General features: G+C 65.6%; 405 protein-coding genes, 3 pseudogenes and 3 riboswitches (2 of these 411 only partly in view). Of the genes and pseudogenes, 222 read left to right on the forward strand and 186 right to left on the reverse strand.

All coding sequences use genetic code 11. From position 1 onward, the window contains the following. The 3 genes in view from hpnC to hpnE are tightly spaced (each overlapping or abutting the next) and all read left to right on the forward strand, a layout consistent with a single transcriptional unit that may run on beyond the window. On the forward strand, positions 1–603 hold the 3' portion of the coding sequence (gene hpnC, locus E4K65_RS00755; protein WP_135172474.1) for a squalene synthase HpnC. 282 nt of this gene lie to the left of the window's left edge; the window shows 603 of its 885 coding nt (coding positions 283–885); the start codon falls outside the window, past its left edge; the stop codon is at positions 601–603. Continuing rightward, entirely contained in the window at positions 593–1432 is an 840-nt protein-coding gene (hpnD, locus tag E4K65_RS00760) for a presqualene diphosphate synthase HpnD (RefSeq protein ID WP_135172475.1), read from the forward strand. The genes hpnC and hpnD overlap by 11 nt, the downstream gene beginning before the upstream one ends. Then, complete coding sequence (hpnE, locus tag E4K65_RS00765; RefSeq protein WP_135172476.1) at positions 1432–2688, forward strand: hydroxysqualene dehydroxylase HpnE; 1257 nt, start codon at positions 1432–1434, stop codon at positions 2686–2688. The genes hpnD and hpnE overlap by 1 nt, the downstream gene beginning before the upstream one ends. Before the next feature lie 26 nt (positions 2689–2714). Here hpnE and E4K65_RS49440 read toward each other — a convergent pair whose 3' ends face one another. Further along, positions 2715–2843, reverse strand: coding sequence for a hypothetical protein (locus tag E4K65_RS49440; RefSeq protein WP_271573617.1), 129 nt, complete (start codon positions 2841–2843; stop codon positions 2715–2717). Here E4K65_RS49440 and shc point away from each other — a divergent pair. Continuing rightward, positions 2803–4737, forward strand: coding sequence for a squalene--hopene cyclase (shc, locus tag E4K65_RS00770; protein ID WP_235885415.1), 1935 nt, complete (start codon positions 2803–2805; stop codon positions 4735–4737). The two genes, E4K65_RS49440 and shc, sit on opposite strands and share 41 nt — an antisense overlap. Then, positions 4734–5483: a phosphorylase gene (locus tag E4K65_RS00775; protein ID WP_027544094.1), complete on the forward strand. Its 750-nt coding sequence runs from the start codon at positions 4734–4736 to the stop codon at positions 5481–5483. Before shc ends, E4K65_RS00775 begins: the two co-directional genes overlap by 4 nt. Positions 5484–5598: 115 nt before the next feature. Here E4K65_RS00775 and pbfA read toward each other — a convergent pair whose 3' ends face one another. The 6 genes from pbfA to E4K65_RS00805 all read right to left on the reverse strand — a co-directional run bounded on the left by pbfA (position 5599) and on the right by E4K65_RS00805 (position 12871). After that, entirely contained in the window at positions 5599–6927 is a 1329-nt protein-coding gene (gene pbfA / locus E4K65_RS00780) for a (R)-1-hydroxy-2-aminoethylphosphonate ammonia-lyase (RefSeq protein WP_135172478.1), read from the reverse strand. Further along, positions 6924–7739, reverse strand: coding sequence for a phosphonoacetaldehyde hydrolase (phnX, locus tag E4K65_RS00785; protein ID WP_135172479.1), 816 nt, complete (start codon positions 7737–7739; stop codon positions 6924–6926). Before phnX ends, pbfA begins: the two co-directional genes overlap by 4 nt. A 3-nt stretch (positions 7740–7742) precedes the next feature. Beyond that, on the reverse strand, positions 7743–8885 hold the full coding sequence (locus tag E4K65_RS00790; RefSeq protein ID WP_135172480.1) for a TIGR03364 family FAD-dependent oxidoreductase: 1143 nt from the start codon (positions 8883–8885) through the stop codon (positions 7743–7745). Next, complete coding sequence (locus E4K65_RS00795) at positions 8882–10600, reverse strand: putative 2-aminoethylphosphonate ABC transporter permease subunit (RefSeq protein ID WP_135172481.1); 1719 nt, start codon at positions 10598–10600, stop codon at positions 8882–8884. Before E4K65_RS00795 ends, E4K65_RS00790 begins: the two co-directional genes overlap by 4 nt. 15 nt (positions 10601–10615) lie before the next feature. After that, positions 10616–11719: a putative 2-aminoethylphosphonate ABC transporter ATP-binding protein gene (locus E4K65_RS00800; protein ID WP_135172482.1), complete on the reverse strand. Its 1104-nt coding sequence runs from the start codon at positions 11717–11719 to the stop codon at positions 10616–10618. Between the two features lie 114 nt (positions 11720–11833). Then, positions 11834–12871 (reverse strand): putative 2-aminoethylphosphonate ABC transporter substrate-binding protein, encoded by a 1038-nt coding sequence (locus E4K65_RS00805; protein ID WP_135172483.1) that lies wholly within the window; start codon positions 12869–12871, stop codon positions 11834–11836. A gap of 362 nt (positions 12872–13233) precedes the next feature. On the opposite strand from E4K65_RS00805, the gene E4K65_RS00810 reads away from it, so the two are divergent. Beyond that, positions 13234–13485, forward strand: a complete 252-nt coding sequence (locus E4K65_RS00810; protein ID WP_135172484.1) for a hypothetical protein — start codon at positions 13234–13236, stop codon at positions 13483–13485. A gap of 78 nt (positions 13486–13563) precedes the next feature. Here E4K65_RS00810 and hpnH read toward each other — a convergent pair whose 3' ends face one another. Beyond that, the gene (gene hpnH, locus E4K65_RS00815) at positions 13564–14724 is read right to left on the reverse strand and encodes an adenosyl-hopene transferase HpnH (RefSeq protein WP_135172485.1); all 1161 of its coding nucleotides are present in this window, start codon (positions 14722–14724) and stop codon (positions 13564–13566) included. Between the two features lie 35 nt (positions 14725–14759). Further along, on the reverse strand, positions 14760–15686 hold the full coding sequence (gene ispH, locus E4K65_RS00820) for a 4-hydroxy-3-methylbut-2-enyl diphosphate reductase (protein ID WP_135173173.1): 927 nt from the start codon (positions 15684–15686) through the stop codon (positions 14760–14762). Between the two features lie 462 nt (positions 15687–16148). On the opposite strand from ispH, the gene hpnN reads away from it, so the two are divergent. Further along, positions 16149–18737: a hopanoid transporter HpnN gene (gene hpnN, locus E4K65_RS00825; RefSeq protein WP_135172486.1), complete on the forward strand. Its 2589-nt coding sequence runs from the start codon at positions 16149–16151 to the stop codon at positions 18735–18737. On the opposite strand, the gene E4K65_RS00830 is transcribed toward hpnN, so the two are convergent. Beyond that, positions 18705–19379 (reverse strand): DUF2147 domain-containing protein, encoded by a 675-nt coding sequence (locus E4K65_RS00830; protein WP_167770418.1) that lies wholly within the window; start codon positions 19377–19379, stop codon positions 18705–18707. The genes hpnN and E4K65_RS00830 overlap by 33 nt on opposite strands. 141 nt (positions 19380–19520) lie before the next feature. Here E4K65_RS00830 and hpnO point away from each other — a divergent pair, with 141 nt between their 5' ends. Beyond that, positions 19521–20912 (forward strand): aminobacteriohopanetriol synthase HpnO, encoded by a 1392-nt coding sequence (gene hpnO / locus E4K65_RS00835; protein WP_135172488.1) that lies wholly within the window; start codon positions 19521–19523, stop codon positions 20910–20912. A gap of 10 nt (positions 20913–20922) precedes the next feature. Here hpnO and E4K65_RS00840 read toward each other — a convergent pair whose 3' ends face one another. After that, positions 20923–21876, reverse strand: coding sequence for an AraC family transcriptional regulator (locus E4K65_RS00840; RefSeq protein WP_167770419.1), 954 nt, complete (start codon positions 21874–21876; stop codon positions 20923–20925). 79 nt (positions 21877–21955) lie between these two features. Between E4K65_RS00840 and E4K65_RS00845 the strand changes: the two genes are divergently transcribed. Next, on the forward strand, positions 21956–22339 hold the full coding sequence (locus E4K65_RS00845; protein WP_135172490.1) for a nuclear transport factor 2 family protein: 384 nt from the start codon (positions 21956–21958) through the stop codon (positions 22337–22339). A gap of 101 nt (positions 22340–22440) precedes the next feature. Here the strand turns inward: E4K65_RS00845 and E4K65_RS00850 are convergent, their stop codons facing one another. From E4K65_RS00850 to E4K65_RS00875, 6 genes are all read right to left on the reverse strand, one after another. Beyond that, the gene (locus tag E4K65_RS00850; protein WP_135172491.1) at positions 22441–23208 is read right to left on the reverse strand and encodes an anti-sigma factor family protein; all 768 of its coding nucleotides are present in this window, start codon (positions 23206–23208) and stop codon (positions 22441–22443) included. Next, positions 23205–23753 (reverse strand): sigma-70 family RNA polymerase sigma factor, encoded by a 549-nt coding sequence (locus E4K65_RS00855; RefSeq protein WP_167770420.1) that lies wholly within the window; start codon positions 23751–23753, stop codon positions 23205–23207. Before E4K65_RS00855 ends, E4K65_RS00850 begins: the two co-directional genes overlap by 4 nt. Positions 23754–23880: 127 nt before the next feature. Then, positions 23881–24204, reverse strand: a complete 324-nt coding sequence (locus E4K65_RS00860; protein ID WP_135172492.1) for a cupredoxin domain-containing protein — start codon at positions 24202–24204, stop codon at positions 23881–23883. Between the two features lie 24 nt (positions 24205–24228). Further along, positions 24229–25173, reverse strand: coding sequence for a metallophosphoesterase family protein (locus tag E4K65_RS00865; RefSeq protein ID WP_135172493.1), 945 nt, complete (start codon positions 25171–25173; stop codon positions 24229–24231). 228 nt (positions 25174–25401) lie between these two features. Beyond that, a complete protein-coding gene (locus tag E4K65_RS00870; RefSeq protein ID WP_135172494.1) occupies positions 25402–26283 on the reverse strand; it encodes an alpha/beta fold hydrolase in 882 nt (293 codons plus the stop codon). Between the two features lie 12 nt (positions 26284–26295). Then, entirely contained in the window at positions 26296–27915 is a 1620-nt protein-coding gene (locus tag E4K65_RS00875; RefSeq protein ID WP_135172495.1) for a GMC family oxidoreductase, read from the reverse strand. Positions 27916–28116: 201 nt separating this feature from the next. Here E4K65_RS00875 and E4K65_RS00880 point away from each other — a divergent pair, with 201 nt between their 5' ends. Next, on the forward strand, positions 28117–29289 hold the full coding sequence (locus E4K65_RS00880; protein ID WP_135172496.1) for a M20 aminoacylase family protein: 1173 nt from the start codon (positions 28117–28119) through the stop codon (positions 29287–29289). Positions 29290–29361: 72 nt separating this feature from the next. Here E4K65_RS00880 and E4K65_RS00885 read toward each other — a convergent pair whose 3' ends face one another. Then, a complete protein-coding gene (locus E4K65_RS00885) occupies positions 29362–30990 on the reverse strand; it encodes an inorganic phosphate transporter (protein ID WP_135172497.1) in 1629 nt (542 codons plus the stop codon). 98 nt (positions 30991–31088) lie between these two features. Beyond that, a complete protein-coding gene (locus E4K65_RS00890; protein ID WP_135172498.1) occupies positions 31089–32495 on the reverse strand; it encodes a UdgX family uracil-DNA binding protein in 1407 nt (468 codons plus the stop codon). Between the two features lie 163 nt (positions 32496–32658). On the opposite strand from E4K65_RS00890, the gene E4K65_RS00895 reads away from it, so the two are divergent. From E4K65_RS00895 to E4K65_RS00905, 3 genes are read left to right on the forward strand one after another with little or no spacing between them, the layout of a single operon-like run. Beyond that, a complete protein-coding gene (locus tag E4K65_RS00895; RefSeq protein ID WP_135172499.1) occupies positions 32659–33447 on the forward strand; it encodes an ImuA family protein in 789 nt (262 codons plus the stop codon). After that, positions 33344–34936 (forward strand): Y-family DNA polymerase, encoded by a 1593-nt coding sequence (locus E4K65_RS00900; RefSeq protein ID WP_167770421.1) that lies wholly within the window; start codon positions 33344–33346, stop codon positions 34934–34936. Before E4K65_RS00895 ends, E4K65_RS00900 begins: the two co-directional genes overlap by 104 nt. Continuing rightward, a complete protein-coding gene (locus E4K65_RS00905) occupies positions 34933–38388 on the forward strand; it encodes an error-prone DNA polymerase (RefSeq protein WP_135172500.1) in 3456 nt (1151 codons plus the stop codon). Before E4K65_RS00900 ends, E4K65_RS00905 begins: the two co-directional genes overlap by 4 nt. A 251-nt stretch (positions 38389–38639) precedes the next feature. Here the strand turns inward: E4K65_RS00905 and E4K65_RS00910 are convergent, their stop codons facing one another. Beyond that, positions 38640–39410: an SDR family NAD(P)-dependent oxidoreductase gene (locus E4K65_RS00910; RefSeq protein ID WP_135172501.1), complete on the reverse strand. Its 771-nt coding sequence runs from the start codon at positions 39408–39410 to the stop codon at positions 38640–38642. Between the two features lie 220 nt (positions 39411–39630). Beyond that, a complete protein-coding gene (locus E4K65_RS00915; RefSeq protein ID WP_028172312.1) occupies positions 39631–39918 on the reverse strand; it encodes a hypothetical protein in 288 nt (95 codons plus the stop codon). Between the two features lie 122 nt (positions 39919–40040). Between E4K65_RS00915 and E4K65_RS00920 the strand changes: the two genes are divergently transcribed. The 3 genes from E4K65_RS00920 (at position 40041) to E4K65_RS00930 (ending at position 46010) form a co-directional block, all read left to right on the forward strand. Continuing rightward, entirely contained in the window at positions 40041–41441 is a 1401-nt protein-coding gene (locus E4K65_RS00920) for a CoA transferase (protein ID WP_135172502.1), read from the forward strand. A 169-nt stretch (positions 41442–41610) separates the two neighbouring features. Continuing rightward, positions 41611–42855 (forward strand): efflux RND transporter periplasmic adaptor subunit, encoded by a 1245-nt coding sequence (locus tag E4K65_RS00925; RefSeq protein WP_135172503.1) that lies wholly within the window; start codon positions 41611–41613, stop codon positions 42853–42855. Between the two features lie 38 nt (positions 42856–42893). After that, entirely contained in the window at positions 42894–46010 is a 3117-nt protein-coding gene (locus E4K65_RS00930; protein WP_135172504.1) for an efflux RND transporter permease subunit, read from the forward strand. Between the two features lie 20 nt (positions 46011–46030). Here the strand turns inward: E4K65_RS00930 and E4K65_RS00935 are convergent, their stop codons facing one another. The 5 genes from E4K65_RS00935 to E4K65_RS00955 all read right to left on the reverse strand — a co-directional run bounded on the left by E4K65_RS00935 (position 46031) and on the right by E4K65_RS00955 (position 50899). Beyond that, complete coding sequence (locus E4K65_RS00935) at positions 46031–46993, reverse strand: amidohydrolase family protein (RefSeq protein ID WP_135172505.1); 963 nt, start codon at positions 46991–46993, stop codon at positions 46031–46033. 50 nt (positions 46994–47043) lie between these two features. Then, positions 47044–47601 (reverse strand): P-loop NTPase family protein, encoded by a 558-nt coding sequence (locus tag E4K65_RS00940; protein ID WP_135172506.1) that lies wholly within the window; start codon positions 47599–47601, stop codon positions 47044–47046. A gap of 25 nt (positions 47602–47626) precedes the next feature. Beyond that, positions 47627–49057, reverse strand: a complete 1431-nt coding sequence (locus E4K65_RS00945) for a TolC family outer membrane protein (RefSeq protein WP_135172507.1) — start codon at positions 49055–49057, stop codon at positions 47627–47629. A gap of 187 nt (positions 49058–49244) precedes the next feature. Further along, positions 49245–50024, reverse strand: coding sequence for an enoyl-CoA hydratase (locus E4K65_RS00950; protein WP_135172508.1), 780 nt, complete (start codon positions 50022–50024; stop codon positions 49245–49247). Positions 50025–50206: 182 nt separating this feature from the next. Next, complete coding sequence (locus tag E4K65_RS00955; RefSeq protein WP_135172509.1) at positions 50207–50899, reverse strand: hypothetical protein; 693 nt, start codon at positions 50897–50899, stop codon at positions 50207–50209. 288 nt (positions 50900–51187) lie between these two features. Here E4K65_RS00955 and E4K65_RS00960 point away from each other — a divergent pair, with 288 nt between their 5' ends. Then, the gene (locus E4K65_RS00960; RefSeq protein WP_167770423.1) at positions 51188–51733 is read left to right on the forward strand and encodes a sigma-70 family RNA polymerase sigma factor; all 546 of its coding nucleotides are present in this window, start codon (positions 51188–51190) and stop codon (positions 51731–51733) included. A 2-nt stretch (positions 51734–51735) separates the two neighbouring features. Then, on the forward strand, positions 51736–52374 hold the full coding sequence (locus E4K65_RS00965) for an NrsF family protein (RefSeq protein ID WP_135172511.1): 639 nt from the start codon (positions 51736–51738) through the stop codon (positions 52372–52374). Between the two features lie 61 nt (positions 52375–52435). On the opposite strand, the gene E4K65_RS00970 is transcribed toward E4K65_RS00965, so the two are convergent. Then, complete coding sequence (locus tag E4K65_RS00970) at positions 52436–54616, reverse strand: hypothetical protein (protein WP_135172512.1); 2181 nt, start codon at positions 54614–54616, stop codon at positions 52436–52438. Between E4K65_RS00970 and E4K65_RS48420 the strand changes: the two are divergent. Beyond that, positions 54581–54712: pseudogene (locus E4K65_RS48420) on the forward strand (NrsF family protein); the annotation flags it as partial. The gene E4K65_RS00970 and the pseudogene E4K65_RS48420 sit on opposite strands and share 36 nt — an antisense overlap. Here E4K65_RS48420 and E4K65_RS00980 read toward each other — a convergent pair. Both E4K65_RS00980 and E4K65_RS00985 read right to left on the reverse strand, forming a co-directional pair. Further along, positions 54712–55815, reverse strand: a complete 1104-nt coding sequence (locus tag E4K65_RS00980) for a DUF2336 domain-containing protein (RefSeq protein WP_135172513.1) — start codon at positions 55813–55815, stop codon at positions 54712–54714. The pseudogene E4K65_RS48420 and the gene E4K65_RS00980 overlap by 1 nt on opposite strands. Before the next feature lie 62 nt (positions 55816–55877). Further along, positions 55878–57035 (reverse strand): GGDEF domain-containing protein, encoded by a 1158-nt coding sequence (locus E4K65_RS00985; RefSeq protein ID WP_135172514.1) that lies wholly within the window; start codon positions 57033–57035, stop codon positions 55878–55880. A 439-nt stretch (positions 57036–57474) separates the two neighbouring features. On the opposite strand from E4K65_RS00985, the gene E4K65_RS00990 reads away from it, so the two are divergent. From E4K65_RS00990 to E4K65_RS01005, 4 genes are all read left to right on the forward strand, one after another. Further along, entirely contained in the window at positions 57475–58044 is a 570-nt protein-coding gene (locus E4K65_RS00990; protein ID WP_027544139.1) for a sigma-70 family RNA polymerase sigma factor, read from the forward strand. After that, complete coding sequence (locus E4K65_RS00995) at positions 58041–58736, forward strand: hypothetical protein (RefSeq protein ID WP_135172515.1); 696 nt, start codon at positions 58041–58043, stop codon at positions 58734–58736. Before E4K65_RS00990 ends, E4K65_RS00995 begins: the two co-directional genes overlap by 4 nt. A 15-nt stretch (positions 58737–58751) precedes the next feature. Next, positions 58752–60440, forward strand: a complete 1689-nt coding sequence (locus E4K65_RS01000) for a S8 family serine peptidase (RefSeq protein WP_135172516.1) — start codon at positions 58752–58754, stop codon at positions 60438–60440. 484 nt (positions 60441–60924) lie between these two features. Then, positions 60925–61542, forward strand: coding sequence for a TIGR03809 family protein (locus E4K65_RS01005; protein WP_167770424.1), 618 nt, complete (start codon positions 60925–60927; stop codon positions 61540–61542). A gap of 175 nt (positions 61543–61717) precedes the next feature. Here E4K65_RS01005 and E4K65_RS01010 read toward each other — a convergent pair whose 3' ends face one another. From E4K65_RS01010 to E4K65_RS01090, 16 genes are all read right to left on the reverse strand, one after another. Beyond that, complete coding sequence (locus E4K65_RS01010) at positions 61718–63088, reverse strand: TIGR03808 family TAT-translocated repetitive protein (RefSeq protein WP_135172518.1); 1371 nt, start codon at positions 63086–63088, stop codon at positions 61718–61720. Positions 63089–63323: 235 nt separating this feature from the next. Next, positions 63324–63971, reverse strand: coding sequence for a pyroglutamyl-peptidase I (locus E4K65_RS01015; protein ID WP_135172519.1), 648 nt, complete (start codon positions 63969–63971; stop codon positions 63324–63326). Then, positions 63968–64957, reverse strand: coding sequence for a methylmalonyl Co-A mutase-associated GTPase MeaB (meaB, locus tag E4K65_RS01020; RefSeq protein WP_135172520.1), 990 nt, complete (start codon positions 64955–64957; stop codon positions 63968–63970). Before meaB ends, E4K65_RS01015 begins: the two co-directional genes overlap by 4 nt. Positions 64958–65008: 51 nt before the next feature. Beyond that, on the reverse strand, positions 65009–66520 hold the full coding sequence (locus E4K65_RS01025; RefSeq protein WP_135172521.1) for a tripartite tricarboxylate transporter permease: 1512 nt from the start codon (positions 66518–66520) through the stop codon (positions 65009–65011). 3 nt (positions 66521–66523) lie between these two features. Continuing rightward, positions 66524–67015: a tripartite tricarboxylate transporter TctB family protein gene (locus E4K65_RS01030; RefSeq protein ID WP_027544147.1), complete on the reverse strand. Its 492-nt coding sequence runs from the start codon at positions 67013–67015 to the stop codon at positions 66524–66526. A gap of 174 nt (positions 67016–67189) precedes the next feature. Next, complete coding sequence (locus E4K65_RS01035; protein ID WP_135172522.1) at positions 67190–68182, reverse strand: tripartite tricarboxylate transporter substrate binding protein; 993 nt, start codon at positions 68180–68182, stop codon at positions 67190–67192. A 128-nt stretch (positions 68183–68310) separates the two neighbouring features. Then, positions 68311–69084, reverse strand: a complete 774-nt coding sequence (locus E4K65_RS01040; protein ID WP_135173176.1) for an RsiV family protein — start codon at positions 69082–69084, stop codon at positions 68311–68313. A gap of 32 nt (positions 69085–69116) precedes the next feature. Then, positions 69117–69413: a nucleotidyltransferase family protein gene (locus E4K65_RS01045; protein WP_135172523.1), complete on the reverse strand. Its 297-nt coding sequence runs from the start codon at positions 69411–69413 to the stop codon at positions 69117–69119. A 37-nt stretch (positions 69414–69450) separates the two neighbouring features. Beyond that, complete coding sequence (gene scpA / locus E4K65_RS01050) at positions 69451–71607, reverse strand: methylmalonyl-CoA mutase (protein WP_135173177.1); 2157 nt, start codon at positions 71605–71607, stop codon at positions 69451–69453. A 23-nt stretch (positions 71608–71630) separates the two neighbouring features. After that, positions 71631–72095: a GFA family protein gene (locus tag E4K65_RS01055; RefSeq protein WP_135172524.1), complete on the reverse strand. Its 465-nt coding sequence runs from the start codon at positions 72093–72095 to the stop codon at positions 71631–71633. Then, positions 72092–73963 carry a methylmalonyl-CoA mutase family protein gene (locus tag E4K65_RS01060; protein ID WP_135172525.1) on the reverse strand — a complete coding sequence of 624 codons (1872 nt, stop codon included), beginning with the start codon at positions 73961–73963 and terminating at the stop codon, positions 72092–72094. The genes E4K65_RS01055 and E4K65_RS01060 overlap by 4 nt, the downstream gene beginning before the upstream one ends. Positions 73964–74044: 81 nt before the next feature. Next, positions 74045–74536, reverse strand: coding sequence for a 2-amino-4-hydroxy-6-hydroxymethyldihydropteridine diphosphokinase (gene folK, locus E4K65_RS01065; protein WP_135172526.1), 492 nt, complete (start codon positions 74534–74536; stop codon positions 74045–74047). Position 74537: 1 nt separating this feature from the next. After that, positions 74538–74906: a dihydroneopterin aldolase gene (folB, locus tag E4K65_RS01070; protein ID WP_027544155.1), complete on the reverse strand. Its 369-nt coding sequence runs from the start codon at positions 74904–74906 to the stop codon at positions 74538–74540. Then, positions 74903–75763 (reverse strand): dihydropteroate synthase, encoded by an 861-nt coding sequence (gene folP / locus E4K65_RS01075; protein ID WP_135172527.1) that lies wholly within the window; start codon positions 75761–75763, stop codon positions 74903–74905. Before folP ends, folB begins: the two co-directional genes overlap by 4 nt. 275 nt (positions 75764–76038) lie before the next feature. After that, on the reverse strand, positions 76039–76446 hold the full coding sequence (locus E4K65_RS01085) for a DUF4332 domain-containing protein (protein WP_027544157.1): 408 nt from the start codon (positions 76444–76446) through the stop codon (positions 76039–76041). A 24-nt stretch (positions 76447–76470) separates the two neighbouring features. Next, on the reverse strand, positions 76471–76836 hold the full coding sequence (locus tag E4K65_RS01090; protein WP_135172529.1) for a DUF2267 domain-containing protein: 366 nt from the start codon (positions 76834–76836) through the stop codon (positions 76471–76473). Positions 76837–77175: 339 nt separating this feature from the next. On the opposite strand from E4K65_RS01090, the gene E4K65_RS01095 reads away from it, so the two are divergent. From E4K65_RS01095 to E4K65_RS01105, 3 genes are all read left to right on the forward strand, one after another. Then, positions 77176–78798 (forward strand): helicase HerA-like domain-containing protein, encoded by a 1623-nt coding sequence (locus E4K65_RS01095; RefSeq protein WP_135172530.1) that lies wholly within the window; start codon positions 77176–77178, stop codon positions 78796–78798. A 134-nt stretch (positions 78799–78932) separates the two neighbouring features. Then, positions 78933–80261, forward strand: a complete 1329-nt coding sequence (locus tag E4K65_RS01100; protein WP_167770425.1) for a glycosyltransferase family 87 protein — start codon at positions 78933–78935, stop codon at positions 80259–80261. A gap of 67 nt (positions 80262–80328) precedes the next feature. Next, the gene (locus E4K65_RS01105) at positions 80329–81723 is read left to right on the forward strand and encodes a M20/M25/M40 family metallo-hydrolase (RefSeq protein ID WP_135172532.1); all 1395 of its coding nucleotides are present in this window, start codon (positions 80329–80331) and stop codon (positions 81721–81723) included. 217 nt (positions 81724–81940) lie between these two features. On the opposite strand, the gene E4K65_RS01110 is transcribed toward E4K65_RS01105, so the two are convergent. Together E4K65_RS01110 and E4K65_RS01115 are read right to left on the reverse strand one after the other, a co-directional pair. Then, entirely contained in the window at positions 81941–82720 is a 780-nt protein-coding gene (locus tag E4K65_RS01110) for a class II aldolase/adducin family protein (protein ID WP_135172533.1), read from the reverse strand. Between the two features lie 184 nt (positions 82721–82904). Beyond that, positions 82905–84554 carry a glycosyltransferase family 39 protein gene (locus tag E4K65_RS01115; RefSeq protein WP_135172534.1) on the reverse strand — a complete coding sequence of 550 codons (1650 nt, stop codon included), beginning with the start codon at positions 84552–84554 and terminating at the stop codon, positions 82905–82907. A gap of 309 nt (positions 84555–84863) precedes the next feature. On the opposite strand from E4K65_RS01115, the gene E4K65_RS01120 reads away from it, so the two are divergent. Further along, positions 84864–85718, forward strand: a complete 855-nt coding sequence (locus tag E4K65_RS01120) for a DUF308 domain-containing protein (protein WP_167770426.1) — start codon at positions 84864–84866, stop codon at positions 85716–85718. Between the two features lie 137 nt (positions 85719–85855). Further along, on the forward strand, positions 85856–86272 hold the full coding sequence (locus E4K65_RS01125; protein WP_135172535.1) for a Ros/MucR family transcriptional regulator: 417 nt from the start codon (positions 85856–85858) through the stop codon (positions 86270–86272). 135 nt (positions 86273–86407) lie between these two features. Here E4K65_RS01125 and E4K65_RS01130 read toward each other — a convergent pair whose 3' ends face one another. Together E4K65_RS01130 and E4K65_RS01135 are read right to left on the reverse strand one after the other, a co-directional pair. Then, a complete protein-coding gene (locus E4K65_RS01130; RefSeq protein ID WP_135172536.1) occupies positions 86408–86836 on the reverse strand; it encodes a SufE family protein in 429 nt (142 codons plus the stop codon). Positions 86837–86904: 68 nt separating this feature from the next. Continuing rightward, complete coding sequence (locus E4K65_RS01135; RefSeq protein WP_135172537.1) at positions 86905–87339, reverse strand: DUF5330 domain-containing protein; 435 nt, start codon at positions 87337–87339, stop codon at positions 86905–86907. Between the two features lie 389 nt (positions 87340–87728). Here E4K65_RS01135 and E4K65_RS01140 point away from each other — a divergent pair, with 389 nt between their 5' ends. From E4K65_RS01140 to E4K65_RS01150, 3 genes are read left to right on the forward strand one after another with little or no spacing between them, the layout of a single operon-like run. Further along, on the forward strand, positions 87729–89645 hold the full coding sequence (locus E4K65_RS01140) for a PAS domain-containing sensor histidine kinase (protein WP_135172538.1): 1917 nt from the start codon (positions 87729–87731) through the stop codon (positions 89643–89645). Then, the gene (locus tag E4K65_RS01145) at positions 89638–90345 is read left to right on the forward strand and encodes a peptidoglycan-binding domain-containing protein (protein ID WP_135172539.1); all 708 of its coding nucleotides are present in this window, start codon (positions 89638–89640) and stop codon (positions 90343–90345) included. The genes E4K65_RS01140 and E4K65_RS01145 overlap by 8 nt, the downstream gene beginning before the upstream one ends. Positions 90346–90400: 55 nt before the next feature. Beyond that, entirely contained in the window at positions 90401–90745 is a 345-nt protein-coding gene (locus E4K65_RS01150) for a DUF1491 family protein (protein WP_027544170.1), read from the forward strand. Positions 90746–90909: 164 nt separating this feature from the next. Here the strand turns inward: E4K65_RS01150 and E4K65_RS01155 are convergent, their stop codons facing one another. Then, positions 90910–91887, reverse strand: coding sequence for a DUF2336 domain-containing protein (locus E4K65_RS01155; RefSeq protein WP_135172540.1), 978 nt, complete (start codon positions 91885–91887; stop codon positions 90910–90912). Positions 91888–92143: 256 nt separating this feature from the next. Here E4K65_RS01155 and E4K65_RS01160 point away from each other — a divergent pair, with 256 nt between their 5' ends. Next, positions 92144–92332: a hypothetical protein gene (locus E4K65_RS01160; protein WP_027531082.1), complete on the forward strand. Its 189-nt coding sequence runs from the start codon at positions 92144–92146 to the stop codon at positions 92330–92332. Positions 92333–92346: 14 nt separating this feature from the next. Beyond that, on the forward strand, positions 92347–93108 hold the full coding sequence (locus tag E4K65_RS01165) for a hypothetical protein (RefSeq protein ID WP_135172541.1): 762 nt from the start codon (positions 92347–92349) through the stop codon (positions 93106–93108). Here the strand turns inward: E4K65_RS01165 and E4K65_RS01170 are convergent. After that, the gene (locus E4K65_RS01170) at positions 93092–93583 is read right to left on the reverse strand and encodes a dienelactone hydrolase family protein (protein WP_135172542.1); all 492 of its coding nucleotides are present in this window, start codon (positions 93581–93583) and stop codon (positions 93092–93094) included. The two genes, E4K65_RS01165 and E4K65_RS01170, sit on opposite strands and share 17 nt — an antisense overlap. 96 nt (positions 93584–93679) lie before the next feature. Here E4K65_RS01170 and E4K65_RS01175 point away from each other — a divergent pair, with 96 nt between their 5' ends. From E4K65_RS01175 to E4K65_RS01190, 4 genes are read left to right on the forward strand one after another with little or no spacing between them, the layout of a single operon-like run. Beyond that, entirely contained in the window at positions 93680–97099 is a 3420-nt protein-coding gene (locus tag E4K65_RS01175; RefSeq protein ID WP_135172543.1) for a CHAT domain-containing protein, read from the forward strand. Between the two features lie 29 nt (positions 97100–97128). Further along, positions 97129–97575, forward strand: coding sequence for a hypothetical protein (locus E4K65_RS01180; RefSeq protein WP_135172544.1), 447 nt, complete (start codon positions 97129–97131; stop codon positions 97573–97575). Further along, complete coding sequence (locus E4K65_RS01185; protein WP_027547280.1) at positions 97572–97769, forward strand: hypothetical protein; 198 nt, start codon at positions 97572–97574, stop codon at positions 97767–97769. The genes E4K65_RS01180 and E4K65_RS01185 overlap by 4 nt, the downstream gene beginning before the upstream one ends. Positions 97770–97771: 2 nt before the next feature. Next, a complete protein-coding gene (locus E4K65_RS01190) occupies positions 97772–98536 on the forward strand; it encodes a hypothetical protein (protein ID WP_027547279.1) in 765 nt (254 codons plus the stop codon). A gap of 39 nt (positions 98537–98575) precedes the next feature. On the opposite strand, the gene E4K65_RS01195 is transcribed toward E4K65_RS01190, so the two are convergent. Continuing rightward, complete coding sequence (locus E4K65_RS01195) at positions 98576–99448, reverse strand: LysR family transcriptional regulator (RefSeq protein ID WP_135172545.1); 873 nt, start codon at positions 99446–99448, stop codon at positions 98576–98578. A 93-nt stretch (positions 99449–99541) separates the two neighbouring features. Between E4K65_RS01195 and E4K65_RS01200 the strand changes: the two genes are divergently transcribed. After that, positions 99542–100369, forward strand: coding sequence for an MBL fold metallo-hydrolase (locus E4K65_RS01200; protein WP_167770428.1), 828 nt, complete (start codon positions 99542–99544; stop codon positions 100367–100369). A 34-nt stretch (positions 100370–100403) separates the two neighbouring features. Here the strand turns inward: E4K65_RS01200 and E4K65_RS01205 are convergent, their stop codons facing one another. From E4K65_RS01205 to E4K65_RS01220, 4 genes are all read right to left on the reverse strand, one after another. Continuing rightward, a complete protein-coding gene (locus tag E4K65_RS01205) occupies positions 100404–101411 on the reverse strand; it encodes a methyltransferase (protein WP_135172547.1) in 1008 nt (335 codons plus the stop codon). Next, positions 101389–101895 carry a GFA family protein gene (locus E4K65_RS01210; protein WP_347340935.1) on the reverse strand — a complete coding sequence of 169 codons (507 nt, stop codon included), beginning with the start codon at positions 101893–101895 and terminating at the stop codon, positions 101389–101391. The genes E4K65_RS01205 and E4K65_RS01210 overlap by 23 nt, the downstream gene beginning before the upstream one ends. A gap of 184 nt (positions 101896–102079) precedes the next feature. Beyond that, positions 102080–103159, reverse strand: a complete 1080-nt coding sequence (locus E4K65_RS01215; RefSeq protein ID WP_135172548.1) for a Cj0069 family protein — start codon at positions 103157–103159, stop codon at positions 102080–102082. A 195-nt stretch (positions 103160–103354) separates the two neighbouring features. Next, a complete protein-coding gene (locus tag E4K65_RS01220; RefSeq protein ID WP_135172549.1) occupies positions 103355–104146 on the reverse strand; it encodes an IclR family transcriptional regulator in 792 nt (263 codons plus the stop codon). Between the two features lie 181 nt (positions 104147–104327). Here E4K65_RS01220 and E4K65_RS01225 point away from each other — a divergent pair, with 181 nt between their 5' ends. The 5 genes from E4K65_RS01225 to E4K65_RS01245 all read left to right on the forward strand — a co-directional run bounded on the left by E4K65_RS01225 (position 104328) and on the right by E4K65_RS01245 (position 108780). Next, a complete protein-coding gene (locus tag E4K65_RS01225) occupies positions 104328–105488 on the forward strand; it encodes an aminotransferase class V-fold PLP-dependent enzyme (protein ID WP_167770429.1) in 1161 nt (386 codons plus the stop codon). 19 nt (positions 105489–105507) lie between these two features. Further along, entirely contained in the window at positions 105508–106416 is a 909-nt protein-coding gene (locus E4K65_RS01230) for an amino acid ABC transporter substrate-binding protein (RefSeq protein ID WP_135172551.1), read from the forward strand. Between the two features lie 70 nt (positions 106417–106486). Continuing rightward, positions 106487–107281, forward strand: a complete 795-nt coding sequence (locus E4K65_RS01235; protein WP_135172552.1) for an amino acid ABC transporter permease — start codon at positions 106487–106489, stop codon at positions 107279–107281. Next, positions 107278–107973, forward strand: coding sequence for an amino acid ABC transporter permease (locus E4K65_RS01240; RefSeq protein WP_027547266.1), 696 nt, complete (start codon positions 107278–107280; stop codon positions 107971–107973). Before E4K65_RS01235 ends, E4K65_RS01240 begins: the two co-directional genes overlap by 4 nt. A gap of 36 nt (positions 107974–108009) precedes the next feature. Then, a complete protein-coding gene (locus E4K65_RS01245; RefSeq protein WP_283813801.1) occupies positions 108010–108780 on the forward strand; it encodes an amino acid ABC transporter ATP-binding protein in 771 nt (256 codons plus the stop codon). Between the two features lie 301 nt (positions 108781–109081). Here the strand turns inward: E4K65_RS01245 and E4K65_RS01250 are convergent, their stop codons facing one another. The 3 genes from E4K65_RS01250 to E4K65_RS01260 are packed head-to-tail and all read right to left on the reverse strand — an operon-like array spanning position 109082 to position 112536. Then, complete coding sequence (locus tag E4K65_RS01250; protein ID WP_135172554.1) at positions 109082–109666, reverse strand: DUF1254 domain-containing protein; 585 nt, start codon at positions 109664–109666, stop codon at positions 109082–109084. Further along, positions 109663–110241 (reverse strand): DUF1214 domain-containing protein, encoded by a 579-nt coding sequence (locus tag E4K65_RS01255; RefSeq protein ID WP_027547263.1) that lies wholly within the window; start codon positions 110239–110241, stop codon positions 109663–109665. Before E4K65_RS01255 ends, E4K65_RS01250 begins: the two co-directional genes overlap by 4 nt. Before the next feature lie 9 nt (positions 110242–110250). Then, positions 110251–112536, reverse strand: coding sequence for a transglycosylase domain-containing protein (locus E4K65_RS01260; protein WP_135172555.1), 2286 nt, complete (start codon positions 112534–112536; stop codon positions 110251–110253). A gap of 294 nt (positions 112537–112830) precedes the next feature. On the opposite strand from E4K65_RS01260, the gene E4K65_RS01265 reads away from it, so the two are divergent. Together E4K65_RS01265 and E4K65_RS01270 are read left to right on the forward strand one after the other, a co-directional pair. Continuing rightward, on the forward strand, positions 112831–113346 hold the full coding sequence (locus E4K65_RS01265) for a YcgN family cysteine cluster protein (protein ID WP_135172556.1): 516 nt from the start codon (positions 112831–112833) through the stop codon (positions 113344–113346). 151 nt (positions 113347–113497) lie between these two features. Then, complete coding sequence (locus E4K65_RS01270; protein WP_135172557.1) at positions 113498–115084, forward strand: MDR family MFS transporter; 1587 nt, start codon at positions 113498–113500, stop codon at positions 115082–115084. 3 nt (positions 115085–115087) lie between these two features. On the opposite strand, the gene E4K65_RS01275 is transcribed toward E4K65_RS01270, so the two are convergent. The 5 genes from E4K65_RS01275 to E4K65_RS01295 all read right to left on the reverse strand — a co-directional run bounded on the left by E4K65_RS01275 (position 115088) and on the right by E4K65_RS01295 (position 124592). Then, positions 115088–116731, reverse strand: a complete 1644-nt coding sequence (locus tag E4K65_RS01275; protein WP_135173179.1) for an alpha/beta hydrolase — start codon at positions 116729–116731, stop codon at positions 115088–115090. Between the two features lie 79 nt (positions 116732–116810). Beyond that, on the reverse strand, positions 116811–119300 hold the full coding sequence (locus E4K65_RS01280) for a GAF domain-containing sensor histidine kinase (protein ID WP_167770432.1): 2490 nt from the start codon (positions 119298–119300) through the stop codon (positions 116811–116813). A gap of 106 nt (positions 119301–119406) precedes the next feature. Then, positions 119407–121191, reverse strand: coding sequence for a thiamine pyrophosphate-requiring protein (locus E4K65_RS01285; RefSeq protein WP_283813802.1), 1785 nt, complete (start codon positions 121189–121191; stop codon positions 119407–119409). A 28-nt stretch (positions 121192–121219) separates the two neighbouring features. Further along, positions 121220–121615: a hypothetical protein gene (locus E4K65_RS01290; RefSeq protein WP_167770433.1), complete on the reverse strand. Its 396-nt coding sequence runs from the start codon at positions 121613–121615 to the stop codon at positions 121220–121222. A 223-nt stretch (positions 121616–121838) separates the two neighbouring features. Next, positions 121839–124592: a beta strand repeat-containing protein gene (locus tag E4K65_RS01295; protein ID WP_135172561.1), complete on the reverse strand. Its 2754-nt coding sequence runs from the start codon at positions 124590–124592 to the stop codon at positions 121839–121841. Positions 124593–124934: 342 nt separating this feature from the next. Between E4K65_RS01295 and E4K65_RS01300 the strand changes: the two genes are divergently transcribed. Beyond that, complete coding sequence (locus E4K65_RS01300; protein ID WP_135172562.1) at positions 124935–126380, forward strand: hypothetical protein; 1446 nt, start codon at positions 124935–124937, stop codon at positions 126378–126380. Between the two features lies 1 nt (position 126381). Here E4K65_RS01300 and E4K65_RS01305 read toward each other — a convergent pair whose 3' ends face one another. From E4K65_RS01305 to ku, 7 genes are all read right to left on the reverse strand, one after another. Further along, the gene (locus tag E4K65_RS01305; RefSeq protein ID WP_235885416.1) at positions 126382–127065 is read right to left on the reverse strand and encodes a class I SAM-dependent methyltransferase; all 684 of its coding nucleotides are present in this window, start codon (positions 127063–127065) and stop codon (positions 126382–126384) included. An 8-nt stretch (positions 127066–127073) separates the two neighbouring features. Further along, complete coding sequence (locus tag E4K65_RS01310) at positions 127074–128072, reverse strand: glycosyltransferase family 2 protein (protein ID WP_027547253.1); 999 nt, start codon at positions 128070–128072, stop codon at positions 127074–127076. Between the two features lie 184 nt (positions 128073–128256). Beyond that, the gene (locus tag E4K65_RS01315) at positions 128257–129819 is read right to left on the reverse strand and encodes a hypothetical protein (RefSeq protein ID WP_135172564.1); all 1563 of its coding nucleotides are present in this window, start codon (positions 129817–129819) and stop codon (positions 128257–128259) included. Between the two features lie 456 nt (positions 129820–130275). Next, positions 130276–130440, reverse strand: coding sequence for a Flp family type IVb pilin (locus E4K65_RS01325; protein WP_027547248.1), 165 nt, complete (start codon positions 130438–130440; stop codon positions 130276–130278). Between the two features lie 192 nt (positions 130441–130632). Further along, positions 130633–130815 carry a hypothetical protein gene (locus E4K65_RS01330; RefSeq protein WP_135172565.1) on the reverse strand — a complete coding sequence of 61 codons (183 nt, stop codon included), beginning with the start codon at positions 130813–130815 and terminating at the stop codon, positions 130633–130635. A gap of 194 nt (positions 130816–131009) precedes the next feature. Further along, a complete protein-coding gene (locus E4K65_RS01335) occupies positions 131010–131246 on the reverse strand; it encodes a hypothetical protein (protein WP_135172566.1) in 237 nt (78 codons plus the stop codon). Between the two features lie 58 nt (positions 131247–131304). After that, positions 131305–132291 (reverse strand): non-homologous end joining protein Ku, encoded by a 987-nt coding sequence (gene ku / locus E4K65_RS01340; protein WP_135172567.1) that lies wholly within the window; start codon positions 132289–132291, stop codon positions 131305–131307. Between the two features lie 241 nt (positions 132292–132532). Here ku and E4K65_RS46850 point away from each other — a divergent pair, with 241 nt between their 5' ends. The 14 genes from E4K65_RS46850 to E4K65_RS01405 all read left to right on the forward strand — a co-directional run bounded on the left by E4K65_RS46850 (position 132533) and on the right by E4K65_RS01405 (position 149906). Further along, complete coding sequence (locus tag E4K65_RS46850; protein WP_165448146.1) at positions 132533–132688, forward strand: hypothetical protein; 156 nt, start codon at positions 132533–132535, stop codon at positions 132686–132688. A 229-nt stretch (positions 132689–132917) separates the two neighbouring features. Continuing rightward, complete coding sequence (locus E4K65_RS01345; RefSeq protein WP_129142992.1) at positions 132918–133592, forward strand: response regulator transcription factor; 675 nt, start codon at positions 132918–132920, stop codon at positions 133590–133592. A 94-nt stretch (positions 133593–133686) separates the two neighbouring features. After that, entirely contained in the window at positions 133687–135063 is a 1377-nt protein-coding gene (locus E4K65_RS01350; RefSeq protein WP_135172568.1) for a sensor histidine kinase, read from the forward strand. Positions 135064–135225: 162 nt separating this feature from the next. Beyond that, on the forward strand, positions 135226–136629 hold the full coding sequence (locus E4K65_RS01355) for a hypothetical protein (RefSeq protein ID WP_135172569.1): 1404 nt from the start codon (positions 135226–135228) through the stop codon (positions 136627–136629). 99 nt (positions 136630–136728) lie between these two features. Beyond that, complete coding sequence (locus E4K65_RS01360; RefSeq protein ID WP_027547242.1) at positions 136729–136998, forward strand: hypothetical protein; 270 nt, start codon at positions 136729–136731, stop codon at positions 136996–136998. 129 nt (positions 136999–137127) lie between these two features. Next, positions 137128–138237 (forward strand): c-type cytochrome biogenesis protein CcmI, encoded by a 1110-nt coding sequence (ccmI, locus tag E4K65_RS01365; protein ID WP_135172570.1) that lies wholly within the window; start codon positions 137128–137130, stop codon positions 138235–138237. Between the two features lie 37 nt (positions 138238–138274). Further along, complete coding sequence (gene ccmE / locus E4K65_RS01370; RefSeq protein WP_135172571.1) at positions 138275–138784, forward strand: cytochrome c maturation protein CcmE; 510 nt, start codon at positions 138275–138277, stop codon at positions 138782–138784. Then, positions 138781–140763, forward strand: coding sequence for a heme lyase CcmF/NrfE family subunit (locus E4K65_RS01375; RefSeq protein WP_135172572.1), 1983 nt, complete (start codon positions 138781–138783; stop codon positions 140761–140763). Before ccmE ends, E4K65_RS01375 begins: the two co-directional genes overlap by 4 nt. A 4-nt stretch (positions 140764–140767) precedes the next feature. Continuing rightward, entirely contained in the window at positions 140768–141250 is a 483-nt protein-coding gene (locus tag E4K65_RS01380) for a cytochrome c-type biogenesis protein (RefSeq protein ID WP_135172573.1), read from the forward strand. 127 nt (positions 141251–141377) lie between these two features. After that, positions 141378–142721, forward strand: a complete 1344-nt coding sequence (locus tag E4K65_RS01385; protein ID WP_135172574.1) for a methyl-accepting chemotaxis protein — start codon at positions 141378–141380, stop codon at positions 142719–142721. Positions 142722–142943: 222 nt separating this feature from the next. Further along, positions 142944–144524 (forward strand): Do family serine endopeptidase, encoded by a 1581-nt coding sequence (locus tag E4K65_RS01390; RefSeq protein WP_135172575.1) that lies wholly within the window; start codon positions 142944–142946, stop codon positions 144522–144524. Between the two features lie 273 nt (positions 144525–144797). After that, on the forward strand, positions 144798–145478 hold the full coding sequence (locus tag E4K65_RS01395) for a response regulator transcription factor (RefSeq protein ID WP_035965648.1): 681 nt from the start codon (positions 144798–144800) through the stop codon (positions 145476–145478). After that, positions 145462–146922, forward strand: a complete 1461-nt coding sequence (locus E4K65_RS01400; protein WP_135172576.1) for a sensor histidine kinase — start codon at positions 145462–145464, stop codon at positions 146920–146922. Before E4K65_RS01395 ends, E4K65_RS01400 begins: the two co-directional genes overlap by 17 nt. Then, positions 146919–149906: a bifunctional [glutamine synthetase] adenylyltransferase/[glutamine synthetase]-adenylyl-L-tyrosine phosphorylase gene (locus tag E4K65_RS01405; protein WP_135172577.1), complete on the forward strand. Its 2988-nt coding sequence runs from the start codon at positions 146919–146921 to the stop codon at positions 149904–149906. The genes E4K65_RS01400 and E4K65_RS01405 overlap by 4 nt, the downstream gene beginning before the upstream one ends. Here the strand turns inward: E4K65_RS01405 and E4K65_RS01410 are convergent. From E4K65_RS01410 to E4K65_RS01430, 5 genes are read right to left on the reverse strand one after another with little or no spacing between them, the layout of a single operon-like run. Next, positions 149863–150096, reverse strand: coding sequence for a formate dehydrogenase subunit delta (locus E4K65_RS01410; protein WP_167770434.1), 234 nt, complete (start codon positions 150094–150096; stop codon positions 149863–149865). The two genes, E4K65_RS01405 and E4K65_RS01410, sit on opposite strands and share 44 nt — an antisense overlap. Beyond that, positions 150086–150913 (reverse strand): formate dehydrogenase accessory sulfurtransferase FdhD, encoded by an 828-nt coding sequence (gene fdhD, locus E4K65_RS01415; protein WP_135172579.1) that lies wholly within the window; start codon positions 150911–150913, stop codon positions 150086–150088. The genes E4K65_RS01410 and fdhD overlap by 11 nt, the downstream gene beginning before the upstream one ends. A 4-nt stretch (positions 150914–150917) precedes the next feature. Beyond that, on the reverse strand, positions 150918–153791 hold the full coding sequence (fdhF, locus tag E4K65_RS01420) for a formate dehydrogenase subunit alpha (RefSeq protein WP_135172580.1): 2874 nt from the start codon (positions 153789–153791) through the stop codon (positions 150918–150920). Between the two features lie 10 nt (positions 153792–153801). Beyond that, complete coding sequence (locus E4K65_RS01425) at positions 153802–155358, reverse strand: formate dehydrogenase beta subunit (protein WP_135172581.1); 1557 nt, start codon at positions 155356–155358, stop codon at positions 153802–153804. After that, on the reverse strand, positions 155355–155843 hold the full coding sequence (locus E4K65_RS01430; RefSeq protein ID WP_027547229.1) for a formate dehydrogenase subunit gamma: 489 nt from the start codon (positions 155841–155843) through the stop codon (positions 155355–155357). The genes E4K65_RS01425 and E4K65_RS01430 overlap by 4 nt, the downstream gene beginning before the upstream one ends. A gap of 224 nt (positions 155844–156067) precedes the next feature. Here E4K65_RS01430 and E4K65_RS01435 point away from each other — a divergent pair, with 224 nt between their 5' ends. Further along, entirely contained in the window at positions 156068–156961 is an 894-nt protein-coding gene (locus tag E4K65_RS01435) for a LysR family transcriptional regulator (RefSeq protein ID WP_027547228.1), read from the forward strand. Positions 156962–156963: 2 nt separating this feature from the next. Here the strand turns inward: E4K65_RS01435 and E4K65_RS01440 are convergent, their stop codons facing one another. From E4K65_RS01440 to oxlT (E4K65_RS01495), 11 genes are all read right to left on the reverse strand, one after another. Further along, positions 156964–159294, reverse strand: coding sequence for a PAS domain-containing sensor histidine kinase (locus tag E4K65_RS01440; protein WP_135172582.1), 2331 nt, complete (start codon positions 159292–159294; stop codon positions 156964–156966). A gap of 227 nt (positions 159295–159521) precedes the next feature. Further along, a complete protein-coding gene (locus E4K65_RS01445; protein ID WP_135172583.1) occupies positions 159522–160895 on the reverse strand; it encodes a cation-efflux pump in 1374 nt (457 codons plus the stop codon). 263 nt (positions 160896–161158) lie between these two features. Further along, positions 161159–162127, reverse strand: coding sequence for a zinc-binding dehydrogenase (locus E4K65_RS01450; RefSeq protein ID WP_135172584.1), 969 nt, complete (start codon positions 162125–162127; stop codon positions 161159–161161). Between the two features lie 206 nt (positions 162128–162333). Then, positions 162334–163329 (reverse strand): NAD(P)H-dependent flavin oxidoreductase, encoded by a 996-nt coding sequence (locus E4K65_RS01455; protein ID WP_135172585.1) that lies wholly within the window; start codon positions 163327–163329, stop codon positions 162334–162336. 1255 nt (positions 163330–164584) lie between these two features. Next, entirely contained in the window at positions 164585–165232 is a 648-nt protein-coding gene (locus tag E4K65_RS01465; RefSeq protein ID WP_135172587.1) for a hypothetical protein, read from the reverse strand. Positions 165233–165290: 58 nt separating this feature from the next. Beyond that, entirely contained in the window at positions 165291–165494 is a 204-nt protein-coding gene (locus tag E4K65_RS01470) for a hypothetical protein (RefSeq protein ID WP_135172588.1), read from the reverse strand. Positions 165495–165754: 260 nt separating this feature from the next. Then, complete coding sequence (locus E4K65_RS01475) at positions 165755–167161, reverse strand: hypothetical protein (RefSeq protein WP_167770435.1); 1407 nt, start codon at positions 167159–167161, stop codon at positions 165755–165757. 346 nt (positions 167162–167507) lie between these two features. Beyond that, on the reverse strand, positions 167508–168281 hold the full coding sequence (locus tag E4K65_RS01480; protein ID WP_167770436.1) for a fumarylacetoacetate hydrolase family protein: 774 nt from the start codon (positions 168279–168281) through the stop codon (positions 167508–167510). A gap of 11 nt (positions 168282–168292) precedes the next feature. Further along, positions 168293–169312: a 2-dehydropantoate 2-reductase gene (locus tag E4K65_RS01485; protein WP_135172591.1), complete on the reverse strand. Its 1020-nt coding sequence runs from the start codon at positions 169310–169312 to the stop codon at positions 168293–168295. A gap of 101 nt (positions 169313–169413) precedes the next feature. Continuing rightward, positions 169414–169842, reverse strand: coding sequence for a CBS domain-containing protein (locus E4K65_RS01490; protein ID WP_135172592.1), 429 nt, complete (start codon positions 169840–169842; stop codon positions 169414–169416). Between the two features lie 201 nt (positions 169843–170043). After that, positions 170044–171366, reverse strand: a complete 1323-nt coding sequence (gene oxlT / locus E4K65_RS01495; RefSeq protein ID WP_135172593.1) for an oxalate/formate MFS antiporter — start codon at positions 171364–171366, stop codon at positions 170044–170046. Here oxlT (E4K65_RS01495) and E4K65_RS01500 point away from each other — a divergent pair. After that, on the forward strand, positions 171353–171589 hold the full coding sequence (locus tag E4K65_RS01500; RefSeq protein ID WP_135172594.1) for a hypothetical protein: 237 nt from the start codon (positions 171353–171355) through the stop codon (positions 171587–171589). The genes oxlT (E4K65_RS01495) and E4K65_RS01500 overlap by 14 nt on opposite strands. A gap of 39 nt (positions 171590–171628) precedes the next feature. Here the strand turns inward: E4K65_RS01500 and oxlT (E4K65_RS01505) are convergent, their stop codons facing one another. After that, positions 171629–172915, reverse strand: coding sequence for an oxalate/formate MFS antiporter (oxlT, locus tag E4K65_RS01505; RefSeq protein WP_027546342.1), 1287 nt, complete (start codon positions 172913–172915; stop codon positions 171629–171631). A gap of 246 nt (positions 172916–173161) precedes the next feature. Beyond that, positions 173162–173299, reverse strand: coding sequence for a hypothetical protein (locus E4K65_RS46855; RefSeq protein WP_167770437.1), 138 nt, complete (start codon positions 173297–173299; stop codon positions 173162–173164). A gap of 290 nt (positions 173300–173589) precedes the next feature. Between E4K65_RS46855 and E4K65_RS01515 the strand changes: the two genes are divergently transcribed. Beyond that, positions 173590–174921, forward strand: a complete 1332-nt coding sequence (locus E4K65_RS01515; RefSeq protein ID WP_135172595.1) for an Hsp70 family protein — start codon at positions 173590–173592, stop codon at positions 174919–174921. Positions 174922–175148: 227 nt separating this feature from the next. Here E4K65_RS01515 and E4K65_RS01520 read toward each other — a convergent pair whose 3' ends face one another. The 3 genes from E4K65_RS01520 to E4K65_RS01530 form a co-directional block, all read right to left on the reverse strand. Next, positions 175149–175592 carry an SRPBCC family protein gene (locus E4K65_RS01520; RefSeq protein WP_135172596.1) on the reverse strand — a complete coding sequence of 148 codons (444 nt, stop codon included), beginning with the start codon at positions 175590–175592 and terminating at the stop codon, positions 175149–175151. Between the two features lie 113 nt (positions 175593–175705). Next, complete coding sequence (locus tag E4K65_RS01525) at positions 175706–176710, reverse strand: NADP-dependent oxidoreductase (RefSeq protein ID WP_135172597.1); 1005 nt, start codon at positions 176708–176710, stop codon at positions 175706–175708. 68 nt (positions 176711–176778) lie between these two features. Next, positions 176779–177633 (reverse strand): oxidoreductase, encoded by an 855-nt coding sequence (locus tag E4K65_RS01530; RefSeq protein WP_135172598.1) that lies wholly within the window; start codon positions 177631–177633, stop codon positions 176779–176781. A 170-nt stretch (positions 177634–177803) separates the two neighbouring features. Between E4K65_RS01530 and E4K65_RS01535 the strand changes: the two genes are divergently transcribed. Beyond that, positions 177804–178355 carry a TetR/AcrR family transcriptional regulator gene (locus E4K65_RS01535; RefSeq protein WP_135172599.1) on the forward strand — a complete coding sequence of 184 codons (552 nt, stop codon included), beginning with the start codon at positions 177804–177806 and terminating at the stop codon, positions 178353–178355. A 12-nt stretch (positions 178356–178367) separates the two neighbouring features. Here the strand turns inward: E4K65_RS01535 and E4K65_RS01540 are convergent, their stop codons facing one another. Then, positions 178368–179057: a hypothetical protein gene (locus E4K65_RS01540; RefSeq protein WP_135172600.1), complete on the reverse strand. Its 690-nt coding sequence runs from the start codon at positions 179055–179057 to the stop codon at positions 178368–178370. Between the two features lie 135 nt (positions 179058–179192). Here E4K65_RS01540 and E4K65_RS01545 point away from each other — a divergent pair, with 135 nt between their 5' ends. Beyond that, positions 179193–180167 (forward strand): alpha/beta hydrolase family protein, encoded by a 975-nt coding sequence (locus E4K65_RS01545; protein ID WP_135172601.1) that lies wholly within the window; start codon positions 179193–179195, stop codon positions 180165–180167. Between the two features lie 95 nt (positions 180168–180262). On the opposite strand, the gene E4K65_RS01550 is transcribed toward E4K65_RS01545, so the two are convergent. Continuing rightward, positions 180263–180460: a hypothetical protein gene (locus E4K65_RS01550; RefSeq protein ID WP_027546335.1), complete on the reverse strand. Its 198-nt coding sequence runs from the start codon at positions 180458–180460 to the stop codon at positions 180263–180265. 364 nt (positions 180461–180824) lie between these two features. Here E4K65_RS01550 and E4K65_RS01555 point away from each other — a divergent pair, with 364 nt between their 5' ends. The 3 genes from E4K65_RS01555 to E4K65_RS01565 all read left to right on the forward strand — a co-directional run bounded on the left by E4K65_RS01555 (position 180825) and on the right by E4K65_RS01565 (position 181756). After that, positions 180825–181034, forward strand: a complete 210-nt coding sequence (locus E4K65_RS01555) for a cold-shock protein (protein WP_011085938.1) — start codon at positions 180825–180827, stop codon at positions 181032–181034. 98 nt (positions 181035–181132) lie between these two features. Beyond that, positions 181133–181375 carry a hypothetical protein gene (locus E4K65_RS01560; RefSeq protein WP_027546334.1) on the forward strand — a complete coding sequence of 81 codons (243 nt, stop codon included), beginning with the start codon at positions 181133–181135 and terminating at the stop codon, positions 181373–181375. 156 nt (positions 181376–181531) lie between these two features. After that, positions 181532–181756, forward strand: coding sequence for a hypothetical protein (locus E4K65_RS01565; protein ID WP_027546333.1), 225 nt, complete (start codon positions 181532–181534; stop codon positions 181754–181756). Positions 181757–181814: 58 nt separating this feature from the next. On the opposite strand, the gene E4K65_RS01570 is transcribed toward E4K65_RS01565, so the two are convergent. From E4K65_RS01570 to E4K65_RS01585, 4 genes are all read right to left on the reverse strand, one after another. After that, entirely contained in the window at positions 181815–182012 is a 198-nt protein-coding gene (locus E4K65_RS01570) for a hypothetical protein (protein WP_135172602.1), read from the reverse strand. A 362-nt stretch (positions 182013–182374) separates the two neighbouring features. Next, positions 182375–183652 carry a formyl-CoA transferase gene (frc, locus tag E4K65_RS01575; protein WP_135172603.1) on the reverse strand — a complete coding sequence of 426 codons (1278 nt, stop codon included), beginning with the start codon at positions 183650–183652 and terminating at the stop codon, positions 182375–182377. Positions 183653–183797: 145 nt separating this feature from the next. After that, positions 183798–185531 carry an oxalyl-CoA decarboxylase gene (gene oxc / locus E4K65_RS01580; RefSeq protein WP_135172604.1) on the reverse strand — a complete coding sequence of 578 codons (1734 nt, stop codon included), beginning with the start codon at positions 185529–185531 and terminating at the stop codon, positions 183798–183800. A 60-nt stretch (positions 185532–185591) separates the two neighbouring features. Then, on the reverse strand, positions 185592–186287 hold the full coding sequence (locus tag E4K65_RS01585) for a GntR family transcriptional regulator (RefSeq protein WP_166819518.1): 696 nt from the start codon (positions 186285–186287) through the stop codon (positions 185592–185594). Positions 186288–186635: 348 nt separating this feature from the next. Between E4K65_RS01585 and E4K65_RS01590 the strand changes: the two genes are divergently transcribed. The 11 genes from E4K65_RS01590 (at position 186636) to E4K65_RS01640 (ending at position 199726) form a co-directional block, all read left to right on the forward strand. After that, a complete protein-coding gene (locus E4K65_RS01590; protein ID WP_135172606.1) occupies positions 186636–188765 on the forward strand; it encodes an acetate--CoA ligase family protein in 2130 nt (709 codons plus the stop codon). Between the two features lie 177 nt (positions 188766–188942). Beyond that, the gene (locus E4K65_RS01595; protein WP_027546327.1) at positions 188943–189785 is read left to right on the forward strand and encodes an IclR family transcriptional regulator; all 843 of its coding nucleotides are present in this window, start codon (positions 188943–188945) and stop codon (positions 189783–189785) included. Between the two features lie 113 nt (positions 189786–189898). Further along, positions 189899–190867 carry a Bug family tripartite tricarboxylate transporter substrate binding protein gene (locus tag E4K65_RS01600; RefSeq protein WP_167770438.1) on the forward strand — a complete coding sequence of 323 codons (969 nt, stop codon included), beginning with the start codon at positions 189899–189901 and terminating at the stop codon, positions 190865–190867. Further along, entirely contained in the window at positions 190864–191349 is a 486-nt protein-coding gene (locus E4K65_RS01605; RefSeq protein WP_135172608.1) for a tripartite tricarboxylate transporter TctB family protein, read from the forward strand. Before E4K65_RS01600 ends, E4K65_RS01605 begins: the two co-directional genes overlap by 4 nt. Continuing rightward, complete coding sequence (locus tag E4K65_RS01610) at positions 191349–192848, forward strand: tripartite tricarboxylate transporter permease (RefSeq protein WP_135172609.1); 1500 nt, start codon at positions 191349–191351, stop codon at positions 192846–192848. The genes E4K65_RS01605 and E4K65_RS01610 overlap by 1 nt, the downstream gene beginning before the upstream one ends. 54 nt (positions 192849–192902) lie before the next feature. After that, on the forward strand, positions 192903–193703 hold the full coding sequence (locus E4K65_RS01615; RefSeq protein WP_092188877.1) for an NYN domain-containing protein: 801 nt from the start codon (positions 192903–192905) through the stop codon (positions 193701–193703). An 85-nt stretch (positions 193704–193788) separates the two neighbouring features. Next, positions 193789–195591, forward strand: a complete 1803-nt coding sequence (locus E4K65_RS01620) for an adenine deaminase C-terminal domain-containing protein (protein ID WP_135172610.1) — start codon at positions 193789–193791, stop codon at positions 195589–195591. 151 nt (positions 195592–195742) lie between these two features. Continuing rightward, positions 195743–197533: a glyoxylate carboligase gene (gene gcl / locus E4K65_RS01625; protein WP_135172611.1), complete on the forward strand. Its 1791-nt coding sequence runs from the start codon at positions 195743–195745 to the stop codon at positions 197531–197533. 11 nt (positions 197534–197544) lie between these two features. Beyond that, complete coding sequence (gene hyi, locus E4K65_RS01630; protein ID WP_135172612.1) at positions 197545–198330, forward strand: hydroxypyruvate isomerase; 786 nt, start codon at positions 197545–197547, stop codon at positions 198328–198330. A gap of 12 nt (positions 198331–198342) precedes the next feature. Continuing rightward, a complete protein-coding gene (locus E4K65_RS01635) occupies positions 198343–199230 on the forward strand; it encodes a 2-hydroxy-3-oxopropionate reductase (protein WP_135172613.1) in 888 nt (295 codons plus the stop codon). Between the two features lie 112 nt (positions 199231–199342). Further along, positions 199343–199726 carry a DUF1236 domain-containing protein gene (locus E4K65_RS01640; protein ID WP_135172614.1) on the forward strand — a complete coding sequence of 128 codons (384 nt, stop codon included), beginning with the start codon at positions 199343–199345 and terminating at the stop codon, positions 199724–199726. Between the two features lie 36 nt (positions 199727–199762). Here E4K65_RS01640 and E4K65_RS01645 read toward each other — a convergent pair whose 3' ends face one another. The 3 genes from E4K65_RS01645 to E4K65_RS01655 form a co-directional block, all read right to left on the reverse strand. Continuing rightward, positions 199763–200140, reverse strand: coding sequence for a VanZ family protein (locus E4K65_RS01645; protein WP_167770439.1), 378 nt, complete (start codon positions 200138–200140; stop codon positions 199763–199765). Positions 200141–200216: 76 nt separating this feature from the next. Beyond that, a complete protein-coding gene (locus E4K65_RS01650; RefSeq protein WP_027546316.1) occupies positions 200217–200825 on the reverse strand; it encodes a thiamine pyrophosphate-dependent enzyme in 609 nt (202 codons plus the stop codon). 10 nt (positions 200826–200835) lie between these two features. Next, positions 200836–201387 (reverse strand): thiamine pyrophosphate-binding protein, encoded by a 552-nt coding sequence (locus E4K65_RS01655; RefSeq protein WP_167770440.1) that lies wholly within the window; start codon positions 201385–201387, stop codon positions 200836–200838. A 250-nt stretch (positions 201388–201637) separates the two neighbouring features. Here E4K65_RS01655 and E4K65_RS01660 point away from each other — a divergent pair, with 250 nt between their 5' ends. From E4K65_RS01660 to E4K65_RS46860, 3 genes are all read left to right on the forward strand, one after another. Beyond that, entirely contained in the window at positions 201638–202687 is a 1050-nt protein-coding gene (locus tag E4K65_RS01660; RefSeq protein WP_135172616.1) for a hydroxyacid dehydrogenase, read from the forward strand. Positions 202688–202806: 119 nt separating this feature from the next. Next, complete coding sequence (locus E4K65_RS01665) at positions 202807–203247, forward strand: flagellar basal body rod protein FlgC (RefSeq protein ID WP_135172617.1); 441 nt, start codon at positions 202807–202809, stop codon at positions 203245–203247. 186 nt (positions 203248–203433) lie between these two features. Beyond that, positions 203434–203646, forward strand: coding sequence for a hypothetical protein (locus E4K65_RS46860; protein ID WP_027546312.1), 213 nt, complete (start codon positions 203434–203436; stop codon positions 203644–203646). A gap of 3 nt (positions 203647–203649) precedes the next feature. On the opposite strand, the pseudogene E4K65_RS01675 reads toward E4K65_RS46860, so the two are convergent. The 4 genes and pseudogenes from E4K65_RS01675 to E4K65_RS01690 form a co-directional block, all read right to left on the reverse strand. After that, a pseudogene (locus E4K65_RS01675) lies at positions 203650–204227 on the reverse strand (GNAT family N-acetyltransferase). Positions 204228–204233: 6 nt separating this feature from the next. Next, entirely contained in the window at positions 204234–206591 is a 2358-nt protein-coding gene (locus E4K65_RS01680) for an Orn/Lys/Arg family decarboxylase (RefSeq protein WP_135172618.1), read from the reverse strand. A 102-nt stretch (positions 206592–206693) separates the two neighbouring features. Then, positions 206694–208010 carry a hypothetical protein gene (locus tag E4K65_RS01685; RefSeq protein ID WP_135172619.1) on the reverse strand — a complete coding sequence of 439 codons (1317 nt, stop codon included), beginning with the start codon at positions 208008–208010 and terminating at the stop codon, positions 206694–206696. 226 nt (positions 208011–208236) lie between these two features. Next, the gene (locus E4K65_RS01690; RefSeq protein WP_167770441.1) at positions 208237–208716 is read right to left on the reverse strand and encodes an Lrp/AsnC family transcriptional regulator; all 480 of its coding nucleotides are present in this window, start codon (positions 208714–208716) and stop codon (positions 208237–208239) included. A gap of 141 nt (positions 208717–208857) precedes the next feature. Here E4K65_RS01690 and ald point away from each other — a divergent pair, with 141 nt between their 5' ends. Continuing rightward, positions 208858–209973, forward strand: a complete 1116-nt coding sequence (gene ald / locus E4K65_RS01695) for an alanine dehydrogenase (protein WP_135172621.1) — start codon at positions 208858–208860, stop codon at positions 209971–209973. Between the two features lie 265 nt (positions 209974–210238). Here the strand turns inward: ald and E4K65_RS01700 are convergent, their stop codons facing one another. Beyond that, complete coding sequence (locus E4K65_RS01700) at positions 210239–212149, reverse strand: flavin-containing monooxygenase (RefSeq protein ID WP_135172622.1); 1911 nt, start codon at positions 212147–212149, stop codon at positions 210239–210241. A gap of 365 nt (positions 212150–212514) precedes the next feature. Between E4K65_RS01700 and E4K65_RS46865 the strand changes: the two genes are divergently transcribed. Then, positions 212515–212694 carry a hypothetical protein gene (locus tag E4K65_RS46865; RefSeq protein WP_232585903.1) on the forward strand — a complete coding sequence of 60 codons (180 nt, stop codon included), beginning with the start codon at positions 212515–212517 and terminating at the stop codon, positions 212692–212694. 111 nt (positions 212695–212805) lie between these two features. After that, positions 212806–213864: a YeiH family protein gene (locus E4K65_RS01710; RefSeq protein ID WP_135172623.1), complete on the forward strand. Its 1059-nt coding sequence runs from the start codon at positions 212806–212808 to the stop codon at positions 213862–213864. 143 nt (positions 213865–214007) lie between these two features. Here E4K65_RS01710 and E4K65_RS01715 read toward each other — a convergent pair whose 3' ends face one another. From E4K65_RS01715 to E4K65_RS01735, 5 genes are all read right to left on the reverse strand, one after another. Next, the gene (locus tag E4K65_RS01715) at positions 214008–214880 is read right to left on the reverse strand and encodes an ABC transporter ATP-binding protein (protein ID WP_167770442.1); all 873 of its coding nucleotides are present in this window, start codon (positions 214878–214880) and stop codon (positions 214008–214010) included. Next, a complete protein-coding gene (locus tag E4K65_RS01720) occupies positions 214877–215794 on the reverse strand; it encodes an ABC transporter permease (RefSeq protein WP_135172625.1) in 918 nt (305 codons plus the stop codon). Before E4K65_RS01720 ends, E4K65_RS01715 begins: the two co-directional genes overlap by 4 nt. Continuing rightward, positions 215791–217212 (reverse strand): ABC transporter substrate-binding protein, encoded by a 1422-nt coding sequence (locus tag E4K65_RS01725; protein ID WP_167770444.1) that lies wholly within the window; start codon positions 217210–217212, stop codon positions 215791–215793. Before E4K65_RS01725 ends, E4K65_RS01720 begins: the two co-directional genes overlap by 4 nt. Positions 217213–217393: 181 nt before the next feature. Next, a complete protein-coding gene (locus tag E4K65_RS01730) occupies positions 217394–218167 on the reverse strand; it encodes a Crp/Fnr family transcriptional regulator (RefSeq protein WP_135172627.1) in 774 nt (257 codons plus the stop codon). A 242-nt stretch (positions 218168–218409) separates the two neighbouring features. Then, positions 218410–218706: a gamma-butyrobetaine hydroxylase-like domain-containing protein gene (locus E4K65_RS01735; RefSeq protein ID WP_167770529.1), complete on the reverse strand. Its 297-nt coding sequence runs from the start codon at positions 218704–218706 to the stop codon at positions 218410–218412. Between the two features lie 215 nt (positions 218707–218921). On the opposite strand from E4K65_RS01735, the gene E4K65_RS01740 reads away from it, so the two are divergent. The 25 genes from E4K65_RS01740 (at position 218922) to E4K65_RS01865 (ending at position 247041) form a co-directional block, all read left to right on the forward strand. Next, positions 218922–219695: a ferredoxin--NADP reductase gene (locus E4K65_RS01740; RefSeq protein WP_135172629.1), complete on the forward strand. Its 774-nt coding sequence runs from the start codon at positions 218922–218924 to the stop codon at positions 219693–219695. Between the two features lie 102 nt (positions 219696–219797). Beyond that, a complete protein-coding gene (locus E4K65_RS01745) occupies positions 219798–221540 on the forward strand; it encodes a fumarate reductase/succinate dehydrogenase flavoprotein subunit (RefSeq protein ID WP_167770445.1) in 1743 nt (580 codons plus the stop codon). Between the two features lie 31 nt (positions 221541–221571). Further along, a complete protein-coding gene (locus E4K65_RS01750; RefSeq protein WP_011085981.1) occupies positions 221572–221805 on the forward strand; it encodes a 4Fe-4S dicluster domain-containing protein in 234 nt (77 codons plus the stop codon). Positions 221806–221807: 2 nt separating this feature from the next. Further along, positions 221808–222785, forward strand: a complete 978-nt coding sequence (locus E4K65_RS01755) for a HEAT repeat domain-containing protein (protein WP_167770446.1) — start codon at positions 221808–221810, stop codon at positions 222783–222785. 132 nt (positions 222786–222917) lie between these two features. Next, on the forward strand, positions 222918–224090 hold the full coding sequence (locus tag E4K65_RS01760) for a fumarylacetoacetate hydrolase family protein (protein WP_135172632.1): 1173 nt from the start codon (positions 222918–222920) through the stop codon (positions 224088–224090). Between the two features lie 556 nt (positions 224091–224646). Further along, the gene (ytfQ, locus tag E4K65_RS01770; RefSeq protein WP_135172634.1) at positions 224647–225612 is read left to right on the forward strand and encodes a galactofuranose ABC transporter, galactofuranose-binding protein YtfQ; all 966 of its coding nucleotides are present in this window, start codon (positions 224647–224649) and stop codon (positions 225610–225612) included. A gap of 117 nt (positions 225613–225729) precedes the next feature. Further along, positions 225730–227274: a sugar ABC transporter ATP-binding protein gene (locus E4K65_RS01775; RefSeq protein WP_167770447.1), complete on the forward strand. Its 1545-nt coding sequence runs from the start codon at positions 225730–225732 to the stop codon at positions 227272–227274. Then, entirely contained in the window at positions 227271–228263 is a 993-nt protein-coding gene (locus E4K65_RS01780; protein WP_092188809.1) for an ABC transporter permease, read from the forward strand. The genes E4K65_RS01775 and E4K65_RS01780 overlap by 4 nt, the downstream gene beginning before the upstream one ends. Further along, positions 228260–229240, forward strand: coding sequence for a galactofuranose ABC transporter, permease protein YjfF (yjfF, locus tag E4K65_RS01785; RefSeq protein ID WP_135172636.1), 981 nt, complete (start codon positions 228260–228262; stop codon positions 229238–229240). Before E4K65_RS01780 ends, yjfF begins: the two co-directional genes overlap by 4 nt. Continuing rightward, complete coding sequence (locus E4K65_RS01790; protein WP_135172637.1) at positions 229237–230007, forward strand: FadR/GntR family transcriptional regulator; 771 nt, start codon at positions 229237–229239, stop codon at positions 230005–230007. The genes yjfF and E4K65_RS01790 overlap by 4 nt, the downstream gene beginning before the upstream one ends. Positions 230008–230009: 2 nt before the next feature. Next, positions 230010–230936: a Gfo/Idh/MocA family protein gene (locus E4K65_RS01795; RefSeq protein WP_135172638.1), complete on the forward strand. Its 927-nt coding sequence runs from the start codon at positions 230010–230012 to the stop codon at positions 230934–230936. A gap of 2 nt (positions 230937–230938) precedes the next feature. Further along, the gene (locus E4K65_RS01800) at positions 230939–232015 is read left to right on the forward strand and encodes an aldose epimerase family protein (protein ID WP_135172639.1); all 1077 of its coding nucleotides are present in this window, start codon (positions 230939–230941) and stop codon (positions 232013–232015) included. Continuing rightward, positions 232015–232893: an SMP-30/gluconolactonase/LRE family protein gene (locus E4K65_RS01805; protein WP_167770530.1), complete on the forward strand. Its 879-nt coding sequence runs from the start codon at positions 232015–232017 to the stop codon at positions 232891–232893. Before E4K65_RS01800 ends, E4K65_RS01805 begins: the two co-directional genes overlap by 1 nt. A gap of 70 nt (positions 232894–232963) precedes the next feature. After that, positions 232964–234037, forward strand: coding sequence for a multiple monosaccharide ABC transporter substrate-binding protein (gene chvE, locus E4K65_RS01810; RefSeq protein ID WP_135172641.1), 1074 nt, complete (start codon positions 232964–232966; stop codon positions 234035–234037). Between the two features lie 171 nt (positions 234038–234208). Further along, positions 234209–235786: a multiple monosaccharide ABC transporter ATP-binding protein gene (gene mmsA / locus E4K65_RS01815; RefSeq protein WP_135172642.1), complete on the forward strand. Its 1578-nt coding sequence runs from the start codon at positions 234209–234211 to the stop codon at positions 235784–235786. Next, entirely contained in the window at positions 235783–236973 is a 1191-nt protein-coding gene (gene mmsB / locus E4K65_RS01820; protein WP_135172643.1) for a multiple monosaccharide ABC transporter permease, read from the forward strand. Before mmsA ends, mmsB begins: the two co-directional genes overlap by 4 nt. Positions 236974–237289: 316 nt before the next feature. Next, a complete protein-coding gene (locus E4K65_RS01825) occupies positions 237290–237952 on the forward strand; it encodes an HAD family hydrolase (protein WP_135172644.1) in 663 nt (220 codons plus the stop codon). 8 nt (positions 237953–237960) lie between these two features. After that, positions 237961–238911 carry a sugar-binding transcriptional regulator gene (locus tag E4K65_RS01830; RefSeq protein WP_135172645.1) on the forward strand — a complete coding sequence of 317 codons (951 nt, stop codon included), beginning with the start codon at positions 237961–237963 and terminating at the stop codon, positions 238909–238911. 611 nt (positions 238912–239522) lie between these two features. Further along, a complete protein-coding gene (locus E4K65_RS01835; RefSeq protein ID WP_235885478.1) occupies positions 239523–240776 on the forward strand; it encodes an ABC transporter substrate-binding protein in 1254 nt (417 codons plus the stop codon). A gap of 94 nt (positions 240777–240870) precedes the next feature. Continuing rightward, a complete protein-coding gene (locus E4K65_RS01840) occupies positions 240871–241743 on the forward strand; it encodes a carbohydrate ABC transporter permease (protein WP_135172647.1) in 873 nt (290 codons plus the stop codon). 3 nt (positions 241744–241746) lie between these two features. Further along, positions 241747–242577 carry a carbohydrate ABC transporter permease gene (locus tag E4K65_RS01845; protein WP_135172648.1) on the forward strand — a complete coding sequence of 277 codons (831 nt, stop codon included), beginning with the start codon at positions 241747–241749 and terminating at the stop codon, positions 242575–242577. 16 nt (positions 242578–242593) lie between these two features. After that, positions 242594–243601, forward strand: coding sequence for an ABC transporter ATP-binding protein (locus tag E4K65_RS01850; RefSeq protein ID WP_027546273.1), 1008 nt, complete (start codon positions 242594–242596; stop codon positions 243599–243601). Positions 243602–243641: 40 nt separating this feature from the next. Then, positions 243642–244415, forward strand: a complete 774-nt coding sequence (locus tag E4K65_RS01855) for an SDR family NAD(P)-dependent oxidoreductase (protein WP_135172649.1) — start codon at positions 243642–243644, stop codon at positions 244413–244415. A gap of 38 nt (positions 244416–244453) precedes the next feature. Next, positions 244454–246100: an FGGY-family carbohydrate kinase gene (locus tag E4K65_RS01860; protein ID WP_135172650.1), complete on the forward strand. Its 1647-nt coding sequence runs from the start codon at positions 244454–244456 to the stop codon at positions 246098–246100. A gap of 5 nt (positions 246101–246105) precedes the next feature. After that, complete coding sequence (locus E4K65_RS01865; protein ID WP_135172651.1) at positions 246106–247041, forward strand: carbohydrate kinase family protein; 936 nt, start codon at positions 246106–246108, stop codon at positions 247039–247041. Positions 247042–247045: 4 nt separating this feature from the next. Here the strand turns inward: E4K65_RS01865 and E4K65_RS01870 are convergent, their stop codons facing one another. Beyond that, positions 247046–247933: a LysR family transcriptional regulator gene (locus tag E4K65_RS01870; RefSeq protein ID WP_135172652.1), complete on the reverse strand. Its 888-nt coding sequence runs from the start codon at positions 247931–247933 to the stop codon at positions 247046–247048. Between the two features lie 121 nt (positions 247934–248054). Here E4K65_RS01870 and E4K65_RS01875 point away from each other — a divergent pair, with 121 nt between their 5' ends. The 7 genes from E4K65_RS01875 to E4K65_RS49445 all read left to right on the forward strand — a co-directional run bounded on the left by E4K65_RS01875 (position 248055) and on the right by E4K65_RS49445 (position 255482). Further along, positions 248055–249476: an amidase gene (locus tag E4K65_RS01875; RefSeq protein ID WP_167770531.1), complete on the forward strand. Its 1422-nt coding sequence runs from the start codon at positions 248055–248057 to the stop codon at positions 249474–249476. A gap of 99 nt (positions 249477–249575) precedes the next feature. After that, positions 249576–250526, forward strand: a complete 951-nt coding sequence (locus tag E4K65_RS01880; protein ID WP_135172654.1) for an ABC transporter permease — start codon at positions 249576–249578, stop codon at positions 250524–250526. Next, on the forward strand, positions 250523–251416 hold the full coding sequence (locus E4K65_RS01885; protein WP_135172655.1) for an ABC transporter permease: 894 nt from the start codon (positions 250523–250525) through the stop codon (positions 251414–251416). The genes E4K65_RS01880 and E4K65_RS01885 overlap by 4 nt, the downstream gene beginning before the upstream one ends. Positions 251417–251418: 2 nt before the next feature. Next, the gene (locus tag E4K65_RS01890) at positions 251419–252432 is read left to right on the forward strand and encodes an ABC transporter ATP-binding protein (protein ID WP_167770448.1); all 1014 of its coding nucleotides are present in this window, start codon (positions 251419–251421) and stop codon (positions 252430–252432) included. Continuing rightward, positions 252429–253433, forward strand: coding sequence for an ABC transporter ATP-binding protein (locus E4K65_RS01895; RefSeq protein WP_135172657.1), 1005 nt, complete (start codon positions 252429–252431; stop codon positions 253431–253433). The genes E4K65_RS01890 and E4K65_RS01895 overlap by 4 nt, the downstream gene beginning before the upstream one ends. A gap of 54 nt (positions 253434–253487) precedes the next feature. Continuing rightward, complete coding sequence (locus tag E4K65_RS01900; protein WP_135172658.1) at positions 253488–254984, forward strand: ABC transporter substrate-binding protein; 1497 nt, start codon at positions 253488–253490, stop codon at positions 254982–254984. 363 nt (positions 254985–255347) lie between these two features. Next, positions 255348–255482, forward strand: coding sequence for a hypothetical protein (locus E4K65_RS49445; protein ID WP_283813803.1), 135 nt, complete (start codon positions 255348–255350; stop codon positions 255480–255482). 331 nt (positions 255483–255813) lie between these two features. On the opposite strand, the gene E4K65_RS01905 is transcribed toward E4K65_RS49445, so the two are convergent. Next, a complete protein-coding gene (locus E4K65_RS01905) occupies positions 255814–256197 on the reverse strand; it encodes a hypothetical protein (protein ID WP_235885417.1) in 384 nt (127 codons plus the stop codon). An 8-nt stretch (positions 256198–256205) separates the two neighbouring features. Beyond that, a complete protein-coding gene (locus tag E4K65_RS46870; protein ID WP_167770449.1) occupies positions 256206–256379 on the reverse strand; it encodes a hypothetical protein in 174 nt (57 codons plus the stop codon). Between the two features lie 194 nt (positions 256380–256573). On the opposite strand from E4K65_RS46870, the pseudogene E4K65_RS48425 reads away from it, so the two are divergent. The 3 genes and pseudogenes from E4K65_RS48425 to E4K65_RS01925 all read left to right on the forward strand — a co-directional run. Next, a pseudogene (locus E4K65_RS48425) lies at positions 256574–256743 on the forward strand (ABC transporter substrate-binding protein); the annotation flags it as partial. A gap of 146 nt (positions 256744–256889) precedes the next feature. Further along, positions 256890–257126 (forward strand): hypothetical protein, encoded by a 237-nt coding sequence (locus E4K65_RS01920; RefSeq protein WP_135172660.1) that lies wholly within the window; start codon positions 256890–256892, stop codon positions 257124–257126. 35 nt (positions 257127–257161) lie between these two features. Beyond that, the gene (locus E4K65_RS01925) at positions 257162–257392 is read left to right on the forward strand and encodes a hypothetical protein (protein ID WP_049823663.1); all 231 of its coding nucleotides are present in this window, start codon (positions 257162–257164) and stop codon (positions 257390–257392) included. 369 nt (positions 257393–257761) lie between these two features. Here E4K65_RS01925 and E4K65_RS01930 read toward each other — a convergent pair whose 3' ends face one another. From E4K65_RS01930 to E4K65_RS01975, 10 genes are all read right to left on the reverse strand, one after another. After that, entirely contained in the window at positions 257762–259315 is a 1554-nt protein-coding gene (locus tag E4K65_RS01930) for a hydantoinase/oxoprolinase N-terminal domain-containing protein (protein ID WP_135172661.1), read from the reverse strand. A 6-nt stretch (positions 259316–259321) separates the two neighbouring features. After that, on the reverse strand, positions 259322–260428 hold the full coding sequence (locus E4K65_RS01935) for an S-methyl thiohydantoin desulfurase family protein (protein ID WP_135172662.1): 1107 nt from the start codon (positions 260426–260428) through the stop codon (positions 259322–259324). Beyond that, entirely contained in the window at positions 260425–261111 is a 687-nt protein-coding gene (locus E4K65_RS01940) for an AroM family protein (RefSeq protein WP_135172663.1), read from the reverse strand. Before E4K65_RS01940 ends, E4K65_RS01935 begins: the two co-directional genes overlap by 4 nt. Positions 261112–261113: 2 nt before the next feature. Next, positions 261114–262199 carry an ABC transporter ATP-binding protein gene (locus E4K65_RS01945; protein WP_167770450.1) on the reverse strand — a complete coding sequence of 362 codons (1086 nt, stop codon included), beginning with the start codon at positions 262197–262199 and terminating at the stop codon, positions 261114–261116. Further along, a complete protein-coding gene (locus E4K65_RS01950; RefSeq protein ID WP_135172665.1) occupies positions 262196–263260 on the reverse strand; it encodes an extracellular solute-binding protein in 1065 nt (354 codons plus the stop codon). Before E4K65_RS01950 ends, E4K65_RS01945 begins: the two co-directional genes overlap by 4 nt. Before the next feature lie 29 nt (positions 263261–263289). After that, positions 263290–264156, reverse strand: a complete 867-nt coding sequence (locus E4K65_RS01955) for an ABC transporter permease (RefSeq protein WP_167770451.1) — start codon at positions 264154–264156, stop codon at positions 263290–263292. Between the two features lie 8 nt (positions 264157–264164). Next, the gene (locus tag E4K65_RS01960; RefSeq protein ID WP_135172667.1) at positions 264165–265040 is read right to left on the reverse strand and encodes an ABC transporter permease; all 876 of its coding nucleotides are present in this window, start codon (positions 265038–265040) and stop codon (positions 264165–264167) included. Beyond that, positions 265037–265819 (reverse strand): IclR family transcriptional regulator, encoded by a 783-nt coding sequence (locus E4K65_RS01965; protein ID WP_135172668.1) that lies wholly within the window; start codon positions 265817–265819, stop codon positions 265037–265039. Before E4K65_RS01965 ends, E4K65_RS01960 begins: the two co-directional genes overlap by 4 nt. Positions 265820–265996: 177 nt before the next feature. Then, on the reverse strand, positions 265997–266623 hold the full coding sequence (locus E4K65_RS01970; protein ID WP_135172669.1) for an alpha/beta hydrolase: 627 nt from the start codon (positions 266621–266623) through the stop codon (positions 265997–265999). Continuing rightward, positions 266620–267558, reverse strand: a complete 939-nt coding sequence (locus E4K65_RS01975; RefSeq protein WP_135172670.1) for a ring-cleaving dioxygenase — start codon at positions 267556–267558, stop codon at positions 266620–266622. The genes E4K65_RS01970 and E4K65_RS01975 overlap by 4 nt, the downstream gene beginning before the upstream one ends. A 128-nt stretch (positions 267559–267686) precedes the next feature. On the opposite strand from E4K65_RS01975, the gene E4K65_RS01980 reads away from it, so the two are divergent. Together E4K65_RS01980 and E4K65_RS01985 are read left to right on the forward strand one after the other, a co-directional pair. Next, positions 267687–268616 (forward strand): LysR family transcriptional regulator, encoded by a 930-nt coding sequence (locus E4K65_RS01980; protein ID WP_167770452.1) that lies wholly within the window; start codon positions 267687–267689, stop codon positions 268614–268616. Between the two features lie 376 nt (positions 268617–268992). Next, positions 268993–269469: a hypothetical protein gene (locus E4K65_RS01985; protein WP_135172671.1), complete on the forward strand. Its 477-nt coding sequence runs from the start codon at positions 268993–268995 to the stop codon at positions 269467–269469. A gap of 98 nt (positions 269470–269567) precedes the next feature. On the opposite strand, the gene E4K65_RS01990 is transcribed toward E4K65_RS01985, so the two are convergent. Then, entirely contained in the window at positions 269568–272261 is a 2694-nt protein-coding gene (locus E4K65_RS01990) for a hybrid sensor histidine kinase/response regulator (protein WP_135172672.1), read from the reverse strand. Continuing rightward, positions 272258–273283, reverse strand: a complete 1026-nt coding sequence (locus E4K65_RS01995) for an ABC transporter substrate-binding protein (protein ID WP_167770453.1) — start codon at positions 273281–273283, stop codon at positions 272258–272260. The genes E4K65_RS01990 and E4K65_RS01995 overlap by 4 nt, the downstream gene beginning before the upstream one ends. A 294-nt stretch (positions 273284–273577) precedes the next feature. On the opposite strand from E4K65_RS01995, the gene E4K65_RS02000 reads away from it, so the two are divergent. The 3 genes from E4K65_RS02000 to E4K65_RS02010 all read left to right on the forward strand — a co-directional run bounded on the left by E4K65_RS02000 (position 273578) and on the right by E4K65_RS02010 (position 292834). Continuing rightward, a complete protein-coding gene (locus tag E4K65_RS02000; RefSeq protein ID WP_135172674.1) occupies positions 273578–274321 on the forward strand; it encodes a hypothetical protein in 744 nt (247 codons plus the stop codon). A 71-nt stretch (positions 274322–274392) separates the two neighbouring features. Next, positions 274393–291135 (forward strand): leukotoxin LktA family filamentous adhesin, encoded by a 16743-nt coding sequence (locus tag E4K65_RS02005; RefSeq protein ID WP_135172675.1) that lies wholly within the window; start codon positions 274393–274395, stop codon positions 291133–291135. A 4-nt stretch (positions 291136–291139) separates the two neighbouring features. Further along, positions 291140–292834, forward strand: a complete 1695-nt coding sequence (locus tag E4K65_RS02010; protein WP_135172676.1) for a ShlB/FhaC/HecB family hemolysin secretion/activation protein — start codon at positions 291140–291142, stop codon at positions 292832–292834. Between the two features lie 129 nt (positions 292835–292963). Here the strand turns inward: E4K65_RS02010 and bluB are convergent, their stop codons facing one another. From bluB to cobU, 3 genes are read right to left on the reverse strand one after another with little or no spacing between them, the layout of a single operon-like run. After that, positions 292964–293596: a 5,6-dimethylbenzimidazole synthase gene (gene bluB, locus E4K65_RS02015; RefSeq protein ID WP_135172677.1), complete on the reverse strand. Its 633-nt coding sequence runs from the start codon at positions 293594–293596 to the stop codon at positions 292964–292966. 4 nt (positions 293597–293600) lie between these two features. Beyond that, a complete protein-coding gene (gene cobS / locus E4K65_RS02020) occupies positions 293601–294383 on the reverse strand; it encodes an adenosylcobinamide-GDP ribazoletransferase (RefSeq protein ID WP_135172678.1) in 783 nt (260 codons plus the stop codon). Next, positions 294380–294883: a bifunctional adenosylcobinamide kinase/adenosylcobinamide-phosphate guanylyltransferase gene (gene cobU, locus E4K65_RS02025; RefSeq protein ID WP_167770454.1), complete on the reverse strand. Its 504-nt coding sequence runs from the start codon at positions 294881–294883 to the stop codon at positions 294380–294382. The genes cobS and cobU overlap by 4 nt, the downstream gene beginning before the upstream one ends. A gap of 127 nt (positions 294884–295010) precedes the next feature. On the opposite strand from cobU, the gene cbiB reads away from it, so the two are divergent. Continuing rightward, a complete protein-coding gene (gene cbiB / locus E4K65_RS02030) occupies positions 295011–295952 on the forward strand; it encodes an adenosylcobinamide-phosphate synthase CbiB (RefSeq protein ID WP_167770455.1) in 942 nt (313 codons plus the stop codon). 11 nt (positions 295953–295963) lie between these two features. Next, on the forward strand, positions 295964–296929 hold the full coding sequence (gene cobD, locus E4K65_RS02035) for a threonine-phosphate decarboxylase CobD (RefSeq protein WP_167770456.1): 966 nt from the start codon (positions 295964–295966) through the stop codon (positions 296927–296929). On the opposite strand, the gene E4K65_RS02040 is transcribed toward cobD, so the two are convergent. Both E4K65_RS02040 and cobO read right to left on the reverse strand, forming a co-directional pair. Further along, complete coding sequence (locus E4K65_RS02040) at positions 296918–298366, reverse strand: cobyric acid synthase (protein ID WP_135172681.1); 1449 nt, start codon at positions 298364–298366, stop codon at positions 296918–296920. The two genes, cobD and E4K65_RS02040, sit on opposite strands and share 12 nt — an antisense overlap. Before the next feature lie 11 nt (positions 298367–298377). Further along, a complete protein-coding gene (gene cobO, locus E4K65_RS02045; protein ID WP_135172682.1) occupies positions 298378–299013 on the reverse strand; it encodes a cob(I)yrinic acid a,c-diamide adenosyltransferase in 636 nt (211 codons plus the stop codon). A 40-nt stretch (positions 299014–299053) separates the two neighbouring features. After that, positions 299054–299273: riboswitch (cobalamin riboswitch) on the forward strand. Positions 299274–299369: 96 nt separating this feature from the next. Here cobO and E4K65_RS02050 point away from each other — a divergent pair. Genes E4K65_RS02050 through cobJ form a run of 7 tightly spaced genes read left to right on the forward strand, consistent with a single transcriptional unit; the run spans position 299370 to position 307291 of the window. Then, positions 299370–299744, forward strand: a complete 375-nt coding sequence (locus E4K65_RS02050) for a DUF1636 family protein (RefSeq protein WP_135172683.1) — start codon at positions 299370–299372, stop codon at positions 299742–299744. Then, the gene (gene cobW, locus E4K65_RS02055; protein WP_135172684.1) at positions 299741–300790 is read left to right on the forward strand and encodes a cobalamin biosynthesis protein CobW; all 1050 of its coding nucleotides are present in this window, start codon (positions 299741–299743) and stop codon (positions 300788–300790) included. Before E4K65_RS02050 ends, cobW begins: the two co-directional genes overlap by 4 nt. Further along, positions 300790–304038, forward strand: a complete 3249-nt coding sequence (gene cobN / locus E4K65_RS02060; RefSeq protein ID WP_135172685.1) for a cobaltochelatase subunit CobN — start codon at positions 300790–300792, stop codon at positions 304036–304038. The genes cobW and cobN overlap by 1 nt, the downstream gene beginning before the upstream one ends. Continuing rightward, entirely contained in the window at positions 304035–305198 is a 1164-nt protein-coding gene (cobG, locus tag E4K65_RS02065; RefSeq protein WP_135172686.1) for a precorrin-3B synthase, read from the forward strand. The genes cobN and cobG overlap by 4 nt, the downstream gene beginning before the upstream one ends. Next, positions 305198–305827: a precorrin-8X methylmutase gene (locus tag E4K65_RS02070; RefSeq protein WP_135172687.1), complete on the forward strand. Its 630-nt coding sequence runs from the start codon at positions 305198–305200 to the stop codon at positions 305825–305827. The genes cobG and E4K65_RS02070 overlap by 1 nt, the downstream gene beginning before the upstream one ends. A 1-nt stretch (position 305828) precedes the next feature. Continuing rightward, positions 305829–306560, forward strand: a complete 732-nt coding sequence (locus tag E4K65_RS02075) for a precorrin-2 C(20)-methyltransferase (protein WP_135172688.1) — start codon at positions 305829–305831, stop codon at positions 306558–306560. After that, positions 306557–307291 carry a precorrin-3B C(17)-methyltransferase gene (gene cobJ / locus E4K65_RS02080; protein ID WP_135172689.1) on the forward strand — a complete coding sequence of 245 codons (735 nt, stop codon included), beginning with the start codon at positions 306557–306559 and terminating at the stop codon, positions 307289–307291. The genes E4K65_RS02075 and cobJ overlap by 4 nt, the downstream gene beginning before the upstream one ends. On the opposite strand, the gene E4K65_RS02085 is transcribed toward cobJ, so the two are convergent. After that, complete coding sequence (locus E4K65_RS02085; protein ID WP_135172690.1) at positions 307267–308013, reverse strand: cobalt-precorrin-6A reductase; 747 nt, start codon at positions 308011–308013, stop codon at positions 307267–307269. The two genes, cobJ and E4K65_RS02085, sit on opposite strands and share 25 nt — an antisense overlap. Here E4K65_RS02085 and cbiE point away from each other — a divergent pair. From cbiE to cobT, 8 genes are all read left to right on the forward strand, one after another. Further along, complete coding sequence (gene cbiE, locus E4K65_RS02090) at positions 308012–309193, forward strand: precorrin-6y C5,15-methyltransferase (decarboxylating) subunit CbiE (protein ID WP_135172691.1); 1182 nt, start codon at positions 308012–308014, stop codon at positions 309191–309193. The genes E4K65_RS02085 and cbiE overlap by 2 nt on opposite strands. After that, entirely contained in the window at positions 309190–309558 is a 369-nt protein-coding gene (locus E4K65_RS02095) for a cobalamin biosynthesis protein (protein WP_167770457.1), read from the forward strand. Before cbiE ends, E4K65_RS02095 begins: the two co-directional genes overlap by 4 nt. Then, positions 309555–310337 carry a precorrin-4 C(11)-methyltransferase gene (gene cobM / locus E4K65_RS02100; RefSeq protein WP_135172693.1) on the forward strand — a complete coding sequence of 261 codons (783 nt, stop codon included), beginning with the start codon at positions 309555–309557 and terminating at the stop codon, positions 310335–310337. Before E4K65_RS02095 ends, cobM begins: the two co-directional genes overlap by 4 nt. Beyond that, positions 310337–311647 carry a cobyrinic acid a,c-diamide synthase CobB gene (locus tag E4K65_RS02105; RefSeq protein WP_135172694.1) on the forward strand — a complete coding sequence of 437 codons (1311 nt, stop codon included), beginning with the start codon at positions 310337–310339 and terminating at the stop codon, positions 311645–311647. The genes cobM and E4K65_RS02105 overlap by 1 nt, the downstream gene beginning before the upstream one ends. Further along, positions 311644–312375 (forward strand): uroporphyrinogen-III C-methyltransferase, encoded by a 732-nt coding sequence (cobA, locus tag E4K65_RS02110; RefSeq protein WP_135172695.1) that lies wholly within the window; start codon positions 311644–311646, stop codon positions 312373–312375. Before E4K65_RS02105 ends, cobA begins: the two co-directional genes overlap by 4 nt. A 45-nt stretch (positions 312376–312420) precedes the next feature. Next, a riboswitch (cobalamin riboswitch) is annotated at positions 312421–312638 on the forward strand. 37 nt (positions 312639–312675) lie between these two features. Continuing rightward, complete coding sequence (locus tag E4K65_RS02115) at positions 312676–313353, forward strand: energy-coupling factor ABC transporter permease (protein WP_135172696.1); 678 nt, start codon at positions 312676–312678, stop codon at positions 313351–313353. A gap of 46 nt (positions 313354–313399) precedes the next feature. Continuing rightward, entirely contained in the window at positions 313400–314149 is a 750-nt protein-coding gene (gene cobF / locus E4K65_RS02120) for a precorrin-6A synthase (deacetylating) (protein WP_135172697.1), read from the forward strand. 10 nt (positions 314150–314159) lie between these two features. Continuing rightward, positions 314160–315212, forward strand: coding sequence for a nicotinate-nucleotide--dimethylbenzimidazole phosphoribosyltransferase (gene cobT / locus E4K65_RS02125; RefSeq protein WP_135172698.1), 1053 nt, complete (start codon positions 314160–314162; stop codon positions 315210–315212). A 6-nt stretch (positions 315213–315218) separates the two neighbouring features. Here the strand turns inward: cobT and E4K65_RS02130 are convergent, their stop codons facing one another. After that, on the reverse strand, positions 315219–315791 hold the full coding sequence (locus E4K65_RS02130) for a histidine phosphatase family protein (protein WP_135172699.1): 573 nt from the start codon (positions 315789–315791) through the stop codon (positions 315219–315221). 72 nt (positions 315792–315863) lie between these two features. Continuing rightward, a riboswitch (cobalamin riboswitch) is annotated at positions 315864–316065 on the forward strand. Between the two features lie 113 nt (positions 316066–316178). On the opposite strand from E4K65_RS02130, the gene E4K65_RS46880 reads away from it, so the two are divergent. Continuing rightward, a complete protein-coding gene (locus E4K65_RS46880; RefSeq protein WP_167770458.1) occupies positions 316179–318536 on the forward strand; it encodes a TonB-dependent receptor in 2358 nt (785 codons plus the stop codon). 12 nt (positions 318537–318548) lie between these two features. Continuing rightward, a complete protein-coding gene (locus tag E4K65_RS02145) occupies positions 318549–319970 on the forward strand; it encodes a PepSY domain-containing protein (RefSeq protein WP_135172701.1) in 1422 nt (473 codons plus the stop codon). Between the two features lie 153 nt (positions 319971–320123). Here the strand turns inward: E4K65_RS02145 and E4K65_RS02150 are convergent, their stop codons facing one another. Together E4K65_RS02150 and E4K65_RS02155 are read right to left on the reverse strand one after the other, a co-directional pair. Next, on the reverse strand, positions 320124–321491 hold the full coding sequence (locus E4K65_RS02150; RefSeq protein ID WP_135172702.1) for an amidase: 1368 nt from the start codon (positions 321489–321491) through the stop codon (positions 320124–320126). Then, positions 321472–322662 carry an MFS transporter gene (locus E4K65_RS02155; RefSeq protein ID WP_135172703.1) on the reverse strand — a complete coding sequence of 397 codons (1191 nt, stop codon included), beginning with the start codon at positions 322660–322662 and terminating at the stop codon, positions 321472–321474. Before E4K65_RS02155 ends, E4K65_RS02150 begins: the two co-directional genes overlap by 20 nt. 26 nt (positions 322663–322688) lie before the next feature. Between E4K65_RS02155 and E4K65_RS02160 the strand changes: the two genes are divergently transcribed. Then, a complete protein-coding gene (locus E4K65_RS02160) occupies positions 322689–323024 on the forward strand; it encodes a hydroxyisourate hydrolase (RefSeq protein ID WP_167770459.1) in 336 nt (111 codons plus the stop codon). On the opposite strand, the gene E4K65_RS02165 is transcribed toward E4K65_RS02160, so the two are convergent. From E4K65_RS02165 to E4K65_RS02180, 4 genes are read right to left on the reverse strand one after another with little or no spacing between them, the layout of a single operon-like run. Then, the gene (locus E4K65_RS02165; protein WP_167770460.1) at positions 323025–323840 is read right to left on the reverse strand and encodes an ABC transporter permease; all 816 of its coding nucleotides are present in this window, start codon (positions 323838–323840) and stop codon (positions 323025–323027) included. Continuing rightward, complete coding sequence (locus E4K65_RS02170) at positions 323840–324703, reverse strand: ABC transporter permease (RefSeq protein WP_135172706.1); 864 nt, start codon at positions 324701–324703, stop codon at positions 323840–323842. The genes E4K65_RS02165 and E4K65_RS02170 overlap by 1 nt, the downstream gene beginning before the upstream one ends. A 20-nt stretch (positions 324704–324723) precedes the next feature. After that, complete coding sequence (locus tag E4K65_RS02175; protein ID WP_027548999.1) at positions 324724–325770, reverse strand: ABC transporter substrate-binding protein; 1047 nt, start codon at positions 325768–325770, stop codon at positions 324724–324726. 29 nt (positions 325771–325799) lie between these two features. Then, entirely contained in the window at positions 325800–326894 is a 1095-nt protein-coding gene (locus tag E4K65_RS02180; RefSeq protein WP_135172707.1) for an ABC transporter ATP-binding protein, read from the reverse strand. An 88-nt stretch (positions 326895–326982) separates the two neighbouring features. Here E4K65_RS02180 and E4K65_RS02185 point away from each other — a divergent pair, with 88 nt between their 5' ends. Next, entirely contained in the window at positions 326983–328362 is a 1380-nt protein-coding gene (locus tag E4K65_RS02185; RefSeq protein WP_135172708.1) for an amidase, read from the forward strand. On the opposite strand, the gene E4K65_RS02190 is transcribed toward E4K65_RS02185, so the two are convergent. Both E4K65_RS02190 and E4K65_RS02195 read right to left on the reverse strand, forming a co-directional pair. Further along, positions 328363–329112, reverse strand: a complete 750-nt coding sequence (locus tag E4K65_RS02190) for an aspartate/glutamate racemase family protein (protein ID WP_167770532.1) — start codon at positions 329110–329112, stop codon at positions 328363–328365. It lies immediately after the preceding gene. Positions 329113–329114: 2 nt separating this feature from the next. Further along, a complete protein-coding gene (locus tag E4K65_RS02195; protein ID WP_167770533.1) occupies positions 329115–329825 on the reverse strand; it encodes a GntR family transcriptional regulator in 711 nt (236 codons plus the stop codon). Positions 329826–330023: 198 nt separating this feature from the next. Here E4K65_RS02195 and E4K65_RS02200 point away from each other — a divergent pair, with 198 nt between their 5' ends. The 5 genes from E4K65_RS02200 to hydA (E4K65_RS02220) are packed head-to-tail and all read left to right on the forward strand — an operon-like array spanning position 330024 to position 334801. Continuing rightward, positions 330024–331028 carry an ABC transporter substrate-binding protein gene (locus E4K65_RS02200; protein ID WP_135172710.1) on the forward strand — a complete coding sequence of 335 codons (1005 nt, stop codon included), beginning with the start codon at positions 330024–330026 and terminating at the stop codon, positions 331026–331028. Then, complete coding sequence (locus E4K65_RS02205) at positions 331012–331863, forward strand: ABC transporter permease (protein WP_135172711.1); 852 nt, start codon at positions 331012–331014, stop codon at positions 331861–331863. The genes E4K65_RS02200 and E4K65_RS02205 overlap by 17 nt, the downstream gene beginning before the upstream one ends. Continuing rightward, positions 331863–332639: an ABC transporter ATP-binding protein gene (locus E4K65_RS02210; protein ID WP_092188632.1), complete on the forward strand. Its 777-nt coding sequence runs from the start codon at positions 331863–331865 to the stop codon at positions 332637–332639. The genes E4K65_RS02205 and E4K65_RS02210 overlap by 1 nt, the downstream gene beginning before the upstream one ends. 3 nt (positions 332640–332642) lie before the next feature. Beyond that, positions 332643–333380, forward strand: a complete 738-nt coding sequence (locus E4K65_RS02215; RefSeq protein WP_135172712.1) for a maleate cis-trans isomerase family protein — start codon at positions 332643–332645, stop codon at positions 333378–333380. Next, entirely contained in the window at positions 333341–334801 is a 1461-nt protein-coding gene (gene hydA, locus E4K65_RS02220; protein WP_135172713.1) for a dihydropyrimidinase, read from the forward strand. Before E4K65_RS02215 ends, hydA (E4K65_RS02220) begins: the two co-directional genes overlap by 40 nt. Positions 334802–334846: 45 nt before the next feature. On the opposite strand, the gene E4K65_RS02225 is transcribed toward hydA (E4K65_RS02220), so the two are convergent. The 6 genes from E4K65_RS02225 to E4K65_RS02250 form a co-directional block, all read right to left on the reverse strand. Next, complete coding sequence (locus E4K65_RS02225; RefSeq protein ID WP_135172714.1) at positions 334847–335683, reverse strand: ABC transporter substrate-binding protein; 837 nt, start codon at positions 335681–335683, stop codon at positions 334847–334849. A 71-nt stretch (positions 335684–335754) separates the two neighbouring features. Then, positions 335755–336243: a MaoC family dehydratase gene (locus E4K65_RS02230; protein ID WP_135172715.1), complete on the reverse strand. Its 489-nt coding sequence runs from the start codon at positions 336241–336243 to the stop codon at positions 335755–335757. Positions 336244–336253: 10 nt separating this feature from the next. Further along, the gene (locus E4K65_RS02235) at positions 336254–337837 is read right to left on the reverse strand and encodes an acyl CoA:acetate/3-ketoacid CoA transferase (protein ID WP_135172716.1); all 1584 of its coding nucleotides are present in this window, start codon (positions 337835–337837) and stop codon (positions 336254–336256) included. A gap of 16 nt (positions 337838–337853) precedes the next feature. Further along, complete coding sequence (locus tag E4K65_RS02240; protein WP_135172717.1) at positions 337854–338996, reverse strand: acyl-CoA dehydrogenase family protein; 1143 nt, start codon at positions 338994–338996, stop codon at positions 337854–337856. Between the two features lie 15 nt (positions 338997–339011). After that, a complete protein-coding gene (locus tag E4K65_RS02245; RefSeq protein WP_135172718.1) occupies positions 339012–339380 on the reverse strand; it encodes a tautomerase family protein in 369 nt (122 codons plus the stop codon). 3 nt (positions 339381–339383) lie between these two features. Beyond that, positions 339384–340481: a LacI family DNA-binding transcriptional regulator gene (locus E4K65_RS02250; protein ID WP_135172719.1), complete on the reverse strand. Its 1098-nt coding sequence runs from the start codon at positions 340479–340481 to the stop codon at positions 339384–339386. On the opposite strand from E4K65_RS02250, the gene E4K65_RS46885 reads away from it, so the two are divergent. The 12 genes from E4K65_RS46885 to E4K65_RS02305 all read left to right on the forward strand — a co-directional run bounded on the left by E4K65_RS46885 (position 340384) and on the right by E4K65_RS02305 (position 349502). Further along, positions 340384–340626 carry a hypothetical protein gene (locus E4K65_RS46885; RefSeq protein ID WP_167770401.1) on the forward strand — a complete coding sequence of 81 codons (243 nt, stop codon included), beginning with the start codon at positions 340384–340386 and terminating at the stop codon, positions 340624–340626. The genes E4K65_RS02250 and E4K65_RS46885 overlap by 98 nt on opposite strands. Positions 340627–340665: 39 nt before the next feature. Beyond that, the gene (gene dapA / locus E4K65_RS02255) at positions 340666–341574 is read left to right on the forward strand and encodes a 4-hydroxy-tetrahydrodipicolinate synthase (protein WP_167770534.1); all 909 of its coding nucleotides are present in this window, start codon (positions 340666–340668) and stop codon (positions 341572–341574) included. Between the two features lie 14 nt (positions 341575–341588). Next, positions 341589–342779 (forward strand): CaiB/BaiF CoA transferase family protein, encoded by a 1191-nt coding sequence (locus E4K65_RS02260; protein WP_135172721.1) that lies wholly within the window; start codon positions 341589–341591, stop codon positions 342777–342779. Continuing rightward, positions 342776–343939, forward strand: coding sequence for an acyl-CoA dehydrogenase family protein (locus E4K65_RS02265; RefSeq protein WP_135172722.1), 1164 nt, complete (start codon positions 342776–342778; stop codon positions 343937–343939). Before E4K65_RS02260 ends, E4K65_RS02265 begins: the two co-directional genes overlap by 4 nt. A gap of 11 nt (positions 343940–343950) precedes the next feature. Then, complete coding sequence (locus E4K65_RS02270; protein WP_028172095.1) at positions 343951–344358, forward strand: MaoC/PaaZ C-terminal domain-containing protein; 408 nt, start codon at positions 343951–343953, stop codon at positions 344356–344358. A gap of 3 nt (positions 344359–344361) precedes the next feature. Continuing rightward, positions 344362–344793, forward strand: coding sequence for a MaoC family dehydratase (locus E4K65_RS02275; RefSeq protein WP_011086090.1), 432 nt, complete (start codon positions 344362–344364; stop codon positions 344791–344793). Next, positions 344790–345743, forward strand: a complete 954-nt coding sequence (locus tag E4K65_RS02280) for a dihydrodipicolinate synthase family protein (RefSeq protein WP_135172723.1) — start codon at positions 344790–344792, stop codon at positions 345741–345743. Before E4K65_RS02275 ends, E4K65_RS02280 begins: the two co-directional genes overlap by 4 nt. Positions 345744–345754: 11 nt before the next feature. Beyond that, positions 345755–346057 carry a DUF4286 family protein gene (locus tag E4K65_RS02285; protein ID WP_135172724.1) on the forward strand — a complete coding sequence of 101 codons (303 nt, stop codon included), beginning with the start codon at positions 345755–345757 and terminating at the stop codon, positions 346055–346057. A 122-nt stretch (positions 346058–346179) separates the two neighbouring features. Beyond that, positions 346180–347016 (forward strand): ABC transporter substrate-binding protein, encoded by an 837-nt coding sequence (locus E4K65_RS02290; protein ID WP_135172725.1) that lies wholly within the window; start codon positions 346180–346182, stop codon positions 347014–347016. A 12-nt stretch (positions 347017–347028) separates the two neighbouring features. Then, entirely contained in the window at positions 347029–347760 is a 732-nt protein-coding gene (locus E4K65_RS02295) for an amino acid ABC transporter permease (protein ID WP_135172726.1), read from the forward strand. Further along, a complete protein-coding gene (locus E4K65_RS02300) occupies positions 347757–348557 on the forward strand; it encodes an amino acid ABC transporter ATP-binding protein (RefSeq protein ID WP_135172727.1) in 801 nt (266 codons plus the stop codon). The genes E4K65_RS02295 and E4K65_RS02300 overlap by 4 nt, the downstream gene beginning before the upstream one ends. A gap of 15 nt (positions 348558–348572) precedes the next feature. Continuing rightward, the gene (locus tag E4K65_RS02305) at positions 348573–349502 is read left to right on the forward strand and encodes a dihydrodipicolinate synthase family protein (RefSeq protein WP_235885418.1); all 930 of its coding nucleotides are present in this window, start codon (positions 348573–348575) and stop codon (positions 349500–349502) included. Here E4K65_RS02305 and E4K65_RS02310 read toward each other — a convergent pair. The 6 genes from E4K65_RS02310 to E4K65_RS02335 are packed head-to-tail and all read right to left on the reverse strand — an operon-like array spanning position 349499 to position 355066. Continuing rightward, positions 349499–350803: an LLM class flavin-dependent oxidoreductase gene (locus E4K65_RS02310; RefSeq protein ID WP_135172729.1), complete on the reverse strand. Its 1305-nt coding sequence runs from the start codon at positions 350801–350803 to the stop codon at positions 349499–349501. The two genes, E4K65_RS02305 and E4K65_RS02310, sit on opposite strands and share 4 nt — an antisense overlap. A 4-nt stretch (positions 350804–350807) precedes the next feature. Then, positions 350808–351566 carry an ABC transporter permease gene (locus tag E4K65_RS02315; RefSeq protein WP_135172730.1) on the reverse strand — a complete coding sequence of 253 codons (759 nt, stop codon included), beginning with the start codon at positions 351564–351566 and terminating at the stop codon, positions 350808–350810. After that, on the reverse strand, positions 351563–352378 hold the full coding sequence (locus E4K65_RS02320; RefSeq protein ID WP_135172731.1) for an ABC transporter permease: 816 nt from the start codon (positions 352376–352378) through the stop codon (positions 351563–351565). The genes E4K65_RS02315 and E4K65_RS02320 overlap by 4 nt, the downstream gene beginning before the upstream one ends. Continuing rightward, positions 352375–353391 carry an ABC transporter substrate-binding protein gene (locus E4K65_RS02325; protein WP_135172732.1) on the reverse strand — a complete coding sequence of 339 codons (1017 nt, stop codon included), beginning with the start codon at positions 353389–353391 and terminating at the stop codon, positions 352375–352377. The genes E4K65_RS02320 and E4K65_RS02325 overlap by 4 nt, the downstream gene beginning before the upstream one ends. A 23-nt stretch (positions 353392–353414) precedes the next feature. Next, positions 353415–354206: a class II aldolase/adducin family protein gene (locus E4K65_RS02330; RefSeq protein WP_135172733.1), complete on the reverse strand. Its 792-nt coding sequence runs from the start codon at positions 354204–354206 to the stop codon at positions 353415–353417. Then, positions 354203–355066, reverse strand: coding sequence for an ABC transporter ATP-binding protein (locus E4K65_RS02335; protein WP_135172734.1), 864 nt, complete (start codon positions 355064–355066; stop codon positions 354203–354205). Before E4K65_RS02335 ends, E4K65_RS02330 begins: the two co-directional genes overlap by 4 nt. A gap of 17 nt (positions 355067–355083) precedes the next feature. Here E4K65_RS02335 and E4K65_RS02340 point away from each other — a divergent pair, with 17 nt between their 5' ends. The 13 genes from E4K65_RS02340 (at position 355084) to E4K65_RS02400 (ending at position 371004) form a co-directional block, all read left to right on the forward strand. Beyond that, positions 355084–356007, forward strand: a complete 924-nt coding sequence (locus E4K65_RS02340; RefSeq protein WP_135172735.1) for a GntR family transcriptional regulator — start codon at positions 355084–355086, stop codon at positions 356005–356007. 68 nt (positions 356008–356075) lie between these two features. Continuing rightward, the gene (locus tag E4K65_RS02345) at positions 356076–356855 is read left to right on the forward strand and encodes an SDR family oxidoreductase (protein WP_130371377.1); all 780 of its coding nucleotides are present in this window, start codon (positions 356076–356078) and stop codon (positions 356853–356855) included. Between the two features lie 7 nt (positions 356856–356862). After that, positions 356863–358008 carry a pyridoxal phosphate-dependent aminotransferase gene (locus E4K65_RS02350; RefSeq protein ID WP_135172736.1) on the forward strand — a complete coding sequence of 382 codons (1146 nt, stop codon included), beginning with the start codon at positions 356863–356865 and terminating at the stop codon, positions 358006–358008. 11 nt (positions 358009–358019) lie between these two features. After that, positions 358020–358901, forward strand: coding sequence for an alpha/beta fold hydrolase (locus E4K65_RS02355; protein ID WP_167770462.1), 882 nt, complete (start codon positions 358020–358022; stop codon positions 358899–358901). Positions 358902–358920: 19 nt separating this feature from the next. Further along, on the forward strand, positions 358921–360159 hold the full coding sequence (locus E4K65_RS02360; protein WP_235885419.1) for a Zn-dependent hydrolase: 1239 nt from the start codon (positions 358921–358923) through the stop codon (positions 360157–360159). Positions 360160–360167: 8 nt separating this feature from the next. Next, positions 360168–360698, forward strand: a complete 531-nt coding sequence (locus E4K65_RS02365) for a flavin reductase (RefSeq protein ID WP_167770463.1) — start codon at positions 360168–360170, stop codon at positions 360696–360698. A 118-nt stretch (positions 360699–360816) separates the two neighbouring features. Then, a complete protein-coding gene (gene pdxR, locus E4K65_RS02370) occupies positions 360817–362295 on the forward strand; it encodes a MocR-like pyridoxine biosynthesis transcription factor PdxR (protein ID WP_235885421.1) in 1479 nt (492 codons plus the stop codon). A 427-nt stretch (positions 362296–362722) separates the two neighbouring features. Beyond that, a complete protein-coding gene (locus E4K65_RS02375) occupies positions 362723–364732 on the forward strand; it encodes a hydantoinase/oxoprolinase family protein (protein ID WP_135172740.1) in 2010 nt (669 codons plus the stop codon). Next, positions 364729–366309 (forward strand): hydantoinase B/oxoprolinase family protein, encoded by a 1581-nt coding sequence (locus E4K65_RS02380; RefSeq protein WP_167770464.1) that lies wholly within the window; start codon positions 364729–364731, stop codon positions 366307–366309. Before E4K65_RS02375 ends, E4K65_RS02380 begins: the two co-directional genes overlap by 4 nt. A gap of 10 nt (positions 366310–366319) precedes the next feature. Further along, a complete protein-coding gene (locus tag E4K65_RS02385; RefSeq protein ID WP_135172742.1) occupies positions 366320–367615 on the forward strand; it encodes an aminotransferase class III-fold pyridoxal phosphate-dependent enzyme in 1296 nt (431 codons plus the stop codon). Next, positions 367612–369294: a long-chain-fatty-acid--CoA ligase gene (locus E4K65_RS02390; protein WP_135172743.1), complete on the forward strand. Its 1683-nt coding sequence runs from the start codon at positions 367612–367614 to the stop codon at positions 369292–369294. Before E4K65_RS02385 ends, E4K65_RS02390 begins: the two co-directional genes overlap by 4 nt. Positions 369295–369397: 103 nt before the next feature. Further along, entirely contained in the window at positions 369398–370330 is a 933-nt protein-coding gene (locus tag E4K65_RS02395; RefSeq protein WP_135172744.1) for an N-carbamoyl-D-amino-acid hydrolase, read from the forward strand. A 5-nt stretch (positions 370331–370335) separates the two neighbouring features. Next, positions 370336–371004, forward strand: a complete 669-nt coding sequence (locus E4K65_RS02400) for a flavin reductase family protein (protein ID WP_209312021.1) — start codon at positions 370336–370338, stop codon at positions 371002–371004. On the opposite strand, the gene E4K65_RS02405 is transcribed toward E4K65_RS02400, so the two are convergent. Next, positions 371001–371663: an aspartate/glutamate racemase family protein gene (locus E4K65_RS02405; protein WP_135172746.1), complete on the reverse strand. Its 663-nt coding sequence runs from the start codon at positions 371661–371663 to the stop codon at positions 371001–371003. The two genes, E4K65_RS02400 and E4K65_RS02405, sit on opposite strands and share 4 nt — an antisense overlap. A 56-nt stretch (positions 371664–371719) precedes the next feature. On the opposite strand from E4K65_RS02405, the gene hydA (E4K65_RS02410) reads away from it, so the two are divergent. The 13 genes from hydA (E4K65_RS02410) to E4K65_RS02470 all read left to right on the forward strand — a co-directional run bounded on the left by hydA (E4K65_RS02410) (position 371720) and on the right by E4K65_RS02470 (position 387293). Then, positions 371720–373189, forward strand: coding sequence for a dihydropyrimidinase (gene hydA / locus E4K65_RS02410; RefSeq protein ID WP_135172747.1), 1470 nt, complete (start codon positions 371720–371722; stop codon positions 373187–373189). Between the two features lie 16 nt (positions 373190–373205). After that, positions 373206–374180 (forward strand): NAD-dependent epimerase/dehydratase family protein, encoded by a 975-nt coding sequence (locus E4K65_RS02415; RefSeq protein WP_135172748.1) that lies wholly within the window; start codon positions 373206–373208, stop codon positions 374178–374180. A 1-nt stretch (position 374181) separates the two neighbouring features. Next, positions 374182–374931 (forward strand): SDR family oxidoreductase, encoded by a 750-nt coding sequence (locus E4K65_RS02420; protein WP_135172749.1) that lies wholly within the window; start codon positions 374182–374184, stop codon positions 374929–374931. Beyond that, positions 374928–376364 carry an NAD(P)-binding domain-containing protein gene (locus E4K65_RS02425; RefSeq protein WP_135172750.1) on the forward strand — a complete coding sequence of 479 codons (1437 nt, stop codon included), beginning with the start codon at positions 374928–374930 and terminating at the stop codon, positions 376362–376364. The genes E4K65_RS02420 and E4K65_RS02425 overlap by 4 nt, the downstream gene beginning before the upstream one ends. Positions 376365–376483: 119 nt before the next feature. Continuing rightward, the gene (locus E4K65_RS02430) at positions 376484–378103 is read left to right on the forward strand and encodes an ABC transporter substrate-binding protein (protein WP_135172751.1); all 1620 of its coding nucleotides are present in this window, start codon (positions 376484–376486) and stop codon (positions 378101–378103) included. A gap of 28 nt (positions 378104–378131) precedes the next feature. Continuing rightward, positions 378132–379166 carry an ABC transporter permease gene (locus tag E4K65_RS02435; protein WP_135172752.1) on the forward strand — a complete coding sequence of 345 codons (1035 nt, stop codon included), beginning with the start codon at positions 378132–378134 and terminating at the stop codon, positions 379164–379166. Next, complete coding sequence (locus E4K65_RS02440) at positions 379163–380011, forward strand: ABC transporter permease (RefSeq protein ID WP_135172753.1); 849 nt, start codon at positions 379163–379165, stop codon at positions 380009–380011. Before E4K65_RS02435 ends, E4K65_RS02440 begins: the two co-directional genes overlap by 4 nt. After that, positions 380008–381678 carry a nickel ABC transporter ATP-binding protein NikE gene (nikE, locus tag E4K65_RS02445; RefSeq protein ID WP_135172754.1) on the forward strand — a complete coding sequence of 557 codons (1671 nt, stop codon included), beginning with the start codon at positions 380008–380010 and terminating at the stop codon, positions 381676–381678. Before E4K65_RS02440 ends, nikE begins: the two co-directional genes overlap by 4 nt. A 142-nt stretch (positions 381679–381820) precedes the next feature. Then, on the forward strand, positions 381821–383425 hold the full coding sequence (locus tag E4K65_RS02450; protein WP_135172755.1) for an ABC transporter substrate-binding protein: 1605 nt from the start codon (positions 381821–381823) through the stop codon (positions 383423–383425). A gap of 17 nt (positions 383426–383442) precedes the next feature. Beyond that, positions 383443–384384 (forward strand): ABC transporter permease, encoded by a 942-nt coding sequence (locus E4K65_RS02455; RefSeq protein ID WP_027548944.1) that lies wholly within the window; start codon positions 383443–383445, stop codon positions 384382–384384. Then, positions 384381–385304, forward strand: coding sequence for an ABC transporter permease (locus E4K65_RS02460; protein ID WP_135172756.1), 924 nt, complete (start codon positions 384381–384383; stop codon positions 385302–385304). Before E4K65_RS02455 ends, E4K65_RS02460 begins: the two co-directional genes overlap by 4 nt. 19 nt (positions 385305–385323) lie before the next feature. Continuing rightward, a complete protein-coding gene (locus E4K65_RS02465) occupies positions 385324–386313 on the forward strand; it encodes an ABC transporter ATP-binding protein (RefSeq protein WP_027548942.1) in 990 nt (329 codons plus the stop codon). Beyond that, positions 386310–387293 (forward strand): ABC transporter ATP-binding protein, encoded by a 984-nt coding sequence (locus tag E4K65_RS02470; protein WP_027548941.1) that lies wholly within the window; start codon positions 386310–386312, stop codon positions 387291–387293. Before E4K65_RS02465 ends, E4K65_RS02470 begins: the two co-directional genes overlap by 4 nt. Before the next feature lie 15 nt (positions 387294–387308). Here E4K65_RS02470 and aptA read toward each other — a convergent pair whose 3' ends face one another. After that, complete coding sequence (gene aptA / locus E4K65_RS02475; protein ID WP_235885425.1) at positions 387309–388649, reverse strand: omega-aminotransferase AptA; 1341 nt, start codon at positions 388647–388649, stop codon at positions 387309–387311. A gap of 24 nt (positions 388650–388673) precedes the next feature. Continuing rightward, entirely contained in the window at positions 388674–389585 is a 912-nt protein-coding gene (locus E4K65_RS02480; RefSeq protein ID WP_235885427.1) for a GntR family transcriptional regulator, read from the reverse strand. A gap of 100 nt (positions 389586–389685) precedes the next feature. Here E4K65_RS02480 and E4K65_RS02485 point away from each other — a divergent pair, with 100 nt between their 5' ends. From E4K65_RS02485 to E4K65_RS02505, 5 genes are read left to right on the forward strand one after another with little or no spacing between them, the layout of a single operon-like run. Then, positions 389686–390846 (forward strand): C45 family autoproteolytic acyltransferase/hydrolase, encoded by a 1161-nt coding sequence (locus tag E4K65_RS02485; protein ID WP_135172759.1) that lies wholly within the window; start codon positions 389686–389688, stop codon positions 390844–390846. Further along, on the forward strand, positions 390846–392411 hold the full coding sequence (locus E4K65_RS02490) for an ABC transporter substrate-binding protein (protein ID WP_235885429.1): 1566 nt from the start codon (positions 390846–390848) through the stop codon (positions 392409–392411). Before E4K65_RS02485 ends, E4K65_RS02490 begins: the two co-directional genes overlap by 1 nt. A gap of 9 nt (positions 392412–392420) precedes the next feature. Continuing rightward, the gene (locus E4K65_RS02495) at positions 392421–393365 is read left to right on the forward strand and encodes an ABC transporter permease (protein WP_135172760.1); all 945 of its coding nucleotides are present in this window, start codon (positions 392421–392423) and stop codon (positions 393363–393365) included. Further along, complete coding sequence (locus E4K65_RS02500; protein WP_027548935.1) at positions 393362–394174, forward strand: ABC transporter permease; 813 nt, start codon at positions 393362–393364, stop codon at positions 394172–394174. Before E4K65_RS02495 ends, E4K65_RS02500 begins: the two co-directional genes overlap by 4 nt. Beyond that, on the forward strand, positions 394171–395778 hold the full coding sequence (locus E4K65_RS02505; RefSeq protein WP_135172761.1) for an ABC transporter ATP-binding protein: 1608 nt from the start codon (positions 394171–394173) through the stop codon (positions 395776–395778). The genes E4K65_RS02500 and E4K65_RS02505 overlap by 4 nt, the downstream gene beginning before the upstream one ends. Before the next feature lie 62 nt (positions 395779–395840). Here E4K65_RS02505 and E4K65_RS02510 read toward each other — a convergent pair whose 3' ends face one another. The 3 genes from E4K65_RS02510 to E4K65_RS02520 all read right to left on the reverse strand — a co-directional run bounded on the left by E4K65_RS02510 (position 395841) and on the right by E4K65_RS02520 (position 398989). Then, entirely contained in the window at positions 395841–396779 is a 939-nt protein-coding gene (locus E4K65_RS02510) for an acetamidase/formamidase family protein (protein ID WP_135172762.1), read from the reverse strand. 8 nt (positions 396780–396787) lie between these two features. Further along, positions 396788–398206, reverse strand: coding sequence for a cytosine permease (locus tag E4K65_RS02515; RefSeq protein WP_235885431.1), 1419 nt, complete (start codon positions 398204–398206; stop codon positions 396788–396790). Positions 398207–398494: 288 nt separating this feature from the next. After that, positions 398495–398989 carry a MarR family winged helix-turn-helix transcriptional regulator gene (locus tag E4K65_RS02520; protein ID WP_027548931.1) on the reverse strand — a complete coding sequence of 165 codons (495 nt, stop codon included), beginning with the start codon at positions 398987–398989 and terminating at the stop codon, positions 398495–398497. Positions 398990–399148: 159 nt separating this feature from the next. On the opposite strand from E4K65_RS02520, the gene E4K65_RS02525 reads away from it, so the two are divergent. The 10 genes from E4K65_RS02525 (at position 399149) to E4K65_RS02570 (ending at position 409892) form a co-directional block, all read left to right on the forward strand. Beyond that, positions 399149–400426 (forward strand): amidohydrolase/deacetylase family metallohydrolase, encoded by a 1278-nt coding sequence (locus E4K65_RS02525; RefSeq protein WP_135172763.1) that lies wholly within the window; start codon positions 399149–399151, stop codon positions 400424–400426. A 12-nt stretch (positions 400427–400438) separates the two neighbouring features. Continuing rightward, on the forward strand, positions 400439–402829 hold the full coding sequence (locus E4K65_RS02530) for a xanthine dehydrogenase family protein molybdopterin-binding subunit (protein WP_209312022.1): 2391 nt from the start codon (positions 400439–400441) through the stop codon (positions 402827–402829). Beyond that, on the forward strand, positions 402826–403662 hold the full coding sequence (locus tag E4K65_RS02535) for an FAD binding domain-containing protein (protein WP_135172765.1): 837 nt from the start codon (positions 402826–402828) through the stop codon (positions 403660–403662). Before E4K65_RS02530 ends, E4K65_RS02535 begins: the two co-directional genes overlap by 4 nt. Beyond that, complete coding sequence (locus tag E4K65_RS02540) at positions 403659–404858, forward strand: xanthine dehydrogenase family Fe-S subunit (RefSeq protein WP_135172766.1); 1200 nt, start codon at positions 403659–403661, stop codon at positions 404856–404858. Before E4K65_RS02535 ends, E4K65_RS02540 begins: the two co-directional genes overlap by 4 nt. Before the next feature lie 72 nt (positions 404859–404930). Then, the gene (locus E4K65_RS02545; protein ID WP_135172767.1) at positions 404931–406085 is read left to right on the forward strand and encodes an ABC transporter substrate-binding protein; all 1155 of its coding nucleotides are present in this window, start codon (positions 404931–404933) and stop codon (positions 406083–406085) included. 69 nt (positions 406086–406154) lie between these two features. Then, positions 406155–407027 carry a branched-chain amino acid ABC transporter permease gene (locus E4K65_RS02550; protein ID WP_167770465.1) on the forward strand — a complete coding sequence of 291 codons (873 nt, stop codon included), beginning with the start codon at positions 406155–406157 and terminating at the stop codon, positions 407025–407027. Then, positions 407024–408070: a branched-chain amino acid ABC transporter permease gene (locus E4K65_RS02555; RefSeq protein WP_135172768.1), complete on the forward strand. Its 1047-nt coding sequence runs from the start codon at positions 407024–407026 to the stop codon at positions 408068–408070. Before E4K65_RS02550 ends, E4K65_RS02555 begins: the two co-directional genes overlap by 4 nt. After that, positions 408070–408852, forward strand: coding sequence for an ABC transporter ATP-binding protein (locus E4K65_RS02560; RefSeq protein ID WP_167770466.1), 783 nt, complete (start codon positions 408070–408072; stop codon positions 408850–408852). Before E4K65_RS02555 ends, E4K65_RS02560 begins: the two co-directional genes overlap by 1 nt. Continuing rightward, complete coding sequence (locus tag E4K65_RS02565) at positions 408845–409549, forward strand: ABC transporter ATP-binding protein (RefSeq protein WP_167770467.1); 705 nt, start codon at positions 408845–408847, stop codon at positions 409547–409549. Before E4K65_RS02560 ends, E4K65_RS02565 begins: the two co-directional genes overlap by 8 nt. Next, positions 409542–409892 carry a Rieske (2Fe-2S) protein gene (locus tag E4K65_RS02570; protein WP_235885433.1) on the forward strand — a complete coding sequence of 117 codons (351 nt, stop codon included), beginning with the start codon at positions 409542–409544 and terminating at the stop codon, positions 409890–409892. The genes E4K65_RS02565 and E4K65_RS02570 overlap by 8 nt, the downstream gene beginning before the upstream one ends. Before the next feature lie 105 nt (positions 409893–409997). Here E4K65_RS02570 and E4K65_RS02575 read toward each other — a convergent pair whose 3' ends face one another. From E4K65_RS02575 to E4K65_RS02585, 3 genes are all read right to left on the reverse strand, one after another. Then, a complete protein-coding gene (locus E4K65_RS02575; protein ID WP_135172772.1) occupies positions 409998–410858 on the reverse strand; it encodes an alpha/beta hydrolase in 861 nt (286 codons plus the stop codon). 123 nt (positions 410859–410981) lie between these two features. Continuing rightward, the gene (locus tag E4K65_RS02580; protein ID WP_135172773.1) at positions 410982–412517 is read right to left on the reverse strand and encodes a glucosamine inositolphosphorylceramide transferase family protein; all 1536 of its coding nucleotides are present in this window, start codon (positions 412515–412517) and stop codon (positions 410982–410984) included. A gap of 29 nt (positions 412518–412546) precedes the next feature. Beyond that, positions 412547–413737 (reverse strand): glycosyltransferase family 4 protein, encoded by a 1191-nt coding sequence (locus E4K65_RS02585; protein ID WP_135173192.1) that lies wholly within the window; start codon positions 413735–413737, stop codon positions 412547–412549. A gap of 277 nt (positions 413738–414014) precedes the next feature. Between E4K65_RS02585 and E4K65_RS02590 the strand changes: the two genes are divergently transcribed. Further along, positions 414015–416111: a GumC family protein gene (locus E4K65_RS02590; RefSeq protein WP_135172774.1), complete on the forward strand. Its 2097-nt coding sequence runs from the start codon at positions 414015–414017 to the stop codon at positions 416109–416111. 7 nt (positions 416112–416118) lie between these two features. Here E4K65_RS02590 and E4K65_RS02595 read toward each other — a convergent pair whose 3' ends face one another. After that, positions 416119–417465 (reverse strand): lipopolysaccharide biosynthesis protein, encoded by a 1347-nt coding sequence (locus E4K65_RS02595; protein WP_135172775.1) that lies wholly within the window; start codon positions 417463–417465, stop codon positions 416119–416121. A gap of 432 nt (positions 417466–417897) precedes the next feature. Here E4K65_RS02595 and E4K65_RS02600 point away from each other — a divergent pair, with 432 nt between their 5' ends. Further along, positions 417898–419121, forward strand: a complete 1224-nt coding sequence (locus tag E4K65_RS02600) for an FAD-dependent oxidoreductase (RefSeq protein ID WP_167770468.1) — start codon at positions 417898–417900, stop codon at positions 419119–419121. A 29-nt stretch (positions 419122–419150) separates the two neighbouring features. Here E4K65_RS02600 and E4K65_RS02605 read toward each other — a convergent pair whose 3' ends face one another. Beyond that, positions 419151–420287, reverse strand: coding sequence for a GNAT family N-acetyltransferase (locus E4K65_RS02605; protein WP_135172777.1), 1137 nt, complete (start codon positions 420285–420287; stop codon positions 419151–419153). A gap of 224 nt (positions 420288–420511) precedes the next feature. Here E4K65_RS02605 and E4K65_RS02610 point away from each other — a divergent pair, with 224 nt between their 5' ends. Continuing rightward, positions 420512–421798: an O-antigen ligase family protein gene (locus E4K65_RS02610; RefSeq protein WP_135172778.1), complete on the forward strand. Its 1287-nt coding sequence runs from the start codon at positions 420512–420514 to the stop codon at positions 421796–421798. A gap of 20 nt (positions 421799–421818) precedes the next feature. Then, positions 421819–422844, forward strand: coding sequence for a glycoside hydrolase family 5 protein (locus E4K65_RS02615; protein ID WP_167770469.1), 1026 nt, complete (start codon positions 421819–421821; stop codon positions 422842–422844). A 37-nt stretch (positions 422845–422881) separates the two neighbouring features. On the opposite strand, the gene E4K65_RS02620 is transcribed toward E4K65_RS02615, so the two are convergent. The 21 genes from E4K65_RS02620 to E4K65_RS02720 all read right to left on the reverse strand — a co-directional run bounded on the left by E4K65_RS02620 (position 422882) and on the right by E4K65_RS02720 (position 446166). Then, positions 422882–423508, reverse strand: coding sequence for an FMN-dependent NADH-azoreductase (locus E4K65_RS02620; RefSeq protein ID WP_135172780.1), 627 nt, complete (start codon positions 423506–423508; stop codon positions 422882–422884). A gap of 3 nt (positions 423509–423511) precedes the next feature. Further along, entirely contained in the window at positions 423512–425083 is a 1572-nt protein-coding gene (locus tag E4K65_RS02625; protein ID WP_135172781.1) for an isochorismatase family protein, read from the reverse strand. Between the two features lie 75 nt (positions 425084–425158). Next, positions 425159–426007 (reverse strand): MBL fold metallo-hydrolase, encoded by an 849-nt coding sequence (locus E4K65_RS02630; RefSeq protein WP_011086154.1) that lies wholly within the window; start codon positions 426005–426007, stop codon positions 425159–425161. A gap of 31 nt (positions 426008–426038) precedes the next feature. Next, on the reverse strand, positions 426039–426923 hold the full coding sequence (locus E4K65_RS02635) for an amidohydrolase family protein (RefSeq protein WP_135172782.1): 885 nt from the start codon (positions 426921–426923) through the stop codon (positions 426039–426041). Then, the gene (locus tag E4K65_RS02640; RefSeq protein WP_135172783.1) at positions 426920–428041 is read right to left on the reverse strand and encodes a vWA domain-containing protein; all 1122 of its coding nucleotides are present in this window, start codon (positions 428039–428041) and stop codon (positions 426920–426922) included. The genes E4K65_RS02635 and E4K65_RS02640 overlap by 4 nt, the downstream gene beginning before the upstream one ends. Next, positions 428038–428919 carry an AAA family ATPase gene (locus tag E4K65_RS02645; protein ID WP_135172784.1) on the reverse strand — a complete coding sequence of 294 codons (882 nt, stop codon included), beginning with the start codon at positions 428917–428919 and terminating at the stop codon, positions 428038–428040. Before E4K65_RS02645 ends, E4K65_RS02640 begins: the two co-directional genes overlap by 4 nt. A gap of 10 nt (positions 428920–428929) precedes the next feature. Continuing rightward, complete coding sequence (locus E4K65_RS02650) at positions 428930–429952, reverse strand: xanthine dehydrogenase family protein molybdopterin-binding subunit (RefSeq protein ID WP_027548907.1); 1023 nt, start codon at positions 429950–429952, stop codon at positions 428930–428932. After that, positions 429953–431539, reverse strand: a complete 1587-nt coding sequence (locus E4K65_RS02655) for a xanthine dehydrogenase family protein molybdopterin-binding subunit (protein ID WP_135172785.1) — start codon at positions 431537–431539, stop codon at positions 429953–429955. 11 nt (positions 431540–431550) lie between these two features. Next, on the reverse strand, positions 431551–432027 hold the full coding sequence (locus tag E4K65_RS02660) for a (2Fe-2S)-binding protein (protein ID WP_027548905.1): 477 nt from the start codon (positions 432025–432027) through the stop codon (positions 431551–431553). A gap of 6 nt (positions 432028–432033) precedes the next feature. Further along, positions 432034–432852, reverse strand: a complete 819-nt coding sequence (locus E4K65_RS02665; RefSeq protein WP_135172786.1) for an FAD binding domain-containing protein — start codon at positions 432850–432852, stop codon at positions 432034–432036. 2 nt (positions 432853–432854) lie between these two features. Then, positions 432855–433298: an SRPBCC family protein gene (locus tag E4K65_RS02670; protein ID WP_027548903.1), complete on the reverse strand. Its 444-nt coding sequence runs from the start codon at positions 433296–433298 to the stop codon at positions 432855–432857. Between the two features lie 192 nt (positions 433299–433490). Then, positions 433491–433928, reverse strand: coding sequence for an SRPBCC family protein (locus tag E4K65_RS02675; RefSeq protein WP_011086163.1), 438 nt, complete (start codon positions 433926–433928; stop codon positions 433491–433493). 11 nt (positions 433929–433939) lie between these two features. Further along, positions 433940–436840, reverse strand: coding sequence for a flotillin family protein (locus E4K65_RS02680; RefSeq protein WP_135172787.1), 2901 nt, complete (start codon positions 436838–436840; stop codon positions 433940–433942). Positions 436841–436867: 27 nt separating this feature from the next. Continuing rightward, positions 436868–437701, reverse strand: coding sequence for a phosphoenolpyruvate hydrolase family protein (locus E4K65_RS02685; protein ID WP_027548901.1), 834 nt, complete (start codon positions 437699–437701; stop codon positions 436868–436870). A gap of 3 nt (positions 437702–437704) precedes the next feature. After that, complete coding sequence (locus E4K65_RS02690; protein WP_135172788.1) at positions 437705–439921, reverse strand: ABC transporter permease; 2217 nt, start codon at positions 439919–439921, stop codon at positions 437705–437707. Continuing rightward, positions 439914–440696, reverse strand: a complete 783-nt coding sequence (locus E4K65_RS02695; RefSeq protein ID WP_011086167.1) for an ABC transporter ATP-binding protein — start codon at positions 440694–440696, stop codon at positions 439914–439916. Before E4K65_RS02695 ends, E4K65_RS02690 begins: the two co-directional genes overlap by 8 nt. Beyond that, positions 440689–441771, reverse strand: a complete 1083-nt coding sequence (locus E4K65_RS02700; RefSeq protein WP_135172789.1) for a branched-chain amino acid ABC transporter permease — start codon at positions 441769–441771, stop codon at positions 440689–440691. The genes E4K65_RS02695 and E4K65_RS02700 overlap by 8 nt, the downstream gene beginning before the upstream one ends. Position 441772: 1 nt before the next feature. Then, complete coding sequence (locus E4K65_RS02705) at positions 441773–442783, reverse strand: branched-chain amino acid ABC transporter permease (RefSeq protein ID WP_135172790.1); 1011 nt, start codon at positions 442781–442783, stop codon at positions 441773–441775. Between the two features lie 190 nt (positions 442784–442973). Beyond that, positions 442974–443801: a helix-turn-helix domain-containing protein gene (locus E4K65_RS02710; protein ID WP_135172791.1), complete on the reverse strand. Its 828-nt coding sequence runs from the start codon at positions 443799–443801 to the stop codon at positions 442974–442976. 123 nt (positions 443802–443924) lie between these two features. Further along, on the reverse strand, positions 443925–445175 hold the full coding sequence (locus E4K65_RS02715) for an ABC transporter substrate-binding protein (protein ID WP_135172792.1): 1251 nt from the start codon (positions 445173–445175) through the stop codon (positions 443925–443927). 232 nt (positions 445176–445407) lie between these two features. Then, positions 445408–446166: an SDR family NAD(P)-dependent oxidoreductase gene (locus E4K65_RS02720; RefSeq protein WP_135172793.1), complete on the reverse strand. Its 759-nt coding sequence runs from the start codon at positions 446164–446166 to the stop codon at positions 445408–445410. A gap of 167 nt (positions 446167–446333) precedes the next feature. Between E4K65_RS02720 and E4K65_RS02725 the strand changes: the two genes are divergently transcribed. Genes E4K65_RS02725 through E4K65_RS02750 form a run of 6 tightly spaced genes read left to right on the forward strand, consistent with a single transcriptional unit; the run spans position 446334 to position 452199 of the window. After that, positions 446334–447593, forward strand: coding sequence for an extracellular solute-binding protein (locus E4K65_RS02725; protein WP_135172794.1), 1260 nt, complete (start codon positions 446334–446336; stop codon positions 447591–447593). Positions 447594–447595: 2 nt separating this feature from the next. Next, on the forward strand, positions 447596–448537 hold the full coding sequence (locus E4K65_RS02730) for a carbohydrate ABC transporter permease (protein ID WP_135172795.1): 942 nt from the start codon (positions 447596–447598) through the stop codon (positions 448535–448537). Then, on the forward strand, positions 448530–449378 hold the full coding sequence (locus tag E4K65_RS02735; RefSeq protein WP_135172796.1) for a carbohydrate ABC transporter permease: 849 nt from the start codon (positions 448530–448532) through the stop codon (positions 449376–449378). The genes E4K65_RS02730 and E4K65_RS02735 overlap by 8 nt, the downstream gene beginning before the upstream one ends. A 22-nt stretch (positions 449379–449400) precedes the next feature. Then, positions 449401–450498, forward strand: a complete 1098-nt coding sequence (locus E4K65_RS02740; protein ID WP_135172797.1) for a Gfo/Idh/MocA family protein — start codon at positions 449401–449403, stop codon at positions 450496–450498. A 10-nt stretch (positions 450499–450508) separates the two neighbouring features. After that, positions 450509–451153 (forward strand): ThuA domain-containing protein, encoded by a 645-nt coding sequence (locus E4K65_RS02745; protein WP_135172798.1) that lies wholly within the window; start codon positions 450509–450511, stop codon positions 451151–451153. Then, entirely contained in the window at positions 451150–452199 is a 1050-nt protein-coding gene (locus E4K65_RS02750; protein WP_135172799.1) for a LacI family DNA-binding transcriptional regulator, read from the forward strand. The genes E4K65_RS02745 and E4K65_RS02750 overlap by 4 nt, the downstream gene beginning before the upstream one ends. A gap of 11 nt (positions 452200–452210) precedes the next feature. Here the strand turns inward: E4K65_RS02750 and E4K65_RS02755 are convergent, their stop codons facing one another. After that, the gene (locus E4K65_RS02755; protein ID WP_135172800.1) at positions 452211–453089 is read right to left on the reverse strand and encodes an IclR family transcriptional regulator; all 879 of its coding nucleotides are present in this window, start codon (positions 453087–453089) and stop codon (positions 452211–452213) included. Positions 453090–453262: 173 nt separating this feature from the next. On the opposite strand from E4K65_RS02755, the gene E4K65_RS02760 reads away from it, so the two are divergent. From E4K65_RS02760 to E4K65_RS02795, 8 genes are all read left to right on the forward strand, one after another. Then, positions 453263–454897: an MFS transporter gene (locus E4K65_RS02760; RefSeq protein ID WP_235885434.1), complete on the forward strand. Its 1635-nt coding sequence runs from the start codon at positions 453263–453265 to the stop codon at positions 454895–454897. Positions 454898–454960: 63 nt separating this feature from the next. Then, positions 454961–455923 carry a nitrilase gene (locus E4K65_RS02765; protein WP_135172802.1) on the forward strand — a complete coding sequence of 321 codons (963 nt, stop codon included), beginning with the start codon at positions 454961–454963 and terminating at the stop codon, positions 455921–455923. Positions 455924–455930: 7 nt separating this feature from the next. Beyond that, positions 455931–456548 (forward strand): flavin reductase family protein, encoded by a 618-nt coding sequence (locus tag E4K65_RS02770; protein ID WP_135172803.1) that lies wholly within the window; start codon positions 455931–455933, stop codon positions 456546–456548. A gap of 104 nt (positions 456549–456652) precedes the next feature. After that, on the forward strand, positions 456653–457603 hold the full coding sequence (locus E4K65_RS02775; protein WP_135172804.1) for a PDR/VanB family oxidoreductase: 951 nt from the start codon (positions 456653–456655) through the stop codon (positions 457601–457603). A 17-nt stretch (positions 457604–457620) separates the two neighbouring features. Beyond that, positions 457621–458961: an aromatic ring-hydroxylating dioxygenase subunit alpha gene (locus E4K65_RS02780; protein ID WP_167770470.1), complete on the forward strand. Its 1341-nt coding sequence runs from the start codon at positions 457621–457623 to the stop codon at positions 458959–458961. After that, entirely contained in the window at positions 458958–459434 is a 477-nt protein-coding gene (locus E4K65_RS02785; RefSeq protein ID WP_135172806.1) for an aromatic-ring-hydroxylating dioxygenase subunit beta, read from the forward strand. Before E4K65_RS02780 ends, E4K65_RS02785 begins: the two co-directional genes overlap by 4 nt. 7 nt (positions 459435–459441) lie before the next feature. Continuing rightward, complete coding sequence (locus E4K65_RS02790; RefSeq protein WP_167770471.1) at positions 459442–461058, forward strand: ATP-dependent acyl-CoA ligase; 1617 nt, start codon at positions 459442–459444, stop codon at positions 461056–461058. Positions 461059–461060: 2 nt separating this feature from the next. Then, positions 461061–461373: the 5' portion of an SDR family NAD(P)-dependent oxidoreductase gene (locus E4K65_RS02795; RefSeq protein ID WP_135172807.1), read on the forward strand. The gene runs 416 nt beyond the window's last position; only the first 313 of its 729 coding nucleotides appear in the window; its start codon is at positions 461061–461063; its stop codon lies off the right edge, out of view.

The raw sequence follows: 461373 nt of genomic DNA on the forward strand, positions 1-461373 counted from the left end.
GCGCTCGACGTGCTCATCGCCTTCCGCATGGACGTGACCAAGCTGCGCTACGAGAACTGGGACGAGGTAATCCACTATTGCCGCTACTCGGCGATGCCGGTCGGCCGTTTCATGCTCGACGTCCATGGCGAGAGCACCTCGACCTGGGCCGCATCGGACGCGCTTTGCGCGGCGCTCCAGATCAACAACCACCTCCAGGATTGCGGCAAGGATTTTCGCGAGCTCAATCGCGTCTACCTGCCGCGCGATGCGCTGGCCGCGAGCGGCGCCTCGGTCGAGCAGCTCGGCCTTGCCCAGTCGCCGCCGGCGATGCTGGCCTGCCTGCAGGCGCTTGCCGTGCGCAACGAAGCGCTGCTCGACGAGGGTAGGTCGCTGAGCGCGGAGATTCGGGATTTCCGCCTCGGCGTCGACGTCTCGGTGATCCAGGCCTATGCCGACCGCATCGTGCGCCTGCTCAAGGTACGCGACCCCCTGCGCGAGCGCGTGCATCTGAACAAGTTCGAGCTCCTCACCTTCAGCCTCGCCGGCATGATCGGCGAAGTCGGCCGCCGCGCGATCGGACGCAAGGCCATTTCCAGACCGGGGACTGCACATGACGCTTGAGGCGACCTCGCCCGGCGCCAGTTATGGCTCGACCGCATCCGGCAGCTCGTTCTACGCCGCGATGCGCATCCTGCCGCATGACCAGCGCGAAGCGATGTTCCAGATCTACAGCTTCTGCCGGCAGGTCGACGACATCGCCGATTCCGACGGCCCGCGCGAGGAGCGGCTCGCCGCGCTTCAGGAGTGGCGCAACGACATCGACGCGCTCTATCAGGGCAATCCGCCGCCGCGGCTGAAGGACTACGTCGCCTCGGTGAAGACCTTCGGGCTCAAGCGCGAGGATTTCCTGGCCATCGTCGACGGCATGGAGATGGACGTGCCGCAGGACATCCGCGCGCCCGACATGGCGACGCTCGATCTCTATTGCGATCGGGTAGCGAGCGCCGTGGGACGGCTGTCGGTGCGGGTGTTTGGCATGCCGGAAGAGGACGGCATCCTGCTCGCCCATCATCTCGGCCGCGCGCTCCAGCTCACCAACATCCTGCGCGACATCGACGAGGACGCGGGCCTCGGCCGGCTCTATCTGCCGCGCGAAGCGCTGCTGCATGCCGGCATCACCTCCGACGATCCGAACCGCGTCATCGCCGAGCGGGCGCTGCCGAAGGTCTGCCTGCCGCTGACGCAGCGTGCGAAGGTGCATTTCGAGAAGTCGGACGAGATCATGAGCCGCAACAAGCGCCGCGCGGTGCGCGCGCCGCGGATCATGTCGAAATACTATCATTCCATTCTGGACCTCCTGATCGCGCGCGGCTTCAACGCGCCGCGCGAGCCGGTGCGTGTGTCGAAGGTCACACGCATCCTGATCCTGCTCCGTTACGCTTTCATCTGATGCAAAACACAGCTCATATCATCGGCGCTGGAATTTCCGGCCTCTCCGCCGCCGTGCGGCTCGCCAATGCCGGCTTCAAGGTCGCCGTGCACGAGGCGACGCACCAGGCCGGCGGCCGCTGCCGTTCCTATTTCGACGGCGCCACCAACCTCACCATCGACAACGGCAATCATCTGCTGCTGTCGGGCAACAGCCATGCGCGCGCCTATGCGCGCGCGATCGGATCCGAGGCGGGCCTGGTCGGCCCTGACAGCGCGCAGTTTCCCTTCGTCGATATCAAGACCGGGCAGCGCTGGCAGATCGATCTCGGCGCCGGCCGGCTGCCGACCTGGGTGCTCGACGAAAGCCGCCGCGTTCCCGACACGGGCCTCACCGACTATCTCAAGCTGGCGCCGCTGATCTGGGCGTCGGAGGCGACGCTGGTCGGCAAGTCCATTCCTACCGAAGGCGTGCTCTATCAGCGCCTGGTGCAGCCGCTGCTGCTCGCCGCCCTCAACGTCGATCCGCCCGAGGGTTCGGCCGGGCTCGCCGGCGCGATCGTGCGCGAGACGCTGCTTGCCGGCGGACAGGCCTGCCGTCCCCTGATCGCGCGCGACGGCCTCAGCGCCGTGCTGATCGAGCCCGCCGTGAAGTTCCTGCAGGAGCGTGGCCACTCGGTTCAACTCGGCCATGAGCTGCGCTCGTTCGTGACCAGTGACGGCAAGGCCGGCGCGCTGAATTTCGGCGGCGAGGACGTGATCAAGCTCGCCGACGGCGATGTCGTCGTGATGGCGGTGCCGCCGCGTGCCGCCTCGAGCCTGCTGCCGGGCCTGAAGACGCCGACCGAATTCCGTGCCATCGTGAACGCGCATTTCCGTTTTGAGCCGCCGCCGGGATCGCCGCCGATCCTGGGCGTGATCGGCGGCGTCGTGGAATGGCTGTTCGCGTTCCCGAACCGGCTCTCGGTGACCATCAGCAATGGCGACCGTCTCGTCGACATGCCGCGCGAGGAACTCGCGCAGGCGATCTGGAACGACGTCTGCGAGGCAGGCGGCGTCTCCGGCGAGCTGCCTCCCTGGCAGATCGTGCGCGAACGCCGCGCAACCTTTGCCGCCACGCCGGCGCAGAATGCCCTGCGTCCGGGGCCGGTCACGGCACTGAAAAACCTGTTCCTCGCCGGTGACTGGACTGCTACGGGATTGCCTGCAACCATCGAGGGATCGGTCCGGTCCGGTGATCGCGCCGCCGATCTGGTGCTGGCCGCGCAGCGGCGCTGACGGGAATTTGTCCCGGTCAATTCGAATCAACTATCGGAGTAATCGAGCCAGATGGATTCCGTGAACGCGACCGCCCGCGAAGCCCAGGAATCGAAGATCTCGGAATCGAGGATCTTGGAATCGAAGATCCTGGAATCGAGCATTGCGTCAGCCACGCAAGGCGTCCTCGGCTTGCAGCAATCCGACGGCCATTGGGTGTTCGAGCTCGAGGCCGACTGCACGATTCCGGCCGAATACATTCTCCTGCGCCATTATCTCGCCGAGCCGGTCGACACCGTGCTCGAAGCCAAGATCGGCAACTATCTCCGCCGCGTGCAGGGCGCACATGGCGGCTGGCCGCTGGTGCATGACGGCGCGTTCGACATGAGCGCCAGCGTGAAGGCGTACTTCGCGCTGAAGATGATCGGGGATTCCATCGACGCGCCGCACATGGTGCGCGCGCGCGAGGCGATCCACGCCCGCGGCGGCGCCATTCACAGCAACGTCTTCACGCGCTTCATGCTCGCGATGTTCGGCGTCGTGACCTGGCGCGCGGTGCCGGTGTTGCCGATCGAGATCGTGCTGCTGCCGTTCTGGTCGCCGTTCCACATCAACAAGATCTCCTACTGGGCGCGCACCACCATGGTGCCGCTGATGGTCATCGCCGCGCTCAAGCCGCGCGCGAGGAATCCGAAGGGCGTCGGCATCGACGAGCTGTTTCTCCAGGATCCGCGCTCGATCGGCATGACCGCGAAGGCGCCGCACCAGAGCATGGCCTGGTTCCTGCTGTTTCGTTCGCTCGATGCGATCTTGCGCGTCATCGAGCCGCTGTTTCCGAAGAGCCTGCGCAAGCGGGCCATCGATGCCGCGCTCGCCTTCACCGAGGAGCGGCTCAACGGCGAGGACGGCATGGGCGCGATCTATCCGCCCATGGCCAACATCGTCATGATGTACGACGCGCTCGGCAAGGACGAGAGCTATCCGCCGCGCGCGGTGACGCGCCGGGGCATCGACAAGCTGCTCGTGATTGGCGATGACGAGGCGTACTGCCAGCCTTGCGTCTCGCCGGTGTGGGATACGACGCTGACCGCCCACGCGCTGCTCGAGGCCGGCGGCGACAAGGCCGTGCCTGCGGCGAAGCAAGGCCTCGACTGGCTGATCCCGAAGCAGGAGCTCGCCGTGAAGGGCGACTGGGCGGTGAAGCGGCCCGACGTGCGCCCGGGCGGCTGGGCCTTCCAGTACAACAACGCCTATTACCCTGATCTCGACGATACCGCGGTCGTGGTGATGTCGATGGACCGGATGCGCCGGGAGCACGGCGTCACCGGCTATGACGCCGCGATCGATCGCGGCCGGGAGTGGATCGAGGGCATGCAGAGCGACGACGGCGGCTGGGCCGCCTTCGACGTCAACAACCTCGAATATTACCTGAACAACATCCCGTTCTCGGACCATGGCGCGCTGCTCGATCCGCCGACCGAGGACGTCACCGCGCGCTGCATCTCGATGCTGGCCCAGCTCGGCGAGACCGCCAAGACCAGCAAGCATGTGGCCGATGGCGTTGCCTACCTCCGCAAGACCCAGCACCCGGAAGGGTCCTGGTACGGCCGCTGGGGCATGAACTTCGTCTATGGAACCTGGTCGGTGCTCTGCGCCCTGAACATGGCCGGCGTCAGCCACGACGACCCGATGATCCGGAAGGCCGCCGCCTGGCTGGCCTCGATCCAGAACAAGGACGGCGGCTGGGGCGAGGACGCCGTCAGCTACCGCCTGGACTACAAGGGCTGGGAACCCGCCCCCTCGACCGCCTCGCAAACGGCATGGGCCTTGCTTGCCCTGATGGCGGCAGGCGAGGTTGATCACCCGGCCGTCGCCCGCGGGGTGGAGTACCTGATTGCAACACAGAACGAAAAAGGACTGTGGGACGAGCAGCGGTACACCGCCACAGGCTTTCCCCGTGTATTCTATCTACGGTATCATGGTTACCCAAAGTTCTTCCCGCTGTGGGCGCTGGCGCGGTATCGGAACTTGCGGAACACCAACAGCAGGGTGGTAGGGGTCGGAATGTGACTTTGGGGACGGGGGACTATCTTACCGCGGGCAATGCCATTGATCCGCGGCCAATACTCATTGTGACCGGTCTGGTTCAGGAGGCCCGCATCGCAGCCGGGCCCGGAATGGCGGTCATCTGCTCGTCCAGCAGCCCGACCCAGTTGCGGGCGCTTCTGACTGTGGTGGACCCTGAAACGATTCGCGGCGTGATCTCGTTCGGCGTGGCCGGCGGGCTCGACCCGACGCTGCGCTCCGGCGACGTCGTGCTGGCGACCGAGGTGCTGTCAGGCGATACCCGCTGGGCCGCCGGGCTGTCGCTCGGCGACGACCTGATCGACCGCCTGACGTCCGGGCGCCGCCGCGTGGTGCGCGGCAGCCTTGCCGGCGCCGAGGAAGTGGTCACCGGGCGGTCCTGCAAGGCGGCGCTGCACTCGGAGACCGGCGCCTCCGCCGTCGACATGGAGAGCCACATCGCGGCCGCCTATGCCGCCGAGGCCGGGCTGCCCTTTGCCGCGGTCCGCGTCATCAGCGATCCCGCCCATCGCGCGCTGCCGGCGCTCGCCCGCGCCGCCATCAAGCCGAACGGCCAGATCGATCTGGCCGCCGTGCTGCGCGGCATCGTGCGCAACCCGACGACGCTTCATGCGCTGGTCTCGACCGGCATCGACTTCAACCGCGCGCTGCGCTCCTTGCGCGGCTGCCGCGACTATCTGATCGGCACCGAGCTCGTCGACAGCGAGGCCCTGGTCTCCAAGGCGGCCTGAGCGGGTCTTCGATCCAATCAAGAAAAGGCCCGGTCGCGCGACCGGGCCTTTTTCGTTTTGATGTCCGTAGCCCGGATGGGGCGTGGCGTCGCGAAGCGTGCGCATTGCGATCTGCTCACAACGCTGACATCGCCTGTTCGAGGATATCGAGCGCCCGGTCGAGTTCATCGCGCGAGATCGTCAGCGGCGGGCATAGCGTGACCACGTTGCCACCACCGAGCTTGAAGCTAAGGCCCGCCTCCAGGCAGCGGTACAGCAGGCGCTCCGCACGCGCGTTCGCTTCAGCCTCGTCGCGGCGGCCGATCTCGACGCCGAGATAGAGACCGGCGCCGCGCACCTCTGATATCAGCTGATAACGCTGCGCCATCGATTGCAGCCGTTCGAGCGCGTGCGCGCCGAGCACGCGCGCCGCGGTGAGCAACTGCTCCTCCTCGATCACATCGAGCGTGGCCAGCGCCGCGGCGCAGCCGACCGGGCTCTTCTCGTGGGTGTAGTGGCCGAGCGCTCCCTCGGGCACCACGTCGAGATCGGCCCGCGCCACGATGGCCGCCATCGGCATGATGCCGCCGCCCAGTCCCTTGCCCAGCACGAGAATGTCGGGTGCAGTTTCGGCCTGCTCGCAGACGAACATGGTCCCGGTGCGGCCGAGGCAGCTCGGCACCTCATCGAAGATCAGGAGCGCCCCGTGCCGATCGCAGCTCGCGCGCACGCGGGGCCAGAAGCCGGGCGGCGGCAGTTCGACCGTGGTCCAACGCATCGGCTCGGCGATCACGGCCGCGACGTCGCCCTGCACCTCGAGGACATAATCGATGTAGTCGGCGAGGCGCTCATGCGCGCGGCCGTCCTGTCCGAAGAAGCGCGCGGCCAGTCCCGGCGGCGGCACATGCTCCGTGCCCGGCAGCAGCGGGCCGGCGCCGCGCCGAAACAGGGCTTCGCCGCCGACCGAGACCGCGTCGAGATTGGCGCCGTGGAAAGCATCCCACATGGACAGCGTCTTGTGTCGCCCCGTTGCGTAGCGGGCGAGCTTCAGTGCCATGCCGATTGCAGCTGACCCGCTGGGTGCCAGCAGCACCTTCTCCAGGGGCGCCGGCGCGAGTTCGGCGAGGCGCCGGGCGAGGTCGATGGCGGACTTGTTGGTGTAGCGGCGCGGGCAGAAGGGCAGGGTGTCGAGTTGCGACTTGATCGCCGCCACCACGCGGGGGTGACCGTAGCCGACCTGGTGCACGCTGTTGCCGTGGAAATCGAGGATGCGTCGGCCCTGGAGATCGACGAGATGGCTGCCTTCCGCGGCCGTGGCGACGTTCAGGCACGGCGTTGACAGCGACTGCCGCAGGAACCACCGCTCGTCCTCGTCGAGCCATTTTTTCGTTTCCGCGTCGAGGTGGCGTTCCGCAAACGAACGCCGCGCCGCCGACAGATTGACGTCGCCCTCGGCGGCACTCATGGCCGCTCTCCGCGGGCCAGCCGGCCCTCGATCGCCGCGATCACGGGGATGATATCGGCGACTCCGTCGATGACGTAGTGGGCGCCCGCGGCCTCCAGCCGGCCGGCCGCTGCCGCACGCCGCTCGGCGAAGGTTTTCGGTGGCAGCGCCGCGGTGTCGGCAAGCGACAAGCCGAACACGTTGCCGGTGACGGCCACGCCGACGGTCCAGCAGCCGCCGTTGAGACCTTCCTTGATCCCGACCTCTGTGTCGTCGACCTTGACACAGCTCCAGGCCGGCCAGACCCCGAGATCCAGAAAACCCTTGTACAGCATGAACGGCGTGGGTCGGCCGTCGGGCGTGTCTCCGGTGCAAACGATGCTGTCAGGCGAATAGCCCTGCGCCGCTGCAACCGGAATGACCTCGGCCATGATCTCCCGCGTGTAGCCCGTGCTCGAGCCGATCTTCAGGCCGCGGCGCCGCAGTCCGGCGACGGCCTCGGCCACGCCCGGGATCACGTCGGCGTAGCGCCCGGCAACCTCGACATTCATCGGCACGAACACCGCATAGAGCGCATCGATGTCGGCTTCGGTTGGCGCGTGGCCGTGCTTGTCGCGCCACGCGGCGGCGATCCGGGGCAAGCGGAGGAGGGCGGCGATGTGCGGGCGCTTGGCCATGCCCATCGGCCCGCGCGCCTCTTCGACGCTGATCGCAACACCGAAGCGCGCGAAAGCCTCCACGAACACGCCCATCGGCGCCAGCGAGCCGTGATCCACCGTCGTGCCGGCCCAGTCGAACACGACGGCCTGGACGTGCTCGAATTTGTCGGTCATGGCTCAGCTCCCGGACGTCAATTCGTCAAGCACTTCCTCGGCGATCGCAAACGAGGTGCTGGCGCCAGTGCCGCTGGTGATCATGACGAGGCGCACAGTTTCAGATGGGCGGTCGATCAGCATCAGCCGGTCGGACGCCGAGGCGTAAGTGCCGATCCAGCGCTCGCGGATGACAGGCGTTGGCCACGCCAGAACCTGGCGGAATTCGTCCATGATCAACTCGTCCACCGTATCCGGACCGAACGGGTCCGGCGTCGCGTCGTAGTGGTGGGAATCGCCGACGACGAGCGAGCCATCCTCGCTCTGCACGGCGATCAGATGCACACCGTTGGCCAGATGCTGGCCCTGCTCGGATTCGAGTCGCTGCTTCAGTGCGGCGGTCTCCGGCAGTTCGGCGTAGCCGAGATAACGCACGAGGCCGAGGTCCGACATCACGGCCGCGTTGAAGCGCGGCATCGCGCTCGCCGATGCGACCCGCAGCATGTGCAGCTTGCATCGGACGAGGCCGTAGCTCGCCAGGCGTTCCGGATAGAGGCTCAGGAAATCGTCGCCGGGGCAGACCACGCACAGCCGGGCCCTGACCGGCCCCCGTGTGGTGTCGATGACCGGCGGTGTCACCGCCTTGGCCAGCGTCTGATACAGGAAGGTGACGCCGTGCACTTCGGCCAGCCAGCGCGCCAGTGCCGGCACCGCGATGCGCGACTCCACGCGCAAATCGTGCGGGCTCGCCAGCACGGCTAGCAGATCGTCGGTCCGCAGCATCGGGAAACGACGGCCCGCCTCAGCCGGGCTCAGAAGCTCGCAACCCTCGCCCATCTCGGTGGTGCGGAACGCCTCGAGCACGGCCACGGCTTCCGGTCGTCGCACCGCGACCGCCAGTCCGGCATGCTCGATCCTGATGCCCGCGGCCGGGGCCACTTCGGCCCAGACCTGCCGCGACCGCATCGCCCGCTGCCAGCACTGGCCGCGCTGCTGCCCGGTGACGGTGACGAAGCCGAAATTGCGGATCGAGGCGCCGTTCGCCCTCGCATCGCGCTCGATGACCACGACCCGCAAGCCCCGGCGCACGCCCGCAAGCGCATGGGCGAGACCGCAGATGCCGCCCCCGATAACGGCCAGATCGAATTCGTCTCCTGACACGCTCACCGCTTCCTCCACATCTGCGCGCGCGCAAGATAGCCCTGTGTGAGTAACATGTAGATGGCTCGTGTGACGGCGGCGGTGGCGAACACGACCATGGCCATGGCCGCCGCCGGAGCCACGTCGCCAGCGTCATCCATATTGAGCACGGCGATGGCCGCAAGTGTCGTGTGCGGCGCGTAGATGAAGACCACCGCGGAGACGGTCGTCATCGCATTCACGAACAGATACATGGCGATATCCAGCACGGCCGGCAGGCAGACCGGCAAGGTCACGCGCATGAAGGTACGCCAGAACGGCACCCTGAGCGATGCCGAAACGGTCTCGAATTCCTGGTCGATCTGCTTGAGCGCCGTCACCGCGGTCAGGTGCGAGACGGAGTAGAAATGCGAGATGGTGCAGATGACGAGAATGGCCATCGTGCCGTAGATGAAGTTCAGCGGATTGGCCGGATTGTTGAAGAAGAAGATGTAGCCGAGGCCGAGCACCAGCCCTGGAACGGCCAAAGGAAGCAGCGCGAGAAACTGCACGAAGCCGCGGACATAGCGAAAGCGCGGGGTCTTCTCGACCAGATAGGCGCCGGCAAAGATCACCGCAGTCCCGAACAGCGCGGTGAGGCCGGCCATGACGAGTGAGTTGAAATAGCTGCGCCAGCCGCCGCCATCCATCATGTCGAAGTCGAAGTTCTTGAAGCTGGGCGTCAGATTGTAGGGCCAGAACGTCGCGATCGAGGCGAAGAAGGACACGCCGAGAATGACCAGGATCGCGAACGCGATCAGCGAGCAGATCGCCAGCATCGTGCGATCGATCGTGGCGTCGGGCCTGGGCGCATACGGTACGGCGCGCGCGGAGAGCAGCGCCAACTGGCGTCGCTGCATGAGCTGATCGACGACGAAGGCCACCCCCGCTGGCAACAGCAGGATCAAGCCGACCACCGCGCCCATCTGGAAATTCTGCTGCCCGACCACCTGTTTGTAGATGTCGGTCGCGAGCACGTTGAACCTGCCCCCGATGACCTTCGGCACGCCGAAATCGGTGATCACCAGGGTAAAGACGACGAAGACCGCGCTGATCAGGCCATAACGTGCTCCGGGAAAGGTCACGGTCCAGAAGGTGCGGCGCGGGCTTGCCCGCAACGCTTCCGCCGCCTCATACAGACGCGCGTCCGAAATCGCCAGCGCCGTGGTGATGATGATGAGCGCGTGCGGGAAGGTCCAGAACACCTCGCCCATCACGATGCCGATCGGACCGTAGATCGACGCGCCGAACAGCATCCATTTGACGAGGCCCTGGTTGCCGAACAGATAGACAAGGCTGATCGCAGGCAGCAGCGAGGGTGCGAGAATCGGGATCTGCGCGATGATGCGGAACAGTCCCCGTCCTGGCATGCAGGTGCGGGTGAGTCCGTAGGCGTAGACGAAGGCGAGCAGAACGCAGATGATCGTGCTCAGCAGCGAGACCCAGACCGAGTGCCAGATCGAATTGGCCAACGCCGGGTTGGCGAAATAGGCCTGGAAATTGGCGAGGCCTATGAAGCTGCCATCAGCCGCCTGGAAGCTCTTGGACAGCAGCGCCCAGAGCGGCAGCAACACGGTGACGATCAACCAGAGGCCGAGCGCCACGACCGCGCCGCGCATGATCCAGTCGTCGTGCCCCAGCTTCTGCCGCAGCGGCGCCACTGCGGCGGTGCGGTCCGGCAGAATTAGCGTCTCGGTCGCCATCGCTGGTTTCCCGTGTCAGGCAGTAGCAGAGCGCGGCTGGGCAAATACGCGTAACCGCTTCGGCGGCAGCGCGACCTCGATGGTCGCGCCCGAGGAAATGCCGAGGTCGCGCACGGCGTTGATCGAAAAGTCGGCCGAGAAGTTCAGTCCCGTGCCGCTCGCATGCAGGGTCGTCGCGAAATGATTGCCGATGAATTCCATGACGCCGACCTGGACCGACAGGCGATTGTCCGAATGCTCGCCGATGTCGCGCACCGCCACGTCCTCCGGCCGAAGGCAGACCGTGACGGCCGCGCCCTCGCCAAGCGGCACCTCCTCGCTGAAGTCGAGCACGGCACCCCTGACAATTGCGCGCTTGCTGGTGACGAGGCGTCCCTCCAGAAAGTTCATCTTGCCGACGAAGTCGGCGACGAAAGCGGTCGCGGGTCGGCCGTAGATCTCGTCGGGCGTGCCCACCTGCTCGATCCTGCCATTGCTCATCACCACGATCCGGTCGGACATGGTGAGAGCCTCCTCCTGGTCGTGGGTCACCATGATCGTGGTCAGCTTGAGACGTTGCTGCAGGTCGCGGATCTCGCCGCGCAGACGCGCCCGGACGCGCGCGTCGAGAGCGGATAGCGGTTCGTCCAGCAGCAGAAGGCCGGGCGATAGTGCCAGCGCCCGGGCGAGCGCGACGCGCTGCTGCTGCCCGCCTGAGAGCTGGGCCGGATATTTGTCGGCTTGCTCGGGCAGGCCGACAAGTTCAAGAAGCTCCTTGACCCGTCTGTCGATCTCGATGCGAGGCGTGCCGGCCGACACCAGGCCGTAAGCCACATTGTCCTTGATCGTTAGGTTCGGGAACAACGCATAGGACTGGAACACGATGCCGAAGTCGCGCTTGGCGACCGGCAACGTCGAGATGTCCCGCCCGCCTTGATGGATCGACCCGGCGGTCTGCACGTCCAGTCCGGAGATGGCGCGCAACAGCGTGGTCTTGCCGCAGCCGGATGGCCCGAGGAACGAGACGAACTCCCCGGGCATGATGTCGAGGTCGATAGTGTCGAGCGCGGTGAACGCACCGAACTTTTTCGAGAGGTTGCGGATGCGGAGATAGGGCACCGTCGTCGGCGTGCTGTCCATTGTACTGTCCCGCATTGACCGGCGGCGCCCATGCACCGCCGGCTTGGTCGCTCCTGGGATCACCGGCAGGATCCTCAGTTCAGGTCCCTCAGTTCAGGTTCTTCAGTCAGTTCTTCAGTTCTTGGGCTCGGACTTGCCGTCGTAGCGCTTGCTCCACTCCGCCAGGATCTTGTCGCGATTCTCCGCGGCCCAGGCAAAGTCGTTCTTGATCAGCATCTTGTTGATGTCACCCTGGATGAACTCCATGGAGCTTGCGATGCCGGGCAAAGCTACGATGGCGAAGTTCTCGGCGTAGAGCTTGTTGGCCTCCGCCGTCGCGGCCCAGTCGGCAAGCTTCTTCGCCGCCTCGGACTCCTTGGTGGTCTTCAAGATCCCGATAGCTTCCATATCCCAGCCGAGGCCTTCCTTGGGCAGGACAATGCTGATGGGCGCTCCGCCCTTCTTGGTCTTGTTGGCGCGATACTCGAACGAGAGGCCTATCGTGTACTCGCCGGCGGCGGCCTGTCGGCACGGCTTCGAGCCGGAATGCGTATAGGCCGCGATGTTCTTGTGAAGCTCGTCCATGTACTTCCAGCCCTCGTCCCAGCCGAACATCTGGAGCCAGGCGGAGACCATCAGAAAACCGGTCCCCGAGGAGGCCGGGTTCGGCATGGCGATTTGCCCCTGATAGACCGGCTTGGTCAGATCGGCCCAGGAGGCGGGCTCCGGCAGGTTCTTCTTGCCGGATTCCACGGTGTTGACGCAAAAGGCCGATGCCCAGACGTCCATGCCCACCCACTCCGGCGAGGCAGCGGGATCGCGCATCTTGGCGTCGACCTTGTCGAGACCCGCCGGCGCGTAAGGCATCAGCATGCCTTCCTTCTGCAGCAGCATCAGCGAGGTTGCGGCAAGACCCATGACCACATCGGCCTTGGGGTTTGCCCTTTCCGCGAGGAGCTTCGCGGTGATGATGCCGGTGGAGTCGCGGACCCAGAGGATGTTGATGCCCGGATTGGCCTTCTCGAACGCGGCCTTGTAGGGCTTGATCTGGTCGGCCTCCAGCGCCGTGTAAACGGTGAGGTCCGCCGCGCGAACTGAAGTGCTGAGGCAGAACATGGCGGCGGTGATCGACACAACAGCGCATCGCAGACCGCTTGTCGTGCACAGGTTCATGTCGGGCTCCATCGATGTTGGCCGCGGGCTGGCACCGTCCGGGCAGGGAACCGATATTGTTAGATGACATTTCCGTCACGTACATGTCGGATTTTGTGCACGGCGCGCCTCGATCGTAGTGTCTCTGCACATCTTGAGTGCAATGTTGCCCATGCAAGCGTCTGCTCCGAGCCTCCTTCAGCGTCTCCGCTTGGCGTGAGCAATGATGCGCGTTTGCCGCTGATTGCGTTGCGGTCGTCGTGGCTTAGCCGAATGGACATTGCTCCGTCTCCCGGTGGAGCCTGGCAGCACGAGCAAAGAACCGTCGGTTTCCGACGGGTTGCAAAATTGAAGGCGATCAAGCGTGCTGGACGATTTCGCTGATGTTTGACGAACCAAACATCGAAGGAGGATCGCGCAAGGGCGCTTCGACCCACGAAATCAGTCGCAACGTCAGGCAGGCAGCCGCAGGCACCCGAGAGATGGCCGAAACCATGGTTCACGTGACCCGTGCTGCCGGCGAATCCGGCACTGCTTCCGCTCGGGTGTTGCAGGCGGCGTCAGATCTCTCGGTTCGGTCCAAATCCCTACAGTCGCAAGCCGCAACCTTTTTGGCGGCGATCAAGACCGCCTGATTGCGCTTGAACTAAACAAACGAAAAGGCCCGATCGCGATGGCGACCGGGCCTTTCTGGTTTGTGGACGCCTGCGCGCTTACGCGGCCGTCGAAGCCTTCCGCGCGGCCTTCTGCTCGGCGGCGGCGGCCTCGTCCTTGCGGATCTCCGACAGCTTCTTCTGGACCTGCTCCGAGAAGATGTACTGCGCCGGACGCTGCTTGCTCATGTCGATCTCGGGCGCCATGGGACCAGAGGTCTTGACGCCGCGCAGCGACACCCACATCGCCTTCAGCGGGTTGTCGAGGGCCGCGGTCGCCGCGGTCGGCTCGTAGCCGCAATGGGCCATACAGTCGGCGCACTTCTCGTACTTGCCGGTGCCGTAGGTCTCCCAGTCGGTGGTGTCCATCAGCTCCTTGAAGGTCTTGGCATAGCCTTCACCGAGCAGATAGCAGGGCTTCTGCCAGCCGAAGATGTTGCGCGCGGGCATGCCCCAGGGCGTGCACTCGTATTCCTGGTTGCCGGCGAGGAAGTCGAGGAACAGGCCGGAATGCATGAAGTTCCACTTCTTGCCCTTGCCCATCGCGAAGACGTCGCGGAACAGCTTCTTGGTCTTGGTGCGGTTGAGGAAGTGCTCCTGGTCCGGCGCACGCTCATAGGCGTAGCCCGGCGACATCGAGACGCCGACACCGAGTTCGACGGTGAGGTCGAGGAATTTGGCGATCTCCTCGGCCGGATGGCCGTCGAAGATGGTGGCGTTGACGTTGACGGTGAAGCCGCGCGCCTTGGCCGCCTTGATCGCGGAGACGGCGCGGTCGAACACGCCCTTCTGCGACACGGCCTTGTCGTGATGGTCCTTCAGGCCGTCGAGATGCACCGAGAAGAACAGGTACGGCGAGGGCTCGAACAGATCGAGCTTCTTCTCGAGCAGCAGCGCGTTGGTGCAGAGCGAGACGAACTTCTTGCGCGCGACGAGGCCGCGCACGATCTCGCCGATCTCCTTGTGGATCAGCGGCTCGCCGCCGGGAATGGCCACCATCGGCGCGCCGCATTCGTCGGCGGCGTCCCAGCACTCCTGCGCCGTCATGCGACGGTTGAGGATCGCGTCGGGATAGTCGATCTTGCCGCAGCCGACGCAGGCGAGGTTGCAGCGAAACAGCGGCTCCAGCATCAGCACGAGCGGATAGCGCTTGCGGCCAAGCAGTTTCTGCTTGAGCAAATAACCGCCGATACGCATTTCCTTGAAGAAGGGGATAGCCATTACACGTTTCTTTCTGGGCTTGAAATTCGGGTGGGTCAGCTCGCAGCCAGTTCGGCCGGAAGCCGGAATTCGATGTTCTCCTCGCGGCCCGGCAGCACCGAGACCTTGACTGGTCCGATCCGCCGCATCGCCTCGATCACGTCATCCACGAGTACCTCAGGCGCCGAAGCGCCGGCCGTGACGCCGACGGTCTTGGCATCTTTCAACCACTCCGGATTGAGCGCGCTGCCGTCGGCAATCAAATAACTCGCGACGCCGGCCTCAGTGCCGATTTCGCGGAGCCGGTTCGAGTTCGAGCTGTTGGCAGCGCCCACCACCAAGATCACGTCGACCAGCTTGCTCAAGTCCCTTACCGCAGATTGGCGGTTCTGTGTCGCATAGCAGATATCCCGGATATCCGGGCCTTGAATATCTGTAAAGCGGGCCTGAAGGGCCGAAATGATGTCCCTGGTGTCGTCGACCGACAGGGTGGTCTGGGTGATGTAGGCCACTGGCGTATCCGCCGGCAGGACAAGGGCCTTAACCTCTTCAACGCTTTGAACAAGCAGCACCGGCCCCGGAACCTGGCCCATCGTGCCCTCGACCTCGGGGTGGCCGGCATGGCCGATCAGGATCAGCGTGCGGCCCTTGGTGATATAGCGCTTCCCCTGATTGTGAACTTTCGTGACCAGGGGGCAGGTGGCGTTGAGCACCGGAAGGTCGCGCGCGGCGGCCTCTTCCTCGACGCTGCGGGCAACGCCATGGGCGCTGAAAACGGTCACCGCCTTCGGCGGAACCTCGGACAGCGCCTCGACGAAGATGGCGCCTTTGTTCTTCAGGCTCTCGACCACGTATTTGTTGTGCACGATCTCGTGGCGCACGTAGACGGGCGGGCCGTACTTCTCCAGGGCCCGTTCCACGATCTCGATCGCGCGCACCACGCCCGCGCAGAAACCGCGCGGCTGCGCTAGATAAACTTCCATAGGACGCCCATCACGCAATTTGCACCAATCCGCTTCAAAGTCCCCCGGGGGCACCCCGTACTGACCAATGAGTTGCAATATCCGCACCATTGGTTTCGCGCACGCGGTAGCCACCCACCCCCGTCGGGGCTCCGGCGCATGGAGGCGCAATACTTTGTGTCAAAAAATCGGCAGAAAGGAAAGGTCGGATGGACCTATTGTTCCCTGCCGGCTCAATCGATGGTAATATAGTACAGAAAGCGTCGTGAGCAAGATGGCGACATTTGTGCTCACCCCTTCGTCACTTTCCCGCCTCAACTCCCCGGCTATACCGACCGTCCCGCATGATTTTGCCATGGTCTGCGCCGTTTACCTCGAACCTTCCGGCGGCGAGAACCACTCAAAACAGCAATAGGTTTCGCCCGGGAACTCCGATAAAGAGCGGGCGTTTCCGGCAAGCTGTTAACAGCAGAAAGAAAAGAAGTGCTGCAAAGCGTCGTCGTTGCCATCGTCAGGGCCTGCACCCGGTTTGCCTCCCTCGTCGTCGTTCTCGGGCTCCTGCTTTCGGTGGGGGCCGGCTATTACACGTCCCAGCACTTCGCCATCAACACCGACATCAACTCGCTGATTGCCCAAAATCTGGACTGGCGCCAGCGCGACCAGCAGTTCGACCGCGCCTTCGACCGCGACGCGACGATCACGGCAGTGGTCGAGGCCAGGACGCCGGAGATGGCGACCGCGGCGTCGGACGCGCTCTTTGCCAGGCTGAAGGACGACAAGACCAATTTCCAGTCGATGCAGCAGCTCGGCACCGGCGAGTTCTTCGAGAGGAACGGCCTGCTGTTCCTGCCGACCGAAGAGGTCGCCAAGGCCACCGGCCAGTTCGAAGCTGCGGCGCCCCTGATCGAGATCATGGCGGGCGATCCCTCGATCCGCGGCCTGACCGGCGCGCTGGAGACGGGACTTGCCGGCGTCAAGCGCGGCCAGGTCAAGCTCGACAATACCGCGCGGCCTTTCAACCTGATCGCGCAGACGGTCGAGACCGTGCTCAACAAGGGCAATGCGAGCTTCTCGTGGCGCGAGCTCGTCAGCGACGAGCCGCTGACGGCTTCCGACAAGCGCGCCTTCATCGAGTTCAAGCCGATCCTCGACTACAACGCGCTGGAGCCCGGCAAGGGCGCCACCGACGCGATCCGCAAGGCCGCGGCGGAGCTCGATTTCGCGACCAAATACCAGGCGCGGGTGCGGCTGACCGGCCCGGTGCCGATCGCCAATGAGGAATATGCCACCGTCCAGGAAGGTGCCGTCGTCAACGGCGTCGGCACCGTCCTCGTCGTGCTGCTGATCCTGTGGCTGGCGCTGCATTCGTCGAAGATCATTTTCGCGGTATTCGTCAATCTCTTCGTCGGCCTTGCGCTGACGACCGCTGCCGGCCTGATGATGGTCGGCTCGTTCAATTTGCTGTCGATCGCGTTTGCCGTGCTGTTCGTCGGCCTCGGCGTCGATTTCGGTATCCAGTACAGCGTCCGCTACCGCTCGGAGCGCTACAAGTATAACGATCTCTCCGGCGCGCTGGTGCTTGCCGCCAAGCGCTCCGCGGTGCCGCTGTCGCTGGCGGCAATGGCGACCGCCGCCGGCTTCCTCTGTTTCCTGCCGACCGATTACAAGGGCATCTCCGAGCTCGGCCAGATCGCCGGCGTCGGTATGCTGGTGGCGTTCCTCTCCAGCATCACAGTACTGCCCGCGATGCTCAAGCTGTTGAACCCGCCCGGCGAGGAGGAGCCCGTCGGATACGCCTTCCTGGCGCCGCTCGATCACTTCCTGGAGAAGCACCGTGTGCTGGTCGTGGGCGGCACGCTGCTGCTCGCGCTCGCCGGCCTGCCGCTGCTCTACTTCCTGAAATTCGACTTCAATCCGATGAACCTGCGCAACCCGAGGGCCGAATCGATCGCGACCTTCCTCGACCTGCGCAAGGATCCGAACACCGGCGCCAACGCCATCAACGTGATGACGACGTCCGAGGAGCAGGCGAGGCAGGTCGAGGCGAAGCTGGAGAAGGTGCCGGAGGTGCTGCGCGTGATGTCGCTCGACAGCTTCGTGCCGCAAGACCAGCAGCCGAAGCTGAAGCTGATTGCACAGGGCGCCAAGGTGCTGAACCCCGCGCTCAATCCCGACCAGATCGATGCCGCGCCGTCGGACAAGGAGAACGTCGACGCGCTGAAGTCCTCGGTCGACAATCTGCGCCGGACCGCCGGCGATGCGAAGGGGCAGGGCGCGGTCGCCTCGCGCCGCCTTGCGGACGCGCTCGATAAGCTCGCCAATGCCGACGAGGCCACGCGGAACAGGGCGCAGGACGTGTTCGTCACGCCGATGAAGATCGTGTTCGACCAGCTCAGGAACGCGCTGCAGGCCGAGCCGGTCACCCCGAAGTCGCTGCCGCCCGATCTCGTCAGCGCCTGGAAGAGCAAGGACGGCATCATCCGCGTCGAGGCGCTGCCCAAGGGCGATCCCAACGACAACGACACGCTGCGCAGATTTGCGGCGGCGGTGCTCGTTGCCGAGCCGACCGCGATCGGCGGGCCGGTCTCGATCCTGAAATCCGGCGACACCGTGGTGAAGGCGTTCATCCACGCCGGCATCTACGCGCTGCTGGTGATCGGCCTTCTGCTGTGGATCACGCTCCGCCGGTTCGTGGACGTGCTGATGACGCTGGTGCCGCTCCTGGTTGCAGGTGCCGTGACGCTCGAGATCTGCGTGCTGATCGGCCTGCCGCTCAACTTCGCCAACATCGTCGCGTTCCCGCTGCTGCTCGGCGTCGGCGTGGCCTTCAAGATCTATTATGTCGTGGCCTGGCGCTCGGGCAGGACAAACCTGCTTCAGACCAGCCTGACACGCGCGATCTTTTTCAGCGCGCTGACGACGGCGACCGCGTTCGGCAGCCTGTGGCTGTCGAGCCATCCCGGCACGTCCAGCATGGGCAAGCTGCTGGCGCTCTCGCTGGTGACGACGCTCGCCGCCGTGCTGCTGTTCCAGCCGGCGCTAATGGGCAAACCCCGCAATCTCAGGGAGTAGGCAGATGTCGCCGACGGTGTCGGCGGCGCCCTTCTGACCGGGCTTGGCCGTGGTGGCGGTCTTCGGGGCCGCGGCAGGCGCCGTGGCACCGGTCGTGCCTTGGGACGTGCCTTGGGGCGCTGCGGCTTGTGCCGTGCCTTGTGGTGCCCCTTGGACTTTCGGCGCCGCGCCGGCGGGCTTCGGCGCGCCCTTGGCCATGGCGTTGGCGGGGCTCAGGGGGATCGGCGGGCCAACCCGGGTCCAGGTCTCGCCACCGCAGAGGAAACCCATCACGCAGCCCTTGATCTCGAGCTGGTCGGTACCGGCCGGCGTGATGGTTGCGCTGTAGAGCTGGCCGTCCTTGGCGTTGTAGACCTGTCCTTCCCACTGATCGACGCCGGGCTTCTTCTTCATGTCGATCAGGGTCGCCATGGCCAGCGTCGGCCTGTTCTTTTTCGAGACATCCGGATTGTTCTCGTCGCGGCCGCCGGGCTGCTTTTCCCAGGAAACCGCGCCCCACATGCTGCCATTGCATTGGGCAACGCGAATGTTGGCGACGCCGTCGGCGACCCGCCAGTCGCCGGTGGGATCGGCGGCGAGAGCAGGAGTCAGGCAGGTGTAACCGCCAGCCAGTATAATTCCGGTGTAAAGGGCCAAACGCATGAGTGTTCCTTGGCAGTGCAACATGGTTTAAAGCTGTGCTTGCGAAGATGGTCCGAAAAAGGGCAAAAGGCCGCACAGACCGTTTTGAGTAACGGTCCGTTTTCAGTTGACGAGACGGCCCTCAACCGAAGTATGTAGCGGATGCACAGCCCAAATCCAGACATGTCTCAACTGTTCGCGGACCGTCAGGCCCAGCGCAGTGCCCTGCATAATCGGTTTCTGAACGAGCAGTTCGTTCGGGTTCTCAAGACCATCGGCTACGATGTCGGCTTCCAGAAGGGGCAGGGGCAGTACCTCTACGACCGCGACGGGGCGCGCTATCTCGACCTGTTGTCCGGCTTTGGCGTGTTTGCGATCGGGCGCAATCATCCGGTCATGCGCGAGGCGCTCAAGAGCGTGCTCGACGCCGACCTGCCCAACCTCGTCCAGTTCGACGTCTCGACGCTCGCCGGCGTGCTCGCCGAGCGCCTCCTGAAATACGTTCCCTATCTCGACAAGGCGTTCTTCGCCAATTCCGGGGCGGAATGCGTCGAGGCCGCGATCAAGTTCGCGCGAGGCGCCACCGGCCGTCCCGGCATCGTCTATTGCGCCCACGGCTATCACGGCCTGACCTATGGCGCGCTGTCGCTGACGGGGGATTCGAACTTCCGCAACGGTTTCGAGCCGCTGCTGCCCGGCTGCACCCCGGTCCCTTTCAACGATCTCGCCGCGCTCGAAAAGGCGCTGGCCTCGCGCGAGGTTGCGGCCTTCGTCGTCGAGCCGATCCAGGGCAAGGGCGTCAACATGCCCACGGACGAGTTCCTGCCTGGCGCGGCCGCACTCTGCAAGAAATACGGCACGCTGTTCGTCGCCGACGAGATCCAGACCGGCATGGGCCGCACCGGCCGCTTCCTCGCGGTCGAGCACTGGAACGTCGAGCCGGACATGGTGCTGCTGTCGAAATCGCTGTCGGGCGGCCACGTGCCGGTCGGCGCGGTGCTGACGCGCAAGGCCATCTTCGACAAGATCTTCAACCAGATGGACCGCGCGGTGGTGCACGGCTCCACCTTCTCCAAGAACGACCTGGCGATGGCCGCGGGCATCGCCACGCTCGATGTCATGGAGTCCGAGAAGCTGATCGAGTCCGCCGCCAAGCGCGGTGCCGAGCTGCGCCTTGCGCTGACGCGCATGGTGCCCGGCTACGAGCTGATGAAGGAAGTGCGCGGCAAGGGCCTGATGATCGGCGTGGAGTTCGGCCCGCCGAAGTCGCTGCGCCTGCGGGCGTCCTGGAACGTGCTGGAAGCCGCCAACAAGGGCCTGTTCTGCCAGCTCATCACCGTGCCGCTGTTCAAGGATCACAAGATCCTCACGCAAGTGGCCGGCCACGGCAGCCACACCATCAAGCTCCTGCCGCCGCTCACCATCACCGAGGAAGACTGCAGCTGGATCGAGAAGGCGTTCGACGACGTCATCGCCGGCAGCCACAAGGTCCCCGGCGCGATCTGGTCGCTCGGCAAGACGCTGGTGGACAACGCGGTGAGAAGGTCGGCTTAGGCGCAATCGGCTACGACGCGCTTCCGCTCCGGTAGCGGCCCGGTGATCGCCCGTACACGCGGCTGAACGCCTTCGAAAACGCTGGTCCGGACTCATAGCCGACGGCCCGCGCGATCTCGTCGATGGAACGACCGGTTTCGCGCAGTGCTTTCGCTGCGAGATTCATCCGCCAGCGCGCGACATAAGCGAGCGGCGGCTCTCCGACCAATCGCGTGAAGCGACGTGCAAATGTCGCGCGGGAGAGCAGGACACGATCCGCCAATGCTGCAACGGTCCAGGCATCCTGCGGCTGCTCATGGATCAGGCGCAGGGCGCGTGCGATGGCGGGATCGCTCAATGCACCGAACCAATTGCCACTGCCCGCGGGCTGGACGTCCATCCACGCGCGCAACAGCAGGACCAGCGCGCTGTCGAGCAGGCGTGAGGCGATAACATCGGCCTCGTTGCGGCGGCCTTGCGCTTCGACGCGGAGCAATTGCAGCGCCAATCGCAGCGGTTCGTTGCCCTCGACCTGCTGCGCAGTAAGGTGAATCAGGGGCGGCATCACCGACATCATCCGATGGGGAGCGGCCTCATCGAGCTGATATTTTGCGCACAGCAGCGTCGTTGCATCCGGCGCTGGCTCACGGCTTGGTGCGCCGGCCAACGCATTGCGAATGGGAACGATCGCGGCATCCGGTGGGTCGCTCAGCGCGTGGCCGATGCCGCTCGTGACGAGGACTGCGTCGCCGGACGAAAGGCAGATGGGGTCGTCACGGCCTGCCAGCCTCAGCCAACAGCTGCCCGCGAGGATGACATGAAGGGCCGAGTTGCGTTGCGGATCCACGCCGATGCCCCATGGGCGACGCAACATCGCGGTCCCGAGGAACGCACTGCTGGTGCGATACGACGTCAACACGTCCCACCCGGCATCCATGCTTCCGCTCCCGCGCTCCGACGCCTGCTGTTTGAGACGATCGGACATGACTTTGCAAGTCTGGCGCATCGACAGTGCCACTGCGCCGGTTCAGAACGCGTTGCGGCGATCTCATGGAGACCACGTAATGAATCAGGTGATCCCGGCCAACAAGGCCATCGTGCTCGATTTTCTGGAGAAGGCGATCAATCAGGGGGACTTCGATGCGGCGGCGACGCATTTCGGGCCGCGCTATGTCCAGCACAATCCCATGATCGGCGACGGCGTCGAGGGCATTCGCAACCACATGTCCGCGCTTCGCCGTCAATTCCCGGAGTTGCGCGGTGAGGTCAAGCGCATCGTGGCCGAAGGTGATCTCGTCATCGCCCACGTTCACGCCAGACGCACTCCCACCGACCCCGGGCTTGCTATCGTCGATATCTTCCGCCTCGAGGACGGCAAGCTCGTCGAGCATTGGGAGGTGCGGCAGCCCGTGCCCGACGATGCGGTGCATGACAACGGCATGTTTTGACGTGAAAGCGGCCGGGTGCAGCGAGCAAAGCAATCCAGACTCCCGTAGTGGCGACGATCTGGATTGCGTTGCTACCGCTGCCCACGATCTCGGCGCGAAGCCTACCCCTCCACATTCGCCTTCATCGCCGCCTCGAACTTGTCGACGAACTCGGCGAGCTCGTCGGCCCCGATGTCGCTGACGGCCCAGAAGTTCAGGCCGCGATTGCCCCAGCGGCGGCAGTTGAAGCCCTGCATGGTCTCGGTCTTCGGCGCGCGATATTCCGTGCTCGAGGTTTGCGACACGAACAAATTGACCACGTGCTGCCGGCGCTTGTAGACGACCGCACCGATGGCGCGTGCGTCGATATAGTCGAGCCGGCCGCCGACCAATGTAAAGCCCTGCGCGGTGAGGTCGATCACGGGCGGGGCGACGTCGAGCTTGCCGTTGAACCAGGGCTTGACGGTGTGCTGGTCGGTCGAGATCACGTCGGTGAGATGGCCGGCCTGGAGCGAGCGCAGATGGGCAGAGACGACCTCCGACAGGATGCGCTGCTGGTCGTCCTGGCGCAGCACCACGGCAACGACGCCGGTTGCGGCGAGCGCGGAGACCGCAGAGCCCATGGCAAAGCCGCGCAGCACGGAGCGGCGGGTGGGTTGCTGGCGCTGCGGCTGAGGCAGCAAGGCTTCTATACGCGTGCGCAGGCTTGCCGGCGCTGTGTAGCGCAGATCGGTGTCGGCCAGCACGCGCTGCATCTCGCGCTGGGCTGCGAACTCGGCAGCGCAGTCCGGGCAGCTGGCGATATGAGCTTCGACCTCGCGCGCGTGGCCGGCATCGAGCTCGTTGTCGAGCAGCGCGTGAAGCAGGATCCTCGCTTCGTCGCAGGTCATCTCGCTTGCTCCTCTTCCGCCTTCCAGGCCGCGCGCAGCATGGCGCGGGCGCGGGCGAGGCGGGACATCACGGTGCCGACGGGGGCGCCGACGGCCTCGGCGATTTCACGATAGGACAGGTTGTTGATCTCCCGCAGCACGAAGGTTTCCTTGAACGGTTCGGCGAGCGCGTCGATTAGCTTGCGAATGGCGCCGGCATCGCGGCTGCGCAGCATTTCGGTCTCGGGGCTTGTTTCGGTCTCCTGCCAGATCGGCGTCTGCTCGGCGGCGCCGGGCGTATCCTCGATCGCGCTGGGCCTGTGCGCGCGACGCGCATATTCGGCGTTGCAGACGTTGCGCAGGATCGCGAACAGCCAGGGCTTCATCGTCGGCCCGCGATAGCTGTCGAAGTGCTTCAGCGCGCGCAGATAGCACTCCTGCACCGCGTCCTCGGCATCGGCGGCGTCGCGCAGCAGATAGCGCGCGAGCGTGTAGACGTCGTCGAGATGGGGCAGCGCCGCTTCGCGGAAGCGCTGCGCCTTCTGCAGATCGTCGGTGGCGGGCATCGCTCCTCGCTTTGCCTCTTGTTCCGCTTGCGGCTTCGTTTCGTCCCCGTGTGCGGCCGGAGGCACACGAGCCCGGCCGGCATGGGACCACCGGCCGGGCAGGACGTTGATGCCTTGGTTGGAGACGTTACTCAACCTTGATCATCCCCGTCATGTGCGGGTGCAGCGAACAAAAATATTTGTAGTCGCCCGGATTGGTGAAGGTGAACGAGAACTTGTCGTCGGTGTCCAAAGTCTTGGACCTGAACTTGCCGGCCGAGACGATCGTGTGCGGAATGTCGTCCCGGTTGGTCCAGGTCACGGTGGTGCCGACCTTGACCTTGAGCTCGGCCGGCTGGAAAACGAAATTGTCGATGTGCACGCCCATGTCGTCGGCTCGGGCAGTCGTTGCGGGCAACAGGACGGCCGCGGCCAAAGCGACACCGAAGTCGCGGCGATTGAGTGTCTTCATTGTCAGTTTCCGTTCAGCCCTGGATCAACCCTGGAGCGGTGTGTCGATGATCGCGAGCCGCTGCTCGTTCTGCTTGAAGTTGATGCTGGCAACGCCGAGCATGGAGCGGAGCCTTGCGTCCTCGACCTTCATCGGACCGGGCGAGGGCGCGGCCCCCGGCGCCGGCTGCGGGAAGGCGGTCGAGCGCGCGGTGTGGAAGGTGACGTTGCCCTCGACCTTCTGCATCACCTGGTGGATGTGCCCGTTCAGCACGGTGACCGAGCCGAAACCCTTGACGTGTTCGAGCGCGCGGCCGCCATCCTCGGTGCCCCAGCCCCATTCCGGATAGACGGTCCAGAGCGGAATGTGGGCGAACAGCACGATCGGCGTCGATTTCGACTTGCCGCGCAGATCGTCCTCCAGCCAGGCGAGCTGCTCGGCGCCGAGATTGCCGAGGCCGCCGGCCTTGAGGTCGACGACGTTGACGAGGCCGACGAAGTGCACGCCGCCGGCGTCGAACGAATACCAGCCCTGGCCCTTGGTGCCGCGGCCGTAGCGCTCGCGATAGAACTTCACTTCCTCGTCGAGGAAATCATGTTCGCCGGGGACGTAGTGCACGTCCAGCTTGGCCTGCGAGATGATGCGATCGGCATTGTCGAACTCGGCGGCCTTCGACAGATGGGTGATGTCGCCGGTGTGGATCATGAACGACGGCTTGGCCGGCATCGCGTTGATCTTGCCCACGGCTTCCTCGAGCGTGCCGAGTGCATTGGGGTTGGCCGGCTTGTCGAAGCCGACATGGCTGTCGCTGATCTGGAGGAAGCTCATGCCGGGCGCTGCCGCGGTCGCAGCTTGCGCGGAATCGATGATGCCGAGCGAGCGCGGCACGCCGCCCGTGACGGTCCAGAGCACCCCGGTGCCGGCCCAGGTCATGCATTCCAGCACCTTGCGTCGGCTGACGCCGTCGTCCCCGTGATCGTGTCCGCTCATCGCACGCCTCCTCTCGCCCGGAATTGGGCTTCGGGGAGGTGATTGGGGGTGGGGCCGGTTTATTCGCGGAATGCGATGACGTTTTCGTGAGCAATGTTTCGTGTCCCGGACGCGACGCAGCGCCTCTTGGCGGTGCGTTGCAGAGCCGGGACCCATGCGGCTCGGGCGGTCTGGGCCCCGGCTCAGCAGCGCACCACGGCGTGCTGCGCTGCGTCCGGGGCAAGAGACCTATTTCGCGAACTCCCGCACGGCCTCGACCACGCGCTCCGGCCTTTCCTGCGCCACGCAGTGCCCGGCGTCCTCAAAGACCATCGTGCCGACGTGCGGAATCAGCGACACGGCGCGCCGCGCCATCTCCTTGTAGATCGGTCCCGACTTCGCGGCAGTCGCGACGCGGACAGGGCATTCGATCTCGGCGAGCCCTGCAAACGGGTTGCCGCGGGCATCGCCAACGTAAACCTGCTCCATCGCCTCGTAGATCGGACGCAGCATCGCGTACTCGATCTCGGGTGTGCAGCAGAGCCGGACACGGCCATCGTCGAGCGGCACGAAGCCGTGTTGCATATAGGCCCGGAGCGAGGTCTCGGTCCAATCCGCAAACGCCGGCGCGGTGCGGTAGCGCTCGAACACGGTGTCGGCACTGTCGAACTCGGCCCGCCGGCGCAGCGTGCCCTGGACGCGGGCGAGGGACTCTTCGTTCAATCCTCCGGACCGTGTCGCGCGCGGGTCCATGACGGTCGGCTCCATCACGAACAGGCGCGTGAAGCGTCCTGGCCGAAGTTTCGTCGCGAGCAGGAGATCGGTCGCACCTGCGCTGTGGCCGATGCCGTAGATGTCGCGCAGATCGAGCGCATCGATCACCCGGCAGACGTCCTCGGCAAAATCAAGGAAATGATAGGCATCGGGCTTGTGGCTCGCGCCGTGGCCGCGACGGTCGAGCGCGTAGACGGTGTAGGTCGATGCGAGCTCGCGCGCGACCTCGTCCCAGACGTCGGCGACGAAACCGGTGCCGTGCACGAGCAGGGCGGGTGGTCTCCCGTTCTCGCCCCATCGCAGCATCGCGATCTGCGCATCAGTGGGGCCGATGGAGAAGCGATGTGGATTGATCATGGGGACAGGATGCTACTTCGCATCCTCCAGGATCATCGTCGCGCCCTTCTCGGCGATCATCGCGGTCGGCGTATTGGTGTTGCCCGACGTGATCGTCGGCATGATCGAGGCATCGACGATGCGAAGGCGGCTGAGGCCGTAGAAGCGCAACCGTTCGTCCACCACCGCCATCGGATCGCTCGCCGCGCCCATCTTCGCGGTGCCGACGGGATGGAAGATGGTGGTGCCGATATCGCCCGCGGCTCTGGCGAGTGACGCATCGTCGTCACCGACGGAAGGGCCAGGCAGATATTCGCTCGGGCGATATTTTGCGAGCGCCTTCTGCTGCATCAGCCGCCGGGTGGTGCGGATGGCGTCGGCGCCGACCTGGCGGTCGTCGTCGGTCGACAGATAGTTCGGTGCGATGATCGGTTTCTCGTCCGGGCTCGGCGCGCGCAGCCGTACGGTGCCGCGCGAGGTCGGCTGGAGATTGCAGGCGCTCACCGTGATGGCGGGGAAGCGGTGCAGGGGATCGCCGAACTTGTCGAGCGACAGCGGCTGCACGTGAAACTGGATGTTGGCGCGTGCGCGTGTTGCATCGGAGCGCGTGAAGATGCCGAGCTGCGACGGCGCCATGGTCAGCGGACCGCGGCGGCGGAAGGCGTAGTCGAGCCCCATCAGGCCGCGGCGGAACAGGTTGTAATAGGTTTCGTTCAGCGTGCGCACGCCCTCGACCTTGTAGATCGCGCGCTGTTGGAGATGATCCTGAAGATTGCGGCCGACGCCGGGCTTGTCCATCACCACGTCGATGCCGAGCGGCGACAGCCAGTCGGCAGGCCCGATGCCGGAGCGATGCAGCACCTGCACCGAGCCGATCGCGCCTGCCGACAGGACCACCTCGCGCTTCGCACGCGCCTCGATGACCTCGCCGTTCTGGATGAAGCGCACGCCCACGGCGCGGCCCTGCTCGATGATGAGGCGGTCGACCAGCACGTGCTTCTCGAGCCGCAGATTGGGCCGGTTCAGTGCCGGTTTGAGAAAGCCGCGCGCCGACGACCAGCGTCGGCCACGCTTCTGGTTGACGTGGAAATAGCTGGTGCCTTCGTTGTCGCCGGTGTTGAAATCCGGGATGCGCTTGATGCCCATTTCTTCTGCGGCATCGCCGACGGCGTCGAGAACGTCCCACGATATCCGCGGCGGCTCGATGCGCCAGCCGCCGCCGGCGCCATGATGCTCGCTTGGTCCAAGGAAGTGGTCCTCGAGCCGCTTGAACAGCGGCAGCACGTCGTCATAGCCCCAGCCGGTCATGCCGAGCTGGCGCCAATGGTCGTAGTCCGCGGCCTGTCCGCGCATCGAGATCATGGCGTTGATCGCCGAGCAGCCGCCGATCACCTTGCCGCGGGGATAGGCGAGCGCGCGGCCGTTCAGGCCCGGCTCGGCCTCGGTCTTGAACATCCAGTCCGAGCGTGGGTTGCCGATCGCGAAGAGGTAGCCGACCGGAATGTGGAACCAGATCCAGTTGTCGTCGCCGCCGGCTTCGAGAATGAGGACGCGGTTTTTCGGATCGGCCGACAGGCGGTTGGCGAGAATGCAGCCCGCCGTGCCCGCCCCAACGACAATGTAGTCAAACTCACCTTCAAGCCGCCTTGGCATTCTGCTTCCACCCAAACAGGCGTCATGCCCGGGCTCGTCCCGGACATCCACGCGCTTTCTGTCCTAATAGGCAGACGCAGCGGATCGGGACAAGCCCGGCCATGACGAGAGGACAGGGCTCCCCCCGATCCGTAGCGGTTAGGTGGACTGCGGCTTGCATGGTAGACAGTCCTGTATTCCCAACAGAGCTTGAGACCATCCATGCCCATCGTGAACCGCGTCGCCGACCTTCAACCCGATATTCAGGCCTGGCGCCGGGACATCCACCAGCACCCCGAGTTGCTGTATGACGTTCACCGCACCGCAGCATTCGTCGCGGACCGCCTGCGTGAATTCGGCTGCGATGAGGTCGTGACCGGCCTCGGCCAGACCGGCGTGGTCGGCGTGATCAAGGGCAGCAAGCCAGCCGGCGAAGGGCTCAAGGTGATCGGCATGCGTGCCGATATGGATGCCCTGCCTGTCGATGAGCAGACCAACCTGCCTTACGCCTCGAAGAATCCGGGCAAGATGCACGCCTGCGGTCATGACGGCCACACCGCGATGCTGCTTGGGGCGGCGCGCTACCTCGCCGAGACCCGCAATTTTTCCGGCGATGCCGTCGTGATCTTCCAGCCGGCCGAGGAGGGTGGTGCCGGCGGCGCAGCCATGGTCAAGGACGGGCTGATGGAGCGCTTCGGCATCGAGCAGGTCTACGGCATGCACAACGGCCCGGGCATCCCGATCGGCTCGTTCGCGATTCGGCCGGGTCCGATCATGGCGGCGACCGACGAAGTCGACATCATGATCGAGGGCCTCGGCGGCCATGCCGCCCGTCCGCACAAATGCATCGATTCCGTGCTGGTCGGCGCGCAGGTGATCACCGCGCTGCAGTCGATCGTGGCGCGCAGCGTCGATCCGCTGGAATCCGCCGTGATCTCGATCTGCGAATTCCACGCCGGCAATGCCCGCAACGTCATTCCGCAGACCGCGACGCTGAGGGGCACCATCCGCACGCTGTCGCCGGAGGTGCGCAAGCTGGTCGAGAAGCGCGTGCACGAAGTGGTGGCGGGCGTGGCGCAGATCACCGGCGCCAAGATCGACCTGCACTACAAGCGCAACTATCCCGTCGTAAACAACCACGCCGCGGAGACCGAGGTGGCGCGGCGTATCGCGAGGCAGGTCGCGGGCGATGCCAACGTGCACGAGATGCCCCCGCTGATGGGCGGCGAGGATTTCGCCTATATGCTGGAAGCGCGCCCCGGCGCCTTCATCTTCTGCGGCAACGGCGACAGCGCCGGCCTGCACCACCCCGCCTACAATTTCAACGACGAGGCGATCGTGTTCGGCACGTCCTACTGGGTCAAGCTGGTCGAGGAATCGCTCGCGGCGTCTTAAAGCCAAGCCAGCAGCACATATGAGAAGGGCCCGTGCATCGCACGGGCCCTTTGTTTTGAGGATCTGATCGGCTCAGAATATCCGCGAGAAGATCACGTACAGCGTGGCAGACAGCATGATCGCGCAGGGCAGCGTCAGCACCCAGGCCATCAGCAGGTTGCGGATGGTCGCCATCTGCAGGCCCGAGCCGTTCGCGGCCATGGTGCCGGCGACGCCTGACGACAGCACGTGGGTGGTCGAGACCGGCAGGCCGAACACGTCGGCGGCGCCGATCGTGGCCGCGGCGACGAGCTCGGCGGAGGCGCCTTGCGCATAGGTGAGATGGGTCTTGCCGATCTTCTCGCCGACCGTGATCACGATGCGCTTCCAGCCGATCATGGTGCCGAGACCGAGCGCGATGGCGACCGCGATCTTCACCCAGTTCGGGATGAACTTCGTGGCGCTATCGAGCCCGCCCTTGTAGGCGTTCAAGGTCGCGACCTCATCCTTGTTGAGGTCGTTTTCTTTGTCCTTCATCAGGAAGCGGATGGCTTCCGAGGTCAGGTACATGTCGTTACGGGTGTTGCCGACCACTTCCGCCGGTACCTTGTTGAGCGAGCCGTACTTCACGACCTGGTCGCCGACATCCTTCACCAGCACCGACAGCGAGGGGTAGGTGCCTTCGCTGATGTGGTGCGAGGTGATGTACTGCGTCACCGCAGGACGGGGATCGCCTATGATCGAGTGACCGGCGCCCTTGGCCGCGATCACCTTGGAGGCGGCCTCCGAGACCTTCTGGAACTGGGCGACCTGGGATTCCGGCAGCGCGCGGTTGAGCGCGTAGGCGGTCGGCACGGTGCCGATCAGGATCAGCATGATCAGGCCCATGCCCTTCTGGCCGTCGTTCGAGCCGTGGGCGAAGCTGACGCCGGTGCAGGTCGCGATCAGGAGGCCGCGGATCCAGAGCGGCGGCGCCTTGTTGCCTTCAGGCGCGGCATAGAGCGCAGGGTTGCGCACGATGAACTTGAGCAGCAGCAGCAGCACGGCGGCGCAGATGAAGCCGAACAGCGGCGACAGCAGCAGCGCGTAGCCGATCTCGGTGGCCTTGCTCCAGTCCACGCCCGAGGTGCCGTCGCGGCCGCGCATCACGGCGTTGGCGATGCCGACGCCGATGATCGAGCCGATCAGCGTGTGCGAGGAGGAGGCGGGCAGGCCGAAATACCAGGTACCGAGGTTCCAGAGGATCGCGGCGATCAGCAGCGCGAACACCATCGCGAAGCCGGCGCTGGAGCCGACCTGGAGGATCAGCTCGACCGGCAGCAGCGAGACGATGCCGAAGGCGACCGCGCCGGAGGACAGCAGCACGCCGAGGAAGTTGAAGAAGCCCGACCACATCACGGCGACTTCGGCCGGCAACGAATGGGTGTAGATCACAGTCGCCACCGCGTTGGCGGTGTCGTGGAAGCCGTTGACGAATTCGAAGCCGAGCGCGATCAGCAGCGCGACGAACAGCAGGATGTAGGGCAGGAAGGTCGTCACCCGCGTGCCGGTCGCGTTGACGTCGGCATAGATGCTGTAGGCGACGAACAGCAGGCCCGCGGCGAGGATGCCGAAGAACAGGATCATCGTCAGCGGATTGAAGCCCTTGTCGAGATTTGGCCGCGAGGCCGGCTGGATCGGCGCGGGATCGGCTACCGCGCGGTCGAATGCTACATCGGTCATGTCAGGACGCCCCTTAACTTTCAGGTAAGGGTATTGTCCGCGATGGATTTGAAGGCTGGATGACAAGCGGTGGTTGAAAGGCGTTTTCCCGCCGTTATTTAGGCGGCGCGCGCTTTCTTCTGCAAGTTGGCCGCGATCTTCAGATCTTCGACAAAGCGCTGATATTCCAGCACTTTGGCTTCGGGGTCGGGCAGCCGCAGCAGATAGGAGGGGTGCACCGTCACCAGCGCCTTGCGGCCGTCGGGAAGGTCGATCAGCCGGCCGCGGGTCTTGCCGATCGGGGTGATCTTGCCGAACACGCTTTGCGCGGCGGTGGCGCCCATCGCCACGACGAGATCGGGTTGAACGCCCGCCAGCTCCCGCTCATACCATTGCCGGCATGCCCGGATCTCCTGTGTATTCGGCTTCTGATGCAGGCGGATTTTTCCGCGCGGCACGAATTTGAAGTGTTTGACCGCGTTGGTGACATAGACCTTCCTGCGATCGACCCCGGCTTCCTCCAGCGCGCGGTCGAGCATCTGGCCGGCGGGGCCGACGAAGGGATGGCCGGCGAGGTCTTCCTTGTCGCCGGGCTGCTCGCCGACCAGCATGATGGTGGCGTCTTTCGGGCCTTCGCCGAACACGGTTTGCGTCGCGTCCTTGTAGAGCGGGCAGGCACGGCAATGCGCGGCCTCCTCGCGGAGCGCTTCGAGATCCTTGGCGGCTGCTTTGTGTCCCATGATGGCTTCCGGACGTGGGGAAATCCGTCCGCCGGTCCAGCGTTCGGCATCGGCGAGCAGGGGTCCAAGTATCGATCCAAGCGTCGATGCGTCCTGGAGGTTCCTCCGACGCTTCACCGGCGCCGCGGTTGTGGTCAGCCGGCCGGGCTGGAAATGGCGCCGCCAGGTTTCCTCCAGGCGCCCTGGGGCCGGCCACTCCGTCCGGCTGATTCCAGGCGTGAAGGAGATCGCGTGACCGTTCCAATGGGCACAAACGTCAGGCGTGAGGATCGACCAGGGCATGTCGGCAAAACGACGCGCGAAGAACGGCGCGGCAAATGCGACGATGTGATGCTCCGGCTCGAACCAGGCGGCGTAATGCGCCTTCTGCTCGCGCCAGATCTCGCGGAAGCGGACGAGATCGCGCATCCGCTGCGCATCGCGCTGCACCGCGCCTGCCATCGTGATTGCCTGCGCCACGTCGGGATCGCTCATCGTCGCGAGCAGGTCGTGATCGACCTTCAACCGCCAGAGCAGGCGATAGAGCAGCGCAAAACGCTCGCCCTCGCGATGCAGGATCGCGACGCGGGCAAGCTCGATGAAATTGGCCGGCACGGTGAACGTGCTCTCGGTCTCGATCGGCGGAAGGCTCGGCGCTTCGGACAGGCCGGGCGGCATCTGGTCTTCCGTCTGGCCTTGCACGTGCCACACCACGTCCGCCGGGGCGATGTGATGCAGGGCGAATGCGCGAGCGGCTTTGCGCCAGCCGTCGAAATCGGTCTCGCTGTTCAGGGTGACGAGGTACATGGCACTCGAATCCTCTTGATTCCGCTCATGAATCCGAAGGCGCGCCAATTCGATTGACTCCCAGGGCGCCGTTAGCTTTATATTAGAACATATCATGAACAAATGAGCCAGCCGCGGGTTCTTATTTTTGAGCCACGGCACCTATCTCAAAGGAGCGGCGAGCATGAGCGGCGCACGCATGAGCGCGCTTGCGACCCTGCGCGGCCAGATCGAGCGCATCGAGACGGCGGAGGTCGTGCATCAGCGCGATCGCGTCGCGCTTGGCCACGGCGAGGTCGACAGCGCGCTGAAGGGCGGACTTGCGCGTGCGGCGATCCACGAGGTGTTTTGCGAGGGGCGCCAGGGCGCCGCCGCGACCGGGTTTGTCATGGGCGTTGCGGGACGCGTGACCGCACGCCGGCCGCTGCTGTGGGTGCGGCAGGATTTTTCGGAGCTAGAAGCCGGTGCGCTGTCGATGAGCGGACTCGCCGAACTCGGCCTCGATCCGCGCCGCGTGGTGATGGTGCGCGCGGCCGATGTGGAGAGTGCGCTGCGTACTTCGGCCGATGCACTCGCCTGCGATGCGCTCGGCGCGGTCGTGCTCGAGCTCTGGGGCGAGACGCGGCAGTTCGATCTCGTGGCGAGCCGCAAGCTGACGCTGGCCGCGCAAGGCTCCGGCGTCACCGGCCTGCTGCTGCGGATGGCCGCGCAGCCGCTGCCCTCGACCGCGGAGACACGATGGATGCTGCGTGCGGCGCATTCGCCGCCGGGCTCGATGTGGAGCGCCTGGGGCGCGCCGCGCTTCGATGCCGAGCTGTTGCGCAATCGTCATGGCCCATGCGGCCGGTGGATCATGGAATGGAAATGTGATGAGTGCCAGTTCAGTGAATCGTCGGCGTATCCTCAGCCTGTGGCTGCCGCACCTGCCCATCGAGCGGATCCAGCGGTTCCTTGGCAGCGCCGGACTGCATAAGGACAACGAGCCAAGCGTCGTCGTCATCAAGGACACCAATGCGCTGGTGATCCATGCGCTCGACGATGCGGCGTCGCGTCTCGGGCTGCATATTGGCCAGCCCTTGGCCAATGCCCGGGCGATGTGCCCGGACTTGCGGGTGTTCGATGCCGATGTCGTCGCCGATGCGAAGACGCTGAGCGACATCGCCGACTGGTGCGACCGTTTCACGCCGCTGGTTGCGCTCGATCCGCCGCACGGGCTGTTTCTTGATATCACCGGCTGCGCGCATCTGTTCGGCGGGGAAGCTGCGCTGTTGCAGACGCTGGTTCGCGCGCTCGGCCGACAAGGCTTTGCCGTCAGCGCGGCGATTGCCGGCACCTCGGTCTGCGCGCGGACTCTGACGCGGCAGGTCACAGGCACCATCGTCGCCGATGGCGGGGAGGCGGAGGCGATCAGCCGGCTGCCGGTGTCTGCGCTCGGCGCGAGCGAGGCCATCACCACCGGCCTGCGCCGCGCCGGCCTGAAGACCATCGGCGATGTCGCATCGCGCAGCGCCCACGAGATCACGGCGCGGTTCGGCGCGCGGTTCTCCACGCTGCTCGCGCACGCGCTGGGGCAGGGCGATGCGCCGATCAATCCGCGAAAGCCGCTGCCTGATTACATCGTGGAGAAGCGCTTTGCCGAGCCAATCGCGACCGACACCATGATCGCGATGACATTGTCGCGGCTCGCCGACACGTTGATCGCGTCCATGGAGAAGCAGGGCAAGGGCGCGCGGCGGCTGGAGGCCGCCTTCTTCCGCACCGATGGCGTGGTGCGCGCGATCATGGTCGAGACCGGACGTCCGGTGACGCGAAGCGCCGTCATCGACCGCCTGTTCCGCGAGCGGCTCGATGCGCTCGCCGATCCCCTCGATCCCGGCTTCGGCTTCGACATGGTGCGGCTGTCGGCGAGCCGCACCGAGATCGTGGTGCAGGAGCAGCGCGATCTCGACGCCCATGTCCACGACAATGACGAGCTCGCCGCGCTGATCGACCGCATCGCCGCGCGGATCGGTGGAAAGCGCGTCGTCGTGCACCTGCCGCAGGACACGCATATTCCTGAATGTGCGGTGATAGCCGCGCCGGCGCAGCATCATCTCGCCGCCGCCATGCAGGCCGAATGGCCGGCACGTGTCGAGAGCGAGCCGCCGCTGCGCCCGCTCAGGCTGTTCGACAAGCCTGAGCCGATCAAGGTGCCGTTCGCGACCGTGCCCGACGGTCCGCCGCATCAATTCACCTGGCGCCGCGCGCTGCATGCGGTGGTGCGGGTGGAAGGACCCGAGCGCATCGCCATGGAATGGTGGCGGCAGGACGGCAAGCAGTTCACGCGGGACTATTTCCGCATCGAGGATGCCGAGGGGCTGCGCTTCTGGATTTTTCGCGACGGTCTTTACGAGGGGGAGGTGTTCGACGACGACGGCAAGCCGGTTCCTCCCGGCTGGTATGTGCACGGTCTCTTCGCATGACCGCGTCCGCTTATGCCGAGATCGGCATCACCACCAACTTCTCGTTCCTGCGCGGCGGCTCGGATCCGCGCGCCTATGTGCATCAGGCGAGTATCCTCGGCATCTCCGCGATCGGCATCGCCGATCACAACACGCTTGCCGGCGTGGTGCGGGCCTACAAGGAGCTCGACAATGACAAGGTGCTGCACAAGCCAAAGCTGCTGATCGGCGCGCGCATCGTCTTCATCGACGGCACGCCCGACATTTTTGTCTATCCGCGCGACCGCGCAGCCTATGGCCGGCTCTGCCAGCTTCTCACCAGGGGCAAGCGCGGCGACGACATCACGCGGATCGAGAAAGGCGAGTGCCGTCTCACCTTCCCCGATCTCCTCGCGTTTTCGGAAGGCCAGCTTCTGGTCCTGACCCTGCCGCATCGCTTCGAGCCGGCGCAGGCGCTGGATGTTCTTGCAAAGCTCAAAGCGACCCGCGCCGATGGCGTGTGGCTGGCGGCGAGCCTGGTCTATCGCGGCGACGACCGGCGTCGCCTGGCGCGGCTCGATGATCTCGCGGGAAAAGCAAAGGTGCCGCTGCTCGCGACCAACGAGGTGCTCTATCACGATCCCGGCCGTCGCCCCCTCCAGGACGTGCTGACTTGCATCCGTGAAAAGACCACGATCGAGGCGGTCGGACGGAAGCTCGAGGCCAATGCGGAGCGCTTTCTCAAAACTCCACGCGAAATGTCGCGGCTGTTCCGGGACTTTCCCGGGGCGATCGCGGAGACCATGCGCTTTGCGAACAAGATCGACTTCTCGCTCGACCAGCTCAAATATCAATATCCGGACGAGCCGGTGCCGCCGGGCAAGACCGCGCAAGGGCATCTGGAGGATCTGACCTGGGCGGGCGTCGATAAATATTTCGCCGGCGAAATCGATGACAAGCTGCGTGCCACACTCAAGAAAGAGCTCGCGCTGATCGCCGAGCTGAAATACGCGCACTACTTCCTCACCGTGCACGACATCGTCCATTACGCGCGCAGCCAGAACATCCTGTGCCAGGGCCGCGGCTCGGCGGCGAATTCGGCCGTCTGCTACGTGCTCGGCATCACCTCGGTCGACCCGACCAAGGTCGATCTGTTGTTCGAGCGCTTCATTTCCAAGGAGCGGCTGGAGCCGCCCGACATCGACGTCGATTTCGAGCATTCGCGGCGCGAGGAGGTGATGCAATATGTCTATCGCCGCTATGGCCGCCACCGCGCCGCGATCATCGCCACGATCATCCATTATCGTCCGCGCAGCGCCATCCGCGACGTCGGCAAGGCGCTGGGCCTGACCGAGGACGTCACCGCCGCGCTCGCCGACACCGTCTGGGGGAGCTGGGGCAGTGGCCTCAACGACATGCAGGTCAAGCAGGCCGGGCTCGATCCGCAAAACCCCATGATCAACCTCGCGGTCGAGCTTGCGACCGAGTTGATCGAATTCCCGCGTCATCTCTCCCAACATGTCGGCGGCTATGTGCTCACCCAGGACCGGCTCGACACCTATGTGCCGATCGGCAACGCCGCCATGGACGACCGCACCTTCATCGAATGGGACAAGGACGACGTCGACGCACTCAACATGATGAAGGTCGACGTGCTTGCGCTCGGCATGCTGACCTGCATCCGCAAATGTTTTGACCTGATCGCGGGCCACAAGGGCGAGCACTGGGTTCTGGCGAGCGTTCCGCAGGACGATCCCAAAGTCTACGACATGCTGTGTGACGGGGAGTCGCTCGGCGTGTTCCAGGTCGAGAGCCGCGCCCAGATGAACATGCTGCCGCGCCTGAAGCCGCGGACGTTCTACGACCTCGTGATCGAGGTCGCGATCGTGCGGCCGGGGCCGATCCAGGGCGACATGGTGCATCCGTATTTGCGGCGGCGGAACGGCCAGGAGAAGGTGAGCTATCCCTCGCCATCACCCGATCATGGTCCCGCGGACGAGCTCTACAGGGTGTTGCACAAGACGAAGGGCGTGCCGCTGTTCCAGGAGCAGGCGATGCGCATCGCGATCGAGGCGGCCAAATTCACCCCCGAGGAGGCCAACGGCCTGCGCCGCTCGATGGCGACCTTCCGCAATGTCGGCACCATCGGCACATACGAGGACAAACTGATCGGCAACATGGTCGCGCGCGGCTACGATCCCAACTTCGCCAAAAGCTGCTTCGACCAGATCAAGGGCTTTGGCAGTTACGGCTTTCCTGAGAGTCACGCGGCGAGCTTTGCGCAGCTCGTCTACATTTCGTCATGGCTGAAATATTATCACCCGGATGCGTTCTGCTGCGGCCTCTTGAACTCGCAGCCGATGGGTTTCTACGCGCCGGCGCAGATCGTCGGCGATGCCCGCAAGAACGGCGTCGAGGTCCGCGACATCGACGTGTCCTGCAGCTTTGCGCAGAGCACGCTGGAGCAGGGGAGCGGCAAATATTGCGCGGTACGCCTGGGCTTCCGCCAGATCGACGGCTTCCATTGGCTGGACGAGGATGAGGAGCGCCTGAAACACTCCCAGCTGTCATTCCGGGGCGCGCCACTTGGCGCGAACCCGGAATCCATCGGACCGCATATGCCTGGCGGAATGGATTCCGGGCTCGACGCTGGCGCGTCGCCCCGGAATGACAAGAAGGAAGACTGGGCCGACCGCATCGTCGCCGCCCGCAACCGCCGTCCCTTCACCTCGCTCGAAGACTTCGCCCGCGACACCGGCCTGCCCAAGCGTGCGCTGATCCTGCTTGCCGATGCCGACGCGTTCCGCTCGCTCGGGCTCGATCGCCGCGAGGCGCTGTGGCAGGTGCGGCGGCTGCCCGACGGCGTGCCGTTGCCGCTGTTCGAGGCCGCCACCGCCCGTGAGCAGCCCGACGAGCACGCAAAGCCATTGCCGGTGATGCCGCGCCCCGAGCAGGTGGTCGCGGACTACCAGACCATCCGGCTGTCGCTGAAGGGCCACCCGATGGAATTCCTGCGTGAGATGTTTTCGCGCGAGCGCGTCGTCGCCTGCAAGGACGTCAATCATCAGAACGAACGGCGCCGCGTCCGCTGCGCCGGCGTGGTGCTGGTCCGGCAGCGGCCGGGCAGCGCCAGCGGCGTCGTGTTCATGACGCTGGAGGACGAAACCGGCATCGCCAATGTCGTGGTGTGGCCCAAGATCATGGAGCAGTACCGCAAGGAAGTGATGGGCGCGCGCCTCATCCTGGTCCAAGGCTATATCCAGAGCAGCCCCGAGAAGGTGACGCATCTCATCGCCCAGCGCATGGTCGACCGCTCGCACGATCTGATCGGCCTTGCCAACGACTCGCTGGCCCGCAAGCATCCTGTGCCATCAGGTGCCGCGCTGATCGAGCCTCTCAACGACGACCGCCGCGATCACGCGGACGCGCCGGCGCAGAAAATGCGCCACCCCCGCAACGTCCGCATCCTGCCGCCGTCGCGGGATTTTCATTGAGGATGTGACGCAGAATGCCGCCACACCGTCATTGCGAGCGCAGCGAAGCAATCCAGAGTCTTTCCGCGGACGCAGTCTGGATTGCTTCGCTACGCTCGCAATGACGAGTTTTGTTGAAGCGATCGCCCTCACTCTCGGTCGTCATACCCCGCGAAGGCGGGGTATCCAGTACGCAGCGGCCTCTCGGTTCTAGCTGCACTGTCTCTGGAATACTGGATCGCCCGCCTTCGCGGGCGATGACACAGTGCCCTCTAGAAATTCACCCGGTTCGAGATCGCCCCGTCCACGACGAGATTGGAGCCGGTCGTGAACCCCGACACCGGGCTTGCCAGAAACACCGCGGCGCTTGCGATCTCCTGCGGCGTTGCCATGCGGCCGGTAGGGTTGCGCTTCATCGCATCCTTGTAGCGCTCGGGCATGTTCTGCTCGATCATGTTCCAGACGCCGCCCTTGAAATAGACGGTGCCGGGCGAGACCACGTTGACGCGGATCTTCTTCTTCGCGTATTGCCGCGCCAGCCCCTTGGCCATGTGGATCAGCGCCGCCTTGATCGGGCCGTAGGAGCTCGCGAGATCGGCCTGTGCGGCCGAGATCGAGGAGATGATGACGAAGGCGGCGTCACCGCTTGTCTCGCCACTCGCTTCGAGGAACGGTCGCGCGGCATCGAATGCATGCACGGCGCCGAGCACGTCGAGCCGGAAATTCTGCTCCCAGGATGCCGCATCCTGACCTTGCGCCATCGCGCCGGCATTGGAGAACAGCATGTCGATGCCGCCGAGCTCCTTGGCAGCGCCCTCGACCCAGGATTTCAGCGCCGTGCCGTCGGTGACGTCGACCGGGCTGCCGGTGGCGCGGATACCGCTCGCCTTCAGCTCAGCGACGGTGGCCGCAACCTGATCCGCGTTGCGCGCGCATACTGCGACATTGGCGCCTTCGCCGGCCAGCGTCGCCGCAATCGCCCGCCCGATGCCGCGCGTGCCGCCGAGGACGATGGCGTTCTTTCCCTTGAGACCGAGATCCATGTTTGTTTTCCTTGTTGTTGGTCGTTCGACTTTAGCGGTTTACGCGACGGCGTTGAATACGGTCTCCGCGTCATACCCCGCGAAAGCGGGGTATCCAGTACGCCGCGGCGTCTCGGTTCTATCTCTGGCGTCTCTGGAATACTGGATCATCCGCTCCAGTGCGCAAGTGCGCACAAGGCGGATGATGACACCGTGCTGGATCGCCAAGACCGCGACGACCTCACTCCGGCGCCGCCCCCACCGGCGGGCCGCCGGGCGGGCGGTGCAGGTAGGTCAGCGAGACGTAGGCGCCGGCCCAGGAGCCGAGCGCCGCGAAAGCGACATAGAAGGCGTTTTCGGTATAGCTGATCACCGCGTAGGAGGAGAGCAGGTACCAGACCGCGCTCCAGTTCGCCGCCGGCACGCGCTTGCGCGCGATAACGGCGGAGGTGAACATGACATAGACCGCGTCGGTGGCCGCCGTTGCGATGAACACGGCGCCGGCGGTAAGGGGATCGATGGCGGCCATTGCATTCCTTTCTGCGATCGTGACATGGTCGCGAAAAGTACAGCATGATCCGGAAAAATGGGCAGCGGTTTTCCGGAAGGATACTACTTTAAAACAATAGCCCGAACGGGAGAGAAGCGGCCATGCAAAGCCCCGCCGATATTCTCAAGGGTATCTGGACCTCCGTTGGCGGCGATCCTGTCGCGCTCGAACGTGTACGGCTGACCGGGGAGGAGCCGCAGATCCCGTCCTCGTTTCGTGTCGCTGTCGCCGGCCAAACCACAATCGCTGCCGCAGGCCTCGCCGCCGCCGAAATCTGGCGACTGCGAAGCGGTGAGGCGCAGGACGTCCATGTCGACACGCGCCATGCCGTGGCCGAATGCCGTTCGGAGCGCTATTTGCGCCTCGACGACAAGCCGCCGCCGCCGGCCTGGGACGCCATCGCCGGCGTCTACAGGACCGGCGATGGCCGCTTCGTCCGCTGCCACACCAACTTTCCGCATCACCGCGACGCGGTCTGCAAGGTGCTCGCCTGCGAGGCGGAGCGCGAGAAGGTGCAGGCCGCGTTGATGCGGTGGAAGGGCGAGGAGTTTGAATCCGCGGCTTACGCTGCAGGCGGCGTCGTTGCCCTGATGCGCTCTTACGACGAGTGGTCCGCACTGCCGCAGGCGCGTGCGCTCGCCGAACTGCCGCTGATGTCGATCGAGAGGATCGGCGAAGCCCCGCCAAGGCCGTGGCCTGAAGGCGATCGCCCTCTCGCAGGCCTCCGCGTGCTCGATCTCTCCCGCGTCATCGCAGGGCCAGTCGCCGGCCGCACGCTCGCCGCGCATGGTGCGGATGTGCTGCTGGTGTCGGGGCCGGAGCTACCCGCCATTCCCTGGCTTACCATCGACACCGGCCGCGGCAAGCTCACCACGTTCGTCGAGCTGAAGAGCGAAGCGGGCAGGGCGCAGTTGCGCGAGTTGCTGAAGGGCGCCGACATTGTCTCGCAGGGCTATCGCCCGCGTGCGCTTGCCGCCCTCGGCTTCGGGCCCGAGGAGGCCGCGAAGATCAATCCCGGCATCGTCTACGTGACGCTGTCAGCCTACGGCCATGCCGGCCCCTGGGCCGAGCGGCGCGGCTTCGACTCTCTGGTGCAAACCACCACCGGTTTCAACCATGCCGAGGGGCAGGCCGCCGGCATCGACGGTCCCAAGGAACTGCCGGCACAGATACTCGATCACGCTACCGGCTATCTCATGGCGCTTGGCGCGATGATGGCCAAAGCGCGTCAGGCCGGCGAAGGCGGCAGCTGGCACGTGCGCGTGTCGCTGGCGCAGACCGGCCGCTGGTTGTGGAATCTCGGCCGGCTCGACGGCGGACTGGACACCCCGGATCTTACGGGCGAGGCCGTACATGCAGCGTTCATCGAGAGCATGCCATCTGGCTTCGGCACGTTGAAAGCGGTGCGCCATTCGGCGCTGCTGTCGAGAACGCCGACGCAATGGAGCCGTCCGGCGATGCCGCTCGGCAGTCATCCGGCACAGTGGCCGCTGAGAAGCTGACACTTGGCTTACTTGGATAGCTTACTTGGAGCTGACGCGTCGCAAAATTTTAACGCAAACGGAAAGGTGCGGGGCGTTTTTTAGGTTGTTTGAAATCTGAATTCGGCACTATTAGCGCGACCGATGAGGCAGTCATTTGCCGAGATCGTCGCAGACATGACCGGGCCCCATGGTAGTTGAAAATACCAAGCGATTGCAGGTGCTTACAAAACAACGGGTGATCACATCCGTAGTTTTACTGGCACTCGCCGGCGCCGGTGCCTATGGCTTCCTCTATGCGGGGGCCAAGGAAAAAAGTCATTCCGAGGTCTCCAGCCAGTCGCGCAGGAATGCGCAGAACTTCACGCCGACGCCGTCCGAATGGGCGACGCTGACGATCGAGCCGGTCAAGGCCAAGACCTTCCGCGCCGAATATGTCACCGAAGGCAAGGTCGCGGTCGACGAGGATCGCTCGACGCCGGTGTTCTCGCCGTATGCGGGCAGGGTCACCAAGCTGCTCGCCAAGCCGGGCGAGATGCTGAAGCAAGGTCAACCGCTGTTCACGATCGAGGCCGCCGACACCGTGCAGGCCCAGAACGATTTCATCGCGGCGATGACCTCGCAGAACAAGGCGAAGTCGGCGATCGATCTTGCCGACATCCAGTTCAAGCGGGCCAAGGATCTCTATGAGGGCCACGCCATTCCGCTGAAGGACTATCAGCAGGCGGAAGCCACCCAGGTTCAGGCGCAGAACGACATGCGCTCCTCGGCGACGGCGCTGGAAGCCGCACGCAACAAGCTGCGGATTCTCGGCTTCACCGACGAGACCATCAAGGTGTTCCAGGACAAGGGCGTCATCGATCGGGAGATCACGATCTACTCGCCGATCTCCGGCACGGTCGTGCAGCGTAAGATCGGCCCAGGCCAGTACGTCAATTCCGGCGCCAGCGATCCGGTCTTCGTGATCGGCGACCTCTCAACGGTCTGGCTCACCGCCTTCGTGCGCGAGAGCGACGCGGCCGCGGTATGCATCGGGCAGGACATCACCGTCAACGTGATGGCGCTGCCGGGGCGGCCGCTGACCGCCAAGATCAACTACGTCGCCGCCGCGATCGATCCCAGCACCCGCCGTCTGCTGGTTCGCGCCACCATCGACAACAAGGACGGCGTGCTCAAGCCGGAAATGTTCGCCAACGTCACGATCTATTCGGCTGGCGACCGTGCGGCACCGGCGGTGCCGAAACAGGCGCTGATCTATGAAGCCGACAAGGTTCGCATCTGGGTGGCGCGCGAGGACAAGTCGGTCGAGCTGCGCCAGATCAAGATCGGCCTCATCAACGGCAACCTCGTTGAAGTCACGAGCAACCTGAAGCCCGGCGAGCAGATCGTCACCAAGGGCAGCTTGTTCATCGACCGCGCGGCGTCCGGCAGCTGATCGACGACCCAAAAACTGACAACAAACTGAAGAGCTGAATGGATCGTCTCGTCGCCCTTGCCGTCAACCGGCGCTTCCTGATGGTCGGCATGTTCGTTGCCGTGCTGATCGGCGGCCTGATCGCGTTCAACCAGCTCAACATCGAGGCCTATCCCGACCCGACCCCGCCGATGGTCGATATCGTGACGCAGAGCCCCGGCCTGTCGGCCGAGGAAATCGAGCGTTACATCACGATCCCGATCGAGACCCAGGTCGCGGGTCTGAAGAACCTCACGACCATCCGCACCATCTCGCTCTACGGCCTCTCCGACATCAAGCTCCAGTTCTCCTTCGCCTACACCTATGACGAGGCGTTGCAGCAGGTCTTGAACCGCCTGGCGCAGCTCGCGCCGCTGCCGGGCAATGTGCAGCCGCAGATCTCGCCGCTCAGCCCGATCGGCGAGATCTTCCGCTACCGCCTGGTCGGCCCGCCGAATTACAGCGTGCTCGACCTCAAGACCATCCAGGACTGGATCCTCCAGCGCCGCTTTCGCGCCGTGCCGGGCGTCATCGACGTCACCGGCTGGGGCGGCAAGAGCAAGACCTACGAGCTCCAGGTCGACTTCAACAAGCTCGTCGCCAACGGCCTGACGCTGCCGCAATTGCTCCAGGCGGTCGGCAATGCGAACGTCAATGTCGGCGGCAACACTGTCAATATCGGCCAGCAATCGGCCGTGGTGCGCGGCGTCGGCCTGATACGTTCGATCGACGACCTTGCCAACACCATGGTCTCGCAGACCAACGGCAACCCGGTGCTGGTCAAGGACGTCGCCACCGTCACCGTCGGTCAGAAGCCTCGTCTCGGCATTGCCGGCCTCGACGAGTCCGACGACATCGTGCAGGGCATCGTCCTGATGCGTCGTGGCGAGCAGAGCTCGCCAACCATCAAGCGCGTCCACCAGCTCGTTCAAACGATCAACGACTCCAGCATCCTGCCGCCCGGCGTGCGCATCGAGCGCATCTACGACCGCGGCGACCTGATCGAGCTCACCACCCACACCGTGCTGCACAACATGGTGGTCGGCATCCTCCTGATCGTGCTGTTGCAGTGGATCTTCCTCGGCGATTTGCGCAGCGCGCTGATCGTCGGCGCCACCATTCCGTTCGCGCTGTTCTTCGCGGTGATCATCCTGGTGCTGCGCGGAGAATCGGCGAACCTGCTGTCGGTCGGTGCGATCGACTTCGGCCTGATCGTCGATGCCACCGTCATCATGGTGGAAGCGATCTTCCGCCGCCTGACGCAGACGACGCCGGTGTCCGAATCCGAGCACATGTCGCCCGAGACGCTGTTCGGCATGAAGAGCCACGCCATCCTCAGCGCCGCGGCCGACGTGTCGCGCTCGATCTTCTTCGCCGCCGCCATCATCATCGCGGCCTTCCTGCCGCTGTTCACGCTCTCCGGCGTCGAAGGCAACATCTTCGGACCGATGGCGCGCACCTATGCCTATGCGCTCGCCGGCGGGCTGCTGGCCACCTTCACGGTGACGCCGGCGCTGTCCGCGATCATCCTGCCCGCGCATGTCGAGGAAACCGAGACCAAGGTCATGCTGATCCTGCACCGGATCTACATGCCGGTGCTGCATTGGGCGGTCGCCAATCGCGGCATCATGCTTAGCGGTGCGGTCGGTCTCGTGCTGATGACGGTGGCGCTTAGCCGGCTGCTCGGCCTCGAATTCCTGCCCAAGCTGGAAGAGGGCAATCTCTGGATCCGCGCCACGCTGCCGCCGACCATCTCGCTCCAGGAGGGCAACACCTACGTCAACGAGATGCGCAAGGTGATCCGCGCCCGGCCCGAGGTGGAATCCGTGGTGTCGCAGCACGGCCGTCCCGACGACGGCACCGACGCGGCCGGCTTCTTCAACGCCGAGTTCTTCGCGCCGCTCAAGCCCGTGAGCCAATGGCCCGGCACACGCGACAAGGAAGAGCTGACCGCGCAACTGCTCAAGCAGCTCGACGACCGCTTCCCCGGCGTCGAGTTCAATTTCTCGCAGTATCTCCAGGACAACGTCTCCGAAGCTGTCTCCGGCGTGAAGGGCGAGAACTCGATCAAGCTGTTCGGCAGCGATCTGCAGGCGCTCACCGACACCGCCAACAAGATCAAGCAGGTGCTGTCGACCGTGCAGGGTGTCACCGACCTTGCTGTGTTCACCTCGCTCGGGCAGCCGACCATCCAGATCGACATCGACCGCGCCAAGGCCGCGCGCTACGGCCTCGCACCGGGCGACATCAACGCCACCATCAAGGTCGCGATCGGCGGCGACACCGCGGGCGATCTCTACGAGCCCGGAAGCGACCGCCATTTCCCGATCATCGTCCGCCTTGCGCCGGAATATCGCAGGAGCGCGGAGGCGATCCAGAACCTGCGCATCGGCGCGCCCGGCCCGAACGGCACTGTCACGCAGATCCCGTTGAGCGAGGTCGCCAGCATCAGCCTCGTCTCGGGTGCGGCCTACATCTATCGCGAGCAGCAGGAGCGCTACCTGCCGATCAAGTTCTCGGTGCGCGAGCGCGATCTCGGCAGCGCGATCCGCGAGGCGCAGCAGAAGATCGCCGACCAGGTGCAGCTGCCGCCCGGCTCGCACATGGATTGGGTCGGCGAATTCGGCAATCTCCAGGACGCGATCCGGCGCCTGTCGATCGTGGTGCCGATCTCGCTGGCGCTGATCGGCGTCCTGCTCTGGTTCAATTTCGGCTCGATGACCGACACGCTGCTCGCCATGAGCGTGATCCCGATGGCGATCTTCGGCGGCGTGCTGGGTCTGTTGATCACCGGCACGGCGTTCAGCGTCTCCGCGGCGATCGGCTTCATCGCGCTGTTCGGCATCGCGGTGATGGACGGCATCATCATCCTGTCGCAGTTCAATCAGCTCATCGAGGAAGGCATGGACCGCGTGAGCGCGGTGATCCGCACCGGCGAGCTTCAGCTTCGGCCAGTGCTGATGACCTGCGTCGTCGCCGGCGTCGGCCTCTTGCCCGCTGCGCTGTCGGAGGGCATCGGCTCGCAGGTGCAGAAGCCGCTCGCGGTCGTCGTCGTCACCGGCATGATGCTGGCACCGGTCGTGATCCTGGTGACGCTGCCGGTGCTGATCTCCTTCTTCTCCCGCCGCGCGCGCTGATCGCGGGCGGCCGTCGCGACTCAGAATCCGTAGAGTCGCGCCGGATTGTCGACCAGGATCTTCTTGAGCACATCCGCATCCGGTGCCCACACCGGGAGCTGGTTGAGCAGGCGACCGTCGTCGATCTGGTAGAGCGGCGCGATGTCGGTGGCTTTCCGTCCCTCGACGCGGCTCGAATCCGGATGCGGCCAGTCGGTGCCCCAGACGATGCGATCCGGATTGGCCGCGATCAGCGCGCGCGCATAGGGCACCATGTCCTGATAATCAGGCGCGAGTTTTGACGAGCGATAGGCACCGGAGATCTTCACATAGGCCTTGCCGGATTTGACGAGCGCGACCAGGTCCGCAAATCCCGGCTGCTCCAGCCCGAGCGAAGCCTCGAGGCCGCCGAAATGATCGAACACCGCGGGCACGGGCGCGGCCAGCACCAGGTCCTTGATCGCCGAGATCATCGGCAGCGTGGTGTAGAGCTGCACGTGCCAGCCGCGCGCCTTCATGCGCTCCACGGCCGCGGTGAAGCGGGTCCGGCCGACATTGGGATCGCTGACGCCGCCGGTCGCAAGATTGATGCGAATGCCGCGGAAGCCGTCCTGCTGCATCGCGTCGAGCTGGACCTCCGTCGTCTTGTCGTCGATCACGGCGACCCCGCGCGCGGTTCCGCCACGCGCCTTCATGCCGAACAGAGAGGAGGAGTTGTCGCTGCCGTAGACGCTCGGCGTCACGATCACCACGCGCTCGATATGCAGCGCCTGGTGCAGAGCGGCCATTTCTTCAGGGCTTGCCGGCTCAGGCGTATAGACCCGTCCTGCGAAGAACGGAAACTTTTCGACATCGCCATGGATGTGGGTGTGGCAGTCGCAGGCCTGCGCCGGCACGTCGAAATTGACCGGCGTCGCGGGCTGCGACGCGCGGGCGTGGGCTTTGCTGGTCATGGCTACTCCGGCGGTAAGTGAGGCAAGCAGGACGCTGCGTCGGTTGAGCATGGTTGTCTCCCTGCTTCGTTATTTGGAGGTGGGACCGCAACAGTATCACATCAGCCGGGTAACCGCTCCGCCTCGCTGCATAGCTGCTCGACAAGATCCGCAAGCGGGCGTGAGCCGTCGATGCGTACGACCGGGCAGGGCAGGCCCGCGAGCCAGGCCTCATCTTTTGTGAGACTGCGGCCCTCGCGATCGCCGGCTTCGTAGCGCGAGGCCCATTCGACAAACGACTCCGTCTCCTCATGACGCCAGCCGCCCTGTGCGACGGCATCAGCTCCGAAATGCGTAGCCTCGCGGCCACGCAGGCGCTGCAAGCGAAGCTCGCGCGGCGTCGTCACAAAGACGACGAGATCGAAGAACGGGACGAGCTCGTCGCCCCAGCCGGTGACGGTTCCGCTCAGCACCCAATCGAGACGCGGCAGAAACATCTCGCGTATCAGGCGCAGGCGCTCTGCGGCGGGGCGCGTCGTCTGGTAGGGCGGCGCGGTCGGCAGCCAGAAGTAGTCGTCGCTGTCGTGATGCGGAAGCGCAAGCCGGGCGGCGAGCGCGCGACCGAGCGTCGTCACGCCGGAGCCCGAAGCTCCCATCAGATGGATGCGGCGGCTTTTCATCAGCACCAGCCCAGAAGATCTGGAATTACTGCCCCGACGGCGTGCGCAGGCCGTGCCAGGCGTCGCGGACCTGCTGATAGTGCACCTCGGGCAGGTAGTCCGGCGTGTTCAGGCTCAAGGTCTTGACGTCGAGATGGCCGACGGCGCTGAGCAGCGTGTAGGAGGCGATCACGCGGTCGCGCAGCGCGCCGATCAGCCGCGCCTTGGCCTGGATCAGGTCGGCCTGCGAGTTCAGCACGTCCACCGTCGTGCGCTGTCCGCCGGCGGCCTCGCGCTGCACGCCCTGGAGCGCGACGGTCGCCGCCTTCACTTCGGACTCGGAGGCCGAGACTGCGATCTTGGCACCTTCGTTCGCAACCCAGGCGCTGACCGCTGCGGTGCGGGCCTGATTGCGTACCTGGTCGAGCACGAGCCGGCTCTGCGCGGTGATCTCCTTGGCCTGCCGCGTCTGCGCGGCGGCCTGGCCGCCGTCGTAGATCGGCGCGGTGACGTTGGCGACGATCGAGGCCTGGTCCTCTGCGAAGGTGCCGAGCGTCGGGTCGTTGTTGCGGCTCTTGCTGGCGCTGCCCTGGATGCTGGCACTCGGCAGCAGCGCGCCTTCGGCGACGCGGATGTTGGTGGAGGCGACATCGACGTCGAAACTTGCGGCCATCACCGCCGGGTGCTGGCGGATCGCCATCGTCAACGCGTCTTCGCGGCTCTTCGGCAGGTAGCGGTCGACGACCTCGGCGGGCCGGAGCTGCGACGGCGCATTGCCGATCACCTGCGCGTACATCGCCTGGCTCACGGCGAGCGCGACTTCGGCGGCATTGAGGTCGGAGAGGCCACGGTTGAGACGGGCTTCGGCCTGCGCGGAGTCGGTCGGCGTGACGTCGCCGGCGTTGAGGCGGCGCTGCGTGACGGCGAGCGTCTCACGCAGGAAGGCGACGTTGGAGCGCTGCGCCTCGACCAGCGACTGGTTCGCCAGCACGTTGGTGTAGGCGGTGACCGCGTCGAGCAGCACGCCCTGGCCGACATTGCGCAGCGCCTCGCGGCCCGACTGGACCTGGAGTTCGGCGGCCCGCACGTTGTTGGCGGTGCGGAACCCGTTGAACAGGGTCTGCGTCACGGTGACGCCGATCACCCAGGGCTTCAGATTGGCGGTCTGGATGGTGTTGTCGGGCAGCAGATTGCGCACCGATTGCAGGCCGGCGCTGAGGCTTGCCACGATCTGCGGCCGGTAGCCGGCCAGCGCCTGCGGCACGTTCTCGTCGGTCGCGCGCTGCCGCGCGCGCTCGGCATTGAGCTGCGGGTTGGTCTGGTAGGCCTTGGCGAGCGCCTCCGGCAGGGCTTCGGCCCATGCAGCGGAGGAGAGGGCGCAACACACCGCCAGCGTAGTCCATGTCGCAAGCACAGGACCCACGCCCGATCGATGCCGCGTCATCACGCGACCAGCTCTGGCGGCTCGCCCAATCATGTAATCCCGCTAACCCCGGCTGTCCGCCCCCGCCGACGGTGGCCTCTTAGCTGTTTAACCAGCCGGGGTCCCGCAGGCAAACTGCCGCGGGGAAAACCCCCATGTATTCCGTGCTTGTTGCAGGTGCGTCACAGGGGTTGTGCGGGAAAGCGGCGGAGTCTTACACCGGCCTTACCGTTTGCCGGCGTTACCGATTCTTGTTCACCGGCTTGCGCTTCTCGATGAACGCCGCCATGCCCTCGGAGCGGTCTTCCAGCGCGAAGGTCGAGTGGAACAGGTTGCGCTCGACGCTCATGCCCTCGGCAAGCGTGGTCTCGAAGGCGCGGTTCACCGCTTCCTTGGCCATGGCGACGGCGGGGCGCGACATCGAGGCGATCTTCTCGGCGGCGGCCATGGCTTCGTCCATGAGCTTGTCGGCGGGCACGATGCGGCTGACGAGGCCGCTGCGTTCGGCCTCCGCCGCATCCATCATGCGACCGGTGAGGCAGAGGTCCATCGCCTTGGACTTGCCGATGGCGCGGGTCAGGCGCTGGGTGCCGCCGATGCCGGGAATGGTGCCGAGCGTGATTTCGGGCTGGCCGAATTTGGCGGTGTCGGCGGCGATGATGAAGTCGCACATCATGGCGAGCTCGCAGCCGCCGCCGAGCGCGTAGCCCGCGACCGCAGCGATGGTCGGCTTGCGGCAGCGCGCGATGCGGTCGCCGCCGATCGCGGCGAAATCCTCGGAGAACATGTCGATGAAGCCCTTCGGCTGCATCTCCTTGATGTCGGCGCCGGCGGCAAAGGCTTTCTCGCTGCCGGTCACGACGATGCAGCCGATGGCATCATCGCCCTCGAGATCGTCGACCGCGGCTGCAATCTCGCGGAAGACGCCGAAGGAGAGCGCATTGAGCATCTTCGGCCGGTTCAGCTTGATGATGCCGACCGCGCCTTTGCTTTCGACGATGATGTGTTCGAACGTGCTCATGCTCCACCCACGCTTTTGATTGGGCGGGCAATGTGCCCGCTGCCGCGGTGGGCTTCAAGGGGCCTGAAAAGCTGCCGGAACAAGGTCGCCCGGAACGCGCAGCAAACTGCGCGTCCCGGGCGAGGTCCGTCGGGCCAAAAGATCAGGCCCAAGAAATCAGGCCAAGAAATCAGGCCAGGAAATCAGGCCATGAACATCCGCGCGGCGGAGGCCAGGGTCAGTAGCGTGCCGACGCCGATGAAGATCTTGCCGATCAGGGAGCTCTGATCCCAGGCCGTGCTCTGGTGGCTGCTCGCCATCACCGGCGCGGGTCGCGGCTGCGCGTCGGTTGCGGCGATCACCGCGTTCTGCTTCTGCGTCGGAGGGCTGTCCTGTTGCAGGGCGCGGTCGAGATCGTTGAGCTGGTCGGGCGCCACCACCTGGCTCTCGGCATTCGGGGCGGCGGTATTATCGGCCGCTGCCTGGACGTTGTCGTTGGCGCGGCCCGTCATCGCGGAGGCCGCAGCCGCGGGCGGCGTATCGGCGGCGGCGAGCTGCGCATTGGCGTTGGCGACTTCCGGCGGCATCTGGCCCGAGGCCGGCACGTCGCCACCGGCCTTGCTGTCAGCCTTGTTGTCAGCCTTGGCCTCGTCGGTCTTGGCCGCGGCGTCCGTCTTGCCGGCTTTGTCGTCGGTGGACTTCTGCGCCGTCTTGCTGCTGGTGCGGCGAGCATCGTGGCGCTTGTGCTTGCTCGGCTGGACTGCATCAGCCTGTTTGCCCGCGCTGTCCGATTTGCTGCTCGCAGCCGAATTCGGCGCCGCCTGTGCAGCGCCTCCGAACACCAGGAAAAGCCCGGCCAGAAGAATCAGGGCAGCGCGCCCGCTGGCTTTCATCATGTTGACGATCTCCCCAATCCACCCATGCCCGGACCGAACAGAGACGCCGTGGCGTGACGACAGCGGGGCAAAAAATGGGAATCTTCGGGCTAGACCGGGCAAAAACGGGGCAAGCCACCCCTTCGGGGCTGGCCGCCGGATGCGGACGGGATCGATCGGTGTTATGAGCCGTCGCAGATTTCCGCGGCCGCATTGGACGGTGGCATGGCATCGATCACGAATTCGTGATCATGCGGGTGCCGGCGTAACAAATTGAAAGAGCGGCCGAATTGCATGGTGAGGGCGCGCGTGCGCGGACGTGAGGACGAATGGACCGGCCTGATGCGGTCGGCCATGGCAGGCGATGATGCGGCGTATCATCGCCTGTTGAAGGCGGTCACGCCGGTGCTGCGCGCTGCCGCGAGGCGCGGGCTGGCGCGGGCCGGCCAGCCTCCCGACCAGGCCGAGGATATCGTGCAGGAGATTCTGTTGGCGGTGCATCTGAAGCGGCACACCTGGGACAGCGAAGCCCCCTTCGCACCCTGGCTGTTCGCGATCGCCCGCAACAAGCTGATCGACGCGCTAAGACGGCGGGGCCGGCGCGTCTTCGTCAACATCGATGATTTCGCCGAGACCCTGCCGGGCGAAACGCCGCAGGAGACGGCTTCGGCGGGCGAGGTCACAGCGCAGCTCAATACGCTGCCGCAGCGCCAGCGCGACGTGTTGCAGTCGATCGCGGTCGACAGCGCGTCGATCAAGGATACGGCGGCAAAGTATTCGATGAGCGAGGGCGCAGTGCGGGTCGCTTTGCATCGCGGACTTGCGGCGCTCACGGCCAAACTGCGGGACGACTAGTCATGGATACCGATCAACTCATTCGCTCGCTCGCGGCCGACAACGCCCATCGCGCCCCGCGCGTCGGCACCGTGCTCACCATGGCGCTCCTGGTCGCCGCGCCCCTGTCGATCCTGATCTTCGCGACGTTCCTCGGCGTGCGGAGCGACGTGATGAGCGCCATGCACAACCCGTTTTTCGACATGAAGTTCGCGGTGACGCTGTCGCTCGCGATCCCCGCGATCATCGTCAGCCTGCATCTGTCGCGGCCCGAGGCCTTGCTGCGCGGCTGGGGCTGGCTGCTGCTGCTTCCCGTCGGCCTTCTTGCGGTCGCGATCGGCGGCGAGGCGATGATGGCGCCGACCATGCCGATGTCGATGCGCTTGATGGGCAAGAACTCCAGGGTCTGCCTGCTGGCGATCCCCGCGATGTCGCTGCCGCTGCTGGCGGGGGCGCTGTTCGGCCTGCGCCACGGTGCGCCATCGCACCCCGCGCTCGCCGGTGCGCTCGCCGGCCTGGTGTCGGCCGGGCTTGCCGCGACGCTCTACGCCTCGCACTGCACCGATGACTCGCCGCTGTTCGTCGCGACCTGGTACACGCTCGCGACCGCGCTCGTCGCGGCGGTCGGCGCGTTGGCCGGCTCGAAAGTCCTGAGATACTGACCGCGCAGCCAGGCCGCGCGCTCCGTCGTCGGCGCTCAAACAACCCGCGCAAGTTTCAGCGTCATGACTTCCTGCGATAGAGGATGAACCGGGTCGACTCGTCGGAGCGTTCGAACTGCTCCTGCAAGATCTCGTCCACCATCTCCTTCATCCAATCATATTGGTAGGTCGCGCCGCGTTCCAAAAAGAAATAGTCGGCCCCGGCAAAACTCCTGATCACCTGGTCCCGGCTGAACGCGTCCCGGAAAGGCATGAATTCGCTCTTGGGAGCCCGGCCAAGCGTCGGGAGAACAGCCCAATCCTGGTCCGACAACAGCAGCATGCGGCCACCGGCTGGCACGACCTTGTTGACCAGGTCGACGTCGCTGGCGTCGAGCGCGACCTTGACCGGGTCCGCGCTTTGTTTCCATCGGAAGCTGGCGATGCTTGGATACTTCAAATACGACCGCAGGCCGATCGTCATCGTTTCGGTCTGTCGCCGATCCTGCGCACTCAGAAGCACGGCGACCGAGACGACGGCGACCGCCGCCAGCGACACGGCCGGGACCAACTGCGACTTCGTTCGGCCGACTGCGGCACGGAATGCCGATCGGCCCCACCAAGCGCCAACGGCAAGATAGGCAAACGCGTTCTGCTGCCATACCGCGTCGAGCGATCGGTTCACCCACTTGGTCATGAACACCAGCGCGACGAGAGACAGAACAAGCAGATAAGCGCGCTCGATCGTGCGTAAGCCGGTCCACGCACCGGCGACGCTCACCGCCGTGGCGATGGCGATCGCGGGCATGACGATCTGGTAGACCGTCCCGAAACCGGGATTCCAGATCAGGATCACCGCTACCCAGTTCGAGAAGCTGTGCAGACCGAGCGGGGCAAGGAAGACGTACAGGAAGTCCTTTGAAAGGACGGCCGGGCCGAATGCGGCAACGAACAATGCCAGCAGGAACACGATCGACATGCCGGTGAAAGCCGCGACCTCCCAAAACCGGCGCCGTTCCAGCAACCGCACGCATAACGCGGCACAAGCCACAGCCCAGGTATAGATCCCGGTCTCGGTGTTCCAAAAGATCGAGGCAGCGCTGACGGCGGACAGCGCCACCAGCAACCAGCCGGACGGTTTCACCAAGAGACGCGCCAGAATGCCCACGGCGATAAACACGAACATGTACCGGATCGCGAGCGCGGACGGCCCGCCGAAAGCGTCACCGTTGGCGTACTGGCACAGGGCGAGAAACACGACCGTCAAGACGAAAGGCATCGCCCGGTTCTGGAAGAAGTCCCGCAGCACCCAATAGGCCGACAGGTGGAACACCACGAGACTTGCAGCAATGATCCGGATGTAGTGGCCATACAGGGCGTTGACGTCCGTGGTGAGGAACCTGCTCAACACGTAAGGCGGCCCGTATCCGTAGAACGACAGGAAGTCGCGGCCGGGCACCATGTCCTTTGCAAAGTGATAGAGCGCGGGCCCCGTCAGGTAGGATACCGGATGATTGCCGACCAACGCCCGCGTGGCCATGCCCTGCACGTCCCCGGGCAGGATCAGGGCCAGCAGTGCAGCGATCAGCACCGCATCGACCCATCGAAATTCGAATAGCCCGATCGGCCTGGATTCCGCATCGCCATCGATGTGAATGCGGATCGGGAAGCGTTTCACGAACGGGATGAAGCCGGCGACGACAAGGACGGCCAGCGCGACCCTTTGAAGTCTAGGCTCGAATGTGGCCCGCAGGAACGGATGCAGCTCTGTGACGATGATCACCGACGAGAGGTAGAACAGAACGAGCGAGCGGCCTTCGAAAAACTTTCTGAGCTTGAGGGCAGCAAACGCTGCGGCAGCGCCGAACCCGTAGAACAGGACATAGAAGATTTTCTCGGCGCGTTTGATGGCCTCGCTGTTCGGGACGTCTGATTGAACGACCGGAAAGTCCTGTGCCAGGTTTACGGCAAGGTCCGGCCTGGCGGCATTCAGGATCAGATAGGCCGACAGGCCAGCTGCAACGGCGCCAACGCAAGCCCCCCACAGTGCCAAGCTCTGAAAACGCCAAAGCTCAAGTTCTGACCGTGTTATCGGCTTGACAAGACGCAACAATACCACCCCCCCCAGCGACGATTCCTCCGGAAGGCTAAAACAAAAAAATCGCCGGCGCCATAAGCGGCGCGCCGTGGATGGCCCGTGGAGAGAAGGCTCAGGAGCTTGATCCGGTCCGCCGGGCTCGCTGCGACGCTCTACGCCTCGCACCGACGACTCGCCGCTGTTCGTCGCGACCTGGTACACGATCGCGACCGCGCCGGCAGCCGCGACGGTGCGCTGCTCGGGGCGAGGGTGTTGCGGTATCAGGCCGCCGGCGTCGTGCTGTGCTGCATGCGGTGGAAACGCAGCACCTGCTGCGCGGTCGACGAGCGCAGGGCCTCGTAGGTATCGCGCAGCGTCAGCATGTCGGTCTGCGAGTCGCCCGAGAGCTTTTCGCGCATGGCGATGATTGCGCGCACGCTCGCCCACGACATGCCCGCGACCTTGGCGAGGATCATCACGCCCTCGGTGCGGCTCTCGATCATCATGTTCTCGGCGGTCTCGACCGCGACGCCCGCGAGCGCCGCAAGCCCCGCATTGGTCTCGTCGAACTTGCCCTGGTCTGCGAAGGCGGCGACCTGGACCTCGTTGAGGCGGCCGTCCTCGTGGAGCGACTTCACCAGCGCGCGCGCCATCTCGGTCTGCCTGGTCATGGCCGCGGCGCGGACCCGCTGGGCCGCTTCCTGGACCACGCTCGACACCTCGTCCGCGAGCTCCGGATGCGCGGCCTCGAGCTTCCTGCGCACGCTCAGCGACGCCTTCGCGACCAGCCTGAGGTAGTGATGGCGCGGCAGGTCGGGCCGCAGGCCGATGCAGGTGGCGAGGTCGTCGTCGCGCTCGGCCCGCGTGACGAGGTCGGTGAGACTGACCTCGGAAAGCTGCGCGCCGGGATTGCTGACGGTCGATTGCACCACCTCCTCGTTGCCGCGCGTCACCAGCACGTCGGTCAGCGCCTCCGACAGCACCCGGCGCAGCGAGATCGCCTTCAGATGCGCCTGGCCCCGCGTGCGCGCGATCTCGATCAGCGTCGCCTCGTCCAGCCGTTCCGATTTCGACAGCACCGGGCCGGCGACCTCGATGACCTCGTCGAGCGCGAGCGTGCGGATGATCTTCGGCGGTGCCGCCGCGATAGGTGCGAGGCGGTCGGCGAGCAGCGTCCTGGCCGAGGTCTCGATCTGTTCGATCAGGCACTGGAACACGTCGTCGAACACGCGGATGTGGTCGTCGGAGTAATCCACTGCATTGCCCACGAACAGATCGGTGACGCGGCGTAACGTCTCGACCCGGCGCGCAACGGTGCCGTGCGAGAGCGCAGCCTGCAATTCCTCGAGCAGGTTCTCGGATGGTCTGGCGGATCTGGATATCATTGCCCTGTCCTGGAGCGTTCGGTCCGGCGGCGGCTTCTCACACGCCGGAGAAAATGGATTGGTCAGCTCGTTGCAATACGGTTGCGCCCTTGCGCCTTGGCGGAATAGAGCGCGCTGTCGGCGCGCGCGAGAATCGTGTCGGCAGTATCAACGTCGCGAAGCGTTACCACGCCCGCGGAAATCGTCACGCGCATGCCCAGGGAGAATGCGCTCCAGTCGAGATCGGCGACGATGCTGCGCAAGCGCTCGAGCATGCGCGAGGCGGCCTCGCCATCGGTGTCCGGCAGCAACAGCAGGAATTCCTCGCCGCCGTAGCGGCCGAAGCAGTCGGACGGGCGGATGTTGGCGAAGATGGTGATCGAGAAGGTGCGCAGCACCTCGTCGCCGACGGGATGGCCGTGGGCATCGTTGATGCACTTGAACCAATCGAGATCGATCAGAGCGATCGCGCAAGGTGTCGATGCCCGCCGCGACTTCTCCATCTCGGTGTCGAGCAGCCGCATGATGCAGCGGCGGTTGTAGGAACCGGTCAGCTCGTCGAGCTCGGCCAGCTCCTCGATGCGCTGATAGGCCGCCTTCAGCTCGATGCTGCGCTGGTACAGGATCTTGCGCAGCGTGGCGCCGAACAGGCCGAGGAAGGCGCACTGGCCGATCACCAGCACGAAGCACAGCATCGAGGCGGTCCGCTGGAGCCGCGTTGCAACGGGCATGCCGATCGGCAGGTCGGAGGCGAGGAAGACGGCGGCAAGGCCGGTGGCCGCGAGCGTCCAGGTGATCATCGCCTGCGCCGAGGTCATGCGCAGCGTGCCGAAGGCGAAGATCAGGAACAGCACGCAGATGAAGGCGATGCCGATGGTCGGGACCGACAGCAGGAACACGAATTGCAGCGCCATATGCGCCGAGATCTGGAAGACGGTGAGATAGTGGTCGGTGAATCTGTCACCGACGCCGGCTTCCGACAGCACGGTGAACGTGCCGATGATCAGGAGGCCGCCGAACCAGAACAGCGAGGCAATGTCGACCGAGATCGCGCCGTCATAGGCGTAGATCATCAGGACGGAGGCGCCGAGCGAGTAGCTCGCCACCTGGCCGATATACATCTGGCGGCGCTGCCGGGCCCGGCGCGCCCGGACTTCGGGCGCCGCCGCCTCGGGCGCGAGAACGAGCTCCGCGACCTCAGCGGCATTCCTCTCGGGAAGGGACGTCGCGGCCGTGTTCATGGTCCCGCCAATGGTGGATGTCAGCCCAAAAATCTACGTGGCAAGCCTTTAGGTTTGGTATCCTTTGAAAACGAATCCGAACCGTGCAGCGCAAAACAGGGTGGTGTCGGTCGCAGGGGAAATTTGCCGGCGATTAGGCATCGTTTGCGATGCGGTCGAGCCAAAGCAGGGCTTCGTGAGACATACGTCGTGCAGGACTGCTATGGAACCGAACTTGGTCGGCCCATTCGTGCCCGGGCAGGCATTCCGCAGGGAAGTGTTGCAGTATTATGTTACCTATCTGGACCAAAATGGCCAATCCGCGCGGGCGGGGCAGGAAAAATCCGCGTATGTGGGGTAGATTACACAAGCTCCCGTATGACTGCGGTAGGTTGAACAATTTTGCACCTGCCGTCGAACCGTCCGCTGCATCGACCCGACCAACCTTGCGAGACGGCCTTTGAGCGTGACACAGGCGGCTTCGGACGAGATCCTCATCGCCAGGATCGCTCAGGGTGACCGGCTTGCCATGCAGGTGCTGTACGGGCGGCACCATGTCAGGGTCTACAGGTTCGGCCTAAGGCTCGTACGGGACGAGCAGGCGGCGGAAGACCTCATCAGCGAGGTGTTTCTCGACGTCTGGCGTCAAGCCGGCAAGTTCGAGGGTCGATCCGCAGTTTCCACCTGGCTGCTGGCCATTACCCGATTCAAGGCCCTCTCGGCGCTCCGGCGCAGGAAGGATTTTGAGTTGGACGAAGACGCCGCGAACGCGATCGAGGATACGTCCGACGATCCGGAAACGGTGGTGCAGAAGAAGGATACCAGTCAAGCGTTGCGGGAGTGTCTGACGGGCCTCTCGCCGGAACACCGGGAAATCGTCGATCTTGTCTACTACCACGAGAAGTCCGTGGAAGAGGTGGCCGAAATCGTCGGGATACCGGAGAACACTGTGAAGACGCGCTTGTTCTATGCGCGCAAGAAACTGGCCGAACTGCTGAAAGCAGCCGGCGTTGAGCGAGGCTGGCCATGATGGCTTTGAGCAAGAAGATGCTGGAGCAAGAGCCCAGTGAGATTGAACTGCTTCTGCCGTGGCACGCGGCCGGCACGCTGAACGCGCGCGACGCACGCCGCGTCGAGGAAGCGCTGGCGCGTGATCCCGAGCTCGCCAAGCAATATGCCGCGATCCGCGGCGAGTACGAAGAGACCATCCATCTGAACGAGAGCCTGGGTGCTCCGTCGGCACGCGCGATGCAGAAGCTGTTCACCGCGATCGACGTCGAGCCGGCGCGTGCAACCGGATCGCTGCCGCTGTCGGCGCGCATCTCGACCTTCTTCGCGAGCCTGTCGCCGCGGACGCTGGCCTGGTCGGGGAGCCTCGGTGCCGTCGCGCTCGTGCTTCAGGCCGGCATCATCGGCGCGGTGCTGATGAAGACCCAGCCCACGACCTTCCAGACCGCTTCGCTTTCGACCAGTGCGCCGATCACGCGCGAGCTTGGGACTGCGGTTGCACCGGCGCGCGCGCTGGTGCGCTTCACGCCCGAGGCGCGGGTCGCCGAGATCACGGCGCTGCTCGACAGCTACCAGGCCTCGATCATCGGGGATGCCAAGGGCGGCATGTTCCGCCTCCAGTTCGACAAGGCGATGAGCCAGGACGAGCTCGCCTCGCTGCTCGGCAGGATGCAGCGCGAGAAGGTCGTCAACCTCGCCGTCGCGGCGCCGTAAGGCGCCGCTGAACCGATGACGCGCAAGTCCGAGAGTAAGTTGCGAGCCGGGGCCTACGCTTCGTCCGTCGGAGCCGCGCTGCTGCTCGCCGCCTGTCTCGGCGTCGAGGTCGCGCAGGCGCAGGCGATCATGCGCACGCCCACGATCAGCGTCCCCTCGCGCACGCCGACCATCTCTCCCAGCGTCGCTGCGCGGGCAGTGAGCATCGATCGCGGCCCGCGCACGATGACGACTGCGCGTATTCCTTCGCCCCGGATGGGGCCGGCGGCGCCGGTGCTGCCTTATGCGCGCTACTCGCCGAACCTCTATCCGTCCTGCACGGCACCCTACCGCGACGCCGACGGCGAATGCCTGGCGCAGCCAAATGCAGGCGGTGACGGCGCCGGCAAGTCCGGCAAGAAGAGCGCGAGCAAGGGGCGCGGCAACAACACACCCGTTGCGCTGAACCAGCGCATCTTCGCAGGCGAATTCGTCGCCGAGATCGACGGCGCGCTGTCGGTGGCCGAAGCCGACCAGCTCGCGCGTCGCCACGGCCTCGCGCGCATCGCGTCCGAGAACTTCCCGCTGATCGGGGCGACCTTCGGCCTGTTTCGCATCACCGACGGCCGCCCCGCCGAGACGGTGCGGCGCGAGTTCGCCGCCGACGGCAGCGTGCGCTCGGTCCAGCCCAACTTCCGCTACGTGCTCCAGGACCAGAAATCCTCCGTGCCGACCGAGGGCGATCCGGCGCAATACGTGCTGGCCAGGCTTCGCCTTCCGCAGGCGCACACGCTGGCGCACGGCGCCAACGTGACGGTTGCCGTGATCGACTCCGGCATCGACGCCAAGCATCCCGAGCTCGCCAATTCCATCGCCGACAATTTCGACGCGCTCGGCAGCGCCGAGGGCCCGCATATTCACGGCACCGGCATCGCCGGGGCGATCGTGGCGCATGCCCGGCTGATGGGCAGCGCGCCCGAGGCGCGCATCATCGCGATCCGCGCCTTCGGCGGCACCACGGGCGGCGCCGAGAGTTCGTCCTATATCGTCCTGCGCTCGCTGAACTACGCCGCCGAGCATGGCGCGCAGATCGTCAATATGAGCTTTGCCGGTCCGAAGGATGCCGTGATCGAGCGGGCCATCGCGGCGACCGCCGCGCGTGGCCTCGTGCTGATCGCGGCCGCCGGCAATGCGGGTGCGAAATCGCCGCCGCTCTATCCCGCCGCCAATCCCAACGTGATTGCGGTCAGCGCGACCGACCAGCAGGACAAGCTGTTCACCGCCTCCAACCGCGGCAACTACATCGCGCTTGCGGCGCCCGGCGTCGACATCTTCCTGCCGGCGCCCGAGGGCAAATACCAGATGACGTCGGGAACCTCGTTCTCGGCCGCCTATGTCTCCGGCGTCGCGGCGCTGCTGCTCGAGCGCAACTACGCGCTCAAGCCGGAAGCGCTGCGCATGACGCTTGCGAAGACCGCGCGCGATCTCGGCTCACCCGGGCGTGATGATCTGTTCGGCGACGGCGAGGCCGATGCGTTTGCCGCGGTCATGGCCGTTCCCGCCAACAGTGCGACGCCGGTGGCGGCTGCGTCCGGTACAACAAAACGTGAAGATGGGCAGCCACGTCGCGACGAGCCCGGCATTCGGGCGATCGAGCAGCCGTCGCTGTCGAGCACGGATGATAAATCCACGATTTCTCAGGCGGATAGGCCGGCGCGGCGATAGGCGCTGCGGCAACTTTGCGCGCGGGCCGAAGGTTAAATAATCGAACGCCGCATTGAACGTTCGGCCGGCTGCCACGACCAAATTATGTGGGAGCGGTCATCCCTCCCCATCAGTCATATCAGGCGCGAGCGCCCATCCACCCCAAGCGCCCATATGGCTCGACCCGTCCGGTTGTCCCCCCGGACGGGTCTTTTCTTTTCGGGCTTCCGATTCCTTGAGTCCGTGTTTGGGATCAGCTTCCGGTTGAATGACCGCGTTTGCGTTCATCGCCATCGGTCGGCCGGCATCCCGCACGCCCGCTATGCTTGTGCGAAGCTTGACTCGAAAACACAGCAAATCTCCGCACGACTACGGTATTTCACGACGAGCGAAGTGTCGTTGCTGGACAAGTCAAAACTTTTCCACAAAATATTCATGTCGCGTCTAAATTGATTCGTGTGCGTTGCGTCCCCGCGTCCGTATTTTTCTCCTGACGGGCTGGATCATGACACATCGCCAAGAGTCTGTTCGCGAGTTTGTTCGCGGCGCGGCTGGTAGCCGTGAGATCGCGGCACGCTGGTGCGCTCTCGCCGAACAGCGGCTCGAGCATCTCTCCGAAATGTTCGAGACCGGACGCTGGCGCCGCTATCATTCCGAGATCGCATTCCTCGAAAACATCCAGGAAGCCAAGCGCGCCGTCCAGACCTGGCGCGCCATCGCCACCGGCGGGGACGTCGCCGCGGCGGCCGCAAGCGTCACCTCCGCATTCGGCTGGTCGCCGGCGACGATGCCCCGCGTGTTTCCGCGTGAGCAGCAGGCGCAGACCGTGCAGCCCAAGATGTTGCAGCCGAAGGCCGTCCACATCGCCCCCGAGACCGCCGTGCCGGTCAAGCTCGCCCCGACGCCGAATGTTCTCGCCGAGGTGACCGAAGCCCCGCTCGCGCCGATCGCTGCGCCTGCCGCGATGGCACCGCCCGCGGCGCCTGCTGCGATGGCAATGCTTCTGCCGCAGTTCGCCCCACCCGCCGCCGAAATCGTCGCCGCCCCCGAGCGCGTCGTCGAATTCACCCTCAGCCTCGACGGCATCGAGGCGAAGTACCCGCTGCTGCGGAATACGTTCTAGCTTCTGAAGCTCTGGCCCCGGCCGAACGCGCCGCCGTCGTCCTGGCGAACGCCAGGACCCATACCGCGGGATATTTCAATAGGACGATGCGGCCGGTACCGCCCACATAACCCCATCCTGTGGTTATGGGTCCTGGATCTGCGCTTCGCTTGTCCAGGACGACACCGAGTATGTCCTACCGCCGCACCGCGTTCCCGCCGATCACCACCTGCGCAAAGCGCTGTGCGCCGTCCGCCGACAGATCCGCCGTCACCGCGCGCGCGTGATCGAGGCCGACCACGGCGCCGCGCGGCGTCTCCGAGATCATGTTGTTGTTGACGAGCGCGGTGCCGGCGCCCGGCACCACGGAGACGCCGATTCCGGCCAGCGCCTTGCGGATCACGTTGCCGGTGATCGCGACGTCGCGCAGGTATTTGCCCCAGCCGGCGACGATGCCGTAGGACGGCGCATTCTCGATCACGTTGCCGGTCACCGAGGTATCCGCCTCGATGTAGATGCCGACGCCAGCATCGTCGTCAGGCGCGGTGCCGATCGGCCGCTTCGGGATCAGGTTGCGGATGATGTTGCCCTGGACCACTGCGATGCGGCCGCCCTCGTTGAAATTGCAGACGGAGATACCGACGGCGGCGCCGTCCACCGTATTGTTGGCGATCACGGCCGCCTCGAACGCGAACTCGGAATAGAGCGCGACCTCACGCACGTCGCTGACGCTGTTGCCTGATATGTGGATGTTGGAGGCGGAATTGCCGCGTACCGCGGAGTAGTCGCAATTCCTGATGCGGTTGCCGCGCACGATCACATTGCCGGCGCGGAAGGCGTTGATGGCGTTGCCGTACTGGCCCGAGCCGCCGGGACCGGCCTTGATGTCCTCGATGCGGTTATCGGCAACCAGCGTTCCGTCATCGCCGATCGCGTTGCGCAAAATCTCGATGCCGTTGTCGTTGGTGCCGATGATGGTGTTGCGGGCGACGCTGAGGCCTCTGGCGTCGAACGAGACGACGGCCGTCACCGCGATGTTGGTGAAGATGTTGCCGGAGATATCGCCGGACACCTGCTCGAGCCAGACGCCGCTGCCGCCGGAGCCGGTGATCTCGCAATCGGTGATGCGGACGTCGCGCCCGCCGAGGACGTGGATCAGTCCGCGCCGCGTCGGCAGCGGGATGCCGGCGCCGTCGAAGGTGATGCCGGAAAGGCCGATCGCATCGGCGCCGTCGCTCTGGATCGCCGAGGCGCCGCCGGTGAAAACGAATTTCGTCGCGCCGCGTACGCCGATCAATTGAGTACCGTTCGGCAGCCGCAGTAATCCGCTGCGGTAGACGCCTGGCGGCAGCGCCAGCGGCATCTGCGCGCGCGCGGCCTCGTCGATGGCGCGCTGGAGTGCGCGGGTCTGGTCCTCGCTGCTGCCGGGCCGCACACCATATTGCGTCGCATCGCGGCCGAGCAGCGATGTCAGCGGCGCGGCGCGCGCAGCGTCGGCCGGCATGGCCAGCGCGCCGGCGATGCCGGCGGTCGAGGCTCCAATGAGATGACGGCGGTTGAGGTCCATGGATGCGTCCTTCGGCGGACGCGGGGCGTGTCCGCAGCGGTTAGGTAGCGCAGCGCGACGGGGGCCGTGAGGATTGTTCGCGGTAGGGTTAAATGTTTACCGCAAGGACGGTGCCGTAGGGTGGGTTAGCCTTGCGGCTGCGCGAAGCGCAGTCCGCTAGGCGTAACCCACCATGTCACCGCGCGTACGGAACCCGTTGAAGCAGAAGGGGTGGATTACGCTACGCTAATCCACCCTACGAAGTGCGTGCCTTCCGGGCCAACCGCACCATCTCCATCAGCATCGCTTCCCCGGCATCCACCAGTTCCTCCAGCGTGATCCGTGGCGCACCCTTGCGGCGCACGGCGCCGCTGCGGGCAAGCAGCGGAATATGGATGAACGCCGCGAGCTGCGGGCCACCGGCCTTCACGTTCTCGATCGCGCGCCAGCTCAGATAGTTGCAGAGATAGGCGCCGGCATCGCGCGAGGCGCGTGCATCGATGCCGGTGAGGCGTGCCGCGCGCAGCAGCCTTGCGGTGTGCGGGCCGAACAGCATCGCATCGGCATGGCCGGCGATGCCGCGCTTGCTCGAGCGGGTGTTGGCGGCATCGGGCCAGAGCATGGTGACCGCGTTGCGCGCGCGGGTCTCGATGCGCAGATACGAGGTCCGCGACGCAAGGCCGAACATCAGCAGCGCGTCGGGCTTTTGCGCAGCGAGCACCTCAGGCAATTGCTGGTCGACCGCCGCATAGGTGACCGGGAAGATGTGGCTCGAGATCTCGACCCCGTCGAGTGCCGGGCGGCGCAGCCGGGCCAGCCGCGCGACCAGCGGCTGCGTCGGATTATAGGGCGCGCCGGGGAAGGCACCGAAGCCGGTGAGGAGAAGGCGGAGCTTTTGTCTCATTGCAGCAACCCCAGAATCTGCTCGGCGGCGAGCGCCGGCGTGAGATGACCATCGGCGACTTCGGCCTCGATCTTCCGGACCTTCGTCCGCACCGATGCCTCGGTGCGCAGCCGCGCCAGCATGCGCTGCTCCAGCATCGACCACATCCATTTCACTTGCTGCTCACGCCGCCGCGCGGCGAAATCGCCTGATGCGTTCATCGCCTTGCGGTGATCGAGGACCTTTTGCCAGATCTTTGCGATGCCGTTGCCGGTCAGCGCCGAATAGGTCTCGACCGGCGGGTGCCAATGTTCGGAGCGGGGGCTGAGGATATGGAGCGCGCCGCGATAGTCGGCTGCGGTGATGTTGGCGCGCTTGAGGTTGTCGCCGTCGGCCTTGTTGATCGCGATCATGTCGGCGAGCTCGACCAGGCCCTTCTTGATGCCCTGCAACTCGTCGCCGCCGCCCGGCAGCATCAGGGCGAGAAAGAAGTCGGTCATGTCGCAGACCGCGGTCTCGGACTGGCCGATGCCGACGGTCTCGACCAGCACGACGCCGAAGCCGGCCGCCTCGCATAGCAGCATCGCCTCGCGCGTCTTGGCGGCAACGCCGCCGAGCGTGCCCGAGGACGGCGAGGGACGGATGAAGGCATCGTCCGAGGCCGACAGCCGTGCCATCCGCGTCTTGTCGCCCAGGATCGAGCCGCCGCTGCGCGCCGAGGATGGATCGACCGCGAGCACCGCGACCTTGTGGCCCTGCTCGATCAAATAGGTGCCGAGCGCATCGATGGTGGTGGACTTGCCGACCCCGGGCGAGCCGGTGATGCCGACACGAAACGCCTTGCCGGTGTCGGGCAGCAGCATCTGCACCAGCTCCCGCGCCAGCGCCTGGTGGTCGCCGCGCCGGCTCTCTACCAGCGTGATGGCCCGGGCGAGGGCCGCACGACTGCCGGTGCGGAGGTCGCGGGCGAGGGATTTGATGTCCAGTGAAGCCTTCTTCTCAACCATGCCCTGCTTTACAACGCCCCGGCGGGGCAGGCGAGGGCCGCCCGCCCGCTATCACCGGGATGTTGCTGCCACCGCCTGCACCGGTTTCACCTTGCGCCAGACCCACACCATCACCGGCCACAGCAGCGCGCCGATCGCCATGGCGGCAAGGATGGCGGCGACGGGGCGTTCGAAGAACGGCAGGATGCTGCCGTCGGACTTGATCAGCGAGGTGACGAAGGCCTGCTCGACCATGGTACCCATGACGATGCCGAGCACCATCGCGGCCACGGGATAGCCGTTGGCTTCCATGACATAGCCGATCACGCCAAAGGCGGCGACGGTGACGACGCCGAACATGTTGTTGCCGATCGCGAACGAGCCGACGGCGCAGCACAGCATGATGATCGGCATGATGGCGGAGCGCGGTGCCAGCAGGATGTAGGCGGCGATCCGGATCATGGCGATTCCGAGCGGAATCATCAGGATGTTCGCGATGATGAACATCAGGTAAATCGCGTACATGCTCGACGCCTTCTCGGTGAACAGCGTCGGGCCGGGATTGAGCCCCTTCATGTAGAGCACGCCGATCGCGATCGCGGCGATGGTGTCGCCGGGGATGCCGAACAGCAGCGACGGCACCCAGCCCGAGGCGATGCTGGCATTGTTGCTGGCGCCGGCCTCGACCAGGCCCTCGACGTGGCCGGTGCCGAACTTTTCCGGCTCCTTGGAGAAGCGCTTGGACATCGCGTAGCTGACCCAGGCGGCCATGTCGGCGCCGGCGCCGGGCAACACGCCGATGATGATGCCGACGATGTTCCCGCGCGTCATCTGCCAATGGTATTTCTTGGTCAGCTTCCACTGGCCGGCCATGATGCTTCCGAATTTTCGCCGCGGCAGCGGCGGCGGCTCGGGCGTCAGCATCGCGCGCATCACCTGCGCCACTGCGAACACGCCGACCAGCGCCGGGATCGGCTCGATGCCGCCGAAAAGGTCGGTGATGCCGAAGGTGAAGCGCGGCACGCCGCCGGGATTCTCGATGCCGATACAGGAGACGAGCAGGCCGAGGAACATGCCGGCGATCGCCTTCACCGGCGAGGAGCGCGCGACCAGGGTGGCGCACATCAGGCCGAGCAGCGCCAGCCAGAAATATTCGAAGGTCGAGAACGACAGCGCGACCTCGGCAAGCGGCGGCGCCAGGATCATCAGGGACAGCACGCCGGCGATGCCGCCGACCGCGGAGAACCAGACGCCGGCCCCGAGCGCCAGCTCGGCCTGGCCCTTGCGCGTCATGGCATAGGCCTCGTCCGCATAGGCTGCGGAAGCGGGCGTGCCGGGAATGCGCAGCAGTGCGCCGGGGATGTCGCCGGAGAAGATCGCCATCGAGGAGGCCGCGACGATGGTCGCGATCGCGGCGATCGGCGACAGGTAGAAGGTGACCGGGACGAGCAGGGCGGTTGCCATCGTCGCCGACAGGCCCGGCAGCGAGCCGATGACGAGGCCGTACACGGAGGCTGCGAACATCGCGATGATCACCTCCCAGGTGGAGATCAGCGCGAAGGCTTCAATCAGGGTTTTCAGCATGGATCACCAGGGCGTCGGCAACAGGCCGGCAGGAAGCGGCACGCGCAGCAGCTTGCCGAAGATGAGGTGGATGGCGAAGGGCGAGAGCGCGGCGAGCGGCAGCGCCAGCTTCCACTTCGCGCCGAGCGCGGTCGAGGTGACATAGACCATGATCGCCGCGGTGATGATGAAGCCGAGCCGGTCGGCGGCGACGACGTAGAACAGCAAAAGCGCCGGCGGCAGCAGTGCACGCAGGCCGTAGAGCTTGCCCTGCGGCGGCGGGCTTGCTGCCTGGCCGTCCTCCAGCGGGATCAGCTCTTCCTCCTCCTCGAAGGAATGACCGATGCCGAACACGATCGCGAGCCCACACAGCGCAAGCCCCGTGCCGATCACGAGCGGAAACACGTTGGGGCCGACCGGCTGCCCCGGCACCGGCGGCAGGATGTAGCCGCCATAGGCGGCGGCCGCGCCGAGCACGACGAGAAACGAGCCCGTGACGGAGTCGGGAAGACGCATGGGCGAAGTCCTGTGGGGTTTCTTCTCGCTCTCCCCGTTCTTACGGGGAGAGGGTTGGGGTGAGGGGACTTTCCGCGCGGACGGTGAGAGTTGGACTCGCGGAGACTCCCCCTCACCCGGATCGCATCTGCGATGCGATCCGACCTCTCCCCGCAAGCGGGGAGAGGTGAAACGTCACGCCTTGCTCAGGCCCGCGGCCTTCATCGCTTCGCCCATCTGGGCGTCGCCCTTGTCCATGAAGCCAGCGAACTGGCCGGCATCGCCCCACACCGTGCCGAAGCCGCGATTGCTCATGAAATCCTTGAACTCGGCGGAGTCGTAGACCTTCTTCAGCGCCGCGGTGAGCTTCGTTGCGAGCTCCGGGGGCAGGTTCTTCGGCGCGCCGATGCCGCGCCAGGCGCCGGTCGCGTATTCGATGCCCATCGCCTCCTTCAGCGTCGGCACGTCCGGGAAGATCGGGTTGCGCGCCGGTGCCATGATGGCGAGGCTCCTGGCCTTGCCGGCCTCGATGATGGCGCGTGCTTCCGGTACCGAACAGGTGGTGAGGTCGAGGCCACCGGCGGCGAGATCCTGCATCGCCGGCGCGGCGCCGTTCGACGGCACCCAGGCGACCTGGTTGGCGGGCAGGCCCATCGCCTGCATCCAGCCGACCAGCGCCAGATGCCAGATGCCGCCCTGGCCGGTGCCCGAGGCCTTGAACTTGCCGGGCGGCGCGGCCTTGATCGCTTCGGCGAGGTCCTTGACCGTCTTGTAGGGCGAGGAGGAGGAGACCTGGATGCCGGGCGGGTCCTCGTTCATCAGCGCCAGCGGGGTGTAGCTCTTCGGCGTCAGCTCGGTGAGGCCCTGCCAGTGCATCATCGAGATCTCGACCGTGAGCATGCCGATGGTGTAGCCGTCGGGCTGCGCAGTCGCGATCGCGGTATGGCCGACGACGCCGGAGCCGCCGGTGCGGTTGACCACGTTGAAGGGCTGGCCGAGGTCCTTTTCCAGAAGGGCTGCGACAATGCGCGCAGTCGCGTCGGTGCCGCCGCCGGCGCCCCAGGGCACGATCACGGTGACCGGGCGCGCCGGATAGGCTTGGGCGCGGGCGGGCGCGAGGCCGAGTGCGGCGGATGCAGCAACCGCGGCAGATGAAGCCGCAAAAGCGCGGCGCGTAATCTTGGACATGAATGCCTCCCAGCGGCGCCCGTAACACCGGACGCTCTTAATGGCGGCATTCTAGTCGGCTTTACAGCGCGGCTGCAAGGTAGCGCTACCAAAGCGCTGTGAGCAATGTGCCGCGGCTCAAACGATGATCACTGCGGCTCTTCCGCATCGCCCTTCGGTCGTGCGCCGCCGAAGATGCGCGTGCCTTCCGCGGTGAGGTAAGGCTTCAGCGCGTCCCACGGCACGAAGGCGACATATTCGCCCTCGGCGTAGGGACCGACCGCATAGGGCGGATAATGGAAGGTGAGACCGGAACTCTTGCCGGCTTCGGTCGACGGGGCGAGCGTCACGGCGCCGATCTTGAGCAGGCTCGGCTCCACGCTCTTGAACCACTCGTCGGTTGCGGTCTCGCTGGTGTCGCGCTTCTTCTTCTCGGCCTTGAGCGAGACGATCACGGCTTTCACCATCGCCTTCATGGTCGGGCCGCCATCGGCGGTCTCGGTGAAGAACGGGCGGATCGAGATGCGCTTGCGCTCGGTCTTGTCCCACAGGATCGTGTTCACGTCCGAATTGGGATGCGCGCCGTGGGTGTCCATATAGTCGTTGCGCAGGAGGTTGACATAGCGGTCGGCAACGACCGAGCGGATCGCGTATTTGCGCTCGAAGTCCCAGCCGCCGTCCTTGAAGAACTGCGGATCTTCTTTGCGCGCGGCGGCGGCCTCGGCCGCGTTCTTGTCGAGCCACTTCCTGCCCTCGGCCAGGCAATCCGCCGCGAGGGCTGCATCCGCCTTGATCTTGTCGTCGAGGAAGACGCGCGCCGCGATGCTCTTGGTCTTGACGACGGCGTCGGGCTTGGGGTCCGCGGCGAGGGCCGAGATCACGCACGTTGCGCCAAGCGCCATGGCGACGCTCAAACCGATCATGAACTTCAAGGGGAGTGCTCCTTACGTGAGCGTCAGAATATTTCGAGGATGTCGTCTGCGATCTGCTGCGCGGAGTGGGGGGAGGCGGAGCGCCGGACAGTCGCCTGCGCCTGCAAGCCGGTCGCGTCCTCGATGATCTGCTCGACGTCGATCAGGTTGAGCAGCGAGAAGGTGGCCTCCGGCTCGACCTCGACCAGGACATCGATGTCGCTGTCCGGGCGATAATCGGCGCCGGCCCGCGAGCCGACGATGGCGAGCTTCGAGACGCCCTTGGCTTTGATGGCGTCAGCGTTCTTGCGTATCGCAGCGATGACCTCGTCACGTGTCATGGAGACAGCCCGGCCGGTGATGCGGCCAGCGTACCATCTACTCCGCCGCCTCGCTATGCCCGAGCCGGGCGTTCAGCTTGCGGATCAGCTCCTCCGCGGCATCGGCGATCACCGTGCCCGGCGGGAAGATCGCCTCCGCACCGGCCGCGTAGAGCGCATCGTAATCCTGCGGCGGCACCACGCCGCCGACGATGATCATGATGTCGTCGCGGCCCTGCTTCTTCAGCGCGGCCTTCAATTCCGGCACGGCGGTGAGATGGGCGGCGGCGAGCGAGGAGACGCCGAGGATGTGGACGTCGTTCTCGACGGCCTGCCGCGCGGCCTCGTCGGCGGTGGCAAACAGCGGCCCGATGTCGACGTCGAAGCCGATATCGGCGAACGCCGAAGCGATCACCTTCTGGCCCCGGTCGTGGCCGTCCTGGCCGATCTTGGCGACCAGGATGCGCGGGCGGCGGCCCTCCGCCTCCTCGAAGGCGTCGATCAGCGCCTGAACCTTCTCGACCCGGTTACCCATGCTGGACGCCTCCCGCTTGTAGACGCCGGTGATGGACTTGATCTCGGCGCGGTGCCGGCCGAACACCTTCTCCATCGCGTCCGAAATTTCGCCGACGGTCGCCTTCGCCCGCGCCGCGTCGATCGCGAGCGCGAGCAGGTTGCCGTTGCCTTCGCCGGCCGAGCGCGTCAGCGCGGCGAGCGCGGCATCGACGTCCTTCTGGTTGCGCTCGGACTTCAGCCGCGTCAGCTTGTCGATCTGGAGCCGACGGACGTTGGTGTTGTCGACCTTGAGGATATCGATCGGAGCTTCGTCCGTCGGCTTGTACTTGTTGACGCCGATCACCGCCTGCTTGCCGGCGTCGATGCGCGCCTGCGTCTTCGCGGAAGCCTCCTCGATGCGCAGCTTGGGCACGCCGGCCTCGATGGCCTTGGCCATGCCGCCGAGCTCCTCGACCTCCTGGATGTGGCTCCACGCCTTCGCCGCGAGATCGCGCGTCAGCCGCTCGACATAGTACGAGCCGCCCCAGGGGTCGATGATGCGGGTGGTGCCGCTCTCCTGCTGGAGGAAGAGCTGGGTGTTGCGGGCGATGCGGGCCGAGAAGTCGGTCGGCAGCGCCAGCGCCTCGTCGAGCGCGTTGGTGTGCAGCGACTGGGTGTGACCTTGCGTCGCCGCCATCGCCTCCACCGTCGTGCGCATCACGTTGTTGAAGACGTCCTGCGCGGTCAGCGACCAGCCCGAGGTCTGGCAATGCGTGCGCAGCGAGAGCGAGCGCGGATCCCTAGGATTGAAGGGCTTGAGCAGCTTTGCCCAGAGCAGGCGCGCGGCGCGCATCTTGGCGACTTCCATGAAGAAGTTCATGCCGATCGCCCAGAAGAACGACAGCCGCGGCGCGAAGCGGTCGACGTCGAGGCCTGCGGCAAGCCCGGCGCGCAAATATTCGACGCCGTCGGCCAGCGTATAGGCGAGCTCGAGGTCCTGCGTCGCGCCGGCCTCCTGCATGTGATAGCCGGAGATCGAGATTGAGTTGTATTTCGGCATCTTTTGCGAAGTATAGGCAAAGATGTCGGAGATGATCCGCATCGAAGGCGCAGGCGGATAGATGTAGGTGTTGCGCACCATGAACTCTTTCAGAATGTCGTTCTGAATGGTCCCCGAGAGCTTCTCCGGCGGCACGCCCTGTTCGCCCGCGGCGGCGACGAACAGCGCGAGGATCGGCAGCACCGCGCCGTTCATGGTCATGGACACGCTCATCTGGTCGAGCGGGATGCCCGCAAACAGCGTGCGCATGTCGTAGATGGAATCGATGGCGACGCCGGCCATGCCGACGTCGCCGCCGACACGCGGATGATCGCTGTCATAGCCGCGATGAGTGGCAAGATCGAACGCGACCGAGAGGCCCTTCTGTCCGGCAGCCAGGTTGCGGCGGTAGAACGCGTTGGAATCCTCCGCCGTGGAGAAGCCGGCATATTGCCTGACGGTCCAGGGCTGGTTGACATACATGGTCGGGTAGGGGCCGCGCAGGTAGGGCGCGATGCCCGGATAGGTCTCGAGGAAATCGAGCCCGGCGAGATCGGCCTCGCCATAGGCGGGTTTCACCAGGATGCCTTCGGGCGTCAGCCACGGCTCGGCGCTGCCGGCCGGCGCGGCGGCGGCCATGCGCTCGAAGGCGACGTCTGCGAAGTTCGGAATGCGGCTCATGGTTTCGACCATATCATAGACGCTCAATCATGGTCCGGATGCTGATGGCTGACGATGGTCGCCATCTTCTCCGGTCCGTAATTCTGCTGCGTGGTCTGGCTCGGCAGATTGGCGATCCCGACCACCCAGCCGAGGCGCGACTCTGTTCCATATTGCCGGGTCGGCACCACGTGATCCGGACGATCGAACGTACCGGTCATGATCTCGATGCGCGGGCCGTCGATGCGGCGGAAGCTCAGCGGCGTGCCGCAGGCGGCGCAGAAATCGCGCATCGCGATGGACGAGGAGCGGAACGCAGAGGGCGTGCCCTTGGTCCAGGCGAAATCACCCTTCTCGATATCGGCATAGGAGGCGAACGGCGCACCGCTCGCCTTCTGGCACATTCGGCAATGACAGATGCTGATCTTCGCCGGCGCCGCCGAGACCGCAAAGCGGACCGCGCCGCATTGGCAGCCGCCGGTGAGAACGGGTTTGCCTGCTTCCGTCATGGCTGCTCCATCCCTCGATAGGCGTCCTGCAGCGTCGCAAGCGCATCGCCGCCGGCAAAGACGAAGCCGGTGACACCGGCTGCGCGCAGCGCCGCCTCGGCATCAGTCGGGCGGCCTGCCAGATAGATATGTCGCGCGCCGGCCGTTTGCAGGGCCCGGGCGGTGGCTTCGGCGTGTTCCGCATAGACCTTGTCGCTGGAACAAAGGCAGGCAAGCTCGGCGCCGGAGGCCTTGAATGCTGCGACCAACTTGGCCGGATCGACAAGACCCTCGCTGTCGGCCGCCTGGATGCCGCCGGCCTCGAAGAAGCTCTTGGCAAAGGTCGCGCGCGCCGTGAAATTGGCGGGCGTGCCGAGATTGGCCAGGAACACTTTTGGCCGCGCCCCGCGCGCCTTCAATGCCGCATCGGATTTGTCGCGCAGCGCTTCGAACGGTTCCGCCAGCCGGATCGGCGGCAGCGCGTCGAACTTGCATTTCTGTTCGCCATAGGGTGTGAGCGCGACCGGCGTGGCTTTCAGTACCGCCGTCTCGCTCTCATGCAGGTTCGGAAACTCGCTGGCGCCGGTCAGCACGTCGCGGCGCTTTGCGATGTTGGCGTCACGCGCTTTTCGCGCAGCTGCCACCTTGCTCTGGAACAGGCCTTGCTGAAGCGCGGCAAAGGCGCCGCCGGCTTTCTCGCTTTCCTGGAACAGCGCCCAGGCCACCTCGCACAGCTGCGCCGTCAGCGTCTCGATGCCGCCTGCGCCCGCGGCGGGATCGCTGACCTTGGCGAGGTTGCTCTCCTCCAGCAGCAGCAGTTGCGTGTTGCGCGCCACGCGCCGCGCGAACGGATCGGGCAGCCCGAGCGCCAGCGTGTGCGGCAGCACCGTGATCGCGTTGGCACCGGCAAGCCCCGCCGCGAACGTCGCAATGGTTGCGCGCAGCATGTTCACATAGGGGTCGCGCTGCGTCAGCATGCGCCAGGCGGTGTCGGCGGCAATGAACAACGGCTTCGGCGTCAGCCCGCAGGCCGCCTCGACGCGCGCCCACAGCAGCCGCAGCGCGCGGAATTTCGCCATGGTCAGGAACTGGTCGGCATCCGCGGCAAGCCGCGCATAGACCATGCCCTGCGCCTGCTCCAGCGCAACGCCGGCGCCTTCGATCGCGCGAAGATAGGCGAGGCCGCAGGCGAGCACGAAGGCGAGCTCCTGCACCTCGGAGCCGCCGGCATCGTGGATCACGCGGCCGTCGGCCGAGGCGAATGGCCCCTTGAAGCCGAGCGCGGCGAGGCCTTTGATGCCGCCGGTAACGGCAGGGAGAATCTCCTCCCAGGTGTAAGGGCTGTGGCCCCACACCGCGCAGGCGGCGAGCGGATCGAGACCGAAGCGGATGTCGCAGGCGGCGGGATCGATGCCGTTGCTCTTCACATATTCCGCGACATGGATCGCGGCCATCCGCGATTGCGGACCGATCTGAAGCTCGATGCCGATGCCGGCATCGAGATGAATGTCCTTCAAGATCTTTGCGACGGCATCCGCCGAAGGTTCCAGGCCAAAGCCGTGAGCACCGTTGCCACCGGCGAACACCAGTGCGAGCCCCGTCGCGCCATTCTCCAGATCCTGCAAGGCCTGCGCGTTCGCGGCTGCCGCGTCGGGATGGTCGATCCGCTGCACGATCTGCCACGGCGCGGCCGCAGCCCGTCCGACCACGGGCGCAACGCCCCTGGCGCGCGGATAGAGCGGATCGATCTTGAGGCCGTCATAGGTTTTGCCGACCAGCTTTTCGAACGGCGCACCCTTGAGCACGCCGTCGACCAGCTTGCGCCAGTCTTCGACCGTGGCCCTGGGAAAATCCGCCGCCAGCGGCAGGTCGTCAGTCACGGAGGTCATGCGGCGAGGGGCTCCCGAAGATCTTGTTGTTCGCAGGCGAAATTGCCACGGCGGACCGTCCCTGCAAACGGTTGTTTTTGGTTAACCGGTATCCGGAAGCCGCTCAATGCCTTGCGTCGAGACGCTGGAAAGCCCGTCACGCACGCGAATGCCTGAGATCACGCGGTCGGGCGCGATCTCGGCCAGCGGCACCAGCACGAAGGCGCGCTCGAACAGGCGCGGATGCGGCAAGGTCAGGTCGGGCTTCTGCAGGCTGACATCGTCATAGGCGATCATGTCGAGATCGAGCGTGCGCGGCCCCCAGGGCCGTTCCTTGGTCCGGGTGCGACCGAATTTCTGCTCGACCTTCTGCATCACAAACAACAGCGCGTGCGGGTCGAGACTGGTCTCGATCTCGATGCAGGCATTGACGAAGGGATCCTGCGCCTCATCGCCCCAGGGCGGTGTCGCATAGTCCGAGGAGCGCGCGACCAGCGCGGCCTGCGCCATGCCGCAGATGTGGGCGATCGCCTTCCGGAACGTCGCGCGGACATCGCCGACATTGCCGCCGAGTGCGATCAGCACGCTTGCCATGTCAGGGGTGCCGCGAGCGCGTCAGCATGATGCCGACGTCGTCGAAGATCGCCGCGATCGGCGCATGCGGCTTGTGCACGGTGATCTTCACGGCGCGGATGCGCGGGAAGTGCGACAGGATGGCGTCGGCGACCGCGCCCGCCGCGCGTTCCAGCAGCTTGTAATTGGTGTTCTTGAACGCCGCCGTCGTGGTCGCCACGACCTCGGCGTAGGACACCGTGTCGGCGAGACGGTCGGTGCGCGAGGGCTCCGACAGGTCGGTATAGAGTTCGAGATCAATCACGAAACGCTGGCCGACTTCGGTTTCGTGGTCCATCACGCCGTGGCGAGCATGGATCGACAGGCCGGTCACGAAGATCGTATCGGTCATTGCTTGCTCTCGATTGCGTTCGCGACCCGCAGGGCCTGCAAGGTCTCGGCGACGTCATGGGTCCGGATGATCCTGGCGCCGCGCTGGGCGGCGATGAGATGCGCGGCGATCGAGCCGGCGAGTCTTTCCTTCGGCTCGGAAGGCGACACCGAGGCGATGAAGCGCTTGCGCGAGGCGCCGACCAGGACCGGCAGGCCGAACATGTCGAATTCGCGCAGCCGCGCCAGCGCGGTCATGCTCTGCTCGGCGGTCTTGCCGAAGCCGATGCCGGGATCGAGCACGATCTTGTCACGTGCGATGCCGGCCTTGGCGGCGATGTCCAGCGAGCGCAGGAAGAACGCCTTCATGTCGGCGATGATGTCGATGGCGGAATCCACGTTGTCGCGGTTATGCATGACGATGACGGGGACGCCTCTCGCCGCCACCAGCGGCGCCATGGCGGCATCGCGTTGCAGGCCCCAGACGTCGTTGGCGATCGCCGCGCCCTGATCGAGCGCGAAGGCCACCACCTCCGCCTTCATGCTGTCGATCGAGACCGGCACGCCGAGCGCAACCACGCCTGATAGCACCGGCCTCAGCCGGGCGAGTTCGTCCTCGGCCGTGACTGCCTTGGCGCCCTTGTAGGGCCGGGTGGACTCCGCGCCGATGTCGATGATGTCGACACCGTCGGCGATCATCGCCCGGGCCCGCTCGAACGCCTGGTCGGGCGCGATGAAGTCGCCGCCGTCGGAGAAGGAATCCGGGGTGACGTTGAGCACGCCCATCACCGCCGGGAGAGGTCGCTCCAGCAGTGTCCGCAGCACGTCGCGCCCGGCCGAGCCGGCCGGCGGGACGGAAGGGGATGGCAAGGCATTCATGCGCGTGGATGTGCGCGGTCGGGGAGGGGGAGTCAAGACGGGATTGGGGGGCGATCCGGTCGCTCCGATCCGTTCCGGGGCCCGTGAGGGAACGATGCTCTTGCCCACACGCCGTCATTGCGAGCGCAGCGAAGCAATCCAGATTCTTTCCGTGGCGGCAGTCTGGATTGCTTCGCTGCGCTCGCAATGACGATGTTGAGACAGCCGTCCACTCTTACCCCCGGTGTCGTCCCGGCGAAGGTGTGGCGTCAGCTCGTATGCGGTGAGCAGCAGCCCTAATACGTGATCTTCGGCGGCAGCTTCTTGGCCTTGGCGATGATGTCGCCGACCGATTTTTCCGAGGGCAGGATGCGGACGAGCTTCTTCTTCTCGTTGGCTTCGCGCATGCTCTGGGCGAGTCTTGCCGGATTCCGATAGGCGAGCTCGCGCACGGTGGTGACGCCGGCGGCGCGCACCAGGCCGACCTTGGCCCGGCCCATCCCGGGAATGCGCATGTAGTCGGAGACGTTGGCCCATTCCAGGAGCTGCTGCTCGCTGATGCCGGTCTTGGCGGACAGCGCCTTGCGTCCCTTCACGGTCGAGGCCGCCTCGAGCAGCGCGTCGGTGGTGCGGATTCCCTGCGCCTTCAACTTGTTGGCGGCAAAGGCAGGCAGGCCCTCAATCTCGGAGATCGGATATGTCATGATACTCAATATGAAAAGCGTAGCTCAGGCAAATTGGCTGAGGCCCGGCGTCCCTGCGATGATCTTGCCCACCTGATCCGCTCCGATTTTGTCTCGGCCGAAGCGAAAAAGTTCACGGGCAATGTTCTGAATCTCGGACATGCCAAGTCCCAGGCCCATCAGGCGCGTGCCGACGGCCATCAGGCCGCCGCCCATCAGCCGCGACAGTCCGCCGCCGCTCCTGGACGCGTCGATCGCCGCTTCCGCGCCGGGAATATGACTGATCAGGGCTTCGACGTTCTCGGAAGGGCCCTCGCTGCGGAGGAAGCCCAGGATAATGCCGACGGTCTTTTCAGCGACAGCACTATCTATGCTGGCGTTTGTCGCCAGCCGCCCGATCAGCTCGTCCATAAGACCCCGCCCCTCAACCGGTTTGCATGCCGGAGTATTGCTTTCGAAAAACGATCTTGAGCCGGTGTGATGTGAAATACAAGGCGAACATGCGATTCGGCTTCGAACGCGCGAAAGGTGTTGCAGCGATGCAAGAGCGGAGATGAAAACAGCAGTAAATTACCGCGGTGCGAACGCGCCGTTCCTACTTTCGGCCGATGTCGTCCACTTGGTTTCCGACCATGTCGCAAGATCGGATCGTGTTTGAACGGTTTCAATCGGCGTGCGACATGCGGTAAACTGCGGAACCGGCATTTGAGTTTCAATACGCGAAACACGGCAGATGGATCAGAGAAAATAATGACCGCACAGGACAGCAAGCTCGGCGACACCGACGACAAGATTTTCGTCGGCAAGGGAGACGAGCAGGCATGGCTGACGCTGGCGCTCGCCAATCGCCACGGCCTCGTCACTGGTGCAACTGGAACCGGCAAGACGGTGTCGCTGCAAGTCATGGCAGAGGGATTTGCGCGCGCAGGAGTTCCGGTCTTCGCGGCCGACATCAAGGGCGACCTCTCCGGCATCTCCGAGGTCGGCGTGCCCGCGGACTTCATCGTCAAGCGCGCCACCGCGATGGGGCTGACGTTCCAGCCCGACCAGTTCTCGACGGTGTTCTGGGACGTGTTCGGTGAGCAGGGCCACCCGGTGCGGGCGACCGTCACCGAGATGGGGCCGCTTCTGCTCGCGCGCATGCTCGACCTCAATGACGTGCAGGAGGGCGTTCTCAACGTCGCCTTCCGCGTCGCCGACGACAACGGCCTTGTCCTGATCGACATGAAGGATCTGCGTGCGCTGCTCGATGCCATCGTGCCCGACAGCAGCAAGAAGGCGCCGGACGTCGCCGCGGATCCGCTTGCCGACATCCGCAAGGCCGCCCAGGGGTTTGGCAACGTCACCAAGGCCACCGTCGGCACCATCCAGCGCCAGCTGCTGGTGCTGGAGAACCAGGGCGCCACCAAGTTCTTCGGCGAGCCGGCGCTGACGCTGAAGGATTTCATGAAGACCGACCGCGACGGCCGCGGCATGGTCAACATCCTGGTCGCCGACAAGCTGCTCCAGAGCCCGCGGCTTTACGCGACATTCCTGTTGTGGATGCTGTCGGAGCTGTTCGAGGAGCTGCCCGAGGCCGGCGACCTGCCGAAGCCGAAGCTGGTGTTCTTCTTCGACGAGGCGCATCTGTTGTTCAACGACGCGCCCAAGGCGCTGATGGACAAGATCGAGCAGGTGGTCCGCCTGATCCGCTCGAAGGGCGTCGGCGTCTATTTCGTGACGCAGAACCCGATCGATGTACCCGACCGCGTGCTTGGGCAGCTCGGCAACCGGGTGCAGCACGCACTGCGCGCCTTCACCCCGCGCGACCAGAAGGCGGTCGCCGCCGCGGCCCAGACCTTCCGGCCCAACCCGAAGCTCGACACCGCCAAGGTGATCATGGAGCTCGGCAAGGGCGAGGCGCTGGTGTCCTTCCTCGAAGGCAACGGCACGCCGGCGATGGTCGAGCGTGTGATGATCCGGCCGCCATCGGCCCGGATCGGGGCGATCACGCCGGAAGAGCGCAAGGCGATCATGGATGCGAGCCCGGTGAAGGGCAAATACGACACCGCAGTTGATGAAGAGTCCGCCTACGAGATGATCCAGAAGCGCATCGCCGGCACCGCGGCGACCGCGGACGCTCCGGCCGGCGGAAGCGGCGGCGGCATCCTCGGCCAGATCGGCTCGATTGTCGGCACCATCTTCGGCACCAATGTCAAGCGCGGCCGCCTGTCGGCAGGCCAGGTCATTGCGCGCGACGTGACGCGATCGGTGACCAACCAGGTGATCGGGGGGATGGCCGCTAATCTCGGCAAGTCGGTCGGCGGCCAGCTCGGCGGCTCGATCGGCCGCACCTTGGTCCGCGGCGCGCTCGGCGGCTTGCTGCGTCGGTAGGCAGACAAGCTGGATTTGGAGGCAATCCGCGCGCCGGCGCGGCCGCTTCGTCATGGGTACAATTTCAGGTGAAGGACTCACCAACCGTCCGCCCGTCTGCTACGTGCTATGTCGCCGCCGGACTGGACCCTATTGTGAGCTCAATCGACTTGTTAGCCAAACCTGATACGCCGAGACGCCTGTCGCTGCGTGCGCCGCTAGACCTGCTCTTCCTGCTTTGCTGCTTCATCCTGGCCGCGGACGTCCTCGGTCCCGAGCTGTTCGGCAGGGGCAAGACCAAGGACTATGGGCTGTGGTACTGGGCCGGGCAGCAGGTTCTGAACGGGGGAGCGCTCTATCCCGCCAACGCCGGTGGGTATTTCGAGTTCATCTATCCGCCGCTGCCGGCGATCCTGCTCGCGATTCCGAGCTGGTTCGGCAAGATCCCGCTCTACATCGTGCTGTCGGTCCTGAATGCGCTGGCGTGGTGGTTCACCGGGACGTTCTCCGATGTCATGACCGGCTCGGGTCGCAGGGCCGGTCCGTGGCTGGAGGCACTGCCGGTTTTCGTCACCGTGACCTTCGTGTTCGACATGTTCGATCTTGGCCAGCCCAACCTCGTGCTGCTGGCGATGATGCTATACGGGTTCTGGAGCCTGCAACATCAGCGCGCCTGGCTCGCAGGCTTCATGTTCGCGCTCGCGATCGCCATCAAGGTGTTTCCGATCGCGGTGCTGCCCTATCTGGTCTGGCGGCGGAAGTGGGCCGCCGTCGTCGCGACGGTCGCCTTCACCGGCATCCTTCTCTACGTCGTGCCGGCGCCCATTCGCGGCTTCGAGCGCAACGCGGCCGAGCTTGCGACCTGGTATCAGGGCATGGTCGGGGCGAGCTCGGAAAAGGGCTTTGGCCAGCGCGACGAGCAGAACTGGTCGTGGGTCAACCAGTCCATCATTGCCGTCACGCACCGCCTGGTCCGCCCGATCAACTACAATCAGGAGGATCCCGGCAAGCCGCCGCGCACCATGAATATCATCGACGTCGACTACAGGACGGCGAACTGGATCGTGCTCGCTGTGTCCGTGTTGCTCGGGCTCGGCTTCGTCGCGGTGATGCCACGGCAAACGCGGCGAACGGCGCGCTCGGATGCCGAGGAGCTCGGCATCCTGTTCTGCCTGATGACGGTGGCATCGCCCCTGGCGCGGCAATACTACTTCATGTGGCTGTTCTTCCCGATGACGGTGCTGATGCATCGTGCCGCCTTCGACGAACGGGCGAATGTGCGGCTGGGAACCTGGCTTGCCCTCGGCGCGGCCGGCTTGCTCATGCTGCTGTCGCTGCCGTGGTTTCCCACTGCCTTCCAGGCCTGGGGCAATAATCTCCTCGCCACCGCCATCCTCGCGGGCAGCCTCGCATGGCACATCCGGCATCCGCCGGTTGCGGCTAGCTCCGGCGCCCCGGCAGGGCTAAAACCCAAGATCTCTTGAAACCCAAGGCCTCTTGAGAAGACCTCTTGAGAAGCCATCTTGAGACTCAAAAGTCAGGAATCCGACCATGGCCAATGCGCAGCTTCAATCCGTGCTCGACCACATCGACAAGGATTTTGACAACAGCCTCGAGCGCCTGTTCTCGCTGTTGCGGATCAAGTCGATCTCGGCGGATCCGGCCTTTGCCAACGACTGCAAGGCCGCGGCCGAGCATCTCGCCAAGGACATCGCAAGCCTCGGCGTCGCCACCGAAGTGAGGTCGACCGCCGGCCATCCCGCCATCGTCGGCAAGACCGGAGCGGGCGGACGGCCGCATGTGATCTTCTACGGCCATTACGACGTGCAGCCGGTCGATCCGCTCGACCTCTGGCATCGCCCGCCGTTCGAGCCTGTCGTCACCGATCATGCCGATGGCCGCAAGATCATCGTCGCCCGCGGCGCCGAGGACGACAAGGGCCAGGTGATGACCTTCGTCGAGGCCTGCCGCGCCTGGAAGAAGGTGACGGGCTCGCTGCCGATCGACGTCACCTTCCTGATCGAAGGCGAGGAGGAGGTCGGCTCGAAGAATTTCGTGCCCTTCATCGAGGCCAACAAGGACGAGTTCAAGGCCGATTACGTGCTGGTCTGCGACACCGGCATGTGGGACCGCAATACCCCGGCGATCACGACGTCGCTGCGCGGCCTGCTCTATGAGGAGCTGAAGATCACCGCCGCCAATCGCGATTTGCATTCCGGCGTGTTCGGCGGCAGCGCGATGAACCCGATCCGCGTGCTCACGAAAATTCTCGGCGGGCTGTTCGACGACGACAACCGCATCACCATTCCCGGCTTCTATGACGGCGTGAAGGATCTGCCGCCCGATATTCTGGAGCAGTGGAAGAAGCTCAATCTCACGCCGGAGATGTTCCTCAAGCCGATCGGCCTGTCGATCCCGGCCGGCGAAAAGGGGCGGCTGTTGATCGAGCAGGCCTCCTCGCGTCCGACTTGCGATGTCAACGGCATCTGGGGCGGCTATATCGGCGAAGGCTCCAAGACGGTGATCCCGTCGCATGCCTCGGCAAAAATCTCGTTCCGTTTGGTCGAGGGACAGGACCCCGCAAAGATCCGCAAGGCCTTCCGCGACTACGTGACGGCACGGCTTCCGGGCGACTGCAAGGTCGAGTTCGGCGACCATTCCGCCGCGCCCGCGGTCGCGCTCGACTGGAAGATGAAGCCGCTCGCCGCCGCCAGCAAGGCGCTGACGGAGGAATGGGGCAAGGAGACCGTGTTGATGGGCTCGGGCGCCTCGATCCCGATCGTCGCCGACTTCAAGCGCACGCTGGGGCTCGACTCGCTGCTGGTCGGCTTTGGCCTGGACGACGACAACATCCACTCGCCGAACGAGAAGTACGACCTCCGCAGCTTCCAGAAGGGCATCCGCTCCTGGGCGCGGATCCTCGCGGCGCTCGCGGAGGTGAAGTAGGGCGAGGGTCTATCCCCGTCATTGCGAGCGAAGCGAAGCAATCCAGAATCCCTCCGCGGAAACACTCTGGATTGCTTCGTCGCAAGAGCTCCTCGCAATGACGGCGGAGGCACGAGTGACGGCCCCCAAATAAAAACGCCGCCCGGAATTGGGCGGCGTTTCATTCCAAGACGTGCAGAGGTAGTTGAGAGCTATCCTACACGAAATCCCGAAAATCTCAAGACCGATAGCCCGGCAGCTCGCGGTCGAGCTTGCGCAGCAGCGGCGGCCACACGAGGTTCGTCGCGCGCAGCTCGGCGCGGTCGCGGTTCGCCAGCAGCTCGGTGTTCTTCTCGATCGCAATCTCCTCGACCGGATAGACCGGCGTGCCCAGCGCGCGCGTGCGCACCTGCATCGAGCAGGCGCGCTCGAGGTGATACATGCGCTCGAAGGCGGAGGCGACCGAGCGGCCGACCGTCAGCGTGCCGTGGTTGCGCAGGAGCATGTGGTTGTGGTCGCCGAGGTCCTTCTGGAGGCGCGGCCGCTCGTCGTGGTCGAGCGCGATACCTTCATAGTCGTGATAGGCGAGGTCGTGGGTGACGAGCTGGGCGGTCTGGTTCAGCGGCAGCAGCCCTTCGGCGCTGCTCGACACCGCGGTGCCGTCGAGGGTGTGGAGATGCAGCACGCAGATCGCGTCCTCGCGCACCTCGTGGATCGCCGAATGGATGGTGAAGCCGGCCGGGTTGATGCTGTACTCGCTCTCGGAGAGCTGGTTGCCGTGCAGGTCGACCTTGACGAGGCTCGACGCCGTGATCTCGTCGAACATCAGCCCGTAGGGGTTGATGAGGAAGTGATGATCGGGGCCGGGCACGCGCGCGGAGATGTGGGTGTCGACCAGGTCGTCCCAGCCGTACAGCGAGACGAGACGATAGCAGGCGGCGAGATTGACCCGTTGCTGCCACTCGGCCTCCGTCATGTTCGACGGCGCTTCTCTCAGGCGCGCTTCCGCTGGTGACATGGCCAATCTCTCCGAACCTCGTTGTTGCGGGAAGGGAGCGTAGTCGCGGTGATGGCCGGCGGCAAGGAGGTCAAATCGCAGCAGCCAAGCGTAGCCCGCATGGAGCGTAGCGTAATGCGGGGGGCTCACCAAGGACCCCGGATTTCGCTTCGCTCCATCCGGGCTACAAGGCAGGAGAAAGAAATTACGGTGCCGGGATCGAGAGCAGGCTGGAAATGCTGCTGCCGCGGATGTCGTAGACGCGGGCGAACACCACGTCGTCGCGCTTGATTTCGACCATGACAGGCGCGGTGAGGCCCTTGCAGTAGAACTCGCCGAGCGTCATCGCGAAATCGGCCGCATTGGAATCCCAGCCGATGGTGAAGTCGGGCCCGAGCGCGACCTGCGCCGGACGCTGCGGACCGCACACCGCGACCTTCCATTTTCGGTTGCGCGGCGGCACTTCCTGGCGCTCGACCAGCTGCTCGCGCAGCTCGTCCGAGGCCTGCTTCAGCGCGAGGCCCCAATAGTCCAGCATGAAGCGGTCGTCGGCGGCGCGCACGGTGCCGGCGATGTGGTTGAAGTGGGTGTACTGATAGGGATGCAGCCGGATCATCTCGGCGAGCGAGAGCGCAAGGCCGAAGCAGAAGGTGGCGAGCACGACCGGTTGCCAGGTGCGGTGATTGGCGCGCAGGCGCTCCATGGTCCAGGCGAAGGCGACGCCGCCGAGCACCGCCATCGGCGGGATCACGAAGACGAAATGGCGGATGCCGTTGTAGAGCGCGGGCCGCTTCACCATCGCGATCGCGAGCGGCAGGGTCGCGGCGAGCGTCAGCATCAGGAGGATGGTCTTGCGGCGGGCCGGAACCCCGCCGCGCGGCAGCAGCGCGAATGTGCTGACCACGGCGCCGGTCATCAGCACCAGCATCACCTCGGGCAACTGAAGCGCGAACAGCGTCGGCAGATAGGACCAGGGCATGTCGGGCACGGACACGATCGCGCCGTCGAACATCTCCTTCCAGGGCTTCTCGAAGAAGTGCGAGAAGTAGGTCAGCGCCTCGAAGGGATTGCCGGGTTCCATGATCGACCACGGCCAGATCAGGCCCATCACGAGATAGCCGAACACGAGGCCCGGCAGCAGCACGTAGACGACATGAGCGAAGCGGCGGGCCGCCTCGCGAACACCTTCGGTGCGCAGTTCCTCCAGGAACAGCGGGATGAAGCCGATCATGGCGTAGACCAGCGCAAGACCGCCGAGGATGCGGCAGCCGATCGACAAGCCGGCGCCGATGCCGACGATCAGGATCGTGCGCGGCGAAGGTTGCGGATATTCCTCGGCGAGCCGGACCAGGCCCAGCATCAGGATGATCATGGCCACCGCGAAGGGCGCATCCTTCGGGTTCATGAACATGTGGCCGTAGAAGATCGGGCAGAGCGCGAGCAGCAGGAGCGAGGCAAGACCGGCCAGGGGCCCGCCGATGCGGCGGCCGAGCCGCCAGGTCACCGCAAGCCCGACCACGCCGACGACGGCGCCGAGCAGGCGTCGCGTCTCGAACAGCTCGAGCGGAATGACCTTGTGCAGGAGAGCCGCGACCATGTCGAAGCCGCCGCCATACATATAGAGGTTGGCGAAGGAGAGCGCCGCGGTGTCCTTGAAGCCGGAACCGAACATGCGCAGCAGCAGGTCGGCATATTCAGCGTGGGTGTAGTCGTCCCAGCCGAGCCCGTAGTCGCGGAAGGTCAAGCCTGCAATGACGGCGACCGCGGCCAGCACCAGCATGGCGAGATCGTCGCAAGTCCGTTCGACCGAGCGCCGCAGAGGCGTGTCGATCGCCGAAGTCGTGATGGATGTCATGGCTATTGGTGACCCGGAATCCCCTCTTGGCCCTGCTGGCGCGCGCGGGCCTGCTCCCCGGACTCCGTATAGCGCAGTTCCATTACCAAGTAATTGGGCATTATGGCTAAATTCCTGATGCGACGCAGCAAATCCAGAAACTCAAGAGCACTCTAGGAGTAGCGATCCGTAGCTGAAGGGAATGTGAATAAGTCCCTGATTTCCTTCTCTTTAGGAACGCTGATCACAATTCGCCGTTGGCGACGAACACAGGATGACGGTATCGTGGCGCGAGTGTCGCGTGCGGATGCACGGCCGGGGGTGAGTTCGATGACGTTGGCATTGTTGATCGCGGGGATTGTCGCCGTCCTGGCGGGCCTCCTTGGGATCCTGTTTGGCTTCACCGTCAGGGAGTTCAGCCTCGGCAGTACCCTCATAATCTCGGGCACGATCGGCGTCTGCTCCGGATTGTTACTGGCGGGCCTCCATGCGGTGCTGCTGGAACTGAAGGGCATCGCCCGCCGGCTGGCCGGATCAGCCGCAGCGTCCGAGGTGCGGGTCAGGCCCGTGCTGCCGGGTCTCGCGCTGCCCGGTGCGCCCGAGCCTGCTCCGGCGATGCGCGCCGAGCCGCCGGCCCCGCCATCATCGGCCGCGCCGCCGCCATGGCTGGGCGAAGCACCCGCGCGTCCGCGCGTCGAGCCCCCGCCCGAGCCGGAACCTGCGGCGCCGCCCGCGGCTCCGGAAACGCCGCGCCGGCGCAACCTGCTGTTCGCCTCGACCTCGCGAAAGGAGCGCGAGCGCGCGGAGGCTAAGGCCACCGAGGGCTCACCGCCGCCGCTTGCCGAGCCCGCGGCGCCTGCCGCCCCGGACACGCCGCCTGCAAGCTTCGACGACGCCTGGCCGAGGCCGGACCGTATGCGCCCGCCGGAGCCGCCGGCCGCCTCGCGCCGGCCGCCGCCGCGCTCGCCCTCGACCTTTGTCGAGGCCCCGCCGCCGCCTGCACCCGAGCCGGAGGCGCCGCCGGCGGTTGAGCAGGCGCCCGTGACCGTGCTCAAATCCGGCATCGTCGACGGCATGGCCTATTCGCTCTATTCCGACGGCTCGATCGAGGCGCAGATGCCGGAAGGCATGATGCGCTTTGCCTCGATCGACGAGTTGCGCGCGCATCTCGACCAGCGTTCCTGAGGACTTCCGCGGCCAAGTAAAGCGCCACCGTTCTTGTCATTTTGTCAGTCGTCGCATTTTGGCCGAACGTATTGTTGACACGGAATACTTTGGCGTCGTCAATCTCGTGAGACGCAAGGTGGAGAAAGGTCGGGCCCATGTCGGATGCCGGGGCTAAGAATTTCATTGAGCTGACGGCCAGCATCGTCTCGGCCTATCTCGGCAACAATCCGACGCCGGCCGCCGAGATCCCGAACCTGATCAGCCAGGTGCACGGCGCGCTGGTGCGGGTCTCGTCAGGCCGCGTCGAGACGGCGCCGCTCGAGCCGGCCAAGCCGGCGGTGTCGCTGAAGAAGTCGATCGCGCCGGACTATCTGGTCTGCCTGGAAGACGGCAAGCGCTTCAAGTCGCTGAAGCGCCATCTGCGCACCCAGTACAACATGACGCCGGAACAATATCGCGAGAAATGGGGCCTGCCGGCCGACTATCCCATGGTCGCGCCGAACTACGCGGTGGCGCGCTCGCAATTGGCAAAGCAGATGGGTTTGGGACAGCAGCAGCGGAAGCGGAAGTAGAGCTGCTTTAGCCTACAGCTTACTCCACCCTCATCCTGAGGAGCCCGCAAAGCGAGCGTCTCGAAGGATGGCCGCGGGCGAGAGCGGGGCCTGCATGGTTCGAGACGCGCTTCGCGCTCCTCACCATGAGGATCTTCAGGTGGCTTCCGCCAGCGCCTCTTTCGCGTCGGTCTTGATGCGTTCGACCATCGAGCGCAGGCCGTTGGAGCGCTGCGGCGTCAGGTGATCGCGAAAGCCGAACTCGTCGAACACCGCGATCGCGTCGGTCGCGAGGATTTCCTGCGGCCTGCGGCCCGAATAGAGCGCGAGCACGATCGCGACCAGGCCGCGCACGATATGAGCGTCGCTGTCGCCGCGATATCTGAGGATCGGCGCGCCGCCATCGCGCTCGACCAGCTTCTGGAGCCAGACCTGGCTGACGCAGCCATTCACCTTGTTGGCGGCGGAATGCTCAGCCTCGGGCAGCGGTTCCAGGGTGCGGCCGAGCTCGATGACGTACCGGTAGCGGTCGTCCCACTCGTCCAGAATCTCGAAATTGTCCCTGATTTCGTCGATCGTCGTCATGCTGGCCTACAGTTCCCGTTCAGACCAATATAGGGACGCGAAGCCGCGAAATCGATAGGGTTTGGGGGCTAATTCGCCGGCCCCGGTCCGCGCCATTCCAGCGCGAGGTCGTCCTGGGTCAGGGTGTCGCGCGGCGCCTCGCTCGCAGCAGTGTCGCCTTCGCCGGCCAGCGCGATCGAGCCGGTGTGGTCGGGCGCCTTCTTGTCGCTCTTGTCGTTCTTCTCGTTGGTGATGTGCTCTTTCTTGTCGTTGATGATCTGATAGATCTTCTTCGCGCCGTCCTGGGCGCGCTGGCCGATGATGGTTGCGGCCTGTCCGCCGACCTCGCAGGCTGTGGGCTGGCGCTTGCAGAACTGGGTCATGTCGGAGACGGCCGCGGTCGCAGCCTGCACCGCGTCGGCGGCGCCGATCTGCGGCAGCTTCTCCGATTCGGGCGTCTTGTCCCGCGGCAGGAGCACCAGCACCAGCCCGAGCCAGAATGTGATGCGGAGCAGAAAGCGCATCTTATCGACCTGTACGTTAGATCCCGCCGCGGCGATTTCCGCAGAGCGCGTCGGACCTAGCAACTCTCGATAAATCGCAAGTGATTGCCTTGAGCTTAATTCGCGGAAAATTTACGCAAAAAACTTCGAAAATGGCGGCCTCGTAAATTTTCCATTGATGCCGAGCCCCCGTGGCCTTGCCGTCTTCCGTATCCACCAATTCGAAACCATGCGGGCCGGGGTGAAACCCTGTGTTCACCATCCTCGCCGAAGACGTCGCCAAATCGTCTAAAAAGCTCCGCGATGACACGGTGTCCGGCACCGGGCCGTGCCGCCTTAGCACTCGTTTAAGGTCGCTCTGACACGGTGGCTCAACGACAAGGAGGCGTTCCGGCGCGTCTCTCCGACGAATGAGCCGAAGCGCGAGACCCGTGACAGTTTTGAGTATCATCCGCGATTGTCTCGATGCGCTGCTGCATCCCTCCGCGCGTTACGACGCGCTGACGCGAGCGCGCCATCGTGCCTTCATGGCGCCGCGTCTGCTCGGCAGCCTGGCCGCGTTTGCCGCATTCCCTGTTTATCTCGCCATGCGTGGCGCGCCGAGCGCGGTCGAGGTCGCCGCCTTTGCCTGGCTGATCGCGCCGATCATGTTGTCCTGGTTCCTGTCGCGCACCGGCCGCTACGAAGGCGCGCATGTGCTGTCCTCGCTCGCACTCGCCGGCCTGATCATGGCGGTTGCCATCACGACCGGCGGCATCGGATCATTCGCTGCGGTGTGGCTGATCGTCGTTCCGCTCGAGGCTGCGCTGTCGGCCTCGCGCCGCGTTGCGGCCTTCGCCTCGCTGCTCGCGCTCTCCTGCGCGGGGATACTGATCCTCGTCGGCCAGCTCGGCTGGCTGCCGCTGGATGAGCCGAGTGCCGCGCAGCGTAGCCTGCTGATGGCGTTCGGCGTCGCCTCGGCCACCCTCTATGCTGCGGCCCTCGCCTTCGGCGCGGAGTCGCTGGCGCGCACCAGCGTTGCGCTGCTGTCGCGCGAGGAGGAGCGTTATCGCCTGCTCGCACGCAACATGAGCGACGTCATCTCGCGGCATCGGCGCAACGGCACGGTGCAGTTCATCTCGCCGGCCGCCGAGGCCATGCTCGGCATGCCCGTTGCGCAGCTGCACGGCCACGGCCTGTTCGATCGCGTCCATGTCGCCGATCGCCCGGCCTATCTCACCGCTTTGTCGGATGCCGCGCGCGGCGACGTGCGCAGCGTCGAGTTCCGGCTGCGGCGGGAGCCGACCGGCTCGGAGCACGGCCAAGCCAATTTTCAGGTCGACTTCATCTGGGTCGAGATGCGCTGCCGGCCGCTCGACCAGGATCCCGGCCGCCAGCATATTGACCGCGATGCCGCACGCGAGACGGAAGTCGTCGCCGTGATGCGCGACGTCACCGATCGCAAGCTCTCCGAGCAGGCGCTCGATCAGGCCCGCAGCGCCGCGGAGGCGGCCGACGCCGCCAAGACGCGCTTCCTCGCCACCATGAGCCACGAGCTGCGCACGCCGCTCAACGCCATCATCGGCTTCTCCGACATGATCGCGCAGGAGCAGACCCTGATGCTGGGTGCGGCCCAGCGCAGGGAATATGCCCAGCTGATCAACGATTCCGGCCAGCATTTGCTGTCGGTCGTCAACGGCATCCTCGACATGTCCAAGATGGAATCGGGCAATTTCGAGATTGCGTCGGAGCCGTTCGCGCCGCGCGCCTCGCTCATGCATTGCTGCAATCTGCTGGCGCTGAAGGCGCGGGAGAATGGCATCGACCTCGTCACCGACGCGCCGCAGGACCTGCCCGTCATGACCGGCGATCCGCGCGCCTTCAAGCAGATCGTGCTCAACCTCGTCGCCAACGCCATCAAGTTCACCGAGCGCGGCGGCCAGGTCTCCGTATCAGCCGCGGTGTCGGGGTCGCAGCTCACGCTGCGCATCAGCGATACCGGCGTCGGCATCGCGCCCGACGACCTCAAGCGTCTTGGCGCGCCGTTCTTCCAGGCCGGCAAGACCTATCAGCGCCGTCACGAAGGCACCGGACTCGGACTTTCGATCGTGAAGAGTCTTGTGGCGTTGCATCTCGGCGATTTGACGGTACAAAGCAGGTTAGGGGAGGGCACCGCCGTCACCGTCAAGCTGCCGCTGGTCTACACGCCGCCGCAAGCCAAGCCCCTCGATGGCAAGGCGGCCGAGAGCAAGATCGCAACCTTGACGCCGGTCCCGCGCCAGGAACTTCACGACCAACATCACGACCAACTTCAGGACCAACCTGCTCCGGTGAAGAAAAGTGCCTAAGAAGTCTGCAAAGGGCGAAGCTGCTCCGCGCCGCCGTGGCGCCAAGGCCGCGGCTGTCGACATCGAGACCGAGCGCAACCTCGTGATGCGCGTGCTGCTGCACAGCCCCAAGGACACGCTGGCCGGCCTCGTCGCCGTTGCCGCCATCAGCGCGATCGTTGCCAATGCGCTGTTCCTCCAGACCGGCCGGCATCCGGCGCCGATGTTCGGCACCGTGATCAATCTTCCGATGCCGTCGTCCGTTCCGCAGGCCAATCCCTTGCCGCGCGCGCGCCCCGTCGGTGCCGATACGTCGCCGCTCGAGCCGAAGGCGACCGAGTTCCGCGTCGATCCCAAGCCTGCCGAGAGAGCGGCCGAGAAGGCGCCCGAGAAGCCCGTCGAGGCCACCGCATCGACGCCGCGCTCGGGCGATCCCATGACCAACCTGGTCAAGGCCACGACATCGCCCTCGGCTGCCGTCGCGCGTCCGCCGGCGCCGATCCCGGCGCAGCAGAGCCCGGCGGTGCGGCGTATCGCCGGCGTGCAGCGCGCGCTGTCCGAATATGGCTACGGCAATTTGAAGGTCACGGGCGCGATGAGCGGCGAGACCCAGTCCGCGATCCAGAAGTTTGAGCGCGAGCACAAGATGCAGGTCACCGGCCAGGTGTCCGATCGGCTGCTGCGCGAGCTCGCGGCCGCGATCGGCCATCCCGTCGAGTAATCGTCACGCTTGCGGAGGCTGGTGCTGATCCCGGCACTGGCCTATCGTCCGACTCATGCGTTTGAAATCCAACATATGGGTCGCGGCCTATTTGCGCCGGTGCCAGACCGAGGGCGTGTTCGGCGCAGTGCGCCGTCGCGGCGCCGAGGAGGCGGGCGCGGTGTTCGTGAAGGTGTCGCTGCTCGACGGCAATGCGATGCTCTACGTGCCGGCGCCGCAGACCGTCTATGACGACGGCCGGCCGGTCGACCGCTTCTTCGTGCCGGTTGCGCCGCAGCCGCTGCCGGAGCCCGCCGTCGAGGAACGGCTGACCAGGGAAATCCGCTTCGATTCGGATGCCTGGATCGTCGAGACCGAAGACCGCGCGGGGCGGCACTTTCTGGAATTAGCGAAGACCTGACTGGTGCCTCCACCGTCATTGCGAGCGTAGCGAAGCAATCCAGAATCTTTCCGAGGAGGGATTCTGGATTGCTTCGTCGCAAGAGCTCCTCGCAATGACGAGCTCGGGGGGCGTCGAGCGCCCCACACTCAATGTCACTGCCTGTGGAGACGGGTGCTAGCGAACTACCGGTCCGACGACCCGCCGGTGCCGGTCCGCACCGTCGGGCTCGAGCCGGGCTGCACGCCGGGCCGCGTCTGGCTTGCGCCCGCACGCGCACGCTGGCGTTCGCCATCGTGCAGCGACGACTGGTACTTTGCGCGCGTGACCGCGAGCGTGGAGCCGCGCCAGGCGGCCAGCATCACCAGCGCGGAGCGCTCGCCGAGGCGATCGTAGAGCCGCGACAGCCGGTACACGTTGTTCACGGAGTTGCCGATCTCCGGCTTGAAGAACAGGAGAATGCGCTGGAAGTTCGGGCTCGGCATGTCGAGCGCGCGCGCGGCGACCGCGAGCGCTTCGCCGCCGGGATCGTCGACGATCTGGGCCGCGACGCGGGAGGGCAGGATCAGGCTGTCGCCGAGCTCGTAGGTGAAATTCTCGACGTCGCCCGCGATCGCCGCCATCTCCAGGATCTGGATCGCGCGCTTGGCGCGCACGGTCGGAATCTGCGGCGCGGCCTTCAGCGGCGTCTGCTCCAGATTGTGCAGGATCAGCGCGCGCTGAGATGCATCGGCGCCGAAGAACATGTCGTGGATTTCGGCAGCGTCCGTCGGCTGCATCGCCATGTTCGAGGCCATGCGCTGCTCGGCCTCGGTCGGCGCGCGGACCGGGGAGGGCTCCGGCGGGGACGCCGGGATTTCGCGCGCGAGCGGAACCCTGCGGCCTTCCTGGGCGGCGACCAGCCCGAGCTTCTGCAGGATCGGGACCGGCGTCGATGGATAGACCGCAAGCCGCGCCTTGACGGCCGCGCGCGTCGCATCGTCGACCTGGTCGATCAATCGCGTGGCGAGTTCGACGAATTGCCGCTGTTCGTCCTCGCTGTGGACACGCGTCTGGACATAGAGGTCGGTCAGCACGCGCAGCAGCGTCGGGCGAACATCGACGCCTTCGCGACGGGAGAGGGTCATCAGCCCGTCGAATCCGGGAAACAGCGACTTGGTCATGGAGGCGTACGCAACTCGGAAAAGAGACTCGCGGACGAGCATAGCGCAGGTTCTTTTAAAGCCTCGTTAAGGAAAACGAGGCGTGAAGCCGGCCCTGCAATTCCAGGCATTGTCGTGCCGCAACGGGACGGCGCGGCCGGTTCCGTGCGGTTACGGTCCAAAGGCCATCTTTACACCCCGTTAACCATGAGCTGATCTTAATGATCCGCATGTTGCTGGGGCGCGTTTGGTCGCGCGGCAATTGAAGAGAGCTGACATGGGGACCATCATCGAATTTCCGGCCGGTCGCCGGGTAGGCTCGTCGGGGGACGTCACACCGCGCGCGGACATGGGGACGATTCTGATCCTTCCCGTGATCCGCATCGAGCGCGAGGCGGACGAAACCAGCGGCGATCGTGGGCCGGAAGCGGGCACAGCGCCGGGGCGCCGTCGTCGTCGCCGCTAGATCCGGCTCTTGCAATGCCGGACACCATCCGCCAGATCCGGCCCTTCGTATCGGCCGTCCTGCTCACGCTGCTCGGTGCGGCGCTCGGCGCCTGTAGTGGCGGCGATTTCGGCCGCACCCGCGAGAGCATGCGCAGCGACGACATGCATCGCTGGCTCGGCGCCGAGGTCACCGCGAGCGTCGGGTTGAGGCCGTCGCAATTCCAGCTCACCGACGAGGAGCGCCAGCTTCGCGACCTCGCCTATCCCCTGATCGAGCCGCCGCTGTCGCGCCCCGCATGGAAGAGTGTGTTCGGCGACTACAAGGCCTTGCCGTCACCGTGGCGGCAGAAGGTCGTGTTCGACCGCACCATGTACGGGCGCACGCTGATCGACGAGCCGCACCGCTCGCATTCCTCGCGCTATGCGCAGCTGATCGAGGACGTGCGCAACGACACCACCCGCTTCGAGCCGTTCTTCGCCTCCGCGATCCGCGTCATCGATCTCGACAAGAAGCGCAATGCCAGCATGGCGCGCGTCTCCGCCCTCTCGCCGAAGGAGAGGGAGGATGCGGTCGAGCGCATGCAGGAGAACTCGCTGATCATCCAGTGGGTGCAGCAGTGCCTGGAGCAGCGCGTCTCCTCCTATCGCTGGGCGCTGGAGCGCCTGGTGATCCAGGCGCCCGACGGCATGGCCGCCGACGCCGACCGCCTGATCGGCGAGCTCGCAGCCCAGACTGCCAACCCGCCGGTCCAAGCGCAGCCGCCCTACGGCCGCGCGGTCATCTCGAAGGGCTGACCCGCGGCAATTGCTTCGGCATCGCACGTTCGAGGAACGCGAACAGCCTGCGCTCGGAGTCCTGACGTCCCGTGCCCCAACTGTCGAGGAGCAGGACGACGTAGCCATGCGCGACGGCTCTGCGCGCCCAGGCCGCGATGGCAGAATTCAGTCCCGCGCACTGGTGCAGGAGCGCGATGGCAGGGAACGGGCCGGCGCCGTCCGGCTTGAGCAGCACCATGCGCGGTGCGACAAATTGGTCGATGCTCTCGGCTGCAACGGGAAGAACAAGGTCGGACGCAATTGTTGCTCCGCGGTAGATCGCCCCGGCATCCCAGACCACAGGGGGCCATTGCAGCCCATCCTGCGCGGCGGCCCCGCCAGTACTCCAGGCTGCGACCGACGCTGCAACCAGCGCGACGAGCGCGCCAAGGCGCCACCCGCTGCAGGGGGGCGGGAACTCGTGCCTGGCGCAGCCGCCAGCCCCGTTGAGCATATCCGCGTACCGATCTGATTGGCGCTTGTTCTTCGACGCTATATCGATAGGATCATCTGGTTGCACCAAGTCATTTTTGCGCGAAGGAATTTTGGGATGAGCTCAGATTCCAGGACTGCATTTGAATCCGTATCGAATTTTTCTCCACCGCGAATGCTGCTGGCATTTGCCCTCCTGCTGGGATCGGCCGGCTCGGCCGCCGCGCTGACCAAGGAGGCGGCGATCGAGAACTGCCGGATGACCGTCGGCAAGCCGATCGTGCATGCGTGCATGCAGGCCCAGGGAGGTCGCAAGGCCGGTGCCGACATAGAGGGGTGCCGCGCCAAGGCATCGCCCCAGGTCAGGGCCTGCGTGATGGCGGCGCTCAACGCCGCGAACGGGCGCGCCAACGTGGCCGTCGAAATGCCGAAAGAGGCGGCGCCCAAGCTCGATCCGGGCACTGCGCTGCCAAAGGATTTCGTCGCGCCACCGCGCAACATCTCCGATATCACGGCCATTCTCGATGGCGAGAAGCCCGATGCGAAGCTGATCGCCGAGCTCAAGGCGGATGCCGATGCGGCACCGACGGGCAAGGAGTCGCGCCAGGATCTCGCGCAATTCTACTTCGATCGCGCCAATGCGCGCTCGCAACTCGGCCGGCTCGCCGAATCCATCGCCGACGCCGACAAGGCGGTGGAGGTCGGCCGCGGAGCCGTCAGCCCGAACTTGCTGGGGCGTCTGATGCAGCTGCAGTCGGTGCAGTATTCGCTCGCCGGCGATCCCAAGCGCGCGCTGGAGGTCATGCAAAAGCTGTTGCGCGAGACGGCCAATACGCCGGGCGCGAAGGGCTACGTGTTCAATGCCAACCGTGCGATTGCGTCCATCCTCCTGCAGATGGGCGACGTCCCGCAGGCCGAAGCCTATCTCCGTCGCAGCCTGACCGCGATCCAGGAAGCGCGCACCAGCGGGCTTCCAGGTTGGCGCGCCAGCTATTCCAAGCTGGGCCAGAACTGGGAAGGCGAGATCGAGATGTCGCGCGGCGCGATCTTCGAGGCGCGCGGCCAGTTCGCCGAAGCCGAGGCCGCCTATCGCACCGCCGAGATGCGCAAGCGTGCCGGCAACAAGGGGGTTCTGGAGCTGGACAATCCGCCTGCAGAGACACTGCTGCTCCAGGTTGTCGACGGCCTCGTCCTGAACCAGGCGCGCATGAAGGCGCGGCAGGGACGGCTCGCCGAAGCCGAGGTCGATGCGCGCCGGGCGCTGCTGGCGCGGCTGAAGGACACCGGCAAGTACAATCCGGTGACGCCGCGTTTCGTGATGGGGCTCGCCGGTATTCTCGTCGATCAGGGCCGCTACGAGGAGGCCGAGCAGCTCGGCCGCGTCGCCCTCGACATCAGCAAGACCGTCGGCGTGCCGGACGACTCGCAGTCGACGGTGCAGTTGCTGTCCCAGCTCGCCGGCATTCTCAGCCTTCAGCGCAAGAACGCCGAAGCCAACGCCATGTTTGCGCGGATCGACCAGGCGATCGCGAAGTGGGATCCGCAGCGCCGCCAGGTCTTCGAGCTCAATCCGTCGCGCATTCTCGCGCTCTACAACTCCGGACAGCTGGACGCCGGCATTGCGGCGGCCGAGCAGCTCGTCAAGAAGCAGGTCGGGCGCGTCGGTGAAAATCATTTCGATTCCGCCTCCGCGCGCGGCACGTTGGCCGTCGGTCTGATGCGGGCGCGGCGCGATGCCGAGGCGATCCGCGAGTTCAAGGCTGCCATCCCGATCATGATGGCGAGCGCGAACGAAAACGCCGACGATGAGAATACCACTGTGGTGGCCGCGCGCAGCCAGCGGCTGCAAACCATTGTCGAAAGCTATCTCGCGCTGCTCGCGCGGGCCGAGGGCACCGGCAGCAGCGTTGGCGAGGAGACCTTCGGCCTCGCCGATGCCGTTCGTGGTCGCTCGGTCCAGCAAGCATTGGCAGCTTCGAGCGCGCGCGCGGCGGCCAAGGATCCGGCGCTCGCCGAGCTCGTGCGCATGGCGCAGGATCTGACCAAGCAGGTCAACGCCCAGCTCGGCACGCTCAACAATGTGCTCGCGCTTCCGGCGGCGGAACGCGACGAGAAAGGCGTTGCACAAATCCAGGCTTCGATTGCCGCCTTGCGCGGCCAGCGCGACAAGGCGCGCCAGGAGATCAAGCAGAAATTCCCGATCTACGCCGATCTCGTGTCGCCCAAGCCGCCGAGCGTCGCCGAGATTCGTGCGACGCTGGCCGACGACGAGGCCATGCTGTCGTTCTATTTCGGCCAGAACGGCAGCTTCGTCTGGGCCGTGCCGAAGTCAGGGGCGGTGGCGTTTGCCGCCGTCAACGCCAAGATCGGCGATATCGAGACCAAGATTCGTAAACTTCGTGAGGCGCTCGAGCCCCAGGCCGCGATGATCTCGGACATTCCGCCGTTCGATCTGAAACTCGGCTACGAGCTCTACGAGCTGTTGCTGAAGCCGGTCGAGAGCGGATGGAAGCCGGCCAAGAACCTGATCGTGGTCACCAACGGCGCGCTGGGCCTGTTGCCGTTGTCGCTGCTGCCGACCGCACCGGCGGAGGTGGCCGCGGACGAGGACCCGCTGTTCGTCGGCTACCGCAAGGTACCGTGGCTGGCCCGAACCCATGCCGTGTCGACGGTGCCATCCGCGGCCGCGTTGCGCACGCTGCGGCAGCTGCCGCCGGGCAAGCCCGGGCGCGGCGACCTCGTGGCGTTCGGCGACCCCTATTTCAACAAGGACCAGCAGGCCGAGGCTGAAACTGGCGGCGCCAAGGTTGAGGTGGCCGATGCCGGCGGCAACGTCACCCGCGGCATGCCGCTGAAGCGCCGCAACAGCCCAAAGCTCGACGGCGTCGACAGCGCCGAGCTCGGTCTGTTGCCCCGGCTTCCCGACACGGCCGATGAGCTGAAGTCGATCGCGCTCGCGTTGCAGGCGGATCCTTCAAAAGTGTTGTTCCTCGGCAAGAGTGCGACCGAGAACGCCGTCAAGACGATGAATCTCTCCGGCTTCAGGATCCTGGCTTTCGCCACCCACGGCCTGGTCCCCGGCGAGCTCAATGGATTGACGCAGCCGGCGCTCGCCTTGTCGTCCCCGACCGTGACGGGCGAGGGCGGAGACGGCCTCCTGACGATGGAGGAGATTCTCGGCCTCAAGCTCGATGCCGACTGGGTCATCCTGTCGGCCTGCAATACCGGCGCAGGTGCCGGTGCAGGGGCCGAAGCGGCATCGGGGCTTGGCCGGGCGTTCTTCTATGCCGGAACGCGAGCCCTGCTGGTGACGAACTGGTCGGTGCATTCGCAATCGGCGCGGCAGCTGGTGACCGACCTGTTCAAGCGGCAGGCCGACGATCCGAAGCTGTCGCGGAGCGAAGCGCTGCGCGAGGCGATGATGGCCCTCGTCGATGGCCCGGGCTATCTCAATGGCGAAGGCAAGACCGAGTTCGCCTATGCGCATCCGCTGTTCTGGGCGCCGTACACGATCATCGGTGACGGCGGTGTACGTTGACGGCCGGTGAGGGAAGGATCGGACGGGAAATGAAGCGGACCATCTTGCTTGGGCTCGTTGCGGCGGGCCTGCTGTTTTCGGGAGCGGCGCGAGCGACAACACAATTGATCACCGAAGAGGAGGCCAGGCTGCCGCCTCCGAAGGGGGCGATTGCCGCGGACCGGCGCGGCATCATGCGTGGTCCGAAGGTGGAATTCGTCTCGCCCGGCGATTCCGTCAACTCACCCTTGCGGTTGGTATTGAAGTTCGAGTCGTACGGTGGGGCGAAGATCGATCCGGAGTCGGTCAAGGTGATTTTTCTGCGTTCGCCGAATGTCGATCTGACCGCTCGGGTCAAGCCGTTTGTCCAGCCCGACGGCATCAACATGCAGGACGCTGAATTGCCGCCAGGCGAATACACCGTTCGCGTCGACATCAAGGACAGTGACGGCCGGCCGGGCACGGCGATCTTCACGCTGAAGGTTGCGCCCAAGTGACGTGTCCGTACTGCCAATCCGCCAACGCGGAAGGCGCGCTGGTTTGCGCGTCCTGTGGGCGTGATATTGCCGTTCCCGCCACGCTGATCGCGGAACGGGACGATCTGCGGCGCAAGCGTGACGAGCTGCGCGACGAGCTGAGGCAGGCCAGAGACGAAGTCGAGGCCATCATGCGGCGCAGGAAGCCGCGCTGACGATGGAATGTCCGTTCTGCGCCGAGACGATCAAGGACGAAGCCATCGCGTGCAAGCACTGTTCGCGCGATCTGCGCGTCGTGCGACCGACGCTTCGCGAGATCGACGACATCGTCGCCGACCTGGACAGGCTCAGGCGGGATCTCGATCGGGTCAACGTCCGCCTCGAGCGGTACAAGAATCCGCTGCGATATTTCGGAACGCATGCGGTCCTCTATGTCGTCATTCCATCGCTGCTGCTGACGGTCGCGCATGTCCTGGTGACCATCACCTTCAACCTCTCTCCGATCCCGCTTCGGATCGCGTCGATCGTGATCCCGCTGCTGTTCGGGTTCGTGGCCTATCCCCTGCACAGGGTTTCGGCGGTGGGAGCGTTCGTGCTGGCGTTCCTGGCTGCGAGCGTCAGCATTCTGTCGATGCTGACGGTCACCGGAATCCACGATCGTGTCCCGATCCTGCCGGCCGTGTGGATTGAATGGCGCGAAGTGTTCGAATACGGAGCGAGCATCCTGCTGGCCTTCGTCTCCGGAAACATCCTGGGCGTCCTGATCTTCCAGGTGCTGCCGCGCGTGCTTGCCCAGGGCGGCAAGCCGAACGCGTTCGCCTTCAGGATGGCGCGCCTGCTTGGACAGCATGTCGGTGAAGAGCAGTTGCGCCGCCGGGCTCGTTTGATCCAGGACCTCATGCAGACTGCGGGGCCGCTGGCCGGCATCGCCGCAACGGCGGTCGGCTCCATTTACGCCGGCCTGAAGGGCCTGCTCGGATAGTCGCGAGGATTGTGCAGGCGGCGCGCGACAGGATCGCGGTCAGCGTGCCGTGCCAGGCGTTTTGCGCGCGCCGGGCCGGCGCGCGGTTCGATCCGAGCTGCGCTGCTTCTGGAGCTTTGCGACAAAGTCCTTCAGCGCGTCCGCCAGCGGCACTGACGCGCGGTAGGCGAGGCCGACCTCGCGCCTGACCTTGACCTCGATCTCGCGCACGGCGACGTCTGGATTGCCCTTCGCCACGCCCTCCGGGACGATGGCGATGCCGACGCCGGCGGCGACCAGCGCCATGGCCCAGTCCTCCGATTGCGCGATCGCCACGCTCTGGCGCCGCTGCGCGGCGCGGCCGAAGAATTCGCTTTGCTCGCAATGGCAGCGGTCGATCATGGCAGCACCGGCGAGATCGGCGGTCCGGAGCCTGTCCTTCAGCGTCAGCGGATGCGACGGCGGCAAGGCGGCGACATAGCGCTCGCTCCACAGCGCGACGAAATGCTCGTCGGCGCGCAGCATGGTTTTCGAGATGATCCGCGCATCGGCGCGCTCGTCGCTGCCGACGAGGCGCAGCGCGATGTCGCTGCGCGCCGTCAGCGGCTTCAGCAGCGCGATCGTTCGGGGCACGTCGAGCGTGCGCATCAGGCCGAGCGTCACCGTCGTCCTGGTCGCCGGCTTTCTGAACAGGCTGCGCGCGGCGTCGGCCTCGTCGATGATGCGGCGGGCCAGCGCGTGAAACTGCTCGGCCGAGGCGGTGGGCGCGACGCCCTTCTTGTGCCGGATGAAAAGCGTGGTGCCGAGCTCGGCCTCCAGATTGGTGATCGCGGTCGAGATCGACGGCTGCGACACGAAGCAGGCACGCGCCGCGGCGGTCAGGTTGCGCGCGCGATAGACGGCTGCGAAGTAGCGAAGCTCGCGGATGTCCATAGTATGTACCTAGAGATATGATCAATATTCAATATTTTACCTATGGATCTGACGATGGCAAGAACGCCCTGGTCACAACGGGCGAGGACTTCCATGAAAATCCATCATCTCAACACCGGCACGATGTGCCCGATGGGCCGCCGCCTGGTGAATGGCACCGGCGGCCTGTTCCAGCGCGCCCGCATGGTCTGCCACTGCCTGCTGATCGAAACGGGGGACGGGCTTGCCCTGGTCGACACCGGCATCGGGCTTGGCGATATCGCAGCCCCTGACAGGCTCGGACGGCGCTGGTTGCGCCAGACCGCGCCACGGCTCGACCCGTCCGAGACGGCGGTCGAGCAGGTGAAGGCGCTCGGCTATTCGCCCACTGACGTGCGCCACGTGCTGCTGACCCATCTCGATCGCGATCACGCCGGCGGCGTGCCCGACTTTCCCCATGCCGCGATCCACGTCCATCGCGCCGAATACGACATGGCGGTGCAGCGCAAGCCGGCGCCCCCGCAAGGGCGCTATGTCACCGGGCAGTGGAGCCATGGACCGAGCTGGACGTTCTATGGCGAAGCCGGCGAAGACTGGTTCGGTTTCAAGGGCGTGCGCGCGCTCGGCGACAGCGAAGCGGATATCCTGATGATCCCGCTCGCCGGCCATACGCTCGGCCATTGCGGCATCGCGGTCCGGTCAGGCGACACATGGCTGCTGCATGCCGGCGACAGCTATTTCCATCACGGTCAGCTCGCGGCATCCCCGCGCATGCCGCTGGTGCTCGGCTATTTCCAGCGCCGCGCCGACATGGACCGCAAGCAGCGGATCGCCAACCAGGCGCGGCTGCGCGCGCTGAAGCTCGACCACGGCGACCGCGTGAGGATCGTCAACAGCCATGATCCCGTCGATTACGAGAACTGCCGGTGCGGGGCGCATTGAGAGGTGAGGGATCACGCAATGCGAAGCATCGCCGCTACGCGTGTGGCCGTGCCTCGATGACGTTGATGTTGCCCGCAGGCGCAATTTGGGTCAGTTCGAAGCCCGACTTTGACAAGAGAGTTCCAAACTCCTCCCGGGTTCGTTCTCGCCCGCCAGGCAGGACCAGCATGTTCAGATCGCTGAACTTTGTTGCCGGCATTTCGTTTGGGGGCGCGACAATCCGTTCGATGAGGATCAATTTTGCCGTCTCTGCCATTGCGCGCCGGCAGGATTTCAGAATCGCGATGGCCTCTTCGTCCTCCCAGTCATGGATCACCACGCGCATGACATAGGCGTCACCGCCCCCGGGCACCGCCTCGAAGAAGCTTCCCCCGACCACATCGCAGCGATCGATGACACCTTGATCGGACAATACAGTCTTTGCACCGGCAACAACGCGGGGCAGATCGAACAACGTGCCACGCATCTGAGTGTGGGCTCTCAGGATGGCGCTCAGCATCAATCCGCGCCCGCCGCCGACGTCTACGACGCGGCCGAAGGAGGAGAAATCATAGGCGGCGATGACGGCCTCGGCGCTTCCACGCGACAGCTCGGTCATTGCCCGATCGAACACAGCGCCTTGTTCGGGATGCTCGGTGCGATACTCCCAAATTCCCTTGCCGTGGACGTATTGAAAGGCGTTCTCACCCGTCAGAATGCTGTGTTCGAGATTCCCCCAGGTTTGCCAGACATAGTCGCTTCCGGCGTATTCCGCCCAGGCTCCAAGGGGAGTCGCAGAGTTGGCACGCAGGCAATCGGCCATCGGTGTCAGCGCAAAGGTCCGGGTTTCAGCCTCATGGAAAACACCAATTGCGGCGAGTGCTCGCAGGAGCCGATAGAGCGAGCCGGCATGGCTGTTCGTCAATGTCGCCAGTTCCTCGACGGAGCGTGAGCCGTCCTTCAGGTGATCGGCAACGCGAAGCTTGGCGGCGACGTGAAGCGCCTGCGTCACGTGGAAGCCGTTGATCAGTCCCAGTAAATCAAGCCACGGTTTGGAAGTCATCTCTGCGCTCCCTAGGCTTATTGCTCAGCGCGGCGATTCCCCGCCGAATGCTTGCGCGGCCGGTATCACGTCTTGCTGCTACGGCGGCGGTGGATAGCGGTCGAATGTCGGCAGCTCGTGCGCGCGCTCCATCCAGCGGAGGCGCTCGGCGACCTGGATATGCACCGTCGCGGGGACAGCATCGGGATCGTCGTAGGTCGCGCTCTGGATCGATGATTCCGGGCAACATGTTGGCATTGACGTAAAACAGACCGGTCCCGCAGTTGCCGCAGAAGTGCCGCCGACCATGTTCCGAGGAGCTGTAGACCTTGGGCTCCCCCTTGGTCACTGTGACAGCATCATCGGCGTACATCGTCCAGCCGACCACAGGTGCGCCGACGTGGAGTCTGCAATCGCGACAGTGACACAGCGCATGCACGATCGCTTCGCCCTCGACCTGATAACGGATTGCGCCACAATGACAGCCACCGTTGATGGTGCTCATGCCTTCCTCCCGATCGAAGCAGGTTTCCCGGATCGATAGCTCTGGAGACTCGCAGCTTCAACGGGGGCCATCGATCCGCGCTTGCGTCCTACTGTCGCGTGACAACTCCCGCCATCGCCTGCTGGGCGAGGGTGCAGCAGCCTCCGAGCCGCAGTGCGAGATGATGTTGCGCGCTCGCCGGTTTTTATCTGCCGGAACTGGTGCCTTGAGTCTGCAGAATGAGGCATTTCACCGTCCGCGCGATCGCCGCCGGTGCCTCCTCGGGGATCGCGAAGCAGGAGCTCGCGTTGATTTCGCACAAGACGTATGTGTCGGCGCCGGCCGCATCTGTCGGGCCGTACAGGAAGTCCGCGTCCCAGATGACCGGCAACGACGCTTCATCGATGTCGAGCGTCTCCACCATCCGCGGCGTCCATTCGTCCTCCATCGACCTTCGCAGCGCCTGGAATTGCGGAGCATCGGGCCCGTGCATGATCCGCGGGCCCGGTTGCGCCTCGGGCGAGTCCACACCTTCCGGCGGCGGCGGGATCAAGGCCTTGATCAGTTGGTGCCCGAAGCCGGCGACCTTGGACCCGCTCATGTAGCAGCGGATCATGCCGTCGGGCAGGCGAGGCTGAAACGCCTGATCGATGATGCAGCCGCCCCAGCCGAAATAGGGCTCGCAACGCGCGAGGAAGCCATCGAGCGGCATGTTCTCGGGCAGGCTCCCGCGCTGCGCGTGGAGCACCCGAACCATGGTGTCCGCGTTCGAGAGGGCCTCGACCTTCCAGACGCCTTGGCCTCCGTTGCCGCGATTTTGCTTGAGCACGCGGGGGCCGTTCGCGCGAAGCCGCGACGGGAATTCGGCGCGGAAGGAGGCCGCGGTGTCATAGCGATGCGTATCCGCGCCCCAGCCCAGGTGACGCGTGCGGTAGAGCACGTCCTTGACGCCCATCTTCAGGATGACGTCCGGATGTGCGCTCACCCATGGCCCTCGCGCCGCGACGTCAAGGAGCAGGGGATCGAGCTCAACGCGCGTCTTGCCCTGGTGGATCGGATCGACCCAGACGAGCACGCCGTCGACCGAGAGCAATTGATCGCGGACGGCGTCGGCAAAGGTTTCGTCGTAGATGACCGGCCGGGCTTCGATGCCGATAGCGGCGAGTGCTTCGAAGACGCGGACGAAACGGCTGTTCTGCGGTGTGGCATCCGCCCGCGCGGCGGCATCGCCGCGTGAGAGGATGGCAACGGTGGATCGGAGAGGACGGTGTTGTTCGGTGTCCATGCGCAAGCTCCACGAAGTGCGTGCTGCGCAGAGCTTGGACCGAAGTCTCATGGGGGGTCTGCATTGCCCCCATGCGGACGACCTTACGTGAGATCGCCCTCGGCTTTCAAGACGGTAGCGCGCGGTTCCATGCAGAGGGCGAACGCCTCCAAGATCTGATTTGGAACGAAGCCAGACTGGACCGGGCGAGACGGATCAGGATGCATCGCTCGCGCCGTCCTCGTCGGCCTGGAGGATTGTCTCCGATAGCAGCGCAGCGGCTTTCTGAAGTGGGGCTATAAACCGATCCAACTCGGCGAAGCTCACGCGTGCCACGGGAACGGAGACGCCCAGACAAGCGATCAGTTCGCGATCTGGAGACACGATCGGAACGGCGCAGCCGACGACCCCCCGCACATATTCTTCGTTGGTTTTGGCCCAGCCGCGTTTGCGGGTCTCGTCGAGGACCTTCATCAGGTTTTCGACGTCGATGATGGTCGTCTCGGTGTACCTCGTGAGCGTCAGTGCGCGGCACAGCTTCTCGCGCGCTCGCTCCGGCAATCGGCTCATGTAGATCTTGCCGGTCGATGTGCAGTGGAGCGGTGCCGCTTCGCCCGGATTGAATTGAAGCCCCTGCGGTTGCGACACGCGGACGCTGTCGACATAGGCAACGACATTGTCTCGGACGACACCGATCTCGCATTGCTCGCCGATTTCAGCCGCGACTGCGCGGAGCACGGCATGCCGGCGCGTGGTCCGGAAAGCTGCGCCGATGACCTTGGCCGACAGCGTGACCAGTTGGTTGCCAACCACGTAGCGCTTCGTGCCCAGGGCTTTCTGGAGAAGCCCGCGCTGCTCGAGATTCCCGATGAGACGATGCGCGGTGGGCAGCGGGAGAGCGAGCGCATTGGCGATTTCCGCGACCGAGACAGCTCTGACTTGACCCGCAACATGGCCAACGATGGCGAATGCCCGGTCGAGTGGTCCATCGGAATTGCTTTGCTGCATCTGCCGGTCCTCGATTGACGAGCCGAATAATTATCATTTTTCGGAATAAATACTATTGAAATATGAAAATTACTCTTGGCTGCGTCCGCAGATTGCTCATATCGTTGGCGTCGCCGAAAGGTGATCAGGATTTGTGCAGCGCAGCCGGAGCCCTGCCGGGCGCGCTCATCGGGAGTGTGGGATGTCTCGCCATTACGACGTCGATGCCGTGCGGAAGGAGTTTCCGGCTGTCGAGCGCATCACCTATCTCGACTCCGGCTTCCAGACGCCGCTCGCGCGCCCGGTCAAGGCGGCGATCGATCTCTTCCTCAGCGAGAGCTTCGAGACGGCCGGCCCCAAGAGCGTGTGGCTCGACCGCGTCGAGCAGACCCGCAAGAAGCTGGCGCGGTTTCTTGGCGCATCGGCCGATGAGATCGCCTTCACCAAGAACACCTCGGAAAGCATGAACATCGCCGCCAATGCGCTGCCCCTGCGCGCCGGCGACAAGGTCCTGATGATCCACGGCGATCACCCGAACAACGCCTATGCGTTCCTCAATCTGCGGCGCAAGGGCGTGACGGTCGAATTCGTGCCGATGACGGAGGTCGTGAACGCCGAAAGCCTTCGTCCGTACATCGATGCGAGCACGCGGGCGGTCTCGATGTCGCAGGTGACCTTCCACGCCGGCCATCGCTTCGACATCGAAAGCATCGGCGCGCTCTGCGACGAGAAGGGGCTCCATTTCGTCGTCGACGTGATGCAGGCGATCGGCGTCGTGCCGATCGATGCGAAGGCCATGCGCGCGACCTTTATCGGATCGGGCAGCCACAAGGGATTGCTCGTGCCGCAGGGGCTCGGGCTCCTGTATTGGGACAAATCGAGGTTCGAGCTCGAGCCCGCCTATCTCGCTGCCGCCAGCCTTGCTGAAGTTCCGTCCGATCTCATCGCCCGGCCCGACGAGCTCGAGCTCGCCCCGACCGCGCGCCGCTTCGAGCTCGGCAACTTCAATCTTCCGGCGATCCATGCGCTCGGAGCCTCCCTCGACATGATCGAAGCGCTAGGCGTGCAGAATATTCAGAACCATTGTCTCGATCTCGGCGATCATCTCATCGCGGGGCTCGACGCGCTGGACGTTCGCCTTGTCGGTCCCCGCGATAGGCAGCACCGCGCGCCGCACATCTACGTCATCGCGCTCCCTGCGGCCGAATGGCTCGGTCATTTCGAGCAGAATGGCATCCGCGTATCGCCGGAGCGCGATGGCATTCGCGTGTCATTCGGGATGTTCAACATTTTCGCCGATGTCGATCGCCTGATCGACATCATCAAGCGGCGCGGCGTGAAGCCGTCGTCCAGGGCCGCCTAGGCTGTTCTTCAGAGGGGAGATGCACATGACGAGTTTTGCGCGTGTATTGGGCGTTCTGTCCGGCCTTGCGGCCGTCGGCATCCTCGCTGGACCGTCGATCGCGGCCGACAGTCCCACGCTCGCCAAGATCAAGTCGAGCGGTGCCATCACCATCGGCCACCGCGAGGCCTCCATTCCGTTCTCGTATCTCGGTCCCGATCAAAAGCCGATCGGCTTTTCGCTCGACCTCTGCGCGGCTATCGTCGAGCGCGTCAAGACGGAGCTCAACCTGCCCAATCTCGCCGTCAATTACACGCCGGTGAACTCGTCCAACCGGATCCCGCTCATCCAAAGCGGCACCGTCGACATCGAGTGCGGTGGTACGGCGAACGACAGGAAGCGGCAGGAGCAGGTCTCGTTTTCGGTCGCCACCTTCGTCAGCCAGCCGCGCTGGCTGGTCAAGGCGGACAGCGGCGTGAAGGTGGCCGGCGATCTCAAGGGCAAGACGATCGTCGTGACCCAGGGCTCCAATGCCGTCGGCTTCGCGCAGGGCGTGAATGCCAAGGCGCAGCTCGGCTTCAACATCGTCCAGGCGAAAGATCACGCGGAATCCTTCCTGATGCTGAATACCGGCCGCGCGGCCGCCTTCATGGAGGACGATATCCTTCTTGCCGGCCTCAAGGCCGCCGCGCCCAAACCGGATGCGCTGATCTTTCTCCCCGAGGGCTATGCCAAGATCTATTATGGCCTGATGTTCACCAAGGGCGATGCCGGCTTCAAGGCGCTCGTCGACGACGTTCTGTCGAAACAGATGGCGTCGGGTCAGTTCGAAAAGACCTATGCGAAGTGGTTCACCCGGGCGATTCCGCCCAAGGGCGAAAACCTCGCTTTCCCGCTGACGGACGAACTCAGGGACCGGATCGCTCATCCGAGCGACGCGGTCGATTAGTCGGAGCATCATACCGGGGAATTTGTCCACACGCTGATCCTCTCTCGCATCCGGAGCCTCGAGGTTCGCCATGTTCGCAGTGCTTTTTGAACAGACGGCGGATGGCCAGCGCTATATCGACTGGCTTCTGTCGGGCCTCGGCTGGACCCTGGCCCTGGCGTTCTTCGGCTGGTGGATTGCCTTTGCGATCGGGATCGTCGTCGGGATCGGCCGCACCGTGCAGAACCGGGCCATTGCTGCGCTTGCGCGCCTGTATGTGGAAATCTTCCGCAACATCCCCGTCCTGGCGCAGATGTTTCTCTGGTACTTCGTCCTGCCGGAGATTGTTCCGACCGCGCTCGGAAACGCCATCAAGCAGATTCCGCCGCCCTGGGGTTCATTCGTCCCGGCGCTGGTGTGCCTCGGCCTCTATACCGCGGCCCGGATCGCCGAGCAGGTTCGGGCCGGGATCGAGGCCCTGCCGAGAGGGCAGATCGAGGCGGCAAGCGCACTCGGGCTCACCGGCTATCTGACCTACCGCCATATCATCGTGCCGCAGGCACTGCGTTTGATCGTGCCGAGCCTGACCAGCGAGGTGATGGGCATCTACAAGAACACCTCGGTCGCGCTGACGATCGGGCTGATGGAGCTCACCGCGCAGGCGCGCCAGATCAGCGAGGCGACGTTCCAGACCTTTACGGCTTTCGGCGCTGCGACCCTGATCTATCTCGCGCTGGCGCTGATCGCCTACCAGGCGATGGCGCTGATCGACAGAGCTGTGCGCATCCCCGGCACTGCGCGGGCGGAGGATGCGATCGAACCGAGCCTGGCGGACGATGTCCAGCCCACCGGCTCGTTGCCCGCGGGGATGGAGGTGGTGAAATGAACAGCCTCGATTTCTCGATTGTTCTGCAGGCGTGGCCCTATCTCTGGTCCGGATTGCTGTTTTCCCTTGCACTCACCGCGGTAGCCTTCGTGGTCGGCATGATCCTGGGCACCTGCTTTGCGCTGTTACAGCACTTCGAAGTGCCCGTGATCGGGAAGGTCGTGCGCGGCTACATCGCCCTGATCCGCTCGATTCCGCTGATCCTCGTCCTGTTCTGGTTCTTCTTCCTGGTGCCGATCGTGCTCGGCCATCTCGCCGGCAACGGTCGCCCGATTCCGATCGGCGCCACTTGGACGGCCTTCATCACCTTCGGCCTGTTCGAGGCGGCCTATTATTCGGAAATCATCCGCGTCGGATTGCGCGCCGTGAACCGGGGGCAGTTCGAGGCGTGCCAGGCGCTCGCATTGTCCACCTTCGAGACCTATCGGAGCGTGATCCTGCCACAGGTGCTCCGCGTGGCGAGCCCGATCATCCTGAGCCAGACCATCATCCTGTTCCAGGACACCTCGCTGGTCTACGTGCTTTCGCTCACCGACCTGCTCGGCGCGGCCTCGAAGCTCGCGCAGCTCAACGGCCGTCTCGTCGAGATGTATCTCGTGGTCGTCGTGGTCTACCTCGCCATCAGTTCGGCGGCATCGCAAGGCGTCGCGCTGTTGCGCAAGCGCTATGCGATCGCCGGAGCGCGCCGCTAGGGAATCGCACGAGAAGCGCTGTTTTGGGAGATGAAGATGGTTCAGGAGATCGCCGTGAATGAGATGAGCCGATGTCAGGCCATCGTCGCCGTGGAGGGCCTCGTGAAGCGGTTCGGACATTTCACGGCCCTGAATGATATCAATCTCAGCGTCACGACCGGCGAGAAGATCGTCCTTTGCGGTCCCTCGGGCTCGGGAAAATCGACGCTGATCCGTTGCATCAACCATATCGAAAAGCATGATGCCGGCCGGATCGTCGTCGATGGTGTCGAGCTGACGGACCGGATGGCCGATATCAACAGCGTCCGCCGCGAGGTCGGCATGGTGTTCCAGAGTTTTAACCTGTTTCCGCATCTCTCCGTCGTCGAGAACTGCATGCTGGCCCCGATGAAGGTGCGCGGCCTGTCGCGCGCGGAGGCGCATGAGCGTGCGATCGGTGTCTTGCGCAAGGTGCGCATCCACGACCAGGCGACCAAATATCCGGGACAGCTCTCCGGCGGCCAGCAGCAGCGCGTTGCCATTGCCCGCGCCCTCTGCATGCAGCCGAAGATCATGCTGTTCGACGAGCCGACCTCCGCGCTCGATCCGGAGATGGTCAAGGAGGTGCTCGACACCATGGTGGAGCTCGCGCGCGACGGCATGACCATGGTGTGCGTCACGCACGAGATGGGCTTTGCCCGCGAGATCGCCGACCGGGTGGTCTTCATGGATCGCGGCGCCATCGTCGAGGAGGCCGATCCAGAAACCTTCTTCCGCGCGCCGAGTACGGAGCGGGCGAGGGATTTCCTCGGCCAGATCATCCATTGATTGGGAGCGACGTCAGGTCTCGGCCTCCGGCGTTGCGGGCGCCTGACGCTCCGTGCTCCCGAATGAAAACACCCGCGACGGATTGCTCCGCGCGGGTGTTACGAACTTTTCGATGATGCCATTCTGCCAGTGTTTTGCCCGACGTGTCAAAGCTCGACATCGCGGCGCTCCGGCGCGGATGCGCTTGTACGAGGAAGCGTGTTTGGCGCGAACTCAAAACAACAAATGATCTCAATGCCCCCGCTACTGTGCATGGGGTTGTTTTTTCAGTTTTTGTTTTGAGCCTGCCTTAACAGCCCGCTCACCGCCGTCCACGCGGCGTCTCGGCCTTGGCTGGCGGCTCGGTCTGCGGCGCGCAGGTGGCCGCCGCGAGCGTCGCCTGCGCCTGCGGCATCAGGCCGGGCTCGGCGGCGAGGGCCTTCATCACGATCAGGCCGGTGGTCGCAGGGGAATCGATGATCAGGCGGTCGGCCGCGGTGATCTCCTCGTCCTCGGGCAGCTCGTTGTGCTGCGCTTCCGTCATCAGGTCGAGCTCGATCACCTTCTTGCCCGCGGAGCGGTCGTTGATGGCGTAATAGGCGATCTCGTTGCGGGTGTAGAACGACACCGACGTATAGGCCTGGCTCACCGGCACGGTGAGCTTGATCGGCCCGCCCGTGAGATCGTAGCGGCAGATCGCCAGCGCAAAGGCCGGGTCCATGAACGGCATCGGTGAGGTATTCGGATCGGCAAGCGGAAGCTGTGTGACGCCGTTGAGCTTGGTCATCGGCGTCAGCCGGGAATAGGCATCCTGCGTCGCGATGCGCGGCAGCGCCAGCACGCTGACGAGATGGACCACGAGGCCCAGCACCACACCGGCAACGATGGTGAACACCAGCCGGATCATGAGCAGCCCACCGTCGAGATCGTGGGCATCGGCGCATCGCGCTGGGTGCGCGTCGCGACGCCGACCGGGGTGTCGTAGAGGCGCAGCATCAAGGCGTAGCGCTCGATGCCGCCGGTCGGCAGCCAGTTGCCGGCGCGCGAGCGCGAGGCGATCCGGATCTCGAAGGTGCCGTCGGACTGCCGCACGATCTCCTGGCTGGTGAAGCCGTAGCGCTGCAGCGAATTGGCGACGAGATGGCCCTTGCGGTCGTACAGCGTCAGCGTCCAGAACCGCGCCGGCGGCGTCACGCCGGAGACGACGACGTCGCAGCGGCCGTCGAGCGCCTTCTTCTTGTCGTCGGCGGTCGCGGTGAAGGCGACGCCGTCACCGGTGCCGATTGGCAGCTCGCCGTTGCGCACGATGGTGGCGCGCGAATAGGGGTCGACGTCGGCGGTGCCGGTGCGCGGGCGCGCGGTCCAGGGGCCGATGGTGAGCGCGCCGATCTCGGTGCCGCGCGTCGTCGTCATCCAGGTCGCGCCGACACCCACTACGGTCGCGAGCAGGAGGGCCGTCAATGTGGTCAGGATCAGCCGCACGGGTTTCGATCAGTTCTTGCGCGGGGCGGATGCATTCGCATTCTCTTCCGCATAGTTTTGCGGGAAGGCGAGCGCGCTTGTCGACGAGGCCGGCTTGGCGGGCTTGCCGTCGTTGGCGGACGACTTGTTCGCGGTCTTGGCCGCGTCATCCAGCAGCTTCTCGACGCGCACCAGGATGTCGGCGCCGCGCTTGGTCAGCACCGGCGGCGGACCGGGCTTGGTCTCCAGCACTTTTGGCGCGGCATTGGCTTGCGCGGCCATCGGCTGCGGCGGCAGCTTCTGGCCCATGCCGATGCCGGGGATTTCCCGGACCTCGACGCCCTGATGCGCCGCGACCATGATGTCGTGCCAGGTCTGCGCCGGCAGCGAGCCGCCGGTCATGCGGTTGGTCGGCGAATAGTCGTCATTGCCGTACCAGACCGCGCAGGTGAAATTGCCGGTGTAACCGACGAACCAGGCATCGCGATACGCATTGGTCGTGCCGGTCTTGCCCGCGGTCGGAATGCCGTCGAGCGCAGCGCGGCGCGCGGTGCCTTCGCTGACGACGTGGCTCATCATGCCGGCCATGTCGGCGGCGATGTTCGGCGGAATGGCCTGCTTCGGCTTCGGGCCGTCGCGGTCCCAGCGCCAGACGAGATCACCGGCGCCGGTGCGCACCTCCAGCACCGAATGCGGCGTCACCGACTTGCCGCGATTGGGGAAGGTCGCGTAGGCGACGGCGTGCTCGAGCACGGTGACTTCGTCCGAGCCGATCGGCAGCGACGGCGTGTCGGGCAGCGGCGCCTTGAGGCCGAAGCGGCGGGCGACCTCGACGATCTTGGCGCGGCCGATCTTGGCCGGGTTCGGCGCCTTCGGCTGTTCCTTCTGCCCGATCGCGATCGACAGTTTTACGGGAACGACGTTGATCGAGCGCGTGATCGCCTGCGTCAGCGTCACCGCGCCGGAATAGGAATGGCCATAGTTCTGCGGACACCAATTGCCGATGCAGACCGGGCCGTCGACCACGATCGAGTTCGGCGTGAAGCCGTTCAGAAGCGCGGTGGTGTAGACGTAAGGCTTGAACGAGGAGCCGGGCTGGCGGTAGGCGTCGGTGGCGCGGTTGAACTGGCTGGCGCCGTAGTCGCGGCCGCCGACCATGGCGCGAATGCCGCCGTCGAGATCGGACACGACGGTCGCGGCCTGCGTCGCGTGATAGTCGCGGCCGAACTGGCGCAGCTGGTTCTCGATCGCGTCTTCCGCGGCCTTCTGCACGTTGGCGTCCATCGCGAGGCGCACCACGAAGACGCGCTCGGTGTACGACTTCGGGAAGGTGTCGACCAGCTTGCGCATCTCGTCGAAGGCGTAGTCGAGATAGTAGTTCGGCGAAGCCTCGTCGCGGCGGTCGACGGCGAAGGCGGGGTTGCGGCGGGCGCCGAACACCTGGCCCTCGGTCATGAAGCCGGCATCGACGAGGTTGTCGAGCACGACGTTGGCGCGGGCGCGCGCGGCGGGCAGGTTGATGTGCGGGGCGTATTTGGTCGGCGCCTTGAACAGGCCGGCGAGCATCGCCGCTTCCGCCAGCGTCACGTCGCGCGCGGATTTGTTGAAGTAGAAATGCGCCGCGCCGTCGACGCCGAATGTGCCGCCGCCCATATAGGCGCGGTCGAGATAGAGCTTGAGGATCTCGTTCTTGGTCAGGCGCCATTCCAGCCAGACCGCGAGGAAGGCCTCGTTGACCTTGCGCTCGATGGTGCGCTCGTTGCTCAGGAACAGGTTCTTGGCGAGCTGCTGCGTGATCGAGGAGCCGCCCTGGCGGACGCCGCCGGCCTGGGCGTTGGTGACGAGCGCGCGCGCGGTGCCGGCGATGTCGATGCCGAAATGCTCGTAGAAGCGGCGGTCTTCGGTCGCCAGCGTCGCCTTGATCAGCACGTCAGGAAAATCTTCCAGCGGGATCGAGTCGTTGTGCTTGATGCCGCGGCTGCCGATCGGGTTGCCGTAGCGGTCGAGGAAGCTCACCGCGAGATCGGACTTCTTCAGCCAGTCCTCGTCCGCGGTTTCGCGGAAGGCGGGGATGGCGAGCGTGAGCATCACGACGAGGCCGCCGAGGCCGAGGGTCGCGGCCTCCGACAGCGGCTCGATGAACACCCAGCGCTTCCACCGCCCGACATAGAAGCGGTCCATGAAGGTCGAGTAGCGCTCGTAGAGCTCGCGGATGCCCTTGGCCGAGGAGAACAGCGAGGAGTCGATGCGCGCATCGAGGTCCAGGAAGAAATTCCGGACCTTCTGCTTCCAATGCGGTGGTATGATCTGGCGCACCTAGAACCCTTGAGGCTCGGTTCGAAAGCGTTCAAGCACCCGGCCGGGGCGGCATCGAGACGTCTTGAGGGAATGTTACGGCAAACCCAAGGCGCCCGGTTCGCGTCCGAGGGGACTTGCTGTTCCTTCTAGCCGAGCAGGGCCTATAAACCAATGGTCAGGCTCGCGATTTTGAACAACAGGCCTAATTGACCCCGGGTCATTACGGGCCGCTCGGAGGGGTTGCTTGCAGCATCCCAGCCGCACGCCCTAGATGGGGTCAGCCGTAGCTCTTTCGAACCCTTGTTGAGGCGCATGACCGCAGCTCCCAAACGACCTTCAGGCCAGGAAGGATTCTTCTGGAAAACCAAGACGTTGGAAGAGATGTCGGCGGACGAATGGGAGAGCCTGTGCGACGGCTGCGGCCGCTGCTGCCTGAACAAGCTCGAGGACGAGGACACCGGCGACATCTATTTCACCCATGTCGGCTGCAAGCTGCTCGATGCCGGGACCTGCGGCTGCAAGGACTACCCGAATCGTTCCGACAAGGTTCCGGACTGCGTCCGCCTGACCCCGGCCAATGTCCGCACCCTGAACTGGCTGCCGCCGAGCTGCGGCTACAAGCTCGTCGCCGAGGGGCGCGACCTGTATTGGTGGCATCCGCTGGTATCAGGTGATCCCAACACCGTGCATGAAGCCGGCGTCTCCGTGCGCGGCCGGGTCGAGGGCAGCGAGGAGGAGATCCCGGACGCGGATCTCGAGGACCACATCGTGCAATGGCCGGCCCTGTTGCCGAAACGGGCACGCCTGAAGCGACGTCCGAAGGACTGACCCGCCGTACGGATCACGTGTTCGGGATGACCCGGCGGCGGGATGCACCCATGCGCCGCGGTGCCTGCCTGGGAAGAACTTTGCTGTCTACATTGGGCTGCATAGAACGAATCCTTCGCGGCGTTGCGCCGCCTCACGGCTTCCGATCGAGATGAACAAGTTCGACCGGCAGAGCAGTTCTGCCGACATCCAGGCGTTGCCCGACGACATTGCCGAAGAGCTGTCCCGCCTTCCGAGCGAGGTCATCAGCGTCGATGACGCGCCGTCCATCGCGCCGCCGGTGCCGCTGACCTCCGACGAGGTGCGCACCATCGTGATCAGCCTGATGCTGACGATGTTCCTGGCGGCCCTCGACCAGACCATCGTCGCGACTGCGCTGCCGACCATCGGGCGCCAGTTCCAGGACGTCTCGAACCTGTCCTGGGTGATCACGGCCTATCTGCTCGCCTCGACCGCGGTCGCGCCGGTGTTCGGCACGCTCAGCGACATCTACGGCCGCCGCGTCATGATCATCATCTCGCTCAGCCTGTTCGTGGCGGGCTCGGTGCTGTGCGCGATCGCGCCGAACATGCCGATGCTGATTCTCGCGCGCGGCCTCCAGGGGCTTGGCGGCGGCGGCATCATGCCGGTGGTGCAGACGGTGATCTCCGACGTCGTGAGCCCACGCGAGCGCGGCCAGTACCAGGCCTATTTCTCCAGCGTCTGGATGGTCGGCGGCATCCTCGGCCCGGTCATCGGCGGCGTGTTCGCCGAGCATCTGCACTGGTCGATGATCTTCTGGATCAATCTGCCCCTCGCCGCCGCGGCGATCGCGATGCTGCTGCCGAAGATGAAGAAGATTCCGGTGTTCCATCGCAAGCGCAAGGTCGACTGGCTCGGCGGCGTCCTGCTGATGGCCTCCGCCGTCGTCTTCATGCTGGTGCTGACCTGGGGTGGCACGCGCTACGCCTGGCTCTCGCCGACTGTGCTTGCGATGGTGGGCGGCGCTGTCGCGCTCGCGGTCACCTTCGTCTGGCACGCGCGCCGCGCCGACGAGCCGTTTTTGCCGCTGAAGCTGTTGACGGGATCGGTGGCGCCGTTCGCGCTGACGGCCGGCGGTTGCGGGCTTGGTGCGATCACGGGCCTCACCGTGCAGCTCCCGCTCTACTACGAGTCGGTCTATCATCTCAGCGCCAGCGAGGCGGGGCTTGCACTGATTCCGCTCGCGGCGGTCTCGACCTGCGGCGCGGCGATTGCCGGCCGCACCATGGCGCGTGCCAAGCATTACAAGCGCGTCGCCATTGTCGGCACCTCATGGGCCGCGATTTGCGCGCTGGGCCTGACGCTCACCACCTTGCCGCTCTGGGGCCTGCTGACGCTGATGGCCGCGTTCGCGCTCGGGCTCGGCACGACCTTCCCGGTCTGCGTGGTCTCGCTGCAGAATTCGGTCGCGCGTCCGCAAGTCGGCACCATCACCGGCGCGATGAACTTCTTCCGCTCACTGATGTCCTCGTTCACGGTCGCGGCATTCGCCGCCATCCTGCTGATCGCGCTCGGCACCGACATTCCGCTCGCCGGTGAGCATCACGCGGCAGGCAGCATCCCCGCGATCCCCGCCGACGACATGCGGCACGCGTTCCGCTACGTCTTCGGCGCCGCCACCGCGCTGATGGCCACCGCCGCGCTCTGCCTGATCATGATGGAGGAGCGGCCGCTGGCAGGCCCGACCGTCGCAACGCCGGTGGAGATGGCGGAGTAGGGGTTAGCCGCCGCGATCGGGATCATCGTCGACATTGCCTGCGCCCGTCTTCCGCGCTTTCGCGGCAAGCTGCTCCTTGAGCTGCGCCAGCGCGTCGGCAGACCAATCACGGACATCGGTAACCGCGACCCAGGCATCGACGTAATGCTCGGGTGCGTAGACATGGCCAAAGCCCATCGGTGTGCCGTTCGCGACCGCCATGTCGACGGCGAGCTGCAGCATCGTGACGATGGGATACCATCGCAGCTCGGGTGATACGTCGGGCCCACGCGGCGCCCTCATCCAGGCCGGAGCCTGATAGGCGTCGCGGTAGGCAAAGAACGTGATCGCGTCACTGGCATATTGCAGATAGACGACGCGCATCGGACCCCAGGGCGCATCTGCCGGCACCGTCGGCCCGTTCTGGTTCATGAAGCGGACGACGCGGCCGTCGCGGAATTCCGGCAGCCAGGCCGGCGAGCCCTGATTGCGGTTCGCGGTGACCGAGCGCCAGATGCGGCTTTCGAACGGCGGCCCGCTCCATAGCGCGCCAGCGATGGGATCGCCGATCGTCTCGAACAGTTCTGCGGACTTCTCCGAGTTCATGGCGCCGAGGCTAAGCCCGTGCAGATACAGTTTCGGCCGCTTGTCCTTCGGCAAGCGCGTCCAGTAGCCGTAGATTTCCGAAAACAGCGCGCGCGCCGCCTCCGCGCCGTATTCGGGCTGAAACATCAATGACAGCGGGCTGTTGAGATAGGAATACTGCACCGCGACGCTGGCGACGTCGCCATGGTGGAGATATTCGACCGTATCCATCGCGGCCGGATCGATCCAGCCGGTGCCGGTCGGTGTAATGACGATAAGTATCTTTCGCTCGAAACCGTGCTGGCGCTTGAGCTCCTCGAGCGCGAGCCGGGCGCGGGCTTGCGCGGTGTCGCGGCTGCCGAGGCCTACATAGACGCGCACGGGATTCTGCGCGAGCCCTCCCGTAACGGCGCCGATTTCCGTCGCGGTCGGGCCTGAGGCAATGAACCGGCGCCCCATGCGCCCGAGCTCCGTCCACTTCACCAGCGACGCAGAACTTCCTGTTTGATCGGGGGCGGCCGGTTGCGGCCGCTCGGGCTCTTGCAAGGCGTCGAGCTCGCGGAAGGAGGAGTCGAGCGCGTTGAACGCCGCGCGGACCAGGACATTGCTGGCGATAGACCAGAACAACAGGCCTGCGACCAGCACGCCGAGGACGTTGGCGACCTTCCGCGGAATCACGAGCCTCGCGCGCGCAGCGAGGAAGCGGACGACAACCGCGAACAGCCGCCCCAGCACCAGCAGCACTGCGAACGTGATCCCGGCAATGACGCAGACCTTGAGTGGATGTGCGGTCTCGACCGGGGCCATCTTCATGACAGTGCGGATCGAGTTCTGCCATTCGGCGGCGCGCCAGAGGAAGACGATGACGATGAGCAGGCAGATTGCTGCCGCCAACGCATTCGCAATCGATCGCGCGCGCGCCGAAGGCTCAGGCAGCTCGAGATAGTGCCAAAGCCGGCGCCACAGGATTCCGGCGAAATAGCCGATCGCAAAGCAGCCACCGGCGAGGGCACCTTGCGTAAGATAGCTGCGCGGGATCAGCGTCGGCGTCAGCGCGGCCGCGAAGAACAGCGCGCCCAGCATGAGGCCGATACCTGATAGCGAGAGGAGTTGTCGCCGAATGAACCACGCGAGACTCTTCAAGGCATCCTCCGGGGTGATGCTATCCCTTGTTGTTCTCCGCAAAGCTGCTCTTCCGTGGCAGCAGGATCGTGAATTCCGTGAACTTGCCCGGCTCGGTCGTGACGTCGATCGTGCCGCCGTGCTGCTTCACGATGATGTCGTGGCTCATCGACAGCCCGAGGCCGGTGCCTTCGCCGGCCGGCTTGGTGGTGAAGAACGGATTGAACATCTTCTCCCTGACCTCGTCGGCAATGCCGGTGCCGTTGTCGCGGATGCGGATCTCGATGGTGTCGCCGCGGTCGCGCGTCGCCGCGATCACCACCGGCTCGTAACCGGACGCACCGCCGTCGGCCTTGCGCTTGGTGACGGCGTGGAAGCCGTTCGAGATCAGGTTCAGGAGCACCCGGGTGATCTCCTGCGGAAACACTTCGGCCTGCCCGGCCGCCGGATCGAGCTCGCTCCTGAGCGTCACGTCGAACTGCGGCGTCTCGGCGCGGGCGCCATGATAGGCGAGGTTGAGGCTCTCCTCGACCAGAGCGTTGATGTCGCTGAGCCGGTGCTCGCCGCCGCCCTCGCGCGAATGCAGCAGCATGTTCTTGACGATGGAATCGGCGCGCCGGCCGTGCTGCACGACCTTCTCCAGATTGTCCTTCAGGAGCGCGGTCAGCTCGTCAACCTCGGCACGGACGTCACCGGCGAGCGGGACGGGCGCGAGCACCTCGTTCAGCTCGTCCGTCAGCTCGGCGGAGAGCGAGGCAAAATTGTTGACGAAGTTGAGCGGGTTCTTGATCTCATGCGCGATGCCGGCGGTGAGCTGGCCGAGGGAAGCAAGCTTCTCGGTCTGGATCAGACGGTCCTGCGCTGCGCGCAAATCGTCGAGCGACCTGGCGAGCTCCCGCGTGCGGTCCTGGACCTCGTTGAACAGGCGTGTGTTCTCGATGGCGATCACGGCCTGGTCGGCAAAGGTCTTGAGCAGGTTGATCGCCTTGTCCGGGAAATGGCCGGCCTCCCGCCGCGTCACGGCGATGGTGCCGATCGCAGCGCCATCGCGCAGCATCGGAACCACCAGAATGCTGCGATAGCCTCTGGTCCGCGCCAGCTCCTTCATGGCGTCCGTGAGGTCGGCTTCGTTCTGCATGTCGCTGCGGAACGCATATTCCCCGCTTGCCGCCACCCGGCTGTGGATGCCCGATGCCGACAGCGGCACCGGGAAGGAGCTGAGCAGATCGGCGTTGCCCGCTTCGTTGTCGGTGGTGAAGGCGGCCAGATGCAGCATGCCGTCGATGAGGCGGGTGACGGTGGAGGAATGTCCCCCGATGAGCGCCTTGGCACTGTCGGAGATCGCCTGGAACACCGGCGTGACGTCCGCCGGCGAGGCCGCGATCACCTTGAGGATGTCGGCGGTCGCGGTCTGCCGTTCCAGCGCTTCCCTGGTCGCGTTGAACAGGCTGACATTCTTGATCGCGATCACTGCCTGGTCGGCGAAGGTCTGGAGCAGTCCGACATGGTGCTCGCCGAACGCGCCGGTCTCCCGGCGCGTGGCAATGATGACGCCGATGGCCTCGCCCTCGCTCATCAGGGGGGCGAACAGCATGCTGCGGTAGCCGCGGGCGCGCGCGATGTCGCGTGCGGCCGGCTCGAGCTCCGTGTCGGGCAATTGCGCCGCCGCACCATTGGCCACAAGCTGGTAAGGCGGAAACCGTGCGAACGGCACCGGGAACGAGGCCTGGAGCACGCGATCGCCGGCCGGGTCGGTCGGCGTGAACGCCGCAAGGTGCGCAGCGCCGTCGACATAGCGCAGCACCGCGGTGGAGAAGCCGCCGATCAGCCGGTTGGCGTTGGCGGCGATGGCGTCGAACACCGGCTGCACGTCGGACGGCGAGGCGGCCATCACCTTCAGGATATCGGCGGTGGCGGTCTGGCGCTCCAGCGTTTCCTTCGTCTCGTTGAACAGCCGCGCATTCTCGATCGCGATCACGGCCTGGTCGGCGAAGGTCTGGAGGAGCTGTACGAGATCGGGCGCGAACGCGCCGGGCTCGGCGCGTGTGACACTGATCATGCCGACCGCCGTGCCCCGGCTCATCAGCGGCATGAAGAGCACGCTGCGGAAGCCGCGCAGCCGCGCCAGATTGCGGTTCAGCTCCGGGACGTGCTCGGCCTCGCTGTCGGGAAACTGGATCGTCTCGCCGCCCCGAACGAGGGCAAAGGTCGGAAAATCCTCGATCCTGCGCGGGAACGATGCCTTCAGCCCTTCGTCCCCGTCCGGGCTGGTCGGCGTGAACGCCACGAGGTGCAGCTCGTCGCCGATGAACTGAAGAACGCTGGCGGAGAAGCCGTCGAGCAGGCGCTTCGAGCTGGACGCGATCGCAGCGAACACCGGTCGGGCATCCGAGGGAGATGCCGCGATTGTGCGCAAGATCTCGGCGCTGGCGTTTTGCCGATCGCGCAGCCGCATGTTCTCGGCGGCGGCCGACTGCAATTGCCGTTTGAGCTCGTCGATCCCGGCGACATCGTTGGAAGGGGTGGTCATTCGCAATCCGGCTTGGTACCGCGACGGGCGCGGCACCGGGCCGGATTATCACATCTTCTGCGGCCGGAGCCAGCGCCCGCGGCCCTGCCGCCGAGACCCGGGTGCCTCACGTGCCCGGCCGCGACACCTCGGTCTCCTTGCTGGTGATGAACTCCAGCAGCACCGGCACGCCTTCCTTCGTCTTCTGGATGCCGCGCCTGATCGCCGGGATGATGTCCTCCGGCTTCAACACCCGCTCGCCATAGCCGCCGAAGGCGCGCGCCATCGCGGCATAGTCGCCGGAAATGTCGGTCGAGTGATATTTCTCGGTCGAGACCGGCATCACCTTCAACTCGATCGCCATCGAGAAATTGTTGAGCAGGATCGACATGATCGGGATGCGCTCGCGCACCGCGGTCTCGAAATCCATGCCGGTGAAACCGATCGCCGCATCGCCCCAGACATTGATGCAGAGCTTGTCGGGCTTTGCCAGCTTGGCGCCCATCGCGAGGCCAAGGCCGTAGCCGAGCTGCGTCGTCTTGCCCCAGCCGAGATAGGAGAGGGGTTCCACCGCCTTCCAGAACGGCGAGAGCTGGTCGCGCGGGCTGCCGGCATCATGGGTGATGATGGTGTTGTTGATGTCGACGGTGTGTTGGAGGTCCCACAGCACACGATAAGGGCTCAGCGGCGCGTCGTTGCTGGACAGCTTCGGCATCCACTTTGCCAGCCACTCCTTGTGTGAGGCGGCGATCTTCGCCGCGACGGCCGAGGCGTCGCGATCCTTCGTGACGGTTCTGCCGATCTCCTCCAGCAGCGCATCGAGCACGAGGCCGGCATCGCCGACGAGGCCGATCCTGGCCTCCACATCCTTGTTGAGGTGGTTGGGATCAAGCGTGGAGTGGATGATGGTCTTGCCCTTCGGCATCGCGATGCCAAAACTGGTCTCGGTGAAGGAGCAGCCGACGCCGAAAATCACGTCGGCCTCGCCGAGGAACTTCGGCACCGCGCGCGGCACCGCAAGACCGCCGGAGCCGAGCGACAGCGGGTGTGTCTCCGGAAACGACGACTTGCCTCCCAGGCTGGTGGTGACGGGAACGGCGAGACGTTCCGCAAGCCGTTTCAGTTGCGGCCACGCCTGCGCATAGTGCACGCCCTGGCCGGCATAGATCACCGGCCGTTTGGCGTTGACGAGCAGGGCGGCTGCTTCCTTCACATGCACGGGATCGGCGCCGTACCGGGTGCGCAGCACCGGCGTGTAGTTCAGCGGTTCCGGCACCTCCTCGTTCCACATGTCGGAGGGGATTTCGACGATGACGGGCCCGCCGCGGCCGTTCTTGAGTTTCGTGAAGGCACGGCGGAAGATGTTGGCGACTTCCGCGGCGAGGATGATCGGCTCCGAGGACTTCGCGAACGGCTTCATCGCCTCGCTGGAATTGAAGTTCGGCTCGATGTGCGCGAGCCGGCGCTGATAGCCCATCGGCAGCACCAGCACGGGCACGGATTCGCCGAAGCACTGCGCGACGCCGCCCATCGCGTTCTCCGCGCCCGGCCCATGCTGCATGCAGAACGCGCCGATCGTTCGTCCCGACGTCACGCGCGAGATCGCGTCCGCCATGTGGATGCCGACGCGTTCCTGCCGAACCATGACGGGGCGGATCTCGGCCGTGGCCGCATGCTCGATCAGATGGTTGACGGGATAGCCGCAGAGGATCTCGATGCCCTCGCGCCTCATGATTTCCGCAATGGCGGTGCCGAGCTTCATGACGTCTCTCTCCCTGGCGAGGCCGGTTGCTCCGGCCGATTGGGGAGAGAGGATCAGGAAATAACGGAGCGGTAAAGCGCGGGGGTGCGAAGGAGGCGGTAGGTCAGGTATGCAGCGCCGGCGTCCAGCCGCACGGACCTGCAAGGCCATTGCATCAGCGCTTCGGTGCCGTGGCCTCCTACTTGCAGTTTTTGCAGATCGTCAGCTTGCGCTTTAACGCTTCATCTTCTTGATCGATCAATTGCTGCGCCGTATCCGGATTGGGCTTGGAACCCTTTGCTGCGCGCGACGTCGTGGCTCGCTTCGTCTGCTCCGGAGTGTCATTGTCGTCGACGGCGCTAAAGCCGTCATAGTCAGCGGCTGGATTCGGCGAGTGTGGAGGCCCGCCAGTCGCTGGTGTCGACGGCACCCTGTCGGACGCTGCCGGGGAATTCCTGGCGCTCGCCCGTGGCGGCGATGCCTTGGGTGGAGCAAGCGAAACGGGCGGCGCGACCGAGGTCTGTCCTCTCGCGCTGTCGTGCGACCATGCGCCGACAAACATGAGGCCGAGAGCCAAGAGCGTCACGCTTCTCATCCGCATCCTCTCGGCAGTTCTGGTTCAACGATCGATGGCATGGCCCGCCGAGCCACGACGGCGTGCAGAGTATCAGGACTCAGATGGCCGTCAAAGCGCCGTAGCCCGGATGGTGAGCGGCAAAATCCGGGACGCCCGTATCGATTCGCGGGTACGCGATTGCCCTCCGCGCTGCGCCCGACAGGCAAATCACACGATCACCGGGCGACCGCGATCGTCGGCCTCAGATCAGCGTCCCCGAGTGGACGCTCGCATGGGCGAGCAACGACTGGATCACGATGTTGTCGCCGGGGCCTCCGTCCAGCACGTCGACGCCGCCGCCGCCGATCAGCACGTCATCGCCAAGCCCACCGAGCAGCGTATCGTTGCCCGCGCTGCCGATGAGCACGTCGTCGCCGGCGCCGCCGTCGAAAACGAGGTGCGGCCCGCCGGGACCGACGCCCGACGCCTCGATCACGTCGTCGCCGCCAAGTCCGTTGATGGTGATGGTGTCGTTGAAGTCGAAGTTCTCGATCACGACCTGGCTTGCGAGACCGTCAATCACCAGCGCGCCATTGCTGTTGAGCGAAAGCGAGATGACGTCGTCCCCGCCCGTGCCGTTGATCACGATCTTGTCGGCCGCGCCGTCGCCGCCTGCGGTGCCGGGGACGCCGCCCAGATCGATCTTCACTTCCGTCACGTCGGTGCCGCTCATGTCACCGACATTGATCGTGTCGGCGCCGCCGCGGGCATTGAACGCGATCGTTTCGACGCCGTGCGTGTCCATCGTGATCGAGGCGACGTCCCGCGTCAGCTCGGCACGCCCTCCATTCGCGAAGATGTTGATGGTTTCGGCGATGTTGGCGCCGTTGAACAGCAGCGTGTCGGTACCGCCCTGGCCCTCGATCGTGTCGTTGTCGTCGCCCGGATTCCAGACGAAGGTGTCGTTGCCAGCACCCATCAGCGCGACGTCGTTTCCGTCGCCGCCATTGATCAAGTCGTCGCCCTGACTGCCGCGGATGGTGTCGTTGCCGAGTCCGCCGTTGATCGTGAGTTGCAGCACGCCGGCCGCAAGCCCGCTCGCATCGATCACGTCGTCGCCGCCGAGGCTGTTGAGCGTCAGCTGATCGGTCGCGTCCATGGAGACCAGGTTGGTGGTCGCATGGAGGCCGAAGACGGTCACGCCGCCGGCATTGCCGGTGACGCCGAACGTGTCGGCGCCCTGGGTGGCATCGACCGTGACGGTGTCGACGGCGCCGTCGGGCGTTCCGGCCGAACCGCCGAGGTCGATGTTCACCCGCGTCACGTCGGTCCCGGTCAGATCCCCCACGGCGATGTGGTCAGCGCTGCCCAGCGCGTGGATATCGACGTGCTCGACCCCGTGCAGGTCCATCGTGATGTTGCCGACGTCGCGCGTGAGCAGGGCGTGATCGCCGTTGGCCGTGATGGTGAGGTTCTCGGCGATGTTGGCACCGGAGAACCGCAACGTGTCGACGCCGGCGCCGCCTTCGACGGTGTCGCTGCCATCGCCCGGATTCCACTGGAACACGTCACGGCCGGCGCCGAGCTGCACGAGGTCGTCGCCGCGGCCGCCGACGACGGAATCATTGCCGTCGCCGCCGATCAGCGTATCGTTGCCGGCGCTGCCGACGATCGTATCGTTGCCGGCGCCGCCGTCGATCGTCAGGTGCACGATTCCCGCGGCAAGCATGGCCGCCGAGATCGTGTCGTTGCCGCCGAGGCCGTCGATGACGAGCGCGTCGTTTGCGCCTTCCGCGTTGGTAATGGCAAGCGCGGCGGGCAGTCCTGTGACCGAAACTGACGTGCCCGAGCCGGCCACCTGGATCGTATCGGCTGCGCTCGTGCCGTTGAGCGTCACCGTATCGGTCGCGCCGTCCCCGGTCCCGGCCGATCCGAGATCGACATTGACCTGCTTGACATCGGTTCCCGCGAGATTGTTGACGACGATGTTGTCGCTGCCGCCGCGCGCGTTGATCGTGATGGTCTCGATGCCGTTCAGGTCCATCGTGATGTTGCCGACATCGCGGGTCAGCAGCGTGCGTCCGCCATTCGCAGCGGAAACAACGATGTTCTCGCCGATGTTCGAACCATTGAACAACAGGGTGTCGGCTCCGGCCTGTCCTTCGACCTTGTCGCTGCCGTCGCCCGGGTCCCACTGGAAGGTATCGTTGCCGGCGCCGAGCAAGGCGGTGTCGTTGCCCTGGTTGCCGTCGATGAAATCGTTGCCGTCGCCGCCCAGCAGGCGGTCCGCACCGTTGCCGCCGAGGATCGTGTCATTGCCGGCCCCGCCGTCGATCGTCAGATTGATGAGCGCGGCGAGATTGCCGGTGGCGGTTATGACATCGTCGCCGTCTTTGGCATGGACCACGAGGTTTTCTGTGGTGCCGATGTCCAGCGAGAACGGCGCGGGGTCGACGCGGTCGAAGCGCACGCGCGTGCCGTTGGCCGTGATGGCGAAGGTCTCGCTGCCGTTGCCGCCGTTCACCTCGGCGGTGTCGATGCCTTCGCCGCCTTCCATCAGGTCGCTGTCGTCGCCGGGGTTCCAGATCATGCGGTCGTTGCCGGCCTCACCGAACATCTGGTCGTTGCCGTCGCCGCCGATCAGCACGTCATTGCCGGCGCCCCCGAACAGCAGATCGTTGCCGCCTTTGCCGAGCAGCGTGTCGTTGCCGGACTGCCCGAACAGCATGTCGCCGCCGGACCCGCCGGTCAGCGTATCGTTGCCGGCGCCGCCGAACAGATTCGCCGCAGGCATCGCGCCGTTGCTCTCGTCGATGGTGATGGAGTCGTTGCCGTCCTGGCCGAAAGCCTGGATCAACTTGGTGTTGGCGACCGTCGCGGGGCCGCCTTTGATCGCGACCGCGCCTCCGTTGACGACGATCGTTCCGGCCGCATTGCGGCCCAATGCGATCGTGTTGTTCTGGCCGTTGCCAAAGGTAGTGAGAATTCCGGCGGAAAAGTTTGCTGTGACAGCCATGTGCGCTTCTCGCTCGCGTCATCGTCGGAACGGACCGTATGGCAGGATCATGACGCGTTTCGTGATGCCACCGGGGTGAACGGCAAACGACGACGGCTGTACGCCGAGATGCAAGTTCCAGCTTGGTGGAATCCTTCGGGAGGGCTTTTGTTTGTCTTGAGAACAGCTTGATTTTCCGAAGAGTGCAGCATTTCCGGCTGATGGATCTTCGCGGCGCGAAGGATGCGTCCGCCCAGCGTCAAGAACATGGTTCACAAACGGTAACCAGCCCGCCCTGCGCTCGGCCAGGCGCGGTGACCATCGAAGAAGAATTTAACGCTTGGGCCTTAACTTGCGCTCGCCATGAGTGAGCAGGTCGTGCACAGCGAGGTTCAACCGTTTTCGGCGCGTGCGGCGCTGCCCTGGCTGGTGAGCCTTGGCGTCTATGCCGTGGTGCTGATCCTTGGACAGCGGCTGCTCAACGATCCCGACAGCTATTCTCATATCGAGGTCGGCCGCTGGATCATGGCGCATGGCGCCCTGCCGGCGAGCGACCCTTTTTCCTTTTCGATGCACGGCGCGCCCTGGATCACTTTCGAATGGCTTTCGGAGATCGTCTACGCCGGAGTCTACGCGCTTGCCGGCTGGCCGGGCGTCCTCGTCGTCGCCGCGGCAGCGATTGCGCTCGCCTTCGGCCTGTTGACGTTCTTCCTGCTGCGCGAGCTTTCGCCAGCCCTGACGCTGCTCATGGTGATCGCGGCCGTCATCTTGTCGGCGCCGCATATGCTGGCACGGCCACACGTCCTCGTGCTGCCGGTGATGGTGACTTGGGCGGCCGCCCTGGTGCGCTGCATGGATCGTGGGGGGCCTCCGCCCTACTGGGCCCTGCCGCTGCTGGTCCTGTGGGCCAATCTGCACGGCAGCGTGGTGCTGGCGCTTGGGTTGATCGGCCCGGCGGTGCTCGAGGCGCTGCTGCGTGAGGGGCGAAGCGGATGGTCGCACGTGCTGTTGCGATGGTTGCCATTCACGGCGCTTGCACTCGCAGCGTCCTGCCTGACGCCCTACGGGCCGGAACCGCTGCTGATGCCGCTGACGACACTCGGCCTCGGCCCCGCGCTCGCCTGGATCTCGGAATGGCGGCCGCAGGATTTCAGCCGCATCGGTGGCTTCGAGTTACTGCTGCTGGCCGGCATCTTTGCGCTGTCGCGCGGTGTGACGCTGCCGCTCGTGCGGGCCCTGGTGGTGATCGGCCTGCTCCATTTCGCACTGGCGCAAATACGCAATGCGGATCTGCTGGCCATGCTGGCGCCGCTTTACCTGGCGGCTCCGCTGGGTCGGATGTTCGGCGGACCGACCGGGGACGATGCGGCCGGCTCGTCGCGCGGCCTGACTCTGGCCGCGTTCGCCGGGTTGATCGCGGTGAGCGGGGCGGCCCTGGCGCGTGACATCCGGCCGGCTCCGATCATCACCCCTCAGGCTGCCATTGCTCAAGCCGACCTCGCCAAGGCGGGGCCCGTACTCAACGATTATTCCTTCGGCGGCTATTTGATCTTCGCCGGCATTCCGACCTTTATCGATGGTCGCGGCGAACTGTACGGGGGACCGTTCATCGACCGCTACAACCGCGCCGTAGCGCTGGTCGACCTCGGAGATTTTCTCAAATTGCTCGATGAGTACAAGATCGGCGCGACGCTGCTCGCACCGCGGACACCGGCGGTCGCGATGCTCGACCGGCTGCCCCAGTGGCAGCGCGTCTACAGCGACGATGTGGCGGTCGTGCACAAGCGGCGAGATGCGCCGCAGAGGTAAGTCAGGCGGTCCCGAAGGCCGCGTATTGGCCCCCGAGCGACACGCCGCGCAAGGCACCTTCCAGACGCCGCGCCGGTTTGGTGTCCCAGGGGAGCAACAGGAAATGGCGCGAGCCGACCTCGCGTAATCCATCCGCAGCCATCAACTTCCGGGTCGTGCCGGCGCTGAGCAGGACGGCGTCCCGGTCGAACTCACAGCGCGCCACGGCGAGGCGCGTCAGCGGGTTGTACGGATTGTGCTCGATCACGCAGACGAGCCCGCCGGGGCGCGTCACGCGCCGCATCTCGGCGATGAACTGCGCCCATTCGGCCGGCACGATATGGTGCATCACGCAGACGGCCGTGACCAGATCGAAGCTGGCGTCGTCGAAAGGAAAGGTGCGGCCGTCGAACTCACGATAGTCGACCCCGCGGTTGTCGGCGCGAGCCTGCACCAGGCTGGCCGAAGACACATCGATACCGCTCAAGCGGCCGACCATGCCGTGCAGCAGGGGATGAAGGCTGCCGACGCCGCAGCCGACGTCCAGCATTTCGGGCCGCTCTGCGTCCAGCCGCTGCGCGATCAGATCGCGCAGGAGATCGGCCTTGGCGCGCATGAAGAAATGATGCGGCAAGCCCGAAAAGTCGATCGATGACTGGACCACGTCACGGTAGTTGTCGTGATAACCGTCGAAGAGTTCGGTCATGCGCCGGGTCACTCGTTGACAGCGTGGATCGCGGGTGCCGCGGCCGCGGCCTCGCTGCGATCGAAGCCGGCGCGCGTCTGCACCACGTAGAGCGGACGGCGTTTCACCTCGGCATGGATGCGGCCGACATAAAGCCCCACGATGCCGGTCATCAGCATGTTGATCCCGCACAGCAGGGACACGACGACGATCGTCGAGGACCAGCCGGTCACGAGATGGCTGTCCTTGCTGAGCCACAACAGGATCACCCAGCCGCCGTAGAGGAGTGCGAGTCCCGAGACCGTCAATCCGCACCAGACTGCCAGCCGCAAGGGCAGATCCGAAAAACCGAGCGCAGCGTTCATCGCGAGCCGCACCATCTTGAACAGCGGGTATTTGGTTTCGCCCGCTGCGCGCTCGAGGCGGTGGAAGGTGACCTCGGTCTGCCGGAAGCCGAGCCAGGCGATCATGCCGCGGACGTAGCGGTCCTGCTCCGGCATCTGCCGCAGGGCGTCGAGCACCTTGCGGTCGATCAGACGGAAATCGCCGACATCGGCGGGGATGCCGACAGAGGACATCCTGCCGAGAAGCCGGTAGAAGAGATGCGCGGTCGCGCGCTTGAATCGGCTTTCGCCGTCGCGCGACAGGCGGCGGGCGTGGACGATGTCGTTGCCTTCCTGCCATTTTGCGATCAATTGCTCGATCACTTCGGGAGGATCCTGCAAATCGGCATCCATGACGATGATCGCTTCACCTTGCGCGGCGTCCATGCCGGCGGTGATGGCGACCTGATGGCCGAAATTGCGCGACAAGCCGATGTAGCGAAAGCGCGGGTCGCGCGTGGCGAGCGCCCGCAGCACGATCGAGCTGGAATCGCTGCTGCCGTCGTCGACGAAGATCGCTTCCGCGGGCCCGTCGAGCCGGGACAAGACCAGGTCGAGCCGGCGCAGCAGGATCGGCAGCACCGCTTCCTCGTTGAACACGGGGATGACGAGGCTGTAGCGGATCGACTTGAAACTGGCCGCCATGCGAGGTGTCCAACTCGGTTGCAGGGGCGCAAGTCTAAATCGTCGGTGGTTAAGGTCGCCTTGCCGCAACAGTTAAGGATCTAGGGCTCCCGGGCGATGCAGTCGGCCCGGGGGGCGGCCGGGGCCGGGAGGGAGCAGGGATGGTGATGCCCGATTAACCACGCTGTGCAGCTGTGGCTTCGGTCTAGGACCTGCGGCGGATCTTGTAGAGAACAAATCGTTCCGAGGTGTCCAGCTCGTCCAGCAGATCCGGCAGCGGGTTGGGCCCGGGCGGTCCAAGCACATAGAGGTAGTCGAAATCCTGGTGCCAGGTGCGGACGAACGGCGGAACGTCCGCCCGCGGCTGGCTTGTCGCAATCGCCGTCAGCAGGCTCGACGGCACCGGCCCTCCGTAGGGAATGGCAAGACGGCGCACGGCCCCGCGTGGCCGCACCGGCTGCTTGCCCTCTTCCGTGAATAAATTGGGCACGAAGGCGTTGGCATAGTGCACGGCCAGCGTCGGCGCATAGAACATTGGATAGGACGTGAGGTCGGCGAAGGGCGGGTCTCCGGGATCGCCCGTGCTGCCAACGAGGACGCGTGAGCCGCGATCGATCTTTTGGAACGACCTGATGATGGCCGCATAGTTGGTGCGGTAAGGCAGCCACACCGCGAGGACGACGGCGAGATTGATCAGGATGATGCCACTGATCGCAGCGAGCGCAGCCATTCTCCAGGTACGGTTGGGCAGCGACAGCGTGCAGAAGGCCGGCAGGATCAGAGCCGCGGCGGGAATCACGCGGAGGTCGACAAACGAGGTTCCGAACAGCTTCGATGGAATGACGAGGTACAAGAGCGCAAAGCCGATCGCGAGCCAGATTCCGGCCGGCTCGAGCTTGAGCACGCCGCGTCTTGCGGCGAAGAGCAACGAGATCATCAGCGCCAGCCCGGTCATTGCCGATAGCGTCAAATTGTAGCCGTTCATGATGCGCAGCGGCCAGATCGGCTTGAATCCGAGGAACCAGCTCGTACCTTCGCTTCCGATCGAGCCTGCAGTCATATGCATGATCCCGAACAGGACGAGCGCCGGTATGGCCAGCGCGCCAAGCCGCCCGGCCGCGACCCGGTACGATATTCCTTGGTGGGTGATGCGCCAGAGCTCGTAAAGGCCGAGCGTCGCGCCGTAGATGCCGAGGGAGAAGAAATGCGCCGCATACAGTGCAGCGACGAAGACCGTGTTGACGACGAAGCGCAGTGGCCATGGGCCGTCTGCCAGCATCAGATAGACGGCGATGCCCCAGAGGGCGAGGCCCAGTCCGAACTCGAAATTCACGAAGCCCCAGCTGAACGGCAGGCAGTAGAGGAAGGCGAGCGCCGCAAAGCCGGCGAGATGGACACGCCCCTTGCGGGCCCATTCGAGCAGAAGCGCGCCCCCTACGATCAACAATTGGCTCAGGAGCAGAAACAGCCGTGTGGCGTTCTCGACGCTCATCAGCCGCGCCATCTGCGGGACCACCAGGTCCATTCCAAGGTTGGGATAGAATGCCCAGGCCACCTCGTAATGCGGATTGGCGCTGGGAGTGCCGCTCTGGCTCAAAATATACATGCGGGCGAGGTGATTGGGATAATCGACCATCGCGGGAATAGGGGTCAGCAGCACCGGAAGAAACGAGACGGCCGCCAGCATTGCAAGAACGGTGATCGTCACCGATCGGTCCGAGCCAAGACGAGCCCGGATCGTCAAGGTCGGCCTGTCGGAAGATGCCATGTGATCGGCCCTGGAGTTCGAGCCTGCGCTCTGCAAAGGTGCAATTGCACGACGCAACGTGCATAGCGCGAACATCGTAAAGATCAAACGTCACGCGGAAGCCGGGCGCCGTTGCCGCATGCACAGCGCTAATGAAAAGGAAATTCCGCGATGTCAGCGTCGCCAGCAGCAGCTTGCCATTGGGACGGAGCTCGACGCGGCTGAGGCCGCGAAAGATCTCCGCGCGTTGCGCCTTCGATTGCCTGGAGATGACGACGACATTCCGCGGCCGGTATCGAGGCGAACGCGGCGGATCTCCAGTTGGGAGTGCGGGCCGGCAGGGAGGAAGCTCGGCCTCCATGCTGAGCCATCGCGGTCCAGGTGCTGTTGACCCAGATGATCTGCCACGCCGGCAGGCCTGCGCGCCGTCGCGGTCTCGCCGATGTCGGGAGGTTACCTCGGGCCGGGATATGCCGCCTACTTCGTGGCCGTTTCGATCGATTTGAACTTGTTGTTCAGGAGCGCGCTGCCCGTGTTGTTCACGACCGTGACGATCGCGAGCGCGATGCCGGCGGCAATCAGGCAATACTCGATAGCGGTAGCTGCACTTTCATCGGCAAGAAAGGACCTGAGCAATGCCATCGTCAACTCCCGTTCATCCGTCCAACGTAGGCTGGCGCCGTTTTCGGAATGGTAAATTGATTCACTAACTTTTGCAGGGCGCGCGTTAAATTGCAGGCGGGGGCGGACCGCGACCTCAGGCCTTCTATGCTGGCATTTATTGACTTAAGGTTTCGTCACCCAATTCGGGTGGATTTGACGGCGTCGTCGCTTTCAGGACTCGATCGCGCGCCCAGGTGCGGCCTTGCCGGGGCGTCTCAGCACCGCTGCGAGGCGCCCGACCAGATTGCGCATGACGCGCGGCTGTGACCGCGCCGCGCTGTCTGCGCGGCGCTTGTCCTCGCTCGTGTCGTTCACGAGGCCGATGTAGTTCTTTCTGGCGTCCTGCTGCTGCACGGCGTGCAAACCCTGGTTCGATCGACGGCGCGACCTTGTGGCGCGCAACGGGAATCGACGGTTAATTTTGTCTACCGTAGGATTACTTGCTGCCTCGCTGGCGGGCGCTGAAAGCGATGGCGCCGCTTAACGGATTGTTGAGGCTATGTCTCATTAAGGCAAAGGCTGCAAGGCGACGCCGCGCCAGGGAGGGCTCACTTGCGACCGATGTCCGCGTTCAGCGCCCGCAACATCGCGATGCGGGCGAACATCATCCAGCCGCCGCCCGTCTCGGCCGCATGGATCAGGGTCTCGATCGCGGTCTGCCAGTGGCTCGCATGCTGCGCGTCCTCGGGCAGCTGCATGATGTGATCGGCCGCCTGTTGCAGCGTCCGCAGCTTGCGCCCGTCGCGCAACGAGATCGGATCGTCGAACGCCGTCGACCAGGGCATGTCAGGCCAGCCGACCGGCGAGGGGAGACATCACGGCGCGATCGTAGGGTGCGTGCAGCTAGCCGGCCTTCTTCGCCCGCGCCGGCGCGCGCACCGGCTTGTCGGCCTTCTTCGCAGCTTCCTTGGGGGCCGGCTTCGCCGCAGCCTCCTTGCCGCCCTTGCCTGATATCGGCAGCAGCATCTCGCGCTGGCCTTCGGCGCGCTTCTTCGGCTTCTTGCCCTTGACGGCCTCCTTGACGGTCTCCTTGGCGACCGGAGCTGCGTCCTTCTCGCTCGCGAGGCTCTTCTTCAGCGCGTCCATCAGGTTGATGACGTTGCCGCCCGTCTTCGGCGCCGCCTTGGCCGCGATCGGGGCGCCCGCGCGCTTCTTGTTGATGAGATCGATCAGCGCGGCCTCGTAATGGTCCTCGAACAGCTCGGGCTCGAACGCGCCGGACTTCTTCTCGACGATGTGCTTTGCAAGGTCGAGCATGTCCTTCGTCAGCTTCACGTCCTGGATGTCGTCGAAATATTCCTTCTCGCTGCGGACCTCGTAGGGGTAGCGCAGCAGCGTGCCCATCAGGCCGCTCTCGAGCGGCTCCAGCGCGATGATGTGCTCGCGGTTGGTCAGCACCACGCGGCCGATCGCGACCTTGTCCATGCTGCGGATGGTCTCGCGGATCACCGCAAAGGCGTCGTGGCCGACCTTGCCGTCCGGCACGAGATAATAGGGGCGGATCAGGTAGCGGTTGTCGATGTCGGCCTTCGGCACGAACTCGTCGATCTCGATCGTGTGCGTCGAGTCGAGCGCGATCTCGTCGAGCTCGTCCTTGGTGACCTCGATATAGGTGTCGGTGTCGACCTTGTAGCCCTTGACGATGTCCTCGGAGGTCACCTCGTCACCGGTCTCGGCGTCGACCTTGAGGTACTTGATCCGGTGGCCCGTCTTGCGGTTGATCTGGTTGAAGGAGACCTTCTCGGTATCCGAAGTGGCCGGATAGAGCGCGACCGGGCAGGTCACGAGCGACAAACGCAAAAAACCCTTCCAATTGGCGCGGGGGGCCATGGGCTACTCCAAACGCAACGGGGACCGACTTATGAAGATACCATCGGGGAACTCCGAATCATACACGGCTCGGCGCGGAATCTTGCAACTGCGTTAACCGGCCGCCCCGCATGCGGTTGCTGCCTGGGCCCAGGGCAAAAGCCGGAACATCGCATCGGATCGGGCGTTGGCTCAGGACACAGGGCCGTGAGGAGGTTGCGGTCATCGGAGGCGAGACGCAGGGGCAGAGATTGAGGGCATCATGGCAACCACGCGAGACCAACATCAGATCGTCGAAACTGCAACCGAGGCGCGCCAGGGTGAGCCCGGGCCGTCGGTGGCCGCGCTGCTCGCCATCTCGACCGGGCTTGCGATCCTGATCCTCGCCGTCATCTGGTTCGTGTTCTTCCGGACCTGACGGCCGGATCCGAAGGTCCCGGGCCTTCCGACTCGCCGCGTAACGCGGCACATTGCGCCCGCCATGCCGCCGGCTCGTCCGGCTGCCTGGCGGGCGCAGTCGCGTCGGCGCGTGACAGGGCGTATATGACCAAAAAGTAACGCGGCCGGTTCCCCGCGTTCATATTCAGTTCACGCCGGAATTGTTCATCTGAGGCTGTCATTCATGCGGCCTATCTTTGGAGAGAAGCGTGCGCCTGCTTGTTGTTGAGGACGACCCCGATCTCAATCGCCAGCTCACCAAGGCGCTGACGGACGCCGGCTATGTCGTCGACCGCGCCTTCGACGGGGAGGAGGGGCACTATCTCGGCGACAACGAGCCGTACGATGCCGTCGTGCTCGACATCGGCCTGCCGAAGAAGGACGGCATCTCGGTGCTGGAGGCTTGGCGCCGCAATGGCCGCACCATGCCGGTCCTGATCCTGACCGCGCGCGACCGTTGGAGCGACAAGGTCCAGGGCTTCGATGCCGGCGCCGACGACTACGTCGCCAAGCCGTTCCACCTGGAGGAGGTGCTGGCGCGCATCCGCGCGCTGCTGCGCCGCTCCACCGGCCATGCCCAGAGCGAACTCAGCTGCGGTCCGGTCACGCTCGACACCAGGACCGGGCGGGTCAGCGTCTCCGGCAATCCCGTCAAGATGACCTCGCACGAATATCGGCTTCTGGCCTACCTGATGCACCATTCCGGGCGCGTCGTGTCCCGCACCGAGCTGGTCGAGCATCTCTACGACCAGGACTTCGACCGCGACTCCAACACTATCGAGGTCTTCGTCGGCCGCATCCGCAAGAAGCTCGACGTCGACATCATCCAGACCGTCCGTGGCCTCGGCTATCTCCTGACCCCGCCGCCCGCTTCGGGCGCTTGAGGCCTTCTCGGACTTGACGGGAGGCCGAACAGGGGCCTTGGTCCGGTCATGACGTCCGCCGCCCTTCCATCCTGCGCCTCCCGGGATCGTTCCGATGGCCGCTAGCTCGCTTGCGACCCGCCTGTTCCTGTCGGCGACGGCATGGCTCGTGGTGATCCTGGCCATCACCGGCGTGGTGCTGTCGTCGGTCTACAAGAACGCGACCGAGCGCGCCTTCGACCGCCGGCTCAATCTCTATCTCCGCACGCTGATCGCGGAGGTCGCGACCCCGGACGAGCCGCCGGACCGTCAGTTCCAGTCGCTCGGCGAGCCCCTGTTCGAGCTGCCGCTGTCCGGCTGGTATTGGCAGATCACGCGCACCGACACCGAAAAGCCGGAGGTGCGCTCCTCGCGCTCGCTCTGGGACAAGAAGCTGCCGAAGCTGGAGGAGCAGGGCGCCGAGCTCACCGCCGCCGGCATCCGGCTCGGCTATGTCGACGGTCCCGAGGGGCAGAACCTGCGGATGGTGGAACGGCCGGTCGATCTCGGCGCCGACGGCAAATATCTGGTCAGCGTCGCCGGCGACGACACCGAGATTTTCGACGAGACGCGCAGCTTCGACTACTATCTCGGCGGCACCTTCACTGCGCTTGGCATCGTGCTGCTCCTGACCACGGTATTCCAGGTCCGCTTCGGCCTCGCGCCGCTCAAGCGCATCTCGGAATCGATCGCCGACATCCGCTCCGGGCGGGCGGAGCGGCTCGAAGGCGAATTCCCGGTCGAGATCGCGCCGCTCGCGCGCGAGACCAACGCGCTGATCGACGCCAATCGCGAGATCGTCGAGCGCGCGCGCACCCATGTCGGCAATCTCGCCCATGCGATCAAGACGCCGCTTTCGGTCATCGTCAACGAGGCCGGCGTACACGCCGCCGATCCGTTCGCGGTCAAGGTGATGGAGCAGGCGGACGTGATGCGCGACCAGGTCGCCCATCACCTGGAGCGGGCGCGCATCGCCGCGCGCGTCTCGGTCGTCGCGACCGTGACCGAGGTGGCGCCCGCCATCGAGGCGCTGCGGCGGACGATGGAGAAGATCCACCGTGACCGCGGCATCATCGTCGAGGCCAAGGCCGATCCGTCGGCAAAATTCCGGGGCGAGCGGCAGGATCTGGAGGAGATGGTCGGCAATCTCGTCGACAATGCCTGCAAATGGGCCGCCTCCCGTGTCTTCATCGAGGTGCTGGTGGAAGCGCCACACCAGGCAGGCGCGGGCCCGCGCCTGCGGATCATCGTCGATGACGATGGCCGCGGCCTGTCGGAGGCGGAGCGCACCCAGGTCTCCCGGCGTGGCCAGCGGCTCGACGAGTCCAAGCCCGGCTCGGGGCTCGGGCTCTCCATCGTGGTCGACCTTGCCGCGCTCTATGGCGGCAACCTCTCCCTCGGCGGCGCGCCGATTGGCGGCTTGCGGGCCGAGTTGGTCCTCCCCGGAATATAATCCTTTGTTCCAACAGGATTTTTTGGCTCAGGAACCGCCGATCCGCAGGCAAATGGGAGGATTCGAGCCAACGTCCTCAACGGCTTCTTAAGGCGCAGTCTCCTATGATCGCGCCCCGGACGCATCCCATGTCCGCCACTTTACCGTGCATTACCCGGGCGCATGAGCCAGACATCGATCGAGCGGCTGAGGGAATATCTCGCGCAGCTCCCGCCGCAGTCGCAGGCGCTGCTGATGCGGGAGTTCGAGCGCGCGCTCGAGCGTGGCCAGGACACGGCCGTGGCGACCCTCGTGCTCGAGCAGCTGCGCAAGATCGTCCGCAAGACGGAAGCCGACGAAACCCCGCCACCGCGCACGGACGACCTGTCGCGCCTCCTGTTCCAGGTGCTGGAACCGTTCCTCGTCGAGGCGGGCGCTCCGATCCGGGTCGGACAGATCCGCCGCTCCTCGCTGCATCCGATCTGGCAATGGCTCGGCCGTGACGGCGCTCCGGACAAGGTGAACGAATTCGAGGCGACGCTGGCGCGCATGCCGGCTGCCGACAGCGCGGGGCAGGTCGAAGCGCTTGCCCAGAAGCTCCAGACGGTGGCGGCGGACGCCATCGTCCAGCTGACCGGACCGGGCGGCGGCGACAAGTCGCGTGCGCTGGCCCGCGTCGGCCCGCCCAACGTGATCGAGGACCTCTATTCGGTCGGGGCGGTGCTCCAGGTCCGGGACGCCATCGCCACCCTGAACGAGAAGCTGCCGCGCTTCCTGCGCGCCTTCGGCGACTCCCAGATCGCTTCGGTGTCGTCAGCGCTCAACATCCCCGTCCTCCAGACGCCGCAGATGCTGCCCTTCGCGCTGTCGATCGTCGTGCAACGCATGACCGCGCCGTGGCAGATCATCCGCCTCGCCATCAAGATTGCCGCATCGGACGACGAGATCCGCGTGGCGGCAACACCCTATGGCGTCGCGGTCACGATCGCACTGCACGATCTGTCCTGCGTAGCCGCGATCCTGCGCATGGACATCAAGCGCGGCCATTTCGACACCGTCGCCGACAATCTCAAGGCGCTGCACGACGGCGTGCGCGGCCTGCGCACAGAGCTCGACCTGCGCAACGATTCCGCCTGGGGCAAGCAGCTGACCTCGATCCGGGCCGATATCTCCAATGCGCTGCAATCCGAGATCGACAGCGTTCCCGGCCGCGTTCGCCGCATCCTGCGCCAACGCCCCGAGAAGGACATTCCGCCGGGCGCGCGGATCGACAGCACCGAGGTGGAGGAAACCGCGGCGCTGATCGATTTCGTCGCGACCTGCCGCAACTACGCCAGCGAGCTCGCGATCAACGAGGTGACACTGCGCACCTATTCCGACCTGCAGCAATATGTCGAGCGCTCGACCGAGCAGCTGGTGCAGTCGCTGCGCGCCGCCGATCACAAGGTCCGCGCCTATCGGCAGCAGCAGGTGCAGGCCGCGATTCGCTTCTGCCAGGTGCTGTTCGGCGATGACTACGCCTCGCTGATGAGCCGCGCCGCGGAGAACGCACTCACGGGCGAGCGCAAATCGTCGCGCGCAAGCTGATCCAAGCGCATATTTTGTGGCCACAATTTGTAGTTGACGCTACCGGTGACGAGCCCTACGGTCCCGATGCAAGTCCGGGGAATTTCTATTTGTGGGCGCATGAAACCCGTTATCAGCTCCATCGAAATCGAGAACCGCGTCATTGTTGCCAAATATCAAAGGCTGATGGTCGGCGCGAAGGTGGTGCTGGTCGAGAAGGTAAGCGGTCGGCAACTGTCTGAAACGGTCACGAGGGTCGCGTCTCCGGTTCCGGTCGGAGCATTGCGCATCAGATTGCCTGACGCCATCGAGCCGGGAACATACTTCCTGAAGGCCTTCAACGGTCACGGCGAGGACGCCGCTCGGAGCGCGGACTTCGAGATCGGCTAAGCCGTTGGATTTTCGCCGTTTCGGGGCTGTGGCCGGTCGCGCCAGATTGATAATTGTCAATTGCCGCATCGTCCGGCCGTGGTGTAAAGCGACCTATGGGCGCGGATAGCGCTGCCGGAAGCTTGCCAGATGACGTTATGGTTCGTGTTCGCGCTGATGACGGTCGCGGCGATTTTCGCCGTGCTCTGGCCGCTCGGCCGCAGCGCGCGCGTGCAAAATCAGGGCAGCGAGGTCGTGGTCTACAAGGACCAGTTGACCGAGATCGAGCGTGACCTTGCCTCGGGACTGATCGCTGCGCCTGAAGCCGCGGCTGCGCGTGTCGAGATCAGCCGCAGGCTGCTCGCTGCCGCCAGCAGCGAGACCGTGTCGGAGCCGACATCGAGCCTCAAATGGCGCCGCACGGCAGCCGTATTGGCGCTTGTCGGTCTGCCGCTCGTTGCGATCGGCGTCTACATGCCGCTCGGCTCACCCCGGCTTCAGGACTTTCCGCTGGCGCAGCGGGAGCGCGGGTCCGGCTCCGGCATGGCGCGATCGCTGGAGAACCTCGTCGTGCAGGTCGAGCAACATCTGGAAAAGAATCCGGCCGACGGACGCGGCTGGAACGTTCTCGCGCCGGTGCTGCAGCGGCTCGGCCGCTTCGACGATGCCGTGCGGGCCTATCGCAACTCGCTCACCTACAATGGTGAGAGCCCGGAGCGCAGATCCGATCTCGGCGAAGCAATCTCGGCCGCTGCGGGCGGCGTGGTGACCGCCGAGGCCAAGACCGAGTTCGAGCGCGCACATGCCCTGGACGCGGACGATCCCAAGGCGAACTACTTCCTCGGTCTCGCCGCCGAGCAGGACGGCCGCAAGGACGAGGCCGCCACCATTTGGCGCGCGCTGCTGGCCAAGGCTCCGGCGGATGCGCCGTGGCGGCCCCTGGTGCAGTCCTCGCTGGCGCGGGTCGGCGGCGGCACGATGCCGGCACTGTCGGACGAGACCATTGCAGCCTCCAAGGACATGAGCGAGGGCGATCGCGGCGCGATGGTCCGCGGCATGGTCGAACGTCTGGCGACGCGCTTGAAGCAGAACGGCGACGATGTCGAGGGCTGGTTGCGCCTGGTGCGCGCTTATCTCGTGATGGGCGATCGCGACAAGGCGGTCGGCGCATCGAGCGATGCCCGTCAAGCGGTCGCCAAGGATGGCGAACGGCTCCGCCAGCTCAACGAAGGCCTCAAAACTCTCGGGCTCGACGGATGACGATGTCAGGACGAGACGAGCGGAGAACGGATACGCCATGACCCGCAAGCAGCGACGCATGACCATCATCGGCGGCTCGCTCGCCGTGCTCGCGCTCGCCGCCGCGCTGGTGCTGAACGCACTTCGCGACTCCATCGTGTTTTTCTCGACCCCGACCATGGTCGCCGAGAAGCACGTTCAGGCCGGCAAGAGGTTTCGTCTCGGCGGCCTGGTGCAGCCGGGCTCGCTCCAGCGTGGCGACAATCTCGCGGTGAGCTTCGAGGTCGCCGACGGCAACGCCAAGCTGCCGGTCGCCTATAAGGGCATCCTGCCCGACCTGTTCCGCGAAGGGCAGGGCGTTGTCGCCGAAGGCGCGCTCGATGCCAACGGCGTGTTCAAGGCCGACACCGTGCTTGCCAAGCACGACGAGACCTATATGCCCAAGGACGTCGCAGATGCCCTGAAGAAGCAGGGGCACTGGAAGGACGATTACGGCGGCAAGGCTTCTGATGGCGCCAAGCCTGCGGCCACGACAGCGCAGGGCAACCCGCAAGGAGCGGTGCGGTGATCGCGGAATCCGGGCATTACGCGCTGGTGCTGGCGCTCGGGCTGGCGCTGATCCAATCCATCGTGCCGCTGATCGGCGCGCGGCTGCGCGACGATGCGCTGATGAACGTCGCGCGCTCCACCGCGCTGGCGCAGTTGCTGTTCGTCGGCGCCTCGTTCGTGGCGCTGGTGATGCTGCATGTGAATTCGGATTTCTCCGTTGCCAACGTCTACGAGAATTCCCACTCCATGAAGCCGCTGCTCTACAAGATCACCGGCGTGTGGGGAAACCATGAAGGCTCGATGCTGCTGTGGGTGTCGATCCTGGCGCTGTTCGGCGGATTGGTCGCTGCGTTCGGCAACAATTTGCCGCTGTCGCTGCGCGCGCATGTGCTCGCCGTGCAGGCCTGGATCGCCAGCGCCTTCTATCTCTTCATCCTGGTGACCTCGAACCCGTTCCTGCGTATCGCCAGCCCGCCGATCGAGGGACGCGATCTCAATCCGGTGCTGCAGGACATCGGTCTCGCCGTGCATCCGCCGATGCTCTATCTCGGCTATGTCGGCTTCTCGATCTCGTTCTCCTTTGCCATCGCGGCTCTGATGGAGGGACGGATCGACGCCGCCTGGGCGCGCTGGGTGCGGCCGTGGACGCTGGTTGCCTGGATCTTCCTGACGCTCGGCATCGCGATGGGCTCCTACTGGGCCTATTACGAGCTCGGCTGGGGCGGCTGGTGGTTCTGGGATCCGGTCGAGAACGCCTCGCTGATGCCGTGGCTTGCCGGCACCGCGCTGCTCCATTCGGCGCTGGTGATGGAGAAGCGCAACGCGCTGAAGGTCTGGACCATCCTGTTGTCGATCCTGACCTTCTCGCTGTCGCTGCTCGGCACCTTCCTGGTGCGGTCCGGCGTCATCACCTCCGTGCATGCCTTTGCCACCGATCCGACCCGCGGCGTGTTCATCCTGCTGATCCTCTGCCTGTTCATCGGCGGCAGCCTGTCATTGTTCGCGGGCCGCGCGACGTCGTTGAAGCAGGGCGGCCTGTTCGCGCCGATCTCGCGCGAGGGCGCTCTGGTGCTGAACAATCTGCTGCTGACCGTCGCCTGCGCGGTCGTGCTGTTCGGCACGCTCTATCCGTTGGCGATGGAGATGCTCGCCGACTTCAAGATGTCGGTCGGCGCGCCGTTCTACAACCTCACCTTCGCACCGCTGTTTACGCTGTTGCTGCTCGCCGTGCCGTTCGGGCCGATGCTGGCGTGGAAGCGCGGCGATCTGCTCGGCGTCACCCAGCGCCTGCTCGCGGCTGGCGTTGCCGGGCTCGTTGTCGTCGCCATCGTCTGGGCCTGGACGCGTGGTGGCAGCGCGCTCGCACCGCTCGCGATCGGCCTTGGCGTCTTCGTCATCGCCGGCGCCGTCACCGATCTGGTCGAGCGGACGGGCCTGGTTCGTCTGCCGTTCGCAACGGTGCTGCACCGGACGCGCGGCCTGCCGCGCTCGGCCTGGGGCTCGGCGTTGGCGCATGCCGGCCTCGGCGTCGCGCTGATCGGGATTGTCTGCGAGACCACCTGGAACAGCGAATACATCGCGACGATGAAGCAGAGCGACGTCGCCCATGTCGCCGGCTACGACGTCAAGCTCGACGGATTGTTTCAGCGTCAGGGCCCGAACTACCGCGAGATGATCGCCGAGTTCAACGTCAGCCGCGACGGTGAGGCGCTGAGCGTCATGACGCCGTCCAAGCGCAGCTTCACCACCCGCGGCTCCTCCACCACGGAGGCAGCGCTCCTGACCCGTGGTGCGAGCCAGCTCTACATCTCGCTGGGCGATGCCAACGCCGAGGGCGCGATTGCCGTGCGCATCTATCACAAGCCGCTGGTGCTGCTGATCTGGTGGGGGCCGGTGCTGATGGCCTTCGGCGGCGTGCTGTCGCTGTCCGACCGCCGCCTGCGGGTCGGCGCGCCAAAACCGGCGCGGGCCAAGCAGCGCCTGCAGCCGGCGGAGTGATCCGATGCGCCGGATGATGGCCGCGTTCGTCGCGCTTGCGCTGCTGGCTTCGCCTGCGGTGCATGCCGTGCAGCCCGACGAGATCATGTCGGATCCGGCGAAGGAGACGCGCGCGCGCGACTTGTCGCGCGAGCTGCGCTGCATGGTCTGCCAGAACCAGTCGATCGACGATTCCGATGCGCCGCTGGCGCGCGACCTGCGGCTCCTGGTGCGCGAGCGCATCGCGGCCGGCGACAGCAACTCGCAGGTGCTCGACTTCCTGGTCGCGCGCTATGGCGAGTTCGTGCTGCTCAAGCCGCGCTTCGAGCGGCAGACCATGCTGCTGTGGTTGCTCGGCCCGCTGCTGCTGACGGGTGGCGGCCTGGCGCTGTGGCTGCAAATCCGGCGTCGCGCGCGAAGCGGTGCAGACCTACCTGCGCCGCCGCTCACGCCGGATGAAGAGGCGCGGCTCGCCGCCTTGATGTCGGACGAGACGAAGCGGTCCTAGCTACGTCAAGTCGTCCCGGCTTACGTAATGATACGTAGGCCGTCTGGCGCTGCGTGTTTCATGCTCTGTTGACCTTTGTCTGGAAGCTTGTCGCGAAATTCGATTCCAGACGTTTGAGTCCTCAGCGATGTTCACGAACAGCAATCTGACGATCCGCTTCCTGGTCGGCGCCGTCGTCGCTGCATTATTGTTCCTGCTGGGCATCGGCGGCGGCACCGGCTTCGTCGCGGTGCTCTATCTCAACAACGAGATCACCAGCCTGTCTTCGGACTTTGCTGCGCTGAGCGGGCCCGCGCGCGATCACGCGATGCAGATCTACCAGCAGGCACAGGCCGCATTCTCCTATTTCCTGATCGCCTGCGGCGTGATCGCGGTCGTCGCCTGCGCGATCTGCCTCACGACCTGGTTTGCCGTGCGCAACGGCATCCTCAGTCCCTTGGCGGCGATCGTGTATGCCATGCGCGAGGTCGCCGACCAGAAGTTCGAAACGCCCGTGCCGGGGCTCGGCGGCACCAACGAGATCGGCCTGCTCGCCGGCGCGCTGGAGGTCTTCAAGACCAATGGGCTCGAACGGCGCCGCCTCACCGAGCGGCAATTGCATGAAGCGCAGCACCAGGCCGAGCGGTCGACATTCCTCGACGACCGGATCAAGCGCTTCAACGATCTCGTCGCCAGCGTCGTCGACAGCGTGGCCTCGTCGGCGGTGCATCTGAAGAGCAATGCCGAGACGCTGTCGCGGACGGCCAACGACACCAGCACCAAGGCGAGTGCGGTGGCGAGCGGAGCAAGCCAGGCCAGCGCCAGCGTCCAGACGGTCGCGGGCTCCGCCGAGGAGATGACGAATTCGATCGGCACGATCAGCCGCCGCGTCACCGATGCGACCCAGCGCGCCGAGGGCGCGGCGGCGCAAGCCGAGAAGAGCCGCGACACCATCCACACGCTGTCGGATGCCGCCGACAAGATCGGCGAGGTCGTGCAGCTCGTGCAGGCGATCGCATCGCAGACCAACCTGCTGGCGCTCAACGCCACCATCGAGGCGGCGCGGGCAGGGGAGGCCGGCAAGGGGTTTGCCGTCGTCGCCTCCGAGGTGAAGAGCCTCGCGCACCAGACCAGCAAGGCGACCGAGGAGATCACCTCCCATGTCGCCAGCATCCAGGGCATCACCGCAGAGACGCGCGAGGCGATCGACGGCATCTCGAAGACGCTGTCCGAGATCTCGTCGATCATGTCCGGCATCGAGGTCGACACCGCCCAGCAGCGCAACGCCACCCAGGACATCTCGCGCAGCGTCCAGGACGCCGCGCGCGGCACGCGCGAGGTGTCCAATCACATCGTCCAGATCACCTCCACCTCCGCCGAAACCGGTCGCATGGCGGCCGAGGCCCGGGATTCCGCCGTCGATCTGTCGCAGCAGGCCGAGACTCTGAAGCGTGAAGTCGACGAGTTCATCGTCAGCGTCAGGGCGAGCTAAGATCGCCAAAAACCTCGCCCCGGGGCCGGTCACCGGAACTCGAATAAGTTCCTGTAAGACCACAACTTTCGGTCTGCGCTAAACTGCCGCATCGGCATCGCCCTTCATTACGAAAGTTTAACCCAGCCGCCAGCGCGCGGTAAGGCGGGAGTCCCCATCTTCAGGTCCGCAAGGTGCTGGCATCCGGCACCAAATCGATTTCAAGGCCCTGGAGATCTCTGCATGACCGAACGTCCCGACCTTTCGAACCTTCCCTCCTACCGGCAGCCGCGCCGGTCGGTCTTCTCCGCGCGCAAGATCGCGCTGATGGCCTCGGTCGTCGCCGGCTTCGGCGCCGCCGTCTACGGCTTCAGCCCGTCGGTGTCGCCGGCCGACCTGTTCTCCAGCCCGGCGCATGCGCAGGTCAACAACGAGGTCCGGAAGGTCGAGCGCCCGGTCGGTTTCGCCGACATTGTCGAGCGCGTGAAGCCGTCGGTGATCTCGGTGAAGGTCAACATCAAGGAGAAGACCGCCAGCAACGATGACGGCGACGATTCCTCCTCGCCGTTCCAGCCGGGCTCGCCGATGGAGCGCTTCTTCCGCCGCTTCGGCGGTCCGGACGGCATCCCCGGTCTGAAGGGCGGTGGTCGTGGCCGCGTCGTGCAGGGCCAGGGCTCCGGCTTCTTCATCTCGGCCGACGGCTTTGCCGTGACCAATAACCACGTGGTCGACGGCGCCGACAAGGTCGAGGTCACCACCGACGACGGCAAGACCTATACCGCCAAGGTGATCGGCACCGATCAGCGCACCGACCTCGCCCTGATCAAGGTCGAGGGCAGCTCGAACTTCCCGTTCGCCAAGCTTGCCGACGCCAAGCCGCGGATCGGCGACTGGGTGCTCGCGGTCGGCAATCCGTTCGGCCTCGGCGGCACCGTGACAGCCGGCATCGTCTCGGCCAGCGGCCGCGACATCGGCAACGGTCCCTATGACGATTTCATCCAGATCGACGCGCCCGTGAACAAGGGCAATTCCGGCGGTCCCGCCTTCGACACCAACGGCGAAGTGATGGGCGTCAACACCGCGATCTACTCGCCCTCCGGCGGCAGCGTCGGCATCGCGTTCTCGATCCCGGCCTCCACCGTGAAGACGGTCGTTGCCCAGCTCAAGGACAAGGGCTCGGTCAGCCGCGGCTGGATCGGTGTGCAGATCCAGCCGGTGACGTCCGACATCGCCGACAGCCTCGGCATGAAGAAGGCCGAAGGCGCGCTGGTGGCGGAGCCGCAGGCGAACGGTCCGGCCGCGAAGGCCGGCATCGAGTCCGGCGACGTGATCACCGCGGTCAACGGCGAATCCGTCAAGGACGCCCGCGAACTCGCCCGCACCATTGGCGGCTTGGCCCCCGGCGCGACTGTGAAGCTCAACGTGCTGCACAAGGGCCAGGACAAGGTCGTGAACCTCACCCTCGGCCAGCTGCCGAACACGGTCGAGGCCAAGGCCGACATCGACAATGACAGCGGCAAGGGTGCGAGCAAGGGCACCGACGTGCCCAAGCTCGGCATGACGGTTGCGCCCGCCAATTCCGTGGCCGGCGCCGGCAAGGAAGGCGTCGTGGTTACCGAAGTTGATCCGAAGAGCGCCGCAGCCGAACGCGGCTTCAAGGAAGGCGACGTGATTCTCGAAGTCGGCGGCAAGAGCGTGAGCACCGCCGGCGATGTCCGCGACGCCATCAACACGGCGCGGACCGACAGCAAGAACAGCGTCCTGATGCGCGTGAAGAGCGGCGGCCAGTCGCGCTTCGTCGCAATTCCCCTCGCCAAGGGGTAACCCTCAGGAGGCCTACGCAATGAAGGGTGTCGCCCGGCATCAGTCGCCCCAGCCGCCGGCGCCCTTCGGGGGAGCAGCGTAACGTTCGCTTCCCCAGTCTACCTTCCGGTGGAATTACGCCCCCCTCCGTCGGAAGGCCTAGGGCGGTGAGGTCCCCCCAGCTTCACCGCCCGCCTTTTTCTCGACCCGAGACTCTCCCACTCGGCTTGCATGCGATTGCCGCTCGCGCCATGTTTAGAGAAGGTGACCTCCTTGACCGCCGCCGAACGCACGATGCGCCTCCTCATCATTGAAGACGACCGCGAATCCGCCGACTACCTCGTGAAGGCGTTTCGCGAAGTCGGACACATTGCCGACCACGCCGCCGACGGCGAGGAGGGCCTCGCCATGGCCGAGAGCGGCGATTACGACGTGCTGGTGGTCGACCGCATGCTGCCCAAGCGCGACGGCCTGTCGCTGATCGGCGCGCTGCGCGACAAGGGCAACACCGCGCCGGTGCTAATTCTCTCCGCGCTCGGGCAGGTCGACGACCGCATCAAGGGCCTGCGCGCCGGCGGCGACGACTATCTGCCCAAGCCCTATTCCTTCGCCGAGCTCCTGGCGCGGGTCGAGGTGCTGTCGCGCCGCCGCGGCGGCCCGGCCGAGGACACGCTCTATCGTGTCGGCGATCTCGAGCTCGACCGGCTCTCCCATCGCGTCGCCCGCGGCAAGGACGAATTGACGCTTCAGCCGCGCGAATTCCGTTTGCTCGAATACCTCATGAAGCATGCGGGCCAGGTGGTGACGCGCACCATGCTGCTGGAGAACGTCTGGGACTATCATTTCGATCCGCAGACCAACGTGATCGACGTGCACATTTCGCGGCTGCGCTCCAAGATCGACAAGGGTTTCGAGCGGCCGCTGCTGCACACGATCCGCGGCGCCGGGTACATGATCCGTGACGGCATTCGGTAAACTCGTCCGCACCACGGCATTCCGGCTGACGCTGGTCTACCTGTTTCTGTTCGCGATGTTCGCGGCCTCGCTGCTGGCCTATTTCGCCTGGAATACGCGCCGGCTGATCACCGAGGAAATCACGCAGACGGTGAATGCGGAGACCTCGGAGATCAACGAGCTCTACGGCCGCCGCGGCTTGCGCGCCCTGGTGCTGGCGATCGAATCCCGGGCGCTGCGGCCCGGCGCCAACCTCTATCTCGTGACCACGCCGACGGGGCAGGCGATCGCCGGCAATGTCGGCTCGCTGGCGCCCGGTGTGATGGCGACGCGCGGCTGGTCGGAAACCGCCTACCGGCGCATCGAGGACGCGGATGACCGCGACCATCGTGCGCTCGTACGCGTCACCGAACTGGAGAACGGCTTCCGGCTCCTGATCGGCCGCGACCTCGCCGAGCGGCGGCGCCTGTTCGGCATCGTCGCCAAGGCCGCGCAATGGTCGATTCTGATCGTGGTCGTGCTCGGGCTCGGCGGCGGCGTCTTCGTCGCGCGCCGGGTACTGAGGCGCATCGACGCGATGAGCGGCACGGCGCATCGCATCATGACCGGCGATCTCAGCGAGCGCCTGCCGGTGGGGCGCAGCGGCGACGAGCTCGACCGCCTCGCCGAAAACCTCAATGCCATGCTGGAGCGCATCGAGGCGCTGATGGCGGGGCTGAAGGAGGTCACCGACAATATCGCCCACGATCTCAAGACGCCGCTGACGCGCTTGCGCAACCGCGCCGAGGAGGCGTTGGCGAAATCCGGCTGCGAGGCCGACTATCGCGCCGCGCTGGAGCGGACCATCGAGGAATCGGACGGGCTGATCCGCACTTTCAACGCGCTGCTGATGATCGCGCGCGCCGAGTCCGGCCAGGCGCGCGGCAATATGGACGATTTCGATGCCGCCGAAGTCGCAGGCGGCATCCACGAGCTCTACGAGCCCCTGGCTGAAGACGACGGCATGACCTTGAAGGTCAAATGCGAGCCGACGCCGGTTCACGCCAACCGCGAATTGATCAGCCAGGCGCTCGCCAATCTGGTCGAGAACGCGATCAAATACGGCAAGCCGGTCGCGCAGACCGGTGGAACCGTGGTCAGCATGGACTCTGGGCAGATCCTCATCGAGGCCAGGCGCGAGGGCGACCAGGTGCTGCTCAGCGTCACCGATCGCGGCCCCGGTATTCCCGAAGCCGATCGCAAGCACGTCGTCGAACGATTCGTGCGGCTGGAGGCCAGCCGCACGCAGCCGGGCTCCGGCCTCGGCCTCAGCCTCGCCGCCGCGGTTGCCACATTGCATGGCGGAGAATTGCGATTGGGCGATGCCCATCCCGGCCTCGTCGCCACGCTGGTGCTGCCGGCGCGTGTGGGCGCGGGCGACAGGGTTGCTCCTCCAATACCGGATGTGCCACAGAAGGTGGCATGAACCACTCCGCGCCGGGAAACGCGGACAAGCATGGTGAGAGCCTGGCCGCGCGCTTCGTGGAGGCTCCCCATATTGCCGCTTCCACAACCGACGAACGACGTTTCGAAGACTGGCTGGCCGCGCTCGAGCCGGCGCAATCGGCTCGTCTCGAAGCGCTGCTGGTTCATCCCTTCGCCCGGAATATCCTCGCCGGCATCGCGGAATTCTCGCCCTATCTGTTCGATCTGGTGCGCGCCGATCCGCTGCGCCTGATCCGGCTGCTGGAATCCGATCCGGATATTCATCTCGCCGCACTGGTCGCGGAGGCGAGAGGTGCGGTGCTCGCGGCACCTGACGAGGCCGAGGTGATGCGGCTGCTTCGCCGCATGAAGGCGGAGGCGGCGCTTCTGACCGCGTTGTGCGACATCGGCGGGGTCTGGCCGGTGATGCGGGTGACGGCGGCGCTGACCGATGTCGCGGTCTCCTCCGTGCAGGCGGCGCTTCAGTACCTGCTGCGGCAGGAAGCCGCACGTGGAAAACTATTCCCGCCCAATCCCGAGGCACCGGAAGAGGGCAGCGGCCTGATCGTGCTCGCGATGGGCAAGATGGGTGCGGGCGAGCTGAACTATTCCAGCGACATCGACCTCATCGTGTTCTTCGATCCTGACGCCACGACGCTGGCGCCGGATATCGAGCCGCAGCCGTTCTTCGTCCGCGTGACGCAAGGCATGGCGCGCATTCTCCAGCAGCGCACCTATGACGGCTACGTCTTCCGCGTCGATCTGCGGCTGCGCCCCGATCCGTCCTCGACGCAGGTGGCGATCTCACGGGACGCCGCGCTGCATTACTACGAGCGGGAAGGGCGCACCTGGGAGCGCGCCGCGATGATCAAGGCGCGCGCCTGTGCCGGCGATGCCAGGGCAGGCGAGGCGCTGCTCGCCGAGATCGCCCCCTTCGTCTGGCGCAAGCATCTCGATTTCGCCGCGCTTGCCGACGTGCACGACATGAAGCGGCAGATGCAGACCTATCGCGGCCAGAGCGAGGTCGCGGTCGAAGGCCACAACGTCAAGGTCGGTCGCGGCGGCATCCGTGAGATCGAGTTTTTCGCGCAGACCCAGCAGCTGATCGCCGGCGGCCGTCATCCGCAATTGCGGGTGCGGCCGACGCTCGCCGCGCTCGATGTGCTTGCCGCCAGCAAATGGATCACCCTCGCGGCGCGTGACGAGCTCACCAGGGCGTACGAGTTCCTCCGCCGGGTCGAGCATCGCCTCCAGATGATCGCGGACGAGCAGACCCATGCGCTGCCCGACGACAAGGAGGCGGTCGGGCGCTTTGCGCGGTTCTTCGGCTATCCGGATCGCGAGGCCTTTGCCCGCGATCTGCTGCGGCAGCTCGAGATCGTGCAGGGGCACTACGAGAAGCTGTTCGAGGGCGACGATCCGACCGGCACGGCAAAGCTGCCGGCGCTCGACTACAGTGCAGGTCCCGACGATCCGCGCCTGCTCCAGCACCTGACGACGCTCGGCTTCAAGAAGCCCGCCGCCGTGGCACAGACGGTGCGCGACTGGATCACGGGCGACTATCGCGTATTCCGCAATGAGGCGACACGAAGCGCCTTCATCGAATTCGTGCCGGCCCTGATCGACGGCCTCGCCCACGCCGAGGAGCCGGACCGCGCCGTTGTGGCGTTCGATCATTTCCTTGGGGCGCTCCAGCGTGGCGGCCGGCTGATCACGCTGCTTGGCCAGAACCGCGATCTCGTCGCGCTCGTGGCGCTGGTGCTGGGCGCGGCGCCGCGGCTCGGCGAGATGCTGGCGCGGCAGCCGCAGCTCATGGACGGGCTGATCGATCCGCGCTTCTTCGGCGCGATGCCGGACAGGCGGGAATTGTCGGGGCGGCTCGCTGCCACCGTGCAGGATGCCGCCTCATATGAGGAGTTCCTGGATCGCCTGCGCCTGTTCGGGCAGGAGAGCCTGTTCCTGATCGGCACGCGTATCCTCTCCGGCACGGTCTCGGCGCAGCAGGCGAGCACGGCCTTTGCCGACGTCGCCGAAGGAATCGTCCACACCGTGCATGGTCTCGTCGCCGATCGTTTTGCCGCCCAGCACGGCCGGATCGAGGGGCAGGAGACGGCGATCATCGCGATGGGCCGGCTCGGCAGCCGCGAAATGACCGCCTCGTCCGATCTCGACCTGATCCTGCTCTACGATTTCGACAGCGAGAATCCGGACTCGGATGGGCCGAAGTCGCTTCAAGGCGCGCATTATTTCGCCCGCTTCACCCAGCGCCTGATCAGCGCCTTCACGACGCGCACCAATTACGGCGTGCTCTATGAGATCGACATGCGGCTGCGCCCGTCGGGGCGCGCCGGCCCGGTGGCCTCGAGCCTCGCCTCCTTCGCGGATTACCAGGCCAACGAGGCCTGGACTTGGGAGCACATGGCGCTGACGCGTGCGCGCGTGGTGTCGGCTTCGCCTGAATTCGGCGACCGGATCGCGCGCGTCATCCGCGATGTCCTGACCCGCCGCCGCGACCCTGCGATCATCGCCAACGACGTCGCCGACATGCGGCGCGCGATCGGCCAGGAGAAAGGCGAGACCGACTATTGGGATCTCAAATACGCCGCCGGCGGCATGATCGACATCGACTTCATCGCGCAATATCTCCAGCTCGTGCATGCCCATCATAAGCCGGATATCCTCGACGTCAGCACGCTTCAGGTGCTGGACAATGCGGCGAGGCTCGGCGTGCTGCCGCAGTCGGAGGCCGAGATCCTGCGTGCCGCAGCGCGGCTCTATTACGACCTGACCCAGATCCTGCGGCTCTGCGTCAGCGACGGCTTCAAGCCGGAAACCGCCGGCACCGATCTACAACGCGTGATGGCGCGCGCCGGCGATGCGCCGGACTTCTCGTCGCTGGAGGCGCGTGTGAAGGAGACGCAGAGCGAGGTGCGGCGCGTGTTCAGGACGCTGTTGGAAGCGACGTCGCCTGCTTCAGCGAGGTGATGGCCTCGCGCACGTTCGGCTCCAGGCCAGCGCCGCCCGTGTCGAGATGGGCGAAGATCGCGCGCTTCATCCGGGGATCCCAGAACTTCTTGATGTGCTCGGCGATTCCCGGCACGGCCTTGTCGTGGCCTTGGCTCTGGAAGAACCTGCCGATCTGGTTGGCCATGTAGATCAGGCGGTCAGGCGACATCGGCAACCTCCGTGGCATGGCAGGCGACGATGCGGCCGCCATGCGTGAACACTTCGAACCCGTCTTGCCGGGCAATGGCGATCAGCGTGATGCCGGCGGCCTCGGCCGTGCGGACCGCGAGCGCGGTCGGCGCGGAGACCGCAACCATCAGCGGCGCGCCGATCGCGGCGGTCTTCTGCACCATCTCGACCGAGACGCGGCTCGTCAGCAGCACCATGCCGCCGCGCGCATCCGTGCGGCTCCGCGCCAGCGCACCTGCGAGCTTGTCCAGCGCGTTGTGGCGGCCGACATCCTCGCGCAACGCGACGATGTTGCCGGCAGGGGACCAGAACGCGGCGGCGTGAACGGCGCGGGTTTGCATGTTGATCGATTGGAGCGGCGCGATGGCCTGCATCGCCGTCATGATCTGCTCGGGCGTGAAGGTCTGCCCGTGCGGCACGACGGCCGCGGGCCGTACGGCTTCGGCAATGGACTCGATGCCGCAGATGCCGCAGCCGGTCGGGCCGGCGATATGACGCCGCCGTTCGCTGATGCGCGCGGCCTCGTCCGGCGCAAGCCACATGCGCAACTCGATCCCGTCGTCGAGGCGGACGATTTCGAGCGAGCGGATGTCGTCGACCGATCCGACGATGCCTTCGCTGAGGCTGAAGCCGACGGCGAAGTCTTCGAGGTTCTGCGGCGTCCCCATCATGACGGCATAGGTGCCGCCATTATAGGTCAGCGCCAGCGGCGTCTCCTCCGGGATCAGCCGCGTCCCCTCCGACGCCACGCCGTTGCGCCAGATCTCGCGGTCGATAGCCTGAACCGGCACGTGCATGCGGTTACTCCGCGGCTTCGGCAGGCGCGATGCGGCGGGAGTGTCGCGCCTGCGCATCATAGGACTTCTGCCAGTCGGACGGGCCGTTCGACGGCGAAATCTGCACCGCCGTGACCTTGTATTCGGGACAGTTGGTGGCCCAGTCCGAATACTCCGTCGTGATGACGTTGGCCTGCGTGTCCGGGTGGTGGAAGGTGGTGTAGACGACGCCCGGCGCGACGCGATCGGTGATCTCCGCGCGCAGCGTGGTCTCGCCGGCGCGGCTCTTCAACCGTACCCAGTCGCCGTCGCGCACGCCGCGCTGCTCGGCATCGTGCGGGTGGATCTCCAGCCGATCCTCGGCATGCCAGACCACGTTCTCAGTGCGCCGGGTCTGCGCGCCGACATTGTACTGGCTGAGGATGCGCCCCGTCGTGAGCAGCAGCGGGAAGCGCGGGCCGGTACGCTCGTCGGTCGCGACATATTCGGTGACGATGAACTTGCCCTTGCCGCGGACGAAGCCGTCGATATGCATCACCGGCGTGCCCTCGGGAGCCTTCTCGTTGCACGGCCACTGTACCGAGCCGAGCTCGTCGAGCTTGGCGTAGGAGACGCCGGTGAAGGTCGGCGTCAATGCCGCGATCTCGTCCATGATCTCGGACGGGTGGCCGTAGTTCATCTCGAAGCCCATCGCCTTGGCAAGGCCGATGGTGACCTCCCAGTCGGCCATGCCGTTCTTCGGCGTCATCACCTTGCGCACGCGCTGGATGCGGCGTTCGGCGTTGGTGAAGGTGCCGTCCTTCTCGAGGAAGCTCGAGCCGGGCAGGAAGACATGGGCGTAGTTCGCGGTCTCGTTCAGGAAGAGGTCGTGAACGATGACGCATTCCATCGACGACAGCGCCGCCACGACGTGCTTGGTGTTGGGATCGGACTGGAGGATGTCCTCGCCCTGCACGTAGATGCCCATGAACGTGCCCTCGATCGCGGCATCGAACATGTTGGGGATGCGCAGGCCCGGCTCGGGGTTGAGCTTGACGTTCCAGAGCGCCTCGAACTGGTCGCGCACGGCATCGCCCGAGATGTGGCGGTAGCCCGGCAGCTCATGCGGGAACGAGCCCATGTCGCAGGAGCCCTGCACGTTGTTCTGGCCGCGCAGCGGGTTCACGCCGACGCCGGGACGACCGATATTGCCGGTCGCCATCGCAAGGTTGGCGATCGCGATCACCGTGGTCGAACCCTGGCTGTGCTCGGTGACGCCGAGGCCGTAATAGATCGCCCCGTTGCCGCCGGTGGCGTAGATGCGGGCGGCTTCGCGCAGCGCCTTGGGGTCCACGCCGGTGAGGATCGCCGTTGCCTCCGGGCTGTTGTTCGGCTGGGCGACGAAGGCGGCCCATTCCTCGAACTCGGTCCAGTCGCAGCGCTCGCGCACGAAGGCTTCGTCGACGAGGCCCTCGGTGACGATGACATGCGCCAGCGCGGTGACGACCGCGACATTGGTGCCGGGCATCAGCGGCAGATGCAGCGCCTTCACATGCGGCGATTCCACCATCTCGGTGCGGCGCGGATCGATCACGATCAGCTTGGCACCCTGGCGCAGCCGCTTCTTCAGGCGCGAGGCGAAGACGGGGTGGGCGGAGGCCGGATTGGCGCCGATGATGACGGCGACGTCGGTGTTCTCCACGGAGTCGAAGTCCTGGGTGCCGGCCGAGGTGCCGAAGGTCTGCGACAGGCCATAGCCGGTCGGCGAATGGCAGACGCGGGCGCAGGTGTCGACATTGTTGTTGCCGAAGCCGGCCCGGATCAGCTTCTGCACCAGATAGGTTTCTTCGTTGGTGCAGCGCGACGAGGTGATGCCGCCGATGGCGTCGCGACCGTACTTCTTCTGGATGCCGCGCATCCTGGCAGCGGCGAAGGAGAATGCCTCATCCCAGGACACCTCGCGCCAGGGATCCTCGATCCGTTCGCGGATCATCGGCTTGAGGATGCGTTCCTTGTGGTTGGTGTAGCCCCAGGCGAAGCGGCCCTTGACGCAGGAATGGCCGCGATTGGCCTTGCCGTCCTTGTACGGCACCATGCGCACGACTTCCTCGCCGCGCATCTCCGCCTTGAAGGCGCAGCCGACGCCGCAATAGGCGCAGGTGGTCACGACCGAATGCTCGGGCTGGCCGATCTCGATCACCGACTTCTCCGTCAGTGTCGCGGTCGGGCAGGCCTGCACGCAGGCGCCGCAGGAGACGCATTCGGAGCCGAGGAAGCTTTCGCTCATGCCGGGCGAGACGCGGCTGTCGAAGCCGCGGCCGGAGATGGTCAGCGCGAAGGTTCCTTGCACCTCCTCGCAGGCGCGGACGCAGCGCGAGCAGACGATGCACTTGGAGGGATCGTAGGTGAAGTAGGGGTTGGACTCGTCCTTCGGCATCCAGTTGTCGTTGGTGCAGCCATCCGTCTTGGCGAAGACGTGGTTCTCACCCTCGTAGCCGTAGCGCACGTCGCGCAGGCCGACGGCGCCGGCCATGTCCTGCAACTCGCAATCGCCGTTGGCGCCGCAGGTGAGGCAGTCGAGCGGATGGTCGGAGATGTAGAGCTCCATCACGCCCTTGCGCAGCTTCTTCAGCCGGTCGGTCTGGGTGTGCACGACGAGGCCCGGCATCACCGGCGTGGTGCAGGAGGCCGGCGTGCCGGCGCGGCCCTCGATCTCGACGAGGCAGAGGCGACACGAGCCGAATGCGTCGACCATGTCGGTCGCGCAGAGCTTCGGGATCTGGTGACCGGCCTCCATCGCCGCGCGCATGATCGAGGTGCCCTCGGGCACCGAGATCTCCTTGCCGTCGATGGTCAGCGTCACCATCGTTTCCGATTTGGCGCGCGGCGTGCCGAAGTCGATTTCTTCGATCAGAGACATTGTCGTTCTCCTATTCCGCGGCCTGAAGCGTGGTCGGCGCCGGGACGAAGTCTTCCCGGAAGTGCTTCAATGCGCTGAGCACCGGGTAGGGCGTGAAGCCGCCGAGCGCGCAGAGCGAGCCGAATTTCATGGTGTTGCAGAGGTCTTCGACGAGCGCGAGGTTTTCGCTGACGCGCTCGCCGTTGATGATCTTCTCGATGGTTTCGACGCCGCGGGTCGAGCCGATGCGGCAGGGCGTGCACTTGCCGCAGGATTCGACGGCGCAGAACTCCATCGCGAAGCGCGCCTGCCTGCGCATGTCGACGCTGTCGTCGAACACGACGATGCCGCCATGGCCGATCAGCCCGTCACGTGCGGCGAAGGCCTCGTAGTCGAACGGGGTGTCGAACAGGGCGCGGGGGAAATAGGCGCCAAGGGGCCCGCCGACCTGCACCGCACGGACCGGGCGGCCCGTGAACGTGCCGCCGCCGATATCGTCGACAAGCTCGCCCAGCGTCACGCCGAACGCGGTCTCATACAGGCCGCCATAGCGGACATTGCCGGCGAGCTGGATCGGCATCGTGCCGCGCGAGCGGCCCATGCCGAAATCGGCATAGGCCTTGGCGCCTTCGGCGAGGATGAAGGGGATCGCCGCGAACGACAGCACGTTGTTGATCACGGTCGGCTTGCCGAACAGGCCGTGATGGGCCGGCAGCGGCGGCTTGGCGCGCACGATGCCGCGGCGGCCTTCGAGGCTCTCCAGCAGCGACGTTTCCTCGCCGCAGACATAGGCGCCGGCGCCGACGCGGACTTCGAGGTCGAAGCTGTAGGTCGAGCCGCCGATCTTGTCGCCGAGATAGCCGCCGCCCTTCGCAGCCTTGATGGCGGCATTCATCGCCTCGACCGCGTGCGGATATTCGCTGCGGATGTAGATGTAGCCCTTGGTTGCGCCGACGGTGATGCCGGCGGTGGTCATGCCCTCGATCACCAGGAACGGATCGCCTTCCATGATCATGCGGTCGGCGAAGGTCCCGCTGTCGCCTTCGTCGGCGTTGCAGACGATGAACTTGCGGTCGGCCTTGGCCTGGGCAACCGTCTTCCACTTGATGCCGGTCGGAAAGCCCGCGCCGCCGCGGCCGCGCAGGCCCGATGCGGTGACCTCGGTGAGGATCGCGTCCGAGCCGAGCGACAGTGCGCGCAGCAGGCCCTTGTAGCCGCCATGGGCACGATAGTCGTCGAGCGAGCGCGGATCGACCACGCCGCAGCGGGCGAAGGTGAGGCGGGTCTGGCGCTTCAGCCAGGGAATCTCGTCGGTCGCCCCCAACCGCAGCAGATGCGGCGTATTGCCGGCGAGCGCGTCGAGCAGGGAGGGCACATCGGTCTCGGTGACCGGGCCGAACGCAATCCGGCCCTGCGGCGTCGCGACCTCGACCAGCGGCTCCAGCCAGTACATGCCGCGCGAGCCGGTCCTGACGATCTCGACGGCGACACCACGCTTGGCCGCGGCCTGTTCCAGCGCCAGTGCAACCTCATCGGCGCCGACGGCGACCGCACCCGCATCGCGTGAGACGAAGAGACGCATGCTCATCGCTGCGCCTCCGCAACCAGCGCATCGAGGCGCTTCTCGTCGAGCCGGCCGACGAGGCGGCCGTCGAGCATCGCCGACGGCGCAGTCGCGCACAGGCCGAGGCAGTAGATCGGCTCCAGCGTGACGCGGTCATCGGCCGTCGTGTTGCCGAGCGACACGCCGAGCCTGGCCTCGGCACGCGCCGCCAGCGCATCGCCGCCCGCAGCCTGGCAGGCCTCGGCGCGGCAAAGCTTCAGCACGTGGCGGCCGGCCGGCTTGTGCCTGAAATCATGATAGAACGTGAACACGCCATGCACCTCGGCGCGCGACAGATTGAGCGCCTGCGCCACCATGGGAATGGCTGCCTCCGGCACGTAGCCGAACGCCTCTTGAAGGGCGTGCAGAATGACCAGCGTCGCGCCCTCCTGCCTTGCATGTTCGGCGATGATCTCGGCGCCGCGCGTCTCGTTCCAAGGCTCGTAACAAGGCTCGTAAACCGCTGTCATTCTTCGTTCTCAAATTGAGCGTTCCTGCCTCGCAAACTATTTGGAATCATTCGAAGATCAATAAAGCTGTCTCATGCTGCGATTGCGAATTCAGATCGATTGGCAGATGCAATCGATCGATTTGGAAACGCAATTAATCGTATTTCGCCTGCCGGTTTTTCCGTGTTGGCAAGGACCTGCCGTGCTAGCTTGCATGCCACGACAGAATTCGAGGGGGCGTCCGGTTGATCGACAAGCTTGAACTGCTGCTGGCGCTGGCGAAGGAACGGCATTTCGGACGCGCGGCGGAAGCCTGCGGGGTCACCCAGCCGACGATGTCGACCGGGCTCAAGCAGCTCGAGGAGATCCTCGGCGTGATGCTGGTCCAGCGTGGCTCCCGCTTCCAGGGCTTTACGCCGGAAGGCGAGCGGGCGCTGGACTGGGCGCGGCGGATCGTGGGCGATGCCCGCGCGATGCGCCAGGAGATCAACTCGCTGAAGGAGAAGCTCTCGGGCGAGATTCGCATCGCGGCGATCCCGACTGTGCTCGGCATGGTGGCCGCGCTGACGACGCCGTTTCGCGCCAGGCATCCCGAGGTGCGCTTCCGCATCCAGTCCACGACCTCATCGGAGGTGCTGGGCCTGCTCGAAAATCTCGAGGTGGACGCGGGGCTGACCTATATCGAGAACGAGCCGATCGGGAAGGTGCGCACCATTCCGCTCTACAACGAGAGCTATCGTCTCCTCACCGCGCCGGATGCGATGTTCGGTGATCGCGAGACGGTGACCTGGACCGAGGTCGGGCAGGTGCCGTTGTGCCTGCTCACGCCCGACATGCAGAATCGCCGCATCATCGACCGCGCGCTGCGCTCGGTCGGCGCGGAGGCGACCCCGACGCTGACATCGAACTCGCTGCTCGTGCTGTTCACGCATGTGAAGACGGGACGCTGGGCGAGCGTGATGCCGGCCAAGCTCGCCGAGACGCTTGGCCTGTCCGATACCGTGCGTTCGATCCCGATCGTCGACCCCGAGGTCAATTACAGCATCGGCATGGTGATCCCGCAGCGCGATCCGATGACGCCGCTGATCGCGGCGCTGGTCAATGTCGCGCGTGAAGTCGCGCCGACGCTGCAATTGTAGCTTCAAGCCGCGGCCGATATCCCGGACGCCGCCTTGATCGCGTCGCGCGGCAGCGTCACGCGGACGACGGTGCCGACATCGATCTTCGAGCGCAGCCGCATCGAGCCGCCGTGGAGCTGCGCCAGCGAGCGGGCGATGGCGAGGCCCAGCCCCGAGCCGTGATAGGTCTTCGTGAGCTGGCTCTCGACCTGCTCGAACGGGCGTCCGAGCCGCGCCAGGGAGTGCGGGGCGATCCCGATGCCGGTGTCGGCGATCATCAGCACGATCCGGTCGTCGAGCAGCCGGCTGCGCACCACGATGCGGCCGCCGTCGGGCGTGAACTTCACCGCGTTCGAGAGCAGGTTGACGATGATCTGCTTGGTGGCGCGGCGGTCGGCGACGACGGAGATCGATTTCGCGATGTCGGCATCGAGCGTCAGCTGCTTGTCCTGCGCGCGGCCGGAGACGACGCGCAGGGATTCCGCGAGCGTCCGCGCAAGATCGAGCTCTTCCATGTCGAGCTTCATGCGGCCGGCCTCGATCTTGGACATGTCGAGGATGTCGTTGATGACCTCGAGGAGGTAGTGGCCGCTGGTCAGGATGTCCTGGCAGTATTCCTGGTACTTCTCGCTGCCGAGCTCGCCGAACAGGCCCGAGCCCATGATCTCGGAGAAGCCGATGATGGCGTTGAGCGGCGTGCGCAGCTCATGGCTCATATTGGCGAGGAATTTCGACTTGGTCTGGTTGGCTTCCTCGGCGCGGGTCTTCTCGCGCTGGTACTTTTCCGCAAGATCCGCAAGCTCGTTGGTCTGGCGCTCGAGCGCGGCCTGCGAGCGCTTCAGGTCGATGACGGTGGCGCGCAGGCGCAGATCGTTGTCGACGAGCTTCTGCTCGTGCTCCTTGATGCGGGTGATGTCGGTGCCGACCGAGACGTAGCCGCCGTCCTTGGTGCGGCGCTCGCTGATGTGCAGCCAGCTGCCGTCGTCGAGCTGCGCCTCGAAGGTGCGCGCGCCCGGGCCCTGGCTCGCCGTCTCGTTGTGACGGGTGCGCACCTCCGGCATGCGGCCGACCTCGAGCACGGTCTCGTAGGAGGTGCCGGGAATGACGGCGCTGTCGGGCAGCTTGTGCAGGCGCTGGAAGTGCGAGTTGCAGAGCACGAGGCGGTCGCTCGCGTCCCACAGCACGAAGGCCTCCGGAATGGTCTCGATGGCGTCGCGCAGGCGCAAATCGGCTTCCACCGTCCGCTCGGCAAGGCTCTTCTGCTCGGTGATGTCGACGGCGATTCCGATCAGGTGAACGCTGGAGTCGGTCGCGCCGCTCGTCTTCTCGCAGCGGACGCGGAGCCAGATCCAGTGGCCGTCGACGTGCTGCATGCGGAAGGTCTGGTCGATGTGGTCGATCTTCTCGGAGATGAGCTGGTCGGCGATCTCGAACAGGTCGATGTCGTCCGACTTCACCAGCGCGTTGACCTCGCCGAAGGTGAGGAGCTCGTTGCGGCCGTCGAGGCCCAGCATCGAGAACATCGACTGCGACCAGAAGATCCGGCCGCGCGACAGGTCCCAGTCCCAAAGGCCGCAGCGGCCGCGGTTGAGCGCGGTGTCGATGCGGCCGCGCACCGCGTCGTTGATGAGATCGCCCTCGCGAGCGCGGGTCGACTGCCAGTGGAAGGCGAAGCCGAGGATCAGGACGACGAAGCCGGTGGTGGCCGACAGCGTCACCGAGAGCGCGGCGTCCGAGCCCCAGATCGGCTCGTTGCGCTCCTGGATCACGGTGACGAAGCCGGGCAGCGACTTGATCTGCCGCGAGGTCGCCATCGCGGCGTTGCCGTTCGGCAGCGTCATGTCGGAGATGTTGCCGTCGCGCGGCGGCGCCGCGAGCAGCTGCGCCGTGGTGATGGAATCGAGCAGGCGGTCGTTGCCCGAGGAATCGCTGTCGATGGGAATGCGGGCGAGGATGCGGCGGTCGACGCCGGCCGAGGTGACGATGACATGGCGGCCCGTGGCCGTGCCCCAGGACGGAATGAGGTCGGGCAGCAGCGCCGGCAGGCTCTCGATGTTCTTCAGCCGTTCCTGCCGCGAGGAGGTGAGGCGGTCGATGCGCTCGGCGAGCAGATCGGCGAGTGCCGAGATGTCATGGCGCATCACCAGCCGCTTCTGGCGCGTCTGGTCGACGACCTGCACGAACGCGCCGAGGCAGATCGTGATCAGGAACGCGATGATGAGCGTCGGCACGGCGCGACGCAGCGCCGGTTCCGCGATCAGCAGCCGGTGATAGGCAGGTTTCGCGATCGATTGCGCCAATCCTTTGATCGAATCGGATTGGACGCACGCGTTCGCGGCGTCTGCACGCGACATGCCTTCGGCCCCCTGGAAAACTTGCTTGCAACTTGAGTTCGGAAGCAGCCCCACATCGCTTCCGAATCACACCGATTTGAATCCAGTTTTGCCGGGCTGTCGAGAGTCAACGAATCGTTAACGCGAATTTATTCTTATCCAACGCGCAGTTTGCGCGTCGCGTGCCCGCAAACTCACGTGCGCAGCGAGTCCGAAACGGGAACGTGTGACTCCGCGCGCATTCTGCGTCACGCGCGCGGCGGCTCGGCGTGGCTGATCACGCGCTTCACGCTCGGGAACGCGCGGCGCAACGCGCGCTCGATCGCGTCGACATGCTCGTGCACCTTGATCACGCTCATCGACGGCGTGGCGCGGCAGTGGAAGTTGACGATCTCGCCGGCATCGGTGTTGCGAACGCGCACATTGTGGATGTCGTGGATCTCGCTGCCGGCGGCATATTCGGTGAGTGCGGCGGCGATGGTCCGCACCCGTTCCGGCGCGGCATCGACGCCGAACGGCAGTTCCGGTTCCAAGGGCTCGATATGGACGTCGACCTCGACGTCGGCGCCGAACTCCTCCTGGATGTTCCGCTCCAGCGTGTTGGCGACGTCATGGGCGGCGTCGAGCCGCATCCCGGCGTCGACCTCGAGGTCGATGCTGACGATCAGCTTGGCGCCGAGGTCGTGCACCGTGACGTGGTGGATCGCGAGGCTCGAATTCCGGGCGATCACCATGATGCGGTCGCGTACGGTCTCATTGTCGCGGGCGACGGGGACCGGGGTGAAGGTGAGGTCGGCATCGCCGAACGCCTTGTCGACGGCGGCCTGCACCTTGCGCTTGATCTCCTCGACGCGGTCGATCGGATAGGTCCGCGGCACCTTTGCGATGGTGTCGATGAAGGTGGTCGCGCCGACCATGCGCACGCGCAGCCGCTCGACGCCGATGACGCCGGGCACGCTGCGGATCGCGGCCGTGGCCTTCGCCTGCGCACCCTCCGGCGCGCGGTCGACCAGCGTCTGCACGGTCGAGCCGGCCATGCGCAGGCCGAGCGCGGCGATCATCACCGCGACCGCCGCGGCGGCCGCCGCGTCGCCCCACCAGAAGCCGAGAGCGGCGAGGATCAGGCCCACGATCACGGCGAAGGAGCCCATGACGTCGGAGGCGAAATGCAGCGCGTCGGCGGCGAGCGCCTGGCTGCGCGTTTCCCGCGCGGCGCGGTGCAGGGCGCGGGCGCGCCACAGGTTGACGACGATGTCGATCACCAGCACCACGAACGGCACGGCCGAAATGGTCGGCGGCGGGGTTCCCTCGCGCAGCCGGCTGTAGGACTCGACCAGGATGCCGCCGGCGAGCACGTAGAGCAGGGCGGTGACGCCGAGCGCGGAGATGCTCTCCAGCTTGCCGTGGCCGTAATGGTGCTCGTCGTCGGCCGGCTTGTCGGACACCCGCACCACCGCCCAGGTGATGATGGTCGCGATCAGGTCGACCGAGGAGTGCAGCGCTTCCGAGATCAGCGCGAGCGAGCCGATGGCCACGCCGACCACGAACTTGGCCGCCGCCATGCCGCCGCTGGCGAAGATCGAGATGGCCGCGACCGAGGTTTTGCTGTGCTGTGCGCTCATGGCCGGGGATTTAGCAGCCTAGGGCTGAACATCAAGCGATGATCCACAGCTGTAGTCGCAAGTGAGTTGCAGGAGCGAAGCTATTGCGAATGCTTCCGAATTGAATGCTCGCTGATGCTGCTTGCTCCGTCATGCCCGGGCTTGTCCCGAGCATCCACGTTCTTCGTGCCGGGCGGTAAAGACGTGGATGGCCGGGTCATTTTGGCAAAGAGGCGCTTCGCGCTTTTGCCCGGCCATGACGAGTGGAGAGAGCTCGGCAACCCTCACAACGTCACAACAATCTTCCCCAGATGCTTGTTCGCCTCCATGTGCTCGAACGCCTTGTCGATGTCGGCGAATGCAAACACCTTGTCGATCGGCAGTTGCAGCTTTCGCGATTCCACCGCGCCCCAGATGTCCTTGCGGACCTCCTCGAAGATCTCGCGGACCTCCTCGACGGTGCGGGTGCGGAAGGTGACGCCGACATAGTCGATGCGGCGCGCGGCGTGCAGGTCGAAGTTGAAATCGGCGTGGGTGCCGCCGAGCCGGCCGACATTGACGATGCGGCCCTTGATCCTGGTGGCGGCGAGGTTCTGGTTGGCGAGCTTGCCGGAGACCTGGTCGACGATGAGATCGACGCCTTCGCCGCTCGTCGCCTTCAGCACCTCCTCGACCCATTTGGGATCGGAGGAGTCGACGGCGAGGTCGGCGCCGTACTCCGTCAGCCGGCCGCGCCGATAGGCGTCGGTCGACGAGCCGATCACCAGCCCTGCGCCCTTGAGCTTGGCGATCTGCATCGCCATCAGGCCGACGCCGGAGCTGGCGCCCTGGATCAGCACGCTCTGGCCAGCCTGCACGCCGCCGACGGTGACGACCGCGTTGTGCATGGTGGCGAGCGCGACGGGCAGGGTGGCGGCCTCCTCGAAATTCATGTTCGACGGTGCGCGGAACAGCCGGCCGTGATCGGCCAGCGTGTACTCGGCAAATGCCGCACCGCCCGAGCCCATGATGCGGTCGCCGACCTTCACGCCCTTGGCATCCGGTCCGAGCTCGGCGACCTCGCCGGCCCATTCCATGCCGAGCACGGTGCCGACCCCGCCGGCCGCACCATGGGCGTGACCCTTGCGCATGCCGGTGTCGGCGCGGTTCAGCCCGCAGGCACGGACGCGGACGAGCACTTGTGTGCCTTTAGGCTTTGGTTGAGCGACGTCGGAAATGCGAGCGCCTTCAGGGCCGTAGACGTAAGCTTTCATGAATTGCTCGATGGCGTTTGAGGAACTGGTTTAACCGGACGTCGGACTCTTCGCCTCTCCCCGCTTGCAGGGAGCGGCCGGAATTTGCAGAGCAAATTCCGGGTGAGGGGGAGTCTCCGCGAGTCCAACTCTCACCGTCCTCGCGGAGACTCCCCCTCACCCCAACCCTCTCCCGCAAGCGGGGCGAGGGAGCATACCTTCGGCGATCATTCGGCCGCCTGCGCCGTCGGGCGTGCGATCATGGCTTCGAGCCGGCCGCGAATGATGGCTTCGGCTTCGCGCACGATGCGGGAGATGAGCTCGGCGCAGCTCGGGATGTCCTGGATCAGGCCCTGGACCTGGCCGGCCGACCAGATGCCTTCGTCGGAGTTGCCGGTGGCATAGACCATCTTGCCGCGGGCACCGGCGACGAGCTCGCGGATGTCCTCGAACTTGGCGCCTTCCTTCTCCATGGCGACGACCTTGGTCGAGACCGCGTTCCTGGCGACGCGCGAGGTGTTGCGCATGGTGCGGAAGATCAGCTCGGTCTCGCGCTCGTCATTGGCGACGATCTTCTCCTTGATGGACTGGTGGATCGGGCTCTCCCTGGTGGCCATGAAGCGGGTGCCCATGTTGATGCCCTCGGCGCCGAGCGCCAGCGCCGCGACGAGGCCGCGCGCGTCGGCAAAGCCGCCGGACGCGATCATCGGGATCTTGATCTTGTTGGCGGCGGCCGGGATCAGGATCAGTCCGGGCGTGTCGTCCTCGCCGGGGTGGCCGGCGCATTCGAACCCGTCGATCGAGATGGCGTCGACGCCCATGCGCTCGGCCGAGAGCGCGTGGCGGACGCTGGTGCATTTGTGCACGACCTTGACACCGTGCTTCCTGAACTCGTCGACATGCTCCTGCGGCTTGTTGCCGGCGGTCTCGACCACCGTGATGCCGGCCTCGATGATGGCGGAGCGATATTCGGCGTAGGGCGGCGGCTTGATCGCGGGCAGGATGGTGAGATTGACGCCGAACGGCTTGTCGGTGAGGTCGCGGCAGCGCGCGATCTCCTTGGTCAGGTCCTCCGGCGTCGGCTGGGTCAGCGCGGTGATGAAGCCGAGCGCGCCGGCGTTGGCGACGGCCGCGACCAACTCGGCGCGCCCGACCCATTGCATGCCGCCCTGGACGATCGGGTGCTCGACGCCGACGAGTTTGGTGAACCGTGTCTGCAACATGATGCGTTTCCCCGCCTGCGCGGCAGGCCCTATTATTGGTTGATGGCGGCAGGATGCCGCCCGGGTCGGCAAAAGTCTATTGCGCCGGCGTGCGGTGAGGGCGGGGCGATCATGCGGGAGGCGGGGGGATTCCGTGGCGCGGATAATTGGGTGCCCTTCGGGACGACGTCGAGGCGATTTTGAGTTCCGCTGCTTCAACGAACTCGTCATTGCGAGCGCAGCGAAGCAATCCAGAGTCCCTCCGCGGAAAGATTCTGGATTGCTTCGCTGCGCTCGCAATGACGGAGAGTGGAGCGCCGGCGTCATCCCTTGAACTCGCATTTCCATCGCAAGACACACCTTCGCCTTCTCGCGGCATCTTCCGCCCGAGCTTTGCTTCGTCCGCGTCGCCCTTGTCGAGACAAGGGCGCAGGGAAGGCCGGGCGCCGGCTGGCACCCGCAGGTCCGTGCGCTACAAAAGATGCACACGGGGTGGACCACAGGTTTCGCCGGATCGCCCGGCCTTCCCTGCGCGAATGGTTTTAACGGTGTCCTTCGTGCTCTCCCCGGGGAGCGATGCACTATTGCCCCCGTCGCCTCGCGGATGGCTGATGTGCGCGTCCGGTCGGGCAACGCACATCACCACGAGACTTGACGCACAGACCCCGGGCGTCAGGACCACACGACTTCGCCGTCCGCGCACGTCCTCGCTGGGACTTCGAGGGCTGGCGTGTGCTCGCACCCGAAGCCATGCGAAGACGCTGTCGGCGCCGTGTCGTTCGCGCGAAGGCAATTGCTCACGGTTTCCCGCCCTGCAATGCCGCTCGCGCCCGACGCCGTCGCGTCCATCGCTGCCCGGCCCGCGGTTCGTGACGATCGCGATCCGCCCCTTGTCTCGGGCCAGGGTATCCAGGGTGTACGCGAAATCCGAATTTCGGTAAAGTGGAATATATTTGCGGCGGAGGATTGACAGGCGAGGCGGGAGATTTGTGCGGGGTGTTTTGCCCGACGGGCGAGGCGCCGCTCCACCCAATGCCGTCATGCCCCGGCTTGACCGGGGCATCCAGTACGCCGCGGCGTCTCTGGATCACATCGCTGTCTCTGGAATACTGGATTGCCCGCCTGCGCGGGCAATGACCGCGAGGGGATGGCAAGGCCGGAGTGTTCGTGAGATCTCGTAGCCCGGATGGAGCGCAGCGTAATCCGGGGCGGTCGTGTAATGCGGCGATAGCGGTCCCGGATTTCGCTGCGCTCCATCCGGGCTACGGGAAGGGCGCTACTCCGCCGACAGCCGCACCATCTGGCGGCCGCCGTTCATGTCTTTCAGGCTGTTGACGAAGTTCTCCGGGCGCTGCCAGCGATAGGGAACCTTCAAGCCCATGAACTCGGCGATGTCGCCGATGAAGCCGGTGCAGTTGGTGGTCTCGGCGTTCCAGACCGGCGAGCTCGCCTGCAATTTCTTGATGTAGGCGAACACGCGCTTGGCGTCGGCTTCGTTCAGATAGACGCGATAGCTCGCCGTCAGATATTCCGGATCGAGATCGCCGTAGCTCGCGCCGGTCTCGGACGGCACAAAGGTGAGGTGACCGAGCACGTAAGCAAGGGTGTCGCCGGCGGGCGTCAGGCCTGCGACCTCGACGGCGCGCTCGCTGGTCTTGCCGTACCAGACGAAGGCGTGGCCCCAGCTCGCCGCCGTCCGGGCGCGGAAGTCGACGTAGTAGGGGCCTTTCTCCGCACGCGCGACGGGCCGCCGCGACTGCGGCGCCGGTCGCGATGCGGTGTCGGTCGTCGCAAGCGCATTGGCATCGGCCATGCGCTTGTTCGCTTCGTGGGCCGAAGCCGAGGGCGTCGTGCACGCGATCATCGCCGCAAGCGCGAACCCCGCAAGGATGCAGGATCCCGATCGATCAGGTTTGTTCGTCACGCTGTGCCCCCTCGGCTGTCGGCCGCTTACGCAGATGCTGCGCGTTTGTCGCTACGCGTCAGTAACGCGCTGCGACCGGGCCGGGCGCCTTGCCGATCGGGGCCTTGCCAACCGGGCTCTTGCCAATCGGCATTTTGCCGATCGGCGCCTGCTCCGCCGGATAGACAGGCACGGGCTGCCGGCGCGGCAGATCGGCAGCGTTCGCAGCCGTCACCAGAGCAAGCGTCGCACCCAGAACAATTGCAATCTTCTTCACAGTCATACCCCTAGAAGGTTTGGTCCAAACACGGCAGTGCCGTGCCCCCAGACACACCTCACAGAAGGGCGGCCGAATGCGTCCAAGTTGCGGCGCGCGCGGGACATGTTGGCGGCATATATCGGGCGCGCGCAGATGTGATGTGTGTCTGGATGTTTCGTCGGTTCGCGGCGGAGAGTATTCGTAGCCCGGATGAGCGCAGCGACACCCGGGACGGTCGTCTCCGGATGTCGCTTTCGCTCATCCGGGCTACCGGCGGTCCGTTCTCACCCGATCCGGTTCAGGCTGTTCCTGATCGTCGAGAAGATGCCGCCGATGTCCTTGCGCAAGGCATCGAGGGCGTTGAAATTGTCGAAGATGCGGGCGAGGCGGTCTTCGACCTCGCGCTTGCTCTTGGTCAGCGCGTCGACGCGTGAGGCGAGGGGCACGCCGCCGTTCGCCTCGATCTCGCCGACGGTCCTGGCGAGCAGGTCGCGGGTGGTGCCGACCTCGGTGATCAGCGCCTCGATGCCGAACACCGGGGCCTTCAGCGGGACGAGGTCAGCCTGCGACTTCGACAACTCCGTCTTGAAGGCGTTCAGCGTCGCCAGCGTCTCCTGCAAGGCGCCGAGGCGCTGGCGCGACTGGATGACGAAATCGTTCAGCGCGTTCTGGCGGTCGACGAGGGTCTTGCCGTCGGCGTCGGTCTCGACATCCGCGAGCGAGCGTTCCAGCTGGGCCTGGCGCTGGCCGAGCTCCTCGAAATCGAGGCGGATCGCCTTGAGGATGTTGAAACTGTCGTCGATGCGCGCCAGGCGCTGCTCGATCTCGATCTTGTTCTTCGACAGCGCCTCGACCCGCGTGCCGAGCGGCGCTTCGCCGCCGGTCTCGAGCTCGTCGATGCTCTTGGCGAGGCGGTCATGGCTGAGGCCGAGCTCGCTGATCACCGCGTTGATGCCGGCGTCCGACGACCGCAACGGAACCAGCTCGGCGTGGGATTTCGCCAGATCTTCCTTGTACTGGTTCAGGGTCGCGAAAATGTCCTGGACCGTGTTCACCCGCGAGAGCAGCGCCGAGACGTCGCGCGCGATGTCCTTGAGCCGGTCGGCGAGGTTGTTCTTGCGGTCGTCGGTCTCGAGGTCGTGGAGCGACCGTTCGAGCTGGTTCTGGCGGTCGCGGATCTCGGTGAAAACCGGTTCGACCGCGCGGCGCTGCTCGGCGACCTTGCCGACCATCTCGCGCAGGCCTTGCTGGCGGCGGCGGATCTCGGCGAGCTGGTCGTGCATGTCGGTGGATTCGTTGCGGCCCTGCTGCAGCCGCGCGCGCTGCTCGGTCTCGCCCAGCTTGTCGTGGAGGGCGGAGACGGCTTTCCTTGGGTCGCTCTCGATCAGGTGCTGGACGGTGGCGTCGAGGTGGTTTTGCAGGGCGTGAGCGGCGACAACGTCCTCGCGGGTCTTCTTCAGGCGGTCGCGCAGCGTGCCCAGACGCCGGTCCTGACGCGAGAGCCGCCAGGCGGTTGCGCCGATCAGCGCCAGCGCCACGGCCGGGAGCGCGCCGGTCGCGATGCGCTGAGGCATGGGGAGGCCCGCCAACAGGGCGGGCAAGTGGGTGAGGTCGTAACCAAACGCCTGCTGGGCGAGAAGCGCGATGGCAGCTAGCAGGACAAACCAGGCAACCAGGAAAAACAGCCACATCGCGACGTCCTCAAGCCGGGACACATTCTCGCCATAGTTGCTATGGGAGAGCGGAACCGAGATCAAGGGGCGCGCGGGTTGTCGGAGGTTTCCGATAGCGCGACCTGTGGACGGCGGCGTCAGCCGATCGGTGGAAGGCGCGGAAGGTTGCCGGATTTTCCCTAGGTGGGCGCTGGCCAGTCCTCAGTCGTCATTCCGGGGCGGCGCGTAGCGCCAAGTCCGGAATCCATAGCCACAAGCAGCGGTTGTGGAGCGAGATCGACGTGGCGCCTAATCCCTCACCCAAATTGCATTCGTGGTTATGGATTCCGGGCTCGCGCTACGCGCGCCCCGGAATGACGGAAGGCTACAGCCGAAACTCGTTGGTCAATTCGCCAATGCCGTCGATCGCGACGGTCACGGTGTTCACCGGCTCCTTCATCACGCCGACGCCGACGGAGGTGCCGACGGCGATGAGGTCGCCGGGGAGCAGGGTCATGTCGTGGGAGATCCTGCTCACCAGTTCCTGCGCGGTGAAGATCATGTCCGAGATCGGATAGTTCTGCCGCTCCGCGCCGTTGAGGATGGTACGGACCACCAGTTTTGCCGGATCGAGGCCGGTCGCGATGACGGGGCCGAACGGGCCGTAGTCGTCGATGCCCTTGGCGCGCGCCCATTGCGGGAAGGTGGGATCGCGGGTCAGGATGTCGTTGGCGGTGATGTCGTTGACGCAGGTGTAGCCGAAGATGAAGTGGTCTGCTTCCGCGGGCGAGACGCGGGCGCAGGTCCTGCCGATGACGATGCCGAGCTCGCCCTCATAGGTGGTCTTGCCGTCGTAGTAAGATGGACGGCGGATCACCGCGCCCGGTGTCGTGATCGTGGTGGTGGCCTTCAGCAGATAGAGCGGCTCCGGCGGCTCGGGCTGATTCAGCTTGGCCGCGAGCGCGTGGAAATTATTCCAGAGCGCGACGATCTTGCTGGGCGTGCAGGGCGCGAGCAACTCGACCTCCGACAGCGCCAGCGTCCTGCCGGTGGCGGCATGGCGACCGAACATCTCGCCCTCGTGCACGCTGATGCCTGAGGACGTCAGGGTGCCGAAGCCGGTTGCACCGCTATGGCGGTAGCGCAGCCATTGTTTCATCTCGCCAGCCATCACGCCACCGCCAGCGCGCGGGGATCGGTCGACGCTGAGACGCCGTCATAGAGCCCGGCGATGCGGGCGCGCTGGGTCACCATTGCCAGCACCGAGTCGAGCGCGGGCGTGGCGATCCCGGTGAGGCGGCCCATCTCCTGCACCACGGTGACGAGCGGGTCGATCTCCATCGGGCGGCCGCGCTCGAGGTCCTGGAGCATCGAGGTCTTGTGCGCCCCGACCTTGCGGGCGCCCTCGATGCGGCGCTCGACATCGACGCGGAATTTGACGCCGAAGGTCTCGGCGATGCCTTGCGTCTCCACCATGATCGCGCGCGACAGCGCGCGCGTGGCCGGATCGGTGCAGATCACGTCGAGCGTCGCATGGGTGAGCGCGCTGATCGGGTTGAAGCAGACATTGCCCCAGAGCTTGAGCCAGATCTCGTCGCGGATGCGGTCGAGCACCGGCGCCTTCAGGCTGGCCGCGACGAACAGGTCGGCGAGGCGCTGCACGTCGCCCGTGATTTCGCCGGAGGGCTCGCCGAGCGGGAAATTGTTGCCGTAGACGTGGCGGATCACGCCGGGCGCCTCGATCTCGGTGGCGGGATAGACGATGCAGCCGATGGCGCGCTCGGCGCCGATCTCGCGCCACTGCCGTCCGCCGGGGTCGATGCTCTCCAGCGTCGAATTCTCGTAATCGCCGCCGTGCTTGTAGAAGTACCAATAGGGGATGCCGTTGACCGCGGTGACGATGCGGGTGTGCGGGCCCAGGAGCGGCTGCATCTTCTCGATCACGCCGGTGATCGAATGCGCCTTCAGCGTGATGATGATGTAGTCCTGCACGCCGAGCTCGGCGGGATTGTCGGTGCAGCGCGGATGCACGGTGTGCTTCTCCTCGCCCGCGAGCAGCGTCAGGCCGCGCTCACGCATCGCGGCGAGGTGCGCGCCGCGTGCGACCAGGCTGACGTCGGCGCCAGCGCGCGCGAGCTGAACCCCGAGATATCCGCCGATTGCGCCGGCGCCGTAGATACAGATCTTCATGAAATCCTCGCGGGTGACCGGAATTTCGGGACGAAAGATCCGGTCCGGCGCGGAAAGATCCGAGCCGGGGCCGGTAGTCGCAGGGGAAGGGGCGTGGCGCTTTAAGCTGCTGCTTGCGGCGTGCCGTTGATCGCCTCGTCAACGGCAGCGGCGATGTCGCGCATGCTGATGACGGAGACGAGGCTGTAATCGTCGATCACGGGCAGGTGGCGGATGTGATGACGGTTCATCAGATGGCGCACGTGCTCGATCGTATCGCCCGAGGTGCAGGAGACGAGCTGCTGCACCGAGACGAGCTGCGAGACCTTGACGTTGACGGCGTTCGCGCCGTGCTCGGCAACGGCGCGCACCACGTCACGCTCGGTGAACATGCCGACCGCGGTGTTGCCCTCGGAGCGGACCACGTCCTTCACCACGAGGGCGCTGATGTTGTTGGCGCGCATCAGCTTGGCGGCGATACCCACCGTTTCGTTCATTCGCACCGTGACAACGCGCGGCGTCTTCTTGCGCAGAATGTCTCCGACCAGCATTGCAACCTCCCTAGGTGAATGACGAGGTAAGTGTGGTATACATAATGCCAATCGTCAAGCGATGGATTTGGCGGATCCGAAAAATCTTGCGACAGCATTATTGACGTTTGCGGTGCCTCCGGCGTCGGCCAAAAGAACCTTGGCCAAAAAGAAAGGGGCGCATTCTGCGCCCCTTTTCAACCGTGCAAAGTGTGTGGCTTGTCACGCCGTCTCGGTCTTGGCGCTGCCCGACGCGGTGCCGGTGCTCTCGGCTTCCTTGCCGAGGATGAAGGAGCGGCGCAGCGGCTTGATCACGAACAATGCCATCAGTGCGGCCGTTGCATTCAGCGCCACCGCCACCACGAACACGGCCTTCCAGCCATACGCCGCCGAGATCACGCTGGCGAGCGGGACGAGCAGGGAGGCGGTGCCCTTCGCGGTGTAGAGCATGCCGTTGTTGGTGGTCGCGAACTTCGAGCCGAAGGTGTCGCCGCAGGTTGCGGGGAACAGCGAGTAGATTTCGCCGAACACGCCGAAATAGACCGCGGTCGCGAGCACGAAGACGACAGGCACGTGTCCGTAGGCCGACAGCGTGAGCAGCATCACTGCCGCCGTGCCGAAGGCGATGAACATGGTGTGCTCGCGGCCGATCGTGTCGGAGACCCAGCCGAAGAAGGGACGTCCGAAGCCGTCGAAGATGCGGTCGAGCGAGATCGCGAAGGTCAGCGCCGCCATCTGGAAGCCGGCGAGCGTCACCGGCGTGTCGGCGATCTTGAAGTCGTGTGCGATCGGGCCGATCTGCGCCGCGGTCATCAGGCCGCCGGACGCGACCATGACGAAGACGAGGTACATCACCCAGAAAATAGGGGTGCGCAGCACTTGCGGCGGGGTGAAGTCGATCTTGGTCTGCGGCAGATTGAGCTGCTTCTTCTTCGGCGGGATCGAGAGCCGCGGCGGCTGGATGAAGAAGGCGAGCACGAAGACGATCAGGCCCTGGCCGATGCCGAAGGTGAAGAACGCGCTCTGATAGCCGCTCGCGGCGATCATGGTCGCGATCGGCACGATGGTGAGCGCGGCGCCCGCGCCGAAGCCGGCGGCCGTCGCGCCGGCGGCAAGGCCGCGGCGGTCGGGAAACCATTTCAGCGCGTTGCCGACGCAGGTGCCGTAGACGGCGCCCGCGCCCATGCCGCCGACGATCGCGGCCGCATAGAGCAGGGTGAGCGAGTCGGCGTAGGAGTTGAGCACCCAGGACAGCGCGATCATCACGCCGCCGAACATGATGACGATGCGCGGGCCGTATTTGTCGACGAACCAGGCCTCGACCGGCACCAGCCAGGTCTCGGTGACGACGAAGATGGTGAAAGCGAGCTGGATCGCGGCGCGTCCCCAATGGTGGGCCGCATCGATCGGATCGACGAACAGCGTCCAGCCGTATTGCAGGTTGGCGATCATCGCCATGCAGACGATGCCCATGGCGAGTTGGAACCAACGGAAACCGGTGCGAAGAGGCGCGGCTGTGACGGCGCCGTCCGTGCTGGAAATCATCAAGAACCTCCCAACGCGCCTGATTGATTGCGACCTGGGATTGCAAGATGACCCAGTGTCGCAAATATTGTGGCTTATCGTCGCAAGCGCGGCGGGGACATTGGTATACCATATTCCAGAAGGCAAGCCCAATCTTGTGACGCAGCGCAAGAAAAGTGCGCGTTCCCTTCAGGTCAGCGGTAGCCAAGGCGGGTTCTGCAAAAACGAAAACGCCCGGCCATGAGGCCGGGCGTCCTGTCGGAATGCAGTGTGGCGAGGCGCGTCAGGCGGTCGACTTCGCGACCACAACCTTGCGCCAGGGCTTGAGCACCGCGATCGCGAGCAGCGAAGCCAGGATGTTGGCGCCGGCCGCGATGATGAACACGCTGTCCCAGGTTCCCGACGACTGCTGCATGTAATTGGCGATCGGAACCAGCAGCGCGGCCGTGCCCTTTGCGGTGTAGAGCAGGCCCGCATTGGTGGTCGCGAACTTGGCGCCGAACGTGTCGGTGCAGGTCGAGGGGAACAGCGAGTAGATCTCACCCCAGGCGAAGAACACGAAGCCCGAGAGCAGCACGAACCAGATGGGATCGTGGCCCCAGAGGTAGAGCATCCAGATGCCGAAACCTTCCATGCCGAAGGCGATGAACATCGTGTTCTCGCGGCCGATCATGTCTGAGATCCAGCCGAAGAACGGACGCGTCAGGCCGTTGAGCACGCGGTCGATCGTGGCTGCAAACGTCACAGCGGTCATCGTCACCGCCATCAGCGTCACCGGAACGCTGTCGACCTTCCAGTCAACCGCGATGGGCTTCAGGTTGGCCGTCACCATCAGGCCGCCGGCGCCGACGATCACGAACATGAAATACATCAGCCAGAAGATCGGCTGGCGCAGCACCTCTGTCGGCTGGTAGTTGCGACGCGTCTGCACCAGCGCGGCGTTCGCCACCACGGTCGGCACCTGGCCGGCCTTCGGCGCCAGCAGGAAGAAGGCGAGGATGCAGATGATGATGCCTTGTCCGAGGCCGAAATACAGGAAGGTGGTCTGGAAGCCACTGTCCTTGATCATGGCCTGGATCGGCGCGACGGTCAGCGCGGAGCCTGCACCGAAGCCGGCCGCCGTGATGCCCGCAGCGAGACCTCGCTTGTCGGGAAACCACTTCAGCGCGTTGCCGACGCAGGTGCCATAGACGCCGCCCGCGCCAATGCCCGCGATGATCATGCCGAGATAGTAGCCGTTGAGCGTGGTGGCCTGTGCGTTGATCGCCCAGCCCATGGCGCAGAGCACGCCGCCGACCAGCACGACGATGCGCGGACCGTATTTGTCCACGAACCAGCCTTCGATCGGCACCAGCCAGGTCTCGAACAGGACGAACAGAGTAAAGGCCCATTGGATCGACGCGCGATCCCAGCCGAATTTCTTCTGGATGTCGGGGACGAAGAATGTCCAGCCGTACTGATAGTTGGCGATCATCACCATCGCCGCTACACCGATCGCCAATTGCGCCCAGCGATACGTGTCGCTAACGCGCGCGGTTGTAGGGGCCGTTGCCTGCACCATGTCCGTCATAAAGCCTCCCGTGGCGCCTCTAATTTTCTGCGAGCGCTGGAGAGGCATTCTTGTATTCATTATGCCAAGGTTCAAGCGCTGGTCCGGTCACCGTGCGCAAATGCCGCAGCATCCTTCTCCGGCTGCGGCAGTGACTCGGGACAGCACAAATAGAAATGGCCCCGTCCTGCGGGGCCATTCATCAAAAGTAGTATGTCGACACCTGCGAAACCGGCGTGCGGCTCCCGCGGCGCAGGAAGCGCGCGCTTACAGGCCGAAACGGGGCAGGTCGCCGTTGTGATTCGAGATATCGGCGCTGGCCATCAGGAAGCGGTCGACCGCGGCCATGAAACGCGAGAACAAGGTTGAGGAGGGGGCGAGAGCGACGGAAGCGGTCTTGGACATCGGAATTCCTTTCTTGAGACGGTCAGTAGTGCTGTCTCATTTCGAAAGGGAATTTATGTATACCAGATGCCAATGTCCATGCATGCCATTGCATAGCAGCATGCGCTATCCCGCATTGCAGCATAATGATGCGTTAAAGGGGCCGTTCCGGGCTGAAAATTGCAAAACAGTCGCTGAAGCCGCGCATTGGGACGGATTTGGGCGGAATCCCTGGGGATCCGGGCCTTGGCAGGGCAGGTCAAAGTCGTTAGTGGTCTGCCCCCTTTTCCAATCAACTGTCAGAGTGGTTCATGTCGAGCGCCTCGCCCGCCGTCTCGATCGGCATCGATTTTGGGACCAGCAATACGGTCGTAGCGCTTGCGGCGGACGACCGCCGGGTCGAGGCCATCCGCTTCGATCACGGCGGACAACGCCACAGCACTTACGTCTCGGCCCTGTGCTTCTGGGAGGACCGGCCGGGAGCCGGCGCCCAGGCCGAAGGCGGCCCGTGGGCGATCGAGCAGTTTCTCGAAGGACGCCACGTCTACCGCTTCCTCCAGTCGTTCAAGACCTTCGCCGCGAGCAGCAGCTTCAACACCACGCAGGTGTTCCGGCAGCGCTTCAAGTTCGAGGATATTCTGGCGGCGTTCCTGCGGACGCTGGCGCGCCATGGCGGTGACAGGTTCGGCTTCGAGACGTCGACGATCACGGTTGGCCGCCCGGTGCGCTTTGCCGGCGGCAATCCCGACGAGGCGCTGGCGATGCAGCGCTACCGGGCCGCGTTCGAGCGCCTTGGCGCCGGCCACGCGCGCTATGTCTACGAGCCCGTGGGCGCCGCGTTCTCCTTTGCCCGCCGCCTGGAGCGCGATGCCACCGTATTGGTCGCGGATTTCGGCGGCGGCACCAGCGACTTCTCCGTGATGCGCTTCTCGCGCACGGGCGGTGCCTTGCGCGCCGAGCCGCTTGGACACGCCGGCATCGGCATTGCCGGCGACACGTTCGACTACCGCATCGTCGACCACGTCGTCTCGCCGCGGCTGGGAAAAGGCTCGAGCTTCCGCTCGTTCGACAAGGTGCTGCCGGTCCCCACCGGCCACTACACCAACCTCGCGCGCTGGCATCAGCTCGCGATGATGAAGAGCAACGGCGATCTGCGCGAGCTCCGCGAGCTGGCGCGCACCGCGCTGAAGCCGGAATTGCTCGAGGATTTCATCACCATCGTCGATCTCGACCTCGGCTTTTCGCTGTACCGCGCGGTCTCGAACGCCAAGGTCGCGCTGTCGGGGCAGGATCAGGTGGATTTCCGCTTCAAAGGCGGCGGGGTCGACATCGGCTCGACCATCACACGGAAGAATTTTGAATCCTGGATTGCGGACGATATCGCCAGGCTGGGTGCGACCGTCGACAAGGTGCTGGGCGAGGCCGGCATCACCGCGCGCGAAGTGGAAAAAGTGTTCTTGACCGGCGGGACCTCCTTCGTGCCCGCCGTCCGAAAGCTGTTCGCCGATCGGTTCGGCAACGAACGCCTGATGTCGGGCGACCAGTTCGAGTCGATCGCCTACGGCCTTGCCCTGATCGGCCACAGTCCCGATCCGGACCGCTGGACCGCGAGCGGCGGGATCGCGCCGAAGGCGGGCGCGTAGGCCGCGAGGCGACCGGGCTCGATTGCTCGCCCCGCTTGCGGACAGGCTATGTCATTTGAAGACCGTTTCTGCGGCCATCCTTCGAGACGCCCGCCTTTGGCGGGCCCTCAGGATGAGGATGGAGTGCGTGGCCGTAGTTTTAACGGGCGTCGATGCCGTTTAGCCTCATCCTGAGGAGACCGCGAAGCGGTCGTCTCGAAGGACGAGGCGCTCGCTCCGCTTTGGCCCTATTGATTGATCTCGGGCTCGACGAGCTTTGCCAGGTTTCGCAGCGATTCCTGCCAGCCGAGATAACAGGCTTCCGGCGGGATCACGTCGGGGATGCCGGCCTGCGTGATGTCCACCTCGGTGCCGACAGAAACTTTCTTCAGGATCACGGTCACCTGGATCTCGCCGGGCAGGTTGGGATCGTCGAACCTGTCGGTGTAGCGGAGACGTTCGCCGGGAACGAGCTCGAGATATTCGCCGCCGAAGGCGTGGCTGTTGCCCGTCGTGAAGTTCCGGAACGACATCTTGAACGTGCCCCCGACCTTCGGCTCGAAATGATGCACGGTGCAGGTGAAGCCGTTCGGCGGAAGCCATTTTGCCAGCGCATCGGCCTCGAGGAAGGCGCGATAGACTTTCTCGGGGCTGGTCGCGAGAACGCGGTGCAGGCGGACAGTGCTGGGCATGTTCATTCATCCTCTTGCATTGATGGACCCGGCATTAGCGTCTACGGCCCATTCATGTCCCGAGGACGACCGAGACGTCGCCGATCCGACACGACGTCCCGGATTTTCTTGCCTCACCTCATCTGTACGACGACCTTCCCCTTGGCGCGGCCCTGCTCGAGATAGGCGAGCGCCTCCTTGGCCCGGTCGAACGGGAATATCTTGTCGATCACCGGCCGGATACGCTCTGCTTCGAGGAGCTTGCCGATTTCCGCGAGCTGGCCGCCGTCCGGACGCACGAACAGGAACGAATAGGCCGCACCGCGCGTCCTGGCGCCGCGGATGATCTTGCGGCTCAGCAGCCCAAACAGGAACTTCATGACGAAGTTCATGCCGCGGGCGCGCGCGAACGCGGCATCCGGTGGGCCGACGAGCGAGACGATCGTGCTTCCGGGTTTCAGGATTCGCAGCGATTTCTCGATGGCATCGCCCCTGACCGTGCCCAGCACGGCGTCGTAGTCCGTCAGCACGTCCTCGAATTGCAGCCTCTTGTAATCGACCACCTCGTCGGCGCCGAGGCTGCGGACCAGGTCGACATTGCCCGTGCTCGTGGTCGTCCCGACCTTCGTGCCGAGATATTTTGCAAGCTGGATCGCGAAGGTGCCGATGCCGCCTGAGCCTGCGGGGATGAAGACTTTCTGGCCGGGCTTGAGATGCGCGCGCTCCTTGAGTGCCTGCCACGAGGTCAGTCCGACCATCGGGATCGAGGCTGCCTGCACGAAGTCCAGATTGGCGGGCTTGAGTGCCGCCGCGTTCTCCGGCACGCACGCGAATTCCGCGAGCGCGCCAGTGCCGCTGAGATCGAAGATGCTGGCGAAGACGGCATCGCCCGGCTTGAAGCGGGTCACCTGGCGTCCCACCTCCACCACGACGCCGGCGAGGTCGCTGCCGAGCGTTGCCGGCAGATCGAGCTTGAGAATGGGCTTGAATGTCCCTTTCGGAATCATGGTGTCGATGGGATTGAGGCCGGCGGCGTGAACCTCAACCAGGATGTCGTCCGGCTTGAGTGCAGGCCGAGGCATTTCGGTCAATGCGACCTGATCCGGCCGGCCATAACGTTTCAGGACAAGTGCTTTCATGTGTTCCTGCGTATGGGATGTTCGGAGCTGGCCGTGATGATGGCCGTCGGCGCGCCGCCGCGGCTTTTTCAGAACGCGCGCGCGCGGCCGTCGGCTGCGACGCGACCGGCATCAAGCCGCAGGTCCTTTCGAATTCCGGCATCCACCAGTCCGGCCGGCGCAAAGCGTCGAAGCAAGCGCAGACGGCCCGCAAGGCGGCCGGCCGTGTACCGGATCTTCGGGCGCGCCGCATCGGCGGCTGCGAGGACGGTATCGGCGACGACGCCGGGTGGCTCGGCCGTCGCCATCACTTCGTTCACCCGCTTGCTGACGCCGGCACGGACGTCGCGATATTCATCGAGCTTGGCATCGGGTTCGATGAAATTCGCATCGAACGGCGTCTTCGTGTAGGCGGGCTCGATGACCGAAACGCGGATGCCCCACATGCGAAGCTCGTGATCGAGCGATTCCGAATAACCTTCCACCGCGTGTTTGGTGGCGGCATAGAGCGCGCCATACGGCATCGGCAGGAAGCCGAGCACGGAGCCGATGTTGATGATGCGGCCGTGTCCCTGGCGGCGCATGTGGGGCACGACGGCGCGCGTCATTCGCACCAGCCCGAAAAAATTTGTCTCGAAGATCGACCGGGCCTGATCGAGCGAGCTCTCCTCCGCGCCGGCAGGAGCAACTCCGACGCCCGCATTGTTCACGAGCAGATCGATGCGGCCGGAGCGCCGGATCACCTCGTTGACGGCGGCGTCCACGGATTCATCGCTGGTCACGTCGAGGGACAGCATCTCGAACGATCGTTTGCCGGCCTCGGCCCCGCGACGGCTGGTGCCGTAAACCTTGTAGCCGGCTTTCGCGAGCCGCTCTGCGGTTGCCTCGCCGATGCCTGACGAGGCGCCGGTCACGAGGGCGATCTTCCCATGGGGCTCAGCCATCTCTTCTCCTGATGACGCCGGGCGGCGGAGGGCGATCACATCGCGCACGCGGGCCGGCATCGGTTCGAGGGTTCGGTCTTTTGATTACGATCGTAATCATTGCATAAAATGACGATCGTAATTATAATTGTCAAGGCTCCCCGGTTTTCCACGGGCCAAAGGTCTGCAACATGCGCATCTCGAAGGAAAAAGCGGCCGAGAACCGCGATCGCATTCTCAAGGCCGCATCCCGCCTGATGCGGGAACGCGGCATCTCAGGGGTCGGCGTGGATGCGCTGACCGAAGCCGCCGGGATGACCCACGGCAGCCTCTACAGCCAGTTCGGCTCAAAGGAGCGGCTGGTCGAGGAGGCGGTCGCCGACGCGATTGCGGCCAAAGGGCGGGAGCTGCGCGAAGACGCGACTGTCGATGACTATGTTTCCGAATATCTCTCGGCGGAGCACCGCGACGACCCGGGAAGCGGCTGCCCCTTTGCAGCCTTGTGTTGCGAGATGCGACAGCAGAGCAAAGGCGCACGCGAGCGCTTTACGGCCGGGGTGAAGGGCATGGTCGGATGGCTGAGCAGCCGGATGGATAAAGAGACGAAGCTGAAGCGGCGCGATGACCAGGCGCTCGCGACCTTATCCTCCCTGGTCGGGGCGCTCGTGCTCGCCCGGGCCGTGAACGATCCCAAGCTGTCGGACGATATTCTTCGCGCGGCCAGGAACGGGTTGGGCGGCTGACGGGGCGTTCGCCTATGTCGCGGCGACGTCCTGCGGCGTCATCGTGAACGCGAGCCGGTAGCGGCCGGTCGTCGGATTGTCCTGCGCGCCCGCGGCATGCAGCGCTGACGGCGAGAGCTGTTCGGCCACTGCACGCTCGACCACATCGGCATCATAGCCTGACAGCAGCACGATCCAGTCGGCGGCGCCGTCCCAGCCGCGGATCCTCTGTTCGGTCGTGGGTGAGCTCGTCCTGGGCGTGTCGGTCAGGAGGAGGTGGGCGCCTGTCAGCCCTGCCTTCTGTGCCATTGCGCCGAGCGCCTCCGAGAGGTGTGCCTGCAGCTGCGCCTCCTGTCCGGCCCGCGGCGAAAGCCGGATGGTCGCGAGCGAGGTCGCGACGCCGCCGCCGAAGCTCGCGGCGACACGGCATTGGCTGCGCACCATGCCGAGATGATGCGGCATCATCCTGGTCGACCACGGCGTCGGTGCGTTGAGGCGGTCCAGATATCCGCGCGACGTCAGCACTTCGTACTGCTCCAGCTCGTAGAGCACAAAGAAGCCTTCGGCGTCCGTCGTGCTGGTCCAGCGCGATCCTCTCCGGAAGCCGGGAATGCTGATCCGTTCCGGAAAATGTTCGTGCGAATGCCAGTCGCCGAATTCAGCGCGCCGCTCGGGACGGATATTCCACCACATCGCGACGGCTGCCTTGCCGAGCAGAGACATGCTGACCTCCCTGTTTTGCAGCACTTTGCCTTGACGCCAGCGCCGGGAGCAAGTCGTTCACCCTTAGCGAGTTGAAGCCACAAATTTGCTGCCGTTCTCCGGTCAGCTTGCGGCCGGGATCAGGGGGGACTTCCGTTGCGCGGCACGCTTTGGGCTTTCGCTGTCACGCTCTGTTGCCTCGGCTCGCCTGCGAAGGCTGCAGGCATTCAGCTTCTCCAATCCGACCCCGCACTGTCAGGCGCGATCTGGTATCCCTGCGCGGCGGAGCCGACGCATGTCGCGCTTGGCAGTCTTTCGGCCGGTGTCGATTTCGACCTGAAGGGCACGAAGGATTGTCTCGTCGCCGGCGCAAAGCTGCCGCTGGTCGTCTTTTCGCACGGGAGAGGCGGCTGGTTCGGCCAGCACCATGACACAGCGGAGGCGCTGGCCGATGCCGGCTTCGTCGTCGCTTCCATCAATCATCCAGGCGATTCCGTCAGCGACTCGTCGCGGCGCGACACCTTGTCGGTCTGGGGATCGCGCCCGGCGGACATCGTTCGTTTGCTCGATTTCGTGTTGAACACCTGGAAGGACAGGGCGGTGATCGATCCCGCCAAGGTCGGCTTCTTCGGCTTCTCGCTCGGAGGAGCTACCGGCCTCGTGCTGATGGGGACCAGGCCGGATTTCGCGAGGGTGGCCAGTTTCTGCAAGGAGACGACCGGCGCTTGCGCACAGCTTCACAAGGGTGAGACGCCGCCTGACCCGATACAGGATGCGCGCATCCGCACAGCCGTCATCGTTGATCCCGCGCCAGGCGTCCTGACGCGCGAGAACCTCGCCGCCGTCAAGGTGCCGTTCCAGTTCTGGCGATCGCAGTTCGGCGGGCCCGGCGTCGGCGATGGTTCAGGCACGGAGCGCGTTGCGGAGGGATTGCCGGGCAAGCCCGAGATTCATGTCGTGCCGGCCGGCCACTTCGCCTTCCTCGCGCCTTGCTCGGCCGAGCTTGCGGCGGCCGTGCCGCGCATCTGCACCGACGTGCCGGTGGGTTTCGACCGGGTTGCCTTCCATCGCGAATTCAATACGGTCGTTGTGCAGTTTTTTCGCGAGCAGCTTGGGAGCGGAGATCGCTGAGGGCGCAGCTAAAAATCGAGGCTATCCGACGCGCGGTCGCCGTGGCGGATTGATCACGCCGCTCTGTCCCGCGAAATCGACTCGATATTGTTGTGTTACGTCGGCGCCCTCAGGCCCGGAGAGCTGAGCCACGCGTCGATCTGGATGGCCGTCTCGTCCTGCCGCACCCTTCGCAGCAGCATCTCGCGGCGCCGGCCGGGAGGGAGTAAGCGGGCCTCGTCGCGCAGACGGCCGACCTCATTGATGAGCCGCTGTTTGAGAGTTTGACTCTGTTTGAAGCGACGCCGTTCCATAGCAATGCTCCCCTTGTTCGGATGGGGCGGGAGCGCAACTGGCGTTCTCATCACCGGTAAAAGCCACGGGCCGGGCGGTGACGAGCAACCATACCCACAAATCCGTAGACTGTATGTCCACTAAGATACGTTGTTCGCCGAAAGTGTCGCAAGCCTCAAACACTCCGCCGAAGCCGGCGCCCAATTAAATCCGGTCCAAGCCTTGTAACCGACCGTGATGGGGTATACCTTGTCGCCATTCGTTCAGCCGCTGTGCCTTGTTGAATGCGCCCGCGGGCTCCTTTTTCCAGAGACATCGACGAATTGAATCGATTCTGCGTGAGCGTCACGCGGGCTACGCGCATGCGCGCTTTGGAGAAGAAGAATGCCGACAGGAACAGTGAAGTGGTTTAACGGCCAGAAGGGCTTTGGATTCATTCAGCCAGACGACGGTGGCAACGACGTGTTCGTTCACGTCAGCGCGGTCGAACGGGCCGGGCTTTCGGGTCTCGCCGAGGGCCAAAAGGTCAACTTCGAGGCCAAGACCGACAAGATGCGGGGCAAAGTCAGCGCTGAGAATCTCTCGCTGGCCTAAGCTCTCCAGTGCCGTTTCACGGATGTACTGAAACGGCCGTGCGACCCGCTCGATCCCTGGATTGAGCGGGTTTTGTCCGTTGCCAAGCAGGGTGGAAGATGAGCGCCAGGAAATCGGCAGAACCTTCGCCCGCAGGTATCGCGCGTTCCAACCGCCAACGTCTGGCGGCTGAAGAAGGCGCACGCGCGATGGCGGATGCCGAACGGCAGTCTGCCGAACTCCGCAAGAACATGGCGCGGCTACGCGAGTTGCGGGAGGCCAAGGAAGCGGCCGACGCAGATATTCGCGCGTCGTTGCCGGCGCCTGTGCCGAAGAAGCGCGCGCGGAAATCGCCGCGCTAGAGCATTTTCGAGCGAAGTGGATACCGGTTCGCGGCAGGAAAACGCGTCAAAACAAGAATCTAGAGCTCCGTTCCGATTTCATCGGAATGGGAAAGGCTCTAGTCGGGTTCGATAGCGCCGACGATCACTCCAGGAGGGCCGGTCACATGCCAAAGAGTGCGGGTCGTGCCTAGGATCAAGCCGGATAAAGGCGGCACCATCACCTTTTTTCTCGCGCTTGGCGCGGGTCGACAGATGTGCCGGCTTGCCACCACGTTTCAGACGCAGAAGCAGGCCTTCAGCTATCTCCAGAAATACCGGACGGAGTTCGAGCGTATCGCGCGGATACGGCTGGCTTCCGGCGAACTTGAAGACGGGATCGTCGTTCTCTCGATGCTATAGGCCGATGCGATAGGCCAGGCGCGGGCGCCGATCGTGAGGCGCCCCTTCATGCCGCTCCCTATTCGGAGCGACCACTCGGCTTGGCCTCGCGGGGCTTGGCTTCGCGGGCCAACCGCTCCGCCTTCAGCCGCTCACGGTTCTCGTGGAAGGAGTGCTGGTCCTTCGCATAGTCGTTCATCGGCTTGTGCGTGTCGGCAGGCTTGAACGCCTTGTTGGCTTCACGCTTGGCGCGATCAGAGGATTGATGTCTCAACATATCGACCTCGGTTTGATCAACGGGCGTGGTCCTGGCAAGTGCCGGGCGCGACGCCTCCCGCTCGCAAGCTGAGATGGGTCGACTTGTCATCCCCGGAACGAGGAGGACAATTCTTCAGCGTTGGGCAGGTATTCTGCGAGGCGCTCGGTCACTCGCTGTGGAAGCGGCTCGCTCGCATTTCCGGGAGCGCGCCGGCGAAAGAATAACGGCCGACGACTGCATCGGTTCCCTCCGGACCCGTCCTTAATTTGGCGTCGGCCGGTTCATCGCAGCAAGCGTGCCGATGGCGGGATGCAGTCCCTCTCGCCGCCAACAAAAAGGCCGCCGAAACCGGCGGCCTTTCGTGTCTCTGGTCGAACCGCTTACTCCGCGGCCTGCTTCTGCGGCGGGTCGAGCGCGCCGGACTTGTGGATGTCGGCGACCTGGTGATCCGAGAAGCCGAGCACGGAGCGCAGGATCTCGTCGGTGTGCTCGCCGAGCAGCGGGGAGCGCTCGACCTCGCTCGGGGAATCCGACAGCTTGATCGGGTTGCCGACCGAGATGTACTTGCCGCGGGTGGGGTGGTCGACCTCGACCACGGTGCCGGTCGCGCGCAGCGACTGGTCCTCGGCGATCTCCTTCATCGACAGGATCGGGCCGCAGGGGATGTCGTCCTTGTTGAGGATTTCCATCGCCTCGAACTTGGTCTTGGTCATCGTCCACTGCTCGATGCGGGCGAAGATCTCGTTCAGCCGCGGCAGGCGGGCCGCCGGCTTGGCGTAGTTCGGATCGGTCTTCCAGGTCGGCTCGCCGATCACGTCGCAGATCTTCTCCCAGACCGGCGCCTGGGTGATGAAGTAGATGTAGGCGTTGGGATCGGTCTCAAAACCCTTGCACTTCAGGATGCGGCCGGGCTGGCCGCCGCCCGAGTCGTTGCCGGCGCGCGGCACGGCATCGCCGAACGGAATGCCTTCGCCGAACTGGCTGTATTCCTTGAGCGGGCCGTGGGCGAGGCGCTGCTGGTCGCGCAGCTTGACGCGGGCGAGGTTGAGCACGCCGTCCTGCATCGCGGCGGTGACGCGCTGGCCCTTGCCCGAATGCGTGCGCTGATAGAGCGCGGTGACGATGCCGAGCGCCAGGTGCAGGCCGGTGCCGCTGTCGCCGATCTGCGCGCCGGTGACGAGCGGGAGGCCATCGCGGAAGCCGGTGGTCGAGGCGGCGCCGCCGGTGCACTGCGCGACGTTCTCATAGACCTTGCAATCCTCGTACGGTCCGGGGCCAAAGCCCTTGATCGAGGCGACGATCATCTTCGGGTTGATCGCCTGGATCTTCTCCCAGGGGAAGCCCATGCGGTCGAGCACGCCGGGGCCGAAGTTCTCGACCAGCACGTCGCACTTCTTGATCAGCTCGGTGAGGACTTCCTTGCCCTTGGGGTTCTTGGTGTCGAGCGTGATCGACCGCTTGTTGTGGTTCAGCATGGTGAAATACAGGCTGTCCACGTTCGGGATGTCCTGCAACTGGCCGCGGGTGATGTCACCCACGCCCGGGCGTTCAACCTTGATCACGTCGGCGCCGAACCAGGCGAGCAGCTGCGTGCAGGTCGGTCCGGACTGGACGTGGGTGAAGTCGAGAATGCGAACGCCCGTGAGCGCTTTGGTCATCGTATTGCTCCGTATACTCTGTCTGCCCCTGCACCCGCAGGGAGTAATGGGTTGAAGGGGAGGACTAAAGCGCGTTTCGCGCTTTAGCTTTTTGGTTGGGCATGATCTTTCCGGAAAACCGCTTCACACTTTTCCAGATCATGCCTTACTTCTTCTTCTGCAAGACGCTCTGCGGATTGAGGTTGCCGATGCGGCCGCTCTCCGAGCCGGCGGCCGGATCGATCACCGCGTTGATGAGCGTCGGCTTGCCCGAGGCCATCGCCTCGTTGACGGCGCGCTTGAGCTCGTCGGGCGAGGTGGCATTCACGCCGACGCCGCCGAAGGCTTCCATCATCTTGTCGTAGCGCGCGCCCTTGACGAACACGGTCGTCGCGGGATCCGCGTTGACGCTGTTGACGTCGGTGCCGCGATAGATGCCGTCATTGTTGAAGATGACGACGCAGATCGGAAGGTTGTAGCGGCAGATGGTCTCGATCTCCATGCCGGAGAAGCCGAAGGCCGAGTCGCCTTCCACCGCGAGCACGGGATGGCCGGTCTCGAGCGCGGCGGCGATCGCCTGGCCCATGCCGATGCCCATCACGCCCCAGGTGCCGACGTCGAGACGCTTGCGCGGCTTGTACATGTCGATGACGCCGCGGGCGAGGTCGAGCGTGTTGGCGCCCTCGTTGACGAGGATCGCCTCGGGATGGTCCTTGATGACGTTCTTCAGCACGCCGAGCGCGCCGTGATAGTCCATCGGCGACTTGTTGTTCATGAGCTTCGGCGCCATCTTGGCGACGTTCTCGTCACGCTTGGACACGATGGCCTTGGTCCACTCGGCCGGCGGCGCGGTCCAACCCGTGCTGATTGCCTGATTGAAGGCCGATACGACCGAGCCGATGTCGCCGACGACGGGCGCGACGATCTCGACGTTGGAGTCCATTTCCCTCGGCTCGATGTCGACCTGGATGAACTTCTTGGGCGCTTCGCCCCAGCTCTTGCCCTTGCCGTGCGAGAGCAGCCAGTTCAGCCGCGCGCCGATCAGCATGACGACGTCGGACTCTTTCAGTACCGTCGAGCGGGCCGCGCCGGCGCATTGCGGATGCGTATCGGGGAGGAGGCCCTTGGCCATGCTCATCGGCAGGAACGGCACGCCGCTCTTCTCGACGAAGCTCTTGATCTCCTCGTCGGCCTGCGCGTAGGCCGCGCCCTTGCCGAGGATGATGAGCGGACGCTTTGCGCTCTTGAGCACGTCGAGCGCGCGCTTCACCGATCCAGGCGAGGGGATCTGCGCAGGCGCAGCGTCGATCACCTTGACCAGCGACTTCTGGCCGGCTTCGGCGTTCATCACCTGGCCGAACAGCTTGGCCGGCAGGTCGAGATAGACGCCGCCCGGACGGCCCGAGACGGCGGCGCGGATGGCGCGGGCGAAACCGATGCCGATGTCCTGGGCGTGCAGCACGCGATAGGCCGCCTTGCACAGGGGCTTGGCAATCGCGAGCTGGTCCATTTCCTCGTAGTCGCCCTGCTGCAGGTCGACGATCTCGCGCTCCGAGGAGCCCGAGACCAGGATCATCGGGTAGCAGTTGGTGGTCGCGTGCGCGAGCGCGGTGAGACCGTTGAGGAAGCCGGGCGCGGAGACCGTGAGGCAGACGCCGGGCTTCTTGGTGAGGTAGCCGGCAATGCCCGCGGCATAGCCGGCGTTCTGCTCGTGGCGGAAGGAGATCACGCGAATGCCGGCGGCCTGCGCCATGCGGCCCAAGTCCGTGATCGGGATGCCCGGCACATTATAGATGGTGTTGATGCCGTTCAGCTTGAGCGCGTCGATGACGAGATGGAAGCCATCCGTCAATTCCTGCTCGGTGCCCGGTGCCTCGGACTTGGTCGCGGTGTTCAGCATGGGCCTTGTCTCCCTGGTCTCAATACTGGGGCGAATGTTTCGCCCTTCTGGTGAACGTTGCTAGGTAAAGAGTTCCTGGCCGTGCGCTTCGACGTAAGCGGCAAGGCCAAGGGTGTGGTCGCGGGCGCGCTTCTCGGCGAGCTCGGTGTCGCGCGCTTCCAGTGCTTCGATCATGCCGAGATGCTCGGGCAGCGAGGTCGCGGTGCGGTCCTTGCGTCCGATGGTCAATTGCCGGTAGCCACGCACGTGCAGCAGCAGGTCGTTGGTGAGATCGACCAGCACGGGGGATTCCGACAGCGAGATCAGCGCCTGGTGGAAGGCGATGTTGGCGCGCGAATATTCCTCGACGTGATCCTCGGGCAGGCGGTCCTTGCCGAAGTCCTTGAAGTAGTCGCGCAGCGCCGTGATGTCCTTCTTGCGCGCGGTGGTGGTGATGAGGCGGGCCGCCATGCTCTCCAGCGCCGCCCAGGCGCGGATCATGTCGACGATCTCGCTCTTGGTCCGGCGCACCACCATGATGCCGCGGCGCGGAACGGTCTTCACGAAACCGTCCTGCTCGAGCATCGCGATCGCTTCGCGGATCGGCGTGCGGCTGACACCCAGGCGCTCGGACAGTGCGCGCTCGTCGAGCATCACCGGCTCGGGCGTCGAGTAGATGTCCATCTTGAGGATGGCTTCCTTCAAGGCGTCATACGCCTTGTTCTTGAAGCTGCTCTCCGGGGCAATACGAACGATTGCGATATCTGCCTCGGCCATGTTCGGCAACGCCTTGGTTGGTTTCCGCAGTGACACGACGAATCTCCTCCAGTGGGAGTCGTCTTTTACAGGATTATTAACGGGAAAGTTTTTGGCATACCACATGCCAGAATGTCAAGCTGCCTATTTTTTGCGGCATTCCAGGCAGTGCCGCAGCTTGACAAATTGGCTCCTGGCATACCAAATGCCATCGCCAGCCATTTTTGATCCAAGCCGGCGGAGTAATCTCGGGCTTTATGCCACTCCGTCCCGCCGCATGGAACAGAGCGCGGCGAATGGCAAGCATCACGGGCAGCCGCATTACGCGCGCGCTTTGCAAAGAACGAACTAGGTCAAGGGAGAAGCCACATGTCCAATTCCAAAGATGCCGTCCGCAAGGTGCTCGACCAGGTCAAGGCGGACAACCGCACCAGCCTGACGGCGCCGGAAGGCAAGCTGGTCTGCGACGCCTACGGCATTCCGGTGCCGAAGGAGGGCGTGGCAAGGTCGGCGGGTGAGGCCGGCAAGATGGCCGCCTCGATGGGCTTCCCGGTCGTGATGAAGATCGTCTCGCCCGACATTCTCCACAAGACCGAAGCCGGCGGCGTCATCGTCGGCCTCAAGACGGCCGAGGATGCCGAGAAGGCCTACGAGACCATTCTCTCCAACGCCAAGAAGTACAAGGCCGACGCCAAGATCGAGGGCGTCCAGGTGCAGCAGATGCTGGCCGGCGGCACCGAAGTCATCGTCGGCTCGATCACCGACGGATCTTTCGGAAAGCTGGTCGCCTTCGGCCTCGGCGGCGTGCTGGTCGAAGTGTTGAAGGACATCACCTTCCGTCTCGCGCCCGCGACCAAGGAAGACGCGCTGTCGATGCTCGACGGCATCCAGGCCCATGAGATCCTGAAGGGCGTGCGCGGCGGCGAGCCGATCAACCGTACGGCGCTGGCCGACGTCATCGTCAAGGTCTCGCAGCTCGTCACCGATTTCCCTGAGATCGTCGAGCTCGACCTCAACCCCGTGTTCGCGACGGCGAAGAGCGCGATTGCGGCCGACGTGCGTATCGTCGTCGACTTCGCCTATGTGCCCAAGCCGAAGCCGCGCCCGACCGAAGAGATCGTCGCTGCCATGAGCCGCATCATGCAGCCGAAGGCGGTCGCCGTGGTCGGCGCCTCCGCCGAGGACGGCAAGATCGGCAACTCCGTGATGAAGAACCTCATCAACGGCGGCTACAAGGGCGACATCTATCCGATCCATCCCAAGGCCACCGAGATCCTCGGCTACAAGGCCTACAAGAGCGTCAAGGACGTGCCGGGCGTGATCGACACCGCGGTGTTCGCGATTCCCGCGAAGTTCGTGGCGGCTGCGCTGACCGAATGCGGCGAGAAGAAAATCCCGGGGGCGGTGCTGATCCCGTCGGGCTTTGCGGAGGCCGGCGCGCCGGAGCTGCAGGCCGAGATCGTCGAGGTCGGCAAGAAGTACGACATCCGCCTGATGGGGCCGAACATCTACGGCTTCTACTATACGCCGGCCAATCTCTGCGCGACCTTCTGCACCGCCTATGACGTCAAGGGCCACGCGGCGCTGTCGTCGCAGTCGGGCGGCATCGGCATGGCCATCATCGGCTTCTCGCGATCGGCCAAGATGGGCGTCTCGGCGATCGTCGGCCTCGGCAACAAGTCCGACATCGACGAGGACGATCTGCTGGCCTTCTTCGAGCAGGACCCCAACACCAACCTGATCGCGCAGCACTGCGAGGACCTCAAGGACGGCCGCGCCTTCGCGGAAGCCGCCAAGCGCGTCTCCAAGAAGAAGCCGGTCGTCGTGCTCAAGGCCGGCCGCACCTCGGCCGGCGCCAAGGCGGCGTCCTCGCACACTGGCGCGCTCGCCGGCAACGACAAGATCTACGAGGACGTGCTGGCGCAGTCGGGCGTGATCCGCGCCCGCAGCTTGCGGCAGCTGCTCGAATTCGCCCGTGGCGTGCCGGTGCTGCCGACGCCGAAGGGCGAGAACGTGCTGATCATCACCGGTGCGGGCGGCTCGGGCGTGCTGCTGTCGGACTCCTGCGTCGACAACGGCCTGTCGCTGATGTCGATGCCGCCGGATCTGGACGCGGCCTTCCGCAAGTTCATCCCGCCGTTTGGAGCGGCCGGAAATCCTGTGGATATCACCGGGGGCGAGCCGCCGATCACCTATGTCAACACGGTGAAGCTCGGCCTGTCGGACGAGCGCATCCATTCGCTGATCCTCGGCTACTGGCACACCATCGTCACGCCGCCGATGGTGTTCGCCCGCAACATGGTCGAGGTGAAGAAGGAGATGGAGGCCAAGGGCTTCGTGAAGCCGATCGTGGCCTCGCTCGCCGGCGACGTCGAGGTCGAGGAAGCCGCCGAATATCTCTACCAGAACGGTATCCCGGCCTACGCCTATTCGACCGAACTGCCGGTCGAGGTGCTCGGCGCCAAGTACAAGTGGGCGCGCGGGGCAGGGCTGCTCTGAGTATGACGACCTTCGCCTCTCCCCGCTTGCGGGGAGAGGCCGGAATTTGCGCAGCAAATTCCGGGTGAGGGGGCCTCTCCGCGAGTCTGACTGCTACCGTCCCTGCGGAGGCTCCCCCTCACCCTGACCCTCTCCCCGCAAGCGGGGAGAGGGGAAGAAGAACGAATGCAGGTCGCGATGAGCAAGAACGTGATCCGGCGCAAATCGCTCGAGCCTCGATCGCCATCGGAGGCCGACCACGAGGCGCGCGATGGCGGCGTGCAGTCCGTCGACCGCGCGCTGTCGATCCTCGAGACGCTGGCTGAGGACGACGAAGGCTATCGCCTCAGCGACCTTGCCGTGCGCACCGGCCTGTCGGCCTCGACCGTGCACCGCCTGCTGGCGACGCTGGAAAGCCGCCGCTTCGTGCAGTTCGACCGCGCCGAGTCCAAATGGCATGTCGGCGTGCGCAGCTTCACGGTCGGCGCGAGCTTTGCCCGGCGGCGTAATTTCTCCACGCAGGCGATTCCCTATTTGCGCAAGCTGCGCGATCTCACCCGCGAGACCGCCAACCTCGCCGTGGTCGACGACGAGTTCATCATCGTGCTGACCCGCATGGAGAGCCGCGAGATCATGCGCTCGCTGACCCAGGTCGGCGGCCGCGTCGCCATGGTGACGTCAGGCGTCGGCAAGGCGGTGCTCGCGACTTATTCGGACGAGGACGTCGGCGCGGTCATCCGCCATCATGGCATGCCCCGCCTGACCGAGAAGTCGATCGTGCGGCCGGGCGACCTGTTCAAGGAGCTCGCGACGATCCGCAAACAGGGCTTTGCGATCGATGACGAAGAGGCCTGCATGGGCCTGCGCTGTATTGCCGCAGTCGTCTACAACGACTGCGCCGAGCCGCTGGCGGCGATCTCCGTCTCCGGCATGACCAGTCGTCTGACCGACGACAGGTTGCCGGAAATCGGCCAAATCGTGCGCGAAGTCGCCGGCGAGCTGACCGTCGCGCTCGGCGGGGTGATGCCGAAGTCTGGCTAACAAGGAACCGGGCCTGTCGCTGGACAGCATCGGCCGTTTTGGCTGATATGCGACCAAACGACACAATGCGGCAAACGATCAACGACGTCCGCACGAGCCTGGAGAATGCCCCCATGTTTAAATTTCCCGCGCGCCTTGTCGGCGCAGCCGTCGCGCTGACCCTTGCGGCAGCCACGCCTGTGCTCGCCCAGCAACTCGAGCTCAAGCTGATGGCACCGGCGGCCCCGGGCGGGGGCTGGGACCAGACCGCGCGCTCGATGCAGCAGGCGCTGGTCGCCGCGGGCGTCGCGCGCAGCGTGCAGGTCACCAACGTTCCCGGCGCGGGCGGCAGCGTCGGCATCGCGCAGTTCGTCAACGGCGCCAAGGGCGACGGCAACCAGCTGATGGTGAACGGCTTCGTCATGGTCGGCGCGCTCGCCATGAACAAGTCGCCGGTGACGCTCGAGCAGGTGACGCCGATCGCGCGCCTCACCGAGGAAATCCAGGTGATCGTGGTGCCGGCGAATTCGCCGATCAAGACGGCGCAGGATCTGGCCGCCGCGGTCAAGGCCGATATCGCCAAGGTGACCTTCGCCGGCGGTTCGGCCGGCGGCGTCGACCATGTGATGGCGGCATTGTTCGCCGGCGCCGTCGGCGCCGATGCGAAGAAGATCAACTACATCCCGTTCTCCGGCGGCGGCGAGTCTCTGGCGGCGATCCTCGGCGGCAAGGTCACCGCGGGCATTTCGGGGATGAGCGAATATGAAGGGCAGATCAAGTCCGGCAAGCTGCGCGCGATCGGCGTGACCTCGGAGAAGCGCATCGCAGGCAGCGACATCCCGACCTTCAAGGAGCAGGGCATCGACCTCGTGATCGCCAATTGGCGTTCGGTGGTCGCGCCTCCCGGCATCACGCCGGAGCAGCGCAAAACCTTGAGCGATGCGGTCGAGAAGATGGTGAAGTCGGACGCCTGGAAGGAGATCCTCAAGCAGAAGGGCTGGGAGGACGCCTATCTCGGCGGCGATGCCTTCGCCGACTTCCTGAAGAAGGAAACCGTCCGCGTCACCGACGTGCTGAAATCGGTCGGCCTGGTCAAGTCATGACCTCAGGCGATCCGGCCCAGCCGCCGCGGCGCGTCGATCGCGCCGGCATCGTCATCGCCGCATTGCTCGCAGGTCTTGCCGCGGTGCTGGTCTGGGACGCGCGCGGCCTGCAATCCACCGCAATGTACGGGATGGGGCCGGAGGCGATGCCGGTCGTGATCGCCACCGGCCTTGCGCTGCTCGCGATCGGCAATCTCATCGACGCGCTGCGCGGCAATCTGCCGGCGCGCGAGAGCGCCGATCCTGTGCCTGTGGTCTTGATCCTCGCCGGCCTTGCGCTCCTCATCGCCATCATCGGCTTCGGCGGCGGCTTCATCCTGGCGACGGCGGCGCTGTTCGTCACGACGTCGGCGGCATTCGGACGCCGGGCCGTCCTCGTCGATTCCGTCATCGCGCTCGTGATGTCGACCCTCATCTATCTCGCGTTCGACCGGCTGTTGACGCTGAGCCTTCCCGCCGGCCCCCTGGAGCGACTGCTGTGATGGACACCTTTGCCGCGCTGGCGCATGGCATGGCGGTCGCCGTCCAGCCGATGAACCTGCTGTATGCTTTGATCGGCGTGTTCCTCGGCACGGCCGTGGGCGTGCTGCCCGGCATCGGTCCGGCGCTGACGGTCGCGCTGCTGCTGCCTGTCACCTACAAGCTCGATCCCGGCGGCTCGCTGATCATGTTTGCCGGCATCTATTATGGCGGCATGTATGGCGGGTCGACCACCGCGATCCTGATCAACACGCCCGGCGAGAGCGCGTCGATGGCGACCGCGCTCGAAGGCAACAAGATGGCCAAGGCCGGCCGCGGCGGGCCGGCGCTCGCGACCTCCGCGATCGGCTCCTTCGTCGCCGGCACCATCGCCACCATCGGGCTCGCCTTTCTCGCGCCCTGGCTGGTCGATTTCGCCGTGCGCTTCGGCCCCGAGGACTATTTCGCGCTGATGTGCGTCGCCTTCGTCACGGTGTCGGCGACCTTCGGCGATTCCCCCATCCGCGGCCTCACCAGCCTGTTCATCGGCCTGACGCTCGGCCTCGTCGGCATCGACAAGCTGACCGGCCAGGCGCGGCTCGCGTTCGGCGTCCCCGAGCTGCTCGACGGTGTCGAGGTGACGACGCTTGCGGTCGGTCTGTTCGCAGTCGGCGAGGCGCTCTACGTCGCATCGCGCCGCCACCACACCGAGGAGAAGCTCGAGCCGGTGCGCGGCTCGCTGTGGATGACGAAGGAAGACTGGAAGCGGTCGTGGAAGCCGTGGCTGCGCGGGACGATGTTCGGCTTCCCGATCGGCGCGCTGCCGGCGGGCGGCGCGGAGATCCCGACTTTCCTGTCCTATTCGACCGAGAAACGGCTGACGAAGTACCCGGAAGAATTCGGCAAGGGTGCGATCGAAGGCGTCGCGGGACCGGAGGCCGCCAACAACGCCTCGGCCGCCGGCACGCTGGTGCCGCTCTTGACGTTGGGATTGCCGACCTCGGCGACGGCCGCGATGATGCTCGCTGGCTTCCAGCAATACGGCCTCAATCCGGGGCCGCTGCTGTTCGCCGAGCGGCCCGACCTCGTCTGGGGCCTGATCGCAAGTCTCTTCATCGCCAACTGCATGCTGCTGGTGCTCAACCTGCCGCTGGTCGGCCTGTGGGTGCGGCTGCTTGCGATCCCGCAGCCATGGCTCTATGCCGGCATTCTCGTCTTCGCGACCATGGGCACCATCGCGGCAAAGCCCTCGGTGGTCGAATTGTCGATGCTGGCCGGCTTCGGCGTGCTCGGCTTCCTGATGCGGCGGTTCGATTTTCCGATCGCGCCCGTCGTCGTCGGCCTGATCCTCGGCCCGATCGCCGAGAGCCAGTTGCGCAGGGCGCTCGCGATCAGCCTCGGCGATCCCATGACGCTGCTCCAGAGCCCGATCTCGGCGACGCTGCTCGGCATCGCGCTGGTTGCGCTGCTGGCCCCATTCGTGCTGAAGGGGATGGGGCGCTTCAAGGCGAACGAGGACTAGCCGTCCCGGCGCGCGCGTCCTTGAATGCTGCGTCCATCCCGTTGAGGAAACGCCATGCCGTCGGAACTTCGCTCGCCCCGTCTCGCCGTCCTGATCGATGCCGACAACGCCTCCGCAAAGATCGCGGATGGACTGTTCGAGGAGATTGCCAAGATCGGCGAAGCCAGCGTTCGCCGCATCTATGGCGACTTCTCCAATGCGCGATCGAGGGGCTGGGCCGACATCCTGTCGAAGCACGCCATCATCCCGCAGCAGCAATTCGCCTATACGACGGGAAAGAACGCGTCCGACATAACCCTGGTCATCGACGCCATGGACCTGCTTCACAGCGGCCGGTTCGACGGCTTCTGCCTGGTGTCTTCAGACAGCGACTTTACCCGTCTGGCCGCCCGCATCCGGGAGCAGGGCGTCGATGTCTTCGGGTTCGGTGAGCAGAAGACGCCGGAAAGCTTCAGGCAGGCCTGCCGAAGGTTCGTCTACACCGAGAACCTGCTTGCCGCCCCGGCGACCACCCAGGACGCCGCCGCGAGATCGACATCGCTTCAGCCGCCTGATGCCGCGACCCCCATCATCAAGAAGGTCATCACCCAGATGGAGAGCGAGGACGGCTGGGTCGCGCTCGGGGAAGTCGGGCGGCAGCTCGCCAACCTGGCGTCGGATTTCGATCCGAGAACGTTCGGGTTCCGCAAGCTGAGCGACCTCGTGCGGAAGACGAACTCGTTCGAGATCGACGAGTCAAAGGGCCGCTCGATGCGGATTCGGGTCAAGCCCGCTGCCGCAGCACCGCCGAGAAGGCGGAACCCGCGCAGGCCTGCACGGGCGGGGGCGGCGGGCGGCTCGGCGCCTAAGGCGTAAGCAGGGCCTGCCGTTATATTTGCGCTTGCCCGCTATGGCGTGGGGCGTAACCATCGCGGGGCCGTAACGCCACGCGAGGGTCCCGATGACCAGACTTACCCGCTTCGCCGTCGCACCGCTGCATTCGATGACCCGGCGTCTGGCCGATGTCGCCTCCGCGCGCGTCGCACCGGATCTCGTGGTCACGGGGGCCCGGGTGCTGTCGACCTATTCGGAGCGCATCCACGCGAACCGCGAGGTCTGGATCACCGGCGGCCGTGTCGCCGCGGTCAAGCCGGCCGGAACAGCCAAGAAGGCGTGGAGCGGCGTCGCGACCTACGACGCGGCCAGCGGCATCATCGCGCCGGGCCTGGTCGATCCGCACATCCACATCGAATCCTCGATGGTGACAGCCTGCGCCTACGCCGAGGCCGCACTGCTGAACGGCACCACTACGATCTTCTGCGACAGCCACGAGATCGGCAACGTCATGGACGTCGCCGGCGTCGAGGCGATGCTGGAGGACGCGCGCGAGGCGCCGCTCTCGATCTTCCTGACGGTGCCGTCGACCGTGCCGGCCACGTCGGCGGAGCTTGAGACGGCGGGCGGCGACCTCACGCCCGACAAGATCGCCGGCCTGTTCGACCGCTGGCCCGAGGCGGTGGCGCTCGGCGAGAAGATGGATTTCGTGCCTGTGACGATGGGCGACGAGCGCAGCCACGCGATCCTCGCCGCCGCCTTGAAGCGCGGACGCCCGGTGTCCGGCCACGTCTACGGCCGCGAGTTCGTCGCGGCCTATGCGGCGAGCGGCGTCACCGACACCCACGAGGCGATCGACCGCGACATCGCCGACGATCTGCTCGACGCCGGCGTCTGGGTGTTCCTGCGCGGCGGCCCGCCGACCACGCCATGGCACTCGCTGCCGCAGGCGATCCGGACGATCACCGAGCTCGGCGCCTCGCACAAGCGCACCGCGGTGTGCACCGACGATCGCGACGCCGACGATCTCCTGCTGTTCGGCCTCGACTGGGTGGTACGCGAAGCGGTGAAGGCGGGGATGTCGCCGGAGCAGGCCTGGTCGATGGGCTCGCTGCACGGCGCCACGCGCTTCGGCATGGAGGGCGATATCGGCGGGCTCGGCGGCGGCCGCCGCGCCGATCTCGTGCTGATGGACGATAATCTCAAGCCGCAATGCACCTGGTATGGCGGCGAGCTGGTGGTCGAGCACCGCAAGATCACGCCGCGCCTCGATCAGGCGTTGTCGCAGCGCTATCAATATCCGAAGGCGGCCTATGCGACCGTGAAGCTGCCGGAGAAGATGAAGCTGACGCCGGAGCTGCCGGCCAAGGCCTGCACCGTCAACGCCATCAAGACCGCGCTGCCCGGCATCACGCTGATCCATGAGAAGGTCGCTATCGAGCCCGCAAAGGATTGGCCGTCGCTGTTCGCGCGCTACGGCCTGTGCTTCGTCACGGTGGTCGAGCGCCACGGCAAATCGGCCGGCAATGTCGCCTATGGCCTGCTGAAGGATTTTGGCCTGAAGCGCGGCGCGGTCGCCTCCAGCGTCGGGCACGACAGCCACAACATCATCGTCGCCGGAACCAACGAGGGCGACATGCAGGTCGCGATCGCGGCGATCAAGGAGCACCAGGGCGCCGTCTGCGTCGTCGCCGACGGCAAGGTGAGGGCGCTGGTGCCGCTGCCGATCGCGGGGCTCCTGTCCGACAAGCGCGTCACGGAGGTGGCCGAAGAGGTCAAGGTGCTGAAGAAGGAATGGGCGGAGGCCGGCTGCACCATCCCCTACATGGGCTTCAATCTGATTCCGCTATCGGTCATTCCGGAAATTCGCATCACCGACAAGGGCCTCGTGCTGGTGCCGCAGATGGAGCTGGCGCCGCTGTTCGAGTGATCGCTTTCACGGATATCTCGATCTAACTGATTGAGACGTCCACGATTTTTCCACGGCTGCCGCATCGTGGAAAATAAAATCGATCTCGTTGAGATCGGCTTCTGCGCGCCCGATGATCTCGCTCGCTGACGCAACCTAGGCGAGGTCCGATATGGCGAAGATGCGAGCTATCGATGCGGCCGTGCGAATTCTGGAGAAGGAAGGCATCTCGACCGCCTTCGGTGTTCCCGGCGCCGCGATCAATCCGCTTTACTCGGCGCTGAAGAAGCGCGGCTCGATCCGCCATATCCTGGCGCGGCATGTCGAGGGCGCCTCGCACATGGCCGAGGGCTACACGCGGGCGAAGGCGGGCAATATCGGGGTCTGCATCGGCACGTCGGGACCGGCCGGTACTGACATGATCACCGGGCTCTATTCGGCGATCGCCGATTCCATTCCGATCCTCTGCATCACCGGGCAGGCGCCGCGCGCGCGGCTCTACAAGGAGGATTTTCAGGCCGTCGACATCGAATCGATTGCAAAGCCGGTGACCAAATGGGCGGTGACCGTGCGCGAGCCGGCGCTGGTGCCGCGGGTGTTCAGCCAGGCGTTTCACGTCATGCGCTCCGGGCGGCCCGGACCGGTGCTGATCGACATGCCGCTCGACGTGCAGCTCGCCGAGATCGAGTTCGACGACGAGACCTATGAGCCGCTGCCGGTCTACAAGCCGACCGCGACGCGCAAGCAGGTCGAGAAGGCGCTGGAGATGCTCAATGCGGCCGAGCGGCCGCTGATCGTCGCAGGCGGCGGCGTCATCAACGCCGATGCCTCCGATCTGCTCGTCGAATTCGCCGAGATTGCCAACGTGCCTGTGGTGCCAACGTTGATGGGCTGGGGCGCAATCCCCGACGATCACGTGCTGATGGCCGGCATGGTCGGCCTTCAGACCAGCCATCGCTACGGCAACGCCACGATGCTCGAATCCGATTTCGTGCTCGGCATCGGCAACCGCTGGGCCAACCGCCACACCGGCTCAGTCGAAACCTACACCAAGGGCCGCACCTTCGTGCATGTCGACATCGAGCCGACGCAGATCGGCCGAGTGTTCAATCCCGATCTCGGCATCGTCTCGGACGCCAAGGCCGCGCTCGAGCTTTTCGTCACCGTCGCCAGGGAGTGGCGCCGGTCGGGCAGGCTCCGCGAGCGCCAGGCGTGGCCCGCGGCCTGCCGCGATCGCAAGAAGACGATGCTGCGCAAGAGCCATTTCGACAATGTGCCGATCAAGCCGCAGCGCGTCTATGAGGAGATGAACAAGGCCTTCGGCCGCGACACCACCTATGTCACCGTGATCGGCTTGTCGCAGATCGCGGGTGCGCAGTTCCTCGGCGTCTACAAGCCGCGCAACTGGATCAATGCGGGGCAGGCGGGGCCGCTCGGCTGGACGCTGCCCGCGGCGCTCGGCGTGCGCGCGGCATGCCCGGATCGCGACATCGTCGCGCTGTCGGGCGACTACGACTTCCAGTTCCTGATCGAGGAGCTCGCGGTCGGCGCGCAGTTCAACCTGCCCTACATCCACGTCGTCGTGAACAATTCCTATCTCGGCCTGATCCGCCAGGCCCAGCGCGGCTTCGACATGGACTATCACGTCCAGCTCTCCTTCGAGAACATCAACGCGCCCGAGCTCGGCGGCTACGGCGTCGACCATGTCGCCGTCGCCGAAGGCCTCGGTTGCAAGGCGATCCGCGTCACCGATCCCAAGGACTCGCAGGCCGCGTTCGCGACCGCGCGCGAATTGATGGCGAAGCACCGCGTGCCCGTGGTGGTCGAGTTCATTCTCGAACGCGTCACCAACATCGCGATGGGGACGGAGATCGACAACATCGTCGAGTTCGAGGAGGTGCTGGACCTGGCCCTCGACGAGGTCGGGACCAAGCGGTCCGGCGTGCTTCAGCCGGCGGAATAGGGGACAGCATCATGCCGAAATTCGCCGCCAACCTCACCATGCTCTTCAACGAGATGCCGTTCCTCGACCGCTTCGCCGCGGCGAAAGCGGCAGGCTTTGCCGGGGTCGAGTATCTGTTTCCCTATGATTTCGACAAGGCGCAGCTGCGCGAGCAGCTGGAGGCCCACGGGCTGACGCAGGTGCTGCATAATCTCCCCGCCGGCAATTGGGCGGCGGGCGAGCGCGGCATCGCGATCCTGCCGGATCGCACCGCCGAATTCCGCGACGGTGTGTTCCGCGCCATCGACTATGCCAAGGCGCTCGATTGCGAGCAGCTCAACTGTCTCGTCGGCATCGCACCCGATAATGCCGATCCGCGCGAGCTCAACGAGACGCTGGTCGGTAATTTGCGCTTTGCCGCCTCGACGCTGGCGCGGGAGAACATCAAGCTCCTGGTCGAGCCGATCAACACGCTCGACATTCCCGGTTTCCACCTCAACGGCACCGAGCAGGCGGTGCAGCTCATCTCGGAAGTGCGGTCGAACAATTTGTTCGTCCAGTACGACATCTACCACATGCAGATCATGGAGGGCGATCTCGCCCGTACCATGCAGGAATATCTCCCCCAGATCGCCCACATCCAGCTCGCCGACAATCCCGGCCGTCACGAGCCGGGCACCGGCGAGATCAACTATCCCTTCCTGTTCCGCCATCTCGACGCGATCGGCTATCGCGGCTGGATCGGCTGCGAATACAAGCCGCGCACGACGACGCTGGAAGGCCTGTCCTGGCATGCGGCGCAAACCTTCGAGACCTGAGGAAAATTGGACATGATCGACATCGGCTTCATCGGACTTGGCACCATGGGACGGCCGATGGCCGGCCATCTCCTGGCCGCGGGCCATCGCGTGCTGCTGCATGACGTTGCGCCGGTGTCGCCCGAGCTGATCGCGGCGGGCGGCATCGCCTGCAAGTCGGGCAAGGAGGTCGCGGAGGAGGCGGATGCCGTCATCATCATGGTGCCGGATACGCCGCATGTGGAGGCCGTGCTGTTCGGCAAGGACGGCGTCGCGAGCGGCATCTCCAAGGGCCAGATCGTCGTTGACATGAGCTCGATCTCGCCGCTGGCGACGAAGGAGTTCGCCAGGAAGATCGAGGCGCTGGGCGCGGACTATCTCGACGCGCCGGTGTCGGGCGGGGAGGTCGGCGCCAAGGCGGCGAGCCTCACCATCATGGTCGGCGGCCCCGAGCGCGCCTTTGGCACCATGAGACCGATCTTCGAGAGGATGGGCAAGAACGTCACGCATGTCGGTGCCAATGGTGACGGCCAGACCACGAAGGTCGCCAACCAGATCATCGTTGCGCTGACGATCGAGGCGGTGAGCGAAGCGCTGCTGTTCGCATCGAAGGCCGGGGCGAACCCTGCGCTGGTGCGCAAGGCGCTGATGGGCGGCTTTGCCTCCTCGCGGATTCTCGAAGTGCATGGCGAGCGCATGGTGAAGCGCAATTTCGATCCCGGCTTCCGCATCGAGCTGCACCAGAAGGATCTCAACCTCGCGCTCGAGGGCGCGCGCGCGCTCGGCCTGTCGCTGCCGAGCACGGCGGTGGCGCAGCAATTGTTCTCGTCCTGCACCGCGCATGGCGGCAAGGGCTGGGATCACTCGGCGATGGTGCGCGCGTTGGAACTGATGGCGGGGCACGAGATCGCCGCGGCGTAAGTGTTACGCAGTAACACTCTCCAGATTTGCCGTGTCTTTCGTCGCGCGGGAACCGGAACAATGGTCCGACCCCGCGGTTGAAGGCGCAGAACAATTACTGGAGAGTGTGGACATGAAGACCCGTCTTGCGATTTCGTTGGCTGCCGTGTCGCTGCTGGCGTCGAGTGCAGCCTTTGCCCAGTCGACGACCGAACAGGGCGCCCGGGACGGCGCGCGTGCGGGTGGCGATATCGGTGGCCCGGTCGGAGCGATGGTCGGCGGCACCGTCGGTGCGGCCGTCGGCGCCGGCCTGGAGATTCCGAATGCGATCCTGGGCGGAATTCCGCGCAATGACTCCGTCGTGATCCACGAGCGCGTCGTGGTCGGCGAGCCGCTGCCCCCGACCGTGGTGCTGCGTCCCGTGCCGAACTACACCGAATATCGCTATGCGGTCGTGAACGATCGCCGCGTGATCGTCGAGCCGCGGACGCGTCGCGTCGTCAAGATCATCGACTGATCAGGGACGTCGAGTGAAAACGGGCCCTGCGGAGCGTCACTCCGCGGGGCCTTCGCTTGTGACGGATACGCTCGGGCGCAGGCGTGTCGTGACCCAATCGGCTGCGGCTGCGAGTGCAAAGCCGGCGCAGGCCGTGGCGGCATCGACCAGAAAATCCTCCAGCCGTGCATGGCGCCCCGGCGCCCAGAACTGCATCAGTTCGAGCAGGCCGATCAGGATGACCGAGACGGCCGCCGCTGCCAGCCGCTGCTTCCGATAGGCGAGGCCGAAGGCAAGCCCGACCAGGATGAAGGCGAGCGCATGCTCGCCGTCCTGGCCAAGGTCGGAATGGGGACGCAGGCCGGGCGGACCGAGCGTTGCGAAGGTGACGGCGGTGGCGAGCAGCCAGGCAAAGGCACGAACCAAAATGGGCATCCGCACCGCTTAGCACGGATTTTGCGGGCCTGCCGCGGGGCCTGAATCAGATCGCCGTGTAGTTAATGACGAAACGTTAAAGTGGCTCGCGCACGCCGAGGCCGTGCATGAAACGCTCCCGGATCTGCACGGGATCGCGCCTTGTGGTGCCGACGCCGGGCTTGTCGTCGATGCGGACCGCGATCAGGCTCGGCTCGGAGGCCGACATGGCCTCCTCCACCAGGCGCTCGAAATCCTCCTCGTCGGCAGCCCAGGCGCTGTTGGCGAGCCCCGAGCCGATGGCGATGGCGACGATGTCGGCCACGTCAGCGGCCGGTGTCGGCTGCGCGCCCGTGATCTGGTAGATGCCGTTGTCCATCACGATCATGATCAGGTTCTTCGGCTTCAGCATCGCGATCGTCGAGAGCGCGCCGAGCTGCATCAGCAGCGAGCCGTCGCCTTCGAGCGCAAAGACACGGCGCTCGGGCTGCGCCAGCGCCACGCCGAGCGCGATCGGGAAGGCAAGCCCCATGCTGCCGAGCATGTAGAAATTCTGCGGGCGGTGGCCGGCGGCCCAGAGGTCGAAATTGGTGTTGCCGATGCCGCCGATCACGGCCTCCTCGTGCTTCAGCTTTCCGATCAGGCGCGACGTCACGTCGAAGCGGTTCATCACCTTGGTGTTGCGCGTGTTCATATTCGAACTCATTTGGCGGCGCTCACTTGTCAAAAACCTTGCCGCCGGTGAGCAGCGGGCTGAGGATCAGGGCCACCGGCGCTTGCGTGGTGACCGCCTGCTTGATCGAGCGGTCGGCGATGAATTCGAGCTCGTCGAGCCGGGTGATGGTGTGGTGCTCCAGCGCCAGCGAATCCAGCACCGGGCGCATGGTGCGGCAGACCAGCGACTGGCCGTAGTTGAACTCGCCGAGCGTGCCGCGCTCGGAGACGAACAAGATCAGCGGAATCTGGTAGGGCACCGCGAGCGAGGCGAGCACGTTGGCGAGCGTCGCAAAGCCCGAGGTCTGCATCAGCACCGCGCCGCGCCGTCCGCCCATCCAGGCGCCCGAGACGATGCCGACGGCTTCCTCCTCGCGGGCGGTGGCAAAGGTGGTGAAGAACGGATCGGCATGCAGGTTCTTGATCAGCGGCGTCAGCACGCGGTCGGGCACGTAAGGGATCAGGCTGATCTCGTTCCGCTTCAGGGTTTGCAGGACGATGCCGTGCCAGCTTTTGTCGCTGGACCCCTGTGTCGCCTGTTCCGCAATCGCCATTGCGTTCTCCCTTCGGCCGCGCATTCTTCTTGGTTCTTGCCATTGTCCTGGCCGTCGCGGCGATCTGCCGAACTTGACGCAGGCAGCGGGATTGTCAACATGTCCGGGCCGGCACCGTGATCTGCGCCAGACGGCCTGCCGTGGCCGGCACCGCCATGTCATATGTGGGCAAAGAAAGTGTGGGAGGAAGCACGGAAGGGGGCGCGCGCCGCGCTGGCCGTGGCTGATCCCGGAGAGCCGGAAGGTCCTGATGTCGGTCAACAGCAAGCGTGTCGTCTACTCCAATTATCTGGCCAATCCGATCTATGTCGACATCCTGAAAGCGCGGTCCGACGTCCGGCTCGATCGCATCGAGAACGCAAGCCCTGAAGATTTCTATGCGCCCATCCTGAGCGCGGCCCATGTCTACCAGATCGGCGCCGCCCGCGACGAGCTCGCCCCGCATTTCCATGTCGATGCCGCCTTCCTGAAGCGTACGCCGAACCTGCTGCTCGTCTCCAGCAACGGCGCGGGCTTCGATCCCGTCGATGTCGAAGCCTGCACGGACGCGGGCGTCGTGGTCGTCAACCAGTCCGGCGGCAACGCGCATTCGGTCGCCGAGCATGCGTTGGCGATGATGCTGACGCTGTCCAAGCGCATCATCCAGTCCGACCGCCGGTTGCGCCGGGAGCGCAACGTCAACCGCAACGAGCTCGTCGGCAACGAAGTCGAGCACAAGACCGTCGGCATCATCGGTCTCGGCAATGTCGGCCGCCGCATCGCCGCGCTGTGCAAGGGCCTGCTCGGCATGAAGGTGCTGGCCTATGATCCGTATCTGTCGGCCGAGGTGATGGCCGAGCGGGGCGGCGAGAAGGTCGAGCTCGACGAGCTCTTGCGCCGCGCCGATTTCGTCTCGATCTCCTGCCCGCTCAACAAGGGCAGCCGCAACTTGATCAGCGTGCGCGAATTCGCGCTGATGCAGCCCCATGCCTATTTCATCACCACCGCGCGCGGCTTCATCCACGACGAGGACGCGCTGCTCCAGGCTCTGCGCGACAAGCGCATTGCGGGGGCCGGTCTCGACGTCTGGTCCAAGGAGCCGCCGCCGCCCGAGCATCCGCTGCTCCAGTTCGACAACGTGCTGGCGAGCCCGCACACCGCAGGCGTGACGACCGAGGCGCGCCAGAACATGGGCCGCATTGCCGCCGAGCAGGTGCTGGACACGCTCGACGGCAAGCGCCCGCCGCGCATCATCAATCCCGAAGTTTGGCCGCGCTACGCCGAGCGCTTCAAGCAGGCGTTCGGCGTGACGCCGGGATAGGGACGCGCGCAAGGTCCGATTGCGCTCCAATCATTGGTTACCGCGATGAAAATACAAAGCGGCGCATCCTATCGATTGCGTGAGTGAACGCGTATGACTTGTCCTGTAGATCAGGGCTCATGAGCATACTTTCGATTGCGACATCCGGACTTTCTGCAGCGAGTTTGCGCGTGAGCGTGGCCGCGAGCAATATCGCCAACGTCAACACGACCGGGCCGCTGCCAGTATCAGGCGGATCGAGCACATCGGCCGGTGCGGGCATTGCTCCGACCTTTCCCGCGGCTTATGTACCGTTGCGCGTCGATCAGGTCTCCCAATCGAGCGGCTCGACGCCGGGCGGTACGGTCGCGACCGTGTCGACCGTTTCGCCGAGCTATACTGCACAGTCCGACCCGAGCGCTTCCTTCGCAAACCAGGACGGCCTGGTCGCAGCGCCGAATGTCGATCTCGCCGGCGAATTCGTTGAACTGGCGACCGCGAAGTACAGCTTCATCGCCAATGCGAAGGTCATTCAAGCCTACGCCGAGACGACAGAGTCGCTGCTCGATATCAAGACATAATGGTTGACGTCGCCGCGTGTCGCGCGCGCGTTCCGCGAGGCTTTGGGCAGGGCGGGGCGGCTGACGGATCGAACCGGCGCCTGGATCTTCGGCGGGAACCGTTGCCGGCTTTGATCCCGGTCAAAATCTGCCTCCCCGAAATCGAGTAAATGGGATAAGAGTGCTGCCGGGGCAGCAGGAGGTCCCATGTCCACTTATGTCGTCAGGTTCATGAAGGACGTGCTCGGGGAGTACGGCCGGCAGATCGAGGTCTGTCAGGGCACGCTCGAGATCGACGCCGCCGACGAGGACGAGGCCAGGGAACGGGCGAAGGCGCGGTTTTGCAAGGACCAGGCGTTGTGTCACTGGTCGCTGCATGCCGATCGCATCCACGTCAAACCGGCTGACTTTCCCTCGTAAGGCTTACCGGCCGGGCGCCGTTGCCGGCGGCGGCGCGGTTGCGCCCGCGCCGAGCGAGCGTTGCACCATGACGGTGTCGGACCAGCGGCCGTGCCGGTAGGCGACGCCGCAGAGCAGGCCGGCGCGCGCGAAGCCGAACTTCTCGTGCAGCGCCAGCGAGGGCGCGTTGTCGGCATCGATATAGCCGATCATCTGGCGGAAGCCGGCCGCGGCACAAACATCGACCAACTCCTGAAGCAATAGCCGTCCGACGCCGCGGCCGAGATGCGCGTGGTGGACGTAGATCGAGTGCTTGGCGGTGTAGCGATAGGCCGGGCGCTTGCGGAACAGCACCGCATAGGCATAGCCGACCACCTCGCCGCGGTAGGTCGCGACCAGTGGGGCAGGCGGGTCTGCTTCAGGTTCTTGCGCCGGTCGCGCAGATCGTCCGGCTCCGGCGCGCCGGTTCCCTCGACATCGCGCGGCACCCCGTTGCGGACGTGATGGCGGTAGATCGCCAGCATCGCCTCGACATCGCTCTCGCGTGAGGGGCGGACCAGGACCGGCTCGTCATCCGCGCGGATTGCGGCTGTTTCGGTCATCGGCACCTACTCGGCAACGACGTAAGTATAGAGCCCGATGCGGCCATTCGCATCGACCTCCTTGTAGACGCCCTGGATTTCGACGTCGAAGCCCGGGAACGTGTTGAAACAGGTCTCGAACATCTTGAGATAGTCCACCATGGGCTTGGCCCGTTCCGTCAGCCGCTCGCCGGGCACGATGGTGGCGATGCCGGGCGGATAGACCACGAAGGGCGTGGTGGCGATGCGGCCCGCGATCGCCTCGATCGGCAGATAGTCGACGTCGTTGCGGAACAAATAGCGCGCGGCATCGCGGGGCGACATCGCGATCTCAGGCATGTGCTCGGGCATGAACTGCCGCGCCTGCAGCGCGCTGACATCTGCGGCGCGGAAGAAGCGGTGCATCTCGCCGCAGAGGTCGCGCAGCCGCACGCCGGCATAGCGTGCCTGCCGCCGCTGATGGAATTCCGGGATCGCGTCCGCCAGCAACGCATTGTCGTCGTGCAGCCTCTTGAAGGCGACGAGGCCGGAGATCAGCGTGCCGGCCTTGCTCGCCTCGACGCCGGGAGTGAGCAGGAAGAGCAGCGAGTTGAGGTCGTTCTTCTCGGGCACGATGCGGTTTTCGCGCAGATATTGCGCGACCACAGGGGCGGGGATGCCGTGCTCGGCATAGGCGCCGGTGGTACGGTCGAATCCGGGCGTGAGCAGCGTCAGCTTGTTCGGATCGGTCATGGCAAAGCCTTCCGCGAGATCGGGAAAGCCGTGCCAGTTGGTATCCGGGGAGAGCTGCCACAAGGCGGGATTGGTCGCGAGCTCGTCGGTCGAGAGCGTTTCCCAGGCGACATTGTGGGCGGCGCCGGGACGGCTGACATCGGGGATGGCGACGCGATCCGGCACGAAGGGCTCGAAGAACCAGCGGCGGTCCGGGTTCTGCTCCTTCTCCTCGAACTCCCGGCGCATTGCGCGGATCTTCTTGCGCAGCTCGATGCCGAGCCGGATCGTGTCGTCCCACAGCACCTCGCCGGAACGCCCCTTCATCATCTGCGCGCCGACGTCGAGCGAGGCGAACAGCGGGTAGAACGGCGAGGTCGAGGCGTGCTGCATGAAGCTTTCGTTGAAGCGGCGGTGCTCGACCCGCCGTTTCTGGCCGCGGATGTGACGGTCCTTGATGTGGATCTGGGAGGCCTGCGAAAAACTCGCGAGCTGCTTGTGGGTGGACTGCGTCGCGATGATGCCCGGCGCCTCGGGGGGAAGGTTGGCGAGGCCCATGGCAAAGCGGCCGGCATAGAGCGGGTGGAACTTCATGAAGCCGGCCCAGGCCTCGTCGAACAGGATGTACTCGCAGAGATGGCCGATGCGCTTCAGGATCATCTCGGCGCTGTGGATCGTGCCGTCATAGGTGCACTGTTCGACCACGGCGACGCGGAACGGCCGTTCCTTGCGCCAGGCGTCGCGATCCCCAACCAGCGGATGGTTGCGGATCGCCTCGCGCAGGGCCTTCTCGTCGAGCACGTCCCAGCGCATCGGGCCGATCAAGCCCCAGGCGTTGCGGATGGTCGGGACGTAGACCGGGATGCCGCCATTGATCATCAGCGCGCCGTGGTGGGCGGCCTTGTGGTTGTTGCGGTCGAACAGCACGAGATCGCCGTCGGTGACGAGCGCGCCGAGCGCGACCTTGTTCGAGGTCGAGGTGCCGTTGAGCACGAAATAGGTCTTCTCCGCGCCGAAGATCTGCGCGGCCTCCTTCTGCGCCTTCAGCGCCGGGCCCTCATGGGTGAGGAGGTCGCCGAGGTCGAGCACGGAGTTGTCGAGGTCGTCGCGGAACACGGATTCGCCGAGATGCTCGACGAAGACCCGGCCGATCGGGCTTCGATTGTAGAACACGCCGCCATTGTGGCCCGGACAGGTCCAGAGCTGGTTGCCTTCCTCGGCATAGTCCACCAGCGCACCGAAGAACGGTGTCTTCAGCGTCTCGGCATATTGCTTGAGCCGGCTGATCAGGTTCTTGGCGATGAAGGTCGGCGTCTCCTCGGACAGGAAGACATAGCCGTCGATGAAGTCGAGCACCTCGACCGGCAAATCCTCGAAGCGCTTGCGCCGGATCAGGAGGATGATCGGGAAGTCGAGGCCGCGGCGCCGCATCAGGTTGATCAGGGCCGAGGTCTTGCCCTCCAGGCCCTTCTTGCCCCAGTCCACCACCATGCAGCCGATCGCGGCGTCGGTCTGCACCGCCATCTCCGCGTCCTCCAGCTTGCGGGCCCGGACCACCTCGAAACCGGAGCGCTGGATCTCCTCGATGATCTGGTTGAAGCGGACGCCTTCGAGGTCGTCGGCGTCGAACACGGGTGCGGCGAACAGGAAGTTGAAGCGCTTGAAATAGTCCATTGTCGGTCCCGAATGTACTGGAGACACAGCTCTCGGCACATTCGATGACAGTTGGATGACAGTGGCTGCGGTCCGCGTTTTTCGCCTCTCCCCGCGGTCTCTTCAAGCGGCAAGTAAATAGATGGCCCAGAAAGCGATCGCGCCGACGGCGAATGTCGTCGGAGAGAATGCAACTGAATCGGGCTGCTCCGGGTCTTTCGCTTTGCGGAGCGTGTAAAGAGCGAGCTGCAGCAGAATCCAGCCATTCCCAATGACCGCCGGAACCATCAACGGCGCTGCAATGCCGTAATAGCTCAGATAGGCAATCACGCCATTGATCTGCGCGGCGATGGCGACTACGGAGAAGCGCGGCTTAAGGCAGGCCAGTATGATCGCCATGACCTCAAACGCGTAGAAATATCGGTCGTGCATTTTCGGCAGCACGAATGGCATCAAGAGCAGAGACACGGCTGCGGCTGCGACCAGATGTTCGAGCTTGTGCAGGTCTTTCGCCCGCGCGGCAACGATCGAGAATACGAGCCCTGCCGCCGCTGAAATGGCCATTCCGGCGGCTACACCGGGTCCATAGAACCGGTTGGGCACGAGCAACCACATGTTTGCTGCGTTCATTGACAGCCGGGCGTAGGTTTCAGCCTGATTGAAATAGACCGTCAGGATGTCGGAGAGAGGTTGGCCAAGCAGCCAGGCGGGAGCCGCGACGGCGAGATAAACAATCGGAATCGTTGCAAGCCAAAGCCAATGGATCGTTCGCCTCAGCACGAGCGCGAAGATCAAGGGCGAAAGGAATATTGCCTGGGCCTTGACAGAAAATCCGACGGCGAATGAAACGAGACCGGCCCGAGGTCTGTCTCGGGAAATGAAATATACCGATAGCAAAATGAAGAACGTCCAGATCGCGTCGGACTGACCCCAGACCGCACCGTTGAACAGAACGGTCGGTGCTAGCCAGACGGCCGCAAATGCAACGGATGGACTGTAGATACGTTCTTTGTCGGACGCGACCAGGCGCGCTGCCATCAGCGCGCAGCCGAATTCGAAGATGAAAGAAATTCCTTTGATCAGGTGCCATGGTTCGAACAGCCCATGGAACGCGGTCGCCGCAACCAAAAGGTAGCTGTAAAACGGGGTGTAATCCGTGAACGTGTGCCCGAGACTGGCAAGACCGTGGCTGTGCGCGAATTCATACCAGGGCAGCAGGAACTCGGTCGTATCGGCGGTCACCTGATCGAGGGCTGCATACCGGCAGGCGAGGCCTGCAATAAAGCTGGCTGTGACGATCGTCCGGGCTAGCCATGCCACAGCCATGTGGATACGTGCCTGTGAGCCATAGGCGCCAAGGAGGAACCTCCGATCGATCAGGCTTAAGAACGTGGTCGGCGCTTCGATTGGAGAAAGCTGCGTCTTGGAATGAAGTGCCACAATTCGTGCCCCTGCGCGCCGGTGGGACCCCCTCCAGCAAAACGATCTTAAGTTGCGAGGATAAGCGAATAGCTCTGAGCTACCCTAAGCTCATTGGGTAAAGTGCAACTTAGGGTAAAGCCAAACTTAACGTGTACACCGGATCGGGCACCAGCCAGCTTGGTGCCCGATGCAGCCCGACTGCGGCGCGGGATGGCCTTCGCGGCGCTCGCAGGAGAGGGAACCGCTAGCGCTTCGCCTCGCTGAACACCACCGTCGGCACGGCACGGTTGACGACCTCGCGCAGCGCGAAGCTCGATTGCACCCGCGCGACGCGCGGCAGGCGGGACAGTTCGGTGCGGTGGATGCGCTCGAAATCCTGGATGTCACGGGCGAGCACGATCAGGATGTAGTCGTCGGTGCCCGACATCAGGAAGCAGCGCACGACGGAGGGGCATTTCACCACCTCCGCCTCGAACGCCTTCAGCGCCTCGTCGCTCTGGCTCTCCAGCGCAATGCGCACCAGCACCGTCGTGGTGAGGCCGAACTGCGCCAGGTCGAGCGCGGCCTGATAGGCCTGGATAAAGCCCTCGTCCTCCAGCGCCTTCTGGCGCCGCGCCAGCGCCGTGCTGGATAGCCCGACCTTGTTGGCGAGCTCGGTGTGGCTGGCCCGTGCATTGGTCGTGAGTTCCGCGAGGATGGCGAGGTCTTTCCGGTCGAGGGCCAATGTTTCGTTTCCAGCGTGAAAGAGCGTTTGCGCGCCGGAAACCGGCGCGGAGATGGCGAAACTAGCTGATATTTGCACGAAACCAAACTGGACCCGTCGTTACCATGACGAGGTGAATCAAAACGTTGGAAGGAGCCCAGGATGCGTGTCGGTGTGCCCAAGGAGATCAAGGTGCAGGAATATCGCGTCGGGCTCACCCCGGGCGCCGTTCGCGAATATGTCGCGGCCGGGCATCAGGTGACGGTCGAGGCCGGCGCCGGCAGCGGCATCGGCGCGTCGGACGAGGTCTATCGGCGGGCAGGGGCCGCGATCGCCGGGAGCGCCCGCGACGTCTTCACCAACTCCGACATGATCGTGAAGGTGAAGGAGCCGCAGAAGAGCGAATGGGCCCAGCTCCGCGAAGGCCAGATCCTGTTTACTTACCTCCATCTTGCACCGGATCCCGAGCAGGCCAAGGGTTTGCTCGCCTCCGGCTGTACGGCGATCGCCTATGAAACCGTCACCGACGCGGCCGGTCACCTCCCCCTGCTTGCGCCGATGAGCGAAGTCGCCGGCCGCCTCGCCATCGAGGCCGCCGGCGCCGCGCTCAGGCGATCGGCCGGTGGTCGCGGGCTGCTGCTCGGCGGCGTGCCCGGCGTGCAGCCGGCGCGCGTCGTCGTGCTCGGCGGTGGCGTGGTGGGAACGCAGGCCGCGCGCATGGCCGCGGGCCTTGGCGCGGAGGTCACGGTGATCGATCGCTCTATACCCCGGCTGCGCGAGCTCGATGATGTCTTTCTCGGACGGGTGCGCACTCGCTTTTCAACCATCGAAGCGGTCGAGGAGGAGGTGTTTGCCGCCGACGTCGTGATCGGCGCGGTGCTGGTGCCGGGCGCCAGCGCGCCGAAACTCGTCACGCGCGCGATGCTCAAATCGATGCGGCCGGGCGCGGTGCTGGTCGACGTTGCCATCGACCAGGGCGGCTGCTTCGAGACCTCGCATGCGACCACGCACACGGACCCGACCTACGAGGTCGACGGCATCGTGCACTATTGCGTCGCCAACATGCCGGGCGCGGTACCGGTGACGTCGAGCCAGGCGCTGAACAACGCCACGCTGCCGTTCGGCCTGATGCTCGCGAACAAGGGTTTTGCGGCGGTGCTGGAAAATCCGCACCTGCGTAATGGACTGAATGTGCATCGGGGCCGCATCACCAACAAGGCGGTGGCGGAAAGCCTCGGGCTGGAATTCGCGCCGGTGGAAAGCGGGCTGGCGGCGTAAGGCGGGGCCGGTTCACGCGCGGATGTTTTCTTCCCTTCTCCCCTTGTAGGAGAAGGTGGCGTAGGCGGCCTTCGGCCGCCGTTCTTAAGAGAACGCCGAAGCGAAGCTTCGGCTATGGCGCCGGATGAGGGGTTCTATCCACTCGCAAAACCGTTCGTGGGGATAGAACCCCTCACCCGGCCTCGCTTCGCGAAGCCACCCTCTCCCACAAGGGGAGAGGGTGCACCGTCATCGCCGCACGATCAACGCCTCAAGGTCCCAGCGCTTACGCCTTCGTCAGCCTGTACTGCCCCAGATCCGGGTCATGCGTCATGCGCCAGTAATCCACGAACCGCCACGGCATCGCGGAAAACACGCGGCCGCTTGAGTTGCGGTAATAGGTCGTCATGCCGGGATGGGTCCAGATCATCGCCTCATGCTCGGCATCGACTTTGCGCACATAGTCGTCGTGTACGTCCTGCCGGACGTCGATGGCGGCGACGTCGCGTTCGATCATGTCGGCGAGACACGCCGAGATGTAGCGGCTCTGGCACTCCGACTGGAAGATGACGCTGCCGCCATGCGCTGGGCCCGAGTTCGGGCCGAGCATGCAGAAGAAGTTGGGGAAATCAGGCACGGTGAGACCGAGGAACGCGGTCGGGTTGTCGTTGCCCCAGGCGTCGCGCAAATTCCTGCCGTTGCGGCCACTGATGTTGAGGCGCGCCGCCATCTCCGTGACCTTGAAGCCGGTCGCGACGACGATGATGTCCGCGGGGCGGTGCTTGCCGTCGGCGGCGACGATGCCGCCCTGGTCGAAACGGTCGATTGCGTCGGTGACGAGCTCGACATTGTCCCGCCTCAAGGTCCTGAACCAGTTGTTGTCGAGCAGGATGCGCTTGCCGTAAGGCGGATAGGTCGGCACGCATTTTTCGATCAGGTCCGGCCGGTCCTTCAGCTCGGTGAGGATGAAGTCGGTCAATTCCTGACGATGCCGGTCGTTGCCCTTGTTGACGGCGCGCTGCGGATGCGGCCAGGCCGGGTCCTTGCGCAGGAACGGCAGGAGCCCGTCGCCGTAGCGCCAGAACATGTTGAAGCGATACCATTGCACATAGAAGGGCAGATGCGCGAGCAGCCAGCGCGCGCCCTCGCTGATCGGGTCGGAATAGCCCGTCACCGGCCGCGCCCATTGCGCGCTGCGCTGATAGACGGTGACCGAGGCGACACGGCCGGCAATCGCCGGCACCAGCTGCATCGATGTCGCGCCGGTGCCGATCACGGCGACATGCTTGCCGTCGAGATCGATATCGCCGGACCATAGCGCCGAATGCAGGATCGTGCCCTTGAAATCCTCTTCGCCCTTGAAGTGCGCACGGGAGGGATCGTTGAGCTGGCCGATGGCCGAGACCAGCGCGGTGGACTCGAAGGTCTCTTCGCCGTTCCCAGTCTTCAGCGTCGAGATCCAGCGCTTCTTGCCTTCGTCCCAGCGCGATGAGGTCAGCTCGGTGTTGACGCGCAGATGCTTGCGGATGCCGTATTCATCGGCGACCTTCAGGAGATAGCCGAGCAGCTCCTCGCGCTGGCAGAAATAGCGCGTCCATGCGTTGCGCGAGCCGAACGAATACGAATAGGAGTGGTTCGGCGTATCGACGCCACAGCCGGGATAGCGGTTGATCCACCAGGTGCCACCGAGCTCGTCATTCTTCTCGACGATGGTGTAGGGGATGCCGAGATGGCCGAGCGCCACGCCGAGCGCGATGGCGCAGACGCCGGCGCCGACGATGAGAACGTGCTGCTCCGCGAGCTTGTCGTCGGAAGGACGCGTCGTCCATCGTGTCTCGCGCGGCACAAAGCCCATCTCCTCGCGCATCAGGGGCGCATATTCCGGCGCGACATTCTCGCCGAGGCAGGCGCGCATCATCTTCAGGAGCAGCTCTTCGCCGGGGTCGGTGATAACCGGCTGCGGCGAGCCATTGGCGAAGAGGTTGACCACTGCGGCGCGGATTTCGTCCTGGACCTCCTGGGGCATGCCGGCTTCGGGATCGGGAATGAGACGGATGTCGCGCTTGGGCAGGTACGGCGGCTCGAGCCAGCGCGCATCGCCGGTCATGTGCACCAGCACCATCAGGAGGCAGCGGATGTCGCCTTCGGCGATCGCGGAGGCGATATCGAGCGGCTGGTGGGGAGATGCGATGTTCATGGCGTTTCCTGATCTCCGGATACAGCTTGGGATTGGCGGAGATCGCCGAATGAGACGCGCATTCTGCACGGGACTGGCGAACCACGCCACGGTCGTCGGCAAGGGCCAGATCATTCCATGCCGCCGGAATCGACGAGGTGAGGGCCAATGACGCAATTAGCCGGGGCGCCGGTGTCCAAATAGGCCGGAAGAAGAAAACTGTTGTCCCGGGGGCATCCGACGGAAGGAGTTTCCCCGTCGAGGCGCAAAAACGCCAATCGCTTCCATTGCCGTTTGGGGCCGAAACGACGACATTCCGTTCAGAATTTGATGGATTGGCGCAAGCTATGGAACGCACTGGATTTGAACCCTTCGGCGAGCAGCTGGTGTCCGCAACGGACACCCAGCCCAAGTCGCGCGCCTCGAAGCTCCTGTTGCGGGCCGGCACCACGCTGTTCTGGTCGCTGGTCGCGGGCATCGTGCTTGCGCGTGCGGCCTTCTTCGAGCCGGGCATCTATGACGGCTTCAGCCGCGTCGCCTCGCTGGCCAAGAACCTGATCTTCTGAGCCGGTTTATTCCGGGGCGAGGACAGAACTTCCCTCGGCCCTGATATGTCGAAAACTTATTTCCCAATTGGATCGTGCTGCGTATAAATCTTTCTCCTCTGGGAGAGATTTGTGTCGCAGAATCAAGCATCCAGCCCGGCCGATGCCAAGCCGGCCACCGCCATGAGCCGCATTGCGGCGCTGATTCCGGGCATCCTCCTCTGTATCGCCGTTGCCGGCGTCTCGGCTCTGCTGGAGCGGGCGGAACTGGGCGTGTTCGAGCATCCCTATGTCGAGGCGCTGGTGATGGCGATCCTGCTCGGCATGGCCCTGCGCAGCTTCTGGAAGCCGGCGCCACGCTGGCAGGCCGGCATCGCCTTCAGCGCAAAACAGCTGCTTGAAGTCGCGGTCATGCTGCTCGGAGCCTCGATCAGCTTCGCGGCCATCGCCGCCTCGGGCATCGCGCTGCTCGCCTCGATCGCCGCGGTCGTCGTGATCGCACTCTGCGTCTCCTTCGGCCTCAGCCGGCTGCTCGGCCTGTCGACGCGGCTGTCGATCCTGATCGCCTGCGGCAACTCGATCTGCGGCAATTCGGCGATCGCGGCCGTCGCGCCGATCATCGGCGCCAACAACGACGAGATCGCATCCTCGATCTCCTTCACGGCGATCCTCGGTGTGATGATGGTGCTGGGCCTGCCGCTGCTGATTCCGCTGCTGCAACTCTCCGCAACGCAATACGGCATTCTCGCCGGCCTGACCGTCTATGCGGTGCCGCAGGTGCTCGCGGCAACGGTGCCGGCCGGCCTCGTCTCGACGCAGATCGGCACGCTGGTGAAATTGATGCGCGTGCTGATGCTCGGCCCCGTCGTCGTCGGCCTGTCCCTCGTCGCCTCGCGCTGGCAGAGCGACGCCAAGAAGGCCAATGTCGGCTTCTTTCGCCTGGTCCCGTGGTTCATCCTCGGCTTTCTTGCGCTGGCGACGCTGCGCTCGCTGGAGATCGTCCCTAGCACGGTGGTCGGACCGGTGACGAAGATCACCAGCTTCCTCACGGTCGTCTCGATGGCCGCACTTGGCCTCGGCGTCGACGTCCGCGTGCTCGCCAATGTCGGCGGCAGGGTGACGGCCGCGGTGACGCTGTCGCTGATGCTGCTGCTCGGCATCAGCATCGCGCTGGTGCACTGGTTCAAGTGATTGGAGCGAAACTGCCGTAGGGTGGGCAAAGGCGCGAAAGCGCCGTGCCCACCATGTATCCACGTTCATGATGAAGGTGGTGGGCACGCTTCGCTTTGCCCACCCTACTAGACCGTGATCCCCGCAAACGGGGCGAGGTTAAGTCAAATCACATCCGCCAGCGAATGCCCGTGCAGCTCGATGTTCAGCCCCTGCATGCCCATGTCGGTGATCTCGCCGCCCATCGCCTTCAGGCTCTCTTCGCGGATCAGCGACATCAGCCCGCGGCGCAGCGCCAGAAATTCCGACGACATCATCATCGATTGCTGGCGCGGTCGCTCCAGCGGGATCGGAATCTCCGCCTTGATCGAGCCGGGGCGCGCGGTCATGCAGTAGACGCGGTCGGACAGGAAGATGGCTTCGTCAATGTCGTGGGTGACGAACAGCACCGAGATCTTCAGCCGCTGCCACATGTTGGTGAGGATCTGCTGCATGATGACGCGGGTCTGCGCGTCGAGCGCGCCGAACGGCTCGTCCAGCAGCAGCACCTTTGGCCCCGTCGCGAGCGCGCGGACGATGCCGACGCGCTGCTTCATGCCGCCGGAGAGCTTGTCCGGATAATGCTTCTCGAAGGCCTCGAGCCCGGCGAGCCCGAGCAGGGTGCGCGCGGCGCGCTCGCGCTGGGAGCGCGGCATGCCGCGCATCTTCAGGCCGAACTCGACATTCTCCCGCACCGTCTTCCAGGGAAACAGCGAATATTGCTGGAACACCATGCCGCGCTCGGCGCTGGGGCCGTTGACGCGCTCGCCGTCGACGGTGACGATTCCGGTGGTGGGCTTGAGGAATCCCGCGACCGCGTTGAGCAGCGTCGACTTTCCGCAGCCGGAGGGGCCGACGATCGAGACGAACTCGCCGGGCTTCACATGGATCTGCGTGTCGGTGACGGCCTGGACCGGCCCCTCGATGCTGTCATAGCTGAGGGAAAAATTCCTGACCTCGATATGGCCCTTCGACGGGTTCGCGAGCATCTCGCTCATGTCGACCTCCACGGCATCACCAATTGTCCCGCGCCGCGGATCAACAGGCTCGAACCAAGGCCGAGCACGCCGATCGCGATCATCCCGAGCGCGATGTCCGCATACTGGACCAGCGAATAGGCCTCCCAGGTGAAGTAGCCGATGCCGTACTGCCCCGAGATCATCTCGGCGGCGATCAGCGACACCCAGGCGACGCCCATGCCGACGGTGAGGCCGGTGAAGATATGCGGCAGCGAGGCCGGAAAATACACTTCGCGGAAGATCGAGCGTTCGCGCGCGCCGAGACACTGCGCGGCGCGCACCAGCACCGGATCGACCAGCGACATGCCGTGCAGCGTGTTGACCAGGATCGGGAAGAACGAGCCGAGGAAGGTGATGAAGACGATGCTCTGCTCGTTGGTCGGCCACAGCATGATCGCCATCGGCACCCAGGCGATCGCCGGGATCGGCCGCAGCACCTCCGCGACCGGGAAGATGATCTCATGCACCAGCTTGAAGCGGCCCATGATCAGGCCGAGCGGCACGCCGACGATGGCCGCAAGCGAGAAGCCGATGAAGATGCGCCGGCAGCTCAAGAGGATGTGCATCAGGAATTTCGGATCGTGGATCGCCTTGGTGAAGCTGGCATAGACCGCGAGCGGCGAGGGCACGTTGGTGAAGCGCACGAAGAACACGACCCGGTAGGTCGTGAGCAGGTGCCAGACCAGCAGGAACGCGATCAGCGAGGCGATGCCGATCGCTGTTGCGCGCAGCCGGCCCTGGTTCAGCCGGTACCAGCGCAGCGCGAGCGTGCCGAAGGAGGGCGGTGTCTTGGGCGGTGTCTTGGGCGGAGCGGCGGGCGCCGGGCCCGCCTCCGCGACTGCTGTTGCCGGCATGCTGTCCTCGGGATGTCTGAGGAGGGCGGGACTGCTCACGTCTTGCCTCCGCTGACCGCCGCCTTCACCGCGTCGTCGAAGCCGAGCACCTTGCCGCTGATCTTGGCGGCATGGGCTTCGGCATCCTTCTTCAGCAGGAACGGCGCGACCTCGTCATTGCCGACCGCGAAGAAGGCCTGGTCGGCGAACAGCTTGATGCCGCGGGTGGTGTCGAAGACATAGGCGACGTTGATCTTCTTGCCCTTGGCCTTGAAGTCGGCATAGGAACCTAACGTGCAGGCGGCGGACGCAAACGGCAGGATGCCGGCTTCATCCACCCAGATCTCGCCGGCCTTGCGCGGATCGGTGATCGGCTTCTTGCAGAAAGCGTCCTCGCCGGAAATCTCGTAATTCTTCGTGCTCGCAAGCTGCGCGTCATAGTCGAGCTTCATCTCGGCATAGGCCTTGCGGATGTAGCTGTCGTCGACCCACTTCCTCGGATCGAACTCCTTCATGCGGCCGAGATTCTGGAGCACCTTGACGTCGGTCGTGGCGGCATCGATCAGTGCCGGCTTGACCGTGGGGTCGGTGGTCATGTTGCCGCTGGGGCCGAGGAAGATGTAGACGACCTCCTTGCTGATGCCGGTCCATTCCTGGATCTTCTCGGCGGCGAGCTTGGGATCGTCGCGCAGCCACTGGTTGGCGGCGATCAGCGCCTTGAAGTAGGCGACGACGACCTCGGGGTATTTCTCGGCGAAGTCGGTGCGGACCACGATGCCGTGGAAGGTCGGCAGGTTGGTCTCGACCCCGTCGAAGATCTTTCGCGCGAAGCCGCGGAACGGCAAGAGCTCGGCGAAGGGGACGAAGTCGGCATGCGCGTCGATCTTCTTCTCCTGGAGATTGGTCGAGCCGACCTCCGGGCTCTGGCTGACGAGCTGGAAGAAATCCGATGCGTAGCCGCGGTCCTGCATTGCCTTCAGCACCATGCCGTGCGCGGCGGAGCCGAACGGCACGCTGACCAGCTTGCCCTTGAGATCGGCAAGGTCGTAGTAGGGCGAGTCCTTGTGGACGACGAGGCCGTTGCCGGAGCCGGACAGGCTGTAGGCGGCAACACCGACCAGGCGGCTCTTGCTCTCCGGATTGCTCTCGAAGGTGAAGCCGTTCACGATCAGCGGATAGTCGCCCATCATGCCGATCTGAAGCTTGTTCGCCATCATCGCATTGGTGACGGGCGGGCCGGAGGTGAAATTCTGCCACTCCAGCTCGAACTTGATGTTGGCGTATTTGCCTGACGTCGGCAGGTATTTTTCGAGGAGGTGAAGCTGGCGGATGACGACGCCGGCGGTCACCGTGTTGGTCGTGGTGTCCTGCGTTCCGATGCCGAGCGTGACGGTTTCCGCCGAAGCCGGCTGCGCGAGGATCAGCGCCAGCGACGTCACCGACATCGCGATCGAGAGTGTGGGAAGATGGCGGACCATTCTCATCCTCATTCGGTTGGATGTGCTGTGGTTGCCATGATTGGGTGAGGGCACGGGCAGGGCAAATCCGGAATGACCGCCGCAGTCGATTAGTTGCCGGGAAAAGCTGATTGCATACTCCTTGGGCAGTCCTGCACTATAAAGCCGCTTGCCTGTGCAGCGGCCCTGGCCGCGGGCTCCCTTAATCTGAGGCCTGGCCGCGCATCTCTTCCAGGACGTCGGCGCGGCACACCACGATCTGCGAGCGTTTGGTCACGACGATTCCCTTCTCCTGCATGCGCTTGAGGCTGATCGTGACCCATTGCCGGGTCGCGCCGACCATGTGGGCGATGTCGGCATGGGTGAACGCCGCCGCAATCACGGTGCCGTCGGCGTCCGCGACGCCGTAGAGCTCGACGAGATGCAGCAGGAGATGCGCGAGGCGCTGCGTGATCGAGCGCGTTCCCAGCATTTGGGCCAGCGCCGAGTAGCATTTGCCCTTGAAGGTGAGACCTTCGATCAGGCCGATCGCGAGGTTCGGGATCTCCAAGGCAAGGGACCGCAGTTCCTTTCCAGGCAGGTGCACCACGCTGCAATTGCTGGATGCGACGCCGGACCATTGATGCACGGTGCCTTCGAATACTTCCGGCCCGCCGACGAAATTGCCGACATGCCAATAGGCCAGCGTGATCTCGCGTCCGAGCGGGGACGTGTAGAACACACGGATGCGGCCGCTTTCGATCAGCCAGATGCCGTCATGCTTGCCACCCTGGCTGAACAGCGTCTGGCCGCGGTTGAGCACTTTTCGCCGGCCCTGCTTCAGCACCAGTTCCCGCTCGCGCGGTGAGAGCTTGTCCATCAGCGGCGGCGGTCCGCCGATCCATTGCTGGTTCTCGGTGAGCAGCAGCGAGGAGCTTCCGGCAGGCCGGACTGCCGGGGGAACAGCCCCGCGAACCACATTGGCCGCCTGCAACATCTCTGCCTCCGGAACGTTCAAGTCGTTCTAAAGAGGAGCAATGTCCGTGCCAGATTCACTCCGCTGTCATCGCCCGGCTTGACCGGGCGATCCAGTATTCCAGAGACGTCAATGAGTTATCGAGAGGTCGCGGCGTACTGGATTCGCCGCCTTCGCGGGGAATGACAGCGGAGGCCGTTGCTTGGCTGAAGCGTCTCTCCAGCATCGTCCTGGCGAAAGCCAGGACGACATCGAATGTTGGGTCAGCGCCCCGCCAAACTCAACAAATACGGCTTCGGGTAAATCCCCCGGTTGTGTCCATCCGAAAACGAGATGTTCAGCCCGTAGCCGAGATCGCCGATCTCGATGATGGCGATGCCCGGAAACGCGTCAGGGAAGCGGCCGTCGAAGCGGGCGCGGGTGCAGTGGGCGCATTTGCAGGAGAGGCGAAGCTGCTCGGCCGGCAGGCTCAACGCATCGTCCTGCGTGGTGCGGACGAGGAGCGCGGCGAGATCGGCGCTGGCCTCATAGTTGGCTACGGTTGGTGCCACCACAGTCATGGTCATGACGAACCTCCGAATCCTCTCTACGTCGTCGTGACGCCGCTGCGATAGCAACTAATTGCCAGCGCGAGCGCGCCCGCCTGACCTTCGCTGCCTCCTCTTCAGTCACCGCCCGCGAAATGTGAAACTAATCGACCGGGAATTTCACTTACGAATTGCCGGACTCTGCTCTCTCCGAAACCTTGGGCGCCATCGATGGCCAAGGAGAGACCATGAGCGCATTTCAGAAGGAAACGGTTCTGTCGGTCAGGCACTGGACCGACAACCTGTTCAGCTTCACCGCGACGCGCGATCCCGGCTTCCGCTTCCAGAACGGCCAGTTCGCGATGATCGGGCTCGAGGTCGAAGGCAAGCCGTTGATGCGGGCCTACAGCATGGCCAGCGCCAATCACGAGGAGGCGCTCGAGTTCTTCTCGATCAAGGTGCAGGACGGCCCGCTGACCTCGCGCCTCCAGAAGATCAGGGAAGGCGATATCATCCTGGTCGGCCGCAAGGCCACGGGCACGCTGATCACCGGCAACCTCATTCCCGGCAAGCGCCTTTTGCTGCTCTCGACCGGCACGGGACTCGCGCCGTTCGCCAGCCTGATCAAGGACCCTGATGTCTACGAGAATTACGAGACCATCGTGCTCGCCCATGGCTGCCGTCAGGTCTCCGAGCTCGCCTATGGCGAGCACCTCGTCGAAGGCCTGCTCAACCACGAATTCTTCGGTCCCCTGATCCGCGACAAGCTGGTCTACTACCCGACCGTGACCCGCGAGCCGTTCCGGAACCGCGGCCGCATCACCGATCTGATCGCCTCGAACCAGCTGTTCGACGACATCGGGCTATCCGGCCTCGATATCGAGACCGACCGCATCATGCTCTGCGGCAGCCCGGCGATGCTGGAGGAACTCCCTGCGATGTTTTCAGCGCGCGGCTTTGTCGAGGGCAATCACAACCAGCCCGGCCATTTCGTGATCGAAAAGGCTTTTGTCGAGCGCTGAGGCGCAAATCGCATCCCGGCGACAACTAATTGCTATCGCCGGACAGCCCCCTGAACAAATCTGATGCAAAGGCGCCGGCTATCGGCGAACCAGGAGCAAGCGATGGCACTAGATGAGATCGTCGACGGACTTTCGGAGGTTTCCTGCGATGTGCTGGTCATCGGCGGCGGCACGGCCGGCCCGATGGCGGCACTGAAGGCGAAGCTGAAGAACCCGAAGGCCAACGTCGTCCTGCTCGAGAAGGCCAACGTCAAGCGCTCCGGCGCGATCTCGATGGGCATGGACGGGCTCAACAACGCGGTCATCCCCGGTTACGCGACGCCCGAGCAGTACACCAAGGAAATCACCATCGCCAATGACGGCATCGTCGACCAGAAGGCGGTCTATAAATACGCCCAGAACTGCTACAAGATCATCGAAGAGCTCGACAGTTTCGGCATCCGCTTCCTGAAGAACGAGAACGGCGACTACGCCGTCAAGAAGGTGCATCATATCGGCACCTATGTTCTGCCGATGCCGAACGGCGAGACCGTCAAGAAGGCGCTGTACCGTCAGCTCCGCCGCGCCCGCATCCTGATCTCCAACCGTTACATGGCGACGCGGCTGCTCAAATCGTCTGACGGCCGTATTGCCGGTGCGATCAGCGTCAACACCCGCACCGCCGAGATGCTGGTGATCAAGGCCAAGGCCGTGATCCTGTGCATGGGCGCCGCCGGCCGCCTTGGTCTGCCGACCTCCGGCTACATGTTCGGCACCTACGAGAACGCCGCCAATTCCGGCGACGGCTACTCCATGGCCTATCACGCCGGCGCGGCGCTCGCGAACCTCGAATGCTACCAGATCAACCCGCTGATCAAGGATTATAACGGCCCGGCCTGCGCCTACGTCGCCGGTCCCTTCGGCGCCTTCACCGCGAACAACCAGGGTTCGCGCTTCATCGAATGCGACTACTGGTCCGGCCAGATGATGCTGGAGTTCTACAACGAACTTCTGTCCGGCAAGGGTCCGGTGTTCCTCCAGCTCAAGCATCTTCACCCCGACACCATCTCGGAGATCGAATCCACCTTGCACAAGGTCGAGCGTCCCACGCGCGGCCTGTTCCAGCAGGGGCGCGGCGTCGATTACCGCAGCGAATCGATCGAGATGCACATCTCCGAGATCGGCTTCTGCTCCGGCCACAGCGCCTCCGGCGTGTTCGTCGACGACAATGCCCGCACCACCGTGCCCGGCCTCTACGCCGCCGGCGACATGGCGAGCGTGCCGCACAATTACATGCTCGGCGCCTTCACCAACGGCTCGGTCGCCGGCATCGATGCGATGGAGTTCGCCGACAGCCACGACTTTGCGGAGTTCGACGCCGCCGATGTCGCGCTGGAGCGCGACCGCGTGATGGCGCCGACCAAACGTGAGGACGGCATTCCGCCGAACCAGGTCGAGTACAAGACCCGCCGTCTCGTCAACGACTATCTCCAGCCGCCGAAAGTCACGCGCAAATACGAGCTCGGCATGCGCCGCCTCGCCGAGGCGCGGGAAGACATGCAGGAGCGTATGATCGCGCGCAACGCGCACGAGCTGCTGCGCGCCCTCGAGGTGCAGTCGATCATGGACTGCGCCGACATGGCGGTACATGCCTCGCTCTACCGCGAGGAGAGCCGCTGGGGCCTCTACCACTGGCGCACGGATTTCCCGGAGAAGGACAACGAGAACTGGTTCTGCCACACGCTGCTGAGCAAGCGGGACGGCAAGATGACCAGCGAGAAGCGCGCCGTCGAACCGTACGTCGTGCCGATCGCCGACGACGAGAAGGACCTCTACGACAAGCAGCGCATCCGCGCCTCCGCCTGATCCACCAGAACATAGCAACAGGAGACATCCAATGCCTCTCGCTTCCTATCAGACATCGGTTCCGGTGGTCGTCGACGACGCCAAGTGCATTGCGGACAAGGGCTGCACCGTCTGCGTTGACGTCTGCCCGCTCGACGTGCTGCGCATCAGCGAGATGACCAACAAGGCCTACATGGCCTATGACGAGTGCTGGTACTGCATGCCCTGCGAGGCCGATTGCCCGACCGGCGCCGTCACCGTCAACATTCCCTATCTGTTGAGGTGATCATGTCGAGCCCGTTCGAGTCCTACGACGATCTCGAAGACGCCGACGAGCGGCTTCAGGCCGCCGATCCCGCGGAGCGCCGTGTCGCCATCATCGCGCTCGGCCATTCCGGCGATCCCGCCGCCGTCGGCCATCTCGCCAACATGGTCCCAGATCCCGACGCCGGCGTGCGCCAGCAGGTGGCGATGGCGCTCGGCGAGTTCGACGGGCCGGAAGCGGCGAGCGCGCTCGTCAAGCTGCTGGTCGATCCCGAGAGAATCGTCGCATCGGCCGCCGCCGACAGCATGGCCGAGTTCAAGGATCCGGCCTGTGCCGAGATCATCCTGCCGCTGGTCAAGCATGCCCACGCCTTCGTCCGCATGGGCGCGCTGCGCGCGCTGAAGGAGCTGCGCTGCAAGGACACGCTGAAGCCGGCGCTGGAAGCGCTCCAGGATGCGGATGCCGCCGTGCGCGTGCAGGCGATCGGTGTGATCGGCTTCCTCAAGCTGGAGGAATCCATCCCCGCGCTGACCGCGCTGATCAACGATCCCGACGCGCATGTGCGCCGCGCCTCGGTCAGCGCGCTGGCGTTCTCGCAGTTGAAGCCCGCGGCGGAGACGATCACGCGCGCGCTGAAGGATGCGGACTGGATGGTGCGCGAGATGGCGGCGGAGACGCTGGGCCTCAACGTCAATGGTTCGCTCGCGGCCGATCAACTGATCGCCTGCCTTGCCGACGAATTCTGGCAGGTGCGGCTGAAGACGATCCGCAGCCTCGGCAGGATGAAGATCGAGCGTGCGGTGCGCCCGATCGGCAATTGCATCAATCATGACCAGGCCAATTTGCGGAAGGAAGCGGCCGCCGCGCTCGGCGAGATCGCCCATCCCGACGGCGAGGCGTTCCTGGCCGTCATCGCCGACGATGCCGATCCTGATGTGCGCAAGAACGCACGCTGGGCGCTGCAGCAGATCGCGGCCCGCAAGGCGCGCGCAGGCGCATAGAGGCACGAGCAGGGGCATACCGGCCCTTCGCTGCCGGTCTGGACTTCCCCTGCCAGACGTTTATTGGTCTTCGCCAATGGGATCGGCTGCCGTGAACGCGGCCGGTCCTTAGAAACAGCGAGGACGCCGGCCATGACGACATTGACTGTCAAAGACCTTCTCCCCGAGGATGGCACGCGGGGAACGCTCGTCGGCCGCGTCTGGCTGCCGCAGGTCAATGGCCCCGCCGTTGTCGCCGTGCGCAGCGATGGCGTCTTCGACGTCACCGCCAAATTCCCGACCATCAGCGCGCTCTGCGAGGAGGACAATGCCGCCAAGGCGCTTGCCGCGACCAAGGGCGAACGCATCGGCGAACTCGAGGCCATCGTGGCCAATACGGCCCCCGATGGGCGCGACCCGAAAAAGCCGTGGCTGCTCGCGCCGGTCGATCTCCAGACCCTGAAGGCGGCCGGCGTCACCTTTGCCATCTCGATGCTGGAGCGCGTGATCGAGGAGCGGGCCAAGGGCAATCCGGCCTCGGCCGAAGCGATCCGGAAAGAGGTGACGCGGCTGATCGGTGACGATCTGTCAAAGCTCAAGCCGGGCTCGGACCAGGCGATGCATCTGAAGCAGGTGCTGATCGACCAGCACGCCTGGAGCCAATATCTCGAGGTCGGCATTGGCCCCGATGCCGAGGTCTTCACCAAGGCTCCGACCCTGTCCTCGGTCGGCACCGGCATGGACGCAGGCCTGCATCCGAAGTCGACCTGGAACAACCCCGAGCCGGAGCTCGTGCTGTTCGTTTCGAGCCGCGGCAAGATCGTTGGCGGTTCGCTCGGCAACGACGTCAATTTGCGCGACTTCGAGGGGCGTTCGGCGCTGCTGCTGTCGAAGGCCAAGGACAACAATGCGTCCTGCGCGATCGGCCCGCTGCTGCGCTTGTTCGACGAGAGTTTTTCGCTCGACGACGCGCGCAAGCTCGACATCAGCCTGAACGTGAAGGGGACGGACGGTTTCGTCCTCGACGGCCATTCCTCGATCAGCAAGATCAGCCGCGATCCGACCGACCTCGTCGAACAGACCATCGGCAAGGTCCATCAATACCCCGACGGCTTCGTGCTGTTCCTCGGCACCATGTTCGCGCCGGTCAAGGATCGCGATGCGCCGGGGCAGGGGTTCACCCACAAGCGCGACGACATCGTCACGATCGCCGCGCCCCAGCTTGGCAAGCTCGTCAATCGCATGCGCACCAGCGACGAGTGCGAGCCCTGGACGTTCGGCATCGGTGCGCTGATGAAGAGCCTCGCGCAGCGGAAGCTGATCTAGCTCGCTGCTCTTCGCCTCTCCCCGCCTGCGGGGAGAGGCCGGAATTCGCGCGAAGCGCGGATTCCGGGTGAGGGGGACTCTCCACGCGTCGATTTGGATGATAGACGCAAAGCTCTATCCACATCGTCATTGCGAGCGCAGCGAAGCAATCCAGAATCGGTCCGCGGAGGGACTCTGGATTGCTTCGCTGCGCTCGCAATGACGAGGAGGAGAGGTTGCGAGTCCATTTGTCACCGTCTTCGCGGAGAGAGCCCCTCACCCCAACCCTCTCCCCGTAAGAACGGGGCGAGGGAGCGCACCGTCGCTGTCGCAACACCCCGCATCATTTCCTTCATCTCCTCGTTGCATCGCCGGAACAAAATCGCGCTGGGCGTGTCATAGAGCCACCCATCCTGCCAACGTGTGGTTTGCTCCAAATAGTCAGATAATATGACTAGTCGGAACCAATCTTCTGTGAAATAGTGCCTTCCGCCGCCCGCAAAGGGCGGTTTGGGGGTGCCATGCTACCAATCGGCGCCCGAGATAAACACAAGATCACTCTTGGGAGACACGCCTGATGACCCCTAAAGCCCTCTTTGCGGCCACCGCTACCGCCGCGTTGTTGCTCGCGCTGCCGGCGAAGGCCGCCGACCTCACCATCGGCTTCTCGCAGATCGGATCGGAATCCGGCTGGCGCGCGGCCGAGACCTCGGTCTCCAAGCAGGAGGCCACCAAGCGCAAGGTCAATCTCAAGATCGCCGACGCGCAGCAGAAGCAGGAGAACCAGATCAAGGCGATCCGCTCCTTCATCGCGCAGAACGTCGATGCGATCTTCCTCGCGCCCGTCGTCTCGACCGGCTGGGACTCGGTGCTGAAGGAAGCCAAGGAGGCCAAGATCCCGGTCGTGCTGCTCGACCGCGACATCGATCCCTCCGGCAAGGAGCTCTATCTCACCGCCGTCACGTCAGACAGCGTGCATGAAGGCGAGGTCGCCGGCGACTGGCTGGCCAAGACCGTCGGCAACAAGGCCTGCAGCATCGTCGAATTGCAGGGCACGGTTGGCGCGAGCGTCGCCGCCAATCGCAAGAAGGGCTTTGACACCGCCATCGCCAAGCATGCGAACCTGAAGGTGGTGCGCAGCCAGACCGGCGACTTCACCCGCGCCAAGGGCAAGGAGGTGATGGAGAGCTTCATCAAGGCTGAAGGCGGCGGCAAGTCGATCTGCGCGGTCTATGCGCATAACGACGACATGATGGTCGGTGCGATCCAGGCGATGAAGGAAGCCGGCCTCAAGCCCGGCAAGGATATCCTCACCGTCTCGATCGATGCGGTTCCCGATATCTTCAAGGCCATGGCTGCCGGCGAAGCCAATGCCACGGTCGAGCTGACGCCGAACATGGCGGGCCCCGCACTCGATGCCATCGCGGCCTTCAAGGACAAGGGCACCGTTCCGCCGAAGTGGATCCAGACCGAGTCCAAGCTCTATACAGCAGCCGACGATCCGCAGAAGATCTACGACAGCAAGAAGGGCCTCGGTTATTGAGGCGGGTGCCGCGCCGGGCCGCTCCTCGTGGTCCGGCGCCCCCCTTCGAAACCGCTGCGCGAACGAATAGGCTGGGTGTCCGCGTCATCAGCGGGCGCCGGTAGGAGTGACGTTGCTATGGAGAACAGCCCCGATCCTGCCTCGCCCCTTCTGGAGGTGCGCGGGATCAGCAAGAGCTTCGGTGCTGTGCGTGCGTTGCAGGAGGTCGACTTCACGCTTCGCGCCGGCGAGATCCATGCGCTGCTCGGGGAGAACGGCGCCGGCAAGTCCACGCTGATCAAGGTCGTCACCGGCGTATTCCCGCGCGATGCCGGCGTCGTCCGGCTCGGCGGCGAGGAGGTCGCGCCGCGCTCGGCCAAGGCCGCGCTTCAGGCCGGCATCGCCACCGTCTACCAGGAGGTCAATCTGCTGCCGAACCTCTCGGTAGCGCAGAACCTGTTTCTCGACCGCCAGCCGATGCGCTTCGGCATCGTGCGCGACGGCGAGATGCGCCGCCGCGCCAAGACGCTGCTCGCCGACTTCGGCCTCGACATCGACGTATCAGCGCCGCTCGGCAGCTATTCCGTCGCCGTGCAGCACGTCACCGCGATTGCGCGCGCCGTCGATCTGTCCGCGCGCGTGCTGATCCTGGACGAGCCGACCGCGAGCCTCGACCGTCACGAGGTCGAGATCCTCTTCGGCATCATGCGCCAGCTTGCGGGGCGCGGCATCGGCATCGTCTTCGTCAGCCACTTCCTCGACCAGGTCTACGAGATCTCCGACCGCATCACCGTGCTGCGCAACGGCCGCCTGGTCGGTGAGCGCGAGACTGCGTCGCTGCCGAGGATCGAATTGATCCGCATGATGCTCGGCCGCGAGCTTGCGGAGACCACCAGCGTGCGGGCGGCGACGCGCGAGCCTCAGCCGCGCGAGATATGCGCGAGCTTCGAGAATTACGGCAAATCCGGCTATGTCGCGCCGTTCAATCTCGAGCTGCGTCATGGCGAGGTCGTCGGCCTTGCCGGCCTGCTCGGCTCGGGCCGCACCGAGACGGCGCGGCTGGTGTTCGGCGCCGAGCGCGCCGATCGCGGGCAGGCGAAGGTGGAGGGCGCGCCCGTGCGGCTGCACTCGCCGCGCGACGGCGTGCGCCACGGCTTTGGCTATTGCCCGGAGGAACGCAAGACCGACGGCATCGTCGCCGAGCTCAGCGTGCGCGAGAACATCGTGCTGGCGCTCCAGGCCAAGCGCGGGCTGCATCGCCCGCTGTCGCGCCGCGAGCAGGACGAGATCGCGCGCCGCTACGTCAAGATGCTGGACATCCGTCCACCCGATCCGGATCGCCCCGTGGGCCTGCTCTCCGGCGGCAACCAGCAAAAGGTGCTGCTGGCGCGCTGGCTTGCGACCTCGCCGCGGCTGCTGGTGCTGGACGAGCCGACCCGCGGCATCGACGTCGGCGCGCATGCCGAGATCATCCGCCTGATCCGCGAACTCTGTGACGATGGGCTCTCGCTGCTCGTGATCTCCTCGGAGCTGGATGAGATCGTGACCTATTCGGATCGGGTCGTGGTGCTGCGCGACCGCGCCCATATCGAGGAGCTCGCGGGCGAGGCGATCGATGTCGGCAACATTCTTGCGGCCATCGCGGCCGACGGCGCCGCCATCGCGCATGAGGGGCGGGCATGACAGCGCTGCTGCCGCGCCGCGGCCTTGCCCAGATCCTCGCATTGATCGTCATCCTCGCGGTCGACCGCGTGGTGTCGCCGCAATTCTTCGACCTGCGCCTTCAGGACGGCCGTCTGTTCGGCAGCCTGATCGACGTGCTCAACCGCGGCACGCCGGTGGCGCTGCTCTCGCTCGGCATGGTGCTGGTGATTGCGACGCGCGGCATCGACCTCTCGGTCGGCGCAATCATGGCGATCTCGGGCGCGATTGCGGCCAGCCTCGCTGACAGCCACGGCCTTCCGGTCGTGCTGGCGGCCGCGCTTGGCGCCGGCCTCGTCTGCGGCTTGTGGAACGGCTTTCTCGTCGCCGTGCTCGGCATGCAGCCGATCGTGGCGACGCTGATCCTGATGGTGGCGGGGCGGGGCATCGCCCAGCTCATTACAGAAGGGCGTATCGTGACGTTTTCCTCGCCCGACCTGGTCTGGCTCGGCAATGGCGCCATCCTCGGCCTGCCGGTGCCGGTCGCGATCGCCTTGGGCATGCTGATCCTCACCGGCGCGGTGGTGCGCGGCTCCGCGCTCGGGCTCCTGATCGAGGCGACCGGCGGCAATGCGCGGGCGAGCGAGCTTGCCGGCGTCGGCACCCGGGCGATGATCCTGTCGGTCTATGTCTGGTGCGGCGTCTGCGCCGCGTTGGCCGGCGTGATCGCCGCGGCCGACATCATGGGCGCGGATGCCAACAATGCCGGCCTCTGGCTCGAGCTCGATGCCATCCTGGCCGTGGTGATCGGCGGCACGTCACTGTTCGGCGGCCGCTTCAGTCTTGTGCTCGCGGTGCTGGGGGCGCTGATCATCCAGACCATGAACACCGGAATCCTGTTGTCAGGCTATCCGCCGGAATTCAACCTGCTGGTCAAGGCGGTGGTTGTGCTCGCTGTTCTGCTGCTGCAATCTCCGAAATTCTCGGGGCTTGCCGGTATCGCTGCGCGGCTGCGGAGGACGAAAGCATGAAAGGCCTGCCGCCCGTCCTGATCACGGCCATCGTGCTCGTCGCGGGCTTCGCGCTCTGCGCCATGCAATTCCCCAACATCGCCTCCACCCGCGTGGTCGGCAATCTCCTCACCGACAACGCCTTCCTCGGCATCGTCGCGACCGGGATGACCTTCGTCATCATCTCCGGCGGCATCGACCTGTCGGTCGGCTCGGTGATCGGCTTCACCACCGTCTTCGTCGCGCTGGCGATCGAGCGCTGGGGCGTGCCGCCGCTGGTCGCCTTCGTCGCCATCCTCGCGCTTTCGGCGGCGTTCGGCGCCGCGATGGGCGCGGTCATCCATGTCTTCGACCTTCCGCCGTTCATCGTGACGCTGGCAGGGATGTTCCTGGCCCGCGGCGCGAGCTTCCTGCTCTCGACGGAATCGGTGCCGATCACCGCGCCGGTCTATTCCACCGTGTCCGACTTCGCGCTGCGAATGCCCGGTGGCGGACGTCTGACGGCGATTGCGATCATCATGCTCGTGATCGTGGTCGGCGGCGCCTTGCTGCTGCATCTCACCCGGTTCGGTGCCAATGTCTATGCACTCGGCGGCAGCCGGACGACCGCGAGCCTGATGGGTGTTGCGGTGGGCAAGATGACGGTGAAGATCTACATGCTGTCGAGTCTGCTCGCGGGAATCGCCGGCATCGTGTTCTCGTTCTACACCAGTGCCGGCTACTCGCTCTCCGCCGTCGGCGTCGAGCTCGACACCATCGCGGCCGTCGTGATCGGCGGCACGTTGCTCACGGGCGGGCAGGGCTCTGTGATCGGCACCTTCCTCGGCGTGCTTATCCAGGGCCTGATCCAGACCTACATCAATTTCGACGGCACGCTGTCGAGCTGGTGGACCAAGATTGCGACCGGCGTATTGCTGTTCGCCTTCATTGCCTTGCAGCAGGGGCTGGTCGCGCTCGCGCGCCGGCCCGTGGCCAAGAGTGCGGGAGCTGCCACATGACCTCGCGCATCGTCGTCATCCCGACGCGCCGGGCTCACTCCAACCACGCGGAAGTGGCCCGCTCGATCGGCGTCGACATCATCGCCGGCCGTTACGCGGAGGGGACACGCCTGCCGGGTGATGCCGAGATGATCGCGATGTTCGGCGTGTCGCGGCCGGTGCTGCGGGAGAGCGTGAAGACGCTGGTGGCCAAGGGCCTGCTCACCACCAAGGCGCGGGTCGGCACCGTCGTGCGCGAGCGCGCGGCCTGGAACATGTTCGACGCCGACGTGCTGGCCTGGCATCTCGACGCCGGCATCGACAAGCGTTTCCTCAACGACCTCGCCGAGATCCGTCTTGCGGTCGAGCCGCGCGCGGCCGAGCTCGCAGCGAAGCAGCGGTCCGAGGAGGACGTCGTCGAGCTCCGGCGCAGCATGGAGAGCATGCGCCGTGAAGCCTCCGACTCGGTGGGCTTTGCCGATGCCGACCTCGCGCTCCACGTTGCCGTGGCGCGGGCCTCCGGCAATCTGTTCATGCGCTCGATCGGGCATGTCATCGAGGCCGCACTTCGCGCCTCCTTTCTGCTCAGCGCGCCGGTCGAGCCGGAGGACCGCGACACCGTGCTGCTCTGGCATCAGAAGATCGTCGACGCGATCGAGGCCGGCGATGCCGAGGCGGCATCGGAGGCCATGATCTATGTCATTCACAACGGCATGCACCGCCACGAGGGTACGGTGATCGAGACCGCCCCGGCCGATGCGCTGCCATCAGCGGATACTGGAGAATAAGCGTGACCGACCTTCGCATCGCCATCGTCGGCTTCGGCAAGATCGCGCGCGACCAGCATGTCGGCGCGATCGCAGCGGTACCGGGCGCGACGCTCGCGGCCGTTGCCAGCCGCAATGCCTCGCTGCCGGAGCTGCCGCATTTTTCGACCATCGAGGAGCTGCTGGAGAAGGGCCCGGTGATCGACGCGGTCTCGCTCTGCACGCCGCCGCAGGTGCGGCGCGCCCAGGCCGCCGCAGCGCTCGCCGCCGGCAAGCACGTCATGCTGGAAAAGCCGCCGGGCACCGGCGTTGCCGAGCTGGACCCGCTGATTGCCATGGCGGTCGATGCCAAGTGCACGCTGTTTGCGACCTGGCATTCTCGCCATGCGCCGGCGGTCGAGCCGGCCCGCGAATGGCTGGCGACGCGCCGGATCAAGTCCGTGCACATCAACTGGAAGGAAGACGTCCGCGTCTGGCATCCCGGCCAGGCCTGGATCTGGGAGCCGGGCGGGCTCGGCGTGTTCGATCCCGGCATCAATGCGCTGTCGATCCTGACCCGCATCCTGCCGAAGCCGGTGTTCGTCACCGCGGCAGACCTTGCCTTCCCCGCCAACTGCCAGGCGCCGATTGCCGCGAACCTGAACCTGACCGACATCAACGGCCTGCCCATCACCGCCGAATTCGATTTCCGCCAGACCGGGCCGCAGAGCTGGGATATCGTCGTGGAAACCGACCAGGGCCGGATGACCTTGTCCGGCGGCGGGCGTCGGATGGCTGTCGACGGCAAGGCCATTGCCGAGGCGCCCGATCAGGAATATTGCGAGCTGTACCGGCGCTTTGTCGCGCTTGCGGCGACCGGCGCAAGCGATGTCGATCTGGCGCCGCTGCGTCTCGTCGCCGACGCCTTCCTGCTCGGCAGGCGCACGATCGTCGAACCTTTTGTGGACTGAACATGGCTGGCTCGAAGATCACAAAAGACGTTTTCGGAAAGCTGCCGGACGGCCGCAATGTCGAGCGCATCGTGCTGCGCGGGGAGGGTGGCTTTGAGGCCCGCATCATCACCCATGGCGCGGTGATCCAGGCGCTGATCGCGCCGGACGCCAAAGGCGGCTATGACGACGTCGTGCTCGGCCATGACGCCTTCGCCGGCTATCTCGCCGAACGTAAATTCCTGGGCGCCACCGTCGGCCGCTACGCCAACCGTATCGCCAAGGGACGGTTCTCGCTCGATGGCGAGACGGTGCAGCTCCCCGTCAACAATGGCCCGAATGCGCTGCATGGCGGCCTCGACGGCTTCGACCGCAAGCTCTGGGAGATCGCCGGGATCGACGAGGGCGCCGAGCCCGCGGTGACGCTCACCTATACGAGCCCCCACGGCGAGGAGAACTATCCGGGCCGCCTCGATGTGCGCCTGACCTATCGCGTCACCGGCCCGGCCGAGCTGTCGCTGATGATGGAGGCGCGGACGGACCGTCCGACCATCGTCAATTTGACCAACCACAGTTTCTTCAATCTGGAGGGCGCGACATCGGGCGCGCCTATCCTCGACCACAGGCTGACGGTCGCTGCCGAGCATTTCCTCGCGATCGATCCCACCGCCATTCCGCTGCCGGAGCCGCCGCGCACGGTGGCCGGCACGCCGTTCGACTTCCGCAGCCCGCATACCGTGGGCGAACGCATCCGCGAAAACGATCAGCAATTGCAGAGCGGCAGGGGCTATGACCACACTTACTGCCTCGGCCGCGACGGCAAGCTCGCGCTCGCGGCGCGGCTGGAAGCCCCGCTTTCGGGACGCATCATGGAGCTGTTCACCAATCAGCCCGGCATCCAGGTCTATTCCGGCAACTATCTCGACGGCACGATCTCGGGCAAGGGCGGCAAGCTGATCCGGCAATCGGACGCCATGTGCCTGGAGCCGCATATCTGGCCTGATGCGCCGAACCGGCCGGATTTTCCGAGCCCGCGTCTCGATCCCGGCGGAATCTACCGGCATCACACCGTCTATCGCTTTGCAGCGAGGGCGTCATGATGGAAGAAGTGCCGACCACCGTTCTCTCCGCCGAGCAGTGTCATCTCGGCGAAGGGCCGACCTATGATCTGACCACCGATACCGCCTGGTGGTTCGACATCCGCGAAGGACGCCTGTTCGAGGCGCATCTCGGCAGTGGCGCGATCCGCGTCCACGGGCTCGGCCGGATGGCGAGCGCGCTCGGACGCATCGATGCCGAGCGGCAGCTGGTCGTCGCGGAGGATGGCCTCTACATCCGCAGTCTCGCCGACGGCGCGATGACGCTGTTCTGTCCGCTCGAAGCGGACAATCCCACGACGCGCTCCAATGATTGCCGCGTGCACCAGTCCGGCACGTTCTGGATCGGCACCATGGGCAAGAAGGCCGAGCGGGGGGCGGGCGCGATCTACGCGCTTCACCGCGGCAAGATCTCGACGCTGTTTCCCGGCATCAGCATTCCCAATTCGATCTGCTTCTCGCCGGATGGCGCGACCGGCTACTTCACCGACACCGCGCGCGCGGTGCTCTATGCGGTGCCGCTCAATCCCGCCACCGGCCTGCCGCGCGGCGAGCCGGAGGTGCTGCTCCGCCACACCGGCATCGGCGGTCTCGACGGCTCGGTGTGCGACGCCGACGGGCAGATCTGGAATGCGTGCTGGGGCGCGAGCCGTATCGACGTCTACAGCCCGCAGGGCGAGCGGCTGCGCTCACTGAGCGTGCCGGCCAAGCAGGCGAGTTGCCCGGCCTTCGTCGGCCCCGACTTGTCGCGTCTCCTCGTCACCTCGGCCTGGCAGGATATGGATGCGGCGGCGCGCGCCGCCGATCCGCAAGCCGGCTGCACCTTTCTGCTGAAGGCCTCCGCGCATGGTCGCGCGGAGCCCGACGTCAAGCTCGCATAGGAGGACCCCAGGCACTCGACCGACGTTCGCTACGACCGAAGAAACAGTCTGACACCTAAGGGAGTGAAGCATGCTGAAACTGAAGACGACAATCCTCGCGCTGGCGCTGGCCGGCGCTGCGACGATGGCCGCAGGCGTTCCCGCCTCAGCGCAGGACAAGGCGACCGTCGGCATCGCCATGCCGACCAAATCGTCGGCGCGCTGGATCGACGACGGCAACAACATGGTCAAGGTGCTGAAGGAGCGCGGCTACAACACCGACCTGCAATACGCCGAGGACGACATTCCGAACCAGCTCTCGCAGGTCGAGAACATGGTGACCAAGGGTGCGAAGGCGCTTGTGATCGCCGCGATCGACGGCACCACGCTGTCCGACGTGCTCAAGCAGGCCAAGGCCAAGGGCATCACTGTGATCGCCTATGACCGCCTGATCCGCGGCACGCCGAACGTCGACTACTACGCGACCTTCGACAATTTCCAGGTCGGCGTGCTCCAGGCGGAGTCGCTCGTGCAGGGCCTCGGCCTCAAGGACGGCAAGGGTCCGTTCAACATCGAGCTGTTCGGCGGCTCGCCGGACGACAACAACGCCTACTTCTTCTATAATGGCGCGATGAGCGTGCTGAAGCCGTACATCGACAGCGGCAAGCTCGTCGTCGTGTCCGGCCAGATGGGGATGGACAAGGTCGCGACCTTGCGCTGGGACGGCGCCACCGCGCAGGCCCGCATGGACAACCTGCTCAGCGCCTACTACGGCAACAAGAAGGTCAACGCCGTGCTGTCGCCCTATGACGGCCTGTCGATCGGCATCATCTCCTCGCTGAAGGGCGTGGGCTATGGCAGTGCTGACCAGCCGATGCCCGTCATCTCGGGCCAGGACGCCGAGGTGCCCTCGATCAAGGCGATGCTGCGCGGCGATCAGTATTCGACCATCTTCAAGGACACCCGCGACCTCGCCAAGGTGACTGCCGACATGGTCGACGCGGCGCTCGCCGGCAAGCAGGTCTCGGTCAACGACACCAAGACCTACGAGAACGGCGTCAAGACCGTGCCGTCCTATCTGCTCAAGCCGGTCGTGGTCTACAAGGACAATTGGGAGAAGGTCCTGGTGGACAGCGGCTACTACAAGAAGGCGCAGTTCCAGTAGGATTCTCTCTTTCCCCTCTCCCCGCGCGCGGGGAGAGGGTCAGGGTGAGGGGGGCTCTCCACGGGGACGGTGACAGCTGCCCTCGCGGAGACTCCCCCTCACCCGATCGCTTCGCGATCGACCTCTCCCCGCAAGCGGGGCGAGGTGAAGTAACGGATGGGATATGAAGCCATGACCGCCATGCTGGAGATGCGCAACGTCAGCAAGAGTTTTGCCGGCGTCCAGGCGCTGCGCGACGTCAACTTCTCGGTTCATGCCGGGCAGATCCACGCGCTCGTCGGCGAGAACGGCGCCGGCAAGTCCACGCTGATGAAGGTGCTGAGCGGCGTCTATCCGCACGGCAGCTACGAGGGCACCATCATCTTCGAGGGGGAGGAGCGCCACTTCCGCGACATCAACGATTCCGAGGCGCTCGGCATCATCATCATTCATCAAGAACTTGCGCTGATCCCGCTGATGTCGATCGCGGAGAACATCTTTCTGTCACATCCGCCGTCAAAACTCGGCGTGATCGATCGCGACGAGGTGTACCGGCGCACGCGCGAGCTGCTGGCGCAGGTCGGCCTCAGGGAATCGCCGGACACGCTGATCACCGATCTCGGCGTCGGCAAGCAGCAGCTGGTCGAGATCGCCAAGGCGCTGTCCAAGCGGGTGCGGATGCTGATCCTGGACGAGCCGACCGCGAGCCTGAACGAGGCCGACAGTGCCGCGCTGCTCGAACGCCTGATGGTGTTCCGCGAGCAGGGCATCGGCTCGATCCTGATCTCGCACAAGCTCAACGAGGTCGCCAAGGTCGCCGACCACATCACCGTGCTGCGCGACGGCCGGACCGTCGACAGCATCGACTGCCATGCCGAGCCGATCCAGGAAGACCGCATCATCCGCAGCATGGTCAACCGCGATATGGCTCACCGTTTCCCGGAGCGTAGCGCAAAGATCGGCGAGCCGGTCCTCAACGTTGAGAACTGGTCGGTCTATCACCCCATCCATCCCGAGCGGCAGGTGATCAAAAACGTCGATTTCGGCGTGAAGCGCGGCGAGGTCGTCGGCATTGCCGGGCTGATGGGCGCCGGCCGCACCGAATTCGCCATGAGCCTGTTCGGCCGCTCCTGGGGCACCGATATCAGCGGCCGGATCCGGCTCGAGGGCCGGGAAATCGTGCTGTCGAGCGTCGCCGCCGCGATCGACGCGGGCCTTGCCTATGTCACCGAGGACCGCAAGCAGCTCGGCCTGATCCTCGCCGACGACGTCCGCAAGAACATCACGCTCGCCAGCCTCGACCAGGTCGCGCCTAACCGGGTGATCGACGACATCGCCGAGCTGAAGGTCGCCAGCGACTACCGCAACCGCATGCGCATCCGCTGCTCCGACGTCTACCAGGAGACCGGCCAGCTCTCCGGCGGCAACCAGCAGAAGGTCGTCCTGTCGAAATGGCTGATGACCGACCCCAAGGTGCTGATCCTGGACGAGCCGACAAGGGGCATCGACGTCGGTGCCAAATACGAGATTTACTGTATCATCAACGAGCTGGCGGAAGCCGGCCGCGGCGTCGTGGTGATCTCCTCGGAGATGCCCGAGCTGCTCGGCATCTGCGACCGCATCTGCGTCATGAACGACGGCGCCTTCGTCGGAGAGTTCAAGGGCGCCGAGGCGACGCAGGAGAAGATCATGCGCGCCATCATGCGCAACCAGAGAAGCAACGGAAACGGCGTGCCTGAGGCCGCGGAGATGGGAGGATTGCAGCCATGACCGACAAGACGGTTTCGCTGCCCGAGGAGCGCCGGCACGGCAGCTTCATCAAGAACAATTTGCGCAATTACGGCATGCTGATGTCGCTGATCGCGATCATGCTGTTCTTCCAGGTCATGACCGGCGGCACGCTGCTCCAGCCGCTCAATTTGACCAACCTGGTGCTTCAGAACAGCTACATCGTCATCATGGCGCTCGGCATGCTGCTGGTGATCGTCACCGGCCATATCGACCTCTCGGTCGGTTCGGTCGCGGGCTTCGTCGGCGCGGTGGCCGCCGTGCTGATGGTGACCTGGAAGGTCGACTACACGCTGGCCTTCATTGCCTGCCTGCTGCTGGGCGCCGCGATCGGTGCGGCGCAGGGCTATTGGGTGGCCTATTTCAAGATTCCGTCCTTCATCGTGACGCTGGCCGGCATGCTGGTGTTCAAGGGCCTTGCGCTTGCGGTGTTGCAGGGCCAGTCGCTCGGGCCGTTTCCGGCGACCTTCCAGAAACTGTCCTCGGGCTTCATTCCGGAGATCCTGCCCGAGGCCGGCACGCTGCATCCGACCTCCATGCTGATCGGTGCCTTGCTCGCGCTCGGCCTCGTCTATGCCAGCGCCAAGGGAAGGTCGCGCGAGCAGTTACACGGCATCGAGGTCGAGCCCTACGCGTTCTTCCTCGGCAAGAGCATCCTGCTGGCCTGCGCCGTGCTCTATTTCACCTATCTGATCGCCTCGCATCGCGGCCTGCCCAACGTGCTGGTGATCATGACCGCGCTGATCGCGCTCTACGGCTTCGTCACCCGCCGCACCGTGATCGGCCGGCAGGTCTACGCAGTCGGCGGCAACGCGAAAGCTGCAAGCCTGTCGGGCATCAAGACGGAGCGGCTGACCTTCTTCACCTTCGTCAACATGGGCGTGCTGGCCGCGCTCGCCGGCCTCGTCTTCGCCGCGCGTCTCAACACCGCGACGCCGAAGGCGGGCTTGGGCTTCGAGCTCGACGTCATCGCCGCCTGCTTCATCGGCGGCGCCTCGGCCTATGGCGGTGTCGGACGCGTCGGCGGCGCCGTGGTCGGCGCCATGATCATGGGCGTGATGAACAACGGCATGTCCATCCTCGGCATCGGCATCGACTATCAGCAGGTCATCAAGGGCCTGGTGCTGCTGGGGGCCGTGTGCATCGACGTGTATAACCAGCGGCGGTGACGCTTCGTAGTCGTAGGGTGGGCAAAGGCGCGTAAGCGCCGTGCCCACCATCTTTCCACGATCGCGCGAGAAGTGGTGGGCACGCGTCCACCTTCGAGCTACGGCGGCCGCTTTGCCCACCCTACGGCAGTCGCGACTGCGTCGCCGCCGGAAGCCCTCGACGCCTCGCGCTTGAATGCATCTTGTCGAAGACACCCGCAAATCCGTTCAGGAAGCGCGCCGGCTCGGCATCGACGTTTCTTCGGCGTTTGTTCCGCGCGACTTCCCGTTCGGGTGAGCTATTGCTCACTTGATGGGTATATGATCGAATGACCGGATGGACCAAAGTCGGCCGAAACCCGATCTCATCATCTTCGATTGCGACGGCGTGCTCGTCGACAGCGAGCTATTGAGCTGCCGGTGCCTGTCCGAGGTGCTGGCCGAATTCGGCCTCCCGCTCAGCGAAGAGCAGGCGCTCGAGCTGTTTCTCGGACGCAGCACCAAGGCGATCGAGCAGCATTACCGTGATCTCGGGCAGGTCGTGCCGGATGGCTTTCTGCCGCGCCTGAAGTCGCGCGTGCTGGAGACGTTTGCCGCCTCGCTCGAGCCGATCCCCGGGGTCGGGGCGGTGATCTCCAAACTCACCACGCCGTTCTGCGTGGCCTCGTCCAGCGACATCGACCGCGTCTCGCTTTCGCTCGATGTCACCGGTCTTCGGGCGCATTTCGGCGCGCGGCTCTACACTGCGCAGATGGTCAGGCACGGCAAGCCGGCGCCGGATCTCTTCCTCCACGCGGCGGCGCAGATGGGCGCGGAGCCCCCGCGCGCGCTGGTGATCGAGGACAGCGTCAGCGGCGTGCAGGCGGGCAAGGCGGCCGGCATGACCGTCTGGGGATTTGTCGGCGGCAGCCATTATCGCGCCCGCGGCGGCCGCGCTATATTGTCCGCCGCCGGGGCCGATCGGGTCTTCTCGCGCATGAGCGATTTCTGGGAGGCGTGATTTCAGCCATGGCCGCCGAGAACGACAAATCGAGACTCGACGACGCCGCGCGGGCCGGCTGGCTCTATTTCATCGCCGGCCACACCCAGGACGAGATCGCGAAGATGCTCCAGGTCTCGCGCGCCTCGGCGCAGCGGCTGGTCTCGCTCTGCCTTGCCGAGCGTCTCATCACCTTCAGGCTCGAACATCCCATCGCCGCCTGCATGGAATTGGCGGCGCGCCTGAAGCAGCGGTTCGATCTCGTCCATTGCGAGGTGGTGCCGGAAGATCCCGCCGCGCCGCAGGCGACCGCCGGTATTGCCGAGCGCTGCGCCAACCTGCTCGACTCCACGCTGCGCTCGGAGACCCCCGTCATCGTCGCGCTCGGCACGGGACGGGCGGTGCGCGCCGCGGTCGAGCGCGTCACGCCGATCGACCGGCCCAATCACCAGATCGTCTCGCTGGTCGGCAACATCTCCGCCGACGGTTCGGCAAGCTTCTACGACACCGTCGGCCGGCTCGCCGACCGTACCGGCGCGCGGCACTACCCGATGCCGCTGCCGTTCCTGATGTCGTCGGAGGACGAACGCAACAAGATGGTGCGCATCGAGCCGATCGCGAAGGTGAAGGCGGTCGCGGCCAAGGCCGATTTACGCCTCGTCGGCATCGGCCAGATGGACCAGAAGGCGCAGGTCCATGTCGACGGCTTCGTCACCCGCGACGAATTGTTCGAGATGATGCGCCTGGGGGCGATCGGCGAGATCACCGGCTGGGCCTATGACGCCAAGGGCCGCATGCTCAAGGCCGGCACCAACAAGCGCCTCACCAGCATTCCCCCGGAAGTGCCGGCCAAGACCACGACCATCGGCGCCGCGGTCGGCGCCGCCAAGGTCCCGGCGATCACGGCGGCGTTGAGCGGAGGCCTGATCAACGGCCTGATCACGGACGAGGCGACGGCAAGGGCGATTTTGGAGCGCTGAGGCGGGGTAGCGCTTCCAGCGTCAGCGAGGCGAATGGTCTCTCCACCCACATCGGTGTCATCGTCCGCGAAGGCGGACGATCCAGTACGCCGCGGCCACGCTTGGGGCAAACCAATAGACGACACGGCGTACTGGATGCCCCGCCTGCGCGGGGCATGACGCTGAGTGTGGGCGATAGCTCGGCGCCTCACCAGCATTCCGCCGGAAGTGCCGGCGAAGGCCACGACCATCGGCGCCTCGGTCGGCGCTGGAGCGCTGAGGCGCGGGATTTCGCTGCTCGCGCCGCTGTCATCGTCCGCGAAGGCGGACGATCCAGTACGCCGCGGCCACGCTTGAGGCAAACCAATAGACGTCACGGAGTACTGGATGCCCCGCCTTCGCGGGGCATGACAGCGTGGGTGAGGCTACACCTCCATCCTCACTCCCTCCCGCACCGCAGCACTCATAAGTTGCCAAAACGCCCGCGCGCCTGCTTGACAATCCTACGTCCGTGAGGTGAACATACGCCCAACGCGTGAGCATATGCTCAAAACGCGAGTTTGAGGGAGGTCACCGTGAAATACGTCCTCGGCGCCGTTTGCGGCGCGTCCGTGCTGCTGGCCGTCCCCGCGATGGCCGAAACCACCCTGACGATCGCCACCGTGAACAACGGCGACATGATCCGCATGCAGGGGTTGACCGGTGAATTCACCAAGCAGAATCCAGACATCACCGTGAAATGGGTGACGCTGGAGGAGAACGTGCTGCGCCAGCGCGTCACCACCGACATCGCCACCAAGGGCGGCCAGTTCGACGTGCTGACCATCGGCACCTACGAGGTGCCGATCTGGGCCAAGAAGGGCTGGCTGGTGCCGCTCGCCAATCTCGGCGCGGACTACGACGTCGCCGACCTCCTGCCCAAGATCAAGGATGCGGTCTCCGTCGACGGCAAGCTCTACGCCGCGCCCTTCTACGGCGAGAGTTCGATGGTGATGTACCGCACCGACCTGTTCGACAAGGCCGGCCTGAAGATGCCGGAAAACCCGACCTGGGATTTCGTGATCGACGCGGCCAAGAAGCTCACCGACAAGAGCGCCGGCACCTACGGCATCTGCCTGCGCGGCAAGGCCGGCTGGGGCGAAAACATGGCGTTCCTCTCGGCGATGGCCAATTCCTACGGCGCGCGCTGGTTCGACGAGAAGTGGGAGCCGCAGTTCAACACGCCGGAATGGAAGACGACGCTGACGACCTACGTCAATGTGATGAAGGAAGCTGGCCCTCCCGGCGCAAGCTCCAACGGCTTCAACGAGAACCTGGCGCTGTTCAACGCCGGCAAATGCGCAATGTGGATCGACGCGACGGTCGCGGCGTCCTTCGTCACCAATCCCAAGGAGTCCAGGGTCGCCGACAAGGTCGGCTTCGCGCTGGCGCCCAACACCGGGCTCGGCAAGAACGCCAACTGGCTGTGGGCGTGGAGTCTCGCGATCCCTGCCGGCTCGAAGAAGTCGGACGTCGCCGAGAAGTTCATCGCCTGGGCGACCAGCAAAGACTACACCAAGATCGTGGCGGCGAAGGAGGGCTGGGCCAATGTGCCGCCAGGCACGCGCACCTCGCTCTACCAGAACCCTGAATATCTGAAGGTCGCGCCGTTCGCGAAGCTGACGCTGGCCTCGATCGACGCCGCCGATCCGAACAAGCCGACGGTGAAGCCGGTGCCTTACGTCGGCGTGCAGTATGCCGCGATCCCCGAATTCCAGGGCATCGGCACGCAGGTCGGCCAGCAGTTCTCGGCCGCGCTTGCGGGATCGATGACGGTCGATGCCGCGCTCGCCGGGGCGCAATCCGTGACCGAGCGCGAGATGAAGCGCGCCGGCTACATCAAGTGAACCCGAGCTCTCCCTCCTGAGCTCAAACTGGCGGCCATCCACCAGCCCAGCCCCGGCGGATGGCCGCCTTCTTCCCCAAGAGGAGAAGTCAGGGATGGCAACCCGGCAGACGCAGTTTCTGGCGCGCGCGCTCCTGACCCCGGCCGTCGGGCTCCTGTTCATCTGGATGATCGTCCCGCTCGCGCTGACGCTCTATTTCTCGACGCTGCATTACAGCCTGCTCGATCCCGGCTCCGAGGCGTTCGTCGGGCTTGAGAATTTCCGTTACTTCCTCACCGATCCTGCCTTCCTGGCTTCGCTCCAGAACACCCTGGTGCTGGTCGGCTCGGTGCTGGCGCTGACCATCCTGCTCGGCATTCCGCTGGCGCTGTTGATGGACCAGCCGGTGATCGGCCGCAACATCGTGCGGCTGATGGTGATCGCGCCGTTCTTCGTGATGCCGACGGTGAGCGCGCTGGTCTGGAAGAACCTGTTGATGCATCCGGTGTCCGGCTTGTTCGCCTGGCTCGCCAAGCTTGTCGGGCTGACGCCGATCGACTGGTTCACCGACGCGCCGCTGCTCGCGGTGATCCTGATCGTGGCCTGGCAATGGCTGCCGTTCGCGACGCTGATTTTGCTGACCGCTTTGCAATCGCTCGACGAGGAGCAGAAGGAAGCCGCCGAGATGGACGGTGCCAGCGCGCTCTCGTCTTTTATCTACATCACGCTGCCGCACATGGCGCGTCCCATCACGGTGGTGATCCTGATCGAGACCATCTTCCTGCTCACGGTGTTTGCCGAGATCTTCGTCACCACGGGCGGCGGGCCGGGCCTTCAGACCACCAACATCGCCTTCCTGATCTATTCGCAAGCGCTGATCCAGTTCGACGTCGGCAGCGCGTCGGCCGGCGGGCTGGTCGCCGTCGTGATCGCCAACATCGTCGCCTTCTTCCTTGTCCGCATCGTCGGCCGCAACCTGGAGGCTTGAACAATGGCGCGGAAGGAAACGACGCAGCGGGTGGTGATATCGACGATCGGGGCGTGGTTCTTCGGCTTCCTGATCTTCTTCCCGATCCTCTGGATGGTGCTGGCAAGCTTCAAGACAGAGCTCGAGGCCTTCGCCATTCCGCCGTCCTTCCTGTTCTTCCACTGGACCACCGAGAACTACGTCACCGTGCAGGAGCGCAGCGACTATCTGCACCATGCGATGAACTCGATCATCATCGCCGGCGGTTCGACGCTGATCGCGCTCCTGATCGCGATCCCGGCGGCGTGGTCGATGGCGTTCTCGCCGACCAAGCGCACCAAGGACATCCTGCTCTGGATGCTCTCGACCAAGATGATGCCGCCGGTCGGCGTGCTCGTGCCGATCTACCTGATCTACAAGTCCTTCGGCCTGCTCGATTCCCGCATCGGGCTCGTCTTCATCCTCTGCCTCGGCAACCTGCCGATCGTGATCTGGATGCTCTTCACCTATTTCAAGGAGATCCCGCGCGACATCCTCGAAGCCGCGCGCATGGACGGCGCCACCATCGGCCGCGAGCTTGTCTATGTCTTGACGCCGATGGCGATCCCGGGCCTGGCATCGACCATGCTGCTCAATCTGATCCTGGCCTGGAACGAGGCGTTCTGGACGCTCAATTTGGCGACGTCGGACGCTGCGCCGCTCACCACGTTCATTGCGTCCTATTCGAGCCCGGAAGGGCTGTTCTGGGCCAAGCTGTCGGCGGCCTCGACGCTGGCGATCGCGCCCATTCTCGTCCTCGGTTGGTTCAGCCAGAAGCAGCTCGTGCGCGGGCTCACCTTTGGCGCGGTAAAGTAAGAAGGGCTGCCGGATCATGGGTCAGATCACACTTCAGGACGTGCAGAAATCCTTCGGCCCGGTGCACATCATCAAGGGCGCCGATCTCGACATTGCGGACGGGTCGTTCGTGGTGTTCGTGGGGCCGTCGGGCTGCGGCAAGACCACGCTGCTGCGGCTGATCGCCGGGCTTGAGGACGTCAGCGGCGGCAAGATCCTGATCGACGGCAAGAACGTCGTCGACACGCCGCCGGCCAAGCGCGGGCTCTCGATGGTGTTCCAGTCCTACGCGCTCTATCCGCATATGAGCGTGCGCGGCAATATCGGCTTCGGGCTGAAGATGGCGGGCCTTTCCAAGGACGAGACCAACCGCAAGGTCGAGGCGGCGGCCGCGACGCTCAATCTCACGCCCTATCTCGATCGCAAGCCGCGCGAGCTTTCCGGCGGCCAGCGCCAGCGCGTCGCGATCGGCCGCGCCATCGTGCGCGAGCCCAAGGCCTTCCTGTTCGACGAGCCGCTCTCCAATCTCGACGCCGCGCTCCGCGTGCAGATGCGCATCGAGGTGACGCGGCTCCAGAAGCAGCTCGGCACCACCGCGATCTACGTCACCCATGACCAGGTCGAGGCCATGACCATGGCCGACAAGATCGTCGTGCTCAACGGCGGCAAGATCGAGCAATATGGCTCGCCGCTGCAGCTTTACGAGAAGCCCGCCAACCTGTTCGTCGCCGGCTTCATCGGCTCGCCCAAGATGAACTTCGTCACCGGCGAGCTCGCCAGGCAGCAGGGCGCGGCCACCATCGGGGTGCGGCCGGAGCATCTCAAGATCGAGCGCGACGGGACCGGCGGTTGGCAGGGGACGATCGCGGTCGCCGAGCATCTCGGCAGCGACACGTTCCTTTATGTCGATGCGGGCCCGCTTGGCATGCTGACGGCACGCTACATCGGCGAATTGAGCCTGCATGCCGGCGATCACGTGTCGCTGGTGCCGGAGCCCGCGCGCATCCACCGCTTCGACGAGAGCGGCAACGCTCTTCGCGGCTGACAAGAAACGGCAAGAGACGGCAAGAGACGGAAAAACCAACATGTACCTGGAAAGATTCAAGCTGAACGGCAAGACCGCGTTCATCACCGGCGGCGGGCAGGGCATTGGGCTCGCCTGCGCCGAGGCGCTGGCCGAGGCCGGCGCCAGGGTCGTGATCGGCGACCGCGACAGCAAGGTCGCCGACAGCGCCAAGGCCGGCCTGAAGGCCAAAGGGTTCGACGTGGAGACCGCGGTCATGGACGTGACCGACACCAAGCGCGTCGCCGAGGTCGCCAATGACCTCGTCGCCCGCCACGGCAAGGTCGACATCCTCGTCAACAATGCCGGCATCGCCCGCAGCGAGACGCCGGCGGAGACCGTGACCGACGAGCACTGGCTCAACGTCATCGACGTCAACCTCAACGGCACCTTCTGGTGCTGCCGCGAGTTCGGCAAGCACATGTTGAAGGCGCAAAGCGGCGCCATCGTCAATGTCGGCTCGATGTCCGGCTTCATCGTCAACAAGCCGCAGGAGCAGTGCTTCTACAATGCGTCCAAGGCCGGCGTGCACCATCTGACCAAGTCGCTCGCCGCGGAATGGGGCGCGCGCGGCATCCGCGTCAACGCGGTGGCGCCGACCTATATCGAGACGCCGCTCAACGCCTTCGTGAAGAGCAATCCGAGAATGTACGACGCCTGGATCGGCGGAACCCCGATGGCGCGGATGGGGCAGGTCGAGGAGATTGCCTCCGTCGTGCTGTTCCTCAGTTCGGAGGCCGCGAGCCTGATGACCGGCAGCATCGTGCTGGTGGATGGCGGCTACACTTGCTGGTAGGCTTGCGTCAAAACTGACGAGAGCGACCGGGAGCGACAATGCCGCGAGCGTATATCGGCGTCGACGTGGGGACCACCAGCACGCGGGCAGGGGTATTTGACGAGGCCGGCACGCTGCTGGCGACGGCCCGGCATCCGATCAGGATCTGGCACGAGGCCGGCGATATCGTCGAGCAGTCGTCCCAGGACATCTGGGAGGCCTGCGTGAAATCCGTGCGGGCGGCGATTGCGGACGCCGCCATCGCGCCCGACAGCGTCGGCGGCATCGGCTTCGACGCCACCTGTTCCCTCGTGGTGCTCGACCTCCAGGGCGAGCCGCTCACCGTCAGCGCCTCGGGCGAGGCGCAGCGCAACGTCATCGTCTGGATGGACCATCGCGCTACGGCCGAGGCGCGGCTGATCAACGAAACCGAGGATGCGGTGCTGCGCTATGTCGGCGGCTCGATCTCACCCGAGATGGAGATGCCGAAACTGTTGTGGCTGAAGCGGCATCTGCGCGCGAGCTTCGACGCCGCAGGCCATTTTTTCGATCTGGCAGACTACCTGACCTGGCGCGCAACCGGCGCGCTGCAACGCTCGACCTGCACCGTCACCTGCAAATGGAATTATCTCGCCCATGACGGCGGCGGCTGGAGCGCACCATTCTTCAAGCGCATCGGGCTGTCCGACTTCGTCAACGAGAAATACGCCCGCATCGGCACCGAGATCGTCGCGCCGGGCACGCGGCTCGGCGCAGGTCTCACCGGCGCGGCCGCGGCCGAGCTCGGTCTGACGCCGGGAACGCCGGTCGGTGCCTCGCTGATCGACGCCCATGCCGGCGGCATCGGCGCGATCGGCGGCCGCGATGGGTCTGGCGGGACGAGCGATGTCAGCGACCGCCTCGCCTACATCATGGGAACGTCGGCCTGCATCATGGCGACGACCAAGGAGCCCTGCTTCGTGCCGGGCGTATGGGGCCCCTATTATTCCGGCATGGTGCCGGACTTCTGGCTCAACGAGGGCGGGCAGTCGGCCGCGGGCGCGGCGATCGACCATCTGCTCAAGTCGCATCCGGGCTTTGCCGAGGCGAGCGCGGCTGCGCGGAGCGATGGCCTCGACCTCATCGAGTTCCTCGAGCGTCGCATCATCGCACGCGCCGGCGATGCCAGCCGCGCCGCGCTGCTCGCCCGCGACGTCCACGTGCTCCCGGAATTCATCGGCAATCGTTCGCCCTATGCCGATCCTGACACCCGCGCCGTGATCGCCGGCCTCGATCTCGACACCGACATCGCTTCGATGGAGCGGCTGTTCGTCGCCGGTCTCTGTGGGCTCGCCTATGGGCTTGCCGAGGTGATCGAGGCCTTTGCCGCGCATGGCGTCCGGTCCAGCATCATGATCATGGGCGGCGGCGCCAGCCGCAGCCCGCTGGTGCGTCAGATCATGGCCGACACCACGGGCCTCACCGTCGCGCTGCCGCAGACCAGGGAGCCGGTGCTGCTGGGCGCCGCGATGTTAGGTGCGGTTGCTGGCGGCGCCTATGCTTCGATCGGCGAGACCATGGCCAAGATGTCGGCGCTGGGACGCAAGAGCGAGCCGACCGCGCCCGACATGGCCGCGTTTCATTCCCGCAAGCGCGACGTGTACAAGCTGCTGCGCGAGCTCGATCGCGGCAGCCGTGCCGCGATGCGAGATATCGCCGGAGGGTGAAACGAATGCTGATATCCTGCGGCGATGCGCTGATCGATTTCGTGCCGACGCGAAACGCAGAAGGACGCGAAGCGGTGATGCCCGCGGTTGGCGGCTCCTGCCTCAACGTCGCGATCGGCATGGCGCGCTTGGGCGCACCGACCGGCTTCGTCGGCGGCATCTCGACCGACCTGTTCGGCCGCATGATCGCCGACCACGCAGTCGCCTCGCATGTCGAGCTCGGCCTTGCCACCCGCAGCGATCGCCAGACCACGCTCGCTTTCGTGCGCATCGTCGCGGGCGAGTCGCATTACGCCTTCTACGATGCCGAGACCGCGACGCGGAACTGGACCTACCGGCGCGGGTCGATTCCCTTCGCGGACGTTGAAGTCCTCCATGTCGGCTCAACCACGCTGGTCAACGATCAAGGCGCGGCCGAAACCAAAGCCCTGATCGCGGACGCGCTGATGTCGTCGACGATCTCCCTCGATCCGAACTGTCGCCCCAACCTCGTCAAGGACAAGCCGGCCTATCTCGCGCGCATGGCCGAGTTCGCGAGCCAGGCCGATCTGATCAAGATGTCGGACGTCGATTTCGCCTATCTCTTCGGCGACGAGCCCTATCAGCAACGCGCGAGCATGCTGCTCGGGCAGGGCACAGGCCTCGTCGTCATCACCCTCGGCAACAATGGCGCCATCGCCTGGCACGCGGGGGCAGGGCAGATCGAGGTCACCGCGCCCAAGGTCGAGGTCGCCGACACCATCGGCGCCGGCGACAGCTTCCAGGCGGCGCTGCTGTTCGCCCTGCACAAGCAGGGGCGTCTGGCGCGGCAGCAGCTCAAGGCCATCAGTGCCGACGAGCTCCGCCGCGCGCTGTCCTTTGCCGCCAATTGCGCCGGTCTCACCTGCACCCGCCCGGGCGCCGATCCGCCCTGGAGCCATGAGATCACCTGGCCCTTGTAGCCCGTCACATCGGCGCGACGGCCTTCTCCGCGCATTTGAGGAAGGTGCGGATCAGCGGACTCTGGGAATCCCGCCGCCAGCAGACTGCGATATCGATGGAGTCGGTGGCGTCGCGCAGCGGCCTGAACACGATGCCGCGTGGTGCGCCGAGCTGCGCGCAAGCTGGCAGGATGGCGAGACCTTCACCGGCGAGCACCAGGCTCATCGCCGAATGCACCGTCTCCACCCGGCTCGCAATCGGCATCACGATTTGGTGCCGCCGCAGCAAGGCCGCGACCGCGGAGGAGGCGGGGTCGTGGTCCGGCCATGGCAGCGCGATCAGCGGGCGGCCCTGCAATTTCGCCATCGGCACTGCACTAAGACGGGCGAGCGGCGAGCGGATCGGCATGGCCAGCATGAAGGGCTGTGCGCCGATCCGTGCCACCTGGATCTCGGGATGGTTGATTGCCGGCATGCACAGCGCGACCGTGACGCTGCGGTCGAGCAGCCGCGCCTCGCGCGTCGAGGCGCTGAGCTCGGCGAAGTCGAGGTCGACGCCGGGAATCGACCGCCGCAGCTCCGGGATCAGGCGCGGCAGCACCGCATTGGCCAGCACGAACATGTAGCCGACCGACAGCCGGCCGCGCCGCCCGGATGCAACCGCACGCGCGGCTTCGGCGCCGTCGGCGGCAAGCGCCAGCGCCTCGCTGGCGCGCGCCAGCAGCGCCTGGCCCGCCTCGGTCAGGTCCATGCCGCGCGTGCCGCGGCGGAACAGCGGCGCGCCGATCTCGGCTTCCAGCTTGCGGATCTGGACCGAGAGCGGCGGCTGCGCCATGCGCAGCCGTTCGGCGGCCTTGCCGACGCTGCGCGCCTCGGCGACGGCGACGAAATAGCGAAGCCGGCGAAGATCCATTGGCATACCGAAAACGTATGGGTTGACGACCGAAATCGTATTGGACGGCGAGTTAACAAAACTGTCATTCTGGCTGTCAATGGCCGGCCAACGGGGGCCGGCTTCGGAGCGTGATGTGACGATGAACGGCGATCCCTGCCTGCTGTCCGCAACCGAGCTGCGCGGCCTCATCGCCGACAAGCGGATCTCGCCCGTCGAGATCACCCGGGCCGTGCTCGCGCGCGCCGAGGCGCTCCAGCCCCAGTTGAACTGCTTCATCACGATCTGCGGCGACGAGGCGATGGCGGCGGCGCGCGCCGCCGAGCGCAAGATGATGGCCGGCGAGCCGCTCGGCCTGCTGCATGGCATCCCCGTTACCGTCAAGGACATCGTCAACACCAAGGGGGTGAAGACCACCTTCGGCGCCGTTCCCTACAAGGACAACGTGCCGGCCGAGGACGCGGTGGCGGTCGCGCGGCTGCGCGCCGAGGGCGCGATCCTGATCGGCAAGACCACGACGCCGGAATTCGGCAGCAAGTGCCTGACGGATTCGCCGCTGTTCGGCCGCACGCGCAATGCCTGGGACGCCTGCCGTTCCTCCGGCGGCTCCAGCGGCGGTGCGGCGGTTGCCGTGGCCAGCGGCATCGCGCCGCTCGCGATCGCGACCGACGGCGGCGGCTCGACGCGGATTCCCGCCGCCTGCAACGGCGTGGTCGGACTGAAGCAGAGCAATGGCGTCATCCCGCACAGCCAGGCGCTGGATGTGTTCGGCAACCAGACCTACGTCACGCCGACCACCCGCACCGTCGCCGACACCGCGCTGATGATGCAGGCGATGGCGGGCGAGGACCCCTGCGATCCCTGGTCGATCGGCGTTGGCGTGCCCGATTTCGTCGGCACCGCGGCCCCGCGCGGCGATCTGCGCGGGCAAAGGATCCTGTACTGCCTGACGCCGCCGGGCCGTCCGGTGTCCGCCGAGGTCGCCGCCAGCTTCAGGGCGAGCCTCGACCGGCTGGCCGGGCTCGGCGCCGAGCTCGAGGAATTCTCCGGCGAAGGTTTCGACATCGAGCCGATCTGGCGCGCCATCAACCACACCGTCTGGCGCACGCGCTTTGCAAAGCTCGCGGCCGAGCACAAGGACGAGCTGAGCGAGGCCTTCCTCAAGCAGCTCGCGCTCGCCACCGAGGTCAGCGGTGTCGACTACCAGGAGGCGATGTTCGCGCGCACCGCGCTGTTCCGCCGCGTGCAATCGCTGCTTGCGCGCGGGCACTTCCTGGCGATGCCGACCCTCACGCGCACCGCGCTGCCGATCAAGCAGGATCTGTTCGGCACCATCGAGATCGACGGCGTGCATTTCGACAGCGTCCGGCCGCACTGGTTCCCCTGGACCATGCTGTTCAACATGACCGGGCATCCCGCCGTCAGCCTTCCCTCGGGCTTCGGCCGCGACGGCCTGCCGATCGGGCTTCAGCTCGTCGGCCGCTTCCGGCGCGATGCGGAATTGCTGCGCGTGAGCGCGCTGTTCGAGGCCTCCGCCGACCTCCTGTCCCGCTGGCCGGAATGACGACATGCGCATGCAGCTAGGCACTTGCGCGCAAAGGACTTGCGTCCGCCGTCCGGACATGTTGATCGTGCCGCGGATGAGCTTTGAACCCGAGCGCGCATGAGCGTATTTGTCCTCCGACGTGTCTTGACCTTGCTGGCGACGCTGGTCGGCGCATCCCTGATCATTTTCCTGGTGCTGGATGCGCTTCCCGGCAATGCCGCGCAGATGCTGATGGGTGCCGACGCGTCGCCGGACGCGGTCCGCGCGCTCACCGTCAAGCTCGGGCTCGACCAGCCGCTGGCGGTTCGCTACCTGCAATGGATCAAGGGCCTGCTCGTCGGCGATCTCGGCAACAGCTATGTCTACGGCACGCCGGTTGCCAGCCTGATCGCGGAGCGGCTGGTGCTGACCATTCCGCTCGCGATCATGGCCATGTCGATCACGGTGACGCTGGCGCTCTCGGCCGGCATCTACACCGCCGCCAACCACAACAAGCTCGGCGATGTCGGCGTGATGTCGCTGACGCAGGTCGGCATCGCGCTGCCGAATTTCTGGTTCGCAATCCTGCTGGTCTTGTTGTTCTCGGTGCGGCTGCAATGGCTCTCGGCGGGCGGCTTCGCCGGCTGGGAGGACGGCATCTGGCTGGGGGGCAAGTCGCTGCTGCTGCCGGCAATCTCGCTCGCGGTGGTGCAGGCCGCGATCCTCGCCCGCGTCACGCGCTCGGCCGTGCTCGAAGTGCTGCGCGAGGATTTCGTCCGAACCGCGCGCGCAAAGGGCCTCGGCAAGCGCGAGGTGCTGTGGCGCCACGTGCTGCGCAACGCCATGATCCCCGTGATGACGGTGATGGGCCTGCAATTCGCCAATCTGCTCGCCGGCACCATCGTGATCGAGAACGTGTTCTACCTGCCGGGCCTCGGCCGCCTGATCTTCCAGTCGATCGCCAATCGCGACCTGATCGTGGTGCGCAATTGCGTGATGCTGCTCGCGACCATGGTCGTCATCGTCAATTTCGTGGTCGACGTGCTCTATGCCTTCATCGATCCCCGCATCAAGGTGCACGACCTGTGAGCGCGCCCCTGACCACCTCGATGGATGCGCCGGTCGCCACGCGCCCGCTGCCCGCGCGCACGTTCTGGCGCCGCGCGCTGCGCCATCGCAGCTTCGTCCTCGGCGGCGCGCTGAGCCTGCTGGTGCTCGTCTCGGCGCTGCTGTCGCTGGTCTGGACGCCCTGGTCGCCCTACGAGATCGACATCGCCGCGAAGCTCCGGCCGCCATCGGCGGCGCACTGGCTCGGCACCGATTCCTTTGGCCGTGACATCGTCTCGCTGCTGCTCGCCGGCGCCCGCTCCACCATCATGGTCGGCATCATCGCGGTCAGCATCGGTCTCACCTTCGGCGTTTGCCTGGGCCTGATCGCCTCGGCGCGGCGCGGCTGGACCGAAGAGATCATCATGCGCTTCTCCGACTTCACCTTCGCCTTTCCGGCCGTGCTCTCCGCGATCATGCTCGCCGCGGTCGTCGGGCCGGGCATGGTGACCTCGATCATCGCGATCGGCATTTTCCAGATCCCGACGCTGACCCGGCTGACGCGCGGCTCGGCCAACGCGATCTGGGCGCGCGAATTCGTGCTGGCCGCGCGCGCCTCGGGCAAGGGCAGGTTTCGCATCACCATCGAACATGTGCTGCCCAACATCCTGTCGATCCTGATCGTGCAGGCGACGATCCAGTTCGCGCTCGCCATTCTCGCGGAGGCCGCACTGTCCTATCTCGGCCTCGGCACGCAGCCGCCGCAGCCGTCCTGGGGCCGCATGCTGAACGATGCGCAGACCTTGCTGTTCCAGTCGCCGATGCTCGCCGTCTATCCCGGTGCCGCGATCGCGGTCGCCGTGCTCGGCCTCAATTTGCTCGGCGACGGCTTGCGCGATCTGCTCGATCCACGACTGGCGCGGGAGCGATGACGATGGCTGAGCGCTCCACCATGCCGCTGATCGAGGTTGCCAATCTCGGCGTCCGCCTCAACACCAGCCGCGGCCCGGCGCAGGCCGTGCGCGGCGTCAGCTTCGCCCTGAAGCGCGGTGAGACGCTCGGGCTCGTCGGCGAATCCGGCTGCGGCAAGTCGGTCACCGCGATGTCCCTGATGGGCCTGTTGCCGGACAGCGCCGTGGTCACCGGCAGCATCAAGCTCGATGGCAGCGAGCTCGCCGGGCTTGCGGATGCGGATTACTGCCGCCTGCGCGGCAACCGCATCAGCATGATCTTCCAGGAGCCGATGACCGCGCTCAACCCGATGCACACGATCGGCCACCAGGTCGCCGAGCCGCTGCGGCGTCACAAGAACTTCTCGGCGTCGCAGGCGCGGAAAGAGGCGATTGCCTTGCTCGACCGCGTCGGACTGCCGGACCCTGCAAAGCGCATCGATGCCTATCCGCACCAGTTCTCCGGCGGCCAGCGCCAGCGCGTCACCATCGCCATGGCGCTCGCCTGCGAGCCCGATCTGTTGATCGCGGACGAGCCGACCACCGCGCTCGACGTCACCATCCAGGGCCAGATCCTCGACCTCATCGCCGATCTCGTCGAGGAGCGCGGCATGTCGATGATCCTGATCTCGCACGATCTCGGCGTCATCGCCGAGAACGTGCAGCGCATGATGGTGATGTATGGCGGCACCGTGGTCGAGAGCGGGCCGACCGACGAGGTGTTCCGCCGCATGGGCCATCCCTACACGCAGGGCCTGTTCCGCGCCCGGCCGAAGCTCGGCGCGCGCAAGGGGACACGGCTGACGACGATCGCGGGCACCGTGCCGGAGCTCGCGGATCTTCCGGCCGGCTGCACCTTCTCCGAACGATGTCCGCTTGTGATCGATCGGTGCCGCACCGCGCTGCCGCCGATGGTCGAAGTCGGCGCCGGCCATGGCGTGCGCTGCGTGCGCACCGATGTCTCGATGGCCGCGAATGTCGGAGCGCTGTCCGCATGACCGCCGCGCCGCTTCTCGACGTCAGGGATCTCGAGCAGCGCTACACGCTGCCGCGCGAGAGCCTGTTCCGTCCGCCCGGGCAGGTGCGCGCGCTCAACGGCGTCAGCCTGCAGGTCGCCGCCGGCAAGAGCCTTGGCATCGTCGGCGAGTCCGGCTCTGGCAAGTCCACTTTTGCGCGCGTCGTGATGGCGCTGGAGCGGCCGACGTCGGGGCAGGTCGCGCTGCTCGGCCGCGATCTCAACCGCCTCCCGGCCGACGAGCTGCGCCGCGCCCGCCGCGATTTCCAGATGGTGTTCCAGGACCCCTACGGCTCGCTCGATCCGCGCCAGACCATCGCGCGCATCGTCGCCGAACCCTTGACCGTGCTGGACGGCGCTGATCGCACCACGTTCCGGGAACGCGTCGCCGCGGTGCTGCGCCAGGTCGGCTTGCGCGATGCCGACATGGACAAATATCCGCACGAATTCTCCGGCGGCCAGCGCCAGCGCATCGCGATCGCGCGCGCCCTGATCACCCAGCCGAAGCTGATCGTCGCCGACGAGCCGGTCTCCGCGCTCGACGTCTCCGTGCAGGCCCAGGTCCTCAACCTGATGCAGGATCTCCAGGACCAGTTCGGGCTGAGCTATGTCCTGATCAGCCATGACCTCGCCGTCGTCGACTATCTCTGCGACGAGGTCGCGGTGATGTATCTCGGCCGGATCGTCGAGCAGGGGCGGCCGGAGGATCTGTTCGAGCGCTGCGCCCATCCCTATACGCGGGCGCTGCTGGATGCCGTGCCGCGGGCGCGCGCCGGCGGCGGCCGGCGCCGGCGCGGGGCGCAGGCAATCGCCTCGCAATCGGCGGCCGCCACGGGGTGTCCCTATGTCGCGCGATGCGCGCTCGCCGACCAGCATTGCCGCGAGGTCCTGCCTGAGCTACGCAAGGTGGGCGGGGCGCATCTCGCCGCCTGCCACAAGGCGGAAGCCGTGATGGCGTTGCCGCCGCCTGCCGCGGAGGGTTAGTCTCGGGCGCAGGATTGGCGTAGACTGGGAATTGAGAAGGCAGGGGAGTTACGCATGTTCAGGAAACTATCCATCGTCGCACTCACTGCCGCGCTTGTCGCGGCGCCGCTGCCGGTGCTGGCCCAAAGCAAGAAAGACAGCGTCGTCATGGCGATGGCGCTGGAGCCGCCGGGGCTCGATCCCACCAACGCGGCCGCTGCCGCGATCGCCGAGGTCACGCTCTACAACATCTATGAGACGCTGACCAAGATCAACGAGGACGGCTCCACCTCGCCCCTGCTGGCGGAAAGCTGGACTGCTTCGCCCGACCTGAAGTCCTACACCTTCAAGCTGCGCAAGGGCGTCAAATTCCACAATGGCGAGCCGTTCGACTCCGCCGCGGTGAAATTCTCGTTCGAGCGTAACGGGGTGCCCACCAGCACCAACAAGGACAAGAGCCTGTTCCAGAGCTTCGAATCCGTTGCCGCGCCCGATGCCGACACGGTCGTGATCACCCTGAAAAACTCCGAGCCGAACCTGCCGTTCCTGATGGGACAGGCGAGCGCTTCGATCGTCGAGCCGAAGAGCGCTGCCACCAATGTCACGCAGCCGGTCGGCACCGGGCCCTATCAGCTCGGCGCCTGGGCCAAGGGCTCCTCGATGACCCTGACCAAATGGGCCGATTACCGTAACGCCGCCGCGATCAAGCTCTCGAAGGTGACGATCCGCTTCATCTCCGATCCGTCCGCGCAGACCGCGGCGCTGCTCTCGGGCGACGTCGACGCGTTTCCGCGCGTCGCGGCCCAGCGCACCATCGCGCAGTTCAAGGCCGATCCGCGTTTCAACGTCCAGGTCGGCGGCTCCCGCGCCAAGACCATCGTCGCGATCAACCACCGCAAGAAGCCGCTCGATGACGTCCGCGTGCGCCGCGCCATCCTCGCCGCGATCGATCGCAAGGCCATGATCGACGGTGCCGTCGACGGCTTCGGCACGCCGATTGGCAGTTTTTACGTGCCGGGCGCGCTCGGTTTCGTCGATACCACCGGCATCAACCCCTACGATCCCGAGAAGGCAAAGAAGCTCCTCGCCGAAGCCGGCGTCACCACGCCGCTCGAGCTCTCGCTCAAGCTGCCGCCGCCGTCCTATGCGCGGCAGGGCGGCGAAATCGCGGCGGCCCAGCTCGCCAAGGTCGGCATCATCGCCAAGATCGAGAACGTCGAATGGGCGCAATGGCTGTCGCAGGTGTTCGCCGGCAATGGTCCGCACAATTTCGACCTCACCATCGTCAGCCATGTCGAGCCGTTCGATCTCGTCAAGATCACCGAGCAGGACTATTACCTCGGCTACAACAACGAGGCGTTCAACGCTCTCTACAAGCAGATCGTCTCCACGCCGGATGAAGCCGCCCGCGCCAAGCTGCTCGGCGACGCCCAGCGCATGCTGGCGACCGACGCCGTTTCCGCCTACCTGTTCCAGCCGCAGCTCATCACCATCACCAACAAGAAGCTGAAGGGCGTCTGGAAGGAAGTCCCGCAGTTCGAGAACGATTTCTCGACCTGGTATTGGGAGTAGGAGGCGCAGGGGCACCCACATCGTTCGGGGCGCGCGGCTCGTTGCTGTGCCCTCTCCCCTTGGGGGAGAGGGCGGCGACGCGGGTAGACACTGACTCGCAAGGGTGAGGGGTCTGTCTCAGCGCACGAATCTCGCGAGATGAATTCGCGGAGAGCGCGATTTTAAGCCGGCCATCCAGTGGCGGTCTCTGGAGCCCTCGCCGCAGCCCACGGGCGCCCATCCAGACATCGCGCTCGTTAAGGAACTGGTTACCCGTCAATGTCACCATTCGCATATAGCTCGTCGCCATAAGCGGCAGCGCATTCTAAGAACGGTTGGATATTTCAACACGCCCGGTTGGCGGTCTCTTTCAGGAGAGGCCCAATGTTTAAGGGCTTTACGGTGGCAGTTGTGGCGCTGATGACCACAGCGCAAGTGGATCGATTCCTAACCAACGGTCGGTACACCGACGCGGCCATCATCATGCTGCGGCAGATCAGGCACGCGTTTGGGTTCTGAGATACCCTTGGGAACAATTTTTAGGCGCGTCGATGGAAGGCATCTTGTGGACTGATCTCGACGCGGATGAGCAACGCGCCCTTGCGATATTGGGAGCCGGGCTTTCTATCGAGCTGTGTGACCCCGTTGCTCTCCTGACTTTAAGGCGCCTCGGTCTGATCGTAGGCTCTCATTTGACGGCTGCTGCGCACGAGTTGCGCAGGGGCGTTGTTCTGGATGAACTCAGGCGCGTGATTGCATGATGTAACCAAGCGCACGGCCGCGAACAGGCGGTCGAAAGTCCTCGCCAACGATAAGCGGGATGCAGGATCGCTCAGGTCGTTAGTATCGGTCAGTCATGCCCTGTGTTTGAGCTGGAGTTGATCCTGGCACGCCATCGCTCTTCAAAAGTGTCAGGGCCCTCTTTCAGTGCCAACGCTCGTGCATCCAGGGGATTGCCGGGCTTGCTGGCCATGACAATGCCTGTCGCTTCTCCGCGAGCAGTGAGTTTGGGGGACTGCTCCATAGGCCATTCCAGCAATGCTTTCGACAGCATGGGCTTACCCGCGTACCAGCATTTTCGTCCGTCGATGAGACGATAGGACCAGTATTGCCCTTGCGGATTTGGCGGCATGGCGGTGCTGCATTGTTGCTTGGCATGCACGCTGGTCATTTCGAGCAATGAGAGCGCAGCAATGCAAACGATTAAAGCCAGCGATTGAAGCGGTTTGCTCATGGGCGCGCTCAATTGCCCTGTTGCTGCAATCGACTTACGGCAACGATCAAGGCAGGCCGTTCGAGGACTTCCACCAGCTTTTCAAGGATAAGCGCATTATCCTTGGGGCAGGGCTGAAGGTATTCTTCCAGTATGAGTTGCGCGTTGCTAATCGCTTCCAGGGCTAATTGCTGATCAGTCATCACTGCTTACTCATCAATTAGTTGCGCCAGGAAAGCGAGCGGAGAGATAAATCAAGTCAGCTTTGAGGAATATCCCCGCTCTTCTTTTCACTTTTTATTTCAAGTTGTCGGCTTCCCACTGTGTCTCGGTGTCGTCGGGGTCAATGTTGCGCAAATAGTCCCGCGAGCGTGTGTTGCGAGCCAGGGGCACGGCGACCGACGTCGCGCAGCCGGTCGGGACAGGGCCGTACCAGCTCGGCGCCTGGGTCAAGGGCTCCTCGATCAGCTCAACAATGGGCCGACTACCGCAACGCCTCGGCGATCAAGCTTGTCGAAGGTGACGATCCGCTTCATCTCCGATCCGGCCGCCCAGGCCGCAGGGCTGCGTTGCGATCAACGAGCAGCCTGTATCTCAATTCCCACACTTGCGAGCAAAAGAGATCCGTCTGTCGCTTTTCGAACAGACGGAAAAAGCCCGGTCCGTTCCAATTCCCCAACGATTGAAGACAGTCATCGGTCGGGGGAGACGAAATGGAACGTTCCCTGTTAATTGAGCTGGCGCGCGATAAATATGTCGAGCGTTGCAAGCAACGGGCCTTCGATCATCTGGACCGAGGCGATCTCAAGAACGCGGTCGCCTCGTTTGTCGGCAATATGAACGCGCGTCCCGATTGCGAACTGCCGTCCTACTTGGGAACGCTTGGCGCTTTGCTGCTGACGGCGAACGATGCGTTCGGCTGGAGAACGCTGATTGAAGGATTGAGGTGATGATCCGATAAACGCAGGCATTGGGAGGTGTGGGGATGGCTCACTACAGGGCTTACCTTTTGGATCAGCACCACCACGTTATAAGCGTAGCCAATTTGCAGTGCGCCGACGAGCAGGAAGCACGGGAACGTGCTGCGCAGCTAGTTGATGCCAACGACATCGAGCTATGGCAACTCGATCGGCGTATTGCGGTCTTTGAGGCCCCCGCAAGCCGAACCTCGCAGGCGGCGAGAAGGGAAAAGCCGCAGCGCCCCAGGGAAAAATGAAGCAGCCTGTCAGTGCGCGAATTCTTCAGTGCATGAGACTTCGCAGCGTCCCGATGCGAGCGAACATCGAAGGGGCGCCGATCTGTAAGGAAGTCCCGCAGTTCGAGAACGTTTCCTCTGCCTGGTATTGGGAGTAGGGGAGCGAGAGCACCCTCGTCGTTCGAGGCGCGCGGCGGCCCGTTGCTGTGCCCTCTCCCCTTGCGGGAGAGGGCAGCGAGGCCGGTAGACGCAGACTCACTCGGGTGAGGGGTCTGTCTCCGCCTCGTAGCTTGCCCGCGTAAGCCGTTGATTCCACTATCGCCGGCTACTGTGCATGGGGTTGTTTTCGCGCTTTTTGTTTCGCGAGGATCGTCATGCCCGGGGAGGCGCTTACGCCGCCGCCGGCAGATCCGGATCGGCGATCGCGCCAGCAACGCGGACGCGCACGCGCAGCGCGTTGCCGGGCAGATACGCAATCGGCATGTCCTCGACGTCGACGGTCTTGAGGCTGTCGCGCGCGGCGCCAGCCTGGACGGCACGGTCCGCCGCGATATCGCGCGCGGCGGCGATCGCATCCTCCCGGCTGAGATCGCGGAACACCTGGTCGGCCTCGCCGCTGACTTGCGCGATCGCAGCGCCGACCGCATTGGCGCAGTCGCCATGCGGCACGCGCACGATCTCGGAGATGCCGGGCAGGCGATCCGGCACCAGGAAGGCGCCGCCGCCGACCGCGAGCAGCGGCACGTCGCCGGCTTCGGTCTTCATGCGGTCGATGTCTTCCTCGAGCTTGCGCCAGGCATCGCGCAGCGCGGCATCGATCAGGCGCTTCGGCAGCTTGGCGACGCGTGAACGGTCGCCGATGTCGATCAGGCCGGCCGCAACCGCAATGTCGGTGGCGGTGAGGCGCGATCCGCCGAACACCAGCGCGTCCGTCGTCAGGCGGTAGCCGACGCTGAGCGGGCCGACGCGGACCGGATCCTCGTCGACATGGCTGCCGCCGCCGAGCCCGATCGAGAGCAGATCGGGCATCCGGAACAGCGTGCGCACGCCGCCGACCTCGACCACGGCATTGGCCTCGCGCGGGAAGCCATGACGCAGCTGGCCGATGTCGCTCGTGGTGCCGCCGACGTCGACGACCATGGCATCGTCGAGGCCGGACAGATGCGCGGCGCCGCGCATCGAATTGGTGGCGCCGGAGGCAAAGCTCATCACCGGGAAGGCGGTGGCGATCTCGGCCTGCATCACGGTGCCGTCGTTCTGGGTCAGGAACAGCGGCGCATCGATGCCGCTGTCGGCGATCGCCTTGCGGAAGGCCGCAACCGTGGTGATCGCGAGATCGTGCAGGGATGCATTGAGCAGCGCGGCATTCTCGCGCTCGAGCAGGCCGATGCGACCGAGATCGTGCGACAGCGTCACCGCGACGTCGGGACAGATCTCGGCGAGGATCTCCCGCGCCGTGGTCTCGCAGGAGGGATCGAGCGGGGAGAAGCTCGAGCACACCGCGACCGAGCGCAGACCCTTGTCCCTGATTTTTCGCGCGGCGTCCTTCAGCCCGGAGGTGTCGAGCGGCATGAACGGGCGGCCGTCGTAATCGTGGCCGCCCTCCAGCATGAAGATCTCGCCATTAACAAGGGATGCGAGATCGGTTGGCCAGTCGCAGAACGGCGGCAGCGAGGCGCTCGCGGGCATGCCGATGCGGATCGCGCCGATCTTCTGCACGTGACGGCGCTGCACCACTGCGTTGATGAAATGCGTGGTACCGATCACGACCGCATCGACCTTGATCGCGGCGGCCGGCTCGGCGCGGAGCGCCTTGAGCGCGTCGAGGATGCCGGAAGTCACGTCGGCGGTGGTCGGGCGCTTGACGGAATGGACGACCTTCTCGTCGACGATCAGCACGGCGTCCGTGTTGGTGCCGCCGACATCGATGCCAATACGCTTCATGGGATCTTAAGCTCCAGCCTCTGCGGGCGCGAAGAGAGAACGGTAGTCGAGGTCGTAGCCGAAGGCGCGGGGGCCGACGAATTCGAGGCCTCGGGGGCTCGTCAGCACGGCCGGCGCCGGCAGGGCCACGACGGTGACACGCTGGCCGTAGCGCACGGTCTCGGTGCCGACGCCGTGGCCGTTGACGCTGTCGAGCACGCAGATCAGATCGGGCGATGTCGCGATAGCCTTCTCGCCACGCCAGGCCACGATCCACTCGTTCTGGAACGAGAGCACCAGCTTGTTGCCGCGGTCGGCGTCGCTGCCCTCGATCATGGCCGAACCGCGCAAAAATCCTTCCGTCGTGCGCCGGGCCACGTCGATGATCTTGCCGGTGAACAGCTTCTTGCCGCCTTCGGTGGCCAGCAGTGCGGCGATCGGATCCTCGTGACGACGATTTGCCTCCTGCACGGCGCGGCCGATGCCGATCGCCTTCGTGGTGGTGAAGTGGATGCCCCAGTCCTTCACCTCGCGCCCCGTGCGCGGCGCCTTGCTGGTGGAGGCGATCGAGCCCATCTCGACGCAGATCTTGCGGCTGGCCCGCTCCATCCACTTCCAGCTCGGCACCTTGGTGACGACGGCCTCGATGCCGCGCGGATCGTAGAGGGTGCAGGGATAGGGACGCAGGTCTCCGATCGCGACCGAGGTCATCTGCGCTTCGGGGAAGGCGCGGCCCATGCAATCGGCGTCGACCACGGGGATGCCGAGATGGGCGGCCGCCATCAGCGCCTGGACGCCGTTGCCGCCGCCGATCTCGACCGACATCACGGCGCGGAACTTGATGCCGTTGATCTCTTCCTGCATGCGCACGGCGCGCGCGATGTTGCGGCTGTCGGCGAGGCGCTCCTGTCCGACCAGCGGCGCACCCATGTTGGAGACCACGGCGACCCAGTCCTCGTCGTCGAGGTCGAGCGGCGACATCAACTGCACGCGGTGGCCCTCGGCATAGAGCCGGCGCAGATTGAGCAGGCCGAGATAGGGGCTGCCGCCGCCGCCGGTGCCGAGGATCCAGGCGCCGACCGCGAGCGCCTCGATCTCCTCGAGGCTGATCGTCTTCAATTCCACCTTGCTCACGACACCAGCTCCTCGACGATACGGGCCGCGGCGGCAATGCCGAGGATCACGGGGCCGGGATAGGCCGTGCGCACACGCGCCTTGTTGGCGCTGGTGTAGCTGATGCAATCCATCACCACGAGATCGGGCTCGAGGTCCGCCATCGTGCGTGCGGCTTCGTCGACGACGGCGTCGCTCGAGCCGGGACGCAGCGTGATGCCGACGACCTCGACGCCTTCGCGCTGCCATTTCTTGTCGATCAGCATGGTCTGCTCAGGCAGCGGCGAGAACACGCCGAGCCGGCCCTTCGGCAGCACGGCCTCGACGAGATTGTGCAGGATGGCCGAGGGCAGGATGACGAGGCCGTCGGCCGCGAGATTGGGGAATTTGCCGGTGCACGCCATCAGCGTCACGCCGACGCCCTCGTGCTTGAAGCGGGTGATCTGCTGGCTCGCGCGGCGCTCGACCTCCTTCTTGCTGATGGTGACGCCGTCGCCGTTCGGCAGCAGCGTGAACAGCGTGTCGTAGCCGTCCATCGGCGGGATCGCGTCGATCTCGGCGCGGCTCATGCCGTCGAGCGCGCCGCGCAGCTCGATCTCGATGTCCGGCGACAGCACGGCGGCGATTTCCGATGCGACGGTCGGGCGTGGACTCTGGCCGATCACGACCACCCCGATGCGCTGGTGCTTCAATGGCATGTTCATGTCTAGTCCTTCAAGACGACGAGATCGGCCGGCGTCCAGTCGAGCGTGACACCGTTGCCGGGAACGAACAGGCGGCTCGTGCCTGCATTGGGCTGTTGCACGAGGACGCGATAGCCGCCCTCGAGCGTGATGCGGTAGAGCACGGCGCCGCCGAGGAAGTTGGTGTTCTCGACGATGCCGTGGGCGGAGCTGCCGGCTGCCGTGGCGGCGTCAGCGCGCGGGATGAGGCGAATCTTTTCGGGACGCAGCGCCACCGAGAGAACGCCGGTGCCTTGCGCCTCGGTCGGCGGCAGCGCCAGGATCAGGCCCTTGCCGACGTCGAGCGCCGAGGCGACAGTGCTCGTCGTCGTGCGCTCGCCGCGAAAGATGTTGGTGTCGCCGATGAAGTCGGCGACAAAGCGCGTCGTGGGTTGGTTGTAGATCTCCGTCGGCGTGCCGACCTGCTCGACACGGCCGCCGTTCATCACGGCGATACGGTCGGACATCGCCAGCGCCTCTTCCTGGTCGTGGGTGACGAAGACGAGGGTCAGGCCGAGCTTCTTCTGGAGCTGCTTGAGCTCGAATTGCATCTGCTGGCGCAGCTTCTTGTCGAGCGCGCCGAGCGGCTCGTCGCAGAGCAGGACGCGCGGCGCGATCACGATGGCGCGGGCGAGCGCCACGCGCTGCTGCTGGCCGCCGGAGAGCTGGGCGGGGCGTCGGTCCTCGAGGCCGGACAGCTCGACCATGGCCAGCGCCGCCTTCACCTTGGCTGCGATGCTCGCCTTGTCGAGCCCGCGCATGCGCAGGCCGAAGGCGACGTTCTCGGCGACGGTGCGATGGGGAAACAGCGCGTAATTCTGGAACACCATGCCCATGTCGCGCTTGTGCGCGGGCACATGGGTGATGTCGGCGCCGTCGACGCGGACCGCGCCCGCGCTCGGCGTCTCGAAGCCGGCGATCATGCGCAGCGTCGTGGTCTTGCCGCAGCCGGACGGGCCGAGCAGGGAGAAGAACTCGCCCTGCCGGATGTCCATGGCGACCGCGTCCACTGCGCGGACGCCGCCGTCATAGACCTTGCTGACGCCGGCGATCTCGATCGACGCGCTCATGCGCGGAAGATCCGGTTGACGCGTTGGTCGATCTCGTCCTTGCGCTCGTTGTACCACTTCCAGTCGACCTGGATCAGCTTCGAGACTTTCTCGGGCGTGGTGAGCAGCTTGGCGTCGTACTTGGCGTCGAGCTTCACCTTCTTGTTGGCCGGCGAGTACCACACGGTTTCCGCGAGGCGCTTCTGCACCTCTGGGCGCAGCATGTAGTTGACATAGGCGTTGGCGAGCTCCTTCATCTTGCTGCCGGGCGTGATGGTCAGGACCTGCTCGAGCGACAGCACGCCTTCGCTCGGCGAGACGAAGTCGGTCGGCTGGTTCTGCCCGTCATAGCGGTAGATGCCGGAATCGTGGATGACGCAGAGGCCGACTTCGCCCGACAGGAGCATCTTCTCCATCGCGCCGGTGAAATCGACGATCTTGATCGGCTTGAGCTTCTCCAGTGCGGTGTAGGCCGCATCGAGGTCGGTCTGTCCCTTGCCAAACAACGTGCCGCACATCATCAGGAAGGCCTGGCCGAGGCTGTTGACGGGAATGACGTAGCCGCCACGGACGCCGTTGTATTTCGCGTCCCATAGCTCCTTCCACGAGGTGATGCTGCCATAGCCCTTGTCGGTGCGCAGGCCGAGCCCGATGGCGCTGGTGAAGATCGAGACGCCGACGATCTTGTCGCTGACGGCGTAGGGGTAGACGTCGGCGAGATTCGGCACGAGCCTGGGATCGATCTTCGGCTCGACGAGGCCCATCTCGGCGGCGGCCCACTGCTCGTTGGAATTGGTGTGCAGCACGTCATAGATGGGCGCGGAGCGCGAGCTCGCCTGAAGCTTCGGCAGATAAGGGAACGCGGAATCGATCTGGAGCTTGCACTTGAACTCGCTCTCGAAGGCGGGGCCGATCTCGGCCTTCATGATCTCGCCCCACTTGCCGCCCCAGCCGGTGATGCGCAGCGTCGGATCGTCGGCGCGCGCGACGTAGGGCGCGGCAATCGTGCCGATGCCGAGCGAGGCGCTCGCGGTCAGAAAGCGGCGGCGGCTGAGCCGTGAGGATCCCTGAGCTTTCATCATGTCTCGATTCCTTCGGGTGCAATGAGCGGTTACAATTTGACGTAGGAGCGCAGGCCGACCGTGCGGTCGAGCCCGATGACGACGACAAAGGCGAGGACGATCGAGACCACGGAAGCAGCCCCAATCGTGCCGTCCAGATCGAACTTGAGATAGTTGAACAGCGTGACCGGCAGCGTCTCGTTGCCCGGCGAGACCAGGAACAGCGACACCGGAAACTGGTCGAAGGAGACGATGAAGGCGAAGATTGCGCCTGCCAGCACGCCCGGCTTGATCAGCGGCAGCGTCACCTCGAAGAAGGTGCGCAAGGGACTTGCGCCGAGGTTCTGTGCCGCTTCCTCCAGGCGCGTGTCGAAATTATGCAGCACGGCGAGCGTGGTGCGCACGACGTAAGGCAGCGTCACCAGCGTGTGGCCGGCAACGAGGCCCCAGGTTGGACGTCCCACGTCGAGCAGCACATAGGTCTGGAACAGCGCAAGTCCGGTCAGGATCGCCGGCAGCATCAGGGGAGATAGCATCGTCGCCACGATCAGCCGCGCGCCCGGCAGATTGCCGCGCGCCAGCGCGAGCGCGGCGGAGGCGCCGAGGATCGTTGCCGCTATGGTGGTAAGGACTGCGACTTCGAGGCTGAAGCCGAGCGCATGCATGAAGTCGCGCGATGCGAAGAACTTCTCGAACCAGCGCAAGGACACGCCAACCGGCGGAAACTGGATGAAGGGCGTCGGGTTCAGGGCGAACACGACGACGATCGCGATCGGCGCCAGCAGGAAGATCAGGATGGCGATGTTGACGGCGAGATAGAGATAGCGGCCGTAATGCCTGACGCTTCCGGCCGTCCGCGCGGGAGCCGCCTGCCGGGCCGCCGCGAGCGATGGGCTGTGCGAGGCGGTGGTTTGCATCGTCGGCCTCACTGCAATTCGCGCTGGCCGGAGACGAGGCCGAGCGCGCGGTTGTAGGCGACGACGAGCCCGAGCGAGATCATCAGTAGGACGATGCCGAGCGCGGCGGCGAAGCCGACGTTGAAGTTCGCGGAGATCTGCTGGTAGATCAGGATCGGCAGCGTCATGATCTGGAAGCCGCCGAGCAGGATTGGCGTGACATAGGCGCTGATCGCCAGCGCGAAGACGAGCAGCGAGCCGGCGAGAATGCCGGGCAGACTCAAGGGTAGCGTCACCTCAAGGAAGGCGCGCAAGGGGCTTGCGCCGAGATTTTCCGCGGCCTGCTCCAGCCGCTCGTCGATGCGGCCGATCACGCCGGTCAGCGTCAGCACCATGAAGGGCACGTAGATGTGGACGAGGCCGACCACGATGCCGGTCTCCGTGTACATCAGCTTGAGCGGCTGGCCGATGACGCCGAGCGACATCAGGGTCTGATTGACGACGCCCTTGTCGGACAGCAGCGTCATCCAGGCGAAGGTGCGCACCACGATGCCGGTCAGCATCGGCGCCAGCACCGCCATCAGCAGCAGGGCGTGCCCGGTGCGGCTCTTGATGCGCGCCATCCAGTGCGCCAGCGGATAGCCGATCGCGAGCGCGACCAGCGTGGTCACGAGTCCGATCCGGATCGTGGTCCAGATCACCTCGAGATAAAAGGGATCGTCGACCATGCGGGCGTAGTGACGCGTGGTGAAGGCGACCTTCGGCGCCACCACCGGATTGCCGGTGAGCACGCTCATCAGCGCCATCAGCCCGATCGGCAGGAAAAAGAAGAGGGCAAACAGCAGCGCGCTCGGCAGAATGAAGAGCGCAAGGCCGTTGGGGCGCTGGGCGGCGGCGCTGCTCATCGCGTCCCCGTCTGAACGCGTGCCGTATCCTGATCGAGCGGATCGCCGGTCATGCGCCGCAGTTTTGCGGCCATCGCCGCCAGCTCACGGCGGACATCAGCGCGCTCGGCGGCGGTGGTCGCCTGCACCGAATAGGACACCGCGATTCCGATCATCTCGCCGGTCTCGCCGCTCTTCAGCGCAAAGCCTTGCGAGCCGACGCCCTCGATCGATTCATCGGCCGCTTCCGACACGCCGGTGCGGCGGATCTCGTCGAGGCGGGCCATCAACTGCTTGAAGTTCTGCGGCGAGTTGCGCGGCAGCTTTGGATAGGTCGCGGGTACGCGCGCGCGAATGTCCTCGTCGGTGAGGCGGGCGAGCATGGCGCGGCCGTTGGAGGTGGCGAGCGCCGGCGTGCGCTGGCCGGGCGGATTGACGACACGCAGGGGATTCGAGCCCGGCACGATCCTGAGCACGACCTGCTCGTAGCCGTCGAGCACGGCGATATAGCCGGTGTGGCCGGTGCGGGCGCAGACCTCGCGCAGCTCGCGCTCGGCCATGCTGATGAGATCATCATGGGCGCGGTGCAGCCGGCCGAGCTCAAAGGTGAGCAGACCCGGCCGGTAGCGGCGGGTGTGCGGGTCCTGCTCGAGCAGGCCGCAGTCGCGCAAGGACCGCAGCAGCCGCGAAGTCGAGCTCTTCGGCTTGCCCGTCAGTGCCATCACGTCCGCGAACGACAGATCCGGCCGCGCGCTGGAAAAGCAGCGCAGGATCTCGATCGCGTTGGTGAGGGCGCTCATGAAGATCGGTCCAAGGCAGTTCCAAATTCCGGAACCTTGTCCCGAATTCTAAGCCTGGCGCGGAAACGGGCAAGCGGAAATTTCCGGCAGGGTGGTGCCCGATTGCGCAGATGCGGCGGAAGGTCGCTCGCCGTGTCGAAACGGCGCACCGCGGTTGGGCGGTGCGCCGCTTTGGGATCAGGCCGCTTCCGCGGCGATGTTGCCGATCCAGTCGCGGGCGAGCGTCACGTCGGCTTGCGACAATTGATGGCCCGCCGGCAGGACCTTGTGAGTCACGCCGGCACCTGCCTGCGACAGCAGCGCAGCGAGCCGTGCCGAGTTGCTCGCGGGCACGATCGGATCGGCCTGCCCGGACAGGAGCAGGACCGGCTTGCCGCCGAGCTCCGCCTTGGGCGGATCCGATAGCGGCACCATGGCGCGCAGCAGGATCGCGCCCGCCAGCACGTCCGGTTTCAGCAGCAACAGCGCGGCTGCGATGTTGGCGCCGTTGGAGAAGCCGACCGCAACCGGCGCGGCGATGCCGTAGCGCTGCCGCGACTCGCTGACGAAGTCGCCGAGCTCGCGCGCACGCAGGCGCACGTCGTCCTCGTCGAACACGCCCTCAGCGAGGCGACGGAAGAAGCGCGGCATGCCGTGCTCGAGCACGCGGCCGCGCGGCGAGAGCAGGGCCGAGCCGGGCGAGATCATCTTGCCGAGCCCAAGCAGGTCGTTCTCGTCGCCGCCGGTTCCGTGCAGCAGCAGGAGCGGGGCCGAGCCCGCGCTGGTCGCGGGCTCGAAGCGATGGATGAATGCACTCTCGGTCATGACACGCTCTCTTCCAGGCTCGGCAGTACGTCTTCGATCTGCTTGCGGTGTTGTTCGAGGAAGCTCGGCAGCTTCAGGTCGCGTCCCAGCGTCGCCACGGGTTCGTCGACGGCGAAGCCGGGGATGTCGGTCGCGATCTCGAACAGCACGCCGCCGGGCTCGCGGAAGTAGATCGAGCGGAAGTAGTTGCGGTCCCTCTGCTCGGTCGGATGCAGGCCGTGATTGCTCACGAGCTTTTGCGCCATCTTACCCTGCTCGGCATCGTCAGCCGCGCGGAAGGCGATGTGGTGCACCGAGCCGCCGCCCTGATGGCCGCGCAGGAAGCCCTTGGCCTCATAGATGTCGACGACGCTGCCCTCGGCATCGCCCGGCGCCTTGAAGCGGATCACCGAGCCCTCGCGTCCGGTCTCCTTGAAGCCGAACACGTCGGTGAGGACGGCCGCCGTCTTCGCCGCGCTGTCGAGCAGCAAGGTCACGCCGTGGAAGCCGCGGATCGCATGCTCGGCCGGCACGTCGCCATTGCTCCAGCCCGGCTCGTTCTCGGCACCGGGAACGCCGACCAGCGCGAGCGCCATGCCATCGGGATCGGTGAACGGCAGCACGGACTCGCCGAAGCGCTTCTCCAGCGCCTCGTAGGGAATGCCCTTCTCGGTGAAGCGCTGCGTCCAGTAGCCGAGCGAGCGCTGCGGCACGCGGAACGCGGTCTGGTGGGTCTCGCCGACGCCGCGGCGCCCGGCCGGCACGCCGGCCCAGGGGAAGAAGGTCAGGATGGTGCCGGGACGGCCGGTCTCGTCGCCATAATAGAAGTGATAGGTGCCGGGATCGTCGAAATTGACCGTCTTCTTGACGAAGCGCAGGCCGAGATCCCTGGTGTAAAAGCCGAAATTCCTGATGGGGTCGCCGGCGATCGCGGTGACGTGGTGCAGTCCAGACATTGTCGTCCTCCAAATTCGGGGAGCGGTCTTGCTCTGGCCGGAAATATCGTTCCGCTTTGGATTGGAGACAATCCGTGCAAATATGACGTCTATGTCTACGATTTGGAAACAATCGCTGGAGCGGGCGCTTGGATAAGGTCGCCAGCCTCCGGGCCTTCGTGAAGGTGGTCGAGAGCGGCAGTTTTGCCGAAGCGGGCCGCCAGTTGCGCCTGTCGCGCTCGGCGATCAGCAAGTACATCGCCGATCTCGAGGAGAGCCTCGGCGTCCAGCTCCTGAACCGGACCACTCGCCACGCGAGCCCGACCGAGAACGGCCAGCGCTATTTCGAGCGCGCGGTCGTCATTCTCTCGGAGATCGAGGCGGCCGACCAGGCGGTGGCGCAGCTCCAGTCGGCACCGCGGGGACTGTTGCGCGTCAACGCGCCGATGTCGTTCGGCACCATGCGGCTCGGGCCGGTGCTGGCCGATTTCATGGTGCGATATCCGGAGCTTCAGCTTCAGATCGTGCTTAGCGATGATCTGCTCGATCCCGTGCAGGATGGTTTTGACGTGACGCTGCGGATTGCGGAGCTGGAATCTTCCAGCCTGATCGCGCGCAAGATCATGCCGGTGGCGCGCATGATCTGCGCTTCGCCCGACTATTTGGCGCGTCATGGCACACCGAAGCATCCGCAGGACCTGCGCGAGCATGCGTCGCTGACCTACGGCTTCCTGCTCACCGGCAATCAGTGGAAGCTCACCGGCGCCGACGGCGATCACTGGATCCAGCCGGCCTGGTCGCTCTGCGTCAACAATGCCGAGGTGTTGCGCGACGTCGCAATCAAGGGCAGGGGGCTGGCGCTGCTGCCCGAGTTCATCGCCGCTGATGCCTTGCGGAAGGGCGAGCTGGGCACGGTGCTGGATGATTATTCGGCGCCGCCGCTCGCGCTCTATGCGGTCTATCCGCCGACGCGGCATCTGTCAGTGAAGGTGCGGCTGTTCATCGACTTCCTGGTCGAGCATTTTGGCCGCGAGGAGGGGACAGGTAGCGGGCGCAGACGTGCGGAGGCTCGGTCGTGAAGGCATGAATCTGCCGGGCTACGGTGCGGTGGGCGGCATGAGTTCTATTCATTCGTCAACGTTGGTGACAGTAATTCGCTCTTCCGCGAACGATTGGAAGAAGCCCGGCGACCAGCAAAGACCATGAGGATTGTGCCTTTGCTGAGAGTCCCCGAGCGGTCGCTGGATACGATTATACCGTAACGGAAACCTGAACTTTCTTCCCGTCGCTTGGGACTCATATTTGCGTCCCGACTTTGCGCCTTAGGATAGAGTGCTTCAGCCGCTGCCGGGGCGTTGCCAAGGGCTCTCTTCCGTGCCACCGCGAAGAGCCGGGGCATGACGAGTAGCTCGCCAGCACTTCTCAACTTGATTTCAACAAGCGCAGGAGGAAGCTATGCGGAAGTCTCTCACCTTTTTCCTTTCTGGCGTGATATTGGCCGTCGCGGCGTCAACAGCCGTAGCCGGTGAGCGGGTGCTCGAGTTCAAGCTGGTCACGAAGCCGATCGACCTCAAGGTCATAGAGGCCGCAAACGTCGAAGGACAGACGGTTGTCTCTGGCAAATTCTTTGGTGTCGCCGTATTCAACGATGGCCGTATCGGAGTGAAAGAGTTCGTCAACGCTTCGGACCTGCTCAAAGGGTCAGGCCCCTTTTTCGGCTATAGCACCTACACGTTCGAGGAAGGCTCGATTACGGCGCGCTACACCGGTTCGGCCAAAGACGGCAAATCGACGGGCGAATACACAATCCTGTCGGGCACAGGTGCCTATGCGAACGCCACGGGCACGGGAACAATCGAAAGCGCTCCGAACCCATTCAAGGGCGTCAACCTGTTGAACATAAAGCTCGTCGTTAAAACTCCGGGCTCGTGACAGCTGTACACCAAAGGAGTTGATCCCTTTGGCGCGTTGGTCCGGCCGGAAGCACATCGCCGGCCGGGCAAAGTTCGAAGATCTCCATCTGGGCAAATCTAGCTGACCGAACCTTGTTCGGCGGGCTGAAGCAGATCGTCCAGCGCGCGCATCGACGCCTGCTGAAGCTCGGCGAGTTCGCGCGCAGCATTTTGGTACTCAGGCGATGACATCGCGGGCGCCGCCAGCTCGACGTCGCGGCAGCGATCGAACAGGCGGACGAGCCCGAGCGCGCTCGCCGCGCTGCCGAGCTGGTGCGCAGATCGTGCGAGCTGCGCGTGATCGCTGGCCGCCGCAGCCTTGGCGACGTCGTCGATCAATCTTGCGCTGGTCTCGCCCAGCAGATGGCGGAGCTTTTCGATTTGCGCAGGCCCGAGCAGCTCCCGCTGATCGTCGAGGAAGTGCCGGTCGATCAATCCGTCTGCGGCAAGTTGCGGTGCTGCCGGCGCGTCCCAGGGATCGTCCTCGATCGCCTCGCGCAGCGCATTGATCAGGATTGGCTTGCTGACGACCTTGGCGATCCCGGAGCCCGCGAGCCGCTCGCGGGCGCTGCCCGACACGTCGGCCGTCACGGCGATGATGCGCGGCATCCTCGGCAGACCGAGCTTGCCGATCTGCGACGCCGCCTCCACGCCGTCCATGTCGGGCATGTGCAGGTCCATCAGGATGACGTCGAACACTTGATCGCGGGCGAACTCTATGGCCGACGCGCCGTTCCTGGCGATCGTGGGGCGATGGCCGAGCCGGTTCAGGATCGCTTCGCCGACTTCGCAATTGACGGGATCGTCGTCGACCAGCAGCACGCTGAGCCGCCGCGACGGCGGCAGGACCGTACCTTGCGCGATACCGCTCGCGGCGCGGCCAAGCGGCACCTGTAGCGTGAACGTGCTGCCCGCGCCCGGCGTGCTCTCCACCGTCAGCTCGCCGTGCATCAGGCGCGCCAGCCGCCGCGCGATCGCAAGTCCGAGGCCGGTGCCGCCGAACCGCCGCGCGATGCTGTCGTCCGCCTGGACGAAATCCTCGAAGATCCGCTCATGCATGTCGGGCGGGATGCCGATCCCGGTATCGCGAATCGTGATGCGCAGCAGGACGTGATCGTCGTTCTGCTCGGCGACCGCCTTCAAGCCGATCCCGCCGCGCGGGGTGAACTTGATGGCATTGCCGATCAAATTGAGCAGGATGCGATTGAGCCTGACAGGATCGCCGTGCACGGAGGTGTTGACCGTCGCATCGCTGGCAACGTCGAACGTCAGTCCCTTGTCGAAGGCCTGCGGGCGCATCAGATCGGCGGCGGCCTCGATGAGCTGGCCGAGACGGAAGTCGCGTGTCTCCAGCGTTTCGGCGCTGGCTTCCAGGCGGGCATATTCCAGGATCGCATCGACCAGCGCGATCAGCGTTTCGCTCGATGCGGCGGCAGTGGCGAGGTGGCGGCGCTGCGCTTCGCCGAGGCTGCCGTCGTCCAGCAGCTGCAGCACGCCCATGACGCCGTTCAGCGGCGTGCGCAGCTCGTGGCTGACGACGGCGAGGAAGCGCGACTTGGTCTCGTTGGCCTGGACGGCAATGTTGCGCGCGCGCTCGGCCGCGTCATGCTCGGCGAGGGCGTGGTCGCGCGCCTTCTCGAGCTCGGAGGTTCGCTCGATGACCTTGCGCTCGAGCGTCGCGTAGGATTCGCGCAAATGCGCGGCCATCCGGTTGAACTGGTCACCGAGCGCCTCCAGCTCGTCACCGGTCTTGATCGCGAGCCGTAGGCCGAGATCGCCGCTGCCGATCCGGCGCGCGCCCTGCGTCAGGATCTGGATCGGCACGGTCATGCGCCGGCTGAGAAAGAGCGAGACCAGCACCGCGCAGGCGAGCAGAACGACGAGGAGAAACGTCGAGCGGCCGATCGACGCGTAGATCGGCGCATAGGCTTCGGTCAGCGGAAGCTCGACGAACACCACCCAGCCGAGCGAGGGCACCGTCGCATAGGTCGACAGCACGCGTTGACCGGACAGATCTTCCTTGACCAGGCCGCCTGACGGTGGCCCGACGCCATCGAGCGCGGCGCGAACGTCGGCATGTCTCGAAAGATCGCTGCGGCGTAGCGCCGGCCACAGATCGGGATGTGCGATCAACAGCCCCATGCGGTCGACCACATAGGCCTTGCCGGTATTGCCGACCCTGATCCCCGCGACGAGGTCCCAGATGAAGCGCAGATTGACCTCGGCGACGATCACATTGGGACCGCGGCCGACGCCGCGCGCGGCGATCGTCATGAACGGCTCGGTGTCGCCGAAGAAGTACACCGGCCCGTAATAGGTCCGGCTTTCGTTGGCGCCACGGAAGGCGGGCGAAGCGGAAAGGTCGATCTTGCTGCCGATCCTGTCCGCGACGCGGCGCGACACGCGCACCTGCTCGCGGCCTTGCGCGTCGAGCTCGGCGATTTCCGCGATCGCGGGCGAGAGGCGCAGGAGGCGGATCGCGTTCAGGCGCTCGTCCTCGTTCGTCGACAGCTCCGGGGGCAGGCGGGAGAGCCATCTGATCTGGTTCTCGATCTGGCCGATGAACTGGCCGATCTGAATCGCCGCCGACGCTGCCTGCTCGCGCTGGGTTGACGCGAGGAGCTGCTTCTGCTCGCGATAGGAGAACCAGACGTCGAAGCCAGTGTTGATGGCGAGCGCGGCAAAGGCGAGAGCGACGATCGAGTAGAGATATTTGCGGAACAGCCGGCCGGGAGGCGTCCGCAAATGTCCCTGGTCGATCGTCTCGTTCACTCGCGGATCTCGTCGGCGCGTGCGAGCAGCGTGAATGGTATGGTCAAGCCGAGCGTGCGGGCAACTGTGCGGTTGATCAGCAACTCGTATTTTCGCGGCGATTGCACCGGCAGATCGCCGGCCTTGGTGCCGCGCAGGATGAGATCGACATAGTCGGCCGAACGGACTTCCAGCGTCGGCCCGTAGCTCATCAGCCCGCCTGCATCCATGAAATAGTGGAAGGGATAGATCGTCGGTACGCGATACTTGGCGGCTGCCGCGACGATCGCCTGCCGGTTGACCACCAGAAAGCTGTCGACGAGGGCGATCATTGCCGCCTTGGGCGGTTCGGAGAAGCGGCTGACGGCTTCGTCGATCTCCGTTGGGGCGCCGACGGGGGCGGGGGCAACGGACACTCCCGATGTCGCAGCTTCTTGCTCGATCGAATCGAGAAAGAAACGCCCCGCACGAGGTGTGGTCGCCGGGTTGAACAGGACACCGACGCGGGTAACATCCGGCACGGCCTCCCGGACGAGCTGAAGCCATTTGCCGCCCATCTCGGCGGTGCTGCTGGTGAAGCCGGTGACGTTGCCGCCGGGGTGCGCAAGGCTTTCGACGAAGCCGTTGCCAACAGGATCGTTGGCGGTCGCAAAGACGATCGGAATGGTCTTGGTGGCTGCAAGGACCGCTGCGGTTTCGATCGTCGACCCCGTCAGGATCACATCCGGCTTGAGCTCCAGCAGTTCCTGAATCGCCGCCTTCAGTTTGTCCGATGGGCCGAAGGTCGAACGGAGTTCGAGGCGGAAGTTGACGCCTTCGACCCAGCCTCGCTGCCTGAGCCCGACGATGAGACCACCCAGGCGCGAGGTCGGGGTTTCGATCATGCTCCTTCTGGTCAGTTCGTCGTCGAGCGATAATGCCGTCAGCGAAGCGACGACCCGCATGCGATCAGGTGTTGCGCCGAGCGCGAGCCATCCCGCAGCGGTTGCGCTCGCAAGGCGAATGAACCCGCGGCGATCGACCGCGAAAGGCCGTTCGTTCATGAAATTCTTTGCATGATGCTTGCCCCAAGGCGGATGCTTAGCGCGAACGGCCGGCAACCACAATTGATGAAAAAATGCGCTTGTGAATGTTCATTCGCAGCGTTTGGCAACCCGATACCGTATTCCTACGCCGCTGAGGAGTCGCTGTTTCGAGCCTTGTCTGCTCCGTGATGTTTTGTAACGCCTTGTGGCATTGCAATATTTTCCGTCTCGGGTGCGACGGTGGTTCGGAGAAGCCGATTTCGTGACTGCCGATTTTTGAAGCGTTCTTTCAAGTTGTTTCGAAGGTTTTCGATGCGCAAAATCTATCTCGTTCCGGCCCTCGTCGGTCTTCTCACCTCCGTTGCTGCGGGTCCGTTGGCGGCCCAGGGCGCCGTTCCAAAGCAGAAGGCCGCGCAGGCTCCGAAGGCTGCCGCGGCTGGGGCTGCTCCGGCAGCCGGCGCTCCGGCGGCGGCCACGACCGAGGCGCCGAGCGCCGGCGCGGATGACAAGGTCAAGGCGATCGACGGCTTCCGCTCCGCCAAGTTCGGCATGAGCGAAGCCGACGTGCGTGCGGCGATGATCAAGGACTTCAACGCCAAGCCCGACGCCATCAAGGCGCAGGACAACGCGTCCGAGCTGACGCACAGCATCCTCATGTCGGTTCCAGAGCTGCTGCCGAACGGCGGGACCGCCGAGCTCTCCTACGTGTTCGGCTACAAGTCCAAGTCGCTGATCCAGGTCGGCGCCGTCTGGTCGAAGGGGACCGACGCGGCGATGACGGCGGAGAAGCTGTTCTCCAACGCCAATATCCTGCGCGCCCATTTCATGGGCGAAGGCTTCAAGCCTGATTCCATCGCGGTCAACATGCCTGTTGCCGGCGGCATCGTGATGTTCCGCGGCAGCGACGCCAAGGACCGCTCGGTGATCCTGCTGCTCCAGGGCACGTTCGAGAACAAGGAGAACCAGCGTGTGCTGACGCCGACCAGCCTCCTGCTGTTCTACGTGGCCGACGCCAAGAGCCCCGACATCTTCAAGCTTCCGCCCGGCCAGTTCTGATGCCGGACGCTTCCACGACATTCTCCCACCCGGTTGTGGATCGGCGCCAATGCCGATGACGAGGATATGAAATGCGCGGACCATCTGCGACGCGAAATAATGACGAGCTGACGCTGCGGGGGCTTGCGCGCTTCCGTTCGATGTCGCTGCTCTGCGCGATGCAGATGGTCTTTCTGCCGGTGTTCAGCGTCCGCCTTCAGGCGCAGACGGCGAACGTCATCGTTCCGGATGGCCGCACCGGGACCTCCTTGCACACCTCCGGCAGCGTCACCAACGTCACGACGTCGACGGTGTCCGGCAACAACGCCTTCAACTCGTTCTCGCAGTTCAGCGTCGGGCAGGGCAACACCGTCAACCTGCAGCTGCCGGCCGGCACGCAAAACCTCGTCAACATCGTTCGCGACGCGCCGGTCTACGTCAACGGCACGCTGAACTCCTATATGAACGGCGCGATCGGCGGTAACGTCTACTTCGCCGATCCCAAGGGGTTCGTGGTCGGCCGTTCCGGCACGGTGAACGTCGGCAGTCTCAACGTCTCGACGCCGACGCGCGAGTTCACCGACAGTCTGATCGGCGCGGGCGGGGTGATCAACCAGTCGGCGGTCGGCAACCTCATGGCGGGCTCGTTCCCGGTCTCGCCGGACGGCAACATCCGGATCTACGGCCGGGTCAATGCCCAGGACGGCGTGCGGCTGACCGGGCAGAACGTCTATGTCGGCGGCGCCAGCCAGCGCGACATCGCCAATCTCGATCACGCCGCAAAATTCGCGGCCTCCGTCAACTCCAAGGGCCTGCGCAGCGCCAGCGCGATCACCGTCAGCAACGGCTCGATCCGTATCGGTGCGGTCAACAACGCCAGGGTCAACGGGCGTCTGACCGCGCACAGCAAGACCGCAACGCCGAGCAACATTACCGTCGATGCGGGCAAGAACATCGAAATTGGCAAGAACGCCAGGCTCAGCGCCGCGAGCAAGACAGGCGACGCCGGCGACATCCGCCTCAAGGCCACCGAGAACCTGACCGTGGCGGGCGGGGCCAAGTTCGACGCCAGCGCGAAGACCGGCAATGCAGGTCTCGTCGAGTTCAGCGCGAACGGCATCATCGACGTCGGCAACGGTGTCAGCATCAACCTGGCCGCGCCGAACGGCATGGCGGGCACGCTGCTGATGGACCCGACCGACGTGGTCGTCGGCGATGCGAGCCAGGGTGACACCGGCGTGACGCTGTCGAACACCTCGATCGCGAACACCATCAGTGGAATCACCGGTGGCTCCAGCGCCACCTACCTGATCCAGGCGAGCAATTCGATCACCCTGGCGGCACACGCAGTAGTCGATACCCGCCATCTCGACGTCAATGGTCATTCGACGGGCAATGCCAACCACATCACCATCGACGCGCCGAACATCGATATCAAGAATGGTGCGCAGATCCTGGCCCAGGCGGTCAATTTCGGCGGAACCACCTATTCCGACGGCAATGTCACGCTGACGGCAACGGCGAGCGACATCAAGCTGTCCGGCCAGGCCACCGCCGCGACGTCGATCACGGTTGACGGCAAGATCACCGGCGGCACCATCTCGATCAGCGCGACCTCGACGGCCGTGTCGAGTTTCCTGAACGGTTCTGTGGCCGGTGATTTCGCGCTTGTCGGCTCGACGCTTGCCGCCTCGCTGCTCGGGCTCAATGGCGGCTATGTCGCGGCAAGCGCCACGGCGACCATCAACATCAACAGCCATGCCGACATCAACGGCCACGGCGATGTCACCATTTCCGCGCATGCCACGGAGACCGCGTCGGATCCGGCGGTCGCCTCCACCTTGCTCGGCAGCCTCACGCCGGTCGCGGCCGGTGTGGTCGTCGGCAAGATCGACGGCACTGCCACGACCAACGTGGCCTCGGGCGCGACGGTCAACGCCGGCGGCAACCTCGAGATCAAGGCGCTCAACGATGCGACCATCGCCATCGCGGCCCTCGCGGCGTCGACCAGCGCGCAAATCGTCCCGACGGTGGCCTATTCCACGGGATCGGTGACGACGACCGCCAACGTCGCGACCGGCGCGCATCTTGCTGCCGGCACGGTGAACACGAGCGGCAGCACCCTGAAGGTGCGCGCGATCAACAACAACTCGTTCTCGACCAGCGCAACGTCGGTTGCGGCGCCCGGAACGGGGGCGAGCGGTGCTGTCGGCGGCGCGTTCGCCATCAGCGACATCACGACGTCCGCGACCGCAACGCTCGGCGCATCGCTCGGAACCGATGTCAACACGCGGATGAACGGATCCGTTCTGGTCGAAGCGACGTCCGACACCACGCTAAATTCCACGATGGCTTCGTCCATCGCCGGCCTGCCGGCGCTGATCGCGGCGATCGAACGAGGACTGCGCGCCGTCACCTCGCCGACGTCGATCATCAGGGACCATATGGGCTCGCTGATGCCGTTGAGCTTCGATTTCAAGGTCGCAGGCGCGCTCTCGCTGGCCAACAGCACGCAGAGCGCAACCGCCGCGATCGCGCAGAATCCGAGCGGCGGCGCGCCGAGCATCTATGCCAGCGGCAACGTTGCCGTTGCCAGCAATGTCATCGATCGCGGCGTTCGCAGCAATGCGACGTCCAGCGCGATCACGAAGGATCCGGTGTCCGGCGAGAGCACCGCGATCAGCGCGGCCGTCGCCTGGGGCAATTTCACGCATAATTCGAACGCCTATGTCGGCAATGGCACGCTGATCAACGCAGCGAACATCGCCGTCGATGCCACCACCGAACTGCCGATCACCAACACCTGGCTGAAGTGGGATGGACTGGGCGCGGTGCTGAGCCACCTCAACGGCAATCTCGGCGTCGGCGGCAACATCCTGACCAGCTACGCCAATGCCACCGCGGACGCCGGCGATACGATCGGCATCGCCGGCTCGCTGAACCATTTCGTCGTGAACAACAATACGACTGCGTGGGTGGCCGGCAGCGCCAGCCTGACCGCGACTTGCACGACCGCGACATGCGGCAGCAGCTGGTCGGTCGGGATGGACAATGGCGACGTCCATACCTACAACGCCAGCCTCCAAATCGCGGCGACCACGACCACGGCGTCGATCGACGCCGCCGGCAATGTCGGCACGCTCGGCTTCCTGTTCGGCAACACCTCGGGCGGCTCCTCCGTCGGCGGCGCGCTCAATCTCGTCCAGTTCAACACCAATACCATCGCCGGCGTTTCGGACCGCGCGACGCTGCGTGCGGCGGACGACATCGCCGTCAACGCGATCACTTCCGACCGGTTCGTCGCTGTCGCACCGTCGTCGGGCAAGGCTGCCGGCACGCTGGCGCTGAATGGCATCACTTCGCTCGGTTTCCTGAACAACACGACGCATGCGTCGATCTCGAGCCAGGCCACCGTCTATGCACCGACCGTCGGCATCCTGGCGCAGCAGGATCTGTCGGTCGTGACGCTGTCCGGCGCGATGAGCTATAACGGGAGCGGCGGTTCGGCGGTCGGCTTGTCGGTCGCCTATCTCGGCGCAAATACCGACACCTCCGCCTATATCGGCGACAACCATTCCGACATCCGGCCCGGCGTGTTCGGCTCCAACGATCCTTTTGCCGGCACTGGCGGTGGAAGCGGATCGGTCAATGTCGACAATCTCACGATCAGCGCGACCACCTCCGGGCGCATCACCGCGGCCGCCGTCGCGGCATCAGTCTCCGATCCGGCGTCGTCGAGCTTCTCCGACAAGGCGGGGGCCGCCGGGGCGGCCTCGACCGGCGGGACCGCCGGCGTCGGGACGGCTGCGAGCAAGATCGGTTCGACTTCTGGATCGAGCACCAGCGGTTTCAGCCTCGATCTCGCCGGAAGCTCGTCGGTAAGCGACGTCTCGCTCGGCACCAGCGCCTATATCAAGAATACGACGGTCAACAAGTACACCACGACCAGCGCCGTTCTGACCAATACGATCGTTCAGGCGCTCAACGACACCATGCTCAACAATGGTTCCGGATCTGCGGCGCTCAATCTGGCCGGAGGGTCTGCCCAGGGGGCTGCGATCGGCGGCGCGATCGCGGCGGCGATGTCCAACAACGCGACGCTCGCCTACATCTACGGCACCACCGTGAACAACCAGAGTTCGGTGACGGTGCAGGCGCTCAATGGCGGCTCGGAGACCGTCGTCGCCATCGGCGTGGCGGGATCGAAATCCAATTCTGCGGCGCTGTCGGCCTCGGTCGGCATCATCACGGATAGCGCCAACGCCTATATCGAGAGCTCGACGATCACGGGGCAAGCCACCGGCGTCAATCGCGCGCTCGAGGTCGACGCCTACCAGACCACGAACATCGCGATCGGCGGCGGTTCGCTCTATATCACGGGTGGACAAGCCGGCGTCGGCATCGGACTGACCTATGCGTCGATCGCCGATCCCTCAGGCGGAAACGCGACCGACGCGCACATCCGCAGCACCTCGATCTCGAACTATGACACGCTGCTGGTCATGGCCGACAGCGCCAGCGTGATTGCGGCCGGTGCGGCCTCGGGCGGGGCAGGGTCCAACGGGCTTGCGGGCGCGATCGTCGTCAGCGAGATCTCGCCCACCACGACCGCCTACATCAACAGCGGCGCAACGGTGAACATCAACGTTGGACGCGTGACGGTGCTGGCAGACAGCGGCGCGGTGTCGGCGCTGGACACCGCGCTCGGCAACCTCGTCAAGAAGTCGAACAACAATCATCTCGCCGAGGACACCTGCACGGTCGCCGGCGGCACGGGCGGGCAGAACTGCATCGACTTCGGCGCGGCTGCACTCAACGGGGGCGCGGGCAACGGTCCGGGGGCCAGCATCATCTCCGTTGCGGGCCTCATCCAGGCCGGCAAGAACAATGTCGGCGCCTCGATCGTCTACGACACGATCGCAACGACGCATTCGGCTTATATCGCCAACGTGCTGCTGACGGCGGGTGTCAACGGCAATGTCAGCGTGAGTGCGGTCGATTCCTCGAAGATCCAGTCGGTCACCATCGGCTTCGGTCTGGCGACCGGACAGTTTGCGGGGGTCGGCGGCACGACGATCAGCAGCATCGCAAATACTGTTTCGGCGGCCATCGGCAACAACCTGTCCAGCGCGTCGCAATCGGCCATCACGGCCAAAAATATTTCCGTCTCCGCGACCGACAATTCCAGCATCACCGGAACCGCCGCCGTCGCGGGCGCCTCGACGCAAGGCAGTGCCGCGGGCCTGGCGCTCGTCTACAGCAGCATCGCCAACAATGTCAGCGCCGGCGTCACCGGCTCCAAGCTGACCGCATCGGGCAACGTTGCCGTCGGTGCGAACTCGAACGCCAGCATCTCGACGGTCGCCGTCGGTATCGCGATGTCCTCGCAGGTCGGGCTGGCCGGCTCGGTCGCCACCAATCTGATGGGGACCAACGTCACCGCCAGCATCACCGCCGCCGGCACCAACGGTGTCAACGGCGCCGACGTCACCGCCACCAACAACGTCGCCGTGATCGCCGGCAACAACGACAAGGCGGGCGTGTTCGCCGGTGCCGTGTCGATCAGCAAGGGGGCGGCCGGCGGTGCGGGGTCGCTGGTCACCAACCGGATCACCGGGACCACCGCGGCCTATATCAGCGGCGCGAACACCAAGGTCGACGCGCTCGGGACCAGCAGCACCGATACGCTGTCGGTCAACAACGGCTCGCTGGTGCATGCCTTCGATCTCGGCACCGCGCATGCGCCGACCGACACGACGCCGGACCTCACCGAAAACCAGGACACCGTGCGCGGCCTTGCCGTCGTCGCGAGCTCGCACCAGGCGGTCGTGACCAACGTCGCGTCGGTCGCTGCGAGCAGCGGCATTTCCATCATGATCAACCCGATCACCAACGTGATGAGCGGGGTGACGAGCGCCTATATCGACAGCGCGGCCCTCGACACGCGCCTGACCTCTTCGACGCTGAAGCCGCAGATCGAGGTCGCCGCATCCAGCTTCTCCTATTCGGGCGCGTTCGGTGCCGGCATCGTGGCTCCGACCGGCAACGGCGGCGGCGGCGCCACCATCATCAGCACGACGATGCAGCGCGGTACGTTCGCCTATATCACCAATGCCACGGTCGGCGGCGTGCAGTCGTCGAGCGCGACGGTCGGCGCCGTCACCGTGAAGGCCAATGCCGAGCAGGATGCATCCTCGATCGCGATCGGGTTCAACACCGGCTCGGTCGGGCTGAACATCTTCCAGGCGACGACGGAAGCCTATGTCGACGGCGGCGCGCTGACGGCCTCGTCACTGACGGTGAACGCCACCAACAACACCGGCATCTTCTCCGCGAACGGCTCCGGCGCCTATGGCAGCCAGGCCGCGATCGGCGCGGCGTTCCTGGTCCAGGTCTCCTCGAACCGGACCGAGGCCTATGTCGGCGACGAATTCCATTATCAGGGCAATGGCGCAGCACACACGACCGCGCTCAATTTGAGCGGCGCGCTCGACGTCGAGGCCTACACCAAGAACCGCTTCGAGGCCTATGCCATCGGCGGCGCGCTCTCGACGGGGACGGCCGCGATCGCGGGCATGGCGAACATCGAGATCGCCAACAACACCACCATCGCCGGCGTTTACGACACCACGCTGCAGTCGCAGACGGGCGGCGCAGCCGGCGCGGTCACCATCAATGCGACCGAGGACGTGGCGATCAAGGAGATCGCCGGCGCACTCGCGGTCGGCGCCAGCGGGGCCGGCGTCGGCGTCGGCGCTGCGGCCAACGTCATCGTGTTCAAGAGCCGGACCGTTGCCGAGAGCTGGAACAGCAATCTGAACTCGTCCGGTGCGATCAACGTCAGCGCGCTCAGCACCAAGGAAGTGCTGTCCTACGCAGTGACGGCCGGCATCGGTGGCAGCGTCGGCATCGGCGCGACCGTCGGCGTCATTATCATCGGCACCAACACCGCCGATGCCGACACCCAGGGCCAGCAGACCGGCCAGCTCAATCAGGGCAACAACGGCACCATCGCGTCGGTGAACAACGGCACCAACAACTCGCATGGCAGCAACGCAGTCGCCAGCGGCACGGCCGGCAATCCGAACAGCGCTAACGTCAGCTCGACCTACGACGTCGGCAGCGTGCTGAGCGGCGGCAACGACGCCGTCGTCGCGCAGATCGCGGGCGGCAATGTCACGGGCACGCAGGTCAATGTCGCCGCCACCAGCGCCAACGCAGCCAAGATGTATCTGCTCGGCGCGGGCTTTGCCAAGAATGTCGGTATCGGCGCCGGCATCGGCTACACCAGCGTCAACAGCACCGTGCTCGCCAATTTGAGTGACTACGGACGCAACGGTTCCGGCGTGCTGGTGGCCGCAGATACGCCCTTGGCCGTCTCGGCACCGGTTGTCACCGTTGCCGCGGTCGTCAAGGACGCGACCACCGGACCTTATGCCGGCAAGACCATCGACACCGAGGCGATCGCCGGCGGTGCGGCGCTTTACTTCGGCGCCGATGCGGCTGTCGCGGTCGGCAATGTCAGCAACTCCGTGGTGGCGATGCTTGGCGGCCAGATCACCGGAACGGGCGGCACCGGCACGGGCGCTGCGGTCATGGCGCTGGATTCGACGACCCAGATGGTCTTCACCGGCGGCGTCACCGGCGGCGCAGTCGCTGTCGGCGCTTCGGTCGCAACGGCAAGCCGAACGAGCTCGGTCGCTGCGAGGGTTCTGAACGGCTCCACCGTCAACGTCACGACTCTGGCGGTCGGCGCATCCGGCGCCGGCACCTTGTCAACGACCGCTACCGCGCTCGGCGGCGGCATCGTCGCGGGCGTCGGTGCGGATGCGGAGGCCCACGAGAACTCGTCCGTGCTGGCGGAGATCGGCAGCAGTGCCTCGATCACGACGTCCGCGACCGACATCGGCACGCTGGTGTCGGCATCGATCACGCCCAATCTGTCGAGCGAAGCGATCGGCGTTTCGGTCGGCGGCGGTGCCGTCGGCGTTGCCATCGCCAAGTCCACGGTCGGCGCCACGGTTACGGCCGATGTCGGCGACAACGTCAGCTTCTCGGGTGGTGCGCTCGCCGTGACCGCCATGGCGCTGGTTCCGACCGGCGGCACCACGGCATGGGCAAAGGCGCTCGCCGGCGGCGGCGGCTCGCTGATCGGCGCGCAGGGCAGCCTGGCCCAGGCGTCCGAGAACGCCACGGTCAACGCGTACGGCGGAACGGGGATCAGGCTTCCCAATGCCAACGTGACCATCGCGGCTGAAAACGACAGTGCCCAATATGCCGAGGGGACCGGCCTTTCGACCGGGTTCCTGGCGCTCGGCGCCACCGTCGCGCAGACGTCGTCTAGCGCGCACACCTACGCCTATCTCGGCGCGCCCGCGGACATGGCTACCCTGAACCACGGAAGCTATACGGGGATCCTCCGGATCACGGCGACCGGCACCGATACCAATGTCTCCAACGCGAAGGTCGGCGCGGGCGGCACCTATGCCGGCGCGGCGGCGGTCGCCACCACCAACTCGACCGCCGTGACCAACGCGCGGTTCGACGGCGGCACCGCGGATGACACGCTCTATTTCGGCGGCCTCAGCGTCAAGGCCACGCACACCACCAATTATGCGGCCAGCGGTGATGCCTATCAGGCGTCCACGGCCGGCGTCTCCGCCGGCAAGGCGCAGAATGATGTCACCTCGACCACCACGGCCGAGATCGGCACGCACCTGATCATCAACACGGATGGCGGCAACATCGTCGTCATCTCCAAAGACAACGTCAACCAGGCCGGTGGCGGCGCACGCTCGGGCTCCGGCGGCTCGTTCTCGGGGGCTGCGGCACTGAGCGACTCTCATGTGACCCAGTACGTCACCACCAATATCGGCGCCGGAACGATCCTGAGCCTCAACGGCGATCCGCGGACGGCGACCGGGGTGATCGATATCGAGGCCTACAACACACTGAACACCCAGGACACGGCGAGCCTGGCCACGGCCAGTTTCTTCGCCGGCGGTGGCGCCGAGTCCAACATGACGGCGAACGCCACGCTCGCGGTCAATATCAATGCCCGCGAATTGTTCAGCGTCGGCAAGATCTTCGTCGGCACGGCCGCGACGATGTCGGCGTCCAACAACGCCAACGCCAGTCTCTACGGCGCGATCGCCGGCGTCGGCGCCAGCACCAACACATGGGTCCATGCCAACCAGGCCGTCAACGTCGGCAGCAGCACGACAATCGAGGCCTGGCGCGACATCAACATCTATGCCGGCATGTCCGGCGATACCATCACCTTCAGCAGCGTGCAGGCGACCGCGACGACGGTGGTCTACAACAACACGGCCATTCCGATCTCCACGTTGTATCGCGGCACGGCCAATGCCGCGAACGACTCAAGCCTCACGCTTGCCGACAGCTCGCGTGTGCTCGGCGTACGGGACATCTACCTTGGCGCAACGCAAGGGCAGGTCACCGCGTCCGGCAACGGCAGCAATTACAATCCGTATCTGGACATCTTCAGCGCCAAGAACAGCGACAACCACAGCCATACCAGCGGAACCGGCGATGTCGCGCTCAATGGCCTCGTGGTCGCGGGCATCAACAACGACGTGACCATCACGATCGATCTTGGTGCAGGTGCGCCGACGTTGAGTACGACGAGTCCTTACTCGCCGCTCAAGCCCGACTTGTCGTCGCCGCCCACCCTCGAATACGTCGCCGACGTCGATCATTTCAGCCCGGTGAAGAGCTGGAACCACCAGACGATCCAGTACACCATCGTCGGGGGCTTCAATCCTTATCAGAACATCGTCAACCAGCTCGTCACGCTGACCGGCCAGACCGCGACGCAGATCCGGACCCAGCTCGCGACGTCGACGTCGACACATCCCGCCACGATGGCGCCGTCCGGCGCCGATCCGACGGGCGACGTGCAGCGCCAGATCAACGCCCTGATCCAGCAGGCGCCCTATACTTCCGACGCCGCCGGCAACGCCTTCGCGTTCGGCGACATCCTGGTGTCCGCCGGCAATGTCTCGATTCTGGCGCAGAAGCTGAGCGGAAACAGCCTCTCCGGTCACACGGCGCCATCGGTCACTGCGCAGAGTTCGCCGACGATCAGGGTCGAGAACCGCGGCCTCGACTTCATGGATTTCGCGAACCTCACGGTTACCAATGTGACCGGCGGAAACATCACCTACCGCCAGATCGACCATGTCGACCCCGACTCGCATTCCAACGTGACCTTCACCGCCACGCCGAGCGCGACGCCGATCATCGACATCTCGGCTACCTACAACCGCGTCGATCCCAGCACCGGGCTCGGGGTCGACGGCAACGGCAACCAGCTGACGCGCAAGCCCGACATTTATTTCGACGGCATCGTCACCAACGAGAACGGCCTGCTCAAGATCACCAGCCAGCTCGGCAGCGTCGTCGCGTCGCAGTCGCTCAACGCCGCGACCATCCAGATGGTGGCGCCCAACGGCTCGTTCATCTTCCTCGGCGGCGTCGGCAGCTTCTACAGCTCCAACCACGACGTCACCTCGCAATGGGCCGGTGTCGAATACAAGCCGGCCGATAACGACACACTGACGGCGGTGATGGCGGCGGCGACCTATCTCGGCGCCTATGGCGCCTACGCGTACAGCCCGCACATCGGCGACGGCGGCAATCACCCGTATTTCTATTACTGCTGCGTCGACGGCCATAGTGGCGTCCAGCAGACGGCCGCCAACAGCACGGTCTTCACCGCGCGCATGCTGATGACCTATTACGACGGCCTGTCGCTCTATTCGGCGATCTTCCTGCCGATGGGCAACGGCTCGCCCAACGGAGGCGGCGGCAGCGTGGGCAGCACCGCCACGCTTGCGGCGATGGAAGGCCCGACGGTCCAGCCGATTTCGACCGCGCCGTGGGAGCGCAATACCTATGCCGGCCAGGGCGTTTTCAGCAACACGACCCACGACACCGTTACAACACACTCCGACGGTTCGACCTCGACCCACACGGACACGTACTACTCGCCGTTCAATTGCGACAGGTGCTCGGCCTACTTCCAGGTCGTCAATATCCAGAACGACGTGATCACGCCGAGGACCGCGAACACGAACGCGAGCACGAACTGGGCCTCGACCACGCCTTCGGGGTACCAGAACCCCACGGATCGGCCCTTCATTCTCGGCCAGGCGATCATCATCTCGGCGGGGGTCATCAACGTCAACGGCCTCATCCAGAGCGGCACGAGCAGCAATTACTCGGTCGATATCGGCGGCGGAGTGCTGTCCGCCATCAACGGCCTCAAGACCAGCAACAATGGCGCGGACTTCGCCCAGGCCCAGGCCAATGCGCGGAACGGCAGCTATTACGACATCACGGCGGCTGCGACGACGCAGTTCTCCAGCGATATCAAGATCGGCGTGAAGTACAATGCACTCACCGACCAGATCATGGTGAACGGCGTGGTGCAGGGCTCGGGCGGCTACGTCTATCTGAACGGCAAGATCATCTCGACCTCGACCGACGGCACCTCCCAGGGCACGATCGCGGTCAAGGGTGGTGCGGGCACGATCACGGTCAACAACACGACTGGGCTTCAGCTCGTCACCAACACCATCAACACCGGCGTCAGTGCGCCCAGCGTGATCCAGATCGTCGATCAGCTCCAGCAGCAGACGACGTGGTACGTCTACAATCCCTCCGCGTCGGGCGGCCAGCAGGTGTCGACGTATAGGACAGCCGGCGTCAATGCGAGCTCGTACACCGCCGCGATGCTGGCCGGTATGAGCGGAACAGCGGGCATCCAGTACACCGTGAAGCCCAACATGTACTACCAGTGGGTCGATACGGCGACGCTCGATCGTCCGACGACCAGCACGCAGTTCGACTACGGCTGGCACTACACGCCGAACGCGTCCGGAGACAACTGGACCCGCACCGTCAGCCTCGTCGAGAACGTGATGCAGGCCACGGGCGGTGGCGGCAACACCGGCCGATTGCAGACCGCGAACTTCCAGGAAGTGGTCACGGCGACCGGCAGCTATCATAACGGTGGCTACAACACGTCGGCTGGGCTGTGCTGCGGTGCGGATGGTCATTACGACTGGTTCCAGCAGATCTACGATCACCTGACCCTAACGCTGACCAACACGGTCAAGGCCTCGAACCCGATCAACATCCAGTTCAGCGGCGGTGGCGCGAGCACTGTCAATGTCACCTCGAATTCCGGCATCGTCATCAACGGGCCGATCAACAACCTCTCGGGTGACACGACGGTCATCGCCACCGGCGCCAATTCGGCCATCACATCAGGCGCGAACGCCAACAACCCGATGATCTCGGGCAAGAACGTCACGCTGTCGGCGGATGGCGGTATCGGCACGCGCGGCACGAACGGCGTTCCCGTCCAGGTGCAGGTCTATGGCGGCAGCCTGAAGGCCGATACGATCGACCGCGACATCGCGATCGCGGCCACCGGCTCGCTGTCGATCGACCACGTGAAGGTGAATTCGGCAGGCGGCACGCCGCAGGGCAGCGTCTTCCTCTCGGCGACCGGCGACATCAACTCGGCGTCCGCCTACAACGTCGCCAATCCCGTCGTGATCGGCAAGAACATCGAGATCAACTCCACCGCCGGTGCCATCGGCGCGACGAGCGCCGTCGTCAACGGCGCTTCCACCCTGACCAACATCAATCCGCTGGTGATCCAGGCGACGGGGACGATTCAGGCGAGCGGCGCCGTCGATGGCGGCGTGCTCGACAGCGCCTCGGCCACCGGCACCTACATCGTGCAGTCCAAGGGCGATCTCCGCCTCGGCACGATCCGGTCGACCGGTGGTCCGGTCTTCCTGGAAGCCGCCGGCTCCGACGGCAACCAGGCCAGCATCCTCAATGGCCGGGCGGCGGTCGGTCTCACCCAGGCGCAGAGCCAGCATTTGCAGGACGTCTGGGCCAGCCTCGACCTGCTCAGCGGCAACGCCGCCACCAACGCCGTCAACAGCTACCAGTCGATGGTGACGTCGGCCTACAACGACTATTTCCAGCTCAAGAACATCGCGTTCACGAACGGCAGTACCTACAACCCGACCTCGGTGGGGCTGACCGTGCTGCGGGCGCAGGTGGCGGCCAAGCTCGGCATCGATCCCGCCAATGTCACGGCGACGCAGATGCAGGTCGAGGCCACGACGCGGTTCCTGAAGGATCAGTTCCTGCTCGGCCAGATCAGCACCGCCGAGCTCAAGAGCTCGCTGACCACGTTGATGGGAACCGCACCTGCGGACCCGCTGGCGTCGCTGTTCGGCAGCTCGCTCTCGACGACCCTGTTCACCAAGCTGTTCGACGGCGTGGCAATCAATCAGCAGTTCCTGCCGACCAACGCCGCGCTCCAGGCCGTCTTGCAACCGGGCCATTTCAGCTCGACCTACACTTATACGCTTGCATCGACCGAGCGGGTCTACAGCATCATCACCGCGGGCTCGCAGTGGACGCAGAGCCAGCTCGCCTACACCGTGTCGTCGTCGGCCGTCGGCGCGGCGCCGCCGCCGATCGACGACAACGTCGTGGCCAATGTCAGCGCCAACCAGATCATGCTCTATGCGCCGCGCGGCTCGGTCGGCAATTCGGCCGCGCCCCAGACGTTCACCTTCACCAGCGTCGATTCCTCATCACTGACGCCGGAGCAGAGGGGATTGCTCGCGACCGCCGGTCCCGGCCAGCTCACCGTCGGCGCGGTCACGGACCCGACGACCCATGTCACGACCTATACGGTCAGCCTGTCGCAGCAGAACCTCGTGGTCGTCGACAACCCGATCGCGATCTCGGCCAAGGCGCTGACGAATATCTATCTCGGCAGCAAGAACAGCCTCGCGCTCGGCGGCGTCACCGCGAATTACGGTCCGATCGCGGCCGCGCAGGCCAACGGCATCCAGGTGACCGGCCGCGGCGACGTCAAGCTCGACGCCGTGACCAGCATCTTCGCCAATGTGAGCGGGCCGGTCATATCAGGTGATATCGGCAACCTGACCCTGATCGCGGAGCGCGGCAATGTCGGTGCCCCCGGAGCCGCCGGAAGCAATCCCGCGACCAACACGAACGCGCTTCAGATCGCGTTCGCCGATCCGAGCAACGACCAGCTCGACCAGGTCTCGTCGGCGCAGGGCATCTATGTGAAGCAGACCACCGGCGATCTCATCCTCGGCAACATCTCGGCCGGCAATGCAATCCAGCTCGCTGCGGCCGGCAGCATCTACGCCGAAGCCGACTTCACGGATCGTACGGCGATCCACATCCTGGGCGCCGACCTCGACCTGCGCGCCGGCGGCAACATCGGCTTCAACGGTTCGACCTTCCAGCCGCTGCAAGTGAACATCTCGGGCGCGGTGACCGGCTCGGCGGTCGGCGACCTCAGCATCCTCGCGGTCGCCGGCGATCTCGCCGTCGGCACGAGCGGCGCCTATGGGGCGCTGACGGCCGGCGGCGCCCTGACGCTGAACGTGCCGCGCGGCGCGCTCACCATCAATACCAGCATCACCAGCGCTGGCCTGATGCAACTGCTCGCCAACCGCGGCATGACCTTCGCGGCCGGCACCAGCGCGGCGCCGGTGGTTGCGACCAGCAGCTCGGGCGGCGTGACGCTGGTCGCCGCGACGCTGTCGATGGGCGCCTATTCGGCCATCAATGCGGCCGGATTGATCTCGGTGACCACCACGGGCGATGCGACCATCGGCCAGCTGAATTCGTCGCAATCTTACGCGGCGGCCTCGAACGCGCCCTCGATCATCGTCACCGCCGGCGGCGTCGCTTCGCTCGGGGCGATCATCGACAATGGTGACGGCCAGACCAAGTTCGTCGCGTCCGGCTCCGGCGCCGAGCTTTCGCTGAACGCATCGAACGGCATCGGCAACACGACGAGCCGGCTCACCCTCAGCGCCGCCCGTCTGTCGGCGAGCGCGAGCGCCGGCGATATCCACCTGAAGACCCTGACCGACGCCGAGGCGAGCCTGCTGTCCGCGGTGAAGGGCAGCGTGGACATCCTCGGGACAGGCGGCCTGACGCTCGACCAGGTGTTGGCGGGCACTGCGACCGGTGCGAGCGGGTCTTTCCGCGCCGTCACGAACAACGGCAGCATCGTCATCGGCACCGCCGACAGCAGCGGCTCGCAGACGGTCCACGCCAGCCAGAACGTGACGTTCAAGTCGCTCGCGACCACCGGCAATAGCGGCGACGCCGGCAACATCAATGTCACGGCCGACAACGGCTTCATCCTGGCCCAGACTGTGACATCAGGCGGCGTGACCACGCTTGGCTCGGTCTCGGCGCACGGTTCGGCGACGCTGCTTGCCGCCACGACCGTCACCGGCGACACGCTCGCCGCCACGACCGGCTCGGGGCTGCTGACGGCCGGCGGCGGCCCGATCAACTGGAACGTCCTCAACGTCGGAACGACGCTGGGCGCGACGGCGAGCCAGGGCAGCATCACGTTCCAGACCGCGCAGAGCGGCGGCACGCAGACCATCCACGCCCGCGACAACGTGACGTTCAACGCGCTGACGGCGACCGGCATCAACGGCGATGCCGGCAGCATCAACGTCAACGCCGACAACGGCTTCATCCTGGCGCAGGCGGTGATGGCCGGCGGCGTGCCGACGCTGGGCTCGGTCTCGGCCAACGGCTCGGCGCGGCTGATCGCGGCGGGCACCAACACCGGGCATAACCTCACGGCCTCGACCGGCAACGCGGTCTTGAGCGGCACGGTCGTTCATTGGGATAATCTCAACGCGGGCGGCAGGCTCGATGTCACCGCGACGGCCGGAGGGATCACCGTTGGCACCGCCATCAGCGGCGGCACGCAGACCCTGCATGCCGTGAACGACATCGTCTTCAGCCAGCTCACCACGACGGGTATCCCGGGCGATGCCGGCGACCTCAACGTCAAGTCCGACACGGGCTCGCTCCGCGGCGGATCGATCTCGGCGCACGGCGATACGCGTTTCGAGGTGGCCGGATCGGTCTCGCTCGACCGGATCAGCGGCGACACCGTCAGGATGACCTCGTCGGGTGACCTGACGATCGGCTGGGTCAGCGTCGTGAGGGAGCTCGACCTGGCGGCAGACACGATCAACGTCAAGGGCGAGCAGATCCGCTCGAACCCGCCGATTCCGCTGATCCTGAACGTCACCGGCTACAACGGCGGCGTGGCGAAGTCCGCCAACATCTCGATCGACCCGGACAGCATCATCGTCAACCAGTTCAGGGTGGTGGACGCCAATTTCTGGACGGACGCGCACGCCGTCGCGATCCTGAACGGCTACGTGCCGGGCCAGCTGATGCTCACCACCGCCACCCAGCAGGTGTTGCTCAACAACCGCACGCCGGCGCCGTCCAACTGGCCGACGCTTCAGCTCTACCAGCCGGGCGGCGTGTTCACGATGAGCCAGGTCGGCAACGCCAATGTCAGCAATGCCTATGTGGTGTTCTACACCGGCGACGTCTCGGCCACCGTCACCAACTACGGGCCGACCCACATCTGCTGCAACAACTTCACCGGCGCCAGCATGGCGCGCAACATCTCGGTCGACGGCGAGGGCAGCGAGAGCATCGAGACCTGGATGGCGAAGAAGGACGGCGGGACGTTCTACCTGCTCGGCCTCTCCGGCCAGGCGCGTCTCGATGCGCTGCTGACGCCGCGGCCGGTCGAAACCATCGGTTCCGGTCCCGCCGTCAATATCGAGGGATTGAGCGACATGCGTAAGCTCCGCCGTCAGGGGCAGCGCGCGGGTCGTACCGGCTGGAAGGATGCGGCGGTTGAGACGGCGAGGCCGGCGGTTAGCCGTCTCGCGGAGGCGTGGTAGCGGGATGCGGGTTCTGGGGGTAGCAATTGGGCTCGGGCTTGCAGCGTCCTGCATCGCGTCCGCGCGCGCGCAGGTGCCCTCGATCAATCCCGGCGTGATCCAGAACGACGTCGACCGTCAGCGGCGGCAGCTCGAGCAGCAGAGCGCGCCGCCCAAGCTGGGCGGGCCGGCGGTGATCGGCGGCGAGCGGGAAAAGTCCCAGCTGTTGAAGCCGGGCGGGCCGAAATTCCGCCTGCGCAAGGTCGAGTTCGACTCCTCCAAATTCATCACGCCGGCGGAGCTGGATGAGATCGCCAAGAAGTATGTTGGCAAGAATGTCGACATCGCCTCGCTGTTGCAGCTCGTCGCCGACATCAACGCCATCTACACCGCGCGCGGCATCGTCACGGGCATTGCGACGCTGCCGGATCAGGATGCCAAGGGCGGGGTGGTCAAGATCAAGCTGACCGAAGGCCGGCTCCAGAAGACGACCGTCGAGGGCAACAAGCAGACCAGCACGGACTATATCCTCCAGCGCGTCAAGGAGCCGGAAGGCGAGGTCCTCGACGTTCCGAAACTCAATCGCGACGTGATCTGGTTCAATCGCACCAACGATGTGCAGATCAAGGCGCTGCTCCAGCCCGGCACGAGCTTCGGCCTGACCGACCTCCAGTTCGCGGTCATCGAGCCGCCGGTCGACACCTGGCAGCTCTTCGTCGACAACCAGGGCGTGGAGAACACCGGGCGCTGGGAAGGCGGCACGTTCTACAAGCGCCACGGCCTGTTCGGCGTCGACGACCGCCTGACCTTCTACGGCGTCCGCTCCGACGGCAATCTCAACGGCAACGCCGCCTACAGCATTCCGGTCAATCCCTGGGGCGGCCGCGTCGGCGTCAGCTACACCGAAGGCAAGATCAAGATCATCCAGGGACCGTTCGTCGCGCTCGACGTCACCGGACGCTCCAGCCAGGCCGCCGTCAATTTCAGCCAGCCGGTCTGGGTGACGCAGGACTGGCTGGTGCTGCTCAACGGCGCGGTGACCGAGGGCAAGACGGTGAGCCGCTTTACCACGGTCGCCGTCACCGACGATCACTACGACAAGGCCACGGCCGGCGTCTCGGTGACCAATTCCGGCAACAGCTATTCGATCACGGTCTCGCCGGCGGTGAACTACATCGAATGGCAGGACCACGTGCTCGGCAACAACCGCACGTTCAACACCTATACCGGCTCGCTGATCGCGACCAGCGCGGCGGGACCGGCGAATTTCAGCGCCAACGTGCTTGCGAGCTGGCAGTACACGCAGGGGAAGCTGCTGCCGGGCGACCAGATATTCTCGATCGGCGGCCCGACCACCGTGCGCGGCTATCCCTCCAACTCGGCGTCCGGCGACAGCGGCTATTATTTCAACGCCGAGCTGCACTACAACTGGTCGCAATGGCTCAAGGGCTTCGACACCTACATCTTCACCGACTGGGGTGCGGTGTATTCGACATTCCCCGGCGTCACCGAACTCGGCTCGGTCGGCGTCGGTTTCTCCTGGACCTACGCGCCGTTCATGACGTTCGAGGCAAATTACGCGACGCCGTTGAAGATGGCCGTCTCGACCCAGAACCATTATGAGGCCTATGGCCGCGTCATTTTCCGGCCGTTGTTGATGTTCCAGAAGCAGGAAAGCGCCGCGCCTGTGGCGGCGGTTGCCGGCAAGAGCAAGTCGTAGCGGGAGGTTGCGCTGCTTCTCTCCGTCGTCATTGCGAGGAGCTCTCGCGACGATGCAATCCAGAATCCGTCCGCAGAGAGATTCTGGATTGCTTCGCTGCGCTCGCAATGACGGAGGAGGGCGCGTTTGTCAGCGCCGCAGCGTGAACTCCTCCGTCCCCCGCCGGTGCTCCCACTTCGCCTGCTCCAGCTCGGGCTGGTCGCATTCGGTCTCGGGATAGCCGATGCAGAGATAGGCGATGAATTTCCATGAGCTTGGCACGTCGAGAATGGTGTGGATGCGATCCGGATGCAGGATCGACACCCAGCCGAGGCCGATGCCCTCGGCGCGCGCGGCGAGCCACATCGCGGTGATCGCGGCAACCACGGAATATTCCGTCGTCTCCGGCATCGTCGCGCGGCCAAGGCCGTGCCCGATGTCGCTCGCCTTGTCCGCGAACACGGCGAGGTGGCCGGGGGCCTGTTCGAGGCCTGATAGTTTCAGCGTCGCATAGCGCGCCGCGCGCTCGCCGGAGTAGCAATCGAGCGCATCGGCATTGCACGCCCTGAAGTCGTCGATCACGGCGCGGCGGCGTGCGGCGTCATCGACGGTGACGAAGCGCCAGGGCTGACTCAGGCCGACGGAGGGCGAGAGGCAGGCGGTTTCGATCAGGCGTTCCACCGCGCCGTCCGGCAGCTGATCGCCGCGAAAGCGGCGCACGTCACGGCGCCACACGAACAGCTCGCGCAGATGTCGGCGGAAGGTGTCGTCGAACTCGACCATGGGGTCAGTGTCCCATCTGGAAGGCCGCAGCAACGAGCAGGATCACGATCTCGCCGGTCTGCTCGAAGGCGCCGAGGATGTCGCCGGTCTGCCCGCCGATCTGGCGGATGGCAAGCCGTGCCAGGATCCAGCCGGCAAGCGACAGCAGGATCAGGCCGACGAGGGCCTTGCCCGGTCCAAGTGCGAGGGTGAGCGCGAGAGTTCCAACGGCAAAGGCGATGGCGACGCTGCGGCCCGGCGGCGATCCGGCGCTTGCCGACAGACCGTCAGGCCGTGCCGGCGGTACCAGCGACATGAAGGCCGGCACGCCCGCGCGGGCAGCGCAATGCGCAGCGCACAGCGCCAGCGTCACCAGCCACGGATTGGCGATCGCCGCGAGCGCGCTCCAGCGCAGGCCGAACGACAGGATCAGCGCGCAGACGCCATAGGTCCCGATCCGGCTGTCGCGCATGATCTCGAGCTTGCGCTCGCGCGTCCGGCCGCCGCCGAGCCCGTCGGCGGTATCGGCAAGGCCGTCCTCGTGCAGCGCGCCGGTGATGAGGGCGGTCGTGGCCAGTGCGAGCAGGGCGGCAAGGTTCGGCGTCAGTCCGAGCCGGCTGGAGATCTTGTAGACCAAGGCGCCTGCAAGTCCGACCAGAAGGCCGGCGACCGGTAGCGCCCAGGTCGCGCGCGCGATGGCGCCGTCGGCCGCGGGCTTTGACGATCCGACCGGCAGGAGCGTGACGAACGACGCCGCGATCCTGAGATCGGCGATGACGTCCCGGATCGTCTCGACGCCCGGCATCATTTCAGCTTCATCGGCAGCCCGGCGACCACGAACTCGACTTCGTCGGCAACGCCGGCGAACGTCTGATTCATGATTCCGGCAGCATCGCGATAGGCGCGCGCCAGCGCGTTGTCGGGCACGATACCGAGGCCGACCTCATTGGTGACCATGATGACGGGACTGCGCAAGCGAGGGAGAACCTCGGCGAGGTGCGTCACCTCGCGCGACCAGTCGCGCTCGGAATGCAGCAGGTTGGACAGCCAGAGCGTCATGCAATCGACCAGTCTCGCGCCGCCGCCCTCGGTTTCGACCAGCGCCTGCACCAGGTCGAGCGGCACCTCGCGCTCGATCCAGTCGGCTCCGCGTCGCGCGCGGTGCTTTGCGATGCGATCCTCCATTTCGGCGTCGAGCGCCTCGGCTGTGGCAATGTAGACAGGCCGCCCGGGAAAGGCCTGCGTGCGTGTCTCCGCACGCCGGCTCTTGCCCGATCGCGCTCCGCCCGTGATCAAGATGACGGCCATAAAAGTCTCCTGTCGGCCAGCACTAATCACCAAACGGGGCCAAAGACAAAGCCGAAATCAGGCGGGCAGGGGCTTGCGCTCGGCCGGAGCTTTGCGCAACAGGGGCGGAGCGAGACGGGAGATTTGCGTGGGCTTTGCGGGTGCGATGGCGGTGGCAATGGCGGTGGATGCCCTGTTGGGCTGGCCGGCCCCGCTGTTCGCACGGATCGGCCATCCCGTGACCTGGCTCGGCCGGCTGATTACGACGGTCGACACCGCCTGGAATCGGCCGTCAGATCCGCCGGCGTTCCGCCGCGCCGCGGGCGTTGCCGGCGCGCTCGTGGTGATTGCAGTCTCTGCCGCTCTCGGCTGGGTCCTTCAGTCCGTGCTCGCGCTGGGCTGGATCCAATTCGTGCTGGTGGGCATCCTGGCGTGGCCGCTGGTTGCGCTACGCTCGCTCGATGATCACGTGGCCGCCGTCGCAAGCCCCTTGCAGGCTGGCGACATCGCCGGCGCACGCGAGGCAGTCTCGCGCATCGTCGGCCGCGATCCCGCGACGCTCGATGAAGCCGGCATCGCGCGCGCGGCGATCGAGAGTCTTGCGGAAAACGCCTCCGACGGCATCGTGGCGCCGGTGTTCTGGGGCGCGCTGTTCGGCCTGCCCGGCATCTTCGGCTACAAGGCCATCAACACGCTGGACTCCATGATCGGCCATCGCAGCGAGCGACACGAAGCCTTTGGCTGGGCGGCGGCGCGGATCGACGATGTCGCCAACTTCATTCCGGCGCGCCTGACCGGGTTTCTGTTCGTGCTGCTGGCGCCGCGCCGGGCGGAGGCATTGTCGTGCATGACGCGCGATGCGCGCCGGCATCGCTCGCCCAATGCCGGCTGGCCGGAAGCTGCGATGGCCGGCGCGCTTGGCGTGCGGCTCAGCGGTCCCCGGATCTACCACGGCAGCATCACCAACGAGCCCTGGCTCAACGAAGGCGCGCGCGATCCGCTCGCCGCCGATATCTCGCAAGGGTTGACCGTCTACCGCCGCGCCATGCTGCTGCTCGCAGGCCTCCTTGCGATCCTCAGCTTCGCGTGAAAGAACAGGACATGCGCGAGCACGGTGGAAATCTCGATCTGGCCCAGCAGCGTTTCGGCGGGCGCGCCGAGGACTGGATCGATCTCTCGACGGGGATCAACCGGCTGCCTTATCCGGCGGGCGAGGTGAGCATGCGCGCGTGGAGCGCGCTGCCGTCGCGGGCGGAGATCGATGCCTTGCATCAGGCGGCGCAGCACGCCTACCGCACCAGCGCGGCGCTCGTTGCGATGGGCGGCGCGCAAGCCGCCATTCAATTGCTGCCGCAACTTGGGCCGCGCGGCCACGCCCGCATCCTTGCGCCGACCTACAACGAATATTCCGGGGTCCTGGCGGCTGCGGGCTGGGACGTCCAGGAGGTCGCGGATCTTGACGCGCTGGCGGACGCGGACCTCGCCATCGTCGTCAATCCCAACAACCCCGATGGCCGGTGCCATACGCCGAAGGACTTGCTGGCACTGCTCCCGCGCGTCGGCCGTCTCGTCATCGACGAGAGCTTTGCCGATGCCGTTCCGCAGCTGTCGCTTGCGCCGGAAGCGGATCGAACGGGGCTGCTGATCCTGCGGTCCTTCGGGAAGTTTTATGGTCTGGCCGGCCTGCGGCTCGGGTTTGCGATCGGTGGCGCGGGCGTCATCGCAGGGATCGCCGCGATGTCGGGGCCATGGCCGGTCTCGGGGGCCGCGATCGCGATCGGTTGCCGCGCATTGCGCGACGATGCCTGGGCGAAATCCACCTCGGCGCGGCTTGTGCGCGACTGTGCCCGTCTCGACGACATGGCGCACGTAAAAGGCTGGACGCTCGTCGGCGGCACGCCGCTGTTTCGTCTTTACGAAACGCCTGATGCGCTGGCCGCGCAGGAGAAGATGGCGCGTGGCCAGATCTGGTCGCGCGTCTTCGGGCAAAAGCCGACATGGCTGCGGCTCGGGCTTCCCGGCAGCGAAGCCGAATGGACGCGCCTTGCCGAGGTCCTAGCGCGCTAGCGAAAGCAGGCCTTCGACGTCGAGATGCTTTTCGATGTGGTCGGCGAGCGCATCGAGCGCGCTCTCGACCCTGGCATGATAAGGCTCGTCGCCTGCGGGAATGTCGAGCTTGGCCAAATACGCCCTGCGGAAATCATCCGACGTGAACAGGCCGTGCAAATAGCTGCCCTGCACGCGGCTGTCGCTGGAGATCGCGCCTTCCGGCTCGCCATTCAATGTCGCGAACGGCCGCGCGCGATCCGGCCCGTCGGTGCGGCCGATGTGGATTTCGTAGGCCTCGATCGGCCGGTCCGTGGCGGCGTGCACGGCCGCAACACGCGTCAGCGTCTTCTGCGGGCTCATCACCGTCTCGACATCCAGAAGTCCGAGGCCCGGCGTGTCGCCGGCAGGGCCTTCGATGCCATCGGGGTCGGCGACACTGCGCCCGAGCATCTGATAGCCGCCGCAGAGGCCGAGGATGTGGCCGCCGCGGCGATAATGCGCCAGGAGATCAATGTCCCAGCCCTGCGCGCGCAGGAAGGCGAGGTCGCCGCGGGTCGATTTGGAGCCGGGGATGATGACGAGCCTCACGTCGCCGGGGATCGCTTCACCCGGACGGACCATCACGAGATCGACGCCGGGTTCGAGCTTGAGCGGATCGAGATCGTCGAAATTGGCGATCCGTGACAGCGCGAGACAGGCGATCTTGCATTGGCCCGGCTTTCGCGCGTCGCTGAGGCCCAGCGCGTCCTCGGCCGGCAGCTCGCCGGCGCGCGCAAACCAGGGCAGCACACCAAGGCCGCGCCAGGACGTCTTCTGCTCGATCAGCTTGTAGCCGTCGTCGAACAGCGTGGGATCGCCACGGAACTTGTTGATGACAAAACCCCGGATCATCGCGGCATCGTCGGGGTCGATCACCGTCTTGATGCCGACGAGCTGGGCGATGACGCCGCCCCGGTCGATATCGCCGATCAGCACAACCGGCACATCGGCCTTTCGGGCAAAGCCCATATTGGCGATGTCGGCCTTGCGCAGGTTCACTTCGGCGGGACTGCCGGCGCCTTCGACCAGCATGAGATCGGCCCGCGCCTTCAGCCGCTCGAAGCTCTCCAGCACGGATCCCATCAGCTGTGGCTTCATCGCCGCATAGTCACGCGCACGCGCAGTTGCGATGCGCTTGCCATGCACGATGACTTGCGCTCCGACATCGGTCTCCGGCTTCAGCAGCACCGGGTTCATGTCGGTGTGTGGCTCGACGCCGGCGGCGAGGGCTTGCAGTGCTTGTGCGCGGCCGATCTCGCCGCCATCGACGGTCACGGCCGCATTGTTCGACATGTTCTGCGGCTTGAAGGGAAGCACGCGCAGGCCGCGCCGCGTGAAGGCGCGCGCAAGACCGGCGACGATGAGCGACTTGCCCACGTCCGAGCCGGCCCCCTGGATCATCAATGCGCGCGCCATCGCGTGTGTCTTCAGAACTCGACGCCGGCCTGCGCCTTGATGCCGGAGCGGAACGGATGTTTCACCAGCGTCATCTCGGTGACGAGGTCGGCGATCTCGATCAGCTCGTCCTTGGCGTTACGCCCGGTGAGCACGACATGCGTCATCTCAGGCTTTTGCGTGCTGAGGAATTCGACGACCTCAGCGATATCGAGGTAGTCGTAGCGCAGCGCGATGTTGATCTCGTCGAGCACGACCATGCGCAGGCTGGGATCGAGGATCAGCTCCTTCGCCTTCTCCCAGCCGGCGCGCGCGGCGGCGATGTCGCGGGCGCGGTCCTGCGTCTCCCAGGTGAAACCTTCGCCCATCGCGTGGAACTGGCAGAGATCGCCGAAATGACCCGTGAGCAGGCGGCGCTCGCCGGTGTCCCAGGCGCCCTTGATGAACTGCACCACCGCGCAGGGGAAGCCGTGGGCGACGCAGCGCACGATCATGCCGAAGGCCGAGGACGACTTGCCCTTGCCGGCGCCGGTATGGACGATGATGAGGCCCTTTTCGCCGCTCTTGGTCGCCATGATCTTGTCGCGGGCGGCCTTCTTCTTCGCCATTTTCGCGGCGTGGCGGGCGTCGGTTTCCTCGCCCGTTTGGGTATCCGGTTCAGGCGTCATCGTACCTGGTCCTTCGGCTTGACAAGAGGCGGCCGGGGGCAAATGGTGGCCCGGCGTTGGTTCCTGTCCTATGACAGGCGAAGAGGGAATGCGATAGGGTCCGAATCGGCAAGATTTGGGTCCAAAATGCAGCCGCCCCCGCGACCGTGACCGGAGAGATGCCCGAGGCCACTGACCCCTAACGGGATCGGGAAGGCGGGGATCGAAGGGTAAAACCCTGCTCCGCAAGCCGGGAGACCTGCCAGCGCGGACGATTTTTGGACCGGCGGACGGGGTGTTCCGCGACGGGGAAACGGACCCTCGCAAGACCGGTTCGTGGGCCTCTTCGCCTCCCGCTGTTTATTCTGGAAGAGGCGATGACCGTCACACTTCACGTCTGTATTACCTGCCGCGCCGGCGAGACACCTGGCGAGGGCGAAGTCACTCCGGGCAAGCGCCTTCACGGTGCGATCCTGGAGGCCGGCGTGCCCGATGGCGTCAATGTGGTTCCCGTCGAATGCCTGTCGGCCTGTAACCAGGGTTGCTCGGTCGCGCTGAGCGCGCCCGGCCGCTGGTCCTATGTCTATGGCCGCCTGTCGGATGCCAACGCGCGCGACGTGATCGCGGGCGCCGCCGCCTATGCGGCCGCGCCCGACGGCCTCGTGCCCTGGCGCAGCCGCCCCGAGATCTTCCGCAAGCAATCGCTTGCCCGCATTCCCCCCATTGCCGTCGTGCCGGAGGCCGCCGAATGAATTCGCTCGCAAAAGTCCCTGTCACGGTGGTGACCGGCTTTCTCGGCTCCGGCAAGACGACGCTGATCCAGCATCTTCTCGCAAATCCCAACGGCAAGAGGCTCGCGGTGCTCGTCAACGAGTTCGGCAGCGAGGGCGTCGACGGCCAGATCCTGAAGTCCTGCGCCGATGCCAATTGTCCGGAGGAAAACATCGTCGAGCTCGCCAATGGCTGCATCTGCTGCACCGTTGCCGACGATTTCATCCCGACCATGGAACTGTTGCTGGCGCGGCCCGTAAGGCCCGATCACATCCTGATCGAGACCTCGGGCCTCGCGCTGCCCAAGCCTTTGCTCAAGGCGTTCGACTGGCCGGAGATCCGCTCGCGCATCACCGTGGACGGCGTGATCGCGCTCGCCGATGCCGAGGCCGTCGCCGCCGGACGCTTTGCGCCGGATCCGGCCGCGGTGGAAGCGCAGCGTGCGGCGGACGAAAATCTCGATCACGAGACGCCGCTGTCGGAAGTGTTCGAGGACCAGATCGCCTGCGCCGACATCGTGCTGCTCACCAAGGCCGATCTCGCAGGTGCTGCGGGGATCGAAGCGGCCAAGGCTGCCATCACCGCCGAGATGCCGCGCCGCGTGCCGATGCTCCCCATCACTGATGGAGCGATCGACGCCCGCGTCATCCTCGGCCTCGGTGCTGCCGCCGAGAATGATCTCGCCGCGCGCCCGTCGCATCACGACGGCGAAGAGGAGCATGAGCACGACGACTTTGCCTCAGTGGTAATCGACCTTCCTGAGGTCACGGATATCGACACACTGGTCGCCTCGGTTCAGCGCCTGTCGCGCGAGCAGAACGTGCTGCGCGTCAAGGGCTACATCGCGGTCGCGGGCAAGCCGATGCGCCTGCTGCTCCAGGCGGTCGGTGAGCGCGTGCGTCACCAGTTCGACAAGCCCTGGGGCGCGGTCGCGCGCCAGTCAAGGCTCGTCGTGATCGGCGAGCACGGCGATATCGACGAGGCCGCGATAAGAGCGGGACTTGGTCTTTCAGGATCTGGCATCTGATGCACGTCGTCTTCCGCGAGAGCCGCGGTCTGGAAGAGACCGCGACGCCAAGGGACATCGGCCAGGACCCGGCCGATCTCGTGGTGCTCTCGTACTCGGATTCCGATCTGGCCGCGTTCGCGGCCGGCTGGCGGCGAGGCCGCGACAGCCTGCCGTCGCTGCGGCTCGCCAATCTCGCCGAACTGCGTCATCCGCTTTCTATCGACACCTACATCGAGCGCACGCTGGCCCAGGCTCGCGGCATTCTGGTCCGCCTGATCGGCGGTGAGTCCTATTGGCCCTACGGCCTCGCGGCTCTCCAGCAACTTGCGAAGGCGCGCGGTATCGTGCTCGCGGTGCTGCCGGCCGATGGCCGCGACGACACACGGCTCGATGCATACTCGACCCTGCCGGTCTCGACGCTGCGCCGCTTGAAGGTGCTCTGCGACACCGGTGGTCCGGTCGCGGCGCAAGCGGCGATCGCGCAGCTTGCACTGGCCTCGGGCCTCTATGCCGGTCCGGTCGTCGGCGAGACGACCGTGCCCGAGATGGGCTTTTACGATCCCGCGCGCGGCGTCATCGCGGCGATACCGGACGGCGAGGGCCGGCCGCGCGCGCTGGTGACGTTTTATCGCTCGTACCTCACCGCCGCGGACACCGGCCCGGTCGACGCGCTGATTGCCACGCTGCGCGAGAAGGGGTTTGACGCGTATGGCCTTTTCGTCACCTCGCTGAAGGCCGCGGGCGTTGCGGACTGGCTGCGGGCGCTCCTTGCGCAAGATCCTCCGGCCGCGATCGTCAATGCGACCGCGTTCTCCGCGGTCGGCGATGACGGCACGACACCGTTCGATGCTGCATCGTGTCCCGTGTTCCAGGTCGCGCTCTCCACGGCGCGGCGCGAGGAGTGGGCGGAATCGCTGCGCGGTCTGTCGCCCGGCGATCTTGCGATGCACGTGGTGCTGCCCGAGGTCGACGGTCGCCTGTTCGCGGGCGTGGTGAGTTTCAAGTCGGCAGCGGAGCGTGATGCTGATTTGCAGTTTTCGCATCTTGCGCATCGGGCTGACGAGCCATGCGTGAAGGCCGTTGCCGCACGTGTCACAGCCTGGCGGAAGCTCGCGGTGAAGCCGGCCGGCGAGAGGCGGCTGGCGATCGTGCTCTCGAACTATCCGGGCCGTCCGCACCAGATCGCGCACGCGGTGGGTCTTGACGCGTTGGCCTCGGTCGAAGCCTTGGTGTCAGATCTCGCGGAGACTGGCTTCGATGTCGCGCCGGTTCATGCGCTCGGCGAGACGCTGCTGAGGCAGCAACTCACCTGGAGCCTCGCCGATTATCGCGCGGCGCTCTCGCGTCTTCCGCAATCCTTGCAGGATGATCTCGCGCAAGCCTGGGGCGCGCCTGAGAGCGATCCGGGCTGCCGCAACGGTGCGTTCCGCTTCGCCGCGATCCAGTGCGGCAAGTCGATCATCGCGGTTCAGCCGGAACGCGGCGATGCAACCACGCGCGACGCCGACTATCACGATCTCGCCCGCACGCCACGCCATGCCTATGTCGCGTTCTATCTCTGGCTCCGCGAGCAAGCCATTGACGCCGTCGTGCACATGGGTGCGCATGGCACGCTGGAATGGCTGCCCGGAAAATCCGTGGCGCTGTCATCGAGCTGCTGGCCGGAAGCCCTGATCGGCGATCTGCCGGTCGTCTATCCCTTCATCGTCAACGATCCCGGCGAGGCGGCGCAGGCCAAGCGGCGCATCGGCGCCGTCACCATCGGCCATCTGCCGCCGCCGCTGGCAAGCTCGACCATGCCGGAAGGCTTGCGCCGGCTTGAACAGCTCCTCGACGAATATTCGACGGCCGATGGTCTCGATCCCGCCCGCCGCCAGCGTCTGATCGCCGCGATCCGCGACGAGGCGCGCGCGGCCGGACTGGAGGACGATCTCGGCCTCGATGCATCGGCAGCACCAGCCGAGGCGATTCCGCGGATCGATCGCTTTGTCTGCGATCTCAAGGAAAGCCAGTTCGGCGACGGCCTGCACGTGTTCGGCCGCGGCGCCTGCGGCGAAGCGGAGCGGGACGCGCTGCGTGCCGCACTCGCGGGGAAGCGCATTGCACCGGGGCCGTCAGGGTCGCCCTATCGCGGGCGCCAGGATGTGCTGCCGACGGGACGCAATCTTTTCGCCGTCGATCCGCGCGCCGTGCCGACGCCGTCGGCGCATGCGCAAGGCATCAAGCTCGCGGAAGAGCTGCTTCGCCGTCACTTGCAGGATCACGGCGACTGGCCGAAGGGCCTCGTGATCGATCTCTGGGGCTCGGCGACGATGCGCACCGCCGGCGAGGAATTCGCGATGGCGCTGCATCTGGCGGGGCTTGCACCGCGCTGGGATCACGCCTCCGGCCGCGTGACCGGCTATGACATCATCGCGCCGGCCGAGCTCTGCCGTCCCCGCATCGACGTCACGCTGCGGGTGTCGGGCCTATTCCGCGATGTCTTCTCCGGGCTTGCGCAGTTGTTCGAGGCGGCGGCCGAGGCGCTCGCTGCGCGCGAGGAGGAGGGCGACGAGAATCCGTATCGCCACCGTGCGTCCCGCGTGTTCGCGCCGCGCCCCGGGCAATACGGCGTCGGTCTCTCGGCGATCCCCGATGCCTTCACGCCTGAGACGCGCGATGCGGCCGGCGAAGCCTGGCTGTCGGCATCGTCCTGGGCATTCTCCGCTGACGGCGCGATCAAGCCCGATCGCGCCGGCATCGAACAGCGGCTCGCGTCGGCCGATGCATTCGTTCACGTCCAGGACTTGCCGGAAACGGATCTTCTGCTCGCCGCCGACTATGCCGCGCATGAAGCCGGCGTTGCGGCGGCCGCCGCACATCTCGGCGCGATTGCGCCGTCGCTCTATCATCTCGACGCGACGCGTCCCGAGCAGCCGCATGCGCGCACGCTGACGGAGGAAATCTCGCGTGTGGTCCGCGCGCGCGCGGCCAATCCTGCCTGGATCGCCGGCATGATGCGCCATGGTTTTCGCGGCGCCGCCGAGATCACCGCGACACTCGAGCACATGGCCGCCTTCGCCCATCTGGCGGACGCCGTGCCGCCGCATCTGTTCGATCTCTATTACGATGCGACGCTCGGCAATGCCGATGTGCGCGCCTTCATGGCGAACGAAAATCCGGCGGCGCTCGCCGCGATGGAAACATGTTTCACCCGTCTGCATGAGGCTTTACTCTGGCGAACGCGTCGCAATTCGATCGCGGCGGCGTTGCGGGAGGCGTCATGAGCGCGGCCATGGTCAAGGGCTGGTGCCCCGGCGCGCTGCGGCCGATGCAATCGGGCGACGGCTTCGTGGTTCGCGTGCGACCGTTCGGCGGCCGGCTCGATGCGGCGCAGATCTCCGGACTGGCACATCTGGCCGAACGCCATGGCAACGGCCTGATCGACGTCACCAGCCGCGCCAATCTCCAGATCAGAGGCGTCAGCGAAGGCAGCCACCGGCTGCTGCTCGACGGTCTTTCGCGACTGGCGCTGCTCGATCCCGACGCCGACACCGAATCCCGGCGCAACATTCTGGTGACGCCGTTCTGGCGCGCGGGCGACGAGACCCAGGCGCTCGCCGCCGAGCTCGAGGAGGCGCTCGAGAACAGCGCGCTCGCGCTTCCGACGAAATTCGGCTTTGCCATCGATGACGGCACGTCGCGCGTGCTTGCCGGCGATTCCGCGGATGTGCGGATCGAGCGGGATCGCGCCGGCGGACTGCTGGTGCGGGCCAATGGCGCCAGCCTCGGCCGTTCCGTTGGACGCGGCGAGGCTGTGACCGCCGCGCTCGCGCTCGCAAATTGGTTCGTGACATCAGGCGGTGCCAGGGGCGGGCGAGGGCGGATGGCGACGCATCTTGCCGCTGGCGCGGCCCTGCCTGGCGCGTTGCGCGGCGAGGCCGAGCCGGTGCCGATCATGGCCGCGGCGCGCCCTGGCCTTTATCCGCAGGGCGCGATGGTCGGCGTCGCCTTCGGGCAAATGCCGCATGCGACGCTCAGCCAGTTCGCCGGCTGCGGACATGCGCTGCGCATGACGCCGTGGCGGATGGTTCTGAGCGAAGGCAAGCGGACGATGCCGTCTACGGCCGGTCTCATCACCGAAGCCTACGATCCGGCGCTGCGTGTCATCGCCTGTAGCGGCGCGCCGCGCTGCCGCGAGGCGCATGCCGATACCCGCGCACTGGCAGCAGCGCTAGCGCCGAACATCGGTGCGGCCGCACGGCTTCACGTGTCCGGCTGCGCCAAGGGCTGCGCTCATTCCGGTGCGGCCGCGATTACGCTGGTCGCGACCGGCGCTGGCTTCGATCTCGTGCGCGGCGGGTCGACGCGCGATGAGCCCATCCTGCGCGGCTTGAACCGCGACGACATCGTCGGCAATCCCTCCATCCTGATGGGAGGGCATTGATGCCGCATGTCTACGAGACCGACGGCGCGGCGATCTACCGGCAATCCTTTGCGACCATCCGGGCCGAGGCCGATCTTGCGCGTTTCACGCCCGATGAGGAACAGGTCGTGGTGCGGATGATCCATGCCGCCGGCATGGTTGGCCTGGAAGCGCATATCCGCTTCACATCAGGCATGGCGACCGCCGCGCGTGCAGCGTTGCAGAAGGGGGCGCCGATCCTGTGCGATGCGCGCATGGTCTCCGAGGGAATTACGCGCGCGCGACTTCCCGCGGCCAATGCCGTCATCTGCACCCTCGGCGACGCCGCCGTCCCGGCGCTGGCGCAATCCATGCGCAACACGCGCTCGGCCGCGGCGCTTGAGCTGTGGCGGCCGCATCTGGGTGGCGCGATCGTCGCGATCGGCAACGCGCCGACCGCGCTGTTTCATCTCCTCAACATGCTGGAGGACCGCGACTGCCCGCGGCCGGCGGCGATCATCGGCTGCCCCGTCGGCTTCGTCGGCGCCGCCGAATCCAAGGCCGCGCTGATGGCCGATCCGCCGGTCCCGGCGCTGACGGTCGAGGGCCGTTTCGGCGGTTCCGCGATTACCGTTGCGGCCGTGAACGCGCTGGCGAGCCGGAGCGAATAGAATGGGACGCATCATCTGCTGCGGTCTCGGCCCCGGTGATCCCGATATGATGAGCGTGCGCGCCGATCGCACCGTGCGCGGCGCACAGCACGTGGCCTATTTCCGCAAGAAGGGTCGGCCGGGCCAGGCGCGCCGCATTGTCGAGGGCATGCTCGCCGGCGGCGTCACCGAATATCCGATGGAATACCCGGTTACGACCGAGATCGCCTTCGACAGCGCCGAATATGTCCAGCTGCTTGCGGGCTTCTATGACGAATGGGCCGAGCGCCTGGCGCGGCTGGCGCGCGCGGTCGACGTGGTCGTGCTCTGCGAAGGCGATCCCTATTTCTACGGCTCCTTCATGCATCTGCATACGCGCTTGCAGGGACGCGTCGAGATCGAGGTGATCGCCGGCATTCCCGGCATGGTCGGCTGCTGGAATGCCGTGGGACAGCCGATCGCGCTCGGCGATGACGTGACGACGGTATTGATGGGCACGCTCGCGGAGGACGAGCTCGAGCGCCGCATGCGGGACTCCGATGCGCTCGTCATCATGAAGACCGGCCGCAATCTTGCAAAAGTGCGCCGCGCGCTCGCTTCCGCCGGCCGGCTCGACGATGCCTGGCTGGTCGAGCGCGGCACGATGCCGGGCGAGCGCGTCGCGCGGCTCGCCGAGATCGACGCCGCCGACTGCCCCTATTTCGCGATCGTGCTCGTGCACGGCAAGGGCCGGCATCTGGACGCCGCCGAATGACGGGCACGTTGACCATTGCGGGCCTCGGGCCGGGCAGTGACGCGCTGGTGACGCCCGAGGTCTCCGCCGCGCTGGCCTCCGCCACCGATATTCTGGGCTATGCGCCCTATGTCTCGCGCGTGCAGCCGCGACCGGGGCTCACGTTGCATCCATCCGACAACCGCGAAGAGCTCGCGCGCGCGAGCGAGGCGTTGCGTCTGGCCGCCGAAGGCGGGCAGGTCGTCGTCGTCTCCTCCGGTGATCCCGGCGTCTTCGCGATGGCGTCTGCCGTGTTCGAGGCGCTCGAACAGGCGCCGCAATATCGCGAACTCCCGATCCGCGTGCTGCCCGGCATCACTGCGATGCTGGCGGCGTCCGCGCGCGCCGGCGCGCCGCTCGGCCATGATTTCTGCGCGATCAATCTCTCCGACAATCTCAAGCCATGGGCGCTGATCGAGAAGCGTCTGCGGTTGGCGGCGGAAGCCGATTTTGCCATTGCGCTGTACAATCCGCGTTCGGCGAGCCGGCCGGAAGGATTTGGCCGCGCGCTCGCCGTGCTGAAGGACGCCGGCTGCGGCGAGCGGCTCGTGATCTTCGCGCGCGCGGTCAGCGCATCCGACGAGAAGATCGAGACCGTCACGCTCAATGCGGCGAGGCCCGAGATGGCCGACATGCGAACGCTGGTGATCGTCGGCAACTCGCAGACGCGCCGTGTCGGCCGCTGGATCTATGCGCCGAGGCAGGTGCGATGACCGAGCCACTGCATGATCTCGGCCACGCTCTCGACCCGCTGGCGCTCGGGCAGCTCCGGCCGTGCGATCATGATCACGGGCAGGCCGAGCGTACGGGCCGCGTCGATCTTGGCGCGCGCGCCATCGCCGCCGGAATTGCGGGCGACGATCCACATGACGCCACGCGTGCGCAGCATCTCCAGCTCGCCATCGAGCGTGAACGGTCCGCGCGACACGATCACGTCAGCTGGGAAGGGCAGCGGCGCTTCGGGCGGATCGACGAAGCGCAGCGTGTAGGCGTGTTGCGATTTGGTCGCGAACGGCGCGATATGCTGGCGGCCGATGGCGAGAAACACTTTTGCCGGCAAGTCGGGCAAGGCGGCGACCGCGGCATTGACGTCGGCGACGTCGATCCAGTTGTCACCGGGCGTCTTGACCCAGGGGGAGCGTTCGATCGCGATCAAGCGCGTGCCCGTTTCCGCGCACGCCGCGACGGCGTTGCGGCTCATCTCGGCGGCAAAGGGATGTGTCGCGTCGATCACATGCGTGATGCCTTCGCGGCGCATGTAATCGGCGAGCCCGCTCGCGCCGCCGAAGCCGCCGATGCGGGTCGGCAGCGGTTGCTCGGCAGGCGCGCGGGTGCGGCCGCCATAGGAATAGACCGCATCAAACCCGGCGCGCGCGATCTCCGCCGCAAGCTGGCTCGCATCGCTCGTTCCGCCCAGAATGAGGGCGCGTGTCATGGCTGAACCCTGGCTGACCATCATCGGTATCGGCGAAGATGGCCTTGCCGGGCTGTCCGAGGCAAGCCGAAAGGCGCTGCGTGAAGCCGAAACCGTCTTCGGCGGCGAGCGGCACCTCGCGCTCGTGGGCGTGACCGGGCGCGGCCATCCGTGGCCGGTGCCGTTCGATGCGGAGGTCGTGCTCGGCTGCCGCGACCGGCCGACGGTGGTGCTCGCCTCCGGTGATCCGTTCTGGCACGGCGCCGGCGCAAGCCTTGCCGAGAAGCTCGAGGCGGGCGAGTGGATCGCACATTCGGCGCCGTCGACATTCTCGCTTGCCGCTGCGCGGCTCGGCTGGCGCCTCGAAGCTGTTGCCTGTCTCGGTCTGCATGCTGCGCCCTTCGAGCGCCTCGTGCCGCACCTTGCAGCTGGCGCGCGCATCATTTGCCTCGTGCGAGATGGCAAGGCCGCGGGAGACCTCGCAAAGTGGCTGAGCGAGCGCGGATGGGGCGCCTCGGCATTCTGGAGTCTCACCGCGCTGGGCGGACCGCGCGAAAGCATCGCGGAACATCGCGCCGATGGCCTTGCCGGCGATCTCGCCGGAAACCTGGTCGCGGTGGCCGTGGAGGCGAGGGGAGCGCAGGGCATTCCCCGCAGCGCAGGACTTTCAGACGATCTCTTTGCCCATGACGGCCAGATCACCAAGCGGCCGGTACGAGCGCTCGCGATTTCGGCGCTGGCACCGCGCCCGGGCGAACGGTTGTGGGACATCGGCGCCGGTTCGGGTTCGATCTCGGTCGAGTGGGTGCTCTGCGGCGGGACAGCGACGGCGATCGAGATGCGCGAGGATCGCACCGCGAATATCCGCAGCAATGCGTCGGCGTTCGGATTGGCGCATCGGATCGCTGTTGTCACGGGCCGTGCGCCCGAAGCTCTCGCTGGGCTGGACGCGCCGGATGCCGTCTTCATTGGCGGTGGTCTCGATGGCGCGATGTTCGACGCCATATGGCCGCTCCTTGCGCCGGGCACACGGCTCGTTGCGCATGCGGTGACGCTGGAGACGGAAGCGCTGCTTGGCGACCTGCACCAGCGCCACGGCGGCGAGTTGATGCGCGTCGAGATCGCCCATGCCGGCCCGCTCGGCCGCTACCGATCCTGGGAGGCGGCGCGTCCCGTGGTGCAGTGGAGTGCGGTCCGATGAAGGTCGCCGGGCTCGGATTCAGGCAGGATGTCAGCCTGGCCTCGTTGCGTGAGGCGCTGATGGAGGCCGGCGGCGTTGAAGGCCTTGCTGCGGTGGCGACTGTCAGCGACAAAGCCGACGCGGAGGCGTTGAAGCAGCTCGCGCGCGAATGCGGTGTGCCGATCAAGGCGGTCCCGCCCGATGTGCTTGCCGGCATCGACACGCCAACGCAGTCAAAGCTCATCACGGAAAAATTCGGCACGGGATCGGTCGCCGAAGCCGCGGCCCTTGCAGCGGCTGGCCCCCGCGCGCGATTGATTGCGACCCGGGCGGTCTCTCAGGATCGCACCGCGACGGCCGCAATCGCGGAAGGAGACGGCGCATGACGGTGCATTTCATCGGTGCCGGGCCGGGCGCTCCCGATCTGCTGACGTTGCGCGGACGTGACCTGATCGCCGCATGTCCGGTCTGTCTCTATGCCGGCTCGCTGGTGCCTGAGGGCGTGCTGGTGCATTGCCCGGCGGGCGCGCGCATCGTCAACACGGCACCGTTGTCGCTCGACGAGATCATCGCGGAGATTTCCGCCGCGCATGCCGACGGCAAGGACGTCGCGCGCCTGCATTCCGGCGATCTCTCGATCTGGTCGGCGATGGGCGAGCAGCTCCGTCGTCTCCGTGTGCTCGGCATTCCCTTTACCGTGACGCCCGGCGTACCGTCCTTCTCCGCCGCCGCGGCCGCGCTGGAGGTCGAGCTCACGCTGCCAGGCCTTGCCCAGACGGTGGTGCTGACGCGCACGCCAGGCCGCGCCAGCGCGATGCCCGAGGGCGAGAAGCTCGCCGCCTTCGCCGCCACCGGCGCGGTACTAGCCATTCACCTTTCGATCCATCTGCTCGACCGGGTGATTGGGGAGCTGATGCCACATTATGGCGCGGGCTGCCCGGTCGCTGTGGTCTGGCGCGCGAGCTGGCCGGACCAGCGCATTGTCCGCGCCACGCTTGCAACGCTCGATGCGGCTGTCGGCAGCGAGATGGAGCGCACCGCGCTCATTCTGGTCGGCAAGACATTGGGCTCGGCTGATTTCGACGAGAGCCGTCTCTATGCCGCCGATTACGATCGCCGATATCGGCCGGTCGGCGCCGAGCCGCGCTTTCCGGAGGCCTCCTGATGCCGGCAGGGTTCGTCATCTCCGCGCCTGCCTCCGGTGTCGGCAAGACAACGCTGACGCTGGCGCTCGCGCGCGCCTGGCGCAATCGCGGATTGAACGTGCAGTGCTTCAAGAGCGGACCCGATTATATTGATCCCGCTTTTCATGCCGCCGCTACGGGCCGCGCCTCCGTCAATGTCGATAGCTGGGCGATGGATCGCGCGACGATCAGCCATCTCGTCAGCCGTGGCGCGGACGCTGACGTTGTCCTCGCAGAAGGTTCGATGGGTCTGTTCGATGGCGTCGCCGCGCGTGGCGTCTCGGGTACCGGCGCCACCGCCGACATTGCGGAGATGCTGGGCTGGCCGGTGCTGCTGGTGATCGATCCTTCGGGACAGGCGCAGACCGCGGCGGCGATCGCCGCGGGTCTCCGCGATTACCGCTCCGGCGTGCGCCTTGCCGGCGTCGTGCTCAACCGGGTCGCCAGCCAGCGCCATGAAGACCTCGTACGGCGTGCGCTTGACGACGCCGGCATCGCCGTGTTCGGCGCGCTGCCGCGCCATGCCGAGATTAACCTGCCGAAGCGGCATCTCGGCCTGGTGCAGGCGGAGGAGCAGGCCGAGATCGGCAAGCTGATCGACGAGGCCGCGCGCTTCGTCGCCGAGCATGTCGATCTCGATGCGGTGCTGCGATCGGCAGCCAGCTGGTCGCCGCAATCCGCGGCGAACGGTCTGAACGTGACGCCGCCGGGGCAGCGCATTGCGCTTGCCCGCGATGCCGCGTTCTCCTTCGTCTACCCGCATATGCTGGAAGCCTGGCGCGCGGCGGGCGCCGACATCTCGACCTTCTCGCCGCTTGCCGATGAAGCGCCCGATGCGAGCGCCGATGTCTGCTGGCTGCCCGGCGGCTATCCCGAGCTTCATGCCGGGAAGATCGCGGCCAACGCGCGCTTTCGCAGCGGCTTGCGCGCCTTCGCCGAGACGCGACCGGTGCACGGTGAATGCGGAGGCTATATGGTGCTGGGAACCGCTTTGACCGACGCCGACGGTGTCTGCCATGAGATGGCGGGCCTGCTCGGCCTGGAGACCAGCTTTGCCAAGCGCCGCATGCATCTGGGCTATCGTCTCGCCGAACTCGCCGCGCCGATGCCGGGACATCGCGCCGGCGCACGCCTGCGCGGCCATGAGTTCCACTATTCGACCATTCTTGCCCAGCCCGACACGCCGCTCGCGGTCGTGCACGACGCGACCGGTGCGGTCATCGCCGAGACCGGTTCGCGCCGGGGCAACGCCACCGGCACGTTCTTCCATCTGATCGCGGAGGACCGGTGAGCGGTTTTGTCTCCTTTATCTCCGCCGGTCCCGGCGACCCCGAGCTTCTCACGCTCAGGGGTGCCGCCCGGCTGCGCGAGGCCGATGTCGTGCTTTTTGACGACCTCGCCTCGGGCGCGATCCTCGACCTCGCCCGTCCCGGCGCCAATCTCGTTGCGGTGGGGAAACGGGCCGGGCGGCCTTCGACCAAGCAGCATCACGTCAACCGCCTGCTGGTCGACTATGCCGCGACTGGCGCGCGCGTGGTGCGGTTGAAGTCCGGCGATGCCGGCATCTTTGGCCGGCTCGAGGAGGAACTCGAAACGCTGCGCGAAGCCGGCATCGGCTATGAGATCGTTCCCGGCGTCACTTCGGCCTGCGTGGCCGCTGCGCAAGCCGGCATACCCCTGACCCGGCGCCATACCTCGCGCCGGGTGCAGTTCGTGACCGGGGCCGACGTCACCGGCGAGCTGCCGCAAAACCTGAACTGGGCGGCGCTGGCCGACCCTGAGGCGACCACCGTGGTCTATATGGGCCGCCGCACCTTTCCGACCCTTGCCGCAAAGTTGATCGCGCACGGCCTCGCGCCGACCACGCCGGCGCTGTTCGCCGAATCCCTCGGCCGGCCCGACGAGCGGTTGGTCCGCACCACCATTGCCGAGCTGGCCGAGCAGCTTGCGCGGGGCGGCGCTGCCTCGACGGCCGCCGTGATCCTGTTCGGCGCACTGGCGGGAGAATACCCGTCATGATGGTCTCAATCGCCCTTCAGCCCTTGACGCCCGGCTGGCGAAAGGGGCACACAGGACGGGCATGGTGCTCGATGCGGTGCAAGCCGCCGGAGCATAATCGGGAATGGGGGTGGGCGGACAATTGCGCCGCCCAAAACCCCAGCCGCCCCCGCGACTGTAAGCGGTGAGGGGCTCCGATCAGCCACTGGGCCGCAAGGCTCGGGAAGGCCGGAGAACCCCAGTGAACCGCGAGCCAGGAGACCGGCCGTGCATGTTTTGTGGCCAAGGCCGTCGGGTGTGACGGCAGGAAGGAACTGAACCATGCATATCGAACCCGGAGTCGTATCGGGCGCCAAGCTCGTGTTGAGTTACGCAACCGGCATCGCCGTCGGCGGCGTTGCGTTGAAGCTCGCGGTCGAGACCGTGCGCGAGCAGGGCATTACGTCGTTCGCGGCGCGGACGCTCGCCACCACGGGCCTCGTGTTCGTCTTCTTCGAGATCCTGCCGCACTTCCCGGTCGGCGTGTCCGAGGTGCACTTCATCCTTGGCTCGACCCTGTTCCTGCTGTTCGGGGCAGCGCCGGCGGCCTTCGGCCTTGCGTTCGGCCTGCTGTTCCAGGGTGTGTTCTTCGAGCCGCCGGACCTGCCGCAATACGGCATGAACGTCACCACGCTGCTGGTGCCGCTGTTCGCGATCCAGGCGATCGCCACGCGTATCATTGCCCGCAACACCGCCTATGTCGATCTCAGGTATCGCCAGGCGCTGGCGCTGTCGACCACGTATCAGGCCGGCGTCATCGCGTGGGTCGCGTTCTGGGCGCTCTATGGTTCCGGCTTTGGCGCGACCAACCTCGTCAACATCGCGACCTTCGCGGCCTCCTACGCGCTCGTCATCGTGATCGAGCCGCTGGCCGATCTCGCCGTGCTGGCGCTGGCAAAATCGCTGCGCGGCGTCACCGCGCCCGGCCTCGTGACCCCGCGCCTGCACAACGCGGCCTAAGAGACAAGCGAAAGGGCGGCCGTGATGGCCGCCCTTCGCGAACGCGATGCTCACGCTCTCCCTGATAGGCATCGGTTGCGGTGATCCCGAGCAGCTCACGCACGCCGCGACCCGCGCCATTAACGCGGCCGATCTCGTCCTGATCCCGCGCAAGGGGAGGGCGAAATCCGATCTCGCCGATCTCAGGCGGACGATCTGCGCGGATGTGCTCACAAATCCAACGACGCGCATTGCCGAGTTCGACCTTCCCGTCCGCGACGCCGGTGAAGTGGACTATCGCAAGGGTGTGGACGATTGGCACGATGCGGTCGCCGCGACGTGGTCGCGGACAATCGCAAGCCATCTCGATGGTGACGGCAAGGTCGCGCTGCTGATCTGGGGCGATCCTTCGCTCTACGATTCCTCGCTGCGCATTGCGCGCCGGCTCGATCCCTTGCCTGATATCGAAGTCATCCCCGGTATCACGTCGATCCAGGCGCTGTGCGCGGCGCATGCGCTGCCGCTCAACGACATCGGCGAGCCCTTTCTGGTCACGACGGGACGGCGCTTGCGTGAAGGCGGCTGGCCGCAGGGCGTCGACACCGTGGTCGTGATGCTCGATGGCGGCACGGCGTTCCAGTCGCTCGATCCGGCCGGGCTCGACATCTGGTGGGGCGCCTATCTCGGCATGCCCGATCAGATCGTCATGTCCGGCGCGCTTGCCGAGGTAGGGCCGCGCATCGCCGCGCTGCGGCAGCAGGCGCGCGAGCGGCATGGCTGGATCATGGACAGCTACATTCTCAAGCGCAGGCCATAAGCGAGGCAGCATGCTCCCCGACTGGGTCACCCAAAAATGCCCCGAAATCTCCGCGGTCCATCGCGAGGCGGCGATCGCGCGGCAGGCGCAACTGACGAAGCCGACCGGCGCGCTCGGCCGGCTCGAGCAGCTCGCGATCGAGCTCGCGGGCCTGCAGGCGACCAAGCAGCCGCGCGCGGCACGCGTGCCGATCATCATTTTCGCCGGCGATCACGGCATCGTCGCGCAAGGCGTGTCGGCCTATCCGCAAGGAGTGACCATCGCGATGATGGCGAATTTTGCCTCCGGTGGCGCTGCGATCTCGGTGCTGGCGCGGGAGCTTGGTTCGAGCCTGGAGGTGGTTGACGCCGGCACGTTGGCGCCGGAGGCGGTAGCAGGCATCGTCATCGACAAGCCGCGCAGCGGCACACGCGATTTCAGTGTCGAGGCTGCGCTCGCACCGTCCGAGCTGGCCTTCGCCTTCGAAGCCGGTCAGCGCGCCGTCGCGCGCGCGGAAGCCAGCCAGCCCGATCTTCTGATCTTCGGCGAGATGGGCATCGGCAACACCACGACTTCGGCGGCGATCGCGGCGAGCCTGCTCGGCGTGAGCGCGGAAGAAATCGCCGGCAGCGGCACCGGTATCGATGCCGCCGGCCGTGCGCACAAGGCTCGCGTGATCGATGCCGCGATTGCGCGTCACGGCGTTGCGGGTGCGCCGCCCGAAAAAATCCTGTGCGCCGTTGGCGGCCTCGAGATCGCGGCCATCTGCGGCGCCATCATTGCGGCCGCGCAGCGCCGCATCCCTGTATTGATCGACGGCTTCATCGTGTCGGTCGCGGCGCTGACGGCCGTGCGGCTCAATCCGTCGTGCCAGCCGTTCCTGCTGCCCTCGCATCAATCGGCGGAGCAGGGGCATCGGCTGGTGCTCCGCGCGCTGAACGCGCAGCCGCTGATCAGCCTCGATCTCAGGCTCGGGGAGGGATCGGGCGCCGCCATCGCGCTGCCGCTGGTGCGGCTCGCCTGCAGCCTTCACAATGGCATGGCGACCTTCGCGCAGGCCAATGTGCCGGATCGCCCGGCCTGATCCGGCTCACGCCACGCGCTGATTGACCGACACGACGCGCCAGCCGGTCGCAAGCCGGTCGATCCGGGTCAGCGACAGCGGATCGATCACGAAGCGCAGGGCGGCTTGCGGCGTGAGATCCAGCGCGATGCACAGCGCGGCGCGGATCGTGCCGGAATGCACGACGAGCGTTGCGGGCCCAGCTTCGATCCGTGACAGCCCATGTCGGACGCGCGCGACCTGGTCCTCAAAGCTTTCACCTCCCGGTGGTCGCGCGTGCGCCGGATCGCCCCAGAATTGCGCGTAGGCATTGCCGCCCATTGCGGCGAGGTCGTCATGCCGCCGGCCGGTCCAATCGCCGAAATCCTGCTCGCTGAACTCGCCCACCAGCTCCGGGTCGAGCCTAAGTGCGCGCGCGGTCTCGACCGTGCGCCGCGACGGGCTGGCATAGCTCGCAGAGTCCTGCGGCAGGCGCTGCCGCAACGCTTCCAGTTGCGCGCGATCGCCGAGATCGGCGGGCGCGTCCGGCGCATGGATCGTCCCTTTGATGCCGTCGACGGGCGCATGACGGATCAGCCAGAGGAAGGTCTCGCCTTCCATGCTTCTCTCCAAGGAAGTTGGTCGCTGTGGCAATAACGCCGCAACTGGTACATTGACTCTGTCTCGATCGTAATCCTAGATGCTCGCGACGGTTTCCCCCGAGAGGGGATGAAAAGGGAATGCGGTGCGGGGATATTTCCCCAACGCCGCGGCTGCCCCCGCAACTGTAAGCGGATAATCCTTCGTCAGACGCCACTGGGTCCTCGGTCCCGGGAAGGCGACGAAGTGGTGTCGACCCGCGAGCCAGGAGACCTGCCGTCAGCCGTGGTCACACGCGAAGATGTCGGTCGGGGAGTACAGACATTCGGCTTCATCGGAGGGCTGACAAGCCCAGGGTGAGACCTCGTTCGCTGTGACGTGCCACTGACGTCATACCGAGGTCCCGCTGTGTCTTCTATTCGTCTTGGACGATCGCGCCGTTTCCTGCTTGCCTCCGCTGCTCTTACGTCGTTTACAGTCGCCGATCTGCCCGCCGCGCTGGCGCAGCAGGTCCGCGAACCGCTGCCCCCCGTCGAGGTGTCGCCCAACCAATCCCGCAAGCAAGCAAAGCCGGCCGGCCGGGACGCGCAGAGTGCGCGCCGCGCGACGCCGCGCAGGCCGGTGGCCGCATCGGCTGCGCCCAAGCCTGCCGTGCCGGCCGCGGCGGCGCCAACGCCGCTCAACAGCAACGCGGTCGCCGAGAGTGCCTCGCGTCTCGGCCTGACCGTGCGCGAGACGCCGGCGACCGTCGAGGTGATCTCGGCCGAGACCATGCGCGAGCAGGGCTATCGCACCGTGTCCGAGGTGGCCCAAGGTGCGGTCGGCGTGACATCCGGCGACGCGCCTGGGGAGCCGGCGGGCTTCTCGATGCGCGGTTTCACCAACAGCCAGATCAACACGCTCTACAATGGCATCAAGATCGGCCCGCAGAACATGACCTCGCGGATCATGGACACGGCCAATCTGGAGGCCGTGGAATTCCTCAAGGGCCCGGCCTCGCTGATCTCGGGCGAGGGCGCCGCCGGCGGCGCGATCAACTTCGTCACCAAGCAGCCGCACACCGGACCTATCCGCAACGAGGCGGACTTCTCGTACGACTCCCTGAACTCGTTCCGCGCGCATTACGGCTCGGGCGGCAGCACCAACGTCCAGGGGCTCGACTACCGCTTCGACATCAGTCGCTCCTCGCTCAACGGTTTTGTCGACGACACCAACACCAAGACGCTCGACGTGTCCGGCCAGCTCAACTACCGGGTCTCCGACAGCCTCAAGGTCTGGGGCGCGATCGAGTACCGTGAGGATCGCGGAAAGGCCTATTGGGGCGCGCCGCTGGTGCCGATTGCCTTCAGCAGCTCGCACGCGACGACAGGGATTGTCTCGGGCAACTACGTCTCGAACTTCAACAAAACCAATCTTGGAGCGGTCACGATCGACGACCGCACCTTCAACACCAACTACAACGTTCTCGACAACCGCAATGTCGCACAGGAAGTCTGGCTGCGCGGCGGGTTCGAGTTGAAACTCGCGCCCGACCTGACGCTGAAGAGCCAGGTCTATGGCTATGGTGCGGAACGGACGTGGTTCAACAACGAGGTCGAAGCGTTCAATTCGACCACCAACATGGTGGATCGTGAGCGCTTCTATGTCGCGCACAGCCAGCGCCTCGTCGGGAACATCACCGACCTGACCTGGGATGCGAATATCGCAGGTTTTGACAATCGCCTGGTCACGACGCTGTCCTCGAGCTATCTCGATTTTGTCAGGCCGGGCGCCGCCAATTTCCCCGGCGACTCCGTTTCGCTGGTCAATCCCGACCGCGGCTTTTACGGCCTGCTCACGACGCAGCAGCAGACCGCGCGCATCGACAATGAGGCGCTGTCGTTCGAGGACCGGCTGAAGCTGACGCGGACCTTCGCGCTGATCGGCGGCCTGCGCGTCGAGCATATCGGGCTCGACCGCAACTCGACCGACAAGAACGGACTGGAGAAGGCTGGCTTCCCGTTCACGAAGGACTGGGCGCCGGTGACGGGACGCATCGGCTACACCTGGGAGGCCGTGCCCGGCCTGACCTTCTTCAGCCAGTACGCGACCGGCGCTGATATCTCCGCCAACAACATCTTCCTGCTCGCGCCGATCCAGCCACTCGACCTGACGACCGCGCGCACCTATGAGACCGGCGTCAAGCATCTGTTCTGGGACAACCGGGCGGAGTGGTCGTTCTCGGCCTACGACATCCTGCGCAAGAACGTCTATGCGGCGGCCGGCGGGCAGGCGCTCAATATTGCGGGACGGCAGGAGTCGAAGGGTGTCGAGCTCGCCGCCTCGGTGCGTCCGATCGAACCTCTCCGGCTGTGGGGCAACATCGCCTATGTCGATGCGCGCTATGCCGACTACAATTTCGTCGGCGGCTCGTTCTCGGGCAACACGCCGCCGAACGTGCCGCGCATCGTCGCCAATGCAGGCGCTTCCTGGCGCTTCTTCACGTCGTGGCCGGTGGAGCTCGGCATCGTCGGCCGCCACGTCGGCGATCGCTACAACACCGACGCTAACACGGTGACGATGAACGCCTACACGGTCGGCGACGTCTACGCCTTCGTCGACATCCCCAAGACGGTCTTCAATGCCGTCGACCAGGCCCGCCTGACCTTCCGGGTGCGCAACTTCACCGACAAGCGCTACGCGATCTGGGGCGATCCGTTCTATCCCGACCAGATCCTCCTGGGCGCGCCGCGCACCTACGAGATCTCGGCGGCGTTCAAATGGTAGGGCGCTGAGCGCATGATGGGCGCGGTCGTCCTGCTGCATCGCTGGCTCGGGATCGCGTTCTGTCTGCTGTTCGCGATGTGGTTCGCGACCGGCATCGTGATGCATTTCGTTCCGTTTCCGTCATTGACGGAAGCGGAACGTTTTGCCGGCCTTGCGCCGGTTGAGCGCGTGCAGGCCACCATGGCGGTTGCCGATGCCGTGGCTGCGAGCGGGATCGCCGATCCTACGCGCGTGCGCCTGATCCAACGGAGCGACGGACCCGTCTACGTCGTGTCGGGGCCCTCGCGTTCGCGCGCGGTCCGCGCTTCCGACGGGCAGGATGCGTCGGTGTCGTCGCCCGAGGTCGCGCTCGCCATCGCGCAGGCGCATGCGCGCCAACGCGGGCTGGATGCCGCGCATGCGGCGATCGTTGCGCACGCAGACCACGATCAATGGAGCGTACCGAACGGCTTTGATCGCCACCGGCCGCTGTTTCGCGCGGCGCTTGGCGATGCCGCCGGAACGGAGATCTACGTCTCGTCCCGTACTGGCGAAATCGTCCTGGATACGACGCGGAGCGAGCGCGGCTGGAATCTCGTCGGCAGCGTGCTGCACTGGATCTACCCGACGGTTCTGAGAAGCAACTGGGTGCTGTGGGACGGCGTGGTCTGGACGCTATCGCTGCTGGCCCTGATCGCGGCGATGTTGGGGGCGGTGCTCGGGATCGCGCGGGTGAGGATGCAGGGACGCCAGATCTCCTCGCCCTATCGCGGCTGGCATGCTCTGCATCACATCGTCGGCCTGGCGGCAACGGCCTTCGTGCTGACCTGGATCTTCAGCGGCTGGCTTTCGATGGATCACGGCCGGCTGTTCTCGCGCGGGCAGTTGACCCCCGCGGAGGCTGGCGTGACGAACGCCTTGCCGGACTGGAAGACGGCCGCCTCGCTCGATGGGAAACCGGTATCGTCTTCAGCCCGCGAAGTCGAATGGCTTGGCTTTAACGGCATGGTCTATCGACGTGAACGGATTGGCCTCGACCAGCAGGTTTTGGTTCGGCTGAACGCCCGAGAGGCAGGCGTGTTCAGCGCGCAAGAGGTCGAGAGTTTGATGACGCGCCTTGCGGCCGGCTGTAGCGCGCCGTCCGTTCTTGCGGTCAATGACGACTATCCCGCGCAATCCATTGTCCCGGGGGCTCCCGTCTACCGTGCCCGCTGTGGCGACATCTGGTTTGACATCGACAGCGCCGACGGCAGCGTGCTGCAAAGGCTGGATGCATCGCGGCGGGCCTATCGCTGGTTCTATGGCGCGCTGCACACGCTCGACTTTCCGGTCCTGTTGGCGCATCCGCGTTTGCGCGATGTCCTGATCGTCGGCCTCTGCGCGCTCGGGCTTGTGTTCTCGATCACCGGAATTGTCATCGGGTGGCGGCGGCTGCGTCTGTCATTCGCCAGCTAGATGGGCGCGCGCGGCGCCCGATAAACAAAAAGTGCGAAAACAACCCCATGCACAGTAGCCGGTGATAATGGAATCAACGGCTTACGCACGTGTCGACGCGATTTGACCCGTCGGACAAAACAGGGGTATATTGCTATTATTCCGAAATCGTCGCTACGCCTGCAACAGCGCCTCAATCTGCCGGGCGGCGCGCAGCAGCGTGCGGTCCTGGCCGCGCCGGGCGATGATCTGGAGGCCGAACGGAAGCCCGCGGGAATCGGTCCCGCACGGAATCGAGATCGCCGGCAAGCGGGCGTGATTGACGAACGGCGTGAACACGGCATGCCCGCGCGGGCTCGCGGGGCGGCCGCCGATCATATCGGGCCCCAACTGGGTGAACGGCCATGCGACGCAAGGAACAGTCGGCATGAGCAGCAGGTCGACCTCGGTGAAGAACGCCGCGAAGGCATTGGCGATCGTGGCGCTTGCGATCAGCGCACCCGCAACGTCCGCGCCTGACCAGGCGAGCCCTCGCTCGATCTGCCTGGCGATGTCAGGATCGAAGACAGTCGGGTCCTTGCGGAAGGCGTCGCCATGGAGCGCGGCGAGGCCGGCATGCTGAAGCGGCATGAGGGCGTCTTCCGTCGCGCCGGCGGGCCAGACGGGATCGCGCTGCGTGATGCTGAGGCCTGCGGCGGAGAGACGCGCGATGGCGGACACCAGCCCGCCCGCGACGACATCATCGACCGCAACGTCGAGCCCAAGGCGTGGCGAGAACGCGATGCGGAGGCGCGCGATGTCATCGGGTTCTCGCGCGATGACGGCCGAATCCGGATCGCGCGGATCGACGCCGGCCATCGTCTCGAACGCCAGCGCGATATCGGCAACATCGGCGGCGATCGGCGCGATGACCGACAGGCCGAAGAACGGTTCGGCGAAGCCGGGCCCATAGGGGATCGCACCATAGGACGGCTTGAAGCCGGCGACGCCGACATGGGCCGGCGGCCTGCGGCTGGAGCCGCCCGCATCGGTGCCGATCGCAAGCGGCACGAGACCGGCTGCGACCGCCGTGGCAGGTCCGCCCGAAGAGCCGCCCGGCGTCAACGCGGGATCGAGGGGATGCCGCGTCGGGCCGAACAGCGGCGATGTGGTGACGCCCTTGCTGGCGAACTCGGATGTCGCGCCGATGCCGGCGACGACCGCGCCGGCATCGCGCAGCCGCTCGACCGCAATCGCATCCTGCGGCGCGATGAAATCGGCGAACAAGCGCGAGCCCTGCGTCACGCGCCAGCCACGGGTCCAGATGTTGTCCTTGACGACGATGGGCACGCCGGCAAGCCGCATTGTCTCGCCGGCACGCAGGCGCTCGTCGACCGCGGCGGCATCGGCCAGCGTGCGCGCGGGATCGATCGTGACCACCGCGTTCAACGCCTTGGCGGCCTCGATCCGCGCGAGCGCGGCCTTTGCGGTCTCGACGGCGTTCGTCCGTCCGGCCGCGACATCGGCCGCGATCTCGCGGGCGCTATGTGCTGGCTTTGTCATGGCCTCCCCAGATCAGCGCCACTGTGCCGCAGAGAGCGAGGCAGGCCAAGGCGAAGAACGCCGCGCCAAGGCCGGCCACACCGTCCAGGATCGACACCACGGCCGGCGCCGCCAGCAGGCCGGCATAGGACGCGGTCAGCACCGCGCCGGTGGTCTCGCCGATCCGGTCCTGCGGGGCGAGGCGGGCGATCTCGGCGATGAAGACGCCGTTCCAGCCCGATGCCGTCAGGCCGAACAGCGCCGCCACTGCGAACTGCCAGGTGCGGCTGAGCGATCCGCCGTCGAGGCCAAGCAGCGCAGCGCAGAGGGCCATGCCGAGGCCGATGACGATGAGCACGGCGCGGGAAGCGTCGAGGCGCATGGCGACGTAGCCCCAGCCGAGCCGGCCGATCAGACCGCCGGCCTGCGCGCAGGCGAGCGCCATACCGGCCTCGATATGGCTGAGGCCAAGCTCGCGCGTGCCGAGCGTGACGAAGACCGTGTTGAGCGACACCTGCATCGCGCTGAACGGCATCGAGGCCAGCGCCAGCATTGCGATGCGCCGGTCCGCGGTCACCAGCGCCAGCCGCGCGCGCAGATCGAGCTTTGGCGGCGGGACGATCTTGCCGGCATAGGCCGGCCGCAGCCACTCGAACAGCGCAATCGCGAGCAGCGCCAGGGCGGCAACGGCCGCATAGCACCAGGCGGGCCCGAACGCGATGGCGATTGCGGGCAGGGCCAGCGAGCCGCAGACCGCGCCGATCTGGTTGCCGGTCTGCCGCACCGAGAAGACGAAGGCGCGGCGCTCGGCGGTTACGAGCCGCGCCAGCAGCGCCGCGCTTGCGGGCGTCTCGGGCCCCATGGCGAGGCCGAGGCAGAGGCCTGCGGCCAGCAGGGCGGCGCTCGATCCGAGTGAAGCCAGCGCCATGCCGACGACGATGGCCGCCGCGCACAGGCTCGCGATCCGCAGCGAGCCGACCCGCGCGATGAAGCCGCCGCCCCAGAACGAGGCGGGGATGCCGACGGCGAACACCGCGCATGAGAACATCGAGAGCTGCCAGACCTCGATATGGGCGCGCGGCGCGACCACGCCGGGCGCGAACAAGGCGAGCGCGACCAGCGCCTGGAGCCAGGTCATCGCGCCCAGGGCTGGCAGCAGTGCTGGCCGAGCGGCAGCGTTTCCGACTATCATGGTGGCGCGCTCAGCGGAGGAACATGGTGGCAGGCGGTATTTCCATTCACGCGGTCGATGTGGCAAGCGGACGGCCCGCGCAGGGGCTGCGCGTCGAAATCTGGAGGATCGATCCCGACTCCTCGCGCATTGCCGACGGGCGGCTCGGCGCCAACGGCGTGCTCGATCACCCCGTCGCGCAAGGCGCCGGTGTGACGGCCGGCGAGTACGAGGTCCTGTTTCATCTCGGCGAGTTCTTTAGCGACAGCGGCGGTTTTCTCACGGTGACGCCGTTCCGCTTCCGCATCAAGGAGGTCGACGAGCATTTTCACCTGCCGCTGAAATTCACGCGCTGGGGTTATTCGCTGTTCCGCGGCGCCTGATCAGTTCGTCAGCCGTCGCGACAGGCCCGTGACGCGCTCCATGACGGCGACCAGCGCGACGGTCGCGATGATCAGCACGCCCGACAGCGCGGCGATGGTGACATCCAGCTTGCCTTCGAGATCCTGCCACATCCGGATCGGCAGCATGTCGGTGGCGGCATCGCGCAGGAACAGCGAGACCGGCACGTTGTCGAAGGACGACATGAAGGCGATGAAGGCGCCCGCGATGATGCCCGGCCGGATCAGCGGCAGCACGATCCGACGGAACGTATAGAGTCGGCTGGCGCCCAGCACCGCCGAGCTCTCCAGCAGGGTCGGCTCGAGCTGGGCGAGCGCTGCGATCGTGTTGCGCACCACATAGGGAACGCAGACGACGGTGTGGCCGATCACCAGCGTCAGCGGCGACACCGGCAGGCCGACCAGCGAGAACAGCATCAGGGCGGCAAGCCCGAAGGCCAGCGCCGGCAGGACCAGCGGCGACATGAAGAGGGAATCGAGCAGCCGTGCAGACAGCGTCCGCGAGCGCGAGATCGCAAGCGCTGCGGCGACGCCGAGGACGACGGACAGGCCCGTCGCCCACAGCGCGACGATGAGGCTGTTCTTGGCCGCGAAGTGCAGCTGCCAGGCATTCCACAGTTCGGCGTACCAGCGCAGCGAATAGCCCGGCGGCGGGAAGCGCAGCGAGAAGCCGCTGGTGAAGGAGACGATCAGCACCACCAGCGAGGGCGCGATGATGATGATCAGCGCGATCACCGCGATCACGGTCATGGCCAGCTCGAAGCTGATGGCCTCCAGGGTGCGCTTGCGACTGCTCATCACGCGCCTCCATAGCCGCGCGACATGCGGCCGAGCGTGGTGAAGACGGAGACGACCGCGAGCACGGCCAGCAGGAAGATGATTGAGATCGCGGATGCAAAGGGCCAGTTCTGCAGCGTCGAGGCCTGCTGATAGAGATACATCGGCATGAACAGCATCTGCCCGCCGCCGATCAGCGACTGGGTGATGAACGCCGTGATCGCCGCGGCATAGGTCAGCGTGCAGCCGGCGATCACGCCCGGCAAGGACAGCGGCAGCACGATCCTGAAGAAGGTGCGCCAGCTTCCGGCGCCGAGCGAGCAGGAGGCATCGTCGAGATTGGGATCGATGCGGCCGAGCGCGGTGATCAGCGGCAGCGTCATCAAGGGCATCTGCACCTGCGCCAGCGCGAGCACGACGCCGAACTGGGTGTAAAGCAGTTTTAGAGGGGTATCGATGATGCCGAGCGATTGCAGCGTCGCGTTGATGATGCCCTGGCGGCCGAGGATGACGATCCAGGCGAAGGTGCGTACCACGACGCTGGTCAGGAGCGGCAGCAGCACGATCAGGATGATGATGGTCTGAAGCCGCGGCCCGACCCGCTGGTAGAGCCAGGCAATGGGAAAGCCGAGCACGAGGCACACGGCCGTGACCTCGGCGCCCAGCAGCAGCGTCGAGCCGAGCACCCCCAGGCTGAAGGGATCGGTGAGGAAGTGCAGGTACTGGCCGAGCCCCCAATGGAGCCCGGCCGTGTCGTTGTGCAGCGAGAGCCAGAGCAGTTGCAGCAGCGGCGCCACGAAGAAGACCAGGAAGAACAGCGCCAGCGGCACTGCCAATCCCATCCCGTAGGTGGTCACGTCCCGTGATGCCGGTGCTGCACCCATCGTCAGGTCCTTAAGCTCTCTCAGATCTTGATCTCGCGGTTGAAACGCTCGATCCAGGCCGAGCGCTGCTCGTTGATCTTCTTCCAGTCCTGGAACACGAACTTCTGCTTCAGCTCGGCCGTGTCCTTGGCGAGCACGCGCGCGATCTCGCCGCCCATCGTCACCTTGGAGTTGGTGGGCACGATCAGGTAGGGTGGGTTCATCAGCGTGGTCTGCACCTCCGGCGTCAGCGCCGCCTCAATCAGCTTGAAGGCGAGCTCGCGGTTCGGCGAGTTCTTGACGATGTGGATCGTGGTCTTGAAGGCGATGGCGCCTTCCTTCGGGGCCACGAACTCGACCGGTACGCCGCGCGCTTTCAGGATCTGGATGGCGTTGAAATTGCCGGGCGAGATGTCGATCTGGCCCTGCTGGAACAGGGTGGCGAGCGCGCCGGGATTGGCAGCGACGGCCGCGAGATTGGGCTTCAGCTCTTCCAGCGCCTTGAACCCGGGATCGACATTGGCCTCCGAGCCGCCGCGCATCTTGGCGATCTCGACCAGCCATCCGGTGCCGAGCGTCGAGTTGAGGTTGGTGATGCCGACGCGGCCCTTGAATTCCGGCTTCCAGAGATCGGCCCAGGAGGTCGGCGGCGTCTTGACGGCTTCCGGATTGTAGGTGAGGCCGACGACCTGGAAGAACGGGGCGGGGCCCATCGGCTCCTGCGCCTCGGCGATCAGGTCCTTGTAAGAGGCGCTCTTCTCGACCGGATAGGGCTCGACAAGATCCTGGCCGATCGCGACGAGGGCGGGGCCGGGATCGTGCAGCATGACGTCGATCGGCGGATTGGCCTTGGCGGCATTGACCTTCGCGATCTGGTCGACCGAGAGCATGGGATCGAGCACCATCGCGGCGTCCGCGTTGGCTTTGCGGAAGGCCGGCACCAGCACGGCCTTGTGCGCTTCCTCCCAGCTTCCGGTGAAGGTCGCAAACACCAGCGGGCGGGCCTGGGCGAAGCTCAGGCCGGGAAACGCCTTCATGGCGCCGAGTGTGAGTGCGGTCGTCATCAGGCTTCGGCGGTTCATGATCATGTGGAACTCCCTCTGGACAAGGACTGGATCTAAAGCGTTGCGGGAAAGGCGTTGGCGAGCGACGGTGCGAGCGGTGCGAGGCGCACCGCGGCGCCGTTCTCCAGCGCGCGCGTCTCGCCGATGCGCGCCTGCGAGACCTTGACGCCGGAGCCGTCCGCGGTCGTGACCTCGTGCACGACGGTGGCGCCCAGCGGCAGCGACATGCCGACCACGCCGGCGAAGCCGGTTTCGCCGCCGACGAATTGCAGGTGCTCGGGCCGGATGCAGACGGTGACGCGGCCACCTTCGGCGAGCGCGCCGCCCGCGGGCCGTGCGATGATCTCCGCGCCGGCATCGAGACGCACCTTGGCGGCGGTGCGGTCCGCTGAGACCACGACGCCGGGCATGCGGTTGGTGGAGCCGACGAAGGTGTTGACGAACAGCGTCTGCGGACGGTCGTAGACGTCGGACGGCGATCCGAATTGCTCGAGCTTGCCATGGCTCAGCACGGCGACGCGGTCGGCCATCGACAGCGCCTCTTCCTGGTCGTGCGTCACGATCAGCGTGGTGATGCCGGAGACGCGTTGCAGCCGCTTGACCTCGATCTGCATGTCGAGCCGCAAATTCTTGTCGAGCGCGGCAAAGGGCTCGTCGAGCAGCAGGATCGACGGCTTGATCGCGAGCGCGCGGGCCAGCGCCACGCGCTGCTGCTGACCGCCCGAGAGTTGCCGCGGCAGCCGCTCGGCCATTGCAGGCAGTTGCACCAGCTCCAGCAGGCGCTGTGCCTCGCGCTGGCGCGTCGCCTTGTCGATGCCGCGCGCGGCGAGCCCGTAGGCGACGTTCTCGCTGATCGACAGGTGCGGAAACAGCGCATAGTTCTGGAACACGATACCGACCGCGCGGCGGTTCGGCGGCAGCGTATCGACGATGTCGTCGCCGATGATGATCCGCCCTTGCGTCTGCGCGATGAAGCCGGCGATGATCCGCAGCAGGGTGGTCTTGCCGCAGCCTGACGGGCCGAGCAGGGCGATGATCTCGCCGCCCTTGATGTCGAGGTTGATGTTCTCGACCGCGAGTGCGCCGCTCGGATAGCGGTGCGTGACGGCGTCGACGACGAGCGAACGTCCGCTTGGCGCATCAGCCATGGTGTTGCCTCCCGTTGGTCCAGAGGAGAAAGCAAGTCTCGTGCCCGAAGCGCTCGCCTGTCGGTGCGCGTTTTGGCATGGTGGCCCGATGACATCGGTTTGCGACCTCACGGCCACGGAGCTTGCGCGCGCCATCGCCAGGGGCGAACTGTCCTCGCGTGACGCCGTCGAGGCGCACCTCGCACGGATTGCGGACCTCGATACCCAATTGGCGGCGTTCGTCACGGTCGATGCGGAGGGCGCCCGACGTGCGGCGGAAATCTGCGATGCCGCGCCCGCGCCGATCGGACCCCTGCATGGCGTGCCGATAGGGATCAAGGACCTCACCGACACCGGCGGGCTCACGACAACTTACGGATCGGCTCTGTTCCGCGATCACGTCCCGGCGGGGGACGATCTCGTGGTCGCGCGGCTGCGGCGCGCCGGTGCGATCATTCTGGGAAAGACCAACACGCCGGAATTCGGCTTCGGTGCGGTCTGCACCAACCGGTTGTGCGGGCCGACGCGCAATCCCTTCGATCCCGCGCTGACCTCCGGCGGATCGTCCGGCGGCTCTGCCGTTGCGGTCGCGGCCGGCATGGTGCCGCTGGCGCATGGCACCGATTTCGGCGGCTCCGTGCGGACGCCCGCCAGCTTCTGCGACGTCGCCTCGATCCGGCCGACCCCCGGCCGCATTCCGTCGCCGCGCCGTCCGCTCGGCTGGGACATGCTGGCGACCCACGGCTTCCTCGCTCGCAGCGTTGACGACCTCGAACTTGCGCTGTCGGCATGCGGGGGAAGCGACGCGCACGATCCGCTCTCGGCCGGAATTGTCAGTGACGATCGAGCGATCGCAGGACGTCCCCGGATCGCCGTCACGCCCGATTTCGGCGTCGCGCCGGTTGCGCGCGACGTTCGAGCCCGCTTTGCCTCCGCCTGCGAGGAGTTCGCGCGCATCGCCGATCTCGTGCCAGCCTCGCCCGATTGCGGCGGCGCGATCGAGACCTTTCGGACGTTGCGCGCCGCCCACATTGCCAACAATTATGGTGAGCTGCTGAGAGCGCGTCGCGCCGAGCTCACGCCCACCGTGATCTGGAACATCGAGGCGGGCACAAAACTCTCCGCCGAAGATTATCTCAACGCCGAGCGCCGCCGCACGGCGATCTATCGCAGCTTTCGCCAGCTGTTCACGCGCGCGGACTTCATGGTCGCGCCGGCGGCATCGGTCTTGCCCTGGCCGAATGAGATCAGCGACGTCACCGCCATCGACGGCGCTCCGCTGGAGACGCCGATCGACTATCTCGCCGTCACCTTCATCGTGTCGCTGGTCGGCTTTCCGGTCCTGACCTTGCCGGCACCTCGGGGAGTGGACGAGCTGCCGTTCGGCATCCAGATCATCGCGCCGCCGGGATGCGAATCCCGCTTGTTTGCCTTCGGCCGCATCATCGAGAACGAATTGAGTTTTTCGCATCGCCGGCCGCCCCTCTGATCAGCTGTCGCGATGCTCGAGCCGGGCGGCGAGCGCGTCGGCAAGACCGATGGTCGGCTTGGCGGCGGGCCGGCGGAACGTGCCCACCGTCGCCTTGCGCAGGCGCAGCGCCACCAGCGCCTCGGCCTGCTTCACGGCGGCAATGACCTGATCGACCACAGGGACGGGGATCCGGTCGGCGACGCGTTCGGCAAGACCGGAAAGCGGCGCGCCGGCGAAGATCAGCACGTCGGCCTCGTCCTCGACAATGGCGCGCTGTGCGAGATCGACCAGCACATCCTCCTTCTCGGTGCCGACCTCGGAGATCGCCTGGAACGGCGTGTCGAGCATGCGGATGCCGGCGCAGCGATCCCACAGCCCGTGGGCGCGGACGCACTCTTCGTACCAGGGCCCCAGCGCTTGCGCGAAGGTGACGATGGCGAAGCGGCGGCCGGCCATGCAGGCGGTCAGCATCGCCGCTTCCGCCATGCCGACCACTGGAATGTCGAAGGTTTCGCGCGCGGCGAACAGGCCGGGATCGCCGAAGGCGGCGATGATCGCGGCATCGACCTTGTTGTGCTGTTCGGCCAGCATCTCCAGCGCGATGGCGCCGCCGATCTGCGCCTCGGTCCGCGTCGCGATATAGGGCACGCCGCGGGTCGCGGTGCAGGGGATCAGCTCTGTGCCGGGCGAGACCGCGCGCTGCCCGACCCGCATCATCAGCTGCGTGACTTCGGTGCTGGTGTTGGGGTTGAGCAGCAGCAGCTTCATGGTCATGCCGCCGTCTGCTTGGCTTGAGAGGTGGCGATCACTTCGAGCAGGGCGGTGCCGGTGCGCCGGACATGGGCGCCGAGCAGGCGACCGGCCGCTTCGCTGTCGCGCGCCTCGAGCGCTGCCAGGATGTCGGCGTGCTCGTCGACCGAATTGCTCCAGCGGCTGTTAGCGCCGAGCGCGAGGTAGCGCGCGCGTTCGGCGCGGGAGATCAGCGTCTCGTGCGCCTCGCGCAGCGGCGCGTTGCGCGCCATGCGGACGATGGTGTTGTGGATCTCGCCGTTGATGGCGAAGTAATCGTCGAGCTTGCCGTTGCGGTGATGACCCTCCATGCGGGTCTGAAGCGTGCGCAGGCGGGCGAGATCGCGCTCGGTGGCGCGCTCCGCGGCAAGCTCTGCGGCCAGCCGCTCGATGCCGGCCAGCGCTTCGAACAGTTCCGAAATGCCGTCGACGGCGATGTCGGCGATGCGGGGGCTGCGATTGGGGCGCAGCTCGATCAACCCTTCCGCCGCCAGCACCTTCATCGCCTCACGCAAGGGCGTGCGCGACACGCCGAGCTCCTTCGACAGTCTGGTCTCCTGGGTCTGCGATCCCGGCGGCAGCTCGCCACGAATGATCATCGTCCGCATCCGCGCGGCGGCGCGCTCGTGCAGGCCCATCCGCTTGAGTTTGGGCGACTTTCGTCCCTTCGGCGCTTCCGATTTCTGCTGCACGCGTGCCTCACTGCTTGCGCTTATCTTAGCCGTTTCCAGCCCTTTGACTTGCTCAAAATACCGACGCATCTCGCTGAAAACAATGGCACAACGCGCAAATTGTATGCAGCATGCAGAATCCCCGTTGCGCTGCCGCAAAGGTCGACCGATGATCTCTGACGACGCGCGAGACCTCGCGCCTTCGAAACGGAGTAAGCGATGCGGACGAGTTTGCGATGGGGCCTCGTGGTGATGGCGGCGATGTTCGGTGGAAGCGATCTCGCCTCCGCGCAGACCGCCAAGATCAAGCTCGGTTACGCCAAATGCGCGCACTGCCTGCCGATGTCGCTGGTTGCAGGCATGGCGAAGGGTGTCGAGGTCGAGGCCACCGGCTTCAACTCGGGCAATGACGTCCTCACCGCTTTGGTGTCGAAGAGCATCGACGTCGCCCAGGTCACCTATCTCCACTACATCACCGCGCTCGACAAAGGCTTCGACGTCGTCGCCGTGTCCGGCCAGATCAACGGCGGCTCGGAATGCCTCTCCTCCGCGAAGCTGAACCTGCCGCCGGAGGACTGGGCTACGTTCAAGGCGACCGCTCTGAAGGCGAAGAGCGACGGCCAGCCGCTGAAGGTCGCAGCGTCACGCGGCAATGCGCAGGACATCCACATGCGCGGCGCGTTCCTCAAGCAGGGCGTCGATCCCAACAAGGACATCCAGTTCATCAACATTCCCAATCCGTCGGACCACCTCGCAGCCTTGCAGCGCGGCGAGGTCGACTTGATCTGCTCGGTCGAGCCGTTCGCCTCGCAGATCAGGCTCGCCGGCGCCGGCAAGCACTTCGTGCTGCCCTACGACCAGGCCGCCGGCAATCTGACCAACCTCATCGTCACCCGATCCGACGTGATCGCCAGCCAGCGCGCCGGCGTCCAGGGCGTGGTCACCGCGGTGGTCGAGCTTGACAACAAGCTGATCGCCGACAAGGCGCCGTGGATCGACGTCATCAACAAGCTCACCGGCCTCGACAAGACGGTGGCGACCGAAGCGCTGAAGAATGCCTCGCCGGATCCCGCGATCCATCGCTCGCAGACGCTCGCGATCGCCGCGATGATGCGCGATCTCAAATACATTGCGAAGGACGTCTCCGCGGACGCGGAGAAGAACATGGACTATTCGTTCCTCGAGCAGGCCACGGGAAAAGCCAAGAATGACCTCGGTTATTGACGCCGCGCCGGTCAAGCCGGCATTCCGGCTGACACGGGCGTTTCAGGGGCTCGAACGCGTCGTCGTCCCCGCGCTGCTGATCGCCGGTTGGGAGGCCTTCGCCCGCAGCGGCATGCTGCCGCCGGCGCTGCTGCCGGCGCCGAGCGCGGTGCTGCATGCGCTCGGTGACTGGGTGTTCGGCCTCGACGAGACCACGCAGACCTATTCGGGCCACTGGCTGCGCGATGCGCTCGCCAGCGCTCTTCGCGTGTTCGGCGGCTTTGCGCTGGCAAGCCTCTTCGGCATTCTCGCCGGCGTCGCGATCGGCTGGTCGCGCCTGTTCGAGAAGACGCTGGAGCCGACGCTCCAGATGCTGCGTCCGATCCCGCCGGTGTCCTGGATCCCGCTGGCGATCATCTGGTTCGGCATTGCCGACAAGCCGGCGATCTTCCTGGTGTTCCTCGGCGCCTTCTTTCCCGTGCTGATGAACAGCATCCACGGCGTCAAGACTGTGGACCACAATCTCGTGCGTGCCGGGGCGATGATGGGCGCAAGCCAGCGGCAGATGCTGACCGACATCGTGCTGCCGGCGGCGCTGCCCTCGATCTTCGCAGGCCTGCGCATCGCGGTCGGATCCGCCTGGATGCTGACGGTCACGGCCGAGATGGTCGCGGTGAAGAGCGGCCTCGGCTATGTGCTGTGGGATTCCTACTACTTCCTGCGCTACGACATCGTGTTAGCTGCGATGATCTCGATCGGACTGCTCGGCTATCTCTCCGACCTCGGCCTCAAGGCGATCATGGCGCGCACGCTGCGCTGGCAGCAGACGACCACCGTGCAGGGCAGGGCAGGCTGATGGCGGCAATCGAGCTTCGCAACATCGTCAAGGTATTTTCCGACAAGCGGCGCGGTCGCGACCTGCTGACGCTGGACAACATCAATCTCGATATCGAGGCCAATGACTTCGTCTGCCTGCTCGGCCCGTCCGGCTGCGGCAAGTCGACGCTGCTCAACATCATCGCCGGCTTCGAGCAGGCGACAAGCGGCCGCACGCTGGTTGGCGGCAAGCAGGTCGAGCGGCCCGGCTCGGACCGCGGCGTGGTGTTCCAGCAGCCGACCCTGATGCCGTGGCTGACGGCCATCGACAACATCGCGTTCCATCTCAAGCTCAAGGGCGTCGGCAAGGCCGAGCGGCACCACCGCGCCATGGAGTTCATCGATCTCGTCGGCCTCAGCGGCTTCGAGCACCATCATCCTTCCGAAATGTCCGGCGGCATGAACCAGCGGGTCGGCATCGCCCGTGCACTGCTGATGAACCCGAGCGTCATCCTGATGGACGAGCCGTTCGCGGCGCTGGACGCCCAGACCAAGCTCGAAATGCAGGAGGAGCTGGTCGCGATCTGGCAGAAGCGCCGCTGCACCATCGTGTTCGTCACCCACAGCGTCGACGAGGCGCTGGTGCTCGGCAACAAGATCGTGGTGATGACGAAGCGGCCGGGCCGGATCCGCGAGGCCGTCAATTTCGACCTGCCGCGCCCGCGGGACATCACCAGCCCCGAATTCAACGACGCCAAGCGCCACATCCTGGCTTTGATCCGCGAGGAGTCGACGCGCCTTGCGCAGGCGTCGTAGAGTATGATCATGCGCAAGCGTCTCGGCATGATCACGCCGTCCTCCAACTCGGTGCTCGAGCCCGTCACCAGCGCCATGCTGCATGGCGTGGCTGACATCACCGCGCATTTCTCCCGCTTCCGCGTCACCGAGATTGCACTGGACGCCGCTGCGCTGAGCCAGTTCGACGCCTCCGCGATGCTGCCGGCGGCGGATCTGCTGGCGGATGCCAAGGTCGACGCCATCGCCTGGAACGGCACGTCCGCAAGCTGGCTCGGCGTCGGCCGCGACCGGAGCCTTTGCGAGGCGATTACGGCGCGCACAGGCGTGCCGGCCACCACGTCGACGCTCGCCTGCATCGATGCCGCCCGTGCGCTCGGCGCCAAACGGGTGGGCCTCGTCTCGCCCTACACCGACGACGTGCAGCGGCGGATCGGCGATGTCTGGGCCGAGGAGGGAATCGCCCCGCACACGGAGCGGCACCTCGGACTGCGCGACAATTTCTCCTTCGGCGAGGTCGCGCCTGCGACGATTGCCGGCATGATCCGCGCGGTCGCGGCTGAGGGCGCCGACGCCGTCGTCATCCTCTGCACCAATCTCGACGGCGCGGCGCTTGCGGCCTCGCTCGAGCGGGAACTGGATATTGCGGTGCTGGATTCGGTTGCGGTCACGCTTTGGCGAACCCTGAGCCTCGCCGGAGGGGACATAGCGGCACTTGCGGAATGGGGCCGGATATTCCAGACAAGGCCAGCCATCAAGTGACGGAGACGCAAGTGACCCAGCTCGATCTCGCCATTCGCGGCGGCACCATCGTGACGGCCAGCGACGAATTTCGCGCCGATATCGGCATCCGCGACGGCCGCATCGTCAGCATTGCCGATCATCTCGAGGGCGCGGCGCGCGAGATCGACGCGACGGGCCTGCTGGCGCTGCCGGGCGGCATCGATAGCCACGTCCACATCTCGCAAGCTTCCGGCCCCGACGTGGTGATGGCCGACGACTTCGCCTCGGCGACGCGCGCGGCGGCGGCCGGCGGCAACACCATGGTGCTGCCCTTTGCGCTTCAGGAGAAGGGCACCTCGCTGCGGACCTGCGTCGAGAACTACCGCAAGCTCGCCGAAGGCGAGTGCTACATCGACACCGCCTTCCATCTCATCATCTCCGATCCGACCGCGGTCGTGCTCGGTCAGGAGCTGCCGGCCCTCGTCAAGGACGGCTACACCTCGTTCAAGGTGTTCATGACCTATGACGACCTCGTGCTCAGCGACGAGCAGCTGCTCGAGGTCTTCGACGTCGCGCGCCGCGAGGAGGCGCTGGTGATGGTGCATTGCGAGGGCTACGACGCCATCCGCTTCCTCACCTCCAAGCTGGAACGCGAGGGCCATATCGCGCCCCATTTTCACGGCGTCTCGCGGCCGCAGGCGGTCGAGCGCGAGGCGACGCATCGCGCCATCAGCCATGCCGAGGTGATCGGCGTTCCCATCATGATCGTGCACGTCTCCGGGCGCGAGGCGATGGAGCAGGTGCGCTGGGCGCAGCAGCGCGGCCTGCCGGTGCATGCCGAGACCTGTCCGCAATATATCACGCTGACCGCCGACGACATGAAGGGCCTGAACATGGACATTACGGGCGCGAAATATGTCTGCTCGCCGCCGCCGCGCGATGCCGAAAGCCAGCAGGCGATCTGGGAGGGCATCACGTCAGGCGTGTTCCAGACCTTTTCGTCCGACCACTGCCCGTTCCGCTACGACGATCCCAAGGGCAAGCTGACGCCGAATTCACGCACCTCGTTCCGCTGGGTACCGAACGGCATTCCCGGGGTCGAGACGCGGCTGCCGATCCTGTTCTCAGAGGGCGTGTCGAAGGGACGGATCAGCTTGCAGAAATTCGTCGAGCTGACCGCGACCAACCATGCGCGCATCTACGGCCTCTATCCGCGCAAGGGTTCGATCGGTGTCGGCTTCGATGCCGACATCGTGCTGTGGGACCCCAAATTGAAGAAGCCGATCCAGCAGGCCGATCTGCACCACGGCGCGGACTACACGCCGTGGGAGGGCTTTGACGTCACCGGCTGGCCCGTCACGACGGTAGCCCGCGGCCGCGTGGTGTACGAGCACGGCAAGATCGTCGGCGACAAGGGCGCGGGCGAGGTGCTCAGCCGCGGCAAGTCCAGCCTGGTGTGATCCCCACTCGATGTGGGGATCACATCGGGTAGGCGGTCTCTACCGTCAGTTCGTCGGTCCGTCGCCGCGGATCACGAATGTCGTGGCCTTCAGCTTGGTCATGCCGAACTTGTCGAACAGCTTGTCATAGGTGCCGTCGACGCGGATCGCGGTGAGTGCATCGGCAACGGCCTGGGCCAGCAGCTTGTCGCGGAAGGCGAAGGTGATGTCGGTGCCGGCGATGTCGCGGACCCAGATCTTTGCGATGCCCTTCTGTTCGAGCGAGTTGGCGGTCTCGTTGATGTTGAGCGCGGCCTCGAGCTGGCCGGCACGCAGCGCCGCCGAGGTGGCGGTGACGGTGGTGAAGGTGCGCAGCTCGACCGGCTTGAGGCCCTTGGCCTCCATCGCGGTGCTGAACTCACGTGCCTTGCGCTCGGTGTAGGTCGCCGATTCCACGCCCACCACGCGGCCGGCGAGATCCTCGAATTTCTCCAGCTTCAGGCTTGAGGAGGGATCGGTGTAGATGCTGATCGCCTGCTGCGCGTACGGCACGAGGTAGAGCATCTTCGAGCGCTCCTCGGTCCAGAACAGGCCGGTGTTGATGGCGTCGAAGCGACCCGAGCGCAGCGCCGGGATCATCGGCGGGAAGTCCATGCGCAGGAACACCGCCTCGACGCAGATGCGCTTGGCGATCTCGCGGGCGAGCTCGACGTTGAGGCCCTGCAACTCGCCCTTGTCGTCGACGAATTGCTGCGGCGGCAGCGTCGGGTTGATCGACATCTGCCATTTCGGCGCTTCGATCAGGCTCGACGCCGGCACCTTCGGCGTACAGGTCTGGGCGCCGGCTGCCTGGGACAGGCCGATCAGCAGGGCGAAGGCGGAGAAGGTCTTGGGAAATCGCATCTGAATACTCCGATCAAATCGTGGGTGGCAGAGGAGCCGTTCTCCGGTCCGACGTCTTTTTCATTGTCTCGTCAAATGGCCGCCGTCGCGTCGCGATCGGCCTGCCTGGTCAGGATCAGCGAGGTGTGGCGGGCCGCCGTCACCACCTCGTCGCGCTGGTTGAGAAGGTCGAGCGTCTCGATGACGATGCCGCGCGCGGGATTCCTGGTCGGCCGCTTCTCGACGAAGCGGAAGCGGACGCGCAAGACATCGCCGGCGACGATCGGCGCCTTGAACCGCACCTCGTCCCAGCCGAGCGAGGCGACCGAGGTCTCCTCGTACAGCTTCAGCTCCGACTTCAGTCCTTCCATCAGCGACAGGCCGAACAGCCCGTGGCCGATCACCGCGGGAAAACCGCGCGACTTCGCATAGCCGGCATCGACGTGGAGCGGATGATGGTCGTGCGTGACATCGGCGAATACCGCGATATCGGCCTCCGTCACGGTGTGCATGGCGGTCTCGAACTCCGCGCCGAGCGCGATGTCCTCGTAACGGAGATTGATCGGGGCGCTGATCTCCATGCCGAATCCCTCAGGCGACCTTGCGCGGCCGCGCCGGCAGAGCCTTGAAGCTCTGCGCGATGCCCATGGGCCCGGAGCGGAAGATGCGCGGATCCATGTCCTTCAGTTGCGGGCTGATGCGCGGCCGAAAGCCCATATGGGCGAGGATGTCCTCCTCCAGGCGCGCGCCCGGCGCGATCTCGGTCAAGGTCACGCTGCCGTTCTCCAATTCGAACACGGCGCGCTCGGTGACATAGCTGACGTGCTGGCCGCGCTGCGCGGCGAGCGAGGCACTGAAGCTGATCTGGCCAACCTGCGGCACGAACTTGCGGAAGGCGCCGTCTCGCCGGATCGCGAGGCGCCCGTTCTCGACGCCGATGTCGAACTTGCCACCGGTCATGGTGCCACTGAAGATCAATCGCTTGGCGTTCTGCGTGATGTCGATGAAGCCGCCGGAGCCGTCACGGCGCTCGCCGAAGCGGGTGACGTTGACGTTGCCCTTCTCGTCGACTTCCGCGAAGGAGAGGAAGGCGCAGGAGAGGCCACCGCCGTCGTAGAAGTCGAACTGATAGGCCTGGTCGAGGATGACGCGCGGATTGATGGCCGTGCCGAATTCGCGCGCATGGCCCGGCACGCCGCCGACCACGCCGGATTCCACCGTCAGCGTGATCAGGTCGGAGATGCCTTCCTCGGCGGCGACATTGGGGATCATCGCGGAGATGCCGACGCCGAGATTGACGACGTCGCGCGGGCGCAGCTCGAAGGCGGCGCGGCGGGCGATCACCCGCCGCTCGGTCAGCGGATCGGGTGTGATCATCGCCACCGGCACACGCGTTTCGCCGCAGCGCGCCGGATCATAGGCCGTGCCGTAGGTCTGCATCTGATCGGGCTCGAGCACGACGTGGTCGATCAGGAAGCCCGGAATCTTTACCATCTGCGGATGGATCGAGCCGCGCTTCACGATCCGCTTGACCTGGCAGATCACGGTGCCGCCGGCATTGTGCACGGCCTGCGCGATCGAGAGATCCTCGCGCGTCGTGCCCTCGTGCTCCATGCTGATATAGCCGTCCTCGTCGGCTGAGGTGCCGCGGATGATGGCGACATCGGGCGGAGCGGGGACGCGGTACAGCAGCCAGGACTGGCCGTGCAGCTCGAGCAAATCGACCAGCGGCGCGGTGGTGCGCTTGTTCATGCGGCCGCCGTCCTGGCGGGGATCCATGTAGGTGTTGAGCCCGACATGGGTGAGCACGCCGGGATGTTTCGCCGCCATGGCGCGGCAGAGCTGGCTCATCACGCCTTGCGGAAAATTGTAGGCGTCGATCAGCTCGTCGCGGACGAGGCGCATGAACGGCACCTGGAGGCCGAAATTGCCGCCGATCACGCGCGCGATCAGGCCTTCATGGGCGAGATGGCAGAGGCCCTTCTCGGTCACGGCGCCGACACCGGTGATGTTGATCAGCGTCAGATTGTGCGGGCCCTGGCTACCGAGGAAGCGTTGCTCCAGCGCATCGAGGATGGCTTCGGCAGCGCCCGTGCCGCCATTGCCGCCGACAATCAGCGTGTCGGCATCGCGGATCAGGCCTGCGGCCTCTGCCGCGGTGATGATGCTCAGCATGACCGCACGCCCCGCATCACGCGGCCTCCTTCTCGACCTGGCGGGCGATGATCAGCCGCTGGATCTGGTTGGTGCCCTCGTAGATCTGGGCGAGGCGCACGTCGCGGAACAGCCGCTCGATGCGGTACTCGCGCGAATAGCCGTTGCCGCCGTGGATCTGGAGTGCGTTGGAGACGTGCTTCATCGCCATGTCGGTCGTGAACAGTTTTGCCTGCGCCGCCTCCTTGGCGATCGGCTCGCCAGCATCGTGCAGGCGCGCGGCGTGATGGATCAGAAGCCGTGCGGCGGCGATGTCGGTCGACATGTCCGCGAGCATGAACTGAACCGCCTGGAAGCCGATGATGGCCTGGCCGAACTGCTTGCGGTCGCGGGCATAGGCGGTGGCGTCCTCGAAGGCGGCCTGCGCCATGCCGAGCGCCATCGAGGCCATCATCAGCCGGCTGAAGTTGAAATTGCTCATGGCCATCTTGAAGGCCTGGTTCTCCGGTCCCATCACGCTGTCCGCCGGCAGCTGCACGTCGGAGAAGGTGATCTGGCAGTCTTCAAGGCCGTGCATGCCGAGAAGCTCTTCGTTTTTGCCGCGGGCGATACCGGGCAGGGCGCCGTCGACCAGCAGGCAGGAGATGGCGCGATGGCCCGCATCCGCGCCGGTGCGCGCGAACACCATGATGCGATCGGCGACGCCGCCGAGCGTGACCCAGGCCTTGGTGCCGTTGAGCCGCCAGCCGTTGCCGTCGCGCACCGCGTTGGTGCGGATGCCGGCGACGTCGGAGCCGTGGTCGGGCTCCGAGACGGCGGTCGCGGGAATAATGTCGCCGCTGAGAATTTTGGGGATCAGCGCCTTGTGCGCATCGGTGCCGTGATGGTCGAAGAACAGCACCGCCTCGACAGGGATCGCGAAGGCATTGGCGACTGCGCCGGAGCATCGCGCCAGCTCCTCCATCGCGATGCAGGCCGCGACCCCATCGAGACCTGCGCCTCCAGCGCCCTCGCGCAGGCAGATGCCGAACAGGCCGAGATCGGCCATGCCCTTGTAGAGCGCGCGGTCGAAACGGTCCTCGCGGTCGATCGTGGCGGCGCGCGGGAGGATCTCTGCTTCCGCGAAGCGGCGCGCTGTCTCGCGCAGGGCTTTCTGGTCTTGGGAGTAGAAGCGGTCCATGGCGTGCGGCTCCCGTCAGTCGCTGGCGAGCTTGGAATCGTGCGAGACCTCGCTGCGGTCGCGATCGAGGAAATAGACCGCGACGTCGTCGCCGGGCACGCCATAGGCGCTGCATACGCTGCGGGTCAGCGCGATGGCGGCGGCGCGGCGCTCGGCCTCGCTGCGGCGAAACGCGTGCACCTTGAGCAGGATGCGCTGTCCGGCGTCCCCAGCTCCCATCGTGCCGGCATGGGCGTAGTCGTCGGGCGCAATGGTCAGGAAATAGAGCGTGACCGTATCCGCGGTCACGCCGAACGACGACATCAGGCCGTCGGTCACGGACCTCGCCAGCGCAGCCTTGTGCTGGATTGGGGCTTGCGGGGCTAGCACTTCGACATAGGGCATCGATCAGACCTTCGCGGGCTTGGACGCAGACGATTTGGCCGCAGACGATTTGGACGGGGATTTGGGCTTCGTGGACCTGGTGGAGACCGGGGCGTCGAGCTGGCGGCAGGAGTCGCGCTTGATCAGCCGGGCGCCGACGCGATATTCGCGAACGCCGTCATTGCCGTTGCCCTTCGCCTCCATGCGATGCAGCAAGCGGTCGACGGCGAGATTGGCGAGATCGCGCGCGCCGTTGTCGACGATGCTGATGGCGGGGCGATGCCATTCGAACCACGGCATGTCCTCGTAGCAGAGCAGCGAGAGGTCGTCGGGGATCGCGATGTTCCGCTCCGCCGTCACGCGCAGCACGCCGAGCGTTGCCTCGTGGTTGGCGACGAAGATCGCGCTCGGCGGGCGCGAAAGGTCCAGCAGCTTGCGGCAGCCCGTCGCACCGGTCTCGGGAACGAAATGGCCGGCATGAATCAAAGTGTCGTCCCTGGTGATGCCGGCTTCGCGCAGAGCGCGGACATAGCCGGACAGCCGCTCACGGCCGGACGTCGTGTCCTGGCGGCCGACGATCAGTCCGATGCGCTTGTGGCCGAGCTCGATCAGGTGGCGCGTGCCGAGATAGGCGCCCTGCGGATCGTCGGCGAGCACGGTCTCGAGATCGGTTGCGTCATCGCGCCGCACCAGGCAGACGATCGGAACATCCTTCGCCAGCGCCTTGAGCTGCGGGCCGTTCTTGCCGGTGGGGACGACGATCAGCCCGTCGATGCGATGGTCGACCAGCGTCGTGAGGGTGTCGCTCTCCTGCTGCGGATCGTCGCCGCCGATACACAGAAGCATCTGATAACTCAGCGCCTTCAGGCGCGCCTGCACCACTTCGGCCATCACCTGGAACGAGGCGTTGGTGAGGTTGTGCACGAGCAGCGCTACGAGCCGCGATTGTCCGGTCTTCAGTCCGCGCGCGATGGGGTTCGGCCGATAGCCGAGCTCGCGCGCGATACGTGTCAGGCGCTGCTGCGTGCGCTCGCTGGTCAAGCCGGTTCCAGTCAGTGCGCGCGAGGCGGTACTGACCGAAACGCGGGCCGCCTGTGCCACATCTTTGAGCGTGACGGTCATCAAACCTGCCGATAGACTGCAATCGATTGCAAGAACGCTATGGGCTATTTCCACATGGATCAAGCCCAAAAAATGGATGGTGTTGCTCAATGCAGAGCCAGTTACGCAATCGATTGCAAAAATACTGCGGATATTCCGCAGTTGATCGTTGTCCTCTCAATCAACTTGATCGCCCGGCAGCTCCCTGATGAAGACGTTTCGCGGCACCTACACCGTCATGATCACCCCGTTCACGCAAGGCGGCGACGTCGATGTCGCGGCGTTGCGCGCCTTTGTCGACTGGCAGATCGCGGAAGGCATTCATGGGCTGATCCCGCTCGGTTCGACCGGCGAATTCCTGTCCCTCGACGATGACGAGAAGGCACTGGTGGCGGAGGTCGTCATCGGCCAGGCCGCGGGGCGCGTGCCCGTGCTGATCGGCACCGGAGCGGAGGATACCCGCGAGGTGGTTCGCCTCAGCCGCCGTGCCGAAAAGCTGGGCGCCGACGGCGTCATGATCATTCCGCCGTTCTATTCGACGCCGACCGACGACGAACTCGTCCATCACTACAAGACGGTGGCCGACGCGATCGCGCTGCCGATCATGGTCTACAACAATCCGGCGACCGCCAACGTCGATCTCAAGCCGCCTCTCGTGGCGCGCATCGCCGAGATCGACAATTGTCTCTATATCAAGGAGTCAACGCTGGAGGTGACGCGGGTGCGCGACATCATCCGGCTCTGCGGTGACAGGATGACCGTGTTCGGCGGCATCCTCGGCTTCGAATCCTTCGTCGAGGGCGCGCAAGGCTGGGTCGCTGTCGCCTCCAATGTCGTGCCGTCCGAGATGGCGCGCATCTTCAGCCTCGTCGCAGACGAGGGCGCCATCAAGGAGGCGCGTGAGCTCTATCTGAAATATCTGCCGGTGATCGAATTCGTCGGCGGCCAGGCCTATGTCGCCGGCAGCAAGGCGCTGCTCGGCCATATGGGGCTTGCGGTCGGCGACCCGCGCCCGCCGCGCCTGCCATTGCCGGCCGCGCAGGACGCGGTTGCGCGTGCATTGGTCAAGGCGTTCGATCTCGCGTGGCGCGGCGCGTCCATTGCGGCTGCTTAAACGGGTGTGACCGGATGAACCTGCTCGACGGCGTCAAGATCCTCAGCTTCAACCATTATCTCGCAGGCCCGCTGGCCGCACAGACGCTCGCCGATCTCGGCGCCGACGTCATTGCGGTCGAGCCGATCGAAGGCGCGTTTCAGCGCAACTGGGCGGTGGCCAATCATTTCGTTGCGGGCGACAGCGTCAATCATCTGGCGACCGGGCGCAACAAGCGCAGTATCGCGGTCGATCTCAAGCATCCCGACGGCATCGCGGCCGTGAAGAAGCTGGTGGCGACCTCCGATGTCGTGATGGAGAATTTCCGGCCGGGGACCATGGCCAAGCTCGGCCTCGGCTACGAGACGCTGAAAGCGATCAATCCAGGCCTGATCTATGCGGTTGCAACCGGCTTTGGTTCGGAAGGGCCCTACAAGGATCGTCCCGGCCAGGACCTGCTGCTCCAGGCCATGTCGGGCCTGGCGATGCGGACCGGGCGCGCCGATGGCGAGCCGACTGCTGTCGGCGCGGTGATCGTCGATCAGCATGCGGCCTCGCTCTATGCCATGAGCATTCTCGCCGCGTTGTTTGCCCGGACCAGGACGGGGAAGGGGCAGCTCGTCGAGGTCAACCTCTATCAGGCCGCCCTAGATCTCCAGGTCGAGCCGCTGACCGCCTGGCTCAATGGCGCGCCGTCGCCGACGCCGCGCGGTCCGGCCGGAATCGCCGCCTGGTTCAGCCCCGGACCTTACGGCATTCACGCGACGGCCGATGGCCATCTCGCGATCTCCATGGCGGCGCCCAAGGCGCTGGCGGCAGGGCTCGACTGCGAAGAGTTGCAGCGGTTCGGCGAGGCCGACAGTTTCTCGAAGCGCGAGGAGATCACGCGGATCGTCGCGGCGCGCCTGAAACAGAAGTCGACTGCCGATTGGCTGCCCTTGCTTGAAGCGGCGCGGATCTGGCACGCGCCGGTGCAGGACTATCGCGACCTCGAGGCCGATCCCCAGCTTAGACATCTCGGCGTGTTCAAGTGTGCCGAGAGTGCAGGGGGCGCGCAAATCCGGATGGTCGCGCATCCCGCGCGCTATGACGGCCGGACACCGGAGGTGCGGCTGGTTCCGCAGCGGTTGGGTGCGCAGACGCGCGAGGTGCTCGGCGAGATCGGCTACGGCGCTGCCGACATTGACGCGATGATCGCCGGCAAGGCGGTGGGAGTGGCGCGATGATCGATTTTTCAATCCCCGAGGATACGCGCCTCCTGGTCGATACCGTCCGCCGCTTCGTGGAGACGGAGGTGCAACCTCTCGAGGACGAGGTGGAGCGGACGGCTACGGTGCCGGCCGATGTGCTGGCGGTCACCAAGGCCAAGGCACAGAAGCTCGGCCTGTATGCGATGAACATGCCGGCCGACATCGGTGGCGGCGGGCTGTCCTGCGTCGAGCATTGTCTCGTCGAGGAAGAGTTCGGCAAGACCTCCGATGCATTGATCCGCCGCGTGTTCGGCCAGGTCTATCCGATGCTGATGGCCTGCAAGGGCGACCAGGTCGAGCGCTATCTGCTGCCGACGGTGAAGGGCGACAAGATCTGCGCCATGGCGATCACCGAGCCGGGCGCCGGCTCGGATGCGGCCTCGATCAGCACGACCGCTCATCTCGATGGCGACCAGTGGGTGCTCAACGGGACCAAGCATTTCATCAGCGACGGCGACATCGCCGATTACGTGATCCTGATGGCGCTGACCGACAAGGAGAAGCGCGCCCGGGGCGGCATCACGCTGTTTCTGGTCGATCGTGGCACAGCTGGCTTCAAGGTCGCGCGCACGCAGCCGATGATGGGCCACCGCGGCTATGGCCATGCCGAGCTGACCTTCGAGGACTGCCGGATTCCGAAAGCGGCCGTGCTCGGCGAGGTCGGCGGCGGATTCAAGCTGATCATGCAGAGCGTGCTCCAGATCCGGCTGGCTCATATTGGCGCCCGGGCGGTGGGCATGGCGCAGCGTGCGCTCGAGATGATGCGCAAGCATGCCGGCGAGCGGCGTCAGTTCGGCCAGCTCATCGGTGACTTCCAGATGGTGCAGAAACTCATCGCCGATTCCGCCACCGAGATCTTCGGCGTCAAGATGATGGTGATGAACGCCGCCTGGGACATCGATCAGGGCCGGGATGCGCGCGACAAGGTCTCGATGATCAAGGTCGCGGCGTCCGAGATGCAGGGCCGCGTCGTCGACCGCGCCATCCAGGTGTTCGGCGGCATGGGCTTCAGCAAGGACCTGCCGCTGGAGCGCATGTACCGCGACGCGCGCGTCACCCGCATCTACGACGGCACCTCCGAAATCCACCGCATGCTGGTCGCGCGCAGCACCATCAAGAACGGCTTGCAGCTCTAGGGAAACGACCGATGTCTCACGCACCTCTCAAGCCCGGCGCCGTCTTCGCCTTCCGCAAGACCATGACGGTGGCGGAGCAGGCGATGTTCACCGGCATCAGTGGCAATCTTGGTGGCCTCTATGTCGATGCCGTCCGCGCCAGGAAGGCCGGCGCCTCCAACATGGTCGCCTTCGAGCTCGCGGTCGGCGGCCTTGCCACGACCTGCCTCAGCCAGCTCGGCGGACCGACGCGGCGGATCGGCAGCATCGCGCTGAATTTCGCTGCGCCCGTGATCGTCGGCGAGTCCGTCGAGGCCAAGGCCGAGATCGTCTCGGTTGCGGGTGATGACGCGGTCTGCCGCGTCACCTGCACGCTGTCGCCCTCGGGGGCGACCGTGGTGGACGGTACTGCGACGCTGGTTCCGTTTGCGAAGGGCTGAGCCATGTACGAGCCGAAATCCTTCGACGATCTGAAGGTGAACGACAGGGTCAGCCTCAGCAAGACCATCACCGAGGCGGACGGTGCGCTCTATATTGCCGCGACCGGCGATTTCGGCCCCGTCCATGTCGACGAGGTCTATGCGGGCGCAACGCGCTTCGGCCGAAGGCTGGCACCGGGGATCATGGTCGCGGGGCTCTGCACCAGCATCCTCACCAGCGAACTGGTTGGCACGATCGGCGTCTCTGTCGAGGACCGGTTCTGGTTCACCGGCCCGGTGTTCTACGGCGACACACTCACCTTCGACGTCTGGATCGCCGAGCAGCACGACGAGACCCGCACGATCATCTGGGAAGCAAGCGCCCGCAACGAGGGCGGCCTCGAGGTGCTGAAGGCGCGCGCGAGCCTGAAATTCCCGCGGCGGAAACCGTCATGAGCAAGCCGATGAAGAAACCTGACTTGCGCGGCGTCACGGTCGCGACCGTGCTGCCCTTCAAGGACGACAGCGCGATCGACTGGGACGGTTACGCCCGCGTGCTGGACTATTGTGCCTGTCCGGACGGCATCGCGGCCGTGTTCGTCAACGGACATGCCGGCGAGGGCGGGTCGCTCTCGGATGACGAGCGACAGGCGGTGATCGAGCGGACGCGCAGGCAAATCGGCGGCAAGCCGCTGCTGGCCGGCATCATCGCGCATTCCACCGCGGAGGCGATCCATCAGGCGCAGCTCGCGGAAGCTGCCGGCGCCGATTGCGCCGTGTTGTTCCCGCCGCCACCGCTTGGTGGCGGCGCATCGGCGACCTCGCGTGCACCGGTGGCCTTCGTGCAGTCGGTCAGTTCCGCCATCGGCATTCCAGTGTCGATCTTCCAATATCCACTGGCGTCCGGATTTGGCTACTCGCCGGAGACGCTGGCGAAGATCGCAGCGCTCGACGGTGTCGTCGCCATCAAGGAAGGCAGCGACACCATCTTCGCCTATGACGAGAACCGCCGGGCGGTGAAGCAGGCCGATCCCACCGTCGCGATCCTGCCGTCGAATTTCAACTGGTTCCTGCCGCAGCTTGCCATCGGCGGCGACGGCATTCTCTCGGGTCTCGTCAGCCTCGCGCCGGATCTGTTCGTCGCGCTCTGGCAGGCGGCGCTCGCTGATGATCTCACGGCGCTGCGCGCCGTCAACGAGCGGCTCTATCCGATCGTGCGGGCGATCTACGGGCCGGCGCCGATCATGGACATGCACACGCGCATGAAAGTCGGGCTCAAGGCGCTCGGCCTGATCCAAAATGCGGATCCGCGACCGCCGTTGCTGCCGGTCGTTCCTGCGCTGTGCGACGTCATTGCAACGACCGTCGGCGCGGCGCGCGCGGCCGGCAACATCCGCCTGGCGTGACGGAGGCACGGATGCCCGACGAGGCCTTCATCCACATCGTGCGGGTCGACATCGATCCCGAGCACGAGGCCGCGTTCAACGCCTGGTACGAGCAGAGGCATTTTCCCGATCTGCTCGCCTGTCCCGGCTGGCTGTCCGCAAAGCGCTTCGTCTCGATCGGCGAGGGACCAAAATACGCGGCCATTTACGAAGTCGCGGGACGATGGGCGTTCGAGACGCCGGAGTTCCTGAAGGTGAAGGGTTTCGGTCCGTTCGAATCCCTGGTGAAGAACTTCATGCGAATCCAGCTCAAGCCGATGTCGGGATCGGCTTGAGGGAGCGAAGACGATGCTGCCTGTCGTGTCGTGCGATCCGGCCGGCCGCATCCAAGAAACATTGAGGGGGAAACCCGGGCGAGGGACTGCATCGGTCATTGGCGTCTTACTGGAGGTATCACATGCTCTCGACACTGCTTCGCCTGAGTGCGGCGGCCGCACTCGCTCTCGCATCCACGGCTGCGCATGCGGCCTGTACGCCCGGGATTACCGACGACAATCTGATTGCGCCCGGGAAGTTGCAGCTCTCGATCAATCCGACCAACCCGCCGCAGCAATTCGTCGACAAGGACGGCCAGTTGCAGGGCCTCAACGTGGAACTCGCCGCCGAGCTCGGCAAGCGGTTGTGTCTTCCGGTCGAACTCGTCCGGATGGATTTTCCGGCGATGATCCCGGCCATGAACGCAGGCCGCATCGACGGCATCGACACCGGCATGTTCTGGACCGAGGAACGTTCGAAGCTGATGTACATGGTGCCGTACGCCATTCAGGCGATTTCGGTCGTGGTTGCGCCCGACAGCGGCACAAAAATTGCTACCGAAAATGATCTGATCGGAAAAACATCGGCCGTCGAGGTCAGCACCTACCAGATGAACTGGCTCAAGAAGCTCAGCGATGCGAGCGTGGCGAAGGGCGGCGCAGCCGTCGAGATGCGGACGTTCCCCACCGCCACCAACGTCGTCAGTGCGCTGCTGGCCGGCCAGGTGGACAACGCGCTGCTCGTCGATAGCGTGGCGCGGGATCTCACCGGCCGCGGCCGCGTCAAGGAAGTGCTGAGCGGCCTCGGTACGGCGCGCACCACGCTCGGTTTCCGCAACAAGACGGTGGTCGACGCCGTCGTCAAGGCGCTGAATGCCATGCGCGCCGACGGCAGCTACCAGGCGCTGTTCGACAAGTTCGGACTGACCAGCATGCCGGCCGATCAGCCGCTTGCGATCGCCGGCCCGGGTCCGGCCTGAGGAGACGAGCCGATGAGCCATTTCAGTCCGACGGCCGCCGTCAACTACTTCTTCAACTACTTCCTGATGAAGGGTGTGCTCGTCACCATCGGCCTGACGGTGGCGGCTGTCATCGGCGGATTGATTCTCGGCATGGGCATCGCGTTGATGCGCATGTCGTCCAACCCCGTGCTGTCAGGCTTCTCGCGCTTCTACATCTGGTTCTTCCGCGGCACGCCGCTGCTGATCCAGCTCGTGGTGATCTACAGCGGCTTGCCGCAGCTCGGGATCAAGTTCTCCGTCATCACCTGCGCGCTGGTCGGGCTCATTCTCAACGAGGCGGCCTACCTCGCCGAGATCGTGCGCAGCGGCTTCATGGCCGTTTCGGCAGGGCAGCGCGAAGCCGCCTGGGCGCTCAGCCTGTCGCCCTGGGTGACGTTCCGCCGTGTGACCCTGCCGCAGGCGTTCCGGCTGATGATCCCGCCGCTCGGCAACTCCATCAACTCGCTCCTGAAGGCGACCTCGCTCGCCTCGGTGATCTCGGTCGAGGAGCTCATGCGCCGCAGCGACATGCTGATGCAGGAGCATTTCCAGATCCTCGAAGTCTACGCGGCGGCCACGGCCTATTACCTGATCCTCACCTCGGTCTGGGATGCGATTCAACGCCGGCTGGAGAAGCATTTTGGCCGGTCGAGTGCCGCGAAGTCCAGGCGGATCGCGGCGACGGCACCGGTTGCGCAGACGAGCGTGGAGGCCCGGGCATGAGCGAGATATCGATGAATACGGCTAGCGGTGTCGAAGGCGCAACGGCGCAATCGCAATTGCGCGATGTGCCTGCGGTTCGTATGGAGGCCGTCTACAAGCACTATGGCGACTTCACCGCGCTGGACCAGGTCGATCTCAAGGTCGCCAAGGGCGAGAAGATCGTGGTCTGCGGTCCCTCCGGCTCGGGCAAGTCGACGCTCATTCGCTGCATCAACCATATCGAGAAGCACGACGAGGGCCTGATCTACGTCAACGGCGTCGAGCTCGATCATCAGCGCAAGAACATCGATGCGGTCAGGCGCGACACCGGCATGGTGTTCCAGAGCTTCAACCTGTTCCCGCACATGACGGTGCTGGAGAACTGCATCCTGGCGCCGATGACCGTGAATGGCATGTCGGAGGCGGAGGCAAAGGACCTCGCCATGCATTTCCTCACCAAGGTCCGGATTCCGGACCAGGCCGAGAAATTTCCCGGCCAGCTCTCGGGCGGCCAGCAACAGCGCGTCGCCATCGCACGCGCGCTGTGCATGCGGCCGAAGATCATGCTGTTCGACGAGCCGACCTCCGCACTCGACCCCGAGATGGTCAAGGAGGTGCTGGAAACGATGAAGAAGCTCGCGGAGGAGGGCATGACCATGCTGTGCGTGACCCACGAGATGGGCTTCGCCCGCGAGGTCGCCGACCGCATCGTGTTCATGAACGAGGGCAAGGTCGTGGAGCAGGCTGCGCCGGAGGAGTTCTTCCAGCATCCGAAGTCCGAGCGGGCGCGGACGTTCCTCGACCAGATCATTCACTAGCCGATGTCGAGCGGGATGCGGACATTCAGCGATCGCCTGCGCGGCATCCATGCCGCCACGATCGTGCCGATGACACCTGATTATGGGATAGATGAGGCGCAGCTGGCGGCGCATCTCGCCGCGGTTGCGTCCACGCCGGGCATCAATGGGCTGTTGGTCAACGGCCACGCCGGTGAGAATTTTGTGCTGTCGCTCGCCGAAAAACAGCGCGTGGTGGAGCTGGCGCGCGAGTACGCACCGAAAGACTGCCTGATCGTCTCTGGCGTCAATCACGAATCAAGCCTGGAGGCCGCGCGAGAGGCGGCTGTGCTGGAGCGGGCGGGCGCGGACGGACTTCTGGTGTTCCCTCCCAACAGCTGGGCGCTCGGTCACGCCGATGACTGCGTCATCGCGCATCACCGCCATATCCGCGAAGCGACAACCGCACCCTTGATGCTCTACGCTGCACCAGTTGGTGCGGGAGCCATGGCCTATGCGCCGCCGCTGCTGGAGCAGCTCATCGCCGATCGCCGCTTCGTCGCAATCAAGGAAGGCAGCTGGGAGGTCGCGACCTACGAGCAGAATCTGAGGTTGATTCAGAAGCTGCGTCCGGAGTTCGTTGTGCTCGGCTCCGGTGACGAACATCTGCTGACAAGCTACCTCGTCGGTTCGGCCGGCAGCCAGGTCAGCCTCGCCTGCGTCGTGCCGGAGCTTGTCGTCAGCCTTTGGAACGCGGCAGAATCCGGAGACTGGGAGCGGGCGCGCGCCGCGCACGAGAAGCTATATCCGCTTGCGGTCGCGATCTATCGCGATGCACCGGGAGGACGCGCGACGGTGCGGCTCAAGGCCTGCCTGAAATTGCTTGGGCGTCTCTCATGCGACGCGGCGCGACCGCCGCAGCCGCCGGCAATGGCGAACGAATTGCGGGCGCTGGAACAGGCACTTCGGATCGCCGGCGCGCTTTAGGCCTGGAAGAACGGATTGGCCGGCCGCGCAAGGCCGAGGTGATCCCGCAACGTCGTCCCCTCATAGTCCGCGCGGAACAGCCCACGCTCCTGCAGGATGGGTACGACGAGCTCGACGAAATCCGCGAACCCTTCGTGGAAATAGGGCGGCATGACGTTGAAGCCGTCGGCGGCGTGCTCCTCGAACCAGAGCTGGAGCGTGTCGGCGATGCGCTCGGCCGAGCCGCACAGCACCCAATGGCCGCGAGCGGCGGCGGTGAGGTTGTAGAGATCGCGCAGCGTCATGTTCTCGCGGCGGCCCTTGGCGAGCATGACGCTGGCGAAACTGTGATAGCTGTCGGACGGCGCGATGTCCGGGATCGGGCCGTCGAGATCGTAGGCCGACATGTCCCGGCCGAAGCGGTCGGACAGGATCGCGAGCGCATTGCTGCCGCTGACAAAGCTCTGGAGCACGTTGAGCTTCTCGAACGCCTCCTTGTCGGTGCGGCCGACGACCGGCATCACGCCCGGCAGCACCGTGACATCGTCCGCCCTGCGGCCGAACGCCGGCAGTCGCGTCTTCAATGACGTGTAGCCGGCCTTGGCCTCCTCGATGTCCTGCACCACCGAGAAGACGATGTCGGCGGTGCGAGCGGCGAGAGCCTGGCCGGCCTCGGAGCCGCCGGCCTGCAGCACGACGGGGCGGCCTTGCGGGCTGCGGCCGATGTTGAGCGGGCCCTTCACCTTGAAGAACGCGCCGTCATGGTCGATCGGGCGGAGTTTTGCCGGGTCGATGTAGAGGCCGCTGGCGCGGTCGGCGACGATGGCATCGTCAGCCCAGCCGTCCCACAGGCCTTTGACGACATCGAGGAATTCGCCGGCCATCTCGTAGCGTCGCGCGTGGTCGGGATGGGTGGTGCCGAAATTCGCGGCCGTGGCCGGATTGGCCGTCGTCACCGCATTCCACGCCGCGCGTCCCCCGGAGATGTGGTCGAGCGAGGCGAACACGCGCGCGACCGAGAACGGATCGCTGTAGGTGGTCGAGACGGTCGCGCCGAGCCCGATATGGCTGGTCGAAGTCGCGAGCGCGGCCAGCATCGTCAACGGCTCGAGCCGCAGCGTGTAGGAGGGATGGGCGGCGGCGTCGGCATAGAGATTGTCGCCCATGAAGATCAGGTCGAACTTGCCGCGCTCGGCGGTGCGGCCGATCTCCTGGATCGCCGCGAAGTCCTGGAAGCTGTCGACTGCGCCGGGATAGCGCCAGCCGGCGACGTGGCTGCCGGTACCCAGGATGAACAGGCCGAGATGCATCTGTCGTTTCATGGCGTCATGTCCAGAACAGGATCTTGCGTTCGAGGAAACCGATCAGGCCGAAGAAGGCGAGGCTCGCCGCGGATGCGACGAAGATCGCCGCCCAGACCTGGACGAAGTCGATCTGGAGCACGGCCTGGTAGATCACCCAGCCAAGCCCGCCATGCGCGCCGAGCATCTCGGTGACGATCGCCACGATCACGCTGCGCACGGTCGAGACGCGCATGCCGGCGAGCAGCAGCGGCAGGGCGGTCGGCAGGCGCAGGCGCCACAGCACACCGAAGCGGCTTGCGCCAAAACTCTTCATGAGATCGACGGCGCGGCGGTCGACGCGGTCGAGCCCGGCCAGCATCGAGAGCAGGATGGTGAAGCTCACCGCCATCGCCACCATCACGATCTTCGAGCTGACGCCGATGCCGAACCAGAGCAGGATCAGCGGCGAATAGCCGACCACGGGCACCGAATTGATCGCGGTTGCGAGCGGCAGGATCGCGCTGCGAAGCGCCGGAACCAATGCGATCGCGACGGCGAGGCCGATACCGATCAGGCAGCCGAGGCCATAACCCACCAGCGCTTCGAGCAGGGTGTAGCCGGCAGCGTCAATGAGCGTCGCGCGCTTGGACCAGAGGCCGGCGAGGATGTCGCTGACGGCGGGCAGAACATAGGCCGGCAGATGCAGTCCGCGCGCCGCGCCTTCCCAGCATGCGACCAGGAGGACGGCGCCCAGGATGCCGCGCTGGACGGCGAGCGAAGGTGAGGCAAACGCGCGGCTCATTGCTCGGCGTTCCAGAACACCAGCCGTCGCTCGACCGCGGCGACGACCGCATAGAAGCCGGTGCCGAGTAACGCGGCGGCGAGCAGGGCGGCCCAGATCGCGACGACGTTCTCGGTGAACATGGCCTGGAGCAGCAGTACGCCGAGCCCGGTGGTGTCGCCGAACCATTCGCCGACGATGGCCCCGACCAAGCTCAGCGATGCGGCGAGCCGCAGCGCGACGAAGATCTGTGGCAATGCGGTTGGAAGCTGCAAGCGGAGCAGGAGCTGGCGGTTGGAGGCGCCGAAGCTGCGCATCAAGGCGACCTGCTTGGGATCGACGGTTTCGAGGCCCAGCAGCGTGTTCACCGTCACCGGAAAGAAAGTCAGATAGAACGCAATGATCGCCTTGGCGAGCAGCGTATTGCCGAACCACAGCACCACGAGCGCCCCGAAGGCGATGACCGGAATGGTCTGCGACACCACGAAGATCGGAAACACCATCTCGCGCAGCGCGCGGACGCGGAAGAACACGACGCCCATGAGCACGCCGAAGGCGCCGCCGGACGCAAAGCCGATCAGGGTCTCGGCGAGCGTGCGCAGGAAACCGTCGACATAGGCGCGAGGCGTCGCCGCTATCGCCATCAGGATGGTGCTGAGGCGCGGCAGGTAATAAGGCCGGATGCCGAACAGCTGCACCGCGCCTTCCCAGATCACCGCCGCGACAACGAGACCGAGCAGGAGCCGGATCAGCTTGCGCAGCGGAGCCGGCATCGCTATCGACCGCGCGGCCGCGCCGGCTTCACCAAGCGATGTCGCCACGGGGCTGCTCACGGCAGCCGGTCCGCCTGCGGAACGCCCTGGATGAAGCTTGCATCATACGCGGCGGCAAGATCCAGCGGCTTGGAGATCACGCCGTACTTCAGGAAGAAGTCGTGGGCGGTCTTGACCGCGTCGGCATCGATCCAGAACATGCCGTTCTTCGCCGCCGCGCCGGATGTCATCAGGCGTTTCACTTCGGTGAGCATGAATTCCTGCTGCGCGCGGTCGAGCGTCGGGGCTGTGGCCATCATGGTGTCGACGGCGCCCTTGGGATCTGCGAAGGCATCCTTCCAGCCCTTCAGCGACGCGCGCAGGAATGCCTTGACCAGCTCCGGTTTCTCCTTGGCGGTCGCCTCGGCCACGATCAGCGTGTCGCGCGGGAAGGTGATGCCGTAATCCTCGGCGACGAAGGTCTTCAAACTGTCCTTCGGCATGCGCGATTGGATGGTGTAGAACTCGTTGTAATAGGTCGCCGTGACCACATCGACGCTGCCGTCGACGAAGGGCGTCACCGAAACCTGCTGCGGCTGGATCTTCAGTTCGTCCGGCTTGATGCCTTCCTTGGCCAGCATGCCGTTCAGAACATGGTTGGCACCTGTGAACCAGGTGGTGACCGTCTTGCCTTTAAAATCCTGGATCGTCTTCACCGGCCCGTCCTTGCGGGTGACGAAGATGAACGGGGTGATCTGGTGCGACACGCCGATGCAGACGATCGGAAGCCCCTTGTCGCGCGCCGCGAACACGCTGTCGGTGCCGCCGGACAGACCGAACGTGTCGGCGCCGGTCGCGACCAGGTTTTCGGTGAGCAGGTTGGGCCCGCCGGGATTGATGGTGAGGTCGATGCCCTCGGCCTTGTAGTAGCCCTTGGCAGCCGCGACATAGAAGCCGGCGAATTGCGCCTGCGGCAGCCATTTCAGGCGCAGGCTCGCCTTCTGCAACTCGGCCGCGGGCGCGGCCGTGACAAGCGAGCCGGTCGCCAGTGCGATGCCGGAGAGGACAGAGAAAGCGTGGCGTCGGCTCAACATGGTCATACTCCAGGCGGTGGAAATCAATTGCGGTAGGACGGATCGGTGCGGTCGAGCTGGCGCATCAGCGCCGGCCATTCGCGTTCGCCGGGCACGAGGATGTCGCCCTGCAATTCCCAGAACTGGCGCGCGGCTTTCTCGCAGACCTCGTGTGGCGGCATCACCAGCTTGGCGCCGGCCGCGGCAGCCGCTTGCATCTGGAGCTGGATCCGCGCGGCGCGCTCGAAATAATAGAGCAGCATGAAGGCCTCGCCGGGTGTCCGGCCGACGGTGAGGATGCCGTGGTTGCGCATCAGCATGACCTTGTGCGGACCGAGATCCCGCACCAGGCGAACCTGCTCATCGAGGTCGATGGCGACGCCTTCGTAGTCGTGGAAGGCCTGGCGGTCGTAGAAGCGCATCGCGAACTGGCTGAGCGGCAACAGGCCTTTCTCCTGCCCTGAGACCGCGACGCTCGCGTCGGAGTGGGTGTGCAGCACGCAGACAGCATCGTGGTTCGAGGTGTGGATCGCGGCATGGATCACGAAGGCCGCAACATTGACGGCCTGCGGCGTGTCGTCGAGCTTGTTACCCCCAGTGTCGATCTTCACCAGGCTCGACGCCGTGATCTCGTCGAACAGCAGGCCGTAGGGATTGATCAGGAACTGGTCCTCGTGGCCGGGCACGCGCAGGGAGATGTGGTTGTAGATCAGGTCGTCCATGCCGAGCTTGGCGACCATGCGATAGCAGGCCGCGAGCTTGATCCGGGCATCCCACTCGGCTGGCTCGATCCCGCGCGGCGCGGCTTGCGGTTCTCTCGCTGACATCGCGTTCACGGCGTCTTCTCCTGCGCGATGGAGGATTGGAACGACTTCATGCTTTCCTCCTCGATGGCATCGAGCAGCGTGCGCTTGAGGCGCACGAATTCGGGCGAGGTGACGATCTCGGGCCGGCGCGGGCGGGGAAGGTCGACGACCTGTTCGAGCTTCACCGAGCCGGGACGCGCGGTCATGACGAGCACGCGGTCGCCGAGGAAGATCGCCTCGTCGACGTCATGGGTGATGAAGAGAATGGTGCGGCGGTATTTCTGCCAGACGTCGAGCAGCCAGCGCTGCATCATCGCCCGCGTCAGCGCGTCGAGCGCGCCGAACGGCTCATCCAGCAGCATCAAATCGCGTTCGAACAGGAAGGTCCGCATCAGGGCGACGCGCTGGCGCATGCCGCCGGACAACTGATTGGGATATTGCTTCTCGAAGCCGGCGAGCCCGAACTCGGGCAGCATCTTCAGCGCCTTGGCGCGCGCCTGGTCGCGCGGCATGCCCTCGACCTCGAGCGCGAGGATGGCGTTGTCGACGACGTTGCGCCAGGGAAACAGCAGGTCGCGCTGCGGCATGAAGGAGACGCGGCCGAGCAGGTCGGCCGAATGGCAGCTCTTGCCTTCGAAGCGCAGGATGCCGCCGGTATCAGGCTCCTCGAGGCCCGCGACGATGTTGAAGAGCGTGCTCTTGCCGCAGCCGCTCGGGCCGACGACGGTGACGAACTCGCCGGGGGCAACGCTCGCCTGGAGTCCCGACAGCGCCGCGACGGGACCGAAGGTCTTGTTGATCGCACGCAGTTCGAGCAGCGGCTCAGGCTTCGGTTGCGCCTGCGGGGCTTCGGTGGCCGGTCCGGGATGGGGGAGGCGGGCAGCCTGCACCGGGATGTCCTTGTATAATGGCGGCGGCCATTCGCATACGAAAGCGGGCCGCGTCGAAATCTCTTAGCAACTCGTGTGCCAGTGCGATTTCTCGGCAAATCAGGCATAAGATTTGCGAGTTCGAAGGTGGTTATCTCGGAGCTGAGCCCGTCTCCGCGAGAAAATCGGCCGGTTCACTGGAAGATTGGTGCCATTTTGTATACGTATGTCGATATCGGAGAAACATGATGGCGGATATTGGTGCACATGCTGGAGGCAGGCGCGTGAAAAATGGGCATGAAGCCTTGCCGGCCAGCCCGGGCATGACGCTCGCCGAGAGCCTGCGCCTGAAGCTCGAAGGGGCAATCGCGGCGGGGCATCTCGAGCCGGGCAGCCGGCTCGACGAGCAGGAGATCGCGCAGCGCTTCGGCGTCTCGCGCACGCCGGTGCGGGAGGCATTCCGCCTGATGGCCGCCAACAATCTGGTCGAGCTGCGCGGCCGGCAAGGGGCGACCGTCCGCAGCATCAAGGCGCAGGCGCTGATCGAGATGTTCCAGGTCATGGCGGAGCTGGAAGGGCTCTGCGCGCGGCTCGCCGCAAGGCGCGTTTCCCAGGCCTGGGGGGCTGAAATTGGCGAGATTCACCAGCGGCTTGTGGCGGCGGGTGAAACCGGCGACATCGACGTTTTCTACGACATCAACCAGGAATTCCACGAGGCGATCTACGAGGCCTCGCGCAACGCCTTCCTGGCCGAGCAGACCCGCAAGCTGCGCAACCAGGTGGCGGCGTATCGCCGCCGGGTGACGCGCATGCCGAACCGGATCGCCGACACCATCCGCGAGCACGAGGCGATCATGCAAGCGATCCTGGCGCATGATCCGGAGCGGGCGCACAGCGCCATGCGGGACCACGTCAACCTGCTCGGCGACAACCTTCTGGACTTCCTCGCCGCCTTCGAATGACCTCCGATGTCGCTTGGTATGCAAATTGCTAGACCTTGTATATCTAGCTTGCATCCTGGAGACCCGGAGTGGACCTGAAGCTGACGAACAAGACCGCCCTGATCACCGGCGCGTCGAAAGGAATTGGACTTGCGGTGGCCGAGCTCTTCGCCGCGGAGGGGTGTCATCTGCATCTCGCCGCCCGCAACGGCGAGGCGATGCTCGAGGCCAAGAAGCAGCTCGAAGCGCGCCATGGCGTGAAGATCACCATCCACGCGCTCGACCTGTCGAGCACGGCTGCGATGGAGAAGCTCGCGGCCGAGGTCGGCGACATCGACATCCTCATCAACAATGCCGGCGACATCCCGGCCGGCTCGCTGGAAATCCTCGACGACGCGGCCTGGCGGCGCGGCTTCGATCTCAAGGTGTTCGGCTACATCACGCTGTCGCGTCTCTATTATCCGCGTATGAAGGGCAGGGACGGCGTCATCATCAACATTATCGGCAATTCCGGTGAGAACTGGGACGCGAGCTATATCGCGGGCTCGACCGGCAACGCCGCGCTGATGTCCTTCACCAAGGCGCTCGGCGGCCGCAGCCTCGATCACGGCGTGCGCGTCGTCGCGGTCAATCCGGGGCCGGTTGCCACCGACCGCATGCTCAAGATCATGAAGCGCAAGGCGATCGACATGCTCGGCGACGAAAGCCGCTGGGAAGAGTTGTTCGACAAATATCCCGGCAAGCGGCCGGCGACATCGGAGGAGGTCGCCGATCTCGTCGCCTTCCTGTCCTCGCCGAGGTCCGGCTACATCACCGGCACCGTGGTGACGATCGACGGCGGCATCGCCGCTCGCGGCTCGGTGATCTGAGGCGCCGATGTCGAAGCCTCAATCGGCGGCACTGGTCCGCAACCGCTATTTCGACGAGCTCTCGGCGACGCCGGGACTCTACTGGCTCGGCCAGAACACCAACCATGTCGAGAGCCACCCCGCCGTGCGCGAGGCGATGCTGCGCTCGATCGAGGCTGGCGAGTTCAACGCCTATGCCCCTCCGCTCGGCTTCGAGGCGCTGCGCGCTGCGATCGTGGCCGACCTCGGCACACCAGGCGCTGAGGCGCTGGTGACCGAGGGCGGCGTCAACGCGCTGGCGATGATCTGTCGCGCGCGCTGCAAGCCCGGCACGACGCTGGTGACGACCGATCCGACCTGGAAATGGCCGTGTCTGTTCGCGCGCCAGCAGGGCGCCGAGGTAATCGAGATTCCGATCTACGATCCGGCCTGCAACTACCGCCTGACGCCCGAGGCGTTGAAGGCGAATGTCGATGAGCGCACCGCGATCATCTACCTCGTCGATCCCAACAATCCGCTCGGCATCCGCTATACCCGCGAGGAGATCGAGAGTTTTGCGGCGATTGCGCGCGATTGCGGCGCGCTGCTGGTGCACGACTGCACCTACCGCGATTTCGCCGATGGCCACACGCCGGCGCTTCACGTGGCGCCGCAAGGCTCGGTCGTTTCGACCAGCTTTTCGAAATGGCTCGGGCTTGCCGGCCTCCGCATCGGTGCTCTGGTCGCTGCTCCCGATCTGTTCGAGGAGCTGGCGCAGACCTCCACGAGCGTGCTCGGTGCGAGCGTCATCGCCCAGCGCGCGGCGCAGGCGGGCCTCTCCGTCAAGGCCGAATGGATGAAGAAGGTTCGCAGCACCGACCGGGCCAACAAGGCGATGATCCAGGAGGCGGCTGCGGCGATTGAAGGATTGGCGCTGCCGATCATGCCTTCGCACGGAAACTTTCTGGTGCTGGAGACCATCGCGGCGGGCATCCGTCCCGAGGCGCTGGTCGAGTGCTATCGCCGGCAAGGCATCATGATCCGCCAGGGCACGTATCACACGCAGCGCTTCGGCGACCGTTTCGTCAAGATCAGCACCTCCGTGCCGCAGGCGTGGGTCGAAAAGCTCTGCACGCTGCTGCCGGACTTGGTTGCGCAAGCGCGCACGCTCAACGACTTGCCGGCGCAATTCTAGGGATGATGCCGATGACGATGATCTCCACCAAAGACGGTGTGAAGCTCCATGTGGAGGAGGCGGGCGAGGGCACGCCGATCCTCTTCATCCACGAATTCGGCGGCAATCACGAAAGCTGGGAGCCGCAGCTGCGTTATTTCAGCCGGCGCCATCGCTGCATCACCTACGCCGCGCGCGGCTATTCGCCGTCGGATGTGCCTGACAGCCTGGAGGCCTATTCGCAGGCGATCGCAGCTGACGATGCGGTCGCCGTGCTCGATGCGCTCAAGATCGAGAAGGCGCACATCGTCGGCCTGTCGATGGGCGGCTTCTGCACGGTGCATTTCGGCCTGCGCACGCCGGAACGCGCCCTGTCACTTACCGTGGCTGGCGCCGGCTATGGCTGTGAGAAGGAGTTCGAGGAGTATTTTCGCGGCGTCTCGCGCGAAGTCGCCGACAATTTCGAGAAACAGGGCGCGAAGGAATTCTCGAAGATCTATGCGCTTGGCGCGAGCCGCGTGCAGTTCCAGAACAAGGATCCGCGCGGCTGGCAGGAATTCGCCGATCGCCTCGCCACCCATTCCGATCGCGGCGCTGCCAACACCATGCGCGGCGTCCAGGCGCGGCGGCCGTCTTTCTACGATCTCGAGGGCGGCTTGAAGAAGATGATGGTGCCGACGCTGGTCGTCGTCGGCGACGAGGACGATCATTGTCTGCAGCCCGGCATCTTCCTGAAGAAGACCATTCCGGCCTGCGGTCTCTCCGTCTTCCCCAAGACCGGCCACACGCTCAATCTGGAAGAGCCGGCGGCGTTCAACGCGCTGCTCGCGGAGTTCATTGCCCAGGTCGAGGCCGGGCGATGGCTGCCGCGCGATCCGCGCGCGCTGCCGGGTCAGATCATGCGCACGAAGTAGGTCGATGGGATCGAGCACCTTGATCAACGCCGATCGGCTCTGGACCCGCCTGATGGCGCTCGCCGAGATCGGCGCGACGCCCGCCGGCGGGGTCAACCGTCAGGCACTGAGTGACGGCGAGATTGCCGCCTGGCGCCGCGTCATCGGCTGGGCATGCGAGGCGGGCCTGACGCCGTCGACGGATGCCGCGGGAAACCTGTTCCTGGCGTTGGCCGGGCGCGATCGCGCCGCGCCGCCGCTCCTGCTCGGCAGTCATCTCGACAGCCAGCCGACCGGTGGCAAATTCGACGGCGCGGCCGGTGTCATGGCGGCGTTGGAGGCGGCGGTCTCGCTCGCCGAGCAGGGTGACAGGCCGGCACGCGATGTCATCATCGTTGCCTGGATGAACGAGGAAGGCTCGCGCTTCGCCCCGGGCATGATGGGTTCGGAGGCCTTTACCGGCGAACGCGATATGGACGCCATCCGCGCCGCGCGCGATGCAGACGGCATCAGCGTCGGCGAAGCGCTCGCCAGCCTCCACCAGGCTTTTCCTGATCTGCCGCACCGGCCGCTCGGCTTTGCGGCCGGAGCCTATCTCGAATTGCACATCGAGCAAGGGCCGCTGCTGGAGGCGGCCGCCTGCACCATCGGTGTCGTCACCGGCATCCAGGGCAAGAAGACGTTTCAGGTGGTGGTCGAGGGCGCCGAGGGACACGCCGGCACGCTGGCGCAGCAGGAGAGGCGGGACGCGCTCGCGGCCTTTGCCCGGATGGCGACCGCGCTCCATGCGGAGATCGGCACGGTCGATGCCGACATCAAGTTCACCATCGGCCGGGTCACCGTCACGCCGAATGCGCCGTCGGTGGTGCCTTCGCGCGTCAGCTTCAGCATCGATCTGCGCCATCCTGACAATGCGGTGCTCAATGCCGCTGGCGTGCGCATCGCTGCTCTTTGCCACGAGAACGCCGCACCTTGCACGGTCACGGTGACGCCGCTCGTCGATGCGCCGTCAAACGCGTTCGATGCACGCCTGCGGGCAAGCATCGCGGAGGCCGCGCGAGAGCAGGGGCATCCTGCGATGGCCATCCTCTCGGCCGCCGGTCACGACGCCCGTCATCTCGCCAAGGTTTGCCCGGCCGCGATGATCTTCATCCCGTGCCGCGACGGCGCAAGCCATGTCGAGCACGAATGGGCTGAGCCAAATCATGTTGCCGCCGGCGCCTCCGTGTTGGCACAGGTGCTGCGCGAGCTCGCGTTTGCGCCTTGCATTGCGGCGTGAGGACGCCGATGCAGGACGTGGCCCCACAGGACTACCGCGATGCGATGGCCTGTCTCGGCGCGGCCGTCAACATCGTGACGACCGACGGCAGCGCCGGTCGCGCCGGATTCACCGCATCCGCGATTTGCAGCGTCACCGACGATCCGCCGACGCTTCTGGTCTGCATCAACCGCGCGTCCTCGGCCTATGCCAGCGTGACGCGCAACAAGGTGGTGTGCGTCAACGTGCTCGCGGCCCGGCACGAGCCGCTGTCCCGGCTGTTCGGCGGCAAGGTGCCCGCCGAGGAACGGTTTGCCGCGGCCGCGTGGTCGACACTCGCAACCGGTGCGCCGGTGCTGGCCGACTGCGCCGCGGCGTTCGACTGCCGGATTGCCGATATCGTCAATGTCGGCACGCATGACGTGCTGTTCTGCCGCGTCGTGGCCCTGCAACGATCCGGCTGCACCGACAATCTGATTTATTTCGGCCGCGCCTACCACACGATCGGGGTGACCGATCCGGCCGGGGCTGGACCCGAATCCGCTCTTGACGCATCCTGAGGGGACGCTGGCGGCCATCGCCGGCCGATCCAACAGCTGCCTCCATGTGATGGACAGAGAACGCCGCCCAAGCAAGCGCGTATCCCTTGCGGGGATGCATATCGACCGGAATTCGGCCGTGCCGCTGCACCTGCAGATCGCGGCCCACATCCGGGGCTGCATTCTGCGCGGCGTCTTTCCGGCCGGAACGCAATTTCTGGGATCGCGGGAGATCGCGCGGGAGTTGGGCTGCTCGCGCACGGTGGTGTTGACCGCGTGGGACCTGCTCTACGCCGAGGGCTATCTTGAATCGACCCCGCGCGGCAGCGTCATGGTGGCATCGCTCGCAACACCGCATGCGGAGCTGGCGTCGGTCGCCTCGCCCGCGGCCGCGCCCGCCCATATGTCGAAGCGCTGGCAATCGCTGCTCGCCTTCGACTACGAGACCAACTGGCCGTCGGAGTTCAGTCCCGGCGCGCCCGATATTTCGACGTTTCCCTTCAAGGACTGGTCGCGCCTGCTGCGCCAGGCCTGGCAAAATCCGCGCGAGCAGGAGTGCCTCGATCTTCCGCCCGAGGGGCATCCGCGGCTGCGCAGCGAGATTGCAAATTTCCTCGGCTCGGTGCGTGGCCTGGTCTGCTCGCCGGAGGAGGTTGTCGTCACATCAGGCACGTCGGGGGCGCTCGATTTCTGTAGCCGGATGATCCTCGATCCCGGTGACGAGGTCTGGGTCGAGGAGCCCGGCTTTGTCGAGGCGCGATGGGCGCTCACGGCGGCCGGCGCGAAGCTGGTTCCGGTTCCGGTCGACGACAAGGGGCTGGTCGTCTCGGAAGGGATCAGGCGCGCGCCGGGGGCGCGGCTGATCGTGGTCACGCCGTCGCATCAATACCCGCTCGGCGTCAGCATGGGCCTGGAGCGGCGCCTCGAGCTGCTCGACTGGGCCAACAAGAACGATGTCTGGGTGATCGAGGACGACTACAATTCGGAGTTCAGGCATCAGGACAGCATGATCGCCTCCTTGCGGTCGCTCGATCGCGAGGGGCGGGTGATCTATTTCGGCACCTTTTCGAAGATCATGATGCCGGCCTTGCGGCTCGGCTACATCGTCGCCAACAGGCATTTCATCGACGGGTTTTCCCGGGGCCGCGCGCGGATCGACGTCCATACCTCCGGCGTCGGTCAGCTGGCGCTGGCCGAGTTCATGCGGGAGGGGCATCTGCTGCGACATCTGCGCGGGATGCGCCGGGTCTATGCCGTCAGGCGAAAGGCGTTGATCGACGCGATCGCCGCGCTGATGCCCGACGATCTGACCGTGTCCGCGGCGGTGACGGGACTGCATCTGGTGGCGCTGTTCACCGATGCGATGCGGACGCGGATGAGTGACCGCGAGGCGGCCGCGGTCCTGAAGCAGGCCGGCATCCACGTGCAGCCACTGTCACAGAATTTTCTGGCGCAGCCGACGCTGCAAGGCCTGGTGTTCGGATACGGGCGGCTGCGCGTCGAGGATGCATCTCCGCTGCTCGCGAGAATCGCGGCTTGCATCGGCAGCGGCCGCCGCAATGCACCATCCGACCCGGCCATCTCGTCTCTGACTGTTCGTACAATAAAGAGAGGCTGAGCCGACCGGCATGCATAGCTCGTAGGCAGGCGAATATCCCGCAGTGCCGTTCGATCGCCTGCAAATTAGACAGACGATTTTGAGCGCTCCGATTGCGGTGCAGCAGGCGTCATGAATTGTGCGGAGAAATCCGTGGTGCGCTGCACTTTTCTCGCGTGGAACAGTCCTCGTTCACGTGCACTCTCCGCGGGCAGCGTTGCACCAAAACGTGCAGCAGGTGGCGCGGTGCGCGGCGTCGCTCGCGCGCTGGTCTAGTGGTTTGCGACAACTCTGGCCCTATCCCGTGCCCATCGCTCTGTCGCACGCTCTCGGTCGGTGGCATGACAGGGGATGCATGATGAGCGCTCTGGTTTCGGCATTGGACGTTGCGATGAACGGCAAGGACCCGGCGTCCGGTTCGGACGTCACGCGTAGCTGATCGCTGCACATGAGCTCTTCCGAACATCACTGGGAAGTCGGCACCGATATCGGTGGCACCTTCACCGATATCATCGCGATCCGGCGTGGCTCCGCGGAGGCACGGATCGCGAAGGTGCCGTCGCGCCCGCAGGCGCCCGTTCAGGCGATGCTCGAGGCCATCGAGGCGGTGGGCCTGCGCAAGAGCGAGGTCAAGCGCTTCGTCCACGGCACCACGCGCGTGACCAACGCCATCGTCGAGGGCCGGCTGCCGAAGGTGGCGCTGGTCGCGACCGAAGGCTTTGCCGATGTGCTGGAGATCGCGCGCTATCGCCGCCGCGATCTCTATCGTCTCGACATTCCGCCGAAATCGCCGCCGCTGGTGCCGCCCGAACGATGTTTCGGGCTCGCCGAGCGCCTCGATTACGAAGGCCGGGTGCTGAAGGCGCTGGAGGAATCGGAGATCGAGCGGCTGGTGGCGTGGCTGAAAGGGACCGGCGTTCAGAGCGTCGCGGTGGCCTTGCTGCACGCCTACGCCAACCCGGTGCACGAAAAAATGCTCGGCGAGCGTCTCAAGGACGTCGTCGCCCACGTCTCGCTGTCACACGAGGTCAATCCCGAGGCGCGCGAATATGAGCGGACCTCGGCAACCGTGTTCAACGCGGCCGCGATGCCGATCGCGGTGGAATATCTGAGCGAGCTGGAACGGCGGCTACCGATCGGAGCCGGCCTGCAGGTGTTTCACTCGGCCGGCGCCATGATCCCGATTTCGGCGGTGAAGCGGCGGCCGCTGGTGATGGCGATGTCGGGTCCGGCGGCCGGCGTTTCTGCCTCGGTCAGCATCGCGCGTCAGCTCGGCACATCTCGGATGCTGACCTTCGACATGGGCGGCACCACGACCGACGTCTGCCTGATCGTGGACGGCCAGGCCGAGATGACCGACGGCCGCATGCTCGGCGACAAGCCGCTGCGCCAGCCGATGCTCGCGGTTCATTCCATCGGTGCCGGCGGTGGATCGATCGTGCGCAACGGTCCGGGCGGCCTGACGGTTGGACCGGAGAGCGCAGGCTCCGAGCCGGGGCCGGCCTGCTACGGCCGCGGCGGAACCGAGCCGACGATCACGGATGCCAACGCGGTCCTCGGCTATCTCAATCCCGAAACAAAACTCGGCGACCGCATCGGGATCGACATCAAGGCCGCGGCTGATGTCATCGCCCCGATCGCCCGCGCACTTGGATTGAGCCTGACCGAGACGGCGCTCGGCATCATCAAGGTCGCGAATGCCACGATGGCCCGCGCGCTCCGCCGCGTCACGGTCGAGCGCGGCATCGACGGGCGCGATTGCACGCTGCTCGCCTTCGGCGGCGGCGGACCGATGCATGCCGCGGGCCTTGCCGATCTCTACGGGATTGCAGCCGTCGTCGTGCCCAGCGCATCGAGTGCGTTCTCGGCGCTGGGCTGCCTCACCGCCGATTTCAGCTTCCTCCAGCAGCAGACCTTTCGCGCGGCACTCGATGGCATTGATCTCGCGCGCGTGTCGGAACGGATCGGGACGTTGATCGCCGATGCCTCGGCGCCGCTCATTGCCAACGGCGTTGCGCAGGCGGAGATCCAGGTCGAGCTGGTGGCCTTGATGCGCTACGCGGCGCAGAACGACGCCATTCCGGTGCCGTTCGCATTGCCGCTCGACGTCGGCAGGCTCAAGAAGGACTTTTTGGTGCGGCATCACGAGCTCTTCGGCTACGCGACGAGCGAGCCCTGCGTCATCGAATCCGTGCGTGTGCAGGCGCGTCGTCCGTCGACGACCGTTGTCAGCCGGCCGGCGACCGTGGCCCGCGCGGTGTCCACCGGTCAGCGTACCTGCTCGTTCGACGGTTTCCACGACATCGCAACCGCGATCATTGACCGCGCCGCAATGAACGACATCGTCAGCGGTCCCGCCATCATCGAAGACGCCTGGTCCACTGTGGTGGTACCGCCCGGCTGGCAGGCGCGGCCCGATGCAACCGGCAATCTGTTCCTGACGCGGGGGGCGGCATGAAGCTCGATCCGTTCGTCGTCGAAGTCATCAGGCACGGGCTTTCCGCCGCCGCCGAAGAGATGAGCCTGGTGATGACGCGCTCGGCGCGTTCGCCGCTGCTGCGCGAGGCCGGCGATCTGTCGTCGGCGATCACGGACGGCCGCGGCGGTCTGGTCGGGCAGGGCCGCGACATCCCGATCCACCTCGGTGCAATGGCCTACACCGTTCCGGAGCTTCTGAAGGTCGTGCCGATCGAGACCCTGAACGACGGCGACGTGCTGATCTACAATGTCGGCGCGCTCGGCGGCAATCATCTCAACGACGTCAAGGTCGTGCGTCCCGTCTTCGTCGACGGCGAGATCGTGGCGTTCGCGGTCAGCCTCGCGCACTGGCCCGATATCGGCGGCACCTGGCCCGGCAGCTATTTCGCAAAAGCCATCGACACGTTCCAGGAGGCGATGCGCATTCCGCCGGTGCTGATTGCGACTGCGGCCGGCGTCAACGCCCCGATCGTGCAGCTGCTCAAGGCCAACGTTCGCGACCCCGAGTCCTGCGAGGGCGATCTGCTCGCCCAGATCGCGGCGACCAAGGCGGGCGAGCGCCGCATCGTCGAGCTCTGCCGCGAGCACGGCAAGGCGGTCTTCACGGCGACGCAGTCGCGCCTGCACGATCTCTCCGAGATCGAGATGCGCGAGGCGCTGCGCGCGCTGCCGGATGGCGTCTACGAAGGCGAGGATTACCTCGACGACGGCGGCGTCAACAACGCGCCGGCGCGGATCCACGTCAAGATCACCATCGCAGGCGACGAGGCAACCTTCGACCTGTCAGGAAGCTGCGACCGCGTCTCGAACTTCTGCAACACGACGCCGTTCATGGCGCGCTCGGCTGTCGCCTATGCCGCGCGCATCATGAGCGGGCGCGAAATGCACCAGAATGCGGGCGCGCTCCGCCCGCTGACCATCATCACGCGCCCGGGCTCGATCCTGGAGCCGGGCTGGATGGCGTCCGTTGCCGCCGGCAACCACGAGACGTCCATGCGCATCGTCGATGCGATCTTCCGCGCCATGCAGCACACGATCCCCGAACGCCTGTCGGCGGGCGGGGCGACCACCGCGGGCGTGCTGTTCTTTGCCGAGCCGCGGCCGAACGGTTCCTGGAAGATGCTCTACGAGGTCCATGGCGGCGGCGAAGGCGCGCGGCATGATCGGGCCGGCATCTCGGCAACCCGGGTGCATCTGTCCAACACCTCGAACACGCCGGTCGAGGTGATCGAGGCGAGCTACGCGATCCGCCTCGAGCAGCAGGCCATTCGCCGGCGGTCCGGCGGCGCGGGGGCTCATCGCGGCGGTGACGGCTCCGTCCGCACCTATCGCATCCTCGCACCCTCGATGCACCTGACCACCTGCATCGAACGCATGGTGATTGCACCGTTCGGCATGCAGGGCGGCGAGGCCGGCAAGGCCTGCCGCATCTCGCTGCTCCGGCAGGGCGCAAACGTTGCGATCGACGGCAAATCAAATCTTGTGTTGCAGCAGGACGATCTCGTCACGATCGAGATGTGCGGCGGCGGTGGCTACGGCGCCGCGGCTGCGGAGTGAGGGGATTGCGATGAGCAGATTGTTGCGAACCGGGCTGAATGCGGGCGACAGCGCGCCGATGGCCGTGGTCGGCGGTGAGGGCGTCTACTTTCACCTCGCGGACGGTCGCAAGCTCATCGACGGCAGCAACACCGGCGGCGGTCTCGGGCATCGTCATCCGGCGATGGTGGAGGCGATCCGCCGTGCAGCCGATACGCCGGTCGTGAACGAAGGGTGGACCTGGGTCGGCCGTGAGCAGGCCGCGGACGACCTGATGGCCACCGCGTTCAGGGGTGAAGAGGATTGGGTCGGCGCGGTCCGCTTCTGCATCAGCGGCAGCGAGGCCAACGACATGGCGCTCTCGCTCTGCCAGGCGCTGACGCAACGTTCGGCACTGGCGACGCGCGAACGCGCCTATCACGGCATCACCGGCCTGTCGCGCAGCATGACGGTGCAGCCGCAATGGCATGGCGGGCTCGCGGTGCACTCAGGCGGCTCGCAGCTGCCGGCACCGATGGCGCCGGTACGGATTTTGCCAGCGCCTGATGGCGCGATCTACGGCGCGCCGGCCAACAATGCGCCGCCGAGCGAATATCTCGCGGATGCCCCGCGCCTGCTCTCCGACACGGCGGCGACGATCATCGATTACACCCAAGGCGGCATCTATTACGACGGCGCCTATCAGGACGAGGTGGCGCGCTGCGCGCGGCAGGCCGGCTCGTATTGGATCGCGGACGAGGTCGTGACCGGCGCGGGGCGCGCGGGACGCTGGTTCGCATTTCAGGGCGCCGAAAGCCGCCCCGACATCGTCACACTTGGAAAGTCGCTCGGCGGCGGCGCGGCGGCGGTGGCCGCGGTCGTGGTGTCGAAAGATATCGTCGAGCGCCTGAAGGGCACGAGCTGGCAGAATTACGGCACGCTGCGCGGTCATCCCATCAGCATGGCCGCCGTCAGCGCCTATCTGAAGGTCGTCAGCGACGACAGGATTTTGGATCATGTAGCGAGCCTCGAAAAGCTGTTCACCCGTCGCCTGCTCGCGATCGCGCAGAAACATCCGAGCGTGCAGCGCGTGGCGGGGCAGGGACTACACTGGACGGTCGAGCTGCACGGTCCGGATTGGCGCACCTGGCATGCCGACACCACGGAGGTGCCGATCGCCTCGCGCGTGGCGGAGCGAGCGCTGGAGGCCGGCGCGGTGATCGGCACAAGCGGTGAACAGACTTCGCTGTTCCTGGCGCCGCCGCTGGTCATCTCCGAGCGCGAGGCTACGCTGCTGCTCGACGCGCTCGACCACGGCCTCGATATTGCCGACGAGGAGCACGGGTGAGCGCGGACCACGCAACACCCCATCGCTCGCCGGCCTGGCCGGCGGATGAGCCCTGGCATCTCGCGATGCCGGAGGGGACGCTTTACGACGCGCTGGCGCGCGCGGCGAACGACCGGCCGTCGCATCCGGCGACGGTGTTTTACGGTGCAAGCCTGAGCTACGCCGAGCTGCGCGAGCGCGTCGACGCTATGGCGGGTTTCCTGCAGAGTGCTTGCGGTGTGAAGCGCGGCGACCGCGTCATGATCGCGCTGCAGAACTCGCCGCAATATGTCATGGCCTACTACGCGGTGATGCGGGCGGACGCCGTGATCGTGCCCGTCAACCCCATGAACAGGACCGCCGAGATCGCGTATTTGGCATCGGACAGCGGCGCCAGGGTAGCGATCCTCGGCAGCGAGCTGAGCGACGTGTTTGCGCCGCTGGTGGGTAACACTATCACTCATGCGATCGTCGCGCAGTATCGCGACGAGGTTCCGGTCGCGACCCCCTATACGCTGCCGTCCTGCGTGACCGAAGCGCCGGCGGAGGTACCATCGTCGCCGGGCTGGCATTCCTGGTTATCCGCAATCGCGCAAGGCTTGCGTCCCGCTGCAATGACCCCGGGCCCGGACGATCTCATGATCCTGCCCTATACGTCGGGCACGACAGGCAAGCCCAAGGCCTGCATGCATAGCCATCGCAGCGCGCTCTTCACGGCCGTGCTGCAGGCGCGCTGGTATGGGCTCGGTGGCGGCGACGTGATGACCGGTTTCATGCCGCTGTTCCACGTCGCGGGCATGCAGGGCTCGATGAATGCGGCTGTGGTGACGGGCGCCACGCTGCTGTTGATGGCGCGCTGGGACAAGGATCTGCTGCCCGATCTGTTCGAGACCTATGGCGTGACGTTCTGGAACGCGGCCCCGACCATGATCGTCGACGTCCTCGCAAGCGCCCGGTTCCGCGACCGGTGTTTTGCGAAGCTGAAGGTGCTGACCGGCGGCGGCGCTGCGATGCCGGCGGCGGTGGCCGAGCGGCTGAAGGGACGCTTCGGTCTCGATTTCGTCGAGGGCTACGGCATGACCGAGACCATGTCGCCGACCCACCTCAACCCGATGGCGGCGCCGAAGCGGCAGTGCCTCGGCATCGCCGTGCAGGAGACGGATGCAAGGATCGTCGATCCCGAGAGCCTGATCGAGCTGGACGACAACGTGGTCGGTGAGATCGTCGTGCACGGGCCGCAGGTGCTGCAAGGCTACTGGAACAGCCCGCAGGCCGACGCTGAGGCGTTCATCGAACTCGCCGGCAAACGGTTCCTGCGCACGGGCGATCTAGGCTATCGCGATGCCGACGGCTATTTCTTTGCGGTGGACCGCCTCAAGCGGATGATCAATGTCAGCGGCTTCAAGGTGTGGCCGGCCGAGGTGGAGGCCGCGATGTACCAGAACCGCGCCATCCGGGAGTGCTGTATCGTCTCTGCGCCGGACGATTATCGCGGCGAGACCGTCAAGGCCCTGGTGGTGCTGGACGAGGCGATGCGCACGACGACGTCGCCAGATGACATCGTTGGCTGGGCGCGTGGTGCGATGGCGAGCTACAAGGCGCCGCGCGCCGTGGTCTTTGTCGAGTCCCTGCCGCGCACCGCAAGCAACAAGATTAACTGGCGGCTCTTGCAGGACGCCGAATGGGGGCGGACCACATGAGGTGCGCCCGGCTGGAAAAGCGGTGCGCGGCTGCGTTATGCTGCAGGCGCCGGACAATCACTGAAGCTGCGGCTTCTCCCAAGAGATCACCAGGAATTCGCTGATGCGCATCGTCAATGTCGCCGCCGCCCAGATGGGCCCGATCCAGAAAGCCGACAGCCGCGAGGCCGTGGTCAAGCGCATGATTGCGCTGATGGACGAAGCCAAGGCCAAGGGCGCCGACCTGATCGTCTATCCGGAACTGGCGCTGACGACGTTCTTCCCGCGCTGGTACGTGGAGGACCGGGCCGAGTTCGACAACTGGTTCGAGCGCGAGATGCCGAGCGCGGCGACGAAACCGCTGTTCGAGCGCGCGGCGCAGCACCAGATGGCGATGAATTTCGGCTATGCGGAGCTGACGCCCGACGGCCATCACTTCAACACCGCTATTCTCACCGACAAGTCTGGCAAGATCGTCGGCAAATATCGCAAGGTCCATCTGCCGGGCCACGTGGAATACGACACCAAGCGCTCCCACCAGCACCTAGAGAAGCGCTATTTCGAGCCGGGTGATCTCGGCTTCAAGGTCTGGCGCGAGCTGGGCGGCATCATCGGCATGGCCATCTGCAACGACCGGCGCTGGCCCGAGACCTATCGCGTCATGGGCCTGCAGGGCGTCGAGATGGTGCTGATCGGCTACAACACACCGTCCGTGAATGCGGAGAAGAGCGAGGAGGGCATCGAGAAGCGCCTGTTTCACAATCGCCTCTCGGTGCAGGCCGGCGCCTATCAGAATTCAACCTGGGTGGTCGCGGTCGGCAAGGCCGGCGTCGAGGACGGGCATCCGCTGTTCGGCGGCAGCCTGATCGTCGATCCCAATGGCGAGATCGTCGCCGAGGCCAGGACGGAGGACGACGAGGTTCTGGTTCACGCTTGCGATCTCGATGCCACCATTTTCGGCAAGACCACGATCTTCGATTTTGCCCGGCATCGCCGTATCGAGCATTACGGCCTGATCACCAGCCAAACCGGCGCGGTGCCGCCGCCGGAGAAGTGACGCCGATGGCAGGCAAGGACTCATCAGGCATTCCCCTGCGCGAGCTCGATCCCCGCGACCGCTACAAGCTGCTCTGCGGCGTGGTGGTGCCGCGGCCGATCGCGCTGGTGACGACGCTGGACGAGAGCGGGGCGGTCAATGCCGCCCCCTTCAGCTTCTTCAACGTCTTCTCCGAGAGTCCCGCCCTGATCGTGCTGGGGCTTCAGCACAAGCCGGATCACAGCCCGAAGGACACGACCCGCAACATCCATCGCGACGGCGAGTTCGTGGTTCACATGGTGGACGAGGCGCTGTCGGTGGCGATGAACGACTGCGCGGTCGATTTTCCCTCCGGCGACAGCGAGGTCGCCGCGACCGGGCTTGCCACGCTGCCCTCGGTCGACGTGAAGGTGCCGCGCCTTGCTGCAGCCCCCTTCGCGCTGGAATGCCGCCGCCACGTCGTGATGACCTTCTCGCCCGATCGCGAGCTGCTGGTCGGCGAGGTGCTCAGGATTCACGCCCGCGAAGGCCTCGTCGATAAGGCCAACATGTATGTCGATCTCGACGCTTACCGGCCGATCGGCCGCATGTTCGGCAATCTCTACACGACGCAGCGGGACACGTTTGCGCTGGTCCGCGAGAGCCACGCGCAGTGGCTCGCGCGGCAGGACGCCAAAGAGCTGAAGGACGCCTAGTGAGCCGAGAACTGCACCGTACCCAGTGCCATGGTGACGGCCGCCTGTGTCGGGTCGATCACGGGAATACGAAGCGCGTCTTCCAGCGGGCGGCGGTGGCGGGCCATGCCGGCGCAGCCCATCACGATGGCGCGGGCGCCGTCCTCGTCGCGCAGTGCGCGGCCGATATCGATCATCTTCGCCAAAGTGCCTTCGCCCGAGGCGGTTTCCGCAACGCTCATGTTGAGCGGCCGTTCGCCGGCGAGGCGGTCGGTCAGGCCCATCTGCCTGAGATAGCGCATGTGTCGGGGGATCGAGCGCTGGGCAATGGCGATGACGCCAAAGGTCTCGGCGCGCGCCAGCGCCGTCAGCACGCCGCACTCGGCGATGCCGAACACCGGCCGGTCGGTGCCCTCGCGGCAGACCTGAAGACCGGGATCGCTGTAGCAGGCGATGACGAAGGCAGCCGAGCTGTTGTCGCTTTCCACCAGCCGGCGCAGCGGCATCGCGACGCTGTCGACGTCGGCCTGGCTTTCAATGCCGAAGGGACCCTCGGCCAGGCTCTGGCAGACCAGTTCCGGCCCGCTTTCGAAACCGAGCGGCTTCAAGGCATCCTCCAGCCCTTGCGTCACCGCGGGATTGGAGTTCGGATTGATAACGAGAATGCGTGGCCGGGGCATGCTGGTCTTCCTGCGAAATTGCGATCACGTGCCTCAAGCCTATCACGGAGTGCCTCATGACTGAACCCACCTACGACCTGATCATTCGCGGCGGCCGCGTCGCGACCACAACGGATGTGTTCGAGGCCGATGTCGCCATCTCCGGCGAGACCATCGCCGCCGTCGGCCGCGGCCTTCCGGCGGCCAAGCGCGAGATCGACGCGCGCGGCAAGCTGGTGCTGCCCGGCGGCGTCGATAGCCACGCCCATATCGAGCAATTGTCCGCGGCCGGCATCATGAATGCCGATACGTTCGAGAGTGCGACCGTCTCCGCCGCGTTCGGCGGCACCACCACGGTGATCCCGTTCGCAGCCCAGCATGTCGGCATGAAGCTGCCGCAGGTGGTGGAGGACTATCACGCGCTGGCGAAGAAGGGCGCGGTGATCGACTACGCCTTCCACATGATCATTGCGGACGCGACCAGGGAGACGGTCGAGGAGCACATTCCGGCACTGGTGAAGCAGGGCCATGCCTCGATCAAGATCTTCATGACCTACGACCGGCTCAAGGTCGACGACGAACCGCTGCTCGACATCCTCCTCGCGGCGCGCCAGTCCGGCGCGATGCTGTGCGCGCACGCCGAAAACCACGGCATTATCGCCTGGATGGTGAAGCGCCTGCTCGCGCGCGGCTACACGATGCCGAAATACCACGCCGTCAGCCACGCCCGCGTGTCGGAGGCGGAAGCGTTCACCCGCCTGATCGGGATGGCGGCGCTGATCGATCAGCCCATCATGATCTTCCATGTCTCGACCGCCGAAGGCGCCAAGGTGATCCGCGACTCGCGCGGGCAGGGGCTCAAGGTTTTTGCCGAGACCTGTCCGCAATATCTGTTCCTCACCGCCGCCGATCTCGACAAGCCCGGCGCAGACGGCGCCAAATGGATGTGCAGCCCGCCGCCGCGCACGCATGCCGACCAGGAAGCGCTGTGGCAGGCGCTGTCGCTCGGCGATCTCCAGACCATCTCGTCGGATCATGCGCCGTATCGCTTTGACGAGACCGGCAAGCTGCGCGCCGGCCCCAATCCCAACTTCAAGCAGGTCGCCAACGGCCTGCCGGGGCTGGAGCTGAGGCTGCCGCTCTTGTTCGACGCGATGGTGTCGAAGGGACGCTTGGGCCTGGAAAAGTTCGTCGAGTTGACCGCGACGGCACCGGCCAAGATCTACAATCTGCATCCGCGCAAGGGCTCGATCGCTGTTGGCGCAGACGCCGATATCGCGATCTGGGATCCCAACCGCGAGACCACGATCGCCGACGAGATGATGCACGATCTTGCCGGCTACACGCCGTTTGCGGGGCGGAAGCTCAAGGGCTGGCCGGTGTCGGTGCTCTCGCGCGGCCGCGTCATCGTCGACGGCAACAAGTGCCTGGCGAGCGCCGGCAGCGGCAAGTTCCTGGCACGCAGCGGCGGCGAGGCGGCCAGGCCCACCGGCCGGCTCGTCGCCGACATGGATCCGGAACGGAATTTTGGAGCAAAGCTGCTGTGACGGTGGAACGCTCCCGATGAAGATCGTCATCTTCGGCGGCACGGGGTTTGTCGGCCTCAATGTTGCGGAGGTGCTGCTCGCGCGCGGCCATGACGTGACGCTGTATGACCGCGCAGAGCTGCCGCCATCCGCGCGGCGATCTCTTGCCGACTACGGCGCACGGCTCAAAGCCGTGCAGGGCGATATCACCGACGCAGCCACCATCGACGCCCTCATCGCCGGTGGCTGCGACGCGATTGTGCTCGGCGCGGCGGTCACCGCCGGGGACGAGCTCGAGCGGGTGTCGACCGCGCGCGTGCTCGAAATCAATGTGATGGCGCAGATCCCGATCCTGCTCTCCGCGATCCGTCATGGCGTTCGCCGCGTCGTCAATCTGTCGTCGGCATCGGCCTACGGCGCCGCCGGTGCACGGGTCGATATTCTGGACGAGGAGACGCCTTGCGATCCGGTCTCGTTCTACGCCATCAGCAAGTTCACTTCGGAACGATCAGTCGCCCGCCACGCCGAACTCTTTGGCGGCGATTTCCTGAGCGTACGCCTGAGCGCCTTGTTCGGTCCGTGGGAGAAACCCAGCTCGGTGCGCGATACGCCGAGCCTCCAGTTCCAGATTCTGGCTGCGTTCGCCCGCGGCGAGTCGGCCCTTCTGCCTGCGCCGGGGATCAAGGATTGGACCTACGCGCCGGACGCTGCCGAAGCCGTGGCACTGCTCATCGAAGCCGAGCGGCCGTGCCACCGGCTCTACAACATCTCCAGCGGCACGCCCTGGTCCGCGCTGCAATGGGGCGAGGCCTTTGCGGCCCTGCATCCCGGGCTGGAGTGTCGGCTCGCGGCGCCCGGAGAGAAGACCCTCATCAAGCTTCACGGTGGGGATCGTGCCCCGATGTCGGTCAAGCGGATGGCGGATGAGTTCGGCTGGCGCGCCCGGTTCGGCTGCGCGGAGTCGGCCGCTGCGATGAGCGCTTGGTGGATGCAGCACAAGGAAGGGATCTGACATGCGGCTGCAGGGGCGCACGGCCATCATCACCGGAGCGGGCTCGGGCATCGGCCGCGCCAGCGCCAAGCTGTTTGCAGAGGAGGGCGCGCGCCTCGCTCTGGTTGATCGCGATGCCGCGGGGCTTGAGGAAACCCGGCGACTGGCAGGCGAAGCCACGACACATGTCGGCGACGTCGGCGATGCCGCATTCGCCGAGACCGTCGTCGGCGATGTCATGACGCGCCACGGCGGCCTCGACATCCTGATGACGGCCGCCGGCTTCTCCTGCGGCGGCACGGTGCTGACGACGAGCCCGGACGATTGGGACGCGGTGTTCCGCGCCAATGTCGGCGGCACCTGGCTGTGGGCGCGGGCCGCCGTGCCTCACATGCAGCGGCAGAACAGCGGCTCGATCATCACGCTGGCGTCGCAACTTGCCATTGCCGGCGGCAAGGGCAACAGCGCCTATATCGCCGCCAAGGGCGCGATCGTCAGCCTGACGCGGACGATGGCGGTGGATTTCGCCACCGACGGCATTCGTGTCAACGCGATCGCACCGGGCGCGATCGAAACGCCGATGCTTCGTCGCAGCTTTGCCCGTCACGCCAATGCGGAGGAGGTGCGCGAAGCCTCCCGCAACCGCCATGCCATGAAGCGCTTCGGCCAGGCGGAGGAAATCGCGCAGACGGCGCTGCATCTCGCCAGCGACGCGTCCTCGTTCACGACCGGCACTGTGATGGTGGTTGACGGAGGCTGGCTCGCGGCATGAGTGACGCGCTGACAGAGCTCGAAGCCGATGTTCGCGCCGATCTCGCCATGATCGCGCATCCGGGCGCGGCATGGCTCGACCCGAAGATCGGGCCTGATGGCAAGCCGGCGCTGGATGTTCTCATCGTCGGCGCCGGTCAGTCGGGCATTGCCATCGGCTTCGGCCTGATGCGCTCCCGCGTCAGCAACATCCTGCTGCTCGACAAGGCCGAGGAGGGGAAGGAGGGCCCGTGGCTCACCTATGCCCGCATGCCGACGCTGCGCAGCCCGAAGGACTACACCGGCCCGGACCTCGATATTCCCAGCCTGACCTACCAGTCCTGGCACGAGGCCCGCTTCGGCAAGGAGAGCTGGCAGGAACTCGGCCTGATCGAACGCGGCCATTGGGCCGAGTATCTGCTCTGGCTGCGGCGCACGATCGGCTTGCCGGTGCGCAACGGTTGCGAGCTTTTGGAGATCGCGCCGGGACCTGATGGCCTGCTGGCCGCACGCGTGAACAGTGCCGGCGGTGTCGAGACGCTCCATGCGCGCAAGATCGTGCTGGCGACGGGGCAGGAGGGGATGGGCGGCTGGATGATCCCGGAGCCGCTCCGCCATCTGCCGGCGAGTTCGGTCGCGACCGTCGCCGACGACATCGACTTCGAAAAGCTCCGCGGCAAGCGGGTTGTCGTGATCGGCGCCGGCGCATCCGCCTTCGACAACGCGGCGACCGCGCTGGAGGCTGGCGCTGTCGAGGTGCATCTGTTGTGCCGCCGCGCGCAGATCCAGGTGATCCAGCCTTATCGCTGGCTGACCTTTCGCGGCTTCCTGCGCCATCTCAGCGATCTCGACGATGCCTGGCGCTGGCGCTTCATGCGCACCATCCTCGAGATGCGGGAAGGCTTTCCGCAGCCGACCTACGATCGCTGCGCGCGTCATGCCAATTTCACACTGCACGAGGGCGCGCCGGTCGAGGCTGCCCGGGAGACGGGCAAAGGCGTCGAATTGCAGACGCCGCGCGGCGCCATCCCTGCGGATTTCGTCATCTGCGGCACCGGCATCGACATGAACTTTGCCGGGCGCGGCGAGCTCAGCGGGGTTGCCGGCAACATCGCGACCTGGGCCGACCGCTATCAGCCGCCGGAGGGCGAGCGCAACGAACGGCTCGGCCGCTTTCCCTATCTCGCCGACGATTACGCCTTCACCGAGCGCGTAGCCGGCGAGACGCCGTGGATCTCCGACATCCATCTCTTCGCCATAGCCTCCACCATGAGTTTTGGCCCGTCGGGATCGTCGATCAACGCGATGACGACCGCCGTCCCGAAGCTGGTCCACGGCCTGACGCGCGGCCTGTTCCGCGCCGATGTCGCGCGGCACTGGGCTTCGCTCAGCGCCTATGACGTGCCGCAGGCCGTGGTCATGCGGCCGGCACGAAAAATGGGGGAAATGCGATGATCATCCATGCGCCGCCGCGACGAAGCGTCCCCGCCAGCGCGCCGTGAGACTGGCGCGCAACTTGCTTGTTTCTTAACCTGCCTTGCTGGCGTTCTCTTTCGAAATTCAGGGAAAAACGAATGCGTTTTGTGTCTTTCAGGCCGGCAACCTCCGTGCTCGCCACTGTCGCGCTGCTGCTCATCGCGAACGCGCCTTCGCAGGCCCAAACCAGGGCGGAAACGCTGCGCTATGTGACGGGCGCATCCGTCAACACGCTCGATCCCAACATCCCCGGCTCGACGCGCGAGTCCTTCGCGCTGAGCATGAGCACCTATGACCGGCTGGTGGCGTTCGGCCGCAAGCAACTCAACGGCAAATGGGTGTTCGATCTCGACACGATCACCGGCGAGCTCGCCGAATCCTACGACGTCAGTCCCAATGGACTGAAGCTTACCTTCCGCCTGCGCAAGGACGCCAAGTTCCAGGACGGCTCGCCCGTGACGGCCGAGGACGTGAAATGGTCGCTCGACCGCTGCGTCACCGCGCCGATCCTCGGCAAGGCGCAGCTCCTGACCGGCTCCTTGACGTCGGCCGACCAGTTCAAGGTGATCGATCCCCTCACCATCGAGGTGACGCTGCCGAAGCCCGACAAGCTCGCGCTGCCGAATTTGGCGACCGTCTATCCCATGATCATCAACTCGAAGGTCGCCAAGGAGCATGCGACGGCGGATGATCCCTGGGCCACCGCCTGGCTGAAGGAGCACACCGCCGGCAGCGGCGCCTATGTGGTCGAGACTTTCAAGCCGGGCGAACAGGTCATCCTCAAGCGTGACGAGGCCTGGAACCGCGGTTCGGCCAACAAGCCCGCCTTCTTCAAGCGCGTGATCGTGCAATCCGTGCCGGAGCCGGCGACCCGCGCCAATCTGGTCGAGCGCGGCGATGCCGACATCGTCGTCGATCTCCAGGCCAGCGACGTGCAGTCGCTCGAGGCCAAGGGCAAGCTCAAGGTGATCTCGACGCCGCAATACAATGCGATCACCTTCGTCTCGATGAACAACCAGATCCCGCCCTTCGACAACGTCAATGTCCGCCGCGCCATCGCCTTTGCGCTGCCCTATGACGACATGTTCAAGGCCGCGCTGTTCGGTCGCGGCGCGCCGCTGTTTGGCGCGACCTGGCCGGATGGCAAGCCGGCGAACGGCATCTATCCGTTCCAGGCGCCGGTGAAGACCGATCTCGACAAGGCCCGCGAATATCTCAAGGCCGCCGGCCTTCCCGAAGGTTTTGCCACCACGTTCAGCTTCAACGTCGGCCAGGCCTCGACGGCCGAGCCGATGGCTTCGCTGGTGAAGGAATCGCTTGCGAAGATCGGGATCAAGGTCGACATTCAGAAGCTGCCGGATGCGCAGATGTCGACGCAGATCAACGAGAAGAAGCTGCCGTTCTTCACCGAGGGTATCGTGGCCTGGCTGCCCTCGACCGACTATTTCTACCGCAACTTCTACACCGGCAATCAGCGCTGGAATTACAGCTCCATCAACAATCCCGAGATCGCCGCGATCGCGCAGGAAGCCCGCTTCGAGCCGGACAAGGCCAAGTACGAGGAGGACGGCCGCAAGCTCAACGCGATTCATTTCAGCGAGATGCCGCAGATCCCGCTGTGGCAGCCCAACCAGGACGCGGTGATGGCATCGTCGATCGAAGGCTATACCTACGAGTTCCATCGCCAGGTGGACTATCGCGACGTCAGCCGCAAGTGAGATCGGCGAACGAGAGAGGCTCTGAAAGGTGATGACCGGACTTGGCGCAACGATGGTGCGGGCGGGCAGGCGGCTTCTGTCGTCGCTGCCGGCGCTGTTCGGCGTGCTGGTCTTCACTTTTCTCCTGATGCGCGTCCTGCCCGGCGATCCCGCGGTGTTCTTCGCCTCCGGGCCCAATGCCGGCAAGGAGGAGATCGAGCAGATCCGCAAGCAGATGGGGCTCAACAGGCCGGTGCCGGAGCAGCTCGTGTTCTATCTCTCCGATATCGGCCACGGCAATCTCGGCCGCTCCATGATGACCGGGCAGCCGGTGCTGAAGGATCTGCGCGAGCGGCTGCCGGCTTCGCTCGAGCTCACCTTCACCGCGCTCCTGATCGCGCTGATCGCGGCAGTGCCGCTCGGTGTCGTCGCGGCGCTGCGGCCGGGATCGGTCGTCGATCACGGCGTGCGGCTGTTCTGCGCGCTCGGCGTCTGCGTGCCGACTTTCGTCTCGGGCCTGCTGCTGATCTATGTCTTCTATTATCTGCTCGGGCTCGCGCCTGATCCCACAGGGCGGATCGACGTCTTCACCTCGCTGCCGCCGCAGCGCACCGGCTTTCTGTCGATCGATTTCCTGCTGGCCGGCGATTTTGAGGGCTGGTGGGCGGCCTGCAAACAGCTGGTCCTGCCGGCCGTGAGCATGGCCCTGTTCGTCATCGCGCCGCTGGCACGGATCACGCGCGCCTCGATGCTGGTGTCGCTCGGCAGCGATTTCGTGCGCACCGCGCGCTCCGTCGGGCTGTCCTGGCGCAAGGTCGTCGTCACCTACGCGCTGCGCAATGCGATCCTTCCCGTCATCACCATCGCCGGCATCGTGTTCTCGACCATGCTGGGCGCCAACGTCCTGGTGGAGAAAGTGTTCTCCTGGCCGGGCGTTGCCTCCTACGCGCTCGATGCGCTGCTGTCCTCCGACTATGCGCCGGTGCAGGGCTTCGTGCTGCTGATGGCCAGCCTGTTCGTGCTGGTCAATCTGGTCGTCGATGTCTGCTACGGCATCGCCGATCCCAGGGTATCGATCGAATGACCAGCGCCACTCTCCGTCATTCGGTCTGGATCCTGCGCGGCAATCCGCTCACGGCCGTCGCCGCGACCGGCGTTCTGCTGTTCATCTTGGTTGCGATCTTCGGCCCCTGGATCGTGCCTTACGATCCCGTGGCCTCCAACGTTTCGGAAGCGCTGCTGCCGCCGAGCGCGGCGCACATCGCCGGCACGGACCAGCTCGGGCGCGACGTGTTCAGCCGCCTCGTCATCGCGGCGCGGCTCGACCTTGCCATAGCAGTCTCGGCAGTGGGCATCTCCTTCGTGATCGGCGCCGTCGTCGGCTCGTTTTGCGGCTATGCCGGCGGCAGGCTCGATCGTGGCGTCGGCCGCTTCGTCGACGTCATGATGGCCTTTCCGCTGTTCGTGCTGGCGATGGCGATGGTCGCGGCCCTCGGCAACCGGATCGAGAACATCGTGATCGCGACCGCGATCATCAATCTTCCCTTCTACATCCGCTTCGCGCGGGCCGAGGTCAACGTCCGGCGCAATGTCGGCTGGGTCGAGGCCGCGCGCGCCTGCGGCGAGAGCCATTTCTCGGTGGTGCTGCGCTTCCTGCTGCCGAACATCCTGCCCGCGATGGCGGTGCAGATCTCGCTCAACCTCGGCTGGGCCATTCTGAATGCGGCCGGCCTGTCCTTCATCGGCCTTGGCGTCAAGCCGCCGACGCCGGAATGGGGCATCATGGTCGCGGAAGGCGCGCGCTTCATCTCGACCGGACGGTGGTGGCTGGTGGCCTTCCCGGGCCTGGCGCTGATGCTCGCCGTGCTGTGCTTCAATCTGCTCGGTGACGGGATGCGGGACATTCTCGATCCCCGCATGCGCACATGAGCGAAGAGCTGCTCAGGATCGACGATCTCCACGTCTCGTTCTCGACGCGGCGCGGCATGGTCGAGGCCGTGCGCGGCGTGACGCTCACGGTCAAGGCCGGCGAGATGCTCGGCCTCGTCGGCGAGAGCGGCTCGGGCAAGTCGGTCACCGGATTTGCGACCACGCGGCTGCTCGATGCGGCCGGGCGCGTCACCGGCGGCAAGATCCTGTTTCGCGGGCAGGACGTGACAAAACTCCGGGGCGACGATCTCCGTCAGCTCCAGGGCGCGGCGATGTCGATGATCTTCCAGAATCCGCGGGCGGCGCTCAATCCGATCCGGGCGATCGGCTTGCAGATCGCGGACGCGATCCTCACGCACAAGCGGATCTCGAAGGACGCCGCGCGCGCCGAGGCGCTGGAGCTCCTTCGCGCCGTCCAGATCCGCGACCCCGAGACGCGGATGAACGCTTATCCGCACGAGCTCTCCGGCGGCATGTGCCAGCGCGTCATGATCGCGATCGCGATCTCCTGCAATCCCGCGCTGCTGATTGCCGACGAGCCGACCACCGGCCTCGACGTCACCACGCAGAAGGTGGTGATGGACCTGCTGGCCGACATCGCCGCCGCGCGGGGCATGGCGACGATCCTGATCACGCACGATCTCGGGCTCGCGGCCCGCTATTGCCGCCGCATAGCGGTGATGGAGCGTGGACGCATCGTCGAGGAGGCTGGCCCCAGGACGCTCTTCTCCACGCCGCAGCACGCCTACACCAGGCGCCTCGTGGCGGCATCGCCGACCGCGACGTCGCGGATCGAGGATCTCGTGACGGAGGAGGAGCGGGAGCGCCAGGCGACTTTTGTCAGCAAGCCGAGGCCCGAGCCCGCGCACGGGACGCCGCCGCTGCTGCAGGTGCGCAAGCTTGCGAAACGTTTCGACCAGGGTTCTGCGGCGGTCGCGGACTTCTCGATGACGATGGCCGGCGGCGAGAGCGTCGGCCTCGTCGGCGAGTCCGGCTCGGGCAAGAGCACGACGTCGCGGATGATCTGCCGCCTGATCGATCCGAGCGAGGGCGACATCGTGTTCGACGGGCAGTCGATCGGCCATGTGGCGTCGCGCGATTTTCACCGCTCCCCCTTGCGCAAAGACATTCAAATGGTCTTCCAGGACCCGAACGAGAGCCTCAACCCGCGCTTCACGGCCTTCGACTGCATCGCCCATCCCCTGATGCGGCTCGACGGCATGCGGGCGGGCGAGGCGCTGCGCACGCGGGTCGAAGAATGCGCCGAGCGCGTGGGACTGCCGCTCGATCTCCTGCCGCGCTTTCCGCACCAGCTCTCCGGCGGTCAGAAGGCGCGCGTCGGCATTGCGCGCGCCATCGCCTGCCGGCCCCGGCTTCTGGTGCTGGACGAGCCAACCGCCGCGCTCGACGTCTCCGTGCAGGCGGTGGTGCTGCAACTGCTCGACCGGTTGCGCCGCGAGAACGACATCGCACTGCTGTTCGTCAGCCACGATCTCAACGTCGTGCGCATGCTATGTGATCGCACCATCGTGCTGCGCAATGGCGGCATCGTCGAGCAGGGCGAGAGCCGGGCGCTGTTCGACAATCCGAAGACCGACTACACGCGCAAGCTGGTCGAGGCGATCCCCCATATCGAGACCGGGCCGACGCTGGCGGCGGCGCTTTGAGGCCAGGACCGTCCAAAATGGCGGTGAGATCCCGCTGGCGAAGGCCTGGTTACTGGCATACCATTTGCACGCCAATGGGCTTCGGTTTCACCTGCTCTTGGCCAATGATTGGCCGGCATCACGGCATTACTGGGAGGACTTAATGGATCGCAGGACCGTATTGAAGGGACTGGCTGGCGCGAGCGGTCTGGCATTGACGGGTGGCCTTTCGGCCCCGGCGATCGCCCAGGGCGCAGCGGCGCGCACCCTGCGCTTCGTGCCGCAGGCCAACCTCGCCAATTTCGACCCGATCTGGGGCACGCAATATGTCGTGCGCAACGCCGCGGCGATGGTCTGGGACACGCTTTACGGCGTCGATTCGTCGCTCCAGCCGCAACGTCAGATGGTCGAGTCCGAGGAAGTCACCGACGACGGTATGACCTGGACGTTCAAGCTCCGATCAGGGCTCAAATTCCATGACGGCGAGCCGGTGCTGAGCAAGGACGTCGTCGCGAGCCTTACGCGCTGGTCGGCGCGCGATCCGATGGGGCTCATGATCAAGGCGCTCCAGCAGGAGTTGACCGCCGTCGATGACCGCACCTTCAAGTTGGTGCTCAAGCAGCCCTTCCCGAAGCTGCTCTATGCGCTCGGCAAGAACAACTCGCCGTGCGCTTTCATCATGCCGGAGCGGATTGCGCAGACCGATCCGTTCAAGCAGATCACCGACTATGTCGGCTCGGGGCCGATGAAGTTCGCCAAGGGCGAATGGGTGCCCGGCGCGAAAGCGGTGTTCGAGAAGTTCGCCGACTACGCGCCGCGTCAGGAAAAGTCCTCGTGGCTTGCCGGCGGCAAGCAAATGCTGGTCGACCGCATCGAGTGGGTGGTGATGCCGGATCCGGCCACTGCGGCTGCCGCGTTGCAGAATGGCGAGATCGACTGGTGGGAGAACCCGATCGCGGACCTCGTGCCGGTCCTGAAGAAGAACAAGAACATCAGCGTCGATATCGGCGATCCGCTCGGCAATGTCGGCTCGTTCCGCATGAATTTCCTGTATCCGCCCTTCAACGACGTGCGGGCGCGGCGCGCGGTGCTGATGGCGCTGAGCCAGGAAGACTACATGCGCGCGATCGTCGGCGACGACACCGCGCTCTGGAGACCGCTGCCGGGCTACTTCACGCCGGATACCCCGCTCTACACGGAAGTGGGCGGTGAGATCCTGAAGGGCAAGCGCGATCTCGACGCGGCCAAGAAGCTGCTCGCCGAGAGCGGCTATTCCGGCCAGCCGGTGACGTGTCTGGTGGCGCAGGACCAGCCGATCACCAAGGCGATGGGCGATGTGACCGCGGACCTCCTGAAGAAGCTCGGCATGAATGTCGATTTCGTCGCGACCGACTGGGGCACAGTCGGCTCCCGCCGTGCGCAGAAGACGCCGCCGGGACAGGGCGGCTGGAACATGTTCCACACCTGGCATGCGGGTGCGGACTGCATCAATCCAGCCCCCTACACCGCCATTCGCGCCAACGGCGACAAGGCCTGGTTCGGCTGGCCCACCAGCGCCGGCACCGAAAAGGAGGTCACATCCTGGTTCGAGGCCAAGAACCTCGACGAGGAAAAGGCCACCATCAACCGCCTCAACAAGGCGGCGATGGATGACGTCGTCTATGCGCCGACCGGCTTCTTCCTGAGCTACACGGCGTGGCGCAAAAACGTCTCCGGCATCACCAAGGGGCCGTTGCCGTTCTTCTGGGGCGTATCGAAGTCCGCATGATCGTGCACTGAAGCCAGATGCTCTCCTACATCCTCCGTCGCATCGTCGCGACCTTGCCGGTGATGGCAATCGTCGCGCTGTTCGTGTTCAGCCTGCTTTACATCGCGCCGGGTGACCCGGCCGTGGTGATCGCGGGCGATCAGGCAAGCCCGGAGGATGTGGAGCGCATCCGCCAGAGCCTCGGTCTCGACCGGCCGTTCCTGATCCAGTTCGGAAGCTGGGTCTGGCGCATCCTGCACGGCGATCTCGGCACCTCGATCTTCACCAATCTGCCGGTCTCGACGATGATCGGGCAGCGTCTCGGACCGACGCTGTCGCTGATGATCGTCACGCTGCTGCTCACGATCGTGGTCGCGGTGCCGCTCGGCGTGGTGGCGGCGTGGAAGGCCGGCAGCCTGATCGACCGCGTCATCATGGGCTTTGCCGTGTTCGGCTTCTCGCTGCCCGTCTTCGTGGTCGGCTACATGCTTGCCTACATCTTCGCGCTCGAACTGGAATGGCTTCCGGTGCAGGGCTACACGCCGCTTGCCCAGGGCTTTTGGCCCTGGCTGGAGAATTTGATTCTGCCGGCGGTCGCGCTCGGCTGCGTCTACATCGCGCTGATTGCGCGCATCACCCGCGCCACCATGCTCGAAGTGCTGCAGCAGGACTATATCCGCACCGCGCGGGCCAAGGGCCTCGGGCAGGGCGGCATTCTGTTTGTTCACGCGCTGAAGAACGCGGCGGTGCCGATCGTGACCGTGATCGGGATCGGCATCGCGCTCCTGATTGGCGGCGCGGTCGTCACCGAAAGCGTGTTCGCGATTCCCGGCCTCGGCCGGCTCACCATCGACGCGATCCTGCGCCGCGACTATCCCGTCATCCAGGGCATCGTGCTGCTGTTCAGCTTCGTCTACGTCCTCGTCAATTTGATGATCGACGTCATCTATACGCTCGTTGACCCGAGGATCCGCTATTGACCGACACCACCGTCAATCCGCAATCGCTTCCGGCCGGCTTCGTCCTCGCGCCGCAACTGCCGGAGATCCTTCGGCCGGTCAAGATCCGTCGCGGCTTCATCGGCTTTCTGCGCGGTCATCCGACGGTCGCCATTGGTGGCGCGCTGCTGCTGATGCTGGTCCTGATCGCGATCTTCGCACCTTATCTCGGAACGGTCGATCCGACCGCGCTCGCGCCCGCCAAGCGCACGCGCGCGCCGTCGGCGGACTACTGGTTCGGCACCGACGTGCTCGGCCGCGACATCTATTCGCGCGTGCTGTTCGGCGCGCGGGTCTCGCTCACGGTCGGCCTGTCCGTTGCCATATTCGCGTCCGCTGTGGGCCTTGCGATCGGCATCGTCTCCGGCTTCGTCCGCTGGGCCGACGGCATCCTGATGCGCTTCATGGATGGCCTGATGTCGATCCCGCCGATCCTGCTGGCGATCGCGCTGATGGCCCTGACGCGCGGCAGCGTCGGCAACGTCATTCTGGCCATCACCATCGCCGAGATCCCGCGCGTCTCGCGCCTCGTGCGCAGCGTGGTGCTGTCGCTGCGCGAACAGCCCTATGTGGATGCGGCGGTGGCGTGCGGCACGCGCACGCCGATGATCATCCTGCGTCATATCCTGCCCAACACGCTCGCGCCCATGCTGGTCCAGGCGACCTATATCTGCGCTAGTGCCATGATCACGGAGGCGATCCTGTCCTTCATCGGTGCCGGCACGCCGCCCACCATTCCGTCCTGGGGCAACATCATGGCCGAGGGCCGCGCGCTGTGGCAGGTCAAGCCCTATATCGTGTTCTTTCCGGCGGCCTTCCTGTCCGTCACCGTGCTTGCCGTGAATCTGCTCGGCGACGGCCTTCGCGATGCGCTCGATCCGCGCATGGCCAAGAGCCTCTGATGTATCGAGGCTGATCACCATGGCGTTGCTCGAAGTCGAGAACCTTCAGACCCACTTCCGGACGCCCAGCGGAATCAACCGCGCGGTCGACGGCGTGTCCTTCCATGTCAACGAAGGCGAGACGCTCGCCATCGTCGGCGAGTCCGGCTGCGGCAAGTCGGTGACCTCGATGTCGCTGATGCGGCTGATCCCGGAGCCGCCCGGCAGGATTGCCGGGGCCATCCGCTTCGCGGGCAGGGACCTGCTCAAACTGTCCGACCGCGAGATGCGCGCGATCCGCGGCAACGACATCTCGATGATCTTCCAGGAGCCGATGACGAGCCTCAATCCGGTCCTGACGGTCGGCCGCCAGATCCGCGAGACGCTGATGATCCATCAGGGCCTGGACAAGCAGGCCGCTGAAGCGCACGCGATCGAGATGTTGACGCTGGTCGGCATTCCCGAGCCGAAGCGGCGCGTGCGCGAATATCCGCACCAGCTTTCCGGCGGCATGCGTCAGCGCGTGATGATCGCGGTTGCGCTGGCATGCAATCCAAAACTTCTGATCGCGGACGAGCCGACCACCGCGCTGGACGTGACCATCCAGGCGCAGATCCTGAAGCTGATGCTCGACCTCAAGAGCCGGGTCGGTGCTGCGATCATCCTGATCACGCACGATCTCGGCGTCGTCGCCGAGATCGCCGAACGCGTCATGGTGATGTATGCCGGCCGCAAGGTCGAGGAGGCGCCGGTCGCCGAGCTGTTTCGCTCGCCGCGCCATCCCTATACGCAAGGTTTGCTCGGCGCCGTGCCGCGGCTTGGTTCGTCGCTGACAGGCACCGCGAGACGGCTCGCCGAGATTCCCGGTCAGGTGCCGGATCTCCGCAAGCCCATCACCGGCTGCGTCTTCGCCGGGCGCTGTGCGCTCGCGACCGATCTCTGCCGCCAATATGCACCGGGGCTCGAAGAGAAGGCGCCTCGCCACGTCGCCGCCTGTCACTACGCGGCCAAGGGAGCCGTCGCGGCATGAGTCCTCCTCTGCTCCAGGTCAACGACCTCAAGAAGCATTTTCCGGTCAGCAAGGGTCTGTTCGGGCGCAAGTCCGAATGGGTCTATGCGGTCGACGGCGTGTCCTTCGAGATTGCGCGCGGCGAGACGCTGTCGCTGGTCGGCGAGTCCGGCTGCGGCAAATCGACGGTCGGCCGCGCCATCCTGCGGCTGTTCGACATCACTTCGGGCCAGGTCATCCTCGACGGCCAGCGCATCGACGACGCGCATCCGAGCACGATGCGCCAGATGCGCCGGCGCGTGCAGGTCGTGTTCCAGGATCCGTTCTCCAGCCTCAATCCGCGCATGCGCGTCCGCGACATTCTCGCGGAGCCGATCCGCAATTTCGGCCTCGCCAAATCCGCGGAAGATCTCGAGGTGCGCGTCACGGCGCTGATGGACACCGTTCGTCTGCCGCGCGAGGCGCTGAACCGCCGGCCGCACGAATTCTCCGGCGGCCAGCGCCAGCGCATCGGGATCGCGCGGGCGCTCGCGGCCGAGCCCGAGCTGATCGTCTGCGACGAGGCGGTCTCCGCCCTCGACGTCTCGGTCAAGGCGCAGATCGTCAATCTGCTTCAGGACCTCCAGCAGAAATTCGGCCTCGCGCTGCTGTTCATCAGCCATGACCTCGCCATCGTCGAGCACATGACCCATCGCGTTGCGGTGATGTATCTCGGCAAGATCGTCGAGGTCGCGCCGCGCCGCGAGATCTTTGCCGCGCCAAGGCATCCCTACACCAAGGCGTTGCTCTCCGCGGTGCCGCTGCCCGAGCCTGGCGCCCAGCGCAACCCGATCATTCTCGGCGGCGACGTGCCGAGCCCGATCAATCCGCCGAGCGGATGCCGCTTCCACACCCGTTGTCCGTACGTGTTCGACCGTTGTCGCACGGAAGAGCCGCAGCTCCGTGCCGCCGAAGGCGATCAATGGGTGGCGTGCCATCTGGATGCACTGCCGGCGGGATGAGTCCCGGGAACGGCGTCAACCGATGGCGGTCAGGGCCCGGCGGATGGCGGTGAAGATGTCGTTGATCTGCTCCTCTGTGATGATCAAAGGCGGCGAGACCAGGAGCGTATCGCCGCTGCCGCGGATCAGGATGCCGTCCTCATAGCAGCGGCTGGCGCACTCGGCGCCGCGCGCCCCCGGTGCGCCCTCGCGCGGCTTCAGGTCGATTGCGGCCAGCAGCCCGATGTTGCGGATGTCGACGACATGGGGAAGGTCGCGCAAGCCGTGCGCGTGGCTTTCCAGAACCGGCGCGAGGCGGCGCGCCCGCCCGAACAGGTCGAGATCCTGGTACACGTCGAGCGCGGCAAGACCCGCCGCGCAGGCGAGCGGATGGGCCGAATAGGTGTAGCCGTGGAACAGCTCGATCGCGTTGTCCGGCCCCTGCATGAGCGCGTCGTGGACCTTGCCGCTGACGATGACGCCGCCCATCGGCACGGCAGCGTTGGTCATGCCCTTGGCGCAGGTGATGAGGTCGGGCGTGACGCCGAAGGCGTTGGCGCCGAACGCGGCGCCGAGGCGTCCAAACCCCGTGATCACCTCGTCGAAGATCAGGAGGATGCCGTGCTGGTCGCAGATCTTGCGCAGCCGCTCGAGATAGCCGACCGGCGGCGGCAGCACCCCGCCGGAGCCGGTCACGGGTTCGACGATGACGGCGGCAACGGTCGAGGGATCGTGCACTTGCAGCAGCTTTGTCAGCTCGTCGGCAAGATGCGCGCCCCATTGCGGCTGGCCCCGTGAGAACGCCATGTGCTCCGGATCATGCGTGTGCGGGAGGTGATCGACTTCAGGGAGCAGCGGGCCGAAATCCCTGCGGTGGCGGACGATGCCGCTGACCGACAGGCCGCCCCAGCCCATGCCGTGATAGGCCCTGGCGCGCGAGATGAAGCGGATGCGGCTGGCCTCGCCGCGGGCGCGGTGATAGCCCCGCGCGATCTTCAGTGCGGTGTCGACCGATTCCGAACCAGAATTGGTGAAGAAGACATGGTCGAGCCCCGCGGGCGCGATCTCGGTGATGCGCCGGGCAAGCTCGAAGGCGGCCGGATGGCTCATCTGGAACGAGGAGACGAAATCGAGCTTCGCCGCTTGCGCCTGGATCGCATCGACGATGCGCCGCTGCCCGTGTCCCGCGTTCACGCACCACAGCCCCGCCATGCCATCGAGAATGCGCCTGTTGTCATCGGTGACGTAGTGCATGCCCTCGGCGGCGACGAAGATGCGCGGCTTCGACTTGAATTGCCGGTTCGGCGTCATCGGCAGCCAGAACGGCTCCATGACCTCGCGGGTGAGGGGGCTGTTTGAGGAAGCGAAGGCGCTCATGGGCATGAAAACTCTTGTGCGTGGTCAGGAGGATTTTGACGGAGCGGAATTGGCGGGGCTGCGTTTGAGCTTGGCGGCGCCTTCGAGATGCCGGCGCAGCAGGGCGGCGGCGGCCTCGTTCTGGCCGGCTTCGAGCTGGTCGAGGATGGCGAGATGCTCGCGGCAGTTCACGATCACGCGCTCATGGCCGAAGGTCCAGTCGTAGTTGCCGAAGCGCCGCAGCCGGTTCTGCTGCTGAACCGCGACCAGCAGATAGCGGTTGCCCGACGCGGCGGCGAGGCCTTCGTGAAAGGCCGCGTTCATCTCGTAGAGCGCGATGCTGACCGTGTCGCTCCACGGCATCGCCAGCATCTCCTGATGACGGCGGCGCATCTCGGCAGCCCATGCCGGATCGAGCCGAAATCCCGGCTCGAGCAGGCCCGCCGGCTCGATCAGCAAACGGTAGCGATAGCTTTCATCGCGCGCCTGCGTATCTGCGAGGGTGGGCTGGAAGCGCCAGCCATGTCCCGGCTTGCGCTGGACCGCGGCAACTTCGGCAAGCCTGGTGAGGACGCGCTGCACGATCGGTCGCGTCGCATCGTAGCGCTGCATCAGGTCGCGTTCCGAAACCTCATCGGGTAGCCGGCCGGCGCGGCGATCGCGCGCGATGGCGAGGAACAATCGGTCGGTATCGTCGGGGCTTGGCTTCGGCGGCGTCTTGTGCGGGGCGGGTGCGGTCTCGGCGACGAAATAGCCGCGGCTGGCGCCGGCGTGGACGAGCTTGCGTCGCGCCAGGAACCTCAAGGCGGCGCGCACCGGCGTGCGCGAGACCTGGAGGCGCGCGGCCAGCGCAACTTCGGCAAGACGTGTTCCGGGTGCGAGCCCTTCGCTCCGGATCAGGTTCATGATCCCGGCGGACAGTTCGCGCTGAAGACGGCTCGGGGACGCTTTTTCCAAGGTCGATTTCGAGGTAGAAGATTTTTGTTTCATGTCATCACAAAATACATTAGGCTTCGCCGGAAAGCAAAAGGAACTTCAAGAAGGAATTTGTCGTCCCATGGTCGAGCCCTTTCCCCTCATCGAAATCTCCGGTCCTCCGCGCGAGCGTGGGCGTCAGTACGGGCAGAAGGCGGCGGGCCGGATCAAGAAGGGGACGACCCATTACTTCGCGCAGTTGAAGGAGCTTTCGCTCGATGCGAAGGGCGTGGCCGCGCTGGTGCGCGACTATCTGCCCGTCATCGAGGCGTTCGAGCCGAGCTATATCGAGGAGATGCGCGGCATTGCCGAGGGCGCCGACGTTCCGTTCGAGGACATCGTCCTGCTCAACGCCCGCACCGAGATCATCAAGCTTGCCAACCCGGCCATCCGCGCGCGGCTGAAGACGCCCGAAGATCCGGATGGTTGCACCGGCGTCGTCGTGCTGCCGCAGGCGACCGCCGATGGCCGACTGATCCACGCCCAGAATTGGGACTGGAAGCGCGAATGCGCGGAGACGGCGGTGGTGCTGAAGGTGCGCCGCGACGACGGGCCGGACCTGATGACTTTTACCGAGGCCGGCGCGCTCGGCCGCTGCGGCTTCAACGCGGTCGGCATCGCCATCACGGCGAACTATCTCGAAAGCGACCGCGACTATCGCCAGGTCGGCGTGCCGCTGGCGCTGATCCGCCGCAAGGTTCTGGAGAACGAGCATCTCGCGCTCGCGATGCGCGCGGTCTATTGCACGAAAAAGTCGGCGGCCAACAACATGATCGTCAGCCATCGCGAGGGCGTGGCGATCGACTTCGAATGTGCGCCGGACGAGACCTTCCAGGTGCATCCGCAGAACGGGCTCCTGGTCCACGCCAACCATTTCGTCAGCCCCGTCGCGCTCGGCAAGCTCAAGGACACCGGCCCCTTCAACACGCCGGATAGTCTGTACCGCGACATTCGCGTCCGCGACCTGCTCCAGCCGCACATCGGCAGCATCACATTCGACACGGTCAAGAGCGCGCTGTTCGACGAGTTTGCCTATCCCTGGTCCGTCTGCCGCCCGCCGCGCCGCAACCTCAGCAACAATCTCAGCGCCACCGTGGCGATGATCCTGATGGAGCCGGCGAGCGGGCTGATGCAGGTGGCGCCGCTGCCGGCGCTCAATCGCGAGTTCACCAGCTACCGGCTCGAGATCGACGAGATCGGGCGCGCGGCGTTCGAGCGGTCGGCCGCGGCGGGGGCGGCGTGATGCGGCGGCGTCGGCCATCGCCGGCGTGGGCGGTTGGTCTCGCCGCCTTGGCCCTGCTGGCCATGCTGGGGAAGGCCGGCGCGGAAACCTTGCTGCGAACGCGGCTCAACGCCGATATCCGGTCGACCGATCCCGGCACCAATCGCGACGCCAACACCGACGGCGTGATCGCGCATGTGGTGGAAGGGCTGGTCGCGTTCCGTGACGACACTTCGATCGGCCCGATGCTGGCTGACAGCTGGGCGGTGTCGAACGACGGCAAGACCTACACGTTCCGCCTGCGCCAGGGCGTCAAGTTCCACAATGGTGCGACCATGACCGCGGATGACGTGATCTGGTCGCTGAAGCGCTGGCTTGATCCGGCGACGCAATGGCGCTGCCTGTCCGAGTTCAGCGCCACCGGCATCGCGCGGATCGAGAAGATCGAGGCGCCGGACCCGCAAACTGTCGCCATCACGCTCGATCAGCCGAGCGCCTTGTTCCTCCCCACTGTGGCGCGGCCCGATTGCGGCCAGACCGCGATCATCCATCGCGATTCCGTCGGGGCTGATGGCAAGTGGATCGCCCCGATCGGCACCGGCCCGTTCAAGCTCGCCGAGTGGAAGCGCGGACAATATGTCGATGTCGTCCGCTTCGACGGCTACGCCTCGCGCAGCGAGCCGCGCAACGGTTACACCGGTGCCAAGGACGCCAGGGTCGATCGCGTGCGCTTCAACGTGATCCCGGACAGCTCTGCCGCGAAGGCGGGGCTGCTCAGCGGCTCGCTCGACGTCATCATGAGCCTGTCGATCCCCGATCTCGAAGAGCTCAAATCGCGTCCCGAGGTCCAGCTCAGCATCACGCCCGCGCTCGGCCTCACCGGCATCCTGTTCCAGACCAAAGACCCGCTGCTGAAGGACGTGCGGATCCGCCGCGCCATCGCGCTCTCCATCGACACCGCGCAGATCGTCGATGCCGTGATGATGGGCACCGCGCGTCCGAACAATTCCGCGCTGCCGCTCGGCAGCCCGTTCTATAGCGAGGCGCAGTCGCACGGTTATGCGCAGAATATCGCGGAAGCCAAGAAGCTGCTGCTGGAGGCCGGCTACCGCGGCCAGCCGGTCAAGATGATCACCAACAAGCGCTACAGCTTCGTGTTCGATTCCTCCGTGCTGGTGCAGGCGATGGCGCAGACGGTCGGGATCAATATCGAGCTCGAGGTGATGGACTGGGCGGCGCAGCTCGATCGCTACAACCGCGGCGACTACCAGTCGATGGCCTTTACCTATTCGGCGCGGCTCGATCCCTCCTTGAGCTTCGAGATGCTGACCGGGCCGAAGGCGACGCAGCCGCGCAAGGTCTGGGACAATCCGGAGGCGCAGGACATGCTGCGCCAGTCGATGATGATCGACGACCCCGCGAAGCGGCAGGCGCTGTTCGACGACATGCACAAGCGCTTCATCGCCGACGTGCCGATGATCGTGCTGTTCAACGGCGCCGAGCTGACGGCGCTGCGCAAGGGCATCAAGGGCTATGCCGGCTGGCTTTATCCGCAGCCGCGGTTCTGGGGTGTCACGGTCGAGTAGGGCGGCGCCATGTTGAGTTACCTCGCAAGACGGCTGGCGATGACGATCCCGACGCTGCTGCTGGTCGCGATCGCCGTGTTTGCGCTGGTCCGCCTCATCCCAGGCGATCCCGTGCAGGTGATGCTCGGCGATGCCGCCGACCCCGCGCAGGCGGCGCAGCTCCGCATGCAGCTCGGGCTCGACCAGCCGATTCCGGTCCAGTTCATGCACTGGATCGCCAAGCTTGCGGCCGGCGATTTCGGGCACTCCATCACCAACAATCTCGCGGTGCTGCCGCTGATCCTCGACCGCTTCCAGGTCAGCGCGGTCATCGTGCTGGTGGCGGTTGCCGCGGCCGCCTGTATCGCCGTCCCGGCCGGTCTCGTTGCGGCCTGGAAGCAGAACAGCCTGCTCGATCTCTCCGTCGTCGGCGGGGCCACGCTGCTGCTGTCGATCCCGAGCTTCTGGCTCGGCCTGCTGTTGCTGCTCCTGTTCGGCCTCAAGCTGAAATGGTTGCCGGTGATCGGCTATGTGCCGTTCGCGGAGAACTTCTGGCAGGCGGCGACCTTCATCGTACTGCCGATCGCGACGCTCACGATGGTCGAGATCGGCGTGCTCACGCGCATGGCGCGTGCCGCCTCCATCGAGGTGCTGCGGCTCGAATATGTCACGCATGCGCGCGCCAAGGGCGTACCGGAATGGCGCGTGCTTGCCCGGCACGTCCTGCCCAACGCGTTCGCGCCGACCTGGACGCTGATCGGCCTCGTGCTCGGCCATCTCCTCGGCGGCATCGCCGTGATCGAGACCGTGTTCACGCTGCCCGGCCTCGGCCGGCTCCTGGTCGATTCGATCTTTGCCCGTGACTATCCGGTGGTGCAGGGCTGTCTGCTCTTCACTGCCGTGATCTACGTCGTGGTCAATCTGATCGTCGATCTTTGCTACCCGCTGTTCGATCCCAGGGTGACGGTGGCATGAGGATGCGCGCCAACACCGCAATCGGCGGCGCGTTGATGGCGCTCCTGCTCGGCGCGGCCGTCACCGGAGCCTTCTGGACGCCGTTCGACCCGCTGCGCATCAATTTGCGCGCGCGGCTTCAGGCGCCGTCGCCCGTTCACTGGCTCGGCACCGATGAATTCGGCCGCGACGTGCTGAGCCGCATCATGGTCGGCGCCGGCGCCAGCGTCGTGATTGCGCTGGTCACGGTGATGCTGGCGATTGCGGCCGGCATGGTGATCGGCTGCACGGCGGGCTACATCCGCGGCTGGGCCGACCGCATCATCATGGCGGTCAATGACGCGCTGCTCGCCTTCCCCGGCATCCTGCTGGCGCTGGCCGTGATGATCGTGGTCGGCGCCAACAAGGTCGGGCTCATCCTGGCGTTGGGTCTTGCCTATATCCCGTCGGTCGTCCGCGTGGTGCGTGGCACGGTGCTGTCGATCCGCGAGAAGGAGTATGTCGAGGCGTCGCGCGTCATCGGCAATTCCGAGGTCTATTCGATGATCCGCCATGTGATGCCGAATGCGATTGCGCCGGTTGCGGTGCTCGCAACCAGCATGTTCGGCTGGGTGCTGCTGGCCGAGAGCGCGCTGAGCTTCCTCGGCCTCGGCGTGCCGCCGCCGGCGCCGACCTGGGGCAACATGCTGGCGGCGAGCCGTCCGTTCATGGAGACGGCGGCCTGGCTCTCGATCGCGCCGGGCCTCTGCATCGCGCTGACGCTGCTCGGCATCAACCTGCTCGGCGATTCCCTGCGCGATCGCCTCGACCCCAGGATGGCGCACGGATGACGCTGCTGTCGGTCGAGGATCTCGGTATCGAAGTGTCGGCCAGCAAGGCCGTGATCGTGGAGGGCGTCTCCTTCGCGGTCGAGCGCGGCGAGTTCCTCGCCGTCGTCGGCGAATCCGGTAGTGGCAAGACGGCGGCCGCGCGCGCCGTGCTCGGCCTGCTGCCATCAGGTCTTCGCCAGGCCGGCGGCCGGATCGTGCTCGACGGCATCGACCTCGCCAGCGCCTCTGCGCGACAGATGCGGGCGCTGCGCGGGCCGACCGTTGGCATGGTGTTCCAGGAGCCGATGGTCTCACTCAACCCCGCCATCAGCGTCGGTGCGCAGATGGCGGAGGGGCTTGGTCTGCATGAGCGGCTTGGCAAGCGCGAGATTCGGCGCCACTGCCTCGATATGCTCGCGCGGGTTCAGATCCGCGATCCCGAGCGGACTTTTGACGCCTATCCGCACGAATTCTCCGGCGGCATGCGCCAGCGCATCATGCTCGCCTCGGTGATGCTGTTGAAACCGAAGCTGCTGATCGCGGACGAGCCGACCACGGCGCTTGATACCCTGACCCAGCGTGAGGTGCTCGACCTCATGGTCGGGCTCGCCCGCGATCACGGCACGTCGGTGCTGCTGATCACCCACAATCTTGGCCTTGTGTCGCGCTATGCGCAGCGCGCGCTGGTGTTGCGCCAGGGCAGGATGGTCGAGACCGGAACGACGCGGCAAATCCTGTCCTCGCCGCGCGAAGCCTATACCAAACGGCTGGTCGAGGCCTTGCCGCGCCGCGGCACCACGACCAAGGCGCGGCAGGCCGGCGAACCCCTCGTCAGCGTCCGGGGCCTCAAGGTCGGCTTCGCCGGGCGGCAGCGATTGTTCCGGCGCGATGCCGGCGTCCCGGCCGTCAACGGCGTCGATCTCGACATCGCCGCCGGCGAAACGGTTGCGGTGGTCGGCGGCAGCGGCTCGGGCAAGACCACGCTCGGCCGCGCCATGCTGCGTCTCATTCCGACCTCGGGCGGGGAGATCAGGTTCCGGGGCAGGGACGTCACGTCAAGTGTCGACCGCGACTTCCGCCTCGCCTCGCAACTGGTGTTCCAGGATCCTTACTCCTCGCTCGATCCGCGCATGCGCGTCGGCGAGATCGTCGCCGAGCCGCTGCGTCATGTCCCGCAGCTAACGACAGCCGAGCGCGACAGGCGCATGGAAGCGATGCTGGAGGAGGTCGGGCTTGTGGGCCTCGGCAAGCGCTGGCCGCATGAATTGTCCGGCGGTCAGCGCCAGCGCATCGCGATTGCGCGTGCCATCGTGCGCGAGCCGGCCTTCGTCGTGGCGGACGAGCCGGTCTCGGCGCTCGACATGACCATCCAGGCCCAGGTGCTGAAGCTGTTCGAGCGGCTTCAGGCGCAATACGGCTTCGCCTGCCTGTTCATCAGCCATGATCTCGCCGCCGTCGAGCAGGTCGCCGACCGGGTGGTGGTGATGCAGGGCGGGCGGATCGTCGAGCAGGGATCGCGTGACGAGATCTTCGATCGTCCGCAGCATGACTACACCAAGGCACTGCTCGCGGCCGCGCCCGTGCTGGACTTTGCGGGGGTGGCAACGGCGCGCGCCTCGGGCTGAACAGGATCCTGCGTATGAAGCGTTTTGCCGATCGATCGGGGTCTTGAACCCGGCGGCATCGGTCACGGCATGCGGGATTTCGCCAGCACGCAGTGAATGCCCTTGTTGCCGTCGACCAGCTGCGTGACGCGCAGGTCTGCGGCGATCGAGCAGAGCGTATAGGCATCCTGGGCGCTGAGGCCGCTGTGCTCGCGGATCAGCGCAATCATGTCGCGCAGCGCGGCCTTGGCCGCGTCGTCGAGATCCTCGTCAAAGCCCATGGTGATCCAGTCGGACGCAGTCTCGGCGCGCGGCGAGGCGAGGCGAAGATCGCGGCGGACGTGGAATTCGAAGGTGCCGGTGAGCGCCGCCTCGATCGCGGTCAGGCAGACTTCGCCATCGCCCTGGAGCGCGTGGCCGTCGCCGGCGGAGAACAGCGCGCCCGGCACGAAGACCGGAAAGTAGAGTGTGCTGCCGGCGCCGAGCTCCTTGTTGTCCATGTTGCCGCCGAACGCGCGCGGCTCCTTCGAGGACAGCCGGCCCCAGGCGGGCGGTGGCGCGACGCCGAAATTGCCGAAGAAGGGGGAGAGCGGCAGCTCCTGTCCCCAGGGCAGTTTTGCGACGTTGCGCGCGCGGTCCAGCGGAATGTGGATGCGGCGGAACTCGGGAAAATCCTCAGGCAGCGTGCCGAGCGTCGGGACCTGGAGATTCCAGCCCCAATTGCAGCGCAGCTCGATGCCCAGCACGCGCACTTCGAGGACGTCGCCGGGCTCGGCGCCCTCGATGTAGATCGGTCCGGTGAGAAGGTGCGGGCCCGGACCGCGGAACGCGCTTGCCAGCACCTCCGCATGTCCGGGCACGACGTCGAAGCCGAGCGACGGATCGGGTAGATCGTCCGGCTCGCCCGAGAGGGTCTCGATGGTGACGCGGTCTCCGGATGCGATCCGGAGCACCGGCTTCAGACGTCCGTCCCAGAGTCCCCACTGGACGTTTCCGGGGGTGGATCGCAGGACGAAGTCCATGTCTGACGTTACCTTCCCGCGCTGCTCGCAACGATCGAGGAAGGCGAGGTGACGTGCTTGCCCAGCGCGAGATAGACCAGCCCCGAGACCCCGATCCCGAACAGCCAGCTCAGATCGGCCCCGCCCAGGAGGTTGATCGAGACCGGCCCCTGGAGCGCGCCGACGAGGCCGTCCTCCACCAGCCATCCGGCGACGAGGCCGGCGAAGAACGCGATCATGCCGGCCCAGTTGATGTCGCCATAGGCGCTGGTCTCCGGCGAGCGGTAGAGCTCGGCGATGTCGATCTTGCCCTTGCGCTTGAGGAAGAAATCCGCAAGCACCACGCCGGCCCACGGGCTCATCCACAACAACAGGCTGATCATCCAGTTGTCGAACGCCTTCGCAAAGGACGGCGCGAAGATGAAGTACAGCGTCACCAGGTAGCCGGCCACGCCGACGATGACGGTGAGCCAGAAGCGCGAGAGCTTCAGCCCCGCGCTCAGCGCCGCCAGTGTCGCCGAGTAGACGTTGAGGATGTTGGTCGCGATCGGGCCATGCAGCACCATCAGCAGAACGAGGATGCTGACCGGTCCGCCGAACACCGCGCTGACCATCTTTGCGGGATCGGTGTCCAGCGTCGTCGAGGCGATGGTCGCGCCGAGAATGCCGAGCCAGACCGTCGGCACGAACATGCCGACATAGCTGTACCAGAACACGGATTTCGACGATACGCTTCGCGGCACGAAGCGCGAATAGTCGGAGGCCCAGGTGACCCAGGAAATGCCCCAGCCGACGCCGATCGCGGTCATGAGCAGGGTCAGCATCGCCAGATGCGCGCCCGGCGGCAGCGAGGTCGTCAGGCTCCAGTTGACGACACCGGGGCGCGTCCAGGCCAGAATGCTCATCAGCACCATGATGGCGATGGTGGGCGGCACCGTGTATTTCTCGAAGGTGCGGATCGCGTAGAACCCGTAGACGCCGATCAGGACCTGCGCCGCCATCACCAGGGTGATGATGACGATCTCGATCAGCCAGGTGTCGGGAACGCCGAACTGGCCGAGAATGCCGATCGAAACCTTCACCGGGAAGTAGGTGTTCACGCCGATCCAGCCCAGCGTCATCACGAACATCAGGATGCTCGGCAGGTAGGCGCCGCGGACGCCGAACGCGGATCGGCTCAGTACCATCTGGTTGACGCCGGTCTTGTGCCCCATCACCGTGAAGGTCGCGAAGATCGCGCAACCGACGATGTTCCCGAGCACGATGACCGCGATCGTCTCCATCAGTCCGAGCTTCAGGATAATGCCGAGCGCGCCGAGCGCCCAGTTGACCGGCGCGATGTTGGCGCCGGCCCAGATCCACATCTGCTGCGGTCCGGTCGAGTCCCGGTCCGCATCGGGAATTGGCTCGATGCTGTGAATATCAGCGCGAAGTTCGGAATCCGTCATGACATCCCCCAATACGAAGCACGCTGCGCATCGTCGCAGCATAAATCGTGCCATTGGTTGCACAGCCGCCGGAGCGGGGCGTGCGCCGATGCCGGATGCAATGTGGTTTGCGCCGGATTGCTGTTGAGATTTCAAATGCGATCGACGTCACGCGCAGGCTTGTATCGGCTCATGTTGAGCCACCTGCTTGCAACCGGGCGACCGGCGCGGAGCCTCAGTGACTTGCGCGCGCGAGCAGCGGTACGATGATAAATTGGGCAGCCCAACTCAAAAGTGCAGCAGCCGCTTCTAGTCGAATAGGGCAGCGGCGCTGTCGCGGCTGGGATTGCCGGCCACGATGCGCTGCATCATTTCGATGAAGAGCGCCTGTTCCCGTTCGCTTAAATCGCCGAGCGTCGCACGGTGCGCCCGTCGTGCCGCGCCTTCGATCTTGACCAGCAGGGCGGCGCCGGCAGGCGTCAGGCGGCACAATCGCGCGCGGCGATCGTCCTTGTTGATGGCGCGCTCGACCAGGCCTCGTGCGGCGAGCCGCTTCAGCGCGCCGGTCGTCGTCGTTCGATCGAGGGCGATATCGGCCGCCAAAGTGGTCTGATCGGCGGTTTCGCGCACCGCCAGCGCCGAGAGCAGGCTGTATTGCAGCGGCGTGACCTCGAACGCGCCGCACGCTTCCTGAAACAGCGCGACATGAATCTGGTGCAGCCGCCGGATCAGATAGCCGGGACGTTGCGACAATGGCCAGGGGCGGTGCTTGCCCCCGCTGCGACGCGTCTTCCCCTGCCGCAATGCGCGCTCTCCCAAGCTGGAACCCCGCCGCGCTTAGCTCGATTCGAGTGCGCCCGCCACCGTCAGATCATGGCACGAAGCTTGCTTTTGTCAAAATGCGAAGCATGCTTCGTATTTCCGGGGGCGAAGCAATCGCCGCCGTGAGGAGAGGAGAGCGCCATGTCCATCACTGCCAGCTTCGACCTTCTGCTGCGCGGCGGTCGCGTGATCTGTCCGGCCTCGGGCGTGGACGGCATCAGGGACGTCGCCATCCGCAACGGCAAGATCGCCGCGGTCGCGCCGGACATTCTGCCGACGAGTGCGAAGGAGGTCGTCGATGTCGGCGGCAAGCTCGTGCTGCCCGGGCTGATCGATACCCATGCGCATGTCTATCAATATGTCTCCGGCCGCTTCGGCATGAACCCCGACATGGTCGGCGTGCAGTCGGGCGTGACGACGGTGATCGACCAGGGCGGTCCGTCCTGCATGACGCTGCCCGGCTTTCGTCATTTCATCGCCGAGCCGTCCCGTACGCGCGTCTATGCCTTCCTGTCCGCCTATCTCGTCGGCGGACTCGAGGGACATTATTATCCGCAGCTCTACAGCCCCGACGGTGTCGACATCGATGCGACCGTCAAGGCGGCGACGGCCAATCTCGACATCGTGCGCGGCATCAAGGCCCATGCCGAGATCGGCGGCTTCGCGCGCTGGGGCATCCGCGTCATCGAGATGGCGGCGGAGATCGGCAAGCGCGCCGATCTGCCGGTGTATGTGCATTTCGGCCAGCTCTGGGGCCTGCCCGAGAGCGGCGCCAATGGCGAGGATGCCGATACGATCCTCACGCGCGTGATCCCGCTCTTGCGCGAGGGCGACGTTCTTGCCCATCCGTTCACGCGCCACCCCGGTGGCTTCGTCAACCGCGAGGGCGAGGTGCATCCGGTGATCCAGGCGGCGCTCGATCGCGGCCTAAAGGTCGATGTCGGCCACGGCAGCCATTTCTCGTACCGGCTTGCGAAGAAGGCGATCGCCGCCGGCATCATTCCAACCACGCTCGGCGCCGACATTCACGGCTACAACACCCACGTGCCCGCGCCGGCCGGAACGCCCGACCAGCACGAGGACGAGGAGAACCATCCGTTTGCAGGGCAGGCCAAGTTCAGCCTGGTCCAGGCGATGAGCTCGATGATGGCGCTCGGCCTGTCGCTGGAGCAGGTGGTGCCGATGGTCACCGCCAATCCCGCAAAAATGCTCGGCCGCAGCGCGGAGATCGGCGCGCTCAAGGTCGGCATGGACGCCGACGTCTCCGTGCTCGCGGAGAAGAACGGCCGCTTCGTGCTTAGGGATAACGAGAAGAACGAGGTGATCGCCGAGCGCCTGCTTCAGCCGGCCTTCTGCCTGCGCGCCGGCACGCGCTTCGACGCGGTCGCGCCGATCCTGCCGCAGGCCGTCGCGGCGTAAGGCCGCGCGGTGATGGAGAACGCCGGCGTGCGCAACGAGCGAGAGTTTCCTTCTGGAAGGTCCGGGCAGGGCGTGGGCGCACGGCTGCCGCGGAAGGAGGACGACCGCCTGATGCGCGGCCGCGGCCAGTTCGTCGGCGATATCAGGCTTGCGGGTCTTCAGGACGTCGCCTTCGTGCGCAGCCCGCTGGCGCATGCACGCATCCGCGGCATCCACGTGCCCGAACGTCATCGTGGCGGCGTCTTTACGGCGGCAGATCTTGTCGGCGTCAAACCGATCCGCGCGGTCTCGGGGCTTCCGGGTTTCAAGATCTCGGAGCAGCCGGTGCTCGCCACCGGCAAGGTGCGCCAGGTCGGCGAGCTCGTCGCCATGTGTCTCGCGCCGACGCGGGCCGAGGCGGAGGACATCGCGGCCTCCGTGACGCTGGATCTGGAGGAGCTGCCCGCGATCACCGACATGCTGAAGGCGCGCGAGCCGGGCTCGGCGCTGGTGCACGAGCATTGGGGCGATAACGTCTTCCTGGAGACCAATTACGAGGTCGACATATCAGCCGCGCTCGACGCGCCGATCCAGGTGACGCGCGAGATTTCGACCGCGCGGCAATGCATGTCGCCGCTCGAAGGCCGCGGCGTGGTTGCGACTTTCGATCCGAGACTCGATCAGCTCACGCTGCATTCAGCCGCCCAGATGCCGCATATCACGCGCAGCGGTCTCGCCGAGTGCCTCGGCATGGAGGAGGGCCGGATCCGCGTGATCTCGCCCGATGTCGGCGGAGGCTTTGGCCACAAGGGCATCCTGTTGCCTGAAGAGGTTTGCCTGTCCTGGCTGACGATGCGCTGCGGCCATCCCGTGCGCTGGACCGAGGACCGCCGCGAGCATCTCGTCGCCAGCTCCAATTGCCGCGAGCACCACTACAAAATCACGGTCTATGCTGACAGCGACGGGACGTTGCGCGGAATCGATTGCGAGGCGACCGTGGATTCCGGCGCGTACTCGTCCTACCCGTTCTCCGCCTGTCTCGAAGCCGCGCAGGTCGCAAGCATCCTGCCGGGTCCCTACAAGATGCCGGCCTATCGCTGCCGCACTTTCTCGGTTGCCACCAACAAATGTCCGATCCTGCCGTATCGCGGCGTCGCGCGCACCGGCGTCTGCTTTGCGCTGGAGTTGATGCTCGACCTCGTGGCGGCCGAAGCCGGGCTCGAGCCCGGCGAGGTGCGGCTGCGCAATCTGGTGCAGCCGGAGCAGATGCCGTTCGACAACATCACCAGGAAGCATTTTGACAGCGGCGACTATCCGGAGGCGATGCGGCGCGCGCTCGCCGCGATCGATGTCGAGGCCATTCGCGCCAAGCAAAGCCAGGGCGAGACCGGTGGCCGCCGCATCGGCGTCGGCGTCTCCATCTATTGCGAGCAGGCGGCGCACGGCACCTCGGTCTATTCCGGCTGGGGCATCCCGATGGTGCCGGGCCATGAGCAGGCATCGGCGCGGCTGACGCCGGATGGCGGCCTCGAGCTGCGCGTCGGCGTGCATTCGCACGGGCAGGGCATGGAGACGACGCTCGCCCAGGTCGCGCATGAAATGCTGGGAATAGACGTCGCGAAGATCCGCATCGTCCTCGGCGACACCGCGATGACACCGTATTCGACGGGCACCTGGGGCTCGCGCTCGATGGTCATGGCCGGCGGGGCGGTGGCCACCGCCTGCCGTGAGCTCGGCGAACGTGCAAGGCGCATCGGTGCCAAACTGCTGCAGCATGATCCGGCTTCGGTCGTCCTGCAGAATGGCGAGGTGCGCGGCGTCAATGGCAGCGTCAGCCTGAAGGCGATTGCTCACACCTGGTATCGTCGCCCGCAGGATCTGCCTGTTGATGTCGATCCCGGCGGGCTGGAGGTGACGCAGGGGTACAAGCCGGTGCGCGACAGTGGGACGTTCAGCTACGCCGCGCATGCGGCCGTCGTTGCGGTCGACCCTGATGTCGGCGAGGTCGAGATCCTCGATTACGTGATCGTCGAGGACGGCGGCGTGCTGGTCAACCCGATGGTCGTTGACGGCCAGATCTATGGCGGCCTCGCCCAGGGCATCGGCACCGCGCTCTACGAGGAAATGCCGTTCGATGCCTCCGGCCAGCCGCTGGCGACGACGCTCGCCGACTATCTGCTGCCCGGTGCGACCGAGGTCCCGGCGGCACGCCTCGATCACATGGAGACGCCGTCGCCCTACACGCAATTCGGCGTGAAGGGCATCGGCGAGGGCGGGGCGATTGCGCCGCCCGCCGCGATCGCCAATGCCGTCAACGACGCGCTGCGCCCGCTCGGTGTCGAACTGATGCAGTCGCCGATCACGCCCCATCGTGTCGTCGCAGCCGTGCTGGCCGCGCGCGCGGCCGAACGGAGCGCGGCATGAAACCGGCGCCATTCAGCTACGAGCGCCCGCGCGATCTCAATTCGGCACTGTCGATGCTGGCAGCAAGCAATGGATCTGCGAAGATCATCGCCGGCGGCCAGTCGCTCGGGCCCATGCTCAATCTGCGGCTGGTGCAGCCGGAACTGATCGTCGACATCTCAGGCCTTGCCGAGCTCAAGCAGGCCGGGCTTTCCGGCGGCGAGCTTGTGCTCGGGGCCCTGGTGACGCATGCCGACATCGAGGACGGGCGCACGGCCGACGTGACCCGCGGCGCCATGCGCGGCGTCGCGGCCAACATCGCCTATCGCGCCGTGCGCAACCGCGGCACGATCGGCGGCTCGCTCAGCCATGCCGATCCCGCCGCGGACTGGGTTTCCGCGCTCGCGGCCTTGGGTGCGCGCGTCACGCTGCGCAGTCTTGCCGGTGCGCGCTCGATGGCGATCGAGGCCTTCGTCGTCGGTGCGCTGGAATCGGCGCTGCAAACAGGCGAAATCGTCGAGGCGATCCATGTGCCGGCCCGCGCTGTTTCGGCGCATTGGGGGTATGCCAAGAGCTGCCGCAAGACCGGCGAGTTCGCCCACGCCATCGGCGCGATCCTTGTCGATCCCGCCGCCGCCTCGGCGCGTGTCGTGATCGGTGCGATCGATACGGCGCCGATCGTCGTGACCGATGCGGCGGAGCTATTCGGCGGCCGGATTGCGGCCGACTACAAGCAGCGTTTCGACATCAGGGTCGCCGATACTCTCCTGATGAAGGCCGGCATCGACGATGTCGCGCAGCGCCATATCCATGTCAGCGTGTTGAAGCGCGCCGTCCTGGAGGCCGCCGCATGAATACGATCGCGCTTCATGTCAATCGCCGCGCGGTGGAGGTGTCGGCCGAGCCGCGCACCAGCCTTGCCGATTTCGTGCGCGACAAGCTCGACCTGACCGGCACGCATCTCGGCTGCGAGCATGGCGTCTGCGGCGCTTGCACCGTGCTGCTCGATGGCGTGCCGGCGCGCTCCTGCATCACCTATGCGGTGGCCTGCGAGGGCGCCGACGTCACCACGATCGAGGGCCTCGATGAGGACGAGGTCACAACCGAGCTGCGCGCCGCCTTCACCCGTGAGCATGCGCTTCAATGCGGCTATTGCACGCCGGGCATGCTGGTTTCGGCGCGAGACCTGGTGTTGCGTCTGCCTGACGCCGACGAGCGGCGCATTCGCGTCGGCCTCAGCGGCAATCTCTGCCGCTGCACCGGTTATGTCGGCATCGTGCGGGCGGTGCAGTCCGTGATCGAGGCGAGGCGCGCGCGCAACATCGCGCCGCAGACCGATGGCGGCCGGACCAGTCTCGGCCCCGCCGGATCGGGGCGAGCTACGTCAGACCGAAGCGAGCCTCAGCCTGCGCGGCAGGCGTTGGCCGCGGCATCAGACCGCGCCGCGGCAGGCACCATTCCCGACTTCACCCCGGCAACCGTTCTCGATCAGCGCTTCACGCTGCCGCACCCGCCGGCAAAGGTGTTTGCGATGTTCGACGATATCGCCGGCATCGCCGCCTGCCTTCCCGGCGTATCGCTGACGGTGCCGCCAAAGCCTGAGCGCATCGAAGGCGTGATCCGGGTCAGGCTCGGACCGATCGCAGCAAGCTTCGAGGGTGCCGCGCGCGTCGAACGCGATCCCGCGACGCTCTCCGGCTGCATCGTTGGCATCGGCACCGACCAGCGCAGTCATTCGGCGACACAGGGCGAAATCCGTTATCGCCTGGTCCCGCTCGAGGGCGGCACGGCGACCGCCGTCGAACTGTCAATAGGCTACACGCTCACGGGCATGCTGGCGCAGGTCGGCCGGCCGGGCCTGGTGCGAGATCTCGCCAGACGCCTGGTTGCGGAGTTCGCGGGAAATCTCGACCGCCACATGTCGGGCGCGCCGTCGGGGCAGGCGGCCCCGGCGGAACTCAGCTTCTGGTCGCTTGCATCAGACGTTTTGCGCGCCCGGCTCGCGCGCGTCCTTGGCCGCGTCTTCACCGGAAAAGGTAGAGCGGAATGACCGGCGCGCGCGCCGCAGAGTGACGAAGCCTGGACTGCTAGACATCAACAGCGTGGGATTTGGAGAGACAACATGACACGAGCACTCGGACTGGTTGGGACAATCGCGCTGGCGACGGCCCTGGTCGGCGGCGCCGTACAGGCGCAGACCATCAAGATCGGTGTCAACGAACCGCTCACCGGCGCGTTCGCGGCGTCCGGCACCTACGTCGTCAACGGCGCCAAGATCGCCGCCGACGAGATCAACGCCAAGGGCGGCATCCTGGGCAAGAAGATCGAGCTGGTGATCGAGGACAACAAGAGCAACCCGACCGAAGCGGCCGCCGTCGCCGAGAAGCTGATCACCAGCGACAAGGTGCCGGTCCTGATGGGCGCCTGGGGCTCGAGCCTGACGCTCGCGGTGATGCCAAAGCTGATGGAATACGAGACGCCGATGGTGGTGGAGACCTCGTCCTCGGGCAAGATCACGACGACGGGCAATCCCTTCATCTTCCGCATCTCGCCGCCCTCGGCGGTCGAGGCCGCGGCGTTCAAGGGCATCGTCGACAAGCTCGCCCTGAAGAAGGTCGACTTCCTCGTCATCAACAACGACTGGGGCCGCGGCACCGCCGAGGACTTCAGCAAGATGATGAAGGACAAGGGCATCACCATCGGCCTGGTCGAGACCATGGACCAGGGCGCGCAGGACATGAGCGCCCAGCTCTCCAAGATCAAGAGCTCGGATTCCGAGACGGTCATCGTCACGACCGCGGTCGACCAGCTGACGCTGATCTTCAAACAGGCCGCTGCGCTCGGCCTGAAGAAGCGCATCATCACCACCGGCGGCTCGCAGAATCCCGACCAGATCATCGCCCAGGCGGGGGCCGCCGCCAACGGCACCATGCATCTGACGACCTTCCTGCCGTGGTTCCCGGACAAGACGCCGAACCCTGAGGCAACCAACTACTTCATCACGGAATGGAAGAAGCGCGGTTTCGAGTTCGCCGGCTGCACCGAAAGCTTCCGCGGCTATGACGGCATCCGCACCGCGGCGGCCGCGATCGAGAAGGCGGGCAAGGCCGAGCCGGCTGCAATCAAAGCGGCGTTCTGGGACATCAATATCAAGGGGCTCAACGGCGACATCGTGTTCCGCAAGTCCGGCCCGGAGGGCAAGGAGAGCGGACAGAGCCAGCCGAACGTCTATCTCATCGAGATCAACGACGGCAAGGTCGAGATGAAGACGCTCTGACGCGTTCATTCGCGGGCGAGGGCGGCACATCGCGACCCTCGCCGACATCTGGATCAAACGGGAACAGCCTTGAGCGAGTTTCTCCAGCATCTGGTCAACATGCTCGTGCTCGGCGGCACCTATGCGCTGCTCGGGATCGGGTTGACGTTGATCTTCGGCATCATGAACGTGGTGAACTTCACGCATGGTGTGCTCTACACGTTCGGCGCCTACATCATGTTCATCGTGGTGCAGCAGATCGGGCTGAACTTCTTCCTGGCGTTACCCGTCGCCGTGCTGGCCGGATGGCTATTGGGGGCGGCTATCGAGCTGACATTGCTGCGGCCCCTGCGCGGTTTCGACATCGACACCACGATGCTGGTCATGATCGGTGCCTGGATCGCGATGCAGTCGGGCACGCTATGGATCTGGGGTGGCGTCGCCAAATCAGTGGCGACGCCGTTTCCCGAGGCACCGCTGGTGCTCGGACCCGTATCCGTGTCCTGGCTGCGGCTGTTCGTGCTTGCCGCCGCGGCACTGCTGATCCTGGTGACGTACCTGCTGATCAACAAGACGAGCCTCGGCCGCGCGATGCGGGCAACGTTCCAGGACCACGACACGGCCTCGCTGATGGGCGTCAATGTCGACATGATCTACACCTCGACCTTCGCGATCGGCTCCAGCCTTGCCGCGGCAGCGGGAGCCCTGCTCGGGCCGGTCTACGTGATCTTCCCGCAAATGGGCGATCTCGCCGCCGTCAAGGCCTTCGCCATCGTCATCCTGGGCGGTCTCGGCAACATCACGGGCGCGGTGATCGGCGGCTTCATCCTGGCTTTGGCCGAGGAGCTTGGCGCCGGCTACGTTTCATCAGGCTATCGCGACGCGATGGGCTTCGTGATCATCATCGCGGTTCTCATCTTCAAGCCGACCGGCCTGTTCGCGCGCGCGGAGCGCGTCGGATGAGAATAGCCCTCACCATTCTCGCCGTTGCAGCCCTTGCGTCGGTGCCGCTCTGGCTGCGCGATCCTTATCTCCTCAACTCGCTGATCACCACCGGAATCTTCGTCATCGGCGCGATGAGCCTCAATCTTCTGCTCGGCTTCACCGGTCAGCTCAGCCTCGGCCACATCGCCTTCTTCGGCATCGGCGCCTATGTCAGTGCGCTGACATCGCTCGGCTTCGACGTCGGCCTGCCCGGAGGCTTTCGTCTGGTTCACGCGCCCTGGCCGCCGATCGTGGGATTCGTGCTCGCGATCATCATCGCCGGATTGTGCGGCTATTTCGTCGGGCTGCTGTCATTCCGTGTCCGCGGTGCCTATTTCGTCATTGTCACCATCTCCTTCGCCGAGGTCGTGCGGCTGGTCGCGCTGAACTGGGTCGAGCTGACGCAAGGTCCGCTGGCGCTGACCAACATTCCTTCCATCGGGCTGCCGTTGCCAGGCGTCGGCGAGCTGACGCTGCGCACCAAGCTGCAGAACTATTATCTCGTGCTGGTCGTCGCGCTCATCGCCTATCTCCTGATCGCGCGCCTCGTTCGTTCCCATTTCGGCCGCGCCATGCGCGGATTGATGGAGAATGAGACGCTCGCCGTCTCCGTCGGCATCGACGTGACGAAGACGCTGACGCTGGCGGCGGTGATTTCGGCCGCGATCGCGGGCGCGGCCGGCAGCCTCTATGCCCATTACATCCGGATCATCGATCCCGAGGTGTTTGCCTTCATCAACACTGTCACGATGGTCATCATGGTCATCAGCGGCGGCAAGGGCTCGCTGGCCGGTCCCGTCGTCGGTGGCCTGATCTTCGGGCTGCTGCCGGTCGCGCTGCGTCCGGTGATGGCGCCTGAGGCGCAGTGGATCGCCTATGGCGGCGTGCTGATCGCCATCCTGTTCGTGCTGCCGCGCGGTATCGTGCCCTCGCTCGCGCAGCGATTTCGTAGGAGTCGGAGCGGCACGACGGCGCTGGCGCCGGTGGCCCTTGCCGAGACAGCCGTCAAGGAGCGGGCGTGATGACGGCGCGCAGCGTTGCCATGACGATCGAGCAGGTCGCGGTCCGCTTCGGCGGGCTCGTCGCGATCTCCGACATGAGCTTCACCGTGGGCGAAGGCGAGATCGTCAGCCTGATCGGGCCGAACGGCGCCGGCAAGACCACCGCCTTCAACGTCATGACCGGCTTTCTGGAGCCGAGTGCAGGGCGTGTCACCTATCGTGACACCGCGCTCAACGGATTGAAGCCGCATCAGATCGCGGACCTCGGCCTGATCCGCACCTTCCAGCGCACCAGCGTGTTTCCCAACGACACCGTCTACGACAACCTCCTGATCGGACTGCACCGCCAGGGCCGCGTCCGGCTGCTCGACGCGATCCTTGGGCTGCCCGGCGCGCGCGCCTCGGAGCGCAAGCTGCGACAACGGGCGAGTGAGCTGATCGAATGGGTCGGTCTCGAACGCCGAGCCCACGATGCGGCCGGCTCGCTCTCCTACGGCGAGCAGCGCCTGGTCGGCGTCGCGCTGGCGCTCGCGGCGGAACCCTCGATGCTGCTGCTCGACGAACCCGTCTCGGGCATGAATGCCTCGGAGACGCACCGGTTCGTCGAGCTCATTCGCGACATCCGCGATCGCGGCATCACGATCCTGCTGGTCGAGCACGACATGCCCATGGTGATGACGGTCTCGGATCGCATCGTGGTGCTCAACTACGGCCGTATCATCGCCGAGGGGACACCGGACGTGATCCGCAACGATCCCGCCGTGATCGAGGCCTATCTCGGGCATGGAGCGGCACGTGCTTGAGATCCGCGACATGGTGTGCGGCTATGGTGGCGTCACCGCGCTGCGCGGCATCTCACTCGACGTGAAGGCTGGGCAATTGGTGGTGCTGATCGGCGCCAACGGCGCCGGCAAGAGCACGACGCTGCGCGCGATCTCCGGCCTCGTGCCGCCGCGCGCAGGCCAAATGCGGTTCGAGGGCATCGACATCACCGGGGCGAGGCCCCCGCGCGTGCTGGCGAGCGGGATTGCGCATTGTCCGGAGGGGCGGCGCGTGTTTCCGCATATGAGCGTCGAGGAAAATCTCGACATGGGGGCTTACCTCCGTCGTGGTTCGGGCGAGATCGCGGCCGATCGCGATCGCATCTACACGGAATTTCCGCGGCTCGCCGAGCGGCGCCGGCAGGCGGCGGGCACGCTGTCCGGTGGCGAGCAGCAGATGCTCGCGATCGGGCGCGCGCTGATGTCGCGGCCGCGGCTGATCATGTTCGACGAGCCCTCGCTCGGCCTTGCCCCCAACATCGTCGAGCGCACCTTTGCGATCATCCGCGGCATCCGCGATGCCGGCACCACGGTGCTGCTGGTCGAGCAGAACGCGTTCGCTGCGCTGGAGATGTGCGACCACGCCTATCTGCTCGAGAACGGCCGCATCGTTCTGTCCGGTGCCGGCTCTGAGCTGATCGAGAACGAGCATGTGCGGAAGGCCTATCTCGGTGGATGATCCGGCGCTCCGTCCGGACGGGCCGGCGTGGATTCCGGTCTGTGACCTCGGACGGCTGAAGGCAGAGACCATCGTCCGCGTTGCCGGGCGCGATATGCTCGTGATCTGGAACGAGGGCGATGTCATCGCGTGCGAACGCGCGTGCCCGCACGAACAGGCGGATCTCGGCTTGGGGCAGGTGGCGGCGGGCCGGCTGTATTGCCCGCGCCATGCGGCGTCGTTCGATTTGCGCGACGGGACGATTACTTCGGGATGGCCGAGCCCACCGTTGCGGCTCTATCCGGTCAAGGTCGCGGGAGAGCAAGTCTGGATCGCGGCGCGGGGGCGACAAGCGGGGCGATGATGCCGCCATGCCCTTGTCTTGCCCGACGTGTCAGAGCCACCCGCGGCGCGGATTTGCCTTTGGAAACAACGGCATTCTACTGTGCATGGGGTTGTTTTCGCGTTTTTAGTCGAGCAACCGGAGTGCAGCCTCCACCAGAACGCCGTCCGGCCGACGAAGCGCCTCGAGGATGGTGAAATGGTCGGCGCCTGCGACCGGAATGAGCTTGCCGGGCGCCTGCGCGGTCGCACGCTTCTCATGAAGGTTGATTGAATCCATCACCAGCGCTGGCAACTCGTTGCTGCCATAGGCGATGTCGAGCCGCTTTGGCGTCACGGGCAGGCGAAGCGGCGAGAGCGTGGCGATTTCTTCGTCCGTCAGCTTCAGCGCGTTGTTGAGCCCGGTATCGCGGATCGGCGCCAGGTCGTAGACACCTGATATTGCAAGCCCGGCATGGACGCGCGGATGGTCCAGCGCCATCGCCACGAGGTGGGCGCCGGCGGACCAGCCCGACAGGACGACCGGTCCGGCGATGCCATAGGATTCGCCATGCGCGGCGAGCCAGTCGAGCGCACGCGGGATTTCAGCGACGATGTCGGTCAGGGATACTTCGGGCGCCAGCGAATAGCCGGGAATGGCGACCGACCAGCCATGTGCGGCGACGCCTTCGACGAGCATGGCGAACAGCTCGCGGGAATTCCGCTGCCAATAGCCGCCGTGCACGAACATCAGGCAGGGCGCATCGGGCTTTGCGGCGAGGTAGAGATCGATCTTGTTGTTCGCCCGCTCGCCGTAAGGCAAATCGAGATGGGACTTCAGTGTACCGCGCAGCCGGCTGGAAGCTTCGTTGCGCTCGGCGATCAGGGCAGGGCTGTTCTTGACCGCCGCATTGTTGTCATAGGCGGCGCTGCGTTCCGCTTGGGACAGTTCGGCCCATTTGCTGCGCGGATCGAACGGCCGATGTGTCGAGCTTGTGTTGTTGACCATGGAGTCTCCGAGCGGCCGGTCGTGGCAATGACCGGCGTCGCTCGCGCCTGTCTGCCACGAATCCCGCTTGAATTGCACATCGCTTGCGCTCAGACGAGGGATGCGCCGTTCGCGGAACTTGTTTCAGCAGGCCGTGGATGGACGGGTCCGCGGCGACAAAACCGCCGATGGAAATTGACGCGCAAAGGCACTCGTCTTCGGCTGAACACGCGATCCATCGATCACCTCGAGCCGGCCGCAGCGGTTCAGGGTGTGCAGCTTTCGGCCGGGCCATGTCGGTCCGGGCTTGAGCGAGTGGCGGACGATCTGCTTGAACGTCGTCGGCGACAGTTCGACGACTTCCGCGAGGCCAAGCGCCGCGCCGTATCCGTCCGCGCAATTCTGCACCGGTCGCCACAGCCTGTTGTTGATGGTGACGAAATTCCCAGCCGGTCGCGTACTCGCGCGATCGATCAGGACCGGGTTGCTGGCATGAGGCAGCCAAGGGCCGAGCAGGCGGTCGGCGTGGAAGATCGCAAGCGAATCCGAATAGCCGCCGGTTCCGTCGCGCCAGGCGCCAAACAGATAGTTCAGGCCGTTGTGCCGCGTGATCGTCACGTCGGCGAGCTCGAGGCCCGAGAGCAGCGTCGCGTGCCGCTCCCATTTGTCCGGAAACCGAACGCATTTGTAGAGGGCGACGTCCCCGTTGATCGAGCTCTCCGGGATCATCCACAGGTCGCCATCGTCCTCGATCAGGAACGGATAGGACAGGTGCCAGGGCTCTTCCAGCACGGGCACGACGTCGCCGACTGGCCCGGTGTCACCGAACTCGATCGCCGAAATGATTCCCTTGCCGACCCGGTGATCGAGATCTTCAAAAAAGACGAACGTTCGTCCACGCCAGGTGATGGGAAAGGGATCGGCGTAGAAGTGGTTTCCCGGATCTCCCAGAACGTTCCAGCGAGGCCCGGAGAGATCTCCCGTCTGCCAGACACCTGCGCCGTCGTTGAAGCGCCATCCGATATGCCAATGCGGGGCGTAGCAGCAGAGGCGATAGATCTCCTTGGCGATCGAGGCGGCGAGGCCGCGCGCGACGTAGCCAAGCGGTCCACGGCGACTTGCATCGCCGGCGGGGCGCGCCAGTTGCGGCAGAATGCGCGGCCGTCCCGACAGGATTGCCGCCACCATGGTCAGGGTTCGCGCCATGACCGTTTCGAGCGCACCGCTCAGGCCGGCTGCAATTTCTCCCGACGGGTGACCGCGATCGAGCACGGCGCCGTCGATCTCGTTGACGATGTCGATCACCGGCAACTCGCCGCCGAGAATGGCGGCGAGCGCGGCGTTTTCCCCTGCCGTTCCGTTGAACAGCGGGCGCAGATACAGCGGAGCCGAACAGTTCCGATCCGGCGCGCCGCTTGTAAAATCGACGATCACGTCGGCCGTGCCTGTGCGAGCCTGCGTCCGCTCCGGAATGATCTGCAGCCTGTCGGCGCCGCTGGGTTTGCCCTTGTGCAACACCACGCGTTCGAGCGCGAACAGCGCGTCGAGACCTGCGGGACGTGACTCCGCCGTCGTCGTCCAGGCGATTTGGACCGGAACGTCCCGCCCGTCGATCGACAGCGTCTCGCGGCGCATCCACCGCCGCGCATGCTCAATTTCACAGCGAAACTCGATGATCATGTCGAGCTAATCCATTCCAGCGGATCAGGTCACGTGACCTGGCCGAGAATTCGAACGTATTCCTCCACCATGGCGTCTACCGAGTACCGCAACTTCAGGCCTTTGGCATTGTGCCGCAGCTCCTCGCGCAGGGTTTGGTCGGTTAGGAGTTTCGAGACGGCGGCCGACAGCTTCGCATGATCGGAGGCATCGACGAACAGGGCTGTCGGCTTTCCTTCGAAGGACAGCACCTCGCGCAGGACGGGTAGATCGGTGACGACGGAGGGAACACCGGCGTTTGCGGCTTCGACCGCGGCGAGGCCGAAGGTCTCGGCCTGTGTCGGAAATACGAACACGTCCAGGCAGGCCAAAAAATCGGCCATCTGGCGCGGGGCGATTTCCCCGAGCAGATGCAATCTGTCCGATACGTTCAAATCATCCGCAAGCCGCCTCAGCCGGGCCTCGTCGACTCCCTGGCCGGCCAATGCGAGGTGCCAGGATGGCTGATCCGGCAGGAGGCGTATCGCCGCATCGAGCCGCTTGTGCGGGTGCAGCCTCGCGGCACAGCCGAGCAGGACGCGGTCGGTCGGCAGTTTGAACTTCTCTCGCGCAGCTTGCCTCGGCAGAGTGAGCGCCTTGTCGTCGAAGCCGTGTGGAACGTGCACCATGCGCGACCGGTAGGCCGCGGGGTAGCGCGAATATTCGCGCTGCATGTCCAGCGAGTTCAGCGTGATACGATCGAAGAAGCCGAGGCTGCCCATGACGATGTCGGCCGTGCGGACCGGCCAGCTCATCGACAGCGCGGACGACACCTGATTGGCGATGACGGGTGCGCGGCAGACGAGGCGAGACGCGCCGGCGCCGATGACGTTGCCGAAATGCTGGAAGGTCAAAACCGCATCGGGCCTGGTGGTCCTGATGTGACGGCCGAGCGTCCGCAGCATTTGCAGCAGGGCCAGCGGATGTCCTGGCCGGCTCGATGCGCAGTAGAGCGTATCGGGCGGCTCGTCGAAGGAATCCGACTTGCGGAAGAAGAACAGATTGGTGACCCGATAGCCGCGTGCGGTCAGGCCGGCGCCGAGCAGCCTGGAGATCTCCTGGGCGCCCGCATTCTCGGCCTGTGTCTGGACCAGAAGCACGTGCAGCTTTGGTCCGCCGCTGCCCCGACCTGCGAGTGCTGCTGCAGTCGACGGCAGCTTCGGTGCCTCGCCCAGTTCTGCGCCTGGCTGGTAATGCAGCACGGATTCCGACCTGCTAATCAAACGTTCACCTTCTTGATGCCGTACCTAACATGCGAGCCTCGGGCGGACACCGACTAGCAACAAACGGAGTTAATGCGCTGGCCGCCGGACCGCATCGTTCACATCAGAATGACGGCGGTTTCCGCGCGGAGCGAGGCACGCGCGTTAACCAATTGGTCATCTTCGCGTGGCGGCGGGTAACTGCGGATTAACCATAGATATTTACGGTGGAGCAGGCCACTGAACAGTGCTTGCCAGTTGAATCCGAGTAAAGTCCATGACGTTCGGTCGCCGCGCAGACCCGACAAGTTCCGGATCGACCGATGTCTCCGCGTCGTGGCAGACTCAAAATGCGTCGAACGGTGAGGCCGGCGGAGCCGCAGCACGTCTTGGTGGTGTGCTCACGGCCGCGGGCGCGCTCTCCTTCTTTCGGGACAATGCTCGCCGCATCCTGACGCTCGCTCTCGCGATCTTCGTCCTCGGCGTCGTCGTTCTGCTGGTTATCCCGGTTCGATTTGCGGCGACCGCGCTGGTCGTTGTCGATCCCCGGGAGCAGCGCGTGACCGCGGATCAGGACGTTCTGCCGGGCATAGGGCAGGATAGCGCCGCGCTGCAAAGCCTGGTCGAAGTGGCGAAGTCCGACGGCTTTCTCAAGCCGCTGATCGAGCAGCTCAAGGTCGGGGACGACGAGGATATTTCCGGGGGACATACCGACCCCGCGCGCCTGCTCGAGAGATTCCGCAACCGTCTCGACATTTCCCGCCGCGGGCTCACTTACGTCATCGCCATCCGCTTCACCTCGAACCGTCCGGAGCGGGCGGCCTATTATGCGAACGCGATAGCGGAGTCGTTCGTCGCTGGTCAGACGCGCAACCGCACCGAGGCGACCGACGATGCGGCCGATTGGCTCAGCGGGCGGCTGAAGACGTTGAACGACCGGCTGAGGGCGTCAGAGGACGCCGTGGCCACGTTCAAGCTCGAGCACAGGATCGTCAACGCGGGCAAGGATGCCACGACCCAGCAATTGCGCGTGACCGAGCTGTCGCAGCAGGTTGCCGCCGCGCGCGCCCGGACCGAAGAGGCGAAGGCTCGCTACGAGCAGGCTCACCGCGACCTGAAGGCGAATGTCGAGGGTCCCGTCAAGCAGGATCTCCTGAGCGCGCTGCGTGCGCAGCGGTCGGCGCTCAATGATCAAATCGCGCAGAAGCGGGCGGTGTTCGGCGATCGCCATCCCGACCTCGTCATGTCCTACAGTCAGCTGAACGATCTCAACAGGCAGATCGAGGTCGAGCGGACAAAGGGCATCGACACCGCAAAGTCGGAATACGAGGCCCAGCGCGAACAGCAGAAGGCGCTCGAAGGCCAGATGAAGGCGGCTGAATCGCAGATCCTGGTCGATGGTCAGGCCCTGGTCCGGCTCCAGGAGTTGCAGCGCGACGCCGAGGCCAACAGAAACATCTACGAACAGTTCCTCTCGCGCTCCAAGACGACGAACGAGCAACGTCTCTTGCAGAGCTCCCAGACCAAGATTGCTTCGTCCGCCATTCCGCCGCTGCGCTCGACACTTCCGCCGCTGCCCTTGCTGCTCGCCGCGCTCGCGATCGGCTCGCTGCTGACATCGACGGCGGTCGTTGCGGCAACCGGACGCGGATCGGACAAGGCTGCCGAAGACGCTCCTGCTCCCGATCCGGCTCCACGCCAGCCCGCGTCGTGGCCACGCCCGCCCGTGTGGGCCCGCATTCCCGACCTGCTGCCGAGCGATGTGCCGAGAAACATCTGGCAAGGTCCGGTCTCCGCGACGGCTGAGCTCGATCTCGGTCCCCATTTGCGCCCGCTGCTCGACCGGCTGGAGAATTTGCCGGGAGCCCGGGGCAAGGTCGCGCTCGTGATGTCGGTCGGCAAGCGGGCCGGCGGCAACACCGTCGCGCGGTCGCTGAACCGGTGGGCGGTGAACAGGGGGAAGCTCAGCGTCCTGATCCGGGTCGAGCCGGACCTCGGCGGTGCCGGGGCTGGCCTCGCCAAGGGGCAGTCGGACGGCATGACCACGGCGGATTTTCGCAGCGTCGATGCGCTTCTGGGTGCCGGCAAGCGGCCCGAGGCATCGCCCGCGGACGACATTCGCTCGGAGTTCGATCTGATCGTCGTCCATGCCACCTCGCTGGCCTTGCAGCCGGAGGCGGCGGCGCTGGCCGCTCACGCCGACCTGGTCATCCTGGTCGCTTGCGAAGACGCGGTCGATTCCACTGCAATGCGCAGGGCAATGGCTGCGCTCTCTCGCTTTGGCGGCGTGCCGACCGGGCTCGTCATCAATCGCGTCCCGGCCGATCCGTCGGCGGCGCGCCGTCGGGGCGAAGTGTTGGGCCTGGCCGGATGATCGGCGCCTATTCGCCGGAGTCGGCACCGCGAACGGCGTAGGCGCCGCGTTTCGATGCCGAGAAGCGCAAGAGCACGAGAATTGAAGGATCGACTCCGGTTCGCCGGCGACAGAGGATGTTGAGCGCGATGGTTGCGAGCGCCAGCGACACCGTTGCCGAGATCGCCGCGCCAAGCACGCCGAGCCAGGGAATCAGGACCAGAAATCCGACCAGCCGCAGCGCCACGTTCGCCGCGACGACGGGGACATAGACGCGCTCATGGCCGGTCAGCTGCAGGATCGCGGCGGATGGACCGCCCGCCGCCTGGAAAGCCGTGCCGATCGCGAGCACGATCAGGACCCAATGCTGTTCGGCGAAATGGGGCCCGAACAGGTTGAGAAGTTGGGGGCCGCCGATCCAGATCAGGAGAAGTCCACTGGCCACGCAAAGCCCGGTCACTTCCGCCATGAGCTGCAACGTTCGCCCGAACTCCTGGTGGTTCTTGCTGAAGTACAGCGAAGGAAGCCGGCGCGCCCCGAAGCTGTACAGTGCTGCCGAGACCATGGCGAAGATGTTGGCCAGGCGCGAAGCGGCAAAATAGATTCCGGCGGTCGTCGGATCCAGCATCCAGTAGACCAGGATGACGTCGAAATACTGGTTGGCGACTTCGAGGATGGACGCGACCCAGAAATGAAGCGCGCTCGATCTCCAGCGAGAGGTCTCGGAACGCGCCGCCGTGCTGCGCAAGCCCGGCAGGGCGCGGGCAATCGCAACGACCTGCGCGACCAGGCCCACCGACATGGCGATCGTCATCACGGCGAACAACTCGGCGGGATCGAGCTGCCGATGGCCGAACAACATGGCAAGCAGAAACAGGACGACGATGACTCGCCAGAAGAGCTCCCGGTTGCCTTCGCCCATGAGAATGCTGACCAGCGAGCGGGCGATCTGGCTGCCGAGCATCAGTCCGGCATTCACCGCAGTGTAGGCCGAGAGAGCAAGGATCAGAAGCCACCAGTCGCCCCTCAAGCTCGCGGCCAGCGCGACCGCGGCGATCGCGATCAGCATCGCGACGGAGGTCATCCTGAAGCTCGACAGGAGGACACCTTTGATGAGGTCGGGCCTGTCTCCGACCTGATACTCGTTCAGGAATCGCACCAGGAGCGATTCCTGGCCGACCAGCCCCACGACCGCTGCGATTTGGGCAACTGAAAGCCAGGTCGCAAAGATGCCGAATCCATCAGGCGACATCGTTCGCGCCGCCAGCGAGAACAACGCAAACGCAAGCGCGCCGCTGCCAACCTTGAGGAGGATGGTCCCGACAACACCGCGCGTCACGTCGCGCCGCAGGAACTGGACGATGGATTCGATCATGGACGTTGCGGGACGACTTTCCCCCGGGGATGCGCGTTAGGACAGCGGCGAGAGCCTAGCATGGTGAAAAATTGCGAGTGTTAATGGGGGCCTCTTGAGTCCTTTTGGTCGCGGCCGATATCGGCGAAACGCCCGCTGCGTCACGGTGGGACAGATTCGTTCCGCCTGTCCCGGAGAGAGCGAAGGCCGGCTCTGTCGAAAGCGACGTGATGTCGCTCTGACGCGAAGCAGCCATGCATTCCACCGGGGCATTGCCGAAGACCGGCCCCTGTCGAACATCCTGAGCAAGACGCGTGCCGGGATATCGTCCGGCCGATCGAGTCTCCGGTTCATTAACCTCGATCGAGGGAAATGATCGCGCTCGGTCCTGCGATGCGACATCAGGCGGGATAATTGCACATGGAACCACCGTTAACCGTGGGAGCCTGGACCATGACGGCGGATAGCACCGTGACCGAGCCGATCGCCGCAGCTGCGACCACGACGACGTTCGCGGACATCGCGATTGTCGGAGGTGGCCTTGCGGGTTCGCTCGCGGCTTCTGTCCTTGCGCGGGCAGGGCATCGCGTCGCGCTGGTTGATAAGCGCGCGGTCTATCCAGACGAGTTTCGGGTCGAAAAGATTGGAGGCCAGCAGCTGGAGATGCTCCGCAGGCTGGGCTTCATCCGCAGCCTCGCGAGCGTCGCCTGTCCATACGATCGCGTGCTCAATGTCAGGGAAGGCAAGGTGGTCGATGTCAGCGTCGGCCAGGCTTACGGGCTTCCCTATGCCGGTCTCGTTGCCATGGCGCGCGGCCAGATCCCCGATCCGTCCAGTCTGATCGTCGACGAGGTCACCGCAATGACCTGTAGCGACGACGTTCAGCATCTCGAGCTTGCCTCCGGACGCCGCCTGAATGCGCGTCTTGTCGTTCTGGCGACGGGCATGGCGGGAGCTCTCGGCTACAAGCTGGGCATCAGGCGGCGCGTGCTGGCCGCAGGCCACTCGGTTTCCTTCGGCTTCACGATCGCTCGCCGGGACGGCGCGCCGTTCGATTTCAAGGCGCTGACCTATTACGGCGAGCGCACCTCCGACGGCGTCGATTATCTCAGCCTGTTTCCGGTACCCACCGGCATGCGGGCCAATCTCTTCATGTTCCGCGACCCGGCCGATCCGGTCATGCGCGATCTGCGTCGCGACACGGAAGCGACAGTCCTGCGGCTGCTGCCGGGATTGCAGCCCTACCTCGGTGATTTTCGCGTGACGGACCGGGTCCGGAACTGGGTGATGGACCTGTCCGTCGTCGAAGGACACCTCCAGCCCGGAATCGTGCTGATCGGCGATGCGTTTCAGACCAATTGTCCTGCTGCCGGAACGGGCGTAGCCCGCCTGCTGGTGGACGTCGAGCGCCTCTGTACCGAATATGCGCCGCGGTGGCTCGCGACCGGTGGGATGGGCATCGAGAAGATATCGGAGTTCTATTCCGATCGCGACAAGATCGCCGCGGACCAGCAGTCACTGAAGATGGCGCGCTTCCGCCAGGCGCTGACGTCCCGCGACGATATCGGCTGGGATGTGCGGCGACGGCTGCACTTCCTGAGGCGAAGCATCACCCATCGGGTCGATCAGATGCGGCCGGGCTGGCTTGCGCAGGTCCGCAGCGCGCTGCGCGCCTGAGGCTGCAATCCGCAGGCGCCTCGCGCCGGTCAGCGCGTCGGCGTCGAGGTGCGGGTTGGCGAGAGCCGGAACTCCGAAATTCGCTTGGCGGCAAGCTTGAGCCAGGGTGCCTGCTTCAGTGCGAACAGCGATATCGCGCCTGTGGTGCTGCCGGCGTGCGTGACCGCCCACATCGGCGAGGGCTGCCCGCCGAACAATTTCTTGTATGGCTCGTCACCAATGGTGAAGTCGAGCATCTGATCCCCGCGCTCGATGCAGTCCTTCGCCACCTGCTCGAACATCAGCGCGCCGAGGGACTGGCTCTTGTATCCGGCAATATCGAAGGCACTCATGATGACGAGAAAACTGTCGCGGTGGTGCAATCCGAGCACGGCGGCGATCACCTCGCCATCCATCTTCATGGCATAGAGCCGCGCAAGGGAACCGAGACCACGGACCGCGATGTCGGAATAGAAGTCGTAATATTCGGGCCGCTGGAGCAGGTCTCCGTCGCCCTGCGACTGGAACCGCGGGCCGCGAAACTTCCTCATCACGTCCAGCGTCTCGAGGACGGCGGCGCTGTCGTTGCAGCATGAGAAGCTCAGCGTGCCCTTCTTCTGGAGCTGCCGATACTTCTTTGCGAGCTCCTTCTGATAGGAGCGCTCCATCGCACTGGTCCGCCATTGCTCGAATGGGGCGAGGAGAACCGTTGCGTAGGCATTGGTGTCCATCGCGACGCGGCGGGGCGCACCCAGGAGGTTCTCGATCGGGAGCCGCCCGTCCGGCAGCTTGGTCATTCGGAGCAGGTCGAAAGGGCGAACGAGGCGGCGAATCTCGGCGCATGCATCCGCATCCCTGAGCAGCTCGGAAAACACCATCGGGCTGCAAACCGGCGCCAGATAGTCGGAGACGCGCAGGTCGGCGAATTCGACGGTCCGTATCGGGCCGCGCCGGATCCGCAGCAAGGGCAGCACCATCGCAAGGGCGCCCGTCGCGCGGTAGCGAACCACGACAACAAGAGGTGTTGCTCCCGCATGCGACGCTAGCCTGCCGTAGAGGCTGTGCAGCCAAAGCGGATGCTGGAACGCGGTGGCAGCCGAGTGATCGAACAGCTCTGCATAGTCCGGCGACAGGAAGTCGAATGCCGATTCGACGGCGATATCGAACGTGTTGCCAAGCGTGTTCATGCGTAACCAGGGAAACCGGATAATTTAGGGAGTGCTCGAGCGAGCTCAGGGCTTATAGCAGGGGAGTGACGGTCGAGATACCGAGGTGGCACGATTTGCATTAAACGGACTAAGCCGGGTTCGTATCGTTACCGAAGTCTTAAGATTTCGCGGTCACGACGGCTCGGATGTCGAGACCTGGCCGCGCTAGCAAATAATTAACCGCGTTTAAGGAAGGTCAATTCATGGCCAGCCTACAGACCGAGGTGGACTCCGGGACTCCCGGGAGCGCGATCTGGAAGACGCGCAGCGTTGGCGTTGAGAAGATTGCCAGGGCTGCAATTGGCTGTTCGATCACCATCAACGTCGTCGCGTCGATGGGCACCTTCAACACCGCGCTGTTGCCGGCGGAGTTGACCTATCTGCAGCAGGCCGTCGCGATCCTGATGTGGGGCGTCCTGATCTACGCCAGCGCGTTCGTACGCCCGCGGCTGCGTTTGCAGTTCAATCCCGACTTGATCGTCCTGGTCGCATTCTACGCCTTCGCCGTCACTTCGGTGTTCTGGACCAGCCTGAACGCTGCTGCGATCATGAAGAGCCTAGCGCTCGCGATGACGACCTTCGGCGCATTCTGTCTCATCACGCGCATCGACATGGACGAGGTCGTCAGGGCCACGGCCCTTGGGCTTTTCATATTGGTGGCCGCATCGGCCTTCTGCGCGCTCGCCGTACCCGATATCGGGATAGACCACAGCTGGATGCATAACGGTCAATGGCAAGGCGTCTATGAATCGAAGCAGACCCTCGGTTTCGTCGGCGCGTATCTGATGTTCTTCGCCTGCTATCTGAAGATGAAGGGGCAGGGGTGGCCGGCTTTCCTCCTGACGTTCCTTCTGGCGTCCACATGTGTCCTCGCATCGGAATCGCGAGGCGCCGGTGCCGTTGCCCTGGCCGCCTGTGCATTGCTCGTGACCTCGATGTGGTCGGTCACCTGCATGAGAATCTACGCGGTCCTGCCGTTCGTCATGTGCTTGCTGGCCGGCGCGCTGATCTTCTATTTTTACGCGACGGGGTATGAGGCGATCCATGTCGGTGATGCGTCCATCGATCTGACCGAGCGGACGTTCATCTGGCATTACGCCATCAGCCATTTCGATGACGCACCGCTGCTCGGCTTCGGGATCAACGGCTTCTGGACGGTTCCGTCGATCTACGACTATTTCGAACAGAACCACGGCTGGGTGCTCGACAATTATCACAGCGGCTATATCGCGATCCTGATGGAGACGGGGTTTCTCGGCTACACGCTTTTCGCCGCGAGCGTCCTTCTGTTCTCGAACAAGGTTCTCCATCTGATTTCGGCCCGCGCGATCGACCGGTCGCACTGCGCGCTCATCATCGGATTTGTCGCTCTCAGCTTTCAGACCAACTTTACCGAGACGACGTTCCTTCGCTCGACCATGTTCACGTCGGTGCTGCTGGTGGCGTTCTTCTTTGCAACGTGCAGGCCTGTGCCGCAGACCGATTTCTAGTCTCAACGAATGGAAGCAAGATGAGAGCCATCCGCGCTCGCTGGACGAGAAGCTTCAATCTTGCGGCAACGGCCCTTTTCCTCACGTCGTCTTGCTTCCATGCCCATGGCGCCGGGCAGGCGGCGTCCCGTGACCTGCCGAAATTGGGGCGCGGCATCAATATTCTCGGCTATGACGGGATCTGGGAAGGCGGCCGGAACGCGCCGTTCCGCCTGGACAATCTGACCGCAATCAAGAAGGCCGGATTTTCGCATGTCAGGATCAACTTCTTCGGCTTCAAGTTCATGGGCGAGGGAAACGTCCTGGACGAGATCGTTCTGAGGCGGCTGGATGTCGTCATCGAGGAAGTCCTCGCAAGGAACCTCATTCCGGTCGTTGACGAGCACGACACTCATGTTTGCCAACGCGACGTTTCTGGATGCGGCGAGAAGCTCAGGGCGTTCTGGCGGCAGATCGCCGAGCGCTATGCCGGAAAATATCCCGCGCTGGTCTTCGAGGTCCTGAACGAGCCCGGCGGGCAAATGACGTCCGCCGACTGGAATTCACTCCTCAACGAATGTCTTGAAATCATCCGCCGCACCAATCCGGCGCGGCCGGTCATTGCCGCGGTTCTCCACACGGACGACATCCCCGTCGACGACCTGGCGCTGCCGGCCGAAGACAGGAACCTCATCGTCACGTTTCACTATTACGCGCCGATACGATTCACGCATCAGGGCGCGCCGTGGTCTTCGACGTTTTCGCGGATCGGGCCGCTGGATTGGGGCAGTCCGGACGACGAAGCGAAGGCGGCCGCTGACTTCAGGAAGATGAATCTCTGGGCGGAGAAGGAGAGGCGCCCGGTTTATCTCGGCGAATTCGGGGTGTACGAGCGTGCACCATCCGACAGCCGCGCGAGATATTTGTCGTTCATGGCGAGAAGCGCAGACAGGCTTGGCTGGTCATGGGCCTATTGGCAATTCGACCATGATTTCGCGGCCTTCGACAGCACGCGCCAGGCCTGGAAGCCGGACATCCTGCGTTCGCTGATTCCGCCGCAGCGTTGAAGCTCGCAATCGCCTAGCGTGGCGCGGGATCAGTCGATCAAAACCATGTGGCGATCTCCCCGAGGCGTCGATACGCCGTCTCGCGCGCGGCGAGGATCGGGCCCGCCGGGCCGGTGGTCGGCCCGATCGGCACGAAGCGCACGTCGCTGATGCCAATGAAGCGCAGTGCCTCGCGCAAATAGGGTGTCGCCATGTCGGTGCGGCCGCGGTTCATTCCGGTGACGAAGTCGCTGCCGCTGGCGAGGATGACGATGGTCGGCCGGTCCTTCAGCAGCGGGACATATCCCGTCGCCGGGTCGAACCGGAAGGTGAGCCCGGGCTGGACGATGATGTCGAACCACTGCTTGAGCTTGTAGGGGATGCCGAAGTTCCACATCGGCGTCGAGATCAGCACGCGCTCGGCGAGCGACAAGCGCGTCGCCATGCGCTCGGCCTCGGCAAAGCTGTCGCGCTGGGCGTCGTCGAAAGCCTGGGCCTTCATCCGCGCATATTTGGCCTCGACAATGGGTCCCGCGAACTCCGGCATCCGCTCCCGCCAGAGATCCATGACATCGATGTCCCAGTCGGGACGCGCCTCGCGAAATCCGTCAAGGAAGACGCGCGCGCCGGCGCTCGACTCCGAGTCGGGACGCGGCGAGCAGGAGAGGTGCAGGAGCTTTGCCACCGCTCATCCCAGCGCTCTGATGACGGCATCCGCACGCGTGACGATGGCGACGTTCTGCATGGCAAAATTGATCGAGGCGGAGTGCCAGTCGGCATTCATGGTCGAGCAGCAATCCTCCGGCACGATCATGAAATAGCCCTTGTCGGCGCCAGTGCGCGCGGTGTGCTCGACCGACATGTTGGTCCAGGCGCCGGTGTTGATGATCATGTCGCGGCCGGTGGCCTTCAGGATCGTCTCCAGCCGCGTCCCCTCCCAGGCGCTCATCCGCATCTTCTCGACGACGAAATCGCCGGGCCGGGGCTCCAGGCCCGAGACCGGCGCCGCGCCCCAGCTGCCCCGCACCATCGCCTTGCTGTCGACCAGACCCTCGAACAGCGGCGCGTTCAGCGTCACGCCGGGGGCGCCGGGCTCGACCACGAACCAGACATGGATGATGGCGACGCCGCGCGCCCGCGCGGCCTCGGCAAGACGCCGGACATTCTCGACGACATGCTGCTGCTTCGCGTGAGCAGGCGCGCCTGACCCGTCGAATGCGCCGCCATCCATGATGACGTCGTTCTGAAGGTCCTGGATGATCATGGCGCAGCGCTGCGGATCGAGCTGCATCTCGCCGTCGGTGAGGATGGGCGCTGCAGCCGCGGGGCCGGCGCTTGCACCGCCGCCGCGCTTGCCGCTCATATAGGGCTCGTGGCGCGGTCCCACCTTGGTCGGGATGGCATAGACCGAATGCGTCGAGGTCAGATAGAGCGTGCGGAAATCCGGCCCGCCCCAGGCGAGGTTGGCGACGAGCTCGGGCACACGAACCTTGCCGAGCAGTTCGCCGCGCGGCGTATAGACCCAGACGCCGCCGGGTGCGGTGACCCAGATATTGCCGTGCTGGTCGCACTTCATGCCGTCGGGCAGGCCAGGCTCGAGCTCGGACTTGATTCCGCTCGCGAACACGCGCGCGTTCGACAGCGTGCCGTCGGCGTTGACGTCGAACACGCGGATCAACGCCTGCACGGTGTCGTTGACATAGAGCAGCCGTTCGTCGGGCGAGAAGCACAGCCCGTTCGGCTGGTCGAACAGATTGCGCTCGACCACGAGTTTCGGCTCGCCGCCCGGCATGACGCGATAGACGCCCTGGAAGCCAAGCTGCCGCGGCCGCTCGACGCCATAGACCGGCATGCGGCCGTACCAGGGATCCGAGAAATAGATTGCGCCCGAGGAGTGCACGCAGACGTCATTGGGGCTGTTGAGCTCCTGGCCTCCGAAATGCGAGGCCAGCACTTCGCGCCGCCCGTCTGGCCGCTCGCGGATCAGCGACGACGTCGCATGCTCGCAGACGATCAAGTTGAGCTCGGCGTCGTAGGTCATGCCGTTGCATTTGTTCGACGGGCGCTTGACCTCGGTCACGCCGCGCCGCGCGTCCCAGCGCCGGCGAACGTCGCCAGGCATGTCCGAGAACAGGAGGTAATGATCGACCGGATGCCAGATCGGGCCCTCCGTGAAGTCAAAGCCCGTTCCGACCTGTGCGACCGGCGCATAGGGATCGATCAAGGTCTCGAATTCACTTCGCAGGGTGACATGTGTCATCGGTCGATCCTCGGAAGCATGATCCGGAAAAGTGTGGAGCGGTTTTCCGAAAGGATCATGCGTGAATAAAAAGCGTCAGGCCGGGAACCAGTTGCGCGGGGGCAGCGACTGTACGATCGGGCCGGGGACCTGGTCGTGCAGACGGCCGACGACCATGCCGCCCTCGATCTTGGCCGGCCTGTCGTGCACCGGCAGCAGATAGCGCGAATTGCTCAGCAGCTTCTTGATCGAGGCCTTCTCCGCGCGCTTGCTGGTGCCGTGGTTGCCGGTCGTCCGCGGCTCCCAGTCGTGAATCTCGTTGAACGGCGTGACGATCTGGTCGTTGAAATCGTAGATCACGTCGCCGCAGATGGTCGCGATCCCATCGGCAGTCTCGACGATGATGTTCATCGAGCCTTCGGTGTGGGCGTTGGCGGCGTCGCAGTAGACGCCGGGCATCAGCTCGATCGGCCCGGTAATCTCCAGATCGAGGAAACGCAGCGCGCTCTTGGTGTGCAGGCGGTCGATCAGGTGCTTGATGTCGGGCGCCGGATATTGTGGATGCATCAGGCCGGAGACCGAATATTCCAGCTCCTTGCGGTTGAGGACGACGGTCGTGTTCATCGGGAACAGATCGTCCTTGCCGGCGTGGTCGATGTGCAGATGGGTGTGGCAGACGAAGCGCACGTCGCCCATGCGCACGCCATGGCGGGCAAGCTGGTTCTCGATCATGTGCTCGTGATACTGCAGCCCGCGCATGCCCAGCGTCTCCATGATCTGGTTGGAGCGGTAGCCGGTGTCGACCACGACAGGATATTTGCCGCCGAGGATCAGAAAGCCGAGCGTGAGGACGCGGCGGGTGCGGCCGCAATCGCGACCGAGAACCAGAAAGCTCGATTCCAGCTCGATATCGCCATAGTCCAGGATCTTGATCTCCAGCGCCATCCGTGTCTCTCCATCTCTCGTTTCTTGTCCGTCAAAGCCGATAGACGCGCGCTGCGGTGGTCCTGAAGATCGCGTCCTGTTGTTCGGTACTCAGCGCAGAGGCCGCCGCGCGAAACGCGTCGACGAGCTCGCGATAGCTGGTCCACAATTTCTCGATCGGGAAATTCGATCCGAACAGGCAACGCCCGGCGCCGAACGTCGCAACCGTGTCGGTCAGCACCGCCGCGATATGCGCGGGATCGTTGCGGTGAATGAACGTGCCGAGCCCGGACAGCTTCGACACCACGTTGGGACATGCGGCGAGGCGTGCCATTCCCGCGCGCCAGGCCGCGCGGCCTGCCGGCGAAAGATCCTCCAGCATCCCGGCGTGCTGGAGGATGAAGGTCACCTTGGGGCAGGCCTCGGCAAGGTCGGCGGCGCCCGGCATCTGCGGGGTGAACACCTGAAGGTCGAAACTCCAGCCGTAGTCGGCGAGGTGTCCGATGTTGCGGCGGATCGAGGGGTCGAGACAGAGGTCAGGCCGGGCCGCAAAACGATAAAGCGGGTTCTCGTGCCAGTGCAGCTGCATCCGCACGCCGCGCACGAGCGGGTAACGCTTGAGGCGGTCGAGCTGCGGGCGGACGTCGTCGACGGCGAAATTGGCGTAGGCGACGATGGCATGGGGCCAGCCATGCGCATCCGCGGTCTGCTGCACCCAGGCCGCCTCGTCCTCGAAACGGTCATTGGCCCAGTTGGTCTGGACGTAGACGGAACGGGTGACGCCGCTGCCCTTGAGGTCGTCGAGATATTCCTGGATCGGATAGTCGCGCCGGATCGGCTCGTAGGGTCCGAAGATGCGGGGCTGCATGGGGCCGATCAGCCAGGGCAGGTCCGCCTGCCGCCAGATGTGATGATGCCCGTCGACAATCTCGGTCACGCAACTCTCCTTCGTCCCAATGCCAGCACGTGCGCGACGATCGACGCGCTCGACCCGCCGTCGACGAGATCGTCGACGAAGCGTTCGATGGCGACGAGAGCTTCGGTCTGCGGGCGAAAGCCCGGGCTCGTCGCGAGCGGCGTCAACCAGCTCAGGCGCCAGGCCCGCCGCGACAGTTTCGCCACTGCGTCGCGCAGCGCCTCGGGTGCGCCGCGCTCCAGCCCGTCCGAGACGACGATGACGGCCGCCCCGCGCGCATAGCCGCCGAACCGCGGCACCGCGAGAAAGGCTTGCAGGGCATCACCGATCCGGGTGCCGCCGTCCCAGTCGCTGACGAGATGGGCGGCGGCATTCAGCGCCTGTTCGCGCCGCTTCATCCGCAGCGCGCGGGTGACGCGGGTCAGGCGCGTGCCGAAGGTGAAGACCTCGACATTGGGCGCGGCCTGCACCAGCGCGTGCGCGAGCTTCATGTTCTCCTCGGTGCGGCTTTTCATCGAGCCCGAGACGTCGATCAGCAGCAGAAATTTTCGCGGGCGCTGCCTGCGCTTCAGGTGTCTGAGGCGCAGGACCTCGCCGTCGCTACGCACGGAGTCGCGCAAGGTGCGGCGGAGATCGGCGAAGGGACCGCGACGCGCCTGCCTGCGCCGGTGGCCGCGCCGCCTGGGTAGGCGCCGTGGCGCTTCGCGGGTCAGGCGGCGGAGCGCATCGGTCGAAGAGAGTTGCGCAAAGCGGCGCTCGACTAGCGCCTCGGTGCGGGTCGCAGTGAGGCCGGATTCGTTGGCGTCGTCGGAGAGCAGTGGCTCCTCGTCGCCGCGGCCTTCCTCCTGAAGTCGGACCGTCTCGTCGTCCTCGCCGTCGTCATCGCGCGTGATGGCCTCGCTGCCACGGAAATGGAGGTCGAACAGCCGGTCGAAGGTCGCGCGTCGCTCGGGCGGCGGGGCGAGGGTGGCCAGCGCCGCCTGGCGGATATCGCCGAGGTCGCGCGGGCCGAGCAGTTCGATCGCGGTGAGGAACATGGTGGTCTGCTCCGGCGCGACGGCAAAGCCGTTGGCGCGCAGCAGTGCGACGAAGGAGACGAACACGCGCGCCGCCTGCGGCAGTTGCAGTTCGACACTCATGCGGTCGCCTCCGCAAGCATCGCGTCGAGCCGGGGCGAGATGAAGTGCAGGTCCTCCTCGTCCTTGAGCGCGACGCCGATCGAGCGCTTGAAGGCCTCTGGCCAGCGCGCGCCTCCCGTGTGCAGCAAGGTCGCGGCCTCGGCCCAGTCGACGGCTTCAGCGATGCCCGGCGCCTTGCTGAGCGGCTCGCGCCGCAATTTTCCGACCGCCGCGACGACCGCCCGCGCGGTCGCCTCCGCGACGCTGGAGGCACGCAGCATCACGATGCGTGCCTCGCGCTCTTCGGTGGGATAGTCGATCCAGTGATAGACGCAGCGGCGGCGCAACGCCTCGTGCAGGTCGCGCGTCCGGTTCGAGGTCAACACCACGACGGGACGCTCCGCCGCGCGGACCGTGCCGCGCTCGGGGATCGAGATCTGGAAGTCGGACAGGAATTCGAGCAGGAAGGCCTCGAACTCCTGATCGGCACGGTCGATTTCGTCGATCAGCAGCACGGTGGAATCGGGGGCGCGCAGCGTGGCGAGCATCGGCCGTTCGATCAAGAACGTCTCGCCATAGATGTCGATGCTCTCGTCGCCGGCCTGGCGGATCGCGAGCATCTGGCGCGGGTAGTTCCACTCGTAGAGCGCAGCGGAGGCGTCGATGCCCTCATAGCATTGCAGCCGGATCAATCGCCGCCCCAGCACGGCGGCGATGGCTTTCGCGGCCTCGGTCTTGCCGACGCCCGGCGCGCCTTCGAGCAGCAGGGGCTTGCCGAGGGCGAGGCCGAGATAGGCGGCGGTCGCGAGCCCCTCGTCGGCGAGGTAATAGGCCGCGCGCAGCGCCTTCTCCAGCGCTGCGGGGCTGTCGATGCCGACGATGTTGCTGCGGACCGCCATTCCAAGTCCTCTAGCGCCGTGCCTGCGGTCGCGCGCCGCCCTGCGTCTTGATCGCGCGCAGTACTTTTTCCGGCGTGATCGGCAGATCGTCGATGCGGACGCCAACCGCGTTGAAGATCGCATTGGCGACGGCCGGCAACACCGGATTGGCGCACATCTCGCCGGGGCCCTTGGCGCCGAACGGACCATCCGGCGCAGGGCGCTCCAGCACGGCGATGTCGTGCGGGCAGATATCGCCGGGGCCGGGCATCAGATATTCGACGAAATCGCGGGGTCCGTGAACGGGGTCGGGATAGTAGGGCTCCGGCGTCTCGTACAGCGCATGGCTGACGCCCATCCAGGCGCCGCCGACCAGCTGCTGCTCGACCAGGCGCGGATTGAGCGCGCGGCCAAGCTCGTAGGCGGAGTCCATGCGCACCATCGCGACCTCGCCGGTCTCGTCGTCCACCTCGACCTCGGCGACCAGGCAGGCATGGGCGTAGCAGGTTGCCGGCGACATCTCGCCGGTCTCCGGATCGACGTTGGAAAGGGGGACGAGGAAGATGCCACGGCCGGAGATGGTCTTGCCCTGCTTGAACTGCGCGGCGATCGCGACGTCCTTGGTCGAGATCGAGCGGTGCGGCGCGCCCTTGACGTGGATGTTGCCGCGCCCGTCGGTCTCGAGATCGGCGGCGTTGACCTCCAGCTCCTCGGCGGCGGCCTCCATCATCACGCCGCGTGCCTCGCGGGCCGCGGCCATCACGGCGTTGCCGACGCGGTGGGTGCCGCGCGAGGCGAACGAGCCCATGCAATGCGGGCCGGTGTCGGAGTCCGCCGTGTCGACATAGACGTCCTCCACCGGCACGCCCAGCGTCTCCGCGCAGATCTGCCGTGTCACCGACTTCATGCCCTGGCCGAGGTCGATCGACGACAGCGCCACGGTGAACTTGCCGCTCGGATTGGAGTGCACCAGCGCCTGGCTGGGGTCGCCGCCGAGGTTCATGCCGATGGGATAGTTGATCGACGCCATGCCGCGTCCGCGATGCCGGGTCATCTAGCGCCTCCTGGTGCCGAAGACGGAGGAGAAACGGGTCGCGCCATGCGAGGGCGCAGCGGGCCGCGGGGGAGGCGGCGCCGGTGCTGGCGGCTCACGCGGCGGCTCGCGGGTGACCGTCGGCGGAAGCCGGTCATAGGTCGTGCGCTGCTGCGCGGCCACCGCCGGCCGGCTGCGCGAATCCGCCGGTGTCGGCGGGATCACCGCGCGGCTGCCGCCGCCGTCCTTGCGCGAGGACGCCCGCTTGAACTCGTCGCGGATCGGCCATTTGGCCTTTTCGGCCGCGACCTGGACACATTCGATCAGCGCGGTGTTCTTGGCTTCGCGCCTGTGCGCCTTCATGTCGCCGTCGCGATAGGCGTTCAGGATGCGGAACTCCATCGGATCCATGCCGACGAGGTTTGCCAGCTTGTCCATCTGGCATTCGATGGCAAAATCCATCGCCGTGACGCCGAAGCCGCGCATCGCGGTTGCAGGCGTCCGGTTGGTGAAGACGCAATAGACGTCGCCATAGACGTTCGGGATGGTGTAGGGGCCGGGCAGGTGCGCGGCGCATTTCACGGCGGCGTAGCTGGACAGCCGCGTATAGGCGCCGCTGTCGAAATAGGCGCGGATCTTGCGCGCGACGATACGGCCGTCGCGCATCACGCCATCCTTGATGTAGATGCGCTCGGCGCCGCGCGGCGGGCCGTATTGCATCTCCTCCTCGCGGCCGAACACGTAGCGCACGGGGCGTCCCGTCAGCATCGCGCCGAGGATCGCGAGCGGCTCGGTCAGCGTGTCCACCTTGCCGCCGAAGCCGCCGCCGACGGTGCCGCCGATGAAGTGGAAGGTGTTGGACGGCACGTCCAGGATCTTGGCGCAGGTGTCGACCGAGAAGAACAGCGCCTGCGTCGAGGTGTAGACGACGTAGCGGCCGTTGGTGTCGGGCGCGGCGATCGCGCCGTTGGTCTCGGTCGGCGCGTGCTCGATCGGCGACATCTGGTAGCGCTGCTCCAGCACGTGATCGGCGGTCGCAAGCGCCGCATCGGCGTCGCCGAAACGCAGGCGCTGGTGATCGTAGACCTCGTGATAGGTGAATGTGTTCTTCGGGTAGGTCTCGTTGACCACGGGCGCGCCGGGCTTCAACGCGTCCTCGACGTCGAACACCGACGGCAGCACCTCGTAGTCGACCTTGACCTTGGCGATCGCCTCGAACGCCTCGCGCTCGCTGTCGGCGACGATGGCGACGATCGGCTCGCCCTTGTAGCGGACCTTGTCGACCGCAAGCGACGGCTCGTCGTCCTTGCCGAAGTTGATGAGGCTCAGCAGCGTGTTGAGATTAACCGGCACGTCGGTGCCGCGGATGATCCGGCGCACGCCGGCCGATCGCTCGGCCTCGGTGGTGTCGATACGGCGGAGCCTTGCATGCGCCTCGGTCGAACGCACGACCTTCAGGTGCAGCATGCCCTGGAGCTTATGGTCGTTGAAATAGCTTGACGTGCCCGTGACGTGGCCGAGCATGTCCTGCCGCTGCGTCCCCTTTCCGATTTCCTTCAAATTATCGTCGCGCTCGTCGGCGAAGATGTCCTTGCGCAGTTCCAGCATGATGGGGATCCTCAGGCACTCGCTCGGCTGCCGGAAGCAGCGAGGATGGCGTCGATGATGGGCTCGTAACCGGTGCAACGGCAGATGTTGCCGGAGATCGCCTCGACCACCTCGGCGCGGCTCGGGGCGGGGTTGCGGTCGAGCAGGGCCTTGGCGGCCATCAGCATGCCCGGCGTGCAATAGCCACACTGGGCGGCAAAATGGTCGGCAAAGGCGCGTTGGAGCGGATGCAAATTCGGGCCCTGCTTCATGCCGTCGAGTGTCTCGACCGCGCGGCCGGCGACGGTCTCGGCCAGCGTCAGGCAGGAAAGGTGAAGCTCACCGTCGATCAGCACGCTGCACGTGCCGCAGCCGCCCTGGCCGCAGCCGAATTTCGGCGTCATGTCGCCGATCAGCTCGCGCAGCGCGACCAGCAGATTGGTGCCGCCGTCCACGAAGATCGCGACGTCGCGGCCGTTGTGACGAAACTGCAGGGGTATCTTGGACATGGCGATCTATTCCTGGCCGGACAGCAGGCGCCGCAGATGGACGCCGACGATCTCGCGGCGATACCAGCTGCTGCCGAGCGCGTTGTCGGATGGCGATGTTCCTTCAGTCGCTGCGGATGCGGCGGCCGCGATGGTCGCGGCATCCAGCGCGCGGCCCTCGAGCGCGCGCTCGGCTGCGCGGGCGCGGATCTGCGTCGGAGCCATCGAGCCCAGCGCGATGCGGGCGCCCGCGATCCGGCCGCCGCTGACCGGCAGATGCGCGGCGAGGGTGATGACCGAGCCGCCCTTCGGCTTGATGCGCGCGATCTTGCGATAGTGGAAGGCTTCATTGCTGGCCGGCCGGGTGCAGGACACCGACAGCACCAGTGTCCCGGCCTGGCGGTCGCGCGCCTGCAGGAACTCTTCGATCGGGATGTCGCGCGCGCCAAAGCCGCCTTGCACGGCGACGGTGGCGTCGAGCGCCAGCAGCGCGACGGTGAAATCGCCATAGGGATTGGGGGCGAAGAGATTACCGCCCACGGTGCCCATGTTGCGCACGGCGGGACCGCCGATCGAGCGGGCAGGGGCATGCAGGAAGGCGAGGTCCCGTTCGGCGAGGATTCGTGCGAAGGTGACGCCGGCCCCGAGCGTCACGCGCGGACCGGATGCGTCGATCCGGGTCAACGCCTGGTCGTGGGCGCGAACGACGGTCGAGATCGTGACGTCGCCCTCGTTCAGCGCGCGCATCACCAGCGTGCCGCCGCCGAGATAGCGCGCGCTGCGGTCCGAGGACAGCGCCCCGGCCGCTTCGCTGGCGCTCGAAAAAGTCTTCACTGTCACGGCCATGATTATGCGGCCTCCTTCAGATGCCGCCGGATCGCCTCGAACCCGGCCTGGTAAATGTCTTCCGCGACCATGTGGGTGATGCGGTCCTTGTCTTCCGGCCTGGTGGTGAAGCGCGACTCCCAGTGCCAGAAGGTGCGGTCGCCGTCGGTGACCGGCAGCAGCCGGACATGGGCGACGTAATTGAACATCGGCACCGGCGTATCGAGCAGGCAGTAGCTGAAGGACTGTTCGAGGTCGGACAGCGCCAGGAGCTGCTCCCGCAGCTCGGAGCCGTCCTTCAGCTTGAAGCGCCTCACGCAGCCGATCTTGTCGGAGGATTGTGCGCGCTCGATCGTCGAGGTCGCAACCGCCGGGTGCCAGCGGTCGTGCCCGTTGAAATCGCGCAGCACGGACCACGCCGCATCGGTCGGTGCGTCCAGGATCGTGCTCTTGACGATATGCGGCACGGCTAGGCCTCGGTTGTTTTTTTCACCTCGCCCCGCTTGCGGGGAGAGGTCGGCGCGAAGCGCCGGGTGAGGGGGAGTCTCCGCGAGTCCAACTGCCGCCGTCCCCGGAGAGACTCCCCCTCACCCCAACCCTCTCCCCGCAAGCGGGGCGAGGGGGCGAAGCGAGCCTTGACGAAAGAGTGTTGAACCACGTCAGCCTCCAAACACGCGCTTCAGCGCGTCAAAGCCGCCCTGGAACACGCCGCCGCCGATATTGTTGACGAGCTCGGTCTCGCGCTCCGGCGCGCAGTCGAACTCGGCGGTCCATTCCATGAACGTCTGGTCGCCGTCGGTGACGGGCGTAAGCCGCAGGGTGGCGACGTAGTTCTCCACGCCCATCGGCGATTCCAGGATCGAGTAGGTGCAGAACATGTCGTAGTCGGAGAGGCCGAGCAGCTTCTCGCGGATGCGGTCGCCGTTGCGCAGGCGAAAGTCCCTGACACATCCGATCTTGTCCGAGGGCTCGCCGCCCTCGATCCGGCTCTCCGCAATCGCCGGATGCCAGTTCGGCAGGCCGTTGAAATCGCGCACCCGCGCCCAGACGCGGTCGTTGCGGGCATTGACGACGGTGGAGACGTAGACGCGGGCCATGAACGCGATCCTCAGCTCTTCTTCCGCGGCCCACGCTCGGCCGGCGGTTCGCCTTCAGCGGAGGGCGCTGCGGCGGGCTTGTCGCCGCCTCCACCGCCGCTCTTGCGGGCGGACTCCTTGATGCCCTGCATGTCGCGGGCTTCGCGGATCAGGCCCGGCATCTTGGCGAGGCTGCCGCCCTCGACGCCGATATCCGACAGGAGGGAATCGATCAGCGGCGCCTGGACGCGGTAGCGCAGCGCCGAGTCAATCACCTCGTCGGTGGCGCTGCGGCCGCCATTGCCGCCGTGGCCGTTGCCGTTGAGCCCGTCCACCTGAAGGATGCGGATACCCTCGATCTTCTCCATCGGCTTGACGCTTTCGCGCACGATGCCCTCGATACGGTCGAGCAGCTTGCGGCGGAACAGCGAGTAGCGTGCCTGATCCGTGAGGACGTTCTCGGCCTCGTTGAGCATGCGCTGCGCTTCGGCCTCGACGGTGGCGCGGACGCGCTCGGCGTCGGCCGCGATCCGGGTCTCCTCGGCCTGCTTCTCGGCGAGCAGAACCTCGACCGTCTTGCGCCGCCTTGCGATCTCGCTCTCGCGCGCGGTGATGACGCGCTCGGTGGCTTCGGTCGCGTGGATGCGGGCTTCTTCCGCAGCAGCGCGCGCTGCGGATTCTTCCAGCGACTTCTGATGAATGGCGATGGCCTTCTCCATCAGGACCGTCTCGACGTCCTTTTCGCGGTTGACCTCGAGCTTGCGCAGCTCGCGCTCGCGGCCGATGCGAGCCTCGTCCAGGCCACGATCCGACGCGATCCGCGCGCGCTCGACCTCCTCGCGCGCGGCAATCTCGGCCTCCTGGAGCGACTGGACGCGAGCGACCTCGAGCTGCTCGATCGCGCGGCGGCGCTCGATCCGCGCCGCTTCCAGCGCCTGCTCGCGCGACACGTCGGTGGTCTCGACGTCCTTGCGCGCGACGATCTCGGCCTGCTTGACCTGGCGGTCGGCATCGATCCGTTCCGAGCGCTTGGTGGAGAGCGCGATGACGCGGTCCTCGTCCGCGATCTCGATCGCCTTCTTCTGCTCGATATTGAGCACTTCGCGCTTCTTGGACGAGTTGATTCGTTCGGCCTCGAGGGCGAGATCGACGCCGATGCGCTGGCGTTCGATCGCGTCGCGCCGCTTCAGCTCGGCTGCCTCCAGAACGCCGGTGCGCTCGATCTCGAGCGCGCGGGTTTCGCGCTCGGCCTGGATGCGCTCGGCCGCCACGGTCTTCTCCTGCGCGATCCTGGCGGCCTCGATCGCTTCGCGCGAGGCGATATCGGCTTCCTCGATGGCGCGATTGCGGGCGATCTCCAGCGAGCGCACCCGTTCTTCCTGGGCGATGCGGGAGGCTTCCGTGGCCTCGCGCGCGGCGATGCCAGCGACGTCGAGGGTCTGGTTGCGCTCGATCTCGAGCTGCCGCGTGTTCTGCTCGGCAGCGATGCGCTCGGCGGCCAGCGTCCGTTCGCGGGCGATGCGGGCGGCCTCGACCGCGCGCTGCGCCTCGATCTCGGCCTCCTGGATGGTGCGGACCTGCTGGATTTCCAGGGCGCGGGTGCGCTCGTCGGAGGAGATGCGCTCGACATTGACCGTCATGGTCTGGGCGATGCGCGCCTTCTCGGTCGCCTCGCGTGCGGCGATCTCGGCCTCCTCGACGGCGCGGGTGCGCTCGATCTCGCGGCGTCGCGTCTCCTCCTCATTGGCGATACGGGCATCGGTGACGACGCGGTCCTGCTGGATGCGGGCCTTCTCGATCGATTCGCGTGCGGCGATCTCGGCTTCCTCGACGGTGCGCATGCGCTCGATCTCGCGCTGGCGCACCTCGCGCTCGGAGGCAATGCGGGTGGTGTCGATCGCGCGCTGGTTGGCGATCCGGGTCTTCTCGATCTCCTCGCGCGCCAGCAGCTCCTTTTCCTCGATGGTGCGGGTTCGCTCGATCTCCTTCTGGCGGGTCTCCCGCTCCGAGGCGATGCGGGCCTCGGCAATGGCCTGGTCGTTGGCGATCCGCGCGCGCTCGATGGTCTCGCGCGCGGAGATCTGGGCCTGCTCCGCCTCAGTCTCGCGCAGTGCGCGTTCGCGGGCGACTTCGGTGCGCTGGAGCGCGCGGCGCATCTCGATGTCGCGTTCCTGCTCCAGCCGCGCGGTCTCGCTCTCGCGCTCGATCTCCAGCGCCTGCCGCTCGGCCTCGAGATTGCGGGAGCGGATCCTGATCATCGAGTCCTGCTCGATGTCGTTGCGCAGCTTCCGCTTCGCCTCGATGTCCTCCATCAGGCGGGTCAGACCTTCGGCGTCGAACCGGTTCGAGGGATTGAAGAATTCCAGGTCGGTCTGGTCGAGATCGGTGATCGCGACGGACTCGAGCTCGAGTCCGTTCTGGGCAAGGGCCTCCGCCGCATTGGTCTTGACGCGCACGACATAGTCGCCGCGCCGTTCGTGCATCTCCTCCAGAGTCATTTCGGACGCGACCGACCGGATTGCGGAAATGAACTTGCCGGCCAGAAGTGCGTGGAGCCGTTCGGGCTCCATGGTGCGGCGACCGAGTGTGGCGGCCGCGATCGAGACGGCCTCCTTGGTGGCCTGGACGCGGACATAGAAATCGGCCTCGATATCGACGCGCATGCGGTCGCGGGTGATCACGGCGTCCTGGCGGGAGCGCACGATGCCCATCGGCAGCACGTTCATGTTGACGGGCGTGTAGTCGTGGATGAACGGCAGCACGAAAGCGCCGCCGTTGATCACCACGCGCTCGCCGAGGAAGCCGGTCCGGACGAACGAGGTTTCCTTGGACGAGCGGTGGTAGAGCCAGTTCACGATGTAGACCGCGACGACGATCACGATGATCGCGACGATCAGCCAGAGGATCAACTCGCCGACCAATATCCCTGACATCTTATCCTCCCTCGAACCTTAAAGGCGTTATCGTGCGCCGATCGCCTTGAATTGCCGTACCTGTTCCGTCAGAGCCCGCTCCACGGGCAGTCGCTCCATCGAGGAGGCGCCATAGAAGCCGTGACAGTTGCGGGTGTTCTTCATGATGAAATCGGCGTCCGCGGGATCGGCGATCGGCCCGCCATGCGCGAGCACCAGAATGTCCGGATTGACGCTGAGCGCGGCCGAGGCCCAGGTGTCGATGCGCGCCGGGCAGTCTTTCAGTTTCGGCGCCGTCTGCGCCCCGATCGTGCCGCCGGTGGTGAGCCCGAGATGGCAGACGATGATGTCGGCCCCGGCTATCGCCATCGCGGCGGCTTCCTTCTCGCTGAAGACGTAGGGCGTGGTCAGCAGGTCCTTCTCGCGCGCCTTCGCGATCATGTCGATCTCGAGCGCGTAGGACATCCCGGTCTCTTCGAGATTGGCGCGAAACACGCCGTCGATCAGGCCGACCGTCGGAAAGTTCTGCACGCCGGCAAAGCCGAGTGCCTTCAACTGGTCGAGGAACACGTCCATGTCGCGGAACGGATCGGTGCCGTTGACACCCGCGAGCACCGGCGTCTTGCTGACGACAGGCAGAACTTCGCCGGCCATCTCCAGCACGATGGCGTTGGCATCGCCGTAAGCCATCAGCCCGGCGAGCGAGCCGCGGCCGGCCATGCGGTAGCGGCCGGAATTGTAGATGACGATGAGGTCGACGCCGCCGGCCTCCTCGCATTTGGCCGACAGGCCGGTGCCGGCGCCGCCGCCGACGATGGGCTCGCCGCGTCGTGCCATCTCGCGGAACCGCTTCAACAATGCTGCGCGTTCAAACCGGGCCATCGGTCACCTCGCTAGTCGCCGGCGCGCCCCAGCGCGGCCGAACAGCGTTCGGAACGCAGCTGCGATGGTGGAGGCGAACTCGGGATCGTTGATGTTCTTGGGGACACGAATGAGCTGACGGTTGGCGGTCTGCCGCACGGACCGCTCCAGCGCGCGGAACAGCGCTGCGTCGGCATCCGGGTCCCAGAATGGCTGCCCTCGTGCGTCGAGCGCGGAGACGCCGCCCTCGGGCAGGAAGAAGCGCACGGGCCCGTCCATCTGGTTGAGCTTTTCGCCGATCCAGCGGCCGATGCGCTCGTTCTCTTCCGCCGTGGTCCGCATCAAGGTCACCTGCGGATTGTGGACGTGGAACTTGCGGCCGCGATAGCGCTCCGGGATGGTGTCGGGCGCGCCGAAATTGACCATGTCGAGTGCGCCGACGGAACCGACATAGGGGGCGCGTGTGCGGATGATCGCACCGAAGCGGTCTTCGGTGGCGGGAAAAACGCCGCCCATCAGGAGGTCGCAGACCTCGGTCGTGGTCAGGTCGACGACACCCGCGAGCTGGCCGGTCTCGACGAGCTTCTCCATCGAGCGGCCGCCGACGCCGGTGGCGTGGAAGACGAGGCACTCGAAATCCTCGCGCAAATCGGCGGCGATCTTCTGCACGGCCGGCGTCGTCACCCCGAACATGGTGATGCCGATCGACGGCAGGCTGGCGGCGGTCGCGCGCTCCCTGGCTTCGCGCTGATCGAGGCGCGCCTTCACCATGCCGGCGATGGCATTCGCGCCGTTCGACAGCACCGCGCGCGAGATCGCGTTGAGCCCCTGCACGTCGGTGACCGAATACATCATCGTGATGTCGGCGGGCCCGACATAGGGCCCGACATCGCCGGAGGCGACTGAGGAGATGATCAGCTTCGGCACGCCGACGGGCAGGGCACGCATGCCCGGCGCAACGAGCGATGCCGCACCCGAGCCCCCGGCCGTGATCACGCCGGCGATATTGCCCTGCCGCCGCAGCCAGTTGGCGAACGCATCCGCCATCGCGGTCACGGCGGCGCCGCGGTCCGGGCCGAACACGGCCGAGCCGCCGCGTCCGTGGTTGAGCGCGATCTCCTGCGCGGAGACGTCGCAGCTCGCTTGCCTGCCGCTGGTGGAGACGTCGACCAGCCGTGTGCGCAGGCCGCTCTCCGCGATGATGTCGCGGATGAAGCGCAGCTCGGCGCCCTTGGTGTCGAGTGTGCCGACGACCAGGACCACCGGCGGTCCGGATGTCTGCGCCGTCGCCGGCTCGCGCTTGCGCCGCGCGGTCTCGTCGAGACGCGCAACCTGCGTCGAGAGCGTGCGTGCGGCGGCTTCGATCCGCGCGATCGGGACCGGCTGCGACCAGCGCGTCGGCAAGGTGGGGTTGGAGACGTAGATCCGGATCGGCCCGCTCGGCCGCGACGGCTGCGGGACCGGCTTCGCCTCGGCGCCGGCAGCGGGCGCATCGGTATCCGGCTCGAGCGCCGCATGCAGTCCGACGCCGAGCAGGCGCTGCTGGAGCTCGCGATCGGCGGCAAGCCGCGCCGAATCGATGATGCGGTTGATGCGGCCGTTGACCATGATCGCGACATTGCGCGAGACCGCGGTAGCGACGCCGATATTCTGCTCGATCACGAGCACGGCCATGTCGCCGTCCTCGCCGAGCCGCAACAGCATCTCCTCGACCTGTGCCACGATGACGGGCGCGAGCCCCTCGGTCGGCTCGTCCATGATCAGCAAATGCGGATTGGTGAGCAGCGCGCGCGAGATCGCGAGCATCTGCTGCTCGCCGCCGGAGAGCTGGCCGCCGCCATGGTCCTTGCGCTCGGCGAGACGCGGGAAGGTGTCGTAGATGCGCTCGACGGTCCAGGCGCCGGATCGCATGCTGCCGGCGAGGCGCAGATGCTCGTCGACGCTGAGCGAGCGCCAGAGACGGCGGCCCTGCGGCACATAGCCGACGCCGAGGCGGGCGATGTGGGCCGGCGAGCGCCGTGTGACGTCCTCGCCGCGGACGCGGACCGATCCGCCGCTCACGCCCACCAGACCCATGATCGCCTTGCACAGCGTGGTCTTGCCCATGCCGTTGCGGCCGACGACGGAGAACACGCCGCTCTCCAGGGAGAGGTCGACGCCTTGGAGCGCGTGCGAGTGGCCGTAGTAGACGTCGAGGCCGCGGACCTCGAGCGCGGCGGCTGTGCGGCGGGCCTCATTCATGGCCGCCTCCGAGGTAAAGCTCCTGCACCTCGGGATCGGACTCGATCTCCTGCGGCAGGCCTTCCTTGAAGACGCGGCCGTTGTGCATCATCGTGACGCTCTCGACGACGCGCAAGGCGACGTCCATGTCGTGCTCGATGATGATGTAGCCGATATGGGCGGGCAGCGAGGTCAGGATCTCGATCAGCTCCTGCCGTTCGGTCGGCGACAGACCCGCGGCCGGCTCGTCGAACAGCACGAAGCGCGGGGCACCGGCGAGCGCGAGCGCGATCTCGAGCTGGCGCTGCTGGCCATGCGCGAGCTCGGCGACGCGCTGGTCCTTCACCGCGGTCAGGTGCACGGCCTGCACGAGGTTGTCGGCAGCGTGCATCAGAGCGTCGTTCTGTCCCGGGCGCAGGAACGAGAAGCGTCCGCGCGAGATGCCGCGGCAGGCGAGATAGACGTTGTCCTGCACGGTGAGGCCGGGGAACAGTGCCGAGATCTGGTAGGTCCGGCGCAGCCCGCGGCGGATGCGTTCATAGGGCGGGAAGTGCGTGACGTCCTCGCCGAAGAAGCGGATGGTGCCGGAGGAGGGCGGGAAGTCTCCGGTGATGCAGTTGAACAGCGTGGTCTTGCCGGCGCCGTTCGAGCCGAGCACGGCGCGCCGCTCGCCCGGACGCACGGTGATGGTGACGTCGGTCAGCGCTGCCAGCGCGCCGAACAGCCGCGTGACGCCGCGCAACTCGAGCGCGGCGCCGGCGCCGACGGCGGAGAGGCGTTGGGCGACGCTATCCATGGCCGTGCGCTCCACCCGAACGGCCCGTCGTGGGGCGATGGCTCTGGCGCCAGCGCTGCCACAGGCCGATCACACCGTCCGAGGACCAGAATACGATGGCGAGGAAACCGAGCCCGATCAGCAGCCGGAAGCGGTTGCCGTCGAGCCCGAACTTGATCAGGACATCGAGCGCGAAGGTGCGCAGCAGCACGAAGATCAGCGCGCCGATGAAGGGACCGATCGGGCGCGTGATGCCGCCGACCACGGCGATGATCAGGACGTCGATGCAGGCGCTGACGCTGACCGAGCCCGGCGAGATCTGGCGGTAGTTCCAGACCTGGAGCACGCCGGCGAGCGCCGCGACGAAGGAGGCGAAAGCATAGGCGGCGACGCGGTGCGCATTGACGTTGAAGCCGAGCGCGGCCATGCGGCGCGGATTGTCGCGCACGCCCTGCAGCGCCAGGCCGAACGGCGCGCGGGAGATGTAGTCGACGGCGAAGTAGCACAGCGCGGCGACCGCGAGCACGACATAGTAGAAGGGAATGTCGGCGCGCCAGTTGACGCCCCAGAAATGCGGCGTCGCGACGGTGTTGATGCCGGTGTGGCCGTTGAAGATCGCCCAGTTCTGATTGGTGAAGTAATAGAAGGCGGCACCGATCGCGAGCGTGATCATGATGGTGTAGATGCCTTCGGTGCGGACGGCCAGCGCGCCGCCGAGCGTGCCGAAGATGGTCGCGAGCGCGAGCGCCATCGGGACCGCGAGCCACCATGGCCAGCCGAGGCTGATATTGGTGTTGGCGCTGACGCCGAATACGGCGACCATGTAGGCCGCAAAGCCGGCGATGGTGAGCTGCATCAAGCTGACCATGCCGCCATAGCCGGCCAGGAACATGAGGCTCAGCGCCATGGTGCCGAGGATCAGCGTGGTGGCGAAGATCTCGATCAGGAAGAAGCCGTTGGCGATCAGCGGCATGATCAGGAGAAGGACCGCGACGATCCAGGCGGCGGGATTGTCGATCTCCGGCCATGCCCGTGCGGACGGCTGCGCCGTGGTGGCGGGGCGGACGGCAACGCGGGCGTCGTGGGCGAGGGACATATCAGCGCCTCGCCAGCAGGCCCTGCGGCCGGATCGCCAGCACCAGCACCATGATCAGGAAGGTCACGACGATGGCGTAGGTCGGGATGTAGACCGAGCCGAGCTGCTCGGCGAGGCCGATGATGAGCGCGCCGAGCGCCGCACCGGGGATCGAACCCATGCCGCCGACGATCACCACCACCAGCGAGGCGAGCAGGAAGCGGATGTCCTCGCCGGGGGACAGCGACTGGAAGGTGCCGCCGACGACCCCGGCGATGCCGGCAAGCCCGGCGCCGAACGCGAACACCAGCACGAAGACGAGCTGGATGCGGACGCCGGTGGCGGCCAGCATGTCGCGATCGTCGACGCCGGCGCGGATGATCATGCCGATCCGGGTGCGGTTGAGCGCGAGCCACATGCCGACGCCGATCACGACGGACGCCGCGAAGATCACCAGCCGCACCACCGGATATCGGAGGTAGACCGGCTCGCCCGAGGATTTCACGGCCGTGATCAGTGGCAGGTCCATGGGCCCGACCAGCCAGCTCGGGGTCTGGATCTGGTAGAAGTCGCCGCCGCAGGCCCAGAGCATCAGGTCGGCGAACACGATCGAGAGCCCGATCGTCACCATGGTCTGCCTGAGGTCCTGGCCCTCCATGCGCCGGAACACGATCACCTGTAGCAGCACGCCGACCAGTGCAGTGAGGAGGAAGGCAAGGATGAAGCTGAGGAGCCAGGAGCCGGTGGCTGTGCTGATGGCGTAGCCGACATAGCCGCCGAACAGATAGAGCGAGCCGTGCGCCAGGTTGACGTTGCGCATCAGGCCGAAGATCAGCGTGAAGCCGCTCGCGACGAGGAAGTAGAGCCCGCCGAGCGTGACGCCGTTGAAGACGGCGTTGAGGAAGACGCGCTTGCGGCCGATCGCTTCCTCAAGGCCCGGCGGCCAGACTGCGAAGACCAGCCAGAGCGCGACGGCAATCGCGATGATCACGATCAGCGCCCAGACGGGATGGCGTTCGATGAAACGGCTCATGGGCGCCGCCCGCTTGTGAAGGCAGCGCGCCGAAGCTCCACCGAATGCAGGTCAGACAGCCTTGCAGTGGCTGCTTGCCTCGCCATGAACGTGCGCTCCCGTCGTCGCGACCATCTCGGGATCGCGTTGCGCTCATCCTAGCCGGGCTTGGAGAGGGACGTTTGATCGTGAGTATCTTTTCGCGCGGCGGTCAGGCGCGCAAGACCTTGGCGGCGCGACGATAGTCGGTCGGAGCCATCCCCACATTGGCGGCGAAGAAGCGGGTGAAGCCGCTCTGCGAGGAGAAGCCGAGATCGAAGCCGATATCGGCGATCGGTGCCTCGCTGGCGACCAGCGCTTCGAGCGCCTGTTCCATGATCAGCGTGTTGAGATAGAGGTTCGGCGTGACGCCGGTCTGGACGCGGAACAATCGGTAGAAGTGCGGCCGCGACAGGCCGGACTCGCGCGCGATCGTGTCGAGCTCGATCTCGGCGCCGGGGCTCTCCGACATCATCTTGATGCATTTGCGCACGCGAAAATCGGTGACGGAGCCGTTTGCCCGCGCATCGCGCGCGGTCTCGGCCTGTTGCCAGCTTTCGTCGTAGCAGATGTCGATCAGCCGCCGGAGTTCGGAATCGAGGCTGGAGAGCGATGGTGCGCCGCACACCAAGGCGGCGGTCCGCCGGATGTGCTTGTCGAGCGCGACGGTGCGCTTGAAATGCGTGCGGCCGAAGCGCAGCCGGTCGGAGCCCGGTGCATCGGGCGCAAACCATTCGGGATTGACGTAGAGCACGAAGAAGATCGCGCCGCCGTCGAGGTCGGTCGGCAGGAAATTATGCGGCTCCCAGGGATTGACGGCAACGACGGAGGTTTCGCTGAGATCGTAGTGGCCGGCGCAGACATCGATGCATGCGGGCATGCCGCCAACATGGAAGATCAGATGACCTTCACGATGGGCGTGGATATTGAAAGGGCGGTTCAACTGATAAACCGTCGCCCGACCGAACCGGCCGTGGAAGACGGCGAGCGCACGGCTCATGCCTTCCCTCCCGAATGTTCTTGTCTTTTCAGCCAGCGTTCAACAACGCCGCGGAGATTGCAAGAGCGGAGAGCACCCGCGTCAGCAAGTCGCTCCCCGCTCATGTGCTGTCGATGCGATGCGTCAGTATTTCTTACATTCCGGCACGCTACGGCTCGGGAGCCCGATCTTCGAGAACACGGCCGCATCGTAGCCGAGCGTCTGGTTCACGTTCGGGATCACCTTCACGACCTTGCTGAACAGCGCACCCTTGCCGTCATCGACGACCTCGGTGACGAAGTTGGTGCCGATCGCCTGACGATTGGAGTCGAGCTTGATCTTGCCGTTCGGCGCGTCGAGCTCGATCTTCGCGAGCGCAGTCCTGAACTTCGACTGGTTGTCGCTGAGATCGCCATTGACCTCGCGCAGCGCCAGGATCAAGGCCATCGTCGAGCCGTAGTAGTTGGTCGCAAGCAGTGACGGGCTTGGAAAGCGCTTGTTGGGCGGGAAGGCGTCCTGATAGGCCTTCACGAACTTCTGCCAGCCCGGATCCTCCCAGGTATCGGCCTGGCCGCTCGCTGCGATGGTGCCGATCAGCGCGTTCTTGGCATTCCCCTTTGACGACAGGATGGTCTGGTCGATCATGATGGAACCTCCCATCAGATGCGCCTTGCCGCCGGCCTGCTGATACTGATTGAGGAAGTTGACGGCGTCCGCCCCGCCAAGTCCGAGATAGATGGCATCGACATCGTCGGGCAGCGCGGCGATGACGGAGGCGAAGTCCTTGGTGCCGAGCGGCACCCATTGCCGGTTGGTGACCTGGCCGCCGGCGCCGCAGAATTCGAGCACGAGGCCGAACACCTGGGTGTAGATGAAGGAGTAGTCTTCGCCCACGGTCGCGATCTTGCGATACTTCTTTTCGTCATAGGCGTATTTGCCGAGGCCGACCTGCCACTGCGCACCGTCCATGTTGTAGCGGAAGAAGTTCGGGGCAGGATCGACATAGGTCGTTTCCTGGGCGCCGGACGCCGCATTGATGAAAGTCAGCTCGGGATGGGTCTTTGCAAAGTTCTTTACCGCGATGCCCTCGTCGCCGGAGAGCGGCGACAGCAGGATCTGCACCTTGTCCTGCTCGATCAGCTTGCGGACGGCGCGCACAGCCGAATCCGGCGTCGCGTCGGTTGACGCGACGATGAACTCAAGTTCCTTGTTGCCGATTTTCTTGCCCAGCACGTTGAGTGCCGTCTGATGGCCGCGCATGCCGTCCTCGCCGAGCACCGTGTAGGTGCCTTCGAGGGTTGCGGTCACGCCCACCTTGATCTTTTCCTGGGCGATCGCCGCGCCCGAAAGAAACAGGCTGCTCAGCGCGAGCAGCCCCACACTGCATTTCGACATTGTGCTCCTCCCTGTGTCGTCGCTTTGCCGCGCCGAACCGGGCGCGACGCCGGTGGCTCTCGAGCGGCCCCGGCTTTGGAGGGAAGCTAGCCGAAGTCGAAGGCGGTGCCTGCGTGCGCACCTCTTCTGGTTTGACGGGCAGTCTCATTTTTGAATGCTGCGGCGCAAGTGGTGTTGCGGCGCAATCGGCGGCTGTGTAGCGCCCTGACGCGACCGCCAGCGTCAAAGCGCCTCACACCCAGCCGCCATCCACGATGTAATGCTGAGCGGTACAGGCGGAGGCCTCGTCGGACGCGAGGAAGACGGTGAATTTCGCGACCTCGTCCGGCACCAGCCGGCGCTTCAGGCACTGTCGCTGCTGCAGTTCGATCTCGCCCGCCGGCGTCATCCATTTCTCGAGCTGGCGCTCGGTCATGATCCAGCCCGGCGCGATCGCGTTGACGCGGATATTGTAGGGACCGTAGTCGCGCGCCAATGAGCGCGTCAGGCCGATCACGCCCGATTTGCTGGCGGTGTAGGCGGCCATGCCGCCTTGCCCCGCGATCCACGACACGGAGCCGAAATTGATGATGGCCCCGGCACGCGCCGCCTTCATGTCCGGCAGCACCGCCTGCGACGCGAAGAACTGGTGCTTCAGATTCACCGCGACGCGGTCGTCCCAATATTCCGGCGTCATCTCCTCGGTGTTGTGCCGCTCGTCATGTGCCGCGTTGTTGATCAGGATGTTGATCGCGCCGTGCGCCTTGCGGGCCTCGACTACGCCGGCGCGCAACGCGGCGATGTCGGTCAGGTCGACGCGCTGGAAATGCGCAGCCAGGCCCTGATCCGACAACTCGCGTGCCAGGCGCTGGCCCTCGTCGGCCTTGATGTCGAAGAACATGACATTGGATTTCTGCTGCGCGAAGTGCCGCACGATCGCAGCGCCAATTCCCGCAGCGCCACCGGTGACGAGAACGACCTTGCCGGCAAGGTCGGAATAAACGGCGGCCATGGGCACCTCTTATGTTGCGTTGCGGGCGGTGCGAGGCGCCGCCCGGTTGTCCCGCCAACCTTAGCGACTACCGCCGTGAGGTCCATAGATCAGAATTTTAGTTGCGTACCTCAAAAATCGAAGGCAGGATTGCAGCCAAAGAATAAGAGCCGATCGGGAGGAATGTGATGAGACTGCTCGGGAAGCTGGGACTCGCCGCTGCCGCATGCCTGCTTTGGGCCAACTCTGCCGCAGCCGACACGACGGTGAAATGGCTCCACATCGAGGTCAATCCAGCCCAGGTGAAGATCTGGGAGGAGGTCGCGCGTGCCTATGAGGCGTCGCATCCGGGCGTCAAGGTCGAGATGCAGTTCCTCGAGAACGAGGCCTACAAGGCCAAGCTGCCGACCATCCTGCAATCCAAGGATCGGCCGAACATCATCTACAGCTGGTCCGGTGGCGTCCTGAAGGCGCAGATCGAGGCTGGCGTCCTCGACGACATCACCGATTCCGTGAAGGGTTACAGCGACAGCCTGACGCCGGCAGCGCTCGCCGCCTTCACCAGCAATGGCCACGTTTATGGTCTGCCGACCGCGCTGTCGCAGGTCGGCTTCCTCTGCAACAGGGAGCTGATGGCCAAGGCGAAGGTCGATCCCGCAGGGATCAAGAGCTGGGATGACCTGCTTGCCGCCGTCAAGACGTTGAAGGCCGCCGGCGTCACGCCGATCGTGGTCGGCGGCGCCGACAAATGGCCGTTACACTTCTACTGGACGCATCTTGCCGTGCGCATCGGCGGCAAGCCGGCCTTCGACGCGGCGCTGCGCGGCGAGAATGGCGGCTTCGCCGGCGAAACCTTCCAGAAGTCCGGCGAGCTGTTCAAGCAGCTCGTCGATCTTCAGCCGTTCCAGAACGGTTTCCTCGGCTTCAAGAATCCGCAGGCGGTCGGCTATTTCGGCGACGGCAAGGCGGCCATGACGCTTGCGATCAGCAGCGTCTATCATCTGCAGCGCGCGCTCGCCGCCGACAAGGTCGGCCTCTCCGAGGACAAGATCTGCTGGTTCGACTTCCCGGTCGTACCGGGCGGCAAGGGCGCGCCGACGGACACGCTCGGCGGCATCACCGGCTGGCTCATCACCAAGGGCTCGCCGAAGGAGGCGGTCGATTTCCTGAAATACTTCATCTCCAAGGACGTGCAGACGCGACTTGCGGCGAGCAATTTCATCATTCCGGTGGTGCAGGGCGCGGATGCCGGCCTCAACAATTCCTTCATGAAGCTGATCGCGGCTAATCTGGCGAAGTCGAACTACCACCAGAACTTCTATGACCAGAGCCTCGGCCCCTCGGTCGGCCGCGTCGTCAATGACGTGGCTGCAGAAATCGCCGGCGGCAGCATGAGCCCGCAGGACGCCGCCAAGGCGATCGAGGCGGCCTGGAAGCAGGGCAACTGACGGTGGCGCGACGGATCGCGAGCGCGCCGGCGATAGGCGTTGCACAGCCATCGTTCTCGTCGACAGCGGTCCGCGGTCCCGGCTGGGACGGCCGCTTCACGGTGCTGATCCTGTTCCTGCCGCCGGCGCTGCTGCTGTTCACGCTGTTCGTGGTGCTGCCGATCGGCGAGGCCGCCTGGTACTCGGCCTTCAACTGGAACGGCTTTGGCAGGTCGACCAACTGGATCGGCTTCGACAATTACCGCTTCGTGCTGGAGACGCGCGCCTTCTGGCTCGCGCTGCGCAACAACGGGCTGATCATCGCGGTCTCGCTGCTGGTACAGTTGCCGCTTGCGCTCACGCTGGCCTTGATGCTCGCGGAGCGTTTCCGCGGCGCAGTGGCGCTGCGGATGCTGTTCTTCATGCCCTACATTCTGGCGGAGATCGCAACCGGGCTGATCTTCTCGTTCGTCTATGACGGCGATTATGGCCTGGTCGCCTCGATCTGGCGCACCTTCGGCGCCGAGGCGCCGCATCTGCTGGCCTCGACCGACACGGCGATGCTGGCGGTGCTGATCGTCATCGTCTGGAAGTATTTTGGCTTCCACATGATGCTGTTCATCGCCGCACTCCAGGGGCTCGACAAGAGCCTGGTCGAGGCGGCCACCATCGACGGCGCGACGCGGTCGCAGACGCTCCGCCACGTCGTCATCCCCTTGCTCTATCCGACGATCCGGCTCTCCGTGTTCTTCGCCATCATCGGTTCGCTGCAGCTATTCGACCTGGTGATGCCGCTGACGCGCGGAGGACCTGCGGATTCCTCCAACACGATGGTGAGCTTCCTCTACAACAACGGCATCTCCCGCATGCGCGTCGGCTATGGCAGCGCCATCGGCGTCATCCTGTTCGTGATCTGCGTGACCTTTGCCTTCACCTACAAGCGATGGTTCATGCGCGATGAATGACGCCGAGACCACCCGCACCCCGTTCGATCCCGCAATATTGTTCAAGGCGCTGTTCCTCGCCGTGATCGCCATCTTCGTGCTGGTGCCGCTGCTCGCGACCCTGCTCGGCGGCTTCAAGTCGCTCGGTGAGCTGCGCGTCAATCCGTTCGGCCTGCCCAGGCACTGGGAATGGCAGAACTATGCCGACATCCTGTTCTCGGCGCGCTACTGGCAGCTGCTCCGCAACTCGCTGGTCATCTCGACGCTCGCGGTGATCCTGACCCTGATCACGGCCTCGATGGCCGCGTTCACCTTCGCCCATGTCAGGTTCTACGGCAGCTCGATGTTGCTGAGCTATCTGACGCTCGGCCTGCTGTTTCCGGCCGCGACAGCGGTGCTGCCGCTGTTCATCAAGGTGCGCGATCTCGGGCTGCTCGATACCTATTTCGGCGTCGCGCTGCCGCAGGTCGCGTTCAGCCTGGCCATGAGCGTGCTGCTGCTGCGGCGCTTCTTCAAGGACATTCCCTATGAACTGCTCGAAGCCGCGCTGGTCGACGGCTGCAGCTATATCAAGTTCTTTCGCTACGTGACGCTGCCGCTGTCACGGCCGATCCTTGCCACCGTCGGCACCATCACCTTCGTCAACAGCTGGAACGCCTATCTGCTGCCGCTGGTGATGCTCAACACCGATGCACTGTATCCCTGGCCGCTCGGCATCATGGTTTATCAGGGCGAGTATTCGTCCGAGTGGCACCTGATCCTGGCCTTCATCACGCTGACCATCCTGCCGACGGTCGTTCTCTTCCTTCTGGCGCAGAAGCACATCGTCGCCGGCCTCACTGCAGGCGCGGTCAAGGGATGAACGGTATCTCACGGAGATCACAATGAGAAGAATAGGCATCGGAATCATCGGCTGCGGTAATATCAGTACCGCCTATCTGAAGGCGGCCCAGCGCTTTCCTTTCATGGAGGTCAAGGCGCTCGCCGACATGCGCAGCGATGCCGCGGAGCGCCAGGGCGCGGCCTTCGGCCTGCCGGGGATGCGGGTCGATCAGTTGCTGAGGCGCGACGACGTCGAGATCGTCATCAATCTCACCGTGCCGCTCGCCCACACCGACGTCAGCCTCGCCGTGCTCAATGCCGGCAAGCATGTCCACTCCGAGAAACCGCTCGGCATCAACGTCGCGGAGGCGGCAAAGGTGATGGATCTCGCTGCGCAGAAGAACCTTCGCGTCGGCTGCGCGCCGGATACGTTCCTCGGCGGCGGACACCAGACCGCGCGCAAGCTGATCGACGACGGTGCGATCGGCACGCCGGTTGCGGGCAGCGCCTTCTTCGGCTGCCCCGGCCACGAGCGCTGGCATCCGGCGCCGGGCTTCTATTACCTGCGCGGTGGCGGGCCGATGCTGGACATGGGGCCGTACTACATCACCGATCTGGTGCAGCTGCTCGGCCCGGTCGCAAGCGTGATGGGCTCGACCGCGCGTCCGAAATCCGAGCGCGTGGTCACCAGCCAGCCGATGAACGGCACGCTGATTCCGGTCGAGGTATCGACCCACGTGGCGGGCACGCTCGAATTCGAGAGCGGGGCGGTCGTCTCGATCGCCATGAGCTTCGACGTGCCGAAGCACCGGCACGCGCCGATCGAGATCTATGGCGACAAGGGCAGCATGCTGGTGCCGGACCCGAACCGCTTCGGCGGCGAGGTGCAGGTGGCAAAGACCGGCGGTGAATGGGAGACGGTGCCGCTGACGCACGGCCATGTCGACGGCGAGTTCCGCTCGATCGGCGTTGCCGACATGGCTGCCGCGATCCTGAACAACCGGCCGCACCGCGCCAGCGGGGCGCTTGCCTTCCACGTGCTGGAGGTGATGGAGGCGTTCCAGACCTCCGCCGACGAAGGCCGGCGCGTCGGGATCGAGAGCCGCGTCGAGCGGCCGGCGATGCTGCCGGCCGGACGCGAAACCGGACAGATCGACTGAGGACAGAAACATGCGCAAGGCAATGATTGTTTGGGGTGGCTGGCCGGGACACGATCCGGATCTCTGTGCCTCGATGATCCGCGGCTGGCTGAAGGCGGAAGGCTTCGAGGTGCGGATCGAAACCACGACGGCGGCGTTCGCCGATCCCGCGATCCACGATCTGTCGCTGATCATCCCGATCTACACCATGTCGAAGATCGAGAAGGCTGAAGCGCTCAATCTCTGCGCGGCGGTGCGCAGCGGCGTCGGGCTCGCCGGCCATCATGGCGGCATGTGCGACGCGTTCCGCGATTCCGTCGACTACCAGTTCCTGTGCGGCGGGCAGTGGGTCGCGCATCCCGGCAACATCATCGACTACAAGGTCGACTTGACGAAGCCGGATGACCCCATCATGAAGGGTCTGAAGAGTTTCGAGCATCGTTCAGAGCAGTATTACATGCATGTCGACCCCGCCAACGAGGTGTTGGCGACGACGACCTTCACCGGCGAGCGCGCGCCCTGGATCGAGGGCGTGGTCATGCCCGTGGTGTGGAAGAAGCGCTACGGCGCGGGCAGGGTGTTCTACTCCTCGCTCGGCCACCGCGCCTACGAGCTCGACGTCCCGGAGATCCGGACGATGATGACCCGCGGCATGCTGTGGGCGGCGCGCGAATGACAGGCGGCGCGGCGCAGCCGGTGCTTCGCGCCACGCTCGAGGATGTCGCGCGCGCGGCGGGCGTTTCGCTCGCCACCGTCGACCGCGTCGTCAACCGGCGCGAGGGCGTGCGCGCCAAGACGGTCGCGCGTGTCGAGGCCGCGGTGGCAAAGCTCGGCTATCGTGCCGACGTCGCGGCCGCGCGGCTCGCCCGCGGCCAAACGTTCCGCTTCGCGTTCGTACTGCCGACCGGCAGCAACAGCTTTATGACCAACCTGACCGAGCAGGTCCAGCGCGCCGCGGACTGGCTCGCCGGCCAGCGCGGCTTCATCGATATCCTCCATGTCGACGTGTTCGATCCGGACGTGCTGGCCAGTGCGCTGGAAAACCTGTCGCCGGCCTATCAGGGCGTCGCCGTCATCGCGCTCGACCATCCGAGGGTCCGCGCCGCGATCGACGAACTCACAGGCCGCGGGGTCGCCGTGGTGACCCTGGTGTCGGACGCGCCGAGCTCGCGCCGCCTGCACTATGTCGGTATCGACAACCCGGCCGCGGGGCGGACTGCGGCCACCCTGATGGGCCGTTTCCTGGCCCGCCGCGAGGGAGCGGTGGCCGTGATCGCGGGATCGCTGTCGCTGCGCGATCACACCGAGCGGCAGTTCGGGTTTTACCAGATCCTGTCCAGCGAGTATCCGGATTTGCGCGCGCTTCCGGTCATCGAGGGGCGCGACGACAGCGACCGAACGCGGAAGCTCACGGCCGCGCTGCTGGCGCGCCATGCCGATCTCCGCGGCATCTATTGCTGCGGCGCCGGGAACCGAGGCATCGCCGATGCGCTCGAGGCCTCGGGACGCGCGCGCGAGGTGGTCTGGATCACCCATGAGCTGACCCAGCACACGCGGCGTTTTCTGGTTCGCGGCACGCTCGATGCGATCATCAACCAGGACCCCGGCCACGAGGCGCGGTCTGCGGCGCGAGTCCTGCTCGCGCATTGCTCGGGGGAGCCCATCAGCCCCGACCAGGAACGCATTCGCATCGATATTTTCCTGCGGGACAATCTGCCGTAACTCCGGGCGGTTCAGCCTCCGCCTTGCCAGCCGGCGGTCGCGGAGACGGCGCGCGCGTGAGCGATCAGGGCCGTCGCTGTCGGACCTTTCAGGTCATCGTCGAGAATACCGATGGGTCCCATCATCGTGATGGCTGCGATCATGAACCCGGCCTGGTCGAAGATCGGTGCGGACAGGGAGGTGAAGTTCGGCAGCAGGGCGTCACGACAACGGCTGATGCCGTCGCGCCGGATCGTGTCCATCATCTCCTCCACCTCGGCCTTGGTGGTTGGCGCGTCATCCACCCGCGCCTCGCGCGAGCGTTCCTCCTTGAGCTCCTGATCCAGCATCTCGCCGGTCAGCGAGCGCGGCAGATGTGCAAGGAAGTTTCGCCCGAGCGCAGACCGCAGCAGGCTCAGGACGCTTCCGACACGCAGCTCGATGATGGGCCGGCTGGCTCCGCCCTCGACGCGATAGATGATGGTCGGGCCACGATTGCCCCACACGCCGAGAAACACCGTGTGGCCGATCGTCGTTGCGAGTTCGGTCATGGCCGGCCGCGCGACGGCGAAGACGTCGAATTGCTCGATGGCCGCCATGCCGAGCTTCAATGCGTAGGGGCCGAGGGCATAGCAGCCGGTGTCGCTCTCCTGCCGGACGATGCCCACCGCCTGAAAGCTCACGAGATAATAGTGGACGTTGGCCGCTGACATTCCGGTGTTGGCGGCGATCATCTTCAGCGGCACGGGCCGCATTTCGGTCCTGAGGTAGTCGAGGATCTTGAAGCCGATCTCGATCGACTGAATGCCGCGCCGTCCGGGCCGTTCGGCCTTGCTGATTTTGCCGGGTTTGGCTCCTCGTGCGGACGCAGGCGCCGGATCCGGCGGGCGGGGGCGGCGCGGCTTCTTCACTGAAAATCCTTATAGATCAGGGTGTTATGGCGGGTGTCGTGTTGGCGCATTATTGGGCGCGTCGCGCCGGATATTCAAGCTTGCTGTATTTGACGACATCATACGTATATGACTAAATAAAATTGTGTGAAGCGGGGCTGGGTTTGGCCGCGGGCGCAAACAGGGGAATGACGATGGATGCACGAGCGACGGCGGTACCCGCCGACCAGAATCTGACGCGCAGCGAGGAGCGGCAGGTCGTTCTCGCCTCGACCCTCGGCACCGTGTTCGAGTGGTACGACTTCTTCATCTACGGCTCGCTGGCCGTGTTCATGAGCTCGGTATTGTTTCCGCCGGACAACCCGACCGCCGCCGTGCTTGCTTCGCTCGGTGCTCTTGCGGCCGGCTTCGTGATCCGGCCGATCGGCGCAGTGGTCTTCGGCCGCATCGGCGATCTGGTCGGTCGAAAATATACCTTCCTCATCACCATCGTGATGATGGGAGGCGGCACGGCCATGATCGGCTTCCTGCCCACCTATGCCAGCGTGGGTCACGCTGCATGGATTTCGCTGGTCATGCTGCGATTGATCCAGGGCCTCGCGGTCGGCGGCGAATATGGCGGCGCCGTCATCTACGTTGCGGAACACTCGCGCCCGGATCGGCGCGGGCTTCTGACCGGCTGGATCCAGATCACATCGTCGGTCGGGCTGGCGCTCTCCATCGCGGTCATCATCGGGACGCAGAGCGTCATGAGCGAGGCCGATTTCAAGGCCTGGGGATGGCGCGCTCCGTTCATCATCTCGATCGCGATGCTGGCGTTCTCGATCTACGTCCGAGCCAGGCTGCACGAATCGCCCGTCTTCACGCGTCTCAAGGCCGAGCGACGCCTGTCCAGGAGCCCGGTCAGAGACACCTTCGCCCGGTGGTCCAGCCTTCGCCTGGTGTTGATCGCGCTGTTCGGCGTGACCGCGGGCATGGGGTCCACCTACTTCACCGGCCAGTTCTACGTGATGATCTTCATGCAGCAGATCGCAAGGATCGACCTGCAAACATCCTACATCCTGATGGCGATCGGCCTCGTCATCGGTGCTCCCGCGTTCGTCTTCTTCGGCTGGCTGTCCGATCGGGTTGGACGCAAATGGCTGATGATGACGGGGCTCGTGCTGTCGGCGTTGTGCTACCGGCCGATGTTTTCGTCGCTGCTGGAGGCTGCAAATCCGCAGCTCGTGGCTGCCACGCGCAGCGCGCCGGTGATAGTGCACGCCGACACCACCAGCGAAGCGTGCAAGTTCGGCCTTGTGGCCGCGCTGCTGAGCTCGCACGGCGATCATGGCAAGCCCTGCGTCCAGGCCAAGAAGCTGCTGATCGGAAGCGGCATCAACTTCAGCTATGCCGCTCCGGTCGACGGCCAGGCCGTATCCATGACGGTCAATGGCAGGACGATTTCCGGATACGATGCGGCGGCTTACCGCAAGGCCTTGTCCGAGGCGGGTTACCCCGCCAAGGCGGATCCCGCAAAGGTGTCGTCGGCCTACATCGTCTTTCTGCTGGTCGTCATGACCGTCATCGTCGCGATGGTCTATGGGCCGGTGGCGTCGTTCCTGGTCGAGGTGTTCCCGGCGAACATCCGATACACGGCGCTTTCGTTTCCCTACCACATCGGCGCCGGCATCTTCGGTGGCTTCCTGCCGTTCTTTGCGACCTACCTTTCGCTCGCGGTCGGCGACGTGTTTGCGGGACTGTGGTATCCGGTCGTCATTTGCACGGTCGTTGCCGTGGTCGGATCGATCATGCTGCCGAACCGGCCGCAAATCGAGACTGATCACTGAGTGCGACATGCTGGCGGGCCGCAGCAGCGGCCCGCTCTCCGTTTCCGTGCCCGGGATGACGTTATGGATATCAATCGACCGAATACGTACAAGGCGGCCGTCGTTCAGGCCGCGTCGGATCCGACAAGCTCGCTGGCGTCGGCACAAAAGGCGGCGGCCCTGATCGAGAAGGCCGCCGACGCCGGCGCCAGGCTGGTCGTTTTCCCTGAAGCCTTCATTGGCGGCTATCCCAAGGGAAATTCGTTCGGCGCTCCCGTCGGCATGCGCAAGCCCGAAGGACGTGAGGCGTTCCGTTTGTATTGGGAGGCGGCGATCGATCTCGATGGCGCGGAGATCGAGACGATCGCCGCGGCAGCGGCCGCAACCGGTGCCTTCACGGTCATCGGCTGCATCGAGCGAGAGCAGGGCACGCTCTACTGCACGGCGCTGTTCTTCGACGGGGCTCGTGGGCTCGTCGGCAAGCACCGCAAGCTGATGCCGACCGCGGGCGAGCGGCTGATCTGGGGTTTCGGCGACGGTTCGACCATGCCGGTGTTCGAGACCTCGCTCGGCAATATCGGCGCGGTGATCTGCTGGGAGAACTACATGCCGATGCTGCGCATGCACATGTACAGCCAGGGCATCAGCATCTACTGCGCTCCAACCGCGGATGATCGCGATACCTGGCTTCCGACCATGCAGCATATCGCCCTGGAGGGACGGTGCTTCGTCCTGACGGCCTGTCAGCATCTCAAGCGCGGCGCCTTCCCGGCGGGCTACGAGTGCGTGCTGGGGGCCGATCCCGAGACCGTGCTCATGCGCGGCGGCAGCGCCATCGTCAATCCGCTTGGCAAGGTGCTGGCGGGGCCATGCTTCGAGGGTGAGACCATCTTGTATGCCGACATTGCGCTCGATGAGGTGACGCGCGGCAAGTTTGATTTCGACGCGGCGGGGCACTATTCCCGTCCGGACGTTTTCCAGCTCGTCGTCGACGATCGACCGAAGCGGGCGGTATCAACCGTCAGCGCCGATCGTGTACACAATTGAGGGACCGATGCTCTTCGATATGGGCCAGCTTCCGGCGGATATCCGCTACAAGATTCTCACCGCGACCGTTACGCCGCGCCCCATCGCGTGGGTGACGACCCGCTCCTTGGACGGCGCCGCCAATGCCGCGCCCTTCAGCTTCTTCAACGTCCTCGGGCATGAACCGCCGACGGTCGTGCTCGGCCTGCTGCGCCATCCGAACAAGGGTTTGAAAGACACGGCGCAGAATATCGTCGAGACGCGTGAGTTCGTCGCTCACCTGGTGTCGCACCAGATGGCTGAAGCCATGAACGCGACGGCCGTCGATGCTCCGGCCGGCGTCGACGAGATGGAGATTGCGGGGCTTCAAACACTGCCTTCGCAGATGGTCGCACCTCCGCTCATCAAGGGGTGCCCGGTGGCGTTCGAATGTCGCTCCCTCTCGGTTCAGGAGACCGGGCCCCGGCAGATCGCGGTGATCGGCGAGATCGTCTGTGCTCATGTGGCGGAGCAGTTCGTGATCGATGCACAGCGAGGCTATATCGATACGGTCGGCCTCGACCTCATCGCCCGCATGCACGGGTCGGGCTGGTATGCGCGGCCTCGCGATCTCTTCCAGCTGGTGCGGCCGGCGCCGATCGAGTAGGGCGGCCGGCGCCGGGGCCTCCGGGTCGCCCCATGCGGCCGATTGACATCCAATTATTACATGTCTAAAAATATGCAAATTCATATAATTCGTGAGATGCCTGAATGGACGCGCATCCGCTCAAGCTCAAGGTCAGGTCGTATGCCGCGGAGACGCCGTTCATACGGAGCCTTGTGCTTGGCGTGGAGGACGGCCCCGTGCCGCGATGGCAGGCAGGCGCCCATGTCCGCGTGGCGCTCCCGAACGGAGGCGACCGGCCGTACTCGCTGATGGCCTTGCCGGGCCTCCCTGAGGGTGCGCTGGCCCTCGGGGTGCTGCGCGAGGAGGCCTCGACCGGCGGTTCGCAGTTCATGCATGCGCTGAAGATCGGCGATGTCGTGAAGGCGAGCGCGCCGGTGAACAATTTTCATCTGCACGAGGGGCCAGCGCCCGCGCTGTTGTTTGCCGGCGGCATCGGTGTCACGCCGATCCTGTCGATGGCGGCAGAGCTCACCGCCCGCGCAAGTCCGTTTCGCCTGCATTACGCGGGCCGCACGCAAGGACTTTTGGCGTTCCTGCCGCATCTGCGGGACATTTGCGCCAAGGGCCTGTCCGTTCACTACGACAGCGACGAGTCCCGTCTGGATATTGCTGCGGCGCTCAGGGAAGCGGCCGCAAACTCCCACATCTACGTCTGCGGTCCTGCGGGGATGATCGACGCGGTGAAGGCGGCCGCGCTTGCCGGGGGCGTCCCGGCGGACCGCATCCACTACGAACTCTTCAAGGCGGAGCAGCCGTCTTCACCCGACCTGCCGTTTGAGGTCGAGATCAGATCGACCGGACAGGTCGTCGGCGTCGCGGCCGGCCAGACCATCATCCAGGCGCTGGAGGCGGCGGGCCTCGACGTGCTCTATGACTGCCAGCGCGGCGATTGCGGCATCTGCCAGTGCGGCGTGGTCGAAGGGGTGCCCGACCATCGCGACGTCATCCTCAGCGACGACGAGAAGGCCTCCAACAAGGTCATGCAGATCTGCGTGTCGCGCGCGAAGTCGGAACGTCTGGTACTGGATTTGTGAGGGAGGCGAGGGACGCAATGGCGAAATACGGAAGGGATGCCCACGCGATTGCCGCGCTGGTGCGCGAGGCCGAGGTTCATCGCGACGTCTATGTCGACCCCGAGATATTCGAGCTCGAGATGGAGCATCTGTTCCCGAACAGCTGGGTCTATGTCGGGCATGCCAGCCAGTTGGCGAAGCCCGGCGATTTCATCACCGCCAATATCGGCCGGCAGCCGGTGCTGGCAAGCCGCCATACCGACGGCTCCATCCACGTGTTCTACAATCGTTGCCCGCACAAGGGCACGAAGCTCGCCTCCGAGCCCTGCGGCAACACCGGAAAGTTCTTCCGCTGTCCCTATCACGCCTGGTCTTTCAAGACTGACGGCTCGCTGCTCGCGATCCCCCTGAAGAAAGGCTACGAGGGCACCGGCTTCGGCGACACCCAGGCGAATGAAGGGCTGTCCAAGGTCAAGAACGTCGTGATCCATCGCGACTTCATCTTCGCACGGCTGAGCGACAGCGGCGTTTCCTTCGAGGACTATTTCGGCGAGAGCCTTTCGACCATCGACAACATGGTCGACCGCTCGCCGGAAGGGAAGCTCGCCGTCATGGCGACGCCGATCCGCTACATGCACACCTGCAACTGGAAGATGCTGGTCGAGAACCAGACCGACACCTGCCACCCGATGGTGGCGCATGAGAGCTCGGCCGGCACCGCGGTGAAAGTCTGGAAGCGCGAACAGGGCGATTCCACGGAAACGCCGATGGCGGTGCAGCTCTACGGTCCCTTCATGAGCCCGTACGAGTTCTACGAGCAGAGCGGCATCAGGATCTGGCCGAACGGCCACGGCCATACCGGCGTCGCCAACTCCATCCATTCGAACTACTCGGATATCCCGGGCTATCTCGACCAGATGGTCGCGGCCTATGGCGAGAAGCGGGCGCACGAGATCCTCGGCGAGGTCAGGCACAACACCGTCTATTTCCCCAACATCATGGTCAAGGGCGCCGTCCAGATCCTGCGCAACTTCATCCCGATCGCGGTCGACAGGACGCTGGTCGAGAGCTGGGTCTATCGCCTGGTCGGCGCGCCCGACAAGCTCTACGAGCGGGCGCTGATGTACAACCGCTTCATCAACGCGCCGACCTCGATCGTCGGACACGACGACCTCGAAATGTATGAGCGGGCGCAGGAGGGGCTGAAGTCCAACGGCAATCAATGGGTCAATCTGCGGCGGCTCTACGAGAGCGATGAAGAGCAGGACGTCACGGCGGTGATCAATGGCACCTCCGAGCGCCAGATGCGCAACCAGTTCCACGCCTGGGCGAAATTCATGACCATGGACATGGACAAGCGCGTCGAGGCCGCGGAATGATCACCGAGAAGACGATTACCGACTTCATCTATCGCGAGGCCGATCTGCTTGATACGATGCAATGGCAGGCCTGGCTCGATCTGTTTCACCCCGAAGGGCGCTACTGGATGCCGCTGGAATGGCAGCAGCAGGATCCGGTGCTCCAGCCGTCGCTGATGTACGAGGACCTGCTGCTCCTGAAGGTGCGGGTCGAGCGTCTCGCCGGCGAGCGCACCTTCAGCCAGAAGCCGAAGAGCCGTTGCCACCATCTGCTGCAGGCGCCGCAGATCGTGGCGTGCGACACGGCTGCCGGCGTGTTCAAGGCGCGGACGTCGTACATCTACACCGAGACGCGCGGTGACATGCTGGAGCGCTATTCGGGATGGGCCTCGCACGATCTCGTTCAGGTCGGCGATGCCCTGAAGATCAAGCTCAAGCGTGTCGATCTCGTCAATTTCGACGCGCCGTTCGGCAACATCCAGCTCTTCATGTGAGACGAATTTGACCGCTGCGACCACAGTCTACGCCCGCTTTCGCGAGACCGCCCTTCGCCGCGGCGAGGCGGGCTTCCTCAACGTGCTGCCGGAGACGGCTGGCATCTACGGCATTGCGGCGGAGGAGATCTCCTATCGCGCCATGCTCGATCGCGTGGAGCGCTGGCGCGCCGCGTTCGCGAGCTGCGGCTATGGCGAAGGCCACCGGGTCGGGCTGCTGCTTCAGAACAGGCCGGTGTTCGTCGAGCTGTGGTTCGCGCTCAACGCGCTCGGCGTCTCCGTGGTGCCGATCAATCCGGATCTGCGGTTGAGCGAGCTCGAATACATCATCGCGCATTCCGAGATGAACGCTGCTTTCGTCCTTGCCGAGCGTCGCGACGAGGTGGAGACGGCGGCGCGCCAGGCCGGCCGGCCGATCCCCGTCGTGACCAGTGAGGACGACGTGCCCGCGCCATTCGGCGGCTTGCGGCAGGCGAGCACAAGTGACGGCTCGACCGAATGCGCGCTGCTCTATACGTCGGGGACGACCGGGCAGTCCAAGGGCTGCGTGCTCACCAACACCTATTTCCTGCATTCCGGCAACTGGTATCGCGACGTCGGCGGGCTGATCGCTCTCAAGCCGGATGGCGAGCGCATGATCACGCCGCTGCCGCTGTTCCACATGAACGCGATGGCGGTGTCGCTGATGGCGATGCTGTCGGTCGGCGGCAGCCTGACCATGCTCGATCGCTTCCATCCGCGCAGCTGGTGGGCTTCCGTCCGCGACAGTCGCGCCACCTGCCTGCATTATCTCGGCGTCATGCCCTCGATGCTGATGAGCGCGCCGCCGTCCGGGCAGGACCGCGCGCACACCGTGCGCTTCGGCTTCGGCGCCGGCGTCGACAAGCTCCTGCACGCGCCGTTCGAGCAACGCTTCGGCTTTCCGCTGCTGGAGGCCTGGGCGATGACCGAGACGGGAAGCGGCGGCGTCATCGCCGCCAATGTCGAGCCGCGCAAGATCGGCACCAGCTGCTTCGGACGGCCCGCACCCGAGGTCGACGTTCGTATCGTCGACGACGGCGGCAATGACGCCCCAAGCGGGACGCCGGGCGAGCTGCTGGTGCGGCGGGCGGGCGCCGACCCGCGCTACGGCTTTTTCCGCGAGTATCTGAAGAACCCGCAAGCCACCGCCGAGGCATGGGACGGCGGCTGGCTGCACACCGGCGATATCGTGTCGCGCGATGCGGACGGCGATCTACATTTCGTCGATCGCAAGAAGAACGTGATCCGCCGTTCCGGCGAGAACATTGCCGCGGTCGAGGTCGAGTCGGTCCTCAACCGCCATCCCGCGATCCGGCAGGCCGCGGTTGCGGCGACGCCCGATCAGGTGCGCGGCGACGAGGTTGCGGCGGTCATCATCGCTGAGGAGGCCGGCGCCGGCCGCGCGCTCGCCGAAGACATCGTCCGCTGGAGCCTGGAGCAGATGGCCTATTACAAGGCGCCGGGCTGGATCTGTTTCGTCGACAGCCTGCCGCTGACCGCAACCGAGAAGATCCAGCGCGGCGGGCTGAAGGATTTTGTCGCAAGGCTGATGCGCGATGGCGCGTTCTTCGATCTGCGCGACCTCAAGAAGCGGCAGGTTTGATCATGGGCGAGATCCGCACGACACTCATCACCGGCGGCAATTCCGGGATCGGCGAGGCGCTGGCGAGAAAGCTGGTCGAGCGCGGGCAGCGCGTGGTCTCGGTCGGGCTGGAGAAGCCGGATTGGACCCATGATCTGCTCGCGGCCTATCGCGCCGACCTGACCAATATCGAGGAGACGCGCGCGATCGCGCAGGAGATTGGCCGGAATCACGCCGTCGATTGCCTCGTGCACAATGCGGGAATCATCCTGCCGAACCTGCTGCCCGATGCGAAGCCGGAAGACATTCTGATGCTGGCGCAGTTGCACCTGGGCG

Source organism: Bradyrhizobium niftali (assembly GCF_004571025.1).
Taxonomy (GTDB): Bacteria; Pseudomonadota; Alphaproteobacteria; order Rhizobiales; family Xanthobacteraceae; genus Bradyrhizobium; species Bradyrhizobium niftali.

What these genes read in the sequence shown, in the direction of transcription:
- E4K65_RS01645 (WP_167770439.1), bottom strand. Translation starts at nt 200,140, where the DNA reads ATGCCCATTTTGGTTCGTGCCTTTGCCTGGCTGCTCGCCACCGCCGTC.
- E4K65_RS00895 (WP_135172499.1), top strand. Translation starts at nt 32,659, where the DNA reads ATGAGCGGCGCACGCATGAGCGCGCTTGCGACCCTGCGCGGCCAGATC.
- ald (WP_135172621.1), top strand. Translation starts at nt 208,858, where the DNA reads ATGCGTGTCGGTGTGCCCAAGGAGATCAAGGTGCAGGAATATCGCGTC.
- E4K65_RS00930 (WP_135172504.1), top strand. Translation starts at nt 42,894, where the DNA reads ATGGATCGTCTCGTCGCCCTTGCCGTCAACCGGCGCTTCCTGATGGTC.
- E4K65_RS01760 (WP_135172632.1), top strand. Translation starts at nt 222,918, where the DNA reads ATGACGACATTGACTGTCAAAGACCTTCTCCCCGAGGATGGCACGCGG.
- E4K65_RS00810 (WP_135172484.1), top strand. Translation starts at nt 13,234, where the DNA reads ATGTTTGACGAACCAAACATCGAAGGAGGATCGCGCAAGGGCGCTTCG.
- E4K65_RS00945 (WP_135172507.1), bottom strand. Translation starts at nt 49,057, where the DNA reads ATGATTGGGCGAGCCGCCAGAGCTGGTCGCGTGATGACGCGGCATCGA.
- hpnH (WP_135172485.1), bottom strand. Translation starts at nt 14,724, where the DNA reads ATGGCTATCCCCTTCTTCAAGGAAATGCGTATCGGCGGTTATTTGCTC.
- E4K65_RS01210 (WP_347340935.1), bottom strand. Translation starts at nt 101,895, where the DNA reads ATGAGCACCATCAACGGTGGCTGTCATTGTGGCGCAATCCGTTATCAG.
- E4K65_RS02265 (WP_135172722.1), top strand. Translation starts at nt 342,776, where the DNA reads ATGATCGATTTTTCAATCCCCGAGGATACGCGCCTCCTGGTCGATACC.
- E4K65_RS01485 (WP_135172591.1), bottom strand. Translation starts at nt 169,312, where the DNA reads ATGAAGATCTGTATCTACGGCGCCGGCGCAATCGGCGGATATCTCGGG.
- E4K65_RS02300 (WP_135172727.1), top strand. Translation starts at nt 347,757, where the DNA reads ATGAGCGAGATATCGATGAATACGGCTAGCGGTGTCGAAGGCGCAACG.
- E4K65_RS01125 (WP_135172535.1), top strand. Translation starts at nt 85,856, where the DNA reads ATGTCGGATGCCGGGGCTAAGAATTTCATTGAGCTGACGGCCAGCATC.
- E4K65_RS01205 (WP_135172547.1), bottom strand. Translation starts at nt 101,411, where the DNA reads ATGACTTCCAAACCGTGGCTTGATTTACTGGGACTGATCAACGGCTTC.
- E4K65_RS46855 (WP_167770437.1), bottom strand. Translation starts at nt 173,299, where the DNA reads ATGTCCAAGACCGCTTCCGTCGCTCTCGCCCCCTCCTCAACCTTGTTC.
- E4K65_RS02415 (WP_135172748.1), top strand. Translation starts at nt 373,206, where the DNA reads ATGAAGATCGTCATCTTCGGCGGCACGGGGTTTGTCGGCCTCAATGTT.
- E4K65_RS02315 (WP_135172730.1), bottom strand. Translation starts at nt 351,566, where the DNA reads ATGAGCCGCGCGTTTGCCTCACCTTCGCTCGCCGTCCAGCGCGGCATC.
- E4K65_RS01470 (WP_135172588.1), bottom strand. Translation starts at nt 165,494, where the DNA reads ATGACTGTGAAGAAGATTGCAATTGTTCTGGGTGCGACGCTTGCTCTG.
- E4K65_RS01940 (WP_135172663.1), bottom strand. Translation starts at nt 261,111, where the DNA reads ATGAACATGCCATTGAAGCACCAGCGCATCGGGGTGGTCGTGATCGGC.
- E4K65_RS01920 (WP_135172660.1), top strand. Translation starts at nt 256,890, where the DNA reads ATGGAACGTTCCCTGTTAATTGAGCTGGCGCGCGATAAATATGTCGAG.
- E4K65_RS01730 (WP_135172627.1), bottom strand. Translation starts at nt 218,167, where the DNA reads ATGTTGCAGGCGGCCAATGTGGTTCGCGGGGCTGTTCCCCCGGCAGTC.
- E4K65_RS01030 (WP_027544147.1), bottom strand. Translation starts at nt 67,015, where the DNA reads ATGCGTCTTCCCGACTCCGTCACGGGCTCGTTTCTCGTCGTGCTCGGC.
- E4K65_RS02510 (WP_135172762.1), bottom strand. Translation starts at nt 396,779, where the DNA reads ATGGACTTCGTCCTGCGATCCACCCCCGGAAACGTCCAGTGGGGACTC.
- E4K65_RS02725 (WP_135172794.1), top strand. Translation starts at nt 446,334, where the DNA reads ATGAGACTGCTCGGGAAGCTGGGACTCGCCGCTGCCGCATGCCTGCTT.
- E4K65_RS01850 (WP_027546273.1), top strand. Translation starts at nt 242,594, where the DNA reads ATGGGTCAGATCACACTTCAGGACGTGCAGAAATCCTTCGGCCCGGTG.
- E4K65_RS01975 (WP_135172670.1), bottom strand. Translation starts at nt 267,558, where the DNA reads ATGTCTGGACTGCACCACGTCACCGCGATCGCCGGCGACCCCATCAGG.
- E4K65_RS00950 (WP_135172508.1), bottom strand. Translation starts at nt 50,024, where the DNA reads ATGAGCACGTTCGAACACATCATCGTCGAAAGCAAAGGCGCGGTCGGC.
- E4K65_RS02575 (WP_135172772.1), bottom strand. Translation starts at nt 410,858, where the DNA reads ATGGTCAACAACACAAGCTCGACACATCGGCCGTTCGATCCGCGCAGC.
- E4K65_RS02130 (WP_135172699.1), bottom strand. Translation starts at nt 315,791, where the DNA reads ATGGAAGGCGAGACCTTCCTCTGGCTGATCCGTCATGCGCCCGTCGAC.
- E4K65_RS02605 (WP_135172777.1), bottom strand. Translation starts at nt 420,287, where the DNA reads ATGAACACGCTTGGCAACACGTTCGATATCGCCGTCGAATCGGCATTC.
- E4K65_RS01310 (WP_027547253.1), bottom strand. Translation starts at nt 128,072, where the DNA reads ATGGCGGCCAGTTTCAAGTCGATCCGCTACAGCCTCGTCATCCCCGTG.
- E4K65_RS00840 (WP_167770419.1), bottom strand. Translation starts at nt 21,876, where the DNA reads ATGTCCGATCGTCTCAAACAGCAGGCGTCGGAGCGCGGGAGCGGAAGC.
- oxlT (WP_027546342.1), bottom strand. Translation starts at nt 172,915, where the DNA reads ATGACGGACATGGTGCAGGCAACGGCCCCTACAACCGCGCGCGTTAGC.
- E4K65_RS01620 (WP_135172610.1), top strand. Translation starts at nt 193,789, where the DNA reads ATGACCAGACTTACCCGCTTCGCCGTCGCACCGCTGCATTCGATGACC.
- E4K65_RS02555 (WP_135172768.1), top strand. Translation starts at nt 407,024, where the DNA reads ATGAGAATAGCCCTCACCATTCTCGCCGTTGCAGCCCTTGCGTCGGTG.
- E4K65_RS01890 (WP_167770448.1), top strand. Translation starts at nt 251,419, where the DNA reads ATGGCTGAGCGCTCCACCATGCCGCTGATCGAGGTTGCCAATCTCGGC.
- E4K65_RS01755 (WP_167770446.1), top strand. Translation starts at nt 221,808, where the DNA reads ATGTCGAGCCCGTTCGAGTCCTACGACGATCTCGAAGACGCCGACGAG.
- E4K65_RS01290 (WP_167770433.1), bottom strand. Translation starts at nt 121,615, where the DNA reads ATGAGAAGCGTGACGCTCTTGGCTCTCGGCCTCATGTTTGTCGGCGCA.
- E4K65_RS01170 (WP_135172542.1), bottom strand. Translation starts at nt 93,583, where the DNA reads ATGCTCAACGGGGCTGGCGGCTGCGCCAGGCACGAGTTCCCGCCCCCC.
- E4K65_RS02500 (WP_027548935.1), top strand. Translation starts at nt 393,362, where the DNA reads ATGAGGATGCGCGCCAACACCGCAATCGGCGGCGCGTTGATGGCGCTC.
- E4K65_RS02645 (WP_135172784.1), bottom strand. Translation starts at nt 428,919, where the DNA reads ATGGCGGTCCGCAGCAACATCGTCGGCATCGACAGCCCCGCAGCGCTG.
- E4K65_RS02700 (WP_135172789.1), bottom strand. Translation starts at nt 441,771, where the DNA reads ATGTCCCTCGCCCACGACGCCCGCGTTGCCGTCCGCCCCGCCACCACG.
- E4K65_RS02430 (WP_135172751.1), top strand. Translation starts at nt 376,484, where the DNA reads ATGCGTTTTGTGTCTTTCAGGCCGGCAACCTCCGTGCTCGCCACTGTC.
- E4K65_RS02400 (WP_209312021.1), top strand. Translation starts at nt 370,336, where the DNA reads ATGGCAGGCAAGGACTCATCAGGCATTCCCCTGCGCGAGCTCGATCCC.
- E4K65_RS01540 (WP_135172600.1), bottom strand. Translation starts at nt 179,057, where the DNA reads ATGTCTCTGCTCGGCAAGGCAGCCGTCGCGATGTGGTGGAATATCCGT.
- E4K65_RS02505 (WP_135172761.1), top strand. Translation starts at nt 394,171, where the DNA reads ATGACGCTGCTGTCGGTCGAGGATCTCGGTATCGAAGTGTCGGCCAGC.
- bluB (WP_135172677.1), bottom strand. Translation starts at nt 293,596, where the DNA reads ATGGTCGAGTTCGACGACACCTTCCGCCGACATCTGCGCGAGCTGTTC.
- E4K65_RS00980 (WP_135172513.1), bottom strand. Translation starts at nt 55,815, where the DNA reads ATGATATCCAGATCCGCCAGACCATCCGAGAACCTGCTCGAGGAATTG.
- E4K65_RS01845 (WP_135172648.1), top strand. Translation starts at nt 241,747, where the DNA reads ATGGCGCGGAAGGAAACGACGCAGCGGGTGGTGATATCGACGATCGGG.
- E4K65_RS00805 (WP_135172483.1), bottom strand. Translation starts at nt 12,871, where the DNA reads ATGAACCTGTGCACGACAAGCGGTCTGCGATGCGCTGTTGTGTCGATC.
- E4K65_RS00845 (WP_135172490.1), top strand. Translation starts at nt 21,956, where the DNA reads ATGAATCAGGTGATCCCGGCCAACAAGGCCATCGTGCTCGATTTTCTG.
- E4K65_RS01005 (WP_167770424.1), top strand. Translation starts at nt 60,925, where the DNA reads ATGACACATCGCCAAGAGTCTGTTCGCGAGTTTGTTCGCGGCGCGGCT.
- E4K65_RS01425 (WP_135172581.1), bottom strand. Translation starts at nt 155,358, where the DNA reads ATGAGCATGCGTCTCTTCGTCTCACGCGATGCGGGTGCGGTCGCCGTC.
- E4K65_RS00910 (WP_135172501.1), bottom strand. Translation starts at nt 39,410, where the DNA reads ATGGATCTCGGTCTCAAGGGAAAGAACGCCATCGTCCTCGGCGGCACG.
- E4K65_RS01945 (WP_167770450.1), bottom strand. Translation starts at nt 262,199, where the DNA reads ATGAGCGCGTCGATCGAGATCGCCGGCGTCAGCAAGGTCTATGACGGC.
- E4K65_RS02515 (WP_235885431.1), bottom strand. Translation starts at nt 398,206, where the DNA reads ATGACGGATTCCGAACTTCGCGCTGATATTCACAGCATCGAGCCAATT.
- E4K65_RS01965 (WP_135172668.1), bottom strand. Translation starts at nt 265,819, where the DNA reads ATGAGCGCCCTCACCAACGCGATCGAGATCCTGCGCTGCTTTTCCAGC.
- E4K65_RS02185 (WP_135172708.1), top strand. Translation starts at nt 326,983, where the DNA reads ATGACATCGGTTTGCGACCTCACGGCCACGGAGCTTGCGCGCGCCATC.
- E4K65_RS02470 (WP_027548941.1), top strand. Translation starts at nt 386,310, where the DNA reads ATGAGTCCTCCTCTGCTCCAGGTCAACGACCTCAAGAAGCATTTTCCG.
- E4K65_RS02705 (WP_135172790.1), bottom strand. Translation starts at nt 442,783, where the DNA reads ATGAGCCGTTTCATCGAACGCCATCCCGTCTGGGCGCTGATCGTGATC.
- E4K65_RS02050 (WP_135172683.1), top strand. Translation starts at nt 299,370, where the DNA reads ATGACCGTCACACTTCACGTCTGTATTACCTGCCGCGCCGGCGAGACA.
- E4K65_RS01585 (WP_166819518.1), bottom strand. Translation starts at nt 186,287, where the DNA reads ATGGCCGAGGCAGATATCGCAATCGTTCGTATTGCCCCGGAGAGCAGC.
- E4K65_RS02290 (WP_135172725.1), top strand. Translation starts at nt 346,180, where the DNA reads ATGCTCTCGACACTGCTTCGCCTGAGTGCGGCGGCCGCACTCGCTCTC.
- fdhD (WP_135172579.1), bottom strand. Translation starts at nt 150,913, where the DNA reads ATGCACGTGCCGGTTCAGGCTATCGACCGCGAGATCTGGCGCAACGGC.
- E4K65_RS01950 (WP_135172665.1), bottom strand. Translation starts at nt 263,260, where the DNA reads ATGATGAAAGCTCAGGGATCCTCACGGCTCAGCCGCCGCCGCTTTCTG.
- E4K65_RS01615 (WP_092188877.1), top strand. Translation starts at nt 192,903, where the DNA reads ATGCCGTCGGAACTTCGCTCGCCCCGTCTCGCCGTCCTGATCGATGCC.
- E4K65_RS01955 (WP_167770451.1), bottom strand. Translation starts at nt 264,156, where the DNA reads ATGCAAACCACCGCCTCGCACAGCCCATCGCTCGCGGCGGCCCGGCAG.
- phnX (WP_135172479.1), bottom strand. Translation starts at nt 7,739, where the DNA reads ATGACCGACAAATTCGAGCACGTCCAGGCCGTCGTGTTCGACTGGGCC.
- E4K65_RS02115 (WP_135172696.1), top strand. Translation starts at nt 312,676, where the DNA reads ATGCATATCGAACCCGGAGTCGTATCGGGCGCCAAGCTCGTGTTGAGT.
- E4K65_RS01570 (WP_135172602.1), bottom strand. Translation starts at nt 182,012, where the DNA reads ATGTTGAGACATCAATCCTCTGATCGCGCCAAGCGTGAAGCCAACAAG.
- mmsA (WP_135172642.1), top strand. Translation starts at nt 234,209, where the DNA reads ATGACCGCCATGCTGGAGATGCGCAACGTCAGCAAGAGTTTTGCCGGC.
- E4K65_RS02785 (WP_135172806.1), top strand. Translation starts at nt 458,958, where the DNA reads ATGATCACCGAGAAGACGATTACCGACTTCATCTATCGCGAGGCCGAT.
- E4K65_RS02305 (WP_235885418.1), top strand. Translation starts at nt 348,573, where the DNA reads ATGCGGACATTCAGCGATCGCCTGCGCGGCATCCATGCCGCCACGATC.
- E4K65_RS01060 (WP_135172525.1), bottom strand. Translation starts at nt 73,963, where the DNA reads ATGACCTCCGTGACTGACGACCTGCCGCTGGCGGCGGATTTTCCCAGG.
- E4K65_RS02310 (WP_135172729.1), bottom strand. Translation starts at nt 350,803, where the DNA reads ATGAAACGACAGATGCATCTCGGCCTGTTCATCCTGGGTACCGGCAGC.
- E4K65_RS02770 (WP_135172803.1), top strand. Translation starts at nt 455,931, where the DNA reads ATGCTCTTCGATATGGGCCAGCTTCCGGCGGATATCCGCTACAAGATT.
- aptA (WP_235885425.1), bottom strand. Translation starts at nt 388,649, where the DNA reads ATGAGCGCCTTCGCTTCCTCAAACAGCCCCCTCACCCGCGAGGTCATG.
- E4K65_RS01120 (WP_167770426.1), top strand. Translation starts at nt 84,864, where the DNA reads ATGACGTTGGCATTGTTGATCGCGGGGATTGTCGCCGTCCTGGCGGGC.
- E4K65_RS02295 (WP_135172726.1), top strand. Translation starts at nt 347,029, where the DNA reads ATGAGCCATTTCAGTCCGACGGCCGCCGTCAACTACTTCTTCAACTAC.
- E4K65_RS01165 (WP_135172541.1), top strand. Translation starts at nt 92,347, where the DNA reads ATGCCGGACACCATCCGCCAGATCCGGCCCTTCGTATCGGCCGTCCTG.
- E4K65_RS00865 (WP_135172493.1), bottom strand. Translation starts at nt 25,173, where the DNA reads ATGAGCGGACACGATCACGGGGACGACGGCGTCAGCCGACGCAAGGTG.
- E4K65_RS01515 (WP_135172595.1), top strand. Translation starts at nt 173,590, where the DNA reads ATGTCGAGCGCCTCGCCCGCCGTCTCGATCGGCATCGATTTTGGGACC.
- E4K65_RS00875 (WP_135172495.1), bottom strand. Translation starts at nt 27,915, where the DNA reads ATGCCAAGGCGGCTTGAAGGTGAGTTTGACTACATTGTCGTTGGGGCG.
- E4K65_RS01190 (WP_027547279.1), top strand. Translation starts at nt 97,772, where the DNA reads ATGGAATGTCCGTTCTGCGCCGAGACGATCAAGGACGAAGCCATCGCG.
- E4K65_RS01480 (WP_167770436.1), bottom strand. Translation starts at nt 168,281, where the DNA reads ATGAAACAATGGCTGCGCTACCGCCATAGCGGTGCAACCGGCTTCGGC.
- E4K65_RS00915 (WP_028172312.1), bottom strand. Translation starts at nt 39,918, where the DNA reads ATGGCCGCCATCGATCCCCTTACCGCCGGCGCCGTGTTCATCGCAACG.
- E4K65_RS01750 (WP_011085981.1), top strand. Translation starts at nt 221,572, where the DNA reads ATGCCTCTCGCTTCCTATCAGACATCGGTTCCGGTGGTCGTCGACGAC.
- E4K65_RS01525 (WP_135172597.1), bottom strand. Translation starts at nt 176,710, where the DNA reads ATGAAAGCACTTGTCCTGAAACGTTATGGCCGGCCGGATCAGGTCGCA.
- E4K65_RS02350 (WP_135172736.1), top strand. Translation starts at nt 356,863, where the DNA reads ATGTCGAAGCCTCAATCGGCGGCACTGGTCCGCAACCGCTATTTCGAC.
- E4K65_RS02085 (WP_135172690.1), bottom strand. Translation starts at nt 308,013, where the DNA reads ATGACACGCGCCCTCATTCTGGGCGGAACGAGCGATGCGAGCCAGCTT.
- ku (WP_135172567.1), bottom strand. Translation starts at nt 132,291, where the DNA reads ATGGCCCCCCGCGCCAATTGGAAGGGTTTTTTGCGTTTGTCGCTCGTG.
- E4K65_RS02765 (WP_135172802.1), top strand. Translation starts at nt 454,961, where the DNA reads ATGGATATCAATCGACCGAATACGTACAAGGCGGCCGTCGTTCAGGCC.
- E4K65_RS02200 (WP_135172710.1), top strand. Translation starts at nt 330,024, where the DNA reads ATGCGGACGAGTTTGCGATGGGGCCTCGTGGTGATGGCGGCGATGTTC.
- E4K65_RS01350 (WP_135172568.1), top strand. Translation starts at nt 133,687, where the DNA reads ATGGCCGCTAGCTCGCTTGCGACCCGCCTGTTCCTGTCGGCGACGGCA.
- E4K65_RS01715 (WP_167770442.1), bottom strand. Translation starts at nt 214,880, where the DNA reads ATGAGCGAGATGCTCGCGAACCCGTCGAAGGGCCATATCGAGGTCAGG.
- E4K65_RS02235 (WP_135172716.1), bottom strand. Translation starts at nt 337,837, where the DNA reads ATGCTGAGCATCATCACCGCGGCAGAGGCCGCAGGCCTGATCCGCGAT.
- E4K65_RS01335 (WP_135172566.1), bottom strand. Translation starts at nt 131,246, where the DNA reads ATGCCCTGGTCGACGGCGTTCGACGATCCGATCTCGTTGCGCGACGGG.
- cobF (WP_135172697.1), top strand. Translation starts at nt 313,400, where the DNA reads ATGCTCACGCTCTCCCTGATAGGCATCGGTTGCGGTGATCCCGAGCAG.
- E4K65_RS01700 (WP_135172622.1), bottom strand. Translation starts at nt 212,149, where the DNA reads ATGAACATCGCATCTCCCCACCAGCCGCTCGATATCGCCTCCGCGATC.
- E4K65_RS02650 (WP_027548907.1), bottom strand. Translation starts at nt 429,952, where the DNA reads ATGACCCGGCATCGCGGACGCGGCATGGCGTCGATCAACTATCCCATC.
- E4K65_RS01440 (WP_135172582.1), bottom strand. Translation starts at nt 159,294, where the DNA reads ATGTCGCGTGCAGACGCCGCGAACGCGTGCGTCCAATCCGATTCGATC.
- E4K65_RS01295 (WP_135172561.1), bottom strand. Translation starts at nt 124,592, where the DNA reads ATGGCTGTCACAGCAAACTTTTCCGCCGGAATTCTCACTACCTTTGGC.
- E4K65_RS00850 (WP_135172491.1), bottom strand. Translation starts at nt 23,208, where the DNA reads ATGACCTGCGACGAAGCGAGGATCCTGCTTCACGCGCTGCTCGACAAC.
- E4K65_RS01390 (WP_135172575.1), top strand. Translation starts at nt 142,944, where the DNA reads ATGACCGAACGTCCCGACCTTTCGAACCTTCCCTCCTACCGGCAGCCG.
- E4K65_RS01195 (WP_135172545.1), bottom strand. Translation starts at nt 99,448, where the DNA reads ATGGACATCCGCGAGCTTCGCTACTTCGCAGCCGTCTATCGCGCGCGC.
- E4K65_RS01985 (WP_135172671.1), top strand. Translation starts at nt 268,993, where the DNA reads ATGCGGAAGTCTCTCACCTTTTTCCTTTCTGGCGTGATATTGGCCGTC.
- hpnO (WP_135172488.1), top strand. Translation starts at nt 19,521, where the DNA reads ATGCACAGCCCAAATCCAGACATGTCTCAACTGTTCGCGGACCGTCAG.
- cobW (WP_135172684.1), top strand. Translation starts at nt 299,741, where the DNA reads ATGAATTCGCTCGCAAAAGTCCCTGTCACGGTGGTGACCGGCTTTCTC.
- E4K65_RS00860 (WP_135172492.1), bottom strand. Translation starts at nt 24,204, where the DNA reads ATGAAGACACTCAATCGCCGCGACTTCGGTGTCGCTTTGGCCGCGGCC.
- E4K65_RS02640 (WP_135172783.1), bottom strand. Translation starts at nt 428,041, where the DNA reads ATGAGTGTCGAACTGCAACTGCCGCAGGCGGCGCGCGTGTTCGTCTCC.
- E4K65_RS02690 (WP_135172788.1), bottom strand. Translation starts at nt 439,921, where the DNA reads ATGAATGAGGCCCGCCGCACAGCCGCCGCGCTCGAGGTCCGCGGCCTC.
- E4K65_RS02740 (WP_135172797.1), top strand. Translation starts at nt 449,401, where the DNA reads ATGAGAAGAATAGGCATCGGAATCATCGGCTGCGGTAATATCAGTACC.
- hydA (WP_135172713.1), top strand. Translation starts at nt 333,341, where the DNA reads ATGGGGCCGGATATTCCAGACAAGGCCAGCCATCAAGTGACGGAGACG.
- E4K65_RS01405 (WP_135172577.1), top strand. Translation starts at nt 146,919, where the DNA reads ATGAACCACTCCGCGCCGGGAAACGCGGACAAGCATGGTGAGAGCCTG.
- E4K65_RS02735 (WP_135172796.1), top strand. Translation starts at nt 448,530, where the DNA reads ATGAATGACGCCGAGACCACCCGCACCCCGTTCGATCCCGCAATATTG.
- cobM (WP_135172693.1), top strand. Translation starts at nt 309,555, where the DNA reads ATGACGGTGCATTTCATCGGTGCCGGGCCGGGCGCTCCCGATCTGCTG.
- E4K65_RS01300 (WP_135172562.1), top strand. Translation starts at nt 124,935, where the DNA reads ATGAGTGAGCAGGTCGTGCACAGCGAGGTTCAACCGTTTTCGGCGCGT.
- E4K65_RS02285 (WP_135172724.1), top strand. Translation starts at nt 345,755, where the DNA reads ATGCCCGACGAGGCCTTCATCCACATCGTGCGGGTCGACATCGATCCC.
- E4K65_RS02450 (WP_135172755.1), top strand. Translation starts at nt 381,821, where the DNA reads ATGGATCGCAGGACCGTATTGAAGGGACTGGCTGGCGCGAGCGGTCTG.
- E4K65_RS02715 (WP_135172792.1), bottom strand. Translation starts at nt 445,175, where the DNA reads ATGTCGAAATGCAGTGTGGGGCTGCTCGCGCTGAGCAGCCTGTTTCTT.
- E4K65_RS01105 (WP_135172532.1), top strand. Translation starts at nt 80,329, where the DNA reads ATGGCCAATGCGCAGCTTCAATCCGTGCTCGACCACATCGACAAGGAT.
- E4K65_RS01600 (WP_167770438.1), top strand. Translation starts at nt 189,899, where the DNA reads ATGTTTAAATTTCCCGCGCGCCTTGTCGGCGCAGCCGTCGCGCTGACC.
- E4K65_RS01000 (WP_135172516.1), top strand. Translation starts at nt 58,752, where the DNA reads ATGACGCGCAAGTCCGAGAGTAAGTTGCGAGCCGGGGCCTACGCTTCG.
- E4K65_RS01830 (WP_135172645.1), top strand. Translation starts at nt 237,961, where the DNA reads ATGGCCGCCGAGAACGACAAATCGAGACTCGACGACGCCGCGCGGGCC.
- E4K65_RS00800 (WP_135172482.1), bottom strand. Translation starts at nt 11,719, where the DNA reads ATGGACAGCACGCCGACGACGGTGCCCTATCTCCGCATCCGCAACCTC.
- yjfF (WP_135172636.1), top strand. Translation starts at nt 228,260, where the DNA reads ATGAAAGGCCTGCCGCCCGTCCTGATCACGGCCATCGTGCTCGTCGCG.
- E4K65_RS01895 (WP_135172657.1), top strand. Translation starts at nt 252,429, where the DNA reads ATGACCGCCGCGCCGCTTCTCGACGTCAGGGATCTCGAGCAGCGCTAC.
- cobN (WP_135172685.1), top strand. Translation starts at nt 300,790, where the DNA reads ATGCACGTCGTCTTCCGCGAGAGCCGCGGTCTGGAAGAGACCGCGACG.
- E4K65_RS01740 (WP_135172629.1), top strand. Translation starts at nt 218,922, where the DNA reads ATGAGCGCATTTCAGAAGGAAACGGTTCTGTCGGTCAGGCACTGGACC.
- folK (WP_135172526.1), bottom strand. Translation starts at nt 74,536, where the DNA reads ATGGCAAGCGTGCTGATCGCACTCGGCGGCAATGTCGGCGATGTCCGC.
- ccmE (WP_135172571.1), top strand. Translation starts at nt 138,275, where the DNA reads ATGACCCGCAAGCAGCGACGCATGACCATCATCGGCGGCTCGCTCGCC.
- E4K65_RS01665 (WP_135172617.1), top strand. Translation starts at nt 202,807, where the DNA reads ATGAGCATACTTTCGATTGCGACATCCGGACTTTCTGCAGCGAGTTTG.
- E4K65_RS02780 (WP_167770470.1), top strand. Translation starts at nt 457,621, where the DNA reads ATGGCGAAATACGGAAGGGATGCCCACGCGATTGCCGCGCTGGTGCGC.
- E4K65_RS01175 (WP_135172543.1), top strand. Translation starts at nt 93,680, where the DNA reads ATGAGCTCAGATTCCAGGACTGCATTTGAATCCGTATCGAATTTTTCT.
- E4K65_RS00905 (WP_135172500.1), top strand. Translation starts at nt 34,933, where the DNA reads ATGACCGCGTCCGCTTATGCCGAGATCGGCATCACCACCAACTTCTCG.
- E4K65_RS02040 (WP_135172681.1), bottom strand. Translation starts at nt 298,366, where the DNA reads ATGGCGCGCGCATTGATGATCCAGGGGGCCGGCTCGGACGTGGGCAAG.
- folP (WP_135172527.1), bottom strand. Translation starts at nt 75,763, where the DNA reads ATGAATGCCTTGCCATCCCCTTCCGTCCCGCCGGCCGGCTCGGCCGGG.
- E4K65_RS01285 (WP_283813802.1), bottom strand. Translation starts at nt 121,191, where the DNA reads ATGGCCTTGCAGGTCCGTGCGGCTGGACGCCGGCGCTGCATACCTGAC.
- E4K65_RS02395 (WP_135172744.1), top strand. Translation starts at nt 369,398, where the DNA reads ATGCGCATCGTCAATGTCGCCGCCGCCCAGATGGGCCCGATCCAGAAA.
- E4K65_RS01430 (WP_027547229.1), bottom strand. Translation starts at nt 155,843, where the DNA reads ATGACAGCGGTTTACGAGCCTTGTTACGAGCCTTGGAACGAGACGCGC.
- E4K65_RS02215 (WP_135172712.1), top strand. Translation starts at nt 332,643, where the DNA reads ATGATCATGCGCAAGCGTCTCGGCATGATCACGCCGTCCTCCAACTCG.
- E4K65_RS00880 (WP_135172496.1), top strand. Translation starts at nt 28,117, where the DNA reads ATGCCCATCGTGAACCGCGTCGCCGACCTTCAACCCGATATTCAGGCC.
- scpA (WP_135173177.1), bottom strand. Translation starts at nt 71,607, where the DNA reads ATGAGCCGCATTCCGAACTTCGCAGACGTCGCCTTCGAGCGCATGGCC.
- E4K65_RS01970 (WP_135172669.1), bottom strand. Translation starts at nt 266,623, where the DNA reads ATGACCGAGAGTGCATTCATCCATCGCTTCGAGCCCGCGACCAGCGCG.
- E4K65_RS01130 (WP_135172536.1), bottom strand. Translation starts at nt 86,836, where the DNA reads ATGACGACGATCGACGAAATCAGGGACAATTTCGAGATTCTGGACGAG.
- meaB (WP_135172520.1), bottom strand. Translation starts at nt 64,957, where the DNA reads ATGGTTGAGAAGAAGGCTTCACTGGACATCAAATCCCTCGCCCGCGAC.
- E4K65_RS01800 (WP_135172639.1), top strand. Translation starts at nt 230,939, where the DNA reads ATGGCTGGCTCGAAGATCACAAAAGACGTTTTCGGAAAGCTGCCGGAC.
- hyi (WP_135172612.1), top strand. Translation starts at nt 197,545, where the DNA reads ATGCCGAAATTCGCCGCCAACCTCACCATGCTCTTCAACGAGATGCCG.
- E4K65_RS02675 (WP_011086163.1), bottom strand. Translation starts at nt 433,928, where the DNA reads ATGGCCCGCGTCTACGTCTCCACCGTCGTCAATGCCCGCAACGACCGC.
- E4K65_RS01835 (WP_235885478.1), top strand. Translation starts at nt 239,523, where the DNA reads ATGGCCGAAACCACCCTGACGATCGCCACCGTGAACAACGGCGACATG.
- E4K65_RS00870 (WP_135172494.1), bottom strand. Translation starts at nt 26,283, where the DNA reads ATGATCAATCCACATCGCTTCTCCATCGGCCCCACTGATGCGCAGATC.
- E4K65_RS02165 (WP_167770460.1), bottom strand. Translation starts at nt 323,840, where the DNA reads ATGAGCAGTCGCAAGCGCACCCTGGAGGCCATCAGCTTCGAGCTGGCC.
- E4K65_RS01875 (WP_167770531.1), top strand. Translation starts at nt 248,055, where the DNA reads ATGAACGGCGATCCCTGCCTGCTGTCCGCAACCGAGCTGCGCGGCCTC.
- E4K65_RS01095 (WP_135172530.1), top strand. Translation starts at nt 77,176, where the DNA reads ATGACCGCACAGGACAGCAAGCTCGGCGACACCGACGACAAGATTTTC.
- E4K65_RS02010 (WP_135172676.1), top strand. Translation starts at nt 291,140, where the DNA reads ATGCGGGTTCTGGGGGTAGCAATTGGGCTCGGGCTTGCAGCGTCCTGC.
- ccmI (WP_135172570.1), top strand. Translation starts at nt 137,128, where the DNA reads ATGACGTTATGGTTCGTGTTCGCGCTGATGACGGTCGCGGCGATTTTC.
- E4K65_RS02490 (WP_235885429.1), top strand. Translation starts at nt 390,846, where the DNA reads ATGCGGCGGCGTCGGCCATCGCCGGCGTGGGCGGTTGGTCTCGCCGCC.
- E4K65_RS02525 (WP_135172763.1), top strand. Translation starts at nt 399,149, where the DNA reads ATGTCCATCACTGCCAGCTTCGACCTTCTGCTGCGCGGCGGTCGCGTG.
- E4K65_RS02630 (WP_011086154.1), bottom strand. Translation starts at nt 426,007, where the DNA reads ATGGCGCTGGAGATCAAGATCCTGGACTATGGCGATATCGAGCTGGAA.
- E4K65_RS02685 (WP_027548901.1), bottom strand. Translation starts at nt 437,701, where the DNA reads ATGGCCCGGTTTGAACGCGCAGCATTGTTGAAGCGGTTCCGCGAGATG.
- oxc (WP_135172604.1), bottom strand. Translation starts at nt 185,531, where the DNA reads ATGCTGAACACCGCGACCAAGTCCGAGGCACCGGGCACCGAGCAGGAA.
- E4K65_RS01780 (WP_092188809.1), top strand. Translation starts at nt 227,271, where the DNA reads ATGACAGCGCTGCTGCCGCGCCGCGGCCTTGCCCAGATCCTCGCATTG.
- E4K65_RS01825 (WP_135172644.1), top strand. Translation starts at nt 237,290, where the DNA reads ATGGACCAAAGTCGGCCGAAACCCGATCTCATCATCTTCGATTGCGAC.
- E4K65_RS02455 (WP_027548944.1), top strand. Translation starts at nt 383,443, where the DNA reads ATGCTCTCCTACATCCTCCGTCGCATCGTCGCGACCTTGCCGGTGATG.
- E4K65_RS00920 (WP_135172502.1), top strand. Translation starts at nt 40,041, where the DNA reads ATGCAAAGCCCCGCCGATATTCTCAAGGGTATCTGGACCTCCGTTGGC.
- E4K65_RS01240 (WP_027547266.1), top strand. Translation starts at nt 107,278, where the DNA reads ATGAACAGCCTCGATTTCTCGATTGTTCTGCAGGCGTGGCCCTATCTC.
- E4K65_RS01870 (WP_135172652.1), bottom strand. Translation starts at nt 247,933, where the DNA reads ATGGATCTTCGCCGGCTTCGCTATTTCGTCGCCGTCGCCGAGGCGCGC.
- E4K65_RS02485 (WP_135172759.1), top strand. Translation starts at nt 389,686, where the DNA reads ATGGTCGAGCCCTTTCCCCTCATCGAAATCTCCGGTCCTCCGCGCGAG.
- E4K65_RS00940 (WP_135172506.1), bottom strand. Translation starts at nt 47,601, where the DNA reads ATGAAAAGCCGCCGCATCCATCTGATGGGAGCTTCGGGCTCCGGCGTG.
- pbfA (WP_135172478.1), bottom strand. Translation starts at nt 6,927, where the DNA reads ATGAGTGCCGCCGAGGGCGACGTCAATCTGTCGGCGGCGCGGCGTTCG.
- E4K65_RS01110 (WP_135172533.1), bottom strand. Translation starts at nt 82,720, where the DNA reads ATGTCACCAGCGGAAGCGCGCCTGAGAGAAGCGCCGTCGAACATGACG.
- E4K65_RS02280 (WP_135172723.1), top strand. Translation starts at nt 344,790, where the DNA reads ATGAGCAAGCCGATGAAGAAACCTGACTTGCGCGGCGTCACGGTCGCG.
- E4K65_RS02240 (WP_135172717.1), bottom strand. Translation starts at nt 338,996, where the DNA reads ATGGACCGCTTCTACTCCCAAGACCAGAAAGCCCTGCGCGAGACAGCG.
- E4K65_RS01445 (WP_135172583.1), bottom strand. Translation starts at nt 160,895, where the DNA reads ATGAGCGCACAGCACAGCAAAACCTCGGTCGCGGCCATCTCGATCTTC.
- E4K65_RS02365 (WP_167770463.1), top strand. Translation starts at nt 360,168, where the DNA reads ATGCAGGACGTGGCCCCACAGGACTACCGCGATGCGATGGCCTGTCTC.
- E4K65_RS02210 (WP_092188632.1), top strand. Translation starts at nt 331,863, where the DNA reads ATGGCGGCAATCGAGCTTCGCAACATCGTCAAGGTATTTTCCGACAAG.
- E4K65_RS49445 (WP_283813803.1), top strand. Translation starts at nt 255,348, where the DNA reads ATGTTTAAGGGCTTTACGGTGGCAGTTGTGGCGCTGATGACCACAGCG.
- gcl (WP_135172611.1), top strand. Translation starts at nt 195,743, where the DNA reads ATGGCGAAGATGCGAGCTATCGATGCGGCCGTGCGAATTCTGGAGAAG.
- E4K65_RS00830 (WP_167770418.1), bottom strand. Translation starts at nt 19,379, where the DNA reads ATGCGTTTGGCCCTTTACACCGGAATTATACTGGCTGGCGGTTACACC.
- E4K65_RS01115 (WP_135172534.1), bottom strand. Translation starts at nt 84,554, where the DNA reads ATGACATCCATCACGACTTCGGCGATCGACACGCCTCTGCGGCGCTCG.
- E4K65_RS01315 (WP_135172564.1), bottom strand. Translation starts at nt 129,819, where the DNA reads ATGGCATCTTCCGACAGGCCGACCTTGACGATCCGGGCTCGTCTTGGC.
- E4K65_RS02695 (WP_011086167.1), bottom strand. Translation starts at nt 440,696, where the DNA reads ATGGATAGCGTCGCCCAACGCCTCTCCGCCGTCGGCGCCGGCGCCGCG.
- E4K65_RS02150 (WP_135172702.1), bottom strand. Translation starts at nt 321,491, where the DNA reads ATGACAAAGCCAGCACATAGCGCCCGCGAGATCGCGGCCGATGTCGCG.
- E4K65_RS02175 (WP_027548999.1), bottom strand. Translation starts at nt 325,770, where the DNA reads ATGATCATGAACCGCCGAAGCCTGATGACGACCGCACTCACACTCGGC.
- E4K65_RS01160 (WP_027531082.1), top strand. Translation starts at nt 92,144, where the DNA reads ATGGGGACCATCATCGAATTTCCGGCCGGTCGCCGGGTAGGCTCGTCG.
- E4K65_RS01135 (WP_135172537.1), bottom strand. Translation starts at nt 87,339, where the DNA reads ATGCGCTTTCTGCTCCGCATCACATTCTGGCTCGGGCTGGTGCTGGTG.
- E4K65_RS02530 (WP_209312022.1), top strand. Translation starts at nt 400,439, where the DNA reads ATGGAGAACGCCGGCGTGCGCAACGAGCGAGAGTTTCCTTCTGGAAGG.
- E4K65_RS01010 (WP_135172518.1), bottom strand. Translation starts at nt 63,088, where the DNA reads ATGGACCTCAACCGCCGTCATCTCATTGGAGCCTCGACCGCCGGCATC.
- E4K65_RS01270 (WP_135172557.1), top strand. Translation starts at nt 113,498, where the DNA reads ATGAACAAGTTCGACCGGCAGAGCAGTTCTGCCGACATCCAGGCGTTG.
- E4K65_RS02600 (WP_167770468.1), top strand. Translation starts at nt 417,898, where the DNA reads ATGACGGCGGATAGCACCGTGACCGAGCCGATCGCCGCAGCTGCGACC.
- cobS (WP_135172678.1), bottom strand. Translation starts at nt 294,383, where the DNA reads ATGATGCCGGGCGTCGAGACGATCCGGGACGTCATCGCCGATCTCAGG.
- E4K65_RS01725 (WP_167770444.1), bottom strand. Translation starts at nt 217,212, where the DNA reads ATGGTCCGCCATCTTCCCACACTCTCGATCGCGATGTCGGTGACGTCG.
- E4K65_RS01550 (WP_027546335.1), bottom strand. Translation starts at nt 180,460, where the DNA reads ATGGAACGGCGTCGCTTCAAACAGAGTCAAACTCTCAAACAGCGGCTC.
- E4K65_RS02535 (WP_135172765.1), top strand. Translation starts at nt 402,826, where the DNA reads ATGAAACCGGCGCCATTCAGCTACGAGCGCCCGCGCGATCTCAATTCG.
- frc (WP_135172603.1), bottom strand. Translation starts at nt 183,652, where the DNA reads ATGACCAAAGCGCTCACGGGCGTTCGCATTCTCGACTTCACCCACGTC.
- E4K65_RS01325 (WP_027547248.1), bottom strand. Translation starts at nt 130,440, where the DNA reads ATGGCATTGCTCAGGTCCTTTCTTGCCGATGAAAGTGCAGCTACCGCT.
- E4K65_RS01745 (WP_167770445.1), top strand. Translation starts at nt 219,798, where the DNA reads ATGGCACTAGATGAGATCGTCGACGGACTTTCGGAGGTTTCCTGCGAT.
- E4K65_RS02205 (WP_135172711.1), top strand. Translation starts at nt 331,012, where the DNA reads ATGACCTCGGTTATTGACGCCGCGCCGGTCAAGCCGGCATTCCGGCTG.
- E4K65_RS01410 (WP_167770434.1), bottom strand. Translation starts at nt 150,096, where the DNA reads ATGTCGCCTGACCGCCTGATCTACATGGCCAACCAGATCGGCAGGTTC.
- E4K65_RS02225 (WP_135172714.1), bottom strand. Translation starts at nt 335,683, where the DNA reads ATGCGATTTCCCAAGACCTTCTCCGCCTTCGCCCTGCTGATCGGCCTG.
- E4K65_RS02180 (WP_135172707.1), bottom strand. Translation starts at nt 326,894, where the DNA reads ATGGCTGATGCGCCAAGCGGACGTTCGCTCGTCGTCGACGCCGTCACG.
- E4K65_RS00900 (WP_167770421.1), top strand. Translation starts at nt 33,344, where the DNA reads ATGAGTGCCAGTTCAGTGAATCGTCGGCGTATCCTCAGCCTGTGGCTG.
- E4K65_RS02655 (WP_135172785.1), bottom strand. Translation starts at nt 431,539, where the DNA reads ATGCTGGAACTGCGCAAGGACATCTTCGCCGACGAGCGCGACGATAAT.
- E4K65_RS01305 (WP_235885416.1), bottom strand. Translation starts at nt 127,065, where the DNA reads ATGACCGAACTCTTCGACGGTTATCACGACAACTACCGTGACGTGGTC.
- E4K65_RS01900 (WP_135172658.1), top strand. Translation starts at nt 253,488, where the DNA reads ATGTTCAGGAAACTATCCATCGTCGCACTCACTGCCGCGCTTGTCGCG.
- chvE (WP_135172641.1), top strand. Translation starts at nt 232,964, where the DNA reads ATGCTGAAACTGAAGACGACAATCCTCGCGCTGGCGCTGGCCGGCGCT.
- cbiE (WP_135172691.1), top strand. Translation starts at nt 308,012, where the DNA reads ATGGCTGAACCCTGGCTGACCATCATCGGTATCGGCGAAGATGGCCTT.
- E4K65_RS02230 (WP_135172715.1), bottom strand. Translation starts at nt 336,243, where the DNA reads ATGGAGATCAGCGCCCCGATCAATCTCCGTTACGAGGACATCGCGCTC.
- E4K65_RS02680 (WP_135172787.1), bottom strand. Translation starts at nt 436,840, where the DNA reads ATGTCAGGGATATTGGTCGGCGAGTTGATCCTCTGGCTGATCGTCGCG.
- E4K65_RS02155 (WP_135172703.1), bottom strand. Translation starts at nt 322,662, where the DNA reads ATGATAGTCGGAAACGCTGCCGCTCGGCCAGCACTGCTGCCAGCCCTG.
- E4K65_RS02375 (WP_135172740.1), top strand. Translation starts at nt 362,723, where the DNA reads ATGAGCTCTTCCGAACATCACTGGGAAGTCGGCACCGATATCGGTGGC.
- E4K65_RS01035 (WP_135172522.1), bottom strand. Translation starts at nt 68,182, where the DNA reads ATGTCCAAGATTACGCGCCGCGCTTTTGCGGCTTCATCTGCCGCGGTT.
- E4K65_RS01230 (WP_135172551.1), top strand. Translation starts at nt 105,508, where the DNA reads ATGCACATGACGAGTTTTGCGCGTGTATTGGGCGTTCTGTCCGGCCTT.
- E4K65_RS02275 (WP_011086090.1), top strand. Translation starts at nt 344,362, where the DNA reads ATGTACGAGCCGAAATCCTTCGACGATCTGAAGGTGAACGACAGGGTC.
- E4K65_RS01450 (WP_135172584.1), bottom strand. Translation starts at nt 162,127, where the DNA reads ATGAAAGCTTACGTCTACGGCCCTGAAGGCGCTCGCATTTCCGACGTC.
- E4K65_RS02760 (WP_235885434.1), top strand. Translation starts at nt 453,263, where the DNA reads ATGGATGCACGAGCGACGGCGGTACCCGCCGACCAGAATCTGACGCGC.
- E4K65_RS00985 (WP_135172514.1), bottom strand. Translation starts at nt 57,035, where the DNA reads ATGAACACGGCCGCGACGTCCCTTCCCGAGAGGAATGCCGCTGAGGTC.
- E4K65_RS02340 (WP_135172735.1), top strand. Translation starts at nt 355,084, where the DNA reads ATGGCGGCGGCCATTCGCATACGAAAGCGGGCCGCGTCGAAATCTCTT.
- E4K65_RS02095 (WP_167770457.1), top strand. Translation starts at nt 309,190, where the DNA reads ATGAAGGTCGCCGGGCTCGGATTCAGGCAGGATGTCAGCCTGGCCTCG.
- E4K65_RS01275 (WP_135173179.1), bottom strand. Translation starts at nt 116,731, where the DNA reads ATGCTGGGCGCGCTGTTCTTCGCGGCCGCGCTGACGCCGACGCTGATC.
- E4K65_RS00925 (WP_135172503.1), top strand. Translation starts at nt 41,611, where the DNA reads ATGGTAGTTGAAAATACCAAGCGATTGCAGGTGCTTACAAAACAACGG.
- E4K65_RS01265 (WP_135172556.1), top strand. Translation starts at nt 112,831, where the DNA reads ATGACCGCAGCTCCCAAACGACCTTCAGGCCAGGAAGGATTCTTCTGG.
- folB (WP_027544155.1), bottom strand. Translation starts at nt 74,906, where the DNA reads ATGACCGATACGATCTTCGTGACCGGCCTGTCGATCCATGCTCGCCAC.
- ispH (WP_135173173.1), bottom strand. Translation starts at nt 15,686, where the DNA reads ATGGAAGTTTATCTAGCGCAGCCGCGCGGTTTCTGCGCGGGCGTGGTG.
- E4K65_RS01085 (WP_027544157.1), bottom strand. Translation starts at nt 76,446, where the DNA reads ATGACATATCCGATCTCCGAGATTGAGGGCCTGCCTGCCTTTGCCGCC.
- E4K65_RS01520 (WP_135172596.1), bottom strand. Translation starts at nt 175,592, where the DNA reads ATGCCCAGCACTGTCCGCCTGCACCGCGTTCTCGCGACCAGCCCCGAG.
- E4K65_RS01635 (WP_135172613.1), top strand. Translation starts at nt 198,343, where the DNA reads ATGATCGACATCGGCTTCATCGGACTTGGCACCATGGGACGGCCGATG.
- E4K65_RS02720 (WP_135172793.1), bottom strand. Translation starts at nt 446,166, where the DNA reads ATGGCCGCCGTTTATTCCGACCTTGCCGGCAAGGTCGTTCTCGTCACC.
- E4K65_RS01475 (WP_167770435.1), bottom strand. Translation starts at nt 167,161, where the DNA reads ATGTGGCTGTTTTTCCTGGTTGCCTGGTTTGTCCTGCTAGCTGCCATC.
- E4K65_RS02665 (WP_135172786.1), bottom strand. Translation starts at nt 432,852, where the DNA reads ATGGCCGTGACAGTGAAGACTTTTTCGAGCGCCAGCGAAGCGGCCGGG.
- E4K65_RS01855 (WP_135172649.1), top strand. Translation starts at nt 243,642, where the DNA reads ATGTACCTGGAAAGATTCAAGCTGAACGGCAAGACCGCGTTCATCACC.
- E4K65_RS01150 (WP_027544170.1), top strand. Translation starts at nt 90,401, where the DNA reads ATGCGTTTGAAATCCAACATATGGGTCGCGGCCTATTTGCGCCGGTGC.
- cobG (WP_135172686.1), top strand. Translation starts at nt 304,035, where the DNA reads ATGAGCGCGGCCATGGTCAAGGGCTGGTGCCCCGGCGCGCTGCGGCCG.
- E4K65_RS01380 (WP_135172573.1), top strand. Translation starts at nt 140,768, where the DNA reads ATGCGCCGGATGATGGCCGCGTTCGTCGCGCTTGCGCTGCTGGCTTCG.
- E4K65_RS02560 (WP_167770466.1), top strand. Translation starts at nt 408,070, where the DNA reads ATGACGGCGCGCAGCGTTGCCATGACGATCGAGCAGGTCGCGGTCCGC.
- E4K65_RS00885 (WP_135172497.1), bottom strand. Translation starts at nt 30,990, where the DNA reads ATGACCGATGTAGCATTCGACCGCGCGGTAGCCGATCCCGCGCCGATC.
- E4K65_RS01225 (WP_167770429.1), top strand. Translation starts at nt 104,328, where the DNA reads ATGTCTCGCCATTACGACGTCGATGCCGTGCGGAAGGAGTTTCCGGCT.
- E4K65_RS00890 (WP_135172498.1), bottom strand. Translation starts at nt 32,495, where the DNA reads ATGTACCTCGTCACCCTGAACAGCGAGACCGATTTCGACGGCTGGCGC.
- E4K65_RS02190 (WP_167770532.1), bottom strand. Translation starts at nt 329,112, where the DNA reads ATGAAGCTGCTGCTGCTCAACCCCAACACCAGCACCGAAGTCACGCAG.
- E4K65_RS01090 (WP_135172529.1), bottom strand. Translation starts at nt 76,836, where the DNA reads ATGGACGAGCTGATCGGGCGGCTGGCGACAAACGCCAGCATAGATAGT.
- E4K65_RS01280 (WP_167770432.1), bottom strand. Translation starts at nt 119,300, where the DNA reads ATGACCACCCCTTCCAACGATGTCGCCGGGATCGACGAGCTCAAACGG.
- E4K65_RS01235 (WP_135172552.1), top strand. Translation starts at nt 106,487, where the DNA reads ATGTTCGCAGTGCTTTTTGAACAGACGGCGGATGGCCAGCGCTATATC.
- E4K65_RS00795 (WP_135172481.1), bottom strand. Translation starts at nt 10,600, where the DNA reads ATGGCGACCGAGACGCTAATTCTGCCGGACCGCACCGCCGCAGTGGCG.
- E4K65_RS01605 (WP_135172608.1), top strand. Translation starts at nt 190,864, where the DNA reads ATGACCTCAGGCGATCCGGCCCAGCCGCCGCGGCGCGTCGATCGCGCC.
- E4K65_RS01995 (WP_167770453.1), bottom strand. Translation starts at nt 273,283, where the DNA reads ATGAACGAACGGCCTTTCGCGGTCGATCGCCGCGGGTTCATTCGCCTT.
- E4K65_RS01360 (WP_027547242.1), top strand. Translation starts at nt 136,729, where the DNA reads ATGAAACCCGTTATCAGCTCCATCGAAATCGAGAACCGCGTCATTGTT.
- E4K65_RS02610 (WP_135172778.1), top strand. Translation starts at nt 420,512, where the DNA reads ATGGCCAGCCTACAGACCGAGGTGGACTCCGGGACTCCCGGGAGCGCG.
- hpnE (WP_135172476.1), top strand. Translation starts at nt 1,432, where the DNA reads ATGCAAAACACAGCTCATATCATCGGCGCTGGAATTTCCGGCCTCTCC.
- E4K65_RS01560 (WP_027546334.1), top strand. Translation starts at nt 181,133, where the DNA reads ATGAGCGCCAGGAAATCGGCAGAACCTTCGCCCGCAGGTATCGCGCGT.
- E4K65_RS02580 (WP_135172773.1), bottom strand. Translation starts at nt 412,517, where the DNA reads ATGATCATCGAGTTTCGCTGTGAAATTGAGCATGCGCGGCGGTGGATG.
- E4K65_RS02170 (WP_135172706.1), bottom strand. Translation starts at nt 324,703, where the DNA reads ATGGGTGCAGCACCGGCATCACGGGACGTGACCACCTACGGGATGGGA.
- E4K65_RS01555 (WP_011085938.1), top strand. Translation starts at nt 180,825, where the DNA reads ATGCCGACAGGAACAGTGAAGTGGTTTAACGGCCAGAAGGGCTTTGGA.
- cobU (WP_167770454.1), bottom strand. Translation starts at nt 294,883, where the DNA reads ATGGCCGTCATCTTGATCACGGGCGGAGCGCGATCGGGCAAGAGCCGG.
- E4K65_RS02105 (WP_135172694.1), top strand. Translation starts at nt 310,337, where the DNA reads ATGCCGGCAGGGTTCGTCATCTCCGCGCCTGCCTCCGGTGTCGGCAAG.
- E4K65_RS01660 (WP_135172616.1), top strand. Translation starts at nt 201,638, where the DNA reads ATGTCGGTCAACAGCAAGCGTGTCGTCTACTCCAATTATCTGGCCAAT.
- E4K65_RS01865 (WP_135172651.1), top strand. Translation starts at nt 246,106, where the DNA reads ATGCTGATATCCTGCGGCGATGCGCTGATCGATTTCGTGCCGACGCGA.
- oxlT (WP_135172593.1), bottom strand. Translation starts at nt 171,366, where the DNA reads ATGATTTCCAGCACGGACGGCGCCGTCACAGCCGCGCCTCTTCGCACC.
- E4K65_RS01925 (WP_049823663.1), top strand. Translation starts at nt 257,162, where the DNA reads ATGGCTCACTACAGGGCTTACCTTTTGGATCAGCACCACCACGTTATA.
- E4K65_RS01200 (WP_167770428.1), top strand. Translation starts at nt 99,542, where the DNA reads ATGAAAATCCATCATCTCAACACCGGCACGATGTGCCCGATGGGCCGC.
- E4K65_RS01025 (WP_135172521.1), bottom strand. Translation starts at nt 66,520, where the DNA reads ATGCTGAAAACCCTGATTGAAGCCTTCGCGCTGATCTCCACCTGGGAG.
- E4K65_RS02385 (WP_135172742.1), top strand. Translation starts at nt 366,320, where the DNA reads ATGAGCAGATTGTTGCGAACCGGGCTGAATGCGGGCGACAGCGCGCCG.
- E4K65_RS46870 (WP_167770449.1), bottom strand. Translation starts at nt 256,379, where the DNA reads ATGACTGATCAGCAATTAGCCCTGGAAGCGATTAGCAACGCGCAACTC.
- E4K65_RS01215 (WP_135172548.1), bottom strand. Translation starts at nt 103,159, where the DNA reads ATGGACACCGAACAACACCGTCCTCTCCGATCCACCGTTGCCATCCTC.
- E4K65_RS01860 (WP_135172650.1), top strand. Translation starts at nt 244,454, where the DNA reads ATGCCGCGAGCGTATATCGGCGTCGACGTGGGGACCACCAGCACGCGG.
- E4K65_RS02590 (WP_135172774.1), top strand. Translation starts at nt 414,015, where the DNA reads ATGACGTTCGGTCGCCGCGCAGACCCGACAAGTTCCGGATCGACCGAT.
- E4K65_RS01180 (WP_135172544.1), top strand. Translation starts at nt 97,129, where the DNA reads ATGAAGCGGACCATCTTGCTTGGGCTCGTTGCGGCGGGCCTGCTGTTT.
- E4K65_RS02745 (WP_135172798.1), top strand. Translation starts at nt 450,509, where the DNA reads ATGCGCAAGGCAATGATTGTTTGGGGTGGCTGGCCGGGACACGATCCG.
- E4K65_RS02250 (WP_135172719.1), bottom strand. Translation starts at nt 340,481, where the DNA reads ATGACCGTCACGCTCAAAGATGTGGCACAGGCGGCCCGCGTTTCGGTC.
- E4K65_RS02380 (WP_167770464.1), top strand. Translation starts at nt 364,729, where the DNA reads ATGAAGCTCGATCCGTTCGTCGTCGAAGTCATCAGGCACGGGCTTTCC.
- E4K65_RS00995 (WP_135172515.1), top strand. Translation starts at nt 58,041, where the DNA reads ATGATGGCTTTGAGCAAGAAGATGCTGGAGCAAGAGCCCAGTGAGATT.
- E4K65_RS01395 (WP_035965648.1), top strand. Translation starts at nt 144,798, where the DNA reads ATGCGCCTCCTCATCATTGAAGACGACCGCGAATCCGCCGACTACCTC.
- E4K65_RS01790 (WP_135172637.1), top strand. Translation starts at nt 229,237, where the DNA reads ATGACCTCGCGCATCGTCGTCATCCCGACGCGCCGGGCTCACTCCAAC.
- E4K65_RS02405 (WP_135172746.1), bottom strand. Translation starts at nt 371,663, where the DNA reads ATGCCCCGGCCACGCATTCTCGTTATCAATCCGAACTCCAATCCCGCG.
- E4K65_RS00935 (WP_135172505.1), bottom strand. Translation starts at nt 46,993, where the DNA reads ATGCTCAACCGACGCAGCGTCCTGCTTGCCTCACTTACCGCCGGAGTA.
- E4K65_RS01840 (WP_135172647.1), top strand. Translation starts at nt 240,871, where the DNA reads ATGGCAACCCGGCAGACGCAGTTTCTGGCGCGCGCGCTCCTGACCCCG.
- E4K65_RS02710 (WP_135172791.1), bottom strand. Translation starts at nt 443,801, where the DNA reads ATGAGCCGTGCGCTCGCCGTCTTCCACGGCCGGTTCGGTCGGGCGACG.
- E4K65_RS02660 (WP_027548905.1), bottom strand. Translation starts at nt 432,027, where the DNA reads ATGTCCAAGATACCCCTGCAGTTTCGTCACAACGGCCGCGACGTCGCG.
- fdhF (WP_135172580.1), bottom strand. Translation starts at nt 153,791, where the DNA reads ATGTCTCTGATCGAAGAAATCGACTTCGGCACGCCGCGCGCCAAATCG.
- E4K65_RS01490 (WP_135172592.1), bottom strand. Translation starts at nt 169,842, where the DNA reads ATGCTGGTCGGAGACATTCTGCGCAAGAAGACGCCGCGCGTTGTCACG.
- E4K65_RS01880 (WP_135172654.1), top strand. Translation starts at nt 249,576, where the DNA reads ATGAGCGTATTTGTCCTCCGACGTGTCTTGACCTTGCTGGCGACGCTG.
- E4K65_RS02260 (WP_135172721.1), top strand. Translation starts at nt 341,589, where the DNA reads ATGAACCTGCTCGACGGCGTCAAGATCCTCAGCTTCAACCATTATCTC.
- E4K65_RS02495 (WP_135172760.1), top strand. Translation starts at nt 392,421, where the DNA reads ATGTTGAGTTACCTCGCAAGACGGCTGGCGATGACGATCCCGACGCTG.
- E4K65_RS00955 (WP_135172509.1), bottom strand. Translation starts at nt 50,899, where the DNA reads ATGATGAAAGCCAGCGGGCGCGCTGCCCTGATTCTTCTGGCCGGGCTT.
- E4K65_RS02075 (WP_135172688.1), top strand. Translation starts at nt 305,829, where the DNA reads ATGGGACGCATCATCTGCTGCGGTCTCGGCCCCGGTGATCCCGATATG.
- E4K65_RS02070 (WP_135172687.1), top strand. Translation starts at nt 305,198, where the DNA reads ATGCCGCATGTCTACGAGACCGACGGCGCGGCGATCTACCGGCAATCC.
- E4K65_RS02355 (WP_167770462.1), top strand. Translation starts at nt 358,020, where the DNA reads ATGACGATGATCTCCACCAAAGACGGTGTGAAGCTCCATGTGGAGGAG.
- E4K65_RS01385 (WP_135172574.1), top strand. Translation starts at nt 141,378, where the DNA reads ATGTTCACGAACAGCAATCTGACGATCCGCTTCCTGGTCGGCGCCGTC.
- E4K65_RS01015 (WP_135172519.1), bottom strand. Translation starts at nt 63,971, where the DNA reads ATGAGACAAAAGCTCCGCCTTCTCCTCACCGGCTTCGGTGCCTTCCCC.
- E4K65_RS01250 (WP_135172554.1), bottom strand. Translation starts at nt 109,666, where the DNA reads ATGATCCGGCTGGTGTTCACCATCGTTGCCGGTGTGGTGCTGGGCCTC.
- E4K65_RS02625 (WP_135172781.1), bottom strand. Translation starts at nt 425,083, where the DNA reads ATGACACATGTCACCCTGCGAAGTGAATTCGAGACCTTGATCGATCCC.
- E4K65_RS01595 (WP_027546327.1), top strand. Translation starts at nt 188,943, where the DNA reads ATGAGCAAGAACGTGATCCGGCGCAAATCGCTCGAGCCTCGATCGCCA.
- E4K65_RS01640 (WP_135172614.1), top strand. Translation starts at nt 199,343, where the DNA reads ATGAAGACCCGTCTTGCGATTTCGTTGGCTGCCGTGTCGCTGCTGGCG.
- E4K65_RS02245 (WP_135172718.1), bottom strand. Translation starts at nt 339,380, where the DNA reads ATGCCCTATGTCGAAGTGCTAGCCCCGCAAGCCCCAATCCAGCACAAG.
- E4K65_RS00855 (WP_167770420.1), bottom strand. Translation starts at nt 23,753, where the DNA reads ATGCCCGCCACCGACGATCTGCAGAAGGCGCAGCGCTTCCGCGAAGCG.
- E4K65_RS02425 (WP_135172750.1), top strand. Translation starts at nt 374,928, where the DNA reads ATGAGTGACGCGCTGACAGAGCTCGAAGCCGATGTTCGCGCCGATCTC.
- E4K65_RS01045 (WP_135172523.1), bottom strand. Translation starts at nt 69,413, where the DNA reads ATGACACGTGACGAGGTCATCGCTGCGATACGCAAGAACGCTGACGCC.
- cobJ (WP_135172689.1), top strand. Translation starts at nt 306,557, where the DNA reads ATGACGGGCACGTTGACCATTGCGGGCCTCGGGCCGGGCAGTGACGCG.
- E4K65_RS02545 (WP_135172767.1), top strand. Translation starts at nt 404,931, where the DNA reads ATGACACGAGCACTCGGACTGGTTGGGACAATCGCGCTGGCGACGGCC.
- E4K65_RS02145 (WP_135172701.1), top strand. Translation starts at nt 318,549, where the DNA reads ATGATGGGCGCGGTCGTCCTGCTGCATCGCTGGCTCGGGATCGCGTTC.
- E4K65_RS01535 (WP_135172599.1), top strand. Translation starts at nt 177,804, where the DNA reads ATGCGCATCTCGAAGGAAAAAGCGGCCGAGAACCGCGATCGCATTCTC.
- E4K65_RS01930 (WP_135172661.1), bottom strand. Translation starts at nt 259,315, where the DNA reads ATGAAGCGTATTGGCATCGATGTCGGCGGCACCAACACGGACGCCGTG.
- cobD (WP_167770456.1), top strand. Translation starts at nt 295,964, where the DNA reads ATGCGCGAGCACGGTGGAAATCTCGATCTGGCCCAGCAGCGTTTCGGC.
- E4K65_RS01805 (WP_167770530.1), top strand. Translation starts at nt 232,015, where the DNA reads ATGGAAGAAGTGCCGACCACCGTTCTCTCCGCCGAGCAGTGTCATCTC.
- E4K65_RS02540 (WP_135172766.1), top strand. Translation starts at nt 403,659, where the DNA reads ATGAATACGATCGCGCTTCATGTCAATCGCCGCGCGGTGGAGGTGTCG.
- E4K65_RS02000 (WP_135172674.1), top strand. Translation starts at nt 273,578, where the DNA reads ATGCGCAAAATCTATCTCGTTCCGGCCCTCGTCGGTCTTCTCACCTCC.
- E4K65_RS00965 (WP_135172511.1), top strand. Translation starts at nt 51,736, where the DNA reads ATGGATACCGATCAACTCATTCGCTCGCTCGCGGCCGACAACGCCCAT.
- E4K65_RS02465 (WP_027548942.1), top strand. Translation starts at nt 385,324, where the DNA reads ATGGCGTTGCTCGAAGTCGAGAACCTTCAGACCCACTTCCGGACGCCC.
- cobT (WP_135172698.1), top strand. Translation starts at nt 314,160, where the DNA reads ATGCTCCCCGACTGGGTCACCCAAAAATGCCCCGAAATCTCCGCGGTC.
- hpnD (WP_135172475.1), top strand. Translation starts at nt 593, where the DNA reads ATGACGCTTGAGGCGACCTCGCCCGGCGCCAGTTATGGCTCGACCGCA.
- E4K65_RS01610 (WP_135172609.1), top strand. Translation starts at nt 191,349, where the DNA reads ATGGACACCTTTGCCGCGCTGGCGCATGGCATGGCGGTCGCCGTCCAG.
- E4K65_RS01905 (WP_235885417.1), bottom strand. Translation starts at nt 256,197, where the DNA reads ATGAGCAAACCGCTTCAATCGCTGGCTTTAATCGTTTGCATTGCTGCG.
- E4K65_RS01040 (WP_135173176.1), bottom strand. Translation starts at nt 69,084, where the DNA reads ATGATCGGTTTGAGCGTCGCCATGGCGCTTGGCGCAACGTGCGTGATC.
- E4K65_RS01530 (WP_135172598.1), bottom strand. Translation starts at nt 177,633, where the DNA reads ATGGCTGAGCCCCATGGGAAGATCGCCCTCGTGACCGGCGCCTCGTCA.
- E4K65_RS01455 (WP_135172585.1), bottom strand. Translation starts at nt 163,329, where the DNA reads ATGTTGCAGACACGGTTCACCAAACTCGTCGGCGTCGAGCACCCGATC.
- E4K65_RS02775 (WP_135172804.1), top strand. Translation starts at nt 456,653, where the DNA reads ATGGACGCGCATCCGCTCAAGCTCAAGGTCAGGTCGTATGCCGCGGAG.
- E4K65_RS01655 (WP_167770440.1), bottom strand. Translation starts at nt 201,387, where the DNA reads ATGGCGATTGCGGAACAGGCGACACAGGGGTCCAGCGACAAAAGCTGG.
- E4K65_RS02005 (WP_135172675.1), top strand. Translation starts at nt 274,393, where the DNA reads ATGCGCGGACCATCTGCGACGCGAAATAATGACGAGCTGACGCTGCGG.
- E4K65_RS02750 (WP_135172799.1), top strand. Translation starts at nt 451,150, where the DNA reads ATGACAGGCGGCGCGGCGCAGCCGGTGCTTCGCGCCACGCTCGAGGAT.
- E4K65_RS01055 (WP_135172524.1), bottom strand. Translation starts at nt 72,095, where the DNA reads ATGACGGAAGCAGGCAAACCCGTTCTCACCGGCGGCTGCCAATGCGGC.
- E4K65_RS02270 (WP_028172095.1), top strand. Translation starts at nt 343,951, where the DNA reads ATGTCTCACGCACCTCTCAAGCCCGGCGCCGTCTTCGCCTTCCGCAAG.
- E4K65_RS02440 (WP_135172753.1), top strand. Translation starts at nt 379,163, where the DNA reads ATGACCAGCGCCACTCTCCGTCATTCGGTCTGGATCCTGCGCGGCAAT.
- E4K65_RS02595 (WP_135172775.1), bottom strand. Translation starts at nt 417,465, where the DNA reads ATGATCGAATCCATCGTCCAGTTCCTGCGGCGCGACGTGACGCGCGGT.
- E4K65_RS01775 (WP_167770447.1), top strand. Translation starts at nt 225,730, where the DNA reads ATGGAGAACAGCCCCGATCCTGCCTCGCCCCTTCTGGAGGTGCGCGGG.
- E4K65_RS02615 (WP_167770469.1), top strand. Translation starts at nt 421,819, where the DNA reads ATGAGAGCCATCCGCGCTCGCTGGACGAGAAGCTTCAATCTTGCGGCA.
- E4K65_RS01220 (WP_135172549.1), bottom strand. Translation starts at nt 104,146, where the DNA reads ATGCAGCAAAGCAATTCCGATGGACCACTCGACCGGGCATTCGCCATC.
- cobO (WP_135172682.1), bottom strand. Translation starts at nt 299,013, where the DNA reads ATGACGCCTGAACCGGATACCCAAACGGGCGAGGAAACCGACGCCCGC.
- E4K65_RS01960 (WP_135172667.1), bottom strand. Translation starts at nt 265,040, where the DNA reads ATGAGCAGCGCCGCCGCCCAGCGCCCCAACGGCCTTGCGCTCTTCATT.
- E4K65_RS01355 (WP_135172569.1), top strand. Translation starts at nt 135,226, where the DNA reads ATGAGCCAGACATCGATCGAGCGGCTGAGGGAATATCTCGCGCAGCTC.
- E4K65_RS01140 (WP_135172538.1), top strand. Translation starts at nt 87,729, where the DNA reads ATGAGCCGAAGCGCGAGACCCGTGACAGTTTTGAGTATCATCCGCGAT.
- E4K65_RS01650 (WP_027546316.1), bottom strand. Translation starts at nt 200,825, where the DNA reads ATGAGTTCGAATATGAACACGCGCAACACCAAGGTGATGAACCGCTTC.
- E4K65_RS01680 (WP_135172618.1), bottom strand. Translation starts at nt 206,591, where the DNA reads ATGGACTATTTCAAGCGCTTCAACTTCCTGTTCGCCGCACCCGTGTTC.
- E4K65_RS01735 (WP_167770529.1), bottom strand. Translation starts at nt 218,706, where the DNA reads ATGACTGTGGTGGCACCAACCGTAGCCAACTATGAGGCCAGCGCCGAT.
- E4K65_RS01590 (WP_135172606.1), top strand. Translation starts at nt 186,636, where the DNA reads ATGTCCAATTCCAAAGATGCCGTCCGCAAGGTGCTCGACCAGGTCAAG.
- E4K65_RS46850 (WP_165448146.1), top strand. Translation starts at nt 132,533, where the DNA reads ATGGCAACCACGCGAGACCAACATCAGATCGTCGAAACTGCAACCGAG.
- E4K65_RS01245 (WP_283813801.1), top strand. Translation starts at nt 108,010, where the DNA reads ATGGTTCAGGAGATCGCCGTGAATGAGATGAGCCGATGTCAGGCCATC.
- nikE (WP_135172754.1), top strand. Translation starts at nt 380,008, where the DNA reads ATGAGCGAAGAGCTGCTCAGGATCGACGATCTCCACGTCTCGTTCTCG.
- E4K65_RS46860 (WP_027546312.1), top strand. Translation starts at nt 203,434, where the DNA reads ATGTCCACTTATGTCGTCAGGTTCATGAAGGACGTGCTCGGGGAGTAC.
- ytfQ (WP_135172634.1), top strand. Translation starts at nt 224,647, where the DNA reads ATGACCCCTAAAGCCCTCTTTGCGGCCACCGCTACCGCCGCGTTGTTG.
- hydA (WP_135172747.1), top strand. Translation starts at nt 371,720, where the DNA reads ATGACTGAACCCACCTACGACCTGATCATTCGCGGCGGCCGCGTCGCG.
- E4K65_RS02325 (WP_135172732.1), bottom strand. Translation starts at nt 353,391, where the DNA reads ATGTTGAGCCGACGCCACGCTTTCTCTGTCCTCTCCGGCATCGCACTG.
- E4K65_RS01155 (WP_135172540.1), bottom strand. Translation starts at nt 91,887, where the DNA reads ATGACCAAGTCGCTGTTTCCCGGATTCGACGGGCTGATGACCCTCTCC.
- mmsB (WP_135172643.1), top strand. Translation starts at nt 235,783, where the DNA reads ATGACCGACAAGACGGTTTCGCTGCCCGAGGAGCGCCGGCACGGCAGC.
- E4K65_RS02420 (WP_135172749.1), top strand. Translation starts at nt 374,182, where the DNA reads ATGCGGCTGCAGGGGCGCACGGCCATCATCACCGGAGCGGGCTCGGGC.